Origin of the sequence: Amycolatopsis sp. NPDC049868, from assembly GCF_044461365.1 — a bacterium.
GTDB lineage: Bacteria > Actinomycetota > Actinomycetes > Mycobacteriales > Pseudonocardiaceae > Amycolatopsis.
This window is the reverse complement of record NZ_JBITKV010000003.1, coordinates 674,579-1,031,488: the sequence shown is the minus strand read 5'-3', so window position 1 is coordinate 1,031,488 and position 356,910 is coordinate 674,579. Positions and strand designations below refer to the sequence as shown.

373 protein-coding genes and 1 pseudogene are annotated in these 356,910 nt (G+C 68.6%); 160 read left to right on the top strand and 214 right to left on the bottom strand.

From position 1 onward, the window contains the following. Positions 1-117: 117 nt before the first annotated feature. Positions 118-888, bottom strand: a complete 771-nt coding sequence (locus ACIBTM_RS18610; protein WP_395878048.1) for a DUF3152 domain-containing protein — start codon at positions 886-888, stop codon at positions 118-120. A gap of 111 nt (positions 889-999) precedes the next feature. On the opposite strand from ACIBTM_RS18610, the gene ACIBTM_RS18605 reads away from it, so the two are divergent. Next, complete coding sequence (locus ACIBTM_RS18605; RefSeq protein WP_395878046.1) at positions 1,000-2,253, top strand: helix-turn-helix domain-containing protein; 1,254 nt, start codon at positions 1,000-1,002, stop codon at positions 2,251-2,253. Continuing rightward, complete coding sequence (locus ACIBTM_RS18600; RefSeq protein WP_395878044.1) at positions 2,250-3,137, top strand: aminoglycoside phosphotransferase family protein; 888 nt, start codon at positions 2,250-2,252, stop codon at positions 3,135-3,137. The genes ACIBTM_RS18605 and ACIBTM_RS18600 overlap by 4 nt, the downstream gene beginning before the upstream one ends. 165 nt (positions 3,138-3,302) lie before the next feature. Here ACIBTM_RS18600 and dapE read toward each other — a convergent pair whose 3' ends face one another. Continuing rightward, the gene (gene dapE / locus ACIBTM_RS18595; RefSeq protein ID WP_395878042.1) at positions 3,303-4,379 is read right to left on the bottom strand and encodes a succinyl-diaminopimelate desuccinylase; all 1,077 of its coding nucleotides are present in this window, start codon (positions 4,377-4,379) and stop codon (positions 3,303-3,305) included. Between the two features lie 48 nt (positions 4,380-4,427). On the opposite strand from dapE, the gene ACIBTM_RS18590 reads away from it, so the two are divergent. The 3 genes from ACIBTM_RS18590 to ACIBTM_RS18580 all read left to right on the top strand — a co-directional run bounded on the left by ACIBTM_RS18590 (position 4,428) and on the right by ACIBTM_RS18580 (position 7,046). After that, a complete protein-coding gene (locus tag ACIBTM_RS18590) occupies positions 4,428-4,817 on the top strand; it encodes a hypothetical protein (protein WP_395878040.1) in 390 nt (129 codons plus the stop codon). 28 nt (positions 4,818-4,845) lie between these two features. Then, complete coding sequence (gene dapD / locus ACIBTM_RS18585; protein ID WP_395878038.1) at positions 4,846-5,832, top strand: 2,3,4,5-tetrahydropyridine-2,6-dicarboxylate N-succinyltransferase; 987 nt, start codon at positions 4,846-4,848, stop codon at positions 5,830-5,832. A gap of 242 nt (positions 5,833-6,074) precedes the next feature. Next, a complete protein-coding gene (locus tag ACIBTM_RS18580) occupies positions 6,075-7,046 on the top strand; it encodes a CHAD domain-containing protein (protein WP_395878036.1) in 972 nt (323 codons plus the stop codon). Here ACIBTM_RS18580 and ACIBTM_RS18575 read toward each other — a convergent pair. Further along, positions 7,022-8,425 carry an FAD-dependent monooxygenase gene (locus tag ACIBTM_RS18575; RefSeq protein ID WP_395878034.1) on the bottom strand — a complete coding sequence of 468 codons (1,404 nt, stop codon included), beginning with the start codon at positions 8,423-8,425 and terminating at the stop codon, positions 7,022-7,024. The genes ACIBTM_RS18580 and ACIBTM_RS18575 overlap by 25 nt on opposite strands. Before the next feature lie 79 nt (positions 8,426-8,504). Here ACIBTM_RS18575 and ACIBTM_RS18570 point away from each other — a divergent pair, with 79 nt between their 5' ends. Next, positions 8,505-9,113 carry a TetR/AcrR family transcriptional regulator gene (locus ACIBTM_RS18570; RefSeq protein WP_395878032.1) on the top strand — a complete coding sequence of 203 codons (609 nt, stop codon included), beginning with the start codon at positions 8,505-8,507 and terminating at the stop codon, positions 9,111-9,113. 76 nt (positions 9,114-9,189) lie between these two features. On the opposite strand, the gene dapC is transcribed toward ACIBTM_RS18570, so the two are convergent. From dapC to ACIBTM_RS18555, 3 genes are all read right to left on the bottom strand, one after another. Continuing rightward, complete coding sequence (gene dapC, locus ACIBTM_RS18565) at positions 9,190-10,281, bottom strand: succinyldiaminopimelate transaminase (RefSeq protein WP_395878030.1); 1,092 nt, start codon at positions 10,279-10,281, stop codon at positions 9,190-9,192. Then, a complete protein-coding gene (gene fdxA, locus ACIBTM_RS18560; RefSeq protein WP_016331413.1) occupies positions 10,278-10,598 on the bottom strand; it encodes a ferredoxin in 321 nt (106 codons plus the stop codon). The genes dapC and fdxA overlap by 4 nt, the downstream gene beginning before the upstream one ends. Before the next feature lie 110 nt (positions 10,599-10,708). Beyond that, a complete protein-coding gene (locus tag ACIBTM_RS18555) occupies positions 10,709-10,909 on the bottom strand; it encodes a hypothetical protein (RefSeq protein ID WP_126736392.1) in 201 nt (66 codons plus the stop codon). A 53-nt stretch (positions 10,910-10,962) separates the two neighbouring features. On the opposite strand from ACIBTM_RS18555, the gene ACIBTM_RS18550 reads away from it, so the two are divergent. From ACIBTM_RS18550 to ACIBTM_RS18520, 7 genes are read left to right on the top strand one after another with little or no spacing between them, the layout of a single operon-like run. Continuing rightward, entirely contained in the window at positions 10,963-11,697 is a 735-nt protein-coding gene (locus ACIBTM_RS18550; RefSeq protein ID WP_395878127.1) for a GNAT family N-acetyltransferase, read from the top strand. Beyond that, positions 11,694-12,692 carry a 2-phospho-L-lactate transferase gene (gene cofD / locus ACIBTM_RS18545; protein ID WP_395878027.1) on the top strand — a complete coding sequence of 333 codons (999 nt, stop codon included), beginning with the start codon at positions 11,694-11,696 and terminating at the stop codon, positions 12,690-12,692. Before ACIBTM_RS18550 ends, cofD begins: the two co-directional genes overlap by 4 nt. Then, on the top strand, positions 12,685-14,022 hold the full coding sequence (locus ACIBTM_RS18540; RefSeq protein ID WP_395878025.1) for a coenzyme F420-0:L-glutamate ligase: 1,338 nt from the start codon (positions 12,685-12,687) through the stop codon (positions 14,020-14,022). The genes cofD and ACIBTM_RS18540 overlap by 8 nt, the downstream gene beginning before the upstream one ends. Continuing rightward, a complete protein-coding gene (locus tag ACIBTM_RS18535; protein ID WP_395878023.1) occupies positions 14,019-14,564 on the top strand; it encodes an NUDIX hydrolase in 546 nt (181 codons plus the stop codon). The genes ACIBTM_RS18540 and ACIBTM_RS18535 overlap by 4 nt, the downstream gene beginning before the upstream one ends. 30 nt (positions 14,565-14,594) lie before the next feature. Further along, positions 14,595-15,263 (top strand): hypothetical protein, encoded by a 669-nt coding sequence (locus tag ACIBTM_RS18530; RefSeq protein ID WP_395878021.1) that lies wholly within the window; start codon positions 14,595-14,597, stop codon positions 15,261-15,263. Between the two features lie 21 nt (positions 15,264-15,284). Then, positions 15,285-15,635, top strand: a complete 351-nt coding sequence (locus tag ACIBTM_RS18525) for a GntR family transcriptional regulator (protein ID WP_395878019.1) — start codon at positions 15,285-15,287, stop codon at positions 15,633-15,635. Positions 15,636-15,644: 9 nt separating this feature from the next. Beyond that, on the top strand, positions 15,645-15,860 hold the full coding sequence (locus tag ACIBTM_RS18520; RefSeq protein WP_395878017.1) for a hypothetical protein: 216 nt from the start codon (positions 15,645-15,647) through the stop codon (positions 15,858-15,860). A 1-nt stretch (position 15,861) separates the two neighbouring features. On the opposite strand, the gene ACIBTM_RS18515 is transcribed toward ACIBTM_RS18520, so the two are convergent. Continuing rightward, on the bottom strand, positions 15,862-16,758 hold the full coding sequence (locus tag ACIBTM_RS18515) for a DNA-3-methyladenine glycosylase family protein (RefSeq protein ID WP_395878015.1): 897 nt from the start codon (positions 16,756-16,758) through the stop codon (positions 15,862-15,864). Between the two features lie 73 nt (positions 16,759-16,831). Here ACIBTM_RS18515 and ACIBTM_RS18510 point away from each other — a divergent pair, with 73 nt between their 5' ends. Next, entirely contained in the window at positions 16,832-17,284 is a 453-nt protein-coding gene (locus ACIBTM_RS18510; RefSeq protein WP_395878013.1) for an adenylyltransferase/cytidyltransferase family protein, read from the top strand. Positions 17,285-17,409: 125 nt separating this feature from the next. Continuing rightward, positions 17,410-17,910: a hypothetical protein gene (locus tag ACIBTM_RS18505; RefSeq protein WP_395878011.1), complete on the top strand. Its 501-nt coding sequence runs from the start codon at positions 17,410-17,412 to the stop codon at positions 17,908-17,910. An 84-nt stretch (positions 17,911-17,994) separates the two neighbouring features. On the opposite strand, the gene ACIBTM_RS18500 is transcribed toward ACIBTM_RS18505, so the two are convergent. Further along, positions 17,995-19,035, bottom strand: a complete 1,041-nt coding sequence (locus ACIBTM_RS18500; RefSeq protein WP_395878009.1) for a serine hydrolase domain-containing protein — start codon at positions 19,033-19,035, stop codon at positions 17,995-17,997. A gap of 58 nt (positions 19,036-19,093) precedes the next feature. Beyond that, positions 19,094-19,957 carry a glycosyltransferase family 2 protein gene (locus ACIBTM_RS18495; protein ID WP_395878007.1) on the bottom strand — a complete coding sequence of 288 codons (864 nt, stop codon included), beginning with the start codon at positions 19,955-19,957 and terminating at the stop codon, positions 19,094-19,096. Between the two features lie 213 nt (positions 19,958-20,170). Between ACIBTM_RS18495 and ACIBTM_RS18490 the strand changes: the two genes are divergently transcribed. Next, complete coding sequence (locus tag ACIBTM_RS18490) at positions 20,171-20,509, top strand: hypothetical protein (protein ID WP_395878005.1); 339 nt, start codon at positions 20,171-20,173, stop codon at positions 20,507-20,509. A 125-nt stretch (positions 20,510-20,634) separates the two neighbouring features. Here the strand turns inward: ACIBTM_RS18490 and ACIBTM_RS18485 are convergent, their stop codons facing one another. After that, positions 20,635-21,771 (bottom strand): glycosyltransferase family 4 protein, encoded by a 1,137-nt coding sequence (locus tag ACIBTM_RS18485; protein WP_395878125.1) that lies wholly within the window; start codon positions 21,769-21,771, stop codon positions 20,635-20,637. Positions 21,772-21,841: 70 nt separating this feature from the next. Further along, positions 21,842-22,897, bottom strand: coding sequence for a glycosyltransferase family 4 protein (locus tag ACIBTM_RS18480; protein ID WP_395878123.1), 1,056 nt, complete (start codon positions 22,895-22,897; stop codon positions 21,842-21,844). A gap of 19 nt (positions 22,898-22,916) precedes the next feature. Between ACIBTM_RS18480 and ACIBTM_RS18475 the strand changes: the two genes are divergently transcribed. From ACIBTM_RS18475 to ACIBTM_RS18465, 3 genes are all read left to right on the top strand, one after another. Next, positions 22,917-23,843 (top strand): glycosyltransferase family 2 protein, encoded by a 927-nt coding sequence (locus tag ACIBTM_RS18475; RefSeq protein WP_395878003.1) that lies wholly within the window; start codon positions 22,917-22,919, stop codon positions 23,841-23,843. Between the two features lie 198 nt (positions 23,844-24,041). Then, positions 24,042-26,555: a glycosyltransferase gene (locus ACIBTM_RS18470; protein WP_395878001.1), complete on the top strand. Its 2,514-nt coding sequence runs from the start codon at positions 24,042-24,044 to the stop codon at positions 26,553-26,555. Beyond that, the gene (locus ACIBTM_RS18465) at positions 26,548-27,636 is read left to right on the top strand and encodes a glycosyltransferase family 4 protein (protein ID WP_395877999.1); all 1,089 of its coding nucleotides are present in this window, start codon (positions 26,548-26,550) and stop codon (positions 27,634-27,636) included. The genes ACIBTM_RS18470 and ACIBTM_RS18465 overlap by 8 nt, the downstream gene beginning before the upstream one ends. 34 nt (positions 27,637-27,670) lie before the next feature. Here the strand turns inward: ACIBTM_RS18465 and rfbD are convergent, their stop codons facing one another. Further along, the gene (gene rfbD / locus ACIBTM_RS18460) at positions 27,671-28,546 is read right to left on the bottom strand and encodes a dTDP-4-dehydrorhamnose reductase (protein ID WP_395877997.1); all 876 of its coding nucleotides are present in this window, start codon (positions 28,544-28,546) and stop codon (positions 27,671-27,673) included. Next, a complete protein-coding gene (rfbB, locus tag ACIBTM_RS18455) occupies positions 28,547-29,530 on the bottom strand; it encodes a dTDP-glucose 4,6-dehydratase (protein WP_395877995.1) in 984 nt (327 codons plus the stop codon). 151 nt (positions 29,531-29,681) lie between these two features. Between rfbB and ACIBTM_RS18450 the strand changes: the two genes are divergently transcribed. The 3 genes from ACIBTM_RS18450 to ACIBTM_RS18440 all read left to right on the top strand — a co-directional run bounded on the left by ACIBTM_RS18450 (position 29,682) and on the right by ACIBTM_RS18440 (position 33,343). Beyond that, positions 29,682-31,211 carry an LCP family protein gene (locus tag ACIBTM_RS18450; RefSeq protein WP_395877993.1) on the top strand — a complete coding sequence of 510 codons (1,530 nt, stop codon included), beginning with the start codon at positions 29,682-29,684 and terminating at the stop codon, positions 31,209-31,211. 88 nt (positions 31,212-31,299) lie between these two features. Further along, positions 31,300-32,625 (top strand): LCP family protein, encoded by a 1,326-nt coding sequence (locus ACIBTM_RS18445; RefSeq protein ID WP_395877991.1) that lies wholly within the window; start codon positions 31,300-31,302, stop codon positions 32,623-32,625. Positions 32,626-32,635: 10 nt separating this feature from the next. Beyond that, complete coding sequence (locus tag ACIBTM_RS18440; protein ID WP_395877989.1) at positions 32,636-33,343, top strand: TIGR03089 family protein; 708 nt, start codon at positions 32,636-32,638, stop codon at positions 33,341-33,343. Positions 33,344-33,406: 63 nt separating this feature from the next. Here the strand turns inward: ACIBTM_RS18440 and ACIBTM_RS18435 are convergent, their stop codons facing one another. Further along, a complete protein-coding gene (locus ACIBTM_RS18435; RefSeq protein ID WP_007031884.1) occupies positions 33,407-33,832 on the bottom strand; it encodes a DoxX family protein in 426 nt (141 codons plus the stop codon). 134 nt (positions 33,833-33,966) lie between these two features. Between ACIBTM_RS18435 and ACIBTM_RS18430 the strand changes: the two genes are divergently transcribed. Beyond that, the gene (locus ACIBTM_RS18430; RefSeq protein WP_395877986.1) at positions 33,967-34,419 is read left to right on the top strand and encodes a hypothetical protein; all 453 of its coding nucleotides are present in this window, start codon (positions 33,967-33,969) and stop codon (positions 34,417-34,419) included. Here the strand turns inward: ACIBTM_RS18430 and ACIBTM_RS18425 are convergent. Next, positions 34,367-34,795 carry a hypothetical protein gene (locus ACIBTM_RS18425; protein WP_395877984.1) on the bottom strand — a complete coding sequence of 143 codons (429 nt, stop codon included), beginning with the start codon at positions 34,793-34,795 and terminating at the stop codon, positions 34,367-34,369. The genes ACIBTM_RS18430 and ACIBTM_RS18425 overlap by 53 nt on opposite strands. 172 nt (positions 34,796-34,967) lie before the next feature. Next, a complete protein-coding gene (locus ACIBTM_RS18420; protein ID WP_378371357.1) occupies positions 34,968-36,140 on the bottom strand; it encodes an acyl-CoA dehydrogenase family protein in 1,173 nt (390 codons plus the stop codon). 105 nt (positions 36,141-36,245) lie between these two features. Between ACIBTM_RS18420 and ACIBTM_RS18415 the strand changes: the two genes are divergently transcribed. Further along, entirely contained in the window at positions 36,246-37,895 is a 1,650-nt protein-coding gene (locus tag ACIBTM_RS18415; RefSeq protein WP_395877981.1) for a class I adenylate-forming enzyme family protein, read from the top strand. A gap of 72 nt (positions 37,896-37,967) precedes the next feature. Here the strand turns inward: ACIBTM_RS18415 and purE are convergent, their stop codons facing one another. From purE to ACIBTM_RS18390, 5 genes are all read right to left on the bottom strand, one after another. Further along, a complete protein-coding gene (gene purE, locus ACIBTM_RS18410; RefSeq protein WP_020633596.1) occupies positions 37,968-38,465 on the bottom strand; it encodes a 5-(carboxyamino)imidazole ribonucleotide mutase in 498 nt (165 codons plus the stop codon). 12 nt (positions 38,466-38,477) lie between these two features. After that, the gene (locus tag ACIBTM_RS18405; RefSeq protein WP_395877979.1) at positions 38,478-39,662 is read right to left on the bottom strand and encodes a 5-(carboxyamino)imidazole ribonucleotide synthase; all 1,185 of its coding nucleotides are present in this window, start codon (positions 39,660-39,662) and stop codon (positions 38,478-38,480) included. A 13-nt stretch (positions 39,663-39,675) separates the two neighbouring features. Continuing rightward, positions 39,676-40,881, bottom strand: coding sequence for a glycosyltransferase 87 family protein (locus tag ACIBTM_RS18400; RefSeq protein ID WP_395877977.1), 1,206 nt, complete (start codon positions 40,879-40,881; stop codon positions 39,676-39,678). Next, a complete protein-coding gene (locus ACIBTM_RS18395) occupies positions 40,856-42,208 on the bottom strand; it encodes a glycosyltransferase 87 family protein (protein WP_395877975.1) in 1,353 nt (450 codons plus the stop codon). The genes ACIBTM_RS18400 and ACIBTM_RS18395 overlap by 26 nt, the downstream gene beginning before the upstream one ends. A gap of 82 nt (positions 42,209-42,290) precedes the next feature. Beyond that, positions 42,291-43,163, bottom strand: a complete 873-nt coding sequence (locus ACIBTM_RS18390) for a GGDEF domain-containing protein (protein WP_395877973.1) — start codon at positions 43,161-43,163, stop codon at positions 42,291-42,293. A gap of 257 nt (positions 43,164-43,420) precedes the next feature. On the opposite strand from ACIBTM_RS18390, the gene ACIBTM_RS18385 reads away from it, so the two are divergent. From ACIBTM_RS18385 to ACIBTM_RS18350, 8 genes are all read left to right on the top strand, one after another. Next, positions 43,421-45,658 carry a sigma-70 family RNA polymerase sigma factor gene (locus tag ACIBTM_RS18385; protein ID WP_395877971.1) on the top strand — a complete coding sequence of 746 codons (2,238 nt, stop codon included), beginning with the start codon at positions 43,421-43,423 and terminating at the stop codon, positions 45,656-45,658. A 10-nt stretch (positions 45,659-45,668) separates the two neighbouring features. Next, the gene (locus ACIBTM_RS18380; protein WP_395877969.1) at positions 45,669-46,169 is read left to right on the top strand and encodes a GtrA family protein; all 501 of its coding nucleotides are present in this window, start codon (positions 45,669-45,671) and stop codon (positions 46,167-46,169) included. 300 nt (positions 46,170-46,469) lie between these two features. Next, a complete protein-coding gene (locus ACIBTM_RS18375; RefSeq protein ID WP_016331373.1) occupies positions 46,470-47,009 on the top strand; it encodes a GtrA family protein in 540 nt (179 codons plus the stop codon). A gap of 237 nt (positions 47,010-47,246) precedes the next feature. Further along, positions 47,247-48,605 carry an MDR family MFS transporter gene (locus ACIBTM_RS18370; RefSeq protein ID WP_395877967.1) on the top strand — a complete coding sequence of 453 codons (1,359 nt, stop codon included), beginning with the start codon at positions 47,247-47,249 and terminating at the stop codon, positions 48,603-48,605. 11 nt (positions 48,606-48,616) lie between these two features. Further along, complete coding sequence (locus ACIBTM_RS18365) at positions 48,617-49,453, top strand: NAD(P)H-binding protein (protein WP_395877965.1); 837 nt, start codon at positions 48,617-48,619, stop codon at positions 49,451-49,453. 270 nt (positions 49,454-49,723) lie between these two features. Then, positions 49,724-50,371 carry a response regulator gene (locus ACIBTM_RS18360; protein WP_395877963.1) on the top strand — a complete coding sequence of 216 codons (648 nt, stop codon included), beginning with the start codon at positions 49,724-49,726 and terminating at the stop codon, positions 50,369-50,371. A gap of 135 nt (positions 50,372-50,506) precedes the next feature. Next, positions 50,507-51,139, top strand: coding sequence for a LuxR C-terminal-related transcriptional regulator (locus ACIBTM_RS18355; protein WP_395877962.1), 633 nt, complete (start codon positions 50,507-50,509; stop codon positions 51,137-51,139). Between the two features lie 4 nt (positions 51,140-51,143). Then, the gene (locus ACIBTM_RS18350; RefSeq protein ID WP_395877960.1) at positions 51,144-51,557 is read left to right on the top strand and encodes a hypothetical protein; all 414 of its coding nucleotides are present in this window, start codon (positions 51,144-51,146) and stop codon (positions 51,555-51,557) included. Here the strand turns inward: ACIBTM_RS18350 and ACIBTM_RS18345 are convergent. The 3 genes from ACIBTM_RS18345 to ACIBTM_RS18335 all read right to left on the bottom strand — a co-directional run bounded on the left by ACIBTM_RS18345 (position 51,535) and on the right by ACIBTM_RS18335 (position 54,101). Further along, positions 51,535-52,047, bottom strand: a complete 513-nt coding sequence (locus ACIBTM_RS18345) for a hypothetical protein (RefSeq protein ID WP_395877959.1) — start codon at positions 52,045-52,047, stop codon at positions 51,535-51,537. The genes ACIBTM_RS18350 and ACIBTM_RS18345 overlap by 23 nt on opposite strands. 64 nt (positions 52,048-52,111) lie before the next feature. After that, positions 52,112-53,395, bottom strand: a complete 1,284-nt coding sequence (locus ACIBTM_RS18340) for an ATP-binding protein (RefSeq protein WP_395877957.1) — start codon at positions 53,393-53,395, stop codon at positions 52,112-52,114. Between the two features lies 1 nt (position 53,396). Next, positions 53,397-54,101, bottom strand: a complete 705-nt coding sequence (locus ACIBTM_RS18335) for a response regulator transcription factor (RefSeq protein WP_038519243.1) — start codon at positions 54,099-54,101, stop codon at positions 53,397-53,399. A 42-nt stretch (positions 54,102-54,143) separates the two neighbouring features. Here ACIBTM_RS18335 and hisN point away from each other — a divergent pair, with 42 nt between their 5' ends. Next, a complete protein-coding gene (gene hisN, locus ACIBTM_RS18330) occupies positions 54,144-54,929 on the top strand; it encodes a histidinol-phosphatase (RefSeq protein WP_395877955.1) in 786 nt (261 codons plus the stop codon). A gap of 7 nt (positions 54,930-54,936) precedes the next feature. Here the strand turns inward: hisN and ACIBTM_RS18325 are convergent, their stop codons facing one another. The 6 genes from ACIBTM_RS18325 to ACIBTM_RS18300 form a co-directional block, all read right to left on the bottom strand. Continuing rightward, on the bottom strand, positions 54,937-55,212 hold the full coding sequence (locus ACIBTM_RS18325; protein ID WP_395877953.1) for a hypothetical protein: 276 nt from the start codon (positions 55,210-55,212) through the stop codon (positions 54,937-54,939). Beyond that, on the bottom strand, positions 55,209-56,009 hold the full coding sequence (locus ACIBTM_RS18320; protein ID WP_395877951.1) for a TNT domain-containing protein: 801 nt from the start codon (positions 56,007-56,009) through the stop codon (positions 55,209-55,211). Before ACIBTM_RS18320 ends, ACIBTM_RS18325 begins: the two co-directional genes overlap by 4 nt. 69 nt (positions 56,010-56,078) lie before the next feature. After that, positions 56,079-56,660 carry a GNAT family N-acetyltransferase gene (locus ACIBTM_RS18315; RefSeq protein WP_395877949.1) on the bottom strand — a complete coding sequence of 194 codons (582 nt, stop codon included), beginning with the start codon at positions 56,658-56,660 and terminating at the stop codon, positions 56,079-56,081. Then, a complete protein-coding gene (locus ACIBTM_RS18310; RefSeq protein ID WP_395877947.1) occupies positions 56,657-57,589 on the bottom strand; it encodes a hydroxymethylglutaryl-CoA lyase in 933 nt (310 codons plus the stop codon). Before ACIBTM_RS18310 ends, ACIBTM_RS18315 begins: the two co-directional genes overlap by 4 nt. Next, the gene (locus ACIBTM_RS18305; RefSeq protein ID WP_037335809.1) at positions 57,589-58,161 is read right to left on the bottom strand and encodes a PH domain-containing protein; all 573 of its coding nucleotides are present in this window, start codon (positions 58,159-58,161) and stop codon (positions 57,589-57,591) included. The genes ACIBTM_RS18310 and ACIBTM_RS18305 overlap by 1 nt, the downstream gene beginning before the upstream one ends. A gap of 97 nt (positions 58,162-58,258) precedes the next feature. Continuing rightward, on the bottom strand, positions 58,259-59,083 hold the full coding sequence (locus ACIBTM_RS18300) for a biotin--[acetyl-CoA-carboxylase] ligase (RefSeq protein WP_395877945.1): 825 nt from the start codon (positions 59,081-59,083) through the stop codon (positions 58,259-58,261). Between the two features lie 80 nt (positions 59,084-59,163). Here ACIBTM_RS18300 and ACIBTM_RS18295 point away from each other — a divergent pair, with 80 nt between their 5' ends. Beyond that, the gene (locus ACIBTM_RS18295; RefSeq protein WP_395877943.1) at positions 59,164-60,279 is read left to right on the top strand and encodes a C40 family peptidase; all 1,116 of its coding nucleotides are present in this window, start codon (positions 59,164-59,166) and stop codon (positions 60,277-60,279) included. Positions 60,280-60,284: 5 nt separating this feature from the next. Here the strand turns inward: ACIBTM_RS18295 and ACIBTM_RS18290 are convergent, their stop codons facing one another. Then, positions 60,285-60,716, bottom strand: coding sequence for a DoxX family protein (locus ACIBTM_RS18290; RefSeq protein WP_395877941.1), 432 nt, complete (start codon positions 60,714-60,716; stop codon positions 60,285-60,287). Positions 60,717-60,744: 28 nt separating this feature from the next. On the opposite strand from ACIBTM_RS18290, the gene ACIBTM_RS18285 reads away from it, so the two are divergent. Beyond that, positions 60,745-61,353: a TetR/AcrR family transcriptional regulator gene (locus ACIBTM_RS18285; RefSeq protein ID WP_395877939.1), complete on the top strand. Its 609-nt coding sequence runs from the start codon at positions 60,745-60,747 to the stop codon at positions 61,351-61,353. 74 nt (positions 61,354-61,427) lie between these two features. Further along, the gene (locus ACIBTM_RS18280; RefSeq protein WP_395877937.1) at positions 61,428-63,083 is read left to right on the top strand and encodes an FAD-dependent monooxygenase; all 1,656 of its coding nucleotides are present in this window, start codon (positions 61,428-61,430) and stop codon (positions 63,081-63,083) included. Between the two features lie 102 nt (positions 63,084-63,185). Here the strand turns inward: ACIBTM_RS18280 and ACIBTM_RS18275 are convergent, their stop codons facing one another. Both ACIBTM_RS18275 and ACIBTM_RS18270 read right to left on the bottom strand, forming a co-directional pair. Beyond that, positions 63,186-63,974 (bottom strand): histidine phosphatase family protein, encoded by a 789-nt coding sequence (locus ACIBTM_RS18275; protein WP_395877935.1) that lies wholly within the window; start codon positions 63,972-63,974, stop codon positions 63,186-63,188. Further along, entirely contained in the window at positions 63,953-64,783 is an 831-nt protein-coding gene (locus ACIBTM_RS18270; protein ID WP_395877933.1) for an alpha/beta fold hydrolase, read from the bottom strand. The genes ACIBTM_RS18275 and ACIBTM_RS18270 overlap by 22 nt, the downstream gene beginning before the upstream one ends. Before the next feature lie 34 nt (positions 64,784-64,817). Between ACIBTM_RS18270 and ACIBTM_RS18265 the strand changes: the two genes are divergently transcribed. The 5 genes from ACIBTM_RS18265 to ACIBTM_RS18245 all read left to right on the top strand — a co-directional run bounded on the left by ACIBTM_RS18265 (position 64,818) and on the right by ACIBTM_RS18245 (position 67,235). Continuing rightward, the gene (locus ACIBTM_RS18265) at positions 64,818-65,213 is read left to right on the top strand and encodes a nitroreductase/quinone reductase family protein (RefSeq protein ID WP_395877931.1); all 396 of its coding nucleotides are present in this window, start codon (positions 64,818-64,820) and stop codon (positions 65,211-65,213) included. 41 nt (positions 65,214-65,254) lie between these two features. Further along, positions 65,255-65,650 (top strand): MerR family transcriptional regulator, encoded by a 396-nt coding sequence (locus ACIBTM_RS18260; RefSeq protein WP_016331353.1) that lies wholly within the window; start codon positions 65,255-65,257, stop codon positions 65,648-65,650. Then, complete coding sequence (gene trxA / locus ACIBTM_RS18255) at positions 65,651-65,986, top strand: thioredoxin (RefSeq protein ID WP_395877929.1); 336 nt, start codon at positions 65,651-65,653, stop codon at positions 65,984-65,986. A gap of 153 nt (positions 65,987-66,139) precedes the next feature. Further along, complete coding sequence (locus ACIBTM_RS18250) at positions 66,140-66,763, top strand: LysE/ArgO family amino acid transporter (protein WP_395877926.1); 624 nt, start codon at positions 66,140-66,142, stop codon at positions 66,761-66,763. A 46-nt stretch (positions 66,764-66,809) separates the two neighbouring features. Further along, entirely contained in the window at positions 66,810-67,235 is a 426-nt protein-coding gene (locus tag ACIBTM_RS18245) for a VOC family protein (RefSeq protein ID WP_395877924.1), read from the top strand. On the opposite strand, the gene ACIBTM_RS18240 is transcribed toward ACIBTM_RS18245, so the two are convergent. The 6 genes from ACIBTM_RS18240 to ACIBTM_RS18215 are packed head-to-tail and all read right to left on the bottom strand — an operon-like array spanning position 67,232 to position 71,572. Then, positions 67,232-68,713: a prolyl oligopeptidase family serine peptidase gene (locus tag ACIBTM_RS18240; protein ID WP_395877921.1), complete on the bottom strand. Its 1,482-nt coding sequence runs from the start codon at positions 68,711-68,713 to the stop codon at positions 67,232-67,234. The two genes, ACIBTM_RS18245 and ACIBTM_RS18240, sit on opposite strands and share 4 nt — an antisense overlap. Positions 68,714-68,752: 39 nt before the next feature. Then, positions 68,753-68,992, bottom strand: coding sequence for a hypothetical protein (locus ACIBTM_RS18235; RefSeq protein WP_395877919.1), 240 nt, complete (start codon positions 68,990-68,992; stop codon positions 68,753-68,755). Between the two features lie 4 nt (positions 68,993-68,996). Next, positions 68,997-69,437 carry an SRPBCC domain-containing protein gene (locus ACIBTM_RS18230; RefSeq protein WP_395877918.1) on the bottom strand — a complete coding sequence of 147 codons (441 nt, stop codon included), beginning with the start codon at positions 69,435-69,437 and terminating at the stop codon, positions 68,997-68,999. Beyond that, a complete protein-coding gene (locus ACIBTM_RS18225) occupies positions 69,434-69,751 on the bottom strand; it encodes a helix-turn-helix transcriptional regulator (RefSeq protein ID WP_038519275.1) in 318 nt (105 codons plus the stop codon). Before ACIBTM_RS18225 ends, ACIBTM_RS18230 begins: the two co-directional genes overlap by 4 nt. Before the next feature lie 59 nt (positions 69,752-69,810). Next, positions 69,811-70,509 (bottom strand): lysoplasmalogenase family protein, encoded by a 699-nt coding sequence (locus tag ACIBTM_RS18220; RefSeq protein ID WP_395877915.1) that lies wholly within the window; start codon positions 70,507-70,509, stop codon positions 69,811-69,813. Between the two features lie 52 nt (positions 70,510-70,561). Further along, positions 70,562-71,572, bottom strand: a complete 1,011-nt coding sequence (locus tag ACIBTM_RS18215; RefSeq protein ID WP_395877913.1) for a GlxA family transcriptional regulator — start codon at positions 71,570-71,572, stop codon at positions 70,562-70,564. A gap of 43 nt (positions 71,573-71,615) precedes the next feature. On the opposite strand from ACIBTM_RS18215, the gene ACIBTM_RS18210 reads away from it, so the two are divergent. The 11 genes from ACIBTM_RS18210 to ACIBTM_RS18160 all read left to right on the top strand — a co-directional run bounded on the left by ACIBTM_RS18210 (position 71,616) and on the right by ACIBTM_RS18160 (position 81,107). Beyond that, on the top strand, positions 71,616-72,386 hold the full coding sequence (locus ACIBTM_RS18210) for an NAD(P)H-dependent oxidoreductase (protein ID WP_395877911.1): 771 nt from the start codon (positions 71,616-71,618) through the stop codon (positions 72,384-72,386). Positions 72,387-72,438: 52 nt separating this feature from the next. Continuing rightward, positions 72,439-73,257, top strand: a complete 819-nt coding sequence (locus ACIBTM_RS18205) for an SRPBCC family protein (RefSeq protein ID WP_395877910.1) — start codon at positions 72,439-72,441, stop codon at positions 73,255-73,257. Positions 73,258-73,325: 68 nt separating this feature from the next. Beyond that, positions 73,326-74,477: a sensor histidine kinase gene (locus tag ACIBTM_RS18200; RefSeq protein ID WP_395877908.1), complete on the top strand. Its 1,152-nt coding sequence runs from the start codon at positions 73,326-73,328 to the stop codon at positions 74,475-74,477. Continuing rightward, on the top strand, positions 74,474-75,139 hold the full coding sequence (locus tag ACIBTM_RS18195) for a response regulator (RefSeq protein ID WP_395877906.1): 666 nt from the start codon (positions 74,474-74,476) through the stop codon (positions 75,137-75,139). The genes ACIBTM_RS18200 and ACIBTM_RS18195 overlap by 4 nt, the downstream gene beginning before the upstream one ends. Before the next feature lie 193 nt (positions 75,140-75,332). After that, positions 75,333-76,970 (top strand): acyl-CoA carboxylase subunit beta, encoded by a 1,638-nt coding sequence (locus ACIBTM_RS18190; RefSeq protein ID WP_395877904.1) that lies wholly within the window; start codon positions 75,333-75,335, stop codon positions 76,968-76,970. Then, positions 76,967-77,185: an acyl-CoA carboxylase subunit epsilon gene (locus tag ACIBTM_RS18185; protein WP_395877902.1), complete on the top strand. Its 219-nt coding sequence runs from the start codon at positions 76,967-76,969 to the stop codon at positions 77,183-77,185. Before ACIBTM_RS18190 ends, ACIBTM_RS18185 begins: the two co-directional genes overlap by 4 nt. Before the next feature lie 59 nt (positions 77,186-77,244). After that, a complete protein-coding gene (locus ACIBTM_RS18180; protein ID WP_395877900.1) occupies positions 77,245-78,078 on the top strand; it encodes a helix-turn-helix domain-containing protein in 834 nt (277 codons plus the stop codon). Between the two features lie 196 nt (positions 78,079-78,274). After that, complete coding sequence (locus ACIBTM_RS18175; RefSeq protein ID WP_016331337.1) at positions 78,275-78,481, top strand: DUF397 domain-containing protein; 207 nt, start codon at positions 78,275-78,277, stop codon at positions 78,479-78,481. Then, entirely contained in the window at positions 78,478-78,798 is a 321-nt protein-coding gene (locus tag ACIBTM_RS18170; protein ID WP_063272344.1) for a hypothetical protein, read from the top strand. Before ACIBTM_RS18175 ends, ACIBTM_RS18170 begins: the two co-directional genes overlap by 4 nt. 91 nt (positions 78,799-78,889) lie before the next feature. Then, positions 78,890-79,516, top strand: a complete 627-nt coding sequence (locus ACIBTM_RS18165) for a PadR family transcriptional regulator (protein WP_395877898.1) — start codon at positions 78,890-78,892, stop codon at positions 79,514-79,516. Then, on the top strand, positions 79,497-81,107 hold the full coding sequence (locus ACIBTM_RS18160; RefSeq protein ID WP_395877896.1) for a DHA2 family efflux MFS transporter permease subunit: 1,611 nt from the start codon (positions 79,497-79,499) through the stop codon (positions 81,105-81,107). Before ACIBTM_RS18165 ends, ACIBTM_RS18160 begins: the two co-directional genes overlap by 20 nt. 128 nt (positions 81,108-81,235) lie before the next feature. Here ACIBTM_RS18160 and ACIBTM_RS18155 read toward each other — a convergent pair whose 3' ends face one another. Then, positions 81,236-83,041: a glycoside hydrolase family 3 protein gene (locus tag ACIBTM_RS18155; protein WP_395877894.1), complete on the bottom strand. Its 1,806-nt coding sequence runs from the start codon at positions 83,039-83,041 to the stop codon at positions 81,236-81,238. A gap of 166 nt (positions 83,042-83,207) precedes the next feature. On the opposite strand from ACIBTM_RS18155, the gene ACIBTM_RS18150 reads away from it, so the two are divergent. Beyond that, on the top strand, positions 83,208-83,834 hold the full coding sequence (locus ACIBTM_RS18150) for a Maf family protein (protein WP_395877892.1): 627 nt from the start codon (positions 83,208-83,210) through the stop codon (positions 83,832-83,834). A gap of 100 nt (positions 83,835-83,934) precedes the next feature. After that, positions 83,935-85,299 (top strand): dicarboxylate/amino acid:cation symporter, encoded by a 1,365-nt coding sequence (locus ACIBTM_RS18145; RefSeq protein ID WP_395877890.1) that lies wholly within the window; start codon positions 83,935-83,937, stop codon positions 85,297-85,299. Positions 85,300-85,414: 115 nt separating this feature from the next. Here the strand turns inward: ACIBTM_RS18145 and ACIBTM_RS18140 are convergent, their stop codons facing one another. Next, positions 85,415-86,098, bottom strand: a complete 684-nt coding sequence (locus ACIBTM_RS18140) for a hypothetical protein (protein ID WP_395878120.1) — start codon at positions 86,096-86,098, stop codon at positions 85,415-85,417. 83 nt (positions 86,099-86,181) lie between these two features. Here ACIBTM_RS18140 and ACIBTM_RS18135 point away from each other — a divergent pair, with 83 nt between their 5' ends. From ACIBTM_RS18135 to ACIBTM_RS18115, 5 genes are all read left to right on the top strand, one after another. After that, positions 86,182-86,466: an SAV_915 family protein gene (locus ACIBTM_RS18135; RefSeq protein WP_395877888.1), complete on the top strand. Its 285-nt coding sequence runs from the start codon at positions 86,182-86,184 to the stop codon at positions 86,464-86,466. Between the two features lie 149 nt (positions 86,467-86,615). Continuing rightward, positions 86,616-88,406: an acetyl/propionyl/methylcrotonyl-CoA carboxylase subunit alpha gene (locus ACIBTM_RS18130; protein WP_395877886.1), complete on the top strand. Its 1,791-nt coding sequence runs from the start codon at positions 86,616-86,618 to the stop codon at positions 88,404-88,406. A 46-nt stretch (positions 88,407-88,452) separates the two neighbouring features. Further along, entirely contained in the window at positions 88,453-88,917 is a 465-nt protein-coding gene (locus tag ACIBTM_RS18125; RefSeq protein WP_395877884.1) for a DUF1707 domain-containing protein, read from the top strand. A 41-nt stretch (positions 88,918-88,958) separates the two neighbouring features. After that, positions 88,959-89,333 (top strand): DUF1707 domain-containing protein, encoded by a 375-nt coding sequence (locus ACIBTM_RS18120; RefSeq protein WP_395878118.1) that lies wholly within the window; start codon positions 88,959-88,961, stop codon positions 89,331-89,333. Between the two features lie 21 nt (positions 89,334-89,354). Beyond that, positions 89,355-89,885, top strand: a complete 531-nt coding sequence (locus ACIBTM_RS18115; RefSeq protein WP_395877882.1) for a GNAT family N-acetyltransferase — start codon at positions 89,355-89,357, stop codon at positions 89,883-89,885. Positions 89,886-89,918: 33 nt separating this feature from the next. On the opposite strand, the gene ACIBTM_RS18110 is transcribed toward ACIBTM_RS18115, so the two are convergent. Further along, positions 89,919-91,382 carry an aldehyde dehydrogenase family protein gene (locus ACIBTM_RS18110; RefSeq protein ID WP_395877881.1) on the bottom strand — a complete coding sequence of 488 codons (1,464 nt, stop codon included), beginning with the start codon at positions 91,380-91,382 and terminating at the stop codon, positions 89,919-89,921. Between the two features lie 98 nt (positions 91,383-91,480). Further along, the gene (locus ACIBTM_RS18105) at positions 91,481-93,220 is read right to left on the bottom strand and encodes a glycerol-3-phosphate dehydrogenase/oxidase (RefSeq protein WP_052120197.1); all 1,740 of its coding nucleotides are present in this window, start codon (positions 93,218-93,220) and stop codon (positions 91,481-91,483) included. Positions 93,221-93,454: 234 nt separating this feature from the next. Here ACIBTM_RS18105 and ACIBTM_RS18100 point away from each other — a divergent pair, with 234 nt between their 5' ends. After that, a complete protein-coding gene (locus ACIBTM_RS18100; RefSeq protein ID WP_395877879.1) occupies positions 93,455-94,210 on the top strand; it encodes an MIP/aquaporin family protein in 756 nt (251 codons plus the stop codon). A gap of 14 nt (positions 94,211-94,224) precedes the next feature. Then, complete coding sequence (gene glpK, locus ACIBTM_RS18095; protein WP_395877877.1) at positions 94,225-95,736, top strand: glycerol kinase GlpK; 1,512 nt, start codon at positions 94,225-94,227, stop codon at positions 95,734-95,736. Positions 95,737-95,837: 101 nt separating this feature from the next. Here the strand turns inward: glpK and ACIBTM_RS18090 are convergent, their stop codons facing one another. The 6 genes from ACIBTM_RS18090 to ACIBTM_RS18065 form a co-directional block, all read right to left on the bottom strand. Continuing rightward, entirely contained in the window at positions 95,838-96,434 is a 597-nt protein-coding gene (locus ACIBTM_RS18090; RefSeq protein WP_395877875.1) for a hypothetical protein, read from the bottom strand. A gap of 162 nt (positions 96,435-96,596) precedes the next feature. Continuing rightward, the gene (locus ACIBTM_RS18085; RefSeq protein WP_395877873.1) at positions 96,597-97,130 is read right to left on the bottom strand and encodes a hypothetical protein; all 534 of its coding nucleotides are present in this window, start codon (positions 97,128-97,130) and stop codon (positions 96,597-96,599) included. A 5-nt stretch (positions 97,131-97,135) separates the two neighbouring features. Then, positions 97,136-97,789, bottom strand: coding sequence for a class F sortase (locus tag ACIBTM_RS18080; protein WP_395878116.1), 654 nt, complete (start codon positions 97,787-97,789; stop codon positions 97,136-97,138). A 271-nt stretch (positions 97,790-98,060) separates the two neighbouring features. Beyond that, a complete protein-coding gene (locus ACIBTM_RS18075) occupies positions 98,061-98,633 on the bottom strand; it encodes a hypothetical protein (protein ID WP_395877871.1) in 573 nt (190 codons plus the stop codon). Positions 98,634-98,765: 132 nt separating this feature from the next. Further along, entirely contained in the window at positions 98,766-99,230 is a 465-nt protein-coding gene (locus tag ACIBTM_RS18070) for a hypothetical protein (protein WP_395877869.1), read from the bottom strand. Positions 99,231-99,310: 80 nt separating this feature from the next. Beyond that, positions 99,311-100,714 carry an NAD(P)H-quinone dehydrogenase gene (locus ACIBTM_RS18065; RefSeq protein ID WP_350573194.1) on the bottom strand — a complete coding sequence of 468 codons (1,404 nt, stop codon included), beginning with the start codon at positions 100,712-100,714 and terminating at the stop codon, positions 99,311-99,313. A gap of 127 nt (positions 100,715-100,841) precedes the next feature. Between ACIBTM_RS18065 and ACIBTM_RS18060 the strand changes: the two genes are divergently transcribed. After that, a complete protein-coding gene (locus tag ACIBTM_RS18060; protein WP_185927259.1) occupies positions 100,842-101,294 on the top strand; it encodes a gamma-glutamylcyclotransferase in 453 nt (150 codons plus the stop codon). A gap of 63 nt (positions 101,295-101,357) precedes the next feature. Here ACIBTM_RS18060 and ACIBTM_RS18055 read toward each other — a convergent pair whose 3' ends face one another. From ACIBTM_RS18055 to ACIBTM_RS18030, 6 genes are all read right to left on the bottom strand, one after another. Continuing rightward, positions 101,358-102,200, bottom strand: coding sequence for a DUF559 domain-containing protein (locus ACIBTM_RS18055; protein WP_395878114.1), 843 nt, complete (start codon positions 102,198-102,200; stop codon positions 101,358-101,360). 238 nt (positions 102,201-102,438) lie between these two features. Beyond that, a complete protein-coding gene (locus ACIBTM_RS18050) occupies positions 102,439-103,737 on the bottom strand; it encodes an amidohydrolase (RefSeq protein WP_395877866.1) in 1,299 nt (432 codons plus the stop codon). 238 nt (positions 103,738-103,975) lie between these two features. Then, positions 103,976-104,275: a hypothetical protein gene (locus ACIBTM_RS18045; protein ID WP_395877864.1), complete on the bottom strand. Its 300-nt coding sequence runs from the start codon at positions 104,273-104,275 to the stop codon at positions 103,976-103,978. A 57-nt stretch (positions 104,276-104,332) separates the two neighbouring features. After that, positions 104,333-105,331, bottom strand: a complete 999-nt coding sequence (gene meaB, locus ACIBTM_RS18040; RefSeq protein WP_395877862.1) for a methylmalonyl Co-A mutase-associated GTPase MeaB — start codon at positions 105,329-105,331, stop codon at positions 104,333-104,335. 3 nt (positions 105,332-105,334) lie between these two features. After that, positions 105,335-107,503 (bottom strand): methylmalonyl-CoA mutase, encoded by a 2,169-nt coding sequence (scpA, locus tag ACIBTM_RS18035; RefSeq protein ID WP_395877860.1) that lies wholly within the window; start codon positions 107,501-107,503, stop codon positions 105,335-105,337. Further along, positions 107,503-109,374, bottom strand: coding sequence for a methylmalonyl-CoA mutase family protein (locus ACIBTM_RS18030; RefSeq protein ID WP_395877858.1), 1,872 nt, complete (start codon positions 109,372-109,374; stop codon positions 107,503-107,505). Before ACIBTM_RS18030 ends, scpA begins: the two co-directional genes overlap by 1 nt. Before the next feature lie 360 nt (positions 109,375-109,734). On the opposite strand from ACIBTM_RS18030, the gene ACIBTM_RS18025 reads away from it, so the two are divergent. Continuing rightward, entirely contained in the window at positions 109,735-111,501 is a 1,767-nt protein-coding gene (locus ACIBTM_RS18025) for a serine/threonine-protein kinase (RefSeq protein WP_395877856.1), read from the top strand. Here ACIBTM_RS18025 and ACIBTM_RS18020 read toward each other — a convergent pair. Further along, entirely contained in the window at positions 111,445-112,122 is a 678-nt protein-coding gene (locus ACIBTM_RS18020) for a MerR family transcriptional regulator (protein ID WP_395877854.1), read from the bottom strand. The genes ACIBTM_RS18025 and ACIBTM_RS18020 overlap by 57 nt on opposite strands. A 120-nt stretch (positions 112,123-112,242) precedes the next feature. On the opposite strand from ACIBTM_RS18020, the gene ACIBTM_RS18015 reads away from it, so the two are divergent. The 3 genes from ACIBTM_RS18015 to ACIBTM_RS18005 are packed head-to-tail and all read left to right on the top strand — an operon-like array spanning position 112,243 to position 114,423. After that, positions 112,243-113,217 carry a hypothetical protein gene (locus tag ACIBTM_RS18015; protein ID WP_395877852.1) on the top strand — a complete coding sequence of 325 codons (975 nt, stop codon included), beginning with the start codon at positions 112,243-112,245 and terminating at the stop codon, positions 113,215-113,217. Further along, positions 113,214-113,645 (top strand): ABA4-like family protein, encoded by a 432-nt coding sequence (locus tag ACIBTM_RS18010; protein WP_395877850.1) that lies wholly within the window; start codon positions 113,214-113,216, stop codon positions 113,643-113,645. Before ACIBTM_RS18015 ends, ACIBTM_RS18010 begins: the two co-directional genes overlap by 4 nt. After that, positions 113,638-114,423: a purine-nucleoside phosphorylase gene (locus tag ACIBTM_RS18005; protein ID WP_395877848.1), complete on the top strand. Its 786-nt coding sequence runs from the start codon at positions 113,638-113,640 to the stop codon at positions 114,421-114,423. The genes ACIBTM_RS18010 and ACIBTM_RS18005 overlap by 8 nt, the downstream gene beginning before the upstream one ends. 75 nt (positions 114,424-114,498) lie before the next feature. Here ACIBTM_RS18005 and ACIBTM_RS18000 read toward each other — a convergent pair whose 3' ends face one another. Next, entirely contained in the window at positions 114,499-115,656 is a 1,158-nt protein-coding gene (locus tag ACIBTM_RS18000) for a glycosyltransferase (protein WP_395877846.1), read from the bottom strand. Between the two features lie 29 nt (positions 115,657-115,685). On the opposite strand from ACIBTM_RS18000, the gene ACIBTM_RS17995 reads away from it, so the two are divergent. From ACIBTM_RS17995 to hisS, 8 genes are all read left to right on the top strand, one after another. Beyond that, positions 115,686-117,323, top strand: coding sequence for a phospho-sugar mutase (locus tag ACIBTM_RS17995; RefSeq protein ID WP_395877844.1), 1,638 nt, complete (start codon positions 115,686-115,688; stop codon positions 117,321-117,323). Between the two features lies 1 nt (position 117,324). Then, positions 117,325-117,777 carry a flavodoxin family protein gene (locus ACIBTM_RS17990; protein WP_395877842.1) on the top strand — a complete coding sequence of 151 codons (453 nt, stop codon included), beginning with the start codon at positions 117,325-117,327 and terminating at the stop codon, positions 117,775-117,777. A 338-nt stretch (positions 117,778-118,115) separates the two neighbouring features. Next, positions 118,116-118,508: a helix-turn-helix domain-containing protein gene (locus tag ACIBTM_RS17985; RefSeq protein ID WP_395877840.1), complete on the top strand. Its 393-nt coding sequence runs from the start codon at positions 118,116-118,118 to the stop codon at positions 118,506-118,508. Further along, positions 118,505-119,026 carry a hypothetical protein gene (locus ACIBTM_RS17980; RefSeq protein WP_395877838.1) on the top strand — a complete coding sequence of 174 codons (522 nt, stop codon included), beginning with the start codon at positions 118,505-118,507 and terminating at the stop codon, positions 119,024-119,026. The genes ACIBTM_RS17985 and ACIBTM_RS17980 overlap by 4 nt, the downstream gene beginning before the upstream one ends. Next, entirely contained in the window at positions 119,023-120,156 is a 1,134-nt protein-coding gene (locus ACIBTM_RS17975; RefSeq protein WP_395878112.1) for an MAB_1171c family putative transporter, read from the top strand. Before ACIBTM_RS17980 ends, ACIBTM_RS17975 begins: the two co-directional genes overlap by 4 nt. Beyond that, a complete protein-coding gene (locus ACIBTM_RS17970; protein WP_395877836.1) occupies positions 120,153-121,337 on the top strand; it encodes an amidohydrolase family protein in 1,185 nt (394 codons plus the stop codon). Before ACIBTM_RS17975 ends, ACIBTM_RS17970 begins: the two co-directional genes overlap by 4 nt. A gap of 61 nt (positions 121,338-121,398) precedes the next feature. Continuing rightward, entirely contained in the window at positions 121,399-121,791 is a 393-nt protein-coding gene (locus ACIBTM_RS17965) for a hypothetical protein (protein ID WP_395877834.1), read from the top strand. A gap of 10 nt (positions 121,792-121,801) precedes the next feature. Beyond that, complete coding sequence (gene hisS, locus ACIBTM_RS17960) at positions 121,802-123,088, top strand: histidine--tRNA ligase (RefSeq protein WP_395877832.1); 1,287 nt, start codon at positions 121,802-121,804, stop codon at positions 123,086-123,088. 48 nt (positions 123,089-123,136) lie between these two features. Here the strand turns inward: hisS and ACIBTM_RS17955 are convergent, their stop codons facing one another. The 3 genes from ACIBTM_RS17955 to ACIBTM_RS17945 are packed head-to-tail and all read right to left on the bottom strand — an operon-like array spanning position 123,137 to position 125,547. Further along, a complete protein-coding gene (locus ACIBTM_RS17955; RefSeq protein ID WP_395877830.1) occupies positions 123,137-124,138 on the bottom strand; it encodes an aldo/keto reductase in 1,002 nt (333 codons plus the stop codon). 27 nt (positions 124,139-124,165) lie between these two features. Further along, complete coding sequence (locus tag ACIBTM_RS17950) at positions 124,166-125,149, bottom strand: aldo/keto reductase (RefSeq protein WP_395877828.1); 984 nt, start codon at positions 125,147-125,149, stop codon at positions 124,166-124,168. After that, positions 125,146-125,547 (bottom strand): MerR family transcriptional regulator, encoded by a 402-nt coding sequence (locus ACIBTM_RS17945; protein ID WP_007032012.1) that lies wholly within the window; start codon positions 125,545-125,547, stop codon positions 125,146-125,148. The genes ACIBTM_RS17950 and ACIBTM_RS17945 overlap by 4 nt, the downstream gene beginning before the upstream one ends. Before the next feature lie 84 nt (positions 125,548-125,631). On the opposite strand from ACIBTM_RS17945, the gene ACIBTM_RS17940 reads away from it, so the two are divergent. After that, positions 125,632-126,228, top strand: a complete 597-nt coding sequence (locus ACIBTM_RS17940; protein ID WP_395877826.1) for a TetR/AcrR family transcriptional regulator — start codon at positions 125,632-125,634, stop codon at positions 126,226-126,228. Positions 126,229-126,304: 76 nt separating this feature from the next. Here ACIBTM_RS17940 and ACIBTM_RS17935 read toward each other — a convergent pair whose 3' ends face one another. The 4 genes from ACIBTM_RS17935 to ACIBTM_RS17920 all read right to left on the bottom strand — a co-directional run bounded on the left by ACIBTM_RS17935 (position 126,305) and on the right by ACIBTM_RS17920 (position 129,370). After that, complete coding sequence (locus ACIBTM_RS17935; protein ID WP_395877824.1) at positions 126,305-127,588, bottom strand: hypothetical protein; 1,284 nt, start codon at positions 127,586-127,588, stop codon at positions 126,305-126,307. Continuing rightward, a complete protein-coding gene (locus tag ACIBTM_RS17930) occupies positions 127,585-128,178 on the bottom strand; it encodes an RNA polymerase sigma factor (protein WP_395878110.1) in 594 nt (197 codons plus the stop codon). The genes ACIBTM_RS17935 and ACIBTM_RS17930 overlap by 4 nt, the downstream gene beginning before the upstream one ends. Positions 128,179-128,284: 106 nt before the next feature. Then, positions 128,285-128,908, bottom strand: a complete 624-nt coding sequence (gene upp, locus ACIBTM_RS17925) for a uracil phosphoribosyltransferase (RefSeq protein WP_034304667.1) — start codon at positions 128,906-128,908, stop codon at positions 128,285-128,287. A gap of 18 nt (positions 128,909-128,926) precedes the next feature. Beyond that, positions 128,927-129,370, bottom strand: a complete 444-nt coding sequence (locus ACIBTM_RS17920) for a protein-tyrosine phosphatase family protein (RefSeq protein ID WP_395877822.1) — start codon at positions 129,368-129,370, stop codon at positions 128,927-128,929. A gap of 105 nt (positions 129,371-129,475) precedes the next feature. On the opposite strand from ACIBTM_RS17920, the gene ACIBTM_RS17915 reads away from it, so the two are divergent. Genes ACIBTM_RS17915 through ACIBTM_RS17895 form a run of 5 tightly spaced genes read left to right on the top strand, consistent with a single transcriptional unit; the run spans position 129,476 to position 134,563 of the window. Then, on the top strand, positions 129,476-130,087 hold the full coding sequence (locus ACIBTM_RS17915) for a DUF1707 domain-containing protein (RefSeq protein ID WP_395878108.1): 612 nt from the start codon (positions 129,476-129,478) through the stop codon (positions 130,085-130,087). A gap of 22 nt (positions 130,088-130,109) precedes the next feature. After that, the gene (locus tag ACIBTM_RS17910) at positions 130,110-131,273 is read left to right on the top strand and encodes a serine hydrolase domain-containing protein (protein WP_395877820.1); all 1,164 of its coding nucleotides are present in this window, start codon (positions 130,110-130,112) and stop codon (positions 131,271-131,273) included. A gap of 19 nt (positions 131,274-131,292) precedes the next feature. Beyond that, entirely contained in the window at positions 131,293-132,267 is a 975-nt protein-coding gene (deoC, locus tag ACIBTM_RS17905) for a deoxyribose-phosphate aldolase (RefSeq protein ID WP_395877818.1), read from the top strand. Between the two features lie 3 nt (positions 132,268-132,270). Further along, a complete protein-coding gene (locus ACIBTM_RS17900) occupies positions 132,271-133,704 on the top strand; it encodes an aldehyde dehydrogenase family protein (protein WP_395877816.1) in 1,434 nt (477 codons plus the stop codon). Then, complete coding sequence (locus ACIBTM_RS17895; RefSeq protein ID WP_395877814.1) at positions 133,697-134,563, top strand: aldehyde dehydrogenase family protein; 867 nt, start codon at positions 133,697-133,699, stop codon at positions 134,561-134,563. The genes ACIBTM_RS17900 and ACIBTM_RS17895 overlap by 8 nt, the downstream gene beginning before the upstream one ends. Positions 134,564-134,650: 87 nt before the next feature. Here the strand turns inward: ACIBTM_RS17895 and ACIBTM_RS17890 are convergent, their stop codons facing one another. Then, entirely contained in the window at positions 134,651-135,289 is a 639-nt protein-coding gene (locus ACIBTM_RS17890) for a TetR/AcrR family transcriptional regulator (RefSeq protein ID WP_395877812.1), read from the bottom strand. A gap of 216 nt (positions 135,290-135,505) precedes the next feature. Here ACIBTM_RS17890 and ACIBTM_RS17885 point away from each other — a divergent pair, with 216 nt between their 5' ends. Both ACIBTM_RS17885 and ACIBTM_RS17880 read left to right on the top strand, forming a co-directional pair. Further along, positions 135,506-136,720 carry a cytochrome P450 gene (locus ACIBTM_RS17885; protein WP_395877810.1) on the top strand — a complete coding sequence of 405 codons (1,215 nt, stop codon included), beginning with the start codon at positions 135,506-135,508 and terminating at the stop codon, positions 136,718-136,720. An 8-nt stretch (positions 136,721-136,728) separates the two neighbouring features. Continuing rightward, entirely contained in the window at positions 136,729-136,923 is a 195-nt protein-coding gene (locus ACIBTM_RS17880; protein ID WP_037332400.1) for a ferredoxin, read from the top strand. 127 nt (positions 136,924-137,050) lie between these two features. Here ACIBTM_RS17880 and ACIBTM_RS17875 read toward each other — a convergent pair whose 3' ends face one another. From ACIBTM_RS17875 to ACIBTM_RS17860, 4 genes are read right to left on the bottom strand one after another with little or no spacing between them, the layout of a single operon-like run. Then, the gene (locus ACIBTM_RS17875) at positions 137,051-137,866 is read right to left on the bottom strand and encodes a carbohydrate ABC transporter permease (protein WP_395877808.1); all 816 of its coding nucleotides are present in this window, start codon (positions 137,864-137,866) and stop codon (positions 137,051-137,053) included. After that, on the bottom strand, positions 137,863-138,798 hold the full coding sequence (locus tag ACIBTM_RS17870) for a carbohydrate ABC transporter permease (protein WP_037332403.1): 936 nt from the start codon (positions 138,796-138,798) through the stop codon (positions 137,863-137,865). Before ACIBTM_RS17870 ends, ACIBTM_RS17875 begins: the two co-directional genes overlap by 4 nt. Then, the gene (locus ACIBTM_RS17865) at positions 138,798-140,138 is read right to left on the bottom strand and encodes an ABC transporter substrate-binding protein (protein WP_395877806.1); all 1,341 of its coding nucleotides are present in this window, start codon (positions 140,136-140,138) and stop codon (positions 138,798-138,800) included. Before ACIBTM_RS17865 ends, ACIBTM_RS17870 begins: the two co-directional genes overlap by 1 nt. Beyond that, positions 140,131-141,135: a zinc-dependent alcohol dehydrogenase family protein gene (locus tag ACIBTM_RS17860; RefSeq protein WP_395877804.1), complete on the bottom strand. Its 1,005-nt coding sequence runs from the start codon at positions 141,133-141,135 to the stop codon at positions 140,131-140,133. The genes ACIBTM_RS17865 and ACIBTM_RS17860 overlap by 8 nt, the downstream gene beginning before the upstream one ends. A gap of 129 nt (positions 141,136-141,264) precedes the next feature. On the opposite strand from ACIBTM_RS17860, the gene ACIBTM_RS17855 reads away from it, so the two are divergent. Beyond that, a complete protein-coding gene (locus ACIBTM_RS17855) occupies positions 141,265-142,245 on the top strand; it encodes a sugar-binding transcriptional regulator (RefSeq protein ID WP_395877802.1) in 981 nt (326 codons plus the stop codon). Here ACIBTM_RS17855 and ACIBTM_RS17850 read toward each other — a convergent pair. After that, positions 142,214-142,582, bottom strand: coding sequence for a winged helix-turn-helix transcriptional regulator (locus tag ACIBTM_RS17850; RefSeq protein ID WP_395877800.1), 369 nt, complete (start codon positions 142,580-142,582; stop codon positions 142,214-142,216). The genes ACIBTM_RS17855 and ACIBTM_RS17850 overlap by 32 nt on opposite strands. A 75-nt stretch (positions 142,583-142,657) precedes the next feature. Between ACIBTM_RS17850 and ACIBTM_RS17845 the strand changes: the two genes are divergently transcribed. Beyond that, positions 142,658-143,248, top strand: coding sequence for an NADPH-dependent F420 reductase (locus ACIBTM_RS17845; RefSeq protein WP_395877798.1), 591 nt, complete (start codon positions 142,658-142,660; stop codon positions 143,246-143,248). 54 nt (positions 143,249-143,302) lie between these two features. After that, positions 143,303-143,947 carry a hypothetical protein gene (locus ACIBTM_RS17840; RefSeq protein ID WP_395877796.1) on the top strand — a complete coding sequence of 215 codons (645 nt, stop codon included), beginning with the start codon at positions 143,303-143,305 and terminating at the stop codon, positions 143,945-143,947. Between the two features lie 76 nt (positions 143,948-144,023). Here the strand turns inward: ACIBTM_RS17840 and ACIBTM_RS17835 are convergent, their stop codons facing one another. Further along, the gene (locus tag ACIBTM_RS17835) at positions 144,024-146,528 is read right to left on the bottom strand and encodes a DEAD/DEAH box helicase (protein ID WP_395877794.1); all 2,505 of its coding nucleotides are present in this window, start codon (positions 146,526-146,528) and stop codon (positions 144,024-144,026) included. Between the two features lie 151 nt (positions 146,529-146,679). On the opposite strand from ACIBTM_RS17835, the gene ACIBTM_RS17830 reads away from it, so the two are divergent. After that, positions 146,680-147,921: a primosomal protein gene (locus ACIBTM_RS17830; RefSeq protein ID WP_395877792.1), complete on the top strand. Its 1,242-nt coding sequence runs from the start codon at positions 146,680-146,682 to the stop codon at positions 147,919-147,921. Between the two features lie 20 nt (positions 147,922-147,941). Here ACIBTM_RS17830 and ACIBTM_RS17825 read toward each other — a convergent pair whose 3' ends face one another. After that, entirely contained in the window at positions 147,942-149,150 is a 1,209-nt protein-coding gene (locus ACIBTM_RS17825) for an MFS transporter (RefSeq protein WP_395877790.1), read from the bottom strand. Between the two features lie 65 nt (positions 149,151-149,215). Then, positions 149,216-150,316, bottom strand: coding sequence for an adenosine deaminase (locus ACIBTM_RS17820; RefSeq protein WP_395877788.1), 1,101 nt, complete (start codon positions 150,314-150,316; stop codon positions 149,216-149,218). Between the two features lie 209 nt (positions 150,317-150,525). On the opposite strand from ACIBTM_RS17820, the gene ACIBTM_RS17815 reads away from it, so the two are divergent. Beyond that, positions 150,526-151,614 carry a PA containing protein gene (locus ACIBTM_RS17815; RefSeq protein ID WP_395877786.1) on the top strand — a complete coding sequence of 363 codons (1,089 nt, stop codon included), beginning with the start codon at positions 150,526-150,528 and terminating at the stop codon, positions 151,612-151,614. A 252-nt stretch (positions 151,615-151,866) separates the two neighbouring features. Here the strand turns inward: ACIBTM_RS17815 and ACIBTM_RS17810 are convergent, their stop codons facing one another. From ACIBTM_RS17810 to ACIBTM_RS17775, 8 genes are all read right to left on the bottom strand, one after another. Continuing rightward, on the bottom strand, positions 151,867-153,150 hold the full coding sequence (locus ACIBTM_RS17810) for a thymidine phosphorylase (protein ID WP_395877784.1): 1,284 nt from the start codon (positions 153,148-153,150) through the stop codon (positions 151,867-151,869). Beyond that, complete coding sequence (locus tag ACIBTM_RS17805; protein WP_395877782.1) at positions 153,147-153,536, bottom strand: cytidine deaminase; 390 nt, start codon at positions 153,534-153,536, stop codon at positions 153,147-153,149. The genes ACIBTM_RS17810 and ACIBTM_RS17805 overlap by 4 nt, the downstream gene beginning before the upstream one ends. 1 nt (position 153,537) lies before the next feature. After that, entirely contained in the window at positions 153,538-154,812 is a 1,275-nt protein-coding gene (locus tag ACIBTM_RS17800; protein ID WP_395877780.1) for an ABC transporter permease, read from the bottom strand. Beyond that, on the bottom strand, positions 154,809-155,906 hold the full coding sequence (locus ACIBTM_RS17795) for an ABC transporter permease (protein WP_395877778.1): 1,098 nt from the start codon (positions 155,904-155,906) through the stop codon (positions 154,809-154,811). The genes ACIBTM_RS17800 and ACIBTM_RS17795 overlap by 4 nt, the downstream gene beginning before the upstream one ends. Next, positions 155,903-157,480 carry an ABC transporter ATP-binding protein gene (locus ACIBTM_RS17790; protein ID WP_395877776.1) on the bottom strand — a complete coding sequence of 526 codons (1,578 nt, stop codon included), beginning with the start codon at positions 157,478-157,480 and terminating at the stop codon, positions 155,903-155,905. The genes ACIBTM_RS17795 and ACIBTM_RS17790 overlap by 4 nt, the downstream gene beginning before the upstream one ends. 80 nt (positions 157,481-157,560) lie before the next feature. Continuing rightward, entirely contained in the window at positions 157,561-158,700 is a 1,140-nt protein-coding gene (locus tag ACIBTM_RS17785) for a BMP family protein (protein ID WP_395877774.1), read from the bottom strand. Between the two features lie 267 nt (positions 158,701-158,967). Next, on the bottom strand, positions 158,968-160,962 hold the full coding sequence (locus tag ACIBTM_RS17780) for an NPCBM/NEW2 domain-containing protein (RefSeq protein WP_395877772.1): 1,995 nt from the start codon (positions 160,960-160,962) through the stop codon (positions 158,968-158,970). A gap of 10 nt (positions 160,963-160,972) precedes the next feature. Then, complete coding sequence (locus ACIBTM_RS17775) at positions 160,973-161,896, bottom strand: Tat pathway signal sequence domain protein (protein ID WP_395877770.1); 924 nt, start codon at positions 161,894-161,896, stop codon at positions 160,973-160,975. Positions 161,897-162,359: 463 nt separating this feature from the next. Here ACIBTM_RS17775 and sdhC point away from each other — a divergent pair, with 463 nt between their 5' ends. From sdhC to ACIBTM_RS17750, 5 genes are all read left to right on the top strand, one after another. Then, positions 162,360-162,803: a succinate dehydrogenase, cytochrome b556 subunit gene (gene sdhC / locus ACIBTM_RS17770; protein ID WP_081736504.1), complete on the top strand. Its 444-nt coding sequence runs from the start codon at positions 162,360-162,362 to the stop codon at positions 162,801-162,803. Between the two features lie 2 nt (positions 162,804-162,805). Further along, complete coding sequence (locus ACIBTM_RS17765) at positions 162,806-163,225, top strand: succinate dehydrogenase hydrophobic membrane anchor subunit (protein WP_037315751.1); 420 nt, start codon at positions 162,806-162,808, stop codon at positions 163,223-163,225. A 31-nt stretch (positions 163,226-163,256) separates the two neighbouring features. Then, on the top strand, positions 163,257-165,011 hold the full coding sequence (gene sdhA / locus ACIBTM_RS17760; protein WP_395877767.1) for a succinate dehydrogenase flavoprotein subunit: 1,755 nt from the start codon (positions 163,257-163,259) through the stop codon (positions 165,009-165,011). Next, a complete protein-coding gene (locus ACIBTM_RS17755; RefSeq protein ID WP_101612304.1) occupies positions 165,011-165,781 on the top strand; it encodes a succinate dehydrogenase iron-sulfur subunit in 771 nt (256 codons plus the stop codon). Before sdhA ends, ACIBTM_RS17755 begins: the two co-directional genes overlap by 1 nt. A 160-nt stretch (positions 165,782-165,941) precedes the next feature. Further along, positions 165,942-166,907, top strand: a complete 966-nt coding sequence (locus ACIBTM_RS17750; protein WP_395877765.1) for a hypothetical protein — start codon at positions 165,942-165,944, stop codon at positions 166,905-166,907. A 70-nt stretch (positions 166,908-166,977) separates the two neighbouring features. Here the strand turns inward: ACIBTM_RS17750 and ACIBTM_RS17745 are convergent, their stop codons facing one another. Beyond that, positions 166,978-168,210, bottom strand: coding sequence for a M14 family zinc carboxypeptidase (locus ACIBTM_RS17745; RefSeq protein ID WP_395877763.1), 1,233 nt, complete (start codon positions 168,208-168,210; stop codon positions 166,978-166,980). Between the two features lie 162 nt (positions 168,211-168,372). On the opposite strand from ACIBTM_RS17745, the gene ACIBTM_RS17740 reads away from it, so the two are divergent. Next, positions 168,373-169,290, top strand: coding sequence for a hypothetical protein (locus tag ACIBTM_RS17740; RefSeq protein WP_395877761.1), 918 nt, complete (start codon positions 168,373-168,375; stop codon positions 169,288-169,290). 342 nt (positions 169,291-169,632) lie between these two features. Here the strand turns inward: ACIBTM_RS17740 and ACIBTM_RS17735 are convergent, their stop codons facing one another. Both ACIBTM_RS17735 and ACIBTM_RS17730 read right to left on the bottom strand, forming a co-directional pair. After that, positions 169,633-171,045 (bottom strand): S8 family peptidase, encoded by a 1,413-nt coding sequence (locus ACIBTM_RS17735; RefSeq protein WP_395877759.1) that lies wholly within the window; start codon positions 171,043-171,045, stop codon positions 169,633-169,635. A 78-nt stretch (positions 171,046-171,123) separates the two neighbouring features. Next, positions 171,124-171,378 carry an SCO4848 family membrane protein gene (locus ACIBTM_RS17730; RefSeq protein ID WP_395877757.1) on the bottom strand — a complete coding sequence of 85 codons (255 nt, stop codon included), beginning with the start codon at positions 171,376-171,378 and terminating at the stop codon, positions 171,124-171,126. Positions 171,379-171,421: 43 nt separating this feature from the next. On the opposite strand from ACIBTM_RS17730, the gene ACIBTM_RS17725 reads away from it, so the two are divergent. Then, complete coding sequence (locus ACIBTM_RS17725) at positions 171,422-172,660, top strand: D-alanyl-D-alanine carboxypeptidase family protein (protein WP_395877755.1); 1,239 nt, start codon at positions 171,422-171,424, stop codon at positions 172,658-172,660. A gap of 2 nt (positions 172,661-172,662) precedes the next feature. On the opposite strand, the gene ACIBTM_RS17720 is transcribed toward ACIBTM_RS17725, so the two are convergent. Both ACIBTM_RS17720 and trpS read right to left on the bottom strand, forming a co-directional pair. After that, positions 172,663-173,685 (bottom strand): YhjD/YihY/BrkB family envelope integrity protein, encoded by a 1,023-nt coding sequence (locus ACIBTM_RS17720; RefSeq protein WP_395877753.1) that lies wholly within the window; start codon positions 173,683-173,685, stop codon positions 172,663-172,665. Positions 173,686-173,726: 41 nt separating this feature from the next. Next, entirely contained in the window at positions 173,727-174,746 is a 1,020-nt protein-coding gene (trpS, locus tag ACIBTM_RS17715) for a tryptophan--tRNA ligase (RefSeq protein WP_395877751.1), read from the bottom strand. Positions 174,747-174,909: 163 nt separating this feature from the next. On the opposite strand from trpS, the gene ACIBTM_RS17710 reads away from it, so the two are divergent. Beyond that, positions 174,910-175,656: a S1 family peptidase gene (locus ACIBTM_RS17710; RefSeq protein WP_395877749.1), complete on the top strand. Its 747-nt coding sequence runs from the start codon at positions 174,910-174,912 to the stop codon at positions 175,654-175,656. Positions 175,657-176,162: 506 nt separating this feature from the next. Here the strand turns inward: ACIBTM_RS17710 and ACIBTM_RS17705 are convergent. Next, positions 176,163-176,492, bottom strand: a complete 330-nt coding sequence (locus ACIBTM_RS17705) for a hypothetical protein (protein ID WP_395878106.1) — start codon at positions 176,490-176,492, stop codon at positions 176,163-176,165. 400 nt (positions 176,493-176,892) lie between these two features. Here ACIBTM_RS17705 and ACIBTM_RS17700 point away from each other — a divergent pair, with 400 nt between their 5' ends. Next, entirely contained in the window at positions 176,893-177,780 is an 888-nt protein-coding gene (locus tag ACIBTM_RS17700) for a glycoside hydrolase family 19 protein (protein WP_395877748.1), read from the top strand. Between the two features lie 56 nt (positions 177,781-177,836). Here the strand turns inward: ACIBTM_RS17700 and ACIBTM_RS17695 are convergent, their stop codons facing one another. Further along, positions 177,837-178,340 (bottom strand): MarR family winged helix-turn-helix transcriptional regulator, encoded by a 504-nt coding sequence (locus tag ACIBTM_RS17695; RefSeq protein WP_395877746.1) that lies wholly within the window; start codon positions 178,338-178,340, stop codon positions 177,837-177,839. A 65-nt stretch (positions 178,341-178,405) separates the two neighbouring features. On the opposite strand from ACIBTM_RS17695, the gene ACIBTM_RS17690 reads away from it, so the two are divergent. After that, positions 178,406-178,906 (top strand): cupin domain-containing protein, encoded by a 501-nt coding sequence (locus ACIBTM_RS17690; protein ID WP_395877744.1) that lies wholly within the window; start codon positions 178,406-178,408, stop codon positions 178,904-178,906. Here ACIBTM_RS17690 and ACIBTM_RS17685 read toward each other — a convergent pair. Together ACIBTM_RS17685 and ACIBTM_RS17680 are read right to left on the bottom strand one after the other, a co-directional pair. Continuing rightward, on the bottom strand, positions 178,900-179,769 hold the full coding sequence (locus ACIBTM_RS17685; RefSeq protein ID WP_395877742.1) for a hypothetical protein: 870 nt from the start codon (positions 179,767-179,769) through the stop codon (positions 178,900-178,902). The genes ACIBTM_RS17690 and ACIBTM_RS17685 overlap by 7 nt on opposite strands. Positions 179,770-179,796: 27 nt before the next feature. Further along, positions 179,797-180,603, bottom strand: a complete 807-nt coding sequence (locus tag ACIBTM_RS17680) for an exodeoxyribonuclease III (protein WP_395877740.1) — start codon at positions 180,601-180,603, stop codon at positions 179,797-179,799. Between the two features lie 45 nt (positions 180,604-180,648). Between ACIBTM_RS17680 and ACIBTM_RS17675 the strand changes: the two genes are divergently transcribed. After that, on the top strand, positions 180,649-181,392 hold the full coding sequence (locus tag ACIBTM_RS17675) for an MBL fold metallo-hydrolase (RefSeq protein ID WP_395877738.1): 744 nt from the start codon (positions 180,649-180,651) through the stop codon (positions 181,390-181,392). A gap of 60 nt (positions 181,393-181,452) precedes the next feature. Here the strand turns inward: ACIBTM_RS17675 and ACIBTM_RS17670 are convergent, their stop codons facing one another. Continuing rightward, positions 181,453-181,758, bottom strand: coding sequence for an SH3 domain-containing protein (locus ACIBTM_RS17670; RefSeq protein ID WP_395877736.1), 306 nt, complete (start codon positions 181,756-181,758; stop codon positions 181,453-181,455). 190 nt (positions 181,759-181,948) lie between these two features. Next, positions 181,949-183,172 (bottom strand): NADP-dependent isocitrate dehydrogenase, encoded by a 1,224-nt coding sequence (locus ACIBTM_RS17665; protein ID WP_038519480.1) that lies wholly within the window; start codon positions 183,170-183,172, stop codon positions 181,949-181,951. Positions 183,173-183,419: 247 nt separating this feature from the next. On the opposite strand from ACIBTM_RS17665, the gene ACIBTM_RS17660 reads away from it, so the two are divergent. The 3 genes from ACIBTM_RS17660 to ACIBTM_RS17650 all read left to right on the top strand — a co-directional run bounded on the left by ACIBTM_RS17660 (position 183,420) and on the right by ACIBTM_RS17650 (position 185,613). After that, positions 183,420-183,929: a hypothetical protein gene (locus tag ACIBTM_RS17660; protein ID WP_395877734.1), complete on the top strand. Its 510-nt coding sequence runs from the start codon at positions 183,420-183,422 to the stop codon at positions 183,927-183,929. Positions 183,930-184,011: 82 nt separating this feature from the next. Next, the gene (locus ACIBTM_RS17655) at positions 184,012-184,596 is read left to right on the top strand and encodes a hypothetical protein (RefSeq protein WP_395877732.1); all 585 of its coding nucleotides are present in this window, start codon (positions 184,012-184,014) and stop codon (positions 184,594-184,596) included. A 21-nt stretch (positions 184,597-184,617) separates the two neighbouring features. After that, the gene (locus ACIBTM_RS17650) at positions 184,618-185,613 is read left to right on the top strand and encodes a DUF2203 family protein (protein ID WP_395877730.1); all 996 of its coding nucleotides are present in this window, start codon (positions 184,618-184,620) and stop codon (positions 185,611-185,613) included. Positions 185,614-185,791: 178 nt separating this feature from the next. Here the strand turns inward: ACIBTM_RS17650 and ACIBTM_RS17645 are convergent, their stop codons facing one another. Both ACIBTM_RS17645 and ACIBTM_RS17640 read right to left on the bottom strand, forming a co-directional pair. Continuing rightward, entirely contained in the window at positions 185,792-186,646 is an 855-nt protein-coding gene (locus ACIBTM_RS17645; RefSeq protein ID WP_395877728.1) for an esterase/lipase family protein, read from the bottom strand. Positions 186,647-186,754: 108 nt separating this feature from the next. Beyond that, complete coding sequence (locus ACIBTM_RS17640) at positions 186,755-187,258, bottom strand: Lrp/AsnC family transcriptional regulator (protein ID WP_395878105.1); 504 nt, start codon at positions 187,256-187,258, stop codon at positions 186,755-186,757. Between the two features lie 46 nt (positions 187,259-187,304). On the opposite strand from ACIBTM_RS17640, the gene ACIBTM_RS17635 reads away from it, so the two are divergent. Both ACIBTM_RS17635 and ACIBTM_RS17630 read left to right on the top strand, forming a co-directional pair. Beyond that, complete coding sequence (locus tag ACIBTM_RS17635) at positions 187,305-188,144, top strand: NAD-dependent epimerase/dehydratase family protein (protein WP_395877726.1); 840 nt, start codon at positions 187,305-187,307, stop codon at positions 188,142-188,144. A gap of 5 nt (positions 188,145-188,149) precedes the next feature. Next, positions 188,150-188,974, top strand: a complete 825-nt coding sequence (locus ACIBTM_RS17630; protein ID WP_395877724.1) for an aldo/keto reductase — start codon at positions 188,150-188,152, stop codon at positions 188,972-188,974. On the opposite strand, the gene ACIBTM_RS17625 is transcribed toward ACIBTM_RS17630, so the two are convergent. Next, complete coding sequence (locus ACIBTM_RS17625; RefSeq protein WP_395877722.1) at positions 188,975-189,589, bottom strand: LysE/ArgO family amino acid transporter; 615 nt, start codon at positions 189,587-189,589, stop codon at positions 188,975-188,977. Positions 189,590-189,655: 66 nt separating this feature from the next. Between ACIBTM_RS17625 and ACIBTM_RS17620 the strand changes: the two genes are divergently transcribed. From ACIBTM_RS17620 to ACIBTM_RS17605, 4 genes are all read left to right on the top strand, one after another. Next, entirely contained in the window at positions 189,656-190,534 is an 879-nt protein-coding gene (locus ACIBTM_RS17620; RefSeq protein ID WP_395877720.1) for a LysR family transcriptional regulator ArgP, read from the top strand. A gap of 38 nt (positions 190,535-190,572) precedes the next feature. Beyond that, on the top strand, positions 190,573-191,160 hold the full coding sequence (locus ACIBTM_RS17615) for an HhH-GPD-type base excision DNA repair protein (RefSeq protein ID WP_395877718.1): 588 nt from the start codon (positions 190,573-190,575) through the stop codon (positions 191,158-191,160). Between the two features lie 118 nt (positions 191,161-191,278). Further along, positions 191,279-192,394, top strand: coding sequence for a hypothetical protein (locus ACIBTM_RS17610; protein WP_395877715.1), 1,116 nt, complete (start codon positions 191,279-191,281; stop codon positions 192,392-192,394). After that, positions 192,366-192,857, top strand: coding sequence for a hypothetical protein (locus tag ACIBTM_RS17605; protein WP_395877713.1), 492 nt, complete (start codon positions 192,366-192,368; stop codon positions 192,855-192,857). The genes ACIBTM_RS17610 and ACIBTM_RS17605 overlap by 29 nt, the downstream gene beginning before the upstream one ends. A gap of 8 nt (positions 192,858-192,865) precedes the next feature. Here ACIBTM_RS17605 and ACIBTM_RS17600 read toward each other — a convergent pair whose 3' ends face one another. The 4 genes from ACIBTM_RS17600 to ACIBTM_RS17585 form a co-directional block, all read right to left on the bottom strand. Continuing rightward, positions 192,866-193,441, bottom strand: a complete 576-nt coding sequence (locus ACIBTM_RS17600; protein ID WP_395877709.1) for a GNAT family N-acetyltransferase — start codon at positions 193,439-193,441, stop codon at positions 192,866-192,868. Positions 193,442-193,448: 7 nt separating this feature from the next. Beyond that, entirely contained in the window at positions 193,449-193,898 is a 450-nt protein-coding gene (locus ACIBTM_RS17595) for a hypothetical protein (RefSeq protein WP_395877707.1), read from the bottom strand. A gap of 113 nt (positions 193,899-194,011) precedes the next feature. Next, positions 194,012-194,656 (bottom strand): spermidine synthase, encoded by a 645-nt coding sequence (locus tag ACIBTM_RS17590; protein ID WP_395877706.1) that lies wholly within the window; start codon positions 194,654-194,656, stop codon positions 194,012-194,014. 22 nt (positions 194,657-194,678) lie between these two features. Next, positions 194,679-195,197, bottom strand: coding sequence for a TrmH family RNA methyltransferase (locus ACIBTM_RS17585; RefSeq protein ID WP_395877704.1), 519 nt, complete (start codon positions 195,195-195,197; stop codon positions 194,679-194,681). A gap of 102 nt (positions 195,198-195,299) precedes the next feature. Between ACIBTM_RS17585 and ACIBTM_RS17580 the strand changes: the two genes are divergently transcribed. After that, positions 195,300-195,488 carry a DUF1918 domain-containing protein gene (locus tag ACIBTM_RS17580; RefSeq protein WP_037332488.1) on the top strand — a complete coding sequence of 63 codons (189 nt, stop codon included), beginning with the start codon at positions 195,300-195,302 and terminating at the stop codon, positions 195,486-195,488. A gap of 3 nt (positions 195,489-195,491) precedes the next feature. Here the strand turns inward: ACIBTM_RS17580 and ACIBTM_RS17575 are convergent, their stop codons facing one another. After that, positions 195,492-196,661 carry an MFS transporter gene (locus tag ACIBTM_RS17575; RefSeq protein ID WP_395877703.1) on the bottom strand — a complete coding sequence of 390 codons (1,170 nt, stop codon included), beginning with the start codon at positions 196,659-196,661 and terminating at the stop codon, positions 195,492-195,494. Between the two features lie 177 nt (positions 196,662-196,838). Here ACIBTM_RS17575 and ACIBTM_RS17570 point away from each other — a divergent pair, with 177 nt between their 5' ends. Then, positions 196,839-197,153, top strand: a complete 315-nt coding sequence (locus ACIBTM_RS17570) for an ArsR/SmtB family transcription factor (protein WP_395877701.1) — start codon at positions 196,839-196,841, stop codon at positions 197,151-197,153. Positions 197,154-197,348: 195 nt separating this feature from the next. After that, positions 197,349-198,521 carry an MFS transporter gene (locus ACIBTM_RS17565; RefSeq protein ID WP_395877699.1) on the top strand — a complete coding sequence of 391 codons (1,173 nt, stop codon included), beginning with the start codon at positions 197,349-197,351 and terminating at the stop codon, positions 198,519-198,521. 4 nt (positions 198,522-198,525) lie between these two features. Here the strand turns inward: ACIBTM_RS17565 and ACIBTM_RS17560 are convergent, their stop codons facing one another. Then, complete coding sequence (locus tag ACIBTM_RS17560) at positions 198,526-198,825, bottom strand: DUF3017 domain-containing protein (RefSeq protein WP_395877697.1); 300 nt, start codon at positions 198,823-198,825, stop codon at positions 198,526-198,528. A gap of 117 nt (positions 198,826-198,942) precedes the next feature. Here ACIBTM_RS17560 and ACIBTM_RS17555 point away from each other — a divergent pair, with 117 nt between their 5' ends. Then, complete coding sequence (locus ACIBTM_RS17555; protein WP_395877695.1) at positions 198,943-201,597, top strand: glycohydrolase toxin TNT-related protein; 2,655 nt, start codon at positions 198,943-198,945, stop codon at positions 201,595-201,597. A 73-nt stretch (positions 201,598-201,670) separates the two neighbouring features. On the opposite strand, the gene ACIBTM_RS17550 is transcribed toward ACIBTM_RS17555, so the two are convergent. The 8 genes from ACIBTM_RS17550 to ACIBTM_RS17515 all read right to left on the bottom strand — a co-directional run bounded on the left by ACIBTM_RS17550 (position 201,671) and on the right by ACIBTM_RS17515 (position 210,456). After that, complete coding sequence (locus tag ACIBTM_RS17550) at positions 201,671-202,258, bottom strand: pentapeptide repeat-containing protein (RefSeq protein WP_395877693.1); 588 nt, start codon at positions 202,256-202,258, stop codon at positions 201,671-201,673. 22 nt (positions 202,259-202,280) lie between these two features. Further along, positions 202,281-203,348, bottom strand: a complete 1,068-nt coding sequence (locus ACIBTM_RS17545) for a reverse transcriptase family protein (protein ID WP_395877691.1) — start codon at positions 203,346-203,348, stop codon at positions 202,281-202,283. Between the two features lie 139 nt (positions 203,349-203,487). Beyond that, entirely contained in the window at positions 203,488-203,970 is a 483-nt protein-coding gene (locus ACIBTM_RS17540; RefSeq protein ID WP_395877689.1) for a VOC family protein, read from the bottom strand. A 67-nt stretch (positions 203,971-204,037) separates the two neighbouring features. Next, the gene (locus ACIBTM_RS17535) at positions 204,038-204,547 is read right to left on the bottom strand and encodes a hemerythrin domain-containing protein (protein ID WP_395877688.1); all 510 of its coding nucleotides are present in this window, start codon (positions 204,545-204,547) and stop codon (positions 204,038-204,040) included. A gap of 106 nt (positions 204,548-204,653) precedes the next feature. After that, positions 204,654-208,007 (bottom strand): error-prone DNA polymerase, encoded by a 3,354-nt coding sequence (locus tag ACIBTM_RS17530; protein ID WP_395877687.1) that lies wholly within the window; start codon positions 208,005-208,007, stop codon positions 204,654-204,656. 3 nt (positions 208,008-208,010) lie between these two features. Beyond that, positions 208,011-208,163, bottom strand: coding sequence for a hypothetical protein (locus tag ACIBTM_RS17525; protein ID WP_395877685.1), 153 nt, complete (start codon positions 208,161-208,163; stop codon positions 208,011-208,013). 2 nt (positions 208,164-208,165) lie between these two features. Continuing rightward, on the bottom strand, positions 208,166-209,776 hold the full coding sequence (locus ACIBTM_RS17520) for a DNA polymerase Y family protein (RefSeq protein ID WP_395877683.1): 1,611 nt from the start codon (positions 209,774-209,776) through the stop codon (positions 208,166-208,168). Further along, positions 209,773-210,456: a hypothetical protein gene (locus tag ACIBTM_RS17515; protein WP_395878103.1), complete on the bottom strand. Its 684-nt coding sequence runs from the start codon at positions 210,454-210,456 to the stop codon at positions 209,773-209,775. The genes ACIBTM_RS17520 and ACIBTM_RS17515 overlap by 4 nt, the downstream gene beginning before the upstream one ends. Positions 210,457-210,684: 228 nt before the next feature. Between ACIBTM_RS17515 and ACIBTM_RS17510 the strand changes: the two genes are divergently transcribed. After that, positions 210,685-211,530, top strand: coding sequence for a hypothetical protein (locus tag ACIBTM_RS17510; RefSeq protein WP_395877681.1), 846 nt, complete (start codon positions 210,685-210,687; stop codon positions 211,528-211,530). Between the two features lie 51 nt (positions 211,531-211,581). Here ACIBTM_RS17510 and ACIBTM_RS17505 read toward each other — a convergent pair whose 3' ends face one another. From ACIBTM_RS17505 to ACIBTM_RS17495, 3 genes are read right to left on the bottom strand one after another with little or no spacing between them, the layout of a single operon-like run. Then, on the bottom strand, positions 211,582-212,928 hold the full coding sequence (locus ACIBTM_RS17505) for a hypothetical protein (protein WP_395877679.1): 1,347 nt from the start codon (positions 212,926-212,928) through the stop codon (positions 211,582-211,584). Positions 212,929-212,987: 59 nt separating this feature from the next. After that, positions 212,988-213,437, bottom strand: coding sequence for a VOC family protein (locus ACIBTM_RS17500; protein ID WP_395877677.1), 450 nt, complete (start codon positions 213,435-213,437; stop codon positions 212,988-212,990). Between the two features lie 11 nt (positions 213,438-213,448). After that, the gene (locus ACIBTM_RS17495) at positions 213,449-213,934 is read right to left on the bottom strand and encodes a pyridoxamine 5'-phosphate oxidase family protein (protein WP_395877675.1); all 486 of its coding nucleotides are present in this window, start codon (positions 213,932-213,934) and stop codon (positions 213,449-213,451) included. A 180-nt stretch (positions 213,935-214,114) separates the two neighbouring features. Between ACIBTM_RS17495 and ACIBTM_RS17490 the strand changes: the two genes are divergently transcribed. Then, positions 214,115-214,819 carry an SRPBCC domain-containing protein gene (locus ACIBTM_RS17490; protein ID WP_395877673.1) on the top strand — a complete coding sequence of 235 codons (705 nt, stop codon included), beginning with the start codon at positions 214,115-214,117 and terminating at the stop codon, positions 214,817-214,819. On the opposite strand, the gene ACIBTM_RS17485 is transcribed toward ACIBTM_RS17490, so the two are convergent. The 9 genes from ACIBTM_RS17485 to ACIBTM_RS17445 form a co-directional block, all read right to left on the bottom strand. After that, on the bottom strand, positions 214,816-215,592 hold the full coding sequence (locus ACIBTM_RS17485) for a hypothetical protein (RefSeq protein WP_395877671.1): 777 nt from the start codon (positions 215,590-215,592) through the stop codon (positions 214,816-214,818). The genes ACIBTM_RS17490 and ACIBTM_RS17485 overlap by 4 nt on opposite strands. A 226-nt stretch (positions 215,593-215,818) precedes the next feature. Continuing rightward, entirely contained in the window at positions 215,819-217,381 is a 1,563-nt protein-coding gene (gene purH, locus ACIBTM_RS17480; RefSeq protein WP_016331202.1) for a bifunctional phosphoribosylaminoimidazolecarboxamide formyltransferase/IMP cyclohydrolase, read from the bottom strand. Then, complete coding sequence (gene purN / locus ACIBTM_RS17475; RefSeq protein ID WP_016331201.1) at positions 217,378-217,995, bottom strand: phosphoribosylglycinamide formyltransferase; 618 nt, start codon at positions 217,993-217,995, stop codon at positions 217,378-217,380. The genes purH and purN overlap by 4 nt, the downstream gene beginning before the upstream one ends. A 76-nt stretch (positions 217,996-218,071) precedes the next feature. Beyond that, entirely contained in the window at positions 218,072-219,565 is a 1,494-nt protein-coding gene (locus ACIBTM_RS17470) for a DUF6350 family protein (protein ID WP_395877669.1), read from the bottom strand. Between the two features lie 144 nt (positions 219,566-219,709). Next, entirely contained in the window at positions 219,710-220,522 is an 813-nt protein-coding gene (locus tag ACIBTM_RS17465; RefSeq protein WP_395877667.1) for a DUF5336 domain-containing protein, read from the bottom strand. Positions 220,523-220,832: 310 nt separating this feature from the next. Then, the gene (gene sucD / locus ACIBTM_RS17460; RefSeq protein WP_005165134.1) at positions 220,833-221,720 is read right to left on the bottom strand and encodes a succinate--CoA ligase subunit alpha; all 888 of its coding nucleotides are present in this window, start codon (positions 221,718-221,720) and stop codon (positions 220,833-220,835) included. A gap of 1 nt (position 221,721) precedes the next feature. Continuing rightward, on the bottom strand, positions 221,722-222,891 hold the full coding sequence (gene sucC / locus ACIBTM_RS17455) for an ADP-forming succinate--CoA ligase subunit beta (protein WP_016331197.1): 1,170 nt from the start codon (positions 222,889-222,891) through the stop codon (positions 221,722-221,724). Between the two features lie 117 nt (positions 222,892-223,008). Beyond that, positions 223,009-223,368, bottom strand: a complete 360-nt coding sequence (locus ACIBTM_RS17450; protein ID WP_395877665.1) for a hypothetical protein — start codon at positions 223,366-223,368, stop codon at positions 223,009-223,011. Continuing rightward, complete coding sequence (locus ACIBTM_RS17445; protein ID WP_395877663.1) at positions 223,365-225,203, bottom strand: hypothetical protein; 1,839 nt, start codon at positions 225,201-225,203, stop codon at positions 223,365-223,367. The genes ACIBTM_RS17450 and ACIBTM_RS17445 overlap by 4 nt, the downstream gene beginning before the upstream one ends. A 621-nt stretch (positions 225,204-225,824) precedes the next feature. Between ACIBTM_RS17445 and ACIBTM_RS17440 the strand changes: the two genes are divergently transcribed. After that, positions 225,825-226,511, top strand: coding sequence for a M23 family metallopeptidase (locus ACIBTM_RS17440; protein WP_395878101.1), 687 nt, complete (start codon positions 225,825-225,827; stop codon positions 226,509-226,511). Between the two features lie 169 nt (positions 226,512-226,680). Here the strand turns inward: ACIBTM_RS17440 and ACIBTM_RS17435 are convergent, their stop codons facing one another. Both ACIBTM_RS17435 and pcrA read right to left on the bottom strand, forming a co-directional pair. Then, positions 226,681-226,929, bottom strand: coding sequence for a hypothetical protein (locus tag ACIBTM_RS17435; RefSeq protein WP_395877661.1), 249 nt, complete (start codon positions 226,927-226,929; stop codon positions 226,681-226,683). 239 nt (positions 226,930-227,168) lie between these two features. Next, on the bottom strand, positions 227,169-229,577 hold the full coding sequence (gene pcrA, locus ACIBTM_RS17430; RefSeq protein WP_395877659.1) for a DNA helicase PcrA: 2,409 nt from the start codon (positions 229,575-229,577) through the stop codon (positions 227,169-227,171). A 90-nt stretch (positions 229,578-229,667) separates the two neighbouring features. Here pcrA and ACIBTM_RS17425 point away from each other — a divergent pair, with 90 nt between their 5' ends. The 7 genes from ACIBTM_RS17425 to ACIBTM_RS17395 all read left to right on the top strand — a co-directional run bounded on the left by ACIBTM_RS17425 (position 229,668) and on the right by ACIBTM_RS17395 (position 236,563). Then, on the top strand, positions 229,668-230,087 hold the full coding sequence (locus ACIBTM_RS17425; protein ID WP_395877657.1) for a DUF1707 domain-containing protein: 420 nt from the start codon (positions 229,668-229,670) through the stop codon (positions 230,085-230,087). A gap of 171 nt (positions 230,088-230,258) precedes the next feature. Then, positions 230,259-230,546 carry a chorismate mutase gene (locus tag ACIBTM_RS17420; RefSeq protein ID WP_034304455.1) on the top strand — a complete coding sequence of 96 codons (288 nt, stop codon included), beginning with the start codon at positions 230,259-230,261 and terminating at the stop codon, positions 230,544-230,546. A gap of 152 nt (positions 230,547-230,698) precedes the next feature. Beyond that, positions 230,699-231,004 (top strand): hypothetical protein, encoded by a 306-nt coding sequence (locus tag ACIBTM_RS17415; RefSeq protein ID WP_350585017.1) that lies wholly within the window; start codon positions 230,699-230,701, stop codon positions 231,002-231,004. Positions 231,005-231,342: 338 nt separating this feature from the next. Further along, positions 231,343-232,581 carry a hypothetical protein gene (locus tag ACIBTM_RS17410; RefSeq protein WP_395877655.1) on the top strand — a complete coding sequence of 413 codons (1,239 nt, stop codon included), beginning with the start codon at positions 231,343-231,345 and terminating at the stop codon, positions 232,579-232,581. A 255-nt stretch (positions 232,582-232,836) separates the two neighbouring features. Beyond that, positions 232,837-233,682: a hypothetical protein gene (locus ACIBTM_RS17405; protein WP_395877653.1), complete on the top strand. Its 846-nt coding sequence runs from the start codon at positions 232,837-232,839 to the stop codon at positions 233,680-233,682. Positions 233,683-233,901: 219 nt separating this feature from the next. Then, complete coding sequence (locus ACIBTM_RS17400) at positions 233,902-235,515, top strand: serine/threonine-protein kinase (RefSeq protein ID WP_395877651.1); 1,614 nt, start codon at positions 233,902-233,904, stop codon at positions 235,513-235,515. A 13-nt stretch (positions 235,516-235,528) separates the two neighbouring features. Further along, positions 235,529-236,563 (top strand): serine/threonine-protein kinase, encoded by a 1,035-nt coding sequence (locus ACIBTM_RS17395; protein ID WP_395877649.1) that lies wholly within the window; start codon positions 235,529-235,531, stop codon positions 236,561-236,563. On the opposite strand, the gene ACIBTM_RS17390 is transcribed toward ACIBTM_RS17395, so the two are convergent. Beyond that, on the bottom strand, positions 236,560-237,228 hold the full coding sequence (locus tag ACIBTM_RS17390; protein WP_395877647.1) for an alpha/beta hydrolase: 669 nt from the start codon (positions 237,226-237,228) through the stop codon (positions 236,560-236,562). The genes ACIBTM_RS17395 and ACIBTM_RS17390 overlap by 4 nt on opposite strands. A 70-nt stretch (positions 237,229-237,298) precedes the next feature. Next, on the bottom strand, positions 237,299-238,231 hold the full coding sequence (locus ACIBTM_RS17385) for a LysR family transcriptional regulator (RefSeq protein WP_016331184.1): 933 nt from the start codon (positions 238,229-238,231) through the stop codon (positions 237,299-237,301). A gap of 102 nt (positions 238,232-238,333) precedes the next feature. Between ACIBTM_RS17385 and ACIBTM_RS17380 the strand changes: the two genes are divergently transcribed. Next, positions 238,334-239,275: a DMT family transporter gene (locus tag ACIBTM_RS17380; protein WP_395877644.1), complete on the top strand. Its 942-nt coding sequence runs from the start codon at positions 238,334-238,336 to the stop codon at positions 239,273-239,275. After that, on the top strand, positions 239,272-239,616 hold the full coding sequence (locus ACIBTM_RS17375) for a hypothetical protein (RefSeq protein WP_350591956.1): 345 nt from the start codon (positions 239,272-239,274) through the stop codon (positions 239,614-239,616). The genes ACIBTM_RS17380 and ACIBTM_RS17375 overlap by 4 nt, the downstream gene beginning before the upstream one ends. A 66-nt stretch (positions 239,617-239,682) precedes the next feature. Here ACIBTM_RS17375 and ACIBTM_RS17370 read toward each other — a convergent pair whose 3' ends face one another. Genes ACIBTM_RS17370 through ACIBTM_RS17360 form a run of 3 tightly spaced genes read right to left on the bottom strand, consistent with a single transcriptional unit; the run spans position 239,683 to position 242,137 of the window. Then, complete coding sequence (locus tag ACIBTM_RS17370) at positions 239,683-240,066, bottom strand: DUF4345 domain-containing protein (protein ID WP_395877642.1); 384 nt, start codon at positions 240,064-240,066, stop codon at positions 239,683-239,685. Continuing rightward, the gene (locus ACIBTM_RS17365; RefSeq protein ID WP_085939730.1) at positions 240,067-240,774 is read right to left on the bottom strand and encodes a response regulator transcription factor; all 708 of its coding nucleotides are present in this window, start codon (positions 240,772-240,774) and stop codon (positions 240,067-240,069) included. 7 nt (positions 240,775-240,781) lie between these two features. Next, positions 240,782-242,137, bottom strand: coding sequence for a PspC domain-containing protein (locus tag ACIBTM_RS17360; RefSeq protein ID WP_395877640.1), 1,356 nt, complete (start codon positions 242,135-242,137; stop codon positions 240,782-240,784). A 111-nt stretch (positions 242,138-242,248) separates the two neighbouring features. Here ACIBTM_RS17360 and ACIBTM_RS17355 point away from each other — a divergent pair, with 111 nt between their 5' ends. Further along, positions 242,249-243,520, top strand: coding sequence for a PspC domain-containing protein (locus ACIBTM_RS17355; protein WP_395877638.1), 1,272 nt, complete (start codon positions 242,249-242,251; stop codon positions 243,518-243,520). Continuing rightward, positions 243,513-243,746, top strand: coding sequence for a hypothetical protein (locus tag ACIBTM_RS17350; RefSeq protein WP_395877636.1), 234 nt, complete (start codon positions 243,513-243,515; stop codon positions 243,744-243,746). The genes ACIBTM_RS17355 and ACIBTM_RS17350 overlap by 8 nt, the downstream gene beginning before the upstream one ends. 291 nt (positions 243,747-244,037) lie before the next feature. Here the strand turns inward: ACIBTM_RS17350 and guaA are convergent, their stop codons facing one another. Continuing rightward, positions 244,038-245,594: a glutamine-hydrolyzing GMP synthase gene (guaA, locus tag ACIBTM_RS17345; RefSeq protein WP_395877634.1), complete on the bottom strand. Its 1,557-nt coding sequence runs from the start codon at positions 245,592-245,594 to the stop codon at positions 244,038-244,040. A 126-nt stretch (positions 245,595-245,720) separates the two neighbouring features. Between guaA and ACIBTM_RS17340 the strand changes: the two genes are divergently transcribed. Genes ACIBTM_RS17340 through ACIBTM_RS17330 form a run of 3 tightly spaced genes read left to right on the top strand, consistent with a single transcriptional unit; the run spans position 245,721 to position 248,586 of the window. Beyond that, positions 245,721-246,251 carry a DinB family protein gene (locus ACIBTM_RS17340; RefSeq protein WP_395877632.1) on the top strand — a complete coding sequence of 177 codons (531 nt, stop codon included), beginning with the start codon at positions 245,721-245,723 and terminating at the stop codon, positions 246,249-246,251. A gap of 55 nt (positions 246,252-246,306) precedes the next feature. Then, positions 246,307-247,095 carry a hypothetical protein gene (locus ACIBTM_RS17335; protein WP_395877630.1) on the top strand — a complete coding sequence of 263 codons (789 nt, stop codon included), beginning with the start codon at positions 246,307-246,309 and terminating at the stop codon, positions 247,093-247,095. Positions 247,096-247,140: 45 nt separating this feature from the next. After that, entirely contained in the window at positions 247,141-248,586 is a 1,446-nt protein-coding gene (locus tag ACIBTM_RS17330; RefSeq protein WP_395877628.1) for an aldehyde dehydrogenase family protein, read from the top strand. Here ACIBTM_RS17330 and ACIBTM_RS17325 read toward each other — a convergent pair. The 4 genes from ACIBTM_RS17325 to ACIBTM_RS17310 are packed head-to-tail and all read right to left on the bottom strand — an operon-like array spanning position 248,583 to position 252,913. Then, a complete protein-coding gene (locus tag ACIBTM_RS17325) occupies positions 248,583-250,022 on the bottom strand; it encodes an FAD-binding oxidoreductase (protein WP_395877626.1) in 1,440 nt (479 codons plus the stop codon). The two genes, ACIBTM_RS17330 and ACIBTM_RS17325, sit on opposite strands and share 4 nt — an antisense overlap. 37 nt (positions 250,023-250,059) lie before the next feature. Next, the gene (locus tag ACIBTM_RS17320; RefSeq protein WP_395877624.1) at positions 250,060-250,854 is read right to left on the bottom strand and encodes an ABC transporter ATP-binding protein; all 795 of its coding nucleotides are present in this window, start codon (positions 250,852-250,854) and stop codon (positions 250,060-250,062) included. Beyond that, a complete protein-coding gene (locus ACIBTM_RS17315; RefSeq protein WP_395877622.1) occupies positions 250,851-251,909 on the bottom strand; it encodes a FecCD family ABC transporter permease in 1,059 nt (352 codons plus the stop codon). The genes ACIBTM_RS17320 and ACIBTM_RS17315 overlap by 4 nt, the downstream gene beginning before the upstream one ends. After that, on the bottom strand, positions 251,906-252,913 hold the full coding sequence (locus ACIBTM_RS17310; protein ID WP_395877620.1) for a FecCD family ABC transporter permease: 1,008 nt from the start codon (positions 252,911-252,913) through the stop codon (positions 251,906-251,908). The genes ACIBTM_RS17315 and ACIBTM_RS17310 overlap by 4 nt, the downstream gene beginning before the upstream one ends. Positions 252,914-252,966: 53 nt before the next feature. On the opposite strand from ACIBTM_RS17310, the gene ACIBTM_RS17305 reads away from it, so the two are divergent. Further along, a complete protein-coding gene (locus ACIBTM_RS17305) occupies positions 252,967-253,950 on the top strand; it encodes an ABC transporter substrate-binding protein (protein WP_395877618.1) in 984 nt (327 codons plus the stop codon). Positions 253,951-253,969: 19 nt separating this feature from the next. Here the strand turns inward: ACIBTM_RS17305 and ACIBTM_RS17300 are convergent, their stop codons facing one another. Beyond that, entirely contained in the window at positions 253,970-254,692 is a 723-nt protein-coding gene (locus ACIBTM_RS17300; protein WP_395877616.1) for a maleylpyruvate isomerase N-terminal domain-containing protein, read from the bottom strand. A gap of 9 nt (positions 254,693-254,701) precedes the next feature. Then, on the bottom strand, positions 254,702-256,408 hold the full coding sequence (locus ACIBTM_RS17295; RefSeq protein WP_395877614.1) for a GMC oxidoreductase: 1,707 nt from the start codon (positions 256,406-256,408) through the stop codon (positions 254,702-254,704). Positions 256,409-256,485: 77 nt separating this feature from the next. Here ACIBTM_RS17295 and ACIBTM_RS17290 point away from each other — a divergent pair, with 77 nt between their 5' ends. Next, a complete protein-coding gene (locus ACIBTM_RS17290; RefSeq protein ID WP_395877613.1) occupies positions 256,486-257,049 on the top strand; it encodes a DinB family protein in 564 nt (187 codons plus the stop codon). A 34-nt stretch (positions 257,050-257,083) separates the two neighbouring features. On the opposite strand, the gene ACIBTM_RS17285 is transcribed toward ACIBTM_RS17290, so the two are convergent. The 3 genes from ACIBTM_RS17285 to guaB form a co-directional block, all read right to left on the bottom strand. After that, entirely contained in the window at positions 257,084-258,217 is a 1,134-nt protein-coding gene (locus ACIBTM_RS17285) for a GuaB3 family IMP dehydrogenase-related protein (protein ID WP_034304399.1), read from the bottom strand. Positions 258,218-258,378: 161 nt separating this feature from the next. Continuing rightward, complete coding sequence (locus ACIBTM_RS17280; RefSeq protein ID WP_395877611.1) at positions 258,379-258,849, bottom strand: DUF3574 domain-containing protein; 471 nt, start codon at positions 258,847-258,849, stop codon at positions 258,379-258,381. An 81-nt stretch (positions 258,850-258,930) separates the two neighbouring features. Continuing rightward, entirely contained in the window at positions 258,931-260,442 is a 1,512-nt protein-coding gene (gene guaB / locus ACIBTM_RS17275; RefSeq protein ID WP_395877609.1) for an IMP dehydrogenase, read from the bottom strand. A 135-nt stretch (positions 260,443-260,577) separates the two neighbouring features. Here guaB and ACIBTM_RS17270 point away from each other — a divergent pair, with 135 nt between their 5' ends. Continuing rightward, positions 260,578-260,964, top strand: a complete 387-nt coding sequence (locus ACIBTM_RS17270; RefSeq protein ID WP_005166667.1) for a DUF5319 domain-containing protein — start codon at positions 260,578-260,580, stop codon at positions 260,962-260,964. A gap of 90 nt (positions 260,965-261,054) precedes the next feature. Here the strand turns inward: ACIBTM_RS17270 and ACIBTM_RS17265 are convergent, their stop codons facing one another. The 5 genes from ACIBTM_RS17265 to ACIBTM_RS17245 all read right to left on the bottom strand — a co-directional run bounded on the left by ACIBTM_RS17265 (position 261,055) and on the right by ACIBTM_RS17245 (position 265,461). Further along, on the bottom strand, positions 261,055-262,005 hold the full coding sequence (locus tag ACIBTM_RS17265; RefSeq protein ID WP_395877607.1) for an anti-sigma-D factor RsdA: 951 nt from the start codon (positions 262,003-262,005) through the stop codon (positions 261,055-261,057). Next, positions 262,006-262,578: a sigma-70 family RNA polymerase sigma factor gene (locus tag ACIBTM_RS17260; protein WP_026467317.1), complete on the bottom strand. Its 573-nt coding sequence runs from the start codon at positions 262,576-262,578 to the stop codon at positions 262,006-262,008. It lies immediately after the preceding gene. Between the two features lie 382 nt (positions 262,579-262,960). Beyond that, the gene (locus ACIBTM_RS17255) at positions 262,961-263,557 is read right to left on the bottom strand and encodes a response regulator transcription factor (RefSeq protein WP_003073605.1); all 597 of its coding nucleotides are present in this window, start codon (positions 263,555-263,557) and stop codon (positions 262,961-262,963) included. Positions 263,558-263,697: 140 nt separating this feature from the next. After that, positions 263,698-264,537 (bottom strand): hypothetical protein, encoded by an 840-nt coding sequence (locus tag ACIBTM_RS17250; protein ID WP_395877605.1) that lies wholly within the window; start codon positions 264,535-264,537, stop codon positions 263,698-263,700. 9 nt (positions 264,538-264,546) lie between these two features. After that, complete coding sequence (locus ACIBTM_RS17245; protein WP_395878099.1) at positions 264,547-265,461, bottom strand: MerR family transcriptional regulator; 915 nt, start codon at positions 265,459-265,461, stop codon at positions 264,547-264,549. A gap of 230 nt (positions 265,462-265,691) precedes the next feature. Here ACIBTM_RS17245 and ACIBTM_RS17240 point away from each other — a divergent pair, with 230 nt between their 5' ends. Then, positions 265,692-266,012, top strand: coding sequence for a WhiB family transcriptional regulator (locus tag ACIBTM_RS17240; protein WP_007031108.1), 321 nt, complete (start codon positions 265,692-265,694; stop codon positions 266,010-266,012). 334 nt (positions 266,013-266,346) lie between these two features. Here ACIBTM_RS17240 and groL read toward each other — a convergent pair whose 3' ends face one another. Further along, positions 266,347-267,960, bottom strand: a complete 1,614-nt coding sequence (groL, locus tag ACIBTM_RS17235) for a chaperonin GroEL (protein ID WP_395877603.1) — start codon at positions 267,958-267,960, stop codon at positions 266,347-266,349. A gap of 100 nt (positions 267,961-268,060) precedes the next feature. Beyond that, positions 268,061-268,354 (bottom strand): co-chaperone GroES, encoded by a 294-nt coding sequence (gene groES, locus ACIBTM_RS17230; protein WP_007031106.1) that lies wholly within the window; start codon positions 268,352-268,354, stop codon positions 268,061-268,063. A 541-nt stretch (positions 268,355-268,895) separates the two neighbouring features. Here groES and ACIBTM_RS17225 point away from each other — a divergent pair. Continuing rightward, positions 268,896-269,447 (top strand): hypothetical protein, encoded by a 552-nt coding sequence (locus ACIBTM_RS17225; RefSeq protein ID WP_395877601.1) that lies wholly within the window; start codon positions 268,896-268,898, stop codon positions 269,445-269,447. A gap of 134 nt (positions 269,448-269,581) precedes the next feature. Here the strand turns inward: ACIBTM_RS17225 and ACIBTM_RS17220 are convergent, their stop codons facing one another. Beyond that, on the bottom strand, positions 269,582-271,702 hold the full coding sequence (locus ACIBTM_RS17220) for a P-loop NTPase fold protein (protein WP_395877599.1): 2,121 nt from the start codon (positions 271,700-271,702) through the stop codon (positions 269,582-269,584). A gap of 92 nt (positions 271,703-271,794) precedes the next feature. On the opposite strand from ACIBTM_RS17220, the gene ACIBTM_RS17215 reads away from it, so the two are divergent. The 12 genes from ACIBTM_RS17215 to ACIBTM_RS17160 all read left to right on the top strand — a co-directional run bounded on the left by ACIBTM_RS17215 (position 271,795) and on the right by ACIBTM_RS17160 (position 281,160). Beyond that, positions 271,795-273,033, top strand: coding sequence for a helix-turn-helix domain-containing protein (locus ACIBTM_RS17215; protein WP_395877597.1), 1,239 nt, complete (start codon positions 271,795-271,797; stop codon positions 273,031-273,033). Positions 273,034-273,038: 5 nt separating this feature from the next. Beyond that, positions 273,039-273,599, top strand: coding sequence for a flavoprotein (locus ACIBTM_RS17210; protein WP_395877595.1), 561 nt, complete (start codon positions 273,039-273,041; stop codon positions 273,597-273,599). A gap of 137 nt (positions 273,600-273,736) precedes the next feature. Then, positions 273,737-273,994, top strand: coding sequence for a hypothetical protein (locus ACIBTM_RS17205; RefSeq protein ID WP_395877594.1), 258 nt, complete (start codon positions 273,737-273,739; stop codon positions 273,992-273,994). Positions 273,995-274,118: 124 nt separating this feature from the next. After that, complete coding sequence (locus ACIBTM_RS17200; RefSeq protein ID WP_016331156.1) at positions 274,119-274,415, top strand: hypothetical protein; 297 nt, start codon at positions 274,119-274,121, stop codon at positions 274,413-274,415. A 23-nt stretch (positions 274,416-274,438) separates the two neighbouring features. After that, positions 274,439-274,900: a hypothetical protein gene (locus tag ACIBTM_RS17195; RefSeq protein WP_395877592.1), complete on the top strand. Its 462-nt coding sequence runs from the start codon at positions 274,439-274,441 to the stop codon at positions 274,898-274,900. Between the two features lie 294 nt (positions 274,901-275,194). After that, positions 275,195-275,452, top strand: a complete 258-nt coding sequence (locus ACIBTM_RS17190; protein WP_395877590.1) for a hypothetical protein — start codon at positions 275,195-275,197, stop codon at positions 275,450-275,452. Next, a complete protein-coding gene (locus ACIBTM_RS17185) occupies positions 275,430-275,684 on the top strand; it encodes an AMED_5909 family protein (protein WP_395877589.1) in 255 nt (84 codons plus the stop codon). Before ACIBTM_RS17190 ends, ACIBTM_RS17185 begins: the two co-directional genes overlap by 23 nt. Before the next feature lie 308 nt (positions 275,685-275,992). After that, the gene (locus ACIBTM_RS17180; protein ID WP_395877587.1) at positions 275,993-277,555 is read left to right on the top strand and encodes an FtsK/SpoIIIE domain-containing protein; all 1,563 of its coding nucleotides are present in this window, start codon (positions 275,993-275,995) and stop codon (positions 277,553-277,555) included. Beyond that, the gene (locus ACIBTM_RS17175; protein ID WP_395877585.1) at positions 277,552-277,938 is read left to right on the top strand and encodes a hypothetical protein; all 387 of its coding nucleotides are present in this window, start codon (positions 277,552-277,554) and stop codon (positions 277,936-277,938) included. The genes ACIBTM_RS17180 and ACIBTM_RS17175 overlap by 4 nt, the downstream gene beginning before the upstream one ends. Continuing rightward, on the top strand, positions 277,938-279,557 hold the full coding sequence (locus tag ACIBTM_RS17170) for a replication initiator (protein WP_395877583.1): 1,620 nt from the start codon (positions 277,938-277,940) through the stop codon (positions 279,555-279,557). Before ACIBTM_RS17175 ends, ACIBTM_RS17170 begins: the two co-directional genes overlap by 1 nt. 14 nt (positions 279,558-279,571) lie before the next feature. Beyond that, positions 279,572-279,775 (top strand): AlpA family transcriptional regulator, encoded by a 204-nt coding sequence (locus tag ACIBTM_RS17165; protein WP_016331149.1) that lies wholly within the window; start codon positions 279,572-279,574, stop codon positions 279,773-279,775. Next, positions 279,772-281,160 (top strand): tyrosine-type recombinase/integrase, encoded by a 1,389-nt coding sequence (locus ACIBTM_RS17160; RefSeq protein ID WP_395877581.1) that lies wholly within the window; start codon positions 279,772-279,774, stop codon positions 281,158-281,160. Before ACIBTM_RS17165 ends, ACIBTM_RS17160 begins: the two co-directional genes overlap by 4 nt. A 343-nt stretch (positions 281,161-281,503) precedes the next feature. Here the strand turns inward: ACIBTM_RS17160 and ACIBTM_RS17155 are convergent, their stop codons facing one another. Beyond that, positions 281,504-282,154 carry an HAD family hydrolase gene (locus ACIBTM_RS17155; RefSeq protein WP_395877580.1) on the bottom strand — a complete coding sequence of 217 codons (651 nt, stop codon included), beginning with the start codon at positions 282,152-282,154 and terminating at the stop codon, positions 281,504-281,506. Between the two features lie 142 nt (positions 282,155-282,296). On the opposite strand from ACIBTM_RS17155, the gene ACIBTM_RS17150 reads away from it, so the two are divergent. Then, positions 282,297-284,192 carry an N-acetylmuramoyl-L-alanine amidase gene (locus tag ACIBTM_RS17150; protein ID WP_395877578.1) on the top strand — a complete coding sequence of 632 codons (1,896 nt, stop codon included), beginning with the start codon at positions 282,297-282,299 and terminating at the stop codon, positions 284,190-284,192. Positions 284,193-284,206: 14 nt separating this feature from the next. Here the strand turns inward: ACIBTM_RS17150 and ACIBTM_RS17145 are convergent, their stop codons facing one another. Continuing rightward, positions 284,207-285,595, bottom strand: coding sequence for a glycosyltransferase (locus ACIBTM_RS17145; protein WP_395877576.1), 1,389 nt, complete (start codon positions 285,593-285,595; stop codon positions 284,207-284,209). Continuing rightward, entirely contained in the window at positions 285,595-286,098 is a 504-nt protein-coding gene (gene xrtP, locus ACIBTM_RS17140) for an exosortase P (protein WP_038519723.1), read from the bottom strand. Before xrtP ends, ACIBTM_RS17145 begins: the two co-directional genes overlap by 1 nt. A 426-nt stretch (positions 286,099-286,524) precedes the next feature. Between xrtP and ACIBTM_RS17135 the strand changes: the two genes are divergently transcribed. The 3 genes from ACIBTM_RS17135 to wecB all read left to right on the top strand — a co-directional run bounded on the left by ACIBTM_RS17135 (position 286,525) and on the right by wecB (position 288,759). Continuing rightward, entirely contained in the window at positions 286,525-287,301 is a 777-nt protein-coding gene (locus ACIBTM_RS17135) for a choice-of-anchor P family protein (RefSeq protein ID WP_395877574.1), read from the top strand. A gap of 21 nt (positions 287,302-287,322) precedes the next feature. Then, on the top strand, positions 287,323-287,502 hold the full coding sequence (locus ACIBTM_RS17130; RefSeq protein WP_007031099.1) for an LPXTG cell wall anchor domain-containing protein: 180 nt from the start codon (positions 287,323-287,325) through the stop codon (positions 287,500-287,502). 105 nt (positions 287,503-287,607) lie between these two features. Beyond that, positions 287,608-288,759, top strand: coding sequence for a non-hydrolyzing UDP-N-acetylglucosamine 2-epimerase (gene wecB / locus ACIBTM_RS17125; protein ID WP_395878097.1), 1,152 nt, complete (start codon positions 287,608-287,610; stop codon positions 288,757-288,759). Here the strand turns inward: wecB and tsaD are convergent. The 3 genes from tsaD to tsaB are packed head-to-tail and all read right to left on the bottom strand — an operon-like array spanning position 288,756 to position 290,937. Further along, the gene (gene tsaD / locus ACIBTM_RS17120; protein WP_037332589.1) at positions 288,756-289,802 is read right to left on the bottom strand and encodes a tRNA (adenosine(37)-N6)-threonylcarbamoyltransferase complex transferase subunit TsaD; all 1,047 of its coding nucleotides are present in this window, start codon (positions 289,800-289,802) and stop codon (positions 288,756-288,758) included. The two genes, wecB and tsaD, sit on opposite strands and share 4 nt — an antisense overlap. Continuing rightward, on the bottom strand, positions 289,802-290,281 hold the full coding sequence (gene rimI / locus ACIBTM_RS17115; protein WP_395877572.1) for a ribosomal protein S18-alanine N-acetyltransferase: 480 nt from the start codon (positions 290,279-290,281) through the stop codon (positions 289,802-289,804). The genes tsaD and rimI overlap by 1 nt, the downstream gene beginning before the upstream one ends. Further along, positions 290,278-290,937 (bottom strand): tRNA (adenosine(37)-N6)-threonylcarbamoyltransferase complex dimerization subunit type 1 TsaB, encoded by a 660-nt coding sequence (gene tsaB, locus ACIBTM_RS17110; protein ID WP_395877570.1) that lies wholly within the window; start codon positions 290,935-290,937, stop codon positions 290,278-290,280. The genes rimI and tsaB overlap by 4 nt, the downstream gene beginning before the upstream one ends. A gap of 342 nt (positions 290,938-291,279) precedes the next feature. On the opposite strand from tsaB, the gene ACIBTM_RS17105 reads away from it, so the two are divergent. Both ACIBTM_RS17105 and ACIBTM_RS17100 read left to right on the top strand, forming a co-directional pair. Further along, complete coding sequence (locus ACIBTM_RS17105) at positions 291,280-292,701, top strand: acyl-CoA synthetase (protein ID WP_395877568.1); 1,422 nt, start codon at positions 291,280-291,282, stop codon at positions 292,699-292,701. Then, positions 292,698-294,029: pseudogene (locus ACIBTM_RS17100) on the top strand (carboxyl transferase domain-containing protein). Before ACIBTM_RS17105 ends, ACIBTM_RS17100 begins: the two are co-directional and overlap by 4 nt. Positions 294,030-294,102: 73 nt before the next feature. Here the strand turns inward: ACIBTM_RS17100 and tsaE are convergent. From tsaE to glmS, 8 genes are all read right to left on the bottom strand, one after another. Then, complete coding sequence (gene tsaE / locus ACIBTM_RS17095; protein WP_395877567.1) at positions 294,103-294,567, bottom strand: tRNA (adenosine(37)-N6)-threonylcarbamoyltransferase complex ATPase subunit type 1 TsaE; 465 nt, start codon at positions 294,565-294,567, stop codon at positions 294,103-294,105. Then, positions 294,567-295,664: an alpha/beta fold hydrolase gene (locus tag ACIBTM_RS17090; RefSeq protein WP_395877565.1), complete on the bottom strand. Its 1,098-nt coding sequence runs from the start codon at positions 295,662-295,664 to the stop codon at positions 294,567-294,569. Before ACIBTM_RS17090 ends, tsaE begins: the two co-directional genes overlap by 1 nt. Further along, complete coding sequence (gene alr / locus ACIBTM_RS17085; RefSeq protein WP_395877563.1) at positions 295,661-296,800, bottom strand: alanine racemase; 1,140 nt, start codon at positions 296,798-296,800, stop codon at positions 295,661-295,663. The genes ACIBTM_RS17090 and alr overlap by 4 nt, the downstream gene beginning before the upstream one ends. 28 nt (positions 296,801-296,828) lie before the next feature. Beyond that, positions 296,829-297,920 (bottom strand): ABC transporter ATP-binding protein, encoded by a 1,092-nt coding sequence (locus ACIBTM_RS17080; protein ID WP_037332616.1) that lies wholly within the window; start codon positions 297,918-297,920, stop codon positions 296,829-296,831. A 4-nt stretch (positions 297,921-297,924) separates the two neighbouring features. Continuing rightward, positions 297,925-299,352, bottom strand: a complete 1,428-nt coding sequence (gene xylB, locus ACIBTM_RS17075) for a xylulokinase (RefSeq protein ID WP_395877561.1) — start codon at positions 299,350-299,352, stop codon at positions 297,925-297,927. Continuing rightward, the gene (locus tag ACIBTM_RS17070) at positions 299,342-300,157 is read right to left on the bottom strand and encodes a DeoR/GlpR family DNA-binding transcription regulator (protein WP_395877559.1); all 816 of its coding nucleotides are present in this window, start codon (positions 300,155-300,157) and stop codon (positions 299,342-299,344) included. The genes xylB and ACIBTM_RS17070 overlap by 11 nt, the downstream gene beginning before the upstream one ends. A 235-nt stretch (positions 300,158-300,392) precedes the next feature. Continuing rightward, positions 300,393-301,832, bottom strand: coding sequence for an NAD(P)H-hydrate dehydratase (locus ACIBTM_RS17065; RefSeq protein WP_395877557.1), 1,440 nt, complete (start codon positions 301,830-301,832; stop codon positions 300,393-300,395). A gap of 14 nt (positions 301,833-301,846) precedes the next feature. After that, the gene (glmS, locus tag ACIBTM_RS17060; protein WP_073847616.1) at positions 301,847-303,709 is read right to left on the bottom strand and encodes a glutamine--fructose-6-phosphate transaminase (isomerizing); all 1,863 of its coding nucleotides are present in this window, start codon (positions 303,707-303,709) and stop codon (positions 301,847-301,849) included. A gap of 129 nt (positions 303,710-303,838) precedes the next feature. Between glmS and ACIBTM_RS17055 the strand changes: the two genes are divergently transcribed. Next, positions 303,839-304,663 carry a dienelactone hydrolase family protein gene (locus tag ACIBTM_RS17055; protein WP_016331128.1) on the top strand — a complete coding sequence of 275 codons (825 nt, stop codon included), beginning with the start codon at positions 303,839-303,841 and terminating at the stop codon, positions 304,661-304,663. Positions 304,664-304,713: 50 nt separating this feature from the next. Here ACIBTM_RS17055 and ACIBTM_RS17050 read toward each other — a convergent pair whose 3' ends face one another. The 5 genes from ACIBTM_RS17050 to ACIBTM_RS17030 all read right to left on the bottom strand — a co-directional run bounded on the left by ACIBTM_RS17050 (position 304,714) and on the right by ACIBTM_RS17030 (position 310,117). Next, positions 304,714-305,250, bottom strand: coding sequence for a hypothetical protein (locus ACIBTM_RS17050; protein WP_395877555.1), 537 nt, complete (start codon positions 305,248-305,250; stop codon positions 304,714-304,716). A gap of 29 nt (positions 305,251-305,279) precedes the next feature. Continuing rightward, entirely contained in the window at positions 305,280-307,670 is a 2,391-nt protein-coding gene (locus ACIBTM_RS17045; RefSeq protein ID WP_395877554.1) for a hypothetical protein, read from the bottom strand. After that, positions 307,670-307,984: a hypothetical protein gene (locus tag ACIBTM_RS17040; protein ID WP_016331125.1), complete on the bottom strand. Its 315-nt coding sequence runs from the start codon at positions 307,982-307,984 to the stop codon at positions 307,670-307,672. Before ACIBTM_RS17040 ends, ACIBTM_RS17045 begins: the two co-directional genes overlap by 1 nt. A gap of 140 nt (positions 307,985-308,124) precedes the next feature. Beyond that, the gene (locus tag ACIBTM_RS17035; RefSeq protein WP_020633351.1) at positions 308,125-308,430 is read right to left on the bottom strand and encodes an acyl carrier protein; all 306 of its coding nucleotides are present in this window, start codon (positions 308,428-308,430) and stop codon (positions 308,125-308,127) included. Continuing rightward, positions 308,420-310,117 carry a fatty acyl-AMP ligase gene (locus tag ACIBTM_RS17030; RefSeq protein WP_395878095.1) on the bottom strand — a complete coding sequence of 566 codons (1,698 nt, stop codon included), beginning with the start codon at positions 310,115-310,117 and terminating at the stop codon, positions 308,420-308,422. The genes ACIBTM_RS17035 and ACIBTM_RS17030 overlap by 11 nt, the downstream gene beginning before the upstream one ends. A gap of 15 nt (positions 310,118-310,132) precedes the next feature. Here ACIBTM_RS17030 and ACIBTM_RS17025 point away from each other — a divergent pair, with 15 nt between their 5' ends. After that, positions 310,133-311,065, top strand: coding sequence for a cytochrome P450 (locus tag ACIBTM_RS17025; RefSeq protein WP_395877552.1), 933 nt, complete (start codon positions 310,133-310,135; stop codon positions 311,063-311,065). A 4-nt stretch (positions 311,066-311,069) separates the two neighbouring features. Here the strand turns inward: ACIBTM_RS17025 and ACIBTM_RS17020 are convergent, their stop codons facing one another. The 6 genes from ACIBTM_RS17020 to rplM all read right to left on the bottom strand — a co-directional run bounded on the left by ACIBTM_RS17020 (position 311,070) and on the right by rplM (position 317,087). Beyond that, positions 311,070-311,552: a hypothetical protein gene (locus ACIBTM_RS17020; protein ID WP_395877550.1), complete on the bottom strand. Its 483-nt coding sequence runs from the start codon at positions 311,550-311,552 to the stop codon at positions 311,070-311,072. Between the two features lie 29 nt (positions 311,553-311,581). Further along, the gene (locus ACIBTM_RS17015; RefSeq protein WP_395877548.1) at positions 311,582-314,080 is read right to left on the bottom strand and encodes a hypothetical protein; all 2,499 of its coding nucleotides are present in this window, start codon (positions 314,078-314,080) and stop codon (positions 311,582-311,584) included. Further along, positions 314,077-314,388 (bottom strand): hypothetical protein, encoded by a 312-nt coding sequence (locus ACIBTM_RS17010; RefSeq protein WP_360957940.1) that lies wholly within the window; start codon positions 314,386-314,388, stop codon positions 314,077-314,079. The genes ACIBTM_RS17015 and ACIBTM_RS17010 overlap by 4 nt, the downstream gene beginning before the upstream one ends. 136 nt (positions 314,389-314,524) lie before the next feature. Continuing rightward, on the bottom strand, positions 314,525-315,859 hold the full coding sequence (gene glmM, locus ACIBTM_RS17005) for a phosphoglucosamine mutase (RefSeq protein WP_395877546.1): 1,335 nt from the start codon (positions 315,857-315,859) through the stop codon (positions 314,525-314,527). 257 nt (positions 315,860-316,116) lie between these two features. Beyond that, positions 316,117-316,620, bottom strand: coding sequence for a 30S ribosomal protein S9 (gene rpsI / locus ACIBTM_RS17000; RefSeq protein ID WP_005166834.1), 504 nt, complete (start codon positions 316,618-316,620; stop codon positions 316,117-316,119). A 14-nt stretch (positions 316,621-316,634) separates the two neighbouring features. Continuing rightward, positions 316,635-317,087, bottom strand: coding sequence for a 50S ribosomal protein L13 (gene rplM / locus ACIBTM_RS16995; protein ID WP_005166833.1), 453 nt, complete (start codon positions 317,085-317,087; stop codon positions 316,635-316,637). Between the two features lie 276 nt (positions 317,088-317,363). On the opposite strand from rplM, the gene ACIBTM_RS16990 reads away from it, so the two are divergent. Both ACIBTM_RS16990 and ACIBTM_RS16985 read left to right on the top strand, forming a co-directional pair. Next, complete coding sequence (locus ACIBTM_RS16990; RefSeq protein ID WP_395877543.1) at positions 317,364-318,254, top strand: hypothetical protein; 891 nt, start codon at positions 317,364-317,366, stop codon at positions 318,252-318,254. 3 nt (positions 318,255-318,257) lie between these two features. Continuing rightward, positions 318,258-318,995: a DUF4333 domain-containing protein gene (locus ACIBTM_RS16985; RefSeq protein ID WP_395877541.1), complete on the top strand. Its 738-nt coding sequence runs from the start codon at positions 318,258-318,260 to the stop codon at positions 318,993-318,995. Between the two features lie 122 nt (positions 318,996-319,117). Here the strand turns inward: ACIBTM_RS16985 and ACIBTM_RS16980 are convergent, their stop codons facing one another. The 5 genes from ACIBTM_RS16980 to eccCa form a co-directional block, all read right to left on the bottom strand. Then, positions 319,118-319,402 carry a WXG100 family type VII secretion target gene (locus ACIBTM_RS16980; protein WP_073847324.1) on the bottom strand — a complete coding sequence of 95 codons (285 nt, stop codon included), beginning with the start codon at positions 319,400-319,402 and terminating at the stop codon, positions 319,118-319,120. A gap of 50 nt (positions 319,403-319,452) precedes the next feature. Continuing rightward, entirely contained in the window at positions 319,453-319,773 is a 321-nt protein-coding gene (locus ACIBTM_RS16975) for a WXG100 family type VII secretion target (RefSeq protein ID WP_395877539.1), read from the bottom strand. A gap of 233 nt (positions 319,774-320,006) precedes the next feature. Further along, on the bottom strand, positions 320,007-320,369 hold the full coding sequence (locus tag ACIBTM_RS16970) for a hypothetical protein (protein WP_037332653.1): 363 nt from the start codon (positions 320,367-320,369) through the stop codon (positions 320,007-320,009). A 12-nt stretch (positions 320,370-320,381) separates the two neighbouring features. After that, positions 320,382-322,331, bottom strand: a complete 1,950-nt coding sequence (locus tag ACIBTM_RS16965) for a type VII secretion-associated protein (protein WP_395877537.1) — start codon at positions 322,329-322,331, stop codon at positions 320,382-320,384. A gap of 68 nt (positions 322,332-322,399) precedes the next feature. Beyond that, on the bottom strand, positions 322,400-326,407 hold the full coding sequence (gene eccCa, locus ACIBTM_RS16960) for a type VII secretion protein EccCa (protein ID WP_395877535.1): 4,008 nt from the start codon (positions 326,405-326,407) through the stop codon (positions 322,400-322,402). Between the two features lie 469 nt (positions 326,408-326,876). Between eccCa and eccD the strand changes: the two genes are divergently transcribed. Next, complete coding sequence (gene eccD, locus ACIBTM_RS16955) at positions 326,877-328,241, top strand: type VII secretion integral membrane protein EccD (RefSeq protein ID WP_378369488.1); 1,365 nt, start codon at positions 326,877-326,879, stop codon at positions 328,239-328,241. A 23-nt stretch (positions 328,242-328,264) separates the two neighbouring features. Next, positions 328,265-329,917, top strand: coding sequence for a type VII secretion-associated serine protease mycosin (locus ACIBTM_RS16950; protein ID WP_395877533.1), 1,653 nt, complete (start codon positions 328,265-328,267; stop codon positions 329,915-329,917). 98 nt (positions 329,918-330,015) lie between these two features. On the opposite strand, the gene ACIBTM_RS16945 is transcribed toward ACIBTM_RS16950, so the two are convergent. From ACIBTM_RS16945 to eccB, 3 genes are all read right to left on the bottom strand, one after another. Beyond that, complete coding sequence (locus ACIBTM_RS16945) at positions 330,016-331,164, bottom strand: WXG100 family type VII secretion target (protein ID WP_395877531.1); 1,149 nt, start codon at positions 331,162-331,164, stop codon at positions 330,016-330,018. A 5-nt stretch (positions 331,165-331,169) separates the two neighbouring features. Beyond that, the gene (locus ACIBTM_RS16940; RefSeq protein WP_063273157.1) at positions 331,170-331,484 is read right to left on the bottom strand and encodes a hypothetical protein; all 315 of its coding nucleotides are present in this window, start codon (positions 331,482-331,484) and stop codon (positions 331,170-331,172) included. 68 nt (positions 331,485-331,552) lie between these two features. After that, positions 331,553-333,166, bottom strand: a complete 1,614-nt coding sequence (gene eccB, locus ACIBTM_RS16935; RefSeq protein WP_395877529.1) for a type VII secretion protein EccB — start codon at positions 333,164-333,166, stop codon at positions 331,553-331,555. 558 nt (positions 333,167-333,724) lie between these two features. Between eccB and eccE the strand changes: the two genes are divergently transcribed. From eccE to ACIBTM_RS16920, 3 genes are all read left to right on the top strand, one after another. Continuing rightward, positions 333,725-334,906 (top strand): type VII secretion protein EccE, encoded by a 1,182-nt coding sequence (gene eccE, locus ACIBTM_RS16930; RefSeq protein WP_395877527.1) that lies wholly within the window; start codon positions 333,725-333,727, stop codon positions 334,904-334,906. After that, entirely contained in the window at positions 334,903-335,625 is a 723-nt protein-coding gene (locus ACIBTM_RS16925) for a hypothetical protein (protein WP_007031058.1), read from the top strand. The genes eccE and ACIBTM_RS16925 overlap by 4 nt, the downstream gene beginning before the upstream one ends. A 244-nt stretch (positions 335,626-335,869) precedes the next feature. Continuing rightward, complete coding sequence (locus ACIBTM_RS16920) at positions 335,870-336,829, top strand: endonuclease domain-containing protein (RefSeq protein ID WP_395877525.1); 960 nt, start codon at positions 335,870-335,872, stop codon at positions 336,827-336,829. On the opposite strand, the gene truA is transcribed toward ACIBTM_RS16920, so the two are convergent. The 35 genes from truA to rpsJ form a co-directional block, all read right to left on the bottom strand. Next, positions 336,799-337,632 (bottom strand): tRNA pseudouridine(38-40) synthase TruA, encoded by an 834-nt coding sequence (gene truA / locus ACIBTM_RS16915; protein WP_395878093.1) that lies wholly within the window; start codon positions 337,630-337,632, stop codon positions 336,799-336,801. The genes ACIBTM_RS16920 and truA overlap by 31 nt on opposite strands. Positions 337,633-337,705: 73 nt before the next feature. After that, positions 337,706-338,269, bottom strand: a complete 564-nt coding sequence (rplQ, locus tag ACIBTM_RS16910) for a 50S ribosomal protein L17 (protein ID WP_038519813.1) — start codon at positions 338,267-338,269, stop codon at positions 337,706-337,708. Between the two features lie 75 nt (positions 338,270-338,344). Then, complete coding sequence (locus tag ACIBTM_RS16905; RefSeq protein WP_005166811.1) at positions 338,345-339,418, bottom strand: DNA-directed RNA polymerase subunit alpha; 1,074 nt, start codon at positions 339,416-339,418, stop codon at positions 338,345-338,347. A 127-nt stretch (positions 339,419-339,545) separates the two neighbouring features. Beyond that, the gene (gene rpsD, locus ACIBTM_RS16900; RefSeq protein ID WP_007031054.1) at positions 339,546-340,151 is read right to left on the bottom strand and encodes a 30S ribosomal protein S4; all 606 of its coding nucleotides are present in this window, start codon (positions 340,149-340,151) and stop codon (positions 339,546-339,548) included. A gap of 23 nt (positions 340,152-340,174) precedes the next feature. Then, the gene (gene rpsK / locus ACIBTM_RS16895) at positions 340,175-340,582 is read right to left on the bottom strand and encodes a 30S ribosomal protein S11 (protein WP_004558885.1); all 408 of its coding nucleotides are present in this window, start codon (positions 340,580-340,582) and stop codon (positions 340,175-340,177) included. 18 nt (positions 340,583-340,600) lie between these two features. Continuing rightward, a complete protein-coding gene (locus tag ACIBTM_RS16890) occupies positions 340,601-340,786 on the bottom strand; it encodes a hypothetical protein (RefSeq protein WP_005166807.1) in 186 nt (61 codons plus the stop codon). Beyond that, positions 340,783-341,163, bottom strand: coding sequence for a 30S ribosomal protein S13 (gene rpsM, locus ACIBTM_RS16885; protein WP_005166805.1), 381 nt, complete (start codon positions 341,161-341,163; stop codon positions 340,783-340,785). The genes ACIBTM_RS16890 and rpsM overlap by 4 nt, the downstream gene beginning before the upstream one ends. A 205-nt stretch (positions 341,164-341,368) precedes the next feature. Then, on the bottom strand, positions 341,369-341,482 hold the full coding sequence (gene rpmJ, locus ACIBTM_RS16880; protein ID WP_004558882.1) for a 50S ribosomal protein L36: 114 nt from the start codon (positions 341,480-341,482) through the stop codon (positions 341,369-341,371). Between the two features lie 36 nt (positions 341,483-341,518). Further along, positions 341,519-341,740: a translation initiation factor IF-1 gene (gene infA, locus ACIBTM_RS16875; RefSeq protein WP_005166804.1), complete on the bottom strand. Its 222-nt coding sequence runs from the start codon at positions 341,738-341,740 to the stop codon at positions 341,519-341,521. Positions 341,741-342,251: 511 nt separating this feature from the next. Further along, positions 342,252-343,028, bottom strand: coding sequence for a type I methionyl aminopeptidase (gene map / locus ACIBTM_RS16870; protein WP_395877523.1), 777 nt, complete (start codon positions 343,026-343,028; stop codon positions 342,252-342,254). A gap of 44 nt (positions 343,029-343,072) precedes the next feature. Next, positions 343,073-343,627 (bottom strand): adenylate kinase, encoded by a 555-nt coding sequence (locus ACIBTM_RS16865; protein WP_007031052.1) that lies wholly within the window; start codon positions 343,625-343,627, stop codon positions 343,073-343,075. Further along, positions 343,624-344,931, bottom strand: a complete 1,308-nt coding sequence (secY, locus tag ACIBTM_RS16860; protein ID WP_126733351.1) for a preprotein translocase subunit SecY — start codon at positions 344,929-344,931, stop codon at positions 343,624-343,626. The genes ACIBTM_RS16865 and secY overlap by 4 nt, the downstream gene beginning before the upstream one ends. A gap of 322 nt (positions 344,932-345,253) precedes the next feature. Then, the gene (locus ACIBTM_RS16855) at positions 345,254-345,886 is read right to left on the bottom strand and encodes a LysE family translocator (protein ID WP_395877520.1); all 633 of its coding nucleotides are present in this window, start codon (positions 345,884-345,886) and stop codon (positions 345,254-345,256) included. 50 nt (positions 345,887-345,936) lie between these two features. Beyond that, on the bottom strand, positions 345,937-346,707 hold the full coding sequence (locus ACIBTM_RS16850) for a hypothetical protein (protein WP_395877518.1): 771 nt from the start codon (positions 346,705-346,707) through the stop codon (positions 345,937-345,939). Between the two features lie 305 nt (positions 346,708-347,012). Continuing rightward, positions 347,013-347,459 carry a 50S ribosomal protein L15 gene (gene rplO / locus ACIBTM_RS16845; protein WP_007031048.1) on the bottom strand — a complete coding sequence of 149 codons (447 nt, stop codon included), beginning with the start codon at positions 347,457-347,459 and terminating at the stop codon, positions 347,013-347,015. Then, positions 347,456-347,641 (bottom strand): 50S ribosomal protein L30, encoded by a 186-nt coding sequence (gene rpmD, locus ACIBTM_RS16840; protein WP_007031047.1) that lies wholly within the window; start codon positions 347,639-347,641, stop codon positions 347,456-347,458. Before rpmD ends, rplO begins: the two co-directional genes overlap by 4 nt. Before the next feature lie 2 nt (positions 347,642-347,643). Next, positions 347,644-348,288: a 30S ribosomal protein S5 gene (gene rpsE / locus ACIBTM_RS16835; protein ID WP_007031046.1), complete on the bottom strand. Its 645-nt coding sequence runs from the start codon at positions 348,286-348,288 to the stop codon at positions 347,644-347,646. Between the two features lie 34 nt (positions 348,289-348,322). Further along, positions 348,323-348,721 (bottom strand): 50S ribosomal protein L18, encoded by a 399-nt coding sequence (gene rplR / locus ACIBTM_RS16830; protein WP_007031045.1) that lies wholly within the window; start codon positions 348,719-348,721, stop codon positions 348,323-348,325. A 2-nt stretch (positions 348,722-348,723) separates the two neighbouring features. Next, entirely contained in the window at positions 348,724-349,263 is a 540-nt protein-coding gene (gene rplF, locus ACIBTM_RS16825) for a 50S ribosomal protein L6 (RefSeq protein ID WP_005166793.1), read from the bottom strand. A gap of 16 nt (positions 349,264-349,279) precedes the next feature. Continuing rightward, entirely contained in the window at positions 349,280-349,678 is a 399-nt protein-coding gene (gene rpsH / locus ACIBTM_RS16820) for a 30S ribosomal protein S8 (RefSeq protein ID WP_005166791.1), read from the bottom strand. A gap of 82 nt (positions 349,679-349,760) precedes the next feature. Beyond that, complete coding sequence (locus ACIBTM_RS16815) at positions 349,761-349,946, bottom strand: type Z 30S ribosomal protein S14 (RefSeq protein ID WP_005166789.1); 186 nt, start codon at positions 349,944-349,946, stop codon at positions 349,761-349,763. A gap of 4 nt (positions 349,947-349,950) precedes the next feature. Further along, positions 349,951-350,514, bottom strand: a complete 564-nt coding sequence (gene rplE, locus ACIBTM_RS16810; RefSeq protein ID WP_016331092.1) for a 50S ribosomal protein L5 — start codon at positions 350,512-350,514, stop codon at positions 349,951-349,953. 2 nt (positions 350,515-350,516) lie between these two features. After that, positions 350,517-350,831, bottom strand: a complete 315-nt coding sequence (rplX, locus tag ACIBTM_RS16805; protein ID WP_005166786.1) for a 50S ribosomal protein L24 — start codon at positions 350,829-350,831, stop codon at positions 350,517-350,519. A gap of 3 nt (positions 350,832-350,834) precedes the next feature. Next, the gene (gene rplN, locus ACIBTM_RS16800; RefSeq protein WP_005166785.1) at positions 350,835-351,203 is read right to left on the bottom strand and encodes a 50S ribosomal protein L14; all 369 of its coding nucleotides are present in this window, start codon (positions 351,201-351,203) and stop codon (positions 350,835-350,837) included. 79 nt (positions 351,204-351,282) lie between these two features. Continuing rightward, on the bottom strand, positions 351,283-351,561 hold the full coding sequence (gene rpsQ / locus ACIBTM_RS16795) for a 30S ribosomal protein S17 (protein WP_005166784.1): 279 nt from the start codon (positions 351,559-351,561) through the stop codon (positions 351,283-351,285). Beyond that, positions 351,558-351,806, bottom strand: coding sequence for a 50S ribosomal protein L29 (gene rpmC / locus ACIBTM_RS16790; protein WP_007031040.1), 249 nt, complete (start codon positions 351,804-351,806; stop codon positions 351,558-351,560). The genes rpsQ and rpmC overlap by 4 nt, the downstream gene beginning before the upstream one ends. Beyond that, positions 351,806-352,225, bottom strand: a complete 420-nt coding sequence (gene rplP, locus ACIBTM_RS16785; protein WP_005166782.1) for a 50S ribosomal protein L16 — start codon at positions 352,223-352,225, stop codon at positions 351,806-351,808. The genes rpmC and rplP overlap by 1 nt, the downstream gene beginning before the upstream one ends. Before the next feature lie 3 nt (positions 352,226-352,228). Continuing rightward, positions 352,229-353,077: a 30S ribosomal protein S3 gene (rpsC, locus tag ACIBTM_RS16780; protein ID WP_395877515.1), complete on the bottom strand. Its 849-nt coding sequence runs from the start codon at positions 353,075-353,077 to the stop codon at positions 352,229-352,231. After that, on the bottom strand, positions 353,077-353,493 hold the full coding sequence (rplV, locus tag ACIBTM_RS16775) for a 50S ribosomal protein L22 (protein ID WP_005166780.1): 417 nt from the start codon (positions 353,491-353,493) through the stop codon (positions 353,077-353,079). Before rplV ends, rpsC begins: the two co-directional genes overlap by 1 nt. Before the next feature lie 29 nt (positions 353,494-353,522). Further along, a complete protein-coding gene (gene rpsS, locus ACIBTM_RS16770) occupies positions 353,523-353,804 on the bottom strand; it encodes a 30S ribosomal protein S19 (RefSeq protein ID WP_003102083.1) in 282 nt (93 codons plus the stop codon). Between the two features lie 18 nt (positions 353,805-353,822). Next, a complete protein-coding gene (gene rplB / locus ACIBTM_RS16765) occupies positions 353,823-354,656 on the bottom strand; it encodes a 50S ribosomal protein L2 (protein ID WP_005166779.1) in 834 nt (277 codons plus the stop codon). A gap of 16 nt (positions 354,657-354,672) precedes the next feature. After that, entirely contained in the window at positions 354,673-354,984 is a 312-nt protein-coding gene (gene rplW, locus ACIBTM_RS16760; protein WP_005166778.1) for a 50S ribosomal protein L23, read from the bottom strand. Continuing rightward, positions 354,981-355,667, bottom strand: a complete 687-nt coding sequence (gene rplD / locus ACIBTM_RS16755) for a 50S ribosomal protein L4 (protein WP_016331090.1) — start codon at positions 355,665-355,667, stop codon at positions 354,981-354,983. The genes rplW and rplD overlap by 4 nt, the downstream gene beginning before the upstream one ends. A gap of 2 nt (positions 355,668-355,669) precedes the next feature. Then, positions 355,670-356,320, bottom strand: coding sequence for a 50S ribosomal protein L3 (gene rplC, locus ACIBTM_RS16750; RefSeq protein ID WP_007031036.1), 651 nt, complete (start codon positions 356,318-356,320; stop codon positions 355,670-355,672). A gap of 34 nt (positions 356,321-356,354) precedes the next feature. Further along, positions 356,355-356,660, bottom strand: a complete 306-nt coding sequence (rpsJ, locus tag ACIBTM_RS16745; RefSeq protein ID WP_003102098.1) for a 30S ribosomal protein S10 — start codon at positions 356,658-356,660, stop codon at positions 356,355-356,357. Between the last annotated feature and the right edge of the window lie 250 nt (positions 356,661-356,910).

Below are 356,910 nucleotides of genomic sequence, written 5' to 3'. Positions count from 1 at the left end.
AAACCCTCCCCACCCCCCCCCGCCCCTCCACCCGCGGGCCCGCGGGGTTCAACACACCCCCCCCCCCCCCCCCCCCCCCGGGTGGGGGGGGGGGGGGGCCCCCCCCCCCCCCACCACTCACGATTCGCCGCGCGGGATCGGATCGTCGTACTCCCCCGACGGACCCGAGTACTGCTTCCCGTCGGGATAGGGCCAAGGATTCGGCGCGCAGCCGTGCAGGCCGAGCGTCTGCTGCTGCATCACCGGCGCGAGGGCGCCCGGCACCGGGCATCGCTCGTGCCCGCGCCCGAGCCGGTGCCCGACCTCGTGCGTGACCATGTACTGCCGATAGACCGTCAGCGGCGCACCATAGCCGGGGACACCGTACGCCCAGCGCGCGACGTTGAGCACGACGCTGTTCCCGTTGCGGCACGAGGTGTAGCCGTCCGGCCTGCCGCACAGCACGTCACGCGTCTTCGGCGTCGCGAGATAGATCGTGAAATCGACGGGACCGTCCGGCCCGGCCCGCTGCAGGCGCCACCGTCCGCCGCCGGTCCAGCCGCGCGGGTCGGCCAAAGTGGACTCGACCGTCTTGACGAGAGCGTCCAGGCTGACGCCCACGATGTCGGCTTCGAGGGCGACCCGGTACCGCAGCAGTCTCCCGGCAGACCCGGCTATCCGACCTTCGCCGGTCGGAAACGACCACTGGCCGGATCCCGCCTCCGGGAAGGTGATTTCGGCGGGCGGCGGCGCCAGCACGGGCTTCGGCGCGGAGGACGGCGTCGTCGAGGGAACGGTGACCGGCACCGGCGTCACTGGTGTCGCACTAGGAGGGGCGACCGAATGGTCTTCGCAACCGGCCATCGCCAAGGCACAGACGACGAGGGCCAGTACCCGGCGCGCGGTCATCGGTCCTCCCGGAGGTCTTCGGTCACATCCGGGGATACGAGCCGGGGCCGGGAGAAGTTGTGGGACCGCGCGCGCAACCTTTCGGCGCGCTCGCCCGTATCGTTCTCGGTCATGGGCGAGGAGGTCGGCGGACGGCTGCGGCGGCTGCGCGCCGAACGCGGCCTCACCCAGCGCGAGCTCGCCGAACCGCATTACACCGCCGCGTACGTCTCGTCCGTCGAGACGGGCGCGCGGACGCCGTCCGGCGACGCGTTGCGTCACTTCGCCACCCGGCTCGGAGTGGACGCCGGTGAGCTGCTGGGCGTGACTTCGCCGCGCGACGACGTCCGGCTCGATCTGGACATCGCGGCGGCCGCGGCGGATTTCCTGGCGGGGAACGATTCGGCGCCGAAGATGCGACGGCTGGCGCGGCGGGCCGAGAAGATCGGCCGCGATCGCCAGGCCGGGCTCGCCTGGCTGTGGCTCGCGCGATTCGCCCGAGGCGACGCCCTGCCGCGGCTGGTGGCCGCCGCCGAAACCGCGCTCGCCGCCGACATCCCGCCGTACCGGGGACTGGCCGCGGCGCTGCGGGCGAACGTCCTGGTCGGCCGGGGCGAGCCGCACCACGCGATGCACCTGCTCCGGACGGCGCTCGACGCGAGCCTCGACCGGCACCCGCATCCGGTGCTCCTGCTGACCCTGCACGCGTACCTCGCCGACGGGCGGCTCCGCCTCGGCGAGACCGTCCAGGCCGCGCATCACGCGGGCGAGGCACTGCGGCTGACTCGCGGCGATGAGGAGGTCCTGACCGAACTCGCCGAGAACCAGCGACGGCTGGCCGAGGCGTATCTCGGTGAAGGACGGGTGGCCGACGCCGTCGCCGCCGTGTCGGCGCTGCACGACCTGCTCCACGAACGCGCCCTGCGGCCGGTGCTGGCCCGGTGCCTGTTCGCGCGAGCGCTGGTCCGGCGTGCCGACGACCTCGAAGGCGCACTCGCGGACCTTCGCGCGTCACGCGCGGCCGCACCCGATCACGCCGTCACACTGGAACTCGCCGACGTCTGCCGTGAATTCGGTCGTCTCGACGACGCCGCCGGTCTACTCTCCGAAGCGGCTGAAGCCATCCCCGCGGACTCGCCGCTCTCCGCGACCCTCGTGTTCCAGCAGGGGTCGCTGGCGCTGGCTCGCGGAGACCTTGAAACAGCCGAAGCGGCCTTCGCGCACGCCATCGACGTAGCGGCCCTCCGCGACGCTCGCGGTGTCTTGGCCGCTTCGATAGACAAGGCGGGAGAGCTGCTTCGCGATCAAGGGCGCTTCGACGAGGCCGCGGACCTACTGCGGCGTGGACTGCTCCTTCTCGGAGCCGAGGAGGACGTTTCTCTGTGACCGAAGTGGACTTGGAAGACATCAGTGCTCGTTTGACCGACCGCTTCGGCGCCGAGGCCGACGGATGGCTGGCCGGCGTTCCCGCCCTCGCCTCGCGCCTGGCCTCCCGTTGGGACTTCACGCTCGGCGAGTTGTTCGACAGCGGAGCCTCGTCCGTCGTCCTGCGCTGCCGGTGGTCCGACGGGACACCGGCGGTGCTCAAACTCAGCCCGGACGGGCCGCTGCTGACCAAACAGCTCGAGATGCTGCGGGTGTTCGCGCCGTCGGGCCGGGTGCCCGCCGTCCTGGCCGCCGACGCGGACGCCGGCGCGATGGTGCTGGAGGAGATCCAGCCGGGTACCGAAGCCGAGAACCTGCCGCTGTCGACTCTGCCGGGGCGATGGGCGGAGCTGCTCGCCGCCCTGCACTCGGTGGCCCCGCCCGAAGGCTGGCCGTGGAGCCTGCGCGGCCGGTTCGAGGAGTCGTTCGACCGGATCGGCCGTCGCGTCACCGAACCGGCCATCGCCGCGCGGATCGGCCCGGCCACCTGGCGGCGGGCGATCGAGCGCTGCGAGAGGTTGCTGGACACCCAGGCCGACGTCGTGCTGCTCCACGGCGACCTGCATCTCGGCAACGTCCTGGACGGCGGCCCGCGCGGCCTGATCGCGATCGACCCGAAGGCGTGCGTGGGTGATCCGTGCTTCGACGCCGTCGACTACGTGGTGGGCGGCGCCGGACGTGAGGGAGTCGAAGCCCGGTGCCAGGTGGTGGCTGCCGCATGCGGGCTCGACGGCGACAGGCTGTACGCCTGGAGCCGCGTGATCGCCCCCATGTTCGCCATCTCGCATCTCACGTACGGCGGCCAGGAGCAGGCTCTCGACGAGTTTCTTGCTCTGGCTAGCTGACGGCCTGTCGGCGGAGCTTGAGGTGTATCCGGAAAAGTGACCATACGCGTGAACCCGCCCGGCCGAAGGCCCCGCTATCGCGGTGGCAGGGCGCCCGATCAGCCGTCGTAACGTGCCTTGCCAGCGAGCGCCCTGCCGACGTCGATCGCGGACGCGGGTTCACCTTCAGACACTGAGGAACGCGCGCAGCACCGAAGCGACCTGCCGGATCTCGCCCGCCCGCACGTTCTCCTGCCGGGTGTGCGCGAGCGTCGGGTCACCAGGCCCGAAGTTCACCGCAGGGATCCCGAGGGCCGCGAAGCGCGCGACGTCGGTCCAGCCCAGCTTCGCGACCGCCTTGCCGCCTGCCGCGGCAACCAGCTCGGCCGCCGCGGGAGCGCTCAGACCGGGCAACGCTCCTGGCGACAAGTCGACAACCTTGACGTCGTAGCCCTCGAAGACCTCGCGAAGGTGCGCCTCGGCTTCTTCCGGAGAGCGGTCGGGCGCGAAGCGGTGGTTGATCGTGAGCACGGCCTCGTCCGGCACCACGTTGCCCGCGACACCGCCGCCGATCTTCGTGGCCTGAAGTCCTTCGCGGTAGGTCAGGCCGTCGATGTCGACCACACGCGGCGTGTACTCGGCGAGCCTGCGCAGCGGTTCGGCGAGACCGTGGATCGCGTTGACGCCCATCCAGCCGCGCGCGGTATGCGCGCGAACGCCTTCGACGCGGATCTCGATCCGCATCGTGCCCTGGCAACCGCCCTCGATTCCGCCGTTCGACGGCTCACCGAGGATCGCAAGGTCGGCCTTCAGCCATTCGGGCAGCTCGCGCTCGATGCGGCCGAGGCCGTTCTTCGTCGCCTCGATCTCTTCGCAGTCGTAGAACACGAAGGTGACGTCGTGCTTCGGCTCGCGAAGGGCGGCGGCGAGGTGCAGGAAGACGGCGTCGCCGCTCTTCATGTCGACGGTGCCCAGTCCGTGCAGGATCTCGTCGTCACCGGTCCCCTCGCGGCGCACGGGCATGTTCCCGTTGACCGGAACGGTGTCGAGATGCCCGGCCAGCAGCACCCGCGACGGACGGCCGAGGTTCGTGCGGGCGAGGACCGCGTCACCGTTGCGGACCACTTCGAGATGCGGTGCCTGCGATTCCAGCGCGGCCTGCACGGTGTCCGCGATGACCTTCTCCTCTTCGGAGACGCTGAAAATGTCCACCAGCGCGGCGGTGAGGTCGACGGGGTCGGCGTGCAGATCGAGCGAAGGCATGCCCGCACCGTACCGCCGGGTGCTCAGGGCTACCGTGAAGGAGTGCGCATGCGAACGATCTTGGTCGCCCTCCTCCTGGTACTCAGCGGCTGTGGATCGGGCGAAGTCCCGGTGAAGGTCCGTCCCACCCAGAGCACCGGGCCGGACGTGCTGCCGATCAAGCTCAAGGCGCTGACGACCGACCAGTGCTATCTGGCGCCGGGGACCGAATCGCCCAAGGGCTGCCAGAAGTACGTCACCGAACTCTCCAGCGCCGCGGGCAGCATCCGCAAACGCCGCCCGGACCTGTCGTCGCACGCCGACGTCCTCGACCGCCCGATCGCCGCCTTCCGCACCGCGAACTGCCAGGACCAGGCGACTCCCGGCGGGCCGTGCGGCCAGGCACTCGGCGACATGGCGACGGCGCTGACCAGTGTGAAGAGCCTCGTCGGCGGCTGAGTGGGGTCACTGGGTTACCGTTCAGGACGTGAGCGAGCAGACCCCTGATCCCGAAACGACCGGCGCCACCGGCGTCGGACTGGCCACCGTCACGACCGACGGCACGGTGCTGGACACCTGGTTCCCGCTGCCCAAGCTGATCGACGGCGCCGAAGGCAAGGCCGGCACGGTGCGGCTGACCGCCGAGGAGGCTTCCGAGGCCCTCGGTGAGGCCGCCGCCGCCCAGCTCGGCCCGGACACCGACCGCGGTGTCGAGGTCGTCGCGGTCCGCACGACCATCGCCCGTCTCGCCGACGCCCCTGGCGACACACACGACGTCTACCTGCGCCTCCACCTGCTGTCGCACCGTATGGTCCGGCCGCACGGCGCGAGCCTCGACGGCATCTTCGGCCTGCTGGCGAACGTCGTGTGGACCAACCACGGGCCGTGCCCCGTCGAGGGCTTCGAGGCGACCCGGCTGCGGCTGCGGGCGCGCGGCAACGTCACCGTCTACGGCGTGGACAAGTTCCCGCGGATGGTGGACTACGTCGTGCCGACCGGCGTCCGCATCGCCGACGCCGACCGTGCCCGCCTGGGCGCGCACCTGGCCAACGGCACCACGGTCATGCACGAAGGCTTCATCAACTTCAACGCCGGCACGCTCGGCGCCTCGATGGTCGAAGGCCGGATCTCGGCGGGCGTCGTGGTCGGCGACGGCTCCGACGTCGGCGGTGGCGCGTCGATCATGGGCACGCTGTCCGGCGGCGGCAAGGAGACCATCTCGATCGGCGAGCGCTGCCTGATCGGCGCGAACGGCGGCGTCGGCATCTCGCTCGGCGACGACTCGGTCGTCGAGGCGGGCCTGTACGTCACGGCCGGCACGAAGGTGACCTTCGAGGGCAAGGTCGTGAAGGCGCTGGAGCTGTCCGGCATCTCGGGCGCGGTGTTCCGGCGGAACTCCGGGACCGGCGCCGTCGAGGTCGTCGCGCGCACCGGCGTCGGGATCGAGCTGAACGCGGCCCTGCACGCCAACTGACCTGCGAAAAGAGAGCAAGGGACCTTTGCTACCACCTGGGTAGCCCGGGATGTCGCGAAAGCCACTTTCGCGACATCTGACGTCCCGAAAGTGGCTTTCGCGGCATCCTCGGCCGAGCCGCCCGAAGCCCGAAGTGACAGCAAGGGACCTTTGCTACCACTCTCCCCCGGAGGGCGGTAGCAAAGGTCCCTTGCTTCTCTCACGGCCTGGACCGCCTTGCCGGTTCACCTAGAATTCATCTTGTGACAGCCGAGACCCTGCCGCGCAAGAACGTCCCTTCGACCACTCCGGCCGCGCTCGGGCTCGGCGACCGTCCCGCGAAGGCGGGGCCGGGCGACCCGGCGGCCACCCACGTCCGGGTCAAACTCGACGTCGAGATCCGTGCCCTCCTCGCGCACGAACCGGGCACCAAATCCGGTGCCGACCCCGAAGATCTCCACCAGATGCGGGTCGCGCTGCGTCGTATGCGGAGCGTCCTCAAACTCTCGGGCCCCCTCGTCGGCCCGGACGCCGAGCCTGTGCGCGCCGAACTCGGCTGGCTCGGCCAGTCCCTCGGCGACGTCCGCGACTACGACGTCCTGATCGGGCACCTCCGCGAGGTCGTCGCCGAATTCGAGGTGCGCGACCAGCCCGCAGCGCGCCGTCTGGTCTCGAAGTTCGTCACCGAACGCGGTGTCGCGAAGAGGCGGCTCACCCGCGCCCTCGCCAGCCCCCGGTACGCCTCGTTGCTGCAGGACATCGGCCGTCTCGCCCGGCAGCCCGCCACCGAGGAAGCCACCGCGGAAAGCCCCCAGACTTCCGCCGATCTCGTCGCCGGTCTCGCGAAGCCGCATCGAAAGCTCGCGAAGGCCGTGAAGGCGCTTCCCGCCGATCCCCCGGACGACGACCTTCACGCGCTTCGCATCTACGGCAAGAAACTCCGCTACGCCGCCGAGATGGCCAAGCCCGCCGCGAAGAAGAAGCAAGCGGAACGAATCCAGCGGCTGATCAAGGCCACGAAGAACTTCCAGACCGTCCTGGGGGATCACCAGGACGCCTGCGTCGCCGCCGATCGGATGCGAGGCGTGGTGGCCTCCGTGGACGCCGAAGTCGCGTTCATCGCGGGCCGGGTCGCGGAGAAGGAACTGCTGCGCCGTGCCCAGGTCCGTGCCGTGTGGCGCGACGTCTGGGCCGAGGTCGACGCGGCCGCTCAGGCGGTGAGCCCGCGGATATAGCCGTCCGGACGGATCAGCACCTGCCGCCCGTTCTCTGCTTCGTACGCGGCGAAGGCATGCCCGCCGACGTCCTCGAAGTCCACATCGGACAGTGCGCTGCCCGCGGGCAGGATCCGCCGCGCGCCCTCGGGCGCCGGACCGTCGCCGAACACCAGCAGCGTCGCCTGTGGGCCACGCAGCAGCTCGAACAGCCGGACGGATTTGCCGTTCGCGTCCTTCAGCGGCGCGTCCGGGGCGCGGTCGCCGGGCCGGATCCGGCCGGTCGCCGCGGGCGCGAGCGGGCCGCCGCGGTAGCCGATGTCGAGCTGACGCGTGTTCTCGCCGCGCTCGTGCGCGTCTTCCGCGCCTTCCTTGTACTTCTCGAGGATGTCGGTGCTGATCTTCAGCACCCGCGCGGCGACCTCGCGACGTTCGGGCTCGTAGCTGTCGAGCAGCTCCAGTGAGCCGTCGGCGAGTTTCCAGCCCAGGTTGTACGCGTCCTGGACGCCGGTGTTGAGCCCCTGCCCACCGGTCGGCGGGTGGACATGCGCCGCGTCGCCGGCGAGGAACACGCGACCCTCACGGAACCGCTCGGCGAGCCGGATGTTGGGCCGCCACACCGTCGACCAGGCGAGATCGTGCAGCCGGACCCCGCCGCCGGACAGTTCGTCGAGCCGGGACTGCAACGTGCCAAGCGACGCCTCGACCTCCTCTTCGCCCAGTGGCGCGGCGAACTGGAAGTGCGGCACCCCCGGCAGCGGCGTGAGCACGATCCCCGACATCGGATCCTCGGGCTTCGCGAACCAGTGCCCGTACGCGCGATCGAGCCCCTCGGCCTGGACATCGCCGAGCAGCATGCGGACCGATTCGTCGGTGGTGCCCTCGAACGCGATCCCGAGCGCCTTGCGCACGAAGCTTTTTCCGCCGTCCGCGCCGACGAGGTAATCGACCCGGACCCGCTCGCCCGGCAGCTCGGCGGTCACCCCGTCGGCGTCCTGCTCGAAGCCGAGCAGCGGCGTGCCGAGCTCGACCTGGACACCGAATTCGGCGAGCCGCTCACGCAGGATCCCCTCGGTCCGCGACTGGCCGAGGAAATGGCCGTTCGGGTACGGCACGTCCGGGGCCGGCTCGGCGAGCTCGGCCATCATCCGCTCGCCGACGACCTCGCCGCCCAGATGGATCTTCATCGCCACGGGCGGCTGCCCGGCGGCCAGCACCGCGTCCAGGACTCCGAGGTCCTCGAAGACCTCCAGCGTGCGCGGCTGCAGGCCGTCGCCCCGCGAGCCCTCGAAAAACGTCTCGGCCTTCTCCACAATCCGCACGCCGACGCCGCGGCGTGCGAGGTCGATGGCCAGCGTGAGCCCGGTCGGCCCGGCTCCCGCGATCAACACCTCGGTCATCTCTCCTCCAGTGAATTGCGATTCAGTGAATCCGAATTCAGCATGCTCGTTGCTAGCCTTCCTTGTCAAGGAGGTGCCGATGACGGCGATGAGCCGCAAGGAGAAGGCGGCGGAGACCGAGGCCGCGCTCAAAGAGGCGGCGAAGCGCGTTTTCGCGGCGAAGGGGTACCTGAACACCAAGATCACCGACATCACGGCGGAGGCCGGACGCGCGGCCGGTTCGTTCTACAACCACTTCTCGAGCAAGGAAGAACTGCTCGAAGCGCTCCTCGAAGATCTCGCGGCCGAGAGCGACGTCAACGCGGCCTCACCGGAGCACATGCCCGACTTCACCGACCCGCAGGCCGTGCGCTGGCACGTCTGCGAGTACTGGAACTTCCACCGCGACAACGCCGCGACAATGCTCGCGCTGCGCCAGGCCGCGATGGTCAGCGACGAGTTCGCACGCACCTATGCGCGCTTCGGCGCCACTCAGGCGGCGGATCTCCTCGACCACCTCGGGTACATCACCGCGGCGGGGATGGAACTCCCGGCCTCGGAGCAGGTCACGCTCGCGATGATGGCCGAACTGGTCAACGGCTTCGCGCACACGTGGCTGCTCGACCCGTCGGCGATCTCCGAGGATGAAGCCGTCGAGGCGCTGACGCGATTCGTCTACCGGGGTTTCACGGGCCGCGACGTGCCATGAACGGTCCTTTCCTTGCAAATTTCGCAAGGAAAGGACCGTTCCTAGCACGCGATGGGGCGCACGAAACGCGCCGAAATCAAGCGGTGAGCCGCTCCACGGCCGCGTCGATCCGCTCGTCCGTCGCCGTCAAGGCGATCCGGACGTGGTTCCCGCCGGTCGGCCCGTAGAACGTGCCCGGCGCGGCGAGGATGCCGCGTTCGGCGAGCCAGTCGACCGTGTCGAGCGCGGATTCGCCGCGCGTGGACCAGAGATACAGCCCCGCCTCGGAATGCGAGATCTCGAAACCGCTGTCCAGCAACGCCTTCCGCAGCACCAGCCGACGGCGCGCGTAGCGTTCCCGTTGCACGGCAAGCGCTTCGTCGTCCTTCAGCGCGGCGACCATGGCCTCCTGCACCGGCCTCGGCACGATCAGCCCGGAGTGCTTGCGGATCTCCAGCAGCCCGGCGACGAGCTTCGGGTCGCCGGTGACGAATCCGGCGCGGTAGCTCGCGAGGTTCGCGGACTTCGACAGCGAATGGACGGCCAGCAGGCCGTCGAGGGAGCCGCCGTGCACGTCCGGGTGCAGGATCGACACGGGCTCGCTTTCCCAGCCCAGCGCCAGATAACACTCGTCGGAGACCACGACGACGTCGCGTTCCCGCGCCCAGTCGACGACCTTGCGCAGGTGGTCGGCGCCGAGCACGCGCCCGGTCGGGTTGGACGGCGAGTTCAGCCAGAGCATCGACGGCCGCTGCGGACCGAGCGCGAAAGTGCTGTCCGCGCGCAGCAGCGAAGCACCCGCCAGCAGCACGCCGACCTCGTAGGTCGGGTACGCCACCTCGGGGATAACAACGAGATCACCGGGGCCGAAGCCCAGTTGCCGCGGCAGCGAGGCGACCAGTTCCTTCGAACCGATCGTCGGCAGCACCGCGACCTCGGGAACACCCTCGATACCGTGCCGCCGCGAAAGCGCGTCGATCGCGGCGGCCCTGAGCTCGGGGATCCCGTGTGTGGTCGGGTACCCCGGGATCTCCGACACGGACGCGAGCGCCGCGCGGATGCTCTCGGGAACCGGGTCCACCGGCGTGCCGATCGAGAGGTCGACGATGCCGCCGGGATGCGCCTGAGCCTTCGCCTTGGCTTCGGCGAGAGAGTCCCAGGGGAAATCGGGAAGAGCGACCCGGCTCATTCGCCCTGCGGGGGAAGAGCCTTGATGAAGGCGGGGTCGTGACTGGTCTTGCCGACCTTGGAGGCGCCACCGGGCGAGCCGAGCTCGTCGAAGAAGTCGACGTTGGCCTTGGTGTAGTCGTTCCACTCGTCGGGGACGTCGTCCTCGTAGTAGATCGCCTCGACGGGGCAGACCGGCTCGCAGGCACCGCAGTCGACGCATTCGTCCGGGTGGATGTACAGCATGCGGTCACCCTCGTAGATGCAGTCCACGGGGCACTCGTCGATACACGCCTTGTCGAGCACGTCGACGCAGGGCTCGGCGATCACGTAGGTCACTGCGTACTCCTGCTTTATCTCTGCTTCACCAGTCTGCAACGGACATTACGCGCCCACGGGCGCGACCGGCCCGCTTAGGCCACCCTTATCCGTACCCCGGGTATGGGCTTTCAGCGGTCCTTCCGGCGCGGCGGCGGAGTGGCCCTGCTGTCCCCAGTGATGACGAACTTCGGCGCGGCGGGCTTCGCCGCCACTGCGTCCTTCTCGTCCTTCTCGACGGCCTTTTCCGCGCCCAACGCCCGGTTGAAGCCGTCAGAGATCTCGCGGACCAGGTCTTCGTTGTGCCTGTCGTCCTTGCGCGCGATGCTCATCGGGGTCCCTCCACTGCCTTCCTTGACACAATCTAACCGTGAACACTGCGGAAATGCTCGAACTCACCTGTAGCCGGGCTTGGACTCCCCTGCTGGAGCGCCGGATCGGCGACTGGCGGCTCCGCTGGGCGGCCGGGTTCACCGCCCGGGCCAACAGTGCCCTGGCGATCGGCGACCCGGGAAAACCGCTGCCAGACGCCCTGCGAGCGGTCAGTGACTTCGCCCACGACCATGCCATCCCGCCGGTGATCCAGGTGATCCAGAACACGTCTCTCGAAGCCGACCTCGCCGTCTCCGGCTGGGTCCACCATGTGGAACACCGGCCCGCACACGAGGTCCGCCTGCTCACCGGGCCGCTCTCGCGCGGGACCTCGGCGGGAGCGGTGATCCTCGACGAGCCGACGTCCGGATGGTGGGAGATGACGGCGGGCAGCACCGAGCCGGCGGAGGCGCCGCGGCACGTCCTCGGCACCGGCAAGGTCGGCTTCGGGGTGGTGGAGCTGGACGGCGTCACAGCAGGCGCGGTGCGCGGGGCCGTCGTCGACGAGTGGCTGCACATCGCCCGTTTGGAGGTACGGCCGGAGTTCCGGCGGCGAGGGCTGGCCCGCGGGCTGATGAACGCCGTGGGCGCCTGGGGCGCCGGTCAGGGCGCGACCGGGATGCTCCTGCAGGTCGCCATGGGCAACTCCGGCGCGCTGAAGCTGTACGAGAGCCTGGGCTGTACGGAGCACCACAGGTACCGCTACTGGGCTCCGGGTCCCGGCGCGTGCGAGGATCGCCCGTCGTGAAGGTCGTCATTTTGGTCGGCGGAGTGGGCGGGGCCCGCTTCCTGCTGGGGGTCAAACAAGCACTGGGTCTGCCCGCGATCGGTTCCGCGCCGGAATCGCCGCACGAGGTGACCGCGCTGGTGAACACCGGGGACGACGTGTGGATGCACGGTCTGCGCATCTGCCCGGACCTGGACACCTGCATGTACACCCTCGGCGGCGGGATCGACAAGGAACGCGGGTGGGGCCACGCCGGGGAGACCTGGACGGTCAAGGAGGAGCTCGCCGCCTATGGCGCCGAGCCGACCTGGTTCGGCTTGGGCGACAAGGACATCGCGACGCATCTCATCCGTTCGCGGATGCTGCGCGCGGGCTATCCGCTGTCCCAGGTCACCGAGGCGCTCTGCGATCGCTGGCAGCCGGGCGTGCGCCTGCTGCCGATGTCGGACGACCGCGTCGAAACGCATGTCGTGATCGACGATCCGGAAGATCCGGACCAGCGCAAGGCGATCCACTTCCAGGAGTGGTGGGTGCGCTACCGCTCCGAGCCGAAGGCGCATTCGATCATCGCCGTCGGCGCCGACGAGGCCAAACCGGCGCCGGGCGTGCTCGACGCGATCGCGGCCGCCGACGTCGTGCTGTTCGCGCCGTCCAATCCGGTGGTCTCGGTGGGGACGACGCTCGGCGTCCCGGGGATCCGCGACGCGCTGCGGAAAACGCGCGCCAAGGTCGTCGGCGTCTCGCCGATCATCGGCGGGAAGGCGTTGCGCGGTATGGCCGACGCGTGCCTGAGCGCGATCGGCGTGGAGACCTCCGCCGAAGCCGTGGGGCGGCATTACGGTTCCCGCAAGGAATCCACCGACGGAGTTCTCGACGGCTGGCTGGTCGCCGAGGGCGAGACCGCCGACGTACCGGGTGTCGCGGTCCGCGACGTGCCCCTGCTGATGTCCGATGTGGACGCCACCGCGGCCATGGTGCGCGCGGCCTTCGAGCTGGCTGGAGTTTCTGGTGCCTGACCATGCTTCCACGAAGATCGAGATCCTGCCGGTCGAGGGCCTGCCGGAGTTCCGGCCCGGCGACGATCTGACCGGCGCCATCGTCGACGCGGCACCGTGGCTGCGTTCGGGCGACGTCCTGGTCGTGACGAGCAAGATCGTCTCCAAGGCCGAGGGCATGCTCATCCGCGTCCCCTCCGATCCGGAAGAGCGTGACGCCGCCCGGCGCAAACTCGTCGAGGAGGAGTCCGTCCGCGTGATCGCGCGGTTCAACCGGACGATGATCACCGAGAACAAGCTCGGCATCGTGCAGGCGGCGTCCGGGGTGGACGCGTCGAACGTGGCCTCCGGCGAGGTCGCGTTGCTGCCGTCCGATCCGGACGCCTCCGCGCTCGCCCTGCGGAACGGGCTGCGCGAACGGCTCGGCGTCGAGGTCGCCGTCGTGGTCACCGACACGATGGGCCGCGCGTGGCGGGTCGGGCAGACCGACGCCGCGATCGGCGCGTCCGGTCTGCGGGTGCTGCATTCGTACGCGGGCGAAGTCGACAGCCAGGGCAACGAACTCGCCGTCACCGAGGTGGCGATCGCCGACGAACTGGCCGCCGCGGCGGATCTGGTGAAGGGCAAGCTCGGCGGGACGCCGGTCGCCGTCGTGCGCGGGCTCCAGCTCACCGACGACGGTTCGACCGCCCGCAAACTGGTGCGGCCGGTCGAGGAGGACCTGTTCCGCCTCGGCACCAACGAATCCATCGCCCAGGGCCGCCGGGAAGCCGTGCTCGCGCGGCGTTCGATCCGCTCCTTCACCGACGAGCCGGTCGATCCCGAGGTGCTGCGCCGCGCGGTCGGGACGGCGCTGACGGCGCCCGCGCCGCATCACACGAAGCCGGTCCGGTTCGTGTGGCTGCGCGAGGAAGGGTTGCGCCGCAAGCTTCTCGACGCGATGAAGGCGTCGTGGCAGGCGGATCTCGAAGGCGACGACTTCACGCCGGAGCAGGTCGCGAAGCGGCTCAGCCGCGGCGACATCCTGTACGACGCGCCCGAGGTCGTGGTGCCGTTCCTCGTCGCCGAGGGCGCGCACACCTATCGCGACGACCGCCGGAACGCCTGCGAGCACACGATGTTCACCGTCGCCGGCGGAGCGGCCGTGCAGGGCCTGCTGGTCGCGCTCGCCGCCGAAGACCTCGGCTCGTGCTGGATCGGGTCGACGATCTTCGCCGCGGACATCGTGCGTGACGTTCTCGGCCTGGACGCGCGCTGGGAGCCGCTCGGCGCGGTCGCGATCGGACATCCCGCCGCGCTCCCGCCCGCGCGCGGTCCCGTCGAACCCGGTGAAGGACTTCTCGAACTGTGACCCTGCACGACGACGTTGTGTCCACATTGTCCGGTTGGCGACCGGCGGACGCCGCCCAGGAATCCTTGCGCCAGGCCTATCTCGGCTTCCTCGCCGCCCGCGACGACGTCTGCCGCCGCGAATGCGCGGCCGGGCATATCACCGCGTCGGCCGTCCTTCTCGACGCCGAAGCGGAGAACGTGCTCCTCACCCTGCATCCGCGGGTCGGCCGCTGGTTGCAGCTCGGCGGGCATTGCGAACCCGGCGACGCGACGCTCGCGGACGCCGCTCTTCGTGAGGCACGCGAAGAATCCGGCATCGAGGACCTCGTGATCGATCCGGCTCCGGTGCATCTCGACGTTCACCCGATCACGTGCTCGCTCGGCGTGCCGACCCGGCATTTCGACGTGCGGTTCGTGGTGCGCGCACCACGCGGGGCACAACCGGTCCAAAGCGACGAATCGGACGATCTTCGTTGGTGGCCGGTGGATTCCCTGCCGAAAGGGTCGGAAGATCTCGCCGAACTGATGGAAGCCTCCGTGCCCGCGGCGTCCGGCGGTTAGGGTGTCGGCTGACGTTCTTAAGGGGGAATGATGCTGACGACGCTGACGCCATACCTGGACCGGGTCCGGGTCCACAGCAGCGGTGACGGTGACGGCTTCGGCTGGTTTCTGCTGATCTTGGCGATCATCGTCGTCATCATCGTGATCGTGGTGATCATCGTGAAGGTCAACCAGGCGAAGAAGCCGCCGATGACCTTCCCGCAGAACCCGAACTTCGGTGGTGGCGGTCCGGCTCCGGGCTTCCCGCCGCCTCCGCCGCCCGCCGGCGGGCCCGCCCCGCAGGGCAACTGGCAGCAGCCCGGTTTCCCGCCGCCTCCTCAGCCCGGCTTCGGTCAGGCACCGGGCTTCCCACCGCCTCCGGCCCCGGCTCCGGCGGGTTTCGCGCCGCCGCCCGGTGCCCCGGCGCCCAGCCCGTTCGGCGCGGCCGGTATGCCGCAGCCCGGCTTCCCGCCGCCTCCTCCGCAGGCCGGGCCGCCGATCGACGCCGGTGCGGACCGCACGCAGGTCGTGTCCCCGCAGCAGCAGGCGGCCGCGGACCGCACGCAGGTGGTCTCCCCCGTGAGCGCCGACCGCACGCAGGTCGTCTCGCCCGCGAGCGCCGACCGGACGCAGGTGGTGTCCGGCGGCACCGGTGACGCCACGCAGGTCGTGCCCGGTGGCGGCGGCGACCGGACCCAAGTGGTCCCGCCCAGCCAGTAACCCCGACAGGGAGAAAACCGCATGGTCAGGGTCGACCCGAACTCATCGGTCCCGCCTTTCGAACAGGTCCGCACCGCCTACGCGGAGCGGATCAACGACGGCACGCTGCCCGTCGGGGCGAAACTCCCGACCGTGCGGAAACTCGCCGAGGACCTGGGCATCGCCCCGAACACGGTCGCCAAGGCCTACCGCGAACTCGAAGAAGCCGGTCTCATCGAAACCCGTGGCCGGGCGGGGACGTTCGTGAGCGCCGTCGGTGACGAGACCCGGGAGCGGGCGCGGCAGGCCGCCGCCGACTACGCCGCGCTGACCAGGAAACTGGGGCTCGGCCGCGACGAGGCCAAGGCGATCATCGACGCCGCTCTGGGCTAGCCTCACGGAATGGGAGTCTCCGTGTTGCTGCTGCTGGTCATCGTCCTGGTCCTCGCCGGCGTCGGCGTCGGGATCTTCTTCCTGGTGAAGGCGCTGAACAAGCCGAAACCCCCGGTGCACCCGCAGCAGTACCCACCCCACGTCCCGCACCAGCAGTACCCTCAGCAGCCGCCGCAGTACCCGAGCCAGCAGCACACCTTCCCGCCGCAGGGCTGGGGCAACTGAGTCACATCGCCCGGTAGTCGCGGAGTTCGATCTTCGGGCCGAACCTCGGCCGCCGGAATCCGGCCGTCGACAGGTAGCGCACCGCGCGCTGCCGCTGCGGTGAATACGGCGCCAGCACTTCGGACATCCCGGCGTCGTCGAGTTTCGTGCCGACGAGCGCGTGCCCGACCATCGACGGGATGTTGTAGTCGCCGAAGCTCACCGCGTCCGGGTCGCCCCAGGCGCGCTGCGCGATCTCAGCGGCGGTCCACACGCCGATGCCGGGCACCTTCCGCAGCCAGGCCCGGCCTTCGACACCCTTCAGTTCGACGGCCTTCTCCAGCCGCGGCGCGACGCGAGCCGCCGCGATCAGCGTCGTCCGCCGTTTCAGATCCACCCCGGCGCGATGCCATTTCCAGTCCACAATGGATCGGATGGCGACGGGCGTCGGCGGCACGCGCAGCCGTGACGGCCCCGGCCCTGGCGCCGGTTCGCCGAACCAGCGGCACAGTTCACCCCACGACCGCAGCGCCTCCGCGCTGGTCACCTTCTGTTCCAGCACGGCGAGCACCAGCGCGTCCCACACCCGGCCGGTCGAGCCGAGGCGCAGTCCCGGGTTCCGGCGCCGGGCCGACGCGATGACGTCGTGGTGCGCGACGAACTCGGAGTCGTCGTCGTCCGCGCCGAGCATCGCCGGGACACCTTCGAGCAGCCTGTCCGCGCCGGGGCCCCAGGCCTCCGCCTCGATCTCGCCGTCCGCTCGCCGCAGGAGCGCGAGCGTGCCCGCGCCGTCCGCGGTGTTGGCGGCCAGCCAGGTGACCCCGCTCTCGGTCCGGGCGACGTTGGGCGAACGCGAGCCACGGCTCAGCGGGCCCAGAACGGTGTCCAGGTCCAGCTCGAAGGCGGGACGGAATCGCACACACGGAAACTACCCGGCACTCGGCTAGGGTGAGCGGGCCACCCGAAACCGTAAGCCTATGGAGGACTGGACGATGACCGCGCGACCGGCGAAGGCCTCGATCGTCAGCGGGTACTTCAACCCGCTCCACCAGGGCCATCTCGACCTGTTCGAAGCCGCTCAGGCACGGTCCGGGTACCTGATCGTCATCGTCAACAACGATCACCAGCAGGTCCTCAAGAAGGGCAGGGTGATCCAGGTCGAGGACGTCCGGGCCCGGATCGTCCGCGCGCTGCGCATCGTCGACGACGTGTACGTCGCCGTCGAGCAGGGGCCGGGCATCAACGAGTCGTTCGACCTGATCCGCGCGGCGTACCCGGACACGGAGCTCGAGTTCTGCAACGGCGGGGATCGGCGCAACGTCGACGAGCTCCCGGCCGACGAGGTCGAGGCCGGGGCGCGTAACGACATCTCGATGATCTACGGCATCGGCGGCACGGACAAAGCCGACTCCAGCACCCGGATCCTTTCGGATATGGAAGCCTGACACCGACATTTGTCGGAAGACGTTTGCGGGTCTGCTGACGGCGGCCGCTCCTAGGGCCTACCCTAGACAACACACAGTCGGCCCTGAACCCAGAGGGCCCCAGGTCAGTCGGGAGGCCTAGGGGAATGGACCCCCGTGCTCGGGCGGACGCCTTGCTCGCACGCGCAAGCGCGCGTGGAGCCTTCGTCGTGACACCGGACAACGCGACGTCTCCGATGGACTCCGCGAACACTCAACAGATCCCCCGATCGGTGGTCGCCGAGATCGACCGGTCGTCGGACCCGGACACGACCACTCAGCTACCGGCTTCGCTGATCGCGGAGAACGACCACCCGCTCGCGGGACCCGAACCGACGACCCGGCTGGACCTGCCGGCGGTGCGGGGCGAAGGCTCGACTCAGCCGCAGCCGTATCCCCGGCGTCCCGGCGCCCCGCAGCAGACCAGACCGCTGCCGCAGGCGACGACCCCGCTCACCCGGCGTCCGCCGGCCGCGCCGGTGCAGAGCCCGCTGATCGAGCAGCCGGAGCCGGAGACCGTCGAGAACGAGGTCGGCGGCTTGGTGCCGACGGTGAAGCAGAACCCTTCGGGGCGGTCGAACCTCTCGCGTCGGCTGGACGGCATCTAGCCCCACCTCACGCGCGCTATGAACGGTCCGTTCCTTGCAAATTTTGCAAGGAACGGACCGTTCATAGCATCCGGGGCACCCGCCTCAGCCGATTTGGATCACCCGATCGATCTCCTTGATCGCCGCACCCCCGCCGTACGTGGCGTTGGACAGCATCGCGACGTCCAGCCCTTCGGCCGGGTAGTGCCGCATGAGCGAGCAGACGCCGACGTTGCCGCCGTCCTTGTAGTAGTGCCGCACCGAACCGTCCGGCGCCAGGACGAATTCCAGGCCGAAGCCGTACCAAACGCCACTGCTGTGGAGCACCTGCGGAGTGAGGAACTCCTTCGTGCGCTCAGGGCTCAGGAGCCGTTCTTCGCGCGTCGCCCGCAGAAGCCGCACGAGGTCGCCGACGGTGCAGTACGCCCCTCCGTCGGGTGAACCGATCGGCGGGTAGCTGAAGATGTTCTGCTTCCAGCCGGTGATCCGCTCGCCGTCGAGGATCGGATCCCAGCCTTCGGCGACCCGCGGCTGTGGGTCACGACGGTCGAAGAAACCCGAATCGGTCATCCCCGCACGGTCGAGCACGCTCTCCCGGACGTGGTCGCGATACGGCCTTCCGGTGATCTCCTCGATCACCAGCCCCGCGAGGACATACCCCGAATTGCAGTACCGGCAGCCCGCACCCGGCGCGAAATTCGGTGCCCGGTAAGCGAAATTGGGCAGATGGTCACGCGTCTCGACGACCGAGTACACCGGTTTGTCGACCCACAGCGCCTCGTAACTCTCGCCAGCTTCCTCGTCGGCGTCGTCGGCGATCCCGGACGTGTGCGTGAGCAGCTGTCGCGTCGTCACCCCGGCCGGGATCACCGTGCCACCGAGGTCGATGATCTCGCCGATCGGGCGGTCGAGGTCCAACCGGCCCTCGTCGGCCAGCCGCAGTGCGGCGATCGCGGTGACGACCTTGGTGATCGACGCGGTGTCGTACCGGACGTCCGGCGCGTTCGGCACCGACCAGCGGCGGCTGGCCAGGCCGTAGCCGCGTTCGAACAGCGTCTCGTCGCCGCGCCGGATCAGCACGACCCCGGAGAAGCGATCCTCCCCGGCGCGTTCCGTCAGCCAGGTGTCCAATGCGGCGAAGTCCATACACCGACGGTAACGACGACGGGGAGCCCGGTCGCGTGAATTCCGGTGGCCGGAACGGCTACTTCTGGCGCGTTTCGAGCTTGAGGCGCAGCGCGAGACCGGCCTTCACCGCGAGCATGACCGGCTTCCACCGGAGACCGCGGTGACGATCCGCGAGGTAGCGGTACGCGCTGTCGTGGTGCGCGCGCAGCATCTTCGCCGAAGCCTGCGACGTCGAGTGCCCGCCGATGTGCATGACGCTGGACGAAGGCGCGTACACGTTCAGCCAGCCGGCGCGGGACAGGCGGTCGCCGAGGTCGACGTCCTCGAAGTACATGAAGTAGCGCGTGTCGAACCCGTCGACCGAGTCGAAGGCCTCGCGACGGAACAGCTGGCAGGACCCGGAAAGCCAGCCCGCCGTGCGCTCGACCGGAGTGCCAGTTTCCTGCCGGTACTGCCGCGTCCACGGATTGCCCGGCCAGATCTTGCCGAACGCCGCGTGCCCGATCCCGCGGCCGAACGACGGCAGCAGCCGGGCCGACGGGTACACCGTGCCGTCGAGATCGTGGATGAGCGGGCCGAACGCGCCACCGCGCGGCCAGCGCTCGGCCACCTCGAGCAACGCGTCGAGCGAACCGGGCTCCCATTCGAGGTCCGGGTTCACCACGACGACCCAGCCGTAACTGTCGTCGAGTTCCGCGACGCCCCGGTTGGCGGCGGTGCCGTAACCGACGTTCTCGCCGATGCTGAGCAGCTTGACGTTGTCCCGGCGGGCGGCCTTCTCCGGCGCGCCGTCCGTGGAGTCGTTGTCGGCGACGACGACCTGGACGTCCCGGTCCGTCGCCTTCTCGAGGGTGTCGAGGAACTTCTCGAGGGTCTCGCCGGGGAAGTACGTCACGGTCACGACGGCGATCCCGTCGCCGTAGCTGGGGTGCTCAGTCACGCGGCCATTGTCCACCCGTCACCGAACGCGCCTGGCGCCCACCCACCTCGGCCACGCTGGTTGCGCGGCCGCAACGGAGCGTGCACACCCAGATGCTCTCCGCGATCACCGCCGGGCAGAATGGAACGATGCCCGTGCACGCCTTCATCGACGAATCGGTGCGAGATCAGCGGTACCTCCTGTGCATGACACTGGTTCCCCCGCATCGCCGCCTTGGAAGTCACGACAATCCTCTACCTGGGCTCGTGTACCCGGAAAACAGAGGAAGAGACCAGGCAAAAGTGCCTTGAGCGCGCTGTCGCCGACTTGCTCGTCAAGAACGCGCACCGGTTTGTTCTCGACTCGCGCGACCACCGGGATGTCCACGATCGCAGGACGTTGCAACGAGCCCTCGGCTACCGGCCCTCCAAGACCGAGCTCACCTACGAGCATCTGAACTCGACCGCCGAACCACTGCTGTGGATTTCCGACGCGGTGGGATGGTGTTTCGGCGCGGGCGGTCACTGGCGCCGAAAAGCGGGCCTGCTCATCGATGCGATCATCGAGCCCTGAACAGCGAAAAGCCCGCGAGACGACCGTCCGGACGCGTCACGGGCTTTCATACTCGGCCCCACCGGGGCCTCGCACCTCAAGCATACCCCACATGCCGCTAACGACTCCCCCGGCCGAGAAGGGCGTCAGCCCGCCCGCCGCTGCGCATGCCGATACCAAGCCTTCGCATAAGCCTCACGGTGCCGCTCCGCGGTCGTCGCCCACGAGAACTCCTTCGCCCGCCGAAGCGCGGCTTCGGCCAGCTCGGCCCGCCGCGCGGGGGCATCGAGCAGCTCCGAGATGGCCGCGGCGACGTCTCCGGCGCCGACACCGCAGTAGGCGACCGCGTCCCCGCCGACCTCCGGCAGCGAAAGCCGTCGCGTCGTGAGCACGCTCGCGCCGCACGCCATCGCCTCCAGCACCGGCAGCCCGAATCCCTCACCGAGGCTCGGATAGGCGACCAGTTCGGAGCCGCCGAGGAAACCGGCGAGCGTGTCGAACGGCAGGTATCCGGCCCGGATCACCCGCAGCCGGTGCGGAACGGCGTCCAGCGCGCGTTCGACCTGCGAATCCCAGCCCGGCTGCCCGGCCAGCACCAGGGCGGGCGGGTTCGGCCTGCCGATCACGGCGTGCGCGAAGCCGCGGATCAGGGCGGGCACGTTCTTGCGCGGTTCCAGCGCGCCGAGGAAGGCGACGTACGGCGTCTTCCCGAGCCCGACGGCCTTGCGCGCGGCTTCGATCTCCGCGGGCGAGGGCGGATGGAAGCGATCCGGTTCGACGCCGTGGTGGATGATCTCCAAATCCGCCGTGCGCACCTGGCCCACGCGCTCCAGCTCGGCCGCCGTCGCGATGCTCGGTACGACGCACAGCGTCGCGCGGCGAAGCGCCGTCGCGGTCCAGGCGCGGAAGAAGCGCGCCTTCACCGAAGAGTGCAGGACCGCGTCGGTGAAGAAGGTCGCGTCGTGAAGCGTCACCACCGAAGCGGCCGGGCTGGCCAGCGGCATCGTGTAGTGCGGCGAATGGACGACGTCGGCGGCGAGCCGGCGGACCAGCCGGGGCAGCGTCGCCTGCTCCCAGGTCAGCCTGGCCGTCCTGGTCGATGTCGACGGTGAGGTGGGCACGATCCGCGCGCCGGGCGCGAGCCGGTCGTACAGCACCGCGTCCCGCGGCTGGCAGACGACGGTGATCCGCGCGCCGTCTTCGTCCAGCGCCGCGACCAGCGAATCCACGTAGCGACCGACGCCACCCCTGTCCGCGGGGACGGCGGTCGCGTCGATCAACACGCGAGGGTCATCGGTCACCCTAGGAGGGTACGGCGGTGCACTGGGTCCGCGGTGGGGAACCGACAAACTGCTAGCGCAGGTGGAGGCCCCAAACGGCGGAAGCGGCACGTTGCCAGGTGAACTCACTCGAACGGCTGAGACCACTGTCACGCAGCGCTGCCGCGTGCTCCGGATGGTCGAGTACGTCGCGAAGGGCATCCGCAAGCGCTTGCGCGTCGCCGATGGGGACGGTGACGCCCGCTCCCCCGGCCACCTCGACCAGGGCAGGAGCGCCCGAATGCACCACCGGCACCCCGGCCGCCATCGCCTCGATCAGCGGTAGCCCGAACCCCTCCGCGCGGCTCGGCATCGCCAGCACCGACGCGCCCCGCAACACGAACGCCAGCTCCGCGTCGCTCACCTTCCCCAGCACCCGGACGTCGGCGCCGTGCTCGCGCGCCAGCGCCGTCGGGTCGATGCCGCCCCAGCCCGGCTGCCCGGCCAGCACCAGCGGCTCCCCGATCCGGCCGGCGGCGTCGATCAGCACATCGATGCCCTTGCGCGGCTCGATCGTCCCGATCGCGAGTACATACCGCTCCGGCAGCGAGACCTCGGCGAACCCGGCAGGCGGCCGCACCCCGTGCGGGATCACGCACACCGGCACCGAAACCGGCACCAGCCCGGCGAGCTCGTCCGCGATCGCTTGCGTGGGCACGGTCAGCGCCGTCGCCCGCGACGCGGCCCGCGCGATCACGGCCTTGTGCCACGAGACGCCGCGCGGGGTCAGCGTCTCGGGATGGGTCCACGGCACGGTGTCGTGCACCGCGACCGACAGCGTCCGCCCCTTCGGCACCCGGGCGGGCGCGAGCGGTGTCGGCGCATGGACCGCGTCGCCGCCCGGCCACCACGGCAGGCCCAGCTGCCAAGCGGCGATCAGCCCCCGTGGCGGGATCGGCAGCACGCGCGGCCCCTCGACCCCCTCGACGACCGCGGCGTCGACGTCGGCGTGCCGCGCGACGACGCTCGACACCGTCCAGCCCGGCGGCGCCGTCTCGGCGAGCGCGCGCAGCAGCTCACCGGTGTAGCGGCCGGTCCCGCCGGGGACCGGCGCCAGCAGCTGCTCGGCGAGCACGACCAGTTCGGGCATGGTCTCTATTCTCTCCACCATGACCAGCACCACCGTCGTCGTGGTCACCTGGCGCGGCGCCGCGCATATCACCGCCTGCCTCGACGCCCTCGCCGCGCAGTCCCGCGCACATCGGACCCTGGTCGTCGACAACGCCTCCGACGACGGAACGGCCGCCCTGCTCGCCGCCCATCCGTCGAAACCCGAGGTGCTCCGCCTGCGGCACAACACCGGCTACGCGGGCGCCATGGCCGCCGCACTGGACAAAGTGGACACTCCGCTGATGGCCTGGCTCAACGACGACGCCGCTCCGGCCCCGGACTGGCTCGCGACCTGCGAAGACACGCTTGCGAAGGCGCCGCTCGCCGCCGCCGTGAGTGCCCGGTTGACGCTCGCCGACGGGACCGTCCAGTCCACTGGCGTCCGCCTGACGGCCGACGGTCACGGCGCCGACCTGCCGGAATCCGCCGAAGAGGTCTTCGGCTTCTGTGGGGGCGCGGCCGTGCTCGACGTCGAGGCGCTCCGTTCCGTCGGCGGCGTCCCCGCCTCCTACTTCTGCTACTACGAGGACACCGACACCGCGTGGCGGCTACGGCTGGCGGGCTGGGACGTCATCAGCGCCGAAGCCGAAGTCACCCATCAGCATGGTGCGAGCACCCAGCCGGGTTCGGTCCGATTCCACCTGTGGAATGAACGCAACCGTCTCCTGACCCTCTTGCGATGCGCTCCGCGCGCGGTGGCGATCCGCCAGCTGGTGAAGTTCGCCGTGCTCACCCTGGTGCTGCCCCTCCGAGGACTCCGCCGAAACAGGAAACCGGCGGCACCGAACTTCCGTCCGATCCTCCGGTGTCGTGTCCTGGGCGCCGTCGCCGCCCGCCTGCCGCGCACGCTGGTCGAGCGGCGGGCCATCGGGCGACGGGCGACACTGGGCCGAGGCGCGGTCTGGGACGCGTGGGCCGGGCTCTAAGCTCAGACAGAAGACGGAGATGAAGGTCGAGTCCGAGAAGGGCCTCGCAGGAGCCCGCCCTCGGCCGAAGGCCCCGCTTCACGACGGCAGGGCGCCCCAGCACCAGCGGCGAGGGGCAGCCGGACAAGCGCCCTGGCGGCGCGAAGCGGTCGCGGGCTCTTCATGAACACCGTCCAATCGAGTGCAGGGAGTACGGCTTTGGCGCAGGGGGAAACGCAACCGGTCGTCTCGGTGATCGTCGTGAACTACCGGGGGGCCGCCGACACCGTCACCTGCCTGCGCGCACTCGCTGAACACGATTACCCGAACCTCGAGGTCATCTGCGTCGACAACGCCTCCGGCGGCACCGACGTGGCCGAGATCAAGGCCGCCGCACCGGGTGTCAAGCTCGTCGAATCGCCGGTGAACTCCGGCTTCGCGGGCGGCTGCAACCTCGGCGCGAAGCACGCCACCGGCACCGTCCTCGCCTTCCTCAACAACGATGCCCGCCCGGCTCCCGGCTGGGTCGGCGCGGCCGTCGCCGAGCTGCGCGCCCAGCCGGCCGTCGCCGCGGTGGCCAGCAAGGTCCTCGACTGGGACGGCACCGGCACCGACTTCGTCGACGCGGGCCTCACCTGGTTCGGCATGGGCTACAAACGGCACGCCGGAAGCCCTCTCGCCGACGTCCCCGCCGCCGAACACGAGGTCGCCAAGGACGTCCTGTTCGCGACCGGTTCGGCCATGTTCGTCCGCGCCGGGGTGTTCGCCGAGCTCGGCGGCTTCGACGAGCGGTTCTTCATGTTCTACGAGGACGTCGACCTCGGCTGGCGGCTGAACCTGCGCGGCTGGCGCGTGCGCTACGTGCCGGAGTCGCTGACCTATCACAAGCACCACGCCACGATGTCCACAGTGGACGCCCCGGATTCCGGACGCGAGACGTTCCTGCTGGAGCGCAACGCCTTGGCGGCGCTGTACAAGAACCTCTCCGACGAGACTCTCGCGCGTGCCCTGCCCGCCGCGCTGGCGCTGGCCGTCCGCCGGGCGACGGCGCGCGGGGACCTCGACGCCACCCAGTTCGATCTCGCCCAGGGTGTCGGCCCCGCCGAAACCGGTCCGGTCGAGGTGCCGAGGACGACGTTGGCCGGTGTACTGGCGATCGACCAGTTCGTCGAGCTGCTGCCGTCGCTCGCCGAGTCGCGCGCCGCCGAGCAGGCCGCCCGCGTCCGCACCGACGCCGATCTGCTTCCCTTGCTGCGCAAGGCTTTGGAGCCCGCGTATCCGCTGCCGCGCTATCTCGCCGCGCACGACGTGCTGGTCGAGACGTTCGGCATCGACGCGCTCTTCGGGCAGCGCCGCAAGGTACTGGTGATCACCGGTGACGCGATCACCGAGCGGATGGCGGGCCCGGCGATCCGCGCGTGGAACATGGCCGCGACCCTGGCCGCCGAGCACGACGTCCACCTGGTGACGATCAACCCCCTCGCCGACCCGCCGCCCGCGGCGTTCCGGGTCAGCGCGGCCACGAGGCGCGATCTGGAAACGCCGATCGCGTGGGCCGACATCATCGTCCTGCAGGGTCACGTGCTGGAACTCGCGCCCTCGCTCAAGAAGCAGTACGCGCACAAGATCGTGGTCGCGGACCTGTACGACCCGATGCATCTGGAGCTGCTCGAACAGGGCAAGGGCGTCCCCGACGACAAACGGGCCCTGGACCTCATCGGGGTCACCAAGGTCCTCGACGCGCAACTGGAACGCGGGGATTTCTTCCTGTGCGCGTCGGAGCGTCAGCGCCACTTCTGGCTGGGGCACCTCGCCGCGATGGGCAGGCTCTCGCCGCGGCTGTACGACGCCGACCCGACCACCCAGTCGCTGCTCTCGATCGTCCCGTTCGGCCTGTCGCCGCAAGCCCCGGTCCGCACCGGCCCCGGCCTCCGGTCCACTTTGGACGGTATCGGCGAGACCGACCACGTCGTACTGTGGGCGGGCGGGGTGTACAGCTGGTTCGACCCGTTGACCCTGGTACGGGCGATCGAGCGGCTGCGGCAGCGCCGCGGCGACGTCCGACTGGTGTTCCTCGGGATGAAACATCCCAACCCCGAGGTCACCGAGATGGACATCGGCGCACGCACGATGCTGCTCTCGGACACGCTCGGGCTCACCGGCAAGCACGTGTTCTTCAATCAGCAGTGGGTGCCGTACGAGGAGCGCCAGAACTGGCTGCTCGACGCGAACTGCGGCGTCACCACACATTACGAGCACGTCGAGACGACGTTCGCGTTCCGCACTCGGGTGCTGGACTACCTGTGGGCCGGGCTGCCGATCGTCACCACCGACGGCGACTCGTTCGCCGACCTGGTCCGCGAGGAACGGCTCGGCGTCGTCGTCCCGGCCGAGGACGTGGACGCACTGGCCGACGCGCTGGATAAAGCGTTGTACGACGAGGAGTTCGCCGCCGGCTGCGTCGAGCGGATGGCCGCCGTCGCCCAGCGCTACACCTGGCCTGAAGCACTGAAACCGCTGGTGGAGTTCTGCCGGAACCCGCGGCCCGCCGCCGACCGGCTGCCCGGTTCGGAAGACCTCGTGGTCACCGCGCCGGTGCGGGGCAAGGAAATGCTGCGCCGCGACGTCGATCTGGTCCGCGAGTATCTCGCCGACGGCGGGCCGAAGGAGCTCGTGCGCCGTGTCGGCGGCCGGGTGGTCAAGGTCGCCAAGCAGAGGCTCGGCCGTGGTTGACCGCCCCTTGCGCGTCCTGCTCGACGGGACCCCGCTTCTCGGTGCCAGGACGGGTATCGGCCGGTACACCGTCGCCCTGTCCGAAGAGCTCGCCTCGATGTCCGAAGTGGACACTCGCGCGGTCGCGTTCACCTTGCGTGGCTGGCGACGGCTGCGGCACGTGCTCCCGCACGGCGTCCGGGCCCGTGGCATGCCGGTGGCGGCACGGTTGCTGAGGAAGGCGTGGCTGCGTTCGCAACTGCCCCCGGTGGAACTGTTCGCCGGGCCGACGGACGTCGTGCACGGCACCAACTTCGTGCTGCCCGGCCGGTTCCGCGCGGCGGGTGTGGTGACCATCCACGATCTGGCCTTTTTGGACGCTCCCGAGGAGCTCGCGCCGAGCGATCACGAGCTGCCGCGGCTGGTCCGGCGCGGCGCCCGGCTCGCCGACGCGATCTGCACCCCCACCAACGCCGTCGCCGATCAGGTCGCCGAACGCCTCGACGTGGACCGCGGCAAGATCATCGTCACCCCGCTCGGCGTGAACCCGGCGTGGTTCACCGCGCGCCCGCCGGATCCGGAGCGCCGCAAGGAACTCGGCCTCCCGGACAAGTACCTGCTCTTCGCCGGTGCCCCCGGCCCGCGCAAAGGCCTGCATTGGCTCCAGCAGGCCCACGAGGCCGCGCCGGATCTGCCGGATCTGGTGTTCGTCGGCCCCGGTTCGTTCTCGGTGGGCTCCCGTTCGCGACACGTCGGCTACCTGTCGGACGTCAACCTCCGGCGGGTCGTCGCCGGGGCCAGCGCGCTGGTGCTGCCGTCGCGCGACGAGGGCTTCGGGCTCCCGGTGCTGGAAGCGCTGGCATCGGACGTTCCCGTGGTGTGCACGGACATCCCGGCGCTGCGCGAGGTCGCGGGGAACTGCGCGAGCCTGGTGCCCTACGAGGACGTCGACGGGCTCGTGGAGGCGCTGCGGATCGCCGTCAGCGACCCGCACGCCGTCGCCACCTCGGCCGCTCGCCGCGCCCACGTCGCGAACTTCACCTGGCGTGCGTGCGCCGAACTCACCGTCGCCGCGTACCGCCAGGCGAGCACGAAGCACTGACCTCCCGCATTTCGTCCTCTGAATGCGGGAGGAGTCAGGAAGCGAAGTAGGCCTTCAGGGCGTCGGACCAGTCCCGAAGCGGCGTGAGACCCGCCTCGCGCCAGGAAGCGTTCGACAGCACCCCGTACGCCGGACGCGCCGCCGGGCGGGGGAATTCCGCCGTCGTACAAGGCTTCACCCGAGCAGGATCCGCGCCGAGTTCCGTGAAGATCGCCTTCGCGAACCCGCACCACGTCGTCGATCCGCCACCCGTGCAGTGCAGCACCCGCTGCGAAGGGCCTTCACCCGCGGCGACCCGGCCCGCCAGCTCCATCAGCCCGGCGGCGAGGTCGCGCGACCAGGTCGGCGAACCGGTCTGGTCGTCCACTACGGACAGTTCCTCGCGCTCCTTTTCCAGGCGCACCATGGTCTTCACGAAGTTCGACCCGGTCTTGCCGTACACCCAGGACGTCCGCACGATCCAGGACCGGGCGCCGGACCCGAGCAGCGCGTCCTCGCCGGCCGCCTTCGTCCGGCCGTAGGCGTTGAGCGGGCCCAGCAGATCGCCGGTCTCGTACGGCGACGTCGCGTCGCCGGCGAACACGTAGTCCGTGGACACGTGGATGAGCGGCACCCCGCGCGACGAGCACGCCGCGGCGAGCACCCGGGGGCCGTCGGCGTTCACCGCGAACGCCCGCTCCTCGTCGGTTTCCGCCGCGTCCACCGCGGTGTAGGCCGCCGCGTTGATCACCACCGGCGACGTCCCCGCCGCCCGCGCCCGGTCCGCCAGTTCGGTCACCGCGGCGACGACCTGGCCGGTGTCGCGCACGTTCAGCTCCGAAGACGACGGGGCCGCGGCCCGCGGGGCCAGCGCCGCCAGGTCCTGCCCCAGCTGACCGGATCCGCCCGGTACAAGAATGCTCAGCACCACTCACGCTCCCGCACGGTTCTTCAGCGGCTCCCACCACGACCGGTTTCCGCTGTACCAGGCGACCGTTTCGGCCAGACCGTCCTCAAAGGACTGACGCGGCGCGTAGCCGAGCTCCGCCGAGATCTTGGTGATGTCGACCGAGTACCGGCGATCGTGCCCCTTGCGGTCCTCGACCGGCTCGACACTCTCCCAGTCCGCGCCGACGGCGGTCAGCAGCCGCTCGGTCAGCTCGCGGTTGGTCAGTTCCGTGCCACCGCCGATGTTGTAGACCTCGCCCGGCCTGCCGCCGTCGGCGACGAGCTGGATGCCGCGACAGTGATCGTCCACGTGCAGCCAGTCACGCACGTTGAGCCCGTCGCCGTAGAGCGGGACCTTCTTGCCGTCGAGCAGGTTGGTCACGAAGAGCGGGATGACCTTCTCCGGGAATTGGTACGGACCGTAGTTGTTCGAGCACCTCGTGACACAGACGGGCAGCCCATGCGTGCGAAAGAACGAACGGGCCAACAGATCCGAGGACGCCTTCGACGCCGAGTACGGCGAATTCGGCTCCAGCGCGTGGTCTTCGGCCCAGGAACCCTTGTCGATCGAGCCGTAGACCTCGTCGGTGGACACGTGGACGAACTTCCCGACCCCGGCCTCGAGCGCGGCCTGCAACAGGGTCTGCGTGCCGAGCACGTTGGTCAGCACGAAGTCGGCCGCACCGGCGATCGAACGGTCCACATGGGACTCGGCGGCGAAGTGCACGACCAGGTCGACGCCCCGCATGAGCTCGTTGACCAGGGCGCCGTCACAGATGTCGCCCTTTTCGAACCGGTAACGCGGATTCCCGCGCACCGGCTCCAGGTTCGCTTCGTTGCCCGCGTAGGTCAGCTTGTCGAGCACGATCAGCTCGGCGTCGGCCAAGCTCGGGTACGCGCCTGTCAGCACCTGCCGGACGTAATGCGAACCGATGAATCCGGCACCCCCGGTGACCAGCACTCGCATCCCGCGATCCTCCCTCTACGACTTCACCGACCGGCCGAGTGTGTCACGACCGGGGCAACCTTTCACCAGCCTACGGACGTCTAACACGAGGATCAGTAGAGTGACCGACGAGGCACGCGTGTGCCCTGGGGAGATTCGTGGAGGACCGCACGTGACCGAGTGGCCCGGGCCACCCATTCCGGCGCGCCGCGGCGGCGTCGTGGTGTTCGCCCGCCGTGGCGTGAAGGTCGTGTTCAGCCTGGTCTCGATCACGATCCTGGCGCTGACCTGGTGGGGCTGGCAGTTCATCGGTGACCCGTCGAAGGGCTTCGCGACCACGAACATCTTCGAGGACAACGGCCATCCGCCGGCGAAACCGCTGGACGGCGCGATCGACATCCTGCTCGTCGGCCAGGACAGCCGCACCGACGCGCAGGGCAACCCGCTGCCGCGCGAGGTCCTCGACATGCTGCACGCCGGTGTTTCGGACGGCGAGCGCCAGACCGACACGATGATCCTGGTGCACATCCCCCAGAACGGTAAGAAGGCGGTCGCGATCTCCTTCCCCCGCGACTCGTGGGTCGAGATCACCGGCGGGTTCGGCAAGCACAAGCTCAACAGCGCGTACGTGTACGCCTACAACGACACGTCGAAGACGCTGCAGCAGCAGGGCAACTCCGATCTCAAGGACGTCGACGCCAAGGCCAAGGACGCCGGCCGCAAGAACCTGATCGCGACGCTGGAGAAGTTCATCGGCAAGCCGAAGATGATCGACCGGTACGCCGAGGTGAACCTGTCGAGCTTCTACGAGATCACCAAGGCGATCGGCGGCGTCGAGGTCTGCCTCAACAACGCGGTCAAGGAGAAGAAGTCCGGGGTGGACCTGCCCGCGGGCAAGTCCACCGTCGAGGGCGTGCAGGCGCTCGCGTTCGTCCGCCAGCGCTACGACCTGCAGAACGGCGACCTCGACCGGATCGCGCGGCAGCAGGCCTTCCTGTCGGGGCTGGCGAACAAGGTGCTCTCCTCCGACGTCCTGATGAACCCGGCGAAGATCTCCGACCTGATCGACGCGGTGAAGAAGTCGGTCGTGCTGTCGGCGGGCTGGGACCTGCCCGAGTTCGCCGCCCAGATGCGCGGGATGACCAGCGGAAACGTCGAGTTCCACACCATCCCGACCCAGGGTGACGCGACCATCGGCGGCGCCGCCGTGCTCCGGGTGGACCCGGCGCAGGTGCAGGCCGAGGTCTCCCGCCTGACCGCCGACGGCGAGACGGCACCGGCGGAGACCCCGGCCACTCTGCCGGGCGCGGAAGCGGTGACCGTCGAACTCTTCGACGGATCCGGCTCGCCCACAGTGGCCACCGAGACCAGGAATCTCTTGCAGGGCAAGGGTTTCAAACTCGCGGCCGACACCAAGCTCAGCACCCGCAACTCGACGGTCGTCCGGTACGCGCCGGGCGACGACGACGCGCTGGCCCTGATCAAGCAGGTCTTCGGCACCGCGGTGCAGGCCGAGGCGGACCGTGACGTCGCCCCCGGCAAGGTACGGGTGCTGCTCGGCAAGGACTTCAAGGGCGCGGCCGCGACCACGGCGCCGTCGAAGACTTCGACCCCCTCGAAGCCCGCCCAGCCGCCCTCCAGCGCGCCGGCGGCGCCCAGCACGACGCCGATCGTCGCGGGCAATGTGCCCTGCGTCAATTAATCCCGGGTACTCAGCGTGGCCGACCTCACGGTGGCCTAGCCTTCTCCTACGATCGGACGAGCGACAACGCCAGGGGAGGTGATCAGGGGTGAGCGACGAGGAAAAGAGCGTCAATGAACGTTCTGAGCAGTTGGACGCCGAGGAGCCGAAGTCCGAAGAGGACACTAAATCGGGCACCGAGAGTGACGAAGAGCCTCGGTTTGTCCCGACGCCGTACCCGCGGAATCGGCCGCTCCCCCAGCCGTCCGCTCCGGCCGAGGATGAAGACGAAGCGGTCTCGGGCATGCTCGCCGTACCCGAGCGTCCGCTGCGCCGCGCCGGCCGGATCACCCGCCGGATCGCGGTCGGGCTCGTGTCCCTGCTCGCCCTCGGCACGACGGGCTACGCGTACGTCACCAAGGACCAGCTGCAGAACAACGTCCCCACGACGAACGCCCTGAGCAAGCCCGACGATCCCGCCGCCCCGCCCGCCGACGACGGCGCGAACGATATCCTCCTGGTCGGCAGCGACGCGCGAACCGACGCACAGGGCAATCCGCTGCCGCTCCGGGTACTCAAGGAACTGCGCACCGAGGAGAAGCCGGGCGTCAACACCGACACCATCATCATCCTGCGGATCCCGAAGAACGGCGGGAAACCGTCCGGCGTCTCGATCCCGCGCGACACCTGGACCGAGATCCCCGGCCGCGGCCCGAACAAGATCAATTCGGCCTACGGCGTCGCGAAGGCCAACTACGCGAACGCGCATCGCGGTGAATCCGATCAGGCGAAACTCGAACGCGATTCCGATCAGGAGGGCCGCAAGGCACTGGTCCAGACCGTTCAGGATCTGACGAAGATCCGCATCGACCACTACGCCGAGGTCAACCTGCTCGGGTTCTATCTGCTGACCGAGGCGCTGGGCGGCGTCAAGGTCTGCCTGAACCACTCGACCGAGGACAAGGACTCCGGCGCGAACTTCCGGCGCGGCGAACAGACGGTGTCGGGCGGCGAGGCGCTTTCGTTCGTGCGGCAGCGCAAGAACCTGCCGCGCGGCGACCTCGACCGCATCGTGCGGCAGCAGACGTTCCTGTCGTCGGCGCTGAACCAGGTGCTCTCGGCGGGGACGCTGACCAGCCCGTCGACGATGGCGGGCCTGATCGACGTCGTGCGCCGGTCGATCGTCCTCGACGAAGGGCTGGATCTGCTGGAGTTCGCGCAGCAGGCGAAGGGGATCGCGTCGGGCGACCTGACGTTCACGACCATCCCGGTGGTGAACATCAACGGCCGCAGCGCCGACGGCCAGAGCATCGTCGAGATCGACCCCGCCGCCGTGCGGTCGTTCGTCTCCGGCCTGGTGGGCCGGGGCGGTGGCGGCGGGGCGCCCGGGGCGGCTCCGCTGCTCGCCGCGTCGAGCGTTCCCTGCGTGAACTAGCGTTGGGGGCGTGAGCCTCACCGAACTGCTGCTGCGGCCCGTACTCGGGTCGCCCGCGAAACCGCTGATCACGCACTACGACGACAAGCAGGGCAGCCGGGTCGAACTGTCCGTGGCGACCACGGTGAACTGGGCCGCCAAGACGGCGAACTGGCTGGTCGACGAGTTCGACGTCGAACCGGGCGACGAGGTCGCCGTGGTGCTGCCGTCGCATTGGCAGACCGCCGGTGTGCTGCTGGGCGCGTGGTGGTGCGGCGCCAGGGTGGTGACGGAGACCGCGGGCGCCCGGGTGGCGTTCGTCGCGCCGGGCGGCGCTTCCGACGCGGCCGCGACCGCCGTCGTCTCGCTGCACCCCATGGGTCTCGGGCTGCCCGCCGGCTCCGTACCCGACGGAGCGATGGACTACCTGACCGAAGCCCGGCTTTCGGGTGACCAGTTCAGCCCGCTGTTCCCGGTGCCCGGCGACACCCCGGCACTGGATTCGTCCACTGTGGATGAAGTGCTCGCCGAGGCGCGCTCTCGCGGTTCCGGGCTGGGGCTGTCCGCCGACGACCGCGTTCTGTCCACTGTGGAGTGGGCCGGCGCGGAGGGGATCCTGGCGGGCTTCCTGACGCCGCTGGCGGCCGGTGCGCATCTGGTCCAGGTCACCGACGCGGATCCGGCCAAACTCGCTTCCCGGCGCGAAGCCGAGCGGACGACCGCGGATCTCCCCTCCTGAAGTGCTATGAAAGTGTCTTTCCTTGCAAAATTTGCAAGGAAAGACACTTTCATAGCGTTCGGGTCAGGCGTCCTGGAGCTGCTTCGCCTCACGCTTACGTCCGAAGAGCGCGTGGTCGAGCGACAGTTTCCCGGCGTTGAAACCGAGCGCGAGCCCGGCGACCGCCAGGACCAGGACGAGTTCGTAACCGCCCTGACCGGTGAGGCCGTTGTCGAGGTGCACCGAGAGCAGAGCGCCGACGGAGACCACGACGAAGCCGAGGCCCACCAGCGGCGTCAGGAAACCGACGATGAACAAGATGGCTCCCACGATCTCCACCGCGATCGCGAAGATCGCCGCGAGCGTCGGGAGCGGGATTCCGGTCTGCTCGAAGAACTTCGCGGTGCCGTCGATCCCGTTTTCCCACTTCTGCAGGCCGTGTGCGAGGAAGACCACACCGACACCGATCCGGCCCAGCAGGAGGGCGACATCCTTGAAACGAGCGAACATCGGGTATCAGCTTTCTGGTCGGTGAATATTCAACTTACCCGGATCACGGTAGGGCACCGGACGCCTCCGACGGCACCTCCGGAGCGTGATCGACAGGTACCCGACAGGAACTCCCGTACGGCAGAATCCACTCCGTGACGGACGAACGGCTGACCGGCCTCTGGTCGGATGAGATCGTGCATCCGGGCAGCGTCGAGTCCGTCGATCTGGCGTTCCGCGATGACGGCTCCGGATGGCTCTATTGGTCGAGCTGGAGCACCGAATTCGCGGTCTCCCGATTCACCTGGGCGACTCCGGGCGAACTGGTCTTGAAGTTCTATCGCAACCTCGGGGGCACGTGGTCGATCGAAAACGGTGTCACCCGTCATGACGTCGAATCCGACGAGGAAGAAGAATCCGTCCTTGAGCTCGGCTACGAAATCGCGCCCGGAGAGGACCCGTTCGGCAATCCGGTGACCCTGCTTTCGCTGGATCGCCCCTTGGACGAGCACCTCGCGGGATCGCGGTTCGCCTGGGTCGAGAAACCGGAGTCGCTCAGCGATCCGTCCGCCGATGCTCCGCCGCCAGACCCGTCCAGCCGCCGCTGACGGCCAGCAACTCGAGCACCCGCTCGGCCTGCTCGGCGAATCCGGCCAGATCGGCGTGCAGCAACGCTATCCGCTCGGCGTCGAGCGGGACCTCGTCGTCGGCCCACAGCTCGATCACCGTGCTGACGGTCCACACGAGGAACTGGATGATCCGGATGAACTCCTCGGACGGCTCCTCGACGGCGCCGCGGTACCCCGTCTCGATCTCGTCGCAGGCCGCGACCAGCTCTCTCAGCGGCTTGACGACGTCGGCCGCCGTCCCGTCCCACGCGGCCGACGGCCATGTGCGATCCCCGAGTTCGAGCCACAACCGCCAGCCGGCGATCAGCTCGGCCTCGTCGTGCGGTGTCCACGACACCGGAGCGAACCAGAACATCCTTCGAGGGTGACACCGGCGGTCCATGATCGCCGTACTTCCGTGAAGCATCTCACCGACGGGCGATCTCACCTGCGCATTTCGTCACCTGTTCGCGAACCCGTAAGTACATGAAGGCCCCCTTCCTTGCGATAGGCGCAAGGAAGGGGGCCTTCATGTACTTACCGCAGGCTCAGCCCTTGAGCAGGGCGCGCGCCATGACCATGCGCTGGATCTGGTTGGTGCCTTCGTAGATCTGCGTAATCTTCGCGTCGCGCATCATGCGCTCCACCGGGAAGTCGCGCGTGTAGCCCGCGCCGCCGAAGAGCTGGACGGCGTCGGTGGTCACCTGCATCGCGATGTCCGACGCGTACGCCTTCGCGGCGGCGGCCATGTAGCCGCCGCGCTTGTCGCCGCGCTCGGTCGCCGCGGCGGAGGCGTAGACGAGGTTCCGGGCGGCCTCGATCTTGATGCCCATGTCGGCCAGCATGAACTGGACGCCCTGGAACTCCGAGATCGACTTGCCGAACTGCTTGCGCTCCTTGACGTACGCGATGGAGGCGTCGAGCGCGCCCTGCGCGATGCCCAGCGCCTGCGCGCCGATGGTCGGGCGGGTGTGGTCGAGGGTGCGCAGCGCGGTCTTCAGGCCGGTACCGGGCTCGCCGATGATGCGGTCGGCCGGGATGGTGCAGTTCTCGAAGTGGATCTCGCGGGTCGGCGAACCCTTGATGCCGAGCTTCCGCTCCTTCGAGCCGACGGTGAAGCCGGGGTCGTCCTTGTGCACGACGAACGCGGAGATGCCGTTGGCCTTCTTCTCGGCCTCGGGGTCGGTCACCGCCATCACGGTGTACCAGGACGATTCACCCGCGTTGGTGATCCAGCACTTGGTGCCGTTGAGCACCCAGTGGTCGCCGTCGAGCTTCGCGCGGGTGCGCATCGAGGCGGTGTCCGAGCCGGCTTCGCGCTCCGAAAGCGCGTAGGACGCCGAGGCCTCACCGGAGGCGATCGAAGGCAGCACGAGCTTCTTGAGGTCTTCCGACGCCGAAAGGATGATCGGCACCGTGCCCAGCTTGTTCACCGCCGGGATGAGCGACGCCGACGCGTCGACACGCGCGACCTCTTCGATGACGATGCAGGCGGCGATGGCGTCCGCGCCCTGGCCGTCGTAGGCCTCGTCGATGTGGACGGCGTTGAAACCCGACTTGACCAGCGCGTTGTACGCCTCGATCGGGTAGCGCTCGTTCTCGTCGACCTCGGCCGCGTAGGGCTCGATCTCCTTCTCCGCGAGGGCACGCACCGCGGCCCGCAGCTCCTCGTGCTCTTCGGCAAGCTGGTACAGACCCGGGCCGTCAGACACCTTCGTCACCTCTTCTAACCGCGTTTGGGAGTTTGACCGATGTTAGCGCTCGTTCACATGGTGCGACATCGCGAGCGCTTGTGTCTTTGACCGCAAAGTCCGTACGTTCGAGTGATGGAGCTCACCCCGTTCCCCCGGTCGCTCGATTATCCCGAGGTCCCGGTCGGCTCGGTGCTCGCCGGCGCCGCTGCCCGCTGGGGCTCCCGCACGGCCTTCGCCCACGGAGACCAGAGCCTCACCTTCGCCGAGACGTACAGCGCGGCCTGCCGGTTCGCGAACGCCCTGCGCGCCGAGGGCATCGGGCGGGGCGACGTCGTCGCGCTCCACCTGCCGAACTGCCTGGCATACCCGGTCGCGTACTACGGAACGCTGCTCGCCGGAGCGACCTTCAGCCCGGCGAATCCCCTGCTCCCGCCCGAGGACCTCGCCTTCCAGCTGGCCGACGCCGGGGCGGTCGCAGCCGTCACTGTCGGTCCGGTCGCGCGGGTGCTCGCTTCGGTCCGTGATCGGACGTCGGTCCGGCTGACCATCGTCGTTCACCCGCCGGAGTCACCTGGACAGGGAGAGGTCGAGTTCACGGAGTTCCACTCCGGCCACTCCGACGAGCGGCCGGACGTCGAGATCGACATCTACCGCGATCTCGCCCATCTGGCGTACACCGGCGGTACCACCGGACGCTCGAAAGGGGTCTGCCTGCCGCATCGGAACGTCGTGGTCAACAGCCTGCAAAGCTCCTGCTGGCGGCTGGGCGCGGTCCCCGCCGTCGACGCTTCGGGAGAGGTGATCGTCGAGCAGCTCGGCGGCCCGGACGAGTGGCCGTCGCGGATCGGCACCGGGATCGCCCTCAACCTGACGCCGTGGTTCCACGCCATGGGCACCATCGCCGCGCTCAACGTCCCGCTGCTCGACGGCGGCACCATCGTGCTGCACGACCGCTTCGACCCGGTCGCGTACGTGGCCGACGCCGAACTGCTGCGGGTCACCACGATCGGCGGCGCGCCCGCGCTGTTCGCCGCGTTGCTCGCCTGCCCCGAGTTTCACACAGCCGACCTGTCTTCGGTACTGACCATCGGTTCCGGCGCGGCGCCGATGAACCACGAGATGATCCGTGCCCTGCAGAAACGCTTCCCCGGCGTGCTCATCATCGAGGGTTACGGCCTCACCGAGGTCACCATGGGAGCCGTCATCGCGCCGGCCTACCGCTCCGCCGTCCGGAAGGTGGGTTCGGTCGGCCTTCCGCTCCCCGACACCGAGGTCAAGATCGTCCCGGCCGAAGGCGGCGAAGATCCTTTGCCCGCCGGGGAAAGCGGCGAGGTCTGCCTGCGCGGCCCGCAGGTGATGATCGGCTATCGCGACCGCCCCGAGGAGACCTCGGCCGCGCTCGTCGACAGCTGGCTGCACACCGGCGACATCGGCATCCTCGACGAGGACGGCTATCTGTCCATTGTGGATCGCAAGAAGGACATGCTGCTGTACAAGGGATACAACGTCTTCCCGCGCGAGCTCGAAGAGCTGCTGATCACCCTGCCCGGCGTCTCGGCCGCGGCCGTCGTCGGCAAACCGGACAGCGAGGTCGGCGAGCTGCCGGTCGCGTTCGTGGTGCGCAGCGACGAGAACGTCACCGCCGAGCAACTCCTGGCGGCCGTCGGCGCCCGCGTCCTGCCGTACAAACGACTGCGGGCGATCCACTTCGTCGACCAGATCCCGGTCTCGGCGGCCGGGAAGGTACTCAAACGGGAACTGCGGAAGCAGCTCGCCGACTGAACCCTCGCGTTTCGTCCTCCGAATGCGGTAGTTCGCCATCGAACCACCGCATTCAGAGGACGGAATGCAGATTCAGCCTTCGACGCGTTTGCGCAGCGCGGCGTCCTTGTCGAGCACCAACTGCTCCAGATCCGCCTGGAACCGCGCCATCTTCGCCTGCAATCCCTCATCGGACGCGGCGAGGATGCGCACCGCGAGCAGGCCCGCGTTGCGCGCACCGCCGACGGAGACCGTCGCGACCGGGACACCGGCGGGCATCTGCACGATCGAGAGCAGCGAGTCCATACCGTCGAGGTACTTCAGCGGCACCGGCACCCCGATCACCGGCAGCACGGTCGCCGAAGCGACCATGCCCGGCAGGTGCGCGGCCCCGCCGGCGCCCGCGATGATCACGCGCACACCGCGCGAAGCGGCCGACGTCGCGTAGTCGAGCATCCGCTGCGGAGTGCGGTGCGCCGAGTAGACTCCGACTTCGTATTCGATGCCGAACTCGGCCAGCGCCTGCCCGGCCGCTTCCATCGTCGGCCAGTCCGAATCGCTGCCCATGATCAGGCCAACCTGCGGCGACATACTCAGTTACTCCTAGTGGATCTCGTAGCCGTCGAGCCAGACGGCGTGGGAAAGCCAGTGCGCGGCGAGCAGCGCGCGGTCGCGCAGCTCCTCCATGCGTTCGCCGACGAGGTTGACGTGGCCGAGTTTGCGGCCGGGACGCTCTCCCTTGCCGTACAAGTGAACGCGAATGTCCGGGTACCGCGCGAACAGGTGGTGCAGCCGTTCGTCCGGCCCCATCTCCGGCGCCTCGGGCGCGCCGAGGACGTTCGCCATCACGCAGGCGGGGGCGACCAGGTCGGTCACGCCGAGCGGATAGTCGAGCACGGCCCGCAGATGCTGCTCGAACTGCGAGGTCTTCGAACCGTCCTGGGTCCAGTGGCCCGAGTTGTGCGGGCGCATCGCGAGTTCGTTGACCAGCAGGCCTTCGTCGGTCTCGAACAGCTCGACGGCGAGCAGGCCGGTCACGTTCAGCGTCGCGGCGATCCGCAGTGCCAGGTCCTGTGCCTCCTGCGTGCGCTCGATGCTCAGTCCAGGCGCCGGGGCGAGTACCTCGGTGTTGATCCCGCCGGACTGCACGGTCTCCACCACCGGCCACGCCGCGCCCTGCCCGAACGGGGACCGGGCCACGAGCGCGGACAGTTCGCGCCGCATGACGACCTTTTCCTCGACCAGCAAGGGAGTTCCGGCGTCGAGCAGTTCGGGGACGGTCTCGCGGGCATGCTGCGCGGTGTCGAGCATCCAGACACCGCGGCCGTCGTAGCCGCCCTGCGCCGCCTTGAGCACCACCGGCCAGGAGTGCTTGTCGCCGAAGGTGAGCACATCGTCCACAGAGGACACTTCGGCGAACGCGGGGCCGGGGATCTCCAGCCCGGCCATCATCTCGCGCATGACGAGCTTGTTCTGCGCCATCGACAACGCGGCCGGATCGGGCCGGATGGTGACGCCTTCCATCGCGAGCGTCAGCAGATGTTCGCCGGGAACGTGCTCGTGGTCGAAGGTGAGCACGTCGACCCCGGCGGCGAACGAGCGCAGCGCTTCGAGGTCGGTGTGGTGCCCGTGCACGACCTCGCCCGCGACGAGGCCGGCGGATTCGTTCTCCCCCGCGGCCAGCACGCGCAGGGACTGGCCGAGGGAGATCGCCGCCTGGTGGGTCATCCTGGCCAGCTGTCCGCCGCCCACCATGCCCACGATCGGAAGACCGGTTCGTTTGTCCATAACGAGGAGCAGATTACTTGGCCGCCACCGCCGCGACCTGGGCGGACCCGCGTCGCAGCTCCCGCACGGCCAGGCCTGTGATGGCGATCGCAGCGGTGAGGACGTAGACGTTGCCGAGCAGCGACCAGCCCAGGCCCCAGCCGAACTCGGTGTCCCCGCCGTTGGGCACGAACATGATCACACCGCTCGCGAACAGCACCGCGACGCCTGCGGCCGGCACCCACGATCGGCGGATGACGAGCAGGACGAGCAGCGGCACCGTCCACACCCAGTGGTGTGACCACGACACCGGCGAGAGCAGCAGCCCGTAGAACGCGGTCACCAGCAGCGCGCCGACCGGGTCGCCTCGCCGATGCAGGCGCACGACCAGCCAGACGGCGGGAACGGCCAGGACGGCGGCGATGGCGATGGCCACCGCCAGTGACCACGACGCGAGTTCCGAAGCACGGTTCACCAGCCCGTTGAGTGACTGGTTGAAGATCCAGTGCACGGAGCCGACCCGGCTGGGGTCGGTCGCCGACTCGGTCCAGAACCGGACGGCGTCACCGGGGATCACGGCGAACATCACGGCTTCGAGCCCGGCGAACGTGCCGAGCGCCCGCAGCGCGTCCTTCCAGCGTCCGGTGAACAGTAGATGCGGCACGAAGATCAGCGGCGTCAGCTTGATCGCGGCGGAGATCCCGATCAGCACCCCGGCCCAGCGCGAACCGCGCGCCGAAAGCACCAGGACGTCGAGGACGATCAACGCCATCAGGATCAGGTTGATCTGCCCGAGGAAGATCGTCTTCCAGACCGGCTCCAGCGCCAGCGCGCCCGCCGTGGCCAGCGGCAGCACCCACCATCGGGTGAGCGGGGCACCGCAGGCGCGGGCGGTCACGGAGATCACGACGCTGAGGCAAACCAGCGAGAGAGCGCCGACGACGCCCCAGGTCAGCCCGGCGGGGACGATCGCGAGCGGGAGGAACAGCGGCGCCGCCGCCGGGGTGTAGGTGAACGGCAGCAGCACCCACGGCGGCAGGGTCGTCAGCGCCTCGCGGGTGTAGAGCGGTTCGCCCTTCAGCAGCGTGAGAGCGCCGGCCCGGTAGACGGCGCTGTCCGCGCCGAGATGCCACTCGCCGAGCCACGCGACGACGCCCAGCGCGAGCATCGCCAGCGCGAGTACACCCGCCAGCGTGATCCCGACGAGCCGGGCCTCAGCCGCCGGACGTGACTTCAGCATGCTTTCCGGCGTCCCCCGTGCCCTGCTTGCGGCGCAGGTACCACCAGCGTCCGGCGAGTGCGAGCGCCAGCACCAGCGGCATGAAGATGTACGCGCTGCCGAGGATGTTCTGCCACACCTTCCAGTGCAGCTCGACGTTGCGGCCGTTCGGCAGGATCAGCAGCACACAGCTGATGAAGACGAAGAACACCGCGAAGGTGCCGAGCCAGCGTTTCCACGCGGTGGCGGGCGTGGTCTTCGGCAGCCGCGAGACCAGCAGGACGACCAGCGGCGCCACCCACACCCAGTGATGGGTCCAGGAGATCGGCGAGATCAGCAGGATCCAGAACGCCGTCACCAGCATCGCCGCGAGCGCCTGGCCCTTGCGGTGGAAGCGCAGCACCAGCCAGATCGCCGGGATCGCGAGCAGCGCGCCGATCCCCATCGCCGCCTTCGACGCCCAGGGCGCGAGCTCGGTGAAGCGGTTCATCAGCGCGTTCAGCGACTGGTTGCCCGCCCAGTGCACCGGGCCGATGCGGCCGGTGTCGGGCAGCGTGTAGGTCCAGTACCGGGCCGCGTCGTGCGGGATGATCAGGAACATCACGCCCTGCATCACGATGAACGTGATGAGCCCGCGGACGGCGTCCATCCGGCGGCCGGTGATGAACAGATGCCCCAGGAACACGATCGGGGTGAGTTTGACCGCGGCCGCGACGCCGACGAGCACGCCGCCCCAGCGGCTGCCCCTGGCCCCGATGACCAGGATGTCGAGCATCACCAACGCCATCAGGATGATGTTGATCTGGCCGAGGAAGATCGTGCGCCACACCGGCTCGAGGCCGAGGAAGACCAGGAAGAACGCGATCGTCGACCGGGCGGGCGAGGCCCACCAGCGGGGACCGTCGGTCGAGGGCTTCGGCAGCGCGCCGATGGCGATCCGGACGCACAGCGCCAGCGCGAGCAGCGAGACCGCGGTCAGGAGCCCCCAGGCGACCTGCGTCGGGACCAGCGCGAGCGGGATGAACAGCAGCGCGGCGGTCGGCGGGTAGGTGAACGGCAACAGCGCCCACCACGGCTCCACCGGAAGGGTGTTCGCGTCGTACAGCGGGTCGCCGTTGAGCAGTGTCTCGGCACCGGCGCGGTACACCGCGCTGTCCACGCCCAGCACCCATTCGTGCTGCCATCCCCAGATGCCGAAACCGATCGCGACCAGCGGGATCACCGACAGGATCAGGATCGACCTCGGCCGGACGGACAAGCGGGCGAGCGACCTCCGCAGCGAGAGGCGATGCTGCGGTCGGCTCGCCGAAACGTCGCCGTTGGCGTCGGCGGGAACAGTCCGGGTCACGCAAACAGGAAATCATGAACCGGGTCGTGCCTGGTCGACAGGGTCGGCCGTGACCTGGAGAACCTCTTACGCTAACCCAGCGTCAGGAGCGCGCGAGGGAGCCGAGCAGATCGCACGCCAGGTCGTAGGTCGCCGGGAGCCGGACCGCCGAAATCTGCGGACGGCCGGTGTCACGCAACTGCGCGTCCACCGAAAGCCGCTCGTTGAGCGCTCTTCGCAACGCGACGCCGGACGAGGCGAGCCTCACGTCCTTCGGCACGAGAGCGCCGGCGACGGACGGCCCGATCGAGGCGACGCTCTCCCCGCCGTCGAACACCTGCTTCAAGGCGTCCGCGACCAGGATCATCCCGGTCAGCCGGGGCCAGCCCGCGACCGAGCTGAAGTCCATCGAGACCACGAGCAGCGTGTGCGCCTCCGCGACCGGCCGCTCGTCGCGGCGGGCCTGGCGGTACAGCTCACTCAACCGCGTCCTCAGGTAGGCGGCGGTGGGCAGCCCGGTGAGAGGTTCGGTGACCTCGGTGTTCACCAGCTGATCGGTCGCGACGTCCGCCCACGCCAGCGCCGTCACCCGAAGCAAGCGGGAGGGCGTGGAGTCGACATCCGGAGCGAGGAAGCCGTCCACCGCGTCCGGGTCGGCGAGCACGGCGTGCAACGCCGCGAGGTCCGCGAGCGTCTCGGCCAGTCCCGCGCCCGCGGCGGCCCGTGCCCGGCCCAGCCCCGCGAGGGCGGTCTCCGCCATTTCCGCGGGAGCGACCCGGCCGTTCTTGATCACCGCCGCGCAGACGGCATCGACCTCGGGCAGGCCCCAGTCACTGGGGAAACGCCAGCCCGCGGCCAGGCTGGCCGTCCGCCAGCGGGCCCGCAGTGCGCGGAGCGTGCGATCTCGTTCGAACCGGTTCCAGGCGGCTTGCCCGTCGGATCCCCCGGACGGCGCACCGGTGGCCGGTACGTCCACTGCCCACCGCCCCTTTCCGTTCCGATCTTTTCGATCTTGCGATCGCTTCACGGTGGGGACGCCCGTCGACGCCGCGCGTGACGGCGTTTTTCAAGGATCTTTCCGAACTCTTCGGTAACCCATGGCGGGTGATGGCGTTGCGCCCTCCGGGTCATCGAAGGGACCGCGAGGTGACGTGCGTCGCCCGGTCCGTCACACTGAGCGTGTTCGGGCGTTAGGAAGAGTAGACCCGCCTAACCCGCAGATGAAGGAGCCCCGTGTCCACCGTTCCCGCCGATCTCTCCGGTAAGAGTGACGCCGAGCTGATCGCCGAGGTGCGTGACGGGAAGATCGCGTCTTACGGAACCCTTTACGAGCGCCACGCCGGCGCGGCGCACAACCTCGCCCGCCAGCTCGCCCGCTCGAGTTCCGAGGCCGACGACCTCGTTTCGGAAGCCTTCGCGAAGGTGCTGGACACGCTGCGCGGCGGCAAAGGCCCCGACGCCGCGTTCCGCGCGTACCTGCTGACCGCGCTCCGGCACACCGCCTACGACAAGACGCGCAAGGACAAACGCGTCGACCTGAACGAGGACATGTCCGACGTCGGCGGTGCCGTCGGCGAAGCGCTGACCGTCCCCTTCTCCGACACCGCCGTCGCCGGGCTCGAGCGCACGCTCGCCGCGAAGGCGTTCGCCCGGCTGCCCGAGCGGTGGCAGGCGGTGCTGTGGCACACCGAGATCGAAGGGCAGACGCCCGCCGAGGTCGCGCCGCTGCTGGGGCTGACCGCGAACGGTGTCTCCGCGCTCGCCTACCGGGCCCGTGAAGGCCTGCGACAGGCCTATCTGCAGGTCCACCTGGCCGAGAACTCGGCCGAACGCTGCCGCGCGAGCGCGGACAAGCTCGGCGCGTGGACGCGCGACGGGCTGTCCAAACGCGAACGCGCCCAGGTGGAGAACCACCTGGACGAATGCGAGAAATGCCGCGCGCTGGCCGCGGAGCTGGCCGACGTCAACACCGGTCTGCGCGGGATCATCGCGCCGATCGTGCTCGGTGGCGCGGCTCTCGGGTACCTGGCGACGACCGGCGCCGGCAAGGCGAGCGCGGTCACCGCGGCCGCGACGGCCGCCGCCGCGGGTTCGACTTCGGGCGGGGCCGCCGGTGCCGCCGCTGCCGGACCGCGCCAATTCGCGGGCGTGGCCGGATCGAGTGCGGCCATCGTGGCCGCCGTCGCGGTGGCGCTCGCCGCCGGTGGCGGTACGCAGGAGATCCCGGCCGCCGCGGCCGTCCCTCCGCCCGCCGTCGCGCCCCCGACGCCGCCGCCCGTCCCGCCCCAGGCTCCGCCCGTCGCCCCGCCGGGGCAACAGCCCGTGCCGCCCGCTCAGCAGGAGCCACCTCCGGCCCAGACCCCGGCACCTACCCCGACGCCCACCCCCGCCGAGCCGCCCGCGCCCACGCCGGTGATCCCGGCGCCTCCGGTGATGACGGCGTCGACCCCGCCCGGCGGTGTCCAGCTGAGGCCGGGCGAACCGGCCGACCTGCCGATCACCGTGCGCAACGACGGCGGATCGAAGTCCGAGCCCGTGGCGGTCTCGCTGAATCTGCCGAAGGGGGTGCGGGCCGTTCCCGCCGCCGGCGGCGGTGGCGCGATGGGCGCCAACGGCTTCCGTCAGCAGGCGCCCGGTCCGATCACGGTGAACTGCCCCGGTGGCACCGGCACGGTGACCTGCCGTACCGGTACCGGTCTCGAACCGGGACAGTCCGCGGTGCTGAAGTTCCGGCTGCGCGCCGACGGGACGGCCGTGGACGGCAGCGTGGTCACCGGTTCGGTGACGGCGGGCGCGCAGATCAAGGTGTCGATCGAGGTGAAGGTCAACGTGCCGGCGCCGCCCGCACCGGTGGACGGCCTCACCTTGAGTGCCGAAAGCGTCTGGCCGTCCTCGTTCCCGTGGATCCCCAATCCGCGGATGAACATCCGCGTGACGAACACCGGTGAGTCGACGAAGCCGGTGACGATCACTATCGACCACCGCATTCTCTACTCGTGGAGCTTCTCCGGCATCCGATGCACTCCGACCGGCGAAGGTGCGTCATGCACTTCGCGCGGCTCGCTGGCTCCAGGACGCGAAGCGCGCCTGACGGTAGTGCTGAAGGGCCGCCCGGCGAACAACACGCCGGTGACGGTGAACGCCACCCTCGGCACCGCCAAGGCGAAACCGGTCGCCGTCTACTTCGGCTGCTGGCACCACTGGTGTGACGACAACTCGCTGCTTCCGCCGACTACGGTGCCTTCGCTGCCTTCGGTCACCTCGAAGCCTTCGGGCGGTCCGGAAACGACGAAGCCTGGGCGACCCGGGTGGCCTGCTCCTACGAAGAAGCCTTCGCCGTCCGCGACGACTTCGGAGCCTGCGCCGCAAGAGCCTGCCCAGCCGGAGACGACCACGAGCGCGCCGCCGCAACCTGGCAAGTCCAAGCCGTCCACGCGGCCCAACGGAGTGGTCGACCGCATTTTCCAGTAGCGTCGCCCGCATGCTGGGGAAGCATCGCGAACTGCTGCGGTTCGTCCTGGTCGGGGGCGCGAGTTTCGTCATCACGATGACGATCACCTACGGGCTGAAGTTCACCGTGCTGACCGACAAACCGGTGACCGCGCTGGTCATCGGCGTCCTGGTGGCGACCGTATTCTCGTACGTCGCGAACCGCGAATGGTCCTTTCGCTCCCGCGGCGGCCGCGAGCGCGCGCACGAAGCGGCGCTCTTCTTCCTGCTCAGCGCGATCGCGCTCGGGCTCAACGCGCTTCCGCAGCTGGTTTCGCGGTACGTGTTCAAACTGGAGCAACCGCATGTCACGCTGCTGACCCAGGAGGTCGCCGACTTCGTCAGCGGGGTGCTCGTCGGGACCCTGCTCGGCACGGCGTTCCGGTGGTGGTCGTTCAAGAAGTGGGTCTTCCCGGAGGCCGACGTGCGGCCGCGGCTGCTGCGGGGCGGCGGACGGGAGATTTCCGGCATTCCCGACGATCCGGCCGCCTGATCGCCACGTGGTAGCAAAGGTCCCTTGCTCCCCTGCTCATGAGGCTGAGGTACATGAAGGCCCCCTTCCTGTACCTAGGCGCAAGGAAGGGGGCCTTCATGTACTTGGGAAGGTGTGAAGGTCGAGTTTCCTCGGCTGAGCCGAGGGAAGGGGTCCTTCACGGACCTGGTCCGCGATCAAGCCGCACCCAAAATCCAGTAGGCACTCTTGGCTCTCATCCGAAACGCCCAAAGTGTCATATACCGCGCTGTCCATCCCCTGCCGACCCGTTCGACGGGCGACGCGAATTAGACTGATCTGGTGACCGTGGTCGAATCCGTCCTTTCCAGGACGCCCGAGCCGCTCCGATCCGTGCTGATCAAGCACCGTGAGCTGTTGAAGTTCGCGATCGTGGGCGGCACGACGTTCCTGGTCGACAACGGCGTCTGGTACCTGCTGAAACTCAGCGTGCTGGAGTCGAAGCCGACCACGGCGAAGGCCATCGCGATCATCGTCGCGACGATCGTGTCCTACATCCTCAACCGCGAATGGTCCTTCCGAACCCGCGGCGGCCGCGAGCGGCATCACGAGGCGGCGCTCTTCTTCGTGATCAGCGGTATCGCCGTGGTGGTCAACCTGATCCCGCTCTACACGTCGCGCTACATCTTCGATCTCGAAGTGCCGCACGTGACGCGGTTCGTCCAGGAGTTCGCGGACTTCACGAGCGGGTCGATCATCGGCATGCTGCTGGCGATGTTCTTCCGCTTCTGGGGTTTCAAGAAGTGGGTCTTCCCGGATGAGCTGGGCAAACGCCGCCGGGACAGCGACGAGCCGGACGACGACGTCGTTCCCCTCCACTAAAACACTTGTCAAAAGACATGTGATTGCCTAGAGTCATCCATGTCAACGTTCCTTCACTGATGACGCCGACCGGGTTCGTACGGTCGAGCGGGACGAATTCGAGGTGATCGCCAAGCGCGAAGAGGACCGCATCCGGTTCGGATGACGGTTGAGCCTTTTCCCGTCTTGGCGGGGACCCGGAGTGCTGCTCCGCGTCCCTCGCGTTCCCTCGTTTCTTCCAGTGAACGGATCTCTTTCTTGAGCACCACTCTCGGCGCGCCTCCGCGCGCCCGAAACACCCTTGCCCTTGTCGGGCTCTTCGCCGCCGTGTTCCTGGCGATGCTCGACGCCCAGGTCGTCGCGACCGCCCTGCCGCGTATGGTCGGCGAGCTCGGCGGAGCCACGTCGTTCGCCTGGGTCACCACGTCCTATCTGCTGGCCGGCAGCGTCAGCGCACCCGTATACGGGAAGCTCGGCGATCTCTTCGGCCGCAAGCGCGTCGTCCTCGTCGCGATCGCGCTGTTCGTCCTCGGCTCCCTCGCCTGCACCCTCGCGCCGACGATGCCGCTGCTGATCGCCGCCCGCGTCCTGCAGGGCATCGGCTCCGGCGGCCTGTTCGTCGCGGTCGCCGCGATCATCGGCGAACTGTTCCCCGGTCGCGAAGGCGCTCGCTACTTCGCCTGGTTCTCGATCTGCTTCGCCGGATCCTCGCTGGCGGGCCCTGTCGTCGGCGGCATCCTGACCGACCTGGCGGGCTGGCGGTCGATCTTCGGTCTCAACGTGCCGATCGGCCTGGTCGCGTTCGGCATCGTCGCACGGTTCCTGCGGCTCGAACGACGCCGGACGACCGCACCGTTCGACTTCGCGGGCATCGTCGTCCTGTCCGGCGCGATCGTCGGCCTGACACTGGCGACTCCCCTGTCGGCATCGATCGGCGCGGTGCTGCTCGTCGCCTTCCTGTTCATCGAGCGCCGCGCGGCCGAACCGGTCGTCCCGCTCCGGCTGTTCCGCTCCAGGATGTTCGGCCTGAGCGTGCTGGCCAGTGCCGCGGCCGGGTTCGTCTTCCTGGGTTCGGTCAACTACCTGGCACTCTTCCTGCAGACCGCGGGTGGCGCCGGACCTTCCGAAGCCGGGCTCCTGCTCCTGCCCATGACGCTCGCGGTCGCCGCGTCGTCGATGGTGGCGGGCCGGGTCGTCGCCAAGACCGGCGCCTACCGCTGGGCGCCGATCCTCAGCATGACCCTCGGCCTCGCCGCCGCGCTCGCGATGTCCACAATGGACGAAACGACGCCGTTGCCGCTCGTCGTCACCTATCTCGTCGTGTTCGGCGCGGCCGCCGGGCTCAACATGCAGGTGCTTTCCATGGCGGCCCAGCAGAACGTCGCCAGGACCGACCTCGGCGCCGTTTCGGCGACCGTCGGCTTCCTTCGCTCCCTCGGCACCACCGCCGGGCTGACCGTTTTCGGCGCGGTGTTCACGAACGCCTTCACCGACGACAGTCCCGCCGGCTACTCATCCGCGCTCGACGGCGTGTTCTGGGTGATGGTCCCCGCACTGGCCGTCGGCCTCGCCGCTTCCCTCTTCCTGCCGCGCGTTTCCTTGCGGCGCAACCACTAAGGAGTCTTCCGATGATCCTCGTTCTCGGTTCCACCGGCAAAATCGGCCGCGAACTCGTTCCCGCGCTGCTGGACAGGGGCGCCCGGGTGCGCGCTCTGACGCGCGACCCGGCCCGCGCCCGCATCGATCCGCGTGCCGAGGTCGCCGCCGGTGATCTCGACGCCTTCGATCCCGCGTTGCTCGACGGCGTCGATCGCGTGTTCGTCCTGACCTCCGGTCACGGCCCGGACCCGCTCGCCCAGGAACAAGCGGTGCTCAAGGCCGCCGCCGGTGTCTCGCACGTCGTCAAGCTCTCCACCACCGGAGTCCACTTCGGACAGACCGACCCGATCTCGCTCGTGCACGCCGAGGCCGAGCGGACCGTGCGCGAAGCCGGGCCGGACTGGACGATCCTGCGCCCCGGCACGTTCATGGACAACCGGTTCGCCTGGCTGCACGCCGTTCGCGGCGATGGCGTCATCCGCGTCCCCGAAGGCGATCCGGCGTCCGCGCTGGTGCACGTCCGCGACATCGCCGAAGTCGCCGCGACCGTGCTGACCGGCGACGGCCATGCGGGCAAGACCTATCCGATCACCGGCGGCGAAGCACTCACGACGCGGCGGCAGGTCGAGATCCTCGGTGACGCGCTCGGGCGGCGGTTGACCTACGTCGAAGAGCCCGAAGCCGCTTCTCGCGCCCGGATGCTCGGGTACGGCTGGCCCGCTTCGGCGGTCGACGGGATCTTCGAGCTCAAACGGCAGTCCGCCGGGAAGGAGGAGATCGTGTTCGGCACCGTTCGCGAACTCCTCGGCCGGGCGCCGCTGACCTTCGCGGACTGGGCTCGCGAACACGCCGGAACCTTCGCCTGACCTGCGGAAAGGGAGCAAGGGACCTTTGCTACCACCTGGCTGAGGCGCGGTCCGTGAAGGCCTCCTTCCCTACCCTGAAGGTAGGGAAGGAGGCCTTCACGGACTTGAGACCCAGGCGTGGGCCGAAAGGGTTAATGGGTTGGGCGAACCGCCCCGATACGCGATACTCATCAGGCGTTTAATTATCGCCGGTCCGCTGTCCGGACCTCGCGTTGTCCCATGACCGGCCGTCTCGCTAACGTGCCGCGTCGGGGAGACAGGGGGAACCGTATGAACGATCGCCTTCGCGTGCTCGTGGTCGACGACCATCCGCTGTTCCGGTTCGGGGTCTGCACGCTGCTCGCCAACGAGCCGCTGATCGACGTGGTCGGCGAGGCCGCGAGCGGCGCGCACGCGATCAGCGCGGCGAGCGCGCTCGCGCCCGACGTCGTGGTCATGGACCTGCATCTACCCGACATCAGCGGCGCCGAAGCGACCAGGCACATCGTCGCCGAACGGCCCGGCGTCGGCGTGCTCATGCTGACGATGGCCGACGAAAGCGAATCCGTTTTCTCCGCGATGCGGGCCGGAGCCCGCGGATATCTGCTGAAAGACGCGGAACCCGACGAAATCATCCGTGCCGTTCACTCCGTCGCGAGGCGCGAAGCGATCTTCGGGCCCGACATCGCGACGCGGGTTCTCGGCTTCTTCAACCACAGTCAACCGACCGCGGACACGGTGTTCCCGGAACTCACCGTCCGCGAACGAGAGGTCCTCTCGCTCATCGCGGGCGGGCACAGCAACACGGTCATCGCCAGCACTCTGTGTCTCAGCCCGAAAACCGTGCGAAACCATATTTCGAACGTCTTCAGCAAGCTTCACGTCGCGGATCGCGCCGAAGCGATCGTGCGCGCCCGCGAAGCAGGGCTGGGCCGCTGAAAAAGCGACCCCGATAAGGGCGGCTTTTCGGGCAATTCCGGGACCGGAGTCCCATGCGCTCGGGACACCTCACCCGGCAGGGTGAGTAGCGCGAGGGGTGGGGCCCTCGCACTGTTCGAGGGGAATGGGAATCACATGTTCGAACCGAACCGGACACCGGTGGTCGTCCGCGCCACCGATCCGATCCTGCACAACGGCGTCTGCATGACGCTCCGCTCCCGTGACGACGTCTGGCTGGTGGACGGGGAGACCGCCGACCCGACCATGGTGGCCCTCCTGGTCACCGATCGCCTCGACGAGGCGATGACGCAACTGCTGTCCGCCTTGCACCACCAGGGGTTCACCCGCATCGTGCTCATCGCGGGTGAAGTCGACGACAACGAGATCCTCAGCGCCATCGAGCACGGCGTCTGCGCGGTCGCCCGCCGCTCCGAGGCGGGCGCCGACGTCCTGGTCCGGCTGATCAAGGCGGCCGCCGCCGGGGAAGGCGCGCTGCCGCCCGACCTGCTCGGCAGGCTGCTGCACCGGGTCTCGCGGCTGCAGCGTCTGGTGCTGCAGCCGCGCGGCCTGCACCTCGGTGGCATGAGCAACCGGGAGACCGAGGTGCTCAAGCTGGTCGCGTCGGGGTTCTCGACGCAGGAGATCGCCGACCAGCTCTGCTACTCGCAGCGCACGGTGAAGAGCATCCTGCACGACGTGACCAACCGGTTCCAGCTCCGGAACCGCTCGCACGCGGTGGCTTACGCACTGCGTGAGGGATTGATCTGACCCCGTGATCAGCCAGGTCGACGAGGCGTTGTGCCGGCTCATCGCACCCCATCTGCCGGAGGGGACGGTGGTCCGGCTCGATCCGCCGAAACCCACCTGGCAGACCGAGACGCGGGTGTCGAGCGTCGATCTGTTCCTCTTCGCCCTGCACGGCGCCGGCCCGGGAACCGGCGCCGTGCGGGCGAAGCGGTGCGAACTGTCCTATCTGGTCACCGCGCAGGCGGACAAGGTCCGCGACGAGCACAACCTGCTCGACCGATCGCTGCGGGTCCTGATCGGGACGGAGTTCCTCGTGGTCGGCGAGCAGCCGTTGCCGATCACCCTGGAGGAGACCGATCCGACCGGGCTGTGGGTCAGCCTCGGCCTGCCCGCCCGTGCGGGGTTCGTCGTCACGGTCACGGCGGAGTACCGAGACTGAGCACCGAGGCCCGCCGCAGGACCACCCCGCCGATCGACGCCAGCTCCCCGCCGAAGAGCTCGCACCATTCGGCGGCGCTCCCGGGCGGGCCGCAGTCACCCGCCCGTCTCGCCCACTCCGCGCGGACTTCGAGGAGGTAGCCGAGGATGCCGGTCAAGGTCAGCCCGTTCCGGCTGGCGCCGACCCCGCACATACCCCGGTAGAGCCGGCCGTCCGGCGGCTCGAACTCGGCGCTCCGCTGGACGAACCGATGGCCCGCCGCCCCGGTCACGGTCGCGACCGGGGTGTCGATCCCGCTGACGAACAGGCCTTTGGAGAGCAGGTCGAGGGCTTCGGCCTCCATCCGCTCCACCACACCGGGAGGACGGCGGCACGCGTACAGCGCGCCGTCGAAGGACAGGCGCACGGTGACCGCCACCTTGCCGATCTCCAGGGTCGCCGCGGCCACCGGACTCACCGGTGGGCGGTACCGGAACGCCGTCGCATGCACCCCCCGACGGTAAGTCGCCGCGCTGCCACGGCATTGCCCGATCGGGACGTCCTTGGGGCGGTCTTCAACGAGGCACCCGCTCGGCGGGCCACCGTACTTCGGCCACGTCCCCCGGCCTGGGCACCTTCAGGAAGAGGCTGAACACCGCCGGCTGCTTGCTCGACAGCTCCAGCCTGCCACCGTCGGCCTCGATCAGCGCCCGCGCGAGCGCGAGACCGACACCGGTCGATCCGCCGCCGGAGAAGCCGCGTTCGAAGATATGCGGCGCCAGCTCGTCGGGCACCCCCGACCCGGTGTCGGCGACCTCGATGACGACCGTGCCGTCCGCGTCGCCGCGCCGGGCGGCGAGCGTGACCGTTCCCGCGCCGTGGCGCAGCGCGTTGTCGAGCAGGACGCCGACGACCTCGCGCAAGCGACCGGGCGTCGCCCTCGCCCTCAGCCCGTCGGTCACGCGGATCCGCAGATGCCTGCCCTCGGCGCGAAGCAGCTGTCGCCACTCTTCGGAAACCTCGGGGAGCACTTCCGGCAGGTTCACCGGTTCCGCGCCGACCTCGCGCGCCGCCCGCGCGGCGGCCAGCAGCTCGTCGAGCGCTTCGGCGAGCCGGTCCGCCTGTTCCTGCGCGGCCTTCGCCTCGTCGACGACGTCCTGGTCCGGGTGGACGGTGAGCGGTTCGAGCCGCAGCTGCAACGCGGTCAACCGGCTCCGCAACTGGTGGGAGACGTCGCCGACGAGCTGGCGTTCCCGCTGGACGAGCTGCGCGAGCGCCGAACCGGACGCGTCGAGCGCTTCGGCGACCATGTCGAGCTCGCCGACGCCGTAGCGCTTCGGATCCGGCCGGAAATCACCGCCGCCGAGTCTGACCGCCCGGTCCGCGACGTGTCTCAGCGGTTTCGCGAGCCTTCGCGCGGTCACCGTCGCGACCACCGTGCCGGTGCCCACCGACAGCACGACCAGCAAGAGCACGAGCAGCGTCACCTGTGTCTGACGGGTGCGCATCGGCCCGGCGGGCACGGACAGTTCGACCTCGCCGTGCAACGCGATCGGTGCCCGCTCGGACACCACGTCCGAGCCGGGGTCGGAGCCGTAGCGCTTCTCGATCTGCCCTTCCGCGCGAACGGTCAGCAATCCGCCCTGCGGCACGGCGACCCGGACCAGGTCGAGGTTGATCGGCTGGCCGACGGCTATTTCGTTGTCCAGCGTCGCCGCTATCCCGCGGGCCGAGGAAGCGAGATTCTCGCGGTTGAGGTTCTCGACCAGCTGCCACGCGGTGATCCCCAGCGGGATGCCCAGCACCGCGGCGGTGACCGCGACGGCGAGCAGGATCGCCAACAGGATGCGGCGGCGCATGCTATTCCGCGTTGAAGCGGAAGCCGACGCCGCGGACCGTGGCGATCCGCCGTTCGCCGTCGCCGTTCCCGCCGGGTTTGCCCGCGCGGCCCGCGGCCTCGTCGGCCGCTATGGCGAGCTTCCGCCGGAGCCACGACATGTGCATGTCGAGTGTCTTCGAGGTCTTCGATTCGAGGTCGTTCCACACCTCGGCGAGGATCTCGTCGCGGCTGACCACCTGGCCCGCGCGGCTCATCAGCACCCGGAGCAGCTCGAACTCCTTGTTCGCCAGCTGCACCTCGTGCAGGTCCACGGTGACCATCCGGGCACCGAGGTCCATCCGCACTCCCCCGGCTTCGAGCACGTCGGGCGCCCGGCGGCGGAGCAGCGCCCGGATACGGGCCAGCAGCTCGGCCAGCCGGAACGGCTTGGCGACGTAATCGTCGGCGCCGGCGTCGAGCCCGACCACGAAGTCGACCTCGTCCGTGCGCGCGGTGAGCATCAGCACGGGCACCTCGGTGCCGCTGGCCCGCAGGCGGCGGCACACCTCGAGCCCGTCCATACCCGGCAGACCGAGATCGAGGACCAGCAGATCCACACGGTCGCTCTCGGTCGCGTCGAGGGCGGCGGGCCCGTCGCCGACGACCCGCACCTCGTACCCCTCCCGCTGGAGTGCGCGGGAAAGCGGATCGGCGATGGCCGGGTCGTCCTCGGCGAGTAGCACCATGCTCACCTGGTCAACTCTACGACTGCCGGGCGTGAAACCATCGTGACCGTGCCCGGCTACGAGAATGATCTTGAACTCGCCACTCGGCTGGCCGACGCCGCCGACGCCATCACCACCGCCCGGTTCCGCGCGCTCGACCTGGCCGTGGAGCGCAAACCCGACCGGACGCCGGTCACCGACGCGGACACCGCCGTCGAGGACGCCATCCGCGCGATCCTCGCCGCGGACCGGCCGGACGACGCCGTGCTCGGCGAGGAACGCGGCGGGACCGCCGCGACCGGGCGCGCCTGGGTGCTCGACCCGATCGACGGGACCAAGAACTTCCTGCGCGGCGTCCCGGTGTGGGCGACGCTGATCGCGCTGGTCGAAGACGGCACCCCCGTGGTGGGCATGATCAGCGCACCGCTGCTCGGCCGCCGCTGGTGGGCCGCCACCGGGGACGGCGCCTGGATGAGCGACTCCGCCGGGGAACGCCGCATCTCGGTGTCGAAGGTCGCGTCGCTCGAAGACGCGTATCTGTCCACAACGGACCTGAACTCGTGGGTGGAGTACCACTCACGCGAGAAGTACATCGACCTCGTCGACGCTTGCTGGGAAAGCCGCGCTTTCGGCGATTTCTGGCACCACTGCCTGGTCGCCGAGGGCGCGCTCGACGTCACCGCGGAATGCATCGTGAACCCGTGGGACGTCGCCGCGGCCCAGGTGCTGGTCACCGAAGCCGGTGGCCGCTTCAGCGACCTGAACGGCGAAGCGCGCTACGACAACGGCTCGGCGCTTTCGACGAACGGGCTGCTCCACGACGAGGTCTTGGCGATCCTGAAGCGCTGAACGCGGGTCATTGCGCGCCGGGCAGCAGGCCGACGGCGCCGCGTGCGACCTGCGACCAGGCGAGACGTCCGAAGAGGTAGTGGCAGGCGACCTGTTCGCTGGTGAACCGCGCCCAGTCGTACCGGTTGCCCTGCTCCCGCCAGAAGACCTCCCAGGCGGGCTCGGCTCCCTCTTCCTCCGTGCGCATGAGACACCAGGCGTTGTCCACCTCCGTGCCGACCGAGACCACTTCGGGCGGCACGCCCAACGCGGCCAGCCACCGCAGGATCGTCCCCGTGTTCACCGAACCTCCCCCGTGACGTCAGCCAGGAAGCCCAGCGTGACAAGTTCATCGGCGCCCAGCACCGTGCGGAAGCGCACCCCGCCTCCCGGCTGGCCGAACCATCCGGTGGTCACCGAGCGCCAGACCGGCAGCGGCCGGACGACGCGGTAACGCCGGTAGGCGCCGGCCTGGTCCGGTGGCAGCGAGCGCATGGAGAACAGGGTCTCGTCCTCGGCGAACACCCGGCCGTGCTGGTCCCCGAACCGGTCGAGATGAGTACCTGCCTCAAGCATCACCGGCGTCGCAGGATCGCCGCCGGTCGGCCACGAATGGCCCGTTCCGGTCACGAACCGCTCTTTCCAGTCCTCTTGGGACATTCCACCCCACGGATCGTGTCCCCTGGCCAGTGCCGGCGGCGGAGCGGCGGCCGGGGTCGTGGGCGAACGCCGGAAACCGCTGCTGACATGGGACAACGCGTCCAGGTCGTCGAGCACGTCCGCCTCGGGGTGGTCCTGCGGGCCGGAGCCGCCGTCGGGCAGCGGCAGCTGACGCGCGGGTTTGCCCATCGCGACCGGGAGGTGCCCGATGGGGAACATGTGCACGAGGAACAGCGCGATCACGCTCTCCCGTTCCGTCCGCAACGCCCCCATGGGCGGCGGCGCGGCGGGCCTCGGCGGGAAGGGCACCCGCAAGGGCGCCACCGCGGGCGGCCACGGCGAAGGCGCGTACGGAGCGCGCGCCCCGTGCGGTGGTGTCGGGGCGTCGTACTCGACGGGCAGCCGGATCGGGCCCGTTCCGGCCTCGCTCGGATCGGTCACCGCACCTCCCCCAAGGAATCGGTTCCCACCGGTGGACGGGGGAGGCAGCGGACAGGACGCGTTACGACCTTAGCGCCGACCGGCGTTCTCGTCGGCGGATACCCGCAAGCGCATCAAAGCCCGCGACGGCGGACGACGTTCGACGAGCTCGAAACCCGCCTTCGCGAAGGTGCTCACCGTGCCGTGGTACAGATCCGCGCCCGGCCGCTTCCCGACGACCTCGACCGGGTACCCCTCGACGACCCTGGCCCCGCGACCGGCGGCGAAGTCGACCGCGGCCCGCAGCAAGGCGGCGGAAACCCCTTGGCGACGGCTCTTCCTGCCGATGTAGAAACAGGTGACCGACCAGACCCCGGCATGGTCGCCCGCCGACGCCGCGACCGGCGATCTCGCCAGCCGCGGGTTGTCGAGCCGGGGCGAGACGGCGACCCAGCCGACCGGCTCGTCATCCACCAAGGCCAGCAGCCCCAACGGTTTCCCGGCGGCGGCCGCATCGCGGACGGCTGCCTTGCGGCCGTCCTTGCCCGCCTGCTTGAACTCGGGCCCGGTCAGCCGGAAGAAAGCGCACCAGCAGCCGCCCTGCACACCTCCTGGCCCGAACAACCGCTCGAAAAGCGGCCAGGTCTCGCCGGTGAGTTCCGCGAATCTCATCCGGCGAGCGCGTTGACCACCCGGGACGGACTCGGCCTGCCGAGCTTCCCGGCCATCCACTTGCTCGTCGCCACCAGCGCGTCGAGATCGACACCGGTTTCGACGCCGAGACCGTCGAGCATCCACACGAGGTCCTCGGTCGCGAGGTTCCCGGTGGCCGATTCGGCGTACGGGCAGCCGCCGAGGCCGCCGGCCGAGGAGTCCACAGTGGACACGCCGCACCGGAGGGCCGCCAACGTGTTCGCGAGCGCCTGGCCGTAGGTGTCGTGGAAATGGACGGCCAGGGCGTCGACGCCGGGGAACTCCCCGATCAGCGTCTCGACCTGCCCCGCGGTGGCGACGCCGATCGTGTCGCCGAGCGAGAGCTGCGAGCAGCCGAGGTCCAGGAGCCGTTTACCCACTCCGGCGACCTGCGCGGCCGGAACGGCGCCCTCCCACGGGTCGCCGAAGCACATCGACACATACCCGCGGACGTCGAGCCCTTCTGCCCGCGCCCTGGTGACGACCGGCTCGAACATCGCGAACTGGTCGTCGACCGTCGAGTTGAGGTTCTTCTTGGCGAAGGTCTCGGTGGCGCTGGCGAAGATCGCGATCTGCGAAACCCCGGCCTCCAGCGCCCTGTCCAGTCCGCGCTCGTTCGGCACGAGCACCGGGTACCGGACGCCCTCGCGCTTGTCGAGCCCGGCCAGGAGCTGTTCGGCGTCGGCCAGCTGCGGCACCCATTTCGGGCTCACGAAACTGGTCGCCTCAAGCGTGGTCAGCCCGGAATCGGCGAGCCTGTCCAGGAATTCGAGTTTGACCTCGACCGGGACGATCGACTTCTCGTTCTGGAGACCGTCACGCGGGCCGACCTCCCAGATCGTCACCCGCTCCGGCAGGGAGTAGACGGACGGGACGCGGTCGGGCAGCCCCAGCTCTCGCGTGCCCATCAGCGGCGCCGGTTTCCGCGCGGCGGGTGCCCCTGCGGCGGCAGCGGCTCGGTCTGCTGCGGCCCCGGCGCGAAGTCGTCGTACGGGTTGTCGTTGACTTCGCGGTAGATCACCGTGTGCACGCGCTCGACCTTGGGGATGTCGTCGAACTTCAGCGGTTCGTCCGAAGCGGACTCGATCACCAGCGTGCCGCAGCCGAACACGCGGTCCAGCAGCCCGTGCTCGAACTGGACGCTGTTGATGCGCGACAGCGGGATGTCGATGCCGGTCCGCTTGAGCACACCCTCGCGGGCGATCAACCTGTCCGTGGTGACGATGAAATGCGTCGTGCGCCACCGGACGAACGGCGCCAGGAAGAGCCACACGACGAGACCGAGGCCGACCGCGGCGATCGCGATCTCGGAGATCAGGTCCCACGGGGCCGTCGCGTCCTTCGCGATGACGGCCAGCCAAATCCCCACGCCGAGCGTGACGATCAGCGCGAGGAACGGGAAGATCAGCATCTTGAAATGCGGGTGACTGTGCACCACGACGTGCTCGTTCTCGCTGAGCAAATCGTCCGGATAGGCCACGACGGACGCTCCCAAAGTGTGTTCGGCGCTGGTGAGCTCACCGTACCGGCGAACGGTGCCGGCGGAAGAGGAGACGCCGGAAATCGAGACGCGCGGATCAGGCCTTGGCGGGCCGTACGTGGACGACGTCTCCGGCGAACACCGTGTACCGCTCACCACCTGGAACATCGACCTGGAGCTGGCCGGCGGGATCGATGTCGGCGGCGCGGCCGGTGAGCGCCGAGCCGTCGGGCAGTTGGACCTCGACATCCTGGCCCAGCGTGGCGCAGTACCGCCGGTAGTCCCCGAGCAGACCGGCCTCGGCCAGTGACCCGCCCGCGAGCCGCCAGCGGCGTTCGAGCTCGTCGAACCCGGTGAGCAGCCGTACGGCGATCTCGGCGCGGTCGGTCTCCGTCGCCCCCTGCTCGGCCAGCGAGGTCGCGGGCAGGCCGCCGGGCCCGGCAGGGACGCTCTCGCCGAGCGGCAGCACGTTCAGGCCGATGCCGAGGATCACGGTGGTCTCGTCACCGGCGACGGCCTCCGCCAGGATGCCCGCGCATTTGGCGCGATCCGGACCGGCGAGGACGTCGTTCGGCCACTTGAGGACGGCGTCGACGCCCAGTCCTTCGGCGACCTCCCGGACCGCGAGGCCCGCGACCACGGAAAGTGAACCCAAATTGGCGAACGGGACGCCGCCCGGGCGCAGCAGCACACTGACGTAGAGGCCCGATCCCTTCGGCGAAGACCAGTGCCGGGCGCGGCGGCCGACCCCGGCCGTCTGCTCTTCGGCGATCAGCACCGTGCGGTCTTCGGCCCCCTTCGCGGCGGCTTCCCGCAGGTCGGCGTTGGTGGACCCGGTGCTCGCCACGACCTGGATCGCGGCGTACCGGCCGGACAGCGCGGCACTCAGACGCCCGGCGTCGAGCGCTCCCGTCTCAGTCATTCGTCCAGAATATGAGAGTCCCCCTAACGTGCAAGGCGTTCGCTCGTTACGTAGAGGTGGTCTCCAATAACCTGGACGGCGTGACCGAGCCCGAGCCCGCGCCGAGCGCGTCCGAAACCAGCCGGAAGAAGTCGTGGGCGCACGGCGTGGCGATGCGCGGCCTGGTCGCTCTCCCGCTGGTCGCGGGGCTCGCGACGGCGGGTTGGCTGCTCGCGGGCGGCAACGATCCCGCTCCGGCGGACGGACGTCAGCCCGTGCCCCTTCCCGCCGCGAAGCAGGACCCGGCCACCGTCGGCGGCGGCGCGGGTCCGTCGGTCCTGGAAGTCAGCGCGCCGGTCAAGGCGCAGGAGACGCCGAAGGGCGCCCGGCCGCTCGAAGAGTGGGCCAACAAGCTGGCCGGACCACTCGACATCCCAGCGAAATCGCTCATGGGCTACGCGAACGGCGAACTGGCGCTGCGCGGCGAGAAGCCGAACTGTCATCTGTCCTGGGTCACCCTGGCCGGGATCGGCGCGGCGAGCTCGAACCACGGACGCGGCGGCGAGAACCCCCTCGGCCTGACGGCGCAGCAGTGGAAGAAGCACGGCGCGTCGATCCCCGGCATCGCGAAACCCGCGCTCGCCGACCCCGACTCCGCCTCGGTCGCCGCCGGCCGCGCCCTGTGCGCTTCCGGAGCCGACCTCGGCGGTGGCGACGGCTGGTGGAAGACCATCGCCGGCTACCAGGGCGGCAAGGGCAACGAGGCCGAACTGTTCCGCCAGCGCGTCCTGGGCAACGCGCAGCTGTACGCGACCCTCTCCCTCGACCCGGCGCGATCCGCCAGCCCCGCCGTGAAGGCGACCAGGTTCGCCCTCGGCCAGCTGGGCCTCCCGTACGTGTGGGGCGGCAACGGCCCCGAAGCGGGCGCGGCGGGCTTCGACTGTTCAGGGCTGACGAAGGCGTCCTACGACGAAGCCGGGATCTCGCTCCCCCGGACCGCGGACACCCAGTTCCGGGCACTGCCGCCGGTGCCCGGCGAGCCGAAGCTCGGCGACCTCGTGTTCTACGGGAACCCGTCGACGCGGATCCACCACGTGGGGCTGTACCTCGGGAACGGGCTGATGATCAACGCGCCCACCCAGGGCCAGGCGATCCAGATCCACACTTATCACTCGAAGGGCGACGATTACACGGGTGCCGGACGGCCCGCGGCCTAGACGCGTCAGGCGCCGCTCAGCAGGAGCGCGCCGAGCACCCCGGTGAGGATCAGCAACACGGGCGGCGCGAAGGCGTCGTTGCGACGGGTGCGGCGGCCGTAGTCCCCCGCCCGGGCGTGAAAAGCGATCGCGCCCACCAAGAGCAGGACAAAGCCGATGGTCGCCGCTATCGCCGCGACCGGGTACCGGATTCCGGCCACAATGCCGATCGCACCCAGGATCTCCAGGGCGCCGATGAGGCGGGTCAGTCCGCGACTCGCACCGAGGCGGCGCATGTTCGACGCGATAGCGCGGGACTGGAAGACCTTCTGGAGCCCCGCAGCCAGAAAAACGAGCGCGAGTAACCCGGTGAGCGTGACGATCACGGCTTGCATGCTTTCCCCTCCGAACGAGAACGAACGTTCGCTCAGCATGAGACCGCAGCCGATCGGCGTCAAGAAGGAATGCTCGTTCTATGCTCGGCCCATGGCCCGCATGCCACAGGAACACCTCGATGCCCGCCGGCGGCAGATCTTGGACGCCGCCCGAAGCTGCTTCATCCGCAACGGCTTCCACGCCACATCCATGCAGGACGTACTCGCCGAGGCCGAACTATCCGTCGGCGCCGTGTACCGCTACTTCAAAGGCAAGGACGACATCATCGCGGCGATAGCCGAAGAGGCGCTCGCCGACGTCGCCGCCTCCTTCGACACGCACGACGCCGACGAGTTGCCGCAGTTGGACAACATCGTCGACCTCGTATTGCAGGTCGAGAAACCGCCGATGGCGGGCTCACCGGAGTCGGCCCGGCTGCTGGTGCAGATCTGGTCCGAGGCGCTGCGCTCCCCCGAACTGGCCGCGCGGCTCACCGAAGTGATGGCCGCGACCCGCGGGGTTCTCGGCCACCTCGTCGCCCAGCACCAGAAACGCGGCCTGCTCCCGGACGACGTTCCGGCGGAGCAGGTGGCCGCCGTCCTGATCGCCTTCGTGGACGGGTTCATGGTGCAGCGAGCCGTCCACGGCCACGCCGACGCGGTCGCCTTCCGCGACGGTCTCCACGCGCTCATGTCCGGCCCCCGGCGCGACACCCACTGAGGAAACCGCCGCCTTGACCGGGTGCCACGACCGTGCTTCTCTAAAAGAACGAGCATTCGTTTTTGGAGGTTGCCGTGGATACGGACAAGCAGGTCGTCATCGTGGGTGCCGGCCCGACCGGCCTCGTACTGGCGGCCGAACTCGCGCGGCGGGGCGTCATGCCCAGGGTCGTCGACGCCGGAGCGGAGCACGTCAAGGAGAGCCGCGCGGTCGCCGTCGTGGCGAGATCACTCGAACTCCTGGACGATCTCGAAATCGCCGCCGCCACAGTCGCGCAGGGCATCCCGCTGCGGGCACTGAACTTCTACCAAGGCACCACGCTCGTGGCCGAGCTGGACACCACCGCGGTGGACTCGCCGTTCCCGATGGATCTGTGCATCGCCCAGTGGCAGACCACCGACCTGCTGCGGGAACGAGTCCGCGAGCTGGGAGTCGACATCGAGTGGAATACGCGTCTGGTCTCCTGTGAGGAGGACGAGACGGGCGTCTCGGCGAGTTTCGCCCATGAGGACGGCCGGCTCGAACAGTGCCGGACGAGCTGGCTGGTCGGCTGCGACGGCTCGCACAGCACGGTCCGCGGGGCGGCGGGCATCGGCTGGGAGACCACCGACCTGCGCCGCGGTTTCATTCTCGGCGACGTCACCGCCCGCTGGAACCTGGCACGGGACCGGTTCCACGTGTGGTTCACCCGCGACGGACTGGTAGCGGTCTTCCCCATGCCGGGCGGGTACTGGCGGATCCTGGCCAGCACACCCGACGACCGGCCGCCAAGGCCACCCGAGCAGCACCACTTCGCCGCCTCGGTCGCCGAACGGACCCCGCTCGATCCGCGGCTCGACGACCTCCGGTGGAGCTCGGCCTTCGTCGCGAGGGAAGGCCTGGCCGACCGATTCCGCGCGGGCCGGATACTCCTGGCAGGCGACGCCGCGCACAGCCACAGCCCGATCGGCGGCCAGGGAATGAACACCGGCATGCAGGACGCGTACAACCTGGGCTGGAAGCTCGCCCTGGTCGCCTCGGAACATGCCGGCGTTTCCCTGCTCGACAGCTATGGCGCCGAACGCCGTCCCGTGGCGAAGGCCGTGGTCGACGCCACCTCCGCCGCCACCCGGGTCGCCACCGGCAGCACGCTGCTCGCACGCCGGGGAAGGCGGCACGCGCTGGGTCTGCTCAGCAGGCTCAACACCGTTCAGCAGAGGTTCTCCAACGCCATCGGCGAGCACCTGGTGAACTACCGCGACAGCGCGCTCGTCTCGGAACGCTGGTCCTACGGGCGCCCCAAAGCGTGGACCAACGGCACCGCGACAGGTCCCCAAGCCGGGGAAGTGGTGGCCGACGCCTACCTCGAGACCCGCTCCGGGCCGGTGGCGCTCAGGCACCTTCTGCGGGCCCTCGGACACCACCTGATCCTGTTCGCGGCCGACGAAAGCGACCCCGGCACCCTCGCCGCCTGGAAGACCGAGGCCGAACAGATCATGGCCGGACACGGCCAGGTCCTGATCATCACTCGCGGCCACCTGCCGGCGACTCCCACGGACGGTGTCTTCGCCGATGTACGGAGCGAGGCACACAACCGCTACGGCGTCCGCCGCCCGAGCCTCTACCTGATCCGGCCGGACAAGTACGTCGGCCACCGCGACGACGACATCGACTTCACGCCGGTTCGCCACTACTTCCGGACACTCAGGGGAGAGTTCGGACGCAGCGCTGTGAGTGCGGTCGTCGACTAGAAACCTGGCCGGAATCAGCTGACGCCAAGCCGGGGGGTCCGTGTCGCGAAAGCCACTTTCGGGACATCTGACGTCCCGAAAGTGGCTTTCGCGACACGGAACTCACGGCGTGATCCAGACCGTCACCCTGGTAGGCCGATGGCGCCCCGATCCCGGCGACGACTGACGCACGACCCGCCCCTCCGAACGCCCAGCCAAAGGCGTCGTGGCGCCTGCTTCGTACAGCACGATCTCGGCTTCCCCGGCCAGCGCGAGAGCCTGCGCGACCGAAAGTCCCACGAACTCCGGGACCGGCCACGGCATGTCGTAGTCCAGGTTCCGTGACACGCCACCCATGACACCTCCGGATATACGCAGCCGATGAACGGCGGGCATCGGCATGTCCCGGGAGAACGGCCAGTCGATTCCCGGCCCGACCCCGGCCAGCAGGCGGGACACGAAGGTTCCGTGACTGCCCACCAGCACGACGCCGCCGGGGTGCTGATCCGCGAGCCGATCGACCGCGGCCATCGCCCGTGCGGTCAGCTGCCGCAGGCTCTCGCCGCCCGGGCGCGCGAAATCCGGGTCCGCCCAGCTGCGCTCGTAGTGGGCGGCGTAGTCCGGTGTCGGCTCCAGGCCGGAGTCCCACTCTCGCAGCTCCCAGTGCGTCGTGACTTCGAGCCCTGCCGCCCTGGCCGCGGGCGCGACCGTCGCGACAGCTCGCCGGTACGGGCTCGACACGACCGCCGTCGGGTTCATCGCGGCGAGTTCGTGCGCGAGCAGTTCCGCGGCCGCCACGCCCGCCGCGGTCAGCGGCCGCTCCGGGTCGTCGGGTTTCCCCGGCGAAGGCGGAACGGACTCGGCGTGCCGGACGAGGACGATCTCGCAGCTCACGAATGAGCGGCCAGCCACTCGAGCGCGTCCTCCCCGTGGCGGAGAACCGAGATGTGCCCGTCTTCGGGGAACACGCGTGACTCGGCCGTGGCGCACTGCCGGGCCAGCCACTCGCCGTGCGCGAGCGGCGCGACCCGGTCCTCGCCACCGTGCATGAACAGGGTCGGTGCCCGCAGGCCGGACGGCTGGAACCCCCACGGCGCGACGTACGCGAGATCGTCGTCGATCAGCGCGCCGGGGCCGCCCTCGACAGCGGGGCCGACGACATCGAGGAACCACTTCCAGTCACCGGACAAGGCCGCGTGGTCCGCCGGGGTGAACATCTCCGCGTCGTATTCGGCCGTCGCCTCGTACCTCTCTTTTTCGTCCCGCCCCGCCACGGCGGCCCTCAGGGATCCGGCTCCCGCCGCCCCCATCCCCGCGAACCAGTCCAGCCCGGCGGCGCCGTACGGGGCCAGGCTCGCGACGCAGACCATCGCCGACACCCGGTCCGGCAGCAGTGCCGCGCAGGCGAACGCGTGCGGCCCGCCACCGGAATGCCCGAAGACCGCGAACCGCTCGATCCCCAGGGCGTCGGCGATCTTCTCGACGTCCGACGCCGCCGACGCGACATCCCGGCCGGGCCGCGGCGACGAACCGCCGTAACCGGGCCGGTCGTAGGAGACCCACCTCAGACCGAGCCGCTCGGCGGCCGGGAACAGCGGGGCGGGCGGGGCGCCGATGTTCGGGGTCCCGTGGTGCCAGAAGACCACCGGCCCGGCCCCGCCCGTGTCGTACGTGTGCAGTGTGGTCCCGTCCCCCAGGTCCACGTTCGACTCGTCCACCATGGCCCGAGCGTACAAACCCGGGCACCCTGGAGCCATGTCCCGCTATCACGAGATCAAGCACCGGGTGGCCACGACGTTCCAGCGCCACGTCGGCAACCCGATCCTCGTCCGGCTGCCGAACCAGCCGATCCTGGAGACCACCGGCCGCAAGTCCGGCCTGGCCAGGCGGACACCGATCGGTGGCCGCCGGGTGGGCCGCGAATTCTGGATCGTCTCGGAGTTCGGCGAGAAGTCGCAGTACGTCCGCAACATCCAGGCCGATCCGCGGGTCCGGGTCCGGCTCAGGGGCCGCTGGCACACCGGTACGGCGCATCTGCTCCCCGGCGACGACCCCCGCGTGCGTCTCAAGGCCCTCCCCAGATTCAACAGCGCCGCCGTGCGCGCGATCGGCACGAACCTCCTCACCGTCCGGGTCGATCTCGACGAGTGAACGTTTGCCTTGACGCCAAGGGCAAGGTTTACGCTCGGATCATGCGGATCGGCGAACTCGCCGCGCGTACCGGAACCACCACCCGCGCGCTGCGTTTCTATGAGTCACAAGGGCTTCTCGACGCACGGCGCGCGTCGAACGGGTACCGGGAGTACGACGAGGACGACTTCCGTCTGGTGAACGAGATCCTGACCCTGCAAGCGGTCGGGCTCAGTCTCGAGGACACCAGGCCGTTCGTCGAGTGCCTGCGCGCCGGGCACGAGACCGGCGACTCGTGCGCCGATTCGATCGAGGTCTACCAACGCAAACTCGCCGAGGTGGACGCCTGTCTGGCCAGGCTCAACGACGTACGGGACAGCCTGCTGACCAAGCTCGCCGGCGCGCTGAAAACGCCGCCGGGACCGTGCGTCGTCGTGCCGCGAACCGAGGAGGCCTGAGTGTCCCTTTCCGTCGTCACCGACGAAACCTTCCAGCAACTCGTCCTGGACCAGGACAAGCCCGTCCTGGTGGACTTCTGGGCGCAATGGTGCCCGCCTTGCCACATGATCGCGCCGGTGCTCGAGCAGATCGCCGAAGAGCGCGCCGGATCGCTGCTCATCCGCAAGCTCAACTCCGACGAAAACCCGCTCACGGCCAGGAATTATCAGGTCATGTCGCTGCCGACGCTGATCCTGTTCCGCGACGGCGCTCCCGTGTGGACGACCGTCGGTGCCCGGCCGAAGGCGCGGCTGCTGGCCGACCTGGACGCCGTTCTTCAGCCGTCCCTCTCGTGAGTCGCGCGGTAATTGTGTTGCGCGAGCGATACCCCGCTCGCATCCTTCTCCCATGACATCGACCCTCACCTTCCTGCCGCCGTCCTCCGTCGTCCGACGGGTGCGGAAGCAGCAGCAGGCCGGGTCCGGGTGGAGGCCGACACCAGTCCGACCGTGAGCGCCGCGTTCGTCGCGGGCCTGCTCGCCGGGTATGGCATCGCCATCCCGGTGGGCGCGGTCGGGACCTATCTCGTGGTGCTGACGGCCAGGGCGGGCCTCAAGATCGGCGTGTACGCGGCGCTGGGGGTCGCCACCGCAGACGGGCTTTACGCCCTGGTGGCGGTTCTCGGCGGGGGCACGTTGATTCCGGTCATCGAACCGATCGCCGTGCCCTTGCGCTGGATTTCGGTGGTGGTCCTGCTCGCGCTGGCCGTCCACATCGGATTCACCGGGGTCCGGAACTTCCGCGCCTCCGCGAAGGCCGAGGTGTCCGGGCCGGCCGCGATCGGGCCGGTGAAGGCCTACGCGAGCCTCCTCGGCATCACTTTGCTGAACCCGATGACAGTGGTCTACTTCGCGGCGCTCGTGCTCGGCAGTGACGACATGGCCGTGGCGAGCGGAGCGGAGCAGGTGGTCTTCGTGCTCGCGGCGTTCGCGGCCTCGGCCAGCTGGCAGGTGTTCCTCGCGGGCGGCGGTGCCGTGCTCGGCAAGGCGCTGACCGGACGTCGCGGGCGGCTGGCGACCGCGCTGGCGTCCAGCGCGCTCATCACCGTGCTCGGCATTCGCCTTGTTTGGTGACGAATCGAGGACTGTAGGTGTCCTCATCGCCTGCGAGGCTGTGCCCATGACCGAAACCCAAGAACGCCCGGCTTCCCTCCACTCCTACCTCGCGTACAGCGACGCCCCGAAGGCACTTCGCTGGCTTGAACGCGCCTTCGGCTTCGAGACCGTCACGGAGTTCCCCGACGACAAGGGGTTGATCCTGCATTCGGAACTGCGGCGCGGCGAAGTCCGGATCATCGTGTTCAGTGCGGAAGAGGACTACGACCGCCCGGCCCGCAAGGGCGAAACGGTCGGCCACGGCCTCTACGTCAGCCTTCCGACGCAAGAGGCCGTGGACGCCGTCTTCGCTTCCGCCGTCGACGCCGGGGCGACGACCGTCTGGAAGCCGGAGAACACCGAATGGGGCAACTACCGCTGCCGCGTCGACGATCTCGAAGGGTACGAATGGACTTTCGGCACGTACGTCCCCGGCGAGTCGCAGAGCTAGCGCAACCGCGCGAACCACTCACGGGTGCGGTGCAGCAGGTCCAACTGGTGCACCCGTTCGGAAATCCTATGTCCCTCACCGGGATAAACGACGAGGTCGTGTTCGACGCCGAAGTGGCGTAGCGCCCGGTGGAAGAATTCCGCCTGGGACAACGGGACGTTCGTGTCGTCCGCACCGTGCACGATCAGCATGGGGGTCTCGATCTCCGACGCGTGGGAGATCGGGCTGAGCCGATCGTGCCGGTGCGGGCCTTCCCCTTCCCAGCCGGCACTTCCGCCCAGCGCGGCTTCGAACGGGCCGAACTCGCCGGTCGCGGCGAGCATTCCCCAGTCACAGATACCGGCGCCCATCAGTGCCGCCTTGAACCGCCTGGTCCGGCCGACGGCCCAGGCCGACACGAACCCGCCGTGGCTCCAGCCCGCGATGCCGAGCCGCTCCGGATCGGCCACCCCTTCCGCGACGAGCAGATCGATCCCGGTCTCGAGATCGCCCCATTCCTCCAGCCCGACCCGGCCCGCGACGGCGGCGGCGAATTCGTGCCCATGTCCTTGTCCCCCACGGGGATTCGGCAGGAAGACCGCGTGCCCCGCCAGCGCGAGCCATTGCGCGGACGGGAACCAGCCGAGCCGGAAGCCGTCCGCGTACCGGTCGTACGGTCCACCGTGCGGCAAGGCGATCAGGGAGAACGGGCCGTCGTCCCGGGTCTTTCCGGGCGGGAGAACGAGCAACCCGTCCAGAGCCAGTCCGTCGGAGGCCTTGTAGGACAAGCGCTCCTGTGCTCCCCAGGTGACTCCGGCGAACTCCGGTGCCGTATCGCTCACCCGCGTCAACGGCTCGCCGATCGGTCCACAATGGACATCCGGCGGCCGGTGAGCGGTGCTCAGCACGATGGCCACGATCTCGCCGTTCGAAGCGACGGCGTCCGCTTGCCCGCGCCAGAACGCCACTTCGCCTGATCCGAGCCGGTGGAGAGCCGTGTCGAGACCGTCGGCGACGAGCACCAGCGGGGCACCGGAGTCGACCTGCGCGAGCCTGATCGGGCAGGCCGATTCCGGTGTCAGGTTCCGATGTCCGGCCGTTTCCACGAGCACGTCGAAGACCGCCCATCCGCCGATCATCTCCGGTGTCGCGAGATAGGCGACGTGCCAGCCGTCGTCGTCGCTCCACCAGACGGGGCTCGCGGCCTCGACCGCGGTCCTCCCGAGGTCGCGCCGCATCCCGGTTTCCAAGTCCAGCAACGAAAGCCGGGGTTCGAGCCCGCCGGGGTCGAGTTCCGGGGTCGGCCACGTCACCACGGCGAGCGCCTTGTCGTCCTGACGACGGGCGACGTCGACCACGTGGTCTTCGAGCAGTGTCGTGATCTCACCGGTCCTCGGGTCGAAGCTCCGAAGCCGCGCAGGGCGGAGGCTTTCGCTCCAGACCCGGATTTCCTTGGCCGGCGTCTCGTCCTCGGCGACGAACACGATCTGTTCGCGCATCGGGAGGAACGCGGTGATCTCGCTCCCCCAGGCGAACAGCTACCCGTCCACCGTGTGAATCCGGCCGTCCCGGAGGAAGTAGAGCGAATCCGCCGACCACCGGGGCGCGGAACCCTCGGCCAGCTTCCGGGGCTCTTCGCTCCCGTCGACGGCCGCGAGCCAGATTTCGGGGACACCCTTCGCGATGGTCGAGACCTGGTAGGCGATCCACCGCCCATCCGGGGAGAGCGCGGGATCGGAAGGGACACGGCTGTCGACGATCAGCTCAGCGGTCAGCATGTGTTCATACTGCCGACAATGCCTTCCCCAGTGCGTCGAGCCAGCTTCCGGTGCCCTGCTCGCGCCAGGCCGGTTCTTCGTGTCCGTCGAGGAAGGTGCCCTGTTCGATCAGCGTCAGCCGGGTCCCGTCCGCCTCGGCTTCGAGCAGCACCGTCGTGAGCGAGACGGTCGCGAGGACGTCGTCGGTGGACAAGGTCGTGGCGTAGACGATCCGCCGGTCGTCGACGATGTCCTCGTATCGTGAATCGGCGATCAGCTTCCGGCCGTCGCCGTTGGGACCCGTGGTGACCTCACGGCCACCGACACGGAAGTCCAGCGAATGCTCGCCGCCGGGCATGGTGAACCAGCCCGCTTTCGCGGCGGGATCGGCCCAGGCCGCGAAGACGCGTTCCGGCGGCACGGGGTAGACGCGCTCAAGGGTGAACGTGGCGTGTTTGACGGTCATGACCTGTTCCCTTCGTCGGAGTTCAGAAAGCCACCAAGGCGATCGAGCCGGTGTTCCCAGCCGGTGCGCTGTCCGCCGAGCCAGTCCTCGGCCATCCGCAGACCGTCGGGTTCGAGGTGGCAGGTGCGGACCCGCCCCGCCTTCTCCGACCGGACGAGCCCGCTCGCCTCCAGCACCTGGAGGTGCTGCATCACGGCGGGCAGCGACATCGACAGCGGCTGAGCGAGCTCCCCCACCGAGGCGGGTCCCCGGGTGAGGCGCTCGATCATTTCGCGGCGCGTCCCGTCGGAAAGCGCCTTGAACACCTGATCCATCCGTTGGTTAGGCACATGCTTAACTGTCCGCCCACGCCGAGCGATAGTCAAGTAAGTGCTTAACTTTCGGCGGTCATCCCCTCGACAAGCAGCCACTGCGACGCCAGGTACGAGGTCAGCACGAAGGTTTCGAGATTGGCCCGCACCCGCTCGCTGGTGACGAAGTTGCGGCGGATCAGGATCGCCAGATCCGACGCGGAGAACAGCAGCGCACCGGCGGCGATCCAGGTCCGGCGATCACCCGAGGGGATCACCATCCCGCCCGAGACCTTGGCCTTCGGCGCCAGCACCGGGTCCGCCGCGAGGGTCGACGTCGTGCTCAGCAGGCCGCCGTAGACCGAGAGCACCGAAGACACCGGAGACGGCTTCGGCAACGCCATCGCGACCGCGGCCGCCGCCCACGCCGCCAGCCTGGGCGGCGCGGTCGCCGCGCGCGGACGAGCTCCCCGGCGCCACAACAGCGCGGAATACAGCACCTGCATCACGCCGAACGAAGTCGCGCCCTTGATCAGCTCGCCGTCTTCGTCGGACCGGCCCATGAAGTGGTCGCCCGCCCCGGCCGCGATCAACGCGGTGACGAGCAGCCCCTTCTCCCCCGGCGCGAGCCCCCGCGAACGCGCGACCCTGGCGGCCAGCACCGGGACCGCGGCCGGCTTGGTCGCGAGTCGCAGCTTCCGATTGCCGGTCCTCGCGGAATACACCGTGCCGATCGCGGCACCGGCGAACAACACGCGTTCGGCGATCTTGAGGGCTTTCACCAACCACCTCCGGAACTTATTTCTGGGTAAGTTACCAGGAGGTCAGTCTGTCTCAGACGGCTTCGCGGAAGGTGTTCCGGTACGCGCTCGGCGAGACCCCCAGCGCGGCCTGCAGATGCTGGCGCAGCGACGCGGCAGTGCCGAAACCCGCCTCGGCGGCGACCTTGTCCACCGGAAGATCGGTCTCTTCGAGCAGCTGACGAGCCCTTTCGATCCGCTGCTGGGTCAGCCACTGTAACGCCGAAATCCCGACCTCGTCGCGGAACCGCCGCGTGAACGTCCTCGTGCTCATCGCCTCTTTCGCCGCCAGCTCGCGCAGCGTCAGCGGCCTGTCGAGGTTCTCCAGCGCCCAGGCCCGCGCCGCCGCCGTCGACGAGGACTGCGGCTCCGGCACCGGCCGCCGGATGAACTGCGCCTGCCCGCCCTCGCGATGCGGCGAGACGACCGTTCCGCGCGCGACCTCGTTCGCGATCGCGGCACCGTGATCGCAGCGGATCATGTGCAGGCAGAGGTCGATCCCGGACGCCACGCCCGCGGCGGTCAGCACGTTCCCGTCGTCGGTGTAGAGCACGTTCGGGTCGAGGGCGACCTTCGGGAACTTCGCCTGGAAGTCCAATGCCGAACGCCAGTGCGTGGTCGCCTTCCGGCCGTCGAGCAGGCCGGCGGCGGCGAGCACGAAGGCTCCCGTGCAGATCGACGCGATCCTGGCCTCCGGCCGGATCAGCTCCAGCGCCCGCGCGAGCGGTTCGGTGAGGTCGTGCCCCGAGGGTTCGTATTCGGTGGACGAGGCCGGGATGACGACGGTGTCGGCCTCGGCCAGCACCTCCGGGCCGTGCGCGACCGAGATGGTGACGTCGGCGTCGGTCCGGATCTGCCCGGGTTCCGGCGTGCAGGTGACGACCTCGTAGAGCGGCTCACCGTCGGCCGACTTGGCCGTGCCGAACAGCCGGGTGACGATACCCAGTTCCATCACGAGCATTCCGTGCCGGACCAGCACGGCGACCCGATGACGGCCGGGGTGCGCGAAAAAGCCCATGGCTCGATTCTTGCACATGTTGTCCATCGGGCCACTCGTTTCGGCGGGCGGACCACGCGACGGTGGGACCATGAACGTGCTGTGGCTCTTCGCCCATCCGGAACCTCGTTCCCTCGGCGGCTCGCTGCGCGACGAGGGGTTGCGCACCCTTCGCGCGCAGGGCGCCGAAGTCCGGGAATCCGATCTGTACGCGATGAAGTGGAAACCCGTCGTCGACGCCGACGACTTCGGCCGGGCCGCTTCCACGGAGCGGCTCATCGTCGGCTCGACGTCGAAGGACGCCTTCCGGACCGGCGAACTCGGCGAGGACATCCGCGCCGAGCACGAAAAGCTGGCTTGGGCGGACACCGTGATCATCCAATTCCCGCTGTGGTGGTACGGAATGCCCGCGATCCTCAAGGGCTGGTTCGACCGCGTCTTCGTCAAGGGTTTCGCCTACGGCGTCCAACGCCCCGACGGCCGGACGGCGCGCTACGGCGAAGGAGCACTGGCCGGGAAACGCGCCATGGTCGTGCTGACCGCGGGTGCGCCGGAAGCCACCATCGGACCACGCGGCGTGAACGGCGAGATCGGCGACCTGCTGTTCCCGCTGCAACACGGAACACTGTGGTACGCGGGCATGTCCGTGCTACCCCCGTTGACGATCTGCGGCGCCGACCGCGTTTCGCCCGGGCAGTACGAGGCCGCCGCGGAATCGCTGCGCGAACGACTGCGGACACTGTCCACTCAGGACCCGATCCCGTTCCGTCGCCAGAACGGCGGCGACTACGACGGCGATCTGGTCCTGCGTGAAGACCTGGCTCCGGGACGGACCGGGATCGGCGTCCACCTGGACGGTTGACCGAATATTACGGCGCGGTTATATTTCCCTCAAGGCACATTAGGAGGTGACCGTGAACGATCGCGCCCGGTTGGAAACCGTCGGAGAACGTCCGGCGCTGCGGATCGAACGCCGTCTCGCGCATCGGCCGGACCGCGTCTGGCGGGCGATCACCGAACCGTCGGAGCTCGCGAACTGGTTCCCCGCCGCGGTCACCGTCGACCTGCGACCGGGCGGGGCCATCGAGTTCACCTTCGAAGGCGAAGAGACGCCGACGGTGGGCGAAGTCCTCGAAGCCGACGAGCCCCGCGTCTTCGCGTTCAGCTGGAACGACGACGTGCTGCGCTGGGAGATCAGCCCGGAGGGTGCAGGCAGCCGTCTGCTGTTCACGCATACGTTCGGCCGAGGTGAGCCCGCCATCGCCAGGGTCGCCGCGGGCCGCACGGCCGCCGGCTGGGACAGCTGCCTCGTCGCGCTCATCGCTTTGCTCGACGGCGACGATCACGAGCCGCCGACGGACTGGGCCGGCCCGATCGAGGCCTACACCGAGGAGTTCGGGCTCGCCGAGGGCGAGGTCCTGGAAACCGGCGACGGCAAGGTGATCCGCTTCCGCCGCGACCTGATCTGGAAGCCGCTCGACGAGGTTTGGGCCCTTCTCGCGTCCGAAAAGGAGGCGGGCACGGTCGTCCGCGAAGAACCGCCGCGGCTGCTGGAATTCAGCCTGCCGCGCGGCGGAGTCGTCCGCTGGGAGTTCAGCCACTCCGAACTCGACGGCACCATGGTCGAGCTGACCCAGACCGTCCCCACCGGACAGGACGACGTCGTGCCCGAAGCGCTGCGAAGCTGGCGAGAGAAGCTGAAGGAGTTCTTCGCGGCGGCTCACGGGAGCTGATCTCCACCCTGGGGATGACCTCCACCGGACGGACGCGGAAGCGCCGTCCGTCTGGTTGAGTTCGCCGTATGAAACAGCCGTCGGCGTTCTCCCAGCGGGTGGCGTACACGATCGACGCGCTCCTCGCGCTGGTGCTCGTCGTGTCCGTCGGCGGGAACCTCGCCGCGCGGACCTGGACGTTCCTCGTCGTCATCCCGATGTGGCTCGCCTGGGCGACGGTCGCCGCCAGCGGGATCGCGATCGCGCTACGGCGGCACCGCCCGCTGCTCGCCTACGGTCTCGGCCTGGGCAGCCTGGTCCCGGCCCTGCTCGCCGGCAACGGGCTGGCCCCGGCCGCGCTCCTGGCCACCGGATGCGCCCTGTACACCGTGGCGCTGGAACACCCGCGCGCCCGCTCGCTGATCGCGATGGGTCTCGGGCTCGTCGTCGTCATGATCTTCGAAGTGCTGCGGCTCGGGCCGAACACGATCGCGTCGACGGCCTTCGCGGGCGGCGGAGTCGCGGGTTCGTGGGCGCTGGGCTGGATGACCCGGCAACGACGCGCGAACCTGGCCCAGCTCGCCGAAACCCAGGCCGATCAGGCGGTTTCCGACGAACGGCTGCGCATCGCGCGCGAGATGCACGACGTCGTGGCGCACAGCATGAGCCTGATCGCGGTCAAGGCGGCCGTCGGCAACCACGTCGCCGAGCAACAGCCCGAAGAAGCACGCGAGGCGTTGCGGGTCATCGAACTCACCAGCCGTGAGACCCTCGTCGAACTCCGGCGGATGCTCGGCGTCCTCCGTTCCGGTGACGGGACGCCTGAGGCCGCGCTCGGGCCCGCGCCGAAACTCGCCGATCTGCGGACCCTGGCCGAACGCGCCGGACAGGCCGGGGTGCGGGTCGAGCTGACCGGCGAGGCCGTGGACGACCTGCCCGAAGGCGTCGCGCTTTCGGTCTACCGCATCACGCAGGAGGCGGTGACCAACGTCGTGAAGCACGCGGGACCGTCGGCGTGCCGGGTCACGATCACCGAAGGCCCCGGTGAGGTCAGCGTCGAAATCGTCGACGACGGGCGCGGCGAAGGCTCGTCTCCCGCCACGGGCGGGCACGGTTTGATCGGCATGCGCGAACGCGTCGCCGTCTACGGTGGTGACTTCGAGGCGGGCCCGCTGCCCGCCGGGGGATTCCGGGTGTTCGCGCGGCTGCCGTACGCCGCCAAGGAAGTGGGGACACGATGATCCGCGTACTGATCGCCGACGACCAGGCGTTGCTGCGCGGCAGTTTCCGGGTGCTCGTCGACAGCGCGCCGGACCTCGAAGTCGTCGGGGAGGCGAGCGACGGCGCGGAGGCCGCGGAACTCGCCGAGAAGGAGCGCCCGGACGTCGTGCTGATGGACGTCCGCATGCCCGAACTGGACGGCATCGAAGCGACCCGGCGGATCTGCGCGTCGGCCGCCACCGAAGGCGTCCACGTGCTGATGCTGACGACCTTCGACCTCGACGCCTACGTCTATTCGGCCCTGCGCGCGGGCGCGAGCGGCTTCCTGCTGAAGGACACCCCGCCCGCCGAGCTGCTGACCGCGATCCGCGTCGTCGCGGCGGGCGAAGGACTTCTCGCCCCTTCGATCACGCGAAGGCTCATCGCCGAGTTCGCCCGGCTGCCCGAACCCGGCCAGCGTGTCGCGGCCTCTCTGGACAACATCACCACGCGCGAACGCGAGGTGCTGGGCCTGATCGCGCGCGGCCTGTCGAACGACGAGATCGCCGGGACATTGCACCTCGGGCTGGCGACGGTGAAAACGCATATCGGCCATCTCCTGCACAAACTCGCGGCACGGGACCGGGCGCAGCTCGTGATCGCGGCCTACGAATCCGGGCTGGTACGGGCCTCCATCCAGTGATCGATCCGGTCCCGGTCCTTCCCCAGTACATGAAGGCCCCCATCCTTGCGCCTAAGTACAGGAAGGGGGCCTTCATGTACTTCAAAGTGCCAACGCGCCGTCAGCGATCGGTCAGCACCGCACCTCCGCCCCGGCCGGGGACGTTGCCTACGCCACACGCGAAGTGACCGTCGAGTAGCTAGGCTGCGGTTTCATGAGCAGTGCGACGGAGCCGCTCGGGACGCCGCCCGAGGACGAACCGGACATCCACACGACGGCCGGCAAGCTGGCCGACCTGTACCGCCGGTATGACGAGGCGGTGCACGCGGGTTCCGCGAGGGCGGTGGAGAAACAGCACGCCAAGGGCAAGAAGACCGCTCGCGAGCGGATCGACCTGCTGCTGGACGAGGGCTCCTTCGTCGAGCTCGACGAGCTGGCCAAGCACCGCTCGGTCAACTTCGGCCAGGAGAAGAACCGGCCCTACGGCGACGGCGTCGTCACCGGCTACGGCACCGTCGACGGCCGTCCGGTGTGCGTGTTCAGCCAGGACGTCACCGTCTTCGGCGGTTCACTCGGTGAGGTGTACGGCGAGAAGATCGTCAAGGTGATGGACCTGGCGATCAAGACCGGCCGTCCGATCATCGGCATCAACGAGGGCGGCGGCGCGCGGATCCAGGAAGGTGTCGTCTCGCTCGGGCTGTACGGCGAGATCTTCAACCGCAACGTCAAGGCGTCCGGTGTCATCCCGCAGATCTCGCTGATCATGGGCGCCAACGCGGGCGGGCACGTCTACTCTCCCGCGCTGACCGACTTCGTGGTGATGGTCGACAAGACCTCGCACATGTTCATCACCGGCCCCGACGTCGTGAAGACCGTGACCGGCGAAGAGGTCTCCTTCGAGGAACTCGGCGGCGGGCGCACGCACAACACCCGTTCGGGTGTCGCGCACTACCTCGGTTCCGACGACGAGGACGCCATCGCGTACGTGAAGGAACTGCTCGCGTTCCTCCCGGCGAACAACCTGTCCGAAGCGCCGCTGTTCGAGACGGACGCAGCGCCGGGCGGGTTCTTCGACGACGTCACCGACACCGACCGCGAACTCGACACGCTGATCCCGGACTCGCCGAACCAGCCTTACGACATGCACGAGGTCATCAACCGCGTCGTCGACGACGGTGACTTCCTCGAGGTGCACGAGCTGTTCGCGCCCAACATCCTGGTCGGCTTCGGCCGGGTGGACGGGCGCAGCGTCGGCATCGTGGCGAACCAGCCGACCCAGTTCGCCGGCTGCCTCGACATCGACGCCTCCGAGAAGGCCGCGCGGTTCGTGCGCACCTGCGACGCGTTCAACATCCCGGTGCTGACCTTCGTCGACGTCCCCGGCTTCCTGCCCGGCACCGACCAGGAATGGAACGGCATCATCCGGCGCGGCGCGAAGCTGATCTACGCCTACGCCGAAGCGACCGTCCCGCTCGTCACCGTCATCACCCGCAAGGCGTACGGCGGCGCATACGACGTCATGGGGTCGAAGCACCTCGGCGCGGACATCAATCTGGCCTGGCCGACGGCGCAGGTCGCGGTCATGGGCGCGCAGGGCGCGGCGAACATCGTGCACCGCAAGACGCTCGCCGCGGCCGCCGCCGACGGCAAGGACGTCGACGCGCTGCGGGCCGAGCTGATCCAGGAGTACGAGGACACCCTCCTGAACCCGTACGCGGCGGCCGAGCGCGGTTACGTCGACTCGGTGATCGTGCCCGCGCACACCCGCGGCCACATCGCGAAGGCGCTCTCGCTGCTCCAGGGCAAGCGAGAATCGCTGCCGCCCAAGAAGCACGGGAACATCCCGCTGTGACCGCGCCCGAAACCCCGCTGCTGCGCGTCGTCCGGGGCAACCCGGACGACGCCGAGCTCGCCGCGCTGACCGCCGTCGTCGCGGCGGCGGCCGCCGCGCGGGCACCGGAACCGGCGCCGAAACGGGAATCGTGGTGGGCGGACAAGGCATCGCTCGTGCGGGCCCCGCTCGCCCCGGGAGAGGGTGCCTGGAGGGCGTCGGCGCTCCCTCGCTGAGACGGGCTCGGCGGGCTATCGTGACAGTCCTCGACCGCGATCGCCCCAGAAAGCCGTGCGTGACGAACCAGGACCACCTTTCCGCCGAGTTGCGCCGTCTGCGCAAAGCCGCCGGGCTGTCCGGTACCGAAGCGGCGAGACTCGGCGGCCTCAGTCAGTCGAAGGTATCGCGGGTCGAAACCGGCGCGTTCATGCCGACCGAAGAACAGGTCGTCGCGCTGTGCCGCGTCTATCGAGCGCCCGCGAAGGTCCGGCGGGCGCTGGTCGCGATCACCCGGGACCTCCGTGAAGAGGCTTCGTCCGCCCGCGTCGTCCTTCAGCGCGGTGCCTGGCGGATGCAGCAGCGCATCGGCAAGATCGAGACGGCGTCCGCCCGCATCCGGGGTTTCCAGCCGACCATCGTGTTCGGCCTGCTCCAGACCCGCGACTACATCACCGCGCTGTTCGGCGCCGCGCTGCCGGAGGACGAACGCGACCAGACGGTCGAGGCCCGGCTGGAGCGCCAACACATCCTCGACTCGAATCGCGAGTTCCATTTCGTGCTCACCGAAGGCGCTCTGCGCTGGAACATGGGCGGCGCGGCGACCATGCTGGCCCAGCTCGGCCACCTCATCGAGATCTCCCGCCGCGATCGGGTGCGGCTGGGCGTGATCCCGTGGACCACTCCGGTCTCGGTCCCCGTCCTCCACGGTTTCGACATCTACGACTCGCGAGCCGTGCTCCTCGGGACGCAGACGGCCACTGCCCTCGTCACGGACGAACGTGAAGTCGCCGACTACGAAAAGAACTTCGCCGAGGTCGAGCGCTACGCCACCTATGGCGACATCGCGTGCGGGCATCTGACACGAATCGCCACCGACTACCGACGGCTCGCGGCCGGATCATTTCGGTGACCTAAGGCCCTTGGCCTATGCACCCCGAGAGTGCATGGTAAGTAAAGCAGCTGTCGGTGAAGGTCCCTTTCCGTGCGCCGAACGCGATCAACGGAGCCACTCACCGACCGATCGGCACAGATCACCCGATCTCGCCAACCTTGCTGCCGCGCAACCCGTCTACTTGCCGAAACAGTCACTGGGGAAAGGCCCTCCTATGACCACCTGGCACGAGAACATGACCGGCTGGCACAAGTCGACCTACACGCACTGGGAAGAAAACGCCTGCGTCGAGGTCGGCACCGCACCCGGCCTGGTGGGGATCCGGGACACCAAACAGTGGGCGCTGCCGGACGAGACCCGGCCGATCCTGGTGCTCCCGGCCGAGTCCTTCGCCGCGCTCCTCGAGCACCTCGGGCGATGAACGACGTCGCCGAGCCGTACATGGTCCACGATCCGCGGGAGATGGCGGGCCAGCTGATCAACGGCAACTGGATCGTCGCGCGGTGGGAGCATCTCGGCGAGGACGAGGACCTCGACCACTGGACGGCCGTCCTTCGGGGACACTGCGAAGAACTCGACGTCGATCCGTATGTCATCAACATCCCGCGGAAGAGCCTGACCATCGTCTTCAACGGCGCGCTCCCCGCGCCGACGTTCGAACAGCTGGAGAACTCGATCGCGGCCATCGAGTACCACCGCTTCCTGGAACGCGAGATCGGGCCGAGACCGCTCGGCTAGGCCACCGCCGCACCCCCCTTGAAGATTCAACCGTGCCTGGCATATATTCCATGAGGAATAATCAGCAGGGAATCTTCCAAGGGGGACATTCATGGCCGCGAAGCTCACCCCGCTCGCGATGGCGGTGCTGGAACTCCTGCACGAGCGGCCCATGCATCCGTACGAAATGGCGCAGCTGATGCGCGAGCGCTTCGTCAACACCCGTGTCAAGGTGAAGGCCGGCTCGCTCTACCACACGGTGGATCGCCTGGTGCAGAACGGTTTCGTCGAGGTCGTCGAGACACAACGGGACGGGAAGCGCCCCGAACGCACCGTGTACGCGATGACGGACACCGGCCGCGACGAGTTCGTCGACCGGGCGCAGGACATGCTGGCCACTCCCGCCGAGGAGTACCCCGAGTACCTCAGCGCGCTCGCCGTCATCGACGAGCTCGGCCCGGAAATGTCGCTCACCCAGCTCAAGCACCGCGTGCTGCGACTGCAGGCCGCCATCGCCTCCGACCAGGTCGTTCTCGAAAACCTGGTCAACGAGCACAAGCTCCCCGAGATCTACTGGCTCGACTGGTCCTACGCCACCGCCCGGCGGGCCTTCGAGCTCGAATGGACCCAAAAACTCGTCGCAGACCTGGAATCCGGCCGCATCCGGTTCCAGGGCCACTGCGCGCCACAGCTGAACCTGGTCACCGAGGACGACAGTGATGAACGCAAGACAAGCTAATCCCTGGGCCGCGCTCTCCGCGCTGTGCCTGGGTTTCTTCATGATCCTGCTGGACACCACGATTGTTTCGACCGCGATCCCCGCGATGCTGCGCGAGCTCGGCGCCGGGCTGAACGCGATCGTCTGGGTGATCAGCGTCTACCTGCTCACCTACGCGGTGCCGATGCTGTTCGCCAGCCGTCTCGGCGACCGATTCGGCCCGAAACGCGTCTACCTGGCCGGGCTCGTGGTGTTCACCCTGGCCTCGCTGTGGTGCGGTCTGTCCGGTTCGGTCGAAACGCTGATCGCGGCCCGCGCGGTGCAAGGCCTCGGCGCCGCTTTGATGACACCGCAGACCCTGGCGTTCATCAGTCACCTGTTCCCGCCGTCGAAGCGGGGCCCCGCGATGGGGCTCTGGAGCGGCGTCGCCGGGATCGCGGCCATCGTCGGGCCGGTGCTCGGCGGCGTGCTCGTCGACCACCTCGGCTGGGAATGGATCTTCTTCGTCAACCTGCCGGTCGGCGTGGTCGCGATCGCGCTGGCGCTGCTCAAGGTGCCGGACTGGCAACCGAAACACTCGCATTCCTTCGACGTACCGGGGATCCTGCTGTCCGGCGCGGGTTTGTTCTGCGTCGTCTACGGCGTCCAAAATGGACAGCACTACGACTGGGGCCGCGTGTTCGGGCCGGTCACCGTGTTCGAGATCATCGGCTTGGGTATCGCCCTTCTGGTCGCTTTCGTGGCGTGGCAACGGTTCAACCGCCGGGAACCGCTGCTCCCCCTCGGCGTTTTCGCGAACCGCAACTTCTCGGCCGGGGCGCTGACGGCGGTCACTGTCGGCTTCGCGATGACCGGCATGTTCCTGCCGCTGGTGATCTACTTCCAGGCCGTACTGGGCGAGTCGCCGACCATGTCCGGGCTGCTGTTCGCGCCGATGTCGTTGCTGGGCGGCCTGATCGGCCCGTTCGTCGGCCGGGCCTCGGACAAGGTCAACGCGAAGATCCTGCTGATCATCGGGCTCGCCGCGCTCGCCGCGGGGATGAGCCTGTCGGCGCTGATCGCCGAGGCAGGCGCGAACGCGTGGACGCTCACCCCGGCGCTGGTGGTCGCGGGCGTCGGCATCGGCTTCATCTTCGCGCCGATGGGAAATCTGGCGATGAGTTCGGTGGAACCGCGGCTCGTCGGGACCGCGTCGGGCATTTTCAACACCGCCCGGCAGGTCGGCGGCGTGCTCGGCAGCGCGGCCGTCGGTGTGCTGCTGCAGGCACGGATCAGCGCTTCGATCGCCGACGAGGCGGCGTCGGCCGCGAGCGCACTGCCGGAGCAGTACCGGGCACCGTTCGCGGAAGGCGTCGCGAAGGCCGCGGAATCGACCGGGGAGTTCGGTTCTTCCGGGGCGGCCGCGTTCCCCGGCCTGCCGTCCGGTGTCGCCGAGCAGGCCCAGCGGCTCGCGCTCGAATCCGTCCACAATGGACTCACCGACGCGGCACGGGTGACACTGCTGCTTCCGGCCGCGGTGCTCGTACTGGGTGTGCTCGCCGCGCTCACCATGCGCCGCCCGGCTCCGCTCCCGCGCACGCCGGCTCCCGAACCCGCCGCCAGCGCCGCCTGACCCTCTTTCCGCATTTAGTCCTCTGAATGCGGTTCGTGGGCCCACCACCGGCGCTATGAACGGTCCGTTCCTTGCAAATTTCGCAAGGAACGGACCGTTCCTCTCATCCGCGGGAGGGCGGAAGCCTGCTACCGGCGGTACCGAAGGCCGTAGCCGTACGGGTACAGCGCCTTCTTGCCGTCGCCGACGTTCACCGGTTCCTGCGCCGCACTGACCGGCCAGCTGAACGTCAGCTTCCCGGTCGGGTTGTAGTCGCCGTAAAGGACATCGGCGACACCGGCGCCTTCGCTACCCGGGAGCCAGGCCGCGACCAGCCCGTCGAACCGCGGCAGTTGCGCGGCGATGTCGAGCGGGCGGCCGGACACGGTCACCACGACGACCGGGACCCCGGAATTCTTCAGCTTGGCGATCGTGGCGAGGTCTTCCGCGTCGAGTCCGAAGCCGTTCGGCCGGTCTCCCTGTCCTTCGGCGTACGGCGTTTCGCCCACCACGGCGACGGCGACCTGGTAGCTGCCGTCGATTCCGTTACCCGCACGGTCATAGGTCACCGTGGTTCCCTTCCCCGCCCCCGACTTGATGCCGTCGAGAATGGTCGTGCCCGGGATCACCGGACCGCTCTGTCCCTGCCAAGTGAGCGTCCAGCCGCCCGCCTGGTTGCCGATGTCGTTCGCGTTCTTGCCCGCGACGAAGATCTTGTTGTTCTGCTTCGCCAGTGGCAGCACACCGTCGTTCTTCAGCAGCACCTGGGATTCGCGGACGGCCTGCCGGGCCAGTTCGCGATGTTCCTTGCTGCCGAACGTCTTCTGGAGCGATCGGTCGGTGTACGGGTGCTCGAACAGGCCGAGTTCGAACTTCTCCGCCAGGATGCGGCGGTTCGCGTCGTCGATCCGGTCGCGCGAGACGCGCCCCGCCTCGACTTCGGCCTTGAGGTAGGCGATGAACTGCGGCGCGTCCCACGGGACCATGAACATGTCGATGCCCGCGTTGACCGAGAGCCGCACCTCCTCGGGAGTGAAGCCCTCCTTGCCGTCGATCTGGTTGATCGCGTTGTAGTCCGAGATCACCAGCCCCCGGAACCGCAGTTCCTTCTTGAGGACGTCGGCGATGAGGTACTTCTGGGCGTGCATGCGCACTCCCTGGAAGCTGGAGAACGAGATCATCACCGAGCCGACCCCGCGGTCGATCGCCGCACGGAACGGCGGCAGGTGGATCTGGCGGAGTTCGCGTTCGCTGATCTCGGTGTCGCCCTGGTCGACGCCGTTCGTCGTGCCACCGTCGCCGACGTAGTGTTTCGCCGTCGCGAGCACGGATCCCGGTTGCTCGCCGAGCCTGCGTCCCTGAAGCCCGGTGATGGCCGACGCGTTCGCGATGGCGTCACGCGGGGATTCACCGAAGGACTCGTAGGTCCGGCCCCAGCGGTCGTCGCGGGCGACGCACAGACACGGCGAAAAGTCCCACTGCGGACCGGTTCCGGCGACTTCCAGCGCCGTCGCCCGGCCGATCTTCTCGACCAGGCGCGGATTGTTCGCGGCGCCGAGGCCGATGTTGTGCGGGAAGATCGTGGCGCCGTAGACGTTGTTGTGGCCGTGCACGGCGTCGACGCCGTAGATCGTGGGAATGCCGAGCGGCGTCGAAACCGCCGCTTTTTGATACGAGTCGACCATGTCGGCCCACCCGGTCGGCGTGTTACTGGCGGGCACGGAGCCACCACCGGAGAGCAAGGACCCCAGTTTGAGCGCGGCGGCCTGGTCGGGGGTGACCGCGCCGCGTTCGGCCTGCGTCATCTGGCCGATCTTGTCGTCGAGGCTCATCCGCTTGAGCAGGTCGTTCACCCGCGCGGAGGTCGAGGCGTGGGGGTTCTTGTAGAGCGGTCCCGGGGCGGCGGACGCCGCCGGGGCCAGGGCCGAACCGGCCAGGAGCAGTCCTGCGAGCACTGTGGTTTGCGTCGTGCGAAGAGATCTTCTGACGCGGAGGCGGGGCGACATTGGTTCCTCCGTAGCTCGAACAATCCATATGTTGCGCGCCACAACAAACTAACTCCACGTTCGGGTGTTCCAGGTCACAATCAGGCAACAGCGGGCTGTCGAGTACCTTCCTCACGTGCGTTTCGTTCTCGCGTCCCAGTCCCCCGCCCGCCTCGGTGTCCTGCGTTCCGCCGGCTTCGATCCGAGCGTCGTCGTGTCCGGCGTCGACGAGGACGCGGTCGCCGCGTCACTGATCGATCCAGCCCCCGAGGAGCTGGTCCGCGCGCTCGCCGCCGCGAAGGCCGACGCGGTTTTCGAGACGCTCGGCAGCCACACCGACATGGTCATCGTGGGCTGCGATTCGATGCTGTCGATCAACGGCGAGATGGTCGGGAAGCCGATCACGCCGGAAGCCGCGCGCGAGCGCTGGGCGTCGATGGCGGGCAAAACCGGTGAACTTCTGACCGGCCACGCGATCATCCGCGTCGAGAACGGCGAGAAGACGAAGGAAGCGTCCGGAACCGAGGGCACCACGGTTCGCTTCGGCACACCGTCACAAGAGGAGATCGAGGCGTACATCGCTTCCGGAGAGCCGCTTCAGGTGGCCGGCGGCTTCACTCTGGACGGCCTCGGCGGCTGGTTCATCGAGGGAATCGACGGTGATTTCTCGAGCGTCATCGGGATCAGCCTGCCGCTGACCCGGCGTTTGCTGACGGAGGTCGGCGTGAGCGTCATCGATCTGTGGACGCGTCCCATATCCTGAGACGGCTCCCACACGATCGGGTGATCCGGAAGAGTCCTGCCTCGCCGAACGTTCTTCACGTTCGGGAAATCAGGAAACTTTCACGCACCGGAGTCGCCCCGTGTCTTTCATTCGGACCTATACAAGGCCAAGGGTCTTCGCGGCGGCGGTCCTCGGCTCGCTCGTCGTGGGCGCCCTGCTCGGCGTGCTCGCCAGGACGACCGAGGCGAGCTGGCTGACCGACCTGCTCGACCAGATCGGCACGATCTTCACGACGCTGTTGCAGATCGCGGTGATCCCGCTGGTCTTCACGGCGATCGTGGTCGGCATCAACAGCCTGCGCAACCTCGGCGGTGGCAAGAAGGCCGCGAGGCTGGGCGGCAAGACCGTCCTGTGGTTCGCGATCACCTCGTTCATCGCGTCGCTGATCGGCATCGCCGTCGCGAAGCTGTTCGACCCGGGCAGCGGCGGCCTCGGCGAAGGCGTCGCCGCGACCGCGAAGAACGCGGACAAGGCCACCAAGAGCGTCGACAACTGGGGCTCCTGGAGCGCCTTCATCGAAGGCTTCCTGCCGAAGAACTTCTTCGCCGCCTTCACCGAAGGCTCGACGCTTCAGGTGCTGTTCCTCGCCGTGCTGATCGGTGCGGCGGCCTACAGCCTCGGTGACAAGGCCAAGCCGTTCGTCGACTTCACCACCAGCGTCTTCGAGATCATCCAGCGCTACCTCGGCTGGATCGTCCGGCTCGCCCCGATCGGCATCGTCGGCCTGATCGGCGCCGCGGTCGCGAACTACGGTGACGCCCTGTTCCGGCCGCTGTTCACCACCACGCTCGCGGTGTACGTCGGCTGCCTCGTGGTGCTGCTGGTGGTCTACCCGATCCTGCTGCAGTTCGTGGCGAAGGTCAGCCCGCTCAAGTTCTTCTCGAAGGCGGGCACCGCTATCCAGTTCGCGTTCGCTTCGCAGTCTTCGGCCGCGACGCTGCCCCTCACCCGGCAGTCCGCCGTGAACCTGGGCGTCCAGCCCGCGTACGCCGCCTTCGCGACTCCGCTGGGCAGCGCCACGAAGATGGACGGCTGCGCCGCGGTGTTCCCCGCGATCGGCGCCATCTTCATCGCGAACCTGTCCGGTGTCTCGCTGAACATCTGGCAGTACATCGGGATCGTCGTGGTCGCCGTGCTCGGCGCGCTGGCCACCGCGGGCACCACCGGCTGGCTGACCGCGCTGACCCTGACCACCGCGTTCATCGGACTCGACGCGCAGCAGGTGGCGCTCGGGATCGCGCTGATCTACTCGGTGAACCCGATCATGGACATGATGCGGACCGCGACCAACGTCGCGGGCCAGATCGTCGTGCCGGTGGTCGTCGCCCGCGGCGAAGGCCTCCTGGACGACGAGGTGCTCAACTCGCCGACGGACCCTTCACCCACCGCCAACGGCGAAGCGGCTACTGCCTCCGCGAAGGAGCCTGCCGCCGCTGGTGCGTGACGCTTCTCAAGTACATGAAGGCCCCCTTCCTTGCGCCTGGCGCTGTGAAGGGGGCCTTCATGTACTTGGGCCGGGACCGGCGCCACCCGTGGTAGCAAAGGTCCCTTGCTCCCCGTCAGGGGCAGGCCCGCAGATCCGCCTTCGTCAGCCGGACATCCGGCCAGCCCCTCAGCTCCGAAGGCGCGGTGTACCGGCGCGTGCACCCCACGGAACCGCGGGCGACGTCGTAGACCTCCGCGAGCACCGGCGCCGCCTGGCAGCGCGCCGACCCGGACTGCGCGCCGGGACACTCGTGCCGCACGACGATGACGTCCGCGACCCCGTCGGCGGTCACGTCGCTCAGGGCGACCGTCCCGGCGTCCGAGAAATACGGCTTCCCGGTGTCCCGCCAGATCCCGCCGCGCGCGACGAACAGTTCGCCCGCCGCACCGCCGCCCGTCTCGCCGAGCACCAGGCACACGGGCGTCGCGCCGTCGACACAGCGCAAAGAATCGCCCTTCAGGGTGACCCCCATGTCGTTGATCATCAGCGGATACGCGGTGTCCGCCCCGATCCGGACCACCCCCTGCTTCCCCGCGTTGTCGGCCAGCAGCACGACGGGCAGCCCGCCGACGGTCATCGCCCCGATCTCCCGGCAGGCCGAGTCGCCGCAGTTCACACTGGGCGCGCTCGGGGCACCGTCGGACACCGGAGGCACACCGGGGCCACCGGCGGGCGTCGGAGCGGCCGGGCGGAGCAGGATCACGGCCACGATCACGCCCGCCGTCACCGCCACCGCCAGCAGCGCGGTGAACAGCACGGATCGCGACGCCCGCGCTTCCTGTGTCCGCATATCCGAGAGCGTAAGTGATCTAGCGCAGAGTGCACGTCTATGTTGTTCCTGTGACGAATCCCGGACTGCCCAACGCACTGTTCCTTCCGACGGCGAAAAAGCCGAGCGACTACACGAGCGCGGAGATCGAACTCCGCGCGACCAAGGACGGCCGGATGGCGTTGATCGCCTTCAGCTCCGTGCAGCGCCTGGTCGAGTGCTGCGGGCCGCATCAGCCTTGGGCGCTGGTCAAATCCGAGCACCTCGGCCGGGTCCACCAGGCCCAGCCGTACGATTTGATCGTGCTCGATTCCGATCTTCCGGAAGAACTGCGGCACCGGGAAGCCCTGGTGTAGGGCCTGATAGAAGAACTACGCCACCGTCAGCCGCTGCTATAAACAGTGTCACCGGGTGGCCTTGCTCTCACTAATCAGAGCGGGAACTTCCGTAAACTGCTGCGGAGCCGCATCGGGGCGGCCCGACGTGCGAACGCAGGAGGTACGGCGTGACCGAGCAGGCCGGCACAGGTGGTCCGGTGACCAAGATCCTGATCGCGAACCGCGGGGAAATCGCGGTACGGGTGATCAGGGCGGCGAAGGACGCCGGGCTGACCAGCGTCGCCGTCTACGCCGATCCTGACCGCGACGCACCACACGTGCGCCTCGCGGACGAGGCCTTCGCGCTCGGCGGCACCACCGCGGCCGAGAGCTATCTCGTCTTCGACAAGCTGCTCGACGCCGCCAAGCGATCGGGCGCGGACTCGGTCCACCCCGGCTACGGCTTCCTCTCCGAGAACGCGGACTTCGCCCAGGCGGTGATCGACGCCGGGCTGACCTGGATCGGGCCGAGCCCGCAGGCCATCCGCGACCTCGGGGACAAGGTCACCGCGCGCCACATCGCGCTGCGCGCCGGCGCCCCGCTCGTGCCCGGTACCAAGGACCCCGTCGCGAACGCCGACGAGATCGTCGCCTTCGCCGACGAGCACGGCCTGCCGGTGGCGATCAAGGCGGCGTTCGGCGGTGGCGGCCGCGGCCTGAAGGTCGCCCGCACCCGCGAAGAGATCCCGGAGCTCTTCGAATCGGCGACGCGCGAGGCGATCTCCGCCTTCGGCCGCGGCGAATGCTTCGTCGAGCGCTACCTGGACAAGCCGCGCCACGTCGAGGCGCAGGTCCTCGCCGACCAGCACGGCAACGCCATCGTCGTCGGCACCCGCGACTGCTCGCTGCAGCGCCGCCACCAGAAGCTGGTCGAGGAGGCGCCCGCGCCGTTCCTGACCGACGAGCAGCGCAAGCGCATCCACGAATCCGCGAAGGCGATCTGCAAGGAAGCCGGCTACTACGGCGCCGGGACGGTCGAGTACCTCGTCGCCGTCGACGGCACGATCTCGTTCCTTGAGGTCAACACGCGGCTGCAGGTCGAGCACCCGGTGTCCGAGGAGACCACGGGCCTCGACCTGGTGCGCGAGATGTTCCGCATCGCGCGCGGCGAGAAGCTGCGCATCACCGAGGACCCGGAACCGCGCGGCCACTCGATCGAGTTCCGCATCAACGGCGAGGACGCCGGCCGCGGCTTCCTGCCCGCTCCCGGCACCGTGACGAAGTTCGTCGCGCCGAGCGGCCCCGGTGTCCGCGTCGACTCGGGTGTCGAGTCCGGCAGTGTCATCGGCGGCCAGTTCGACTCGATGCTCGCGAAGCTGATCGTCACCGGCTCGGACCGGGAGAACGCGCTTGAGCGCAGCCGCCGCGCGCTGGCCGAGATGGTCGCCGACGGGATGGCGACGGTCCTGCCGTTCCACCGCGTGATCGTGGACGACCCGGCCTTCATCGGCGACGAGAACGGTTTCAGCGTCCACACCCGCTGGATCGAGACCGAGTTCGAGAACACCATCGAGCCGTTCGTGGCGCCGGAAACCGTCGACGCCGAGGAAGAGCAGCCTCGGCAGAACGTCGTTGTCGAGGTCGGCGGCCGTCGGCTCGAAGTGTCGCTCCCCGGTGGTTTCTCGCTCGACGCCGGTGGCGGCGGGACGGCCGTGAAGGCCAAGCCGCGCAAGCGCGCGGGCGGTACGAAGGCCGCGGTGAGCGGCGACGCGGTCACCGCTCCGATGCAGGGCACCATCGTCAAGGTCGCCGTCGAAGAGGGTCAGCGGGTCGAGGCGGGCGAGCTGGTCGTCGTGCTCGAAGCGATGAAGATGGAGAACCCGGTCACCGCACACAAAGCGGGCACCGTGACCGGGCTTTCGGTCGAGGTCGGCGCCGCGGTGACGCAGGGAACCCAGCTGTTCGAGCTCAAAGACTGACGAATGTCGTGGTCGGCGGGGCCTCGCCCGGCCTATTCTCGAAAGGGTGAGCGAGGTTCCGTCTCCGCGGCTGCGGATCAGTGATCAGGATCGCGAGTCCGCGCTGACCGCGCTCGGCGAGCATATGACCGTGGGCCGGATCGACATCGACGAGTTCGGTGAGCGGTCCGCCCGGATCACCGCCGCCAAGACTCGCGGCGAGCTGGCCGAGATCTTCCTCGACCTGCCCGAGCCGCACCCCCGCTACGACGCGCCCAAGGCGGCGGTCGGCGAACCTGGGAAACCGGCGTCGACGTGGGCGGACATCTCCCCGGCGCAACGCGTCATGGGCGCGCTGCTGCCGATCCTCTTCATCGCCACCATCGCGTTGATCATCACCACCGGTGTCACCTGGTGGTTCATCCTCGTCCCGATCGGGATCAGCGCCGTCGGCGAGGGCATCTGGGGAAAGGGCTGGGAAAACTCCCACAAGAAGCTCGGGAAGCAGCGTCGACGGGAACTCGGCGGCTGATCCGCCCGTAGACTCGGGACGTGAGTGCCGAGAGACCGGACATGCGGCTGAGCGACGCCGAACGCCAAGACGCGCTCGAAGCGCTGGAAGAGCATGTCCGCACCGGCAGACTCGACCTCGACGAGTTCGGTTCGCGGTCGGCGAAGGTCAGCGCCGCGAGGATGGCGAGCGAACTCGAACCGCTGTTCACGGACCTGCCCTCGCCCCGGCCCGGCGCGCTGCTCCCCCTGCCTCCGATGCCCGGCGTCACGCAGGCGTCCGCGAAGAACGAGATCCAGCCGTCGAAATGGCTGACGGCCAGTGCCGTGCCCATCGCCGCCGCGGTCGCGATCGCGCTGTTCTTCTTCACCCGTGGGACGTTCCTGGTCTTCCTGTTGCCGCTGGCGGTCGCGCTGATCATGAGCCGCCGTCGCTGAAGCGCCGGTTACCCTCGAAGGGTGGAACCGGTGGAGATCAACGCGGGCGAGTACTACCTGCGACAACTGCGGGCGGACAAGGCCCTCGACGACCGTCCGGCGCTGGTCGCGGCCTTCGCGGACCCGACGCACCGCAAGTACGTCCTGAACTACCGATTGCGGGACCTCGACGAGGCGACCGAGTACGTCGCGCTGCGTGCCGCCCAGTGGGCGGGCGACGAGCGTTGTTCCTGGGCGGTGGCCGAGCCGACGACCGGGGATCTGCTGGGCGAGGTCGGCCTTCGGGATCTCGATCTCGACACCGGGTACGCGGAGGCGTCGGTCTGGGTTCGCGCGGCGGCGCGGGGCAAGGGGGTCGCGAGCACCGCGCTCAACGCGGCCCTGCGCTTCGGTTTCGGCGGGCTCGGCCTGCGCGAAGTCAGCTACCGCTACGAGGAGACGAACGAGGTGTCCGCCTCGGTCGCCCGCAAATGCGGGTTCACCCTGGTCGGGCCCGAACTCGATCCGGCCCCGACCGGGGAACGCCTCATCCGCTGGCGCCGCACCGCCTGACCTGCGTTTAGCGGGCTAAACGCGATCTGCCGGTCAGAAGGGGTAGGTGGGCGGCGGGTTCCGGACGGTGACCCAGCGGGTCTCGGTGAACGCCTCGATGTTCGCCGCCGCACCGCCGAAGCGGCTTCCGGTGCCCGAAGCGGCGACGCCACCGAAGGGGCTGTTCGCCTCATCGCTGACGGTCTGGTCGTTGATGTGCACGATCCCGGTCGGGACGCGATCCGCGAGCTCCAGTCCTTTGAGGACGTCGCGCGTGACGATCCCCAGCGAAAGCCCGTACTCGCTCGCCGTCGCGAGGCGGATGGCCTCTTCCGCGTCGGAGAACCGCACGACCGGCGCGACCGGGCCGAAGATCTCCTCGGCGACCGCGGGCGCCGTCGGCGGCACGTCGGCGAGCACCGTCGCCGAGTAGAACAGCCGGTCGTACTCGGCGCCTGCGGCGACCCGCGCCCCCGCCGCCACGCTGGCGGTGACCAGCTCGTGGATCTTGTCCCGCTGCCCGGAATCGATGATCGGCCCGAGCGCGACCTCGTCCCGCGCCGGGTCGCCCACCCGCAACGCGGCCGCCTTCGCCGCCAGCCGCTCGACGAAGTCGTCGTAGAGCCGCTCGTGCACGAGGTGCCGCCCGGTGGTCATGCAGATCTGGCCCTGGTGGAAGAACGAGCCGAACGCGGCGACCCCGGCCGCCTCGTCGACGTCCGCGTCGTCGAGCACGATGAGCGCGGAGTTCCCGCCCAGCTCCAGATGTGCCCGCTTCAAATGCTTTCCGGCGAGTTCGCCGACCTTGCGCCCGGCGCCGGTCGACCCGGTGAACGAGATGACCCGGACCGCCGGATGCGTCACCAGCGTCTCGCCGACGTCCGCGCCGCCCGGCAGCATCTGCAGCACACCCGGCGGCAGCCCCGCTTCCTCGAAGATCCGCGCGAGGACGACGCCACCGGTGACGGCGGTACGCGGATCCGGCTTCAGGATGACCGCGTTCCCCAGCGCGAGCGCCGGGGCGACCGAGCGGATGCCCAGGATGATCGGCATGTTGAACGGCGAGATCACCGTGACCACACCGGCCGGGACCCGGCGCGCCATCGAAAGGCGCGGCTCTTCACTCGGCAGGAGCTCGCCGTACGGGCGGCCGGGCAGCGCCGCCGCTTCGTAGCACTCCTGCTCCGCGACGTGCAGCGAAAAGCCCGCGACCCCCGGCACGGCGCCGACCTCGCGGATGTTCCACCAGCGGATCTCTTCGGCGTACTCCGACCACAGCCGGGCGGCCTCGCGCAGGACAGCGGCCCGCTGGACGTGCGGCGTCGCCGCCCAAGCCCGCTGCGCCTCGGCCGCCGTTTCCGCCGCCTTCGCGGCATCCTCGGCCGAGGCGATCCCGATACTTCCCAGCACCGCTCCGGTCGCGGGCTCCGTGACCTTCCGGGTGCCGCCGGTGCCGGGCACCCAGGAGCCGCCGACGAAGATCCGGTCCGTCCACGTCGACGAGTCGAGAAAAGCCACGAGGCCACCTTCCGGGTCGGGGATGGCCGACGCTATGCCAGATTCACCGGATCGGGCAACGATCTCTGCGCGCGTGGCACACCGGACGGCGGCAGCGATCAACTCACCGGTTCGATGATCCCCGAGCGTGCTTCCGGTGCCGCGGAGCGCAACGCGTCGGCGGCCTCGTCGCTCGGCTGCGACTGGGACTCCCGTTCCGCGTCGACCCGCGCCTTGTACACCTCGACTTCGCGCTTCTCCTCGTCCTTCGACCAGCCGAGCACTTCGCCGACCAGCGTCGCGACCTGCGCGGCGCAGTCGACGCCGCGGTGCGCGTACTCGATCGAGATCCGCGTCCGGCGAGCGAGCACGTCTTCCAGGTGAAGCGCGCCCTCGTGGCTGGCCGCGTAGACGACCTCGACACCGAGGTAGTCCGGAGCGTGCTCCAGCGGCTTCAGCAGCTCCGGCCGTCCTTCGCCGAGCGCGAGGACCTCGTGCACCATCGAGCCGTACCGGTCGAGCAGGTGACGCACGCGGTACGGGTGCAGCCCGTGCTCGCTGGCCAAGTGGTCGGCCTGGTTCACCAGCGCGTGGTAGCCGTCGGCGCCGAGCAGCGGCACCTTGTCCGTGATGGACGACTGCGGCCTGCCCGGAAGGTCGACGGCCGCGGCGTCGACGGCGTCGGCCGCCATCACCCGGTACGTCGTGTACTTGCCGCCCGCGATCGCGACCAGTCCCGGCGCGACACGCGCGACCGCGTGCTCACGTGAAAGCTTCGACGTCTCTTCGCTTTCCCCGGCGAGCAAAGGCCGGAGCCCCGCGTAGACGCCTTCGATGTCGTCGTGCGTGAGCGGTGTCGCGAGCACGGTGTTGACGTGTTCGAGGAGGTAGTCGATGTCGTGCTTGGTCGCGGCGGGATGCGCGAGGTCGAGGTTCCAGTCGGTGTCGGTGGTCCCGACGATCCAGTGGTTGCGCCACGGGATGACGAACAGCACGGACTTCTCGGTGCGCAGGATCATGCCCGATTCCGAGACGATCCGGTCGCGCGGGACGACGATGTGCACGCCCTTGCTCGCCCGCACGCGGAACCGGCCGCGGCCACCGGAAAGGCGCTGCAGTTCGTCGGTCCACACGCCGGTGCAGTTGACCACCGCGGACGCGTGGATCTCGGTCTCGCGGCCGTCCTCGACGTCGCGCACGCGGACACCGGAAATGCGGTCGGCCTCGCGGAGGAAGCCGACCACCTGGGTGGAAGTGCGCACGACGGCGCCGTAGTGCGCGGCGGTGCGGGCGACGGTCATCGTGTGCCGCGCGTCGTCGGATTGCGCGTCGTAGTAACGGATCCCGCCGATCAACGCGGATCGCTTCAGCGCCGGGACCATCCGCAGCGCACCCGCGCGGCTCAGGTGTTTCTGGCCGGGGACCGACCGCGCGCCACCCATCGTGTCGTACATCAGCAGGCCGGCCGCGGTGTACGGACGCTCCCAGATCCGGTGGGTCAGCGGGTACAGGAAGCTGACCGGCTTCACCAGATGCGGGGCGATCGTGGTCAGCATCAGCTCGCGTTCCCGCAGAGCCTCCCGCACCAGACCGAATTCCAGCTGTTCGAGGTAGCGGAGCCCGCCGTGGAAGAGCTTGCTGGACCGGCTCGACGTGCCCGAGGCGAGGTCGCGCGCTTCGACGAGGGCGACCCGCAGGCCGCGTGTCGCGGCGTCGAGCGCCGTGCCCGCCCCGACCACTCCGCCGCCGATGACGACGAGGTCGAACTTGTCCTCACCCAGCCGCTGCCAAGACTCTTCCCGCTTGAGCGGTCCCAGCCTGGCGGGGCTGTTTTCGGCTTCGCGCTGAGAGCTTGCCACGTGACATTCCTCCTTGTGCCGCTGTGGCTCCAGCATCGCACGATCGGCCGCGACCGGTCCGTTATGCGGGTGACACGTGTGGCGTAACCCTCGTCGATCTTGGAAGGATTGGTTCACGCAGCGCCTGGAAGGAACAAATACGCGACGGTAACGTGCCACGGACGTGGGTCGGCAAGGGCGCCGTAGCACACCGTGTTCGACCCTGCGCGGAATGTCCAAAGTGGAGGTCAAGCGGTGAGTGCAGGAGCCATATTCGTCTGGGAACTGCTGGGAACGGCGGTCCTGATCCTGTTGGGTAACGGCGTGGTCGCCAACCACGTGTTGCGGAAGAACAACGGTCACAACGGTGGCGTCGTGATGATCACCTTCGGGTGGGCGTTCGCGGTCTTCGCCGGTGCGAGCATCGCCGCGCCGAGCGGCGCGCACCTGAACCCCGCGGTGACACTGGGCCTCGCCATCGCGGACAAGACGAAGTGGGCGGACGTCCCGATCTACTTCGCCGGGCAGATGGTCGGCGCGATCCTCGGCGCCGTGCTCTGCTGGGCCGCCTACAAGCTGCAGTTCGACGACCACCCGCAGCGCGACGAGACGCTCGGCATCTTCTCGACCGCGCCGCAGATCCCGAACAAGGCGTGGAACCTCGTCACCGAGATCATCGGCACCTTCGTACTGGTCGCGTGGATCCTGCTCAGCCCGGTCTACGCCAACGCCACGGGTGAGGGCGGCACGCCGAACTTCGGCAACTCCGCGCTCGGCTACGCGGGTGTAGCGTTCGTCGTGCTGGTCATCGGCCAGTCCCTCGGTGGCCCGACCGGTTACGCCATCAACCCGGCCCGAGACCTCGGCCCCCGCATCGCGTACGCGTTCCTGCTGCCCATCAAGAACAAGGCCAACCCGAACTGGGGTTACTCCTGGGTCCCGGTCGCCGGCCCGCTGGTCGGCGGTGCCCTGGCCGCCCTGCTCTTCCTCGCCGTCCACAACCTCACCTGAGACTGGAGTTTTCGATGACTTCGTACGTAGCCGCGATCGACCAGGGCACCACGTCGACCCGCTGCATGATCTTCGACCACTCCGGCCGGGTGGTCGCCGTAGACCAGCGGGAGCACGAGCAGATCTTCCCGAAGGCGGGCTGGGTCGAGCACAACGCCGAGGAGATCTGGGAGAACACGCGGGCCGTCGCCGCGGGCGCGCTGGCCAAGGGGGACCTGGTCGCGAGCGACATCGTCGCGGTCGGCATCACCAACCAGCGCGAGACCACGCTGGTCTGGGACCGCACCACCGGCAAGCCGGTGTACAACGCGATCGTGTGGCAGGACACGCGCACCGACAAGATCGTCAGCGATCTGGGGGCGCTCGGCGGCGGGCAGGAGCGCTACCGCGCGAAGGTGGGCCTGCCGCTGGCGACCTACTTCTCCGGGCCGAAGATCAAGTGGATCCTCGACAACGTTGACGGCGCCCGCGCGAAGGCCGAAGCCGGGGATCTGATCTTCGGCAACATGGACACCTGGGTGCTGTGGAACATGACCGGCGGAGTCGACGGCGGCGTGCACGTCACCGATCCGACGAACGCGTCGCGGACCATGCTGATGGACCTCGACACGCTGGCCTGGGACGCCGAGATCGCCGAAGAGATGACGATCCCGCTGTCGATGCTCCCGGAGATCCGGTCGTCGTCGGAGACCTACGGCAAGGTCCGGGAGAAGGGCGCGCTGGCCGGCGTCCCGATCTCGGGCATCCTGGGCGACCAGCAGGCGGCGACCTTCGGACAGGCGTGCCTCTCGCCGGGTGAAGCGAAGAACACCTACGGCACCGGCAACTTCATGCTGCTCAACACCGGCACCGAAAAGGTCATGTCGGACAACGGGCTGCTCACCACGGTCTGCTACAAGATCGGCTCGAACGACACCGTGTACGCGCTCGAAGGCTCGATCGCGGTCACCGGTTCGCTCGTGCAGTGGCTGCGGGACAACCTCGGCCTGATCAGTTCGGCGGCCGAGGTCGAGCAGCACGCCCGCACCGTCGAGGACAACGGTGGCGCGTACTTCGTGCCGGCGTTCTCGGGGCTCTTCGCGCCGTACTGGCGCTCCGACGCCCGCGGCGCGATCGTCGGCCTCACCCGGTTCGTCAACAAGGGGCATATCGCACGGGCGGTCCTGGAGGCGACGGCCTTCCAGTCGCGCGAGGTGATCGACGCGATGAACGCCGACTCCGGTGTCCCGCTGAAGTCGCTGAAGGTCGACGGCGGCATGGTCGTCAACGAGCTGCTCATGCAGTTCCAGGCCGACATCCTCGGCGTGCCGGTGATCCGGCCGGTGGTCAACGAGACCACCGCGCTCGGCGCGGCATACGCGGCCGGTCTCGCCGTGGGCTTCTGGAAGAGCGAGGACGACATCCGCAACAACTGGGCGCAGGACAAGCAGTGGGACCCGTCGATGGACGAGGCCCGCCGCGAGTCGGAGTACCGGAACTGGAAGAAGGCGGTCACGAAGACCTTCGACTGGGTCGACGAAGACTGACCTGTCGTTTCGCGCGTGAAGGCCCCCTTCCCTCGGCTCAGCCGAGGGAAGGGGGCCTTCACGCGCTTGGCGCATTCAGAGGACTAAATGCGCCAAGTGGGCTAGCCGAAAGCGCCACCGCCGGTTTGCGGAGCACCGGCGGGCGTGACCTTCACCTGTGGTGTCTTGCCCGGCGTGCCGCACGGCTTCGTCAACGCGGCCGGGACGACCCGTGCCGAGCTCGACGACGGCGCGCTGCTGGACGGCGCGCTGCTCGACGGCGGCTGACTGCTGGACGGGGGCTTGCTGCTCGACGGCGGTTTGGTGGGCGTGGTGGACGTCGTCGGCGGGCAGGCGATCTCGAACTCGACGGTCGCCGTCCCACTGGCGGCGGGCAGGTTCGGCCCGCCGTCACAACGGAAACTCGCCTTGAACTTGCCGGTCTTCCCCGCGGCCTTTCCGTGCCCGATGTACGGCGCCTGGTCACCCGAGCCCGGCCGGGCCTGGAGCGTGACCGGACCGGTCAAACCGGCCGACGTCACCGCGGTGCGCGTGCCATGGCAACTCGCCGTGAATTCCAGCGCCTGCCCCGGCGCGACCTTCGACGGGCTGACCGACAGTTTCGGCGGCGGCGCGGTCGCCGACGCCTGAGGAGCGAGGAGCACTCCCGCCGTCATCGCGAGCAAACCTGCGCCCGCGACGATTCCCTTCATTCCCATGATCTTTCTCCCTCACTGCGAGCCCTCGCATCGAGAACACCAGCGGGAAAGGGAATCGGTTGCCTTCGGCGACGAAACGCTCGTGAGTGGTATGGGCAAAGGTGGCGGTGCGGTGGACGGTCGGCTCGTGGCCGTCTGCGATCGCGTGTCACAACCTTTGCCTTACCCCGCAATAGAACCGTCCTGGCCACCCAGGAGAGAAAGCGCCCCGCCCCCGGTCTGCGGCGCCCCCACCGGAATCTTCGAAACCTGACGGCCCGAAGCCGGTTTCCCCGGCGAAGAAGGCTTCGGCAGCACAGTCGGCTTCGGCTTACTCGACGAGGTCGGCGTCTTGTCCGGCACGACCTGGAGGTTCGCCGTGATCGTCGTGGTCTTGCAGATCGCCGTGATCGCGTAGAACGCGGGCCGCGCCTCGGCGTCGATGTGCGCGACGGCCCCCTGGATCACCGGAACCTCGTTGGTCACCGTGAATTCGCCGATGTGATCGAGTACCTTCGACTTCACCTCACCCAGTTCGCCGACCGGGCAACCGACCGAGACCAGGATCTCCTCCCCCGCGGCCGCCTGCCGAGGCGAAAGCCCGAGGAACGGGTACGGATCCGCCTTCCGGCTCGTGGACGGGGTGTCTTGCGCGTACGCGACGGCCGGGGCGACCAGTGCGACCCCGCACGCCAGCACCAAAGCGGATCGGATCATGGAACTCACCTCGCGATCAACCGGGCGAAAACGATGATGTTGTCGAGATAGTTGCGTGACGCCTTGTCGAAGACCCCGCCGCAGGTGATGAGCCGCAGTTCCGGTTCGGTGGTGTCGCCGTAGACGGCGTCGGTGGGGAACTTGTCCTTCGCGACCCGCTCGACCTTCGTGACCGCGAACTCGGCCGTCGTGCCGTCCTTGCGGGCGACCGAGACCTTGTCGCCGGGCGCCAGTTCCTTCAGCCGGAAGAAGATGCCCTTCTGCTTGTTCCCGTCCACGTGCCCGAGGATCACCGACGGCCCGACCTCCCCCGGGGTCGGACCGTTCACGTACCAGCCCGCCTGCAACGGCCGGGTCACCGGCGGCACCTCGATGGTGTTGTCCGCGTTGAGCCCGAGCGGGATCAGGCTGGACTTCGCCTCGATCTTCGGCACGTCGATCGACACCGGATCGGCCTTCGGCATCCCACCGCCCGGCTCGGCCTCCGGTTCCTCGCCCGGCGCCACCGGCACCTCGGTCCGCTCCGCGCTCGCCGGAGGTGCGGCCTGGCCGGTCTCCCGCGGACCGGACAGGACGATCGCCAGCGTCGCCAAGACGGCCAGCAGGACGGCCGCGAGCACCAGCGGCGCCCGTCGCCCCCGCGACCAGTTCGCTTTCACGTTCACCTCCGGGGGCTCGCCGTTCACCCCACACCTGGCAAACGCCACACGCGGCCGGACGGTTGCCCGCCCGGGTCACGAAATGGTCGCGATCGCCGGTGCCCCCAGCGGGGGGGAGAAGGAAGCCGACAGCGAGCATAAATGTGAGCTTCTTTGGATTACCTCTGAAAAGTGGACGAAAATCGAAAAGGATCAGGTCCGGCCAGTACGCGACCCATCGCGCTGCTCTGCCGGCGCGCCGAATTCGCGACCGGGACGGCGCCGTGGACAGTCAGGCCTCCACGCCTCTCACCAAGCCTGCCATCTGGATCTGCAAGTTCTTGAGCCGTTCGTAGGATTCGATCACGTCCGTCTCGAAATCCATCGGCCAGTCCACCTTGGAGTGCCACGAATACGGCACCTCGTCCTTCTTCCACCGCAGATGCGTCACGCGCCAGGCGTTGTGGTGCTCGATGAATGCCATGAAGGAGTCTGGCATCTGATCGCCCGCAATAAGGTGTGTATTCGACGACAAAAGACTCTGGATCGCCTCGTTACGCGGCATGAACTCATGGTCCACCCAGAACAACCAGCTTGCCTTCTCCTTGTCGCTGAGCGGCTTGCCATCCAGGAACACGACGTTGCGCCCGAGTGTGTCGCAGAAGTCGTGCCACGCTGAACGCCCCTCTTTCACTAAGAACAGAAGCGGCCCATAGAGCTGCTCCAGCTGCCGTTCTACGTGCGTGAGCCGTGCCTCCGCCCGTCTCCGCCTCAGCTCTGCCCGGTTTGTCAGTGCACTGTTGACGATCCATCCGGCAGCCGTGGCCGTCGCAGCGATCAACGCTGCCAGGAGGGTCGGATTCATGCCTCTGATTCTGAGGTGTGCCGGACTGATGGTCCATCCATCCTCCATCCCACCTGGCCGCAAAGGACCAGAAGGAGGCTCACCTCTCCGCCCGCCGCGGAACTGGTCCGAGGGCGGCTCGAAAAGACGAAGTCAGGACGCCATGCTGCCGTCACCGGCACGAGCGCCACCGGCGGGTACCGCACTCACCTGCCGGGGCGGAACGGAAAACGTTGCCGTATAAGACTTTCCGTTGCAGTTGACGGTCAGCGGGTAGCTACCCGGCGCCGTGCCCGCCTTGAGTTCGACGTCGGCGCTGACATTCGCCGGGACCCCGATGAGCGGGCCGAAGTCGTACTTCCCGATGGTCAGCACCGGCGAAGAGAACGTCGTCGACGTCGGCGCCTTCATGCCGTCTCCGCCGGGGCATTGCGCCAGCGCCACGTTGGCGTCACCGTGCACGTACTTGTTGACGAGCCCGAGTTCATAGGCCGTGTCGTCGTTGAGCTGCACGGTGACACCGGGATCCGGCTGGGGTTGCTGAGCGAAGCCGGTCGCCGGCCCCGCCAGCACCGCCGCACCGATCGCCACCACTCCGGCGAGCACCCTGCGAATCACGAAAAACCCCTAGCTGTCAACGAAACACCGACATGCGCTAGACGCGGGCACCCCCGCGAAGGTTGCTCGGCCGACGGAGATCAGTCCAAGTCGTCGTGCCGCATTAGCTGACGGCCCGCCTCCGTGATCGACCCCGACAGCGACGGGTACACCGAAAATGTCAGTGCCAGGTGTTCCACTGTGAGCTGGTTCTGGACGGCGAGCGCGATGGGAAGGATGAGTTCGCTCGCCGTCGGCGCCACGACCACCCCACCGACGACCACGCCGGTGGCGGGGCGGCAGAACAGCTTCACGAAACCGCGTCGCAGGCCTTCCATCTTCGCGCGGGCGTTCGTCGCGAGCGGGAGCATGATGGTGCGGGCGGGCACCTCACCCGAGTCGATCGCCTGCTGGCTGATGCCGACGGTCGCGATCTCGGGGTGGGTGAACACGTTGGCGGCGACGGTCTTGAGCTTGATCGGCGCGACACCCTCGCCGAGCGCGTGCCACATCGCGATGCGGCCCTGCATGCTGGCCACGGAAGCGAGCATGAGCACCCCGGTGCAGTCGCCGGCGGCGTAGATACCGGGCGCGCTGGTGCGGGAAACGCGGTCGACGCCGATGAAGCCGCCGGGGCCGGGCTCGATGCCGACCTTCTCCAGGCCGATGTCGGTGGTGTTGGGCACCGAACCGACGGTCATCAGCGCGTGGCTGGCTTCGATCACGCGGCCGTCGGAGAGGTGGATCTCGACGCCCTTTTCGGTGCGCTCGACCTTGTCGGCGCGGGCCTGCTTGACGACCGTGGTGCCGCGCTGGGAGAAGACCTCTTCGAGCACGGCGGCGGCGTCGGCGTCCTCGTGCGGAAGCACGCGGTCGCGGCTGGACACGACGGTGACCTTGACGCCCATCTCGGTGTAGGCCGAGGCGAACTCGGCGCCGGTGACACCCGAACCGATGACGGCCAGGTGCTCGGGAAGCTCGCGCAGGTCGTAGAGCTGACGCCAGTCGAGGATGCGCTCGCCGTCCGGCACGGCGCCGGGCAGCACCCGCGGCGTGGCGCCGGTCGAGATGAGGACGACGTCGGCGTCGAGCACCTCGGTCGAGCCGTCGGGGGCGGTGACGGCGACCTTGTGCGTGGCGAGCCCGGCCTCGTCGTCGTCGAAGCGCGCCTGGCCGATGACGACGCGGACGCCCTCGCGCTGGACACGGGCGCGGATGTCGGCGGACTGCGCGAGCGCGAGGCCCTTCACGCGGCCGTGGACGGTCGGCAGGTCGACGCTGGTGTCGGCCATGTCGGTGTTGATGCCGAGCTCACGGAGGTCGTGCATGTTCGCGAGCGCGCCGGAAGAGGCGATGAACGTCTTCGACGGCACACAGTCGTAGAGCACGCACGCGCCGCCGAGACCGTCGCGTTCGACGATGGTGACGTCGGCTCCGTGCTGGGCCGCGACCAGTGCCGCTTCGTAACCGGCGGGGCCTCCGCCCATGATCACGATCTTGGTCACTGGTCTCCTCCTCGCAGCGGTGTCTGTGACTGCGTTTACCGTACGCGGGCGACCGTTGGGCGGATTGAGTGGCCGGACACGGCATGTGCGTCCAGCCGGGTGACCGCTGGGTCGCTAGGCTGTGGCCGTGCCGTTGTATGCCGCGTATGGATCCAATATGGAGCCCTCCCAGATGTTGGAGCGTGCTCCTCACTCGCCCATGGCCGGCACCGGCTGGCTGGAGGGCTGGAGGCTGACCTTCGGCGGCGAGGACCTCGGCTGGGAAGGCGCGCTGGCGACCATCGTCGAAGACCCGGGCTCCCGGGTCTTCGTGGTGTTGTACGACGTCACCTCGCTGGACGAGCCCAATCTCGACCGCTGGGAAGGCGGCGAGCTGGGCATCCACTCCAAGATCCGGCTCCGCGTGCAGACCATGGACGGCTCCGTGCTGGCGTGGCTGTACGTCCTGGACGCCTACGAGGGCGGTCTCCCGTCGGCGCGCTACCTCGGCGTGCTGGCCGACGCGGCCGAGGCCGCCGGGGCGCCCGCCGACTACGTCGACGCCCTCCGCACCCGCCCCTGCCAGGGCATCTCCGGCTGACCCCGCGAGTTCCGCCTCCAATCACGCGAGTCGCGCCCCCAATCACGCAAGTTCCGGCTCCAATCACGCGAGTCGCGCCGTGCGACGCTCGAAGGCGCCCCGCAACTCGGCCAGCAACCGTCGCGGATCCCGCAGGTCGGCCGCCTTCGCACGAACCGTGATCCATCCGCGCGCCGCCATCCGGGCGTCCCGCGCCGCGTCGTAGTCCTGCCTGCCCTCGTGAGCGGCGTAGCCGTCGTACTCCAGGGCGATACGCAGCTCAGGCCACGCGAGGTCGAGGACGTAGAGCTTCCGTCCATCGATGGTGCCGATCTCGTACTGGGCGACCGGCACCGGCAGCCCGGCCTCCACGACGATCAAGCGAAGGATGCTCTCCGACGGCGATTCGGCCTCGCCCGTCGCGAGCGCGAGCAGCATCTGGGCCCTGTGGATACCTCGCCGGTCGCGACGGTCGAGAAGGCGATCCCGGACGTTGGCGTGCAGGACCGCCCGATGGTCCGGCGCGAGGTTGTGCATGGCCTCGTCGAGTGCGGCGAACGCTGTTCGCTCGTCGCCGTCGCAGAGGTGATCGGCCAGCGCGCGATCCACCGAGAACACGGGAAGTTCGTCCAGTTCGACGATATCGGACGGGTGAAATTCCGCCCTGTGCACCACGAGCCCCGACCTCGATCCGACCCGTCTCGAGTACGGGACGGTCAGGTGGACCGTGGTGCCTTCCACAGCCGAAATCCCATGCAGGGCAAGAGAAGTGACACCGGACAGCGCTGCGGGCGGCCCGATCGCGAGCAGTGCCGCCTGCGCCAGAGTCGGCAGCTTGAGCAGATCCGCGGCGTGGACGACCACGCCTCGCCACGGCTGCGCCAGCGCACCGCGCGCCAAGCCTTCGAGGACGGCTCTCCGCCCCAAGATCCTGTCGGCCTCACTACGCGAGACCACCCCATGACGTCCTCCCCAGTTGATCACGTCTTCGAGGATCGAAGATCGGATCGGCCTTGGGAAGACCCGTATTCCCAAGCTGTGGATAACTGGCCCAGGCTGTGGATAACCCTGTGCGCGGATGTCCGGACCCGTTAGGGCGAACATCCGTGCACAGGGGCGGAACTCGCGTGATTGAAGACGGAACTCGCGTGATTAGGGGCGGAACTCAGGCCAGGGTGGCCAAAGCCGTGTGGACCAGGGTGCGGACCCCGCACAGGAGCGAACGCTCGTCGAGGGTGAAGGTCGGGCGGTGGATGTCGGCCATCGGGCCTTCGCCGGACCACACACCGAGACGCGCGAAGGCGCCCTGGACGTGCTCCAGGTACCACCCGAAGTCCTCGCCACCGGACGACTGCTCGGTCCCGGCCACGGCGGACTCGCCCAGCGCGGCCTCGACCCCGGCCCGCATCAGGGCGTGCGACTCCGGATCGGAGACGACCGGCGGCACCCCGCGGCGATAGTCGAGGGAGAACCCGACCCCGGTCGGCGCGAGCAGCGACTCCACCGAAGCCGCGACGAGCGGCTCCAGCATCGTCCAGACCTCGTGGTCCGCGGTCCGCAGCGTGCCGCGGAGCACCCCGTCCTGCGGGACGGCGTTGGCGGCCTGCCCGGCGTGCACCGCGCCCCAGACCAGCACGGTCCCGGATCGCGGGTCGACGCGCCGCGAAAGGACCGCGGGCAGCGACGTGATCACGGTGCCGAGCGCGTGCACCAGGTCCGCGGTCAGATGCGGCCGCGAGGTGTGCCCGCCCGGCGACGTGAGCCGCAGCTCGATGAGGTCGGCGGCGGAGGTCAGCGCGCCGACGCGCAGCCCGACCTTGCCGACCTCTAGCCGCGGGTCGCAGTGCAGCCCGTAGATCCGCTCGACGCCTTCCATCGCGCCCGCGGCGATCATGTCCAGCGCGCCGCCGGGCATGACCTCCTCGGCGGGCTGGAAGATCAGCCGTACACGGCCCGGCAGCTCCGGCGCGCCCGCCAGCGCCCGGGCGGCGCCCAGGAGGATCGCGGTGTGCGCGTCGTGCCCGCACATATGCGCGGCGCCGTCGGTCTTGGAGGCATACGGGAGCCCGGTGGCCTCGGTCAGCGGCAGGGCGTCCATGTCGGCGCGCAGCGCGACGCAGCGGTCGCCGCTGCCGATGTCGCACACCACGCCGGTGCCCGAAGGCAGCACCCATGGCTTGAGCCCCACCGAGCGGAGCAGGGACATGACCATTTCGGTCGTGGCGAACTCGTGGCGGGAGAGCTCCGGGTGCGCGTGGATGCGACGACGCCACGCGACGACGTCGGTGGCGTTCGCGCGGAGCCAGTCGTCGAGCCAGAAGGGGCCACGCCCGGCACCCAGATCATGCACAGGTGCCATGCTGACGCCGGCCTCGGAGATCAGCGCGGTGGGCGCCTCTATAGGGGCAACGACGCGACCCTCGGGGTCGCCTGGAATGTCCGGACGTGAATCGAGCACCGTCACGCCGCACCTCCTCCCGCAACACAGTCACCTTCGTCTACCACCGTACGAGTGGTCGCTGAAGGCACGCTGGGTGCCGTTCGATCTGTGATACGCATTTGCGATAGATCGTGCACCATGCAGATGACAAGCCGCTCGTCGAGTGATCGAGGCGGAGACGGCCGGTAGTGGATCTGCGATGAACGGCTGCGAGAGTTCGGCCCGGGCTAAGCGGAGAGTCCTTCTACTTACGGGTAGCGGTTCAGGACTTCTTCTTCTTGGAACGGGAGCGGCGGCCGAGGATCACCAAGCCGAGCAGGATGGCCGCGGCGATCCCCGCGATGACCTTGTTCTTGGTCTCCTGGCTGTTGGCCTTGTCGGTCTCGGCGGGGTCGAGCACCGGCCCCGGAGGCGCCTGCTCGAGCACGTCCTGCACCGCCGCTGCCTGCATGATCACCGGCGCGGGCGCCTGGATCTCAACGGCCTGCGCGACGGGCGCGCAGACGACCAGCCCGGCGGCGACCAGCCCGGCCAGCTGCCCGAGACGAGACCTTTTCGGCATGACTCCCTTTCGTCGGCGTAGCGCGGATCCGATTCTGCACTCTGCCGGGTTCCCGCGTCAGCCGCCACGCGGAGGACCGGAGAACGCCTCCAGAATCCGTTGCGCGGCCAGCGTCGGGGTCAGCTCACCGTCCCGTACCGCCCGTTCGACGTCCGGAACGACCGCTCGCACGTCCGGATGCGCCGCGAGCCGCCCGAGCAGCTGTTCGCGGACCATCGCCCAGGTCCACTCCACCTGCTGCCGTCGTCGCCGTTCGTCCAGTTCACCCGAAGCGGTCAGAACGTCACGGTGACGGCCGATCTCGGCCCAGACCTCGTCGAGTCCGACATCGGTGAGCGCGCTGCAGGTCAGCACCGGGGGTGTCCACTCGGCGTCGCGGCCGTAGATCATCCGCAGCGCGCCCGCCAGTTCGCGGGCCGCGCGTTTCGCGTCGCGTTCGTGGTCGCCGTCGGCCTTGTTGACCGCGATGACGTCCGCCAGTTCGAGGACGCCCTTCTTGATCCCCTGCAGCTGGTCTCCGGTGCGGGCCAGGGTCAGGAACAGGAAGCAGTCGACCATGTTCGCGACGGTCACCTCGGACTGCCCGACGCCGACGGTCTCGACCAGCACGATGTCGTACCCGGCCGCTTCCATCAGCACGATCGTCTCGCGGGTCGCCCGGGCGACACCGCCGAGCGTGCCCGAGGTCGGCGAAGGGCGGATGAACGCCTTCGGGTCCACAGCGAGCCGCGCCATCCGGGTCTTGTCGCCAAGGATCGAACCACCGGTCCGCGTCGACGACGGGTCGACGGCCAGCACGGCGACCTTGTGCCCGGCCTCGGTCAGATCCGTGCCGAGCTGGTCGATGAAGGTCGATTTGCCGACACCGGGGACACCGGTGATGCCGACGCGCCGTGCGCCGCCCGCGTGCGGGAGCAGCTCGACCAGCAGTTCCTGCGCCTGCGCCCGGTGGTCGTCCCGGTTCGACTCGACGAGCGTGATCGCCCGCGACAGCAGGCCGCGGTCACCCGCGAGGACACCTTTGGCCAGCGCCCCGACGTCGATCTTGCGCGCCAAGGTTCAGGACTCCTGGGCGGTCAGCTGTCCGATGAGGTCGATCGCCGCCTCGGCGATCACCGTGCCGGGGCCGAAGATCGCCGCCGCGCCCGCCGCGCGCAGCTCCTCGTAGTCCTGCGGCGGGATGACGCCGCCGACCACGACGATGATGTCCTCGCGGCCCTGCTCGGCGAGTTCGGCGCGCAGCGCGGGCACCAGCGAGAGGTGCCCGGCGGCCAGCGACGAAACACCGATCACGTGCACGTCCGCCTCGATCGCCTGCCGCGCGACCTCGCCGGGCGTGGAGAACAGCGGGCCGACGTCGACGTCGAAACCGATGTCGGCGAAGCCGGTCGCGATCACCTTCTGGCCGCGGTCGTGGCCGTCCTGGCCCATCTTCGCGACCAGGATCCGGGGACGGCGGCCTTCCTCCTCGGCGAACTTCTCGACCAGTTCGCGCGCCTGCTCGACGTTCTCGGTCTTGCCGACCTCCTCGCGGTACACACCGGAGATCGTACGAATCTGACCGGAGTGGCGCCCCCAGATCTTCTCCAGCGAGTCGGAGATCTCGCCGACGGTGGCCTTCGCCCTCGCGGCGTCGATGGCGAGCGCGAGCAGGTTCCCGTCGGACTCCGCGCCCGCGGTGAGCCGCCGCAGCGCGTCCTGCGTGGCGTCCTCGTCGCGCTCTTCACGCAGCCGCCGCAGCTTCTCCAGCTGCTGCGCGCGCACGCCGGCGTTGTCGACCTTGAGCACGTCGATCTGCTCGTCGTCGGTGACCTGGTACTTGTTGACGCCGATCACCGGCTGGCGGCCGGAGTCGATCCGCGCCTGAGTCCGCGCCGCGGCCTCTTCGATGCGCAGCTTGGGGATACCGGCGTCGATCGCCTTGGCCATCCCGCCCGCCTGCTCGACCTCGGTGATGTGCCCCCACGCCTTGCGTGCGAGGTCGTAGGTCAGCTTCTCGACGAACGCGCTGCCGCCCCACGGGTCGATGACGCGTGTGGTGCCGGATTCCTGCTGCAGCAGGAGCTGGGTGTTCCGCGCGATGCGGGCGGAGAAGTCCGTCGGCAGCGCGAGGGCCTCGTCGAGGGCGTTGGTGTGCAACGACTGCGTGTGGCCCTGCGTCGCCGCCATCGCCTCGACGCAGGTGCGGACGACGTTGTTGTAGACGTCCTGCGCGGTCAGCGACCAGCCGGAGGTCTGCGAGTGCGTCCTCAACGACAGGGACTTCGACGACTTGGGTTCGAAGCCCTTCACCAGCTTCGCCCACAGAAGGCGGGCGGCGCGGAGTTTCGCGACCTCCATGAAGAAGTTCATCCCGATCGCCCAGAAGAAGGACAGACGCGGCGCGAACTTGTCGACGTCCAGCCCGGCCTCGACCCCGGCGCGGATGTACTCGACGCCGTCCGCGAGCGTGTACGCCAGCTCCAGGTCGGCGGTCGCCCCGGCTTCCTGCATGTGGTAGCCGGAGATGGAGATCGAGTTGTACTTCGGCATGTTCCGCGACGTGAACGAGAAGATGTCCGAAATGATCCGCATCGACGGCTGCGGCGGGTAGATGTAGGTGTTGCGGACCATGAACTCCTTGAGGATGTCGTTCTGGATGGTCCCGGCCAGCTTGTCCGGCGTGACCCCCTGTTCCTCGGCCGCGACGACGTACAGCGCGAGCACCGGCAGGACGGCGCCGTTCATGGTCATCGAAACGCTCATCTTGTCGAGCGGGATGCCGTCGAAGAGCTGGCGCATGTCGTAGATCGAGTCGATCGCGACGCCCGCCATGCCGACGTCACCGGCGACGCGCGGGTGGTCGGAGTCGTAGCCGCGGTGTGTCGCGAGGTCGAAGGCGACCGAAAGGCCCTTCTGCCCGGCGGCGAGGTTGCGGCGGTAGAAGGCGTTCGACTCCTCGGCGGTGGAGAAACCCGCGTACTGGCGGATGGTCCACGGCTGGTTGACGTACATCGTCGGGTACGGGCCGCGCAGATACGGCGCGACACCGGGATACGTGCCGAGGAAGTCCACTCCGGACAGATCGTCGGCCGTGTACACCGGCTTGACGCCGATCCCCTCCGGCGTCTCCCAGGCCAGGGCGTCCGGGCCCTTGCCGGTGGCGGCCTGCAGCGCTTCGGTCCACTGAGGACGGTCGGCCGGTTCGGGAGAACCGAGTTCGATTCCGGCGAAGTTCGGGATGGTCATCACTGCACTCCGAGCTCGTTCAACGTGCCGGTCAGGATTTCCAGGGCGTCGCAGCCCGTGAAGAGGTAGCCCGTGACATCGGGGTGGTCACCGGGTTTTCCGGCGAGGAGCACCGACGTGGCGCCCGCTTCCTTCAACGCCTTCGCGACGCTGTCCGCTTCTTCGGCGTAGGAAGTGTTGCTTCCGCAGAGACAGGCGATCTTCGTTCCGCTGGCCCGGAATTCCGCGATGACGGCTGGGATGTCCTTGGGGGCGCCGGGGTTCACGGCCTCGATCCCGCCCGCCTGGAACAGGTTCGCCGCGAAACTCGCCCGCGCGGTATGCGCCGCGACCGGGCCGAGCGTGGCGAGGAAGACACGAGGACGGCTGGGATGCGCGTCCGCCCGGTCTCGCAGTGCCTCGAAGGCCCCGGCGTACCGGTAGCGCGGCAGGCCGCCGCCCGGCAGGTCGTCGAGCGGGTCGCGGACGACCGCTTTCTCCGTCAGGTTGGGGAATTCGCTGACGCCGGTGATCGGATCACGACGGGTCCCGATCCGCTTCGACCGCTTCTCCCAGGTCTCGGCGAGCCGAGCGGCGAGCGCGCCGGACGCCAGTTCCGCCTCGATCCCGCCCGTCGCCTCGATGGCGGTGAATTCGCGCCAGGCGGCCTTGGCCAGCTCGTCGGTGAGGTTCTCGACGTACCAGGAGCCGCCCGCCGGGTCGATGACACCGGCCAGTTTGGACTCCTCCAGCAGCACGGCGTGCGTATTACGCGCGATCCGCGCGGAGAACGCGTCCGGCTGGCCGATCGCGGCGTCGAACGGGAGCACGGTGATCGCGTCCGCGCCGCCGACCCCGGCGCCGAAACAGGCGAGCGTGGTCCGCAGCATGTTCACCCACGGGTCGCGCTGGGTCAGCATCGCGGGCGAGGTGACCGCGTGCTGCCGCATCCCCGCGCCTTTGCCGCCGGAGACCTCGGTGACGCGGGCCCACAGGCGCCGCGCGGCGCGGAATTTGGCGATCGTGAGGAACTGGTCGGCCGTGGCGGCGAGCCGGAATTCGATCCGGCCGGCGGCGGTGTCGACGTCCAGCCCCGCTTCGGTGAGCGCCCGCAGATACGCGACGCCCGCGGCGATGGCCGCGCCGAGCTCCTGTGCGTCCGAGCCGCCCGCCTCGTGGAACGGGAGGCCGTCGGCGACGATCGTCCGCACCTTCGGGTGACTGGTGGCCACGCGGGCCGCCAATTCCGCGGCGGGGGCGAGCGGATACGCCGTGCCGGTGCGCGCGGTCAACCCGATCGGGTCGGCACCCAGGGTCGCGGTGACCGCGCTCGCCGGGATCTCGCGCTCGGCGAAGAGCGTGAACAACTCGTTCGCGGCGGCCTCGTACTCTTCGCCCGCGTCGAGGGTGACAGGCGCGAGATCGACGTAGACCTCGTTCAACGCGTCGCCCAGATCGGCGACGGGGACCCCGTTCGCTCCGGCTCGCAGCCAGATCGAGCTGACGCCGCCTTCGAGGTCGGCGAGGATCGCGGCGTTCGTGGCCTTGGCGTCGCGGCGCGCGTACCTGGCACGGATATCCCAGCCGGTCGTCACCGCGCCTTCGGGCCGGGCGCTTCTCACGAACGGCGGAAGACCGGGGAAACCTGTCCCCTCGACCGTGTCTTCGGCGGTGTAGAGCGGCTGGATCTCCAGGCCGTCGTACGTCCGCGTGACCAGCTTGCTTTCGGGCAGGCCGTCGAAGGACTCGTCGATGGCGCCGCTCTTGCGCAGCACGCCGGCGACGAGCTCGCGCCACTGGTCCCGGCTCGCTTCCGGGAACTCCGCCGCGAGCTCCAGCTCTTCGGGCTCTCCGGGGGTCGGCACTGACTCCGTTTCGGCCACTTCCGTCATAACCATCGATGCTAACGGCCCTCAAGTGGCACCACCTGTGACGCTAGTCGCGCCTAGGGGGTGCTTAGGGGGCGGCGGCCGGCGGCCCGCGCTGGTCGGGAGTGGCGGTTTCGCGTGACTGGCAGGACGGCACGTGTGTTCAGATGGACGACACGCGTGATTGGAGGGACGACACGCTCGCAGCCGGGCTTCCGTCCGTCTGATCACGTGTGTCGTCCAGTCAGTCACGTGTGTCGTCCCGCCAGTCACGCTTAACCGCCCGACAGTGCTCCGCGCGGGTACCGCTGTCCCGGCGGCCCGTTCACTCCGACAGGGCACGGCGCATAGGTCCGCCACACGGGCATACGACACAATTGGGCGGTGCCGTCCGACACCACCGAGTCCAGCGAGAGTCCCGGCGATGAGAAGCGTGTAGTCGCCGGGCGATATCGGTTGCGCTCGGTCATCGGATCAGGGTCGATGGGCACGGTCTGGTCGGCCTACGACGAGTTCCTGCACCGGCCCGTCGCGGTCAAAGAGGTCCGCCTCCCGCCCGGCGTCCCGGCGTCACAGGCCGACGAACTGCGCGAACGGACCCTGCGCGAAGCCCGCGCGATCGCCGTCCTGAGCCACCCGAACGTGATCATCCTGCACGACGTCGCACGTGAGAACGACGAACCGTTCGTGGTGATGGAGCTGCTGCCGTCGCGCAGCCTCGCGCATATCCTGCGCGACCACGGGCCGCTGACGGTCGAGCAGGCCGCGGCGGTCGGCATCGCGGTGGCGTCCGCGCTCGAAGCCGCACACGCCGCCGGAATCACCCACCGTGACGTCAAACCGGGGAACGTCCTCGTCGCGGGCGACGGCCGGATCAAGCTCACGGACTTCGGCATCGCGCGCAACGTCTCCGAAGCCACCATGACCCGCACCGGGATGATGCTGGGCTCGCCCGCCTACATCGCGCCCGAAGTCGCTTCCGGCGGCGCCGTCGTCCCCGCCGCCGATCTGTGGGGTCTCGGCGCGACGCTGTTCGCCGCCATCGAGGGTTCGCCGCCGTACGACGCCGACGGCGACCCGCTCGAAACGGTCGGCAAGGTCGTCAACGGGAAGGTGCCGAAGCCCGGCCCCGGTCCGCTGGCCGACGTGATCGGCGCGCTCATGAAGAAGGAGCCGTCGAAGCGGATCACCCTGCGCGAGGTGCGGCGCCGCCTGTACCCGTTGCAGGCCAAGACGCTCATCGATCTCTTCCCCGCCGAGCTGTTCCACACGCCCGACGGCAAGAAGACCACCGCGCACCTGGACGCCACCGACACCCAGGTGATCAAGCCGGTCGCGCCGGAAAAGCCGGGCGAGGGCACGAGTTCCGAACTCGCCGCCGATCCCGGCCCGCTGCCGTTCCTGAACCAGCCCGCGCCGTCGCCTCCCGTCGAACTCGCGCCGATGCCGACCGTCACGCCACCGCCGCCTCGGCGGCCCGGCCGGTCGACGGCGGGCACCGTGGTGCTGGCGCTCGCGTCGGTCGTCCTCTTCCTGCTGGCCTCGGGCGGCGGGTTCGTGCTGGCGAGGACCGTCGGCGGACAGGATCTGCGGCCGCCGGAGAAGGTGCAGCAGGGCGACACGATCATCACCCAGCCGCCGCCGAAACTGATCACTCAGCAGGGTGACGCCAGCACGGTGAACGGCCTCAAGGGCGGCCGGTTCAGCCTCGGTGTCCCGGAGGGCTGGCAGAAGTTCGTCGCCCCGCACGTCACCAAGGGTGTGCCCAGCACCGTGGTCCAGTACGTCTCACCCGACGGCCGCCAGACCATCCGGGTCGAGCGGCTGAGCGGTTTCCTGGCCGAGAGCCGGCCGCCCGCCTACTTCAGCTGGTTGAAGAGCCAGCATCCGGAGATCGCCCCCATCGGCGGGCCCACCACCGTGCCCGGCCGGGGCGAGGACAGCCAGCGGTACACGTACCGGACGACCGAGCGCGCCGCCGGCAACCGGGACGCCACGAACGAGAGCATCACGCGGACGACGTACATGGACCTGTTCAGCGGCGGCTCGGATCTGTGGATCCTGTCGGTGACCTCGACCATCGAGCAGGAGAACTCAGCGAAGACCGGGATCTTCGAGCCGGTCGCGCTGTCGTTCATCGTCGACGGCTAGCCGGGCGAAGTACGCCTTCGACGCGCGCTGCTGCGCCAGCCTCCGCAACACCGAGAGCAGCCTGTCGCCCAGAACCGTCTCCACGACGGCGATCTCGATGATCTGCTCCAGCGACTCGACCCCGGCGATCCCTTCGAGGTCCAGGTCGGCGGTCCGGTCGGCGATCTCGGCGTAGGCGTCGAGCTTCTCGAGATACCAGCCGTGCCCGACCTCGCGGATCGTGCACAGGACGCCGACCAAGGCCTGGATGACCAGGTCGTCTTCGTCCTTGCACGGCCAGCCACGGCGGTCGGCGAGGTCACGGACCGTGGCGAGCGCCCATTCGCGGGCTTCGTCGTCGACGACCCGCTTCGAGGTCGTGATGCCCTGCTGGGCGATACCGAGGACGTGGTGGGGGCTGGCCTGCCCGGCGTCGACCGCGGCGAGCACCTCGCCGACCGTCGCGAGCGAAAGGCCGCCGACGTCCATCAGCGCCCTGATCAGCTTGATCCGCTGGACGTGCCCGTCGTCGTACTTCGCCTGGTTGGGACTGGTCCGCTCGCCCGGCGGGAGCAGTCCTTCCCGCAGGTAGTACTTGATCGTGGCGACCGGGATCCCGGTTTTCTCGCTCAGTTCGGCCATCCGCACGCGTGAGCTCTCCGATCTCGGGGACGGTTCCAGGGTCTTCCCTGAAGACTTCTCAGGATGGATAGTTTAGCTTCCCATAACGGAGAGCTTGACTATCTATTCTGGGAGGGACCCATGACCATCTTGACCGATCTCCGCGAGAGAACCCGCACCTGGCACCGTGGTTCGTATCGCTGCGGGCAGGCCTTCGCCGTGATCACCGTGCTGTGCGTTTTCGCCCTGCTGATCGACCAGCGGACGCTGGAAGGCGCGCCACTCTGGGCGAAACCGTTCAAATTCGCCGTTTCCGGCTCGCTGTACTTTTTCACCTGGAGCTGGCTCGTCTCCCTGCTGCCCAAGTTCCGGCGTACCGCGAGCCGGCTGACGAACGTGCTCGTCGTGATCTTCGGGGCCGAGTACGCACTCGTGATCTTCCAGGCCGCCCGCGTCCGCGCGAGCCACTTCAACAACGCGACGCCGCTAGACAACACGATCTTCCAGATCATGGGCGGGATGATCGCCGTGCTCTGGGTGGTGAACCTCGTGCTGACGATCGCCGTCATGTTCACCCGGCTCCCCGACCGCGCGACGACGTGGGCGGCCAGGATCGGCGCGGTCCTCGGCATGATCGGGATCTCGCTGGCGACGCTGATGAGCGGCCCCACCCCGGACCAGCAGGCCCTGCTCGACGCGACCGGCCAGTCCGCGATGATCGGCGCGCACACCGTCGGCCTCCCCGACGGTGGCCCCGGCCTGCCGATCCTCGGCTGGAGCACGGTCGGCGGCGACCTGCGGATCCCGCATTTCCTCGGCCTGCACGGACTTCAGGCGCTTCCGCTGCTCGCGCTCGCTCTCGGCGTCCTGGCCGCGCGCTACCCGCGGCTTCGCGACGACGTCCTCCGCCTGCGGCTCGTGGTGATCGCCGGCGTCGGCTACGCGGGGCTGCTCGCGTTGCTCACCTGGCAGGCACTGCGCGGCCAGTCGATCGTCGCCCCCGACTCCCAGACCCTCACCGCCTTCGCCCTCCTGACCGCGGGCGTCGCCTTTAGCGGGCTGATCGCGATCGGGCGGCCGGCGAAGGACAGGGACCTGGAGGCCTCGCTGCGATGAGCGTCGAAACCCTGTTCACCTGGACCTTCCCGCTGGCGACGCCGTTCTGGCTGCTGATGATCTTCCTGCCGGGCTGGTCGTGGACCCGCCGGATCATGTCCTCGCCCTGGACGCCGCTGCTGCCGCTGATCCCGTACTTCGTGCTCGCCATCGCGCATTTCGGCGAGCTCTGGACGGCGGTCAGCAGGCCGGACCTCGGCGTGCTCGGCGCGTTCACCGGCTCGCCGTACGGGGCGGCCACGATCTGGGCGCATCTGATCGCCTTCGACCTGTTCATCGCGCGCTGGATGTACCTCGAATCCCGCGAGCACCGGATCCACCCGCTGGTGACCGGCCCGATCCTGGCGCTCACGATCTTCCTGTCGCCGTTCGGGCTGGTGGCGTTCCTGCTCGTGCGAACCGTCCGGATACGCTCGTCGCATGAGTGAGAACGAGGTCGCGGCGGCCGCCGCCATCGCCGAACGCACCGGCGTCGAGAAGCACGACATCGCCGTCGTGCTCGGTTCGGGCTGGCGCCCGGCGGCGGACGTCATCGGGGAGCCCGAGGCGGAGATCCCGCTGGGCGAACTGCCCGGATTCGCCGCGCCGGGCGCGGTCGGGCACGGGGGAACCGTCCGGTCGGTCCGCGTGGGCGAGAAGCACGCGCTGATCCTGCTGGGCCGCACGCATTTCTACGAGGGCAAGGGCATCGACCCGGTCGTGCACAACGTGCGCACCGCCGCGGCGGCCGGCGCCGGGACGGTGCTGCTGACCAACGCCGCGGGTGGCCTGCGCGAGGGCTTCCGTGTCGGGCAGCCGGTGCTGATCTCCGACCACCTGAACCTGACCGCGCGCTCGCCGATCGTCGGCGCGAACTTCGTCGACCTGACCGATCTGTACTCGAAGCGGCTGCGCGACATCGCGCGCGAGATCGACCCTTCGCTGGAGGAGGGCGTCTACGCGGGGCTCACCGGACCGCATTTCGAGACGCCCGCGGAAATCCGCATGCTGCGGACGCTCGGCGCCGACCTCGTCGGCATGTCGACGGTGCTGGAGGCCATCGCCGCCCGCGCCGCCGGGGTCGAGGTGTTCGGGCTTTCGCTGGTGACCAACCTGGCGGCCGGGATGACCGGGGAACCGCTGAACCACGAAGAGGTCCTGGAGGCGGGCCGCCAGTCCGCCACCCGCATGGGCACCCTGCTCAAGGAACTCGTCTCCCGCGCCTGAGAAGTGTCATGAAAGGGTCGTTCAGGACATCTTTCGTCCTGAACGACCCTTTCATGACATCCGAGGAGGCGCTTCTCAACCGGCGAACTCGGGAAGCCGCCGAGCGACCTCCGCGGGCGAAGGCATCGCGGCGACCTCGTCGGCGAGCCGGCGCGCGGCACCGAGAACGGCCTCATCGGCGAGCAGCTTTCGCGCCTGCTCGAAAATGGCGTCCTCGACGGCTTCGGCACCGATCAGCCGCGCGCCCACCCCGGCCGCGACGACGGCCTCGGCGTTCGTGAACTGATCCGCCCCCTGCGGCAGCACCAGCTGCGGCAGCCCGGCGCCGAAGGCACCCAGCGTCGTCCCGCTGCCGCCGTGGTGGACCACGAGGTCGACGTGCGGCAGGAGATCGATCTGCGGCACCCAAACCTCGACGCGGACATTGCCGGGGACTTCGCCCAGCGCCGCCGGATCCACCGTCGGGCCCGCCGCGACGATGACGTCCGCGTCGAGCCGTGACAGACCGCCGATGGCCCGCTTCAACACGTCTTCGTCACCGAACGCGGTCCCGAGGGTGAGGTAGACGAGCGGACGGCTCTTGTCCCGGCCGACCACGCCCGCCGGGAGATCTCCCGGTTCGGCCCAGCCGACCGGACGCAGCGGGATCCGGTTCGCTCCGGCCAGGAAATCCGGCGATTGCACCGATTCCGGGCAGATGTCGACGACAGGATCGCCGAAGGACGGCAGGCTCATACCTGCCAAACCGACTTCCGCGATGAATTCCGCGAGGCGTCCTTGGATGACGTCCAAGATGTCATCCGGCGAGAACCGGCCGAAACCGTGCCCGATCGCGGGAATCCCGGCGAGGTGGGCGGCGATGGCGCCACCGGCGTTGCCGCTTTCGTAGACGACGAGATCCGGCCGGTGCCGCTCCAGCACCGGTGTGAGATCGGCGACGAACCGGCGGGGCAGCACATTTCCGAACACTTCGCCGATGACGGGATGGAACGACTCGGGCGGAGCGTCGGAGGCGTGGGGTTTGGGAGCGTCGGGCCCGGCGATCGTCTCGAACGCCTCCCGCATCCCGAATCCGGCGCTTTCCACTGCCAGACCGGCCTTTTCGACCACCGTCAGCATGTCGTCGCCGGTGGCGAACACGACCTCGTGCCCGGCGTCGCGAGCGGCGACGGCGAGCGGTAGTAGGGGATAGAGATGACCATGACTCACCAGAGAAGTGAAGATCAATCGCACCCTCTCCAACGTACCCGTAGGCTGACTCGGTGACGACTTCCTTGACCTCGGATCTCCGGGATCGGGCGTTCCGCTGGATCGCCGACGACCCGGACGACGATTCCCGCGTCGAGCTGCAGAACATCCTCGCCCGCGCGATGGGCGGCGAAGCCGGTGCGGCGGACGAGCTCGCGGACCGGATGGCCGGACCGCTCGAATTCGGCACCGCCGGGCTGCGCGGCCCGGTGCGCGCGGGCCCCAATGGGATGAACGTCGCGGTCGTCACCCGGACGACGGCGGGCGTCGCGGCCTGGCTGACCGCACAAGGACATTCGGGCGGCGTCGTGGTGGTCGGCCGCGACGCGCGGCATGGTTCGGAGGCCTTCGCCAAGGCCGCCGCCGAGGTGCTGACGGCCGCCGGGTTCGCGGTGAAGACGCTGCCCGGCCCGCTGCCCACGCCGGTGCTCGCGTTCGCCGTACTGGAACTCGGCGCGGTGGCGGGTATCCAGATCACCGCGTCGCACAATCCCCCGGCGGACAACGGATACAAGCTTTACGACGCGACGGGCGGCCAGATCGTCCCGCCTTCGGACGGCCAGATCGAGCGGGCCATCGAAGCCGCTCCCCCGGCGATCAGCGTGCCGCGCGAGCCCGGCGCCGAAGTGCTGGGCGACGAACTCCGGGACGCGTACCTCGCCAAGGTCGCGCTGCTGCCGCGCGGCCGGGAACGCGGGGTCAAGGTCGCCGCGACGGCGTTGCACGGCGTCGGCGCGGAGACCTTGCGCGCCGCGTTCGAGCGCGCCGGTTTCGAAGACCTCCATCTGGTGGCCGAGCAGGCGACGCCGGATCCGGACTTCCCGACGGTCGCCTTCCCGAATCCGGAGGAACCGGGCGCGACGGATCTCTTGCTGGCGTTGGCGTCCGAGGTCGACGCCGATCTGGCGATCGCGCTCGACCCCGACGCCGATCGCTGCGCGCTGGGCGTGCGCGAGCGGGACGGTTCGTGGCGGATGCTGCGCGGGGACGAAACGGGCGTCCTGCTCGGCTGGCACGTCCTGTCCACTGTAGACACCAATGATCCGCTGGTCGCCACGACGATCGTGTCGTCGTCGATGCTCGGTGAGGTCGCGAAGGAATTCGGGGCGCGCTACGCGGAGACTTTGACCGGGTTCAAATGGCTGGTCCGCGCCGGCGAAGGGCTCGTGTTCGCTTACGAAGAGGCGCTCGGCCTCTGCGTGAATCCTGGTTTCGTGCGCGACAAGGACGGTATCTCCGCCGCCGTGCTCGCCGCGGGCCTGGCCGCTTCCCTGCGCGCGGCGGGCCGCGGGCCACTGGACGTCCTCGACGAGCTGGCCGTGAAGCACGGCGTGCACGTGACGGATCAGGTCTCGCTGCGGGTCACCGATCTCTCGGTGCGGGAGCGCCTGATGGCGGGCCTGCGCGCCACACCCCCGGCGGCGCTGGGCGGCACCGGCGTCACGATGGAAGACCTCCTGCCCGACGCCGACGTCCTCCGCCTGACCGGCGAGGGCCTGCGTGTCGTCATCAGGCCGTCCGGGACCGAGCCGAAACTGAAGGCGTACCTGCAGGTCAAGGAGCCGGTCACCGGCGATCTCGCCGAGGCGCGGGCCGCCGCGGACGCGCGGCTGGCCGCGCTCCGGACCGACATCGAGTCCCGGCTGGTCTGACGTGCCGAAGCTGCTGATCGTCCACCACACGCCGTCGACCTCGACGCAGGCGATGTTCGAAGCCGTGCTCTCCGGCGCGAATCATCCGGACATCGAGGGCGTCGACGTCGTGCGCCGCGCGGCGCTGGGCGCGACCGTGCCCGACGTCCTGGACGCCGACGGCTACCTGCTCGGCACCCCGGCGAATCTGGGCTACATGTCCGGCGCGCTGAAGCACTTCTTCGACACCGTCTATTACCCGTGCCTGGATTCCACCCGGGGGCGGCCGTTCGGGGTCTTCGTGCACGGCAACAACGACACGTCCGGCACCGTGCGCGGGATCGAGGCCATCACGACCGGCCTCGGCTGGGAAAGCGCGGCCTCACCGGTGCTCGTCACCGGCGAACCGGGCAAAGCGGATCTCGAGGCCTGTTTCGAATTGGGCGGCACCCTGGCCGCCACCCTGATGCCCTGACCCGCGCGGGGTGAAAGTAAAGGGGCCTGTCACCGGAAGCCCTGGGGGTCGACCTCCGGCAACAGGCCTAGGCCAAGGGTTCGCCGTGATGGCGATCAACCTTGGCTGCCTCAGCGTACTACATCCAGCACGATCTTGTGCACCCACCAGAAAAAACGACTCTCACTCCGGCGTCCGTGCACCCCCAGGGCACGGATTCCGGAGCGAGAGGCCGGGCACGGCACGAAACCGCTTGACAACTGTAAACCACTGCATACATGCACTGTCAACAGCTGCGGACAGGCTGTATCGCGTTACACTCCAACTACGGAACGGGACTTCGAAACGGTTGGGGGGTCATGTCGCCGTATCAGACCTTCGCCCAGAAACTGAGTGCGCTGATCGATTCGGTGCGCGCGGACGAAGGCGCCCCGCACAGCTATCGCGAGCTGTCCGCGGCGATCGACCGCGCCGGCGGGCCCACCATGTCGCCCGCGTACCTCCAGCAGCTCGCCACCGGCAAACGGGTCAACCCGAAGATCCACTACGTCGAAGCGCTGGCGAAACTGTTCGGGGTGCCGATCACCTACTTCTTCGACGAGCAGGAGCCCCAACCGGTCGGAGAGGCGACACTCATGGCCATGCGCGCGCAGGAGCTTTCCCCACAGGGCCGCCGCCAGGTGATGGACCTGCTGGAGCTCGTCGAACGCTACGAACGGGCCGAGCGCGAGCAGCCGGACGAGAACCGATGAAGGAACGGGAGCTCCGCAAACGCTGCCGCAAGATGCTGCACAAGCTCGACATCGAGCCGCCGCTCGACGTCGGCGTGCTCTGTGAGCGGCTCGGCGAACAGCGCGGCAGGCCGATCCGCCTGATGCCGTATCCGCTCGAGGTCCCGGGCCCGTTCGGCTGCTGGATCGCCACCGGTTCGGCGGACTACATCTTCTTCCAGCAGGAGACCACGAAATCCCACCAGGACCACATCATCCTGCACGAGCTCGGGCATATGCTCGCCGATCACCATCCCGGCGGCGACGCCGAACCCGCCGACTTCCTGCGCGGCCCGGCCCCCGGCCTCGACGGCGATGCGGTACACCGCGCTTTACGCCGCACCTCCTACGATGAGGCGCACGAATGGGAAGCCGAGACCGTGGCGACCATCATCCTCGAATGGGCGTCGGTCTTGAACTACACGATTCCCCGTCGCGCCGACGACGATGACGTCCGCCGCGTCCAAGGCGCGCTGGGCGACCATCAAGGGTGGCTGTGAACTCACTGTTCTCCCCCGTCAACGTCGTGGCGATGGTGCTGTTCGCGACCGCGCTCGCCTGGCGGATCTACCAGACGTACCGCGCGCCCCGGCTGCTGCCGAACTGGGCGATCACGATCACGATCGTCTGCGTCGCCGGCTCCTTCCTGGCCCAGCAGAAGGTCATCGTCGGCTGGCTCGACGGCCTGACCGGCAAGGGCACCGGCCGTCTGGTCAACAACATCCTGCTCGCCATCGGCGTCTGCGCGTTGTTGATCGTGTTCCTCGGCTCCGCGCTGGGCCCGCGCAGGCCGCGGCGTGTCCTCTTCGAGCTGATCCCGTTGTCCGGGGCGATCGCGCTGATGCTGGTCGCCATGGCCGTCACCCCGCCGGAGGTACGGGGGCTGGCGCTGAGCCCGAAGCTCGTGCACGTGCCCGGGGTGGCGCTGTTCTACCTGGGCGCCGGGAGCTACCTGATCTACGGTCTCGCCGCCTGCGCCTGGTGGATCTTCCGGTACATCCGCACCGCCGACCGTCATCTGAAGACCGGGCTGAAACTCAGCGCCGCCGGACTGATCTGCCTTTCCGCCGGCAGCGTCTTCCGCGCGCTCTACATCGTGATCGCCTGGGCGTTCGGGCCGTCGATCCCGCTCCTGCTCGCCGTCGCCGTCCCACTGGTGATCCTCGGGATCGTGCTCTTCCTCGCCGGGATCACCTACCCCGGCGCCCGCGCGCGGTTCGCCGCGCTGCGACGACGCCGCCAGCACCGGCGGCACCACGACGAGCTCACCCCGCTGTGGACCGCGCTGGCCGGGATCTACCCGAACATCGTCCTCCGGACCACGCCGCAGGGGGCGTGGGAACGATGGCGCCCGCGCACGGTCCACCGCCGGTACTACCGCCGGGTGATCGAGATCCGGGACGGGCTCGTGCAGCTGAGTCCCTATCTGGAAACCGATCTGACCGCGCTCGCCGCGGACGATCCGCGGGCGGCGGCCGAGGCGCTGAAGACGGCGATCGCCCGGCAGACCGCGGGCGAGGAGACCGACGGGCGCGCGAAACTCGTGCTCCCCGGTGGCGCCTCCGACATCGAATCCGACGTGCGGCCGTTGCTCGCGCTCTCCGCCGCCGTCTCCAGGAGCAACGCATGACGACACAGCTTTTGCTGACGGCGAGCCGGCTCTTGCCGCGGCCGAGCACGCCGGTCGAAGACGGCGCCGTGCTCGTCGAGGACGGCCGCATCCTCGCGGCCGGCCCGCGCGCCGAGGTCGTGACGCAGGCGTCGCCGGACGCCGAAAAACTCGACTTCCCCGGCGCGACACTGTTGCCCGGCCTGTTCAACGCCCATGTGCACCTGGCGTTCGACGCCACCCGCGAGATGCTGCCGAACTTCCTGGCGAGCGAAGACGAAGCCCTGCGCTCGGGCGCCAAGGACCGCCTGGGGCAACTGCTGCGCAGCGGGGTCACGACGGTGCGGGATCTCGGCGATCGCGACGCCTTGGGCGCGCGGGTCCGGTCGGAGCTCGAAGCCGACGGCGCCGCCGCTCCGCGCCTGCTGACCGCGGGATCACCCCTGACCGTCCTCAATGGACACTGCCACTTCTTCGGCGGCGAGGTCGGTGACGACGACGCGATCCGGGCCCTGATCGACGCGAACGCGGCCGCCGGCGCGGACGTGATCAAGGTGATGGCCAGCGGCGGCCAGATCACCGAGGGCGGCGCGGACATGTGGGAGTCCCAGTTCGACGTCCGGGCGCTGCGCCTGATCGTCGAGCACGCGGGGCGCCACGGGCTCCCGGTCGCGGCGCACGCCCACGGCGCCGACGCGATCGAGGCGTCGGTCGAGGCGGGTGTCCGCACGATCGAGCACTGCACCTGGATGACCGGGCCTCAGCGGCAGGATCGACGCGAAGGCGTCGCCAAGCGGATGGCCGCCGAGGGCATCGCGGCCTGTTCGACCAGCAGCCGCAACTGGCGGATGCTGGCCGAGCGCATGGGTGAGGAGCTCGCCAAGACCGTCTACGGCAGGCTGTCCTGGCTGGAGGAGCTGGGCGTCCCGCTCCTGGCGGGAACGGACGCCGGATTGCCCGGTTCGGTCTTCGACGACCCCGTCGGCGCCCTCGAACTCTACGAATGGCTCGGTTTCGGCAGGCGCCGGATCCTTGAGATCGCGACCGAGGACTCCGCCGCCGGGCTCGGCCTCGGCGACGTCACCGGGCGGCTCGCCCCGGGGCTGAGCGCCGACGTCCTGGTGGTCGACGGCGATCCGCTCGCCGACCTTTCCGCCCTCCGGAACCTCCGCCTGGTCCTTTCGCGCGGCGTTCGGGCCTGATTCCCGGAAGTGGGACGCCAAATTTGGTGACAGCGTTTTAAAACAGTGTTATCGTTGCCTCATGGAAGGACCGATCAAACTCTTCACCGTCATCGCGCTCGTTTCGCTGCCGACGGTGATGTACGGCGGCTACGCGCTGATGGGCGTCCTGCGCGACAAGAAGCTGACCGAACACCAGCGCGGGATGTTCCGCGCCGGGCACGCCCACGCCGGTGTCCTGCTGGTACTCGCGCTGGTCGCGCTGCAGATCCTCGGGCAGACCGGGCTCCCGGACGCCGCCAGGTGGATCGTGTGCTTCCTGCTGCTGTTCGGCGTGCTCGCCCAGTCCGGCGGCTTCTTCCTGCACCTGGCGCCGGGCAAGGGCAAGCTCGGCGGGCGGGTCACGAGCGCCGGGGCGGTGCTGCTCGGGGCGGCGATCCTGACCACCGCGTACGGCGTCGCCTTCGCTGGTTAAGCTTGTTGACGTGCCTGAATACCTGCCGACAGCCCCCGCCAAGGGGACCCGCGACTTCCTGCCCGCCGAGATGTCCGTCCGGACGCAGGTGTTCGGCCATCTCTACGACGTGCTCGAACTGCGGGGTTTCCTCCGCTACGACGGGCCGATCCTCGAACCCGCCGAGATCTACGAGCGGAAGTCCGGGCAGGAGATCGCCGACCAGCAGCTGTACACGCTGACCACCAAGGGCGGCGAGCGGCTGGCGCTGCGCCCGGAGATGACGCCGTCGGTCGCCAGGATGATCGCGGGCAACGCCAAATCGCTGCAGTTCCCGGTGCGCTGGTACAGCCACCCGAACTGCCACCGCTACGAGCGGCCGCAGCGTGGCCGGGTCCGCGAGCACTGGCAGATCAACGCGGACATCTTCGGTTCGGACAGCGCGAACTGCGAGATCGAGATCTTCGAGCTGATCCACGACATGATGCGCGCGCTCGGCGCGACCCCGGACATGTTCCAGGTACGGGCCAACGACCGGAACCTGCTCTCCTCGGCGCTCACCGACATCGTCGGCGTGACCGCGGAGCAGCTCCCGCAGGTGTTCACCCTGGTGGACCGCTGGGAGAAGTCGGACCGCACGAAGCTGAGCGACACCGCGACCGAGATCGGGCTGACCGACAAGCAGTTCGAGAAGCTGACCGAGATCCTGTCGTCGGGCGCGGCTTTGCTCGACGAGCTGCCCGAGCAGGTCAAGGAGAACTCGAACCTGGTCAAGGTGCTGAACAGCGGCGCCGCGGACCTGATCACGTTCGACCCGATGATCGTGCGCGGGCTCGCGTACTACACGTCGACCGTGTTCGAGGTCTTCGACACCTCGCCGGAGAACCGTCGTGCCCTCTTCGGCGGCGGCCGGTACAGCGACCTGGCGTCGTTGTTCACGTCGCAGCAGATCCCGGGGATCGGCTTCGGCATGGGTGACGTCACGCTGATCGACTTCCTCGACACCCACGGCCTCACCCCGAAGCCGCGCAGCGAGGTCGACGTCGTGGTGATCCCGGTGGTCGAAGAGCTCACCGACGCCTCGCGCGAGGTCGCGGGACGGCTCCGGAAGGCCGGTCTGCGCACGTCCACGCCCGTCGAACTCCGCAAGCTGGGCAAGGAGCTCACCCGGGCCGACAAGGCCGGGGCGCGGGCCGTGGTGATCGTGGGCCAGGAGGACTGGGACGCCGGGAACGTGACGGTGCGCGGTCTCGCGACCCGCGAGCAGCAGACGGTGGCCCTCGACGGTGTGGTCGAAGCGGTCAACTCCTCGCTCTGACAACGAAAAAAGCCGGCGCCCTTTTCGGGGGCGCCGGCTTTTTCGTGTTCAGCGGGACAGCATCCGCATGGACTCCTCGGGGTAGCGCTCCCCCGCGACCGCGCCGGCGGGGACCGCCTCCTCGATCGCGGCGACGTCCTCGGCGGTCAGGTTCAGTCCGACGGACGCGACGTTCTCTTCGAGGTACTTGCGGCGCTTGGTGCCAGGGATCGGCACGACGTCGTCACCCTGCGCCTGCACCCAGGCCAGCGCCAGCTGACCGGCGGTGACACCCTTCTGCTCGGCCAGCGCACGCAGCGCCTCGACGATCGCCAGGTTCCGCTCCAGGTTGCCGTCGGCGAACCGCGGCTGGGCCGTCTGGCGGAAGTCACCTTCGGCGAAGTCCTCTTTGGACTTGAAGCGGCCGGTGAGGAAACCACGGCCCAGCGGGGAATACGGCACCAGGCCGATGCCGAGCTCCCGGCAGACCGGGACGACCTCGTTCTCGATGTCGCGCGACCACAGCGACCACTCGGTCTGCACCGCCGTCACCGGATGCACGGCGTGCGCCCGGCGGATCGTCTCCGGACCGGCCTCGGACAACCCGATATGCCGGATCTTTCCCTGCTCGACCAGTGAAGACAGCGCGCCCGCCGTCTCCTCGATCGGCACGTTCGGATCGACGCGGTGCTGGTAGTAGAGGTCGATGTGGTCGACGTCCAGCCTGCGCAGCGAGGCCTCGACCTGTTGCCGCACATAGAATTCGTCGCCCCGGACCCCGCGCTTCGAGGGATCCGCCTCGTCGCGCACGATGCCGAACTTGGTCGCCAGCACGACCTGATCCCGCTTGCCCGCGAGGGCGCGGCCGACCAGTTCCTCGTTGCGGCCGAAGCCGTACATGTCGGCGGTGTCGATCAGGGTGACGCCCAGTTCGATCGCGCGGTGGATCGTCGCGATGGATTCGGTGTCGTCACCTTGGCCGTAGAACTCGCTCATGCCCATGCAGCCGAGCCCTTGCGCGCCGACTTCCAGCGTGCCGAGCCTGCGTGCGGGCAGGGTGGAACCCGTCATGATTTCTTCTCGCAATTCTTCCGGGGTTTACTTGCCGGCCGCGCGGGCGAGCCGCTCCGGGTAACGCTCACCGGCGATCGCCTCGGCGGGCGCGGCCTTTTCGATGGCTTCGATGTCCACTTCGGACAGTTGCAGCTCCGCGGCGGCGGTGTTCTCTTCGAGGTACTTGCGGCGCTTGGTGCCCGGGATCGGCACCACGTCGTCGCCCTGCGCCTGCACCCAGGCCAGCGCCAGCTGTCCCGCGGTGACGCCCTTCTGCTCGGCCAGCTCGCGCAGCGCCTCGACGATGGCCATGTTGCGCTCGAAGTTGCCCTCGGCGAACCGGGGCAGCCCGCGGCGCATGTCGTCCTCCGGCAGGTCCTTCACCGACGTCACGCTGCCGGTGAGGAAACCGCGGCCGAGCGGTGAGAACGGCACGATGCCGACGCCCAGCTCGCGGGCGGTCGAGAGGATCTCGCCTTCGATACCGCGAGTCCACAGCGACCACTCGCTCTGCAGCGCGGTCACCGGGTGGACGGCGTGCGCGCGGCGGATGGTCTCGGCACTGGCCTCGGAGATCCCGGCGAAGCGGATCTTGCCTTCCTGAACCAGCTCCCCAAGCGCGCCCCAGGTCTCTTCGACCGGCGTGTTCGGGTCGACGCGGTGCTGGTAGTAGAGGTCGATGTGGTCGACGTTCAACCGGCGCAGCGACTCTTCGCAGCTCTGCTTGACGTACGCCGCGTCGCCGCGAGCGGACATCCCGCCGTCCTTGTCCCAGACGATGCCGAACTTGGTCGCCAGCACGACCTGATCCCGCTTGCCCGCGATCGCGCGGCCGACCAGCTCTTCGTTCGCTCCCGCACCGTAGACGTTCGCGGTGTCGAGCAGGGTCACGCCCAGTTCGAGGGCGCGGTGGACGGTGGCGATCGACTCCGTGTCGTCGTCGCGGACACCGTAGGCCTGGCTCATCCCCATGCAGCCGAGTCCCTGCGCCCCGACTTCCAGACCGCCGAGCCTCCTGGTGCTGATCACGCTGAAATTCCCTCCACGGTGGCTCCGGTGCCGAGCACCTTGCGCTCCACCTGGTCGTAGTGGTCGATCTTGTAGTCGAGGATGTCGAGGCAGGTCTGCAGCTCGGCGATCCGATCGGCGACCGATTTACGCTGGTCGACGAGGATCGCCTTGCGCCGCCCCGCGCTCGCCGCCCCGTGGTGACGCAGGGAGGCGTACTCCCGCATCCGCTTGATGGGCATGCCGGTCAGGCGCAGCTTGGTCAGGAACCCCAGCCATCCGAGGTCGTCGTCGGTGTAGGCGCGCCGCCCCGCGGCGTCCCGCGCCGGGGGCTCGACGAGTTTGATGCGCTCGTAGTACCGGAGAGTGTCGATGGACAGTCCGCTACGTCGCGCGGCTTCCGCTATCGAGTAGCTCATGTGAACGACAGTACGACCTGGAGTGCGCTCCAGGTCAACTCCGAATCCGAGCGATTGATAACAGTGTTGCGTTAACATGGGATCATGCCCCGCCCCAGGACGCACGACGAGAACCTCCGGCTGAAACTGCTGGACCGCGCCGGTGAGCTCATCTCGGCCGACGGCCCGAAGGCGCTCAGCCTCCGCAAACTGGCCGCCGACGTCGGCACGTCCACCACCGCGGTCTACTCGCTCTTCGGCGGGAAAACGGATCTCGTCGGCACCCTCTTCGCCGAGGGCTTCCGCCGCTTCGGCCGCCGGATGTCGGGGGTCACGCTGAGCGGTGACCCGGTCGAGGATCTGGTGCGGCTGGGCGTCGCGTACCGGGAAAGCGCGCTGGCCGACCCGCACCTCTACGCGATCATGTTCACGAAGTCGGTGCCGGGTTTCGAACCGGCGGACGAAACGGCGGGCCAGGCACGCGCCACGATGGCGCCGCTCGAGGAGACGATCCGCAAGGCCGTCGCCGACGGCACCTTCCTCGACGTGCCGCCCGAGGTCATCGCCGTGAGCTGCTGGGGCATCGTGCACGGCCTCGTGTCGCTGGAGCTGAACGGGAACCTGCCCGAGGAGTTCACCGTGAGCGCGGCTTACGAGACCGCGCTGCGGGCGAACGCCTCGGGCTGGCTGCGTCGCGTTTAGCGGGCTAAACGCGATCCGGGCACTTCGCGCTGGCGTGGGCCGACCTGCGTTTAGCGGGCTAAACGCGATCCGGCACTCAGTAGAGCGGAAGGGTGCCCTCGTGGAGCGTCTTCCCTTCGGCGTCGAGGACGACGACACCCACCTGCGCGTTCGGGTCCATCGCCTCTGTGCCCTCCGGTCGCCAGGTCGCGAAAGTCCCGTCGGTCGCGACCGCGTCGACCTTCTTACCCGCGCCGAAATCGAGTTTCACCGTGACCGCGGACCGCGGGACGATCCCGATGAACGGGTTCTTCGCGCTGCCGGCCCCGCCCTGCTCGGAGCCGCCGAGCGTTTCGGTCGAAAGTTTGCCCACTGACCGCGGAGCGGTGTTCGGGTCGGCGAAGAGGCGGTAGTACTCGCTCGTTCCGTCGTGATAGCCGAGCCCGCCCTGGCAGACGACGAACCTGTCGCCGAGCCGGGCGACGACCACCTTGACGTCACCTCCTTCGAGCAGCGTCCCGGTCTCGTACACGTCCACGTCGGGCAGCGGTTCGGTCGCCCCCTCCGCGCAGGTCTGGAAGAACATCCCCGCCGGTGTGCCCCGATCCGGCACCACGGGCGGGACGCGATCGATGTCCGTCACAGCCGGTTCGGGCGCGGGCCGAAGGCCGTGCGGCGCGACGGTGACGCCGTCACCCGGCTCCCCGGTGTACGGCCCGACCGAGTACGTGGTCCGCGAAGGCTTGGACTGCGAAAGCACCACGAACAGGTTCCCGTTCCGGAAGATCGGCACATCGGCCGAGGCCGTCGAATCGGCGGTCCGGCTGAAGACCTCCATCTTTTCCCAGCCGGGGTCGGCCACCCCGGCGACCGTTCCGGCACGGCTCATCAGCAGTGCGGCGGCCTTGGTCCCGGTGGCGTAGGACGGAGCGGCGTTCGGATCGGAGACCGTCACCGTGATCGACGTGGTTTCACAGAAGAAGATCTTGCCGCCCGCACGCACTGCGACGACCGTCACGGGCGTCCAGGAAGGGGCGACGGTGAATTGTGGCACCCATTCGTCACGGGCGGGGAAGCCAGTGACCCTGCCACGCGACTGGAGCGCCGCCCAGCACCGGTCCATGGCCGGGACGGCCTTCGGCAGGTCGAGGGCGAAGTCAGGGTCGCTCGCGACGGCGGGGCCCTGCCGGTCCGGCTCCCGGATGACCACGGTCGTGACCAAGGCACCCGCGAGGACCAGTACGACGGCGGCCGCGGCGGCGACGATCGGCCAGCGCCGCCGCGCGGGTTTTCCCATTCCCTCCCGCAGGGACATCCGCAGGTTGTCCAGCACTTCCGGCGGAAGTTCACGCCTGCCCGGCAGGCCGAGGTCGTCGGTCATTTCTCCTCCAGGGCGGCCCGCAGCTGCGCACGGGCCCGCGAGATGTGGGCACGGACGGTCACCTCGGCGACACCGAGCAGTTCGGCGGCGTCCGGCAGGGAGAGATCGCCGAGCAGGCAGAGTTCGACGGCCTGACGCTGCGATTTCGGCAGTTTCGCGACCAACGCGAGCACCTGCCGGAGGCGGTCCTCACCGTCGAGCTGATCGACGACGGTATCGGCGTGGTCGGACACCGACCGGGGTTCCGGCAGCCGCCGGACGAGCCGGAGCCGCCGCCCGGTGCTGCGATGTTCGCTGCGCGCGAGGTTTCCCGCGACGGTGTACAGCCACGGCAGCGCGCTGTCGCGGATGAGCGTGATGTCCGCCTTACGCCGCCAGGCGGTGAGAAACGTCGCCGAAGTCAGGTCTTCGGCCGACGCCCACGACCCGGTCAGCCGGTAGGCGTGGTTCCACACCGATTGGGCATGGCGTTCGAACAGCTCGGAGAAGGCCCCGTGATCACCGCCCGCGGCCGTCCGCCAAAGCTCCGTGTCGCTCCTGTCGGGAGGAGGTTCGCCCGAGTCCACCGGCACCCCCACCGTTCCGGTCACTGTTCTGGTCACATCCGTCAGTGACCGGCACCCGGCGAGATGTTGCGAACCAGGCCGGACCGGCGGGGCACCGGATCGCGTTTAGCCCGCTAAACGCGATCCGGGGTCAGACGGCGCCGTACTGCCGGTCCCCCGCGTCGCCGAGACCCGGCACGATGAAACCGGAATCGTTCAGCCGCTCGTCGATGCTCGCGGTCACCACCCGCAGCGGCAGCCCGGTCTTCTTCAGATGCTCGATGCCCTCGGGCGCCGCCAGCGCGCAGATCGCGGTGACGTCGGTGGCGCCGCGGTCGGTGAGCAGCCGGATCGTGTACTCCATCGAGCCGCCGGTCGCCAGCATCGGGTCGAGCACCATCACCGGCCGGTCGGCGAGCGATTCGGGCAGCGATTCGAGGTACGGCGTCGGCTTGAGGGTCTCCTCGTCGCGGGCGAGGCCCACGAAACCCATCTGGGCGTCGGGGATCAGCTTGTGCGCCTGGTCCGCCATCCCGAGCCCGGCCCGCAGCACCGGCACGAGCAGCGGCGGGCTCGCCAGCGCGTAGCCGTCGGTGCGCGCCACCGGCGTGTGGATCCGCTCGATCCGCACCGGCATGTCGCGCGTGGCTTCGTAGACCAGCATGACGGTCAGTTCGTGCAGCGCCGCGCGGAAGGCGGCGCTGTCGGTGCGCGCGTCGCGCATGGTGGAAAGCCTGGCCTTGGCCAGCGGGTGATCAACGACGTGCACATCCATGCCGGTCAATTTAGCTCTTCACGCCTGCCGCGCGAACCAGCCGACCCAGCGGCGCTGCCACGGCGTCTCCACCGAGCGCTTGTCGTGGTTGGCTCGTGCCCAGGCCACGGCCTCGTCGGCGCTCAGCCCCGAAAGGGTGGCGAGACAGGACAGCACCGTGCCGGTCCGCCCGACTCCGCCGTAACAGGCGACCTCGACGGCCTCTCCCGCCGCCGCCCGGTCGTGCAGGCCGACGATCCGCCGCCGCGCGTCCGCCCAGTCCGTCGGCAGCAGAAAGTCCGGCCAGCGGATCCACGCCCGCTCCCAGTCCATTTTGTGATCATGTTTCCCGCGCAGCTTCGCGCCGCCCAAATACAGTCCGAAATCCGGCGAGGGCCCGTCCGGCCAGGGGCGACCCAGGCCCCGTCCTCGCACCTTGATCCCATCCGGCAGCTCGATGGCGCCGGGTAGTGAGTTCCCCATCAAGGGAGGATGCCACTGTCGACCATAAGATGGACGCTTGGCCCTCTCGTCGGCGCTAGGCTCCTCCGCGTGAGTGAAGAACCGGCCCTGCCGGGCCCCGATCAGATGCGCATCTCCGACGCCGATCGCGAGCAGGTCGCGCAGGTGCTGCACGCGGCGATGTCCGAAGGGCGTATCACCATCAACGAGCTGGAAGAGCGGCTCACCACCGTCTACGCGGCCAAGACCGTCGGAGATCTGAAGCCGGTCACCGCGGATCTGCCCCAGCACGCACGGTCGGCGATCGAGCCGGCGACCTCGCGCGCGCTCGGCCTGCCCGACGACCGCATCGGCGGGCATCCGGGCTCCGGCGCCTCGATCGCCGTCATGTCGGGCGCGTCGCGCAAGGGCAGCTGGGTCGTTCCGCCGCAGCACAACAGTTTCGCTTTCTGGGGCGGCGTCGAAATCGACCTGCGGCAGGCGCGGTTCGCCGAAAAGCATTCGACGATCACCGCGGTCGCGATCATGGGCGGGGTCGACATCGTCGTACCCGACGACATCAACGTGGACGTCACCGGAATCGGCTTCATGGGCGCCTTCGAGCTGGAAGACCGCGCCGGGACACCCGCGGCGCCGCCGACGGCGCCGACCGTGAAGATCACCGGCCTGGCATTCTGGGGTGGGGTCGTCGTGAAGCGGAAGCCACGCAAGAGGGACGTGCCTGAAATCGAAGGCTGAACACAACCTGGGGGGATATCCGATGCGCCGAAGTTTCGTCGCGATCGCTTGTGCCGCAATGCTTTCCGTCACCGCCTTTCCGGCGGCGGCCGCCGAGAGGACCGATCCGCGCCAGGCCGCGATGGACGCGGCGGTCGCCGCGGGCATTCCGGGCATGGTCGCCGTCGCCGACGATTTCCGCGGGGTCAGCGGCGTCGCGAACATCGAGCGTCCCGGCAAGCCCGACGCGTCGGGCCGCTGGCGGATCGCGAGTGTGTCCAAGGTGTTCGTCGCGACGCTGGTCCTTCAGCTCGTGGCCGAAAAGCGCGTCGGGCTGGACGAGCCGGTTCAGCGTTATCTTCCCGGGCTGCTGCCATATCCCGAGCCGATCACCGTCCGCCAGCTGCTGCAGCACACCAGCGGCCTCCCGCGTGACCTGCTTCCCGAGGACACCTGGTCGTCTCCGGCGGAGGTCGACACCGAACGCTTCGAGCATTTCGACAGTGACGACATGATCCGCCTGAGCGTGACGAAGCAGCCGTTGCAGTTCAAGCCGGGGACGAGCTGGGCGTACTCGAACACCGGCTACAACGTCCTCGGCCTGCTGGTCGAGAAGACCACGCGGAAGCCGCTGGAACGCGCGCTCGCCGAGCGGATCACCGGGCCGCTGCACCTGCGCGACACCTCGCTCCCCCGCGACTTCCCATTCCTGATCCGCCCGGCCGCCCGCGGCTACGAGCAGCTGTACGAAGCGCCGCGCGGCCTCACCGACCTCACCACCTACAACTACACACGCTATTTCGGCGCGGGCGGCATGGTGTCCTCTGGCAAGGACCTCAACCGCTTCTTCGAGGCGTTGTTCGGCGGCCGCCTGCTGCCCGCGGACCTGCTGAAGCAGATGAAGACGACGGTCCCGATGGGCGGCGGCTCGGAATACGGCCTCGGCCTGATGAAGGTGAACCTCAAGACCGCCGGCGCCTGCGCGGACGACCACGTCGTGTGGGGTCACGGGGGCGATCTGCCGGGCTTCGCCACGCTCAGCTTCCACGACGAGTCCGGCAAGGACATCTCCACGCTGGCCACCGTCGATCTCACCGCGTCGCCGGACGCCGAGCTCAAACGCCAGCTGCCCATGGTCAGCGAGTTCTGCACCCCGGTCGTGCCCTCGACCAGGGCGGTCGCCCAGGCCCCGGTGCCCAGCTTGTAGGCCGCTTACACTCACCCGTATGACAGCTACGACCAGCTCGTCAGCGGCGACGGACACCCCGTCGCCGCTGGCGGACGCGACTCGCGACGAGGCGAGCCTGCGCCGGTTCCTGCACGGGCTGCCTGGTGTCGACCAGGTCGGCGTCGAGCAGCGGGCGGCCGGACTCGGCACGCGCAGCATCAAGAAGGCCGCCAAGCTCTGGGCGATCGACACCGCCATCTCGATGGTCGATCTGACGACCCTCGAAGGCGCCGACACCCAGGGCAAGGTCCGCGCGCTCGCGGCCAAGGCCAAGCGGCCGGACCCGGAACGCCCGGACACCCCGCAGGTCGCGGCCGTCTGCGTGTACCCGGACATGGTCGAGACGGCTGTCGAGGCGCTTCGCGGCACCGGCATCCACGTCGCGAGTGTGGCCACCGGCTTCCCGGCCGGCCGCACGAGCCGCGAGATCAAGCTGGCCGACACCAAGATCGCCGTGGACGCCGGTGCCGCCGAGATCGACATGGTGATCGATCGCGGCGCCTTCCTGGAAGGCCGCTACCTGGAGGTCTTCGAGGAGATCCAGGCCATCAAGGCCGCCTGTGGCGGCGCTCACCTCAAGGTCATCCTCGAAACCGGTGAGCTGGCCACCTACGACAACGTCCGCCGCGCCTCCTGGCTCGCGCTGCTGGCGGGCGGCGACTTCATCAAGACCTCCACCGGCAAGGTCTCGCCCGCCGCGACGCTGCCGGTCACCCACGTGATGCTGCAGGCCGTCCGCGACTGGTTCGTCCAGACCGGTGAACTGCGCGGCGTCAAACCGGCCGGTGGCATCCGGACGACCAAGGACGCGATCAAGTACCTGGTCGCGGTGCACGAGGTCGCCGGCGAGCAGTGGCTGAACCCGGATCTCTTCCGGTTCGGGGCGTCCAGCCTGCTCAACGACCTCCTGCTGCAGCGCCGCACCCAGGCCGACGGCCACTACAGCGGTCCCGACTACGTGACGGTGGACTGATCCATGGGCATCTTCGAGTACGCGCCCGCGCCCGAATCGCGCGACCTCGCGAACCTCAAGTCGCATTACCGGCCGTTCGTGAACGGCGAATTCGTCGACGGCTCTGGCGAGCCGCTCAAGACGATCAACCCGGCCACCGAAGAGGTGCTCGCCGAGGTCGGCACCGCGTCGGTGTCCGATGTGGACATCGCGGTGAAGGCCGCGCGCAAGGCGTACACCGGTGTCTGGTCCAAGATGCCGGGCTCCGAGCGCGCCAAGTACCTCTTCCGCATCGCGCGCCTGATCCAGGAGCGGTCGCGGGAACTGGCCGTGCTGGAAAGTCTCGACAACGGCAAGCCGATCAAGGAATCGCGTGATTCCGACGTGCCGACGGCCGCCGCGCACTTCTTCTATCACGCGGGTTGGGCCGACAAGCTCGATTACGCGGGCTACGGCCCGAACCCGAAGCCGCTCGGCGTCGCGGGACAGGTCATCCCGTGGAATTTCCCGCTGCTGATGCTGGCGTGGAAGATCGCGCCCGCGCTGGCCACCGGCAACACCGTGGTGCTCAAGCCCGCGGAGACCACGCCGCTGACCGCGCTGGTGTTCGCGGAGATCTGCCAGCAGGCCGAACTCCCGCCCGGTGTGGTGAACATCCTGCCCGGCGCCGGGGACATCGGCGCCGCGCTGGTCGGCCACGGCGACGTCGACAAGGTCGCCTTCACCGGATCGACCGAGGTCGGCAAGGCCATCCAGCGCCAGATCGCGGGCACCTCGAAGAAGCTGACGCTGGAGCTGGGCGGCAAGGCGGCGAACGTCGTCTTCGATGACGCTCCGCTGGACCAGGCCGTCGAAGGGATCGTCAACGGGATCTTCTTCAACCAGGGCCACGTCTGCTGCGCGGGCTCGCGGCTGCTGGTGCAGGAGTCCATCGCCGGGGAACTGCTCGAAAAGCTGCGCTACCGCGTCTCGACGCTGCGGCTGGGCGACCCGCTGGACAAGAACACCGACATCGGCGCGATCAACTCCGCCGAGCAGCTCGCGAAGATCAAGGGTCTCGTGGAGTCCGGCGACGCCGAAGGCGCGCAGCGCTGGACCAGCCCGTGCCCGGTACCGGAACGCGGTTTCTTCTTCGCTCCCACGGTGTTCTCCGACGTCCAGCAGTCGATGCGCATCGCCCGCGAGGAGATCTTCGGGCCGGTGCTTTCGGTGCTGACCTTCCGCACGCCGGACGAGGCCGTCACCAAGGCGAACAACACGCCGTACGGGCTCTCGGCCGGAATCTGGACCGAGAAGGGCTCGCGCATTCTCTGGATGGCGAACCAGCTCCGCGCCGGTGTCGTCTGGGCCAACACGTTCAACCGCTTCGATCCCGCCGCGCCGTTCGGCGGCTACCAGGAGTCGGGTTTCGGCCGCGAAGGCGGACGCACCGGACTGGAGGCCTACCTCGATGTCTGACCGTATTTCGGTGGCGAAGACCTACAAGCTCTACATCGGCGGCAAGTTCCCGCGTTCGGAATCGGGCCGGGTGTACCCGGTCACCGACACCAAGGGCAAGTTCCTGGCGAACGCCTCCCACGCGTCGCGCAAGGACGTCCGTGACGCGGTTTCCGCCGCTCGCAAGGCTTTCGGCGGCTGGTCGGCGGCGACCGCGTACAACCGCGGCCAGGTGCTGTACCGGGTGGCGGAGATGCTGGAAGGCCGCCGTGAGCAGTTCGTCGCGGAGGTCTCCGCTTCGGAAGGCGTCGCGGCGAAGAAGGCTCAGTCCCTTGTGGACGCTTCGATCGACCGCTGGGTCTGGTACGCGGGCTGGACGGACAAGATCGCGACCGTGCTCGGCGCGGCCAACCCGGTCGCGGGCCCGTACTTCTCCTTCACCGTGCCGGAACCGACCGGTGTCGTTGGTGTACTGGCGCCGCAGCGGTCGTCGCTGCTGGGGCTGGTGAGCGTGCTGGCCCCGGTGCTGGCGACCGGTTCGACCGCGGTGGTCGTCTCCAGCGCGGACCGGCCGCTGCCCGCGATCACGCTTTCGGAGGTCCTGGCGACCTCCGACCTGCCCGGCGGGGTCGCGAACATCCTGACCGGCCGCGCGTCCGAGCTGGGCTCGTGGCTCGCGTCGCACGGCGACGTCAACGCCCTCGACCCGACCGGCGCGGAGCCGGCCGCGCGGGCGGATCTGGCGCGTGAGGCAGCGGGCACTGTGAAGCGGGTCCTGACCGTCCCGGACGCCGAGCCGGACTGGACCGCTGACGCCGACATCGCGCGGCTTCGGCGATACCTGGAAGCGAAGACGGTCTGGCACCCGCTGGGTGTCTAAGCCGCCCCGTTTTCCGCAGTTGGACACCTGAAGTCCGTGAAGGCCTCCTTGCCTACTTTGAGGGTAGGGAAGGAGGCCTTCACGGACTCACGGGTCCAGATCGGCCCCGGTCAGCGCCCTTCCCGGCAATGACTCGTTCCCGCCGACGGCCCGCAAGCCGTCGATCATGATCCCGATGCACCGCCTCGTCGCCATCCGCGCGACCTCCTCGCCCTTACCGGGCATCTGCCGCAGCAGCGTCGCGAACAGGATCGCGACGTCACCGGTGGCGACGTCCGTCCGGAGCCTGCCCTCCGCCTGCGCGCCCCGGACGAAAGAGTCCATCACCTGGAGTAATTCGTCACGCAGGGCCTTGATCGCGGGGTCACTCTTCAGGATCGCCAGCGCCCGCGGCGACACCATCGCGAGCTGAATGCTCAGCTGGAGCTCCATCGACTGGTGCAGGAGCCGGATCAGGGCGTCCCAGTCCGAAGACTCCTGATCCTTCGCGGCCTTCGCGTCCCTGAGGACCCGGTCGAAATTGTCGACGGCGACGGCCCGGATCAAGGCGTCCCGGTCCGGGAAGCGCCGGTAGAGGGTGCCGACTCCGACGCCCGCCGAACGCGCGATCTCCTCCATCGGGACCTCGGCGCCCTGGGCGGCGAAGATGGCTCTCGCGGCGGCCAGGATCTGATCCCGGTTCCGGCGCGCGTCGGCGCGCAAGCGGGTCTCGGGGTCGGCTGTCATGGTGCTCGCCTCTCGAAGGTCCTTCAGGGCCGTGATTCTCGCACGTAAGGGCGTGCCCCTCACGCCTCCCGGGAAACCACCCCTTCGCGAGTGGACGACCCGTCTCCACTTGAGTACCTTGGATTGCATAAGCGGAATGAATCCATCCGCATATGTTTTGGGGCTCGCTGTCCGATACCGCCCGAACCCACCCGACTTCTGGGGAAGGACAACCCGATGACCGACGTCGAGGAAACCACCGCGACCTTGCCGCTGGCCCGTAAGTGCCCGTTTTCGCCGCCTCCCGAATACGAGAGGCTTCGCGAGGAAAGTCCGATTTCCCGGGTCGGCCTCCCGTCCGGGCAAACGGCTTGGGCGCTCACCCGGCTCGAAGACATCCGCGAAATGCTGAGCAGCCCGCATTTCAGCTCCGACCGGCAGAGCCCGTCGTTCCCGCTGATGGTGGCGCGGCAGATCCGGCGCGAGGACAAGCCGTTCCGCCCGTCCCTCATCGCGATGGACCCACCGGAACACAGCAAGGCCAGGCGTGACGTCGTCGGGGAATTCACCGTCAAGCGCATGAAGGCGCTCCAACCACGAATCCAGCAGATCGTCGACGAACATCTCGACGCCCTGCTCGCGGGCCCCAAACCCGCCGATCTCGTCCAGGCGCTTTCCCTGCCGGTTCCGTCCTTGGTGATCTGCGAACTGCTCGGTGTCCCCTATTCGGACCACGAGTTCTTCCAGTCCTGCAGTTCCCGGATGCTCAGCCGGGAAGTCACCGCCGAAGAACGGATGACCGCGTTCGAGTCGCTCGAGAACTATCTCGACGAACTCGTCACCAAGAAGGAAGCGAACGCCACCGAGGACGACCTCCTCGGCCGCCAGATCCTGAAGCAGCGGGAAACGGGCGAAGCCGACCACGGCGAACTCGTCGGGCTGGCGTTCCTGCTGCTCATCGCCGGACACGAGACCACCGCGAACATGATCTCGCTCGGCACGGTGACCCTGCTGGAAAACCCCGATCAGCTGGCGAAGATCAAGGCGGATCCGGGCAAGACCCTCGCCGCGATCGAGGAACTCCTGCGGGTCTTCACCATCGCGGAGACGGCGACCTCGCGCTTCGCCACGGCGGACGTCGAGATCGGCGGCACGCTCATCCGCGCGGGTGAAGGCGTCGTCGGCCTGAGCAACGCGGGCAACCATGATCCGGAAGGCTTCGAGAACCCGGACGCCTTCGACATCGAGCGGGGCGCACGGCATCACGTCGCCTTCGGATTCGGTGTGCACCAATGCCTCGGCCAGAACTTGGCGAGGTTGGAACTCCAGATCGTGTTCGATACGTTGTTCCGGCGAGTGCCGGGCATCCGGATCGCCGTACCGGTCGACGAACTGCAGTTCAAGCACGATTCGACGATCTACGGCCTCCACGCCCTGCCGGTCACCTGGTAGGAGGAGCCATGAAGATCATCGCGGACACCGGGAAATGTGTGGGTGCGGGACAGTGCGTGCTCACCGATCCCGATCTGTTCGACCAGAACGAGGACGACGGGACGGTCCTCCTGCTGAACGCCGAGCCCGAAGGCGAGGAGGCGGAGGAGAACGCGCGCACCGCCGTGCACATCTGCCCTGGTCAGGCCTTGTCGCTTGCGTGAGACGTGGGGCGTCCTAGGTACATGAAGGCCCCCTTCCTGTACCTAGGCGCAAGCAAGGGGGCCTTCATGTACTTGGCAAGGTCGAGTGTGGCGATTCACGGACCTGACCCGAAACACTCACGAGGCTTTACTTGACCGCGCCCATCGACAGACCCCGCACGAGGTGGTTCTGCGCGATCCAGCCGACGATCATCACCGGCAGCGACGCGAGCAGCGCGGCGGCGGATAGCTGGGCCCAGTACAGGCCCTCGCTGGTGATGAAGCCGACCAGGAACACCGGCACCGTCCCGGCCCGCGCGGCGGTGAGGTTGACCGAATAGAAGAACTCGGTCCACGAGAAGATCACGCAGATCAGCGCGGTCGCCGCCACCCCGGGCGCGACCACCGGCATGATGATCTTCCGGAGCAGGATCGGCAGCGTCGCCCCGTCGATCCGGGCCGCCTCGATCATCTCGTGCGGCACCTCCAGGAAGAACGATCGCATCATCCAGATGGCCAGCGGCAGGTTCATCGAGGTGTACAGGATGATCAGCGCCCATACGTTGTCCAGCAGCTGGGTGTTCTGTGAGATCACGTAAAGCGGGATGATCGCCGCCACGATCGGCAGCATCTTCGTCGACAGGAAGAAGCCGAGCGCGTTGCTCGTCCCCTTCACCGGCGCGAGCGAGAGCGCGTACGCCGCCGGGATTCCCAGCAGCAGCACGAAAAGCGTCGAAACGACGGTCACGAACGCCGAATTCGACAGGTATGGCAGGAATCCGCGTTCGAGTACGCCGGCGAACTGGTCGAGTGTCGGGGTGAAGAGCAGCCGAGGCGGGTCGGTGTAGGCGTCGGCCTCCTGTTTGAAGGCGGTGAGGATCATCCACAGCAGCGGGAACACGAACAGGATCGCGATCACCCAGGTCGCGACCGTCAGCGCGCCCGGGCCGAAGCGGCTTTTCATTTCGCGCCTCCCTGTACCGAGAACGTGCGGAACATCAGCCGCAGCGCGAAGGTCGCGACGATCATCGTCAGGATCACGACGATCACGCCCATCGCGGACGACTGCCCGATGTCGAAACCTTGGAACGCCCGCTGGTAGATGTAGAAGGGCAGGTTCGTGCTGGCCGTCCCCGGGCCGCCTTGTGTCATCAGGAAGATCGCGTCGAAACTGTTGACGATGTAGATCGCGCCCAGCAACGTCGCCAGCTGCAGGAACCGGCTCAGATGCGGCAAGGTGATCGCGGTGAACGTCCGCCAGCGGCCGGCACCGTCGACCGACGCGGCCTCCAGTACGTCCTTCGGCTGGCTTTGGAGCCCGGCCAGGATCAGCAGCATCATGAACGGCGTCCACTGCCAGACGACCTGGGCCATCACGGCGGCCAGCGGGAACTCGGAAAGCCAGTCGACGTCGGTACCGAACACGAAGTGCAGCAACCCGTACGTCGGGTCGAACATCGTCGTCTTCCACAGCAGCGCGCCCGCCGCGGGCAGGATGAGGAACGGTGTGATCAGCAGGGTCCGGACCACGCCGCGGCCGAGGAACTTGCGGTCCAGCAGGATCGCCAGCCCCAGGCCGAGCAGCAGCGAGAAGAACACGCACACCACCGTCAGCACGACGGTGTTCAGCAGCGCCCCGAGGAACGTCGAGTCCGCGAAGACGTCGATGTAGTTCCGCAGCCCGACGAAATGCCGCGAACCCGGCCGCACCAGGTTCCACGACTGGAACGAGTAGAACACCGTCAGCACGAACGGCAACTGCGTCACGGCGACGACGAACAACAGCGCGGGCAGCAGCGGCAGCCGTCGTTTGAACGGTGTATCCGTGCCGCGCTTCGGAGCCGCCTTCTTGGCATGAGCGGGCTCGGGGCGAGCAGGAGCGGAGATCGTGGCCATCACTGCACCTCCTGATACGACTTGCCGACGGTCTGCGCGTACTCCTGCGACTGCTTGAGCGCTTCGTCCACGGTGATCTGGCCCGCGATCGCCGCCGAAAGCTGCTGGCTCACCCGCGTGCCGAGATCCTGGAACTCGGGGATGCCGACGAACTGGATCCCGGGATAGGGCACCGGATTCGCCATCGCCTTGCGCTGGTCGGCGTCCGCGATTCCGTCCAGTGTCGGCTGCGCGTAGGCCTTGGCGGCCTCGCGGTACTGAGGGATGTCGTAGGTCGACTTCCGCACGCCCGGCGGAACCCGGTTCCAGTCGCCGAACTCCTGGGCGACTCGCTGCACGTACGCCTTGTCGGTCATCCAGGACATGAACTTGAAGGCGATGTCCTTGTGCTTCGCGACCTTGGGGATCGCCAAAGCCCAGGTGTAGAGCCAGCCGCTCGCCTGTGTCTTCTCCACCGGCGCCGGCGCGTAGCCGGACTTCCCGACGACCTTGCTGGCCGACGGGTCCTCGTTCGTGCCCGCCATGACCGTGGCGTCGTACCACATCGCGGCCTGGCCCTGGGTGTACCGCGTGCCGCATTCGGAGAAGCCCGCGCTCGACGCGCCGACCTCGCCGTGGTTCCGCACGAGGTTCACGTAGAACTCGGCGGCGGCCTTGAACTCGGGGCTGGTCAGCTTCGCGTTCCAGTCCTTGTCGAACCACTGCGCGCCGAAGGTGTTGGCGACCGTGGTGAACGGCGCGAGGCTCTCACCCCAGCCGGGCTTGCCGCGCAGGCAGATCCCGGCGATGCCCTTGGCCTTGTCGTCGAGTTTCGCGGCGTACTCGGCGATCTGGGTCCACGTCGGTTTGGCGGGCATGGTGATCCCGGCCTGCTCGAACAGATCCTTCCGGTAGGCCAGGAACGACGACTCGCCGTAGAACGGCACCGCGTACATGGAACCGTTGTGTGACAAGGATTCCTTGATACTCGGGATGAAGTCGCCCGCGTCGTAGGCGGGATTCGCCGCGATATGCGGTTCGAGGTTTTCGAGCCAGCCGTTCGCGGCCCACTGCGGCGCCTCGTAGTTGCTGATCATGACGACGTCGAACTCGCCGCCTTCGGTGGCCGTCGACGCGGTGATCTTCGCGCGCGCCTGGTTCTCGGGAAGCGACACGAATTTGAGGCTGACGCCGGGATTCGCTTTCTCGAACTCGCCGGAAAGCTCGATGGCGTCCTTCATCTGCGGGTTCGCGACGATCGCGACGACGAGCGTCCGGTCGCCCGTCCCCAGCGCGCCCGCACCGGCGCATCCGGTGAGGCTCAACAGGAGTACCGCGAACAGAGCGGCTGCTTTACGCACTTTCGCCTCCCGGTATGACCTGCACCTTCAAGCCGGCGCCGCTGCGCATGAGGGCGAGAGCGTCGGGGTACTGCTCCAGCGGCAGGGTGTCGGTGAGCAGCGCGGCGGTGTCGACGGCGCCGTCGGCGACCAGATCGAGCGCGGCACCGAAGCTGTTCATGACGGCCATCGAGCCGACGACGGTGATCTCGTCGTTGTAGATCCGGAACGGCGAAAGCGCGACGCGTGCTTCGGCGGGCGCGACCCCGAAGACCAGCAGACGGCCTCCGCGCTGAAGCGAGTCGAAAGCGGCTTCGATGGCGGGCGCGGCCCCGGTGCAGTCCGCGGCGGCGTCGAACTTCTCGTCGTCCAGGTCCTTCACGTCACCCGCGACGGCGGCCGCGCCGAGGTCCATGGCCCGGCCGAGCCGAGCGGTGTTGCGGTCGACCACCGTGACCTGGGCGCCCGCGCGCTGCAGCAACTGCTGCATGATCAGCCCCATCGTGCCCGCGCCGACGACGAGGAACCGCTCCCCCGCCTCGACCCCGATCCGGCGCACGCCGTGGACCGCGCAGGAGACCGGCTCGACGAGGGCGCCCTGTTCCCAGGTCATCGTGTCCGGCATGCGGTAGCAGTTCGCGGAGGGAACGGCGACGTATTCGGCGAAAGCGCCGTCGACGGTGTCGCCGGTGGCGTTCCAGTTCTCGCAGAGGTTGCCGCGGCCGGACCGGCATGGCTTGCAGTAGCCGCAGAAGAGCGACGGGTCGACCGCCACCCGGTCGCCGATCTTCCAGCCACCCGGCACGTCCGCGCCGAGTTCGACGATCTCGCCGGCGAACTCGTGGCCGGGGACGATCGGATAGGGCGTCGGCGGGAAATGCCCGTCGGCGATGTGGAGGTCGGTCCCGCAGATCCCGCAGGCACCCACCTTGACGACGACCTGGCGGTCCCCCGGTTTCGGGTCGGGTACCTCGCCGACCCTGATCTCCCCGGGCTTGTCCACGATCGCGGCACGCATGCCAGCTCCTCTTCTCTCCGCTCAAATGAGCGGGCTGGGCTTATGCTTCGGACTGCATGTGCAGGCATGGTGAACTTTTCGCAGTTGTTACGTCAACCTTTCGGGCTGATTTCGGGCTATAGTGCTCATATGAGCGGGAAGAAACAGGGTCCCGGCCTGGTGGAGTCGCTGCGCCTCGCCGCGGTGGCCCGGCGGTTCTACGAACAGGGCGCCTCGAAACTGGAGATCGCCGAAGAGTTCGGGATCAGCCGGTTCAAGGTCGCGCGAATGCTGGACACAGCCAGGGAAAACGGCATCGTCACGGTCGAGTTCCGGCTGCCGGTGCCGGTCGATCTCGCGCTGTCCGAGGAGATCCGCGCCGCGTACCGGCTGGACCGGGTCCTGGTGCTCGAACGAGCGCCGGAACCGGAATCCCGCGAGGTGGCCAGGCGCAAGATCGGCACCCTCGCCGCCCGCCTGTTGACCGAAATCGTCACTCCGGGCGATGTTCTCGGTCTTTCTTGGGCACGTTCGGTGAACGCGATGACCGCCGCGATCGAGTCGCTGCCGAAATGCCCGATCGTGCAACTGTGCGGCGTGCAGGCGGGCATGGACATGCGCGACCGGTCGGTGGAGACGGTCAGCCGGGTCGCCTCCGTCTCGGGCGGCGAGCCGTACCCGATCTTCGGCCCGCTCGTCCTCCCCGACCGCCGCACCACCGAGACACTGCGCAGGCAGCCGGGCATCGCGGAGACCTTCGGGCAGTTCAAGAACCTGACCAAGGCCGTCGTCAGCATCGGCGCATGGAAGCCCGAAGAGTCGACGGTGTACGACGCGCTCGACGAGGCCGAGCGGAGCGCGATCGCGAAACGCGGTGCCAAGGCCGAAGTTTCGGCGCGTCTGTTCGACGCCGACGGGAACCCGATGTCCACCGGGCTGGCCCACCACGTGCTGGCCATCAGCGCCGAAGAGCTGCTGGCGGTACCCGAGGTGATCGCGCTGGGCTACACGGAACCGAAGGCCGAAGCGATAGACGCCGTCCTGCGTTCGGGGATGGTCTCGACGCTGATCACCGACGCCGCCGCGGCCGTCCCGCTGCTCAGGCTGGCCGAGGCTCGCCCGCTCCCCTAGCCGCCTCGTCCTGGGCCGCCATCACCTCGTCGCCGTACCGGAACGCCCACTCCCCGAAAGCCTCGATAGGCCCCAGCAAGCTGGTCCCGAGATCCGTCAGCGAGTACTCGACCTTCGCCGTCCGCCCGCAGTCGCGCCGGTGGACGAGCCCGTTGGACTCCAGCCGCCGGACCGTCTCCGTGAGCACCTTCGTGCTGATCCCGCCCAGTCGTCGCCGCAGTTCGGCGGGGCGCGACGGTCCTTCGCGCAGGGCCCACAGCACGACCGGGTTCCACGTGTTCGCCATCAGGTCGAAGGCCAGCCGGGCACGGCAATCGGCGAGGAAGACGTCGTTCATCGGACCTCCGGTAACCATTCGGTACCCGCGCGGCTTTCTACGGTCGGTGTCGTACTCGATCTTAGGGAGCAGCACATGCGTATCGGTATTTTCGGGGCGGGCGGGATGGCGGAGGCGCTCGGCGGGCAGTGGTCGGCGCACGACGTGATGGTCGCGGCGCGCGATCGGGCCAAGGCCGCCAGGATCTCCGCCCGGGTGGGGACCTGGGCGGAGACCGCCCGCGCGAGCGACGTGATCCTGGTGGCCGTCCCCGCCGCTTCGGCACCGGAAGTCCTTGCCGCGGCGGGGGATCTCACCGGGAAGGTGCTGATCGACTGCACGAACGCGGTCGGCCCCGGCGCCGTGCTCACGGTCCCCGGCCAGGCCGCCCGGATCGCCGCCGCCGCACCCGGCGCGCACGTGGTCAAGGCGTTCAACCTGTGCCACGTGGACGTGTGGCGGATGACCCCGCCCGTATTCGGCGGGCGCCCGCTCGCGGTGCCGCTCTGCGGTCCGCCGGAGGCCGTCGAAGTGGTGAGTTCCCTGGTCCGCGACATCGGCTGCACGCCGCTGAACGCCGGCGGGCTCGACCGGGCCGCGCTCATGGAGGCGACGATGGCGTTCATGGTCGGGCTCTGGTTCGACGGCCACGACGCCCAGGCCTGCTTCCCGCCCCTTCCGGTGTGATTTCAGGGTCGTCCCCGATGCGCCGGACCGGGCGGTCACGCGAACCTGTGCGCCATGCGGACGAAGACGTGGCGACAGCTGACCGTGTGGCTGCACGTCGTCACTTCGGTGGGCTGGATGGGCCAAGCCTTGGCCCTGTTCACCCTCCTGGCGATCGGCCGCACGAGCGAGGACGGCGAGATCCGCGTCGCGGCGACGTCGATGGCGCACGAGATCGACTCGTTCCTGCTGGCTCCGCTGGCCAACGCGTCGGCCTTCACCGGCTTCATGCTCGCCGCGGCGACGGCCTGGGGGTTCACCCGGCACTGGTGGGTGCTGGCGAAGTTCGCGATCACGCTCGTCCAGCTCTACGCCGGGATCTTCCTGCTGTCGGGCGCTTTGCGGGATTCCGTCGGCGCGGCGCGGGCCGGTGACCCGCCGCCGGTGGCGCTGGTCGCCGGAACCGCGCTGATGGCGAGCGCGCTGGCTTTCCAGACGTGGCTTTCGGTGGCGAAGCCGTGGGGCAAGGTCCGGACCGGCGCGAAACTCCCGACGGCACCTACATGGGTTTTCGTCGCCGCGGTCCTCGCGCCGCTCACCGACATCACGGTGGGCCTGCTCCTGGGCTATCCGCTGCCCGCGCTGTCCCTGGTCGTGCTGACCGTGCGGCTGGTCCGCCGCCGCCGTCTGCTCACCCGGGAAGCCGCCCCCGCACGCTAGGAACGGTCCTTTCCTTGCGAAATTTGCAAGGAAAGGACCGTTCATTGCATCCGTGAGCGAGGAGAAGCGGCCCGCGTCAGAGCTGGTCCACCGCCGTGATCCGGACGACCGCCGAGCCAGCCTCGTCCGAAGCCGCCAGGTCGATCTCCGCGCTGATACCCCAGTCGTGGTCACCCGCCGGGTCGTCGAAGATCTGCCGCACCCGCCAGATCTCCGCCTCCTGCTCGATGATCAGCAGCTTCGGCCCGCGCGCGTCCGGCCCGATACCGAGGGTTTCGTGCTCGTCGTAGTAGTCCTCGACGGCGTCTTCCCACGCGTCCGCGTCCCAGCCCGACGCGGCGTCGAGTTCGCCCAGCGTGTCGTAGGCCCGTCGCGAAGCCAGCTCCACCCGGCGGAACAGCTCGTTCCGCACGAGCACCCGGAACGCCCGCTCGTTCCGCGTGACCGCGGGCGGCTCGGACGGCGGCCGCGTCGAGACCGGGCCTTCCTCTTCCGGATGCCGCAAGGCCTCCCACTCGTCCAGGAGGCTGGAGTCGACCTGGCGCACGAGTTCGCCGAGCCATTCGATGAGGTCCTGCAACCCCTCGTTCTTGGCCTCGTCGGGCACCGTGTGCCGCAGCGAGTCGTAGGTGTCGGTGAGGTACCGCAGCACCAGCCCTTCCGAGCGGGCGAGCTGGTAGAAGCCGATGTACTCCACGAAGTTCATCGCGCGCTCGTACATGTCGCGCACGACGGACTTCGGCTTGAGCTCGTAGTCCTCGACCCACGGATGCCCCTGCCGGTAGCGGGAATACGCCGCCTCCAGCAGTTCCTCCAGCGGCTTCGGGTACGTGACGTTTTCGAGCAGCTCCATCCGCTCGTCGTACTCGATGCCCTCGGCCTTCATCGCCTGCACGGCCTCGCCGCGCGCCTTGAACTGCTGCTGCGACAGCACCGGCCTCGGATTGTCCACAGTGGATTCCACAATGGACACGACGTCGAGCGGATAGGACGGCGACTCGACGTCGAGGAGTTCGATCGCCGCCAGCGCGAACGGCGAAAGCGGCTGGTTCAGCGCGAAATCGAACTGCAGGTCCACGGTCAGCCGGACGATGCGGCCCTGCTCGTCGGGCTCGTCGAGTCGTTCCACGACACCGGCCGCGAGCAGCGCGCGGTAGATCGCGATCGCGCGCAGGATCAGTTTCCGCTGGGCGGGCCGGTCGGAGTGGTTGTCCTCCAGCAGATGCCGCATCGAGTCGAACGCGTTGCCCGGCCGGGAGATCACGTTCAGCAGCATCGAGTGGCTGACGTGGAAACTCGACGTCAGCGGTTCCGGCTCCGCCGCGATCAGCCGGTCGAAGGTGCTCTCCGTCCAGTTGACGAACCCTTCGGGGGCCTTCTTGCGGACGATCTTCTTTTTCTTCTTGGGATCGTCGCCCGCCTTCTCCAGCGCCTTGGCGTTTTCGACGACGTGGTCCGGCGCCTGCACGACGACGTAGCCGTCGGTGTCGTACCCGGCGCGGCCCGCGCGCCCGGCGATCTGGTGGAACTCGCGCGCCTTGAGATGCCGTTGCCGCACGCCGTCGTACTTCGTCAGCGCTGAAAAGACCACTGTGCGGATCGGTACGTTGATGCCGACGCCGAGCGTGTCGGTCCCGCAGATCACCTTCAGCAGCCCGGCTTGCGCCAGCTGCTCGACGAGGCGCCGGTACTTCGGCAGCATGCCGGCGTGGTGCACGCCGATACCGTGCCGGACCAGCCTCGACAGCGTCTTCCCGAACCCGGCCGAGAAGCGGAAGTCGCCGAGCATCTCGGCGATGGCCTCCTTCTCCGCCTTCGAGGTGACGTTGATGCTCATCAGCGTCTGCGCGCGCTCGATCGCCGCGGCCTGCGAGAAGTGCACGACGTAGACCGGCGACTGCCCGCCGTTGAGCAGTTCGGACATCGTCTCGTGCAACGGCGTCAGCGCGTAGCGGAAGGTGAGCGGCACCGGCCGCTCCACCGAGGTGACCACCGCCGTCGGGCGGCCGGTCCGGCGGGTGAGGTCCTTCTCGAAGAACGAGACGTCGCCCAGCGTGGCCGACATCAGCACGAACTGTGCCTTCGGCAGTTCCAGCAGCGGCACCTGCCAGGCCCAGCCGCGATCCGGCTCCGAATAGAAGTGGAACTCGTCCGCGATGACCTGCCCGACCGGCGCGTCGGCACCGAAGCGCAACGCCATGTTCGCCAGGATTTCCGCCGTGCAGCAGATGATCGGCGCGTCGGCGTTGACCGCCGAGTCGCCGGTCATCATGCCGACGTTGTCCGCGCCGAAGATCTCGATGAGCTGGAAGAACTTCTCCGAGACGAGCGCCTTGATGGGTGCCGTGTAGTAGCTGCGGCGGCCGTGGGCGAGCGCGGTGAAGTGCGCCCCGACGGCGACCAGGCTCTTACCGGAGCCCGTCGGAGTCGACAGGATCAGGTTCGCCCCGGAGACCACCTCGATGATGGCCTCTTCCTGCGCGGGGTACAGCTCCAGCCCGCGCTCGGCCGTCCAGGTGGAGAAGGCTTCGAACAGCGAGTCGGGGTCGGGATCCGCAGGCAGGAGGTCTGTAAGTGTCATCAGAAGGCCTATCGTGCCATCCGTTGGTCGCTTCTTGCCCAGGGGTGATCGCGCCCATCGGCGGAAACCCGTAGGCTTCGCGGTACCGCGCACCTTCCGGGCACCATCACCCGGCCGCGCACACAGGCGGTAATCCGAGAGGGCTAAAGGAATGGCACAGGACATCATCCCGATCGAACTCGGCCTGCCACAGGGTGACGTCGTCACCCTCTGGGCGCCGCGCTGGCGGGAAGACGGCGAGGAGTGGGAAGCCTTCCTCGGCGACGAGGAAGACCTGTACGCCTTCCCGGACGCCGCGCATCTCGCCGCCTTCGTGCGGACCTCCGAGCAGCACGACCTGCTCGACCACCCCGCGTGGGAGGTCGTCCCGGCGCTGAACGTGCCCGAGCTCATCCCCGACGACGACCACACCTACGACCTGGTGGGCGTCCCCGAGCTGGTCGCCGAGAAGCCGGACCAGTGGACGCTGGGCGAGCTGGCCGAGATCATCGGCATCGTGCGTTCGCTCGCGGACGTGTGCGAGCTCGACGAGGTCCACGAAGTCCTCGACGCGCACGAGAGCTTCTCGCTGCTGGACCAGGGCACGCTGCCCTTCTCCGGCCGCGACGGCGAGCGCCTCTGGGCGGACCTGTCGCAGGCGGTCTCCGAGAAGTGGGACACCGTCCTCGACGCGATCGACGGCCTGGTGACCGTCCCCGACGTCGACGAGAAGGTGCTGGAGCAGACGGCGGAGGAGCTCGCGACCTTCCTCGCGGAGTCCGCCGAGGCCGAAGCGGCCGCCGCCGACGCGGACCTCGTGGACGATGACGACGAAGACGAGGAAGACGACGAGCCCGTCGGCTTCTGGGGCGAGGTCGGCATCGACCCGATCAAGATCATCACCTCGGGCGCCGAGTACTACACGCTGCGCTGCTACCTCGACGACAAGCCGATCTTCCTCGGCAGCGAAGGCGAGATCGACGTCTTCACCTCCGAGAAGGCCCTCATCCGCGCGATCGCGGACGGCAAGGAGCTGGCGGACAACGACCTCGCCGGAGTGTCCACTTGGGACGAGGTGACCACGAAGGCCACCGCGGGCGAGCTCGAGATCGAGGTCGACACCGAGAACACCTACGTGCTCAACGGGATCGCCGACGACATCGCCGAAGGCCCGGAGTCGATCGACCCGACCCAGCTGGAGCTGGCCGTCGAGCTGATCACCGACGCCGCCGAGTGGGCCGAAGACGACAGCGTCGAAACCGCGCTGGCCGCCAACGAAAGCCTCGGCTGGCTGGTGTCGTTCGTCCTGCGGCCGGACCCGTCGCGGCTTGAGCCGAGCGCTCCGTTCGACGCCGAGCAGTCCGAGTGGCGGAAGCTCGTCGAGACCTTCGAAAACCGCCTCACGGTTCTCTGATCCACCCGTGAAAGGGCCCCTCAGGTTCGTCCTGAGGGGCTCTTTTCGTCTCTGACCGGCACCAGCGCCACGGCCAACGCGGGGAACACCGCGGCGACGCAGAAGGCCAGCGCGTACCGCGAATCACCGATCACGAGGCCCAGCATCGGCGGTGTCAGCGCGGCGGCGATGTTCTGGCCGGTGTTCTGCGTGCCCATCGCCCGCCCCGCCCACGCGAGCCCGGCCATCTCGGCCGACGCGGTGAACCCGAGCCCGTTGTCGGACACGGTGATCACCGCGGCCAGGACGAGCGCCGGCAGTACCAGCCACGGCCACGTCGCGTCGCCGAGCGCGACCAGCAGCATCACCGCGGCGCTCGTGATCGCCAGCTGCCGCATCGGCCGCAGCCTGCTGCCGACGCGGTCGGACCAGTAGCCCGACACCAGCCTGCCCAGCGCGCCGAGGATCTGGACGGCGCCGACGAACCAGCCCGCGGACGCCGCCGTCCAGCCGTGCATGGTCACCAGGTACACGGGGGTGAACGCGGAGACCGTGAACTGCGGGACGACGAGCAGCGCGCTCGCGCCGTGGACCCGCCACAACGCCGGCCTCCGGTACGGCGACGGCGGTTTCTCCCCCTTGCCCGCTTCGGCCTCCGGGCGCGGCGGGTCGACCAGGAGCCAGGCGACCAGGAGCGCGACACCGAGCGCGGTCAGCGCGGGCAGCAGAAGCGAGACCTGGAACCCCCAGCGGTCCGCGAGCGGCGGGAGACCGAAGGCGGCGACGCCCACCCCGAGCGGCTGGGCCATCTGGCGGATGCCCATCGCGAAACCGCGTTCGGCCGGGCCGAACCAGCCCAGGACGGCCCGGCCGCTCGCGGCGTTCACTGACGCGGTGCTCGCGCCGGCGAGCAAGAACACCCCAAAGAGGGTCCCGAGCGAGTGATCACCGGCGGCCGCGTACACGAGGAGTAACCCCGAGACGCCGAGTCCGAGGGCCATTACCAAACGCTCTCCGTAACGGTCCGCGGCCGCGCCCCACAGGATCAAGGTGAACAGCAGGCCAAGGCTCGGCGCCGCGACCACGGTTCCCGCTTCGGCGAGCGTAAGACCCTCCGCACGCTGCATCGACGGCACCAGGAACGGGAGCCCGTAGAGGAACGAACAGCTCGCGGTCTGCGCGGCGAGGCCGAGCGCGAGGATGAGCCAGCGCCGTTTGCCGCCGATCCCCACGTCCACGACCTGCGTCATCTCCGCCACCGTTTCACTATTTGAGATAGTTCTCCTACATAGTGAACGATAGTTGTCGCTGCTAACTAACGCAAGGCCGCGTACCCGGGCTTGATGACCGTGTTGATGATGTCGAGCCGCTGGTCGAAATCGAGGAAGGCGGATTTCATCGCATTGATCGTGAACCACTCGAGATCGGGCAACCCGAAGCCGAACGCCTCGCTCAGTGCCGCGAATTCGCTGGTCATCGAGCAGCCGCTCATCAGCCGGTTGTCGGTGTTGACGGTGACCCGGAACCGCAGCCTGGCGAGCAGGCCGATGGGATGCTCGCCGATCGAGCGCGCCGCTCCCGTCTGGACATTGGACGTGGGGCAGATCTCGAGGGGGATCCGCCGGTCGCGGACGTAGGCGGCCAACCGTCCCAAATGGACCGTGCCGTCACTGCCGGTCTTGATGTCGTCGACGATGCGCACGCCGTGGCCCAGCCGCTCCGCGCCGCAATGCTGAATCGCCTCCCAAATGGACGCGAGCCCGAACGCCTCCCCGGCATGAATGGTGAAATGCGCATTATTCGTCCGCAGGAACTCGAATGCGTCGAGATTTCTGGTAGGCGGAAATCCGTCTTCCGGTCCGGCGATGTCGAACCCGACCACGCCGGCGTCGCGGTAGCGCACGGCGAGGCCGGCGATCTCCAGCGCCCTGGCGTGCTGGCGCATCGCGCAGAGCAACGTCCCGACGCGGATCCGGCCGCCGTCGGCCGCCACTCTCCGTTCACCTTCGGCGAACCCGGCCTGAATCGCCTCGACCACCGCATCGAGTGACAGTCCGCGTTCGACGAAGAGTTCGGGGGCATAACGCACCTCGGCGTAGACGACGCCGTCGGCCGCGAGGTCTTCCACCGCCTCGGCGGCCACTCTGACCAGCGCTTCCTCGGTCTGCATGACACCGCAGGTATGCGCGAACGTCTCAAGGTACGAGACGAGGGAGCCGGAATCGGCGGCCTCGCGGAACCATCGGCCGAGTTCCACGGGATCGGTGGCCGGCAAGGCTTCGTAGCCGGTCTGTTCGGCGAGTTCGGCGACGGTGGCGGGACGCAATCCACCGTCCAGGTGGTCGTGGAGGAGAACCTTGGGAGCGCGGGCCAGTACCGCCTGGGGGATGCCGGGTCTGCTGCTTTCAGAGGACATACGTAACGGTAACCAGCTTGTCATTCCCCTACATGGCTGTAAGTCTCATGCTTGACTTAACCCTCGGCTTTGTGGATCACCGGCTGAATCGGCCATCAGGGCAGAGCTCGGCATTGTCCGATACCCGGGGGCCATACGCAGAGCAATTTCGCAATGGATAAGCTTCACGTCACGTCCCTCCCATTTCCCCGCCCACGAAGGACACCGCAGTGACCACTGACAACCACATTGCAGCCCCGTCCTTCGACCGGATGCGCAACATGCTGGTGCGCGCGGCCGAAGTGCGTGAGAGCGAACAGCAGCAGATCTTCGACGCGCTCGACGACATCTACGCACGTCTGGCCCCGGTCGACTCGCTCGGCGCGGTGCGCAAGCGGCTCTCCGAGATGCCCGACCGCACCGAGACCAGCGTGCTCGCCGAGCGTCTCGACGAGACCATGTCGCGGCTCGAAGCGCAGGACACCGCGATCGCCGCGCTGACCCGCGCCGTCGAAAGCATCGTCGACAAGCTGGCCAAGCCGTTCGCTCAGCTCGACGGCCGCCTCGACGGCATGGCCGCGCGTCTGGAAGGCGTCGGGGGCCGGATGGACGGGCTCGAGGACAAGCTCCAGAACATCCACCGCCGTCTCGACGAGCTCGGCGCGCACCTCGACAAGCAGGACGTGAAGACCGACTCGCTGCCGCAGTCGGTGATCGGCCCGGTGCGCGAGCGCGTCGAGCAGGCCGAGTCCACCCTGCGGGACCGCGTCGACACCGTCGACCGCGAGCTGCGCACCCGCGTCGAGAACCTCGACAAGGCCACCAAGGAAAGCCTCACCGCGAACACCGAGGCGCTCAAGACCGCGCTGACCGAGACCGGCGAGATGGTCGACGCTTCGGATCGCCTCGACGGCCTGGGCGACCGCCTGGAGAAGGTCACCTCGCGGCTCGACGACCTGGCCGAGCGGCTCGACAAGGTCGAGGACGGCTTCACCGGGCGCCTCGGCGACCTCGACGGCTCGATCCGCTCCGGTCTGTCGAAGGTCGAGAGCACCCTGCAGAAGCAGCCGGACACCGACTCGGTCGACTCGCTGGTGCGCAAGAGCAACGACGAGTCCGTGCGCCGGATCGGCGGCCAGCTGGACGAGGCCATGGCGACCTTCGCGGAGCTGATGCTCGGCGGCGGACCGGCCGTGCAGCAGATCTCCCCGCCGCCGCCCGCCCCGCGTCAGCCGCGGCGCAGCTCGCGCAACGGCCGGGCGCCCAAGGCGGCCGACGCCAAGGCGAAGGCCGACGGCGCCGACGAGACCACCGACTGACGCTCTCTTGAGCGCGTGAAGGCCCCCTTCCCTCGGCTGAGCTGAGGGAAGGGGGCCTTCACGCTGTTCCGGCCTGGCTCCGCACCGACCTGCGTTTAGCGGGCTAATCGCGATCCGCCCACCCCCCGGGGCGCGGATGTCCTGAAGGCCCCCTTTGAGACGTTGAACGTCTCAAAGGGGGCCTTCAGGACACAGGGGTCGCGAGCAGGGCCAGCACCGCCGACGGATAGCGTTTAGCCCGCTAAACGCAGGTCAGGGGCGCACGGTCTCCAGGACGAGCGGAGCGGAGGCCGAGGCCTCCGCAGAGGCGACCGCGTAGGCGTCTTCGAGCGCAGCGAGAGCCGAAGGAACAGCATCGGGCGTATCGGTGTGCAGTTCCAGCAGCGGCTGCCCGGCCGAAACGTTGTCACCCGGCTTCGCCAGGCACAGCACACCCGCCGCGGCCTGCACCGGATCCTCCTTGCGCGCCCGCCCGGCCCCGAGCCGCCAAGCGGCGACCCCGACCGAGTAAGCGTCCAAACGCGACAAAACCCCATCCGAAGGCGCTTCCACCACGTGCACGTGCTTGGGCCGCGGCAAAGCGGCCTCCGGATCCCCGCCCTGCGCGGCGATCATCCGGCACCACGTCTCGTAGGCCTTTCCCGACGCGAGCACCGCGGCCGGGTCCACATCGGACAATCCGGCCAGCGCCAGCATCTCCCGCGCCAAAGCCACGGTCAGCTCGACGACGTCGGCCGGACCGCCGCCGCGCAGCACGTCGACCGACTCCGCGACCTCGATCGCGTTGCCGACGGCATAGCCCAAGGGCACGTTCATGTCCGTGATCAGCGCCGTCGTCGCGACGCCGTGCGCGGTCCCGATCTCCACCAGCGTCCGCGCGAGTTCACGGGCCTGCGGGAGCGTCTTCATGAACGCGCCCGAACCCGTCTTCACGTCGAGCACCAGCCCGGCCGAGCCCTCGGCGATCTTCTTGCTCATGATCGAGCTCGCGATCAGCGGGATCGACTCCACCGTCGAAGTCACGTCCCGCAGCGCGTACAGCTTCTTGTCCGCGGGAGCCAGCCCTTCAGTGGCCGCGCAGACCACCGCGCCGACCTCGTCGAGCTGCCGGATGATCTCCGATGTCGACAAAGAGGCACGCCAGCCTGGAATCGACTCCAGTTTGTCCAGCGTCCCGCCGGTGTGCCCGAGCCCGCGCCCGGACAGCTGCGGCACGGCCGCGCCACAGGCCGCGACGAGCGGCGCCAGCGGAAGCGTGATCTTGTCGCCGACGCCGCCGGTCGAATGCTTGTCGATCGTCGGACGGCTGACCTTCAGGTCCAGCCGCTCCCCCGACGAGATCATCGCGCCGGTCCAGCGCGCGATCTCGCCGGAGTCCATCCCCCGCAGGAAGATGGCCATCGCGAGCGCGGCCATCTGTTCCTCGGCGATGTCGCCGCGCGTGTACGCGTCGATCGTCCAGTCGATCTGCTCGTCGGACAGCCGTCCGCCGTCCCGCTTCGCGCGGATGACGTCGACAGCGGCGAACGCGCTCATGGCAGATCATCCGGTCCGAAAGCGTCCGGCAGCACCGAAGACATCGGCAGGATGCCGCTCGGGGTGTCCACCAGGCAGTCGGAACCACCGTGCTCGAACAGGATCTGGCGGCAGCGTCCGCACGGCATCAGCAGCGCGCCTTCACCGCTGCGGCACGCGACGGCGACGAGCTTGCCACCGCCGGTCAGCCGCAGCTGCCCCGCCATCGTGCATTCCGCGCACATTCCCAAGCCGTACGAAGCGTTCTCGACGTTGCAGCCGACGACGATCCGGCCGTCGTCCACCACCGCCGCGACACCGACGTGCAGGCCAGAGTACGGCGCGTACGCCGACTTCGCCGCCTCGATGGCCTGAGCCCGCAAGGCTTCCCAGTCGTACTCCGCCATGTCAGTCCTCACCTCGCCGGTACAGGGCGCCATCCGCCTTCGGCGGCCGTAGCCGCTGCGAAGCCACCGCCAGCACGATCAGCGTCACGAAGTGCGCGGTGTACGGGATGAGGTCGCTGGGCAGGTCGTCGTTGGTCCAGTAGATCGCGTACAGCAGGCCGGCGCCGACGACACCGAGCCCGGCGGCGATCCACTGACGGCGGAACAGCTGCACCGCCACGATCACGGCCAGCAGGATCACCGCGCCGTACAGCAGCGCGAGCACCGCGGTACCGCCACCGGCGAGCTGGAGACCGTCCGCGTACCCGAACAGCGCCGCGCCGCCGAGCAGGCCGCCCGGCCGCCAGTTGCCGAAGATCATCGCCGCGAGGCCGATGTAACCGCGGTTGTTGGTCTGGTTCTCCAGGTAGTCCGCGCCACCCGCGAGCAGCACCAGCGACGCGCCACCCATACCGGCGAGCCCGCCGGAGATGATCATGGCGACGTACTTGTGCAGGTAGACGTTCACGCCGAGGGATTCGGCCGCCACCGGGTTCTCACCGCAGGACCGCAGCCGCAGGCCGAACCTCGTCCGCCACAGCACGAAGTAGCTGATCGGGACCAGCGCGATCGCGATCATCGTCAGCGGCGCGACCTCGGTGATCAGGCCGTTGAGGATGCCGGCGAGGTCGGAGATGAAGACGCGTTGCATCTTTTCCAGGTCCGACAACCAGTCCGAGAGGAACGTCGCCGAGTACGTGTCGAACTTCGGCACCGGCGGCGACTGGCGCGGGTTCCCCGAAAGCGGGGTGAACACCAGGTTCGCCAGGTACTTCGCGACACCGAGACCGAGCAGGTTGATCGCCACACCGGAGACGATGTGGTTGACGTTGAAGGTCACCGTCGCGACGGCGTGCAGCAGCCCGCCGAGCGCGCCGAACACGACCGCCGAGATCAGCCCGGCCCAGACCCCGCCGTGGTAAGCGCCCCACGCGGCACCCCAGGTGCCGAGGATCATCATGCCTTCGAGGCCGATGTTGATCACGCCCGCGCGTTCGGCCCAGAGGCCGCCGAGCGCGCACAGCAGGATCGGCAGCGCCAGCCGCAACGCGGTATGCGCGGTGTTGGTCGAGGTCAGCGTGTTGACGCCGGTGGCGTACGACGCGATCGCGAGCACACCGACCGCCAGCAGACCCCAGATGGCTCCCTTGAGCCAGCCGGGGATACGCCGCTTCGGCGGCTTCACCGGCATGGTGGTCCCGCCCGTGTTGGGCGAAAGAACGTCCGCGGTGGTCACACCGCACCTCCCTCGGACACGCTGGAACCCTTGCGGCCGTTGCCCGCCAGCGCGCGACCCACGCGGCGTTGCTCGGCGGCCAGGTCGGCGCGGCGCACGATCTCGTACGCGATGACGACCGACAGCACGATCACGCCCTGCATGATCGTGGCGATCTCTTTGGACACGTTGATCTGCTCCAGCGAAACGGCGGACCGGTCGAGGAACGCCCACAGCAGGGCGCCCAGCGCGATCCCGGCCGGGTGGTTACGCCCGAGCAGGGCGACCGCGATGCCGGTGAAGCCGTACATCTGGGTCGAGGTGATGCCGTAGCTGAAATCGCGGCCGAGCAGTTCCGGCATCGCGACCAGACCGGCGACACCACCGGAAAGCAGCATCGCGATCAGCGTCATCTTCTTGGCGTTGACGCCACCCGCCGCGGCGGCCGTCGTCGATTCGCCGGAGGCCTTGAGCTCGAAGCCGAACCGGGTCCGGTTGAGCATGAACCAGTAGGCCGCGCCGATCAGCGCCGCGATGAACACGAAGCCGAACAGCTCACCGGGCCCGATCGGGATACCGGGGATCCGGCCGGTCTCGGCGATCTCCCGGGTGGCGATGTTGTTGCCGGTCTGCACGCCGAACTGGTCCGCGTTGACCAGGAACGCCACGATGCCGCCGACGATCGCGTTCAGCATGATCGTCGAGATGACCTCGGAAACGCCGCGGGTCACCTTCAGCACGGCGGGGATGGCCGCGTAGAGCATGCCGCTGGCCACCGCGACGATCAGGATCGCGATCACGTGGATCACCGGCGGCAGCTGCAGCGCCCCGCCGATGATGGCGGTGACGATGGCGGCGAACCGGTACTGGCCTTCGACACCGATGTTGAAGAGGTTCATCTGGAAGCCGATGGCCACCGCGAGCCCGGACAGGTAGTAGACCGTCGCCAGGTTCACCGTGTCGACGGCCGTCGAGCCCTTGAAGAGCTGGCCGATCATCGTGCCGTAGGCCTGGAGCGGATCCGCACCCGAGATGATCAGCGCGATGGCTGTCAGGATGACCGCGAAAACGATCGCGAGCAGAGGCGGCAGCAGCCTCGTACGCCAGCTACTCACGCTGCACCTTCTTCACTGTCTTCGGAGGCACCCGTCATAGCGGAGCCCAGTTCCTGCGGGGTCACGGTCGCGGGATCGGCCTCGCCGACCAGCCGTCCGCGCAGCATGACCTGGATGGTGTCGGAAAGCCCGATCAGCTCGTCGAGGTCGGCCGAAACCAGCAGGACGGCCAGCCCGGCGGCGCGCGCCTGGCGGATCTGTTCCCAGATCAGCGCCTGCGCGCCGACGTCGACACCGCGCGTCGGATGCGACGCGATCAGCAGGACGGGGTTGCCGGAAAGTTCGCGTCCGACGATCAGCTTCTGCTGGTTACCACCCGAAAGCGCGGCGGCGGGGACGTCGATACCCGGCGTGCGGACGTCGTACTCCTCGACGATCCGGCGGGTGTCGTCCCGCGCGCCGTCGATGTCGAGCAACTGTCCTTTCGCGACCGGTTCGCGCGTCTGGTAACCGAGGATCCGGTTGACCCACAAGGGTTGCCTGAGCAGGAGGCTGTGCCGCGTGCGGTCTTCGGCGATATAGCCGATCCCGGCCTCGCGGCGGGCGAGCGTCCCCAGTTTGTGCAGTTCGACGACTTTGCCGTCGGCCCCGGTGAGCTCGATCCGGCCGCCGCCCTTGCGCATGCCCATGATCGTCTCGACGAGTTCGGTCTGGCCGTTGCCCTCGACGCCGGCGATCCCGAGCACCTCACCCGCGTGCACGGTGAAGGAGATGTGGTCGAGCACGTTCCGCTCGGAACCCTCGACGCTCAGGCAAACGTCGTCCAGGCGGAGGACGTCCCGGTCGGTCACCGTGGATTCGCGGGTCTCCGGGCTGGGCAGTTCCGAACCGACCATCATCTCGGCCAGCTGACGTGAGGTGATCGTCTTCGGATCCGCCGTGCCGACGGTGGTGCCGCGGCGGATCACGGTGACCGTGTCGGCGATCGCGCGCACCTCGTCGAGCTTGTGCGAGATGAAGATGAAGGTGAAGCCGTCCTTCTGCATGGCGCGGACGGTCTCGAACAGCGCGTCGACCTCCTGCGGGACGAGCACCGCGGTGGGCTCGTCGAGGATGATGATCCGCGCGCCGCGGTAGAGCACCTTGACGATCTCCACGCGCTGGCGGTCGGCGACGCCGAGCTCTTCCAGCAGCGCGTCCGGGCGGGCGCGCAGGCCGACGCGTTCGGCGAGTTCCGCCAGCTTCGCCCTCGCCGCCCGGCCGATGCCGTGCAGGTTCTCCGCGCCGAGGAAGACGTTCTCCCCGACGGTCAGGTTGTCGGCCAGCATGAAGTGCTGGTGGACCATCCCGATCCCGGTCTTGATGGCGTCCTGCGGGTTGCGCAGTTTCACCGGTTCGCCGTTGATCGCGATGTCGCCCTCGTCCGGCTGCTGCATGCCGTAGAGGATCTTCATCAGGGTCGATTTGCCCGCGCCGTTCTCGCCGCAGACGGCGTGCACCTCGCCCTTGGTGACGGTGAGGTTGACGTCGGAGTTGGCCACGACACCGGGGAATCGCTTCGTGATCCCGGTCAGCTGCACGGCCGGTTCGCCCCGGTCGGGGGCGTCGGTGACCTCGGCCTGGGGAGCGCTCATGAAAAAGCCATCCAGTCTGGGAGTTAAACAGGTGAGGGCTCGGAAGGGTCGCCCTTCCGAGCCCTGCTGCCTGGTGAACCTTACTTCTGCGGCTTGTCCGAGACGGTGATCGCCCCGGAGACGATCTGCGCCTTGTAGCCGTCGAGGACGTCCTTGATGTCGTCGACCTTGCCACCGGAGGTGGCGTAGCCGATGCCGTCGACCTTGAGGTCGAAGCGCTTCGGCAGGGTCGTCAGGTCGCCCTTCGCCAGCGCGCGCAGGTAGTCGAACACCGCCACGTCGACGCGCTTGAGCATCGAGGTGATGATGACGTCCTTCGACGCCTCGACCGTCTTCTGGTTGTACTGGTCGGAGTCGACGCCGATGGCCATGGCGTTGTTGGACTTGGCCGCCTCGAAGACGCCCTTACCGGAGGCACCGGCGGCGTGGTAGATCACGTCCGCGCCCTTGGCGATCTGCGCGGCGGCCTTCACGTTGCCCTTCGCCGGGTCCTGGAACCCGGAGAAGTCACCGGCCGGGGTGAGGTACTCGTCCTCGATCTTGGCCTTGGTCGACGCGGCCTTCACACCCTGCAGGAAGCCCGCCTCGAACTTCTGGATCAGCGGCGTGTTCACGCCGCCGACGAAGCCGACGTGGCACTTCTTGGACTTGTAAGCGGCCGCGACACCGGCCAGGAACGAGCCCTGCTCCTCGGCGAACACCAGCGGGGTGACGTTCGGCGCCTTGACGGAGTCGTCGTCGACGATCGCGAACTGGGTGTTCGGGTACTTCGGCGCGATGGCGCCGACGGCCTTGGCGTAGGCGAAGCCGACCGCGATGACCGGGCTGAAGCCCTGCGAAGCGAGCTGGTCGAGACGCTGCGACTTCGCGGCCTCGTCCTCGGTCGCGGCGGCGGTGCTTTCGGTCACCGAGGTGACGCCGAGCTCGGCCTTCGCCTTGTCGGTACCGGCGGCGGCGGAGTCGTTGAAGGACGCGTCGCCGCGGCCGCCGACGTCGAAGGCCAGCGCGACCTTCAGCTTGCTGCCGTTGACCTTCTCACCCGACTGCGCGGAGCTGGTCGAGGCGGCCGCCGCGGCAGGCGGCTTCGGCGCCGTCACGCAGCTGGCGGACTGGTCCCCAGAGCTCGCGTTGTTGTTGTTCCCCGCACCCGAATCCTTCGCGCACCCGGCAAGTACCAGTGCACCGGCCATGGCGGCGGCGGCCAGCGCGGTTCCACGCATGCGACGCAACGTGTGTCTCCCTCCCCGCTGATCCAGCGGATGGTCCGAAGAAAGCGACCCGGCGACGCTGCCGGGTTCGACCGAGAGACGGTACCTAACGGCCGCTTTGCTGCCATAGGAAAGGCACGCTACGTAACACAAACGTTTACTCATGAATCGTGAGCGCGACGAATGGAGTACTTACGGTGATCACAATGGAGTAGCCGTGAGGAGGCCTTCTCCCCCGTTCGGGCGCGGGGAAGAAGGCGCTCACGCCCTGTTCAGGGCCTACTCGCAGGTGAGCACCGGCGAGGCCCAATCACCCCGGTCGTACTGGACACCGTCGCCACCGTCGGTGAGCACGAGCCGCAGGTAGCGCGCCCCGGTCACGTCCGCGGTCAAGGTCGTCGCCGGATCCGCCCAGGTCTTCAGACCGGACCCGGCGGCCTTGGTCCCGTCCGCGTAGACCTCGAACGCCGCCGAACCCTGTTTCGTCGCCGGCTCCTTCTCGTCGTCGATCCCGACGTCGGTGCTGAACGCCGAACAGCGGCCGCCGAGATAGAACACGACCTCGGCGCTCGCGTGCGTCCCCAGGCCTTTGGCGTGTTTCGCGCCGTTGATGGTCAGCGGCTTGCCGTCACCGGCCGGGATCCCGCCGTTCGACATGTCCTTCTCGACCGGCCCGTACCCGTTCCGTTCGGCGGCGATGGCGACGTCGCTGGCCCAGACCCGGCCGGACGGCGGCGCCGCGGGCACCGTCACCGGTGAGGCCGTGGCTCTCGTCACCTTTCCGAAACGTGTCGTCCGGTACGCGAGTGCGCTGGTCAGCACCGCCTTCGTACCGGCCGCCGCCGGTGGCGGAGTGAGCCGCCAGCGACCGGTCGCGGACTCACCCGTGGTCAGCACCACCGGACGCGGCAGGGCCAGTCGCTCGGCCTTCCACCCGTCCGGTGCCGTCAAGGAGACCTCCGGGGTGAACACCGGGACGCGGGCCTCGTTGGTCGCCCGGACCGTGACCTCGATCGGTTCACCCGGAGGAAGGATTTCGCCGGGGATGCCCGGCACCGGGGCACGGAGTTCGAGCCCACCGCTGACCAGCGGCGCGTGCCGGAACCAGTCGCCACCCGCCTTCACCCGGTAGATCACCGTCTCGTGCGGGCCGACGACCGCCGAGATCCGCCCGGCGGTCTGCAGGTTCTCGTGCCGCCACAGATCCCGCAGGCTGTACCCGGCCGCGGACGGCAGGCCGATCTCCCGCGCGCTGGTCGAGATCGTCGCGTTCGCCGAGTTCTCGTTGAACAGCGCCACCGCGACGTCGCCGTTCGCCAGTGGTTTCGCGAAGACCCATTTCCCGTCCACGGCGGACAGCACCTTCGCCTGGACACCCTTGCGGTCCTGGTCGACCGCGATGATCTCGTCGTTGCGGAGGATGTCGAAATGCTCGGCCGACACCTTCCGCAAGTCGGCGCCGATCAGCAGCGGCGCGGCCATCATGGCCCACAGCGCGAAATGCGTCTTGTACTCGGCCGTGGACATGCCGCCGTTGCCGACTTCGAGCATGTCGGGGTCGTTCCACCGGCCCGGTCCGGCGTAGGCGTCCAGCGGCGCGTTCTGCTTCATCAGCTGGAGCATCCGTGACCAGTTGTCCTTGATGTCGCCCGTGGTCCGCCACAGATGCCCGACGTCCGCACCCCACTGCCACGGTTTGTTCTCGCCCCACTCGCAGATCGAGAACACGATCGGGCGGCCGGTCCTCTTCAGCGCGTCCCGCATCTTCGTGTACCGCTCCAGCGCGGGACGGCCCTGGTTGTTGCAGTTGTCGTACTTGAGGTAGTCGACACCCCAGTCGGCGAAGGTCCGCGCGTCGACCTCTTCGTGGTCGAGCCCGCCCGGCATCGTCTTGGCGCAGGTCACCGTGCCGGCGCTGGTGTAGATGCCGAACTTGAGCCCCTTCGAATGCACGTAGTCGGCGAGTGCCTTGATACCGCTCGGGAATCGTGTCCTGTGCGCTTCCAGCTTCCCCTCGGCGTCGCGCAGCGGCTCCGCCCAGCAGTCGTCGACGTTGACGTACTCGTAGCCGGCGGCCTTGAGCCCCTTCGAGACGAAGATGTCCGCGGTGTCGCGGATCAGCTTCTCGTCGACGTCGCAGCCGGTCGTGTTCCAGTTGTTGAACCCCATGGGCGGGGTCAGCGCCAGTCCGTCCGGCAAGGCCTCCGCGGCGGGAGCCGTCACCAGCACGGCCAGCGCGACCGCCGCCATCAGCGTCGCTCCGGTCTTCCGCATGCCGCCCCCCTCAGACCAGCTGGTAGGACTTGAGACCACGGATGTTCTGGTGACAGTTCTTCAGGCCGGACGAGTTGAGGCTGCGGTAGATACCCCATTTCGGCCGCAGATAGTTCTTGTCCCGCCACAGATCCGCCGGTTTCCGGACGTCGGCGACGGTGCGGGCGCCGTCCTTGAGCACGCAGCGCAGGTATCCGGTGTGCGAAGCCTTGAACTCCCACGACACGTCGATCCACTTGTTCTGCAGGGGCGCGTAGTCGGCGAGGTCGGCCTCCGCGCCCGAGTCACCGGCGATCGTCAGCACCCCCTTCCCGCCCTTCTGGCGCGGCGTGAGCGTCCACTGTGGAGCGCCGACGTCGGGCACCTTCATCTGGAACAGATGTGTGAACGACGTCGTGGCGGTCAGCTCGGAGGGCCAATAGGCCTGGTAGGAGATCCGCCAGGTCTGGTTCTGGAGGATCTTGTAGGTGGTGTCGCCGTCGCGCATCCCCTTCGACTCGTTGCGCTGCCGATCTGTCGACGTGTCGACATCACGGGTGTGCATGTCGAACCGCCAGTGATCGCCCTCGGGATAGATGTGCTTGACCCCGGGATGCGAGCCCGCGCGATCGTCCTCCAGCCCTTCGAACGCCCTCAGCCCGTCTTCGGCGGGATCGGGGCTCCACCGCAAGGTCCAGGTCGCCGCCCGCGCCGTCCCGGCGCCGAGCGCGACCGCGCCGAACACGCCGGCACCCAGGACGAGCACCTTCCGGCGGTCGATGTTCTCCATGACGGTTTTCCCTTCATCGGGGGACGGGGTGGCGGCGGAAGGGGGCGCGTATCCGCCGTCCACATAGGACCTGCGGATCCGGGGCGCGGCGACACTCGTGAGTTCACTCACCGGCGTGAGCGGGGCCCGCACGGCCGGGCGCGGCGCGACGGTCCGCTCAGCCACGGAGGCGGGCCGATGACACTGAGGCTGGCCCATGGTCACCCCATCGTGAACTCGGCCGAGTGATCAGATGTCTACCCGGCCGAACGTAAGATATGAAATACGATACGTCAATAAACTCCCATTAGAGCAACCCCTTCGGCCGATCGGCGTTCAACCCGAGGCGATGTCCCACTGAAAGAGATCGGATGTCCTTGGCCTTTAGGGGCTTGGATCGGCGCGTAAGCGGCGAACCGGGGCGGATCCGCCGCCGTCACCCGCGACAGGGCGTGATGTCTGGTCCATCACACACACGAACCCGGAGGTGAGCCCACCGTGAGGTGCGGGTCTAGCATCCTTTTCATCCACGCTCGATGACCATGATCTCGGCACCGTCGCCGGAGCCGTCCCAGGTGGACGACCCGGCGGCAGGCGCGGAAACCAGCGGTCAGCGGGCCCAAGCCATGACGTTGGAGGCCGTTCACCGATGTCCACCACGGCTAGCACCGCCTCTGAGGCGGCCGCGAGCGATCGGGCGGGTGCCTCACGCCGGCAAGGGACCTTCTACCGGGGCGACCCCGGTATGTGGTCCTGGGTGCTGCACCGCATCACCGGCGTGCTGACATTCTTCTTCCTCTTCGTGCACGTGCTCGACACCGCGCTCGTGCGCGTGTCGCCCGACACGTACAACGAGGTCATCGAGACCTACAAGACCCCGCTGGTCAACCTCCTCGAGGTCGGCCTCGTCGGCGCGGTGCTGTTCCACGCGCTCAACGGCATCCGGGTCATGCTGGTCGACTTCTGGGAGAAGGGACCGAAGTTCCAGAAGCCGATGCTCTGGACCATCCTGGCCATCTGGGTCGTGGTGATGATTCCCGGTGCCTTCTTCATGATGAAGCGCACCGTCGAGACGCTCTTCGGGGGTAACTGACCATGGCATCCGAAGTCCTCGCACTCGACAAGCCGCGCTCGCCGAAGCGCCCCGCCGCTCGCCGCAGCAACTTCGAGCTCTACAGCTGGCTGTTCATGCGCATCTCGGGCCTCGCCCTGATCGTGCTGGTGCTCGGCCACCTGTTCATCATGAACATCCTCGACGGCGGCGTGCACCGCATCAACTGGGGCTTCGTCGCCGGCCGCTGGGCCTCGCCGTTCTGGCAGTTCTGGGACCTGTCGATGCTGTGGCTCGCCGAGATCCACGGCGGCAACGGCCTGCGGACGATCATCGACGACTACGCCCGCAAGGACAGCACCCGGTTCTGGCTGAAGATCGTGCTCTACGTCTCGATGGTGCTGATCCTCGCCGTCGGCACGATGGTGATCTTCACCTTCGATCCCGGCATCTCGGCCAACTGACGCCCCACCACACGTTCAAAGCGGAGTCCTCATGCAGTTCCACAAGTACGACGTGGTGATCGTCGGCGCCGGTGGCGCCGGCATGCGCGCGGCCATCGAATCCGGCCAGCGTGCCCGCACCGCGGTCCTCACCAAGCTCTACCCGACGCGTTCGCACACCGGCGCCGCCCAGGGCGGCATGTGCGCCGCGCTGGCGAACGTCGAAGAGGACAACTGGGAGTGGCACACCTTCGACACGATCAAGGGCGGCGACTACCTGGTCGACCAGGACGCCGCCGAGATCATGGCGAAGGAAGCCATCGACGCGGTCCTCGACCTCGAAAAGATGGGCCTGCCGTTCAACCGGACGCCCGAAGGCAAGATCGACCAGCGCCGCTTCGGCGGCCACACCCGTGACCACGGCAAGGCCGCGGTGCGCCGCGCCTGCTACGCCGCGGACCGCACGGGGCACATGATCCTGCAGACGCTGTATCAAAACTGCGTCAAGCACGGCACCGAGTTCTTCAACGAGTTCTACGTGCTCGACCTGGTGCTGACCCCGGACGAGAACGGCAACCCGGTCGCGTCCGGCGTCGTCGCCTACGAGCTGGCGACCGGCGAGCTGCACGTCTTCCAGGCGAAGTCGATCGTGTTCGCCACCGGCGGCGCGGGCAAGATCTTCAAGACCACGTCGAACGCGCACACCCTCACCGGTGACGGCCTCGGCATCATCTTCCGCAAGGGCCTGCCGCTGGAGGACATGGAGTTCTTCCAGTTCCACCCGACAGGTCTGGCCGGGCTCGGCATCCTCATCTCCGAGGCCGTGCGCGGCGAGGGCGGCATCCTCCGCAACGCCGACGGCGAGCGGTTCATGGAGCGCTACGCCCCCACCATCAAGGACCTCGCGCCGCGTGACATCGTCGCCCGGTCGATGGTGCAGGAAGTGCTGCAGGGCCGTGGTTGCGGGCCGAACAAGGACTACGTCGTCCTCGACGTCACGCACATCCCGGAAGAGACGCTGAACGCGAAACTCCCGGACATCATGGAGTTCTCGCGGACTTACCTGGGCGTCGACCCGGTCACCGAGCCGGTGCCCGTGTTCCCGACCTGCCACTACGTGATGGGCGGTATCCCGACCAACATCCACGGCGAGGCGTTGCGGGACAACGAGAACGTCATCCCCGGCCTGTACGCCGCGGGCGAGGTCGCGTGTGTTTCGGTGCACGGCTCGAACCGGCTCGGCACCAACTCGCTGCTCGACATCAACGTGTTCGGCCGTCGCGCCGGCATCGCCGCCGCCGAGTACGCGCTGGCGCACGAGCACATCGAGCTGCCGGAGAACCCGACTCGCGTCGTGGAAGACCAGCTGGCGCTGCTGCTTTCGGAGCACGGTGACGAGCGCGTCGCCGACATCCGCACCGAGCTGCAGCGGACGATGGACTCGCACGCTTCGGTGTACCGCACCGAGGACACCCTGAAGCAGGCGCTGACCGACGTGCAGGCGCTGAAGGAGCGGTACAGCCGGATCACCGTGTCGGACAAGGGGAAGCGGTACAACACCGACGTCCTCGAGGCCGTCGAGCTGGGCTTCCTGCTCGAACTCGCCGAGGTCCTGGTCGTCGGCGCCCTGGCGCGCAAGGAATCCCGCGGCGGGCACGCGCGCGAGGACTACCCGAACCGTGACGACACGAACTTCATGCGGCACACCATGGCCTACAAGGAGGGCGAAGGTCTTACCGCCGACGTCCGCCTGGACTACAAGCCGGTGACCTTCACCCGCTACGAACCGATGGAGCGGAAGTACTGATGACCACGGCCACCCCCGAGAAGTCGGAGGCCGTGTCCTCCGACCACACGCCGATCACCGTCACGCTGAAGATCCTCCGGTTCAACCCCGAGATCGACAACGAGCCGCACTGGGAGTCCTACGACGTCCCGGCGCAGCGCACCGACCGGCTGCTGAACCTGCTGTTCTACGTGAAGGACTACATCGACGGGACGTTCTCGTTCCGGCGCTCGTGCGCGCACGGCGTCTGTGGTTCCGACGCGATGCAGATCAACGGCATCAACCGGCTGGCGTGCAAGGTCCTGATGAAGGACCTGCTGGAGACCAACGGCAAGAAGACGACGATCACGATCGCGCCGATCAAGGGTCTGACCACGCTCAAGGACCTTTACGTCGACATGGACCCGTTCTTCGAGGCGTACCGTGCGGTGAAGCCGTACCTGATCGCCTACGGGAACGAGCCCACGCGCGAGCGGATCCAGTCGCAGGCCGACCGCGACCGGTTCGACGACACGACCAAGTGCATCCTGTGCGCCTGCTGCACGTCCTCGTGCCCGGTGTACTGGAACGACGGCTCGTACTTCGGCCCGGCGGCGATCGTCAACGCGCACCGGTTCATCTTCGACTCGCGTGACGAAGGCGCCGAAGAGCGTCTCGACATCCTGAACGACTCCGAGGGTGTCTGGCGCTGCCGGACGACGTTCAACTGCACCGACGCCTGCCCGCGCGGTATCCAGGTGACGAAGGCCATTCAGGAAGTGAAGCGCGCCCTGCTGTTCAAGCGCGTCTGACACTTCTGCTCCAAGTACATGAAGGCCCCCTTCCTTGCGCCTAGCGCAAGGAAGGGGGCCTTCATGTACTTGCGACCGAGTTATCCACAACAGGGTGGTTATCCACAGGTCTCGCGAATGGCACTGGTGACGTAGTAGCTACCGCGCTCAGGCTGGTTGCATGACCAAGAGGGGAAGATGGGCTCAGCATCCCGAACTGCTGTCAGAGCGAAGCCGCAATGGCGTCGTCCGGGCTTCCGACCTGGAAAGCCTGGAGATGAGCAGCAGGACGATCTATACCCGTTGCTTGCCAGGTGGGCCTTGGCGGCGACTGCTTCCGGGCATAGTCCTGCTGCACAACAACGAGCCGACAACCGAACAACTCGTGACCGCGGGTCTCCTGCACGGTGGCGAGGACGCGGTTCTCACCGGCACGGAAGCCTGTCTCCGGCACGGCCTTCGGCAGGCGGCGATGCCGCCGGATACAGGACTGCACCTGCTGATTCCGCACGACCGGAAGATCCGCAGCACCGGCTTCGTGACCATGGAGCGGACGATCCGACTGCCACCACCGGTCACCCGGGACGGAGTTCCCTTGGCGCCGCTGATCCGGGCCACGACGGATACAGTGCGCCGGCTCGGGAACGCCGAGCAGGTCGAGGCGGTTCTGATCGAAGCGGTCCAGAAAGGCGGGTGCCATCCGAAGGCCCTGCTCCGCGAACTCGATCACGGCTCGCTACGAGGGACCGCGGTACCGAGACGGTTGCTGACGGGCTGGGTGGACCTCCGTTCCATGGCGGAGTCGCGGGCCAAACTGCTCGCACAGAGACTGTCTGTTCCCCCGAGCCATTGGAACGCGACGATCCACGACCGTGAGGGCCGCTACATCGGTCGTCCCGACGCGTTGTGGCAGGACGTGGGCCTCGTCTGGGAAATCGACTCGTTCGAGTTTCACTTCCGCAAAGCGGACTACGCACGAACCGTCGACCGCAACACCCGGTACGCGGCGGCGGGTCTCGTCGTCGTGCAAACCCTGCCTTCCCGGCTGCGAGACGACCCCGACGGCGTTCTCTCCGATCTCACTGCCGCTCATCGCGTCGCCTCAGCCAGGCCCCGGCCCGACATCCACCTCTCGTCGGCGGCCTGAAGTACATGAAGGCCACCTTCCTGTACCTAGGCGCAAGGAAGGGGGCCTTCATGTACTTGCAACCGGCGCGCTACTCCAGAACGCGGGCCGCGGCGGCGGAGTCGGCGGAGTCAGCGGAGTCCGCAGTGCCCGGCAGCAGGTCGAAAGCCTCCGGATCGATGCGGTCGACAGCGCCCGTGCTCACGTCCCGCAGCATGTTGTACAGCCCCGCCATCACCGCGCGCGTGAAGTGTTCCCGGTGCTGCTGCCCGAGCGTCTGCGTCTGCCCGCGCACCTCGAACAGCACCGTCCCCGTCCCGTTCAAGGCGAACGAACACCGCGCCTGCCCCGGCAGATCACGATCCGCGGCATGCGGATACCGCGCCCCGACGAAACCGCGCGACGTCATCCCGTTGAACGCGCTGATCGCCAGCTGCCTCGATTCGTCCTTTGTGTACACATCGCGATACTTCGCGTACTTCTGGCCGGGCTCGAAGAACTTGTCGGGCAGCGGCGGGTAGTCGATGCCGACGTCGAGGAGCCGGTTGCTGCCGTCCTGCCGGACACACGCGCCTTGGTGGTGCAGATCGACGTAGACGTCGGGCACCTTCCCGCGCCGGGCGGTCAGCTCCACGTACACCGAACGCAGGGCCCGCGCCTCGGGCGTGATGAACCAGCCCGGCCGGTCCGGCGCGCCAGGGAGGTCCTCCGCGCGCGGGACGTAGTTCAGGTCCGGATTGAAGTCGCGGTTGACGTCGAACCCCGGCCGCTTCCGGTAGTCGTCGCCCTGGAGGACGTCGCTGAGGTAGTTCCAGGCGGGCGGGCGGTCCTTCAGCTGGGGGAACGTCCGCTGAACCTCGGCCCACGACAGGTCGTTGCCGCGCCGGTCGAGTTCGGCGCCGTCCGGGTTCAGTTTCGGCACGGCGACGAAAGTGATGGTCTTCCGCAGCCGCTCGGCGTCTCGCGACTCCGAGGTGCCGAGGTAGTCCAGGATGCGTAACAGGGCGTCGGTGCCGGTCTTTTCGTTCCCGTGGATCTCGCTGGAGACCACGAAGACCTTCGGGCCGGTCCCGACGGTCGCTTGATGGATCACCCGGCCGCGGTTGGACCGCCCGACCTCCTTGACCGCCACTCGCCCTTTGCTCGCGCGCTCGAGCCTGCCGAGTTCCCGCACCATCTCGCGATAGTCGGTGAACTCGTCGATGGGCAGCTCCCGCGGTTCGTCGCTGCAGGGTGCCACCGGAGCCGCCGCCGCGGGCGTGCTGAGCAGTGGGAGCATCGCCAGCCCCACCACCACGGGAACCAACCGGCCGAACACCGACATCGTGAACTCCCCACTGTCGAAGGTGTTCACAACCTAGCGAGCAAGGACGCGGTCGCGTATCCGTCGAAAGGTGCTTCGCCGTCAAGAAGACCGTTGGAAACGGTGTGTGACTGAGATAGCCTGGAGAGTCACCAAGCCGGGTGATCGAGGGGCGGCGAGGCGATGGGTGCTGGTTCGGAGCTGCGCGCGATCCTTTCGCAGCGACTCGTGCCTCTGATCGCGGAAATCGAAGAACTGGTTTACAAACACGGCTACATTCGCGTGTTCGGAAGCACGATCACCATGCTGGGCACGGTCGGCCTGCTCGGTCAGGTACTCGGCGTCGCTTGGCTCAGAACGGCTTTCGCCACCGCCGCCGGCGCCTTGTTCGTCTTGGCCGCGCTGGTTTCGTTCGCGGGAACGCAACGGCAACGCAACAAACTCGTCAACGTGGAGAACATTCTTCACGACTACGCCGACAGCATGCACACGGATTCACCGATCGTCCTCCGCGAGTGGCGGCAAGAAACCATCGTCGAGAACAATGGTGATGTCTACTGCAAACGCAACATAATCCTCAACGCCGCCGCGGACGGCAAGCCGAGATACGTTTCGCTCAAGATGGCCTACTACGGCATAACACCCTTGACCGCCAGGGCGAAACGGCGCATCTCGTGCAAGGCGTACCACGCGAGACCGGAAAGCGCGTCCGAGCGCACACGGGCGAAGGCCACGTCGGTCTGGAAGAACTCGAAGACCGGCAAGCCCCGCCTCGACATCTACGTGCACTTGGGCAACCGGGTCGCGGACGGCGACCTCGTGACCGTCGAGTGGTGGTGGCCGAAGATGTCGGCGGACCTGATGAGCGGCGCGGAGCCGGAGGACTTCGATGTGGTCTTCGACAAGCAGGTCTGCAAGTTCACCCACCGAGTGGTCTTCCGCAACGTCCCGAACCCCGCGTCTCTCACCGTGCGCAATCAGGGCGCGCGGAATTTCAAGAAGAGAGTGCGGAACAAGGATGTGATCGTCGAGTACTCGGCTCGCGAGCCCCGGTTGAGCGAGCGGATGGGCTTCGTCGCGGACTACACGCGTAACGGCTGACGCTCCGGCACGGGTTTCATGCCGGAGCCAGGCGGTGGCTAGTTGCCACCCGTCTCAGAACCGCCGGTCATCATGTGTGTCCATTCGCGAGGTTGGATCGGTCGTCCCCATCGGTGCCGATGTGGTGGAGGCGACATTAACCGAAGCCGATCGACCATCAATCGACACCTACCCCATTGGGGTTTCACCCAGACGAGTTTACCTCGCCCGGAGACCGTCAAGACCGAAGAATCCGGTATGTGTTCGGGTGGTCACCGAACGGATCTTGCTTTTCGGCAAGCGGCGGAACGCATTCGGGGCCGGCCCACCCCGTGGACCGGCCCCGAATACCCGGAAATCCTTTTACTTCACCGCGTCCAGGGCGTTGACGCGGCCGTGGCCGTAGTACGTGTTGTCCTTGGCCGGACCTTCACAGACCGGCGCCGCGGTTCCGCACGGAACCTCGTCCGCCTGGTGCTCCAGCAGCCACCTCAGCGCCGCGGGCGGAGCGTGCCGGAAGCGGGACGCCAGCAGCGCGGCGACGCCGGCGGCGTGCGGAGACGCCATCGAGGTGCCGCACTTGGCGCCGTAGCCGCCGTTGAAGATCGTCGACAGCGGGCAGCCCACGCCCTGGCCGGTGGGCGGCAGCTGGGCGCGGTCGCCACCGGGAGCGGTGACCGAAACGTCGTCACCGTAGTTGCTGTACGACGACTTCGTGCCCGCGTAGCCGATGGCCGAGACGTTGACGACGCCGTCGATGGCCTTGGGCAGGATGCCGCAGCTCTCGTCGACCGGGTGGGGTCGGTTCGGGTCGGTGGTCTGCTCATCCGGGTCGAAGCCGCTGTTGCCGGCGGCGGCGACGTTCAGCACGCCACGTCCGGTCGAGTAGGTCACCGCGCGGCGGACGGCCTCGAACGCGGCCGCGTCGCCCGGCTCCTTCGAGCAGTAGAACATGCCCGGGTCGATGTAGTAGCTGTTGTTCGTGACCGGGAAGCGGTGCTTCGCCGCCCACATGAACCCGCACACCGCGGCCTCGGGGAGGATCAGGCCGTCGTCGTTCACGACCTTCACCGACGCGAGCTTGACACCGGGCGCGACACCCGTGAAGCCGCGCGCCGCGTCCTTGCCCGCGATCGTGCCGGCGACGTGCGTGCCGTGGTCGGAGTTCGTGGGCGCCCAGGCGGCGGGCGTGGTGTCGGGCGCGCCGCTGTTGCAGCCGGCCGACACGCTCGGGTCGAGGGCCGCCTTCAGCGCGGGGTGGGTGGGCTCGATGCCCGAGTCCAGTACGCCGACGGTCACCGAGCGGCTGCCACCGGAGATCTTGTTCGCCTCGGGAGCCTGGATCGCCCGCATGTCCCACTGCTGGGCCGACAGATCCTCTTCGACCGCGACGCTGGTGGTCTCTTCGGTTTCCTTGGTGTCGACCACGGCGGAGCGGGTCGCGCTGGTGGTGGCCGCCGGCGGGAACGCGACGTCGCGGCCGCCCGAGTAGGCGCGGAAGACGCCGATCTTCGCCTGGAAGTCGGCGTTGCGCGAGGTCGCCACCGCGACCCCGATCTCCGGGTAGTACGCGACCTTCTCGCCGCACTTCGCGCGCAGCTCACTGTCGACCTTGCGCTCCGGGGTACCCGGGTTGTAGAGCACCACGTAGTTGAACGGCGCGCTCGCGGTGTCGCACTGCGGCGCGGGCGCGGCGCTCGCCGACGGGGCCACGAACACGCTTCCCGCCGCCGCCGCGACGAGCGCGGGGACGAGCAGGCGTCTGATCCGGGACATTCCACCTCCATGATTCGGTGGAGTGAACCTAGGCGAGCCGAAGGCGGCCCACCACCGTCAAAAGGACGACAAACCGGATCAGGCGTCAGCCTTTTCCGCGTCCTGCGACCTGGCGCCACGAAGCGTGCGCAGACCGATGACGCCGATGATGGTGCCGAGCACGAAGGAGACCACCGTCAGCACCGCGTGCACGATGAAGTAGGCGGTGGGCGAACCGTCCGCGGCCCAGGCGCGGTCACTGTCCCAGAGGTTCTTGGCGAACGTGATCCAGATGATCCACGACCACACGCCGAAACCCAGCAGGAACATCGAAGTACCTCGCGAAATGCGCATGCCCCTGAGTATGCAGCGGGCCCGGCGACGCTACATTGCTCGGGTGCACAGCGCTATCTCCCGGTCGCTCCTGGTCCTCGTTTCCGGTGTGCTCGCCCTCGCGGTGACGCCGGTGGCCACAGCCGCCCCGAAGCCACCAGCCCAGGCGCAGCCGTGCGCGAACAAGACGACGCCTCCCCCGCCCATCGACACCTCCGAGAAGCCACGCCCCGGCGAGGCCGCGCCGGCGCCGTTGCCGGTCCCGCCGGTTCCGGTGGGCGGCGACCGGATGGCCGAATGCGGGCTAGTGCTCCCGGCGCGCGCGCTGAACCCGCCCGAGGGGAACACCTCCGCGTCGTGGGTGCTGCAGGACCTCGACAACGGCGACATCATCGCGGCGAAGGACCCGCACGGGCGTCAGCGGCCGGCGTCGCTGATCAAGGTCCTGCTCGGGCTGGTCGTGGTCACCGAACTCCCGCCGGGCAAGATCGTCACGCCGACCAAGGAGGACGCCGAGCAGGAGTGCACCTGCATGGGCATCGCCGCGGGCGGTCAGTACACAGTGGACCAGCTGCTGCACGGCCTGCTGATGCATTCGGGCAACGACGCGGCGCACGCGCTCTCCACCGTGCTCGGCGGGGTGGACGCCGCCGTCGCGAAGATGAACGCGTTGGCCACCCGGATCGGCGCCACGGACACCCGGGCCGCGACCCCGTCCGGGCTCGACGGCCCCGGTATGTCGACCTCGGCCTACGACATGAGCCTGATCTTCCACTACGCGATGAAGAAGGCCGAATTCGCCAAGGTGGTCAAGACCAAGAGCTTCGAAATCCCGCCCACCGCGGGAAAACCGGTCATCACGATCTACAACGACAACAAACTCCTCGGCAGCTACCCCGGTTTCACCGGCGGTAAGACCGGTTTCACCGACGACGCGCGCCACACCTACGCGGGCAGCGCGCTCCAGAACGGTCATCGGGTCGGGGTCGTGATGCTTCGTGCCGAGCAGCGCCCGACGCGGGTCGTCGAGCAGGCGGCGAAGCTCCTCGACTACGGCATCGCGCTGCGCGAGGCCAAGGCCGAATCGGTGGGGCGTATCGAATACCGGTCACCGGAAACCGTGAACGCGGACCAGGCCAACGCCGCGCCGAACGCCGACGGAGCGTCGAACAGCGGCGCCGCGGCCGCGGCCGAAGACCCGTTCGGGGTGACGGGCTGGATCATCACGCTGGCCGTCTTCCTGATCATCGTGGCGTCGTTCGTCATCGGCCACCAGCGCAAGAAGGCCATGGCCGGCGAATAGCGTCAGGACTTTCGGCGGCCGAACCAGCCCAACAGGGCACCGGTCGCGAAAGCCCCGCCGACGGCACCGAGCCCCGGCCCCTGCTGAACGGTCACCCTCGGGTGGATCAGCACCGGGGCCGGCGGCTCGATGACCGTCTGCATGTTCTCCTTCGCCGTCGCCGTCCACGCGGTGACGAACAACAGGAAGCGCGACACGAGGTTCGCGAACACGAGCAGACCGATCACCGGGCCGAACAAGGTGAACGCCGGTGATTTCGTGACGCTGCCGAGGTAAACGGTCGCGGCCTGCTGGAGCACGATGAACCCGACCGCGGCGAAGATCGCGCCCTTGACCGCGCTGCGCAACGCGACGTGCTCACGAGGCAGCCGCGCGATGACCCACAGGAACACCAGGGTGTTCGCGAGGAGACCGAGCAGGATCGTCGCGACCTTCAACAGGAACACGGCCCAGCCCTGGTTCTCGAGGCCGACCAGTTCGAGCAGGAACCGCCCGACACCGCTGCCCGCCGCGGTGAGGCCGAACGAGACCACCAGCGCGAGACCGAGCCCGACGAGGGACAGCAGGTCCTTGATGGTGGTCGAAACCAGCGGAAGCTTCTGCTTTTCCTGCCCCCACTGAGCGGTCAGCGCGTCACGCAGGTTCGACATCCAGCCGATACCCGAGTACAGGGCGAGCAGCAGCCCGAACAGCCCGATCCCGCCGCCGGAGTCGAGCGCCGCCTTGATGATGCTGCCGACGAGATCGCTCAGACCTTCCGGGACCGACTTCTTGATGCCGTCCACCAGCTGGTTCGTCACCACCTGGTCACCGGCGAGCACGATCTTGATGATCGCGAAGGCGACCATCAAGATCGGGATCACCGAAAGCACGCTGAAGTAGGTGATGGCGGCCGCGTAGTGGTTGCCATAGCGCTCGGTGAAGGCGTCATTGGCCCGGATGAGGTGATCGAGCCAGCCGTACTTCCGCCTCAGACGCGGTAACAGCTTGTCCTCTGCCGGCTTCGCGCCGTCATCTTTCGCCACCTTGAAACGCTAACCACGCGGCCGCGACCGCGCAGCGCGAATCAACCTGCCGGGGGAAGGAACCCGATGTTCTCGTAGACGTTCCGCAAAGTCACCGCGGCGACCTCTCGGGCCCGCTCCGCACCGAGCGCCAAGGCCTTGTCGAGCTCGGCGACGTCGTCCAGGTAGGACCGGACGCGCTCCTGCACCGGCGTGACCCACTCGACGAACGCCTCCCCGACGCCCTTCTTCAAGTCCCCGTAGCCCTTGCCCTCGTACGAGTTCTCGAGTTCGGCGACCGGCTGATCGGTCAGGGCGGACAGGATCGTCAGCAGATTCGAGACGCCAGGCTTGTTCTCGGCGTCGAAGACGATCTCGCGGCCGGTGTCGGTGACCGCCGAGCGCACCTTCTTCGCCGACTTCTTCGGGTCTTCGAGCAGCTCGATGAGGCCGTTGCCGGTCGACGAGGACTTGCTCATCTTCGCGGTCGGGTCCTGCAGGTCGTAGATCTTCGCCGTGTCCTTGACGATATGCGGCTCCGGCACGGTGAACGTCTTGCCGTAGCGGTTGTTGAACCGCTGCGCGAGGTTGCGCGTCAGCTCCAGGTGCTGCCGCTGGTCCTCGCCGACGGGGACCTCGTTCGCCTGGTACAGCAGGATGTCCGCGGCCTGCAGGACCGGGTAGGTGAACAGGCCGACACTGGCGCGATCCGTGCCCTGCTTCGCGGCCTTGTCCTTGAACTGCGTCATCCGGCTCGCCTCGCCGAACCCGGTCTGGCATTCCAGCACCCAGCTCAGCTGGGCGTGTTCGGGCACGTGGCTCTGGACGAACAGTGCGCTGCGGGCCGGGTCGACGCCGAGCGCGAGCAACTGCGCGGCCGAGCGGCGTGTGCGATCGCGCAGCACCTTCGGGTCCTGCTCGACGGTGATCGCGTGCAGGTCGACGACCATGTAGAAGGTGTCGTGGGTGTCCTGCAGCCGCACCCATTGCCGCAGCGCACCCAGGTAGTTGCCCAGGTGGAACGAGTCGGCGGTCGGCTGGATCCCGGAGAGCACGCGCGGGCGCTTCTGTTCGTCGGACACGTCCGGATTCTGTCAGGCCACGCCGCGGCGGGTCATCCGGCCTCGGCCCGGCCGAACGGGCTAAACGGTTAAACGCCACATACTTCCGACGGTTCTGGGCACGGTGCCCGATTCCTAGCGTTCATGGCACCGGATCTTCCGGCCACACCGAAGGAGAACCCAGATGAAGGCACGATCCCTGCTGATGGGCTTGGCCATGGCGGCTGCGGCCGTCTTCTCGCTGTCCGGCGTCGCGGCCGCGGCCGAGCCCACCGGCGGCGTCCAGCCGAACATCGTCGGCGGCGGCAACGCGACTCAGGTCTACTCGTTCATGGTGTCCCAGCAGTCGAGCTCCGGCAGCCACCAGTGTGGTGGCTCACTGATCAGCTCGACCTGGGTGGTCACCGCGAAGCACTGTGGCACGCCGTACCAGGTGCGGGTCGGCACCACGAACCGCACCAGCGGCGGCACCGTCGCCCGCGTGGCCCAGCGCATCGCCCACCCGAGCGCCGACCTGGCGCTGCTGCGGCTCTCGACGGCGGTGTCGCAGGCGCCGGTCACGATCGCCGACGCGTCCGGGGCCGTTGGCACCGCGACGCGGATCATCGGCTGGGGCCAGACCTGCCCCGTCCGCGGTGGTTGTGGCGCCCCGATCAACCTCCAGGAGCTGAACACCTCGATCGTCGCCGACAGCCGGTGCCTCGGCATCAGCGGCGCCAGCGAGATCTGCACCAACAACCCCAACGGCAACTCGGGTGCCTGCTACGGCGACTCGGGCGGCCCGCAGGTCAAGCAGGTCAGCGGAGTCTGGCAGCTGATCGGCGCCACCAGCCGCGCCGGGAACAACAGCAGCACCTGCGCGACCGGGCCGTCGATCTACGTGGACGTCCCCTACTTCCGCAGCTGGATCCGCACCAACTCCGGCGTCTGATCCGGTCCCCGCGTCGCCCCACCGTCCCCGGGGGCGACGCGGGCCCAGCCGGTTCAGCAAGGATCCGTGCGGTAGTTCGAAGAGCCGCTCCAGCAGCGCGACCGCCTTCAGGGAGTCGCACCGCTCGGGGCGGCTTCTTCCTGTCCGCCAGTAGCTCAAGGTCGCGACACTGATCCGGACGCCCTGCCGGGCGAGCCGGTGCCGGATCCGGTCGAGCCCGAGCCCGCTTTCCGTGATCGCCCGGTCCAGGGCGAGGGGGAAGGGGTCACCGGGCCGGCTGCGACGCCGCGTCACCGTCATGGACCCGAGCGTGGCGATCAGGGCGCGGCTAAACAATCCGGGCCGGACTAGGTGTACCTACCCAAGAAATCCGCCGCGTCGCCTTTAGCGGGCTAAACGCGATCTGCCGCGCCCAGGGCACCGACCTGCGTTTAGCCCCCTAATCGCGATCCCGGGGCGCGTCGCCTTTAGCGGGCTAAACGCGATCCGAGCCGGAAAAGTGCAGGTCAGGGGCGCTGCTGGCGAGTGAGGGCATCGTCCGCGAGCACGGCCTCGGCCATCGCGGCGACCGGCGGTGCGGCGGGCTGAGCCGGGGCGACGGGAGCGGGGGCGACGGCGGCCGCGCGGGCCTTCCGGCGCTGACGGAACACACCGAAGGCCATGCCGACGATGCCGAGCGCGACGGCGATCAGGCCGACCGGGCCCAGCAGGCCGAACGCCATCTCCGAGCGTGACGCCGACTCCGCGGCCGACGCCGGAACGGCGCCCGCGACGAGCAACGCGACCGGGATCGCGATGACCGCCGCGGCCCGGGCGGCGGGCACGGACGATCGCATCAGGAGATGAACTGGGTTCCGCACCGGAGTGCCTCCCGTGACGTGACTTTGCCGAACCGGAACGCTAACCCGAACGAGTGAGCATTTCCAGGTTGCTGGTCAAAAAACTACCGAGCGTGTCAAGACCTGTGGGTTCTGATCAACTCGGGGCCCGAGACTAGCCCCTCACAGGGGGGATGTTTCGAGCACCCCTCGCCTCAGAGTCGTCGTGCGGGGAATCGGTTTCCGACAAAACCGGACAGCGGTTAGGCCATTCGACTGTCGCATGCGGCCGAACAGGCAAGATCCGGCTTTCCCCGGTTGGTTTCTTGCGCGCAATGGTCTATACCTGTTGGCCATACCCCTTAAAGGTATAGACCAATATCTCCCTGCATGGTCCCCTCGTACGAAGGAGCCACCGATGTCTCTTCGACGTATTCTCGCGGCGGTCGCCGCCACCTTCGCCGCCACCACGGTCGCCGTGGTCGCCCCGACCCAGTCGGCCTCCGCCGCGGACTGCGTGGCGCCGTGGAACGCGAGTTCGGTCTACTGGGGCGGCAACACCGCCTCCTACAACGGGCACAACTGGTCCGCGAAGTGGTGGACGCAGAACGAAACCCCAGGCACGGCCCAGGTCTGGGCCGATCAGGGCGCCTGCGGCGGCGGGACAACCAACCCGCCGAACCCGTCCGGCTTCGTGGTCAGCGAGGCACAGTTCAACCAGATGTTCCCGAGCCGGAACCCCTTCTACACCTACAACGGCCTGGTCACCGCCCTCAGCGCGTACCCGGCCTTCGCGGGCACGGGCAGCGACACCGTGAAGAAGCAGGAAGCGGCAGCCTTCCTCGCGAACGTCAGCCACGAGACCGGCGGCCTGGTCCACATCGTCGAGCAGAACGAGGCGAACTACCCGCACTACTGCGACACGAGCCAGTCCTACGGCTGCCCCGCCGGCAACGCCGCCTACTATGGCCGCGGCCCGATCCAGCTCAGCTGGAACTTCAACTACAAGGCCGCCGGCGACGCGCTGGGCCTGCCGCTGCTGACCAACCCGTGGCTGGTGCAGAACGACGCGGCGGTCGCCTGGAAGACCGGCATCTGGTACTGGATGACCCAGAACGGGCCCGGCACGATGACCCCGCACAACGCGATGGTCAACAGCCGCGGCTTCGGCGAGACGATCCGCAGCATCAACGGGAGCATCGAGTGCAACGGGGGCAACCCCGCCCAGGTGCAGAGCCGCGTGAGCAAGTACCAGCAGTTCACGGGCATTCTCGGCGTCGACCCCGGCGGCAACCTGTACTGCTGATCCATCCAGGGAACTGAAGGGGCCCTTCGCCGCATGTGACGCGACGAAGGGCCCCTTCAGCTTTCGTCGAGGGACGCCAGGAGCCGACGCAGCGAAGCGTCGAGGACGCCGAGGTCCTCCCCCAGCGGCGAGAGCAGCTTCGCGACGTTCGCCGTGTGCTCGGTCATCGCGACGTCGACGACTTCGAATCCGCGCTCGGTCAACGTGACACGGAAGCTGCGCCGGTCTTCGGGGTCGAGCGCCCGTTCGACCAGCCCCGCCGACTCGAGCCTGTCGATCCGGCTGGTCATCCCGGCCCTGGACATCATCAGGGTCGCGGACAGTTCGGACGGGATCAGCGTGTACGGCTTCCCGGACCGCCTGAGCGCCGCGAGCACGTCGAACTCCCCTTGCTTCAAGCCGTGTTTCGCGAAGACGGCCTCGACCATCGGCGTGCTCAGCATCGTCACGCGGCCGAGACGGCCGGCGACCCCGATCGCGGTCAAATCCAGTTCCGGCCGCTCGCGGTGCCAGGCGTCGACGACGGCGTCGATCGCGTCCGCGTTTCGTTGTTCACTCACGAACGCAGTCTATTCGACGGGAGATAGTTTGACAGCGAACTATCAGCAGTGGAACTATCGAGGGCATGACACAGCGCATCGAAACCCGTGAACCCGTCCTCGTCCGCGCCGCCGAAGCCGAGACCGTCGGCGCGGCCCCCACGTTCGTCACGCTGCTCGCCGACGTCTCGACCACAGGCGGAGTCATGAGCAGCGCGAGAACACGGTTGGGCATCGGCGCCGATGGCGCGGCGCCGCACTACCACACCGGCTCGTCCGAGATGTTCTTCATGCTCGGCGGAAAGCTGGAAGTCCTTGTGGGCGAAGAGATCGTGACCGTTTCCGAAGGCGACATGCTCGTCGTGCCGCCCTTGACCACACACGCGTTCCGGGCGGCCGTGGACTCGCCGGCGGACGTCCTGATCGTGTTCGTCCCCGGCGTGGAACGGTTCGACTACTTCCGGCTACTGGAGAAGGTCGGGCACGGCGAGGCGACCGTCCAGGATCTCTTGGACAGCCAGGAAAAATTCGACAACCACTTCGTCGAAAGTCCAGTGTGGACGGAGAGCGCGAAGGCTCGTCAGTAACCGCGCGGCGGGTATCCCGGCGGCGGATACTGCTGTGGCGGGTACTGCTGCGGTGGGTACTGCTGCGGTGGGTATTGCTGTGGCGGGTACGGCTGCGGCGGGTATCCCGGATGTTGCGGCGGATACGGCGGCTGACCGTACTGCGGCGGGGGCGGATACTGCGGCGGATACGGCTGTTGCGGATAGTGGGGCTGCGGCGGCGGAGGTGGCGCGGCGGGCTGCCCGCCGCCGAGGTGGAACGGCAGCAGCGACACCAGTTGCGTGAGCCTGCCGAGTGTGGAGAGCACGTCGTCCGGCTTGGTCCGGCCGAAGGTCGGATTCTCGACGTAGACCAGCTCCGCGCCCACCAGCGACCAGGTGTGCAGCTTCGACGACCGCATCGTGGCGGCGACCTGCGGCGTCAGCACGGCGACCGCGACGTTCGGGTCGGTGTCGATCAGCTTGTACCAGCGGTTGAACTTCCGGTCCGCGGTGGCGGGCTCCGGGTACTGATCGACGTCCCAGGCGGACTCGATACTCGACACGATCTGGAAGTTCGGCATCGGCGCGGGCAGGGTGACGACCCAGACCGTGTCGATCGAGATCGTGTCGAGCTCGTTGACCTTCTTGTTGGTCCACCGCGTGTGCACGCTCGTGACCGTCGGGCGGCGGTGGTAGTCGAAGACGCTGAAGCGAAGCCCGTTGTACGCGCCGCTCAGCGCGCCGAACGCCATCCGCTTGTCGCCGCGCTGGTTGAACGGCAGGACCGTCCAGCGCTCCAGCAGGTTCGGCGCGTCCGGGCTGAACTCCCACCCGTACTGGCCGGACATCGCGTAGCGCTCGGCGTTGGTCGCCTCGATACGCCTGGCTTCGTTCGTCTCCATCACACCCCCGGATCTCCTGCGCGCAGGTTATCCGGAGTACGTCGCCGTCACCGGCGCGTGGTCGGACCAGCGCTGGTCGTAGGACTCGGCGCGCTCGACCACGACGGAGGTGCACCGCTCGGCCAGGCCGGGGGTGGCGATCTGGCAGTCGATGCGCCAGCCAGTGTCGTTGTCGAAAGCCTTCCCGCGGTACGACCACCACGTGTACGGGCCGGGGCCTTCGGGGTCGAGCTTGCGCTGTACGTCGACGTAGCCGGCCTCGCCGAACACGCGGCCGAGCCACTCCCGCTCCTCCGGCAGGAAGCCCGAACTCTTCTGGTTCCCGCGCCAGTTCTTCAGGTCGATCTTGTCGTACGCGATGTTCCAGTCCCCCACGACGACGACCTCACGGCCACCGGCCTCGGCCTTGGCGCGCAGGTCGACGAGGTAAGGCAGGAACGCCGCCATGAAGCGCTCCTTTTCCTCCTGCCGCGGTGTCCCGACGTCGCCGCTGGGCAGGTACAGGCTCGCGACCACGACGTTCGGCAGGTGGATTTCGGCGTAACGGCCGCTGTCCTCGAATTCGGGCTCGCCGAAACCGATGCGGACCTCTTCCGGCTCCGCCCGGCTGAAGAGCATGACGCCGTTGCGCCCCTTCTGCACCGACGGCGCGTGCACCACGTGCCAGCCCTCGGGCGCGGCGGCACCGGCCGGGAGCTCCTTGAGCTCGGCCCGCACCTCCTGGCAGGCGACGACGTCCGCCTTCGTCGAGCCCAGCCACTCGACGAAGCCCTTTTTCGCGGCGGCACGGAGGCCGTTGACATTCACAGTGGAGACGGTCAGCACCCTTCGCACGCTACCCGGAGGGTCCGACAGAATCGGCACTGGGAGACTGCGCGCATGAGCGAGCTGACCGTGTTGGGCAGCTGCGGCGCCTGGCCTGAACCCGGCCGGGCCTGCGCCGGCTTCCTCCTGGTCCATGAGGGCTTCAAGGTGGTGCTGGACCTCGGATACGGCGCCGCGTCACGGCTGTTCGAGTACTGCCCCGACGGCCGGGTCGACGCGGTGGTGGTGACGCACGAGCATCCCGATCACTGCGCCGACGTGAGCGCGCTCGGCCGGGCTCGCGCCTACGGGCTGCCGGGCGAGCCGAGGATCCCGCTGCACTGCACGCCGGGCACCGTGCGACGGCTCGAAGCGTTGGAACCGCGACCGCATCCGACGACGATCTTCGACGTACACGAACTCGGCCCGCCGCGCGAGGTCGGGCCGTTCCGGATGACCACGTTCCTGCTGCCGCACCACGTGCCGAACCACGGAGTGCGGCTGACCGCGCCCGGGCTCACCGTCGCCTACACCGGTGACAGCGGGCCGAGCCCGCTCCTCGCCGAGCTGGCGCGCGACGCCGACCTGCTCATCGCCGACGCCACGCTCCAGGGCCCGTCCCCCGAAGAGACGCCACGCCTGGTGTCGACGGCGGGCGAGGCCGGGTACTGGGCCGAACGCGGAGGTGCCCGGCGGCTGCTGCTCACCCACTTCTGGCCCGGTTCCGACCGTGAGGTCTCGGTGGCCGAAGCGCGGAAGGAGTTCAGCGGCGAGGTGCTGGCGGCCGCGGAAGGCACCCACCTGCGTTTAGCGGGCTAAACGCGATCCCGCAGGTCAACGCACATGTCGCCTTTAGCGGGCTAAACGCGAAATCGCAGGTCACGGGCCGCATTTCGAGCCTTCGACCGGGCGCGCGAACTCGGCCGACACCCATTTGCCCTCGGCGATCTTGCGGAAGCCGTTCTCGACCACCGGCTGCGCGTCGATCTTCGCGTCCTTGACGTACTTGCCGACGATCTTCTGCCCACCGGGGGTGTCGCGCGCGTTGAGCACGTCCGCCGTCACCACGACCTGGCAACCGGTCGGGCTCGACGCGCTCGACTCCCTGTCCTGTCCCGAGATGGCGACGACGACGATCAGCGCCAGTCCACCGCCGATGAACAAGATCGGTTTCGAGATGGCCATGATGGTCACTCCTCGAACAAGGGAATCGTTTTCTGTCCGGTCCAGAGTGGCAGAAGCCGGGACGGTCGCCCAGATCCCGGATTGCCAACCACCCGGAGGCGCCAACCCCGATCGGTCACGGGCTACCCACCGTCACAACGCGAAAGGCCCCCTTCCGCGAGGGAAGGGGGCCTTCAAGCGCTTACGCGACTCAGCCCTGGGCGATCTTCTTGGCCAGGTTGGCGTCCAGCGTCGCGAGGAACTCCTCGGTGGTCTGGAACGGCTGGTCCTTGCTGATCAGCAGCGCGAGGTCCTTGGTCATCTTGCCGCTCTCGACGGTCTCGATGACGACCTGCTCCAGCTTGTTCGCGAAGCCGATCAGCTCCGGGTTCGAGTCCAGCTTGCCGCGGTGCTCGAGGCCGCGGGTCCACGCGAAGATGGACGCGATCGGGTTGGTCGAGGTCGGCTTGCCCTGCTGGTGCTGGCGGTAGTGCCGGGTCACCGTGCCGTGCGCGGCCTCGGCCTCGACGGTCTTGCCGTCCGGGGTGCGCAGCACCGAGGTCATCAGGCCCAGCGAGCCGAAGCCCTGCGCGACCGTGTCGGACTGCACGTCACCGTCGTAGTTCTTGCATGCCCAGACGTAGCCGCCCTCCCACTTCATCGCCGCGGCGACCATGTCGTCGATCAGGCGGTGCTCGTAGGAGATGCCCTTGGCGTCGAAGTCGGCCTTGAACTCGGCCTGGTAGATCTCCTCGAACACGTCCTTGAACATGCCGTCGTAGGCCTTCAGGATCGTGTTCTTGGTCGACATGTAGACCGGGTACTCACGGTCGAGGCCGTACTGCAGCGAGGCGCGCGCGAAGTCCTCGATGGACTTGCGGAAGTTGAACATGCCCATGGCGACGCCGCCGCCCTCGGGGTACTGCGCGACCTGGAACTCCATCGGCTCGGAACCGTCGGCCGGGGTGTAGGTCATCGTCAGCGTGCCCGGGCCGGGGACCTTGAAGTTGGTCGCCTTGTACTGGTCACCGTGCGCGTGACGGCCGATGATGATCGGCTTGGTCCAGCCCGGTACCAGGCGCGGGATGTTCTGGATGACGATCGGCTCGCGGAAGATCACGCCGCCGAGGATGTTGCGGATCGTCCCGTTGGGCGACAGCCACATCTTCTTCAGGCCGAACTCTTCGACGCGTGCCTCGTCAGGCGTGATCGTGGCGCACTTGACGCCGACGCCGTGCTTCTTGATCGCGTTGGCGGAGTCGACGGTGATCTGGTCGTCGGTGCGGTCCCGCTCCTCGATGCCCAGGTCGTAGTACTCCAGGTTCACGTCCAGGTACGGGTGGATCAGCCTGTCCTTGATGAACTGCCAAATGATGCGGGTCATCTCATCACCGTCGAGCTCGACGACGGTGCCCTGGACCTTGATCTTGGCCATGAGCAGCGGTGCTCCTTCCGCGGATCTTCGCGTTCTTCTTCAGTCTCTCCGGTAGCGGTACAAGCGTACTGCTTAACGGTCCTGGATGGTTCCAGTAGTGGTCGGTATCAAGTCTCCACGAGCCTGATGTGTCCGACGTCACCCGGTCGTCCGACGGCCATCCGGCCGTCACGGGAACGTCGGCGACCGCGTCATCATCGAACCGAACCCGACGATCGGCACGTCGGCCACTGGAAAGGCGGACCTCATGACCACCGACCCCTACGCCGTGCCGCCGCACGGGCAGCCGGCGACACCGGAGCCTTACCGCCAGCCTAGGCAAAGCAGCCGCGCGGTGCCCCGGGTGATCAGCGGGCTCGGCGGTGTCCTGCTGACGCCGGTCGCGCTGAGCGTGACGATCTACGGCGGCACGCGACTGCAACGGGGCTTCGCACAGGCCCTGAGCTTCACCGACGACCCGCTCGGCTTGGCCCTGCTGATCGTCGGCGGCCTGCTCCTGCTCGGCGTCGCGTTCCTCGGGGCGCTGTCCGGGCTCGGGCCGGTGGTGGGTGGGCTGCTGTGGGGTGTGCTGCCGGGCCTGGCCTTCCTCTTGAGCCCCCGCGACTTCATGAGCCTCATCTACGACATCGGGCCCCGGGAACTCGGCCTCGGCCTGGTGACCTGGATGGCGATGGGCGCCCTGGTCGCGAGCGGTTTCCTGTTGATCGGGGCAGGCCTGGTCGGCACCCTCTCGCGGCGCCGCTCAAATCGCGTTTAGCGGGCTAAACGCGCTCCGCGGAGATCAAAGTGAACCGAAGGGGGCCGGCGTCCGTAGTCCGGTTAAGGGAGGTGACCCGCCCATGTCATCGCACCGGTACGTCGCGGAGTACGACGACGAGGACTACCAGGAGTACGGCGAGTACGAGCAACCCAAAGATCCCCGGAGGCCGTACGAGGACGTCGAGTCGTATGAACCGTACGAACCTTTCGACGACGACCTGGGCGCCGAAGACCCGCGCGCCGGCCGAGGCGTGCGACGCGTCCTCAGCGGCGCCGGCGGCCTGATCCTGACGCCGGTCGCCCTCGGTCTGCTGGCTTGGGGCGGGCTGCGGCAGCAGATGCTCGTCCAGGCGACGCTCAGCACCCAGCGTGACGTCTTCAGCATCGGCCTGCTCGTGGGCGGCGGGATCCTCTTGCTGGCCGTCGGGCTGCTCGGCGCGCTCTCGGCGACCGGCCCGATCCTCGGTGGCCTCGTCTGGGGCGTCGCCCCCGGCGTGGCCACCATCGCCGTCCCGGAGTGGGGCTTCCGGCTGGTGAAATTCCTGCCGAAGAACGATGTCACCTACGGCGTCACGAGCTGGCTGTTCATCGGCGGCCTGCTCGGGACCGGCTTCCTCCTGATCGGCGCGGGCCTCGCGTCGAGACTCGCCCGGAGGCGCCGCTGAGCCGGCTGGGACCATCGGCGTATGGGTCTGTTCACCGTTCCCGAAGCCCGCGCCGAACTCGCCCGGCTACGCCCGGTGCTCGACGAGCTCGTCCGGCTCCGCGCCGACGCGGCCGAACTCGCCGCTTCCCTGCGCCCGGGCGGCCGGGAGACCTCGCTCGGCGGGATGCCGGAGTGGAAGGCCGCGCAGGCCCGGTTGGACGATCTGATGACCACCGTCCAGCGGACGGGGGCGGAGCTGAAGGGGTTCGCCCCGCTCCTGGTCGACTTCCCCGCCGAGCTCGACGGCGTCGACGTCCTGCTGTGCTGGCTCGAAGGCGACCCGGAGCTGTGCTGGTATCACCGCGCCGACCTGGGTTTCGCCGGGCGCCGCCGCCTCCCGGATAGAGTCGCGTCCGTGAGTGAGGAGATCGCTGCGGGGCTGTTCGACGGCATCGCCGCGCACTACGACGAAGACACCTTCCACGGCCTCGTCGCCGACGCGCTCGTCGACGGTCTCGGCCGCACGGCGCCCGAACGTGTTCTCGACGTCGCGACCGGGACCGGCGTGGCCGCGTTCGCCGCGCTGCGCCTGGAGCCGGGCGAAGTGCTGGCGATCGACATCTCGCCGGGCATGATCGCCCAGGCCGAGGCGAAGGCGGCGACCCACGATCCCGGCAAGCGCATCACCTGGCAGGTCGCCTCCGCGGTCCCGTCGCCCGTGGAGGACGAAGGCGCGGACGCCGTGCTGTGCGCCTCTTCGCTGCATTTCCTCGGCGCGGCCGCCCTGCGCGACTGGCTGCGTGCGCTGCGCCCCGGCGGGCGGGTCGGCTTCAGCCTGCCGATCGCGTCGGCGTTCCGGCCGTCGGAGGCGTTCGCCGCGATCGTCCCCGCCGACCTGAAGCTGCCGGAAACCGAGGACGACGCGGCGGAACTGGCCTCCGCGGCCGGATTCACCGAAGTGACCGTGAAGCGCCTCGACGTCGAATCCGAGGATCGGGTCCGATCGGTGTTCGTGGTGCACGCGACCCGGCCCTGAGAGCCGGTTGGCGGAGCTGAGATTTTGTCCGGAAGGTGACCGTGCGCGTGAACCCGCCCTGGCCGAAGGCCCCGCTATCGCGGTGGCAGGGCGCCATCGACACTCGCCGCGACCTGGAAGACCGGATCGCGCCCTGCCGACGTCGATCGCGGACGCGGGTTCACCAATAGGCACAGAGCTACAGCGGCGCGAAGAACGGCACGCACTTCGGCGCGGGAGCGCCTTCCGGGTCGAGCGCCTTGAGGATCAGGTCCGTCACGTTCGGGTCGATCGCCTGGCTGAGGTGTCCGGAAACGTCCACGCCGCAACGGTCCTGCAACACGATGTCGGTCGTGCCCGGTTCGCCCAGCACGCCGCTGGTGTACGGCGTGACCACTCGATCGTGTCGGCTCACGATGCTCGTGTACGTCGGCCCCGGCACGCTCACCCCACCACGGGCGAGGTCGTCGAGGAAGCCCGACGGCGCGAGGTATTCGCGGCACGCGCCGCACACGCCGTCGGCGAGCAGATCGATCCCGGGCAGCGAAAGCACGGCCTTCGCCAGCTCGGAGAAGCCGTTGAGCGACGTGCCCTTGAAGTTCGAGCCGAAGCCGACGAAATGCTTCACCTTCTCCGCGCCTCCCTCGAATTTGAGGTAGTACGCGGGCATCGTCGTCCCCTCGGAATGCCCGACGATGTCGACCTTGTCCGCGCCGGTGCTCGTGCGCACGCGGTCGACGAACGCGCCGAGTTCGACCGCGCTCTTCCGCATGGAGGCGAGCCCGCCGAACAACTGTCCACCCAGGACGGTGGCGCCGTAGGTCAGCGAATAGACGCAGTAGCCGGCGTCCTTGATCTTCGGCGCGTGGTGGAACCAGTTCGTCGTCGCGTTGCCGCCGAGACCATGCACCAGCACGACGGGCTCGGGATGGTTCGCGCTCGGCTTGCACGACCAGTCGTTCCAACCGCTCGACGGCGCCGCGTTCGCCACCGCCGGGACGGCGATCGTGAACGTCAAGGCCGCGACAAGCGTGGTGAGGATCCGAGCCCGCATCCCTGCCTCCGGTTACTCGTCAGTTTGTGATGCGAGTCATCATGCGTCACAAACCGGCGGCCTGAACCAGGACAACGACCAGACTTACCCGCAGCCTCTTGTGACAGATCACAAGGGCAGCAGCACTCGCCTTTCGATCGGGCTGGACATGACGATCGACGTCGTCGTGGCGCCCAACGCGGACAGGTCCTCCAGTAGTTCTTCCAGGTGGCTCGTGTCGCGCACGGCGATCTTCAGGATCCAGCAGTCCTCGCCCACCACATGGTGCAGCTCGAGGATTTCGGGGCGGTCCATGATCTTCCGCGTGCGCGGATGCCGGACGGTGAACCCGCTGTGCGGCGCCATCCGCACGAACGCCCGCAGCCCGAGGCCGATCCCGGTCGGCGAAACCAGCGCCGCGTAGCCGGTGATCGTGCCGTCGGCTTCAAGGCGTTTGACGCGTTCCCCGACGGCGGCGGGGCTCAATGAGACACGTCGCCCGAGCTCGCTCAACGTGATGCGGCCTTCCTCCTGAAGGAGTTCGAGGAGTCGTCGATCGATCGCATCCAGTGAGCTTTCAGCGAAACTCCGATTTGACCGAGGTTCTTTCAGTGAATCCGCCGTTTCGCCCATGTTCTCCCCTTCAAACACCCGGATCGCCACCGTAACACTGGTGGACATGAAGAAAGTGCTCGTTCTCGGCGGAAGCCGGTACTTCGGCCGCGGGGTGGTCGAGCGGCTGCGTGATGCCGGGATGGACGTCACCGTCCTCAACCGTGGCTCCGCACCCGCGCCGTCCGGTGTCACCCACCTGATCGCCGACCGCGACGACGAAGCCGGGCTCAAGGCCGCGCTGGGTTCTCGTTCCTTCGACGTCGTACTCGACCAGGTCTGCTACACGCCGGTCCAGGCGGAGATCGCGCGCCGTGTCCTCCGCGCGGACCGGTACGTGATGACGTCCACGATCGAGGTCTACGACCAGGTCCGGGCGGAAACCCCGATGGCCGAATCGCTGATCACCCCGGCGACCGTCGACCTCGGGCTTCCTGGATACGACTACGGCGAAGGCAAGCGCCAGGCCGAGACCGTCTTCGCCGGCGGAGCCACGCCCTTCGCTTCGGTACGCGTCGCGCACGTCCTCGGTGGCGAAGACTTCACCGGCCGGCTGCGGCATTACGTCGAACGGCTGGACGCCGGTGAGGTCGTGGACATCCACGCGGATCCGCGGCCCTCGACGTTCATCCACGCACGTGAGATCGCGGACTTCCTGACCTGGGCCACGCTCGCGGACTTCACCGGTCCGGTCAACGCCGGTTCGCACGGCGAACTGTCGGTGCTCGATCTCGCCGCCGCCATCAGCACCAAGCCCCGGTTCCGGGTAGTCGAACGAGACGCCTCACCGTTCTCCTTCGACCGATACGCCGTCTTGAACACCTCACGCGCGACCGGCCTGGGCTTCTCCTTCTCCTCCACCACCGACTGGCTCGGCGAAGCGGTCGAAGAACTCAGAAAGGCTTGACCCACATGCGTTACCGCAGCATCGGAGACGTCGAAGTGAGCGCGGTCGGCCTTGGCGCGATGCCGCTGTCGATCGAGGGCCGCCCGGATCGGGATCGCGCGATCGCCACGATCCACGCCGCGCTCGACGCCGGGGTCACGCTGATCGACACGGCCGACTCCTACCACTGGCACGCGGACGAAATCGGCCACAACGAGGAGCTGATCGCCGACGCGCTGGCCGTCCGAGGCGGCTCGGACGCGGTGCTCGTCGCGACCAAGGGCGGTCGTGGCCGTCCCGGTGACGGCTCGTGGACCGTCACCGGGACTCCCGCGCACCTCAAGAACGCCTGCGAGGGCTCGCTGAAACGGCTCGGCGTCGACGCGATCGGGCTCTACCAGCTGCACAAGCCCGACGAGAACGTGCCGTGGGCGGAGTCCGTCGGCGCGATCAAGGAGCTGGCCGACGAAGGCAAGATCCGGCTCGCCGGGATCTCCAACGTGTCACGGGCACAGATCCTCGAAGCACGGGAGATCCTCGGCGAGACACTGGTTTCGGTGCAGAACGAGCACGCGCCCGCGCACCTGGCGCACGAACCGGAACTGGCCCTGTGCACCGAACTCGGGCTCGCGTATCTGCCGTGGGGCCCGCTCCGCGGCATCGGCGGGGAATTCCTTTCCGTGGCCGAGGATCTCGGCGTCAGCCCCCAACGGGTGTGCCTGGCCTGGCTACTCGCGAAATCGCCGTCGATGATCGCGATCCCCGGCTCGACCAGGCCCGCCACGATCCGCGATTCGGCGGCCGCGGCCGATCTCGTGCTCACCGCCGAAGAGCTGGCCCGCCTGCCGTGATCAGGCTCCGGCCACCAGCGCCACTCCCAGGCCGATCATCGTCGCGGCGACCAGACCGTCCAGCACCCGCCACGACGACGGCTTGCGGAAGAACCCGCTGAGCAGCCGCGCGCCGAAACCGAGCGCGAGGAACCACAGCACGCTCGCCGACACGGCACCGACGCCGAACGCCCATCGGTCGCTGCCGTGCCCGGCCGCGATCGCGCCGAGCAGGAGGAGGGTGTCGAGGTAGACGTGCGGGTTCAGCCAGGTGATCGCCAGCGTGGTCAGCACGATGCGGCGCAGCGATCCGCCGGTCTCCGGACCGGCGGTCTCGAGTGCGGCCGGTTTGAACGCGCGACGGGCGGCGAGAGCGCCGTAGCAAAGCAGGAAGGCGCCGCCGATCAGGGCGACGATGGTCAGCGCTTCGGGTGACGTCCCCACCAGCGCGCCGACTCCGCCGACGCCGAGGCTGACCAGGATGGCGTCCGAGAAGATGCAGATCAGCACCACCACGAGTACCGCCTCACGGCGGATGCCCTGGCGCAGCACGAACGCGTTCTGCGCGCCGATCGCGACGATGAGGGCCATGGTGGCGCCGAATCCGGCACCCAGGCTGAACAGAACGTCTCCCATACGGACCAGGCTAGGAAGCCGATCGTCAACAGTACAGCTAAAGATTCTTACGTAAGATTAGCGTTCGTGATGACAGATCTGCCGCTCGACCTGGTCCGCACGCTGCTGGTGGTCGCCGACGAAGGCACGTTCGACGCGGCGGCTTCGGCGCTGCACGTGACCCCGTCGGCGATCAGCCAGCGCGTCAAGGCGCTCGAACAGCGCACCGGTCTTGTCCTGCTCATCCGCACGAAACCGGTGCGCCTGACCGAATCCGGGCAGGCGGTGGTGCGGTTCGGCCGTCAGATGGCCCTGCTGGAGGCCGACACCCGGGCCGAACTCGGCCTGACCGCCGGCGACGAACCAGTCCGGCTGCCGATCGCGGTCAACGCGGATTCGCTGGCGACCTGGTTCCTGCCCGCCCTCACGCGGGTGCCGCCCGAGCAGAAGATCTGCTTCGAGCTGCATCGCGAGGACCAGGACCACACCACGACCCTGCTGCGGGAGGGCCTGGTGATGGCCGCCGTGACGTCGTCACCCGATCCGGTCGCGGGGTGTTCGGTGCACCGGCTGGGGCACATGCGCTACCTGGCCGTCGTGAGCCCGGCGCTCGGCACGGACCTCGACCTCGCCGAAGCACCCGTCGTCGTCTTCGATCGCCGTGACGACCTTCAGGACCGCTTCGCGCGCGAGCGCGGCACGATCGCGAGCTCGCTGCGGCACTACGTCCCGTCTTCCGAAGGGTTCTTCGACGCCGTCTCGGCCGGGATGGGCTGGGGCATGGTGCCGCTCGCGCAGATCGGCGACCGCCTGCGCGACGGCAGCTTCGTCTGCCTGGACCCGGATCACCCGATCGACGTACCGCTGTTCTGGCAGCAGTGGAAACTCGACTCCCCCGCGCTGGCGGCGGTGTCGGACGCCGTCACGACCGCGGCGGCGGACCTGCTGGTCGACCCACACGGATGAGGACGCGCGCGGCGGCCCGGTCGTGAGATCCTGGGCGCATGACGCGCGCATTGCACCTGGTCGGGGACGAGGAAGCGGACCGGCTGCTCACCGAAGACCCGTTCGCACTGCTCGTCGGGATGCTCCTCGACCAGCAGTTCCCGATGGAACACGCGTTCCGCGGCCCGCAGAAGATCGCGGACCGGATGGACGGTTTCGACATCGAGAAGATCCACGCGATGGACACCGAAACCTTCGTCGAACTCTGCGTGGTCCCGCCCGCGATCCACCGCTACGGCGGCTCGATGGCCCGCCGGGTGAAGGATCTCGCCCAGCATGTCGTCGAGGTCTACGACGGCGACGCGGCCGGGATCTGGACCGCCGGACGCCCCAAGCCGGACGGCCCCGAAGTCCTCAAGCGGCTCAAGGCGCTGCCCGGCTACGGCGACCAGAAGGCCGCGATCTTCCTCGCGTTGCTCGGCAAACAGCTCGGCGTGCAGCCCAAGGGCTGGCGCGCCGCGGCGGGCCCGTACGGCGACCGCGGCTCACGGCGTTCGATCGCCGACGTCGTCGACGCGAAGACCCTCGGCGAGGTGCGGGCGTTCAAGAAGGCGGCCAAGCAAGCCGCCCGGACAGCCTCCGCATAACCACGAACCTTCTCCGCTTCGAGGTCGCGTCGCCGATCAGGAGCAAAGCGGAAGGAAAGCTACAGGAAAGCCTCACTCCCCAGTATTGCGCCATCGATCACCGAGGGGAGCGTGGACCGTGTCGTTCGAAGTGGACACCGAGGCGCTGGGCAAGTTCGCCGATCTGCTGGAGCGCTATCACGAGGACGGCAAGGCCGTTTTCGATCATTTCGACCAAAAAGCCACACTGAGCCAGCCGGGACTGGGAATACTCGGGTTCCTCGGCGACGCCCACGAAGAGGCCCGCCGGATGGCAGGCGAGCGTACGGAGCTGCTGACCAGAATCGCCGGAAATTCGGTCGCCGCCGTACGCACCGCGGCGAAATGGTATGAGGACACGGATGCGGAAAAGGCGGCCAAGATGGACGCCACCTATCCGGCGGCGACACCCGGCAAGCTCGACACGAAAGAAGAAGTGGAAAGCTATGGGGTACAAACTCATAACGTGTACACTTTTCAGGACATCGCCTTGCCGAACCACGAGTTGTCAGCCCATCCGGATCCAGCGGCCCTCAGGCCACAGGTGAATTCGATCGACGATTTCGTACATCTTCTCGGCGACCTGATGAGCCCGACCGCTTACCTGCGCGCAATCATCAAAAATACGTTCGGAGCCGACCCCATCGACGAGGCGATACAGTTTTTCGCTGGCGACTGGGAGCAACTCGCGACCTGCGAGGCCGTCTGGTTCGAATGCATGAAATCGGTCGGCGCGATGGCGGAAAACCTGCACTATTCGGACGAGGCGCTTGCTCAGGTATGGAAAGGGAACGCGGCCGACGCCGCGATCGGATTCTTTCAGAAGATGTGGCGCGCGAACCTGGCGGAATCTGACTTCTTCTCATACCTGTACGGCAAGTACCGAGGTTACGTGGAGATCGCCTTCAATCTCCAGCAGGTACTGAACGACTTGATCAATCTGGTTCTCGATTATTTTTCGGAATGCGCGGTCGGGCTCGTCGCGATGTGGCAGACCGGAAGTGTGACGGGGGCACTGGCGGCGTTACTCAAGGGCGCGGTCTGGGGGGCACTCGGTAAGATCATGATGATCTGCACGTTCGCGGTGGACGCGTTCCGACTGTATGAAGTCGTGAACGCGGCCATCGATCTTCCCGACGAAGCACCGGTTTGCGAAATGGAACAACTCGGTTCCATGTTCGATCCGAATGCCGGATACAAGCACCCGGAGAGCTGAGGTCAGTGAAATGCCGGACGAACAAATGCCGAGTCCCATCCTGGATACGGATAAGCGCGACAGGCTCAGAAAGGTCTTCCTTCAGCAGCTGGCGAAGGGCGACGACCCGGTGTTCGCCGAGATGGCGCGTGAGGTGCAGTCCGGCCGGATGACGCTGCGCGAAGCCGTGCTGAGCTCCGCCTACCGTGACGCGTTCACTTCGGTCGCGGACAAGATCACCGAATCGCTCAACGCGATCAGTGAGGAGGAGATGGCGGCGGCCGATGGCGAGGCCGTCGATGAATACCTGGCACGGCACGAACACGATGAGCGGGAAACCGATTCGGCCGACGAGGCCCCGGCGCCGGACAGTGATGACGTCTTCTCGGCTCCGATCATGCAGGCGCCACCGTCCAGGCGTCACAGGCAGGGCGACCCGCCGCCGGAGCGCTCCAGTTGGCAGCGCCGCCGGCGTGAGGGGTAACGCATGGCTCACGGCCCATGGTTCTTCCCCGCCCCCGGCCACGGCCCCGGCGTCTCGGCGGGCAGTCCGGCCTGCTCGACGTCGGTGCGGAACAGCCGGAACCCACGCGCCTGGTAGTTCTTGAGCGCGGCCGGGCCATCGGTGGTGCAGGTGTGGACCGTGACCCGGCGCGTCGGCGTCTTGCCCGGCCAGCGCTCCGCGAGCGCCCACGCCTCCCGCAGCGCGATGGCCAGCAGATGCCCTCCGAGGCCCTTGCCGACGAAGGACGACATCAGGCCGAAGTACTCGAGTTCCACCTCACCGTCGATAGTGCCGTCGAGCTCGAAGTACCCACACGGCGTCCCCTGCGCGTACGCCACCCAGGTCTCGACACCCGGCCTGTCCAGCCACTCGATCCACTGATCCCACGACCAGCCGAGCCTGTCGATCCAGAACCAGTCGCCGCCGACGGCGGTGTAGAGGTAGCGGTTCAGTTCCGGGCTGACCAGCTCGGCGCGGGTGACCGTCACCGGGACGGCCGGCGGCTTGGCCGCGCTCAAGTCGTCCGGCGAGGTCTGTTCGAGGTGCCAGGTCGTGATCTCCATGCGGCGATCATTTCAGCCAGACCCGCAACGGCCCCAGAGCCGTGTAGCCGTTTCGGAGTGCGGCGTCGAGATCTTCGCCGCGTTCGTAGCCCGTGATCGGCAAGCCGGGGAAACTCGCCGCGACGGCCGAGGTCGCGCCGCGCCAGGCGTCGTCCAGGTCGCCTTCAGTGTACAAATTGGACAGTCCGGCGAAGTCGCCGTCACGGTTGGCCGTCACCCCGGCGACCCCGTTCGACCATACGGCGACGGACGGATCGCCGAACCGGTCGTCGGCTCGGGCCCAGCCCGGTTCGAGCGGCACGTCAGCCATCCGCGCGATCCACGTGGCCTCGAAGAGCACTTCGAAACCTTCGCGCGCGAGATCCAGGCAGCCGAAGCTGTCCTTCACCGCGCAGCCCGGCGAGGTGTCGATCCCGTCCAGCACCTCTGCCACCGTCGCGTCCGGGGCCAGAGTCACCGCGTCGGGGTACAGCGGCGGCGTCCGGCTCGGCGACTTCCAGACGCGAGCATTGAAGGTGCCCGTTCGGCACACCACGTCACACCAGCGCGCGTTGACGCGCGCGGCGTCGGCTACACCCGCGCGAACCACAGCACGTCCGGTTCCCCTTGTGGCACCGGGATCTTCAGCTCCCGCACCTCACCGAACCGCGCCCGCAGCCGTTTCGCGAACGACGGCACCGCCTCGGCGCTCCACACCCCGAGCACGCCGCCCGGCCGCAACCGCTCGGTGAGCATGTCCAGCCCGTCTTCGGAGTACAACTTCGCGTTGCCGTCGGTGACCGTCCACTCAGGACCGTTGTCGATGTCGAGGCACAGCGCGTCGAACCGCTCTTCCGTCCGGCGCAACCACTTCACCAGATCGGCCTCGACGACGGTGACCCGTTCGTCGGAGAGGGCGTCGTCGTGGACGTCCTTGAGCGGGCCCTCGCGGTTCCAGCCGATCACGGCAGGCTCACGCTCGACGACCACGACCTCGCCGACCCCGGGGTGGTCCAGCGCGGCGCGCAGCGAATAGCCGACCCCGAGGCCGCCGATCAGCATCCGCGCCCTGCCCGGCACCAGATCGGCCGCCACCGAGACGAGCAACCGTTCGGATTCACCGTTACGGGTGTCCATCAGGAAGACGCCGTTGGCGATGACCTCGAAATCGTCGCCCGCCCGCCGGAGCACCAATTCGCCGCTCTTCCCGGCCACCTTGTCGAGTACGTCGGTCATCCGGGCAGCCTATCGGCGACGGTCACAGCAAGCCCGCCAATTTGTACAACACCAGGCTGCCCGCGACGGCGACGTTGAGGCTCGCACCGGTGCCCACCATCGGGATTTCGACGACGGTGTCGAGAAGGTCGAGCGCTTCCGGCGGAATCCCCTGCTGTTCGTGGCCGAGCACGGCGATCGTCCGCCCTCGCGCGGGCGGGAGATCGGCGAGGCGCACGGATTCGTCGGCGAGTTCGACGCCGACGATCGCCGTGCCCGCCGCCTTCTCCCGCGTCAGCCAGCCGGGTGGATCGTGCACCCAGTGCACACAAGCCGGACGCCGCAACGTGTTCCCGCGGCGCAGCGCCTCCGGCACCCAGGGAAACCTCGGCACGGCAAGGCAAGCACCCACGGCGTCGCAGGTCCTCAGCAGGGTGCCGAGATTCGCGCCGTGCAGTGGCCACAGCGGTGCCGCGACGAGATGCCCCCAGCAGGAATGGGATTTCCTTCTTCTGGCCGCACGCAGCTCCGATGGTGTGCGGACCCGGATCGACGGGCTCACCGGAGGCGAGGCGTCGCGCCTCCAAGGATTTCGAGGATCATGCCGACACTGTAGCGGGATCACTCCGACGCTCCTAACCTTGAAACGTCGGAGGTGATTCTCATGCAGGCGACCGTCGGAGACGAGATCCACGTGCACGGACGCACCGTGGGCTCGGCCGAACAACGCGGCGAGATCCTCGAGGTACGCGGCGAACACGGTGCCCCGCCGTATCTCGTCCGGTTCGCGGACGGACACGAAGGGCTGGTGTTCCCCGGCCCCGACTGCGAAGTCCAGACTCGCGCCGAGTAGCCGTCACTCGGCCATGGCGGGCTGCTTCACGCGGCTCCGCCAGCCGGCCACGACCACGGCCGCGCCGATCGCGGTCAGCACCGCCGCGATCTCGGGCAGCAGGAGCGGCCCGCCGCCGCTGAGCACCGCTCCCCCGACCAGGCCGGACAGGCCGACGCCGAGGTAGATCGCGGACGCGTTGAGCGAGAGCACGAGCCCGGCGTTCTGCTTGGACAGCTCGATCAGCCGGTGCTGGATCGGCGGATTGATCGACCAGGTGGCCAGGCCCCAGAGGAACAGGACGACGGCCGCGCCCGCGACGGTGGTCGCCACCAGCGGCAGTATCGCGAGCACCACGGTGATCCCGCCGAACACGATCAGCAGCGGTCCCCTGGCACCCCAGCGGTCGGTCGCGCGGCCGCCGAGGACGTTGCCGAGCGCGCCGCCCGCGCCGTAGACGAACAGCAGCAGGCTGACCGTCGTGCCGTGGATCCCCGCGGTGGCGGAGAGGACCGGCGAGATGAAGGTGTAGACGGAGAACGCGGCGAGGCAGCCGAGCACGGTCGCGCCGAGCATGGCGAGCACACGCGGGTCCTTGGCGACGGTGAATCGTTCGGCCAGCCGGACCGGGGGCGGCGCCGGGACGGCGGGCAAGACCATCCGGACGGCGATGGCGCCGAGAAGCGAGAAGACCGCGACGAGCGCGAAGACGGCCTGGTAGCCGACGCTCTGCGACAGGACGCTGCCGAGCGGGACGCCCAAGATCGTCGCGATGGTGAGCCCGCCGAAGACGAGCGCGACCGCGCGGCCCCGGCGTTCCGGCGAGGTGAGTTCGGCGGCGACGGCACTCGCCGCCGGAGTGAAGACCGCCGCGCCGATCGCGGTGACGACCCGCGCGAGGAGCAGGGTCACGTAGCCGGGCGCGAGGGCGGCGAGGGCGTTGCCGACGGCGGTGACGACGAGTGCGGCGACCAGAAGGGTGCGGCGTTCCCAGCGGCCCGTGACCGCGGCGAACAGGGGCGAGCCGACCGCGTACGCGATGGCGAAGGCGGTGACCAGCTGGGCGGCGGCCGTCTCGGAGACCGCGAGCTCGCCGGTCAGCGCCGGCAGCAGCCCGGCGACGACGTAGCCGCTGGTGCCGACCGCGAAGGTGCCGAGCGCCAGCACCGCAGTCCTTGGTGGTGCGAAAGTCATGACTCCCCAGCTCCAGACCCCACAGATCGCGTTTAGCCCGCTAAACGCAGGTCGGCGCCGGATCGCGGTTAGCCCGCTAAAGGCGACACGGGGGTCGTTGTTCGATGGTTGTCGTAGTTCGATGGAGACCGTACTACGAACTCGCGTGAAGTTCGAGGGGCGTCGTACTATGGACGGATGGCCGCGACGCAGCAGTACGTCTATCCCGATCAGGACGAGATCCGGATCGAGGCGGTCCTCGCCGCGCTCGCGGACCCGGTCCGGCTCGACATGGTCCGCCAGCTGGCCGCCCCCGGCACCGAGATCTCGTGCAGCGGTTTCGACGTCGCCGTGACCAAGTCCACACTCACCCATCACCTGCGCACGCTGCGCGAAGCGGGCATCATCATGGGCCGCCAGCAGGGCACCGCCCGCTACAACTCCTTGCGCCGCAACGATCTCGATGAGCTCTTCCCCGGCCTGCTCCAGGGAGTGCTCGCCGCCCGCCGCTGAGGGTGGTCAGCCTCACCCGAAACCGGGATGACAAACGCCCCCTCGATCCGTTGAACTGGACGCAGGACAGCTCGTCGACGCTGGGGCCGCACGCGCTGTCTTCTTTTGTGCCCGAGACCTAAATCGATTCAGCTCCCCATCCGCGACGCTGGGCGAGTAATCGTTTACTCACGTACGACCCCCGGAAGGAGAGCCGTGCCCGTCGCGCTGCTCGCGCTCGCCATCGGTGCCTTCGGCATCGGGACCACCGAATTCGTCATGATGGGCGTGCTGCCCGAAGCCGCCGCCGACTTCGGCGTGTCGATCCCGTCCGCCGGTTACCTCATCTCCGGCTACGCCCTCGGCGTCGTGGTCGGCGCCCCGCTGCTCACCGCCGCGGCCGTCCGGCTGCCACGCAAGACGATGCTGCTGGCGATGATGGGGCTGTTCACGCTCGGCAACACCCTCTTCGCGCTCTCGCCGAACCAGGAGTTCGGGGTCGCCTTCCGCTTCCTCGCCGGCCTGCCGCACGGAGCGTTCTTCGGCGCCGGCGCGGTCGTCGCGTCCAGCCTGGCCAAGCCGGGCGAACGCGCGAAGGCCGTCTCGATGATGTTCATGGGCCTCACCCTGGCCAACGTCGTCGGCGTGCCGCTGGGGACGCTGCTCGGCCAGAAGGTCGGCTGGCGCGCGACCTTCGGCGTCGTCGCCGTGATCGGCCTGCTCGCCATGGCCGCGATCGCGAAACTGGTCCCCCACCAGGGCAAACCGGTCGAGCCGTCGCTGCGCGGCGAACTCGGTGCCTTCCGCCGTCCGCAGGTGTGGCTCGCACTCGCGATCGTCACCTTCGGCCTCGGCGGCGTGTTCGCCTGCCTGTCCTACATCGCGCCGATGCTGACCGACGTCACCGGCTACTCGCCGTCGAACGTCACCCTGCTGCTCTCGCTGGCCGGGGTCGGCATGACGATCGGCAACATCCTCGGCGGCAGGCTCGCCGACAAGGCACTGATGCCGAGTCTGTACGTCTCGCTGTTCGGCCTGGCCACGGTGCTGGCGATCTTCACCTTCACCGCGAACGGCAAGGTCGGCGCGGCGGTGACGATCTTCTTCGTCGGCCTCGCCGGGTTCATGATCGGCCCGATGATGCAGGCCAGGATCATGGAGAAGGCGGGCGGGACGCCGTCGCTGGTCTCCGCCGCCGTGCAGTCGGCGTTCAACATCGCGAACTCGATCGGCGCCTACCTGGGCGGACTGGTGATCGCGGGCGGCTTCGGCCTGGTCGCGCCGAACTGGGTCGGTGCGTCGCTGGCCGTCCTGGGGCTCTCGCTGGCCGTGGTGTCCGGCGGCATGGACCGCCGCGAAGCCCGCCTGGCACCCGCCATGGCGTCCTGACCCCTCAGGACAGGGGCCCGCCGGTGATCGTGAAGGCGATGAACAGGATCAACACCGACAGCGCGCCGTAGGTCAGGACGTCGACCGGCTTGCCCCGGATCGCCAGCAACCCGGCCTTCGCTTCGGGCAGCGCCGCCCGGAGCAGGCCGGCGAGCAGCAACGCGCCGCCGATCAGCGCGGCCCCCTGCCGCCAGTGGTACTGGCCGATCCGCAGGGCGGCGACGGCCATCACCAGCATCACCAGCAGAAACGGCAGGTGATGGAGTAGTACCCCACGGTCACGCCGCTGTCCGGCCACCGCCATCAGTCCTCGTCCTTCGGGGTCTCGCCGGCAAATCGGTTCACGGCGTCAGTATCCCGGGTGAGTGATCCGGCAGCAGGTCAGGGCGTCTTCCGGGCTGTCAATAGCGGCAAAACCCACATGCGGGGTGCACAGGAGCGCGGATACGGTCAAAATGTGACCGTGGCACAACCGACGACTCAGTTGAACGCGACCGAGCAGGACACCCTGGTCAAACAGATCGGCCTCGCCCTGCTGCGGGCCGCTCCGCGTGATTGGCGGAAGGTGACCGCCGAGTACCGAGCCGTCGGCAGGTACCACGAGATGACCGGCGAGATCATCACCGAGGACGGCACCTCGCACGAGTGGGTCGCGACGCACGACATCGCGACGTTGTTCGGCAGGCTCCGTGCCGGGATGTACCGCGACGGCCGCGGCACCTGGTTCAACGCCCGTTACCAGCTCGACCACCCGTCCAGCTACAACCTCGAATACAACCGCGACGAGCCGCAGTGGCGCCTCGCGCCGCCTCCGCAGGCACTCTCCGACGAGCTGCGCATGTTCCCCCGCTCCGAGGAGAACGTGCCCGAATGGCTGATCCGGCGGATGTCCGGCCTCGGCCCCGAGCAGCCCGGACCGCATTTCCGCATCGCCCGCATCTTCGACACCATCGGCCCGGCCGGACGTCCGGTGATCAACCGGCCCGACCTGGAGATCGAGGAGCAGGACAGGCTGCTCGAGTACCTCGACCGCGCGCCGCTGGTGGTCACCGAACGCGGCTACGACATCGACCGGCTCGCGCAGACGCCCGAGGCCACCGTCCCGGTCGCCTTCCACAGCGACGGGCAGTGGATCTGGCCCGCCGCCGTCAACTTCTACCTGCGCGAGTACGGCGTCTCGCCGGAGCTCGATCTGATCGACCACGTCCGGCAGAACGAGTTCGCGCTGCCCGAGGTCGACGCCCAGACACTGCAGGCCGCGGCGGGGTATCTCACCCGGGGGAATCAGCCCCCGCAGCAGCGCCCCGGCGGTCCCAACGGCGTGCCCGCGGGCCCGCCTCCGCAGGGCCCGCCGCAGAACGGCCCGGTGCCGCCGCAGCAGGGGGCTCCCGGGCAGCCCGGCCCCGGTGGTCCCGGTCCGAACCAGCCCGCCGCTCAGCCGCCTGTCCCGCCGCCGCACCAGCAGGGTCCGGATCCGGCCGCGGTGGCCGCCGCGGCCGCGGCACCGGTCGCCGCGGCGGCGGCCGGTGCCGCGGCGACCGGTGCCGAGGCGGGCGTCCCGGATCAGGCCGAGCAGGCCGAGCGGTACGAGGACGACTACGACACCCAGGACTACCAGGCGCAGGACTTCCACGAGGCCGCCGCCGAGCAGCAGTACGCAGAAGGCTACGAAGACCCGTACGCGTCCGAGCAGGACACCTACGCGGACGAGGCCCGTCAGGACACCGAGCCCGAGCCGGAACCGCAGATCGCCGACCCGGAAGCGACCACGTACGCGCGGGCCCCGCAGGTCGACGCCTACGAGCAGCCTCCTCACGAGGAGGAGCAGGACGCGTACGCCCGGCAGGAAGAAGAGCAGCCGTACGCGCCCCCGGAGGAGGAGACGACCACCGGATACGCGCCGGTCGAGCAGGCCGACGCCGGTCCTGAGCTGCCTCTTCTGACGCACGACGCGGAGCCGAACGTGGCGCCGCCGCCGTCGGATTCCGAGGTCACGCAGGTCGACGCCCCGCCGCAGGAGCGGGGGACCTTTGCTACCACCCCCGTGCCGCAGCCGGAGCCCGAGCCGCGACGCGAGGAAGCGCCGCCGCCGCGCCGCCCCGAGCACCCCGTGCCGGTGCTGAACGAGCTGCAGGCGAAGTTCGACGACCTCGACGTGCCCGAAGACGTCTACCGCATCGGCGCCCCCGCCGAGCACGGCTGGAGCGTTGAGCAGGTCGACGGTGGTGGCTGGCGGGTCGGCTGGTACGACGGGAAGCTGGCCAACCCGGCGGTGTTCGGCGACGCCGAGGACGCGGCCGCGTTCATGCTCGGCAAGGTCCTGCTGAACCCGAACGGCGCTCCGCCCCCCGAGGAGGAGCCCACCGTCGAAGAACAGCCTGTCGAAGAGCAGGCGCCGGCCCCGCCCGTGCTGGCGACGCTGTCCCCGGAGATCGCGACCGGTTCACATCCGGTGCCGCCACGGGAGGCGATCCCGGCACAGGAGCAGACCGCGTTCACGACGGCCGAGGAGCTGCTCGGGGACGATCTGGACGACGAGCCCGCCCCCGCACCGGTCCCGCCCGCGCCCCCGTCGCGGCCGAACCCGGTACTGGCGAGCCCTCCGCCCGCGCCGCCGCGGCGTGAGCCGCCGGTGACGCCGCCTCCGCCGCCGCCGATGCGGCGCGAGGAACCGGCACGTCCGCCGGCCGCGGCGAACGCCGGGGCTCCCGACGCCAAGCAGAACTGGCCGATTTCTCCGCTCAACGGCGAGCCGCCGCTGACGCTGTTCCGAGGCAAGGAGCTGCGTGAGCTGCCCGCGGGCAGCGAACTGGACCGCTTCGGCGGCCCGAACGGCAACCTGACCTACGCGGCCGGGACGCCGTTCGAGGAACGTTCGCTCGTGCCGGAGTGGGTGAACCGGCCGTACCACGTGTACCGCGTGCAGCGTCCGCTCGAAGCCCTCGCCGGTGTCGCGATCCCGTGGTTCAACCAGCCGGGTGGCGGGTCGGCGTACCTGCTGCCCGCGTCCATCGAGGAGTTGCTCGCCGAGGGCGACCTCATCGAGCTGGACCCGGGCGAACCGCCGATCGACTAGCTCGCCTGAACGCTATGAACGGGCCGTTCCTTGCAAATTTTGCAAGGAACGGCCCGTTCATAGCGTCCGGGGGTCAGTGGATGACGAGACCGTGCGCGGCGGCATAGGCGATCGCGGTCTCGGTGTCGACGTGGACACCGGAGAGGTTCGCCTGCACCAGGCCGTTGGCGTCGAGCCGCGCGCCGCGCAGGTCCGCGCCCTCGAGTTTCGCGCCGGCCAGCCGGGCACCGGTGAGATCCGCACCTCGCAGGTCGGCGCCGGTCAGGTCCGTTTCGAGCAGGTTCGCCTCACGCAACCGCAGGCCACCTAAGTCCACTTTGGACATACGGGCCTTACTGAGCGAGACCAGCGAGAGATCGCATTCGGTGAAGGCGATCTTCTGGAACCGGCAGTCCACAAAGGACGATCCGAGCATCGAGCAGGAGCTCCACCGCGTGCTCGCCAGCACGGTGCGGTCGAAGGTGCACGAGCGGAACGCGGACGCCTCGTGGCGCGAGCCCTCGAAGTCCGTCCTGGTGAAGTCGCACTGGTCGAAGGTGCACCCTTGAGTACGCAGCCCGCGCAGGTCGGCTTCGGTGAAATCACAGCCGACGAAACTGCGTTTTTCCCACCATTGCTGGGAAAGGACGGCTTCTCGGTAGTCCTCGGCAGTCTCGATCACCCGTCCAGGATCGCACACCCGCTCAATCCCAGGTGATCCTGCCGAACATCGCGCGCAGCTTCGCCGCCCGTGCCTGCGAAGACACGGCGATCCAGCCGATCCGGCCGAGCAGATGGGCGCGGAAGTCCGGATGCCCACCTCTGTTCTGCGCCTCCGGGCCGGTCCGGACGCAGTTGTGGAGCAGAGCGCGCAGGGCGTCGTAGTCGGCACGCGTCGCGGCGGGCGCGCTGTTGACCACCAGGCCCGCGACCCGTTGCCGCTGGTGCGCGCCGGCGATCGAGGTCTTGGCGTCCCGGAGCCGGAAACCCTCGTCGGTCACGATCCGCCGGACCCCGGGCAGCAGCCGGTGCAGCGGCAGGGAATCCCCGGAGAACGCCAGATCGTCGGCGTACCGCGTGTACGTCGCGCCCAGTACGCGCGCGAGGCCGTCGAGCCTGCGGTCCAGATGGTGTGTGACCGCGTTCGCGACCGGCGGCGACGACGGCGCACCCTGCGGCAGATGCGTGGCCGCCAGATTGTTCAGCAGTCGCAGGCGCGCCGGATCCCGCCGTCGGCCGGGCGCGGTGGCGAGGACATCGGGCGGAACGGCCGTGGTCAGCATGCCCGCCAGCGCCTCCGCCACGGCGGGCGGATAGCCGGCGAGGTCGAGCAACGCCGAGATCCGGCGCGCGGACACCGCCGGGAAGAACCCTTCGAGGTCCATCCTGACCACGATCTCCCGACCGGCGTGCGGCGCGGCACACGTCATCGGCGAACGTCCACGCCGGAACCCGTGCGCGGCCTCGTGCACCGGCAGCGCGCCGACGACGTGCCGCACGATCCGGCGCTGGAGTTCGGCGAGCCGCGGCTTCGGCCGCTCGATGAGCCGCACGCCGCCCGAAGCGGTCGGAATCCAGCGGTAGGTGTAGTGCCGGACCGGCTCGGCCGCGCGCCTGTTCCAGCCCTTCGTGTCGGCGAACCACGAGAGTTCGCCGGGTGTCAGGTCGAGACCGGCAGCGCATTCGTCGAACGTCGTCCAGCGGGCCACCTGGAATCGCCAGACCGGCATGGGGCCGAGGAGCGACGCGGAGGTGACTCTTTCTCCTGTCATCCGCGCGGCCTCGCAAGCGGAGCATGCCGCGCTCGCGCGGGGCGCCTTGTCTCGCTGACTTCGTGCTCCCCGGGGTTGCCCCGGAGTGGGTGGTGATCCACCGGCTCACCTCCGCGTCGCTGTCACCACCCTACCGATTTCAGCGCGCCGGGATGATCTTCGTGCCGGAGACGTACCGCATGGCCTCGATGAACTTCGGATCGTTCATCCGGCGTTCCATCTCCGGGAAGTCCAGGTCGTGCAGCCGGGTCTGGATCCACCACAGGTTGCCGAACGGGTCGCGGACCCGGCCGACGCGGTCGCCGAAGAAGAGTTCTGTCTGCCTTGTGACCTCTTCGGCGCCGGCCTCGACCGCTCGGCGCTGCGTCTCCACGCTGTCTTCGACGTAGAGCCGCAGGTACGCCGGGGTCTCGATCCAGTCGTCCCGCGCGTCGAACAGCATGACGACCGAATCGCCGATCCGGACCTCGGCGTGCCCGATCTTCCCGCCTTCGACGTACACCGGTTCACCAATCGGCTCGGCGTCGAAGACCCGCTTGAGGAAGTCGATCATGCCCGCGGTGTCGCGCGAGATGATCCACGGAGTGACGGAGTGGTAGCCGTCGGGGATCGGGTTGCTCATCGAAGTTCTCCTCGGTCGTCGTATGCGATGAGAAGAACGCTAGAGCCCCTATAGGACAGATCGTGTCCTAATGCGATTTCAGCAGGAACGGCGGCTTCGACTCCTGCCACTCCGGCATGTCCAGCGAGTCGAGCACCTCGACGATCCGCTTCTCCTCGTACCGGAAATGCGTCTCCATGATCGCCGTGAGGCCGTCCAGTTCCCGTTGGACGTGAAGGATCTCGGCTTGACTCGACCCGGGGCCGACACCGGCGACCAGCTCTTCGAGCCGTTCGATGATCCCGGTCATGACCTCGTGGTCGTGCGCCAGCTCTTCGAGCGACGGCCGCAATTCGGGGAATTCGTCCGCCAGCACGAGGAAAGCACCGCCGTCCTCGCCGGTGTGATGCCTGGTCAGCGCCGAGCAGAAGGTGAGGCAATGCGCCCGGAGATCGCGCAGCCGCTCGGCGCGTCCCGCCGCGACCGACCCGAGGTCGTCGTGCAGCATGGCCAGCTCTTTACGCAACCAGTTGTGAACCTGAACGAGTTGATTTCCGAACGCCGTCGACCGGCCGTTCGTCCGAGAAGGGGTTTCCATGATTTCCCATGGTCCGGCGCCTCCATGCCCGCGACGGTCTCTTTGCCGGGTGCACTGCGACGCTGGCGCAACTTCAGCACAGCCTCAAAGTGATCGTCAAGAGGGTTCAGTGGAAGTCACGGGACTTGGCGGTGATCCGCAACGGCAGATGCCGGATCTGTTCGGCGAGGACGTTCACCACCTCACCGGTGCGCTCGACCACGCCCCTGACCAGCAGCGCGGGACTGCCGCGGGCGACCCGGTGGTAGCGCTGCCACACGCCCATCGTGCAGATGACGTTGATCATCCCCGTCTCGTCTTCGAGGTTCATGAAGGTGACGCCGCCCGCGGTCGCCGGCCGCTGGCGATGGGTCACGGCGCCACCGGTCAGCACCTGCGCGCCGTGCGGGATCTCGCGCAGGCCCGCCGCGGTGACGACGCCGAGTTCGTCGAGGTGTTCCCGGATGAACTGGGTCGGGAAGCTGTCCGGTGACACCCCGGTGGCCCAGACGTCCGCGGCCGCGATGTCGATTTCGTCCATCCCCGGCAGCATCGGCGCTTTGACCCCGGTGATGAGCCCCGGCAGTTTCTCCAGGCTCTCGTCGGCGACCGCGCCCGCCGCCCAGAGCGCGCTCCGCCTGCTCTCGCCGAAACAACCGAAAGCGCCTGCCGCGGCCAGCGCCTCGACCTGTGGTTTGGTCAGCCGCACCCGCCGGGCGACCTCCGCCAGATCCGCGAACGGGCCGTCGCGTTCCCGCTCCTCGACGATCTTCCGCGCCAGGTTCTCGCCGATCATCCGCACGGTGGACAGGCCGCCCCGCACGGCGAGCAGTTCTCCCCCGTCCGGCAAGGGTTCCAGCGTCGCGTGCGGGAGGCTCGCGTTGATGTCCGGGCCGAGCACCCGCACTCCGTGCCGCCGCGCGTCGGCCACCAGCGACTGCGGCGAGTAGAACCCCATCGGTTGCGCGCGCAGCAAACCCGCCAGGAACGCGTCCGGGTGGTAGTACTTGAAGTACGAACTCGCGAACACCAGCAGGGCGAAACTGAGCGCGTGACTCTCCGGGAAGCCGAAATTCGCGAAGGCCTTGAGCTTGCCGAAGATCTTCTCCGCCAGCTCCCCGTCGACGTCGTTCTTCGCGGCACCTTCGAGGAAACGCCGTTTGAGTCTTTCCATCCTGTGTTCGGAACGTTTGGCACCCATGGCGTGCCGCAGCTGATCCGCCTCCGCCGGGGTGAAATCGGCGATGTCGAGGGCGATCTGCATCATCTGTTCCTGGAACAACGGGACACCGAGCGTCTTACCCAGCGCGTTGGCCAGTTTCGGATGGTCGAAATCCCATTTCTCCTGGCCGTTCTTGCGCCGGATGTAGGGATGCACCGAACCACCCTGGATCGGGCCGGGCCGAATGAGCGCGACCTCGACCGCCAGATCGTAGAACGTCTTGGGGCGTAAGCGGGGCAGCGTGGCCAGCTGCGCGCGGCTCTCCACTTGGAAGACGCCGATCGCGTCGGCACGGCAGAGCATTTCGTAGATGTTCTGATCCTTGAGATCCAATTCGGAGATGTCGACCTCTTCCCCTTTGTGGTCACGAACCAGGTCGATCATATAGTGCAGGGCCGACAACATTCCGAGCCCGAGCAGGTCGAATTTGACCAGTCCGGCGGCGGCGCAGTCGTCCTTCTCCCATTGCACGACGCTGCGATTCTCCATACGGGCCCATTCGATCGGGACCACCTCGCTCACCGGCTGTTCGCAGATCACCATGCCGCCGGAATGGATACCCAGATGCCGAGGGAAGTCTTCGAGCGCGCAGGCCAGCTCCACGACCTCCTCCGGGATGTCGTGATCGTGGTCCTTCTCCGTGGCCCGCAACGCACCCCAGCGGTCGATCTGCTTGCTCCACGCGTCCTGCTGGCCGGGCGAGTACCCCAGCGCCCGCGCCGCGTCCCGGACCGCGGAACGCGCCCGGTAGGTGATCACGTTCGCCACCTGCGCGGTGTTCAGCCGCCCGTATTTCCGGTAGACGTACTGGATCGCCTCCTCACGGCGATCGGATTCGATGTCGAGGTCGATATCCGGGTAACCGTCGCGTTCCGGGGCGAGGAACCGTTCGAAGAGCAGGCCGTAGCGCACGGCGTCGACCTTGGTGATGCCGAGCGCGTAACAGACCGCGGAGTTCGCGGCCGATCCCCGGCCCTGGCAGAGGATCTTGTTGTCCCGGCAGAACCGCACGATGTCCCAGACGATCAGGAAGTAGCCGGGAAAACCCAGTTCTTCGATGATGTCCAGTTCGTGGTCGATCAGCTTCCGGGCCTTCTCGCGGTACTCGGCGTCTTTGTTCTTCTCGTGTTCCTTCGCGCCTTCCTTGGTGAGGTACCGCAAGTAGGACGCTTCGGTGTACCCCTTCGGCACGTCGAACGGCGGCAGCTTCGGCTCGATGTGGTGGAGTTCGAACGCGCATTCCCGCCCGAGCAGCGCCGCCCGCTGCACCGCACCCGGATACCGCGCGAAGATCTCGGCCATCTCATCCCCCGACCGCAGGAACGCCGTCCCCGCGGCGGGCAGCCAGCCCTCCATGGCCTCCAGGCCCCGCCGGGCGCGAATGGCGCTGAGCGCGTCGGCGAGCGGAGCCCGCTCCGGCCGGGCGTAGTGCGCGGCCGTGGTCGCCACCGTCGGCAGCCCGAATTCCACGGCCATCTCGCTCAACAGGTCGTTGTGCGTGCTGTCCAGGGGAAGACTGTGGTCGATGAGTTCGACGTAGACGTTTTCCCGGCCGAAGCAGTCGATGAGCTCCTTCAGCCGCACGACGGCCGCCGCGGGACCTTCGGTGACGAGCGCCCTGCGCACCGCGCCCTTGCGGCAGCCGGTGAGCACGACGCACTTCCCGCGCACCTCTTCGGCGACCGCGCGCAGATCGTAGACCGGTCTGCCCTTCTCCGCCCTTTCCTTGGGGGGCAACGACCGCCTGTCGAAGCCGTGCAGCTGTCCGGCGGTGATCGCCCGGTTCAGGCTCAGGTAGCCGTCCTTTTGCTTGGCCAGCAAGAGCAGGTGCTCACCCTCGGGATCGGCGAACCCGTTCTGCGGGCCGGACAGGCCGAAACTGAGCTCCGTGCCGAAGACGGTGTGCACGCCCAGTTCCCTCGCCGCTTCGGCGAAACGCACCACGCCGTACATGCCGTCGTGATCGGTGAGCGCGATCGCGTCCAGGCCCAGCCGCGCGGCCTCCTCCACCAGTTCCTCGGGGTGGCTGGCCCCGTCGAGGAAGCTGAAGTTCGAATGGCAGTGCAGCTCGGCGTACGGCACCCGGCGCGCGGTGGCGCCGTCGTCGTCACCGATCAGCCCGGTCAGGTCCGCGGGCGGCTGATATCCCTGCCGCTTGGCACTCCACGCGGGGCTGTCACCGCCGTCGCCGGGCGGTACCTCGCCCGCGAGCTCGCGGGCGAGGTCCTTCCACGGCCGCGGAGGATTGTTCCAGCCCATCGGTCACCGGTTCTCGATCGAGCTTCTCGGCGCGGGGACGAACACTTCCGCGCGCGGAACGCACGCCGCCCAGGCCGTATCCAGCTCCGCACGTTGCACCGGGATGGCGGGCTCCTCCAGCCATCGCCGCACGAGCCGCGTGTACTCCTCGTCCATGTTCAGTCGTACTTCCCTTCCAGTGTCCACATCGGATTCTTGTGGTGCTCGAAGCGGAGCAGCACCGCCTCCTCGGCGTCTTGCCCGTCGGCCAGCAGCACCTGCAACCGCATCCGGGTCGCCGACCGGGCGTGCCCCGCACCGGCCCGGACACCGACGAACCACGGCCCCGCCCACGCGAGGACCTCGCGCGGCTCACCGCCCTCGAAGCTCACGACGAACGGCGCGGCGGTGACCCGGCGCCGCGTGGTGATCTCCACGACGCGCCCGTTCTCGTCCAGCACCTGTGCGGGCACCGGCCGGGCGAACACCGTCGCCGGGGAGGGCGCCGGGAGCCTCCCTGCCCAGTTCGCGTCCGCCTGCGCCGTCTTCTCCCGCCTGTCACCCCACGGCACCAGCCGGGCGCGCTCGGCGGGTCCGTGGCCGCCGTCGAGCACCGCGGTGAAGACGCTCTCCGGGCCGAGCAATCCCTGCACCCGTACCAGTGCGCGAGCGGCGCGCTCGCCGGACAGATCCTCGTCCTCGGTGGACGGCCGCAGCGCACCCGCCGCACCCGCCTGCCACAACCCGAGCTGCAGCGACCGGCCTTCGACCGTCTCCTCCGGCTCCAGCCGCAGCCGTACGACGCCGGAACTGGGACGATCCTTGGCTTTCAGCCAGCCTTCGAACTGCCAGCGCACCCTGTCCGCGACGCCGAGCGGGGTCAGCGGCTCGGCGCAACGCCACACCCGGCCGAGTTGCTCACCGGTCTCGGTGGTGGCGTAGATACCGAGCCGGGTGCAGGCCAGCCCGTACGCGGCGAGCCCGGCATGGAAGCGTTCGCCGAGTCCTTTCGCCACGAACGCGGCGGCGTCGACCCGGTCGATCGGCGGGTCGAACGCCTTCGCGAGCGAGAGTTCCGGTGGCGGACGGCGGCGCGACGGCGGACGTTCGGACCGTCCTCGTGCCAACCGATGCGCGAGCACCCCCTCCATGCCGAAACGCGCGGAGACGTCGCTTTCGCCGAGCGCCGCGAAGGCACCCAGCGTGTGCAGACCGAGCTGCTTGAGCAAGGTGACCAGCTCGGCGCGGCCCGCCTCGGGCTGGTCGAGCTCGCGAATGGGCAGCGGGGCAAGGAATTCCGCCGTCCCACCGGGTTCGACCAGCGTCGAACGGCGGGCGGCGAGTGTCGCGGCGAACAGGCCGTCGGCCACGCCGACCTGACTCTCCACGCCCGCCGCCACCGACACCTCGTCCACCAGTCTTTCGAGGAGGCCGTGCTCGCCGCCGAAGTAGCCGGCCGCGCCGTCGACCGGGACGGCGACGATCCCCGGGCGCACCACCTCGACGCCGACGGCCAGCTCTTCCACCGCCCGTGCGACGGATTCGAAGAGCCGGGCGTCGCGACCTTCGTCCTCACCGAAGACCGCCAGCTCCGGACAGCAGGACTGGGCCTCGCGCCGCCGCATCCCTCGGCGGACGCCGTATCCCCTGGCCACCGCGGTGCAGGCGACCACGCGGTTCGCCGAGAAGACCGCGGCCGGGCGGCCGACGGGTTCACCCGCGACGGCCGCGGCGGCGACCGCCGGCCAGTCCGGGCACCACAGCACCAGCATGCGTACCGGCGGGTTCATGCCGACCCCCACCTCGCCGTGGCCGCCGCGGGGAAGTCCACCCGCTCGACTTCGCCCTGGCCGGGAAAGCGCAGCAGGGCCGACATCGGCCGGGCGGCCGCACCCCGGCCGCCCGCCCGTACCTCCACCTCACGAGCGCGCAGATAGCCCGCACCACCGCCGGTGAAACCCGTCCAGCGTGAACGACGACAGCTCAGTTCGACCTCCGCGCCGGGCCAGGAACCCAGCGAAAGCAGCACCGAACCACGGTTGCGCGCGCGGGCGGACAGCCTTCTCGCCACGTCGGGCCGGGCGAGCCCCGGACCGACGACCACGAGATCGAACCCGTCGAGCAAGGCCGCGGTCACCGCCGGGAACTCGGCACCGGGGCGGGGGACCAGCGCCAGCCTGCCCACCTCGACCCCGAGTTCCGCGGCGGCGACCACCCCGAGCGCGGGCAGGCCGACCGCGACCGCCCACGCACCGCCGGCGGTCGCGGCGGCCAGCAGGGTGAGCATCAGTGACGTGGACCCCAGCACCGAAACGGTGCTCCCGCGCCGGAGCCCCGCGGCGGGCAGCAGACCGGACAACGCCGGGGACACCGGGAGCACCCTTCCCGTCGTCCTCGCGTGTTCGGCCGCGGAAGCCACGCCACTGGCCGTGCTCACTCCTGGCAAAGCCGCCAGCCTCGCCAACGGCAAGGCCCGTGCCTCGACCACCTCCGCTGTCACCGGACCCCGCCTCCCCACGACACCTAGACCGTCCTTTGTGGACGGCACCGGCGTGCCACGGGGAAGGCGGCACTTCGAACGCTTGTTCGATACCTCCAGTAGACCGGGTGGCGCAGCGCTTGTCAAGCGGCCGGGAACGATCACCGGACCTGTCACGTCCGAGACCGGGGGTCTTCCCGTCAGGAAAGGAAAACCGCAGTGGACGACGCTTGGCCCGAGACGGTGAACGGCTGGGAACTCGCCAGGGAAGGCCATATCGAGAACTACCGCAAACGCCTGGCCAACCGGGTCACGGTCACCGCGATCTGGGAGAACGGGGCCGGGCGGGGCCAGGTGGACGCCCGCACCGAGCCGCTGGGCGGCGGCCGGACCCTGACCAGCAGCCGCAAGGACTTCCGGGACAAGGACGCGTTCTGGACCGCCGCGACGTGCGTGCTGGAGATGGCCGCGAACCTGCCGTCGCTGGACTGGCACACGAGCCCGGCGCCCACGGCGCTGGCCGGCACCGTGGCGGGCATGGTCGAGGCGGAGCCCGGCACCAGTGGCTACCCGGAGGCCGAACTGACGTTCACGTTGACCGAAGGACACACCGTGACGCTGTTCATGACCGACGAACAGGCCTTCGATCTGAGCAACAGCATCTCGCGGCTCGATCACCACGTCTGGTCCGAAGAACGCGAAGACAACGAAGAAGAAGATGAAGACGACGAGGACGAGGACGAGGACGAGGACGAGGACTACGACGAGCCCGTCGTAGCCGAAGAAGTGCCTGACGTCAGCGAAGTCCGGCCCGGTCCGGACACCGGGCACGACCTGGTCACGGTTCTGGAGGAACGGTTCGGAGTCACCGAGGACAACCTGCTGGCGCACGTCGACTGGTCCGCGCTCATCGTGGTGGGCGAACCCGAGGTGAGTTCCCTCATCGAACGGGGCGAGGAGCTGACCGCCGCGGTCGCGCCTCGGTGGTATCCGGTCGTGGCGGACCGGCCCGGTGAGCGCTGGGTCGTCCTGAAGCGCACCGGCCTGCGCTACCACGGGGAATGAAGGTCTCGTGAGTGGCCGGCCGTCCTGGCCACTCACGAGACCCGGCCGGCCTCAGGCCACGCGGGGAAGCGGATCCGGGTGATACCGCCGGAAAGCGGGTGCGGCTGTACCCGGCTCACCGTGCAGCCAGTCGTAGAGGAAGCGGAACTCCGGGCCGAACCGGTTCGCCTCGGCGTTCAAGCGTTCAGGTGACGTCGAGGGCCAGCGACCGGTTTCTACGCGGTCCCGCAGCACACGCAACGCCGTCAGTTCTTCCGCGGCGGTGTGCTGGCAGTGCCCGCCCCGGTTCACGAACAGTTGCCGGATCCGGCCGGGATCGACGCGGTCACCGTAGGTCCGCTCGTGTTCGGGGGCGACGCCGTCGCCGATCGGATGCAGTGTGACGACGGGCTGACGACCGCGCCCGGTCGGTGTCCCGACGCGGCCGAGCCATCGGGCGGCGGCGTTGTCCGCCTCGACCCGGGGCGCGGCCGCGAGCCGCGCCAAGTCGGCGCCGAGGTCCAGGCCCGCCTCACGGTAGGCCTGGTTCACGAGGCCGCGTTCGCTGGACCGGGCGAGCAGGCCGCGGTAATCCACTCCGGTGTTCCCGGTCGGATTCCCGCCGGCCTGCGCCTCCAGATCGGCCCGGTGCGCACCCCAGGACAGCTGGTCGTAGACCGCCTTGACGAACCTCGTCTGTTGACGGATCTGCTCGGCCACATCGGTGGAACGGGGATGATGCGCCGTCGACCAGCCGGGGACGTCGGCGAACGCGTTGGCGAGAGCCAGCCGCGCCCGTCCATCGGGTGTTTCGAGCGCCTTCGCGATCACCTGATGGGCTTTCGCGAGATTCGCCCCAGGATCCGCGATGCGGGCGATCTCCAGTTCGGGCGCCAGCAGCGTCCGGACCGTGAACCCCAGATCGAGCGCCTGGCCGAACAACGCGGAACCGCCCGCGACGGGACCGCACATCGCCAGCGCGCCGTCGATGCGGTGCGGGAGCCGCTCGGACAGCAGGACCGCGTTGAGCCCGCCGCCGGAAGCACCCCAGGTGAGCACCTGCTCCGGACGGCCGACCGTGCGGTCGAACCAGGACAGCAGCGCAGTCTGATCGTGCACGGCTTCGCGGGCCGAAAAGCCGTTCGGCTTGCTGTAGAGCGACGCGGCCAACGCGTACCCCTCGCCGAGGAGAACGGGTTTCGCCTCCGCCCGGTTGGCGAGTTCGATCTCCTCGGGAACGTAACCCGGCGGATAGATCCCGTGGTTGTACAGCAACAACTTGCCGTTCCAGTTCGACGGCACCTCGACCCGGTAGCGGGCACCGTCGATCGCTCCGGTGTGCACACGGACGTCGTCCGCGCCAATGGCGGGCGCACCGGTGACGATCAGCGCGGCGGCCAGGATTCCTGTCAATGTCATGGCGGAAATGCTGACAGCGCGAGGCGTTGCGGGAATCCGTCGAGACGCGGGCTTCTCGTTTACGCTTCCCGGCGTACGAGCTCTTCCGCCAGCTCGACGACGATCCCCTCCGGGCCGCGGACGTAGCAGAGCCGGTAACTGTCCTCGTATTGCACCAGCTCGCCGACGAGGGTGCCGCCGTGCCGCCGCAGCCGTTCGAGGCTTTCTTCGATGTCCTCCACCGAGAAAACGAAGTGGCGGATGCCGGGCGTGTTCATCGGCGCGTGCGGATCGGCTTCCGGCCCCTCCGGGGTGTGGTACTTGATCAGCTCCAGCCCGCCGTGGCCGTCCGGCGGCCGCAGCATCGCGATATCCGTCCGGACCCCGTTCAGCCCGGTGATGCGATCGACCGTGTCCCCTTCGAGCGACGCCTCGCCTTCCAATTCGAGCCCCAGCTCGATGAAGAACGCTTTGGCCGCTTCGAGGTCGTGGACGACGACAGCGACCTGTTCCAGTTTCTTGAGCGTCATGACGGTTCCTTTCAGGCGCTCTGACGGCGGATGAGCTCTTCGACGGCGGTGGGCAGTGTTTCCTCGAAGTCGATGAGCTTGACCCAGGTCGGGGTCATCACGATGCGGACCATGCCGTCGTAGAGCGATTTCACGTTTTCTTCCCACTCGGCCCGCTGCTCCGGCGTCATCTCGTAGGTGCCGTTCCACTGCAGGTATTCGTCAGGGATGCCGTCGACGTAGTCCAGCTCGACGGTGCCGCGCAGGAGCAGGATCTTCGGCGGATGCGATTCGGTGTCGATCGTCAGCGCGACGGCGGGGTTGCGGCGCAGCGACGGCAGCTTCGGCGCGTTCGTCGAGGTGCACATGACGATCTCCTTGCCGTTCCAGTGGATGCCGATCGGGATCGCCCGCGGCGTGCCGTCGGACGCGGTGTAGGCCAGCCTGGCCAGGTCACGGGCCAGGAGCTCCTGGCTCAGCGGGCGGTTCAGGATCTCGTCGATCGCGCTCTGCTGCATGTCTCTCTCCTCGGGTCGCCGTCTTCGCGGACACCCCGGGGACGCCGCTGTCCGCCGCACTTCGACACGCCAGAATGTGACCTGCATCACTTCGCCTTTAGTGGGCTAAACGCGATCCGTTTGTCGAAAGCGCCCCTGGCCAGGCGTCGCTCTTATGAAGACACAAGAGAGAGGACAGCCATGGCGAAGGAATCCGAGGTCCGCTTCGAGGGCTTCCTGCCCACCACGCCCGCCGACACCTGGGCCGCGATCACCACCGCCAGCGGCGGCTGGCTCTGGCCGATCCAGTACGAACCCCGCGACGGCGGCGCCGAGTCCGGCCTCACCCCCAACGGCGGCATGGTGACCGTCTGGAAACCGTCGCGGCGCTTCGTCACGTACGCGGAAGACGAGACCGGCTGGTTCAACACGCTCGAGTACGTCCTCGAACCGAAGGACGGCGGCACGTACCTGCGCTACGAGCACACCACCGTCCTCGACGACTGGGATGTCGAGTACGACGCGTGCAAGCAGCACACCGCGTTCTACTACCACTCGCTGGGCGAGTACCTGACGCACTTCAACCGGCGTCAGGCGAAGTACTTCAAGGCCGATGCTCCCGAAGCGTCGAAGGCCCCGGAGGCGTTCGAGACCGTGAAGGCGGCTCTAGGTGCGAAGGCTGTCGGGGACCGAGTGCGGCTCGATGTACCCGGCGTCGAAGGTGTCGTCGACTACCTGACGCCGGCCTTCGTCGGCGTCCGGACCGAAGACGCGCTGTACCGCTTCTACGGCCGGAACGTCTGGGGCTGGCCTGTGGGCATCGGGCACCACCTGTTCGCCGAAGACGCCGACGCGGACAAAGCCGAGAAGGCGTGGACAGCCTGGCTGAACGGCCTGTACGCCTAGCGGGGCAGGTTCTTCACGAGCTCGGCGCCCACGGATTTCGCCACTTCGGCGGACTCCGCGGGCGGGATCGGCGAGTTCGTGAAGAACCCTTTGTCCCAGCCCTTGTAGGTGACCAGGACGACGTACACGCCCTGGATGACCCGCAGCTCGGCGCCGCTGAAGGCGCTGTCGGTGTCGAGGGAGACGAGGACAGCCTTCTCTCCGATGCCCTGCACCTGCTGCTGGCGCTCGGACGGCGCGGCCGATCCGGTGGAAGACTCGGCCGCGCGCTTCTCGGCGTCAGGGCCCTCGTGGCGGTACACCATGACCTGGAGGGCGCGGTCGTGGACGTTGTCGCTCTCCGGCGGCAGCCAGGAACAACCCTGCTGTTTGGTGACGATCTCGCCCGCTTTGATCTCGTTGTCGCGGACGCCCTGGAAGCTGGTGGTGAACGTCTTGTTCAGCAGCTCCGGGGAGACGGTGCACTCGGCGGGCGGCGCCTGCGAGACCGGCGCCTTGCCGACCGAGGAGTAGTACTCCGACCCGAAGATGGCGCCGGGGATGCCCAGTCCGAGAAGGACCACGGCACCCACGATCAGGCCGACGACGAGACCGGTCTTTTTCTTCTTGGGCGGCTGTCCGTAGCCGGGCGGGCCGTAGCCGGGCGGCGGACCGTATCCGGGACCGGCGGGCGGGCCGTAACCCGGCTGCTGCCCGTAGCCCGGCTGACCTCCCTGCCCAGGTGGCGGGCCGTAACCCGGCCCCTGGCCGTACCCCTGCGGCGGCTGGTGCACCGATCCTCCCCTGGCGATTCGCGTACGTCCGCGTCGCGTTTAGCCCGCTAAAGGCGACACGCGGCCGGATCGCGTTTAGCGGGCTAAACGCGATCCGGGGCCAGCATGGCACGAACCTCCGGACCCGGGCACCGGGAACGCCCGCGGGCACCCCCGGATCGCGATTAGGGGGCTAAACGCAGGTCCGCGCGCGGATCGCGATTAGCCCGCTAAACGCAGGTCGGCCTCAGTGGGCGAAGTGCCGCGTGCCCGTGAGGTACAGGGTGACCCCGGCGGCCTCGGCGGCGGCGATGACCTCGGCGTCGCGGATCGAGCCACCGGGCTGGACGACGGCGCGGACGCCGGCCTCCAGCAGGACCTCGAGCCCGTCCGGGAACGGGAAGAAGGCGTCCGAAGCGGCGACAGAGCCCTTCGCCCGGTCCCCTGCCCGCGAGACGGCGAGCCTTGAGGAGTCGACCCGGTTGACCTGGCCCATGCCGACGCCGACGGTCGCGCCGTCGTTCGCCAGCAGGATCGCGTTCGACTTCACCGCGCGCAGCGAACGCCACGCGAACTCGAGGTCGGCCAGCGTCCGCTCGTCGGCGGGCGCGCCGGTGGCCAGCGTCCAGTTCGCCGGGTCGTCGCCTTCGGCCGCGATCGTGTCGACGGTCTGCACCAGCATGCCGCCCGAGATCGGCCGGAACTCGATCGGATCCGGCGACGTGATCGCGGGCAGCTTCAGCAGCCGCACGTTCTTCTTGCGCTGCAGGATCTCGAGCGCCTCGGCGTCGAAGTCCGGCGCCAGGACGACCTCGGTGAACACCTCGGAGATCTGCTCGGCGGCCTCGCGGCTCACCGGCCGGTTGGTCGCGATCACGCCGCCATAGGCGGAGACCGGATCGCATGCGTGCGCCTTCCGGTGCGCCTCGGCGATGTCCTCGCCGACCGCGATCCCGCACGGGTTGGCGTGCTTGATGATCGCGACGGCCGGGGCGTCGAAGTCGTAGGCGGCGCGGCGCGCGGCGTCGGTGTCGACGTAGTTGTTGTACGACATGGCCTTGCCGTGCAGCTGTTCCGCGTGCGCGAGGCCGGGCCGCCAGTGCTTGTACAGCGCGGCCTTCTGGTGCGGGTTCTCGCCGTAGCGCAGCACATCGCCGCGCTCCCACGAAGCGCCGGTGAAGTCCGGGAAGCCGGAGTCGTCCGCGGGCGCGTAGACGTTGGCGAACCACGCGGCGACGGCGGTGTCGTACGCCGCCGTGTGCGCGTAGGCCTGCGCGGCGAGCCGCTTGCGGTCCGCCAGCTCGAAACCGCCCGCCGCGACGCGCTCCAGCACCCACTCGTAGCGGGACGGGTCGACCACGACGGCGACGCTGTTGTGGTTCTTCGCCGCGGCGCGCACCATCGCCGGGCCGCCGATGTCGATGTTCTCGACACAGTCCTCCGGGCTCGCACCCGAAGCGACGGTCTGCGTGAACGGGTACAGGTTGACCACGAGCAGGTCGAACGGCGCGATGTCGAGCTGTTTGAGCTGCTCGACGTGCTCCGGGCGGTCACGGTCGGCGAGCAGGCCGGCGTGCACGCGCGGGTGCAGTGTCTTGACCCGGCCGTCGAGGGACTCGGGGAACCCGGTGACCTCTTCGACCGGCGTCACCGGCACCCCGGCGTTCGCGATGACCTTCGCCGTGCCGCCGGTCGACACGATCTCGACACCCGCCGCGTGCAGCCCGGTGGCGAGTTCGAGCAGGCCGGCCTTGTCCGAGACGCCGATCAGCGCGCGCCGGACGGGACGCTGTCCCTGTGCGGTACTCACGAAAACCTCACCTTTCGTCCCTCGACCGAGCACCCGCTCCGGCCGAGTTTCTCGATCGTTTCCACCAGGAGCCTGCGTTCCACGGCCTTGATCCGCTCGTGCAGGACGTTTTCGTCGTCGTCGGGCTCCACGATCACCGGCTCCTGCGCGATGATCGGCCCGGTGTCGACCCCGGCGTCGACGAAATGGACCGTCGACCCGGTGACCTTGACGGCCATCGCCAGCGCGTCGGCCACGGCGTGCGCGCCGGGGAACGACGGCAGCAGGGCCGGATGCGTGTTGATCACACGGCCGGGGAACCGCGCGAGGAATTCGGCGCCGAGGATCTTCATGAATCCCGCGGAGACGACCAGGTCCGGCTGGTAGGCGGCGACAGCTTCGGTGATCGCCTTGTCCCACGCCGCGCGGTCCGGGTGGTCGGCCATTCGCACGGTGAACGACGGCACGCCGGCGCGTTCGGCCCTGGTCAGTGCCTCGACCCCGGTGCGGTCCGCTCCGACGGCGACCACCTTCGCCGGGAAGTTCGGCTTTTCGACGGCGTCGAGCACGGCTTGCAGCAGCGTGCCGGAACCGGACGCGAGGACGACGAGCTTCACCGGAGTGGGCAGGTCCAACCGACTAGCCAGAACGGGCTCCTTGCCACGGCGGTACGCACTCGGGCGTACGGCGCTTCACCTGGTCGCGACAACCCTAACGGTCGTCTCCGGGGGCGCTTTCGTCGCCGGACCCGTCGGTGGACTCGGTCACAGCGTCGTCGACGGCACTGTCCTGCTCGGGCTCGGCTTCAGGCTCCGGTTCCGCCTCGATCTCGTCGACGTCCTCGCCCAGCTCCCGGGCGAGTTCCTCTTCGGCCTCGTCGTCCAATGCTTCGTCTTCGAGGGCTTCTGCGTCCGCTTCGGCCTCGGCTTCCTCTGCCGGTTCGTCTTCGGTCTCGGCGACTTCTTCTTCGGCTTCGGCGACGTCCTCGACGTCGGGTTCACCCGGCGGTGCGGGCGCCTCGTGTGGTCCGGCGAAGAACGCGACGAACCCACCGGGAACGACGATCCAGCAGAAGGCGATCACGGACGCGACCCCGACCGGCACGCTGACCGGGTCGAACGGCCCGTCGCCGAGCCTGCCGCCGGAGACGGTACCGAGGATGACGCAGCCGAACGCGACCAGCGCGCCCGCGACGGCGACCGCCCGCATCCGCAGCATCGGATCCTCGTCGATCGCGCGGATCCGCCAGCCGACCAGCGCGCCGACCAACGCGGGCAGGAGCAGCAACGCCGGCCACCAGACGGCGTGATGCGACGGGATCCCCGCCAGCACCGGCACCCCGGGCAGCTGCCCTTCCTGGTAGCCGAACATGCCGACGGTCAGCGAGCCGACCGAGAAACCCGGCCCGGTGGTGAACGACAACGCGGCGACGACCGCGTTCGGCAGGTAGGCCACGGAGAGCACGAACAGGCCGAAACTCGCGCCGAAGGCCGGCTCGAACAGGCTGTCCACAGTGGACCATGAGAGTGCGGTGGCCGCGGTGAACACCACGGCGCCACAAGCGATGAGCGCGGCGAGGCCGAGTGCGCCCGCCCGCAGCCCCTGAACGGCCACCGGATCGAACCGATCCCGCACCACGGCCGGAAGCCCGCAGACGTTGGCGAGTCCCGCGATGGCGGCGAGCCCGGCGAGGAGTCCCGGCACGCAGAACGCGGTCAGCGGGTTCACGTCGATCGGCGACCCACCGGCCAGCAGGGCGATCAGCACCCCGAACAGCGCGTGCGCCCCGGCGATCACCGTCACCACCGGGACGGCGTCCGCCGGGGTCCGGCCGCCGGCGCGGCGGGCGGCGCGCGCGGCCGCCCTCGCCACGAGCCACCCGACGGCGAGTGTCGGAAGCAGCGGCAGCACGCCGAGCGGATGACCGCCGAGATCGAGTTCCACCTGCCACGAGGCGAGCCAGCCGGGGCCGGCGGCGAGCAGGGCACCGGTGACGGAGAACCGGGTCCGGTCGGCGGCGAACGAGACCACCGCGAGCACGAGCGCGACGGCGGTATAGGAGAAGAGCAAGGGCGCGCAAGCGGCGGCGAGCAACACACGAACCCGCTTCGCCCTGGAGACCTCCAGCTCGGGGACGAGGTCGCTCACCGGCTCTTCGCCCGGCGGGCGTTCGTCGCGGGTGAGCAGCTTCATGATCCGCACCATGACATCCGGAGTGGGCCGTCCGGGTGAGGCACGCCGCCGCCGGCCGGGGCGCGTGGCCCAACCCACCCGGTCGGGTACCCCGGAAAAGAAAAGCACCCGCTGTGACACGGAGAGTCACAGCGGGTGCTTTCGCGTTTCGGGAGGTCAGCTCTGCTGGCCGAAACCGCCGGGCGGCGTGCCCGGGTTCTGGCCCGACTCCGACGACGGGGACGCCGGCGGCTGCTGGAAGAACTGGCCCTGCTGCGGCGCGTACGTCGTGGCCTGCTGGCCCGGCGGCTGCGTCACCGGCGGCTGGAACCCGCCGGGCTGGGAAAACGGACCGGACTGCTCGGCAGGCTGCTGCCCCTGCTGGCCCGCCCCGGGGAACGGCTGGACCTGCGTGGCGGCCGGACCCTGCTGCCCCTGCTGGCCGAACGGACCCTGCGGGCCCTGCTGCGGGAACTGCTGGCTGTACGGGGCCTGCGGTGCCTGCTGCTGCGGCTTCGCGGCGGGCAGCTTGATGACGTCGTGCTCGAACAGCAGCGCGGCGACCGCGACCAGCATCTGCAGGATGCCGAGGATCAGCACCACGGTGAGGATGCCCGGGACCGAGACGTCTTCACGACCGCTCCCGTAGCCGATGACCAGGTCCAGTGCCCCGAACGCGCCGATGACGCTGAACAACGCGGCGAACGGCAGCGTCTTCGGGCCGCGCGGCAGCGCGTGCAGTGCCGCGAGGAGACCGCTGACCAGGAGGAAGACCGAGACCTGCCCGGCCGCGTCGGCCTCGTCGGAGAAACCGATGAAGAACTGCACCAGGCCGAGGACGGTGACGGCGAGCGCGAGCAGCAACGCCAGGTTCAGCGGGGCGGCCGGTGACGGCGCCTGCTGCTGAGGAAAGGCTCCCGAGCCGGGGTTGGGGTGTTGCTGGCCGCCACCCTGCTGGGGGTAGCCGGGCCCACCGCTGGGATAGGACATCCGAATGCTCTCCTGTCGTTCGACCGGCACCCCGGGGCGCGCGGGACTCCCGGGACAAACGAGGCGGCTGTGATGCTCGAACGCTAGCGCACACGCGGACACCCCACGCCTCGGGCTCTGAGACGTCTGTACACCCGGTCAGGTTCCCGGCGGAACCCCTCGCGAAGCATCGGATCGCGTTTAGCCCGCTAAACGCAGGTCGCCCCGACGTGCGTTTAGCGGGCTAAACGCGATCCGGGGGCGAAAAGCAGGCGGGCCGGGCACCGGTGAGGGTGCCCGGCCCGCCGGGGAAAGCTCAGTCTCCGGAAGATCAGAGGCTGTTGTACAGCTCGCGCGCCAGGACGGCGGTCTCGCTCGGGGTCTTCCCGACCTTGACGCCGGCGGCCTCGAGGGCCTCCTTCTTGGCGGCGGCCGTGCCGGAGGAGCCGGAGACGATGGCGCCGGCGTGGCCCATGGTCTTGCCCTCGGGCGCGGTGAAGCCCGCGACGTAACCGACGACCGGCTTCGTCACGTTGTCCTTGATGTAGGCCGCGGCACGCTCTTCTGCGTCGCCGCCGATCTCGCCGATCATCACGATGACCTTGGTCTCGGGGTCAGCCTCGAACGCCTCGAGGGCGTCGATGTGCGTCGTGCCGATGACCGGGTCGCCGCCGATGCCGACACCGGTCGAGAAACCGATGTCACGCAGCTCGTACATCATCTGGTAGGTCAGCGTGCCGGACTTCGACACCAGGCCGATCGGGCCCGCGCCGGTGATGTCGGCCGGGATGATGCCGGCGTTCGACTTGCCGGGGCTGATCACGCCGGGGCAGTTCGGCCCGATGATGCGGGTCTTGTTGCCGGTCGCGACGGCGTGCGCCCAGAAGTAGGCCGAGTCGTGCACCGGGATGCCCTCGGTGATCACCACGGCGAGCGGGATCTCGGCGTCGATCGCCTCGATGACCGCGTCCTTGGCGAACTTCGGCGGCACGAAGATGACCGAAACGTCGGCGCCGGTCTCCTTGATGGCCTCCTCGACCGTGCCGAACACGGTGAGGTCCTTGCCCTCGATGGAGACGGTCTGACCGGCCTTGCGGGCGTTGACGCCACCCACGATGTTCGTGCCGGACTTCAGCATCTTGGTCGCGTGCTTCATGCCCTCGGAGCCGGTGAGCCCCTGGACGATGACCTTGCTGTTCTCGTTGATGAAGATCGACATCTCACGCACCTGCCGCGGCGAGCTCGGCGGCCTTGTCGGCCGCGTTGTCCATTGTGTCCACCACGGTGACCAGCGGGTGGTTCGCGTCGGCAAGGATCTGACGTCCCTCGACGACGTTGTTGCCGTCCAGCCGCACGACGAGCGGCTTGGTGGCCTCGTCGCCCAGGATCTTCAGCGCCTCGACGATGCCGTTCGCGACCGCGTCGCAAGCGGTGATGCCACCGAAGACGTTGACGAAGACGCTCTTCACGTCGGTGTCGTTGAGGATGACGTCCAGACCGGCCGCCATGACCTCGGCCGAAGCGCCGCCGCCGATGTCGAGGAAGTTGGCCGGCTTGACGCCGCCGTGCTTCTCGCCCGCGTAGGCCACGACGTCCAGCGTGGACATCACGAGGCCCGCGCCGTTGCCGATGATGCCGACCTCGCCGTCGAGCTTGACGTAGTTGAGGTCCTTGGCCTTGGCCTTCGCCTCGAGCGGGTTCTCCGCGTCCTTGTCGACCAGGGCCTCGTGGCCCGGCTGACGGAACGAGGCGTTCTCGTCGAGGGTGACCTTGCCGTCGAGGGCGATGATCTTGTCCTGCGGGTCACGGACCAGCGGGTTGACCTCGACCAGGGTCGCGTCCTCGGAGACGAAGGTCTCCCAGAGCTTCACGACGACGTCGGCGGCCTCGTCGACGACCTTCTCCGGGAACTTGCCCGCGGTCAGGATCTCGACGGCCTTCGCCTTGTCGACACCGGCGATCGCGTCGACCGGGATCTTCGCGAGCGCTTCGGGACGCTCGACGGCCAGCTGCTCGATCTCCACGCCACCTTCGGCCGAAGCCATCGCGAGGAAGGTGCGGTTCGCACGGTCCAGCAGGAAGGAGAAGTAGTACTCCTCGGCGATGTCCGAGGCTTCGGCCACCAGCACGCGACGCGTGATGTGGCCCTTGATGTCGAGACCGAGGATCGCCTCGGCCTTTTCGGCGGCCTCATCCGGCGTCTGGGCCAGCTTGACGCCGCCGGCCTTGCCGCGGCCGCCGGTCTTGACCTGCGCCTTGATGACGACCTGGTTGCCGATCTTCTCGGCGGTGGCCTTGGCTTCTTCGGGGGTGTTTGCCACGGCACCCGGCAGAACCGGTACTCCGTGGGCGGCGAAGAGATCCCTCGCCTGGTATTCGTAGAGGTCCACTACTCCAGTCTCCTGACGACACGCCACTGTGGTGGTCCGTTGCCGGACCGCGCTGTCGGACCAGTCGAGGTTAGCGACCTGCGCAGAAGCAGGGGACTCCGCACCTGGTGAAGTCGGTCACCGTACGCGGTCAGACGGTGTTTCCACGGTGTGAGACCGCACACCGGAGACCCAGTTCGCCGCGTCTTCCTGGCTTTCGAAGGCGTTGTCGAACCCGCTGGGGCCGTTACCGACCGCGAAGAGGAGAACGCCGGGGAGCGTTTCCGCGAGCCCTTCCGGTTCGCTCGCACCACGCAGGACACCCAGGATGTCCGGATCCTCCTGTTCGACCGTCCGGACGAGTTGTTCGACGGTGTCGAGACGGCCGGCGTAGACGACCTCGACGCCGTCGTCGCGCAGCAACCTGCCGAGCACGACCGCCGAACCTTCCTCGACACCGAACTCGGCCAGCACGACCCGAAGGAGATGACGTGTCATCCGGCCCGCCGTGAACCCGCGACGGCCATCCCGGCCGCGACGAGGGTGACGACGCCGCCGCCCAGCGCGAGCCAGAACCCGGCTCCCGCCGACGAGCCCTGGTACGCCGAGCCGACGAGCGGCAGTTCCGCCGCGCGCAGACCGAGCACCAGCGCGGCCCCGGCCAAGGCGGACGCCGCGGCGACCGGCCGTGAGCGCGGGACGAGCGCGTACAGACCGAGGACGACCGCCAACGCGCCGAGCAGGCCCCACGACGCCGCGCCGAAGTTCGACCACAACCCCGGGGCGGTGTAGCCGGGCGCGCCGAACACCGGCGTGCCGAACGCGGCGATCGCCAGCACCGCCGCCGCGACGACCGGGGTGAGCACGGTCCCGCTCGGCCGTGCTCCATCCGCTCCGGTATCCGTCTCCTCATCGGAGACGTCGCGCTCCACGACACCGGTGATCACCGCGGCGAGCGCGGCCAGCGCCGCCAGCACGAGCGCGATGAACGTCCACGTGACGCCGGAGCCCGCCGAGTAGCCGACCTTGTCCGGCAACGGCACCGGAAGGTCTACGCCGAACAGTGCCGGGTCCACCGCCTTGTCCTCGGTCACGGACAAGGCCGCGCTCAGCACCGCCGCGCCCGCGAGGACGACGCCTGCCCACGTGGCCGCGACGACTCCCCTGGCGAAGGCCGAGAGCCGCGGCACGAAGACGAACAGCGCGGGCACGGCGAGCACGACGGCGGCACCGAGCAGCAGCCAGCGCGCCGGGGTCTCGGGGACCGGCGTCGGACCGTTGGCCTTCAGCACCGGGGCCAGCGCGCCCGCGGCCGCGGCACCGGCGGCCAGCAGCGCCAGACCCCCGGTGGCCAGCCGCCACCAGAACAGTCCGGGCAGCCTGGCTTCGCCCGCCAGGTCTCCGGTGACTGCCTCGTCAGCTTCCGCGACGTCGAACCGGGTGAAGGCCAGCCCGACCAGCGCCAGGCCGGCGATGGTCACCACCACCGAACCCGGCGCGACCGAAAGCCGGTCCACGACCATCCCCGCGACCACCGGCGGGACGCCGACCGCGAGCGCCGCCAGCCCCGCGCCCGCGAATCCGCCCTTGCCGACCCCGGCCGAGGGCGAGCTCACGGCCACGAGCACCGTCAGCGGAAGCAAGGCCGCGAGCAGCAGGTACCCGGCCATCGCGACGGTCGGGCCCTCGAAGGCGTTCTTGGCCAGGAGGTACGCGTTGCCCGAACCGAACGGCGCGAGCAGCAGACCGACCCCGCCCGCCACACCGAGCACGGGCCCGAGCAACCGCCAGCGGCGTCGTCCGTCGAGCTCACCAGCCAGTTCCGCCTCGTCGCGGGCGGTCCCGGCGGCGAAGGCCCCGGCCGCGAGGGTGAGCAGGTGCCCCGCCACCAGCGGCCACAGTCCAGGCCCGGCCTGCGGCATCGCGAGCAGCCTGTCGGCGAGGAACAGTTCCGGACGCGCGGCCAGGGAGCCGTCCGCGAGCAGCTGCAGATCCAGCAGCAGCCGTCCGGGTGCGAGCGCGGTGAGCCCGAGCACCAGGCCCGCCGCGAGCCCCGCGCGCCCGGAGACCAGTGCGTAGAGCACGGCCGCCGCGGGCGCCAAAGCCAGCACGACCAGCAAGGGAGCAGCGGTGAACCCGGGCGAACCACCCCGGACGACGGGCATCAGCGCGCCGGCGGCCAGCGCGACCGCACCGGCCACCACCAGCCCCGCCGACAGCAGGAGCGCTCGCGGGCGGGCGCCCGGTTCGCTCCGGAGAAGTTCGGCGGACGCGGTCCCGGGGACGGCTTGCCCGGTGGATTCGCCACCAGGGTGCCGTGAGCGCGAAGTCATCGACGGCGACGCTAGCAAGCCGGGCTCGACCGGGCCCGCCAGCAGGGCCCGTGAGGTCTTCAGTGACGCGCCGCGGCCTGGGCGGCCAAGCGGCGTCGCAGGTGACCGGCAGTACCGAGGCGAGACCTGGTCCGGGTAAGGCCCCTTCAACACCGTTGGGCAACCGGTTATTTCCCTCGTTCGCCCCCTTCCCCACCGTCCGGTACCCCCGAACGGCCGCTCGAACCTGTAACGCAAGTCACACGGTTGTGAGTAAACCGGGTCTAACTTTGAGTAATCCTCACTGGACAACGGCCAGATCCCCGTCGCCCGATCGGCCGAGAGCGCCGTCAGATCTTGCTGACCCGGGTGCCACTTCGTTACTGTCCCGGGGTCCCCATTACAGTCAGATCACGAATGAGAGCACCGAACGAACCACCCCCGAGGTCGTTCACCGGGATCCCCCGCCCGGGCTCTTGATCCGACTCCCCGAACATGGAAGGCCCCGTCTTGGCTTCACACCGCTCCCCCGGCGGCCAAGCTCCTTCCCCGGCGCTCGAGAACGCACTCGATGGTGCGGTCGTTCGCGTCCGGGGCTCGCACCGCCTGTCGCCCCCGTCCTCGGCCCTTCGTGGCCGGGTCGTGGTCGCGGCCGTCGCTGCCGGCGCCTTCGCGGCCGCCGCTGCCGGGCAGACCCTGAAGTCCGTTTCGGAATCTTCCGACGCCGCCGTCACCCCGCTGGCCAGCACCCAGGACGCGAGCGCCTCGTTCGCTCTCGGCGGCGGAGCCGGTGGTGGCGCCCCCGAACTGCTGCCGACGAGCCAGTCGACGAACGCCTCCGCCGAGGCCCAGAAGCTCTCGGACAACAACAGCATCACCCAGGCCCGCGTGAAGCGTGAGGCCGAGGCGGCCCGCAAGGCCGAAGAAGAGGCCAAGCGGCCCAAGACCTGCATGCCGACCAAGGGCACCTTCACCTCGGGCTTCGGCGCCCGGTGGGGCACGAGCCACCTCGGCATCGACCTCGCGGCCCCGATCGGCACGCCGATCGTCGCGGCTTCCGACGGCACGGTCATCGAAGCGGGCCCGGCCAGCGGTTTCGGCCTCTGGGTCAAGGTCCAGCTCGCGGACGGCACCGTCCACGTCTACGGCCACATGAACTCGTTCTCCGTCCGCGAAGGCCAGAAGGTCAAGTGCGGCGAGGAGATCGCCGAGGTCGGCAACCGCGGCCAGAGCACCGGCCCGCACCTGCACTTCGAGGTGTGGCAGAACGGCACGAAGAAGATCGACCCGCGCCCGTGGCTCGCCGCCCGTGGCGTGAGCGTCAGCTGATCGAGCCCCGCTCTTCCCCGCACCACCACTCCCGTTTGTGACGAGGGCGTGCCGGGCAATGACGCTCAGGTGCGCCTTCAGGACCTCCGCTTCGCCCTTCGCGGGCATCACGAAGCGTCGTAGCTCCTCCGGCTTGGAGCCCGTGTGGTTTTCCGGGCCCTCAAAGCCCTCAGGCGACGCCGTCCGGCAGCTTCCGGACGAAGTACGCCACGGCGATCCGCCAGACCGTGCAGAGACCGGCCGGGCGCCGTTCGATCGGCCGCCATCCGGCGAAAAGTCTCCGAGCAGGATTCCGGTACCCGGCTGGCCGCGGCCCGAACAGCCATCGCCGCGCGTGCCCGCATACGACACACCGTCCGGCCCCGTCCGGCTCGTGCGTCCGCAGTAACGCGCGCCAGGCCGCGACCAGCCTGAGCACTTCCGGCGGTTCCGGACCCCGATCCGGTCCCGCCCCTTCTTCAACACCCCGCAAGTACTCGAATACCCCACTCGAGAGAACCTGAAACAGGACCCCGTCCACACCGTGCGCCCCCTCCCCTGTCGGGGCACACCGGCTTGTCCAGCATACCCCAGCGCATCGAACTCGTGTTCGACGACACAGGTATACGGGAAGGGTCCGACAGTTTTCGGACGCGAGAGGGAAACCGCAGGTCAGGGCTAGAGTTTGACCATCGGGACGCTGCCGATCAGCATCAGCCGGACCTTGCCGGCGGCACCGAAATCGATCGTCGCCGTGGCACGCGGGCCCGCGCCGTCGCAGGCGACGACCGTTCCGAGCCCGTACTTGTCGTGGCTGACCCTGTCGCCGACGTCGAGTTTGAGCGCGACGGTGTCCTTCCAGCCCTTGCCGAACGGGCTCGTGCTCGCCGCCCTCGACGACGAGCCGCCACCACCGCCTCGGCTGCCCCAGGTCGTCGCGGCGCGCGGCGATCCGCCCGACGAACCGAAACCACCGGAAGAAGTGGAAGGCGCGAGCCTGCGCCAATCCACCAGGTCGGCGGGAAGCTCGTCGAGGAACCGTGAAGCCGGGTTCATCTGCGGCTGGCCCCAGGCCGAGCGCACCATCGAACGGGAGACGTACAGCCGCTTCCTCGCCCGCGTGATCGCGACGTAGGCGAGCCGGCGCTCCTCAGCCAGCTCCGTCGGGTCACCGAGTGCGCGCATATGCGGGAAGATCCCGTCTTCCCAGCCCGTTCCGAAGACGACCGGGTACTCCAGGCCCTTCGCGGTGTGCACGGTCATCAACGTGACCACCCCCGCGTCGTGCCCGTCGCCGTCATCGCCGCCGTCGGGCGACGGGACCGAATCCGCGTCGGCCACCAGCGAAACCCGCTCCAGGAACGCGGGCAGCGAGCCCGGCTCCGGAACTCCCGGGTCCGCCTCCGGCAGCTCGCCGTCCGGGCCGGCGACCTCGGCGGTGAATTCGGTGAACTCCCGCGCGACGGTGACGAGTTCCGTCAGGTTCTCCACCCGCGACGCGTCCTGCGGGTCATCGGACTCTTCGAGTTCCGCGCGGTAGCCCGTGCGCTCCAGGACGGCTTCGAGGATGTCGGCGACTTCGGCGCCGCTCTCGACGACCTCGCCGAGCTCGTCCATCAACTCGACGAACCCGGTGATCGCCTTGGCGGAGCGCGGGTTCAGCAGCGGCACCTCACCGCTGACGGCACCGCGCAGCGCCTGCGCGAACGAGATGCGCTCACGCTCGGCGTACGTCGCGATGACGGCTTCGGCGCGATCTCCGATGCCGCGTTTGGGGACGTTGAGGATGCGGCGCAGGCTGACCGTGTCCTCCGGGTTCGCCAGCACCCTCAGGTACGCGAGCATGTCGCGGACCTCGCGCCGCTCGTAGAACCGCACCCCGCCGACGACCTTGTACGGCAGGCCGAGGCGGATGAAGATCTCTTCGAAGACACGGGACTGGTTGTTGGTGCGGTAGAAGACCGCGACGTCGGAGTAGTCCGCTTCGCCCTTGTCCGCCAGCGCGTCGATCTCGCCCGCGACGAACGCCGCTTCGTCGTGCTCGTTGTCCGCGACGTAGCCGACGATCTTCTCGCCGTCGCCGGAATCGGTCCACAGCCGCTTCGCGCGCCTGTTCGGGTTTCGCGCGATGACCGCGTTCGCCGCGTTCAGGATCGTCTGGGTCGAGCGGTAGTTCTGTTCCAGCAACACGGTCCGCGCGTTCGGGAAGTCGCGTTCGAATTCCTCGATGTTGCGGATCGTCGCCCCGCGGAAGGCGTAGATCGACTGGTCCGCGTCACCGACGACGCACAGCTCGGCGGGCTCGATCCCGGCCTCGTTCTTCTCGGTGCCGACCAGCTCGCGGACCAGCGTGTACTGCGCGTGGTTCGTGTCCTGGTACTCGTCGACCAGGACGTGGCGGAAGCGGCGCCGGTAGTACTCGGCGACGTCCGGGTACGTCTGCAGGAGTTCGACCGTCCGCATGATGAGGTCGTCGAAGTCGAACGCGTTGGCCTGGTTCAACCGCCGCTGGTACTCGACGTACACCTCGGCGACGCGGCGTTCGAGGTCGTTGCCCGCGTCGGCGACCGCCGTCTCCGGATCGATCAGTTCGTTCTTGAGGTTCGAGATGTGCACGGCCAGCGTGCGCGCCGCGTACCGCTTCGGGTCGATGTCGAGATCGCGGGCGACGAGGGTGATGAGCCGCTTCGTGTCGTCCGAGTCGTAGATGGAGAAACTCGACGACATCTCCAGCGTTTTGGCCTCACGGCGCAGGATCCGCACGCACATGGAGTGGAACGTCGACACCCACATGGCGTTCGCGCGGCGGCCGACGAGGTCGCTCACCCGCTCCCGCATCTCCGCGGCCGCCTTGTTGGTGAACGTGATCGCCATGATCTGGCCGGGGTGCACGTCCCGTTCGGCCAGCAGGTACGCGATCCGGCGGGTCAGCACCCGGGTCTTGCCCGAGCCCGCGCCCGCGACGACCAGCAGCGGCGAGCCCGCGTGGGTCACGGCCTCGCGCTGCGCCGGGTTCAGGTCGTCGAGCAGGTCCGCGTGCCGGGGCTTGGCGGGACCGTCCGCTGGGAGATCGAAGAGGGTGTTCATCGCCGGTCCACGCTACAGCGCCGGGCGTAGGCGGTGTTGCCGCCTGCCGTCCGACGCGCTGGCGGTGTTCGCGGCGGAGGATCGGATGCCATGGACACCAACGGAATTCCCTCCAGGCTCAGGGCCGCCGACACCGACCGGGAACAGGTCGCCTCCCGTATCCAGGCCGCCGGCGGTGAAGGCCGTCTCACTCTCGAAGAGGTGGAAGACCGGCTGAGCGCTGTGTATTCCGCGAAATACACGGACGACCTCGCCGCGCTCACCTCGGATCTGCCGAAACCCGCCCCGAGGCGGCGCCCGGTCGTCTTCGGGCATCCGGCGGTACGGATCCATCTCGCGATCGCCGTCGTGCTTTCGGTGCTGCTGATCGCCCGCTGGACGGTCTCCGGGGTGCCGTTCTTCTGGCCGGCGATGCCGATGTTCTGGCTGGCCATGAGCGTCCTCGTGCACGCCCGTGTCCGTGGAGCGCGCCGCCGCTTCAAGCCGGGGGACGGCATCGCTGTGGCATAATGACCGGCATGCGGCACCACGCGACGCGATTTTTTTACGGGACCCGGACTCCGGCTCCCGTGATCGCATAGTGCCGCGAATGCCATCACCCGAAGCCCCGGAGTCCACGGACCCCGGGGCTTTACGCTGTTCCGGGGGCCAGCAGGGAATCCGGACCGAAGAAAGGTCCCGATGAGCACCACACAGAAGCCGGACGCCGAAGAACCCACCGCCACGGCCGAAGAGATCGGCGAGCTCCGCAAGGAGATCGACTTCCTCGACGGCGAGATCCTGCGGCTGGTCAAACGCCGCGTCGAAGTCTCCAAGACGATCGGTGCGGCCAGGATGGCCGCGGGCGGCACCAGGATCGTCTACAACCGCGAGATGGACGTGCTCGCGCGCTACCGCGAACTCGGGCCGGAGGGTCGGCAGCTGGCGATGGCGCTGCTCAACCTGGGGCGGGGCAGGCTGGGGCGGTAAGCGGTAGCAAAGGTCCCTTGCTCCCCGCCGGCGCACCCGGATCGCGTTTAGCGGGCTAAACGCGATCCGGCCACGTCACGATCCAGTGCCGTGAGGCGGAACTCAGGGTGTTCCCCGAGCCACGACGGCTCGGGACCAGGCAAACTGGACACATGATTAACCTCATCGCCGTGATCATCGCGATCGCCGGTGTCCTGGCGGCATTGGGTCATGTCGGTTATCTCGCCATGCTGAACAACGCGGCGGGTAAGCGCGCGGGTGGCACTCCCATCGCCCAGTACGTCAAGACGCGCTGGCCGATCGCAGCGGGCACCACCGCCGCGTCGCTTTTCGCCTGGCTGCTCACGAGTGGGGGAACGACGCTCGACGTCATCGCGATTTTGCTTGCTGCGGGTAGCGGGATCACCGCCACGAAAGCCTTGCAGTCGACCCAGCAGAAGTACCGCAGCGGCAACTGAACGGCTTCACCAGCACCGATAGCACTGCGTTACGTCACCGAGGCCCGTTCGGCCGCGCCCGACCGAGTGAAACATCTGCAACTTGCAGAGTGGGTGAAGACTTGCGGGTGTCGAACTTTTAGTGTGGACCTCGTGAGGACCCTTGCGTCTGGGTCGGGCGATGCCCGCATGGCGCGCGGGGGCGATGGCCCCGCGCGCCCCCAGTCGTATGCGCGTGCATTTGCTCACGAGAGTGCCCGGGAGTCTGCAAGCGAGGGATCCCGTGAAACCACTGCTCCGTTCGGCTTAACCGGTGTCACATCGCCGTCAGGGCGGGCCCGTGAGGGGGTCGCTCGGACATGAACGGCTGGGCGGAACACCAGGGACGCAACGGCACCACACAGACAGGCCGTCACCGGGCGGGCGGCGCCGAGAGCTGGACTCCACCCGTGCCCCCGAGGCGGCAGCGCCCGACCGGGCACGGGCACCACGCGCACCACGAGTTCGCCCCGCCCTCCACCGGTTCCCTTCCCCTGCCGCCACCGCGGAACAGGAGGGCGCCGAGCCCCGGCTACGCCCCATCGAGCGGCCTGCTGCCGCTCCCCCAGCCCGCTCGCGACGTGCCCGTGGAGCACCCAGCACGTCCGGCCAGCGTCGAGGTGTCGTTGACCGAACCCGCCCTGTCTCCCGTCGAGGAGCGGCGCGCGAAGGCCGCCCAGCGCACGAAGGTGACACTGGCCGCCCCCTCCCCCCGCCGTCCCGAGCCGGCGGAGATCGACGACAGCGACGTCCGCGTCTACGTCGCCCCGCCCCTCGACGGCCTGAGCACCTTCGACCTCGGTTCGGTGCCCGCCTCGGTGACCCCGCCCAAGACCTGGCGCAAGGCCGCCTGGTTCGCGGCGGCGGCGTCGGCGCTGGTCGTGGTCGGCCTGCTCTTCGCCGGTTCGTTCCTGGTCGGCAAACCCCTCCCGGAGCAGCAGAGCCAAGGCGGCTGGCCCGGATACCGCGGCGGCAGCCCGCTGAGCCAGGACGGCCTCGCCGGCAATCCGACCACCCCGCCGCAGGGCGGCGCCGCGGGCAACCCCTCCGAATCCGAGACCGATTCCTCCACCAGGGACGACCGCAGTTCCGCCAACTCCGGCACCTCGTCGGAGAGTGACAGCACCGGGACCGGCTCGTCGCGGCCCGACACGGGCGGACCGGTCACGTCCGGGTCCGCGCCGTCGTCGAGCAACCGGCCGCAGAAGCCGCCGGTCGTGCCCGCCGACCGCACCACCACGACGGCCGCCTGGTACTCGGAGCATCAGGACGCGCAGGCGATGGGCGACAACACCGAGATCTTCCTCAACTCCGTCACCACCAACCCTCAAGAGGCGTCCTCGGTGACCTCCGGCAGCCTGGGCGAAGAAGGCGCTCAGGGGCTCCGTGAGCGCTACGCGAACGTCGCCTACTTCGAGGTGAAGAAGGTCAGCATCGACCAGCGCCGCGGCGTCACGGTCAACACCGTCGAGGTCACGCACAAAGACGGTACGAAGACCATGGAACAGCGCACGTTCACCTTCGGTGACGACGCCAAGATCGTCGACGACGGCATGTAGGGCACCACGCACGTGCAAGTGTCCTGTTCCTCTGCACGTGCGGTGCGTTGAGCGGTCGTCCCTGGTCCGGGTGGGTGACCTAAGCTGCCGTTCGTCGTATCGCGACGGCATTCCGGCGATAGAGCCTGGCCGTGCACCGTCCGTACAGGGTTACCTGACGACTGCAGGGTCCGCACCGTTCAGAAGACGGCCGCGCGGACCAGAGGCGTCGGCCGAACGGCCCAACGCCTGCCCCGGACCAGAGCGAGGAATTTCGTGCTTGATCGACAACGCATACGGCGTGAGGACGCCGTACGTGTCGAGGACGTCATCCCGGAAGAGATCCTGAACGACACCCGCGTCGACCGCGAGTACCTCGAGCAGGTCTTCCGCGAGCCGCAGAAGTTCGTACCCGCGCGCATCCGCGAAGAGCCCGCGCCGCGGCCCGAGCCCGAGGAAGACGAGCCGGAGAGCCGCGCCGCCCGGCGGGCCAAGCTGGCCGGGCTGGTCGCCGCCGGACTGCTGGTCGCGGGCGCCGTCGTCACCGCGGGCGTACTCGCGGGCACCCAGCGGGAGAGCGGCACGGCGCCGGGCGCCGCACCCAAGGTGATGAGCGGAGCCGCCGCGCTCGGCGGTCTCGCCGTCCCGGACTCCACCGAGCCGCAGCGGAAGCAGGAGACGCCGACGACGTCGGGCACCAGCACGAAACCCCACCCGTCTTCGGGCACCGGCGCGGGTTCGCTCCCGCCGCGGGGATCGTCGTCCAGCAGCACCAGCTCACAGCAGTCCGCCAAGCCCGCCGCGGTCAGCACGGCCGAGGGCAAGATCGACGCGGTCCGGAAGTTCTACCAGACCGTCGACGCCGATCCCTACGGCGCGATGTCGCTGATCACGCCGGTATTGGCCGAGTCCGAGGCCGGCAAGCTGATCGAGGCCTGGAGCGCGATGGACGCCATCCAGATCCAGGACATCCGGGAGCAGGCCGACGGCACCATCCTCGCCGTGGTGACCATGCGCGATCCGGACGGCGGCCTGCTCCGGGTCACCCAGGTACTGGAATTCGCCGACGAGACGACCGGCCTGATCACCGACGCACGGCTGCTGTCCGCGCAACACATGTGACGAACACCGCGCGTGTAACAGGCCTCCACCCAGGGCGATCAGAGTGTGCCGCGTGTGTGTGCGCAGAGTGAGCGCCTAGCCTTGTCACGAGTCGGTCTCGGAAAAGCCGGCACACAGACCACTACATGTGCATACGCTCCAACGCTGTGGCGTGCTGAAGGCCGCACCGCGTACGCGGACGACTCCGCGACGTGAAGACGGAGCCCAAAGGGAGGTCGCGTGAGCGACGAGGGTCGCCTGGTCGCCGGTCGATATCGCATCGCCGGGCGGATCGGCACGGGCGCGATGGGGGCCGTGTGGCAAGCGCACGACGAGGTACTCGGCCGCACGGTGGCGATCAAACAGTTGCTGCTGCAACCCGGGCTTGAGGCTCACGACGCCGAAGACGCCCGCCAGCGCACGATGCGTGAAGGACGGATCGCCGCGAGACTGCACCACCCGAACGCCATCTCGGTGTTCGACGTCGTCACCGACGACAACGGCCAGCCGTGCCTGATCATGGAGTACCTGAACTCCACGAGTCTCGCCCAGGTGCTGCAGGAGGAGCGGACGCTGCCGCCGACGGAGGTCGCGCGGATCGGCGCGCAGGTCGCGGCGGCGCTGACCGAGGCGCACGCAGTCGGCATCGTGCACCGCGACATCAAGCCCGGCAACATCCTGCTGGCGCCCAACGGCACCGTGAAGATCACCGACTTCGGCATCTCGCGGGCCAAGGACGACGTCACGGTCACGAAGACCGGGATGATCGCCGGGACCCCCGCCTACCTGGCGCCCGAGGTCGCCATCGGCGGCGACCCCGGCCCGGAGTCGGACGTCTTCTCGCTCGGCTCGACGCTCTACGCCGCTTGCGAAGGCCAGCCGCCGTTCGGCCTCAGCGAGAACACGCTGAGCCTCCTGCACGCGGTCGCGGCCGGGCAGATCATCCCGCCGCGGCAATCCGGCCCGCTCGCCAGCGTGCTGGCCGTGCTGCTGCACCCGGAGGTGCGGCACCGGCCCACCGCCGAAGAGTGCGAAGAGCTGCTCGCCGCCGTCGCACGGGGTGAAACTCCGCTGGGCGGTCCCGCCGACGACACCGTGCTCGCCGCGCCGATCGCGGGCGCGCTCGCCGGCGGAGGCGTGACCCAGGCGCTCGACAGCGAGGCCGCCGGTCATTCGGGTTCACTCCTCGACGAGCAGGCCGCGGCCGGTTCGTACTACGACGAGGACGACTACCACCAGCCGCCCGCGTCGGGATACCCGGAAGACGACTACGACGGGTACGACAACTACGACGAGACGGCGTTGCTGGCCGAACGCGGCCACCCCGGCGGCGGTCCCGCGCCCACGCGCGCCGTCCCGATCCCCGCCGGCGGCTACGACGACGATCCCTACGACGACGACTACGACGACCAGCCCCCGCCGCCGCCCGCCCGCGCGCAGACCAGCCCGGTGGACGAGGACGACGAGAAGCCGGGCGCGTGGAAGAAGCCCGCGATCATCGGCGGTGTCGTGGTCGTGGCACTGGCCGCGCTGGGCTTCTGGCTGCTGAGCCCGAACAACCCGGAGACGCCCGCGCAGGTGGGGAACTCGTCGACGAAGCCGACTCCTTCGGCGACGTCTTCGGCTCCGGAGACGACGGAAACGCCGACGGAGACGCAGTCGTCCGAGCCGCCAAGGGAGACGACTTCGTCGAAGAAGACGTCGAGCAAGGCGAGCCAGACGGATGAGCCGGATCGGCCGACCAGTTCGAAGAGTTCCGTCAAGCCGCCGTCGAAGACGACGACTCCGACGACACCGACCTCGTCCAATGAGCCGACCGACCCGCCGGTGAGTTCGACCCCGGCTGGAACGTGATCCGAGGATTGCATTGAGTTCTGAAGGTTCCATCGTCGGCGGCCGATACCGCCTCGACCAGCCCATCGGGCGTGGCCGGGCGGGCATCGTGTGGCTGGCGTTCGACACCCGTCTGCTGCGCACGGTCGCGATGAAGCGCATGTATCTGCCCGTCGGCCTGCCGCCGGACCGGGCGGAGCAGGCCAAGGCCGTCGTCATCCAAGAAGGCAAGGACGCGGCCAAGTTCGAGCACGCCACCGCCATCAAGGTGTACGACGTGCTGCCCGACGGGGCGGACGTGTGGCTGGTGATGGAGTACATCCCGTCCCGCGGGATGGCGACCTTCCTCGCCGAGCACGGCAGGCTCACCGCGGAACAGGCCGCGGGGCTGGGCATCGTCCTCGGCCGCGCGCTGGCCGCGATGCACGAAGCCGGGGTGGTGCACCGGACCGTCGAGCCGGGCACCGTCCTGCTGGCCGACGACGGCGGCGTGAAGCTCACCGACATCGGCATCACCGGTGGCGGCGCGAGCCCGGCGTACCGGGCGCCCGAGGTGGCGCGCGGCGAACCGGCGACTTCGGCGTCCGACGTGTTCTCGCTGGGCGCGACGCTGTACACGGCCGTCGAGGGGGTGCCGCCGTTCGGCGAGGACGGCGAGTCCTCGGAACGGCCGCCGCAGACCGCCGGGCCGCTGGCCGGTGCGCTGCGCAAGATGCTGCGGGCGGAGCCGGACGCGCGGCCGACGATGGCGGACACGGTCCGCTCGCTGGGCGCGATCACCGAGGGGCGGCAGACGGCGTTCATCCCGCCGACCGCCCCCGCGATGCCGACGGTCCCGGCCTCGATGCCGATCCCGACGCACCAGCCGTCGCAGCAGCCGGTTCCGCAGTTCGCCCCGCAGCAGTATCAGCCGCCGCAGCCGCAGTACGCGCCGCTGGCTCAGCAGTACGCTCCCGCCGCGCCGGCGGCCGCGAAGTCGCCGGACACCCGGAAATGGCTGATCACGGTGGGTGCCGTCGTGGCGGCGATCCTGATCGGCGTGCTGTTCGCGGAGCTCTTCCTGATTTAGAGCCGCTCGCGGACCAGTGTCGCCAGTTCGACGGGACGGCTGAGGTATGGGCTGTGGCTCGCACGCCAGGTCACCGTCGTGTCGCACCGGGCGGCGAAGTGGACGACCATTTCCGGGACGAGCGCCCGGTCTTCGGTGCAGGTGACGTACGTGGTCGGGGTGTCCTTCCACGCCGAGCCTTCCGGCGACTCGTCGAAGATCGTGACGGGCTCCGGCCGCAGCAGGGCCGTGGCGCGCTCGGCGACGGCGTCCGTGCAGTCGGCGTACATGGCCTCGCGGACGGCGGCGAGGTCGAGATGGGTCCAGCCTTCATCGTCGAAGATCAAGGGCAGCTGCTGGGGTTCGCGGCCCGTTTCCTCGCTGATCCGCTCGATCCAGTGCTGCGCGGTTTCACCCGGCTCGCTGACGATCCCGGCCAGGTAGATCAGATGCGAGGTCCCCTGGAGCCCGCTGGCGGTCAGGCCGCCGAAGGAGTGCGCGAGCACCACCGGTGGCTCGGCCGCCTTGTCGACGATTTCCTGGACGGCCTGGGTGGTTTCGGCGATCGGGCGCGCGCCGAGGTCGGGGACGGTGACCTCGACGCCGTCCCGGCGGAGGCGTTCGACGACGTCGTCGAAATGGGCGGGCTGGTGCCATGAGCCGTGCAGGACGATCAGGGGACGCACGGAAGTCCTTTCGCTGGCGGGAATATGGCTTCCCTGCCAGGTTGTCGACCGCCGTCGCGGCTGTTCAAGCTCAGCCGGTTTTCGTGCCCACTCGGCCATTCCCGCTTGCCTGTCCGGCCCCTTCGCGGATCGCGCCGAGGAACCGCCGCACCGCGGGGTGTTCCCTGGCGTGCGCGGCGACGGCGGCGTGGATGGACCGCACCGGATCCGGGCGGCGGACCTTGCGGATGGCGACGCCGGGATGCGGGGCGCCGAGGCCGAGCTCCGGGATCAGCGCCACGCCGAGCCCGGCGGCCACGAACCCTTGTGCCGTCTGGTAATCCTCGGATTCGACGACGTGGTTCGGGGCGAATCCGGCCGCGCCGCAGGCGTCGAGCAGGATGTCGCGGCAGGCGCCGGGGAGACCGTCGACGCCGACCCACGGATCCTCCGCGAGCTCGCCGAGATCGAGAACGCGTTTGCGGGCGAGCCGGTGGTTCTTCGGCAGGATCGCGCGGTACGGGTCGTCGAGGAGGTGGATGTACTCGACGCCCTTGATCCGGGGAGTGCTGCTGGGGAGCACGATCATCGCGACGTCGGCCTTGCCCGACTCGATCTCGGGCATCGAATCGTCGGGCTCGACCAGTTTCAGGTCGAGGCGGACACCAGGGAAGTCCCGGCGCAGCGCGGCGACGGCCAAGGGCACCAGCGACGCGCCGGCGGTCGCGAAATAGCGGATCGCGAGCCTGCCCGTGCGGCCTTCCTTGAGCTCGGTGAGCGCGGCTTCGGCCTTGGCGAGCTGCGTGCTCAGCGTTTCCGCGTGTTCGGACAGCAGCGAACCGGCGGGCGTCGGCCGCACGCCGCGGCCGACGCGTTCGAGCAGTTCGACGCCCGCTTCCCTTTCCAGGGTGGACAATTGCTGGCTGATCGCGGAAGGTGTGTAGCCGAGGTTCCGGGCGGCGGCGGTGATCGAACCGCTGCTGATGACGGCTCGGAGGACCTGCATGCGGCGGACGTCCAGCATGCTCCGATCGTACAGTTCTTCTTAAGGCTCCCTGCAGTTATTTTCGCTTGTCCTTACGCGTCGGCCCGGCAAAGCTGGGCCAGGCACTTAAGGAGGACTGGGGTGGGCGAGACGAAGACCCTGCTGCGTATCGGCGCGCTTGCGCTCATGTGGGGATCGAGTTTCTTCTGGATCAAACTGGGGCTCGGCGCGTTCACGCCGGTGCAGCTGGTGCTGGCGCGGGTGGCGCTCGGCGCGGCGGTACTGATCGGGCTCTGCTATCTGGGCAGGGACAGGCTGCCGTCGGGACGGCGGATCTGGGGACACCTGGCCGTCGCGGCGTTCTTCCACAACGCGTTGCCGTTCCTGCTGTTCGCGTGGGGTGAACTGACGGTCGATTCGGGGATCACCGGCGTGCTGAACTCGACGACGCCGCTGTGGGTGCTGGTCGCCGCGCCGATGCTGGGAGCGCGCACGCGGATGACCGCGCTCCGCGTCGCCGGGCTCGTCGTCGGACTCGCCGGGATCCTGCTGATCTTCGCGCCGTGGGAGGCCTCCGGCCTGCTCAGCTGGGGCGCGCTGGCGTGCCTCGCGGCGGCCGCGAGCTACGGCTTCGCGTTCGTCTACGAAGGCAAGTACCTCACCGGCACCGGTGACTCGCCGTTGTCGCTGGCCGGCGGGCAGATGCTGCTGGCGACCGGGTTCCTGCTGCTCGCGATGCCGATGGGCGGCTTCGAACCGGTGCACCTGAGCACCGGCGCGATCGTCGCGGTGGTGATCCTGGGGATCGGGTCGACCGGGATCGCGTTCGCGCTGAACTACCAGCTCCTCGCGAGCGAGGGTGCCGTGGCGGCGTCGATCGTCGGGTACCTGCTGCCGGTGGTCTCGGTGCTGCTCGGCGCGGTGTTCCTGGCCGAGCCGCTGAACCTGCGGGTGATCGCCGGGATGGTCGTCGTGCTGGGCGGGGTCGCGCTGACCCGGCTCCGCCCGAGGGAGCAAGGGACCTTTGCTACCACTCCGCAGGTCGAGCGCCCCTTGGCCACCGCCGATAAGGTCGCGCCATGACGGACACGACGACGCTGTGGCGCCCCACCGGACCCGTCGAGCTCGACCTCGTCCGCGAGTCGGGGTGGCGCGAGTGGCCGCCGAGGCTTCCGGAGCAGCCGATCTTCTACCCGGTGCTGAACGAGGACTACGCGATCAAGATCGCCCGTGACTGGAACGTGCGCTACAGCGGCGCGGGGTTCGTGACGCGGTTCGAGGTCGAGACCTCGTTCGTCGAGCGGTACCCCGTCCAGCAGGCGGGCGGGAAGACGATCCTGGAGCTCTGGGTCCCGGCCGAGGACCTGGCCGAGTTCAACACGCACATCGTGGGGAAGATCGAGGTCACCCACGAATTCCGCTGACCTGCGTTTAGCGGGCTAAACGCGATGCGGTGGGGCCTGGGGGCTCGCCGGATCGCGTTTAGCCCGCTAAACGCGATCCGGTGTCAGGGCCGCGAGGATGAGCAAGGCGGCGAGAACGATCTCCACCCAGAAGTAGAACCAGCTCGGATAGAACCGCTCGGGCCGTTCCGCGAACCGCGCGACCAGCCGCCCGAAGGCCATCCCGGCGAGCGCGACGGCCACCGCGATCGCGACGCCCCGCTGTATCCCGCCGACGTCGAAAGCCGCGAACCCGAGCAGCACCGCGACAGCCACCCCGAAGCCGCCGTAGACGGCCCGCACTTCGGTCCGTGCCGTCGCCGACTCCAACGAGATGCCGAACGGCCGGATCAGCCGCTTCGGCGCGGCGAGCCCGAGCAGTCCCATGCCCAGGAAGAACGCGGCCACCAGGCCGATGAGAACAGGCGCCATCTAGACGAGACGCCGGTCGGAAGCCCAGCGGGAAAGCTCGTACCGGTTCGAAAGCTGCGTCTTCCGCAGGACGCTCGACACATGGGTCTCGACGGTCTTCACCGAGATGAACAGCTCCGACGCGATCTCCTTGTACGCGTACCCGCGCGCGAGCAGCCGCAGCACGTCGCGTTCCCGCGGGGTCAGCAGGTCGAGGTCCGGGTCGCTGATCGGCGCGGAACCCGGCCGGTCGGCGAACGCGTCGAGCACGAACCCGGCCAGCCGCGGCGAGAACACCGCGTCCCCGTCCGAGACCCGCACGACGGCTCGCACGAGCTCCTTCGACGAGATCGTCTTCGTGACGTATCCCCGCGCCCCCGCGCGGATCACGGCGATCACGTCCTCCGCGGCGTCGGAGACCGACAGCGCGAGGAACACGACGTCCGGCAGTTCCGGCCGGACCCGGCGCAGCACCTCGGCACCGCCACCGTCCGGCATATGCACGTCGAGCAGCACGACCTGCGGTTTGGTCCGGGCGATGCCCGCGACCGCCTCGGCCACCGAGCCCGCCTCACCGACCACGCGGACGTCGTCGGTGATCGAGTCCAGTTCGGTGCGCACACCCGCCCGGAAGAGCGCGTGGTCGTCGACGAGGAAGACCTTGACCGGCTCCCGCGTCTGCTGGTTTTCCGTCACGATGCTCCCTCGCTCGCCCTGTCCCGTGAGCATAGCGACCTCACGCCGCGCCCTTCCCCGCCTTGACCGGCATCTCCAGCTGGACCTCGGTTCCTTCACCCGGTGCGGTACGCAGTTTCAGCTTCCCTCCGTGCCGCTCCATCCGCCCCCGGATGGAATCGGCGAGACCGTGCCGGTCGCTCGGCACGACGTCGGGATCGAACCCCTTGCCCCGGTCGCGCACGAACACCGTGACCGCTGTCGGCTCGACCTCGGCGTACACGCTGACCTCGTCGACGCCCGCGTGCTTGGCGGCGTTGACGATCGCTTCCCGTGCCGCCTGGACCAGCGCGGTCAGCGGCTCGTTCAGCGTCGCCTCCCCCACGACGACCTGCTGCACCGAGATCGCGAACGCGTCCTCGACCTCGCCGCACGCGGCCGCGAGCACTTCGGACAGCTGACCGCTGATGGCCTCTTCCTCGGTCTTCTTGCTCTTGCCGTACCCCGACGGCCCGTACAGCCAGCCACGCAGCTCACGTTCCTGACCGCGCGCGAGCCTGGCGACCTCGCGTGGCGATTCCGCCTGTTTCTGGATCAGCGCGAGGGTCTGGAGGACCGAGTCGTGCAGATGCGCGGCGATCTCGGCGCGTTCGTCGGTGCGGATGCGGGCGGTGCGCTCGTCGGACAGGTCGCGGACCAGGCGCAGCCAGAACGGGACGGTCAGCACGGCGACACCGAACAGCGTCGCGATCACGGCGACCAGCGCGAACTTGACCTGGTCGATACTGCCGCTTTCCAGGACGACGACGCCGATGCCGGTCATCACCAGCGCGACACCGGCGACCACGCGGATCGCGGCCGACCAGCCCCCGCCGCCGAGGAACGCCGTGGCGACCCCGCCCTTGGCGCTGATGCGCCAACGCCGTCGCTGCGACTCGTCGGCCTCGCGCCAGACGACGGCCGCACCGATCATCGCCAGCGCCAGCGGAATGGCGACCCAGCCGCTGATCAGGCCGGTCAGCGTGCCGCTGGCGACGGCGAGGCCGACACCCAGCGCCATGAGCCCGAAGGCCTGCTGCTTCTCCTTCGGCGCGGATTTCTCCGGCTCGACCTCGCCGGATTGCTGCTGGACGAACACCCAGAGCAGGCCGTACGCGAGAAGGCCGGCACCGTTCAGGGCGGCCAGCAACGCGAACGCGGTCCGGACCCAGAGCACCTTGACGCCGAGGTGGTCGGCGAGACCGCCGGCGACACCCGCGATGGCGCGGCCGGAACGGCGGCGGTACATCTTGGGCGGCTCGAACGGTGCCGGGGACAGGCTGCCGGGAACGGGCACCGGAGGGCGCTCGATGATCGTCGGCTTCACCTGTTCGGCGAGGTCGTTGGGGGCGGATTCCTGCACGTTCTCCATGGTCACACGGAGTGGGGTACTGATCCATCGGGGAAACCCCTGACTCTTCCCGCTGGGGGAAACCTCAGGGACGTTCCCGGATGTGGCGGGGGCCCGCCGAGGCGCATTCTTTGTGGCATGAGTGGGAGTGAGACACACGTTCCGAAGCGCGGCCCCGCGGCCGGTTTCGAGGAGACCGTCAAGGATTTCTGGCGGAGCAGGCCGGTCCGGCCGGCGCACGGCCGTAAGTTCGCCGGTGTCGCCGCGGGCATCGGCTACCGGTACGGCATCGACCCGACCGTGGTCCGTGTCGCGCTGGTCGCCGCGACCGTGTTCGGTGGCTTCGGCGTCTTCGTCTATCTACTGGGCTGGCTTTTCCTGCCGCAGGAAGGTGACGCCGTTTCCGCGTTCGAGGGCCTGATCGGCCGTGGGCGCGCGTCGAGTTCGCCCGCGTTCGCGGTGCTGCTGCTGATCCTGCTGTTCCCCGGTCTCACCTGGACCTTGAGCGGCGGCTGGATGACCGACGGCACCGGGCTGATCGGGTTCGCGCTGATGGCCGTCGCGCTGTATCTGCTGCACCGCAACCGCGGCCAGTTCAACCGGCCGTCGATGCCCACCCCGGCCCAGCCGGCGGCCGCGTTCTCGATGGCGTCGGCTTCGGCGGCCTCCACCTCGACGGCGACCGAGGGCGGCTGGGACCCGCTCGCGGCCGACCCGTCCGCTTGGGATTTGCCGAACGCCTCACCGTCCGGCGGACTGCCGCCGCAGACCCCTCCGCCGCCTCCCGCGCCGCCGATGCCCCGTCGCCGCAAGTCGAAGATCGGCGTCGCGACCTTCGGGATCGCCGTACTGGTCGCCGGGGTCGGCACCGTCCTCGGCTTGGACGGCGAGGCGTGGTTCACGCCGCAGCACATCATCGGGCTCACCCTGGGTGTGGTCGGCATCGGCCTGGTGGCCGGTTCGTTCGTTCGGGGCGGTCGCGGACTGATCGGGCTCGCGGTGCCGCTGGCGATCGTCGGGATGGCGCTGACCACGGTGCCGTTCGAGAACTTCTCCGTGAAGGGCGGTGTCGGCGACCTGCAGGCGACGCCGGTCCAGGTGTCCGAGGTGCTGCCGGAGTACCACCGCTCGGCGGGAGACATCGACATCGACCTGACCAAGCTGCCGGCGGGCGCTTCGGTGACCACGAAGGTCACCAACGGAGCGGGCAACTCGACGGTGCTCGTGCCGGCGGGGGCCGAAGTGAAGGTCTCCTGCGAGACGGGCGCGGGCGAGGTCGACTGCCTCGGTCAGTCCCGTTCGGGGGTCGGCGAGGACACCGTCGACTTCACCGCGCCGGGCGACAACGGGCAGAAGATCACTTTGCAGGTCAAGAACGGTGTCGGGAACGTGGAGGTGCGCCGTGGCTGAGTACGACTACGACAACACGCAGACCCAGTCGGCTCAGCCGTCGAAGCGCGGGGTGGACGTCTTCACCCTGATCGTCGGGATCGTGACACTCCTGGTGTCGGGTTACGTCCTCTCGGACGGCTCCTCGTGGCTCCCGCAGTTCGACTTCCGGTGGGTCATGGCGGGTGGGGCGATCTTCGTCGGCGTCCTGCTGCTCGCCGCTTCGCTGCGCAAGAGCCGCCGCTAGCGGCGCCGCTCACGATCCACCCCACTCCGAAGGCCCCGGCCCCTCGCCGGGGCCTTCGCCTTGCCCCACCCCCTGCGCCGACCTGCGTTTAGCGGGCTAAACGCGATCCGCGTCGCCGAGGTGCCCGCCCCCGCCGACCTGCGTTTAGCCCCCTAATCGCGATCCGGGGGCGCGGCGGGTACCCAAAGCCCCAGAGCGCAGTTAGCGGGCTAAACGCGATCCGGTCACCTGGGTGCCCCAGGACCGGCAGATCGCGATTAGCCCGCTAAACGCAGGTCGGGGCGGGAGCGGTCACTCCCACTCGATGGTGCCCGGCGGCTTGGACGTGACGTCCAGGACCACCCGGTTCACCTCGGCGACCTCGTTCGTGATGCGGGTCGAGATCCGCTCCAGCACCTCGTACGGCAGCCGCGTCCAGTCCGCGGTCATCGCGTCCTCGGACGACACCGGCCGCAGCACGATCGGGTGCCCGTAGGTCCGCCCGTCGCCCTGGACACCGACGCTGCGGACGTCGGCCAGCAGCACCACCGGGCACTGCCAGATCTCACCGTCGAGCCCGGCCGCGGTGAGTTCCTCACGCGCGATGGCGTCCGCCGCGCGCAGCGTCTCGAGCCGCTCGGCGTCGACGGCGCCGATGATCCGGATGCCGAGCCCAGGGCCGGGGAACGGCTGCCGCTGCACGATCGTCTCCGGCAGCCCGAGCTCCAGCCCGACACGCCGCACCTCGTCCTTGAACAGCAGACGCAGCGGCTCGACGAGCTCGAACTGCAGGTCGTCGGGCAGCCCGCCGACGTTGTGGTGGCTTTTGATGTTCGCCGCGCCCTCGCCGCCGCCGGATTCGACGACGTCCGGGTACAGCGTGCCCTGGACCAGGAACTTGTAGTCGCCCTCGGCCTTGAGGTCGCGCTCGGCCTGCTCGAACACGCGGATGAACTCGCGGCCGATGATCTTGCGCTTCTCCTCGGGGTCGGTGACCCCGGCCAGCGCGTCGAGGAACCGGTCCCGCGCGTCGACGGTCACCAGGTTGACCCCGGTCGCGGCGACGAAATCGCGTTCGACCTGGGTGCGCTCGCCGGAGCGCAGCAGTCCGTGGTCGACGAACACACAGGTCAGCCGGTCACCGATGGCCCGCTGGACCAGCGCGGCGGCCACGGCGGAGTCGACGCCGCCGGACAGCCCGCAGATCGCCCGGCCATCGCCGACCTGCTCGACGATGCGCTTGACCTGGTCGTCGACGATGGACGACGTCGTCCACTGCGGCTTGATGCCCGCGATGTCGTGCAGGAAGCGGCGGAGCACTTCCTGGCCGTGCGGCGAGTGGTGCACCTCGGGGTGGTACTGGACGCCGGCGAAGCGGCGCTCGACGTCTTCGAATCCGGCGACGGCGGCGCCGTCACTCGAAGCGGTCACTGTGGCGCCCTCGGGGGCCTTGGTGACGCTGTCGTTGTGGCTCATCCAGGCGGGCTGGTTGGCCGGGAGACCGGCGTGCAGGACGCCGCCTTCACCGGCGACGCGGACCTCAGTGCGGCCGAACTCGCGGATCCCGGTCGGCTCGACAGTGCCGCCGAGGGCCTGCGCGAGCACCTGGTGGCCGTAGCAGATGCCGAGGATCGGCACGCCCGCGTCGACCAGCCCGGGGGCGAGGGCAGGCGCGTTCTCCGCGTACACGCTGGAAGGACCACCGGAAAGGATGATCGCGGAAGGGTCCTTGGCGAGGATGTCCTCGGCGCTGGCGGTGTGCGGGACGACCTCGGAGTAGACCTGCGCTTCACGCACCCGGCGCGCGATCAGTTGCGCGTACTGCGCCCCGAAGTCCACGACGAGTACCGGACCGGTGGGACTGGGCACCTGAAACCTCCAGATCAGAGCAGCACGCTTCCCCACCATCGTCCCAGGTGGGCCCGGTCACCCCGCCGCCAACCCCCTCACGATTCAGGACAGTGTATGACCGCGAGGGGGCCTAGCGTCCGGGACATGGGCATCGACTGGAGCAAGGAACTGTCCGAACAGCTCGACTGGCACTGGAAGGGGCTCCTGCGTCCCCGGCTGGAGACCCTCACCGACGACGAGTACCTCTGGGAGCCCGTCGAGGACTGCTGGACGATAAGGCCGGGCGAGAACGGCGAGCTCACGATCGACTGGGCGTATCCGGCGCCGTCCCCGCCGCCGGTGACGACGATCGCCTGGCGCCTCGCCCACATCATCGTCGGCGTCTTCGCGATGCGGACCGCGTCGCACTTCGGCGGCCCGCCCGTCGACTACCAAACGTTCCCCTACGCGGCCTCCGCCGAAGAAGCGCTGAAGCAGCTCGACGACGCCTACGCGTGCTGGCGTGACGGCGTCCGCGGCCTCACCGCCGAAGACCTCGAACGCCCCTGCGGCGAGGCCGAAGGCCCGTACGCGGAGTACCCCTTCGCGGCCCTCGTCCTGCACATCAACCGGGAGGTCATCCACCACGGTGCCGAAATCCTCCTGCTGCGCGACCTCTACACGCGTCGCGTTTAGCCCGCTAAACGCGATTGCCGTAAGAAGGGAGCGATCGCGACAGGCGGGAGACGCAGTGAGCGGCAACGGTGACGAGGTCCGCCCCGGTCTGGCGCCGGGTGCCCGCGGGTTCGCGGGCACCCTGTTCGCGGCGCTCTACGGCGAGCTCACACCGCACCCGTGGCGCACCCCGGACACGGATCGTGACGCGTACTTGGTGTTCTACGAGCGTTCGGTCGCCATGGGGTGGCTGCGTGAAGACGGCCCTGCCGGTTTGTGGGGAATGAATGACGCGGGTCGGGAACACCCGCTCGCCGATACCTCACTCGCCGCGTGGTTCCAGGTGGAGGCCGAGCCGGTGCCGGGTGATCGGCCGCTGCCGGTCCAGCCGTTCCTGAGGTGCGCCGGTGACGCGGTGGCGCGCATCGGAAGTCTCAGGCTGGACGCGGTGCAGATCCTGCTGCCCGTCCAATGCCTCGACACGGCGCCGCGCCCGGATCCGGCCCGGTCGCCGTCGCTGCTCACCAAGGCGTGGTTCGACGACAGCGCTCCGGCGTCGCGGACCTCCGTGCGCGTGACACTGGACGGCGGGCGGTCCCCCGCGGTCCTGTCGATCGCGGACCGGCTGACCACGATCGATCAGGGTGTGTTCGTGTGCGAGTCGTACGCGGACGGCCAGGCCGACCTCAGGCCTCCGTTCGACGACGACTTCTGGAACGGCCCGCCCCAGCACGCGGTCACCTTCCACGGGACACTCGCCGAGTGGTCGCCGGACGCGGTCGGCTGGCTCGCCGGCCTCCTCGCCGACCTGAGCGCCCGGCACGGCGTCGCCACCCCGTTGCTGCTCACCGCGAGCCTGGCGTAGCGCTCAAGGTGCCCGTCGAACCCTGACTGGAATACCTTGTCACCCATGGACATGATCACTCCGGAGCCGCGCCCCGCCTGGATCGCCGGACGCCCCGAGCAGGGCGCTTCGACGCTCACCGTGCACCACCCCTTCGACGGAAGCGAAGTCGCCACCGTCGCGGTGCCCGGCCCTGATCAGGTCGAACGAGCGGTGAGCGCGGCGGTGAGCGTCGCGAAGGAGTTCCGCCGTTCTTCTGCGCACAGCCGCGCCGCCGCGCTCGACCACGTTTCGCGGGTCATCGCCGGCCGGGCCGAGGAGATCGCCGAGGTCATCACGGCCGAGAACGGCAAGCCACTCAAGTGGGCCGAAGCCGAGGTGCGGCGCGCGGTGTCGGTGTTCCGGATCGCCGCCGAGGAGGCCCGCCGGTTCAGCGGTGACCTGCAGCGACTGGACACCGATCCGGCGGGCGAAGGCAGGCTGGCGCTCACCCGCCGCGTCCCGCGCGGCCCGGTGCTGGGCATCGCGCCGTTCAACTTCCCGCTGAACCTGGTGGCGCACAAGGTCGCGCCGTCGCTCGCGGTCGGCGCGCCGATCATCGTCAAACCCGCGCCGCGGACGCCGCTGGCCGCGCTGATCCTTGGCGAGATCCTGGCCGAGACGGAGCTGCCGGAAGGCGCGTTCTCGGTGCTGCCGCTCGGCAACGAGGAGACGTCGGCGCTGGTCGCGGATCCCCGGCTGCCGGTGGTGTCGTTCACCGGTTCGGGCCCGGTCGGCTGGTCGCTGGCGGATGCCGCGCCGCGCAAGCATGTCGTGCTCGAACTCGGCGGCAACGCGGCCGCCGTCGTGCTCCGCGACTGGCCGGATCCCGAGGGCGCGGCGGAGCGGATCGCGACCTTCGGCAACTACCAGGCCGGGCAGTCCTGTATCGCCGTGCAACGCGTCATCGTCGAACGCGAGGTCGCCGAAGAGTTCGTGCCCGCCTTGGTGGAAGCCGTGAAAGCACAGCGGACCGGCGACCCGTACGACAAGAACACCGATGTGGGCCCGGTCGTCGACGAGGCCGCCGCGGAGCGGATCGTGGCCTGGATCGACGAAGCCGTCGCCGCGGGCGCGAAGATCCTCACCGGCGGCAAGCGTGACGGCGCCACGGTGGAGCCGACCGTGCTCACCGACGTCCCACCGTCCACAAAGGCCTGGGCGGAGGAGATCTTCGGCCCGGTGCTCGCGGTGTCCATTGTGGATGGTGTCGACGAGGCTTTCGCTTCGGTCAACGGATCCGCCTATGGCTTGCAGGCCGGGGTGTTCACCCGCGACGTCCATCTCGCCTTCTACGCGTCGACAGAGCTAGAGGTCGGCGGCGTGATCATCGGCGACGTCCCGTCCTACCGCGCGGACCAGATGCCGTACGGCGGCGTCAAAGGATCGGGCGTCGGCAGGGAAGGCGTTCTCGCCGCGATGCACGACCTCACCGAAGAACGGGTCACCGTCTTCACCGGTATCGACCTCTAATCCGGGGTGACGGCCTGCGCGAACCCGAAGACCTTGTCCGGGTCGTAGGTTTTGGCCACCTGCTTGAGGCGCGCGGCATTGCCGCCGTAGTAGGCCGTCATCCAGTCGGGCAGGGCGGGGTCGATGTAGTTGACATAGCCCCCGCCCAGCCCGAGCCCCGTCACCACTTCAGCGACGGAATCCGTTGCCGTGGAACGGTTACGCGCGTCCGCCTGGCTGTAGATCTGCACACTGCCGATCGCCTTCCGATGCCAGAACGCGGTCGCGTCCGGGGCGACGTCGGCGACCGCACCGCCGAGCCCGTCGACCAGGAGATCCATTCCGCGCCTGCCCTTGAGCACGGACGTCAGCTTCGCGGGATCGGCCGGTTCTTCGAGTATCCGTGACGAGGCCACAAAGGACTGCCGGCTCTCGCTGCCGGAGAAGTACTTCATCGCGCCGAGGTAGTCGAACTGCTTGACCGAGCGCGATGCGCCGGGGAATCCGTCCAACAACTTGCCCAAGGAAGCGGAATCGCCGACGTAGCAACCGGAAACGCGCGCACCGACCGGCGATCCCCCGGACAGTACGACATTCGCCCACAACTCCGGCGGCGCTTCGGGAAGCCATCGCTGCCACTCGGCGAGGACGTCGTTCGCGCTGCCCGCCGGGAAACGCAAGGAGAACACCGAAACAGCCGAAGGTGCCGGATCGGTGCGAAAGGTGAACGAGGTGACGACACCGAAGTTGCCGCCTCCCCCACCGCGTAACGCCCAAAAAAGCTCGGGCTCGGACTCCGCCGACGCCGTCCGCAGTTTCCCGTCCGCCGTGACGACTTGCGCGGACACCAGGTGATCACAGGTGAGGCCGTATTTCCGGGCGAGGACACCGATTCCGCCGCCGAGCGTCAGCCCGGCTATCCCGACGCTGGGGCAAGAACCAGCGGGCAGGCAACGTCCCGCGGCACCGAGCGTCGCGTAGACGTTCTTCAATTTCGCACCCGCGCCGATCACGACCTGTTCACCTTGGACGTCCACTGAGGACATTCCGCCGAGGTCGATCATCAAGCCACCGTCGGGAACCGAGTAGCCCGCGTAACTGTGGCCCCCACCGCGAGCGGCGATCGGGACTCGCCGTGCCGCCGCGGAAACGGCCTCCTGCACGTCTTCCGGCTTGGCACAGTTCGCGATCGCGGCGGGCCTGAGCCCGTCGAAGGCCGGGTTGAACACGCGTTTGGCGTTGTCGTAGCCGGAATCCCCCGGCAGGAGAAGGGAGATCTTGTTCCGCAGCGCGGCCCAGTCCGGCGGGCCGGACGGTGGCGTGACCCCGGTGCTCGGCGGCAACGACGTTCCGGGTGCGGAGCTGGGCGCCGGCCCAGGAGGCGCGGCCGAGCACGCCGTCGCGGCCACTCCGGCCACGGTCGCACCGGCGAGTTTGAGGAACGCCCTTCTCTCCATGCCCGTTAGACGCGTAGCGAACGGGCAGGTTGCGACGCTACGCCCGAAGGTGTGCGCTCACCGGTACGACCAGCGGCGTACCGGACACCGGATCCTCCATGACCTTCGCCGACAGGCCGAAGATCTCGTCGAGGAGCGGCTCGGTGAGCACCTCGGCCGGCGGGCCCTGCGCGACGATCCGGCCGCCGCGCATCGCGACCAGCTTGTCCGCGTACCTGGCGGCGAGGTTCAGGTCGTGCAGCACCATCACCACGGTGGTCCCGCGTTCCTTGTGCAGCCGGTACACCAGGTCCAGCACGTCGATCTGGTGCGCGAGGTCGAGGTAGGTGATCGGCTCGTCCAGCAGGAGCAGCCCGGTCTCCTGGGCCAGCGTCATCGAGATCCACGCCCGCTGCCGCTGCCCGCCGGAAAGCTGGTCGACGACCCGGCTCGCGTACTCGTCCATCCCGGTCAGCCGCAGCGCCCGTTCGATCGCCTCGTCGTCGGAGGAGGACCACTGCCGGTACCAGCTCTGGTGCGGATGCCGTCCGCGCCGGACCAGATCGGAGACGGTCAGCCCTTCGGGGGCGGACGGCGTCTGCGGCAACAGGCCGATGATCTTGGCGACCTCACGGGTCGGCAGCTTGTCGATCCGCTCGCCGTCCAGCAGTACCGCGCCCTGGCGGGGCTTGAGCAACCTCGCCAGCGCACGCAGCAAGGTGGACTTGCCGCAGCCGTTGGGTCCGATGATCGCGGTGACGGTCCCGTCGAGGACGTCGAGGTCGAGCCCGGTCACGACGGGCGTTTCGCCGTAACCGAGTTCCAGTTCCCGGGCACGCAGTCTGGCGTTCACGCGCGCTCCTCCTTACGGCTGCGGATGAACAGGAAGATCAGGTACGGCGCACCGAGGATCGCCGTCAGCACGCCGACCGGGAGCCCGGACAGGCCCGGCGTCACCCGCACCACGAAATCCGCGCCGACGGTCAGCAGCGCACCGAGGACCATCGACCCGAACAGCGGCGGTTGTGCCGAGCGGACCAGCCTCAAGGCGATCTGTGGGGTGGCCAGCGCGACGAAGGTGATGGGCCCGGCGGCCGCGGTGGCGACCGCGGCCAGTGCCGCGGCGAGCAGCAGCAGGGTCCCGCGGGCGGCGTCGACGCGAATACCCAGACCGCGCGCCGTGTCGTCGCCGAACTGAAGCCCGCCGATGGTGTGCCCGGCGATCAGCGTGACCGGCGCGAGCACGGCCAGCGCGAGCAGGACCGGGGCGACCGATTCCCAGCCGACGTCGGCGAGGCTGCCCACGATCCACGTCGTCGCGCGCGCGGCGTTGTCGACGTCTCCGACGGTCAGCAGCCAGTACACGAGGTTGTAGCCGACGGCGGACAGCGCGATGCCGATCAGGACGAGCCGGTAGCCATCGATCCCGCGCCGCCAGGAAAGGGCGTACAGCAGGATCCCCGCGATCACGCCGCCGGCGAGCCCGGCGAGCGGGACACCCAGTGTGCTCGCCAAACCGCTGACCTGGCCGCCCGTGCCACCGGCGACGATCACGCCGACAGCGCCGACGCCCGCGCCCCAGGTGATCCCGAGGATGTCCGGGCTGGCCAGCGGATTCCGGGCGATGGTCTGGAACAGCGCACCCGAAAGGCCGAGGGCGGCGCCGACGCCGATCGCGGTCAGCGTGCGCGGCATCCGCAGGTCGAAGATGATCCCGCGTTCCCGCGAGGTGCCGCCGCCGAACAGCGTCTTCAGGACGTCGCCGAGGCCGATGTGTGAGGTGCCGATGCCGATGTTCAGCGCCGCGACCAGTACCAGCGCGATCGCCGCGAGGGTCACGACGGCGAGTGTCCTCGGCCGGACGGTCCAGGCCGCCGGGCCGAACGAGATCACCTTGGGAGCCGTCATATCCGTGCCAGGCCCTTCTTGCGGACGAGGTGGACGAACACCGGCACGCCGAGCACCGCCAGCATGATGCCGACCTCCAGGCTGTCCGATGCGACGACGCGGCCGAGGAGGTCCGCGGCCAGCAGCAGGATCGCGCCGAGCACGGCCGAGAACGGCACCAGCCAGCGGTAATCGGGTCCGCTGATCGCCCGCGCGAAATGCGGAACGAGCAGGCCCAGGAACGCGATCGGACCGCAGGCGGCGACGGCGGCGCCGGTCAGCAGCGTGATCGCGGCGACCCCGAGCAACCGCGTCCGGCCGACCCGCCGCCCGAGCGCGACGGCGACGTCGTCACCGAGCGCGAGCGTGTTCATCCCCGGCGTGTTGATCACGGCGAGGAGCAAGCCCGCGGCCACGAAGGGGGCGATCTGGCCGATCATCGCGGGATCCCGGCCCGCGATCGAACCCACGTGCCAGAAGCGGTACGTCTCCATCCCGCGGTCGTCGCCGAGCACGATCGCGGAGATTATGCCGTTGAGCAGGGCGCTCACCGCGGCACCGGCCAGCGCGAGCGTCACCGGTGTGGCGCCGCGGCCGCCGACTGCGCCGAGCAGGAACACGACGGCACTCGCGACGAGGGCGCCCGCGAAGCCGAACCAGATGAACGCGTACAGGTCGTCGATGCCCAGCACGACGACGGCGAGCACCACCGCGAACGCCGCGCCCTGGGTGACGCCGAGCAAGCCAGGGTCCGCGAGCGGGTTACGGGTGTGGCCCTGCATGAGCGCCCCGGCCGCGCCGAGCGCGAGTCCCGCCAGAACACCGAGCAACGTGCGCGGCACCCGCAACGAACGGACGATCAGGTGATCCGGCACACCCGCAGGATGAAAAATCGCGTCCCAAACCACACCCAACGGAATCGAACGCGCACCGAGGGCGACACTCGCGACGCAGATCACAGCCAGAAGAGTGACCAGCAGGGCTCCCGCTGTCGCCTTTCCAACACGAACTTCCACTGTGGACATCCGCCATCCTATGCTCCGGTTAGGAAAGCCTAACCGCAGAGAAAGAGTGACCCATGACCCCACCCCGGCGCGCAGTCGTCGCCTTCGCCGTGACCGCCTGCCTGGCACTCTCCGCATGCGGTGGCGGAGCACAGGAAGCCGCCCCCACCGGCACCGGCCAAAGTGGATTCCCGCGCACCGTCGAACACGTGATGGGGTCGACCACGATCGACAAGCAGCCCGTCACCGTCGCGGCGCTGGACTCCAGCTACGTCGACGCGACGCTGGCGCTCGAGACGAAGGTCGTGGCGTACACCAAATATCGCAACTACGACAAGCTGCCGGACTACCTCGGCGACGACCGCAAGTACGCCGAGGGCGCCAAGGAGATCGGCGCGCTCGAAAGCCCGGACATCGAGAAGCTGTACGACATCAAGCCGGATCTGATCGTGTCGGCGAAGGTGCGCCACGAGAAGTTCTACGCCGAGTTCGGCAAGGTCGCGCCCACGGTGTTCAGCCAGACCACCGGCGCCACCTGGAAGGACAACATCCGGATGCTCGGCAAGGCGCTGGGCAAGGAAGCCTTGGCGGAGCAGAAGATCAAGGCCTACGAGGAGCGAGCCCGCAAAGTCGGTGACGCGATCAAGGCCAAGCTCGGCAAATCCGCCGCGGTCTCGGTGGTCCGCTTCGTCGAAGGGGAGCCGACCGTGCGGCTTTACAGCAGCGCGTCGTTCCCCGGCACCGTGATGGCCGACACCGGGCTCCAGCGGCCCGCCGGGCAGCCGGACAACAAGGCGAAGATCTCGAACGACCTGAGCCAGGAAGAGATCGGGAAACTCGACGCCGAAGCGATCTTCGTCGCCAGCTACGCCGACGAGACCAAGCAGGCCGAAAACCCGAAGACGAAGTTCCAGTCGAACCCGCTTTGGGGCACCCTCAAGGGAAAGGTGATCGACGTCAACGACGCCACCTGGTTCACCTCGGTGAGCCTGCAGGGCGCGCACGCCATGCTGGACGACATCGCGAAGCAGTTCGGCGTGGACTCGTTCCGCGCATAGTCCTTTGTGGACCGAGCCGTCACAACCAATTCGGCAGTGGCGGCGCGGTACCGTCCAAAGTGGATCCGTCGCTACGGCCGGTGATCCATGCCAGGACGTCACCCGGGGAGCCGGTCAGCGTGGCCGGCTCTCCGGTGCCCATCCGCCATTCGTGACGGGTCCCGTCTTCGCTGACAGCGACCAGAAGGACCGAGGGCAACTCGCCGCCGTACATGCCGATGGCGTTGCCGACGACGATCTCGAACTCGTCGCCGAGCAACTCGGCGACCCGCGCGAAGTCGTAGCCGAGGTCGAGATCCGCCAAGTGGATGGCGGTTTCGGAGAGCCTGAGCCACAGCACGAACTCCGCCGGGATCTCCCGCCCCTGCCGGGCGCGCACCCGGGCCTGCCATGCCTCGTCCGGCAGGTCCGACGCGACCTCGGCGAACCGTGCCGCGGAGGCGACGACGTCTTCGGCGATCTCCTCGGCGGACCGGTACGCGCCCTTCTCGATGTCGTCGTCCCTGGCCGCCTCACCGGCGTACATCGGCGTCTCGACACCCGATTTCGCCCAGGTGAGCAGATTGACCAGGCCGTCGGCGTTACGCGCCAGGTGGGACAGCAGATGCGCACGCGTCCAGCCGGGCAACGCACTGGGGGCGTGCACCGCCTCCTCGTCGAGCCCGCGCGTCAACCGCGCCCATTCGTCGTGCAGGGCGCGGACGCGGTTCAGCAGCGCGTGTGCGCGTTCGGTGGCGGTCACTCCCCCAATTTAGCGCCGAAGTGCCGCCGGCGCGGCCGCCGGAACCGCGGGATTCTTCGGCGCGATCGGTTCGAGCCGCGCGTACGGCGCGTCCTGTGCCGGCCTGCTGTCCTTTTCGCCCTTGTTGGGCCAGAACGAGAAGGCCCGCTCGGCCTGCGCGGTAATGGTCAGCGAGGGGTTCACACCGAGGTTCGCCGTGATCGCCGAACCATCCACAATGGACAATCCGGGATAGTTGAAGACCCGGTGGTACGGGTCGATCACGCCGTTGTCGGCCGCCGTGCCGATCGGAGCACCGCCGATGAAGTGCGCCGTCAGCGGGATGTCGAAGATCTCGCCCCAGGTGCCGCCCGCCATACCGCCGATGCGCTCGGCGGTGCGGAGGTTGGCCTCGTGCCCGGCGGGGATGAAACTGGGGTTCGGCTCGCCGTGGCCCTGTTTGGACGTGTACTTGCGGCGGCCGAAGAGCCCGCGTTTGGTGTACGTGGTGATCGAGTTGTCGAGACTCTGCATCACCAGCAGGATCACCGTGCGCTCGCTCCAGCGGTAGCCGTTGAGCAGCTTCGCCGTCTGGACCGGATGCTTGAACATGAAGTTCACGGCCTGGCGCCAGCGCGGGACCGCCGAGTCGCCTTCGGTGGCGATGGTCTGGAGCAGGCTCATCGCGTTGCTGCCCTTGCCGTAGCGGACGGGCTCGATATGCGTGTTGTCGTCGGGGTGGATCGACGAGGTGATCGCGACGCCGCGGCTGAAGTTCCGCTCTTCGTCGACCGAGGTGCGGGCGGCGCCGATGATGGCCTCGGAGTTCGTGCGGGTCAGTTCACCGAGACGCGGCGAGAGCTTCGGCAGCTTGGCGGTGTCGCGCATGCTGTGGAGGAGGTTCTGCGTGCCCCACGTGCCTGCCGCGAGGACCACCTGCGCGGCCGTCAGCTTGTGCCGGAACCTGCGCGAGGTGGTCCCGGTCTTCTTGATGCTCACCTCGTACCCACCTGCGTTTAGCGGGCTAATCGCGCTCACGGTGGTGAGGGGGATGACCTTCGCGCCGTCCTTCTCCGCGAGGTAGAGGTAGTTCTTGACCAGCGTGTTCTTGGCGCCGACGCGGCAGCCGGTCATACAGGCGCCGCATTCCGTGCAGCCGGTGCGCGCCGGACCCGCGCCGCCGAAGTACGGGTCCTCGGCGCGCTCCCCCGGCTTGCCGAAGTACACGCCGACGGGCGTCGGGTGGTACGACTCGGGCACGCCCATGTCCGCGGCGACGCCCTTCATGACGACGTCGGACGGCGTGACGCTGGGGTTGGTGACGACGCCCAGCATCCGGCTGGCCTGGTCGTAGTGCGGGCCGAGCTCGGACTCCCAGTCGGTGATGTGGGACCACTGCGGGTCCACGTAGAACGGCTTCAACGGGCGGTACAGCGTGTTCGCGTAGACCAGCGAGCCTCCGCCGACGCCCGCGCCGGCGAGCACCATGACGTCCTTGAGCATGTGGATGCGCTGGATGCCGTAGCAGCCGACCTGAGGCGCCCAGACATAGCGGCGAAGGTCCCAGGACGTCTTCGCGAACTCGTCGTCGGCGAAGCGGCGCCCCGCCTCGATGACGGCGACGCGGTAGCCCTTCTCGGTCAGGCGGAGGGCGGCGACACTGCCGCCGAACCCGGAGCCGACGACGATCACGTCGTAGTCGAAGTCGTCTTCAGTGGTGGTGTTACTCGCAGTCACACCCTCGACTGTAACCCCGGCCACCCCTTCTGACCAGAGGTAAGTTACTCGTCGGTTACCTTCCACTCGGATGGTGCATGCTCGGACTCGTGATCGACGATTTCGCGAAGGAATACCTGCACAGTGACCTGCGAGAGATCCGTGAAGCGATGCTTCGGAAGCTCGACGGGCTTTCCGGATACGACGTCCGACGTCCGCTGACTTCGACGGGGACCAACCTTCTCGGCCTGGTCAAGCACCTGGCGGCGTGGGAGGCCCGCTACTTCGGCGAGGTCTTCGACCGGCCGTTTCCCGAGGCGGTCCCCGAGCGTGGCAGCGACCTGTGGGCGACCGAGCACGAAACCCGCGAGGAGATCGTCAGCCGCTACCGGCGCGTCTGGGAGCACTCCGACGCGACCATCGCCGCGCTCGCCATCGACTCGCCCGGACGCGTTCCGTGGTGGCCGAGTCCCGACGTGACGCTCTTCAACATCCTGGTCCACATGCTCACCGAGACCAGCAGGCACGCCGGGCACGCCGACATCCTGCGGGAGCAGCTGGACGGCTCCGTCGACCTGGCCCCCGCCAAGGACCCGGCCTTCTGGGAATCCCGGCGCGCCGAAATCGACCGCGCCGCCCGGGCGGCCACAGAGCGCCTTTAGCGGGCTAAACGCGAAACGGGCCGGGAAGCGAGCGTCAGCGGCGGACGGTCAGGCCGACCCGCTGGAACTCCTTCAGGTCCGAGTAGCCCGTCTTCGCCATCGCGCGGCGAAGCGCACCGAAGAGGTTCACGACGCCCTCAGCGTCCGAGGACGGCCCGAACAGCAGCGTCTTCAGGTCGACGGCGTAGTCCGGCCCCAGCGCCACGCGCGAACGCGGCAGCGACGGGTGCGCAGCCGCCGACGTCCAGTAGAGCCCCTGCCCCGGCGCCTCGGAGGCGGCGGCCAGCGGCGCGCCCAGCATGACCGCGTCGGCACCGCACGCGATGGCCTTGGCGATGTCGCCGGACGTGCTCATCCCGCCGTCGGCGAGCACGTGGACGTACCGGCCGCCGGTCTCGTCGAGATAGTCGCGGCGCGCGGCCGCGGCGTCGACGATCGCGGTCGCCATCGGCGTCCCGATCCCGAGCACGCTGTCGGTGCTCGTCACGCCGCGGCTGGCCCCGTGGCCGACGATGACGCCGGCCGCGCCGGTGCGCATCAGGTGCATCGCGGTGCGGTAGTCGCTGACGCCACCCGCGATCACCGGAACATCGAGCCGACCGATGAAGTCCTTCAGGTCCAGCGGCTCGGCGTCCCGCTGGACGTGCTCGGCCGAGATGATCGTGCCCTGCACGACGAGGATCTCGACGCCGGCCGCGAGCAGATCCGGCGTGAGCTCGGCGGCGTGCTGCGGGCTGACCCGCGCGGCCACGGTGACCCCGGACTCGCGGACGGTCTTGATGGCCTCGGTCAGCAGGTCCAGCCGGATCGGGGCGGAGTGCAGTTCCTGCAGCTCACGCACGATCGCGGTCGGGTCCTCGGTGTCCTCGGCGGCCCGGACGAGGCGGAAGATCGCGTCCTCGACGTTCGGGTGCCGCGCCCAAAGGCCTTCGGCGTTGAGGACGCCCAGTCCGCCGAGCTCGCCGACGGCCACCGCGGTTCCCGGCGACACGATCGCGTCGGTGGGGTGCGTGACCAGCGGCAGCTCGAACCGGTACGCGTCGATCTGCCAGGCGGTGGACACGACCGAAGACGACCGGGTGCGCCGCGACGGCACGATCTCCACGTCATCGAGGTCATACGCCCGCCGCGCGGTGCGGCCCATGCCGATCTCGACCAGATCCCGCACGTCAAGTCCCTTCTCACCGACGACCGTTACACCCCATTGTCGCTAGGCCGCGTGGGTGACCTGCGCACGGGGCACCCGAACCGGGCCGAAAGTCACACCAGCCCCATTCGCCCCACCCGTTTCGCGTTTAGCCCGCTAAAGGCGCTCTGAGGGTGGCGAGGTCAGAAGGAGACCTTCTCCACGGAGTCGGTCCGGAGGACGGATTCCTGCGAGAAGGCCTTCTTGTAGTCGGTCCGGATCTCCTCGATCTCGCGGTTCGCGTCGCGATCGCTGAACGGGTACACGACGACGATCACCTTCGACTTCTCCCGCGAGATCACGCCGTCCGAACCGCGCCATTGGCCGCGCCCGGTCAGCTCGGTGAACCCGTCCGGGAACCTCGGCGTGACGGCCTTGTCGGTGAACGCGGTGAACTCGGCGTCGGTCAGCTCCTCGCCGCCCGGCTTCGTCGTCCCGAAGTACAGCTCGGTGCGCTTCCACAGCTCACCCGGCGACGCTTGAAGAGCGGCGGCCTCGGGCGCGGAAGGCGCGGCGGAAGCGGTGGGGACGGCGGAAGCCGCCACCCCGCCGCCGAGCCCGAGGGCAGCGGCGGCGAAGACGGCGAGCGCGGTCCGGCGCGACGTGAAAGACATCGGGTTCCTCCCAGGAGACTTGATCAGCGGGCCAAGTCTCCCGGGAACGGAACCGGATGGGTAAGTGTCCTAAGGGGCGGACTAACGGGTGGTGTAGTTCGGTGCCTCGACGGTCATGGTGATGTCGTGCGGGTGGCTCTCCTTGAGCCCGGCCGCGGTGATCCGCACCAGCTGCGCCTCCTGCAGCTCGGGGATCGTCGACGCCCCCGCGTAGCCCATACCCGAACGCAGCCCGCCCACCAGCTGGTGGACGACGTTCGCGAGCGGTCCGCGGAACGGGATCCGCCCTTCGATGCCCTCGGGGACCAGCTTGTCCTCGCTCAGCACGTCGTCCTGTGCGTAGCGGTCCTTCGAGTAGGACTTCGCCTCGCCGCGCGACTGCATGGCGCCCAGCGAGCCCATGCCGCGGTAGGTCTTGAACTGCTTGCCGTTGACCAGGATCAGGTCGCCGGGCGATTCGGCGGTGCCCGCGAGCAGGCTGCCGAGCATCACCGTGGACGCGCCGGACGCGATCGCCTTCGCGATGTCACCCGAGTACTGGATGCCGCCGTCACCGATCACCGGGATCCCGGCCGGGCGCGCCGCCTGGTCGGCCTCGTAGATCGCGGAGATCTGCGGCACACCGACCCCGGCGACGATGCGGGTGGTGCAGATGGAACCGGGGCCGACGCCGACCTTGATCCCGTCCGCGCCCGCCTCCACCAGCGCCTGCGCACCGGCCCGGGTCGCGACGTTGCCGCCGACGATGTCGACGGTGTCGCCCAGTTCCTTCTTCAGCAGCGCGACGGTCTCGACGACGGCGCGGGAATGCCCGTGCGCGGTGTCGACCATCAACACGTCCACCCCGGCGTCGGCCAGCGCCATCGCGCGCTTGTGCCCGTCCGGGCCGACCCCGACGGCGGCACCGACGATCAACCGGCCGTTGGTGTCCTTGGAGGCGTTGGGGTACTGCTCGGTCTTGACGAAGTCCTTGACCGTGATCAGCCCGCGCAGCTTGCCGGCGCCGTCGACGATGGGCAGCTTCTCGATCTTGTGACGGCGAAGCAGCCCGAGCGCGGCCTCCGCGGTGACACCGACCTGCGCGGTGACCAGCGGCAGCTTCGTCATCACCTCGTGCACCGCGCGGGTGTGGTCGACCTCGAACCGCATGTCGCGGTTGGTGATGATGCCCACCAGCGTCCCGGCGGCGTCCGTGACGGGCACACCGGAGATCCGGAACCGCGCGCACAGGGCGTCGACCTCGGCGAGGGTGTCCTCGGGCGAGCAGGTGACCGGGTCGGTCACCATGCCTGCTTCAGAGCGCTTCACGACCTCGACGGCCGCCGCCTGGTCGTCGATCGGCAGGTTGCGCTGCAGCACGCCCATCCCGCCCTGGCGTGCCATCGCGATGGCCATCCGGCCTTCGGTGACCGTGTCCATGGCGGCGGAGACCAGCGGGATGTTCAGGGTGACGTTGCGCGAGAGCCGGGTGCGGGTGCTGACCGCACTGGGCACCACGTCGGACTCGGCCGGCAGCAGCAGCACGTCGTCGAAGGTCAGCCCGAGCATGGCGAACTTGCTCGGGACGGGGGCGGTGACGCTGTCGCTGGTCATAGCAGGCGAAGGGCCTTCCTAGCGGTGATAAATGGGAGCCGCCGTGGCTGGTGGCCTCGTGGCGGGGGCCTGCCCCTCATGATATCCGGGCCGGGCGGCCGCCCGGCCCGGGTGGGCGCCCGGTAGCGTGCAGGCGTGCCGCAAGATGCGTTGCCCCCAGACCCGTTCGCGGATGACCCGGACGACCCGGCCCGCGCGTTCATCGACGACGCCGACCGGCTCGACGAGCCGATCAGCGACGAAGAGCGCACCGAGTTGCTGGCCGACCTCTCCGATCTCGCCGTCTACCAGGCGCTTCTCGAACCGCGCGGAGTACGCGGGATCGTGGTCGACTGCGGTGAATGCGACGAACCCCACTATCACGACTGGCATCTGCTGCGCGCCAGTCTCGAGCAGCTGCTCGCCGACGGCCGCATGAGGCCGCACGAGCCAGCCTTCGATCCGAACCCCGGCGATTACGTGAGCTGGGACTACTGCCGCGGCTTCGCGGACGGTGTCACAGCCAACGAGAGCGCCTACTGATCGCGTTTAGCCCGCTAAAGGCGATTTGAGTCGTACAGCGAAAGGGCCTGGTGAGAGGGATCTCACCAGGCCCTTCGACGTTCTCGGGTGTTACGGCGTCTCGACCGCTCCTGCCGCGGGAGCCTGCGCTCCGGCGCCCGGCGACGGCTCGTTCCGCGAGCCGCCCGGGTCGTTGCCCGAGGCCGGCGGCGTGGTCGACGTCGTGGGCGGCGGGGGCTCACTGGTCGTGGTCGGCGGAGTCGGCGAGGGAGTCGTGGTGCCCGGCAGAGTCGTGCCGGGGTTGCCGCCTCCCGGCAGCGACGTCGGCGGAGCCGTCGGCTGCGGAGTGGGCTGCGGGGTGGTCGCGACCGGAGTCTGCGTGGGCGACTGCTTATCCGGGGGCAGCGGCTGCTGACCGGGATTCTGCAGCTGCGCGCTCAGTTGGCGGTGCTGTTCGAGCAGCTGATCGCGGTTCTCTTCGTCGGTCACCTGGTTCAGCGCGGCCTGGGCCTCGTCGAGCGCCTTCCGGGCGTCGTCGAGGCGCCCACCGGCGAGCGCGAGGTTGGCCTTTTCGAGATCGAGTTTGGCCGCCGCGGCGGCCTCGACCGACCGGGCGTGGTCGGCGTAAAGCACCTTGGTCAGGCCCCAAAGAGTGTCACCAGGCTGCGCGTCCTTCGCGGCGAGACCGGTACCGGCGAAGGCGATGGCCAGGACGGCCGCGGCGGCGGCCACCGGGACCAGCAGCCGGCGTCTTCCCCCGTGTCTGCGGGCGAGCGCGGCGGTCTTCACGGTGACGACGGCGGTGTCGACGTCGACGAGTTCCGCGAGCGGTTCGCTGTCGATGTCACGCCGCCAAGCCAGCAGCAGGGCATTGAGTTCTTGATCGCCGAGGTCGTCGGCCATCTTCGGATCCGAGCCACCGAGTGCGTCGAGCAGTGCGTCATCGGCCTGGACGGCCGACAGATCAGCTGCGAACTCGGCTTCCGAAGGCGTCAGCCCTCTTTCGAAAGCCGTCAGTTCACGATCGGTCCCAGGGGAGAACCGACGGTCGCGATCGGTCACTCAGATCACCTCCTCAGCGGCCAGAACCTTACGTAGGCGCGCGAGGGCGCGATGCTGGGCCACCCGGACGGCGCCGGGGGTGGACCCCACGGCCTCTGCCGTCTCCTCGGCGGACAATCCCACGACTACCCGCAGGACCACGATCTCACGCTGTTTGTCGGGAAGGACGCGCAGCAGCTGCGACATGCGCTCGTTCAGCTCGCCTTGGAGGGCACGCTGCTCGGGACCGACGCCACCCTCGACCTCGTCGGGGACTTCGGCGACCGGTTCGGCGCGATTGCGGGCCGCGGCGCGATGCGCGTCGGCCACCTTGTGCTGGGCGATCCCGTAGACGAAGGCCAGGAACGGGCGGCCCTGATCACGGTACGAAGGCAATGCCGTGAGCACCGCGAGACACACCTCCTGAGCAACGTCGTCTGCGGAAGCGAACGAACGCTCCTGCCTGCCAACCCGAGCGCGGCAGTACCGCACTACCAAAGGACGGATGGCCGCCAGCAACCGCTCGACCGCTTGAGGATCACCCTCAACAGCAGCGGCGACCGGCTCATCCAGTCCGTCCCCCACATTGGCCATCGCAGACAACAGTCCCAGTGTTACGTATAGGCGTGCAAAGAGTCCGGCGTGTGACTTCGGAGACCACTACCGGTGACAGCTACCGTACCGCCCGGGTCCGCCGCCCTTCACTGACGGCCGACGTCGGCGTGCCGCCTTTCCGGCGAGCACGCTGAACCCGGGTCTTCCTGGTTCCCTTCGCTCGTAGTCGAACTTTCAACGAGCCGGAACGCAGTGGGGTACGACGGTCCACCCTGAGGCGGACTCGCTCGGGCAAGAGTGCCTGAGCGTCGAACATAAGTGTGCGAAGCGTGACAGGGAACACAGGTACGGGCCAGGGGTACTCCCCCGGCCCGTTCGTCACCCGTTGTGCAATCTGACCGATGAAATCAAGAAAGCGTTGTCAGGAAACAAGTCCACGGCGGAATCCGTGGGCGACCGCCTGAGCGCGGTCCCGAACGCCGAGCTTGCGGAACAAGCGGCGCGCGTGGGTCTTCACGGTGTCTTCGGACAGGTACAGCTCGCGGCCGATCTGTCCGTTGCTCTTGCCCTGACTCATCCCGCGAAGCACCTGGAGCTCGCGCTCCGTGAGCTGGACGCCGGGGTCGGACGGCTGGCGCGGCGCCGGTACCGAGGTGCTGGCGAGCGTGTGCGCCAGTGCGGCGACCAGCTCGGGACGCGAGGCGTCCCAGCGCAGGTAGCCGCGCGCACCGCCGGCGATGGCGGCGGCGATGCTTCCCGCGTCGTCCGGGGCACCGAAGACGATCACGTTCGCTTGGGGGTTCGCAGAGACGAGCCGCCGGGTGGCTTCGACGCCAGTCGGGACAGCGCGCTGGGTTCCGACCAGCACGACGTCGACCGGCTGACGGGAGTACCGGGCCAGCAGCTCGTCACCGTGCGCTACGCAGTCGATGCGACTGACCCCTGGGACCGCGGACATCACTCGAGTGAGCCCTTCGCGGACACTGCGTCGGTCGTCGCAGATCAAGACCGTCGTCACGGGGTTTCCTTCCTGCAGCCGGGTGACATTCCACTTCCCCTATCGGACGCTTTAGCCCGAACCTTGACACGATCCGGTGGCTTTTTTTGAAAGTTCTTAGCCCGGTTGCCGGAATGGGCCCTCCAACAGGCTAGACGCCCTCAGAGGGGGACCCACGGAGATTCCCGTGCGAGCCACCTCCCGCAAGGATCCGCATGCCGTAACACTGCGTGCAACAGTTCGGCACTTCTGGATCGATACTCATCGGCGTGTCCCGCCCCGAAGTCCGCCCCGAGCAGGCAAGCCACCCACAGAAGTGAATTGAATTCGTATTTCTCGGCGGTTTCGCGCGCGCCCTCTACCAGCGCTTTCGCGCGATCCCGCTCAGCGGAACCGCCATTCGCGATCGTCACGGCGAGTACAAGACGTGATTTGACGACATGCCGGCAAGCGCCTCTGGCGCGCGCGGTTTCCAGCGCCATTTCCGCAGGAGCGATGGCCGCCTCGGAAATGTTACCCGCCAGTTCGATTTCCGCGCCCACCCAACCGGCCCTTGTCCGGGTCCGCCAGTTGCCGGAGTGCGCGCCCGCACGGGCGAGCAGCCGCCGGGCGGCGGGCAGCCTGCCGCGCCCGAGGTTGTCCGCCGCGAGCCCCAGGAGCGCGTCCGCCCGCGCGCCCTCGGCGTCCAGACCGTCGGGGTCGGGTTCGCCCTGCGGCTCCGTGATCGCCAGCGCGAGCGCCTCGCCGTCGAGGACGAGGGCGGCCGCGTGCCCGCCCAGCTGCCGCCGATGCGACGCCAGCGTGCTCGCGGCCAGCGACGCGAACACCGGGCCACCGCTCGCGCGCAACTCGTTCAGCAGCGTTGCCGCCGCCGCGTACCGGCCGCGGGCACCGAGCCCGATCGCGGCGAGCAACCGTCCGCGAGGCGACGCGGGCACCGCGAAGGGGTCCGGCGGCGGCACGCCGTCGCCGAACGCGGCGGACCGCAAGGACGATTCCATGCGTCCTTTCTATCGCCTCGCACCGACAAGAACGTGCTCGATCCGGTCGGCGGCGGTCGTCAGTTCGCCGAGCAGTTCGATCTTGTCCGGGAGCGTGGCGGGATCCCAGCCGGGACCGCAAGCGAACAGCCTGCTGCGCTGGCGGCCGCGGGACACCCTGGCGAACAGGCGCGGATCCGCGGTCGCCCGGCGACCCGACCACAGGACGACCGCCGCCGGGACACTGCGGCGGACGGTCACCGCGAGCACTTCGGCCGGCAGGGACGCCCCGAACAGCTGGGCGCCGATCCGCCGCCCCGCCAGCGCTGCGGCGAGCGCGTACATCGGCAGGTTGTCGCGCTCGTCCGGGACGCAGGTCAGCAGGACCGGACGCTGGTTACGTGGTTCGCGGAGCACCGGCGTCGCGCGGACGAGGGCGGCGTACACGCATTCGGCGAGAAGGTACTCGACCTCCGCACCGGCACTCACCCCGCGCCAGCGCGCGCCGAGCGCGGTCAGGACCGGCGACACGACACCGGTCCAGGCGGGCAGGACGCCGAGTTCGCGGATCGTGTCGGCGAGCATGCGCTGGACCGCGCCGAAGTCCATCGCGAGCGCGGCCGTGCTCAACCGCCTGGCGAGGCGGGACGGGACGTCGTGATCCTCAGCGGCCGGCGCGGCGGCCTGCTCCGCCACTTGGACGACGACGGCTTCCGAAGGCTCCGTCGCGGTCCTGGGCATTTGCTCGAGTGCGTACTTCGCCGCTTCGGCCGTCGAGGCGCCGCGAAGAAGCGCTCGCTGCATCAGTTCGAGACGGCCGATGTCGGAGCTGCCGTAGCGGCGGTGACGGCCGTTGGTGTGGCGACTCGGCCCTACGCCGTATCTGCGGTCCCAGGTGCGCAGGGTGGACGGTGCGACCCCGAGCCGGCGAGCGACGGAGGCCACCGGCAGGGTGGGTTCTTCACTGCTGGTCCGAGATCCCACTCGACCCAATATCCAGGCAGGCCGGGACGGGGGCAACCGGAGCGGAAAGTAGGGCTCACACATCCGGGGGATGCCTAACGGCTGAATCGTCTTGAATCTCTTGAACAAGTATTGGCGCGCTTCTAACGTTACCGCCGTTGCACCGAATGGAGTATCCGCAGCGCAGCAGAGCAGGTAAACGCTTCGACCGGATGACGGAGGCGGTCAGGATGGCGGACACACGCAGGCTCCCGGGGCCCAACGCGGATGTATGGGACTGGCAGCTCGAAGGGTCGTGCCGAGGCATGGACAGCGCGTCCTTCTTTCACCCTGACGGCGAGCGCGGGCCGGCCAGAGCCCGCCGCGAGGCGCGGGCCAAAGCCGTGTGCCTGGCCTGCCCGGTACTGGCGATGTGCCGGAACCACGCACTCGCCGTGCACGAGCCGTACGGGATCTGGGGCGGGCTGTCGGAATCGGAACGCGAGCACATCATCAAGGCGGACAAGCGCACATTGAGCATGTCGAACGGCTGATCCGGCCGAGTCGGCAACGCGGAAGGGCGGCATCCGGGTGGGGTGCCGCCCTTCCGCTTGTCCGGGCACCGGATCGCGTTTAGCCCGCTAAACGCAGGTCAGCGCTGCCGGGCACCCGCGCGGCCCGGGTCGCGATTAGCCCGCTAAACGCAGGTCGGCCCGGGAGCCCGTCAGATCGCAGTTAGCCCGCGAAAGTCGCTCTGCCTGCAGCCGGCACCCCTCCGCCGCCCGGGTCGCGTTTAGCGGGCTAAACGCGACCCGGGCGCGGAAGGGGCGGGACAGCGAAAACGGGGCGGCACTCCGAGTGGAGTACCGCCCCGCTTCAGGGGTGGAACTAGTGCGCGTGGCCGTGACCGGCCGCGGCGGGCTCCTCCTCGACCGGCTTCTCGACGACGGAGCTTTCCGTCGTGAGCACGAGCCGGGCGATTGAAGCGGCGTTCGCCACCGCGGACCGGGTCACCTTGACCGGGTCGACGATGCCGGCGGCCAGCAGGTCGGTGAGCTCACCGGTGGCGGCGTTGAAGCCGTGCCCCCAGCCCTGCTCCTGGACCTTGTTCACGATGACCGCACCCTCGTGGCCCGCGTTGGTCGCGATCCAGAACAACGGGGCGGACAGCGCGTCGCGGACGATGCGCACACCGGTCGCTTCGTCGCCCTCGAGGCCGAGGCCGCCGTCGAGCTCCTTGACCGCGTGCACGAGCGCCGAGCCACCGCCGGGCAAGATGCCCTCTTCGACGGCCGCCTTGGTCGAAGCCACGGCGTCCTCGATGCGGTGCTTGCGCTCGTTCAGCTCGGTCTCGGTGGCCGCGCCGACCTTGATCACCGCGACACCGCCGCCGAGCTTCGCCAGCCGCTCCTGCAGCTTTTCGCGGTCCCAGTCGGAGTCGGTGTTCTCGATCTCCTTGCGGATCTGCGCGACACGGCCCGCGATGTCGTCCTTGGTGCCGGCACCGTCGACGAGCGTGGTGTCGTCCTTGGTGACGACGATCCGGCGGGCGTTGCCCAGCTGGGCCAGCGTGGTCTCGGACAGCTTGTGTCCGATCTCGGCCGAGATGACCTCACCACCGGTGACGACCGCGAGGTCGTCCAGGAACGCCTTGCGGCGGTCACCGAAGAACGGCGCCTTGACCGCGACGGCGGTGATCGTCTTGCGCAGCGAGTTCACGACGAGGGTGGACAGCGCTTCGCCATCGACGTCCTCGGCGATGATCAGCAGCGGCTTCTTGGCCTCGACGACCTTCTCCAGCACCGGGAGCAGGTCGGCCAGCGACGAGATCTTCTCGCGGACGAGCAGGATGTAGGCGTCCTCGAGGATCGCCTTCTGCTCCTCCGGGTTGGTCGCGAAGTGCGCCGACAGGAAACCCTTGTCGAACTGGACACCCTCGGTGATCACGAGCTCGGTCGCCAGCGTGGACGACTCCTCGATCGTGATGACGCCGTCTTCGCCGACCCGCTCGACGGCTTCGCCGAGCAGGGCGCCGATGGCCGCGTCACGCGAGGTGACGGTGCCGACCTGGGCGATGTTGTCACGACCCTTGACCGGGGTCGCCTTCTCCTTGAGGACCGCGATGACCTTCTCCGCGGCGGCCTCGATGCCACGGCCGACGGCGGTCGGGTTGGCACCGGCGGCGACGTTGCGCAGGCCGACCTTCACCAGCGACTGCGCGAGCACGGTCGCGGTCGTGGTGCCGTCACCGGCGACGTCGTTGGTCTTGGTGGCGACGCTCTTGGCGAGCTGGGCGCCGAGGTTCTCGAACGGGTCGTCGAGCTCGATCTCGCGAGCGACGGTGACGCCGTCGAGGGTGATGGTCGGGCCACCGAACTTCTTGTCGAGCACGACGTGGCGACCGCGCGGGCCGAGGGTGACCTTGACCGCGTCGGCGAGCTTGTTCACCCCGCGCTCGAGCGCGCGACGAGCGTCCTCGTCGAAACTGATCTGCTTGGGCATGGCCTGTTCCGCTTACCTTCCAGTTCTAAAGCTCGGAAAACACGAACGCCCCGTTCCCCGGCAATGCGGGGCCCGGGGCGTCATGCGCTGAGAGCGGACGTCAGTTGATGACGGCCAGCACGTCGCGAGCGGAAAGGATCAAGTAGTCCTCACCGTTGTACTTCACTTCGGTGCCGCCGTACTTGGAGTAGATGACGACGTCGCCGACGGAAACGTCGAGCGGGACACGGTTGCCCTTGTCGTCGATGCGGCCCGGGCCCACGGCCAGAACCTTGCCCTCCTGGGGCTTCTCCTTGGCGGTGTCGGGGATGACGAGGCCGGAAGCGGTCGTCTCCTCGGCCTCACTCGTCTGGACAACGATCTTGTCCTCGAGCGGCTTGATGTTCACGCTCACCGGGTTGACCTCCACGGTCGTCGAAAGCGTTGGCAGGATTAGTTACGGCTCCTACCACCCCCGCCGTCGCGGGTGCCGGGGCGTGTTCGGGCCGTGCAATTAGCACTCTAGCCATGTGAGTGCCAGCTTCGCAAGGAGGGTCCGCTCACCCTGCGGAAACTTTGCCTCCGGGCGCCTGACCGGCCGTTTTGTTCCGTCAGGGTTCCGTGCCGCTCTCGATCGCGCTCGCCTGCTCACAGTCAGTATGCCCGCCGCCGGAGAGCCTCGGCCTGCTGTCGACTGTCCTCCATGCTCGCGCCTGAGCGTCTGGCGCCATGACCCCGGCCGGGTGCGAACAGGCACAGATGAGCGGCGGCTCTACTCCCCCATCTTCCTCGCCCCTGCCGTCGTTAGCGCCGGGTCGACGGTGTCAAGGGTGAGCGAAGCTCATCGCGAAGCGACGCCGTAGGCGCCCTTGATGGCGGCGGGTCGGGGTTAAAAAATCGCGCGCGAGGGATGGCCACGGTTTGAAGCGCTTCCGCCATCAGCCAGGATTGACGGCATGACCAATCCGACGCTGTGGGGCAGCCTGATCACTGGCTTGATGACTGGCGTCATCGCGCTCTCAGGTGTGATCTACACCCAGCGTAGAGCAGACCGACGAGAACGTGATCAATGGAACCGCGAACGCGAACATGAGCAAATTCTCTGGGAGCGAGAAGAGGCTGCAAGAACATTCGAACAGCGACGCGAGGGATACAGCGCCTTCTACGAGCGCCTGCGCTCTATGGCGAAAACGATCTACGACGCTGGCCTGGGACTTGGCCCAGAGCTCGACGACGAGTGGCAGTACCCCCTCTATCAGGAGCTACTGCGCCTGGAGCTCTACGCGACTCCCAAAGTCCACAAGCTGGCCGATAAGGCTTACAACGAGCTCTGGCACTGGGGAGACCTAGTCGATACTGAAGCGGCGGCTGCCAGCGCGTCGACAACTGACCCAAACTCGGACGACTTCGGCTCCGCAGCCTTCTACCAGGCCCAAGAGACGTTTGACGAGGCACAAGAGCTACTACTGGCGGCGATGCGAGATGACCTCAGGGTGCCGAAGGATTGAGTTGGCGGGCTCACGAGCACCACTGCGCTGCCCGCCAGGGCCGCCGGCCGAAGCGGAGCGGCAGGCCGTGCGGACCCTGGCGGCGCGCCTGCGCGCCGTCTTGATTCCATAGAGCCAAATTCGGCAAAGCGGCTCTACGAACCCTTCACGGTCGCAAGCAGCGCAAGACCGTACGCTTCTCGATTTTCCTGATTTGAAGGGCGTTCAGTAAGGCTAGATAGATCAACCATCGGTTGCCCAATTTGCCCATCAAGCTGCGTGATCGCAAATTCAACGTCAAGAAATTCTTCCAAGTCATGCAGACTGCGTTCCCCGACAAGCTTAACGTTCCCCGAACTTCCGTACACTGTTCTTTCACCGACAAGTTGCCCAAGGTAGCCGCGCATGGACCAATTACCTATTTGCACAAAATTCTGAGCTTTAATCTTAGCCTTCTCTGTGCCATAAAGCTGACCCCAGCGGAGGAACTTACGAAACTCCTCCCGATCAATTGATTCAACCGGCAAGGCGCCAATCTTATCTACTTCCGCTTCCAATACAGGTTCAAGTTTGGCGTGAAGCAGTGGAAGCCAGTCGATTTCTTCTTTAGAACGCTTGAGCCTTGTTGCCAAATTCACAAGAAGAAGTGAGTTCTTCGGCGTAACCACGCCATCCAGGAGAACTTCAATCTGATCAGCCGATGTCCGCATAAGCAAATCTCCAACAACCTGCTCAATTTCATCTGCGGTTGACCCCTGAAGAAATTGTCGATCATCTTCGATTGCCCCATGGATAGATGATAGATTCTCGATCAACCTGAGCGGATTTCCGCCACTCACCTGGTCAATTACCATATGAATCTTCGGCACGCACACACGAGGATTCGAATGCAACTCTAGTTCAAGCCGTCTCGCAGCAACGTTGCCGCTATCCCCTCCCAGGTATCCACGAATTCCGTCGATCACGAGCTTGTCGGATACGTCACCCGGAGGAATGGTCAACTGGAAATATCTATCAAAGCAGGCCGGCGACTCAATCCTTTTTTCATGCGTAAGATCTTTCACTATACGCTGATGCTTCACGCCCGTCTCAGCCTCCGCGGCCGACGAGAATAACTTTCCTAGAACACCAAGAATATTAGATGAGCGCACTTCAGGAACGTCGTAGTTAAATAGCTGCGCTTTCCAGAAATTTGCCTGATCGGCTGGCTCGACCTTAATGCTGAAATCCCAAAATGAAGCTCCGGTCAATCTGGACTTAAGCTCAGAAAGACTATTGTATAGAGCTGGCTCATAGATACGCAAAAAGCTAATCAGAAAGTTATCATGAAAGTTAACTTCTCCAGCCAAGCTTGCCCAGGACTGACGAACCTCGGTAAACAGCTTGCGTATGCTTCGAGGCGTACCGAGCCAGGGCGAAAGATACCTTCTGGTCACGTAGTACAGATCGCTTACCTCGGTCTGCGAAATTTCCTGCCCCGTCCTTTTGACAATCGACTGTATCCCCTTCAGGAACAAGTCTTCGTGATGCTCTTCATGAAGGGGCGGGATTTGCACCTTTGCCTGCACGATCTTCTCGATATAGGCAGATGCTCTTGGCCGATCCTGGCGAGCTAGATCAGTCGCGGATAGCAGATCAAGAATAGTGTGCTCATCAAACGAGAGCACGTAGTAGACATTAGGGAATCGAGCTATAGATCGAATAAGCTTGAATACGAGAAGGAGCTCTTCCGGATGAAGGCGATCCAGGTCATCGATAAATATTATTACCTTGTGGTCTATCTTGCGTAAATCACTTTCAATACTATTGCGCTTCTTCTCAAGGGAACTTGTATCGGCAAGAAGATCGCCCAAACCTTTAATCGCAGCCGACACGTCGGGCCCGCCAACCAGAGCTGGAACCTTACCTAGTGGCGCAGCGGCGGATGAATACTTCGACAGCTTTGCACGGGTTCCCTCAAATTTTCTTCCCGGCAGCGCCCCCTTGACACTCTCGAAAAATCCGGCCACAAGTGAGGCGAGATCCGAAAACAACCATGGAGCAAAATCGACAAGCTTAAAGCTTGAGTTTTCCCTCAGTTTCGCTTTAGCGATATTTAGTATCGATGTCTTTCCTGCACCCCAGGCGCCTGTGAGGGCTATTACGCTACTCGGGGCCTCTCGGCATGCAAACTCCACTTGGTCAACAAGCAGGCGCACAATATGCCCACGATGAAGCTGGTCCTCGCTAGCGTCAACGAGTGGCTCATCCGTGATCGTTTCTTCATCCGTGGTCATGCTGGATCCTCAAGTCTTGTGCGGTTACTCGGCCAACCTGGCCACTCCCGCTTTGTAGTCGCCACAACGCCTACGCCTGTTAACCTGGGCGTATGCGCGGTGCGGGTGATCAGCTCAGCATCGGGGAGCGTATTGCCTTCTACCGGCGGCGGCGTGGTCTGTCGCAGGCGGTCCTTGCTGACCTGGTGGGCCGTACTGAGGACTGGCTGAGCAAGATCGAACGCGGTGAACGCGAGATCCGGCGCTTGGACGTGCTGGCTGACGTCGCGCGGGGTCTGCGGGTGACGCTGGGAGATCTCCTCGGCGAACCCGTGCTGATGGAGGACGAGGACAAGAACGACGACGTCCCGGCCATCCGCGACGCGCTCATGGCTCCCCGGCGGCTGTCTCGCACCTTATTCTCCTCGGCCATGTCGCCGGAGTACATCGACCCCGCTCCGGTCGCTCAGCTCGTGGAAGGTGCTTGGTCCAGCTACCAGAAGGGCGACCTCGGCCGTGTCGTGGCCGCTCTGCCGGGTCTGATCAAGACCAGTCAGGGCATGGAGTCCGCCTCGGCCGATGATGCGGCCTACCGGCGAGCCTGCGCTGCGGTATCGGCCCGCGTTCACCACCTGGCCGCGACCACGCTGAGCAAGATCGGTGAAGCCGACCTCGCATGGATCGCGGCCGAACGCGCCATGCAGGCAGCCGACGAGGCAGACGACCCGCTGGTCCTGGCCTCGGCTGCCCGGTCTGGAACTCACGCGCTGCTGGCGGTCGGCCGGTTCGATGACGCTCTTGAGCTGGGCGACGTCGCCGCGAAGTGGCTGGTTCCGAGGATGCGCGAGGGTGATCCGGCCGCGCTGAGTCTCTACGGGATGCTCTACCTGCGGACGGCCGTCGCCGCTGCTCGGCAACAGGACCGGTCGACGGCGAACGAGCTGCTGTCTCACGCGGGCCGCGCGGCCGATCAGCTCGGCGTGGACGCCAACCACTGGCAGACCGGGTTCGGCCCGGCCAACGTCGAGCTGCACCGGTTGTCGGCTGCGCTGGATCTGGGCGATATTTCGCAGGTGATCGAGTCGGCTCCGAGGATCAGCGTCGACCATCTGCCGGTAGAGCGGCAGGTCACGCACCTGATCGACTTCGCGCGGGCCTTGAGCCTGGTCGCGAAGGATGACGAGGCGTTGTCGGCGCTGCTGACAGCTGAGCAGAAAGCGCCGGGGATCGTCCGGCACAGCACCGCCGTGCGGGAGGTCGTGCGGTCGATGTATCGCCGCGCCCCGGCGACGGCTGGTAAGAAGTCCTCGCCCCTGTTGGCGTTGGCTGAGCGCTGCGGCGCGGTGAGGTAGGTCGGGTGGCGTCGCGTGTTCTGGGCCTGGTCGGCTCGGGTGCTGGTGGTGTTGAGGACCTTCTTCCGCGCGTGATCCGGCCCCTCCAAAAGGACGGCTGGACAGTCGCGGTGACCTTGACCCCGACGGCGGGCCGCTGGCTGGACGAGAACGGCGGCCGCGCCGAGATCGAGGAGGCCACCGGGTTCCCTGTCCGGGTCGAGCCCCGCTCGCCGGCCGAAACCAGCCCGCATCCGGCCCCGGACTGCTACCTGGTCGCGCCCGCCTCGGCGAACATGGTCGCCAAGCTCGCGATGGGCATCGCCGACAACCAAGCCCTGACACAGGTCAACGAGGCCATCGGAACCCTGAACCTGCCGGTCGTCGTCTTCCCGCGCGTGAACGCCGCGCACGCCCGTCACCCGTCCTGGGAAACCCACATCGACGCGCTTCGGCGCGCTGGCGTCCGTCTCGTGTACGGGGACGACGTGTGGCCGCTGCACGAACCGCGGAGCGCTCCGGGCCGCGAGCTGCCCTGGTCAGCCGTACTTTCCGCGGTGAACGCAGCGGTCCCGACGCCGGGCTAGCTCGGTAAAATCGACGTGTGACAGCTGCATCTGGGGAACGGCCGAAACCCATCGATCAGTGTCAGGACGTTCAAGAAATCCTCGACCAGATCCGGCTTCGGCCGGGGATGTGGCTCCGGCAGCGGTCCTTGCGGGACTTGGAGAGCATCCTCTTCGGCTACGGCGTCGCCCTGGACGTTCACGGACTCGATGAGAAGTTCGCGATGGGGGCTGTCGGTCCGTTCGCCCAATGGATCGAGGCTCGCTTTGGCTGGTCGATGTGTGCGGGGTGGGCGGTTGCCATCGAAGAGCATGCCGACGGCGAGGAACCGCTGAAGGTGTTCTTCCGTCTCCTCGACGAGTACCGAGCCCTCCTGAACCCGGCCACGTCACGCCAGGTGGGCCGTCATCTCTGAGGACGCTCTCCCCCGCCAGTCCCTACCCGGACAGTTTGTCCGGGGTGAGCCTCCTCACTGGGTGTCTCCTGTGTCCAGCGCGCCCGACCGGGCTCGCCGAGACCGAGACACCGGGAGAGCACACATGGGCATTCACGTGGTGATTCAGCCCCTCGTCGGCTACGGCGCGGCGGTGGTTTCACCCTCTCCTGGCGTCCGTCAGCTCGTCGCCGGAAGTGAAGAGACCTCCTTCATCGTCCAGGTACCCGCCCGTATCGGCGGCCTGATGGACACCGCACGGTTCGCGCAGAGTCTCGCGGCCGCTGCCAGCGAGTTCAGCGAGTGGTGCGAAACCCAGCACCGCACGCGCTCGCATTCCTCTTCCTTCCATGACCAGTGGTCCGACGCTGCCGATGACGCCGTCACGCGCAAGAACGACTGATCACACGCACTTAGGAGCAATAAATGGCTATCTACAAGGGTTTCCGGTTCCCCATCGAGTTCGACGAGGCGTTCGGGCAGGGCTTGGTCATGGTCGGTGAGGTGTCGCCGGACAACGAGTACCAGTCGCGTGAGGACCGGGCTGCGGGTCGTCCGGCTCGGCAGCGGGTCGACGAGGTGACGGGCAAGCGTCAGTGGAAGGTCACCGTGACCGACCCGGACGAGGTCAAGGCGAAGCGCGCGTCGTTCGAGATCACGCTGCTGGCCGATGTGCAGCCGGTGCCGACGACGTCGGAGGTGCTGCCGGGCATGCGGCCGATCGAACTGGAGGGCCTGACGGCTGAGCCGAAGGTGGCTGGTCAGGGCGAGTTCAAGTACCAGTCGTACACATTCCGCGCGACCGGCTTCAAGGCTGCGGCCGCTAGCGGTGCGTCGAAGTCGGGCCGGGCCTCAGGTTCCGCTGAGTCGACGCCCAAGGCTGCGTGATGCCGGGCGGGGTGCCGGGGAGCCACCGTGTGGCCGTGGTTCCTCCGCACCTGGTCCAGGCGTGGGAGATGGCCTACCACCACTACAGCGCACTGAGGGCACACGCGGTCGACCCCGTGGCGGCGCATGACCTAGCCGTCGCTTCCCTCGCGGTGGCGTCGGCCTGGCGGGACCTCGCTTCGGAAGGCCAGTTGCCGTGGTGGGTGCTCGCGGCCGTGACAGCGGCGGCTGAGGGATTCGAGGAGAACGCGCGGTCGTGGGAGATCCGCGCACAGAGTGAGGAGGGACAAGGCCGTGGCGTTCAACGCGATGTGGAAGCCGGGGCCGCAGGCGGTCGCGGGGATGCAGGGCAATGGTTCGGCGAACCCGGCCCTGGTGATCTACCTCGACCCGGACAGCCTGGCGATCCTGCCACCGTCCGACCCGACCGAGTGGCCGGAATTCATCCGGCTCCTTCGCCAAATCCGCGACAGCGCGGACGAACTGGCCGTGTTCCTCGACAAGCACGCGACAGCCGAGGAGGTGTGCGGTGACGACCCCGGGCCGGAATGAGCCGCAGACGCTGGCAGACGCGCACGCCGTCGCTTCCGCTCGTCGTCCACAGCCCGGTTCGAACCTGGCGACGTGGCTGAAATTCCACAAGGAGAACGCGCGCATGTACCGCGCTGTGTCCGATGTAGACCGAGGTCACCACCACGAACTCCGCTACTGGGTCGGCTACGAGGAACGCAAGGCCGAGGAGGTGGCCGCGCAGATCCAAGAGGGAAAGTCGAAAGCTAGCTGAAACCTGAATGACAGAGCGAAAAACGCACGCGGGGACGTGCGGCGTAAAAACACGTCCTCAAACGCTTTTCTTGTCCTGTAAGGCGCAGAAGCGGAATCCGGCTACCAACCTTGCCGCTCCTGCGCTGTCCACAACCACTGGAAGTGAACAATGACAACGCTAAACGATGGCAACAACCGTGCGCTAGACGGGGTCACCCGAACGCGCTGCACAGTCTGTAAGCGGTTCGCGAAGCTGCTGCCCGGCGAGAAGGAATGCGCTCCCTGTCAGGGAATGCTTCCGCTGGACCTGACCGGCGGTGGTCGTCGATGAACACGAACGGGATCGGTTTTCTTCTCGTCGGCGGCGGAGTGCTCGGCGTGGCGGTGTGGCTACTGCACAAGATCGGTCGCGCGCTCGCCACGATTCTGGAAGTCCTGGCGGCGGCCGCGCTGGTGTTCATCGCCCTCTGGTGGCTGCTGAAATCGTTGCTGTGGCTGGGGAAGCAAGTCGTCACGCGCTGGCGGACCAGTCTTACAATGGTGGCGCTCGTGGCGTGGTGGCAGTACCTCGGGTGGCTGTCCCTGGCGATCGTGACGGGCTCGGTCGTCGCTGTGCTGGCGTCGTGGCGGCTGATCGACGTCGTGTCCTATGACCACCACTGCGGCCGGTTCCTCCGGTCCTGGTGGATGCGTTGGGCGGTCTACGCGCGCAAGCTCCCGGCCTGGCTGCACGCCTGCGGGCTGAGCATCCGGGACGAGACCCTGCCGGTGGAAGTGACGGTGAACCTGGTCGGCCGTCGACGTTTGCTGTCCCGCAAGGCCGCCTCGGCGTCACGGGCCGTTCAGGTGCCGATGGTGCTCAAGGTCCGGTCGGGGCCGTCGTGGGATGAGGTGCGGGTGCAGCTCGTTCCGGGGCAGAAGCCTGAGGACTTCGACGAGGCCGCGCGGGCGCTGGCGGTGGCGCGCAAGGTCAAGCGGTGCCAGGTGCGGGAACTGGAGCCCAACGTGGTCTCCATCGACTTCCAGCGCCGGGACCTACTCAAATCCGCGGTGACCTCCCTGCCGGTTCCTGACCTGGTGTCCCCTGATGGGCTCGGCGTGGATCTGCGGCACGTCTGGTCCGGGACCACCGAGTACGGCTCGGACTGGCGGGTTCCGCTGGTCGGCTCGGGTGCGCACTGCCTGACCGCTGGCGCGACCGGATCGGGCAAGAACTCGGTCATGTGGTGCCCGCTGGTGTCGGCCGCACCCGCGATCCGGTCCGGTGTGGTCCGGGTGTCCGGCATCGATCCCAAGGGAATGGAACTCGCCTACGGACACGGGATCTTCACCCGGTACGCGGTGACCGGCAAGCAGGCGCTCGAACTCCTCGACGGCCTCCTTGAGGAGATGGAAGCCCGCAAGCACGAATTCGCTGGACGCGTGCGCATGATCCCGATCAGCGTCAAGCATCCGCTAGAGGTCCTGGAGTTCGACGAGATCGGCGCGCTGACCAAGTACACCGACCGCAAGACCCGCGACGCGATCGTGGAAAAGGTCGCGCTCCTCACCACACAGGGCAGGGCCTTGGGAATCACGGTGCGCGGCTACGTCCAGGAACCCACAAAAGACACCGTCCCGGTTCGTGAGCTGTTCCCCCGCCGCGTGTGCCTGCGGGTGACCTCCAAGACCCACGTCGGCATGGTCCTCGGCGACGGCGCTTACGAACGCGGCGCGTGGGCAAACCGCATCGGCGATTCCGAAGCCGGTGTCGGCTACGTCTGGGGCGAAGGCGTCCGCGAACCCCTGCGCGTCCGGGCCGGATGGGTCGCCGACGAGGAGATCAAGGCCCTGGAGACCTACGTGACCAACGGCGGCGCTCACATCATCTCCGAGGGGAGGGCGGCATGAACCGGCTGATGGTCTTCCTCGACGCGATCCGCGACCACCTGGACTCGTTCGCCCTGCCTCCGGCCGCCTCGGTCCGGGTCGGGGTGGGTCCTGATCCGATCACTGTGCAACTCGACTCCGACCGCCTGGAGGACGTCGCCCGTGGCCTGCTCACCTGGGCTGCCTCGCTCGACGACGTGACGGCCTCGCTGTGGCGTCCTCCGGGCGGCGGGTCGGTGCACCTGGAACTCAGCGGCCGGACTCCCTGCGGCATCCCGGTGGTGGTCTTCGGCGGCGTCTGGTTCGACGAAGCGACCTTCCCGGATCTGCCTGCGGGGATGCGGCAGGAGATGCCGGTGTTCGTGCTGCGGCAGTGGAACGCCCCTGGGGAGGTGGCCGCCTGATGAGTAGCCAGGAATCCGCGGTGACCATGCCGGCCAAAACCCGGGCCGCTCGGATGCGGGAACCGCTGGCCTCGGACGTGGTGAAGGCGACGGCTGAGAAGCACGGGGTTTGTGTCCGGCCGTTCACGATGGAGGTGGGCGACGCCGAGACCGGAGAGCTTCGCTACGTCCCCGTTCCGTGTGGCTCGACCGTGGAATCGGTGTGCCTGCCGTGTGCCCGGAAAGCGAAGGCGCTGCGACAGGTTCAGTGCCGCGAGGGCTGGCACATCGACACCGAACCGGACTTCACCCCAGAGCCGCCCTCCGAAACCCAAACAGAGCTGTTGGCGTTCCGGGCTGACCTCGTCGCCGCCTACCGGCAAGAGACAAACCAGGCGGAGGCCGACGAGCTGCGGGAGGAGATCCAGGGCGTCGACGACGAACTTCGGCAACTCGGGATGCGCGGTCGCCTCCCCTCGATCGACCTGCCCACGAAGAAGGCGGTGAAGCGCTCGACCAAGCGGCGGCAGGACGCGCCGAACCTGCCTCGCCGCAAGGTCGCCAAGACCACCGTGGGCCGTGAGTACGCGGGACGGTTCCGGCCGTCAATGTTCGTCACGCTCACCTGCGACACCTACGGCCCAGTCCGTTCCGATGGCGCACCGGTCGACCCGTCGACCTATAACTACCGGCGGGCGGCTCGGGACGCGGTGCACTTCTCGGCCCTGGTGGACAGGTGGTGGCAGAACCTGCGGCGGGTCGTGGGCTGGGACGCGCAGTACTTCGCCACCGTCGAACCCCAACGCCGCGCGGCTCCACACCTGCACGCGGCCATCCGGGGATCGGTGCCGCACGACGTCATCCGCCAAGTCACCGAAGCGACCTATCACCAGGTCTGGTGGCCCAACCATGACCAGGTCGTCTACGTCGACCGACTGCCGCTCTGGGACGGCGACCGCCGCGTGTTCGTCGACCCCGACACCCGCGAATCACTGACCGACTGGGACGACGCCGTAGAGGCCGTGGAAGACCCGGCGCACGTGGTCACCTTCGGCCATCAGGTGCACTCCAAGGGCATCCTCGGCGGCACCGAAGAAGCCGGACGGCACATCGGCTACCTGACCAAATACCTCACCAAATCCACCGGTGAGGTCGTCGAAGCCGACACCACCCGGCAGAAGGACCACCACGACCGGTTACACGCGGAACTGTCGGTGACACCCTGCTCGCCTCGCTGCGCGGTGTGGCTGCTCTACGGCATCAACCCCAAGGGCGCCAACGGAAAGACCACACCAGGGCACTGCAAAGGAAGGGCGCATCGGCGGACCACGCTCGGTCTGCCAGGTCGACGAGTGCTGGTGTCGCGCAAGTGGTCGGGGAAGACGCTCGTCGACCACAAGGCGGACCGGAAGGCGTTCGTCCTGGAGGCGCTGGCGGCGGTCGGGATCGAGAAACCGGCACCGGACCCGGCTCGGTTGGTCTGGCGCAAGGTCGACTCCGGGGATCCGTCCTTGCCACCTCGGGACCACCTGGTGATGCACGCGATCTCGGAACGCATCACCTGGAAAGCCGAGTACGACAAGGCACTGCTAGCCGCGCAGAGTCCGCCAGATCTTTCGGCAACTCCGCTCGCTGCCTGACTTTGGGGGACGACATGAACGACAACGTTGCACGACTGGACACCCTTCTCAGCACTCCCGAGCTCTGCGATTTCCTCGGCATCAGCCGGGACACGCTCTATGAGTGGCGGGAGATCAACACGGCTCCTCCTGCGATCAAGCTGCCCAACGGTCATTTGCGGTTCGCACTGTCGGCGGTGCGTGAGTGGTTGAACGGCAGGCAGGAGCGCGCCGCATGAAACCGACGCATCAGGTCCGACTGTGGGAAGTCACCACTAGGCCGCCAGATAGCAAGACCGGCAAGAAACGGCGACGTCCCTACGGCGTCCGCTGGATCACTGCTGGTCGAGAGCACTCACAATGGTTCACTACCAAGGCTTTAGCCAAGGCCGAGCTGTCCAAGCTCCAACAGGCCATGAACCGCGGTGAGGCGTTCGATATCGAGACCGGGCTTCCGGAGTCGATGTACCGGAAGGAGCGATCACCGACGTTGCTCCGGGTCGCCCGTGAGTACCTGAATCACGTTTGGCCCGACCTGTCACCGAACTCGCGCGGGCGTCTTGTCGACGGGTTAGCCGTTGCGGTGCAAGGGTTTCTGACGGAGGAACCGGACGCTGAACCTGCCGTGATCCGGCGCTTGCTGACTACGTTTGCGCTCCCTCCGGATGGGGCGACCGTTGAACCGACACCGGAGGGACTGGAGCTTGCGGCGTGGCTTGCGGACCATTCGCGTCAGGTCGTCGAACTGGCCGATCAGGACGGCGTGACAGAGGTCGGGCGAGCGCTTCGGACCAACCTGGACGGCAAGCGAGCAGCGAACAGCACGGTGGACACCAGGAAGGGCGCGCTTGTGCAGGCGCTCGGGTTCGCGGTCGACAAGACGTATCTCGGTGAGAACCCGTTCTCTGGGCTGAACCTGGTCAAGTTCCGGGATGTGCAGGCCGTTGACCCCGGCGTCGTCGTGAACCCGCTTCAGGCTCGGGAGCTGCTTGCCTCAGTGAGCTACGTCCGGCCGCGCGGGCGGAACCGATCGTGGCGGCCGTTCTTCGCGGCGCTCTACTACGGCGGTATCCGTCCGAGCGAGGCTCGGTTTCTGGCGGAGCAACATTGCGAGTTGCCTCGGACCGGATGGGGCGCGCTTGTGCTTCCAAACTCGCTCGGTCGGTCAGCAGCGCGGTACAGCGACGACGGACAGACGTACCAAGTTCGATCGCTGAAGCATCGGGCGGACACGGCGACCCGGACTGTGCCGATCCCGCCGGTACTCGTCCGGCTCTTCCTCGATCATTTGGACGAGGTCGGGACCGGGCCGGACGGGCGGCTGTTCTGGGGCAAGGGCGGTGCCCCGATCAGTAACGCTTCGTACACGGATATCTGGCGCCGGGCTCGGCTGCTGGGTCTGCCGCCTCGCCTGGCGGGTTCGATGCTGGCCGGACGCCCATATGACTTACGTCACGCTGCCGTCTCGTCGTGGATCGCGGCCGGTGTACCGCTCCCTGACGTGGCGGACCGGGCGGGGCACACGGTGGACATGCTGACGAAGGTCTACGCGAAGTTCGTCCACGGAACCCGGTCGACGGCGAATCGCAAGATCGAGATGTTCCTAGACGATGACCTCGACTAGGCGCGGTACGGTGGATATGCCCTCGGATGAAACACCAGGTCCGGGGGCATGTTCGCGTCCCGGACTTGTTCCGTGACTGTTCCGTGGACACCACCAATCGGCCGGTGATCGTCACAGACAGTCCCAGACGCCATTTTTCGACAATCTGCCGTTTCGCCTGGCAGACGCCCAAAATATGCCTCAAGCAGGCGTCTTTCATATCACCTTGAGTGACCAAAATTCCGCGAGACTTCTAGCCATGTGAGTGCCAGCTTCGCAAGGAGGGTCCGCTCACCCCGGGAAAACTCGGCCTCCGGGCGCCTGACCGGGCGTTTTGTTCCGTCCCGGTTCCACCGGATCGCGTTTAGCCCGCTAAACGCAGGTCGGCGAGGTCGGTCACCAGGGCATCGGGGGCGAGGGCGGCGAGGGCCTTGCGCTTCGCGGGCGTCCTCGCGAGAGCGATCGATGCGACACCGGCGGCGCGAGCGGCCAGGATGTCCGCGGCCGAGTCGCCGACCATGACGCACTGCCCCGGCGACGTGCCGAGAGCCTTCACCGCCGCGTCGAGGAGCGCGGGGTGAGGCTTGAGGCGCGCCGGGTCGCTCGTCGTCCGCGCGCTGATCCCGCGAACGAACTCGGCGAGGTCGTGCAGCCCCAGGAAGGACCTGACCGCGTCGACGGAGTTGTTGCTGACGATCGTCACCGTGAACCCCTGCGCACGCCAGTCACGGAGCACGTCCGCGACACCGGGCGACGGCGAGGTCTGCGCGACGGCCTCCCCTTCGAAGCGACTGAGCTGCCGCTCGACGACGTGCCCGGCGTTCGGACCGCACGAGACCGCGTACCGGAGCACGTCGAACGGATCGGCCGAGGCGATCGGCTCGGGCTCGACGAGGCGTTTCAGCCTGTCGGCCACCTCGCTCGCCGGCAGTCTGGCGAACACGTCGCACACCGGGCCGTCGAAGTCGAGGAAGACATGGTCCTTCTCCTGCAGAAGCTCCCGCACCCCACCCATGCCCCCCACCTTGCCACCGACCTGCGTTTAGCGGGCTAATCGCGATCCGGAGGGACCTTACGGACGAAGCCGGTTTCTGGTTAGGTTCCGACCATTGGGGTCGGTCCTGTTCAGCAGACCTAGTCACTGGGGGTATACGCCCATGCCGCGTCCCTTCCGTCCCGTTTCCCTGGAGCCGCTCCGCCGCCGGTCCAAACGGACCGCCGGGCTCGCGATCCTCAGCCTCGCCGCCGGCCTTCTCGCCGCTGTACCCGCCGACGCCGCCCCGGCGGACCAACAGCGTCAGCGGGACTTCGCGGCCGCCGCGCAGGAGTTCGGCGTCCCCGAGAACGTCCTGCTCGGCGTCTCCTTCCTGGAGTCGCGCTGGGATTTCAACGCCGGCACCCCGAGCACGTCCGCCGGGTACGGCCCGATGCACCTGACCGACCTGCGTGAAGCGGGCACGGGCACGCATCACGACGAAGGCGAGGAGGATCCCCGCGGAGACGATGCCCGCCAGGCGAAACTCCCGTCGACCCCGGCGCCGAAGCCTCCCCCGCCCGGTCTCCAGACCATCGACGAGGCGGCCACGCTGATCGGCCAGGACGTCGCGACGCTGCGCACGAACACCACCCAGAACATCCGCGGTGGCGCCGCCCTGCTGGCGAAGTACCAGCGCGAAACCGGCGATTGGCGGGCCGCCGTCGCGCGGTACAGCGGCGCGAAGGACGCCGAGGGAGCGCAGTCCTTCGCCGACGAAGTCTTCGACACCATCTCCAAGGGCATCAGCCGCAGGACCGACGACGGCCAGAACGTCACCCTCGCCGCGTCACCGGTGAGCCCGGCGCGCACCCAGGCGGAAGCCCCGAAGACCGAGTGCCCGAAGAAGGTCTCGTGCCTTTCGGTGCCGGCGCCGTACCAGGAGCTGCCGGACAACGACTACGGCAACCACGACAAGGCGGACCGGCCGAAGAGCCAAAAGGTCGAATACATCATCGTCCACGACACCGAGGGCTACTGGGACACGGCGATGGACCTTGTCACCGACCCGACGTACGTGAGCTGGCACTACACGATCCGCTCCTCGGACGGCCAGATCGCGCAGCACGTGCCGACCAAGGACGTCGCCTGGCACGCGGGCAACTGGTACGTCAACGCGAAGTCCGTCGGCATCGAGCACGAGGGCTTCGCCGCGAAGGGCACTTGGTACACGGAGGCGATGTACCGCACGTCCGCGAAGCTCGTCGGCTACCTCGCGCGGAAGTACGACATCCCGCTCGACCGCGCGCATATCCTCGGCCACGACAACGTCCCCGGCACGATCCCCTCGACCATCAAGGGCATGCACTGGGATCCGGGCCCGTACTGGGACTGGGCGCACTACTTCGACCTGATGGGCGCGCCGCTGTCCGGTTTCGGCCGTCCCGGCTCGCCGCTGGTGACCATCACGCCGGACTTCGCCACGAACCAGCCCGCGTTCACCGGTTGCGAGACCGCAGGAAAGCCTTGCCCGGCAAGGGGTTCCGGTTCGGTCGTGCTGCGCAGCGAGCCGCACGACTCGGCACCGCTGCTCAAGGACATCGGCCTGCGCCCGGACGGTTCGGCGAGCACGATGGCCGTTTCCGACATCGGCAGCCGCGCGGAGACCGGCCAGCGCTACGTGGTCGCCGAGCGGCGTGACGGCTGGACGGCGATCTGGTACCTCGGCCAGAAGGGCTGGTTCCGCGACCAGCGCACGACGAGCCCGGCGTTCGGCCTGGTGGTCACGCCGAAGCCCGGTCTGGCGACCGTGCCGGTGTTCGGGCGCGCGTATCCCGAGGCGGCGGCCTACCCGGCGAACGTGCCGGTGCAGCAGGTGATCCCGCTGCCGTACACGTTCTCGGCCGGGCAGCGGTACTCGCTCGGCAACGTCCTCGGTTCCGAGTACTACTCGGCGACGACGTTCGACCCGGCGAACCACGTGGTCGTCAAGGGCAAGACGAAGTACGTGCAAATCCAGTTCGGACACCGCATCGCCTTCGTGAAGGCGGACGACGTCCGGATCCTGCCCGCCGTCTGAAGCCGTCCCCGGGGTCAGGAGTCCAGCGCGACCTTGACCCCGGGGGCGTGCTCGGTGTTCCGCCGCGTCTTCGACCAGCCGTTGCGGCCGCGCACCAACCGGAACAGCGCCCGCCACGACGTGATGTAGAACGTGTAGATGTACAGCGCGTAGGCGAAACCCATCCCGATCCCGCGCAGGAAATTGCGGCTCTTCAGGCATTTGTACTGGTAGATCGGGCCCCACACGATGAACGGCAGCAGCCCGAAAGAGCCGTAGATCGCGAACAGGATCCACGCGCCGTCGTCGGCGAACCAGGTCCACACCTGCGCCGGATCGCCCGCGGTGCTGAAGAGCAGCAGCAGGAACGGGATCGGGTACAGCAGCGAGCCGAGCAGCTGCATCCACGGTTGCGCGAGGTAGTACATCATCTCCGCCGCGCCCAGCGTGCTCACATGCGGCGAATCCCAGATCCGCCGGAGATACCGCGAACACTGCATCGTGCCCTGGCCCCAGCGCGTGCGCTGCACCAGGAATCGCCGCAGGCTGTACAGACCTTCCTGTTTCACATGGGAATCCGGCGTGTAGCCGGTCCGCCAGCCCGCGGTCAGCAGATGCACGCCGAGTTCGAAGTCCTCCAGCAGTGAACCGCGCCACGGCTGCTCGTCCGGTCCGGCGATCGAGTCCAATGCGGACAGTCGCGTGAACTGACCGTTGCCACCCATGGAGATCGTGCCGGTGAACCCGCGCGAGGTCTGGATGGCCGCGATCGCCGTGCGGAACTCGAGATCCTGCATCTGGGCCAGTTTCAGCCCGAACGCACGGGAGAGCCAGTTCTTCCCCGGTGGCCGGGTGCCTGCGTTGCCCATCCAGACGTCCAGTTGCACGGCGCCGATCGTCTCGTCGCCGAAGAGATGGTCCGCGGCACACACCTCGAGGCAGTTCTCCGCCGGCCGTCCGTCCGCGTCGACGACCACTACGACGACGTCGTCACGGCTCGCGTCCGGGCCCATCCAGTCGTTGAGCGCCTGATAGGCCGCGTTGAGCGCATCACCCTTGCCCGTCCGCGCTTCCGGACGGCGCCGGGGAACGAGGTGCAGGTACGGGTCGTAGCCGCCGTTGCGCCGCCAGATCGACCTGACCACGCGGGCCGTGCGGTCCTCGGAGTCGTCGTCGACGACCCAGACGTGCGCCTGCCGGAACGTCGAACGCAGATACCGCACGGTTTCCCGGATGACGGTCTGTTCGTCCCGGCACGGAACGAAGAAGTGCCAGGTGAAGTCGTCGGCGTCGCCGACGGGCGCGGGTTTGCGCCGCAGGTACGGCACGACGATCACGACCACGTACACGATGAACGCGACGCTCATAGTGAGCGCGAAGGCCTGCGTGATCGCGAGAAGGATCTTGATCGAGCCGCCGCCCATCAGGCGGTCCCGCGTTCGGCGCGGGGCTTACGGGTGCTCAGCCACACGAACAGGACGAGGGCGACCGCGCCGCCGAGGACGCTGACCATCGAACCGAGCAAGGTGTGACCCCAGTAATAGCCTTCGTCGATACCCATCACGTTCACGAGCCCGACGATGGCCAAAACCCTCATCTGATTGACAAGAATGACGACGATCGCGGAAATCGCCAACGAAGTGAACAGCCTCTTCGCATTTCCCGGACGGAAATACAACATGACGGCGGTCACCAGCAGCAGGGGTAGCAGCATGAATGCCGACGAGCATTCCGGAGTCATCCTTAACCCGAGTGGAGTATCGCCCGACAACCCAAAGTAGACAGTCTCGCGTTCACCGGCGACGAAGACACCCGATGTGGTGATAACCCTCAGTATCAGGCCGGAGAGCTGAACTTCGAACACCCGATACAGACGCTCGGCCAGCACCAGGCCGACCGCGACGGCGATCACCGCCAGCACCGCCATACGCAGCGGAAACCGCTTGAAACTCGGCAAAGGAGCGCTCGCAACGGCCACGGTGACCCTCTCAGGAAAGACGCAGCAGACGACGGGGATCCGGCGCAGCGGACAGGGACTCGCCGACGAGAGTAAGTCAGCGGGAACCGGCCCTTTCGACCGGGGTTCGCATTTTCAATGTGATCATGGGCCCTTTCGGCACGATCGTGGAGAAACTGACTAGACCGAAAGAGTGAATCGATCGGCGACCTGCGGCAATTTCGTCCAGGACCACCCGATCCGGTGATCCTCCCAATTTTCCGTTCAATTTAAGAAACACTCGGCGATAGACGATCCGCGAGCCGAGTCAGGCCAGCTGAGGATTCGTCCGCATCGGTTGTGCCCTCGTGCCGACCGCAGATGAGAGAACCCCCACGAATCAATTCGGAGGACCAGTTGAAGAACACGCACCTCTTGCGACGAGGCGGACTGCTCGCCGCTGTGGTGGCGAGTGTGGCCATCGCCGGCGCGGCGCCCGCCTCGGCGGCCCCCGGTGACGGCTCCGCGTATGGCGTCAAGGTCGATGTGAAGCTCCTCGGCCTCGACGCGGTGAAAGCCGGGCCGCTCGCCGAAGCGAAGACCTCCGGGCCGACCACCAACAGCCTCGCGAAGGCCAACCTCACCGGTGTGTTGACCGCGGGCGCGATCAACACCGAAGCCAAGCGCGACGACAATTCCGGTGCCGTGACCGCCAAGGCAAGCACCGCCGACGTCGGCTTGCCGCTGCTGAAGGCCGCCCTCGGCGATGTCGGCGTCAAGGTCGTCGAAGCCACCTGTACCGCGACTCAGAAGGGTGTCCAGGGTGCCACCACCCTGGTCGGCGCGAACCTCGGCAGCGCGGGCGCCGTCGACTCGACGCCGGCACCGAACACGCAGGTCAAGGTCGGTCTCGGCGACGTCAACGTCGCGACGATCATCCTCAACGAACAGATCAAGAACGGTGACGGCAGCCTCACGGTCAACGCCATCCATGTGAAGCTGCTGGGACAGGCGCTCAACCCGCTCGGTTCCGGCGACGTGATCGTCTCGTCGGCCACCTGCGGTCCGGCCGGTCTGCCCGTGCCGCTCGCTTCGGGCGCCGGACTGTGGATCGGTCTCGGCCTGCTCGGTGCCGTCGCCATCCCGGTCGGCATCCGCGTGGTCCGCAACCGGCGTCCGGCGACCACCGCCTGACCAGGGTGAAGTGAGGTCGAAATGTACAAGTTGCCTGGCGCCGGAGTCGGCGTCGCCGGTGGCGGGGTGGGTGCCCTCGCCGCCACCGGGGCCGATGTCGGCTGGTGGCTGGCCGTCGGCGTGATCCTGCTGGTTCTCGGAACCATCGCGGTCATCGCGGGCTACCGCCGCACGAAACGGCTCGGCGAGATGGGGAGCTGACGCTCCCCTGGACGGAACGGCCGCCGGCGTGGGCCCCTCGCACGCCGGCGGCCATCACCCGCGTTTTGCGGGACACTCGAAATCGTGGATGAGGAGCGCGAACGCGTGGATGTGATGTTGCTGGCCGGGACGCGGCCGGAGGCGGTCAAACTCGCGCCGCTGGCGCTGGCGCTGGCGGAGCACCCGCACCTGCGGCCCTTCGTCGTCCACAGTGGACAACATCCGGGCATGGTCGAGCAGGCGCTGATCCCGTTCGGCCTGCCTGTCGACGCCTGGCTCGACACTCCACCCAGGACCACCGGCACCCAGGCGGAACTGGTCTCCGGCCTGCTTCCCGCGCTCGACGAGGTGCTGCGCCGGGTCGCACCGGCCGCGATCGTCGTCCAAGGTGACACGACGACGGGACTCGCGGGCGCGCTCGCCGCGTTCTGGCAGGGCATCCCGGTCGTACATCTGGAAGCGGGACTGCGCACCCACGACCTCGCCGCTCCGTTCCCCGAAGAGGGGACGCGGCAGATGATCTCGCGTATCGCCGCCCTGCACCTCGCGCCGACGCCGGGCGCCGCGGCCGCACTGCGCACGGAAGGTGTTCCGCGCCAACGGATCGCCGTCACGGGCAACACCGTCGTCGACGCCGTGATCGCGATCGCCGAACGTGATCTCCCCGCACGGGACACCGCGCTCGCCCTGCTGGAGATGGAAATCGCCGAGGCGGGTGAGCGGCTCGTCCTCGTGACGTCGCATCGGCGCGAGTCCTGGGGCGAGCCGCTGAGCCGTACTCTCGCGGCCATCGAACTGATCGTCGCGGAGCACGGCGACGTCCAGGTGCTGTTCCCGGTGCATCCCAATCCGGCGGTGCGGGACCAGGTGACGACCGCGCTCGGCGGGACGCCGCGGGTGACGATCACCGAGCCACTCGAATATCCCGATCTCGTGCGCGCGCTGCGGCTCGCCGAGCTCGTCCTGACCGATTCCGGTGGCATCCAAGAGGAAGCACCGACCTTCGGCACACCCGTCCTGGTGCTTCGCGACGTCACCGAACGACGCGAAGCGATCGAGGCGGGCTGTGCCTGGCTGGTCGGGACGGACACCGGTCTCATCGCCGACACCGCGGCGAAGATCCTGCGTGGCGACCTTCACCCGACGCACGCCGGAAACCCTTACGGAGACGGCAATGCCGCCGCCCTGTCGGTGGCGGCACTGGAGGAGCTGCTCAACCTCGCACCGGCGCCGCGCACCGCCGCCGAATCCCGCTAGATCGACACGATCTGCACCGGCAGGGCCGGGTTGGCGGAAAAGTCGAGCGAGGCCCGCGGGCGTCCGGCGGCGACCACGTGCGCGCCGAGCGCGGCGATCATCGCGCCGTTGTCCGTGCACAGCCGCGGCCGCGGGACACGCAGGGTGATCCCGGCCTCGGCGCAGCGCTCGGCGGCGAGTTCGGACAGTCGTGAATTCGCCGCCACGCCACCGGAGATCACCAGTGTGTCCACGCCGTGTTCCTTGGCCGCGCGGATCGCCTTCATGGTGAGAACGTCGGCGACGGCCTCCTGGAACGACGCGGCGACGTCGTCGACCGGGATGTCCTCGCCGCGCCGCTCGGCGCCTTCGACCCAGCGCGCGACCGCGGTTTTCAAGCCGGAGAAGGAGAAATCGAACTTGGCGTCGCGCGGCCCGGTCATCCCGCGGGGGAACGCGATGGCCGCGCCGTCACCGTTCTTGGCGGCCTTGTCGATGGGCGGGCCGCCCGGGTACGGCAGGCCGAGGACGCGGGCGACCTTGTCGTAGGCCTCACCCGCGGCGTCGTCCACAGTGGACCCGAGCTCGGTGATCTCGGAAGCGATGTCGTCCACCAGCAGCAATTGCGTATGCCCGCCGGAGACGAGCAGAGCGAGACAGCGCTCGGGCAACGGGCCGTGCTGGAGCGTGTCGACGGCGATGTGCCCGGCCAGATGGTTGACCCCGTAGAGCGGGATGTCGAGCGCGGCGGCGTACGCCTTGGCGGCGGCGACGCCGACGAGCAGCGCACCGGCGAGACCGGGTCCGGCGGTGACCGCGATGGCGTCCACATCGGACAGTTTCAGCCCGGCCTTGTCGAAGGCGCGTTCGACCGTCGGGACCATCGCCTCCAGGTGCGCGCGGCTGGCGACCTCGGGCACGACGCCGCCGAAGCGGGCGTGCTGGTCGACGCTGGAGGCGACCTCGTCGGCGAGGAGCTCGACCGTGTTGTCGTCGTGCAGGCGGACGAGGCCGACGCCGGTCTCGTCGCACGAACTCTCGATGCCCATGATGATGCGCGGCATCAGCCCGCCACCTCGTCTCGGACCTGGGCCCGCGGGCGGGCCATCGTGTAGGCGTCGGCGCCGGAAGGCTGGTAGTAGCGCTTCCGCAGGCCGACGCGTTCGAAACCGTGTCGCTCGTAGAGCGTGATCGCCGCGTCGTTGTCGGTGCGGACTTCGAGGAAGACCGGCGCGGCGAGCTCGTCCGCGCGGTCGAGGAGCGCCTTCAGCAGGACGGTGCCGATGCCTTTGCGCTGGTGGCCGGGGTCGACACCGATCGTGTGGATACTCGCCTCGTAGTCGCCGCGGCGGCCCACGACGGCGAGCCCGGCGTAACCGATGACCTCGTCGCTTTCCTCCGGACGGGCGACCAGGTAGAAACCGCCGGCGTCGAGTTCCGCGTGGAAGGCGTAGGCGGTCCACGGCGAATCACCGGGGAAGAGGATCTTCTCTATCTCGACACAGCGTGGGATGTCCTTGCGGCGTAAGGGTTCCAGCCTCACGGCGTGGTCACCTTCTTGCGCGCGGCCGGTTCGACGGCGTCCGGGCGGCGGAGGTACAGCGGGGTGAGCGGGGCGGGCTCCTTGTCGAAGTCCGCACGGGCGGCCTTCACCAGTCCGACGGGTGATGGGAAGCGCGGCTCGATCGGCTGGACGCCGAGGGTGTCCGCGTAGAGGAGGGCGCCGTCGCCCGCCGCGACCTTGATGGTGGTCTGGAGGTCCGCGGGTCGCTCGACGTGGGGGCCGTCGGTGCGGGAGCCATCGGCGGCGTACGCGGCCCAGTAGACCTCGCGGCGCCTCGCGTCGGTGAGGACGAGGAAGGGCGCTTCGCCGGGGGCGACGTCGGCGGCGATCGCGTCGAGACTGCAGACCGGGTAGGCGGGGATGCCGAGGGCGTGGGCGAGCGACGCGGCGGTGGCCATGCCGGCGCGAAGGCCGGTGAAGGGGCCTGGGCCGACGCCGCAGACGATGGCGTCGAGGTCGCGAAGGGTGACGCCCGCGGCCTTGACGGCTTCGAGGGCGTGCGGCGTGATCAGCTCGCCGTGGGCGCGCGGGTCGACCGTGACGCGGTCGCCGCGCGGCTCGAGGGCGTCGCCGTCCAGGGCGACGAGGCCCGCGGTGACCGCCGGGGTCGAGGTGTCGATGGCCAGTACCAGCACGGTTACCCAGCCTACGACCAGCGCCCCGGACCGCGTTTAGCGGGCTAAACGCGATCGGGTGGCGTGGCCGCTCCCGCGGTACCGGATCGCGTTTAGCCCGCTAAACGCGACGCGCACGGGGCCTGCCGCCGGGTCCGGGACCCCGCCGTCAGAGCGCGTTTAGGGGGCTAAACGCGCTCCCGCTCCCCTGCCCTCGGATCGCACTTAGCCCGCTAAACGCGATCCTTCGCCAGGGTGTGAAGCAGGTCGCAGGGCGCGGGCGGCCTGCGCGGTACGGTTCCGCAAGCGGGGTTCCTTGGCTCCAAGCGCCCCGGCAGGCGGAGTCGAGCAGGAGGTCACACGGTGCCCGATCGGTTGTTCCCCTCGCTGGCGAGCGGCTCCGGAAAGGAGGCGCTCCGCTTCGGAGACACCTCCCTTTCCTACGCCGACGTCGCGGCCGTAGCCGGCACACTCGCCCGCGACATGCCGAGCGGTCGCGTCGCCGTCTGGGCGACGCCCTCGGTGCACACCAGCGTCGCCGTGATCGCCGCCCTGCTCGCTGGCGTCCCCGCCATCCCGCTCAACCCGAAGATCGGCGAGCGCGAACTCGCGCACATCCTCGCCGACAGCGAGCCCGTCCTCGTCCTCGCCGAACCAGGCGCCGACCTGCCCGCCGGTCTCGACGGCCTGCCTCGACGCGACATCGTTCTCGAAGGCGCACCGGTCGACCTCCCCGCGGAACCGGATGCCGAGGCCCCGGCGCTGATCGTCTACACCTCCGGCACCACCGGCCCGCCCAAGGGCGTCGTCCTCCCCCGGCGTGCGATCGCGACCACCCTCGACGCGCTCGAGGACGCCTGGGAATGGACCGCCGACGACGTCCTCGTCCACGGTCTCCCGCTGTTCCACGTGCACGGCCTGATCCTCGGCATCCTCGGGCCGCTCCGGCGCGGCGGCTCGGTCCGGCATCTCGGTCGCTTCTCCACCGAAGGCGTCGCACGCGAACTCGCCACCGGCGCGACGATGATGTTCGGCGTCCCGACGATGTACCACCGCATCGCGGGCGAAGTCGGCGAAGACCCGTCGCTCGCCGAGGCGCTGAGCAACGCCCGGCTGCTCGTTTCCGGGTCGGCCGCGCTGCCCGTCCACGACCATCAGCGCATCACCGCGGCGACCGGCAGGCGCGTGATCGAGCGCTACGGGATGACCGAAACGCTCATGAACACCAGCATCCGCGCCGACGGCGAACACGTCCCCGGAACCGTCGGTGTCCCGCTGCGCGGCGTCGATCTGCGCCTCGTCGACGAATCGGGCGAGCCTGTCGAGGAGATCGACACCGTCGGCGAGATCCAGGTCCGCGGGCCGAACCTCTTCACCGAGTACCTCAACCGTCCCGATGCCACCGAAGCCGCCTTCGACGACGGCTGGTTCCGGACCGGCGACATGGCGACCCGCGACGCGGCCGGGTACGTGAAGATCGTCGGCCGGAAGGCGACGGATCTGATCAAGAGCGGCGGCTACAAGATCGGCGCGGGCGAGATCGAGAACGCGCTCATGGAGCATCCCGGTGTCGCGGAGGTCGCGGTGACCGGCGAGCCCGACGACGACCTCGGCGAACGCATCGTGGCCTGGGTGGTGCCGGACGGAGAACGTCCGGCGGAGTCGGAGCTCGCCGACCACGTCTCACGTCTGTTGTCGCCGCACAAACGGCCTCGGGTGGTCCGCTATCTGGAAGCGTTGCCGCGCAACGACATGGGCAAGGTCATGAAACGGGCGCTCGGATGAGCAGGCCCTCGGCGCGGTCGGTCATCAAGGAGATCGCGACCGGTTTCGAGGATCTGGACGTTTCGCGTTCCGAGGAGCCGGACGACGGGCCGATCGGCTGGCCTGGTTATCGCTCGGCACGCGAGGCCGCCGAGGAGCGGACTGGTGAGAGCGAGTCCGTGCTCTGCGGGACCGCCAGGATCGGCGACGTCGAGGCGGTGCTGATCGCTTTCGAATTCGGCTTCCTGGGCGGTTCGATCGGTCAGCGGACCGGTGATCGCGTCGAGGCGGCGTTCGCGCGGGCCGTGGAGTCCCGGTTGCCGGTGGTGTCGCTGATCGCGACCGGCGGCAGCCGCATGCAGCAGGGGATGCGGGCGCTTTCGCAGTTGCAGCGCATCGCGCGGGCGGCGGCCGGAGCCCGGTCGGTGCCGCAGATCTCGGTGTTGCGCGATCCGACCACAGGTGGCGGCTGGGCGACGCTCGGCGCGAGTGCCGACGTCGTCCTCGCCCTGCCCGGGGCGCAGGTCGGCTTCGCAGGGTCTCGCGTGCGGCCCACTGGTGCGTCCGCGGATGCGTACACGGCCGAGGCGAAGCTCGCGTAGGGCCAGGTGGATCAGATCGTGACGCCGGCCGAACTTCCTTCGGCGCTGGAACGGTGGCTCCGCTTACTGACTTCGTCGACGACGGAAGCCGCTGAACCGCCTGGTGCACTCGGTGCGACGGATCTAGCCGACAGCGGTTGGGATGCGGTCCAGGCGGCACGCGCCGCTGATCGACCGAGGGCTGCGGAGTATCTCGACGCGTACTTCGATTGGCGTGAGGAACTCTCGGGCGACAGGTGCGGCGGAGTCGACCCCGGCGTCTTGTGCGGCTTCGGCTGGCGAAGCGGCCGAGCGATCGCGTACGCGGCTCAGTGCGGAACGGCGACGCTGCCCGCGGGGTTCCGGACCGCGGCACGTCTCGTGCGGCTCGCGTCGAGGCTCGGGATCCCGGTGCTCACTCTCGTCGACACCCCCGGAGCGGCGAACGACGAGGCGGCCGAGCGGGCCGGTGTGGGCGCGGCCATCGCGGAGTTGTTCGAGGCGGTCGCGAGCGCGGCCGTGCCGATCACGACGCTGGTGATCGGGGAAGGCGGGTCCGGGGGCGCGCTCGCGTTCGCGGCGCCTGGGTCGACCTGGGTGACGCCCAACGCGTACTTCTCGGTGACGTCGCCCGAGGCGGCCGCAGCGATCCTCAAGCTGCCCGCCGACGAAGTCCCCGCTCTCGCGGACAGGCTGCGGCTACGCCCCCAGGACCTGGTCGACCTGGGAATCGCGCGCACCGTCGTGAGCCCCGCGGATCGCGTTTAGCCCGCTAAACGCAGGTCGCACGGCCCAGATCGCGATTAGGGGGCTAAACGCAGGTCGGGCGGCCGGATCACGATTAGCCCGCTAAACGCAGGTCGGGCGTGCGGGCGGCCCAGGTGCCGTGCGGCTCCAGGGTGACCAGGCGGACGTCGTCCTCACGACGCTCCAGTCGCACGACGAGGTAGTCGTCCGACAGGCGCTCGGCGGCTCCCTCGCCCCATTCGACGACCAGGGCCGACCGCTCCAGTTCGGTGTCGAGATCCAGGTCGTCCAGCTGCGAGAGATCCCCACCGAGCCGATACGCGTCGACGTGCACCAGCGCGACCCCGGCCGCGCCCGCCGGATGCACCCGCGCCAGCACGAACGTCGGCGAGCTGACCCGCCCGCCGGCACCGAGACCATCGGCGATCCCGCGGGTCAGCGTCGTCTTGCCCGCCCCGAGCGGCCCGGAGAGCAGCACCAGGTCGCCCGCGCGCAGCGAACGCCCGAGCTCGCGCCCGAAATCCATCGTCGCCTCGGGAGTCGGGAAAGCGAAATTCATCAGCGTTGCCACCACCAGGTCCGCCGTTCGGAAGTCTCACCATCGGTGCCCGTGCACCGTTGCACCAAGTCGATCAGGTGGCTGTTCACCAGTTCGGGTTGTTCCAGCTGCACCATGTGTCCCGCGCCGCGCACGCGCACCAGCTCCGCGTCCGGCAGCTCCGCCGCGATCCGCTCGGCGTGCGCGATCGGCGTGAACCGGTCGGAATCCCCGCCGACGACCAGCACGTGCGCGTGCTTCAGCCCGGCGAGCGCGGCGTACCGGTTGTGGCTGCCGAGCGTGTCGACGAAGTTCACGAGCCCGCGCACCGGCGTCACTTCGAGCATTTCCAGCATGAAGTCGACGAGCCGCGGCGACACGTCCCGGCTGCCGAACGCCAGCCTGCGCACGGCTTGCCGGGTCAGCTGTCCTCCCGCCGCACGCACGAACTCGACCAGGCCAGGCTGCCAGCCGGCCAGCCCGCCGACGCCTCGCGTGAGCGGGTTGTACTTCGAAAGCAGTGACCGCGGCAGCCCCCGAGCGCCGACTTCGCCCGCGGCGGTCGCGATGAACGCGACGCCGCATACACGGTCGTCGAACAGGTCGGGATACTCCGCGGCGAGCTCCATGATCACCATGCCGCCCATCGAGTGCCCCATGAGCACGATGGGCCCCTCCGGCACCACCGAGCGCAGGACCATGTCGAGGTCGCGCGCCAGCTGCTCGATGGTGCTGGTCTCGGCGGTCGCGGCGCCGGATTGCCCGTGCCCGCGATGGTCGTAGTAGATCTGACGCACCCGCGGCAGCTTCAGTGACGCGAGGTCTCGCCGCTGGAAGTGCCAGCAGCGCTTCGACAACGCGAAACCGTGCACGCCGACGACGGTCAGCTCCGGTTCTCCTCCATCGACCGGATCGATCTCCTCGACCGCGAGCGGCGTGCCGTCCTCCGCCGCCACTGTCGATGTCCGATCCGGTGCGAGATCCCCCAACGGCTCGTCCACGAACGGATCCTCACTCTGCCGCCGCTGCTGTGCGGCGACGGCGATCGCCGCGGCGGTGCCGGTGGCCACCGCCCCGACACCGCCGACTATGGCCAGCAGTCTTCGTGAAGGTGTCACGAGCCTGCCTCCAGATACGTTCGGCGGATTCGCGGCCGGTACATCGAAGTCACGATCTCGTAGTCGATCGTCCCCAGCTTGTCGGCCCATTCCCTGGCCGTGGGCTCGCCGGACGCGCCCTGGCCGAAGAGGACGACCTCGCTGCCGATGGCCGGTTCGTCGTCTCCGCAGTCGACGATGAGCTGGTCCATGCAGACGCGGCCGACGACCGGCCGTCGGCGGCCGTCGAGCCAGACGTCCATCCGCCCGGACAGCGACCGCGGCACGCCATCGGCGTATCCGGCCGGGACCAGGGCGAGAGTGGTGTCGCGCTCGGCCGTCCAGCTGTGACCGTACGAGACCGATTCGCCGGCCGGGATCCGCTTCGTGAGCACGACCGACGATTTGAAGGTCATCACCGGGCGGAGATCGTCGTCGGTGGGCACCGGGTTCAGCCCGTAGATCGCGATCCCGGGACGCACGAGGTCGAAGTGCAGATCCGGCCTGGTCAGCACGGCCGCGGAGTTCGCGATATGCCGCATGGGGTTCAGGCCGGCCGCGCGGGCGATGTCGTAAGCCTCGTCGAACCGCTTCGCCTGCGCGTCGATGGAGGGGTGGCCGGGCTCGTCGGCGCAGGCGAGGTGCGACCAGATGGCGACGACCTCGATGAGCGGCTTCGCGGCCGCCGCGGCCTTGACCAAGGCCGGCCATTCCGCAGGTGGGCAGCCATTTCGGCTGAGCCCGGTGTCGATCTTGAGATGCACCCGGCAGATCGCGTTTAGCCCGCTAAAGTCGCGTGCCCGGCGCGCGCCGTCGGCCACGCGGGCCAGCTCGTCCAGGGAGCTCACGGCGACGTCGATGTCTTCGGCGACAGCGTGCGCGAAGTCTGCTTCGGGGGTGTCGAGCCAGCTGAAGAGCCGGACCCCGATCCCGGCCCGGCGCAGCGCGAGCGCCTCGCCGAGGGAGCAGGTGCCCAGCCAAGTGGCCCCGCCCTCGACGGCGGCCCGGGCGACCTCAAGGGCTCCGTGCCCGTAGCCGTCGGCCTTGACCACGGCCATCGTCTGGGCCGAGGGAGCGCGGGAAGCGAGCAGGGCGACGTTGTGCCGGATGGCGGACAGGTCGATGACGACCTCGGCACGTGGGAAACTGGCGGTCATAACGACCACCAGTTTCCCACGAACCGGCTCAGGACAGGCGCGCCCCGTCGGTGGCGGAGAACACGTGCAGCTCGTCGGGACGGATCCGCAGGTGCAGGGTGTCGCCCATGGCCGGCGGTGTGCGCGGGTCCACACGGGTGACGACGTTCGACTTGGCGCCCTCGGCGTCGGTCTCGGCCAGCTTGCCGTAGACGTACGCGTCCGAGCCGAGCTCCTCGACGAGGTCGACCTTGATCGGCAGCGTGCCGTCTTCGCTGGTGGTCACCTCGAGCGACTCGGGACGGAAGCCGAGAGTGACCGTGTCGCCCTCGGCCTTGGCGAGGATCTCGCGGGTCAGCGGCACCCGTGCGCCACCCAGCTCGGCGCCGTCTTCGGTGAGCTTCGCGGTGACGAGGTTCATCGCGGGCGAGCCGATGAATCCGGCGACGAAAGCGTTTGCGGGCTTGTCGTACAGGGCGCGCGGGGTGTCGCACTGCTGCAGGAGACCGTCCGAGAGGACGGCGACCCGGTCACCCATCGTCATGGCCTCGACCTGGTCGTGCGTGACGTACACGGTCGTGACGCCGAGACGGCGCTGCAGCGCGGCGATCTGCGTACGGGTGGAGACTCGCAGCTTCGCGTCGAGGTTCGACAGCGGCTCGTCCATGAGGAAGACCTGCGGCTCACGCACGATGGCGCGGCCCATCGCCACGCGCTGGCGCTGACCGCCGGAGAGCGCCTTCGGCTTGCGGTCGAGGTACTGCTCGATGTCGAGGAGCTTGGCCGCGTCGAGCACCTTCTGCTTGATCTCCGAAGCCGGGCGGCCCGCGATCTTCAGCGCGAAGCCCATGTTCTGACCCACGGTCATATGCGGGTACAGCGCGTAGTTCTGGAACACCATCGCGATGTCGCGGGCACGCGGCGGCAGCTGCGTGACGTCGCGGTCGCCGATCCACACAGCGCCTTCGTCGATGTCCTCAAGCCCGGCGAGCATCCGCAGGCTGGTGGACTTGCCACAGCCGGAAGGCCCGACCAGCACGAGGAACTCGCCGTCGGCGATCTCGAGGTCGAGTGCGTCGACGGCGGGCCGCTCGGAGCCCGCGTAGCGCCGGGTCGCCTTGTCGTAGGTGATCGTGGCCATCGGTTCAGTCCTCTTTCGGTTTCGCGGAAATGCCGTGCCCGAGTTCGCGGGCTTCGAGATGCCGTTGCTGGATCCGGCGCCCCTCGGCGCGGTCCGCTTCGGTCGGCTCGAGTGGGGTGTAACCGTGCTGTTCCTGCCAGCGGGGAGGTTCCGTGCTGGAAGCGAGGGCCCAGGCCGCCTGCCGCGCGGCACCGACCGCGACGTACTCGGCGACCTCGGGGATGACGACGGGCACGCCGAACACGATCGGCGCGATCGCGCGGACGGCGGCCGACTGGGCACCACCGCCGATCAGGAGGACGCGACGGACCTCGAGCCCCTGTTCGCGCAGGGCGTCGAGACCGGCGGCCAGACCGCACAGCATGCCTTCGACGGCCGCGCGCGCGAGGTTTTCGGGCGTCATGTTCGCGCGGGCCAGACCGAAGAGCGTGCCCTTGGCGTCCGGGAGGTTCGGCGTCCGCTCACCGTCGAGATAGGGCAGGAAGGTGAGGCCGCCGGACCCGGGCGTGGCGGCGAGCGCCAGCTTGTCGAACTCCGCGAGTTCGACGCCGAGCATCGCGGACGTGGCCGTGAGCACTCGGGCCGCGTTGAGGGTGCAAGCCAGCGGGAGGAAACGGCCGGTGGCGTCGGCGAATCCCGCGACGATGCCGGAAGGGTCCGCGCTCGCCGTCTCGGAGACGCCGAAAACGGTGCCGCTGGTGCCGAGCGAGACCACGACGTCGCCGGGGGCGAGTTCGAGACCGAGGGCGGCGGCCATGTTGTCGCCGGTTCCGGCCGAGACCAGGATCCCGTCCGGCGTGCGGCCCGCGGCTTCGGCGGGACCGATGACCTTGGGCAGCTCGGGAGTGCGGCCACCGAACGCGTGCGCGAGGAGGTCTTGGCGGTACTCGCCGGTGGCGGGCGAGAAGTATCCGGTGCCGGAAGCGTCGCCGCGGTCGGTGACCGGCTCGGCGCCGTCGCCCAGCAGCCGCCAGGTCAGCCAGTCGTGCGGGAGCAGGACGCGGGCTACGCGATCGGCCAGTTCGGGTTCGTTCTCCGCCATCCAGCGCAGCTTCGTGACGGTGAAGCTGGCGACCGGCAGGGAGCCGACGGACTTCGCCCAGTTCTCGGCACCAAGCTCGGCGCCGAGCTCTTCGGCCGCTTTCGCGGACCGGGTGTCGTTCCACAGCAGCGCGGGCCGGACGACCTCGCCGTCCTCGTCGAGGGCGACCATGCCGTGCTGCTGACCACCGATTCCGATGGCGCCGACGCCGTCGAGGAGGCCGTCCGTGGCCTCGCGGAACGCGTCCCACCACGCGGCGGGGGCGACCTCGGTGCCGTCGGGGTGCGAGGCACGCCCGGTGCGGACGATCGCGCCGGTGTTCGCGTCGCAGACGACGACCTTCGTCGACTGGGTCGACGAGTCGATTCCGGCGACCAGGTCAGAACTCATATTCGGGCCCCTCCGGTGCGCACTCGACCTGTTCGATGGCGGTCCCCGCGGTGAGCGCCGCCTCGATCTCCTCGGTCGGCGTCTCTTCGTCGGTGATCAGGAGGTCGTAGTCGCCGATGTCGCCGTACGCGTAGGTGGCGGTGCGGCCGAACTTGGAGTTGTCGACGACCAGGACGTTGCGATCGGCGGTGCGCAGCGCGGCCTTCTTGAGCTCGGCGTAGTCCTGGACCGGGTGGAACAGGCGGCCGACCGCGACCGCGGCGACCGAGACGAACGCGATGTCGGCGTGCGTGCGTTCGAGGAACGCGACGACGTCCGGTCCGGCGCACGAGTCGAACTCGTGGTGGTAGCGCCCGCCCGCCAGGACGACCTCGACGCTCTTGGCGGATCCGAGGATGCGGGCGGCTTCGAGCGAGTTGGTGATGACGGTGAGGTCCTCGACCTGGCCGAGGCGGCGGACGAGCGGGAAGAGCGTCGTCGAGTCGTCGACGAAGACAGTCTGGCCGGAGTGGACGTGCGCCGCGGCGGCCTCGCCCAGCGCGTCCTTGGTGGCCTGGTTGAAGGTGTCGCGGAAGCGGGCAGCCGACTCCATGGTCGTCGCGGGGTAGGCCTCGACCTTGCCGCGGAGTTTGCGGAGGAGACGACGGTCGGCGAGGTCGTCAAGGTCGCGGTGCATCGTCATCAGGCTGACGCCGAAGCGGGTGGTGAGGTCGTCGATACGGACCTCGCCGGTGGCGATGACGTGGTCGAGGATCTCCTGGCGTCGCTGCTCGACGGCGGCGTCCGAAGGCCTGGTCTTAGACATGGGCAACACCGTTCACGACCCGGACCTTCGCGGTCTCGGCGGGGTGGGTGTCTGCGCTCACACCTGCTTCTTACCAGATTATTCGCCCGGAGTTAACACGTAACTCGATAACTCCCGCATTTTTTCCCACTCCCGTCGCCTGCCCCGCCGACCTGCGTTTAGCGGGCTAACCGCGCTCTGAGGGCACCCGCCCGCAGAGCGCGGTTAGGGGGCTAAACGCAGGTCGGCGCCCTGGTCAGGAGGTCAGGGAACGGACGGACCGGATGGCGTCCGGGACGGCGCCGAGGATGCCGGAAGCCGAGGTGGGGGCGCCGTCGGCGGCCAGCGCCCCGGCGAGTGAGTGGACGTGCGCGGCCGCCCCGGCCGCCAGCCACGGGTCGAGCCCGGAAGCGAGCAGCGCGCCGACCAGACCGGACAGCACGTCCCCCGAACCCGCGGTCGCGAGCCACGACCCCCGCGGCGTGTTCACCAGCGCGCGCCCGTCCGGCGCCGCGACCACCGTGCAGTGCCCCTTCAGGAGCACGACGGCGTCGTACTTCCGCGCGGCCGACCGCGCCGCCGCGACCCGGTCCGCCCCCGGCGGCGCACCCATCAGTCGCTCGAACTCTCCCGCGTGCGGGGTCAGCACGAGCGGCGTATCCGGATCACGCGCGTCGAGCACCTCCGGCGAACGCGCGATGATCGTCGTCGCGTCGGCGTCCGCGCACACCGGTACGCCACGGCCGAGTACGAAGCTCAGTACGTCCCTGCCCTCATGTCCCGTGCCGATCCCCGGCCCGACGACCCACGCCTGCACCCGGCCCGCGTCGGTCACCGAACCCGTCGCGATGACCTCGGGCCAATGCCCGCGCACGACATCCGCGGCATGACCGGCGTACCGCACCAGCCCGGACGTCGCCCGCACCGCCGCGCCGGCCGCGAGCACCGCCGCGCCCGGATACGTCGCCGACCCGGCGGCCACCCCGGCCACGCCCTGGCTGTATTTGTCGTCGTCCGGACCTGGCACCGGCCACACGGCGGCGACGTCCGCGGTATCGAGTCGTCGCAGGTCGGGATCGCTGAGCCGCAGTCCGATGTCCACCAGGGAGACCTCGCCGCAGGACGCGGGCGCGAGGGCGTGCACCGGCTTGAGCGCGCCGAAGGTGACCGTCCGGTCGGCCACGACCGCCGGACCGTCGACGGCGCCGGTGTCCGGATCCACCCCGCTCGGCAGATCGACCGCGAGCACGGGCGAACTCACGTGCTCCAGCAGCGCGGCGGCGTCCGGCCGCAACGGCCCACGCGCCGAGATTCCGACGATCCCGTCGACGACGAGGTCGGCCCGCTGAATCCACTGTGGACCATCCTCAAGGGACACGACCTTGCCGCCGGATCGCTTCAAAGCGGCCAAACCCGGACCGTGCGCGCGTTCGGGTTTCAGCAGGATCGCGGAGACGGCCACGTTGCGGCGGCGCAGGAACGCACCGGCCCACAAGGCGTCGCCACCGTTGTTGCCCGACCCGACGAGCAGCGTCACCCGCCGCCCGGACACCGAACCCGTGTGCTCGGCCAGCATCTCGGCGGCGTGTACGGCGAGACCGAAAGCCGCGCGCCGCATGAGCTCGCCGTCGGGAGTGACGGCGAGCAACCGGTCCTCCGCCGCGCGAATCCGTTCCGTGGTCCAGATTCCCTGCACGACGCCTCCGGTCTCTACTCGACGGTGACCGACTTCGCCAGGTTACGCGGCTTGTCGACGTCGTACCCGCGCGTGCGGGCGATCTCGGCGGCCAGCACCTGCAGCGGAACCGTGGAGACCAGCGGCTGCAGCAGGGTCGGGACGGCCGGGATCTCGATCAGCTCGTCGGCGAACGGGCGGACGGTCTCGTCGCCCTCCTCCGCGATCACGATCGTGCGGGCGCCGCGCGCCTGGATCTCGCTGATGTTCGACACCAGCTTCGAGTGCAGCACCGCACGCCCCTTGGGCGACGGCATCACCACGACGACGGGCAGGCCTTCTTCGATCAGGGCGATCGGGCCGTGCTTGAGCTCTCCGGCGGCGAAGCCCTCGGCGTGCATGTACGCCAGTTCCTTGAGCTTCAGCGCGCCTTCGAGGGCGACCGGGAACCCGACGTGACGGCCGAGGAACAGCACGGCCTTCGAGTCGGCGATCCGGCGGCCGAGGTCGCGGACCTGGTCCACAGTGGACAGGACCTTCTGCACCGCTGCGGGCATCGCCTCGAGTTCGGCGAACTCGCGGGCGACCTCGTCCGGGTACTTGGTGCCGCGGGCCTGCGCCAGCGCGAGGCCGACCAGGTAGTTGGCCGCGATCTGCGCGAGGAACGCCTTGGTCGAAGCGACGCCGATCTCCGGTCCGGCGTGCGTGTAGAGGACGGCGTCGGATTCGCGCGGGATCTGCGCGCCGTTGGTGTTGCAGACGGCCAGGACACGGGCCTTCTGCTCGCGCGCGTGACGGACGGCTTCGAGGGTGTCCGCGGTCTCGCCCGACTGGGAGACGGCGACGACCAGCGTCGCGCGGTCCAGCACCGGGTCGCGGTAACGGAACTCGCTGGCCAGCTCGACCTCGACCGGGAGGCGGCACCAGTGCTCGATGGCGTACTTGGCGACGAGGCCCGAGTGGTACGCGGAACCACAGGCGACGACGAAGACCTTGTCGACGTCACGCAGGTCCTGGTCGGAGATGCGCTGCTCGTCGAGGATGATCCGGCCGCCGTCGAAGTGGCCGCGCAGCGTGTTCGCCAGCGCCTCCGGCTGCTCCTCGATCTCCTTGAGCATGAAGTACTCGTGGCCGCCCTTTTCCGCGGCCGAGAGGTCCCAGTCGACGGTGAACGGCTTGGCCTGGGCGGCGTCGCCGTGGAAGTCGGTGACCTCGTAGCCGTCGCGGGTGATCACGACGAGCTGGTCCTGGCCGAGCTCGACCGCCTCGCGGGTGTGCTCGATGAACGCGGCCACGTCGGACGCGACGAAGTGCTCCCCCTCGCCGACGCCGACGACCAGCGGCGAAGAACGGCGGGCGGCGACGACGGTGTCCGGCTGGTCGGCGATGGTCACGACCAGGGTGAACGCGCCCTCGAGACGACGGCAGACCGCGGCGACGCTCGCCGCGAAGTCGCCCTTCGTGTCGCCCTCGGTGTACGCGCGGGAGATGAGGTGCGCGGCGGTCTCGGAGTCGGTGTCGCTCGCCATCTCGACGCCTTCGGCCTCGAGCTCGGCGCGCAGGGCGGCGAAGTTCTCGATGATGCCGTTGTGCACGACGGCGACGCGCTGGGAGGCGTCGCGGTGCGGGTGCGAGTTGCGGTCGACCGGGGCGCCGTGGGTGGCCCAGCGGGTGTGGCCCATCCCGGCGGTGCCGGTGAAGGCGTCCCTGCCGACGGTGTCGAGCTGGGTCTCCAGGTTGGCCAGGCGGCCCGCTTTGCGCTCGACGTTCAGCGCGCCGGCGCCGTCGAGGACCGCGACGCCTGCCGAGTCATAGCCGCGGTACTCCATCCTGCGCAGGCCGCCGATGACGACGTCCAGGGCCGGGCGGTGTCCGACGTATCCCACGATTCCACACACGGCCACCAGCCTAACGACGGAAATTCGGCCCCTTCGCCCGGGCGGCCGCGCATCGCGTTTAGCGGGCTAAACGCGATGCGCGGGGCGGCGCGCGGGCCGGACGGGGGTGCGGGCAGTAAGGTCACGACCATGGCCAGCAAGCCCAAGCAGCTGCTCGCGGAGCTGTCCCACCCAGGTCCGCACGACGTTCTGCGCGGCAACCTCGCCCTGGTCGGACTGCCCGGCGTCGTGTTCACGCCCCGTTCCGGGCTCGGTCTGCCCGCGATCGCCTTCGGGCACGGCTGGCTGCAGCCGACCGGGAGCTACCGGCACCTGCTCCGGCACCTCGCGAGCTGGGGCATCGTGGCGGCGGCACCGGCCACCCAGCGCGGGCCGCTGCCTTCGCACCGGCTGCTGGCCGGCGACCTTCTCACCACGCTCGAACTGATCACGACAGTGCGTCTCGGACCGGACGGCATCAGCGTCGACCCGGCGAAGCTCGGCCTGGCCGGGCACTCGACCGGCGGCGGTTCGGCGGTGCTGGCCGCCGCGCAGGCGGCCGAGAACGACGAGCGCCCCGAGATCCGCGCCGTCGCGACCATCACCCCCGCTCAGACGCTGCCGCCGGCGACGGTGTCGGCCCGGTCGGTGACCGTGCCCGGCCTGCACCTCGCGGCGAGCGAAGACCTGGTCGCGCCGCCGGTCGGCCATGCCGAGGCCATCGCGGACGCGTGGGGCGGGCCGGTGCAGCTGCGGAAGCTCGGGAAGTCGTCGCACCTCGGCGTCACCGAAGGCAGGCACTGGAGCCAGCTGCTGCTGCACGGGAAGCCGCACCGCGGGACCCAGCAGCTGGCGCGGGCGCTGTTCACCGCGTTCTTTCTCACTCATTTGACGGGGACGACGAAGTACCAGCCGCTGCTGGACGCCGACGTCAAACGCGCCCCCATCGAGCTCCAAGACGAACCCGCCGCCTGACCCACCGGATCGCGTTTAGCCCGCTAAACGCGATCCGGTGCCGAAGCAGGTCAGTCGACCATCCACGAGTTGTTCGAGAAGTCGTCGTCGTCGAAGCCCTTGTCATCACGGGCGTGACGACCACGACGACGCGCGGGTGTGCCAGGCGCCTCGGGCGCCGCGGCACCCGGAGCGGGCGTCGGCGCCGCAGGTGCGACATCCACTGTCGTCGGCATCCCGGGCACCCCAGGGGCGATCGGAGGAGGCGGCGGAGGCGGCGCCGGCCTCGACGCGTCAGGACGCGCACCGAACTCGGCGAACCTGGCGTCCGGCTTGTCGTCGTCCTCGATGTCGAAGCCGATCGTGTGGCTGCGGTCGGCGGTCGTCTTGCCGGTCAGCCAGCCACCCGCCTCCTTGCTCCGCTTCCCCAGCTCCTGCATATGAGCTGCGTACTTGTCGTGGATGGCGGCGTCCTTCTGCATGGTCTCCACCGCCTGGGCCTTGGCGTCGGCGAGATGCCGCTCGCGCAGCCCGCGCTGCTCCAACTGCTCCGTGATGGCGGCGTCCTGCCTGGACATGGCGGCCGCCAGCCGGTCAACAGCGCTCATCGGTCCTCCCTCGTTCCCCGGTCAGGCGATCATCGCTCGTAACTGATCGAACGGTCGCCACCCTCGTCGTCGAGCGATCCGCTGATCCGGCCGCCCGCGCCACTGGTCTCGAAAATGCCACCCTCGACGCGGTACTGGCTCGACCCGCGTTGCGTGTCACCTCCGCCACCGCCGGCCGCGCCGCCCATGGCGCCCATTCCACCCATCATGCCGCCCATTCCGGCGGGCGAGCTTCCGGCACCGGCACCGCCGGCACCCGCGGGCGCCGGATCCATCCCGCCGGGAGCCATCCCGAGACCGCCTTCGGCCCCGGCAGGCTGCGCGCCGCCCCCGGACTGCATGCCCGCTTCCAGCGAGCCGGCTTCGTTCAGCGCACCCGACGAACCACCCTCCATGGGGTTCCCGAGCGCGCCTTCGAAGCTGCCACCGCCTCCGCCGCCGCTGGCGGTCGGCACGGTGCCATCGGCGCCGGCACCCGAAGCGCCACCACCACCGGCGGCTTCGGCTCCCGCGGATACCCCAGCGGTCCCTTCGGCACCGACACCGACCTCGACGCCGCCCGGAGCGCTGAAGCCACTGCCGCCGCCTCCACCGGGCGCCATCCCGCCTTCGGCCGGGGCGGGCATCGTGCGAATGTCGTCGGTCTTGCCGGGCTGCGGGTTGCCGGGGTTCCGGTCGTCGAGACCGTTCTTGAGGTCGTCGCCGGGCTTGAGCTCCTTCTTCTCACCCTTTTCGTCGAGGGTGTAAGTGGTCGGCTCGCCCTTGCCGTCGTCGACGGTCACCACGGTCGGGCCGTTCGGGCCGTCCGGCTGCTCGGCGGTGATCTTGAGGTTGCCGTCCTGGATGTGGATCTTGCCGTCCGGACCGGGCCGGTAGACACCGTCGGGACCGGGCTCGCCCTCCTTGACCGTGCCCTTCGGCCCGAACTCGCCTTCCTTGCCGTCTTTACCCTCTTCGCCGGGCTTGCCGTCCTCGCCCTTCGGGTCGTCGAAGTCGAGTTTGTAGTCCTTCTCGTTACCCTTGCCGTCGTCGACCTTGATGTCCATTTTGCCGTCTTTATCCGGCTCGGACATCTCGATCTTGTTGTCGCCCTTTTGGACGGTCATGGTGTCCTGACCGTCGATGCCGTCCTTGATCGCCTCGCCCGTCGCGGGGTCGATCGGGTACGGCTTGCCGGTCTCGGGGTCCAGCTCAAGCGGCTTCCCGGTGACCGGGTTCATGCCCTCGGCGGGCTTCTCCTCCGGCTTCGGCGTCTCGGGGACCGAAGCGGCGGGCGGCGTGCTGGCACCACCGCCACTGCCGCTTCCACCGCCGCTCCCGCTTCCGCCGCCACTACCGCCACCGGTGTTACCGCCGCCTTCCTTCTTGCCGTCATCGGGCGGCGTCGTCTTCTCGGACCCGGGCGCGGGGAACGGGTTCGTGTAGTCCTCCATGAACCGCGAAAGCTCGTGGTACTGCGTGTTGATCGTCTCGGTCGCGTTCTTGCAGAGCTTCTTGAAGTTCTCGTACCGCTCGCCGAACTCGGTGGCGAACGAGCCCTTCAGCCACTGCTTCGCGGCCCCGATCGCGTAGTCCTTGTTCTCGTCGTTCAGCTTGCAGTCGTCGTCACGCAGCCGTTCGGCGAGGTTGTTGCCCGGACACGCGGAGTCGAGCCAGACCGCGACGTCCATGAGCTTTTCTTTGGAATCGACCTTGCCGTTCGCGATCTCGACGACCTGCTTCGCCGTGTACAGCGGCGCTGTGGCGACTTTGTCGACACGCAGCTTCAGCGTCTCGTCGACCTTCAGCTTGAGTGCGCTGTAGATCTTGTCGATGGTCGAAGGCACCAGCTTGATGGCACCTTCCATCTGCGCGATGAGTTCTTTCGCGTCGGGCTGGATTCGCTGCTCGTACTTGACCTTCGCGGCCGTCGCCCCCTTGCCCTTCCAGTCGTGGAAGAGCGTGGTCAACGCCGAAGTCGCGTCCTTCTGAGTCTGCTCGACGATCTTCTTGGCGTCGGCGAGGTCCTCGACCTCGTCGAACATCTTCTGGAAATTGATCTCACGGTTCTCGTGGAACCGGTCCCAGATGTCGGTCTTGTAGCTGATTTCGCCCGACTTCTCCGGCATCTTGTTCCAGACCTGCTCGGCCCAGTCGGAGAAGAAGTCCAGCGCCGGCTTTCCCAGGTCGAGCACCTGGTCGGACTTGGTGGTCGCACCCCCGGCGGCCGGCCGGGACATGGCGTCGAGGTCCTTGTCGGCCTGCTTCGTCGCGGCCGCCTGCTTCTTGTCCCCTGCCGCGTTCGAGTCACGTTCGGCGACGGCCTTTTTGTAGGCCTCTTCCCTGTTACCGAACGGCAGCAACAAGGCGTCTTTGGTGCCCTGCGTGACGTACGGGTCGTTCAGGATTTCCCTGATCTGTGCGGGCGTCGGTTCACTCATTACTGGGCTCCCGCCTTGTTGGCGGCCGCGGCGTTCGCCTGGTCGGATGAGGTGTAGCGGGTCGACGCGGTGCTGACGCCGCCGGCGAGCTGGGTGAGCTGGCCTGCGTAGCCCTTCATCGCGTCGGAAATGGCGAGAATCCCGGTGGCGTAGCCCTTTTGATAGTCCTTGTGGACCCGGCCGAAGTTCTCGGGCCCGACCTGGGTCGGCCCCACCTTCCCCGCCTCGGACGTCGTTTTCTCAGCCGCGCGCTCCAACGACGTCGACGCCGTGAGCATCGCCTCTGAATCGGCTTTGTAGCCCCCGTCCGGCATGACCGGTGCCCCCTTCGTCCCGCTCTGTATCCGCCTCGTTGTCCTACCTACGACGCACGCCGACCGCATCAGGTGCCGTCGCATATGCACACAGAATGTACCCACCGGTCATCGAGACCGCAGGGACATTCACACCTTTGCTAACTCAAACGATTTCGGCGCAAGAAGCCTGGTAGACCGCGTTTTCGCGGTTTGGCGCCCGCCTCGACGGCCTCCGCGAGCACGGTCGCCGCGCCCCGGATGTCGACCAGGCGGTCCAGCTCGTCGAGATCGATGTCGATACCGAACTCCACCTCGACCGTCGCCAGGAGCCGGACGCGGCGCCGGGAGTCGACACCCATCTCGGCGAAGGGCGTGTTCTCGTCGATGGTGTCCGGATCGACGTCGAAGGTCTCGCAGACGAGGGCCTTGATCTCGTCGACGTACTCGCTCCCGTCAGCTGCCATGGGTGGATTCTGTCCCATCCGCCGTCCAGTACCGCGTTCTGGCCGCGGAACGCGCGACCTTGCCGCTGGAGGTCCGCGGCAGGCCGCCGGGTTTCACCAGGAAGAAGGCGCGGAGGCGCACGTCGTGCCGCTCGGCGACGGCGCGGGTGGCGGCCCGCGCGATCTCGGATTCGTCGAAGTCGGGGGCCTTCCGGGCACGCTCGGCGACCACGACGACGCCCTCGCCTTCGTCGCCGTCGACCGAGAACGCGGCGACCCGTTCGGGCCCGAGGAGGGGGTGCGCGGCGGCGACCGTCTCCTCAATGTCATGGGGGCTGTGATTACGGCCGTCGATGATGATCAGGTCCTTGATGCGACCGGTCACCGACAGCCTGCCGTCGCGGATCGCGCCCAGGTCTCCGGTGCGGAGCCAGCCACCCTCGCCGTCGAGTTCGGCGTCGAACACCTCGGCGGTCAGCTCCGGACGCCGCCAGTACCCGGCCGCCACGTTGGGCCCCTTGACCCAGATCTCGCCCACTTCGCCTTTAGCGGGCAAAACGCGATCCGGAGTCGGGACGACGCGGACCCGCTGTCCCCTGGGCCAGCCGATCTCCACGACTTCCCTGCCGTCCACTTCGGTCACCACCGGGCCGTCGGAATCACCGCTGGCGACGTAAACCGTGGCCTCGGCCAGACCGTAGGACGGCCGGAACGCGCCACGCGGGAAGCCGTGGGGTTCATGAGCGGCGAGGAACTCCCGGACGGTCGCCGCCCGGACCGGTTCACTGCCGCTGAGCGCGATCGACACCGTCGAGAGGTCGTACTCGGCGCGCTTCGACGCCGGCACGGCCTCGGTCACCAGGTCGTAAGCGAAGTTCGGGGCCGCCGTGAGCGTGTTCGGATAGGACGACATCAGCAGCAGCCAGCGCTCCGGCCGCCGGATGAACTCCAGCGGCGCGATGAACACCGTCCGGCCGCCGGAGTGCATCGTCCCCGCGAGCAGTTGCGCCAGCCCCATGTCGTGGAAGAACGGGATCCAGCCGACGCACGTGGTGCGCTCGTCGACGTCGTAGGCGTCGCAGATCTGCCAGCAGGCGGCCGACAACGCCCGATGCGTGACGATCACGCCGGCGGGTGATCGCGTCGTGCCAGAGGTGTACTGCAGATAGGCGGGGTCTTCGGGGGAAACCGGCGACGGCGGCGATTGGTCCGCCGGATCCGCCGGCAGGGTGTCGACGGCGATGATCTCGCGGGGCACCGGAACCGGCTCGGTCTCGGCGAACTCCGTCAGCCGCTCGACCAGGGCTTCCGACGTGAGCCAGATGTCGGCGTCGCAGTCGTTGAGGACGCCGACCAGCCGTTCGCGGTGAGCTCGGACGTCGGGAGCGGACAGTGGCACCGCGACCGCCCCGGCGTACAGCGCGCCGAAGAACGCGACGACGTACGAGAGGTCCTGCCGCGCCGTGATCGCGACGCGGTCTCCCGGCTGGATCACCTCACGCAGCTTCGCCGCGACCGCCCGGACGTGGACGAGCAGCTCCGCCCAGGTCAGCGTGTCCTCGACGGGTTCGTGCCGGTTCGAGCAATCGAGGTGCGTGTACGCCGGGCGCTCGACCTCGGCGCGTTCGAGCAGCCGCCGCACGAGCGGGGTCCGCAGAACTTCTTCGGGCACTTCTGAGAGCACTGGCACATCCTCCGGCCGCGGCATGGGCATCATACGAATGTGGACGACTTCTTCGTGCTGGACGATCCGGCGGATCGCGTCAAGGCCCTGCGCGACCGCGAGCTCAGCTCGAACCCGGGCGGTGCCGCGGCCGAGACCCCGAATCTCCTGCTGATGGACGGCGCGGACCACCGGCGGCTGCGCGCGGTCGTCAAGGAGGTCATCGCCCTGGTGGAGCCGCTTCCGGACGCCGTGCTCTCCGACCTCCGGATCGCGTTTAGCCCGCTAAAGTCGCTCCCGCGGTTCGACCTGGTGGCCGATTTCGCCAGGCCCGCGGCGGCCAGGGTGACGGAGGCGGTGCTCGGCACGGTCGAGCCGCTCGGAGAGAAGCTGCTGACGAACCTTTCCGAGACCGCCGCGAACCTCGACGTCTGGTCGGGCGGACCCGCCGGGGCCGACACCGCCGCGCTCAGGGTCGCGATGTTCTTCCTCAAGGCGACGGCCGTCGAAGGCGGCGGGCTGGCGCTGCTCCGCGAAGCGCACGAAACGGGCCGGATCACCGAGGACGAGCTGATGATCACGCCGGTGATGCTCGCCCACGCGGCATACGAGAACTCCATGAACTTCCTCGCCCTCGCCGGCCTCGAACTCCTACGCCGCCCCGACGTCCTCGACGACGTACGCGGTCTCATCCACGAAATCGCCCCGACCCGCTTCGCCGCACGCCGCGTGATCGCGCCGTTCTCCCTGGCGGGCAAGGACTTCACGACCGGGGACAAACTGGCCATCCCGCTGGGCCCCGACGCCGAACTCGCCTTCGGCCTCGGCCGGCACACCTGCCCCGGCTCGCGGGTCGCGGTCGCCGAGGGCGAAGTCGCGCTTCGCGCCCTCGCCGAGATCCTGACTCCCGACCACGTCGCCGAGGACGTGCGGTACAAGACGCACGCCGTCTTCCACGGCGTCGAACGGGCCATCGTCGCGCTGCGAACCTGACCGCTCAGGTCGCCAGCCAGTCGGTGTTGGCGAAATCGTCGTCGTCACCCCGCGCGGCCGCCGCCCGCCGGTGCCGCCCGGCCGGACGCTCTTCCGGCGCGGGAGCCGGAGGCGGCGGAGGTGCCGACGCCGGCACGGAAGGCGCAGGCGGCCGGTACACGACCGGCGGCTCCTCCGCCGTCCGGTACCCGGCCCGGCGCTCCTTCTCGGCCTCGTCTTCCTCGAACCCGAAGTCGCCGTCGTCCTCGACCTTCTCGCTCAGCGTCGACTCGGTCGCCCAGCCGCCCGCGGCTTTGGCCTTGCGGTTGCGCTCCTGCAACCGGACGATGACACCGCCCTGGATCTTCGACTGTTTGTCGAACTTCTCCTTGGCCTCGGCGAGTGCCTCTTCACGGCGCTTGTCGAGCAGAGCCATCCTTGCGGAGTTCTCACTCTCCAGATTCGCCAATTTGCTCTTCATCGCGGCAAGCGCGTCCTCGGAACCCACGGTCAGTCCTCCCTCGCTGATACCGGCCGCTAGCGGAACCCGATGACACCGTCGTCGTCGAGGGAACCGCTGATCCGGCTGCTCGACGTCGCCGTGTCGAAGAGGCCGCCGTCGACGCGGTAACCACTCGAGGAGCGCTGCTGATCCTCGCCACCGCCGCCACCCGCGCCGGCACCACCCATCATGCCGCCGCCCATCATGCCCATTCCACCGCTCATGGCGGCGGCTTGGTCGCCACCCCCGCCCGGCGCCGAGCCGAGCCCCGAGGTCGAGGAGGTGGACGCGCCGCCGCCGGCACCCGCCGGATCGGAGATCTCGCCGAGTGCGCCGTCGTCACCCATAGGACTGCTCAGTGACTGCGGCGACGTCGACTCCGAATCCGCGGCCGGCGTGGTCTGCTCAGTGGCGGCCGCCGGGGCTTCGACCGCGCCGGAAGCCGGAACATCGTGCGTTCGCGCGGACTGGGCTTCCCCCTGCGACGCCGGCTCCGGAGCGGCCTGCGTCGTCGCGTGGTCCCTCGCCGCCGATTCCACGGGCTGACCGGAACCGGGCTCGGCGGCGTGCCTGCCGCCCGGCACCGCGGCGTCCGGACGAGCCTCGGCGCCACCGGCTCCAGCGGCCGTCTTGGCCGCTGGATTCTCTTCGCCAAGGGTGTACGTCGTCGGCTTGCCGCTGCCGTCGTCGACCGTCACCCGGGTGGGCCCGTCCGGCCCGTCCGGCCGCTCCGCGGTGATCTTGAGGGTGCCGTCCTCGATGTGGATCTTGCCGTCCGGACCGGGCTTGAACGCCTGGTCTTCCACCCGCGGAGCGTCCGGTCGTTGTGCGGTGTCACGATGGATCGCGCCGCCCGCCGCCGGGTCGCCGCCGGGTCCGCGGTTCGGAGTGTCGTCCGCCAACGGTCGCGAGTCGCCGAAGTCGAGCTTGTAGTCCTTCGGCTGCCCCGAGCCGTCGTCGACCGAGATCCCCATCTTGCCGTCCTTGCCGGGCTCGGCCATGGAGATCTTGTGATCGCCCTGCTCGACGGTGACGGGTTCCGGGGCCTCCGGCTTGACCGCCTCTCCGGTGCGCGGATCGATCGGGTACGCCTCGCCGGTCTCCGGGTCGACTTCGAGCGGCTTCTCCGTGACGGGGTTGATGTTCGGGTCCGGAGGGCTCGGCGGCGCCGGCGGGGCGGGAGGCTTCGCGTCACCGATCGGCGTGGTGTTGCCGCCGCCACCGCTACCGGGTCCTGATCCAGGACCGCCGGTGTGCCCGCCGCCGTTCTCCTGGCCTCCACCGGTCTTGAACCCACCGCCCGAGGTCCCGGCGGCCGCGTCGAGATTGACGAACGGGTTCTCTTCGAGCTGGCTGAAGAAGTCGGTCAGCCCCTGCCAAGCCCCGGCGACCGCGGCGTGGGTATTGGCGCACATGGTCCTGAAGTCGTTCAGGTACTTCGAGTAGAACGGATTGAAGGTTCCCGACAGGTAGCTTTTGACCTGTCCGATGATGTGCTCGATCGTGTCGTCGTCGAGGTCGCAGTCGTCGTCGTTGATCATGTCGCGCGACTGCTGGTCGAGGAACTTCGAGCAGTGCTTGAAGTCGTCCTGGCTGGCGTTGTCGCCGAGCTCCGCGATGCGGATGATCCGATCCAGGTCCTGCGCGGTCACCTCACCGAGCCGGTCGCACGACGCCTTGATCATCCAGTCGGCCTTGTCGCGGCAGAACTTCGCGACCGATCCGGCCGCCGTCATGATCGCGACGGCCGCGTGCTCCGCGCCGTCGGCGACCACCTTCGTCTTGGCCTCGTAGTTCTGCTGGTAGGTCCGCGCCTGGTCCGCAGCGGCCCCCTCCCAGCCTCCGAGGTTCTTGTTCATCTCCCCGGACACGTCAGCGGACGAGGTGGCGACCGCTTCCTTCAGCTTCGTGAACTCGTCGGCACCGGCCGCGAATTTCCCGAACGGGATCTTCCGCTGCTGGTCGTACAACTCACGCAGCTGGTTGATGTCCGCAGGCGCGCCGGAATGCACCGCCGCGACCGAACGGTTGTAGAGCGGCACGAAGATCTCGATGTTCCGGAACGACGCTTTGCCGAAGTCCAGGATCTGGTCCGAGGTCTCCGCGGCGGGATTGGTGGCGGTCGCCTTCGAGGCCATCTGATCGAGGCCCGCCCTGGCGTCGGCGTTGGCCTTTTGGTTCGCCTGGCGGCCTTCTTCGGCGAACTTGTCGACATAGCCCTTGGCATTGCCGTACGCGACCTGAACACTTTCTTCCAGGCTGTTGATCACCGGGATGTCGGACAGCATCCCGCCCCAGAAGTTGTTCCCGTTGAGATCGCCTTCGCTGATCTTCATCTGCGCCTTTACGGCGTCACGGAAACCGTTTTTGTCCTCGTCGCTGGCGAAGCCGACCTCATCGGGGTCTTCGTCTTCGATGTAGTCGATGTACTGGAGAGCGAGATCACGCCGGACGTCCCATGGGATCCGCTCGTCGTTGATGATCTGCTCGACCTCTGCCCGAGTCGGGAGGTCGTCTTCTTCCTTGGCGGTCACCGGCCACTCGCTTTCACAGCCTGGCTCGTGTCGGCCTCGTTGGCCTCGTATTTGCCACCCGAGGCGGTCAGCTTCTGCGCGAACAGGTCAGCGGCCTTGAGATAGCTGTCGGCCATGTTCGCCAGCCGCGTGACTGCGGGCCGGTACGGACCGTAGCTGTCCTGGTGTCCCTGCCCGAAGTCCATCGCGATCAGCTGGATGTCCTTGACCGCGGCCAATGGCTGTTCCAAAGCGTGCTTCGGAATGTCGCTCAGTGCCTTGGCCGCCTGCGTCAACGCCTGCGGATCGACCTTGTGGCCGCCGGCCATGTCTCCCCCTCACCCTGGGCAACGATCTGCGTCGGAGATCAGACGTGGCCCAAGCCCTCCCGGTGCCGTTCCTTGCACACGGAATGTACCGGGCCGGTAACCGCAGCGCAGCGACTTGGGGAGAACGTGAGAGGGCTTACGAGGCGGAGGAGACGACTCCCGCGAGCCGGTCCGCGGCCGCCTGTGCGGTGTCGTGCGCCGGGGCCTCGACCATGACGCGGACCAGCTGCTCGGTGCCCGACGGCCGCAGCAGGACACGGCCTTCTTCGCCGAGCTCGGCTTCGACGGCGCCGACCGCGTCACGGACCGCGGCCGAGACGGCGACCGCCGCCTTGTCCGCCACCGGGACGTTCACCAGCACCTGCGGCAGGCGGTTCATGACGGCGGCGAGGTCGGCGAGCGACTTACCGGTGGACGCCATGCGGCTCATCACCCGCAGCGCGGTGAGGAGGCCGTCGCCGGTGGTCGCGTAGGCGGGAAGGACGACGTGACCCGACTGCTCGCCACCGAGCGCGAACCCGCTCGCGCGGAGCTCTTCGAGGACGTAGCGGTCGCCGACGGCGGTGGTGACGAGGTCGATGCCGTGCGCGCGCATCGCCAGGTGCAGGCCGAGGTTGCTCATCACGGTCGCGACCAGGGTGTTCTTGGTCAGCTCGCCGGTCTCGGCGAGAGCGAGCGCGAGGACGGCCATGATCTGGTCGCCGTCGACGAGTTCACCCGCGGCGTCGACCGCGACACAGCGGTCGGCGTCACCGTCGTGCGCGATCCCGAGGTCGGCGTTGTGCTCGACGACGGCCGCGCGCAACGCGTCCGGGTGATTCGACCCACAGTGTTCGTTGATGTTCACGCCGTCCGGGTCGGCGTGGATCGCGATGACCTCGGCGCCGGCCTTGCGGTAGACCTCGGGGGCGGCGAAGGAGGACGCGCCGTTGGCGCAGTCGACGACGACGCGCAGGCCCTCGAGCGGATGCGGGGTGGCCGACAGCAGGTGCTGGATGTAGCGGTCACCCGCGTCGGGGACGTCCTTGACCCGGCCGACGCCGATGCCGGTCGGGCGGGTGACGGGGGCGGCGAGACCGGCTTCGATCTCGTCTTCGATCCCGTCGGGAAGTTTGTGGCCGCCGGCGGCGAAGAGCTTGATGCCGTTGTCGGGCATCGGGTTGTGGGAGGCGGAGATCATCACGCCGAGATCCGCTTCGAGCGCGCCGACGAGATACGCGACGGCGGGCGTCGGGAGGACACCGAGACGGAGCACGTCGGCGCCGGCGGACGTGAGTCCCGCCACGACGGCGGCTTCGAGCATCTCGCCACTGGCTCGCGGGTCACGGCCGACGACCGCGACCGGGCGGTGCGAACGGTCGTGGGCGGCGAGGACGCGGGCGGCGCTGGCGGCGAGCGAGAGCGCCAGCTCCGGGGTCAGCTCCCCGTTGGCGAGGCCACGTACGCCGTCGGTACCGAATAGACGAGCCATCTGTCGACCTCCTTGAAAAACCACCACGACAACCTAGCCAGTGCCCCTCTCCACCCTCCCGCACCCCCGGTTCGCCTTTAGCGGGCTAAACGCGACGCGCGCGACTTTAGCGGGCTAAACGCGACACGGGTGGGGCACGTGTGGCGGGTGTGACAAGTGGGACTGGCGGGCGAGCGAGGCCCGAAGGACCCCGGAAACACGGAAGCGCCCATCCGAGAGACGGATGGGCGCTTCCGCGGGTTGCGCCAGAGGCGCGATCAGCGCTTGCTGTACTGCGGAGCCTTACGGGCCTTCTTGAGGCCGTACTTCTTCCGCTCCGTGGCGCGAGCGTCACGGGTCAGGAAGCCGGCCTTCTTCAGGGCCGGGCGGTCGTCGGCGTCGACCTCGACGAGCGCACGGGCGATCGCGAGACGAAGCGCACCGGCCTGGCCCGAGATCCCGCCACCGTGCAGGTTGGCGAAGATGTCGAACGAGTCGGGCTTGTCGACCGTCACCAGCGGCTCACGGATGAGCTGCTGGTGCACCTTGTTCGGGAAGTACTCTTCGAGCGTGCGGCCGTTGAGCTTGAACTCACCGGTACCGGGAACGACGCGCACCCGGACGACGGCCTCCTTGCGGCGGCCGACGGTCTGGGCGTTGCCACCGGCGGCACGCGACGGGCGCGGGGCGGCGGGGGTTTCGCTGGTCGCGACGGCGTCGCCGACCGGAGCGGTCTCCGTGGCCGCGACGGCCTCGGTCACGGTCTCCTCGGTGCTGGTCACAGACTGTTCCTCACTCACTGCGCGACCTGCGCGATCTTGGTGATCTCGCGCGCCTGCGGCTGCTGCGCGGCGTGCGGGTGCTCGGCGCCGGCGTAGACCTTGAGCTTCTTCGCCTGGGCGCGGCCGAGCTTGTTCTTCGGGAGCATGCCCTTGACGACCTTCTCGAGCAGGTGCTCGGGCTTGGTGTCGAGCAGCTCGCCGAAGGAGCGCTTACGCAGACCACCGGGGTAACCGCTGTGCCGGTACGCGAACTTCTGCTCACGCTTGTTACCGGTGAGCGCGACCTTCTCGGCGTTGACGATGATGACGAAGTCACCGGTGTCCACGTGCGGGGCGTAGGTCGGCTTGTGCTTGCCGCGCAGCAGCGTGGCGACCTCGGTCGCGAGCCGGCCGAGCACGACATCCTCGGCGTCGATCACGTGCCAGGCACGAGTGACGTCGCCGGGCTTGGGGCTGTACGTGGGCAAGGGTCTACCTCGTCGTCAACATTGCGTGTGGGTTCTGTGCGGGCCTAGCGCTTACGCGCCGCAGCGCACAACGACATATGAAGATACCCCCACGCCCGACCCTACTGCGAAGCGGGGGTCGGTCCGGGGTCCCATACTAGGACCGGCGCCCGGCGGGCGCCCCGCAACTGTACCTCGCCGGTGTGGCGGAACCGCCCACGGCATCGTCCTTCGCGGGAGAGGATGAGACGATCCGGACGCGCACCGCGCGCGGGGGACTCGATCAGGGGAACGGCGATGAACAAACGTCCAACGACCATCTTGTGCGTGCTGAGCGCCGTGCTGGTGCTGACCACCGCCTGCGGCCAGGGGCGCGCGGGCACGGCCGTGCCGAAGGGCGACGACGCGGCGACCTACGTCGGCACGAAGTTCGAAACGGCGATGAACAAGCTGCAGGACACCATCGGCGACCAGCGCGACGTCACCATCGAGTCGGGCGCCTACTTCCGCTTCGACGAGAAGTACATCCGCAGCACGCTCTCCTCGGCTCGCACCGGTTCGCCGGAAAGCCGGGTCAGCCGTCAGCGCTCGCAGAAGAACCCGGACGACAGCATCGACTGGTACACCCCGGGTGACGGGGCCGTCGAGTACGTGTACCTCGGGCCCGTCTACAAGAGCCTCGCCCCGACACCGTGGGTTTCGATGCCGAAGTCGGAGGCCGGGCTGACCATCCCCTGCGCGTGGGTCGGGATCATCACCGCCTGCAAGATGGCGGACGCGATCGCCGTGGCCTACAACGCGGACAAGAAGATCGTGAAGGGCGCCAAAAGCCTTCCGGAGAACCGGATCGAGCTGACCGCCGACGTCCCGTTCGGCAAGTTCATGGAACGGCGCGTGGAGATCCTGCCGACGTCGATCAGCAGCGCGGTCACGGCCGAGATGAAGAAGGCCCCCGTGCACACCACCGTCTCCCTCAACCCGGACGGGACGCTGAGCCAGATCGTGATGGAGGCCAAGATCGAGGGCGGCGGGCACAAGATCGAGCTGCGCTACGACTTCCGCTTCACCGGCAAGGCGAGCACGCAGGATCTGCCGAAGCTGCCGGACGCCTCGCAGATCACCGTGCTGCCGGACAAGGCCGCCAAGGACGACTTCAACCGCCGCTTCAACGAGCTGAAAGGCGTCTGAGGCATGACCGAACAGCAGCCGCAACAGCCGCAGCAGTGGTGGCAACCCCCGGCGAATCCCGGGAACCAGCAGCAGGGCTGGCAACAGGAAGGCCAGGCCACCGGACCGCATGCCGGGCAGTGGCAGCAGAACGACGCGGGCGCCGCGAACACCGGCTCCTACACCGGGCAATGGCAGCAGCAGCCCGGCGTCACCGGCTCTTTTTCCGGGCCCTGGCAGCAAAGCGCACCCCCGGCGCAGGGCACGGGGTGGCAACAACCGCAGCAGCAGCCGATGCCGCAGCAGCAGGATTGGCAGGCACAGCAACAAAGTCCGGGCACTCCCCCGCAGGGTCAGTACGGCGGAGGGTTCCAGCCCGCGCAGCAGGCACAGCCGTCTCAGTACGGCGGGCTCGGCGCCTTCGGGACGGAGCCCGCGAAGAAGCCCAAGGCTTCGAAGAAGACCTTGCTGATCGGCGGGATCGCGGCCGCCGTCGTGATCGCGGGCGGCGTCGGGGCCTGGCTGCTCGGCGCCTTCGCCGGTGACACGCTCGATCAGAAATCGGTCCAGGACGGTGTCGTCCGCGTGCTCAACGAACACTACGGGGAGCCGGACGTGAAGAATGTGAGCTGTCCTTCCGGCCAACCGGTGGAGAACGGCGCCACGTTCGACTGCTCGATCGACCTTTCGGGCCAGCAGAAGAAAGTCACCGTCCGGGTGCTGAACACCACCCCGGAATTCGAGGTCGGCGCGCCGCACTGAGCGGTACGGACACGGAAAGGCCGCGACGGTGACCGTCGCGGCTTTTCCTTTGACACAAACGAAACGGCGGGCTCGGCATCCGAGGATGCCTGCCCGCCGTTGCTCGTTCGGAGCCGGGAGACTCAGAACAGGCCGGTGACGCCCTGCTCCGTGGCCTGGTAGCCGTCGGCCAGCTGCGGCAGCACGCCGGCGACCTGCGCGAGCAGCTGCTTGAGCTCCTCGAACTTGTTGTCCCACTCCTGCTGAGCGGCCATGTACGCGGTCTTCGCGTCACCGTCCCAGGTGTTGACCAGCGGGGCCAGGTCGCTCTTCAGCTGCCCGAAGAGGGACTCCAGCTCGCCACCGGTGTTCTTGCAGTCGTCGGCCGCCGCGTGGATCGTGGCGTAATCGACCTTCATCTCGCCCATAAGTTCCTCCAGTAATCAGAAAGTCTTGGTTTTGGTGCGGTGTAGCCGAATCAGCCGAGGACGCCGAAGCCCTGGTTGACCGACTTGATGAGCTCCTGCTGCTGCTGCTCGGTCGCGTTGTACTTCGAACCGGCCTGCTCGAGCAGGTCACCGATGTTCTGGAGGGCCTGGTTGAGCCCACGGCCCGCCTCGTCGAAGCGCTTCATCACGTTGTTGAACGCGATCGCAGCGTCACCGGTCCAGCCCGCGCGGGTGGCCTCGATGTTGTCGCGAAGCTTGCTCAGGTTCTGGTCCATCGAAACGCGGACCTCGGTCACGCGCTTCTCGGACTGAGTGAACTGCTCAACTGTCCCGGTAAATCCGCCAGCCATGGGAGCTACCCCCTTCGTTCGTGGTTTATCCGTACTCGGTGAAGTTCGTTTGGTACGGACCTACGACGGAGACACTGCCACGTCTGGTTCCCTCTTGTCGCTCGTTGGTTTCAAGTAGTTGCTTGCGTTAACGCTCCCGGCGGGAACCGATCGCGGGAATCCGGCCCACGCGCTGCGATTCACGCGCGAAAAAGGGCTTCCACCACGGGATTTAGCGAATGCACAGCAGCCGGTCAATCGCCGCGGCTCATGATTCGCGACTGCGAAAAGTCCTCGTCGTCGTCACCCACACGTGGCCGTCTGGACACGGGTTCCGGCCGAAGGGGAACCAAATCCGCCGCCGGTGGCAAAGCGGGAACCGGAAGACCGGCGCCCGCGCGGAACCGTTTCGCGGCGTTCCGGACGACGGCGGGGGTCGGCGCGGTCTCGCCGCCAGCGAGCCGCCCCTTGCCGAACTGCTTCGCCAGTTCGGCGTTCTCGCCCCGGCGGCGTTCGTAACGCGCTTTGGCCGTACGGGCGACCTGCCGGGCATAGGTGACCGCGTCGCGTCCTGTACGCGCGAAGTGCTCGGCGGCGGTCTCGGGTTCGGGTGGCATGTGCCTCCCCCTTCAGTTGACGACCACCATCGTTTTGACGACCTGCTCGCAGGCCGCGCTCACCCGTTGTTCGAGCGGTGAGCCGGTGCCGTACTGGCAACCGATGTGGACGCGGATCTTTCCTTGAGCGACGACATACCAGTCGACGCGTGCGCTCGGCTTGGTCTCGCGGTAGTAGATGACGGACTTGCCGGCGTAGTTCGCGGCGCCGTTGAAGCCGCTGTACTTGTCCGGCTCCAGCCGGGCCAGGCCGCTGAGTTCGTCGACGAGCTTCTGTCTGTCGGCCGTCGCGTCGTAGTCCATCACGTTCTCCTGGGCGACCACGAGGTCGTCCCCGTTGAGGGATTCGCTCGGGTGGATCACCACCTGGCGCTTGGCGACGCGGTCGTCGGTCTGCGTCCAGTCCAGCGGCGCGACGAAGCGGTAGTCGTACTGGGCGAGCGTCCGGCCCTCCGGCTCGGCCTCCCCGCTGTTCACCGCGAAGAGGACGCCGCCGGTGATCGCCGCCGCGGCCACCACGGCGGCGGCGACGATCCAGAGAGTCTTCTTCTTCCCGCCACGCTCGGCGGGCCCGGTCTCGCGGGAGGGCTCACCCGGCCGCCACGGCGGCGGGGCCGCGACCCCCTGCTGCCCCATCGGGGGCGACGGCGGCCCCTGCTGCCGCGTCGCGTTTAGCGGGCTAAACGCGCTCTGCGGGGGCGGGGCAGGCTGGTGAGGGCCGGGAGGGAACGGGGCACGCGGGGCATCGGGACGCCGGTCGGCGGGTGCGGGGGCACCGCCGACCCGGGAGACGGCGGAGCCCGCCAGCGAACCCGTCCGGTCCGGGTCGATCAGCACGGCACGCAGAGCGCCGCGGGCGACCACGGTCTCGGGCTGGTCCAGCGTGGTGGGCACGACCCCGGTCCGCTCGTGCACCAGCCGGGACACCATCGGGATCCGGCTCGACCCGCCCACGAGGAAGATCGCCGTCAGCTGCTTCGGCCGCAGCCCGGAATCGCCGATCGCGGCCACGGTCAACTCGACCGCGCGCCCGAGCGGACCCGCGATGAGCCGCTCCAGATCCTCCCGGGTCACATGCGCGTCGGCGAACGGCGGCGGCATCGGGACGTCGGTGTACGCGTGCCGCGACAGCGTCTCCTTCGCGCCGCGCACGTCTTGCCGCAGCACGCGGCGCCGTCGCCTGTCGGTGAGTTCGCGGCCTTCGACGAGTTTCCGCCATTCCGGCGGGTCGACGGACGACACCAGCGACCCCACGTGCTCCAGGAGCGCCTGATCGACGTCCGCTCCCCCGAAGCTCGGATCGCCCCGGGTGGCCAGCACCTGGAACCCGGCGCGTTTAGCGGGCGAACTGCGATCCGCCGGGCTGCCGGGCATGCGCTGCACCACGGAGACGTCGACGGTGCCGCCGCCGAGGTCGAGGACCGCCAGGGCGTCACCGGGGCGGCCGCTGAACTCGACGGTGCGCTCGGAGTTGAGATCGGCCGGGGCGAACGTCGCCGCGTGATAGACCGCCGCGGCGACCGGCTCCGGCACGAGCGCGACCTGGCGCGCGAGCCCTCCCGCCGCCTGCCGGAGCAGACGGGTGCGGGTCGCGCCCCAATCGGCGGGATGGGTCAGGACGAGCAGCTCGACCTCGGCGTCACCCGCGAGCCGGCGCGCCTCGGTCACCGCGCGTTTCAGCACGGCGTGGACGACGTCGGTCACGCGCAGGACGTTGTCGCCCAGCAGCAAGTCGCCCTCGTCGATCCGGCGCTTCGGATTCGGCTCGTAGCGCGACGGATCGACCGCCGCCTGCCGCTCCGCCTCCTGGCCGACGAACAGCGTCCCGTCCGGCGCGGCGTAGACCGCCGACGACATCAAGGGCTGCCCGTCCACCACGACGACCTGCGGCTCGCGGCCGTTGATCGAAGCGACTACGCAGGTGCTCGATGTCCCGAAGTCCACCGCAACCCGCACTGTCACAAGCCACTCCCGCAGATCGTCGTCGTCACCCCACGCCCGGCCCGTCCCTCACCTGGTTCCGCGGGAGGTCAGTCCGGCTGGATCCACGAGACCTGCATGAGCTGCTTGCCGTGCTTCCGGGTCACGAGGTTTCCTCGACCCGGCGGCATCTGGCTCGGCTTCACGTTGGCGACGAGGTTGCCCTCGTCCCGCGAGCCGTTCATGACCATACCGGGCGCCGCGATCTCCCTGAGCTTGCCGAGGATCGGGTCGAACATCGCCCGGCTCGCGCCACCACTGCGGCGCACGACGACGATGTGCAGACCGACGTCCTTCGCCTGCGCGAGGAACTCGGCGAGCGGCTTCAGCGGGTTGCTCGTCTGAGTGGCGACCAGGTCGTAGTCGTCGACGATGACGAACAGCTCCGGACCGGTCCACCAGGACCGGGTCTTCAGCTGCTCCTGCGTCACGTCCGGACCGGGGAGCCGCCGGGTCATCGACCCGTGGACGTCCTTGACCATGCTGTCCAGCTGCGCGGCGGACACCGCGTAGCCGAGCAACTGGTCTCCGCCGATGAAGCCGAGCATCGTGCGCCGGTAGTCGACGAGGATGATGACCGCTTCCTGCGTCGTGTACCGCTCGGTGATACCCCGGGTGATCTGGCGCAGCAGGTTCGTCTTGCCCGACTCGCCGTCCGCGAACGCGTAGAAATGCGAATCGGCGGCGAAGTCGAGGTAGATCGGCTGCAGGTCTTCCTCGTTGACGCCGATCGGCACCAGCTTCGTGTTGCGCTTGGAGTCGATGGACAGGACCTCGTCGTAGGTGACCATCTCCGGCAGCAGGCGGACCTGCGGCGCCGGACGGCCCTTCCACGCGGCCTTGATCTTCGCCACCGCGTCGGCGACACCGGCGGCGACGTCGTCCGGGTTGCTCGATCCGTCGATGCGCGGAAGACCGGTCAGCAGGTGCAGCTTGTCCCTGGTGAGACCACGGCCGGGGCGGCCGGCCGGGACGTTCACCGCGACCCGGCGGTCGATGTCGGACTCGCTCGGGTCACCGAGGCGGAGCTCGAACCGGGTACCGATCATGTCCTTGATCGCCGGGCGGATGTCCGCCCACCGGTTCGCCGCGATGATGACGTGCACACCGTAGGAAAGACCCTGGGTGGCGAGCTTGGTGATCGAGATCTCCAGCTCGTCGAAGTCGTCCCGCAGCGCCTTCCAGTTGTCGACGATCAGGAAGGCGTCACCGAAGGCGTCTTCCTCGGGCTTGATCTCGCCCCGCCGCTTGCGGTTGCGGAACTCGTTCATCGAGTCGATGCCCATGGCACCGAACCGGCCTTCCCGCTCGGTGAGCAGGGTGGTCAGCTCGGCCACGATCCGGCGGGCCTTGTCCGGCTCGCGCCGGGCGACGGCGACACCACCGACGTGCGGCAGGCCCTGGAGACCGGCCAACGTACCGCCACCGAGGTCGAGCGCGTAGAACTGCGCTTCCTCGGGGGTGTGGGTCAGCGCCATCGACATGATCAGTGTCCGGAGCATCGTCGACTTGCCCGACTGCGGACCGCCGACGATCACACCGTGCCCGGCGCCACCGGAGAAGTCCGCCCACAGCAGGTCACGACGCTGCTCGTACGGGCGGTCGACGATGCCCATCGGCACCTGCAGCCGTCCGTTGCCGAAGAACCCGACCGGGGAAAGACCGCGGTCGTCGGTGGGGTTCAGGTTCGGGAGCAGGGTGTCGAGCGAGTTCGGCTCCTTGAGCGGCGGCAGCCAGACCTCGTGCGCGGGCGGGCCCTGGCCGATCAGCCGGGACACGATCACGTCGAGCTCACTGGGCTCGACGGCCTCCTCCGACTTGGCCTCTTCCACCGGCGCGGCCTCGATCTGCTGCGGCTCCGGTTCCTTCGGCAGTTCGACGAAGTCCGGGACGAACAGCTGCGGGCGCTTGTCCGCGCGGACCACGGTCGCGACCGGGCCGGCGGCCTTGATGCCCGCGGGCCGGTACGGGCCCGACACGTACGAGGCCTTGAAGCGGACCAGCGTCGAGGTGTCGTACTTGAGGTAACCGCCACCGGGCACGGACGGCAGCTCGAACGCGTCGGGCACGCCGATCGCGGCACGGGATTCCGCGGCGGAGAAGGTCTTCAGACCGATGCGGTAGGAAAGGTGCGAGTCGAGACCGCGCAGCTTGCCCTCTTCCAGCCGCTGCGACGCGAGGAGCATGTGCATCTGCAGCGACCGGCCCAGACGGCCGATGGCGACGAACAGGTCGATGAAGTCCGGCTTCGCGGCCAGCAGCTCGGAGAACTCGTCACAGACGATGAAGAGCGCGGGCAGCGGGTCGAGGTCGGCGCCGTTCTCGCGGGCCTTCTCGTACTCCCAGACGTTCTTGAAGTTACCGCCGTTCTTCAGCGCTTCCTGGCGCCTGTTCATCTCGCCCGCCAGCGCGTCCTTCATCCGGTCGACCAGCGTGACCTCGTCCGCGAGGTTGGTGATGACCGCGGAGACGTGCGGCGCGGCGTCCAGACCGAGGAACGTCGCACCACCCTTGAAGTCGACGAGGACGAAGTTCAGCGTGCTCGACGAATGCGTGGCGAGCATGCCCAGCACCAGGGTGCGGAGGAACTCCGACTTCCCGGAACCGGTCGCCCCGATACACAGGCCGTGCGGGCCCATGCCCTCCATCGCGGCTTCCTTGATGTCCAGCTCGACCGGCTGTCCGTACTCGCCGACGCCGAACGGGACGCGGTAGCGGTCTCGCACCGGGCGCGGCCGCCAGGCCTGCTGGACGTCGAAGGTCATCGGGTCGCCGGGGATGCCCAGCAGTTCGAGCAGACCGGGGTTGGACAGCAGCGGCTCTTCCTCGGCGGCGTCCTGCGCGGCGGTGCCGACGCGGTACGGGGCGAGGAGCCGGGCCAGCGCTTCGGCCTCGACCACGCTGAGCGTGTCCGGACGGCCGAACCATTCGACGCCGCCGGCGCTGCGCGCGCCGAGGCGGTCTTCCTCGACGACCAGCCGCAGGCCACGACGGGCCGCGAGGTTGCCGATGGAGTCGGAAAGGTCGATCAGGGTGACACCGACCAGCCCCTCTTCGAGGATGATCTGCTCCTCGCGGGTGACCTCGGCGTCGTCGACGATGATGACGACGTGCGGCTGGTCCGGGGCGGGCGTCGCGTTACGGGAGAACCGCTGGCGATCACGGAGTTCTTCGTCGAGCCACTGCTCGATCTGCGCGAGGGAGCCCGCCATCATCCGCAGCTGGCCGATACCGTCGGCGAGGGCCGGGTGCTGGGCGTGCGGCAGCCACTTCGCCCACTCCCACTCCTCCTTGGCGCGGCCCGCCGTCGCGACCGCGATGAGGACGTCGTCGGGGCTGTGGAAGGTGACCAGCTGGGCCAGCATCGCCCTGGTCAGGCCGCGGGTGAGACCCCGGTCGCCCTGCATGCTGACCGCGGCGAACCCACGGAGGGTGATCTGGGTCGGGAGGTCCGGGACGATCGAGTGCGCGCGGACGAACCGGCGCAGCGCGAGCGTGGCGATCGGCTCCAGCTCGTCGACCGGACCGGTCTGCGGCGGCACCAGCCGCGTCGCGAGGCGGTGCGAGCTGCGGCCGACGCGGAGGTGCAGGAAGTCCTGGTCGTTCTGGCGGCGTTCCCACATGCGGCGGCTCGCGGCCAGCGACCACATCGTCTGCGGGTCGGGGTGGACCCATTCGAGAGCGGCGCGCTGGTCGACCATGGCCTCGCGGGCCCTGTCGCGCATCTGGCCGAGGTAGCGCAGGTAGTCCTTGCGGTCCTCGTCCATCTCGGCCTTTTTGGCGCCGCCGCCCTTGCCCGCGCCGCCGGCCATCATGCCGACGGTGCTGAGCACCATCATGCCGCCCATCATCATCATCATGGGATTGCGTCCACCCGTGGTGAACATGAAGACCATCATCCCGAGGGAAGCGACGATCATCACCGCCGGAAGCAGCTTCATGACGATGTTGCCCGGGATGGTGCGCGGCACCTCAGGTGGCGGTTCGAGATGCACCTCGCCGCCCGGCGGCCGCGGTGCCGCCAGGCGCGGTGACTTCTTGAACTGCAGCGTGCTCATCGAAGGACCCCTCTTCAAACTCGACGATGGCGGCCACCGTTAGTGCGCGTACGGGTGCGCGAGACAACCTATCGAACGTGGCCGGTGAAATCCGGACAACGCCGAGAACGGCCCCGGACGGGGCCGTACGCATGTCGGGAGTGTAGGGCTCCGGCTCCGCCGACGTGCGTTTAGCGGGCTAACTGCGATCCGGCGGCCAGACGCCCGACGTGCGTTTAGCCCCCTAAACGCGATCCGGCCGTCCAGGGGCTCCCAGGTGCCCGTGGCTCCGGCGCGTGACGTTTAGCCCGCTAAAGTCGACGCGCCGGCAGCCGGTCAGCGAGGCTTCGCAGGTCGCCTCTCCTACTTTTGCCGGTCTTTTTCCGACAGTCGATGATGTGGGCACCCGGGTTCGGTATAGGTTCCCCCGGGAGCAGACTCTCAGGGCAGGGGGAAGGCAGTGGCAACGGGCACGACGGTATTCAGCAGGGTGACGGTGGTCGCACCACGCACCCGGATCGACGTGGCTTTGCCGGCTGACGTCGCGGTGGCGGACCTGCTGCCCATGCTGTTGGAGATGGCGAAGGAGGCGACGCCGGACGGCGGCGCCCGCCACGGCGGCTGGGCGCTGGCGAAGCTCGGCGACGCGCCACTCGACCCGAGCCGGACCCTCGCGTCCCTCGGTGTCGTCGACGGCGAGCTGCTGCAGCTGCGCAAGCGCAACGAGAACCCGCCGCCCCCGCTGTATGACGACGTCGTCGACGCGATCGCCGAGTCGTCCCCGGACAGCTTCCGTCCGTGGACCAAGGAGACGGCGCGCCGCTTCGGGCACATCGCGGGCGGGCTGGCGCTGTTCTTCGCGGCTCTGGCGCTCTTCACCAGTGGCTCCTTCTACGGCGGCAACGCACTCGCCGCCGCGATCGCCGGCGGTGTCGGCGCGATCGCGTGCGTCGCGATCGGCGCGACACTGGCCAAGGCCTACCAGGCCGAGGCGACCGGTGTGCTGATCGCCGCGGCAGGTGGTCTGCCGCTGGCGTTCGTCAGCGGGTTCTACATCGTGCCCGGACTGTCCCTGTGGGCGAACCTGCTGCTCGCGAGCACTCTCGTGATCATCGTGGCGGCGGTCTGCATCCTCGTCATCGGGCACGGGATCACCACCTTCATCGCGGCCGCGACCACGGCGACGATCTCGGCGCTGACGTTCCTGGCAGCGACGCTCATCGACACCCCGATCGCCGGGATCGCCGCCGGCGCCACCGCGTTCTCGCTGGCCTGCATCTCGATCCTGCCGCGCGCGACGATCAAGCTCGCGGCCCTCCCGACACCGCATGTTCCCGGCAGCGCCGAGGAGCTAAAGGAAGACTCGGGCTTCCCGGACTACCGCGCCATCGAACGCCGCACCGCGGTCGCCCACGAGTACATGACCGGTCTGCTGACCGGTTGCGGCGCGGCCACCGCGCTGTTCGCGATCATCGCCTCGACGTCGCCGACGATCTTCGGTCCGATCCTCGGCGTGATCGCCACACTGGTCCTGCTCCTCAGGGCGCGGGCGTACGCCAACGGCGCGCAGGCCATCGCCCTGCTGACCACCGGCATGGTGTCCGGCGCGGGCATCCTGCTCGGCTGGATGTGGTCGGCGAGCCCGCTGAACCGCGTCCTGTTCGTGTTCGGCGCGCTGCTGCTGATCGGCGCCGGCGCGCTCGTGGTCGGCGTGATCTTCCCGAACCAGCGCTTCTCGCCGCCGCTGCGGCGAACCGTGGAGATCTTCGAGGCCGTCTTCATCGCGACGGTGCTGCCGCTGGCGCTCGGCGTCATGGATCTCTACACGACGCTGCGCCACCTCAACTTCAAGTGACGAACCGATCGGATGATGCTCTGATGGCCGTAGCGCGGAAGTCCAGGGGGACGCGCGTCCGCCACCTCGGCCTCGCCGGACGTACCGGAACGGTGCTGCTGGCGGCCGGTATCGGTGTTCTCTCGCCGGCGTCGGTGGCGCTTCCCGCATGGGCGCAGCAAAGCAGCGTCGCGCCGGACGCCGGCGGCTACTACGCGACCCCGCCTCCGGTGAACACGTCCAAGAGGCCGGCCGACTCGGGCAAGCCGGACAAGACCTACGAGAAGAAGACCGAGTGCGTCCAGCGCAGCAAACTCGGCGGCGACCAGGTCGACATCAAAAACCGGCCCTGGGGTCAGCAGTACCTGCAGATCGAACGGGTGCACCAGTTGATGCGCGGTGCCGGGCAGTCGTCGGTCGGCGGGGGCATCAAGGTCGCCGTGATCGACACCGGCGTCTCCGCACACCCGTACTTCGGAGGTCGTGTCGAATCGGGTGGTGACTACGTCGCGACTCCCGGCGGCGGCAAGGCACCGGGGCTCGAGGACTGCGACGGTCACGGCACCGAGGTGGCGGGGATCATCGCCGCGAACCCGCCCGACGCGAGCATCGGGTTCCGGGGGGTCGCACCGGACGCCACGATCCTGTCGATCCGGCAGTCCAGCCAGAACTACGAGGAGGCGGAGAAGAAGTCGGAGCCGCCGGCCTCTTCCAACTCGGCTCCGCCTTCATCGTCGAACAATCCGGGTTCGCAGCTTCCACCGTCCTCACAAGGAAACGGCGCCGGCGGTGGCGCGGCGGACGGAACCGCGCCTGGCCAAGACAAAGGCGGACGACAGCAGGGACAAGGCAAGACCGCGGGCACGCTGACAACGCTCGCACAGGCCGTGGTCCGGGCTGTCGATCAAAAATCCAAGGTCATCAACATGTCGGTCGACAACTGTCGCCCGGCCACCGGAAGCATCACCCCGGGCGAGGTGGAGCTCCAGGCGGCGGTCAACTACGCCGTCGAGCAGGACGTGGTCGTCGTCGCGGCGGCAGGCAATGTCGGCGACAAGTGCCCGCAGAACGATCAGCCGGACCCCAAGTCCCCCAAGACGATCGTCACACCGCCCTGGTTCGCCGAAGACGTGTTGTCTGTCGCGGCGATCGACGAAACCGGCGGTGTCGCGAATTTCAGCGTCAACGGGCCGTGGGTCAGCGTCGCCGCCCCGGGCACCAAGATCATCTCTCTGGACCCGGCGGAGGGCTCCAGCAGCCTGGCCAACCTGACCATCGAAGGCAACGGGCAACCCGGTGAGATCCAAGGGACCAGCTTCGCCGCCCCGTACGTCGCAGGTGTGGCCGCACTTGTGCGCCAGAAGTTCCCGGAGCTGAATGCCCGTCAAGTGATGACCCGGATCAAGCAGACGGCGCAGCACCCCGCGGCGCCGGGCGGACGGGACAACTTCGTCGGCTTCGGCGTCATCGACCCGATCGCGGCGCTGACGGCGATCGTGCCGTCGGAGGCGGACAAGGCCAAACCGGTCCAGCTGCCCGCGGACCTCCCGCCCGCGAACGACCGTGACCCCGCGCCGATGATCGTCGCGCTCGCCGGAACCGGCGGGGGCCTGGTGGCGCTGCTCGTCACGCTGTTCGTGGTGCACTCGGTCCGCCGCAACCGACCGACCGCCTCACCCGGCCGCAAAACCCCGTAGGACTTGCGTTTAGCGGGCTAAACGCGATCTGACCCGGTCTCGCCTCAGAGCCGCCCAGATCGCGTTTAGCCCGCTAAAGTCGCTCGGCCCCTGGGGGCCTACTTGGCGGGCTTGGGCTTTGGAGCGGGCTTCGGCGGGGTCTCGTCCTCGCCGATCACGGGCGGGACGACCTGGCCGGGCTCACCGACCACATCGGACGGCTTCGAAGCGGGCCGCGTCTTGGACTGGTGAGCCGTCTGGCCTCCACCACCCATGCCGCCCATCCCCATCATGGGCGCCATGCCCATCGGCATCATCGCGGAGCCGGCCCCGGCGGTACCCGGTCCATGCGCCGGAGCGGCCTGAACGGGCGCGACCTCCGGGATCAGCGCCTGCCCTTGCTCGATCAGAGGTTCCTGCGACCCGGTCTGCCTGCCTTCGGCCGCGGCCGGGGACGTCGACTGGTCGTCGGATCCGGCATCGGAATCGGCCTCGACGGCAGCCTTCTCCTGAACCGATGCACCCGGCGCCTCGGAATCGTCGTGGAGCTTGAACTCGTCCTGCGGATACCTGTGAGCGATCTCGATACTCCGCGAGCCGGCGTCAGGATCGTCGACGCCGTCACAAAACCGCACGAAGCCCTCAAGGACGTTGCGAGCGGCTTCGAAAAGCGCCTTAGCCGACTCCTGTGCCTCCTCCAGCTGGGTTCGTGCCCGCCGGACGCCGCCGACCGGCAGCATCGCGGTCTCGGAGGTCAGTTCCGCCGTGTCGACGAGAACCTCGACGAGGTCGGTCAGGATACGACGGATCGACAGCACCAGTTCGTCGAGCGAACTCGCCAGCGTGGTGAGGGCGTCTTCGACGTCAGAGCCCGCGGCGTGGATGTCCACGATGTAGGCGACGAACGCGTCGGCGTCCTTGCCGGACCACCCGGCGTCGAGGCGCCCGAGGTCCTCGGACAGCTCCTTCGAAACGTTGCCCGCGGTCTTCGCGGCTTTTCGGAGGAGGTCCGCCTCGTCCTTCAAGTCCTCCCAGCGCCCCACCAGCGGGGTCAGGTAGGTCTCGACCGGATCGATCAACCCCAGATGGCCGGACAGCTCCGAAACGAACGCGAGATGCGGTGCTGCGGCCTCGACCAGGTCCTCACCGCCGGTGCCCGTCGCGTTTAGCGGGCTAAACGCGCTCGGGGGCGGCTCGGGTGCGGCCGGGCGTGCGGCCGCCATCGGGTGCGGGATGGAATCCGTCGGGTTCTCCGATTCGGCGATCATGCGGTTCAGAGCTCCACGGCGCGCTTGATCATCTGCGCTGCCTCGTCGTCGTGCCCGGCATGCCGCGCGGTCACCGTGTGCAGGGCCTCGGACGCCGACCTCAGCGCGGCCGCGCCCTCCACCAGCTGACGCCGGATGGCCTCGGCCGCACGCCCATAGGACGCACCAAGGCCCAATTCCTCGCCCAGCGTGCCATGGGATTCGACGGTGACTCCCTCACCGGTCACCTCCGCGGCCGCCAGGTCGAGCTCTCCGGCGGCCGCGTCCACCCGCTTCGCATAGTCACCGACGACGTTGCCGTCGATCTTCAGGCCGGCCACTGCACCCTCCACTCACCCGATACCGCTCGGGCTTTGAGACGTTCGGGCCGTCCGGCGGGTTCCCGTGATCAGTTGCCCGCCGGAGCCTGCTGCGACTGCGTGGCGACCGAACCGGCCCTGTCGTCGATCGGCACCGTGTCGAACGTCCGGAGCACATCCTGCGTGTTCAGCGAAGCGCCGGTGGGCAGGATCCTGACGATGGCCTCGGGCGCAGGGACTCGCTTGTTGAGCCCGATCGAATCCGCCGTCACGGCATCAGGGACGCCGTAACGGATCCCGCGATCGGAGATCAGCTGGATCGGCCCCTTGTCGAAGGTCTCCTTGCCGGTCGCCGACTGGACGACGGCCGCGAAGCCGGGCTCCATGTAGAAGCTGTTGATCGGCGCGCCGACCGGACCGGGGGTACCGATCTTGACACCCGGCGCGGATCCGTCGGCGTTCCTGCCCTTCGGCAGCTTGTCGTCGACGAACACCGCCGTGTGCCCGTCCCGGCCGCTGCCTTCGCCCGTGATGGACCAGCTCAGGCAGGAGACCCGGGAACCCTGGGTCGCGTCGAGCACCGTCGGCACGGTCTTCGGGTAGGCGTCGAGCTCGACGACCTGCGAGACCCGCGTGAGGTTGCGGATCTTGCCCAGCGGCACGGACATGACCGACGTGCTGCCGTCGTTCTTCCCGGTCTGCACGATGTCGGCGACCGCCGGCGAGATGGCCTGGATTCCTTCCTTCGTGATGAGGTAGAAGTCCTTCCGCCCTTCAGCCTGCTCCGTCGAGAAGACGTCGCCGACCTTCATGTCCTCGATCTCGTAGTTGGGGCGCTCACCCTTGCCCGGGACGTCCGGCAGCTTCAGCTCCGGCACCTCGGGGATCGCGTCGAGCAGGCCCTGGGAGATACCGCGAGGCCGATCGGACAGCTTCAGCGCGGAACGGACGGCGTTCGCTTCGGGCTTGATCTCGGCCTTGACGGCGTTCGCGTTCCGGGCGTTGGGGTCCGGCGTCTGCCGGTAGATCAGGTACTCCCGGCCGTTGACGCCCTTGGCCAGCAAGGCCTCGTTCTGGCCGAGCTCACGGTTCCCGAGCTGCTTCACACCCGCGTAGACGGTCGTTTCCGTCTTCGAGAGGTCCGGCTGGGGCACCGACTCGTCGTACTTGACCTCGTCGCAGACGCCCCATTCCGGGGTGACGCGCTGCGAGTCCGTCGGCATCAGCTGAGGACCGTTGGGAATACCCATGAGCTGGCCGCGGGGAATGTTCTTCAGCTGTTCATCCGAAACGACTGTGGGGTTCTTCACTTCGGAGGCCTGCGTGGGCCCGGAAGGCTTGCTCCCCGACTGCTGCGCCCCTTGTTTCGACTGCGCGATGATCAGCAGCCGCGCGGAGGCGAGGTTGAAGGTCGGAATCAGCTTCTTCGGGTTCCCGGCGACGACGTACACCGTTCCCGACTGTTCGCCGATGACGATGTTGCCTGCGTCCGGCACGGAGGGCTTCGGGTTCAGCAGGCCCCAGATGACGAAGACCAGGACGCCCAGCGCGGCCAGCACGACACCCACGATGGTGGCCCGCGTGTGCGTGCGCATCGGGTCGTGGAGCATGACGGCGTCGCGACGGACCAGCGCCGATTGCATCCGTCGCAGAACGAACTGATAAGCCTGAACTTGAGACTTAGTAGTCGGTGTTGATGGCATTCTCGACCTACAGTCCTCCCCGTCGCGGTACGGTTCCGCAGGATAGCCGTACGGGGACCGTCTGGTGTGGGGTTTCTACCAACTCCAGCTAGTGTCAAGTTCCTCGGGACCGGCTTTCCGGGTACGCAGCAAGCACGAGGGGAAGAGAAAGCGCGGATGTCCGTCACCACTCCTCCACGTCCGCCCGGCCCTCCGGGGTCTCAACCTCCTGGTCGTCCGCCGGGGCCGCCGCCAAGGCCCGGCAGACCGGGTGGTCCGGGCGGCCCGGCCGGAGGCCCGGGAGGTCCCGGTGTTCCTCGCGGTCCCGGGGGCCCAGGCGGCCCTGGAGGTCCTGGCGGCCCACAGGGTCCCGGCGGCCCCGGTGGTCCGGGAGGCCCCAAGGGACCTGGTGGCCCCGGCGGACCTGGTGGTCCGGGAGGCCCCGGTGGGCCAGGCGGCCCGGGCGGTCCTCCGTCCGGCGGCCCCGGCCCGCAGCCCGGTCCCCCGCCCGCGCCGGCGGCGCGGATCGCCGCGCCCGCGCGTCGCCGGACCGGTGGGATCAACCTCGGCCCGCTGCCCGTGGCGAACCTGGTCGTGCTCGAACTCGGGCTCGCGATCGGCCTCGTCCTGCTCGCGATCGACATGAAGCTGAAGTACATCGCGATCGGTGTGCTCGGGTTCGCGATCATCGTCGCGTTCCTGCGTTGGGGCGGCCGCTGGTTCACCCAATGGGCTGGACTCACGATGCGGTACATGTTCCGTTCACACGATCGTGTGGCGAACCCGCTCCCTCCGAGCAGCATCGAGTCGCTTGCCGCCGAAGAGGACGCCGTCACCGGCCCCGACGACGCCCGCGTGAACCTGCTTCGCCTCGCCGTTCCCGATCTCGTCGTCGCGCACGGCGTGGATCACGAACGCCAGCAGGTCGGCCTCGCGTGGAACGACGGGACATGGACCGCCGTCCTGCTCGTCGAACCCGCGCCCGCGCTGATCACCCAGGCAGGTGGAGCGCCGAGCCTTCCGCTGTCCGCGCTCGCGCCGTGCCTCGAAGACCGCGGTGTGGTCCTCGACTCGATCCAGATGATCTGGCACTGCTACCCGGGCAGCGCCGCGCTTCCGTCGGACTCGCCCGCCCTCAGCTCCTACATGGAGGTGCTCGGCCCGCTTCCCGCGGCCGCGCGGCGCACGACGTGGGTCGCCATCAGGCTCGACCCGCGCCGGTGCCCGGCCGCCATCCGTGAACGCGGCGGCGGCGTCGTCGGTGCGCATCGCGCGCTGATCGGCGCGCTGTCGCGGGTGCGGAACGCCTTGGAATCGCAGGGCGTGCCGACCCGGCCGCTCGACCCGGACGAGCTGCTGCGATCCAGCATTTCGGCCGCGGAACTGACCGCGGTCGCCGGTTCGCAGGGGAAGGTCGGCCTGCAGGAACGCTGGACCGGCGTCACCGCGGCCGGCATCGGGCACGCGAGCTACGCGATCACCAGCTGGCCGAAGGGCAAGATCAGCGGCAGCCTGAACGCGTTGACCAGTGTCCGCGCGCTGTCGGCGACGGTGGCGATGTCGATCTCGCCGTCCGCGGACGAGGGCAAGATCGGCCTGCGCGGAATCGTTCGCCTGAGCGCGCGGAACCCGCGCGAACTGGACGCGGCCGATCAACGGCTGCAGGGCGTCTCGGATCGGCTGGGTGTGACGCTTACGCCGCTGCGCGGCCTGCAGATCTCCGGGTTCTCCGCGACTTTGCCGATCGGAGGCACGGCATGAGCACCCGCATGCGCGACGCAGGCCAGAGCGCCGGCGTCGCCCCGGAATTCACCGTCGATCCGGCGATGCTCGACGCGATCAGCCCATCCGGTGACCGCGGCGGGATCGTCCTCGGCTCCGGACTCAAGGGTGAGCCGCTGACGATCTCCGCGCTCCGCTCGACACCGACCCGAATCGTGCTGGTCGGTGGCCTCTATCTGGCTCGCCAGGTGGCGTTGCGGGCGATGGCGGTCGGGGCGTGGGTCGTCGTGGCGACCGGACGGCCGGCCGCGTGGCAGGTGCTCCCGCAGGCCGCGGGGAACCAGCCCAACGGCAGGCCTTCGCCGCTGGTGCAGATCCGGCGGCTGTCGCCGGTGGACCTCCCGCGTCCGTCCGAGGACGCACCGCTGCTGGTGGTGACCGACGGCGGTCCGACACCGCAGGACCTGTTCCCGCCGCGGTCGCCGTGGCAGACGACGGTCTACGTGCTGCCGTACCTGCACCCGCAGGCCGGGGCGACCGCGAACGCGGCCGACCTGGTGCTGATGCAGCGGCTCCCGCCGGGCCAGGCCGAACTGGCGGCCCGCATCTGGCGGCTGCCGCCCCAGATGATGAAGCAGCTCACGACGCTGAAGGACGACCAGGTCGTCGCCTTGGGCCGCAACCTGTGGCGTCCTCTTCGCCTGGTCACCACGGCGAAAGAGCAGCAGATCCTGGGCCCCGTGCGCCGGGGCGACTAACCCACCCGCGTCGACTTTAGCGGGCTAATCGCGCTCTACGGGGCACTGTCCATTTCGGACGGTGCCCCCTTTTTTTGCGTCCGCCGCGCGTCGCGTTTAGCCCCCTAAACGCGATCCGAGGCGTGGGATTTGTCAGTCAAGGGGTAATCGCGCCGGCTGTGGACAAGCCGGGGGTTGTGGATAAATCACTCTGAAATGGTAGTGATGGCCGCAGGTTGTCGGTCTTGTCGGCCACCGTGTCGATATGACCAAACCCTTCGATTCATCCCATCTCCCCGATGTCTTCCGCGGATCGGAGGCGCGCAAGGCAGGTCTCATCACGGCCAGCCAGCTGCGCGGCTCGAGCGTCCGGCGGCTGTTTCAGGACGTCTACACACGCGCTGGCGTCGAGGTCACACACGAGCTTCGATGCCGAGGCGCCGCCCTGCTGGCACCTCCGGAAGCAGTCCTGACCGGACGATCGGCCGCGACCGTTCATGGTGTCGAGCTGGCCAATCCCAACGATCCCGTCGAGATGATCGTGCCGGAGAAGAATCGCTTCGGTCCGATCGTCGGCATCAAGATCCGACGGACAGAGGTCAAACCCGAAGAATCGAGACCCTGGAACGGTATTCGCATCGCGCGGAAACGTCGAATAGCACTGGACCTGCTACTTCGGCTTTCTCCCCGCAAATCCGGATGGGTGCGACGGCTCCGCATCGGCGTCCCGGATCTGGACCAGTTCATGAGGGCCAAGAACCTGACCGATCTGCACCTCAACGGCGAGTTCTACGGTCGCCGTAATAGAGGAATTCGCTTGGCCAGGCATGCTTTACGTCTCTCAGACCCTCGTGCGGAGTCACCTCCGGAATCGGAGCTCCGCATCGTGCTGGCCGCCGGCGGTATCACGGCGACGCCGCAGGTCGAGGTCAAGTCCCGAACCGGCCGTTTCCTCGCTCGTCTCGACCTCGCGGACGAGAAGTTCCGGGTCGCCATCGAGTACGACGGCCGATGGCACAACACACCGAAGGAACAAGCCTATGACCGCAAACGCCGAAGACGCGTGGAGGCCGAAGGATGGCGATTCGTCATCGTCACCGCGGAAGACCTGGCGAACGATTTCAAAGGCATCGTCGAAGCCGTCTGGCAAGCCCGCCGCGGCGCGTTTAGCCCGCTAAAGGCGCCGCGTCCGGATCAGGAGGGGGTGCGCATGGCGCGCGTTTGATCGGCGCGCGCGGCGAGTTCGGCGTCTGGCGGGTAGTCGACGGCCACCAAGGTCAGGCCGTGCGCTGGAGCGACGGCGCTGTCGCGCGTCCGGCTCTCCAAAACATCGCCCGGCCAGTCGAGCGGACGACGGCCGTCACCGACCAAGAGCAGCGCCCCCACAAGACTGCGCACCATTGAGTGGCAGAACGCGTCGGCGGACACGGCGACCTCGACCGCGTGCGGCCCGGTCCGCCGCCACACAAGCCGCTGCAGCTCCCGAATGGTCGTCCCGCCTTCACGCTGCTTGCAGAAGGCCGCGAAGTCCTGGAGCCCCAAGAGAGCCGCCGAAGCCTCGTTCATCGCGTCAACCGACAGCGGTCGGCCCCAAGCCAGAGTGTCGTGACGCCGCAACGGATCCACACCCCACGGCGCGTCCGAAACACGGTAGAGATAGTGGCGCCGCACAGCCGAGAACCGCGCGTCGAATCCGGGTGCCGCCACCCGGGCATCCAGCACCCGCACGTCACCCGGCAGGTACCGATTCCAGCGGTGCCGCATCCGCCCCAGGTCAGGAATGCCCTGTTCGTCCAGCTCCAGACGACCGGATCGCGTTTTGCCCGCTAAAGGCGACGCGTCGACGTGGACCACCTGGCCGGAGGCGTGCACACCGGCGTCGGTGCGGCCGGCGACGACGACGGACTTCGGGACCGAGGCCCCTGGAGGCTGCTTCGCGAGCGCCTCTTCGAGGACTCCCTGCACCGTGCGCCGTCCCGGCTGCCGCGCCCAGCCGGAGAAATCGGTGCCGTCGTAGGAGACGTCCAGACGCAGACGAACGAGCCCGCCCTCCGCAGTGGGAGTGGCGGGCTCGTCCGGGGTGTTCGGTGCCGTCAGGACGTCAGTCCTTCTTGCTGTCCGCGTCCGCGGCGGGGGCCTCAGCGGCCTCGTCGGCGGCGGGAGCCTCGGTGGCCTCCGGAGCCTCGGTGGCGGCCGTGTCGGCAGCCTCAGTGGCTTCGGTGGTCTCCTCGGCGGCCGGGGCGGCAGCCTTCGGCTCGTCCTTGGCGAACTTCGTCTTGCGCGCGGCCTCGGCCTCGGCGGTGACGGTCTTCTCGGCCACCAGCTCGATGACGGCCATGGGGGCGTTGTCGCCCTTGCGCGCCATCGTCTTGGTGATCCGGGTGTAACCACCCGGACGCTCCGCGAAGAACGGACCGATCTCGGCGATCAGCTTGTGCACGACGTCCTTGTCGCGCACGATGCGCTGGATCTGACGACGGTTGTGCAGGTCGCCCCGCTTCGCCTTCGTGATCAGCTTCTCGGCCAGCGGGCGCACCCGCCGGGCCTTCGCCTCGGTCGTCGTGATCTTGCCGTGCTCGAACAGCTGGGTGGCCAGGTTGGCCAGGATCAGCCGTTCGTGCGCGGGCGACCCGCCGAGACGGGGTCCCTTTGTGGGGGTGGGCATCGGTTCTCCTCGTTCAGCTCACAGCTGGAGGCCGGGGCTCCCCCACCCCTACCGGTGAGGGAGCCGTAGCTGGCCTTACAGCTGCTCCGTCTCTGCGTAGTCCTGGCCATCGTCGTGGCCGTTGTCCGAAATTCCGTCCGTGATGCTGTCGACGCCCTCGGACCAACCTTCACCGTCGTAGCTGGCCGCGGCCGCGGTCGGGTCGAACCCGGGCGGGCTGTCCTTCAGCGCGAGGCCGAGACCGACGAGCTTGAGCTTGACCTCGTCGATCGACTTCGCACCGAAGTTGCGGATGTCCAGCAGGTCGGCCTCGCTGCGCGAGACCAGTTCGCCGACGGTGTGGATGCCCTCGCGCTTGAGGCAGTTGTACGACCGGACGGTGAGGTCCAGGTCCTCGATCGGCATCGCGTAGGCGGCGATGGTGTCCGCCTCCTGCGGCGACGGGCCGATCTCGATGCCTTCGGCGTCGACGTTCAGCTCGCGCGCGAGACCGAACAGCTCCACCAGCGTCTTACCGGCCGACGCGACAGCGTCCCGCGGCGTGATCGACGGCTTCGTCTCCACGTCCAGGATCAGCTTGTCGAAGTCGGTGCGCTGCTCGACACGGGTCGCCTCGACCTTGTAGGTCACCTTCAGCACCGGGGAGTAGATGGAGTCGACCGGGATCCGGCCGATCTCCGCGCCCGCCTGCTTGTTCTGCAGGGCCGGAACGTAACCGCGGCCGCGCTCGACGACGAGCTCGATCTCGAGCTTGCCCTTGCCGTTCAGCGACGCGATGTGCAGATCCGGGTTGTGCACGGTGACACCGGCCGGAGGCACGATGTCGGCGGCGGTGACCTCACCGGGGCCCTGCTTGCGCAGGTACATGGTGACCGGCTCGTCCTCTTCCGAGGAGACCACGAGTTCCTTGAGGTTCAGGATGATGTCGGTGACGTCTTCCTTCACCCCGGGAACGGTGGTGAACTCGTGCAGCACGCCGTCGATGCGGATGCTCGTCACGGCCGCGCCCGGAATGGACGACAGCAGCGTGCGCCGCAGCGAGTTGCCGAGCGTGTAGCCGAAGCCGGGCTCCAGCGGTTCGATGGTGAACCGGGAGCGGGTCTCGTTGACCGTCTCTTCGCCGAGAGCCGGTCGCTGGGAAATCAGCATCTTTCCTAATTCCTTTCCAAACGGCGCCCGCCATATGACACCGAAAGGGATGGCGAAGCGGCGGCGCACTCCGGGCGCCGCCGCCCGTGCCCACATCGGGCCGGGGAAACCCCGGCCCGATGGTGGATCACTTCGAGTAGAGCTCGACGATCAGCTGTTCCTGGACCGGAACATCGATCTGAGCGCGCTCCGGGAGCTGGTGGACCAGCACACGGAGGTTGGACGGAACGACCTGGAGCCACGCGGGAACGGGACGCTCGCCGAACGACTCCTTGGCCGCGACGAAGGGCAGCATCGCGAACGACTTCGGCCGCACGTCGATGATGTCCCACTTCGTGACCTGGTAGGACGGGACGTTGACCTTGACGCCGTTGACCAGGAAGTGGCCGTGGCTCACCAGCTGACGCGCCTGACGGCGAGTGCGGGCGATGCCGGCGCGGTAGATCACGTTGTCCAGACGGGACTCGAGGATCTGCAGCAGGTTCTCACCGGTCTTACCCGGACGCCGGACGGCTTCCTTGTAGTACCGGACGAACTGACGCTCGAGAACGCCGTAGGTGTAGCGAGCCTTCTGCTTCTCCTGCGACTGCAGGAGGTACTCGGACTCCTTGATGCGCCCGCGGCCGTGCTGGCCCGGCGGGTAGGGGCGACGCTCGAAAGCCTGGTCGCCGCCGATGAGGTCAACCTTGAGGCGACGCGAAATACGCGTCGCGGGGCCGGTGTAACGAGCCATTTCTTCTTACTCCTCCCCGTTCCTCAGACCCGGCGCCGCTTGGGCGGGCGGCAGCCGTTGTGAGGCTGCGGGGTCACGTCCTGGATGGTGCCGACCTCGAGGCCGGCCGCCTGCAGCGAGCGGATCGCCGTCTCGCGGCCCGAACCCGGGCCCTTCACGAAGACGTCGACCTTCTTCATGCCGTGCTCGGCAGCCTTGCGGGCGGCGTTCTCGGCGGCCATCTGCGCGGCGAACGGGGTGGACTTACGCGAGCCCTTGAAGCCCACGTGACCACTCGACGCCCACGCGATCACGGCACCGGTCGGGTCCGTGATCGAGACGATGGTGTTGTTGAAGGTGCTCTTGATGTGCGCGTGACCGTGCGCGACATTCTTCTTTTCCTTACGGCGGACCTTCTTGGCCCCCGCCGCAGTACGAGACTTCGGTGGCATGTTCTGAGGGTTCTCCTGTTAGCGCGCGTTCTCTTGGTGAGCGGCGACCGCTTCGGCCTGTCCGCGCCGGATGATGGAACCGGCGTCGGTGTACAGGTTGCGGAGCGCCATCGGGCGGGCGTAAAGCGCCTTGGGCGAGACACAAGCCGAGCCGCGGCGGTGGACGCCGCCCATACGCACGACCTTCTTGCCCTGGACGCTCACTTCTTGCCAGCCTTCTTCTTGCCGGCGACCGTCTTCTTCGGACCCTTACGGGTGCGGGCGTTCGTCTTGGTGCGCTGACCACGGACGGGAAGTCCGCGACGCCAGCGAAGGCCCTCGTAGCACCCGATCTCGATCTTCCGACGGATGTCGGCGTTCACCTCACGGCGAAGGTCACCCTCGACCTTGAAGTTCTCCTCGATGTAGACCCGCAGCTTGGCGAGGTCGTCATCGCTCAGATCCTTGACGCGAGTGTCCGCGTTGAGCTCGGCAGCCGCGATGAGCTGCTTCGAGCGGGTACGGCCGATGCCGTAGATGTAGGTCAGCGCGATCTCCAACCGCTTTTCGCGGGGGAGGTCTACGCCAGCGAGTCGTGCCATTGGCGTTGATGCTCCTTCATAGAATTCATCTCCAGGTCTGCTCCCCGTCCGGTCCCGGGACCGACTCGCCTGTCGTGCCCTCGGCTTGCGCTTCGGGTGTCCCGGCCCCGGCCTGAAGTCCGGGGGTGAACCGGGCCGTTCGCACGGCCCGGCAGGTGCGGGGAGATTGTGTAGCCGTCAATCCACTCTGTACGAGTGCGAGTGATCAGCCCTGCCGCTGCTTGTGCCGCAGGTTCTCGCAGATCACCATGATCCGGCCGTGACGGCGGATCACCTTGCACTTGTCGCAGATCTTCTTGACGCTCGGCTGGACCTTCACGTCTCCTGCTCTCCTGCTTGTGCTAACTCGTCGTGATCACTTGTAGCGGTAGACGATGCGACCACGTGACAAGTCGTAGGGCGAGAGCTCCACGACAACCCTGTCCTCGGGCAGGATGCGGATGTAGTGCTGCCGCATCTTGCCGCTGATGTGTGCAAGGACCTTGTGGCCGTTCTCCAACTCGACGCGGAACATCGCGTTGGGGAGCGGCTCGACTACGCGGCCTTCGACCTCGATGGCCCCGTCTTTCTTGCCCATGTCCTCCGCATTTCCTGTCGCTACACTGTGTGATCAGTCAAAGCTTGAGTGCTTGGCTGGGTGGTGCATCGGCACACTCCTACCCGGGTCCAATGTCCGTTCGCGAGAATTCACGAGCGCGCAGGATCCGGGCGCGATGAGTACACCGACTTGACAGTGTACGCAACCCGTGTCGTGAGCCCCAAACGGGGGGTGACTGTGTTAGGTGCCCCCTGAGCCCGCCGGATGCGACCTCACCATCGTACGCCCCGGCCGACCTGCGTTTAGCGGGCTAAACGCGATCCGGCGAGGCCTGGACCTGGCGCGCTCTGCGGCCGAGGTGCACCCGATGGGGGCAGTGGGCGGGCGCCTCAACGGCGGGCCTGAGCGCTGCGCCGACCAGCAGGCCGACCTGCGTTTAGCGGGCTAATCGCGCTCCGGGAGACCCGTTCGCCTTTAGCGGGCTAAACGCGATCCCGGGGCGCACTTGCGTTTAGCGGGCTAAACGCGCTCCGGTGGGCGAAGGGCCTGGTCAGGCGCCTTCGGGGGCAGTCAGCACCCACGGGCCGTCATCGGTGATGGCGACGGTGTGCTCCCAGTGCGAGGCCCGCGAGCCGTCCGCGGTCACGACGGTCCACCCGTCCTCGAGCTCGACGGTCTCCCCGCCGCCACCGGTCAGCATGGGCTCGATCGCGAGCGCCATACCGGTCTTGAGCCGCGGCCCCTTGCCCGGTTTGCCCAGGTTCGGCAGGAACGGGTCCATGTGCATCTGGCGCCCGATCCCGTGACCGCCGTACTCGACGATCATCCCGTACTCGACGCCGTCTTCCCGGCCTGCCTTCTCGGCGGCGGTCTGCACCGCGTACGAGATGTCCGTGAGCCTGCCGCCGGACGACACCGCGGCGATCCCCGCCCACATCGCCGCCTCGGTGGCGGCCGAGAGCGCGAGATCCGCCTTCGACACCTCACCGATCGCGAGGGTGACCGCGGAGTCGCCGTGCCAGCCGTCGAGGATGGCGCCACAGTCCACCGAGATGATGTCGCCGTCGTTCAAGACCTGCGTCTTCGACGGGATACCGTGGACGATCTGCTCGTTCACCGAAGCGCAGATCGACGCCGGGAAGCCGTGGTAACCCTTGAACGAGGGCACCGCGCCGGCGTCGCGGATCGTCTGCTCGGCGAGCTCGTCGAGATCGGCGGTGGTCACCCCCGGCTTGGCGATCTCGCGCACCGCGGTGAGGGTGCGCCAAACGACCAATCCGGCGGCCCGCATCGCCTGGAGCTCGCCAGGGGTCTTGATTTCGATCATGCGCCCACGACGAAGCCGTTGCAGTACACGCAGTCCTCCGAGATTCACGTGCGGTCGCGCAGCGCTTCCAGCACGCGGGCAGAGATCTCGTCGACCGAGCCGACGCCGTCGACCGTGACCAGGATGTCCGCGTAGTACTCGAGCAGCGGAGCCGTCTCGGACACGTAGATCTGCTGGCGGCGGCGGATGACCTCTTCGGTGTCGTCCGAGCGACCGCGGGACAGCAGCCGCTCGACGACGACGTCTTCCGAGACCTGGAGCTGGATGACCGCGTTGAGCTTGGTGTCGACCTCGCCGAGGATCTCGCCGAGGACGTCGGCCTGCTTCGTGTTCCGGGGGAACCCGTCGAGCAGGAAACCGACCTTGGCGTCGGGTTCGGCGAGGCGCTCACGCACCATCTCGTTCGTGACCGAGTCGGGCACGAGTTCGCCGGAGTCCAGGTAGCGCTTGGCTTCCTGGCCCAGCGGCGTCTGCTCGCCCACGTGGGCGCGGAACAGGTCGCCGGTCGAGATGTGCGGGATCCGGAGCTTCTCCGACAGTGCTACCGCCTGAGTACCTTTGCCCGCGCCAGGAGGGCCAACGAGAACCAGGCGCGTCACTTCAAGAACCCTTCGTAGTTACGTTGCATCAGCTGGCTTTCGATCTGCTTCACGGTGTCGAGACCGACACCGACCATGATCAGCACAGCCGTGCCACCGAACGGGAAGTTCTGGTTGTTCCCGCTGCCGGTGACTGACAGGAAGAAGTTCGGAAGGATCGCGATGATGCCCAGGTACAGCGAGCCCGGCAGGGTGATGCGGCCGAGGACGTAGCTGAGGTACTCCGCGGTGGGGCGGCCCGGGCGGATACCAGGGATGAAGCCACCGAACTTCTTCATTTCTTCCGCACGCTCGTCCACGTTGAACGTGATCGTGATGTAGAAGTACGTGAAGAAGATGATCAACGCGAAGTACAGCAGGACATGCGCCCAGCTGGACTGGTTGACGATGTAGTTCTGGATGAAGACCTGCCAGCCCGCGTTGCTGTTGGCGTCGCCGACGAGTCGGCTGATCAGGTCCGGCAGGTAGAGCAGCGACGAGGCGAAGATGACCGGGATGACACCGGCCTGGTTCACCTTGATCGGCAGATAGGTCGAGGTCCCGCCGTACATGCGGCGGCCGATCATGCGCTTGGCGTACTGCACCGGGATCCGGCGCTGGCCCTGCTCGACGAAGATGACGCTGGCGATGATCACCAGGCCGAACACGCAGATCAGGGTGAAGACGACGGGACCCGCGCTGCTGAGGATGTTGCCACCCTCGATCGGGATCCGGGCCGCGATGTTCAGGAAGATGAGGACGGACATGCCGTTGCCGACGCCGCGCTCGGTGATGAGCTCACCCAGCCACATCATGACGGCGGTACCGGCGGTCATCGTGATGACGATGATGGCCAGCGTGTAGACGCTGTTGTCCGGGATGATCGCGGTGTCGCACTGCGGGAAGAGCTGCTTGCGGTCGGCGAGCGCCACCACACCGGTCGCCTGCAGGACCGCGAGGGCGATCGTCAGGTACCGGGTGTACTGGGTCAGCTTGCCCTGGCCGGCCTGGCCTTCCTTCTTCAGTTCCTCGAACCGCGGGATGACCACGGTGAGGAGCTGGACGATGATGCTCGCCGTGATGTACGGCATGATGCCGGTCGAGAACAGCGACAGCTGGAGCAGTGCACCGCCGCTGAACAGGTTCAGCAGCTGATAGACGCCCTCCTGCGACCCGGTCTCCGTACATTGCTGCACGGCGGAATACGAGATACCCGGGGCCGGAATGGTGGCACCGATTCGGTAGACCGCGACGATGGCTAGCGTGAACAGGATCTTCTTACGTAGATCCGGCGTCGCTAGAGCCGAGCGGAAGGCGCTGAGCACGCGGGGAACCTCCTCGGCGTCGTCGGCTGTCTTACCGACGATCGGCTTGGCCGGCCTGGGGCCGGCGGGAACACACAGCTTTCTGGCACAAGCCAGGAACGCTTCGGGGCACACTCGTCCCGAAGCGTGCCGCCGACTCTAACAGCTTCACAGGGCGTGTCCGCAGTGCGTGTGGGTTTTCCGGACGAAGGTTGGTCCACGGGGTTGATCGACTTGCGCTTCTCGCTCCGGAACCTTGACAGATCGCCTTACCGTTCCCCACCTTCCCGGCCCTGCCGGATCGCGATTAGCCCGCTAAACGCACTGTGATCAGGGAGGGTGTTCAGGAGCTCGAAGCCGCCAAGGCGCCTGCCATGCCGAGGAGTGCGACACCGGTGCCGCGGTCCACGTTGCGAGTCGCTCGGCGGGACAGCCGAAGCGTCTTCACGAGCGCGCCCGCGCCGATGTAGGTCGCGCCCGCGACGAACTCGGCGAGCAGGTAAACGGCGCCGAGGATCGCGATCTGGGCGGAAAAGGAGCCGTGAGCTGCGTCGATGAACTGGGGCACGAACGCGGTGAAGATGAGGATCGCCTTCGGATTCGTGATCGCGACGACGAATTCCTTCCTCGCGATCCTCAGCGCCGGTACGGACTCGGCGCCTCGTGGCGTCTGGATGAGCGTGGTGCGCCCGGCGCGGAACGTCGACCACAGCAGACGCCCGCCGATCCAGGCAAGGTAGGCGACGCCCGCCCATTTGATCACCGTGAGTGCAAGCTCGGATGCCGCGAGGAGCTGTCCAAGCCCTGCTGCGACGGCAGCGATGAGCACCGTGAATGCGGCCAATCGGCCTAACAGGCCGGCAAGCCCTTTCCAGGCACCCTGCGTCATTCCGTGGTGCAGGCCGAGCAGATTGTTCGCCCCTGGCGTAAAAGCCACGAGCACCGCCGCTCCGAAAAAGACCACCGCCCAAGTCATCGGCCACCTCCTCCCCCACCGTATCGGCGACCGCGAGCGCGTTTAGCGGGCTAATCGCGCTCTTTCGCGCCGGGGTCGGAAGGAGGCGCGAAGGCCGAATAGTCCGGGGTCTCCGGCCGCGGCTCCGGTGGGAGCACCGTGATGGAGACGCCGTCCTTCGGTGTGAGCATTTCCGCGAGAGCCGAGTCGCCACTCACCGGGACCTCTTCATCCTGCACTCGGTGGCTCATGACTGCCGCCCCCGCCGCGGCGACGACCGCGGCGAACAGGGCCCACATACCCGCTTCGAGTGTCAGGGTCACCTTTACGTCTTCTCCCAGCTGGCGCCCACTGCTCAGTGTGGCGACGCTGCTGACGACGCCGGCGAGGAACACCGCCGCGATGGTGGTAAGCCACCTGTCAATTACCCCTGGGCGTAGACGCCCGGCGGCTCGCGTGCTGACGATCGTGGCCGCCAAGAGGAGCACCGCGGCGACCAGGAGCGGGATACCGAGAGGGGACGTCGACGTGGTGAAAGCAGGTTCGTTGGCCTGTATCGCCGTCGTGTCCCACGCGCTCTGCTCGAACACGACCAGGAGCTGTTCGCTGACGTCGAAGGCGAACCGATGCTCGGTCTTGAAGAGTGGGAAGAAGCAGCCTACGAGAGTCAGGACCAGAGCCAGAGCGGCCAGGCCGGCCGCGACCAGCCTGCGGGGCTCGAGTCGGCCAGACCGCGCCGGCACGGCTACGGGATCCATGGGGCCGGAAACCGACACGACCATCGGCGGGGCGTCCGGCTGCTGCTGGAAGGGTTGCGGATCCTGCCCGGGAGGTATGGCCACCTCACGATCCTTCCAGCTCAGGCACCCCTCCGCCACGCTCGCGGCCGCGGTGGCCGACTTGCGTTTCGCGGGCTAAACGCGATCCGGGCGGCGGGCACCTGGGCGACCGCCGGATCGCGATTAGGGGGCTAAACGCAGGTCGACGGGAGGGCCGAGCGAAAACGGGCCAGATCGCGTTTAGCCCGCGAAACGCAGGTCGGGCCGGGCGCAAGCGAAAGGCCCGCCTGGCGGAGCCTGGCGGGCCTTTCGGTGAAGCTGAGGCTCCCGCAGCGAAGCGGAGGGAGCCGGGTGAAGCCGGAGCGAGCTCAGAGCGTGGTGGCGGAGCCACCGGCGGCGGCGAGCTTCTCCTTGGCGGAGCCGGAGAAAGCGTCGGCGGTGACGTCCAGCTTGACGCCGTTCACGTCGCCGTTGCCGAGCACCTTCACGAGCTTGCCCTTGCGGACCAGACCGTTCGCGACGAGCTCCTCGGCGCCGACCTTGCCACCGTCCGGGAAGACGCGGGCGATGTCGCCCACGTTCACCGGCTGGTACTCGGTGCGGAACCGGTTCTTGAAGCCGCGCAGCTTCGGCAGCCGCATGTGGATGGGCATCTGCCCACCCTCGAAACCGGCGGGCACGTTCTTCCGGGCCTTGGTGCCCTTGGTACCGCGACCGGCGGTCTTGCCCTTCGAGCCCTCACCACGGCCGACGCGGATCTTGTCGCGCTTCGCGCCCGGAGCCGGACGAAGGTGGTGGATCTTGATGGCAGTCATGCCTTGACCTCCTCGACCTCCACCAGGTGGCGGACGGTGTGGATAAGGCCGCGCACCTCGGGAGTGTCATCACGCACGACGCTCTGGCGGATCTTGCGCAGCCCGAGGGTGCGCAGCGACTCGCGGTGAGCGTGCTTCGTGCCGATCTTGCTCTTGACCTGGGTCACCTTGAGCTGAGTCATGGTCAGACCCCCTGCCCCGCGCGCTGACGCAGCATGCGAGCCGGAGCGACGTCCTCGAGCGGGAGACCGCGGCGGGCCGCGACCTCTTCGGGACGCTGCAGACCCTTCAGGGCCGCCACGGTCGCGTGCACGATGTTGATCGCGTTGTCGGAGCCGAGCGACTTCGACAGCACGTCGTGGACACCCGCGCACTCCAGCACCGCGCGCACCGGGCCACCGGCGATGACACCGGTACCGGCCGAGGCCGGACGCAGCAGCACGACACCGGCGGCTTCCTCACCCTGGATCGGGTGGGGGATGGTGCCGGCGACGCGGGGAACGCGGAAGAAGTTCTTCTTCGCTTCCTCGACGCCCTTGGCGATGGCCGCGGGAACTTCCTTGGCCTTGCCGTAGCCGACGCCGACCTGACCGTCGCCGTCACCGACGACCACCAGAGCGGTGAAGCTGAAGCGACGACCGCCCTTGACGACCTTGGCGACGCGGTTGATCGTCACGACCTTCTCAAGGTGCGGGGTCTTTTCCTGGCCGGCCCCGCCACGGCCGCTGTCGCGCCGGTCCCGGCGGTCGCGACGGTCATTGCGGTCGTTGCCGCCCTGTCCGCCGGGTCCACCCTGGCCGCCGCCGAATTGCCGTGTACGTCCCGGCATCAGGCTTTCCTTCCATTCACGAGCATCTGCTGCATCAGAACTCCAACCCCGCCTCGCGGGCAGCGTCGGCGAGCGCCGCGATGCGGCCGTGGTAGGCGTTGCCACCACGGTCGAACACCACGGTCGAGACACCGGCGTTCTTGGCGCGGGCGGCGACGAGTTCCCCGACCTTGGCGGCCTTGGCCTTCTTGTCGCCTTCCAGCGCGCGGACGTCCGCCTCGAGGGTGGACGCCGACGCCAGGGTCTTGCCGGCGAGGTCGTCGATCAGCTGCACGGCGATGTGCCGCGACGAACGCTTGACGACCAGGCGCGGACGCTGGTCCGTGCCGTTGATCTTCTTGCGAAGGCGGAAGTGCCGACGGGCCTTCGCGACGCGGCGGCGGGTCGAGATGTCCTTGCCGACCGGCTTGCGCTTCGTAGTCGTGTCGCTCATGATCACTTACCCGTCTTTCCGACCTTGCGGCGGATCTTCTCACCCTCGTAGCGCAGGCCCTTGCCCTTGTACGGGTCCGGGCGGCGCAGCTTGCGGATGACCGCGGCGATCTGGCCGACCTTCTGCTTGTCGATGCCCGAGACCGAGAACCGGGTGGGGGTCTCGACCTTGAAGGTGATGCCTTCCGGCGCCTCGATCTTCACCGGGTGGCTGTAGCCGAGGGCGAACTCGAGGTCCGAGCCCTTGGCCTGCACGCGGTAACCGACACCGTGGATCTCGAGCTTCTTCTCGTAGCCCTCGGTCACACCGACGACGAGGTTGTTGACCAGCGTCCGGGTGAGACCGTGCAGGGCACGGCTGGTGCGCTCCTCGTCGGGCCGCTTGACCTCGAGCGTGCCGTTCTCGGCCTGCTCGACGGTGATGGGCTCGGCGATGGTGTGCTCGAGGGTGCCCTTGGGCCCCTCGACCTTGATCTGCTGACCGTCGATGGTCACCTTGACCCCGGAGGGGACGGCGACCGGCAGCTTTCCAATGCGTGACATGTCTGTGCCCCCTTCCTTACCAGACGTAGGCGAGGACTTCGCCGCCCACGCTGTTGCGCTTGGCCTGACGGTCGGTCTGGAGGCCGGACGACGTCGAGATGATCGCGACGCCGAGGCCACCGAGAACCGACGGCAGTTCGGTCGATTTTGCGTAGACCCGCAGGCCGGGCTTGGACACGCGGCGGAGGCCGGCGATGCTGCGCTCACGGTTGGGGCCGTACTTCAGCTCCACGATGAGGTTCTTGTGCTTCTCGCCCGGCTCGTCGCGGTAGCCCGAGATGTAACCCTCGCGCTTGAGGATCTCGGCGATGTTCGCCTTGATCTTCGAGTGGGGAAGCACGACCTCGTCGTGGTAAGCCGAGTTCGCGTTACGCAGACGGGTCAAGAAGTCTGCGATGGGGTCGGTCATCGTCATGGTGACCTGTCAACCTTTCTCGCCCTGGTTCCCTGCTAATTCACGGCAAGGCCTGTGGCGAAGTGGGAGTTAAAAAAGACTCTTACCAGCTGGACTTGCGGACGCCGGGCAGCTCGCCCGCGTGTGCCATCTCGCGAAGGCAGATCCGGCAGAGCCCGAACTTGCGGAACACCGAGTGCGGGCGACCGCACCGCTGGCAGCGCGTGTAACCGCGAACCTTGAACTTCGGCGTCTTCGCGGCCTTGTGGACCAGTGCTTTCTTGGCCATCGACTCAGTTCTCCTTGAACGGGAAGCCGAGCTTGCGAAGCAGCGCGCGGCCCTCGTCGTCGGTGTTGGCGGTGGTGACGACAGTGACGTCCATACCGCGCGGGCGGTCGATGGCGTCCGGGTCGATCTCGTGGAACATGGACTGCTCGTTGAGACCGAACGTGTAGTTGCCGTTGCCGTCGAACTGCTTCGGCGAAAGCCCGCGGAAGTCACGGATACGCGGCAGCGCGATGGTCAGCAGCCGGTCGAGGAACTCCCACATGCGGTCGTTGCGCAGCGTGACGCGCGCACCGATCGGCTGGCCCTCACGCAGCTTGAACTGCGCGATGGACTTGCGAGCCTTGCGAACCTCGGGCTTCTGCCCGGTGATCGCGGCCAGGTCGCGGATGGCGCCTTCGATCAGCTTGCTGTCACGGGCGGCGTCACCGACACCCATGTTCACGACGACCTTGACGACGCCCGGGATCTGGTGGACGTTCTCGAAGGAGAACTCCTCCTGGAGCTGTCCCTTGATCTCCTCGCGGTACCGCACCTTGAGGCGCGGGGCGATCTTCTCTGCGGTGGTCATGATCAGATGTCCTTACCGTTCCGGCGCGAGACCCGGACCTTCTTGCCGTCCTCGCCGATGCGGTAGCCCACCCGGGTCGGCTTGCCGTCGGAGTCGACGACCATCACGTTCGAGACGTGGATGGGCGCCTCCTGCGTGACGATGCCGCCGGACTGCGCGCCGCGCTGGGTCTGGGAGATCCGCGTGTGCTTCTTGATCCGGTTGACGCCCTCGACCAGCACGCGCTCGCGCTCGGGGTAGGCCTGGATGACCTTGCCCTTGGCACCCTTGTCCTTGCCGGCGATGACGACGACCGTGTCGCCCTTCTTCACCTTCATGCTCTACAACACCTCCGGCGCGAGCGAAATGATCTTCATGAACTTTCGGTCGCGCAGCTCGCGGCCGACCGGCCCGAAGATGCGGGTGCCGCGGGGCTCATTGTCGTTCTTGATGAGCACAGCAGCGTTCTCGTCGAAGCGGATGTAAGAACCGTCCGGACGACGGCGCTCCTTGCGCGTGCGAACGATGACCGCCTTGACGACGTCACCCTTCTTCACGCCGGCAGCCGGCATGGCGTCCTTCACGGTGGCGACGATGATGTCACCGATGCCCGCGTAGCGCCGCCCCGAGCCACCGAGAACGCGGATGCAAAGGATCTCCTTCGCGCCCGTGTTGTCGGCAACCCGAAGCCGCGACTCCTGCTGGATCACGTCTACTCCTGTATGTCGCGCTGGTTCTCGCGATGAAGCGCGAGCCTTGCGGAACTAAGGGACTCAAAAAGAGCCCTACTTACTTGGCCTTCTCCACGATCTGCACCAGACGCCAGCGCTTGGTCGCCGACAGCGGGCGGGTCTCCATCAGGGTGACCCGGTCGCCCACGCCCGCCTCGTTGTTCTCGTCGTGCACCTTGACCTTGCTGGTGCTGCGGAGAACCTTGGCGTAACGACGGTGCTTCTTGCGGTCTTCGAGCTCGACCACGATCGTCTTGTTCATCTTGTCCGAGACGACATAGCCCTCACGGACCTTACGGTCGTTGCGGCCGGCCGCCTCGGTGGGCTGCTCGCTCATGCGGCACCTTCACTCTCGGCGTCAGGGGAAACGGACAGGCCGAGTTCACGCTCGCGCATGACCGTGTAGATCCGCGCGATGTCCGTGCGGACGGTGCGCAGACGGCGGTTGTTGTCGAGCTGTCCGGTCGCCATCTGGAAGCGGAGGTTGAAGAGCTCCTCCTTGTATTCCTTCAGACGCAGAACGAGCTCTTCCGCGGTGAGCTCACGCAGCTCCGATGCCTGGGCGGCACCTGCCTTCGCCATCAGAACTCACCACCTTCACGGGTCACGATGCGGCACTTCATGGGCAGCTTGTGGATCGCGCGACGGAGCGCCTCACGGGCGGTCTCCTCGTTCGGGAACGAGATCTCGAACATCACGCGGCCCGGCTTCACGTTGGCGATCCACCACTCGGGCGAACCCTTACCGGAACCCATGCGGGTTTCCGCCGGCTTCTTGGTCAGCGGGCGGTCCGGGTAGATGGTCGTCCACACCTTGCCACCACGCTTGATGTGACGCGTCATGGCGATACGAGCGGACTCGATCTGCCGGTTGGTCACGTAGCTGTGCTCAAGCGCCTGGATGCCGTACTCGCCGAAGTTCACCTTCGTACCGCCCTTGGCGGCACCGTGGCGCTTCGGGGAGTGCTGCTTCCGGTGCTTGACCCTGCGCGGGATGAGCACGTGTCAGCCCTCCGTCTTTTCTGCAGTCTCAGCAGCCGGGGCCTCGGTGGCCGCGGGGGCGTCGCCGCTCTTCGCGGCGGCGGCCGCCCGGCCGGCTTCGGTCGAGGTCGGCGTCGTGCCCGACGAGCCGGAACGGCGCGGTCGGGACGGACGGTCACCACGGTCACGGCGCGGGGCACGCTCGGCGGCCGCGGCGGCGTCACGCGCCTCCTTGGCCTTGAGGCCACCCACGAGCTCGCCCTTGTAGATCCACACCTTCACGCCGATGCGACCGAACGTCGTCTTGGCCTCGAAGAAGCCGTAGTCGATGTCGGCGCGCAGCGTGTGCAGCGGGACGCGGCCATCGCGGTAGTGCTCGGAGCGGGACATCTCGGCACCGCCGAGACGACCGCCGCACTGCACGCGGATGCCCTTGACCTGCGGCGAACGCATGGAGGTCTGGATCGCCTTGCGCATCGCGCGGCGGAACGCCACACGGTTGCTCAGCTGCTCCGCGACACCCTGAGCGACGAGCTGGGCGTCGGCCTCGGGGTTCTTGACCTCGAGGATGTTCAGCTGGACCTGCTTGGCGGTCAGCTTCTCCAGCGCGCCGCGGATGCGGTCGGCCTCCGCGCCGCGACGGCCGATGACGATGCCCGGCCGGGCGGTGTGGATGTCGACGCGGACCCGGTCACGGGTGCGCTCGATCTCGACCTTGGAGATCCCGGCGCGCTCCATGCCCGTGGACAGCAGCTTCCGGATCTTGACGTCCTCGGCCACGTACTCCGCGTACTGCTTGTCGGCGTACCAACGCGACTTCCAGTCCGTGGTGATACCCAGGCGGAAGCCGTGCGGGTTGATCTTCTGGCCCACTACCGGCCACCTGCCTTCTTCTTGCCCTGTGCCTTCTTGGCCTCGGCCTTGGGACGCGACTCCACCTCGACGGTGATGTGGCTGGTCCGCTTGCGGATCCGGTACGCGCGGCCCTGGGCCCGCGGACGGATGCGCTTGAGGGTCGGGCCCTCGTCGGCGTAGGCGTTCTTGACCCAGAGGGTGTCCGGGTCGAGATCGAGGTTGTTCTCGGCGTTGGCCACGGCGCTGGCGAGCACCTTCGCGACCGGCTCGCTTGCCGCCTGCGGGGCGAACTGGAGCACGGCCAAGGCGTCGGCGGCGCTACGTCCCTTGATCAGCTCGATCACCCGGCGCACCTTGGTAGGCGAGTCCCGGACGAAGCGAGCCCGCGCGTAAGCCGTCGGCAATGCCTCGGCCACGTCGTTCTGGGCGTTCATCGCTAGCTTCCTTGTTCTCTCGTGCCCGCTCAGCGGCGGCGCGACTTGCGGTCGTCCTTGATGTGGCCCTTGAAGGTCCGAGTCGGCGCGAATTCGCCCAACTTGTGACCCACCATCGCCTCGGTGACGAACACCGGGACGTGCTTGCGGCCGTCGTGCACCGCGATCGTGTGACCCAGGAAATCCGGGATGATCGTGGAGCGACGCGACCACGTCTTGATCACGGTCTTCTTGCCCGACTCGTTGAGAGCGTCCACCTTCTTGAGCAGGTGGTCGTCCACGAAGGGGCCCTTTTTGAGGCTACGTGGCATGTTCTTCTACCTCCCTGCTCAGCGCTTCTTGCCGGTACGCCGGCGGCGGACGATCATGGCGTCGGAAGCCTTGCGGCGGCGAGTGCGGCCTTCGGGCTTACCGTTCGGGTTCACCGGGTGGCGACCACCGGAGGTCTTACCCTCACCACCACCGTGCGGGTGGTCGACCGGGTTCATGACGACACCACGGACGGTGGGGCGCTTGCCGCGCCAGCGGTTACGGCCCGCCTTGCCCCAGTTGATGTTCGAGTGCTCGGAGTTGCCGACCTCGCCGATGGTGGCGCGGTTGCGCACGTCGACGTTGCGGATCTCGCCCGAGGGGAGACGAAGCTGGGCGTACGGCCCGTCCTTCGCCACCAGCTGCACCTTGGCACCGGCGGACCGCGCCATCTTCGCGCCGCCACCGGGGCGGAGCTCGATCGCGTGGATCACGGTGCCGACCGGGATGTTGCGCAGCGGCAGGTTGTTACCCGGCTTGATGTCGGCGCGGGGGCCGTTCTCAACCGTGTCACCCTGCTTGAGCTTCTCCGGGGCGATGATGTAGCGCTTCTCGCCGTCGGCGTAGTGCAGCAGCGCGATACGAGCGGACCGGTTGGGGTCGTACTCGATGTGCGCGACCTTGGCGGGAACGCCGTCCTTGTCGTTCCGGCGGAAGTCGATCAGCCGGTACGCGCGCTTGTGGCCGCCACCCTTGTGCCGGGTGGTGATCTTGCCGCTGGAGTTACGGCCGCCGGACTTGCTCAGCGGACGCAGCAGCGACTTCTCCGGGGTGGACCGAGTGATCTCGGCGAAGTCGGAGACGCTGGAACCGCGACGACCCGGGGTCGTCGGCTTGTACTTGCGGATGCCCATGTGTCAGCTCAGTCCTTTACGCGGTGGGTCCGCCGAAGATCTCGATCGGCTTGCTCTCAGCCGAAAGAGTCACGATGGCGCGCTTGGTGTCCTTGCGCTTGCCGAAGCCGGCGCGAGTCCGCTTACGCTTGCCCTGGCGGTTGGCCGTGTTGACGCTGACCACCTTGACGCCGAACACCTTCTCGACCGCGATCTTGATCTGGGTCTTGTTGGCGTCCGGGCGGACGATGAACGTGTACTTGTGGTCCTCGAGCAGCCCGTAGGACTTCTCGGAGATCACCGGCGCGAGCAAGATGTCGCGGGGATCGGGGATGGCGATCGCACTCACTGCTCGTCACTCCCTTCAACCTCGCTCGACCGAGCCGAAGCCTTCGCGCCCTTGCCCCGGACGGGGCCGGCGACGAACACGTCGTAAGCGGCCTTGGTGAACACCACGTCGTCGTTGACCAACACGTCGTAGGTGTTGAGCTGGTCGGGCGTGATGATGTGGACCTCGGCCAGGTTGCGCACGGAGTTCCAGCTCAGCTCGTCGTCGCGGTGCAGGACCACGAGAACGCGCTTCGCCTGGGTCACCGCGGCGATGGCGGCCTTGGCGGATTTGGTGGACGGCTTCTCGCCGGTCACCAGTTCGGTGATGACGTGCAGCTGTCCGGCACGGGCCCGGTCGGAGAGGGCGCCACGCAGGGCGGCGGCCTTCATCTTCTTCGGGGTCCGCTGGGTGTAGTCACGCGGCGTGGGGCCGTGGACGACGCCACCACCGGTGAACTGCGGCGCACGGGTCGAACCCTGGCGGGCGCGGCCGGTGCCCTTCTGGCGGTACGGCTTCTTGCCACCACCGCGGACTTCACCGCGGGTCTTGGTGTCATGCGTGCCCTGGCGAGCGGCGGCCAGCTGGGCCACCACGACCTGGTGCATGAGGGGCACGTTGGCCTGCACGTCGAAGATCTCCGAGGGGAGCTCGACCGTGCCGTCGGCTTTACCGGCCGGGGTCTTCAGCTCGACGCTGGTCATGTTCAGTTACCACCCTTCGCGGCGCTGCGAACGAACAGCAGGCCGCCCTTGGGACCGGGCACGGCGCCCTTGATCAGCAGCAGGCCGTCCTCGGCACGCACCGCGTGCACGGTCAGGTTCTGCGTGGTGACCCGGTCGTTGCCCATCCGGCCCGCCATGCGCAGGCCCTTGAAGACGCGGCCCGGGGTGGCGCAGCCACCGATCGAGCCGGGCTTGCGGTGCACGGCCTGGGCACCGTGGCTCGCGCCCTGGCCCTTGAAGCCGTGACGCTTCATGACACCGGCGTAACCCTTGCCCTTGCTGGTACCGGTCACGTCGACCTCGATACCGGCCTCGAACACCTCGGCGGTGATCTCCTGGCCGACCTCGTAGGTCTCGGCGTCGGTGGTACGCAGCTCCGCAAGGTAACGACGCGGGGTCACGCTCGCCTTGTCGAAGTGGCCGGTGCGCGGCTTGTTCACGCGACGCGGGTCGACCGCGCCGAAAGCCAGCTGCACGGCCTTGTAGCCGTCGTTCTCCTGGGTCCGAACCTGGGTGACCACGTTCGGCCCGGCCTGCACGACGGTCACCGGGACGACCCGGTTGTTCTCGTCGAAGACCTGGGTCATGCCGAGCTTGGTGCCCAGGATGCCCTTCACTTGCCTGTCAGACATGAGTCTCTTACTCTCCGCCGCTCGCCAGCCGCTGCTACTGGATGTTGACGTCGACGCTCGCCGGCAGGTCGATGCGCATGAGCGCGTCGACCGTCTTCGGCGTCGGGTCGAGGATGTCGATCAGACGCTTGTGCGTGCGCATCTCGAAGTGCTCGCGCGAGTCCTTGTACTTGTGCGGCGAGCGGATGACGCAGTAAACGTTCTTCTCGGTGGGCAGCGGCACCGGCCCGACAACACGGGCGCCGGTACGCGTGACCGTCTCGACGATCTTGCGTGCCGAGGTGTCGATCGCCTCGTGGTCGTAGGCCTTGAGCCGGATGCGGATCTTCTGTCCCGCCATGGTGGCTGCTCGTTCCTTGTCGTCTCGTGCCGCTTTTGTCTTTTCAAACCTCAGCCTGGCTGAGGTTTTCCCAGTTCAACGGCCCTGTCCCCGGTCCACGCGGTCGGGCGTGTCGTGCCCGACGCACAGACGGATCCCGCGGGATCTTCGTCTTGCCTGGTCTTCCTCAACGTGAGGAGGCATCGAGCCGGCGGAAAAGCTTGGATCGCCGTCTCAAACGCCCTTGCCCGCTAGCCTCACCCGAAGGAAG

Bases quoted from the DNA above. Each gene is read 5' to 3' on its own strand.
- ACIBTM_RS18610 (WP_395878048.1), bottom strand. From the start codon at position 888: ATGACCGCGCGCCGGGTACTGGCCCTCGTCGTCTGTGCCTTGGCGATG.
- ACIBTM_RS18605 (WP_395878046.1), top strand. From the start codon at position 1,000: ATGGGCGAGGAGGTCGGCGGACGGCTGCGGCGGCTGCGCGCCGAACGC.
- dapE (WP_395878042.1), bottom strand. From the start codon at position 4,379: ATGCCTTCGCTCGATCTGCACGCCGACCCCGTCGACCTCACCGCCGCG.
- ACIBTM_RS18590 (WP_395878040.1), top strand. From the start codon at position 4,428: ATGCGAACGATCTTGGTCGCCCTCCTCCTGGTACTCAGCGGCTGTGGA.
- ACIBTM_RS18575 (WP_395878034.1), bottom strand. From the start codon at position 8,425: ATGACCGAGGTGTTGATCGCGGGAGCCGGGCCGACCGGGCTCACGCTG.
- ACIBTM_RS18570 (WP_395878032.1), top strand. From the start codon at position 8,505: ATGACGGCGATGAGCCGCAAGGAGAAGGCGGCGGAGACCGAGGCCGCG.
- dapC (WP_395878030.1), bottom strand. From the start codon at position 10,281: ATGAGCCGGGTCGCTCTTCCCGATTTCCCCTGGGACTCTCTCGCCGAA.
- ACIBTM_RS18555 (WP_126736392.1), bottom strand. From the start codon at position 10,909: ATGAGCATCGCGCGCAAGGACGACAGGCACAACGAAGACCTGGTCCGC.
- ACIBTM_RS18550 (WP_395878127.1), top strand. From the start codon at position 10,963: ATGCTCGAACTCACCTGTAGCCGGGCTTGGACTCCCCTGCTGGAGCGC.
- ACIBTM_RS18530 (WP_395878021.1), top strand. From the start codon at position 14,595: ATGCTGACGACGCTGACGCCATACCTGGACCGGGTCCGGGTCCACAGC.
- ACIBTM_RS18525 (WP_395878019.1), top strand. From the start codon at position 15,285: ATGGTCAGGGTCGACCCGAACTCATCGGTCCCGCCTTTCGAACAGGTC.
- ACIBTM_RS18520 (WP_395878017.1), top strand. From the start codon at position 15,645: ATGGGAGTCTCCGTGTTGCTGCTGCTGGTCATCGTCCTGGTCCTCGCC.
- ACIBTM_RS18510 (WP_395878013.1), top strand. From the start codon at position 16,832: ATGACCGCGCGACCGGCGAAGGCCTCGATCGTCAGCGGGTACTTCAAC.
- ACIBTM_RS18505 (WP_395878011.1), top strand. From the start codon at position 17,410: ATGGACCCCCGTGCTCGGGCGGACGCCTTGCTCGCACGCGCAAGCGCG.
- ACIBTM_RS18500 (WP_395878009.1), bottom strand. From the start codon at position 19,035: ATGGACTTCGCCGCATTGGACACCTGGCTGACGGAACGCGCCGGGGAG.
- ACIBTM_RS18480 (WP_395878123.1), bottom strand. From the start codon at position 22,897: ATGCCCGAACTGGTCGTGCTCGCCGAGCAGCTGCTGGCGCCGGTCCCC.
- ACIBTM_RS18475 (WP_395878003.1), top strand. From the start codon at position 22,917: ATGACCAGCACCACCGTCGTCGTGGTCACCTGGCGCGGCGCCGCGCAT.
- rfbB (WP_395877995.1), bottom strand. From the start codon at position 29,530: ATGCGAGTGCTGGTCACCGGGGGTGCCGGATTCATCGGTTCGCATTAC.
- ACIBTM_RS18435 (WP_007031884.1), bottom strand. From the start codon at position 33,832: ATGTTCGCTCGTTTCAAGGATGTCGCCCTCCTGCTGGGCCGGATCGGT.
- ACIBTM_RS18425 (WP_395877984.1), bottom strand. From the start codon at position 34,795: ATGTTCTGGTTCGCTCCGGTGTCGTGGACACCGCACGACGAGGCCGAG.
- ACIBTM_RS18415 (WP_395877981.1), top strand. From the start codon at position 36,246: ATGGAGCTCACCCCGTTCCCCCGGTCGCTCGATTATCCCGAGGTCCCG.
- purE (WP_020633596.1), bottom strand. From the start codon at position 38,465: ATGTCGCCGCAGGTTGGCCTGATCATGGGCAGCGATTCGGACTGGCCG.
- ACIBTM_RS18405 (WP_395877979.1), bottom strand. From the start codon at position 39,662: ATGGACAAACGAACCGGTCTTCCGATCGTGGGCATGGTGGGCGGCGGA.
- ACIBTM_RS18400 (WP_395877977.1), bottom strand. From the start codon at position 40,881: ATGCTGAAGTCACGTCCGGCGGCTGAGGCCCGGCTCGTCGGGATCACG.
- ACIBTM_RS18380 (WP_395877969.1), top strand. From the start codon at position 45,669: ATGCTGGGGAAGCATCGCGAACTGCTGCGGTTCGTCCTGGTCGGGGGC.
- ACIBTM_RS18365 (WP_395877965.1), top strand. From the start codon at position 48,617: ATGATCCTCGTTCTCGGTTCCACCGGCAAAATCGGCCGCGAACTCGTT.
- ACIBTM_RS18360 (WP_395877963.1), top strand. From the start codon at position 49,724: ATGAACGATCGCCTTCGCGTGCTCGTGGTCGACGACCATCCGCTGTTC.
- ACIBTM_RS18355 (WP_395877962.1), top strand. From the start codon at position 50,507: ATGTTCGAACCGAACCGGACACCGGTGGTCGTCCGCGCCACCGATCCG.
- ACIBTM_RS18340 (WP_395877957.1), bottom strand. From the start codon at position 53,395: ATGCGCCGCCGCATCCTGTTGGCGATCCTGCTCGCCGTCGCGGTCACC.
- ACIBTM_RS18335 (WP_038519243.1), bottom strand. From the start codon at position 54,101: ATGGTGCTACTCGCCGAGGACGACCCGGCCATCGCCGATCCGCTTTCC.
- ACIBTM_RS18315 (WP_395877949.1), bottom strand. From the start codon at position 56,660: ATGAGATTCGCGGAACTCACCGGCGAGACCTGGCCGCTTTTCGAGCGG.
- ACIBTM_RS18310 (WP_395877947.1), bottom strand. From the start codon at position 57,589: ATGGGCACGCGAGAGCTGGGGCTGCCCGACCGCGTCCCGTCCGTCTAC.
- ACIBTM_RS18300 (WP_395877945.1), bottom strand. From the start codon at position 59,083: ATGACTGAGACGGGAGCGCTCGACGCCGGGCGTCTGAGTGCCGCGCTG.
- ACIBTM_RS18285 (WP_395877939.1), top strand. From the start codon at position 60,745: ATGGCCCGCATGCCACAGGAACACCTCGATGCCCGCCGGCGGCAGATC.
- ACIBTM_RS18270 (WP_395877933.1), bottom strand. From the start codon at position 64,783: ATGGTGGACGAGTCGAACGTGGACCTGGGGGACGGGACCACACTGCAC.
- ACIBTM_RS18265 (WP_395877931.1), top strand. From the start codon at position 64,818: ATGTCCCGCTATCACGAGATCAAGCACCGGGTGGCCACGACGTTCCAG.
- ACIBTM_RS18260 (WP_016331353.1), top strand. From the start codon at position 65,255: ATGCGGATCGGCGAACTCGCCGCGCGTACCGGAACCACCACCCGCGCG.
- ACIBTM_RS18245 (WP_395877924.1), top strand. From the start codon at position 66,810: ATGACCGAAACCCAAGAACGCCCGGCTTCCCTCCACTCCTACCTCGCG.
- ACIBTM_RS18240 (WP_395877921.1), bottom strand. From the start codon at position 68,713: ATGCGCGAACAGATCGTGTTCGTCGCCGAGGACGAGACGCCGGCCAAG.
- ACIBTM_RS18235 (WP_395877919.1), bottom strand. From the start codon at position 68,992: ATGCTGACCGCTGAGCTGATCGTCGACAGCCGTGTCCCTTCCGATCCC.
- ACIBTM_RS18230 (WP_395877918.1), bottom strand. From the start codon at position 69,437: ATGACCGTCAAACACGCCACGTTCACCCTTGAGCGCGTCTACCCCGTG.
- ACIBTM_RS18225 (WP_038519275.1), bottom strand. From the start codon at position 69,751: ATGGATCAGGTGTTCAAGGCGCTTTCCGACGGGACGCGCCGCGAAATG.
- ACIBTM_RS18215 (WP_395877913.1), bottom strand. From the start codon at position 71,572: ATGGACAACATGTGCAAGAATCGAGCCATGGGCTTTTTCGCGCACCCC.
- ACIBTM_RS18210 (WP_395877911.1), top strand. From the start codon at position 71,616: ATGAACGTGCTGTGGCTCTTCGCCCATCCGGAACCTCGTTCCCTCGGC.
- ACIBTM_RS18200 (WP_395877908.1), top strand. From the start codon at position 73,326: ATGAAACAGCCGTCGGCGTTCTCCCAGCGGGTGGCGTACACGATCGAC.
- ACIBTM_RS18195 (WP_395877906.1), top strand. From the start codon at position 74,474: ATGATCCGCGTACTGATCGCCGACGACCAGGCGTTGCTGCGCGGCAGT.
- ACIBTM_RS18190 (WP_395877904.1), top strand. From the start codon at position 75,333: ATGAGCAGTGCGACGGAGCCGCTCGGGACGCCGCCCGAGGACGAACCG.
- ACIBTM_RS18175 (WP_016331337.1), top strand. From the start codon at position 78,275: ATGACCACCTGGCACGAGAACATGACCGGCTGGCACAAGTCGACCTAC.
- ACIBTM_RS18170 (WP_063272344.1), top strand. From the start codon at position 78,478: ATGAACGACGTCGCCGAGCCGTACATGGTCCACGATCCGCGGGAGATG.
- ACIBTM_RS18165 (WP_395877898.1), top strand. From the start codon at position 78,890: ATGGCCGCGAAGCTCACCCCGCTCGCGATGGCGGTGCTGGAACTCCTG.
- ACIBTM_RS18160 (WP_395877896.1), top strand. From the start codon at position 79,497: ATGAACGCAAGACAAGCTAATCCCTGGGCCGCGCTCTCCGCGCTGTGC.
- ACIBTM_RS18120 (WP_395878118.1), top strand. From the start codon at position 88,959: ATGCGGCTGAGCGACGCCGAACGCCAAGACGCGCTCGAAGCGCTGGAA.
- glpK (WP_395877877.1), top strand. From the start codon at position 94,225: ATGACTTCGTACGTAGCCGCGATCGACCAGGGCACCACGTCGACCCGC.
- ACIBTM_RS18090 (WP_395877875.1), bottom strand. From the start codon at position 96,434: ATGGGAATGAAGGGAATCGTCGCGGGCGCAGGTTTGCTCGCGATGACG.
- ACIBTM_RS18085 (WP_395877873.1), bottom strand. From the start codon at position 97,130: ATGATCCGATCCGCTTTGGTGCTGGCGTGCGGGGTCGCACTGGTCGCC.
- ACIBTM_RS18075 (WP_395877871.1), bottom strand. From the start codon at position 98,633: ATGAATCCGACCCTCCTGGCAGCGTTGATCGCTGCGACGGCCACGGCT.
- ACIBTM_RS18045 (WP_395877864.1), bottom strand. From the start codon at position 104,275: ATGCCGAAAAGGTCTCGTCTCGGGCAGCTGGCCGGGCTGGTCGCCGCC.
- scpA (WP_395877860.1), bottom strand. From the start codon at position 107,503: ATGACCATCCCGAACTTCGCCGGAATCGAACTCGGTTCTCCCGAACCG.
- ACIBTM_RS18030 (WP_395877858.1), bottom strand. From the start codon at position 109,374: ATGACGGAAGTGGCCGAAACGGAGTCAGTGCCGACCCCCGGAGAGCCC.
- ACIBTM_RS18020 (WP_395877854.1), bottom strand. From the start codon at position 112,122: ATGGCCGAACTGAGCGAGAAAACCGGGATCCCGGTCGCCACGATCAAG.
- ACIBTM_RS18015 (WP_395877852.1), top strand. From the start codon at position 112,243: ATGACCATCTTGACCGATCTCCGCGAGAGAACCCGCACCTGGCACCGT.
- ACIBTM_RS18010 (WP_395877850.1), top strand. From the start codon at position 113,214: ATGAGCGTCGAAACCCTGTTCACCTGGACCTTCCCGCTGGCGACGCCG.
- ACIBTM_RS18005 (WP_395877848.1), top strand. From the start codon at position 113,638: ATGAGTGAGAACGAGGTCGCGGCGGCCGCCGCCATCGCCGAACGCACC.
- ACIBTM_RS17985 (WP_395877840.1), top strand. From the start codon at position 118,116: ATGTCGCCGTATCAGACCTTCGCCCAGAAACTGAGTGCGCTGATCGAT.
- ACIBTM_RS17980 (WP_395877838.1), top strand. From the start codon at position 118,505: ATGAAGGAACGGGAGCTCCGCAAACGCTGCCGCAAGATGCTGCACAAG.
- ACIBTM_RS17970 (WP_395877836.1), top strand. From the start codon at position 120,153: ATGACGACACAGCTTTTGCTGACGGCGAGCCGGCTCTTGCCGCGGCCG.
- ACIBTM_RS17965 (WP_395877834.1), top strand. From the start codon at position 121,399: ATGGAAGGACCGATCAAACTCTTCACCGTCATCGCGCTCGTTTCGCTG.
- ACIBTM_RS17955 (WP_395877830.1), bottom strand. From the start codon at position 124,138: ATGACGGGTTCCACCCTGCCCGCACGCAGGCTCGGCACGCTGGAAGTC.
- ACIBTM_RS17945 (WP_007032012.1), bottom strand. From the start codon at position 125,547: ATGAGCTACTCGATAGCGGAAGCCGCGCGACGTAGCGGACTGTCCATC.
- ACIBTM_RS17940 (WP_395877826.1), top strand. From the start codon at position 125,632: ATGCCCCGCCCCAGGACGCACGACGAGAACCTCCGGCTGAAACTGCTG.
- ACIBTM_RS17935 (WP_395877824.1), bottom strand. From the start codon at position 127,588: ATGACCGACGACCTCGGCCTGCCGGGCAGGCGTGAACTTCCGCCGGAA.
- upp (WP_034304667.1), bottom strand. From the start codon at position 128,908: ATGGATGTGCACGTCGTTGATCACCCGCTGGCCAAGGCCAGGCTTTCC.
- ACIBTM_RS17920 (WP_395877822.1), bottom strand. From the start codon at position 129,370: ATGGGGAACTCACTACCCGGCGCCATCGAGCTGCCGGATGGGATCAAG.
- ACIBTM_RS17915 (WP_395878108.1), top strand. From the start codon at position 129,476: ATGCGCATCTCCGACGCCGATCGCGAGCAGGTCGCGCAGGTGCTGCAC.
- ACIBTM_RS17910 (WP_395877820.1), top strand. From the start codon at position 130,110: ATGCGCCGAAGTTTCGTCGCGATCGCTTGTGCCGCAATGCTTTCCGTC.
- deoC (WP_395877818.1), top strand. From the start codon at position 131,293: ATGACAGCTACGACCAGCTCGTCAGCGGCGACGGACACCCCGTCGCCG.
- ACIBTM_RS17900 (WP_395877816.1), top strand. From the start codon at position 132,271: ATGGGCATCTTCGAGTACGCGCCCGCGCCCGAATCGCGCGACCTCGCG.
- ACIBTM_RS17895 (WP_395877814.1), top strand. From the start codon at position 133,697: ATGTCTGACCGTATTTCGGTGGCGAAGACCTACAAGCTCTACATCGGC.
- ACIBTM_RS17890 (WP_395877812.1), bottom strand. From the start codon at position 135,289: ATGACAGCCGACCCCGAGACCCGCTTGCGCGCCGACGCGCGCCGGAAC.
- ACIBTM_RS17885 (WP_395877810.1), top strand. From the start codon at position 135,506: ATGACCGACGTCGAGGAAACCACCGCGACCTTGCCGCTGGCCCGTAAG.
- ACIBTM_RS17880 (WP_037332400.1), top strand. From the start codon at position 136,729: ATGAAGATCATCGCGGACACCGGGAAATGTGTGGGTGCGGGACAGTGC.
- ACIBTM_RS17875 (WP_395877808.1), bottom strand. From the start codon at position 137,866: ATGAAAAGCCGCTTCGGCCCGGGCGCGCTGACGGTCGCGACCTGGGTG.
- ACIBTM_RS17870 (WP_037332403.1), bottom strand. From the start codon at position 138,798: ATGGCCACGATCTCCGCTCCTGCTCGCCCCGAGCCCGCTCATGCCAAG.
- ACIBTM_RS17860 (WP_395877804.1), bottom strand. From the start codon at position 141,135: ATGCGTGCCGCGATCGTGGACAAGCCCGGGGAGATCAGGGTCGGCGAG.
- ACIBTM_RS17855 (WP_395877802.1), top strand. From the start codon at position 141,265: ATGAGCGGGAAGAAACAGGGTCCCGGCCTGGTGGAGTCGCTGCGCCTC.
- ACIBTM_RS17850 (WP_395877800.1), bottom strand. From the start codon at position 142,582: ATGAACGACGTCTTCCTCGCCGATTGCCGTGCCCGGCTGGCCTTCGAC.
- ACIBTM_RS17845 (WP_395877798.1), top strand. From the start codon at position 142,658: ATGCGTATCGGTATTTTCGGGGCGGGCGGGATGGCGGAGGCGCTCGGC.
- ACIBTM_RS17840 (WP_395877796.1), top strand. From the start codon at position 143,303: ATGCGGACGAAGACGTGGCGACAGCTGACCGTGTGGCTGCACGTCGTC.
- ACIBTM_RS17835 (WP_395877794.1), bottom strand. From the start codon at position 146,528: ATGACACTTACAGACCTCCTGCCTGCGGATCCCGACCCCGACTCGCTG.
- ACIBTM_RS17830 (WP_395877792.1), top strand. From the start codon at position 146,680: ATGGCACAGGACATCATCCCGATCGAACTCGGCCTGCCACAGGGTGAC.
- ACIBTM_RS17825 (WP_395877790.1), bottom strand. From the start codon at position 149,150: ATGACGCAGGTCGTGGACGTGGGGATCGGCGGCAAACGGCGCTGGCTC.
- ACIBTM_RS17820 (WP_395877788.1), bottom strand. From the start codon at position 150,316: ATGTCCTCTGAAAGCAGCAGACCCGGCATCCCCCAGGCGGTACTGGCC.
- ACIBTM_RS17810 (WP_395877784.1), bottom strand. From the start codon at position 153,150: ATGAGCGCGTTCGCCGCTGTCGACGTCATCCGCGCGAAGCGGGACGGC.
- ACIBTM_RS17805 (WP_395877782.1), bottom strand. From the start codon at position 153,536: ATGGCGGAGTACGACTGGGAAGCCTTGCGGGCTCAGGCCATCGAGGCG.
- ACIBTM_RS17790 (WP_395877776.1), bottom strand. From the start codon at position 157,480: ATGAGCGCTCCCCAGGCCGAGGTCACCGACGCCCCCGACCGGGGCGAA.
- ACIBTM_RS17785 (WP_395877774.1), bottom strand. From the start codon at position 158,700: ATGCGTGGAACCGCGCTGGCCGCCGCCGCCATGGCCGGTGCACTGGTA.
- ACIBTM_RS17780 (WP_395877772.1), bottom strand. From the start codon at position 160,962: ATGCGGAAGACCGGAGCGACGCTGATGGCGGCGGTCGCGCTGGCCGTG.
- sdhC (WP_081736504.1), top strand. From the start codon at position 162,360: ATGTCCACCACGGCTAGCACCGCCTCTGAGGCGGCCGCGAGCGATCGG.
- ACIBTM_RS17765 (WP_037315751.1), top strand. From the start codon at position 162,806: ATGGCATCCGAAGTCCTCGCACTCGACAAGCCGCGCTCGCCGAAGCGC.
- sdhA (WP_395877767.1), top strand. From the start codon at position 163,257: ATGCAGTTCCACAAGTACGACGTGGTGATCGTCGGCGCCGGTGGCGCC.
- ACIBTM_RS17755 (WP_101612304.1), top strand. From the start codon at position 165,011: ATGACCACGGCCACCCCCGAGAAGTCGGAGGCCGTGTCCTCCGACCAC.
- ACIBTM_RS17750 (WP_395877765.1), top strand. From the start codon at position 165,942: ATGACCAAGAGGGGAAGATGGGCTCAGCATCCCGAACTGCTGTCAGAG.
- ACIBTM_RS17745 (WP_395877763.1), bottom strand. From the start codon at position 168,210: ATGTCGGTGTTCGGCCGGTTGGTTCCCGTGGTGGTGGGGCTGGCGATG.
- ACIBTM_RS17740 (WP_395877761.1), top strand. From the start codon at position 168,373: ATGGGTGCTGGTTCGGAGCTGCGCGCGATCCTTTCGCAGCGACTCGTG.
- ACIBTM_RS17735 (WP_395877759.1), bottom strand. From the start codon at position 171,045: ATGTCCCGGATCAGACGCCTGCTCGTCCCCGCGCTCGTCGCGGCGGCG.
- ACIBTM_RS17730 (WP_395877757.1), bottom strand. From the start codon at position 171,378: ATGCGCATTTCGCGAGGTACTTCGATGTTCCTGCTGGGTTTCGGCGTG.
- ACIBTM_RS17710 (WP_395877749.1), top strand. From the start codon at position 174,910: ATGAAGGCACGATCCCTGCTGATGGGCTTGGCCATGGCGGCTGCGGCC.
- ACIBTM_RS17705 (WP_395878106.1), bottom strand. From the start codon at position 176,492: ATGCGATCGTCCGTGCCCGCCGCCCGGGCCGCGGCGGTCATCGCGATC.
- ACIBTM_RS17700 (WP_395877748.1), top strand. From the start codon at position 176,893: ATGTCTCTTCGACGTATTCTCGCGGCGGTCGCCGCCACCTTCGCCGCC.
- ACIBTM_RS17690 (WP_395877744.1), top strand. From the start codon at position 178,406: ATGACACAGCGCATCGAAACCCGTGAACCCGTCCTCGTCCGCGCCGCC.
- ACIBTM_RS17685 (WP_395877742.1), bottom strand. From the start codon at position 179,769: ATGGAGACGAACGAAGCCAGGCGTATCGAGGCGACCAACGCCGAGCGC.
- ACIBTM_RS17675 (WP_395877738.1), top strand. From the start codon at position 180,649: ATGAGCGAGCTGACCGTGTTGGGCAGCTGCGGCGCCTGGCCTGAACCC.
- ACIBTM_RS17670 (WP_395877736.1), bottom strand. From the start codon at position 181,758: ATGGCCATCTCGAAACCGATCTTGTTCATCGGCGGTGGACTGGCGCTG.
- ACIBTM_RS17665 (WP_038519480.1), bottom strand. From the start codon at position 183,172: ATGGCCAAGATCAAGGTCCAGGGCACCGTCGTCGAGCTCGACGGTGAT.
- ACIBTM_RS17660 (WP_395877734.1), top strand. From the start codon at position 183,420: ATGACCACCGACCCCTACGCCGTGCCGCCGCACGGGCAGCCGGCGACA.
- ACIBTM_RS17655 (WP_395877732.1), top strand. From the start codon at position 184,012: ATGTCATCGCACCGGTACGTCGCGGAGTACGACGACGAGGACTACCAG.
- ACIBTM_RS17650 (WP_395877730.1), top strand. From the start codon at position 184,618: ATGGGTCTGTTCACCGTTCCCGAAGCCCGCGCCGAACTCGCCCGGCTA.
- ACIBTM_RS17645 (WP_395877728.1), bottom strand. From the start codon at position 186,646: ATGCGGGCTCGGATCCTCACCACGCTTGTCGCGGCCTTGACGTTCACG.
- ACIBTM_RS17640 (WP_395878105.1), bottom strand. From the start codon at position 187,258: ATGGGCGAAACGGCGGATTCACTGAAAGAACCTCGGTCAAATCGGAGT.
- ACIBTM_RS17635 (WP_395877726.1), top strand. From the start codon at position 187,305: ATGAAGAAAGTGCTCGTTCTCGGCGGAAGCCGGTACTTCGGCCGCGGG.
- ACIBTM_RS17630 (WP_395877724.1), top strand. From the start codon at position 188,150: ATGCGTTACCGCAGCATCGGAGACGTCGAAGTGAGCGCGGTCGGCCTT.
- ACIBTM_RS17625 (WP_395877722.1), bottom strand. From the start codon at position 189,589: ATGGGAGACGTTCTGTTCAGCCTGGGTGCCGGATTCGGCGCCACCATG.
- ACIBTM_RS17615 (WP_395877718.1), top strand. From the start codon at position 190,573: ATGACGCGCGCATTGCACCTGGTCGGGGACGAGGAAGCGGACCGGCTG.
- ACIBTM_RS17605 (WP_395877713.1), top strand. From the start codon at position 192,366: ATGCCGGATACAAGCACCCGGAGAGCTGAGGTCAGTGAAATGCCGGAC.
- ACIBTM_RS17600 (WP_395877709.1), bottom strand. From the start codon at position 193,441: ATGGAGATCACGACCTGGCACCTCGAACAGACCTCGCCGGACGACTTG.
- ACIBTM_RS17590 (WP_395877706.1), bottom strand. From the start codon at position 194,656: ATGACCGACGTACTCGACAAGGTGGCCGGGAAGAGCGGCGAATTGGTG.
- ACIBTM_RS17580 (WP_037332488.1), top strand. From the start codon at position 195,300: ATGCAGGCGACCGTCGGAGACGAGATCCACGTGCACGGACGCACCGTG.
- ACIBTM_RS17575 (WP_395877703.1), bottom strand. From the start codon at position 196,661: ATGACTTTCGCACCACCAAGGACTGCGGTGCTGGCGCTCGGCACCTTC.
- ACIBTM_RS17570 (WP_395877701.1), top strand. From the start codon at position 196,839: ATGGCCGCGACGCAGCAGTACGTCTATCCCGATCAGGACGAGATCCGG.
- ACIBTM_RS17560 (WP_395877697.1), bottom strand. From the start codon at position 198,825: ATGGCGGTGGCCGGACAGCGGCGTGACCGTGGGGTACTACTCCATCAC.
- ACIBTM_RS17555 (WP_395877695.1), top strand. From the start codon at position 198,943: ATGCGGGGTGCACAGGAGCGCGGATACGGTCAAAATGTGACCGTGGCA.
- ACIBTM_RS17545 (WP_395877691.1), bottom strand. From the start codon at position 203,348: ATGACAGGAGAAAGAGTCACCTCCGCGTCGCTCCTCGGCCCCATGCCG.
- ACIBTM_RS17540 (WP_395877689.1), bottom strand. From the start codon at position 203,970: ATGAGCAACCCGATCCCCGACGGCTACCACTCCGTCACTCCGTGGATC.
- ACIBTM_RS17535 (WP_395877688.1), bottom strand. From the start codon at position 204,547: ATGGAAACCCCTTCTCGGACGAACGGCCGGTCGACGGCGTTCGGAAAT.
- ACIBTM_RS17530 (WP_395877687.1), bottom strand. From the start codon at position 208,007: ATGGGCTGGAACAATCCTCCGCGGCCGTGGAAGGACCTCGCCCGCGAG.
- ACIBTM_RS17525 (WP_395877685.1), bottom strand. From the start codon at position 208,163: ATGGACGAGGAGTACACGCGGCTCGTGCGGCGATGGCTGGAGGAGCCC.
- ACIBTM_RS17520 (WP_395877683.1), bottom strand. From the start codon at position 209,776: ATGAACCCGCCGGTACGCATGCTGGTGCTGTGGTGCCCGGACTGGCCG.
- ACIBTM_RS17505 (WP_395877679.1), bottom strand. From the start codon at position 212,928: ATGACATTGACAGGAATCCTGGCCGCCGCGCTGATCGTCACCGGTGCG.
- ACIBTM_RS17500 (WP_395877677.1), bottom strand. From the start codon at position 213,437: ATGACGCTCAAGAAACTGGAACAGGTCGCTGTCGTCGTCCACGACCTC.
- ACIBTM_RS17495 (WP_395877675.1), bottom strand. From the start codon at position 213,934: ATGCAGCAGAGCGCGATCGACGAGATCCTGAACCGCCCGCTGAGCCAG.
- ACIBTM_RS17490 (WP_395877673.1), top strand. From the start codon at position 214,115: ATGGCGAAGGAATCCGAGGTCCGCTTCGAGGGCTTCCTGCCCACCACG.
- ACIBTM_RS17470 (WP_395877669.1), bottom strand. From the start codon at position 219,565: ATGGTGCGGATCATGAAGCTGCTCACCCGCGACGAACGCCCGCCGGGC.
- ACIBTM_RS17465 (WP_395877667.1), bottom strand. From the start codon at position 220,522: ATGTCCTATCCCAGCGGTGGGCCCGGCTACCCCCAGCAGGGTGGCGGC.
- sucD (WP_005165134.1), bottom strand. From the start codon at position 221,720: ATGTCGATCTTCATCAACGAGAACAGCAAGGTCATCGTCCAGGGGCTC.
- ACIBTM_RS17450 (WP_395877665.1), bottom strand. From the start codon at position 223,368: ATGACACGTCATCTCCTTCGGGTCGTGCTGGCCGAGTTCGGTGTCGAG.
- ACIBTM_RS17445 (WP_395877663.1), bottom strand. From the start codon at position 225,203: ATGACTTCGCGCTCACGGCACCCTGGTGGCGAATCCACCGGGCAAGCC.
- pcrA (WP_395877659.1), bottom strand. From the start codon at position 229,577: ATGAACACCCTCTTCGATCTCCCAGCGGACGGTCCCGCCAAGCCCCGG.
- ACIBTM_RS17425 (WP_395877657.1), top strand. From the start codon at position 229,668: ATGGACACCAACGGAATTCCCTCCAGGCTCAGGGCCGCCGACACCGAC.
- ACIBTM_RS17420 (WP_034304455.1), top strand. From the start codon at position 230,259: ATGAGCACCACACAGAAGCCGGACGCCGAAGAACCCACCGCCACGGCC.
- ACIBTM_RS17415 (WP_350585017.1), top strand. From the start codon at position 230,699: ATGATTAACCTCATCGCCGTGATCATCGCGATCGCCGGTGTCCTGGCG.
- ACIBTM_RS17410 (WP_395877655.1), top strand. From the start codon at position 231,343: ATGAACGGCTGGGCGGAACACCAGGGACGCAACGGCACCACACAGACA.
- ACIBTM_RS17385 (WP_016331184.1), bottom strand. From the start codon at position 238,231: ATGCTGGACGTCCGCCGCATGCAGGTCCTCCGAGCCGTCATCAGCAGC.
- ACIBTM_RS17375 (WP_350591956.1), top strand. From the start codon at position 239,272: ATGACGGACACGACGACGCTGTGGCGCCCCACCGGACCCGTCGAGCTC.
- ACIBTM_RS17370 (WP_395877642.1), bottom strand. From the start codon at position 240,066: ATGGCGCCTGTTCTCATCGGCCTGGTGGCCGCGTTCTTCCTGGGCATG.
- ACIBTM_RS17365 (WP_085939730.1), bottom strand. From the start codon at position 240,774: ATGCTCACGGGACAGGGCGAGCGAGGGAGCATCGTGACGGAAAACCAG.
- ACIBTM_RS17355 (WP_395877638.1), top strand. From the start codon at position 242,249: ATGAGTGGGAGTGAGACACACGTTCCGAAGCGCGGCCCCGCGGCCGGT.
- ACIBTM_RS17340 (WP_395877632.1), top strand. From the start codon at position 245,721: ATGGGCATCGACTGGAGCAAGGAACTGTCCGAACAGCTCGACTGGCAC.
- ACIBTM_RS17330 (WP_395877628.1), top strand. From the start codon at position 247,141: ATGGACATGATCACTCCGGAGCCGCGCCCCGCCTGGATCGCCGGACGC.
- ACIBTM_RS17325 (WP_395877626.1), bottom strand. From the start codon at position 250,022: ATGGAGAGAAGGGCGTTCCTCAAACTCGCCGGTGCGACCGTGGCCGGA.
- ACIBTM_RS17315 (WP_395877622.1), bottom strand. From the start codon at position 251,909: ATGACGGCTCCCAAGGTGATCTCGTTCGGCCCGGCGGCCTGGACCGTC.
- ACIBTM_RS17310 (WP_395877620.1), bottom strand. From the start codon at position 252,913: ATGTCCACAGTGGAAGTTCGTGTTGGAAAGGCGACAGCGGGAGCCCTG.
- ACIBTM_RS17305 (WP_395877618.1), top strand. From the start codon at position 252,967: ATGACCCCACCCCGGCGCGCAGTCGTCGCCTTCGCCGTGACCGCCTGC.
- ACIBTM_RS17290 (WP_395877613.1), top strand. From the start codon at position 256,486: ATGCTCGGACTCGTGATCGACGATTTCGCGAAGGAATACCTGCACAGT.
- ACIBTM_RS17280 (WP_395877611.1), bottom strand. From the start codon at position 258,849: ATGTCTTTCACGTCGCGCCGGACCGCGCTCGCCGTCTTCGCCGCCGCT.
- guaB (WP_395877609.1), bottom strand. From the start codon at position 260,442: ATGACCAGCGACAGCGTCACCGCCCCCGTCCCGAGCAAGTTCGCCATG.
- ACIBTM_RS17260 (WP_026467317.1), bottom strand. From the start codon at position 262,578: ATGGCCAATGTGGGGGACGGACTGGATGAGCCGGTCGCCGCTGCTGTT.
- ACIBTM_RS17250 (WP_395877605.1), bottom strand. From the start codon at position 264,537: ATGGAATCGTCCTTGCGGTCCGCCGCGTTCGGCGACGGCGTGCCGCCG.
- ACIBTM_RS17240 (WP_007031108.1), top strand. From the start codon at position 265,692: ATGACGGAGGCGGTCAGGATGGCGGACACACGCAGGCTCCCGGGGCCC.
- groL (WP_395877603.1), bottom strand. From the start codon at position 267,960: ATGCCCAAGCAGATCAGTTTCGACGAGGACGCTCGTCGCGCGCTCGAG.
- ACIBTM_RS17225 (WP_395877601.1), top strand. From the start codon at position 268,896: ATGACCAATCCGACGCTGTGGGGCAGCCTGATCACTGGCTTGATGACT.
- ACIBTM_RS17220 (WP_395877599.1), bottom strand. From the start codon at position 271,702: ATGACCACGGATGAAGAAACGATCACGGATGAGCCACTCGTTGACGCT.
- ACIBTM_RS17215 (WP_395877597.1), top strand. From the start codon at position 271,795: ATGCGCGGTGCGGGTGATCAGCTCAGCATCGGGGAGCGTATTGCCTTC.
- ACIBTM_RS17200 (WP_016331156.1), top strand. From the start codon at position 274,119: ATGGGCATTCACGTGGTGATTCAGCCCCTCGTCGGCTACGGCGCGGCG.
- ACIBTM_RS17195 (WP_395877592.1), top strand. From the start codon at position 274,439: ATGGCTATCTACAAGGGTTTCCGGTTCCCCATCGAGTTCGACGAGGCG.
- ACIBTM_RS17180 (WP_395877587.1), top strand. From the start codon at position 275,993: ATGAACACGAACGGGATCGGTTTTCTTCTCGTCGGCGGCGGAGTGCTC.
- ACIBTM_RS17175 (WP_395877585.1), top strand. From the start codon at position 277,552: ATGAACCGGCTGATGGTCTTCCTCGACGCGATCCGCGACCACCTGGAC.
- ACIBTM_RS17170 (WP_395877583.1), top strand. From the start codon at position 277,938: ATGAGTAGCCAGGAATCCGCGGTGACCATGCCGGCCAAAACCCGGGCC.
- ACIBTM_RS17165 (WP_016331149.1), top strand. From the start codon at position 279,572: ATGAACGACAACGTTGCACGACTGGACACCCTTCTCAGCACTCCCGAG.
- ACIBTM_RS17160 (WP_395877581.1), top strand. From the start codon at position 279,772: ATGAAACCGACGCATCAGGTCCGACTGTGGGAAGTCACCACTAGGCCG.
- ACIBTM_RS17155 (WP_395877580.1), bottom strand. From the start codon at position 282,154: ATGGGTGGGGTGCGGGAGCTTCTGCAGGAGAAGGACCATGTCTTCCTC.
- ACIBTM_RS17150 (WP_395877578.1), top strand. From the start codon at position 282,297: ATGCCGCGTCCCTTCCGTCCCGTTTCCCTGGAGCCGCTCCGCCGCCGG.
- ACIBTM_RS17145 (WP_395877576.1), bottom strand. From the start codon at position 285,595: ATGGGCGGCGGCTCGATCAAGATCCTTCTCGCGATCACGCAGGCCTTC.
- xrtP (WP_038519723.1), bottom strand. From the start codon at position 286,098: ATGGCGGTGCTGGCGGTGATCGCCGTCGCGGTCGGCCTGGTGCTGGCC.
- ACIBTM_RS17130 (WP_007031099.1), top strand. From the start codon at position 287,323: ATGTACAAGTTGCCTGGCGCCGGAGTCGGCGTCGCCGGTGGCGGGGTG.
- tsaD (WP_037332589.1), bottom strand. From the start codon at position 289,802: ATGCCGCGCATCATCATGGGCATCGAGAGTTCGTGCGACGAGACCGGC.
- tsaE (WP_395877567.1), bottom strand. From the start codon at position 294,567: ATGAATTTCGCTTTCCCGACTCCCGAGGCGACGATGGATTTCGGGCGC.
- alr (WP_395877563.1), bottom strand. From the start codon at position 296,800: ATGACCGCCAGTTTCCCACGTGCCGAGGTCGTCATCGACCTGTCCGCC.
- ACIBTM_RS17080 (WP_037332616.1), bottom strand. From the start codon at position 297,920: ATGGCCACGATCACCTACGACAAGGCGACCCGGCGCTACGCGGGCTCC.
- xylB (WP_395877561.1), bottom strand. From the start codon at position 299,352: ATGAGTTCTGACCTGGTCGCCGGAATCGACTCGTCGACCCAGTCGACG.
- ACIBTM_RS17070 (WP_395877559.1), bottom strand. From the start codon at position 300,157: ATGTCTAAGACCAGGCCTTCGGACGCCGCCGTCGAGCAGCGACGCCAG.
- ACIBTM_RS17055 (WP_016331128.1), top strand. From the start codon at position 303,839: ATGGCCAGCAAGCCCAAGCAGCTGCTCGCGGAGCTGTCCCACCCAGGT.
- ACIBTM_RS17050 (WP_395877555.1), bottom strand. From the start codon at position 305,250: ATGAGCGCTGTTGACCGGCTGGCGGCCGCCATGTCCAGGCAGGACGCC.
- ACIBTM_RS17045 (WP_395877554.1), bottom strand. From the start codon at position 307,670: ATGAGTGAACCGACGCCCGCACAGATCAGGGAAATCCTGAACGACCCG.
- ACIBTM_RS17040 (WP_016331125.1), bottom strand. From the start codon at position 307,984: ATGCCGGACGGGGGCTACAAAGCCGATTCAGAGGCGATGCTCACGGCG.
- ACIBTM_RS17035 (WP_020633351.1), bottom strand. From the start codon at position 308,430: ATGGCAGCTGACGGGAGCGAGTACGTCGACGAGATCAAGGCCCTCGTC.
- ACIBTM_RS17030 (WP_395878095.1), bottom strand. From the start codon at position 310,117: ATGCCGCGGCCGGAGGATGTGCCAGTGCTCTCAGAAGTGCCCGAAGAA.
- ACIBTM_RS17010 (WP_360957940.1), bottom strand. From the start codon at position 314,388: ATGGCCGGCGGCCACAAGGTCGATCCGCAGGCGTTGACGCAGGCGGCC.
- glmM (WP_395877546.1), bottom strand. From the start codon at position 315,859: ATGGCTCGTCTATTCGGTACCGACGGCGTACGTGGCCTCGCCAACGGG.
- ACIBTM_RS16990 (WP_395877543.1), top strand. From the start codon at position 317,364: ATGAACAAACGTCCAACGACCATCTTGTGCGTGCTGAGCGCCGTGCTG.
- ACIBTM_RS16985 (WP_395877541.1), top strand. From the start codon at position 318,258: ATGACCGAACAGCAGCCGCAACAGCCGCAGCAGTGGTGGCAACCCCCG.
- ACIBTM_RS16980 (WP_073847324.1), bottom strand. From the start codon at position 319,402: ATGGGCGAGATGAAGGTCGATTACGCCACGATCCACGCGGCGGCCGAC.
- ACIBTM_RS16975 (WP_395877539.1), bottom strand. From the start codon at position 319,773: ATGGCTGGCGGATTTACCGGGACAGTTGAGCAGTTCACTCAGTCCGAG.
- ACIBTM_RS16970 (WP_037332653.1), bottom strand. From the start codon at position 320,369: ATGCCACCCGAACCCGAGACCGCCGCCGAGCACTTCGCGCGTACAGGA.
- eccCa (WP_395877535.1), bottom strand. From the start codon at position 326,407: ATGAGCACGCTGCAGTTCAAGAAGTCACCGCGCCTGGCGGCACCGCGG.
- ACIBTM_RS16950 (WP_395877533.1), top strand. From the start codon at position 328,265: ATGGCCGTAGCGCGGAAGTCCAGGGGGACGCGCGTCCGCCACCTCGGC.
- ACIBTM_RS16945 (WP_395877531.1), bottom strand. From the start codon at position 331,164: ATGATCGCCGAATCGGAGAACCCGACGGATTCCATCCCGCACCCGATG.
- eccB (WP_395877529.1), bottom strand. From the start codon at position 333,166: ATGCCATCAACACCGACTACTAAGTCTCAAGTTCAGGCTTATCAGTTC.
- ACIBTM_RS16925 (WP_007031058.1), top strand. From the start codon at position 334,903: ATGAGCACCCGCATGCGCGACGCAGGCCAGAGCGCCGGCGTCGCCCCG.
- ACIBTM_RS16920 (WP_395877525.1), top strand. From the start codon at position 335,870: ATGACCAAACCCTTCGATTCATCCCATCTCCCCGATGTCTTCCGCGGA.
- rplQ (WP_038519813.1), bottom strand. From the start codon at position 338,269: ATGCCCACCCCCACAAAGGGACCCCGTCTCGGCGGGTCGCCCGCGCAC.
- ACIBTM_RS16905 (WP_005166811.1), bottom strand. From the start codon at position 339,418: ATGCTGATTTCCCAGCGACCGGCTCTCGGCGAAGAGACGGTCAACGAG.
- rpsD (WP_007031054.1), bottom strand. From the start codon at position 340,151: ATGGCTCGTTACACCGGCCCCGCGACGCGTATTTCGCGTCGCCTCAAG.
- rpsK (WP_004558885.1), bottom strand. From the start codon at position 340,582: ATGCCACCGAAGTCTCGTACTGCGGCGGGGGCCAAGAAGGTCCGCCGT.
- rpsM (WP_005166805.1), bottom strand. From the start codon at position 341,163: ATGGCACGACTCGCTGGCGTAGACCTCCCCCGCGAAAAGCGGTTGGAG.
- infA (WP_005166804.1), bottom strand. From the start codon at position 341,740: ATGGGCAAGAAAGACGGGGCCATCGAGGTCGAAGGCCGCGTAGTCGAG.
- map (WP_395877523.1), bottom strand. From the start codon at position 343,028: ATGATCGAAATCAAGACCCCTGGCGAGCTCCAGGCGATGCGGGCCGCC.
- ACIBTM_RS16855 (WP_395877520.1), bottom strand. From the start codon at position 345,886: ATGACTTGGGCGGTGGTCTTTTTCGGAGCGGCGGTGCTCGTGGCTTTT.
- rplO (WP_007031048.1), bottom strand. From the start codon at position 347,459: ATGACTGCCATCAAGATCCACCACCTTCGTCCGGCTCCGGGCGCGAAG.
- rpmD (WP_007031047.1), bottom strand. From the start codon at position 347,641: ATGACTCAGCTCAAGGTGACCCAGGTCAAGAGCAAGATCGGCACGAAG.
- rpsE (WP_007031046.1), bottom strand. From the start codon at position 348,288: ATGCCGGGACGTACACGGCAATTCGGCGGCGGCCAGGGTGGACCCGGC.
- rplR (WP_007031045.1), bottom strand. From the start codon at position 348,721: ATGAGCGACACGACTACGAAGCGCAAGCCGGTCGGCAAGGACATCTCG.
- rplF (WP_005166793.1), bottom strand. From the start codon at position 349,263: ATGTCACGCATTGGAAAGCTGCCGGTCGCCGTCCCCTCCGGGGTCAAG.
- rpsH (WP_005166791.1), bottom strand. From the start codon at position 349,678: ATGACGATGACCGACCCCATCGCAGACTTCTTGACCCGTCTGCGTAAC.
- ACIBTM_RS16815 (WP_005166789.1), bottom strand. From the start codon at position 349,946: ATGGCCAAGAAAGCACTGGTCCACAAGGCCGCGAAGACGCCGAAGTTC.
- rplE (WP_016331092.1), bottom strand. From the start codon at position 350,514: ATGACCACCGCAGAGAAGATCGCCCCGCGCCTCAAGGTGCGGTACCGC.
- rplX (WP_005166786.1), bottom strand. From the start codon at position 350,831: ATGAAGGTGAAGAAGGGCGACACGGTCGTCGTCATCGCCGGCAAGGAC.
- rpsQ (WP_005166784.1), bottom strand. From the start codon at position 351,561: ATGAGCGAGCAGCCCACCGAGGCGGCCGGCCGCAACGACCGTAAGGTC.
- rpmC (WP_007031040.1), bottom strand. From the start codon at position 351,806: ATGGCGAAGGCAGGTGCCGCCCAGGCATCGGAGCTGCGTGAGCTCACC.
- rplV (WP_005166780.1), bottom strand. From the start codon at position 353,493: ATGAACGCCCAGAACGACGTGGCCGAGGCATTGCCGACGGCTTACGCG.
- rpsS (WP_003102083.1), bottom strand. From the start codon at position 353,804: ATGCCACGTAGCCTCAAAAAGGGCCCCTTCGTGGACGACCACCTGCTC.
- rplB (WP_005166779.1), bottom strand. From the start codon at position 354,656: ATGGGCATCCGCAAGTACAAGCCGACGACCCCGGGTCGTCGCGGTTCC.
- rplD (WP_016331090.1), bottom strand. From the start codon at position 355,667: ATGACCAGCGTCGAGCTGAAGACCCCGGCCGGTAAAGCCGACGGCACG.
- rplC (WP_007031036.1), bottom strand. From the start codon at position 356,320: ATGTCTGACAGGCAAGTGAAGGGCATCCTGGGCACCAAGCTCGGCATG.
- rpsJ (WP_003102098.1), bottom strand. From the start codon at position 356,660: ATGGCGGGACAGAAGATCCGCATCCGGCTCAAGGCCTACGACCACGAG.